We start from the raw sequence: 461,373 nt of genomic DNA, 5'->3' as shown, positions 1-461,373 counted from the left end.
ATGTCGCGACATCCGCTACGCGGGAGATTGTTTCGGTGCGGAAGCAGTGCCTTCCGGCAAATACGAATGCTCCCGGGTGTCGGTCACCCGGGAGCATTCGGTGGGATGGGAACGGCGCTACGACGCGGCGGGCGCCTTGGGGGCCGCGTAGACGGGCTTGCCCAGACCCAGGATGTACTGGGCGATCATGTTGCGGAACACCTCCAAGGTGCCGCCGTAGATCCCGGTCAGCGGCGCCCAGCGGTACACGTACTCGGCGCGACTCAGGTCCGCTCCCGGCTCGTCGATGGGCAGCACCGAGGTGGGGCCGACGATGTCCATCAGCACCGGCGACACCTCGCGCATCGCCTGTGCGAGCGCGACGCGGCCGAACATGTGCGGCGAGACGAGCGCGGCCTCGATCTTGGCCAGCGACTGCCCCAGACGCACCGACACCAGCGGGTCGTCGATACGGCGATTACCGTCCGAATCTTCCTTGGCGGTCTCGGCGACGACGGCGTCGGCGGCGTTGGCGATGTACATGCCCTGATGCTGCAGAATCGACACGTCGTCGAGCCCGTCGATCACGGCGTCGACCACGCCGTGCTCCTTGTTGAGCGGCTCGCGGACCACGGTCCAGCCCTCGTTGACCTCACCGAGCCGGTACTTGTCGGAGATCCGGACGTCGCTATAGTAGACGATGTTGGTGCGGTCGCCGTCGACCGTCCACAGTGGCTGGATCTCGACGCCCGGAGTGTCGAGCGGCACCAGGAACATGGTGAGGCTCTTGTGCTTACGGGCTTCCGGATCGGTGTTGGTGATCAGGAAGCAGTACTGACTGTTGTGCGCACCGGTGGTGAACATCTTGGAGCCGTTGATGACCCAGTCGTCGCCGTCGCGCACCGCACGGGTCTTGCAGGTGGCCACGTCCGAGCCGCCTTCGGGTTCGGTATAGCCCAGGCACATCCGGACGTCGCCGTCGTAGACACCCTGCAGAACCTCATCGCGCAGTTCGGGTTTGGCGAACATCGCCACCGAGTGCGCGATCAGGACGGTGGTGCCCCAGGTGACCCAGGGGAATTCGGCCTTGCGCCGCTCCAGGTGCCAGATGCGCGATTCGACGCGGGTGAAGCCACCCTCCCAGCCCTCGGCGCCCTTGATCTCCTTTTCCAGCCAGCCCTTGTCGGCCAGTGCCCGGTGCACACCGATGTCGAAGTTGTCGCCGGTATCGCGGTCGTGCTTGCGAACCTCGTCGGTGACATAGGTGTCGAGGAACTCGCGCACCTCCGCCTGGAAGGCCTTTTCGTCGTCGGTGAGTTCTACTTTCGAGAAATCCATTGTCCTACAGTCCCCTTCTTACAGGTCCGGCGCTCAGGCGGAAGCTTGCGCGGTTTCGCGGGCGGCGGCAAGCTCGGCGACGCGCACGGCGGCACGGGCCGGGTCACCGCCGGCCAGCGGCCAGCCACGGGCGCGAGTCAGGTAGGCCGTCGACGCGGCTTCGGTGGACACCCCGAGACCACCCTGGACGTGCACCGCGAACGTCGCCGACTTGGACGCCTCTTCGGTCATGTAGACGTATGCGGCACTGGCGAGTTCGGGGCGAACGTCGGGTTCGTTGTCGAGGAACCAGGCGGCCTTGCGACCCAGGTTGCGACCACTCTCGACGGTGATGGCGATATTGGCGAGCGGATGCGAGATGCCCTGCAGCGAGGCGATCGGCACGCCGAGGGTGTACCGGCTGACGGCGAATTCTGCGGCGATACGCATGGTCGCCTCCAGCAGGCCGACCAGCGCCGACGCGGTCAGCAGCCGCCACTCGTCGACGGCCAGCTCGAAGGCCTTGACCGCCTCCGGTCCGCCGGCGACCGGGGTGCGCGTGTCCGCGGCGCCCGGATCGACCCACGCCATCGGCAGCTTGGCCAGGTTGTCCACGCGGGCGGGCTTGTCCGAGAAAGACACCCGCACGATGTCGTCACCCTCGCGGACGATGATCTCGTCGGCGATCGCCCCCTGCGCCACCAGGCGCTTTCCGCTCGTACCCGTACCGGCGGCGTCGAGCGCCAGGATCCGGGTACCGGAGATGATCGCCTCGTCACCGGCGAGCGCACCGAGCCTGGCGAGCAGCCGCGCCGACACCACGTGATCGATCCACGGCACGGGGGCGAGCGCACGTCCGACCTCCTCGGCGATGAGGGTGAGGTCGACCAGGGTCGCACCGTCACCGCCCTCGGCCTCACTGATCGCCATCGACGTGGCGCCGGTGGCGATCAGTTGCTTCCACAGCCCTTCATCGAAACCGGTGGCCTCGGCCGCCCGCACCTCGTCGATGCCGCAGTGCGATTGGAAGAGCTTGGCGAACGCGGCCTGCAGGTCGGTGTGGTCGGTGGTGAGGCTGTAGTCTTCGCGACGGAGTTCGTAGCGATCCATCACTGCTCCTGTTCGTGTGTGGTGGCGGCGAAGAAGAACTCTTGCGCGTTGTTGTACAGATAGTTGTCGAGAACGTCGTCGGGGAGGCCGAGTGCCTCGGCCTCGGGGATCAGCCGCCGCTGCGAGAGCACCGGCCAGTCCGATCCGAAGATGATTTTGTTCGGCCCGCGGGTGCGCATGTAGTGCAGCAGGCTCTCGGGCAGACGTTTGGGCGACCACGCCGAGGTCATCAGCCGCAGATTCGGGTACTTGATCAGCATCCGGATCGCCACGTCCCACCAGGGGTCGGCGCCGTGGATCATGCACAGTTTGAGCTCGGGGAAGCGCACACACACCCGGTCCAGGTGAATCGGATTCTGCACCTCGCCGGGGATCGGCGGGCCAGGGATGCCGGTGTTGATGCACAACGGCAGTTCAAGCTCGGCGCACTTGGCGTACAGCGGGTAGTAGACGGCGTCGCTCGGTGGGTACTGCCCGTCGCCCCAGAAGCTCGGGCCCACGGTGGCGTAGCTGACCGGCAGGTCGGCGGTCATCGCGGTGAGCTCGCGCAGGTGGGCGACCGGACGCAGCAGATCGAAGCCGCCGATCGACATCGAGAACCTGTCCGGATGCGCCTCGACGAACTTGCTGACCGTGTTGGACGGCTTGGAGAGCGAGTTCATCAGAATCGCCTTCCGCACCCCCTGCTCGTCCATCTCGTCGAGCAGCGTGCCCATGTCGACGGGCTCGTACATCGACTTGGCGCCCTTGAAGTAGTTGTCGCGCACGGCGAGCATCCAGGCCGGCTGCTGTACGGTCTCGCCGAAGTGGACGTTGACGAGACAGTCGATGACTTTGCGGGGCACCGCATCTCCCATTCTGTTCACGGGGTCTGTTCACGGAGGGTGGCAGTCACGGCACGTGGCACACGACTACCTCGGACCACCTGCGATCCCCTATACTGTATACCTATCGGTAGTGCCTTCCGCAAGGCTGGGGATCCTGTCGGCCCACCCGTGGACGCGCACGTCCGGCATAGTCCGAGCAGCCCGTTCCTGGCCTTTCCGTAAGGCTTACAGTTATGGTGACAGCATGACGTGCGCGGTCGGCCCGCACGGGCGCATCGCGCGCCCGAATACCGTGCATCCGAACGACCGCACAGAACGACCGCCGCACCGAACGACCGCACAGAACGTCAAGGAGCCGTCTTGAGCGAAGCCACCGCCCCCGAATTCACCGCCCCCGAATTCACCTTCCCCGAGATCCTCGACGCCGTCGCCGCCGAGATCCCCGACCGCGAGCTGGTGGTCTTCGGTGAACGCCGGTACACCCAGGCACAGATCGCCGACCGCTCCCGGCGGCTGGCCACCTACTTCCGCAGCCGTGGTCTCGGCGTGCACACCGACCGCGCCCAACTCACCGGCGACGAGGTGGGCCAGGATCTCGTGGGCTTCTACGCCTACAACGGCAACGAGTACGTCGAGTCGATGCATGCGGCGTTCCGGGCACGGGTGGCACCGTTCAACGTCAACTACCGCTACGTCAAGAGCGAACTCGAGTACCTGCTCAACGACGCCGGACCCACCGCGCTGGTCTACCACGCCGCGTTCGCCCCGACCCTGGCCGAGGTGCTGCCCCGGGTGCCGAGCCTGAAGGTGCTGATCCAGATCGCCGACGACTCGGGCAACGCGCTGCTCGACGGCGCCGTCGACTACGAGCAGGTGATCGCCGAGACCGAACCCGACCTCGCCGACGTGACACCCTCCCCCGACGACCTGTACATCGTCTACACCGGCGGCACCACCGGCATGCCCAAGGGCGTCCTGTGGCGGCAGAACGACATCTTCATGGGTGCCTGCGGTGGCCGCAACGTGTACACCGGCGATGCCGTGTCGTCGATCCAGGAGGTCACCGACCGTCTCGCAGCAGGTGGCGAGATGAAGCTGATGGTGGTGCCGCCGCTGATCCACGCCGCCGCGCAGTGGGCGGCGCTGACCGCGAGCACCTCCGGCCAGACGCTGGTCTTCTCCGACGTTCCCGACCGGCTCGACCCGGCCGCCGTGGCCGCGACCGTCGAACACGAGAAGCCCACCGTGCTGATGGTGGTCGGCGATGCGATCGCCCGGCCGCTGCTGGCCGAGTTCGAGAAGGGCGACCGCGACGTCTCCTCGATCAAGATCTTCGCCAACGGCGGCGCGGTCCTGTCCCCGGCCATCAAGGAGCGCGCGCTGGAGGTACTCGACGGCGCGATCGTCATGGACGGCACCGGCTCGTCGGAGACCGGCGCGCAGATGACCCACGTCTCCACGGCGGGTGCCGTGTCGACCGGCACCTTCAACGCCGGCAGCAACACCACCGTGGTCACCGAGGACCTGACCGGCGAGACCACCGCGGGCGACGGCCACATCGGCTGGCTCGCCCAGCGCGGTCACGTCCCGCTCGGCTACAAGGGCGACGCGGCCAAGACCGCGAAGACCTTCCCGGTGGTCGGGGGCACCCGCTACGCACTGCCCGGCGACCGGGCCGAACGCCTGGCCGACAATACGATCCGTCTACTCGGCCGCGACTCGCAGACCATCAACTCCGGTGGCGAGAAGATCTTCGCCGAGGAGGTCGAGCTGGCCATCGCCTCGCATCCGGCCGTCGCCGACGTCCTGGTCACCGCCCGTCCGAGTGAGCGCTGGGGCAACGAGGTGGTCGCGATCGTCGAAATCCTCGACGGTGCCGAGGTTTCCGAGGACCAGATCGTTGAGCACGCGGCCGGGTCCATCGCCCGCTACAAGCTGCCCAAGGCCGTCCTGTTCCGCGCCCGGATCCAGCGCAGTCCCGTCGGCAAGGCCGACTACCGTTGGGCCCGTGAGCAAGCCGCCCTGTCCGCCGAATAACACCCGGCGCCGAATGACATCCGGCGCCGAATGATTCGCAGCGCCGATCGACCCAGAGGACCGCACATGACACGCATGATCTCCCCCGACATCTCCACCTGGCCCGACGCCGAAGTCGCCCTCGTGGGCGGTGTCTGTAACGATACGGACTGCGGCGCAGCCGTTTTCCCGATCCAGGAGCTGTGCCCGCGGTGCAGCAAGGACACCGTGGAGAAGACCACCTTCCCGCGCACCGGAACGCTGATCGCCTGGACCACCCAGGGATTCCTGCCCGGCGCACCGTATCTGGGCGACGAGACCCGGGAGACGTTCACCCCGTTCGGTGTCGGGCTGGTACAGCTCGGCGATGTGATCCGCATCGAGGGCCGGCTCACCGAGAACGACCCGCAGAAGCTGGAATTCGGGGCGACGGTCGAGGTCACCACGGTGCCGCTCGGCCACGACGCCGACGGCGAAGAAGTCGTCACGTTCGCCTTTCAACCCGTAGGAGCCTGACCCATGACCAACGACGTCGCCATCATCGGAGTCGGACTGCACCCGTTCGGCCGTTTCGAGGGCAAGACCGCGATGCAGATGGGTGTCGACGCGATTCGCGCCGCCCTCGCCGACGCCGGACTGGAGTGGAAGGACATCCAATTCGCCGCGGGCGGCAGCTGGGAGATCGCCAACCCCGACGCCATCGTCGGCCAGATGGGCCTGACCGGTATCCCGTTCACCAACGTCTTCAACGCCTGCGCCACCGCGGCATCGGCCACCGAGGCCGTCGCCGACGCGATCGCACTGGGCAAGTACGACATCGGCATCGCCATCGGGCTGGACAAGCACCCCCGCGGCGCGTTCACCGTCGATCCGACACTCGTCGGCATGCCGAAGTGGTACGGCGAGAACGGCCAGTACCTGACCACCCAGTTCTTCGGGATGAAGGCCAACCGGTACCTCCACGACCACGGCATCTCGCATCAGACCCTGGCCAAGGTGGCGGCGAAGAACTACCGCAACGGTGTGCTGAATCCGAATGCCTTCCGCCGCAAGCCGGTCGACGAGCAGACGATCCTCGAGTCGCCGATGCTCAACTATCCGCTGACGCACATGATGTTCTGCGCACCCGACGAGGGCGCGGCGGCGGTTATCATGTGCCGGGCTGATCTTGCGCACAAATTCACGGCCAAACCGGTGTTCGTCAAGGCCGTCGAGGTGCGCACCCGCGCCTACGGCGCCTACGAGGTCAACACCGCCTACGCGCCGGTCGCCGAGGATGTCGCACCGTCGGTGTACGCCGCACGCGCCGCCTTCGAGAAGGCCGGTATCGGTCCGGAGGACGTGGGCATCCTCCAGTTGCAGGACACCGACGCCGGCGCCGAGGTGATCCACATGGCCGAAGCCGGTTTCTGCGCGGACGGCGACCAGGAGAAGCTGATCGCCGACGGCGCCACCGAGATCGGCGGGTCGATGCCGATCAACACCGACGGCGGCCTGATCGCCAACGGTGAACCGATCGGCGCGTCCGGCCTGCGACAGTTGCACGAGCTGGTCCACCAGCTGCGCGGCACCGCGGGTGAACGCCAGGTTCCCGGCAATCCCAAGGCCGGGTTCGCACTGCTGTACGGCGCCCCCGGCACCGCCGGCGCCACCGTCGTCAGCCTGTAGCCGCACCACCCGTTTTCCCCGAATGCACCCCGGAGACTCCGGGGTGCATTCGCATATCGGAGTGGCTGTCGTGTGATTGTCGGCCGCACCTGCTATCCATGACCAATGACCAAGTGGTGGAGCGAGGCCGGGCCTCGATCGAAGGCGGCAGCCGGGATCGCGGGCGTGCTCGCGTTGATCGGCGTCTACCTGTGTGTGCTGGCGGTGGGCCCCGGATTACGGCCCGGCGGATGGGCCGGCTGGTTCGGTGAGCCCGGTTCGTGGCCGACCGCGCTGATCGTGGTGGTCCTCGCCGGCGGCGCGGTGTGGCTGCGTTGGTCCGAGCACCGCGGGTGGCCTGCGGGGTCGGCGATCACACTGGCCGCCACCACCGGCGCGAGCACCCTCGTTCTGGGTCTGGCGAGCTTCTGGCGTTGCCCCGCGGATCAGGTACCGGGTGTGGGCTCGCTGGCCTCCACTCTGGCTCTGTTCGTGGCGGGCGGGCACTCCCCGGCCGACGGTTCGCCGGCCTGCGCACAGGCCCCGGTCGCCTACGATCTGGCCCGCGCCGGTGGGGTCGCCGTCGTACTCACCCTGCTGTCCGGTGTGCTGTATTCGGTGTTCCGGCCGCAGTTGGACCGGGTGGCGATCCGGTTCGCCGGATCCGTCACCGTGATCGACGGCATCGACGATCTCGGCGCGTTGCCCGGCATCACCGCGGCGATCCGGGAGTCGGGATCGATGCCGGTGGTCGTCGACCACGGCGCGCACCCCGATGCGGTCCGGGTGGCCCGCGCGGCCGGTGCCCGCATCACCGGGCCCGCCGGCACCACGATCGGCGAGGACAAGCTGGCCGGGCTGTATCTGCTCAGCGCCGACACCCCCACCAATCTGAGCAGGCTCGCCGGCCATGACGCGGCGTTCGGTCATCCGCACCGGCCGGTTCCCGTGTCGATCCGCATCGACGATCCGTGGCAGGCCGAGATGTGGCGGCGCAGCCAGCCGGTGTTCGACCCGGTACGGTGGCGACCGGCGGTGGTCAGTCGCTATGAGGCGACCGCCGACCGCATCACCGCCGATCTGGCGGCGAAGGCACCGAGCACCGTATATGTCTGCGGCACATCACAGTTGACGCTTGCGATCTGCATGTCGGCGGGGCAGACACCGGCGGCCCAGGGGCACCGGGCGCCACGACTGTGCGTGGTCTCCCCCGACGGCACCGGTTTCGCCGCCGACATCGCGGCGTTCACCGGCCCACGCGGCAAGGGTGCGGCGACCGTCAGTTCCATCGATGACCACCCGTCGATCGACAAGCTCACCGGCCTGATCACCGCCCGCGGCGGTGACTGCGCGATCGTGCTGGCCGAGGACTCCGACGCCACCGACAGCATCCGGCTGGCCATCCGGTTCCCCGAGGTCCCGATCTACCGCGTCACCCCGGCGCGCAGCGCCTCGGCCCCGCGGACACCGGCCGACGTCGCCCCGCACACCGCCGGGCTGATCACGGTGCCGCTCGCTCTCCCCTGACCACTGCTGCGGTTGATCGTTGTCCGCGTAGATCGTCACTGGTCGAGGTTCGCGGACGACGGACCCCGAATCGACCGACGGATCCCGGAAATGAGATCGCCTCCCGCGACCGATGTCAGATCGAGGTCGCGGGAGGCGTGTCTGTTGTTCGCCGCCGATCAGGGCAGCACGCGCACCGGCACGTTGTTCCAGCCGGCCACGTTCTGCATGGTCACGCGTCGGCAGTTGGCGTGGTCGACCTCGAATCTCGGCATGAAGTCGAGCAGCATATCGAGTGCGATGGAGCTTTCGAGGCGGGCCAGCGCCGCCCCGAGGCAGCTGTGCAGACCGTAGCCGAAGGCCAGGTTGGGAGCTTCGCGACCGTTGCGGTTGATGTCGAACCTCTCCGGATCGGTCCACACCTCGGGGTCGAGGTTGGCCGACCCGATGAGCAGGAAGATCGGTTTGCCGGCGGGGATGGTGACCCCGTGCAGCTCGATCTCCTTGGTCAGGTACCGCACGTTGTACTGGTTGGGTGAGGAGATCCGCAGCAGTTCCTCGACGGCGTCGCCGATCTTGCCGCGGTCGTTGTACAGCTGCTGCCACTGATCCTGGTGGTCACTGAAGATGACTCCGGCACCGCCGATCAGCTTGGCGACGGTCTCGGCACCGGCTCCGCCGAGCAGCGAACCGAACATGGCGATCTCGATATTCGACAGCTCCGACGGCTGGTCGTCGCTGCGTTCGACGCGTGCGTCGATGAGCTTGGAGATCATGTCGTCCTGCGGCTCGGCGCGGCGCTTCTTGGTCAGCTGGTAGTAGTACTTGGTGATGGCGACGACGGCGTTGATGCCGCGTTCGTCGAGTTCCACCTGACCGACATCGCGGTAGAGCAGTTCGTCGGTCCACAACCGGATCTGGGTGCGTTCCTCCTCGGGCACGCCGAGCATACGCGAGACGATGTCGATCGGGAACAGCACCGAGAAGTCCTGGATGAGGTCGAACTCGGCCTTGCCCTTGTTCTGGTTCAGGTAGAAACCGATGCGGTCGGTGACCATCTCCCGCAGGGCCGCGATGGCGCGTGGGGTGAACACCTTGCTGACGAGGCTGCGCATGTAGCGGTGTTCGGGTGGGTCGAGGGTGATGATCGACTTGAAGCCCGCGTCCTCACCGGTCCGCACGGCGGCGAGGTCGACACCCTTGGCCGAGGAGAAGGTCTCGTAGTCCCGGTAGGCGGGTGCGACGTCCGCGTGCCTGCTCAGCGCGTAGAAATCGTACTGGGGGTTGTAGTAGACGGGCGCTTCCTCGCGCAGTCGCGCGTAGATGTCCTGAGCGCCGTTGTAGAACTCCATCGAGAACGGGTCGAACTCGACCGCTGTTGCCGCCTGGGTCACTGTTTCCTCCTGCCATCCGCGCATCCCGGCTGTTGTCCGCGCTTGGATCGCTCATTCATCGGGCCTACCCCAAATAGTACCGTAAGCCTTACGATAAATATAACAGGTCGGAGGTCCCACGTCTGCGCAACCGTACTTCCACACGGCTGCGCAGACGCCGGCGAGCCGATCAGCGATAGGTGAAACGCTGGGCGCCGTCGATCCGGATGACCTCGCCGTTGAGGTAGGTGTTCTCCAGTAGATGCTGGGCGAGAGCGGCGAATTCGTCGGGCTCACCGAGGCGCTTGGGGAACGGGATATTGGCCGAGAACCTGGCCAGCATCTCCTCGCCCACGCCCTTCATGATCGGCGTCGCCATGGTGCCGGGAGCGATCGAGTTGAGCCGGATGCCCACCGAGCTCAGGTCGCGGGCACCGGAGATCGTCAGACCGATGACACCGGCCTTGGCGGCGCCGTAGGCGGCCTGACCCATCTGGCCCTCGAAGCCCGCGATGGAACTGGTCATCACAATCGCCCCGCGCTCCCCGTTCTCCTTCGGATCGAGCTTGGCGATCTCGGCCGAGGCCAGTCGCAGCACGTTGAAGGTGCCGATCAGATACAGGTCGATGGTCTTGGCGAACCCGGCCCGATCATGCGGGCTGCCGTCGCGGTTGACCACCTTCTGCCGCACGCCGAAACCACCGTGGGTGATCACCGCGTACCGTAGTACGCCCAGTTCGGCAGCCTTGTCGAGAGCCGACTGAACCGAGTCATCATCGAGGACATCGGTTTTCACATAGGCAACACGATCGCCGAGCTCTGCGGCCAGCGCGGTGGCGGCCTCGTCGTTGAGATCGGCGATCACCACCGACGCCCCATTGGCGTGCAACCGGCGCACGGTGGCCGCTCCCAGCCCACCCGAACCACCGGTGACGACGGCGACTTCACCTTCGAAAGACATGCATGCTCCTTTGTATTCACGTACCCGTGCCGGATACATGGGGATATGGATCGGAGATCGGCCGGGTGCCCTCCGCTGGTCGAGGTGTGAGGCGCATTGGCGACGAGCCTCGAAACCTGGTGAGAGAACATTGTCGTCTCACCAGGTTTCGAGGCTCGCAAGCTCGCACCTCAACCAGCGGGGGCACCCGGCCGATCTCCGAACGATGTGGCGGCACTGGTCCGGCTTAGCAGCCGCACACGCCGGGTCGTAGGCTCGTTCTCACTCACCGGTCCAGTTGGGCTTGCGCTTCTCCGCGAAGGCGGCCGCACCCTCGGCGGCGTCCTTGGACGCGAAGACCGGGGCGATCGATTCCATCTGCTTCTGGAATCGTTCCGACGACGGCCAGTCCGGGGCGTTGACGATGATCTCCTTGGTCTTGGCCACGGCCAGCGGCCCGCCCTCGGTAATCTTGTCCGCCAGGGCGATCGCGGCGTCGAGCGCCCCGCCTTCCTCGGTCAGGATGTTGATCAGGCCGTACCGTTCGGCCTCCTCCGCCGTGAACAGGTCACCGGTGAGGGTCCATTCGAGAGCCTTCTGCAGCGGCACCCGGCCGGGCAGCCGGATGAGACCGCCGGCACCGGCGACCAGACCGCGTTTGACCTCGGGCAACCCGAAGCGGGCGTTCTTGGCGGCCACGATCAGGTCGCACGCCAGGGCCAGTTCGGTACCGCCGGCCAGGGCATTGCCCTCGATGGCGGCGATGATCGGCTTGACCGGCGGCTTCTCGGTGAAGCCCATACCGCGGCCAGGGACGTACGGGAACTCGCCCTTGGCGAAGGCCTTGAGATCCATTCCGGCGCTGAAGTTTCCACCGGCGCCGGTGATCACTGCCACCGACAGTTCCGGGCTGTTGTCCAGTTCGTCGACGGCGTCGGCGACGCCCTGCGCGACGGCGAGGTTCATCGCATTGCGGGCCTCAGGGCGGTTGATGGTGATGATGAGCGCGCGACCGCGACGCTCGACGAGTACTGCGTCAGACATTCTTACCGCTTTCTCTGCCAGGCTGAAAAAGGTTGGTTCGGTCGGCCCGTCCCGGTCTGGACGACCGAGCGAGTGGGGAGCTTGCGACTCATTCCCCGTCGCTGCGCTCGCCCCTCCCGAGCGAGAGAGTAAGGCCGGGACTTGGGGCCGACCGGGACCCGACCATCACATTCAGACCTCGATGACCACGGCGCCGCCCTGGCCGCCGCCCGCGCACATGGCCGACACTCCGATGCCGCCGCCACGTCGCTTGAGATCGTTGATGAGGGTGGTGACCTGGCGGGCGCCCGATGCCGAGATCGGGTGGCCCAGGCTGCATCCGCTACCGGAGATGTTCACCAGTTCTTCGTCGATGCCGTATTCGCGGACTGCGGCGATCGGGACCGAGGCGAAGGCCTCGTTGATCTCCCACAGCGCCACGTCCGACGCCTTCAGGCCCGCGCGGTCGAGGATCTTGCCAATCACGGCGACCGCACCGAAGCCGGTGTCGCGCGGTGCGACCGCCGAGGTGCCCCACGCCTTGACGGTCGCCAGGCTGGTCAGTCCCTCGGCCGCGGCGAGGTCGTCGCCGACGATCGCGACCGCGGCGGCCGCGTCGTTGATGCCGGAGCTGTTGCCCGCGGTGATGGAGAATCCCTCAATCTCCGGATGCAGCACCTTGAGTCCGGCCAGCGCCTCGACGGTGGTACCGCGGCGGGGGAACTCGTCGACGGCGAACTCGATGACCGAGCCGTCGGCCAGCTCGACCTTGATCGGCAGGATCTCCTCGACGAAGCGTCCCTCGTCGATGGCGGCGATGGCGCGCTCATGCGAGCGGACGGCCCAGGCGTCCATCTCCGCGCGGGTGATGCCTGCCCTCTGCGCGGTGTTCCAGCCGACGGTGATGGCCATGTCGATCGCGGGTGCGTCGGGGGTCTCGGGGTGGCTCGGCGGCATCCACGGTTCGATGAACTCGAACTCGCCGGCCTTGGGCACCCGCCACTTCATCAGCGGCGCGGTGGACAGCGACTGCACACCACCGGCGACGATAGCCTTCTCCATGCCGGAGACGATCTGTGCGGAGGCGTTGCCGATGGCGGTGAGGCTGCCGGCGCAGTGCCGGTTGACGGCCTGTCCGGGCAGGTGCTCGTAGCCGGCGGCGACGGCCGCGTGCCGGGCGAGGTCACCGCCGCCGTAGTTGAGTTCGGCGAAGATGACGTCGTCGAACTTCTCCGGCGCGAGGCCGGAGCGCTGCACGGCGGCTTCGAGGATCCAGGTGGCGAGCTTTTCGCTGGGGGTGTTGACGAGCGAACCCTTGAACGAACGCCCGATGGCGGTGCGCACGGCACTGACGATGACTGGTGTCGGCATATGTTGCTTCCTCAATATGATGTGCGAGTGGCATCTACTGTAATTGCAACAGTAGGTTACTCGGCGTAGTTAGACCAGACCGCTGTCCAGCCGGGGCGATGTGGCGGTCAGCGCCATTCGGGCTCGTCGACGTGGAAATGCTCGTCACGCAGCCGGAACGCCTCCTTGGTGCCGTGTTGGGCACGGGTCTTGACGAAGTTGAACTCCCCGGGCGAGAACTGCAAGTTGGTGGCGTAGGCATGGAACATGTAGCTGGCCACCTCCTCGCCCTGGTAGGCCTGATTCTGCTCGACCATGCGGAATGCCTCTTTGGCGATGGTGACACCGTCGGCGGGCATCCGGCCCACCTTCTCGGCCCAGTAGCGGGCGCGGGCGGTGACCACGCCGGAGTCACAGGTCTCGGTGAAGATGCCGAGATGCTCCAGCGTGGAGGCCTCCACGATGTCACCGGTCAGCAGCAGCTTGCGGGCCTGCACCGGACCGAGCCGGTGGAAGAACATGTGCAGGCTGCCCAGGGCGGGGCCGAGGAACCGGGTGGCGGGCATACCGAGCTTGGTGTCGCGGGCGATCACCGAGATGTCGCACATCAGCGCCATCTCAAAGCCGCCGCCGAGCGCAAAGCCGTTGATCTCACCGACCGTGACCTTCGGGAAGCCCATGAAGTTGTGGTAGAACTCGAACGTCTTGCGGTCGACGATCAGCCGCCGCCGCTGGCTCGGCCGGGCCTTGCGGTCAACCGTGGTGGCCGCGGCCTCGCCATCCTTCTTGTCCCCGTACCAACCGTAGGCGTTGTTCATGTTGGCGCCGGTGGAGAACACCCCGCCCTCGCCGCGCAGCAGCACCACGGTGACGTCGTCGTCGTCGACCACGTCGTCGAGGAAGCGGGCAAGATCGTCACGCATCGGTTTGTCGTAGGAGTTGCGCTGGGCAGGGTTGTTGAGCGTGATGGTCGCGACACGGGTGTCGCGGTCCACGTCGAACAGCACCCGGCCGTCACTACTTCCGGTTTCAGTCATCAGTGTTCCTCCATAGCAAGAGATGTGGAAAGTCGTCAGTTCGCCGGGGCCGGCGCGAAGCCCAGTTCGGCGAGAATGCGGTCGTTGTCGGCGCCGAGTGCCGGGATCGGCCCGAGCGCGATGTCCCACGCCGAACTCACCCCCGGCGGCAGCAGCGTGGGCATCTCACCGACCGGCGAATCGACACTCTGCCAACGCTTCCGCGCGGCCAGTTGCCGGTGCTCGACCAGGTCGGCGGCGGAATTGATCTTGGCCCAGCCGATTCCGGCCTCATCGAGCAGTGCCGTCGCGCCCGCGAAGTCGAGCGTCGCGAACCGCTGCACGATCAGCGCGTCGACCTCGGGCCGGTTGGCCACCCGTGACTCGTTCTTGGCGTACCGCTCGTCGCCTGCCAGCTCCTTGTCACCGAGCACGACGGTGGCCAGGCGCACCCACTCGCGGTCGTTCTGCACGCTCAGCGCGAGCTTGGAACCGTCACCGAGCGGGTAGGCGTCGTACGGCGCGATCGCCGGATGACTCATCCCGACGACCATGTTGGGGGTGTGCCCGTGCCGGGCGACGGTCACCGCATAGCCCATCCACTCGGCGACGGCGTCGAGCATGCTCACCTCGATGACGCAGCCGTGCCCGGTCCTGGCCCGCGCCAGCAACGCGTTGAGCACCGAGGTGTACGCATACACACCGGCGGCGATGTCAGCCACCGCGATTCCCGGTTTGATGGGCTCGTCGACGGTGCCGGTGACCGAGACGACGGCCGCCTCCGACTGGATCAGCAGATCGTAGGCCCGGCGGCTGTCGTCGGGGCCGCCGTTGCCGTATCCGGAGATCTCGCAGACGATCAGCCGCGGGTACTTCTCGGCGAGGGTGGCCCCGTCGAGACCCAGGGCTGCGGGGGCGCCGGGGGCCAGGTTGTGCAAAAACACGTCGGCCCCGGCCAGCAGCGCGGCCAGCACGTCCCGGCCGTGTTCGGTCTTGACGTCCAGGGCGAGTGATTCCTTGGACCGGTTGAGCCAGGCGAAGTGGGCGCCGATACCGCTTGCGAGGGTGTCGAATCCGCGGGCGAAGTCACCGCCGTCGACACGCTCGATCTTGATGACCCGTGCGCCCTGGTCGGCCAGGTGCCGGGTGGCGAACGGGCCGGCGACGGCCTGTTCCATCGCAACCACGGTGACGCCCTCCAGCGGCCGCACGCCCCCGCTCATCGGGCCGCCGCCACACCCGTGCCGACCCCACCGTGAGCTGCCGGGGCGGGGCGGCGGCGTCCGTAGGTGCGGGTGATGAGACTATCCGGGTTCATCGCCACCGCATCCATCTCGGCGATCACCAACACCTCACCGTCCTGGAGCAGGCGTCCGGTGGACAGCAGCCCGCGCTCGTGTTCGGTGCGGACGATGTCGAAGTCGAGTTCCCGCAGCAACGGCGTGGGCCTGCGGTAGCGGACGTTCAGCGACCGGGTCTTGCCGGCCAGCCCCTCCCGGCAGTTGTGCTGCTGCATGACGGCGTCGAAGAAGACACCGAGAAAGCCGCCGTGCACCAGTCCGGGCGGGCCCTCGAAGTTCAGCGGGAAGGTCACCGTGCCCGTCGCCCGGTCCGGCCGCGAACCGGTGAACGCGAACTCGGGGAAGGCCGGGTTGTAAGCGCCGATGTCGGTGGAATGGTCGAGGTAGACACGCCGGTCGGCCGATTGCTCGTCCCCGATCCGCGGACGGGGGTCGGCGGGCAGCGCGGCCGTGAGCCGATCGCTGACCGCCTCCATCTGCTCGATGAGGCCGTCGACGGCGGGGTCTGCCTGTTCGAGCGCGAGCAGGATACCGGTGAGTCTGCGGATCGCCGCGGCCGCGGCCACGGTCTGCGGCAGCGGCGTCTCGCCGAAGGCCATTCCCGGGCCGGACGTGGCAGGCCCGATGTGTTCACCGGCCGCGGCCACGCCGGCCTGCCGCTCAGCTGTCGGCGAGTCCATGTGTGACCTCCCGTGCGCGTGCCATGTGTTCTCGTTTCCGCCGGTCTGTTCCCACCGGCCACGATTAGTTGCAAACTTGGACAAGTCTTAACAGTAGTGCCTACCGTAGCGCTAACAGTATCGTCTGCGCCATTGTTTGATCCACGACGTCGCCGGTTCTCGAGTGACCCGGCAGAAGGGCAGGAGTTTCCGGGTGTCCGAGGAGCCAGCCACCAGTGATGCCGCGACAGCCCGCGGCGACATCGAGATATCCCGCGAGGGTGCGATCCTGCGTATCGAATTCAACCGGCCCAAAGCCCGCAACTCGCTCAACCACGACATGGTGTCGGCGGTCGTCGAGGCGCTGACGGCAGCGGCCTCCGACGACGGGCTGCGTGCGGTGCACATCACCGGTGCGGGCGGCCACTTCTGCGCCGGCGCCGATCTGGTGTCGGGTAACGCCGCGAGCGGGGAGCGGCCGCGCACCGGCAAACAGATACGCCGGGTACCGCACGCCCAGCATCGCATCATCGAGCTCGTCACCACGATCCAGTTGCCGGTGGTGGCCACCGTCCGCGGCTGGGCTGCGGGCCTGGGCTGCAACCTGGCACTGGCGGCCGATTTCACCGTCGCCGCCGACGACGCCATGTTCTGGGAACCGTTCATGAGCCGCGGCTTCACCCCCGACACCGGCTCCACCTGGCTGCTGCCACGCCTGGTCGGACTGACCCGGGCCAAGCAGATGCTGCTGCTCGGCGACAAGGTCAGCGGCACCCAGGCCGCCGACTGGGGCCTCATCCACGCGGCGGCGACCGAGTCGGAGCTGGACGCGGTGAGCGACAGGCTCCTCGAGCGCGTCGCCGCCGGACCCACCGTGGCCTTCGGGCTGGCCAAGTACTCGTTGCACGAGAATCTGCACCAGAATCTGCCCACCGCCATGAACAACGAGCTGTACGCACTCGAACTATCCACCCGTACAACAGACTTCAAAGAAGGCCTGGCCGCGTTCCGGGAACGCCGCGATCCGGACTTCACCGGCAGATAACAGCCCCGACCTCTCGTACCTCGTCCCCCATCTCACCGAAAGAGCCCAGATGTCCACAGATTTGACATTCGACACCATCGTCTACGAGGTCGAAGGCCACACCGCGATCATCACACTGAACCGCCCCGAAGCACTGAACGCGTTGAGCCCATTCATGATCACCGAGTTGCGCCGCGCCTACGACGCCGCCGAGAACGACGATGCGGTGTGGACGATCATCGTCACCGCCAATGGCCGTGCCTTCTGTACCGGCGCCGATGTCAAAGAGATCCCCGGCGACGGCAAGGTCGTCAACGAACGCCCCTACCTGTCGACGTACGAACAGTGGGAGGCCCCGCAGGAGGGCACGCCGCCGTTCCGGACCATGGCCAAGCCGATCATCGCCGCCATCAACGGAATCTGCTGCGGTGCCGGTCTGGACTGGATCACCACCGGCGACATCGTCATCTGCTCGGACAAGGCCACGTTCTTCGACCCGCACGTGAGCATCGGCCTGGTCGCCGGGCGTGAGGTGGTGCGGCTGGCCAAGGTGCTGCCGCGATCGGTGGCGCTGCGGATGGCGATCATGGGCAAACATGAGCGGATGGGTGCCGCGCGCGCCTACGAGCTGGGTCTGGTCACCGAGGTGGTGCCGCACGACGATCTGCTCACCCGCGCCAAGGAGATCGCCGACATCGTCAACTCCAATGCACCGCTTGCCGTCCGAGGTACCCGGCTGGCCATTCACAAGACGCTCGGGCTGCCGATGCACGAGGCCGAGTTGCTGGCCGAGTCCTTCCGCGAGCGCGTCACCCGCACCGAGGACGCCCTCGAAGGCCCACGCGCCTTCGTGGAGAAGCGCACACCGACATGGCAGGCACGATGACGACGGCCGGCGCGACCGGGTCGTTCGAGACGATCCTCTACGAGGTCGACGTCGAGGCGCACGTGGCCACCATCACCCTCAACCGGCCCGACGCGCTCAACACCTTCAACCGGTTGATGTGCCACGAGATGCGCGATGCGTGGGCGCTGATCAAGGAGGACGACCGGGTGCACGCGGTGGTGCTGCGCGCCGCCGGTGACCGCGCCTTCTCCGCCGGACTCGATGTCCGGTCGTCGTACGGGCAGCCCGAGATCGTCTGGAACCACGAGGATCCGGGTGAGTTGCTCAGCCCCAAATGGCAAAAGATGTGGAAGCCGGTCGTGGTCGCGGTACAGGGCATGTGCACCGCCGGCGCGCTGTACTTCATCAACGAGGCCGACGTGGTGATCTGCTCACAGGAAGCCACCTTCTTCGACTCGCACGTGACCGCCGGATTGGTGTGCGCCCTCGAACCGGTGGGCCTGATGCGCAAGGTGGGCCTGGCCGAGAGCCTACGGATCGCGTTGCTGGGCAACGACGAACGGGTCAGTGCCGAGACCGCGCTGCGGATCAGCCTGGTCACTGAGGTCACCACCCGCGAGGACCTGTGGTCACGTGCCCACGAGATCGCCGCGACCATCGCGAACAAGCCTCCCACCGCCACCCAGGGCACCGTGAAGGCAATCTGGGAGTCGCTGGACAAGCCGTACCGGGCGGCGATGGATCAGGGGCTGATCTACACCCGTCTGGGCAATCCGATTGCGAAGCAAGAGCTCGCGAACCAGCAGGAGCTGGGCTCGCAGGCCAAAACCCCACCGAGGATCCGCTGATGAACCCCCACGTCCCCCGTCGCTCCGCTCGCCCAGACCACATCCCCCCTCGCTCCGCTCGCCCGGGCCACCCGCTCTCCGCCCACATCGCGTCGGTCCTGGCGATCGACCCCGACGCCGGTGCCATCGACTTCGGCGGATCCTGGACCAGCTGGGGTCAGCTCGGCACCCTGGCGCGATCAGTCGCCGACCTGGTCGGCCGACTCAACCCCGAGCCCACCCCGCGTGCCGGAATCCTGTTGCGCAACACCCCCGAACATGTGGCCGCTTTCCTCGGCGTGCTGCTGGCCGGTGGCACCGTGGTGGTGATCAATCCGTCCCGCGGCGACGAACGGACCCGCGACGACATCGCCGCACTGGCGCTTCCGGTGGTCATCGGCACCGGGCCGGATCTGAACAAGCTGGTCGCCGGGTCGGCGTCGACGTCGGTGGTGCGGCTCGACGCCATCCCGGCCGAGCCGGAGGTGATCGCCGAGGCGACCGAGAAGCCCTCGGCAAAGCCGACTTCCGAGGACGCGCCGTCGCCGGTGGCGGTACACATGCTGACCAGCGGTACCACCGGCCCCCCCAAGCGGGTCGAACTCGGCTACGACATGCTGGCGCACAGCGTGCTGGGTGAGCCCGGCAAGCGGATCGACACACCCACCAAGCTCAGCAGCGGCGCGGCGATCGTCAACGCACCGCTGGTGCACATCGGCGGCATCTACCGCATCCTGCAGTGCATCGTGGCGGCCCGACCGTTCGCCCTGCTCGGCCGGTTCGACCTCGACGAGTGGGCGCGCGCGGTGCGCACCCACCGGCCGAAGGCCGTGTCGCTGGTGCCGACGGCGGTGCGGATGGTGCTGCATTCCGATCTCACCCGCGACGATCTGGCGAGCGTCAAGGTGGTGACCAGCGGAACCGCCCCCCTGTCGGTGGAGGATTCGGAGGCGTTCACCGACAAGTTCGGCATTCCCGTGCTCACCTCCTATGCCGCAACCGAATTCGGTGGCGGTGTGGCGGGTTGGTCGTTGGCCGACCACAAGAGGTACTGGGCCGACAAGCGCGGCAGCGTCGGCCGGGCCTCCGGGGGTGCGCAGTTGCGGGTGGTCGACGAGAACGGCACTGTCCTGAGACCCGGCGAATCGGGCCTGCTGGAGGTCAAACCGGGCCAGCTCGGCCCGGACGTGGACTGGATTCGCACCACCGACCTCGGAAAGCTCGACGCCGACGGCTTTCTATGGATTCTGGGACGCGCCGATCAGGCCATCATCCGCGGCGGCTTCAAGGTGATCCCCGACGTCGTGCGCGACGCCATCGAATCGCATCCGGCCGTCGCCGGCGCTTCGGTGGTGGGGCGCCCTGACGAACGACTGGGTGAAACGCCGGCCGCCGTCGTCGAACTGCGGCCCGGCGCCACCGCCACCAGCGAGGAGATCCTCGCCCATCTCGGTGGCAGACTGGCCCGGTACGAGGTGCCCACCGAACTGGTCATCGTCGACACCATCCCGCGTACCCCCTCCGGAAAGGCCGATCTACGGGCGGTCCGCGATCAACTCGCAGGAGCGGCGCGATGAATGCCCCGACAGCGCCTCGTGCATCGACCGCACCGCGAGCAGTGAGGAGAACCGCGCGAAAGCTGACCGTCGACGCGCTGATCCGTGATGCGGCCAAACAGTTTTCGGGCAAGGAGGCCGTCATCGATCCGGGTGAGCGGCTCACCTACCGCAGGCTCGACACCAGCACACTCGAGTTGGCCGCGGTACTGGTGGACGCGGGAATCGGGATCGGTACCCGGGTCTCTCTCCTGATGCCCAATTCGGCTCGCTGGGTGCAGCTCTCGCTGGCACTGACCCGGATCGGCGCGGTGCTGGTACCGCTGAGCACCCTGCTCAAGGCACGTGAGTTACACGCCCAGCTGGCCACCGCCCGCGTAGAGGTGCTGATCACGGTCGAGGAGTTCCGCGGTCACCGGTACCTCGACGCGCTGGCCGAATGGCTGGACCGGGAATCGCTTCCGACGGGCGGCGAGCGGCTTCTGGAACCCGAGCTGCCGGCACTGCGCTCGGCGTGGACCCCCGACGAACTGTTCGCCGCGGCGCATCCCGTGGCCACCGAGGCCGGGGAATCCCCCGCCACTCGGCTCGCCCCGGTCGTCGATGCACTGGGTGCGGCGGTGACCCCCGCCGACCACCTGGTCACCATCTTCACCTCCGGCAGCAGCGGCACCCCCAAGGGCGTCAACCACTCCCACGAGAGCGCCCTGTTCGCGGTGCAGTCCGGCCAGGAGGCGCGCCGGGTGGGCCCGGACAGCCGACTGTATCTGCCGATGCCGTTCTTCTGGGTCGGCGGATTCGGCGCCGGTATACTGTCGGCACTGTCGGCCGGGGCCACGCTGGTCACCGAGGAGATGCCGACCGCCGAGTCGACACTGAACCTGATTGTCTCCGAACGGATTACATTGTTCCGCGGGTGGCCCGACCAGGCGGTGTCGGTGGCCGCGCTCGCCGCCGAAACGGGGGCGGACCTGTCGTCGATCGCCGATGGCAGCCTGCCCGCGCTGTTGCCGCCGGAACTGCGTCCGGCCCCGGGCACCCGCGCCAATATCTTCGGTATGACCGAGTCCTTCGGCCCGTACTGCGGCTATCGCGCCGATCTCAACATGCCCGAGTCGGCGCGGGGCAGCTGCGGAAAACCGTTCCCCGGGATCGAGGTGCGGATCGCCGACAAGGTCACCGGGACGCCACTCGGACCGGGCGAGCCGGGTGAGATCCAGTTGCGCGGCAGGCGCATCCTGCAAGGGATCTGTGGCCGCACCCGTGAGGACGTGTTCACCGCCGACGGCTTCTATCCCACTGGCGACCTCGGCCAGTTCGACGACGACGGTTTCCTGTTCTACCTGGGCCGTTCCGACGACATGTTCAAGGTCAGCGGCGCCACCGTATACCCCAGCGAGGTGCAGGCCGCGCTGCGCGCCATCGACGGTGTCGACGCCGCCTTCGTGACCAGCGTGCCCGGCCCCAACGGCCCCCGCGTCGGTGCCGCCGTGGTATCGACGAGCGGCGTCACCCCCGAGTCACTGCGGTCGAGCGCCAAGAACCTGCTCAGTTCCTTCAAGGTCCCGTCGGTGTGGCTGGTCGTGTCCTCCGCCGACGAGATCCCCCGCGGCGGCACCGGCAAGGTGCTCGCCAACGACCTCCGCGACCTCCTCATCGCCGCCGAGTAGGAGTATCACCGGCCCGCCGAAAAGGTCTGAGTTTGCTGGTAGTCCCGGAATCCGGGACTACCAGCAAACTCAGATCAGACAGCTGTCGTTTCCGAGTTCACTCGAAACCACCACCGAACTCCTTGACCACGGTCACTACTATGTCGACGACGTCGCGAAGGAAACGATTCTGATCAGGCGAAACACTGACCGACGGGATCGGTGCGCCCCGGTCAAAGACGTCACGCTCAATAATCCTGGCCCGTGCGAATGTCGATCCAGAACCGCTCTGCAAATATGCCTGCTGCCATCCGGCTCGTACCTCATCACGCAGGCGCCGCTGCGTCAGTTCAACGAGGTGAATGGTTACCGCACTGGACAGAATTTCCAGCGTGACTTGCTTCTCTTCCTCTTCAGGTTCGCCGTTTGACCAGCGTTTAGGCCGCTGCAGCAGTAGGTAGATCTGCGCCTCGAGTTGATATCTCAGTTCCGCGACGGGTTTGAGATTGTCGTACTCATCGTCCCATCCTTCAGCCAGTCGCCGACTCAGCGCTTTCACACGGGTCCAGTGCTCCTTCGGAGCCTCGGAATTGTACTCGAGACCCAGAAGGCCACGCCATCGGCTGTGGAAACTCCGCGCTGCGGCTGTGACGGCGAGCGGAAGATCAGCCGACTCGAACACCGGGCGGCTCGGTCCACTTTCTGTTGAACCTGCCGGACGTTCCAGCACCTTGAGCAGTTCATTTATCTGCTCAATAGATCGTCGGCTGGCCTTCTTTCCTACACGGAGCTGCTCGTGTATCCCTCCGACAAAGTATCGGGCCTCGTTGAGTCTCCGGCGAAGAATACGTTCGGCAGGTGGACCTAACTCGTCGCCAATAGAACTCAACACATTCTCGACCGAGGCCATCACATGTTGCTCACGCTCGCTGAACGTCGGTAGGTTGTCACCCTTGACCTGATCGAAGTGGGTGAATATCGTGTGCAGTTTGCTGGCATTCCCCGAAACCGCGATACCTTTCAAGGCCGCGACAGAAGCGGCCTGCATCGGTTGCGCGGCATTGTCAACGAGTAGTACCGCGTCAACCGCCTGCAACTGGGTTGCCACGTGTGTAGAAAGGGTTGCAACCGACTTCGGGGTGTGACCCAAACCTTCGCCATCGACGAGGACTAGCCTTACCGGGTCCGATGACCAGCTCGGCCGGAATGGCCCTTCCACTCGAATCCCGTTCACGAGTGGAGTCAGCAGTCGCCCAAACAGGGGCGCATAGTTACTGGAGAACCTCGTTACCGCCTTGATGAACGAACCACGATCGGTGGACTCCCACGACCACGTTGACGGCCACCCCTGACGGCTTCGCTGCAAGTTGCCGACGTCCAATGCGGCGAATCGCTTCTCAATCTCATCGACGAGCAAGTCAACGATTGTGTGAAACTCATCGGACTGACGCAACTCTCTATCCAACTCCTCCTCAATGAGCTCTGCCGCCACTCGTTCATCGTCCTGACTTTCCTCTTCAACGGAATCCGCCAGAACCTGCAGACCACCTGAGACATCGAGCAGCTTCTCAGCCTCACCTACGTACCGTGCAACAACAGCCTTGACGGCCGCTACAGCTTCCGCCACGACATCGTTTGTGACCGCCAGATCCACGGCGCCGTACTCAGCCGGGTTGATGTCATCGATGTCATCGTCATCGTCATCGTCATCAACATCAGCTAGGTCGAGATCCTCGACTGGCGAAGCACCGCGCCCCAGTACATAGCTGAACCGATACCGCTGATTGACATGGTCCAGCAGATACCGCCGGATCTTTTCATCAGGTTCTCCGCGATACGCGGCGCGAGCGGCGGCGGACACGTTCTCGACGAGATAATCGACCACCTCGTCTCGCGGCACAAAGGTGACCACCGCCCGATACTCCTCAGCGTCGGTCGTAATCAGTTCCGTATCGGCAACCGTCGTCTTCGCCGTCGACGTCGACGGGAAGCGCTCGGCGTCCGGGTCCGTGCCCAGAATCTGACGCACCACCGTTGTCTTACCTGCGCCGGTCGTGCCCAGGAGCAGAACCGTGCGGTAGCCATCCGATTCACCCGGCAATGGAAGCACCTGATCCCGGAGCTTCGCGAAGTCGACCTCAGTCGACTCAAGACCGTCATAGAAGATTTCGACCACTCGCTCGTCAAACCGCCCGAGCGCGGTGGTTCGGGCAGTGGCCTCCCACAATTCGGGCGTACTCAGGATTTGGTTCAGCTGATCCACCATCCGGTCTGCATCGACGTCGTTGCTCGTTCCAAGCCCACGGCGGACACGTCGCCCGGCCTTCCCTGTACTCACGTCAATTCGGGCCGGGTGACGGAAGATCACCGACCACGACCCCCGACCCTGGCTGCGACTCTTGCTTGACTTGTAGAATTTCATGGGGCCTCCTGGTTGTTCCAGCGTTGTACCCAGCCAATAGTGCACGCTCGCCGACGGAACGTCAAGCACTCTGGTACAACAGAGGAACAACCGACGAGGTGGGCTATCCTCCGCTTCCGCTAGGTCATCGCTGCCACTGCCGCAGAGCGGGGACCAACAGCTCGAGCCCGATGACCGTGCAACCGCTCATCGGGTACGTGTCGTCGCCGGGATAGACGACATAACGTTCATCAATCGCGAGGTCATCTGCCGCACGGTGGAACCCCGCCGAAACATGGGGCGCTGTGGAGCGTTTCACCTCGACAGCGATCTGCGGGCGCCCGCCGCGAACCAGGACCAGATCGAGTTCGTCACCGCGCGCGGTCCGGTAGTGATAGGGCTGCCATCGATCGCCGACAGCGTCGATGATGCACTCGACCGCGAAGCTCTCGTAGCTCGCTCCGGCTGCCGGATGCCCGAGAAGCGTATTGAGGGAGTCGATGTCGAGGAGCGCATGGAGCAAACCGGAGTCACGTACATGAACCTTCGGCGCCTTGGTGACGCGTTTTCCGACGTTCGCATGCCAGGCACGGAGTGATCGCACGAGCGCGAGGTCGACGAGCAGATCTATGTACCGGGTGACGGTCGGACCGGTCACGCCCAACCCCGCCGCCAGTTTCGACGCATTCAACTGGCCACCGGAGGAATGGGCGAGCATAGTCCACAGCCGACGCAGCGTCTCCGCAGGGATACGCGGAGCGAACATCGGGATATCACGTTCCAGATACGACCGGATCAGGTCCTGTCGCCAGCGCAAGGAGTCCTCGTCCGACGCCAGGAGAGCGTCCGGGAAACCTCCTCGCACCCAGCGATCATCGCCGTCGATGCCCGCAGATATGGCCTCGTCGATGTTGACACCGGACAGCTCCAGAAACGAGATTCGGCCGGCCAGGCTCTCCGAGGACAGTTTCATCAGATCCAAGGACGCCGAACCCAGCAAGAGGAACTGGCCGTTACGAAAGCCTGCTCGCCTGTTGTCGTCGATGACTCCGCGAAGAGTTTCCGTAATCGCGGGGAGCCGCTGCACCTCATCGAGCACTACCAGCCGCGGGGACTGGCCGCGCAGGTAGGCATCGGCATCCGAGAGTCGACGCACATCTGCCGGTCGCTCAAGATCGAGGTAGGTTGCGCCGGACGGCCAGCCCTCAGCCAGACCCCGGGCCAGCGTCGTCTTACCGATCTGCCGTGGTCCGAGCAGCACCACAGCGGACGTTGCAGACAGACGTCGTTGCAGCTCCGCAGCAACCACGCGAGCGATCATGCGTGCAAATCTAACATGAGTTTTTAGATTTGCACGCCTGGTCTTGACCGGCCGCCCGTGACGAGATGCCGACAGGCAACGACGGTGGCAGCGGGATACCCAGGCCGACAACGGCAGTAACAGCCCCCGCTCTATTGACAGTCGTCAGTGACATCTGTCAGTATCTCGGCAGTAGTGATGCCGGTTACATTGCGAGGGACACAAGATGAGCACAACCAAGGGCGCGCCCACCGGGCGTGAGGCACAGCGCCTCGAAACACGCCAGCGGCTGCTCGACGCCGCGACCGCGGAGTACGGGCGCAAGGGCATCGCCGGCGCCGACCTCAACGCCATCGTCGGCGAGGTGGGCGTCGCCCGGGGCACCTTCTACTTCCACTTCCCCACCAAGGAACACGCCCTGGTGGACATCGAGGCGCGGCAGGAAGACCTCATCGCCGCCGAGCTCGGCGACTACCTCGCCACCGGCCCCGGGCTGGCCGAGGCACTGGCCAAGACCATCGAACTCATCGCCGACATCGAGATCCGCCTGGGCAAGCACCTGTTCAAAGACCTGGTGGCGCTGCGCTTCTCACCCAACCGTCCGGTGAGTGAGCAGTGGCGCGAGCACAAGGTGATCACGCTGGTCGTGGAACTCATCGAGTCCGCGCAACGCCGGGGCGAGGCCGAGATCGTCGTCGATCCCTATCACAGCGCGGTGTTCTTCCTGCTCGGCGTGTACGGACTGCTCGCGGTCACCATCGACGCCGATCAGCTGCGCACCGAATCCGCCGACAGCTACCTGACGTACACGCTGCGCAGCCTGCAGGCCCGCTAGCCCCGGATCCCGGCAGCTCGCCCGGGATCCCGACAGCTCGACCAAGTCAGTTCCGAAACCGATACGGAGACAATCTATGTGGCAAGAAATCGTTCGACTCGGCTTCGCCTGGGGCGTGATGGGCCTGGTGATCTGGTTCTGGTACTGGATCATGAAGAACATCGGAACGTTCTGACGCGATGAGTGCCCCGACACTGACCGAGACGGACACCGGATCACCCCCCGACACCGAGACCACCATGACGGACGCCCCCGAGCCGGCAGCACTGAGCTCCGACGCGATGACCATCGAACGTAGCTGTTCGGTCACCGCGGTGGCGTTCTCCGCCCAGGTGATCGACGGCGTCCGGCTGATGACGGGACCGCGTCGCACGTTCGGGCTCAACGCCTCGCACACCGTCGTCAACGTGCCCTACCCGGCGCTCGCCGAGAGCTGGACCCGCACCACCCTCACCTGCGGGGTGGCGTTGCAGTGCTCGCCGTCGAAAAACCGGATCGCCTACTTCCGGCTGTACGAACTCACCCCGCGCCAGCTCGCCGCACTCGCGGTGGTGGAGGGCGGGGTGGCCGCCGGGTGGGTGGCCCGCGAGTTTCCCGGACTGACCACCGAACTCAACCGCCTGGCACCGGGAATCGAGTACCTCGACCCCGACATGGACGGCGAGGCGATCGTCGATCGCGCGCTCGAACTGGCCCGGGGCAAGGAGCCGCTGGAGACACCGGAAATCCTGGGCCGGATCACCGTCCGGCCGCCCGAGAACGATTCGCTGGCAGCGAAGTTCAAGCGCGGGTACGGGCGGATGCCGTGGACGTCGGCGCGCACCGACGCAAAGCGGCTCATGTCGATTCCCGTCGGCGGCGACGGCGGCGTGCGCAATTCCAATCTCCCGCCGCCGTCGAAACCCGAGAACGACGAGGTGGAGATCAACCCGGATCAGCGCGTCGGGGTGCCCTACCCCGAATGGAACATGTGGAACCAGGCGTTCCTGCCCAACCATGTCGCGGTGCTCGAACGTAAGCACCAGACCCGCAACTCTCCGGTGGCGTCGGTGTCGCCCGACATCCGCAAATGGTTCGCCGAACACACCCACCGGGCCATCCGCAACGGCCTCGACGACGGATCCGATGTCGACGTCGACCGATACGTCTCGCACTACATCGACACCATCACGGGCGAGGCCGGCGAGCCGAAGATCTTCCGGGAACTGATGCCCAGTTCACGCGACGTCAGCACCGCGCTGCTGCTCGACGGCTCCTCGTCGCTGAGCTCCAACGGCGGCAAGGCCTTCCACATCGAGTTGTCCTGTGCCGACGCCCTGTCCCGGGCGATGACGCTGTCCAAGGAGCGACACGGTATCTTCGTGTTCTCCGGCAACACCCGGCACCGGGTGGAGGTCAACTGCCTCAAGGACTTCGACGACCGGAATTTCGTCGATCCGAGTGCCCAGGGGCTGCGGGCCGGCGGCTACACCCGCCTCGGCGCACCGATCCGGCACCTCACCAAACGACTGCTCGACCAGCCGTCGGAACGCCGTCTGCTGATCATCATCGGCGACGGACTCATCTCCGATGAGGGCTACGAGGGTCGTTACGCCTGGGCCGACGTCGCGCACGCACTGGAGGAGGCCGAGGAGGCCGCCATCTCCGTCTTCTACATCGGCGTCGGCCCCGTCCGAGTAGATCCCCTGCCGGAAGTATTCGGCGACAAGAAATCCCGACGAATCGGCCACGTCGACGACTTACCCGAGATCTTGGCTCATATCCACCGAGAGTTGGTTTCCGAATGACAAGCAACGACCTGTACTTTTCCAACGGCGCCGAGGTGCAGCTGTTCGAATGGGCCTACGCCCAGCACATGCCGGTGATGCTCACCGGCCCCACCGGTTGCGGCAAGACCCGATTCGTCGAGCACATGGGGCATCTGCTGGGCCGTGAGGTGATCACCATCAGCTGCCACGACGACCTCACCAGTGCCGACCTCGTCGGCCGGTTCATGGTGACCGGCGGCGACGTGGTGTGGGTGGACGGCCCGCTCACCACAGCCGTCAAGACCGGCGCCATCTGCTACCTCGACGAGGTGGTGGAGGCCCGGCACGATTCGCTGGCGATCCTGCATTCGCTGACCGACCATCGCCGCACGCTGTACCTGGACCGGGCAAACGAAACCCTGCACGCTCCTGAAGGATTCATGCTCGTCTCATCCTACAACCCCGCCTACCGGAGCTCCCTGAAGGACCTCAAACCGTCGTTCCGGCAACGCTTCGTCACCGTCCCGATGACCTACCTTCCCCCCGACCGCGAGGTGGAGGTGGTGGTGGCCGAATCCGGCGTCCGAACCGACGTGGCACAACGACTGGTGAACTGCGCGCTGAGTATTCGCCAGGCAGATGACGCCTTCCACTTCGAGCCGCCCTCAACGCGCACCCTGGTGGCCGCGGCCCGGTTCGTCGCCGCCGGAGCCGACGAGATGACCGCCGCCCAGGCCTGCATTCTCGCCCCGCTCAGCAGCGACGGCGCCATCCACGAGGGCCTGTACGAGATCGCCACCGCGCACCTGTCGGGAACCCCCGCATGATCACCTCAACCGGCGAGGAAGCCGGCCGGGCAGAGGGGCGGTCAGTGACATGAGTTTTCAGATCTCCCGCAAGAAGGACGAGAAGCCTGCCGCGTCCTCGGTGATGAAAAACCCGCGCAAAACGGGACTCACCTACGACGAGCACGAAGAGGAAAGCCGTAAGGCGCAACGTAAGTCCGACCTCTGGATGATCGCGGGCACCGCGTTCATGGGCACCTACCTCCTGGGCCTGATCGGGCTGCCACTGTTCCTCTACGGGATGTACCTGTCCCGCAAGGCGCAGCAGGAAGGACTCACTGTCCGACCGTTGCTGGTGACCCTCATCGGATATCTGGTGATCCTCGACGGCTTCCTCAACACCGTCGGCTGGGCGCTCGACTTCCTCGGCAACCACTCGCTGCTCAACCGGGTGTTCTTCACCGCCTGGGGTAACTACGCCGACAACGGCGCCTACTTCTGGCAGTACAACGAGCTGTACATCGGCGGCGCATCGGCACCGGGTGAGAAGGGCTGGGAGGCGGTCGGCATCTTCGTGGTGTTCCCGATGCGAGTGGCCGCCGCTATCGCCTTCCTGCAGATGAAACGCTGGGGACACATGTGGCTCACCGTCACCTGCTGGTTCGGTGTGGTGCTGTGGGTCGGCTACATCGCCAACATGACGATGTACGCGGACCTGCGCTTCGAGGGCACTATCTTTCCGGTGATCGGTTGGTGGGCCTACGACATCATGTTCATCACCCCATTCCTGGCGCTGCCGTTCTTACACACGGTCAATCGCGAGATATTCTCCGATTGACCTGTCCCACCCTCCTTCTCATTCCTTTAGGAGTTCTCCCGTGAACGCACCACTGAACAAACAAGATCGTGACCGTCGCCGGGCACTGATCGTCTTCCAGATCACTATCTACGGCTTCCTGCTGTCGATGTTCATCCTGCAATTGGTCTGGTCATTCCAGCGCGGCTGGTGGAACTGACGCCATGTCCTTCACACGTAGCGGAGGCGATGCCGGCCGTATCGGCATGACGAGCCCCACCTCGGGTGGACTGTCCTACGATCAGCACGAAGAGGACAGCAAGATCGCCCAGCGGCAGGCCGACAAGTGGCTGATCACCGGCACGGGTTTCATGGGCACTCTCGTGTTCGGTTTCATCGGCCTGCCGATCTTCCTTCGCGGCCTGTACCTGCAGCGCAAGGCCATGCGGGACGGCCTGTCAGTACGCCCGATGATGGTCACCCTCATCGGCTATCTTGTCATCCTCGACGCATTCATCAACAGCCTCGGCTGGGTACTCGACGTACTGGCGAACCATTCCATTCTCAATCGGGTATTCTTCACCGCCTGGGGAAACTTCGCCGACAACGGATACTTCTGGGAATACAATTCTCTGTTCATCGGCGGCTCCTCGGCACCCGGCGAAAAGGGCTGGGAGATCGCCTGCATATTTGTGGTATTCCCCATGCGGATCGCCGCCGCCATCGCCTTCCTGCAGATGAAGCGCTGGGGCCATCAATGGCTGATCGTCACCTGCTGGATGGGTGTGGTCATCTGGGTCGGATATATCGTCAACATGACCATGTACGCCGACATCCGCTTCGAAGGCACCATCCTGCCGGTCGTCGGCTGGTGGGCGTTCGACATCTTCTACATAACGCCGTTCCTGGCAATTCCGTACCTCCATACGGTCAACCGCGAAATATTCGCCGACTGATATCCCCGCCCACGCGAGAAGAATCCTGCAAGGAACCATCATGAGCAAGAACACCCCCACGGCCGATGCAGAGGCCGACAAAGAACTCCCCCAGGGGACCACACCCGCATTCGCCCGGATGCACAAGTGGCTCAAGCGCTTCATCATCATCTGTCTATTCGGTCTGGTGATCGAGGGCGCGTTCACCGTTCCCGTGCTCGCCGTCTGGTACGGCGCACCGACGTTATCGCTCACCGAGATCTGCGACGAGTTCATGAAGGTGCGCTGGAGCGACGAGACCGCCGAATGTGAGTACCCGCACCCGATCGGCGGCCCGCCGTTCGGCGGCCCGGGTGAGGGCACCGGACGCGACACCGCCAAGACCGAATGGGGTGTGCAGCCCAAGTCCAACCTCGACCGCATCGGCTTCCGGGAACTGGTGCGCAACAAGGAGGAACGCGAGGCCCGCGAGAAATCTCAGGCGCAGGCCAAGAAGCAGGCCGACGCCTCACCCGACGGCACCGAACCGGAGGCGGCGAACACGCCCGGCACCGGGAACGAGCCCGAGGCACAGCCGACGACTCCGGCCCCGCAGCCGACCACTCCGCAGCCGACCACTCCGCAGCCGGCTACTCCGTAGCCGACCCGCGGCCGTACGTAGCGCATACAGCTGAGTGACTATCCCCGGCCTGCACTGCCCACCCGGCAGTGCAGGCCGGATCATGGAACAGGAGAACACCGTGGCAGTACCGCCGTTTCTGGTGACCGCACAGAGCATCGGTCTCGTCGCCGGCGAGGCCTTCCGCGCCGCCGCGGACCGGGCGATACCGTTCGGCACCGAGGTTCCGCTTCACGAGGACCAGGTCACGGCCGCATGGCTCGCCGATGAGCTCGACCTTCCCCGCTCGGCCATCAGCTCGGTGTCCGTCGCCGACGCCCACTCCGGCACCGCGAACCGTGCCCGGATATCGGTGACATCCGACGGCCGACTGCCTGATTCACTGTTCGTGAAGTTCCCGCCCCGCAACTATCTCCAACACGTGCTGATGCATGTTTTCCGGCTCGGGACCAAGGAGGTCCTCGCCTACCGGGCGTTCGGCGACCAGCCGCCGGTACGCACCCCCCGCTGCTACCTGGCCCGCGAGGACCGACTGCGCCGGCGCAGCATTCTCATTCTCGAAGATCTCTCCGACACAGCGGAATTCCGCACCGTTGTCGATTCGGTCACGAGCACGGAGGCCGACGCCGTCGTCGACGCGCTGGCCGGACTGCACGCCCGCTTCTGGAACTCCAACAGATTCGACGGCGACCTGCGCGATCTGGCCCGTCGCTCGCCTGCCGAGATCCGCCTCGGTGACATGATCCGCCGCCGATTCATCGGCAGCATCACCGGGCACACCGCCGACCTCATTCCCGACGACCAAAAGCGCGCCTGCCACATCTTCTTCGAGCGCAGCGCAGACATCGATGCGTTCTGGGAGTCGCAGCCGCGCACCCTGATCCACGGTGACACCCACCTGGGCAACCTGTTCTTCGAGGACGGCCGTCCCGGCTTCCTGGACTGGCAGGTCGCAATGGGTGGCCCCGGAATCCGCGACATCGCCTACTTCGTCACCGCCTCCGTCGCGCCCGAGGAGGCGCGCGGTATCGAACGGGACCTGGTGCGGCGCTACGTGGCCGGATTGGCCGAACACGGCGTGGGCGCCGACGACGAGCACATGTGGACCCTGTATCGGGCCGCGTGCACCGAACCGTGGCTGGCTGCCGTGTGCACCGCCGAGGCCGGTGATCGTATGCAGTCGTTCGAGATCTCCCGGGTCGGCGTGGAACGCAGTGTCGCCGCCGTCGCCGCCCACGACAGTTTCACCGTCCTGCGATCGCTCATCTCCGGTTGAGGACGCACCCTTTCGTCGGTTGAGGTGTGAGGAGCGCAGGTGATGAGCCTCGAAACCCGGTGAGATGACATTGCCGTCTCACCGGGTTTCGAGACTCATCGGCTGGCGGCTCTTCGCACCTGAACCAGCGGAAAATGGTTCTACAGCTGGTATTCCGAGAGCAGTCTCTTCGAGATGATCTGCTTCTGGATCTCGCTGGTGCCCTCACCGATCAGCAGGAACGGAGCATCACGCATGAGGCGTTCGATCTCGTATTCCTTGGAGTAACCGTAGCCACCGTGGATGCGGAAGCTCTGCTGGGTGACCTCGGCGCACAATTCGCTGGCCAGGTACTTGGCCATTCCGGCGGCCACATCATTGCGTTCGCCGGAGTCCTTGAGCCGAGCGGCGTTCACCATCATCAGGTGCGCCGCTTCGACTTTCGTGGCCATCTCGGCGAGCTGGAAGGCGATCGCCTGATGCTCGGCGATCGGCTTACCGAAGGTGCTGCGCTGCTGTGCGTACCGGATCGCGAGCTCGAAGGCCCGCTGACCCACACCGCAAGCGCGGGCGGACACATTGACCCGGCCCACCTCCACACCGTCCATCATGTGGAAGAAGCCCTTGCCGGGTTCGCCGCCGAGGATGGTGTCGGTGGGTGTGGTGAAACCGTCGAACACCAGCTCGGTGGTATCGATGCCCTTGTACCCCAGCTTGTCGATCTTGCCGGGAATGGTGAGTCCCGGCGCGACCTCGCCGAATCCGGGCGTCTTCTCGATCAGGAAGGTGGTCAGGCCGCGGTGTTTCTTCTCTGCGGTGTCGTCGGTGCGGACCAGTACCGCCACCAACGACGAACTTCCGCCGTTGGTCAGCCACATCTTCTGACCATCGATACGGTAGTCGCCGTCGTCACCGAGCCGGGCCCTGGTGCGGATCGCCGCGACGTCGGAGCCCAGTTCGGGCTCGGACATGGAGAAAGCGCCGCGCAGCTCGCCGGTCGCCATCCGCGGCAGGTAGTTCCGCTTCTGCTCGTCCGTACCGTGCTGACGGATCATGTAGGCGACGATGAAGTGGGTGTTGATCACACCGGAAACGCTCATCCAGCCGCGCGCCAGTTCCTCCACGCACAGCGCGTAGGTGAGCAGCGACTCACCGATGCCGCCGTACTCCTCGGGGATCATCAGACCGAACAGACCCATCTCGGCCATCGCGTCGACGATCTCGGTGGGATAGCTGTCGGTCTTCTCCAGTTGCGAGGCAACGGGGATGACCTCTTTGTCGACGAATCGCCGGACGTTGCTGACGATCTCCTGCTGAACGTCGGTCAGCCCGAGTGTCTGTGCGAGCGTTGTCATGTCAGTCTCCCACTCGTTCGAAGATCGCGGCCAGGCCCTGCCCGCCGCCGATGCACATGGTTTCCAGTCCGTAGCGGGCGCCACGGCGATGCATCTGCCGGGCCAGGGTGGCCAGCATCCGGCCGCCGGTCGCGCCCACCGGATGCCCGAGTGAGATGCCGGAGCCGAATACATTCGTGCGGTCGAGGTCCTTCTCGCCGAACTTCCATTCCCGCATGCACGCGATGGCCTGTGCGGCAAAGGCCTCGTTCAATTCGATCAGGTCGATGTCGGACAATTCCAAGCCGGCCCGGCCGAGCGCGGCGGCCGTCGCGGGCACTGGACCGATCCCCATCACCTTGGGCTCCACACCGGCCACGCCCCACGACTTGAGCGTGATCAACGGCCGCAGACCGAGTTCGGCCGCCTTCTCCGGGGTGGTGACGATGCACATCGACGCGGCATCGTTCTGGCCGCTGGCGTTGCCCGCGGTCACGGTGGCGTCGGGGTCTTGCCTGCCGAGGATCGGACGCAGCTGCGCCAGCGATTCGACGGTCGTATCTGCACGCGGATGTTCGTCCACCGAAATCTGCTGCGAACCCTTGCGCCCGGTGACGGTCACGGGGATGATCTCGTCGACCAGGAGGCCGTCGGCCTGCGCCCCGGCGGCGCGCTGATGCGACAGCACGGCCAGCTCGTCCTGCTCCTGCCGGGAGATCCCGTACTCGCGGCGCAGATTCTCGGCCGTCTCGATCATGCCGCCGGGCACCGGATAGTTCTTGCCACCCGCGGTGACCCGTCCGCGTGCCAGGCCGTCGTGTACCTGTACTCCGGAACGGGCTCCTCCCCAGCGCATGTCGCTGGAGATGAACACAACATTGCTCATCGATTCGGCGCCGCCGGCGATCACCAGATCATTCTGGCCGGTTGCCACCTGCATCGACGCCTGGATGACGGCCTGCAAACCGGATCCGCAACGCCGGTCTATTTGCATGCCCGGTACCGTGATCGGTAGCCCCGCGTCGAGCGCGACGACGCGGCCGATGGCCGGCGCCTCACTGCTGGGATAACAGTGTCCGAGAATCACGTCCTCGATGGCGTCGGGCGCGATGCCGGTGCGCGCGATCAGTCCCTGCAGGACCGTCACGCCGAGCTCGACGGCGGTGAGAGACTTGAACATTCCCCCGTAGCGCCCGATCGGACTGCGTACCGGCTCGCAGATGACGGCGGTACGAAGACCGTCACATGAACCGGCCACCGGTCACCTCCAACACCGTGCCGGTCATGTACGAGGAATCCGGACCTGCCAGGAACAGCGCGACACTCGCGATCTCCCTCGGCTCACCGACCCGGCCGAGCGGGATCTGCGAGACCTTCTCGTTCCAGATGCGTTCGGGCAGAGCCTCGGTCATCGCCGAGCGGATCAGGCCGGGCTGAATGGCATTGACGCGCACCCCGTGGTGGGCCATCTCCTTGGCCGAGGCCTTGGTCATTCCGACGATGCCGGCCTTGGCGGCGGAGTAGTTGGTCTGACCGACCATGCCCACCTTGCCGGAGATCGACGAGATGTTGACGATCGCGCCGCTCTTCTGTTCGCGCATGATGGCCGAGGCCTTGCGCAGGCCCTGCCAGGTGCCTTTGAGGTGTACCGAGATCACCTGGTCGAACTGTTCCTCGGTCATCGTGCGCATGGTGGCGTCGCGGGTGATGCCGGCGTTGTTGATCATGATGTCGAGGCCGCCGAAAGTGTTCTGCGCGGTCGCGAGCAACGCATCCACATCGTCTCCACTGACCACGTCACATTTCACCGCGGCGGCGACATCGGCGCCGCCGAGCTTCTCGACGGCCTCCTTCGTGGCGTCGAGGTTCAGATCCCCGAGCACCACCCGGGCTCCTTCGGCGACGAAGCGTTCGGCGATGGCGAAACCGAGTCCCTGTGCGCCACCGGTGATCACGGCGGTCTTACCCGCCAGCACATTTCCTGACATTTTTAGCCCTTCTGCTTCCGACGTTCTGCCTTGACAAGTCCCGAACCGAGAATGACGCGCTGGATCTCGCTGGTGCCCTCGTACAGGCGCAGCAGGCGGACATCCCGGTAGATCCGTTCCACGGGCACGCCGCGCATGTAGCCGGTGCCGCCGTGGATCTGCACGGCCAGGTCGGCCACCTTGCCGACCATCTCGGTGCAGTACAGCTTGGCCGCCGACGGTGCGAGGCGACGATCCTCCTCGGTGACCCATTTGCGGGCGCAGTCACGCACCAGCGCGCGACCGGCGAGGACACCGGTCTGCTGGTCGGCGAGCATCGCCTGCACGAGTTGGAAGTCGCCGATCGGGGTGCCGCCCTGGGTGGCGGTGGCGGCGTAGGCCACCGACTCGTCGAGGGCGCGCTGGGCGGTGCCCACGGCGAGCGCGGCGATATGGACGCGGCCCCTGGCGAGCGAGATCATCGCCGCACGGTAGCCCACGTCCTCGGCGCCGCCGACCAGTGCCGATGCCGGGACGCGCACGTCGGTGAAGCTGACGCCGGCGGTCCAGGCGCCCTCCTGACCCATCTTGGCGTCCTTCGGGCCGACCTCGACACCGGGGGTGTCGGCGGGCACGAGGAACACCGCGATCCCGGGGCCGTCGGCGTCGGCGGGACGGGTGCGGGCGAACGTCACGAACAGGTCCGCGCTCGGCGCGTTGGTGATGAAGCACTTCTCACCGTTGATGACCCAGTCCGCACCGTCCCCCGTCGCTGCGCCCGCCCCGTCGCGGACGGCCTTGGTGCGCAGTCCCGACGGGTTGGAACCGGCGCCCGGTTCGGTCAATGCGAACGAGGCGACCACCTCGCCGGAGGCGATGGGTTCGAGCCAGCGCTTCTTCTGCTCGTCGGTGCCGAAGTTGACCAGCACCTGCCCGGCGATGCCGTTGTTGGTGCCGAACATCGACCGCAATGACAGCGTCGTGTAGCCCATCTCCATGGCCAGTTCGACGTCCTGGGCCAGATCCAGACCGATGCCGCCCCATTCCTCGGGGATCGCGTATCCGAACAGGCCCATCTCCTTGGCCTGCTCACGAATCTCGTCGGGGATGCGGTCGGTGGCCAGGATCTCGTCCTCGCGCGGTATCACCACTGAGCGGACAAACTGTTTGACCTGGGCGAGGATCTCGGCAAAATCGTCGGCGTCGACGGCCACAGCGGGCTCCTTTCTGGCGTCGGCACGACATGCACCGACGGGACCAACGCAGCTCACGGTACCTACGCCCCCCGGGGGACCGTGGGAACACCTTTCCCGCCGGTTCGGTAGCCGATATGGTACGTATTACAGTTAGACTTACTACAGTGGTCGGCGGCACCGAGTCAACCCGGCCTGAACAGGAGTGACAACGTGACCGATCGATTGAGCGGCAAAGTAGCGTTCATCACCGGCATCGCCCGGGGCCAGGGCCGCGCCGAAGCCGTCCGACTCGCCTCGGAGGGCGCCGACATCATCGGCATCGACATCGCCGGACCGCTCCCGGACTTCATCCCCTACGACTCGGCCACCCCCGAGGATCTTGCCGAGACCGTGTCCCTCGTGGAGGCCACCGGCCGCACGATCATCGCCTCGGCCGTCGACATCCGCGACTTCGACGGCGTCCGCAAGGCGGTCGACGACGGTGTCGCGGCGCTGGGCCGTCTCGACATCGTGGTGGCCAACGCCGGCATTTGCGCCCCCGAAACGTGGGACGAGGTGACCCCCGAGTCGTTCCGCACCATCCTCGATGTGAACGTGACCGGCACCTGGAACACCGTCACCGCCGCCGCACCGGCCATCATCGCCGGCAACAACGGCGGTTCGATCATCCTGATCAGCTCGGCCGCCGGCCTCAAGTTCCAGCCGTTCATGGTGCACTACACGGCCAGCAAGCACGCCGTTGTCGGCCTGGCGCGCGGTTTCGCCGCCGAACTCGGCAAGCACTCCATCCGGGTCAACACCGTCCACCCCGGTGCGGTCATCACCCCGATGGGCACCGGCGACATGGTGGTCCGCGTCGGCCAGACGCTCGAATCCAATCCTGCTCTGCAGCAGACTATGGCCGCGTTCCTGCCCGACATGGTCACCACCCCCGAGGATGTCGCCGCCACCGTCGCCTGGCTCGCCAGCGACGACGCCCGGCACGTCACCGCGGCCGCCATCGCCGTCGACCTGGGCACCACCCAGTACTGATCACATGAGCCCACTGAAGTTCACCCTGGAGTATCCGAGCGAACTCCCCTCTGCCCCGGACGATTTCCTGCTACCAGACGTCGTCCGGTCGGTGGTGACGACGGCCGAGACCGCGGGGTTCTCGGCCGTCGCCCTCAGCGAACACCCGGCGCCATCGGCCAAGTGGCGGGGCAACGGCGGCCACAACACCCTCGATCCCATCGCCGCCCTCGGATTCATGGCGGCGGCCACCACCAGCATCAAGTTGCTCACCAATCTGATCGTGCTGCCGTTCCACAATCCGTATCAGGCGGCCAAATCGCTGGCGAGCCTGGACATCCTGTCCGGCGGACGACTCATCGCCGGCGTAGGTGCCGGATACCTGCGGTCGGAGTTCTCCGCCGTCGGCGTCGAGTTCGAGGACCGGGCAAGGCTTTTCGACGAGGCACTGGACGCGGTCACCTCGATCTGGACCGACCCCGCCACCCCGGTCGCCGGTGACGGCTGGGCCGCCACCGGCGAGCTGTGGCTACAACGACCGGTGCAGCGCCCGCATCCGCCGATCTGGATCGGCGGCAACAGCAAGGCGGCACTGCGCCGCGTCGTCGAGCACGGCTCGGGCTGGATGCCGCTGATCACCCCGAAGTCCTTCGCGTCGGCAATCCGCACCCGCGCCATCGAGGACGGCGACCAGCTCAGCGACATCCTCACCGACCTGCGCGCGCGGCTCACCGCCGCCGGACGCGACCCCGACGAGCTCGACGTTCAGGTCGTGTTGCCGCACACCGATCTCGACGACGCCGATTCGGTACGCCGCGCACAGGAGTTCCTCGCCGGCATGCAGCGCCGCGGCGCCACGTGGGCCGTCGTCCACGTCGACGGTTCCAGCCCCGAAGCGGCCGTCGACTACATCACCCGCGTCTCCGACCGCCTCTTCGACTGACAACCCCGTTTGCCGGTTGAGGTGCGAGGAGTGCAAGCGACGAGCCTCGAAACCCGGTGAGAACACATCGTTCTCACCGGCTTTCGAGGCTCGGGCCACCGAACGGCCTCACCCCTCGACCGACATCGGCGGGGGAGGCCACGATCGACGTCAGCGCTTGCGGATGGTCATCCGCTTGACGCCGTGCACGAAGTCGCTGTAGGTGTATTCGACCTCACCGACGAGTTCGACGTCGGGGATACGGGTTGCCAACTGGGTGAAGAGGTGCTTGAGCTCGAGGACCGCGAGCTGCTTGCCGAGGCAGTGGTGGGGGCCGCCGCCGCCGAATCCGACGTGCTGGTTGGGGAACCTGTCGAGGTCGAAGGCCCCGGGATTCTCGAAGGTCTCGGTGTCGAAGTTGCCCGAGCAGTAGAAGATGGCGACCTTGTCGCCTTCGCTGATCGGGGTGCCGGCCAGTTCGGTGTCGCGGGTGGCGGTGCGGGTGAACTGCATGACCGGGGTGGCCCAGCGGACGAATTCGTCGACGGCGCCGCCGATCCGGCCGTCCACGTCCGCACGCAGCCAGGCCAGCTGGTCGGGATGATCGAGCAGCGCCTTGAAGGCGTGGGCGGTGGTCTGTTTGGTGGTGTCGTTGCCGGCCGAGGCCAGCAGCACCGTGAACGCACCCACCTCCTCGTCGGTGAGGCTGTGCCCGTCGACCTCGGCCTGCACGATGTTGGTCATCAGGTCGTCCTGCGGGTTGATCCGCCGGTCCTTGGCCAACTCGACACCGGCCGTGGTGAGCACGCCGAGTTGCATCATGAGGAAGACCGCCTTCTCCTCAAGATTGCCACCCACCTCGTCGTCGCTCGTGCCGAACACGGCTTCGGCTGCGGCGGCGACGGTTTCGTGCTGGTCCTTCGGAAGTCCGATCATCTCCGAGACCGTCTGCATCGGCAGCTTCTTGGCGACGACATCCATGAAGTCGATCGGTTCGCCGCCGTCGAGGGCGGCGATGAGATCGTCGACGATTCGAATGGCGTTGGCTTTGATCTGCTCATCGATCTTGCGGACCTGCTTGGGTGTGAACGCCATCGAGATCAGCCGGCGGTACCGGGTGTGTTCGGGCGCATCCATGGTGAGGAAGAAGGTGGTGGCCTTCTGGATCTCGACGGGCATGGCATCGAGGGTCACTCCACGGCCGGAGCAGAACTCGTCGGCATGCGCACTGACATAACGGATGTCGGCGTTGCGGGTGACCGCCCAGAATCCGGTCTCCTCGTGCGGGAAGAGCGCCTCGGTGGGCTCGTGCCAGGTCAGGCCGTCCGCCGCACGCAGCTTGGCGAACGTCTCCTCGCGGTCGGCGAAACTCTTCTCCCAGAACGAGTGGCTGGAAATATCGAACGTGGAGTACGGGCGTGCGGGCGCTTCGGCGTTGGTCATGGGCTCTCCGAAATTGTTGGGCTGCGGTATCGGTGGACGAGGGTGTCGGCCGGACGAGGGTGTCGGCCGAAAGGGCCTCGATCGGACGGGTGTGGATCGGGCGGGGGTTCTCAGATCGGGTACGGTCCGGCACCCATGCCGGCGATCACACCCGCATCGACCTGGATGTCCTGTCCGTTGATCCAGCGGGCCTCGTCGGATGCGAGGAAGGTGATCACCGGGGCGATGTCGTCGACACCGCCGTGCCGGCCGGCGGCCGAGCGCACGAACTCGATGGTGTCGTCGCCCATGGACTTCTTGAAGTCGCCGAGGATCGGGGTGTCGGTGGGGCCGGGGCTGACGGTGTTGACCCGGATGCCGTACTTCTGCCATGCGGGGCCGGAGATCTTCTTGGAGAACAGGATCGACGCCTCCTTGGAGGTGCTGTATACCGCGTAGGCGGGATCCTGCTGTGCCTGCCAGGCGTCGATCTCCTCGCCGGTGGACGCGTCGAGGAGGCCGGCGAGCGCGTCGGCGCGCCCCTGCCAGGCCAGGCCGGCCACGGAGGCGACGGTGATGATCGACCCGCCGGTGCGCAGCACCGGCAGCAGTCCGAGCGCCAGGGTGCGCATGCCCAGGAAGTTCACCCGCAGCACGTCACCGGGCTCGAAGGTTCCGGGGATTCCGGCGACGTAGGCGAGCACGTCCCAGCCCTGTCCATCCGATTCGAGCCGCTTGATCAGGTCACCTATCCCGTCGGGGTCACGAAGGTCGAGAACGGCCTGTTCCCAGGCCGTGTCCCCCGTGAACCGCACATCGACGCCGAGGACGCGGTCCCCCTGGTCATGGAATCGGGCCGCAGTGGCCGCCCCGATTCCCGATCCGGCCCCGACGACCACCACACCACGCTGAGTCGCACTCATGTGTGTCCCCAATCTTCCCCACGTCCGACGACAGAGATGTACCTACTTGAACCGGCTCCGAAGGTACGCGTCCCGGCGGACTTCCAGCAGTCCCGCTTCCGGCGACAACGACCATACCGTTGCCCTTTCCGTAAGACGGACTATAACCTAGAACACACTTCCCGACAACCGGCTCCGAGGCCGCCCCATCACACCCCGGGGACGCCACAACATACCCCTCCACCTGGGCGAATTGCCGAACCGGGCATCAGCTCACCCACCCAAGTTACCGCCCGGTATCGTCATGTGGACACGATGCCCTCGCGATGCGTACCACATCGCCCTCACCATGCTGCGGAGACCGATACCGTAATATATTCAGTATGTGCTAGTGTGCCTCACAACATACAGCGACAGCCCATCGCGGTCCGATCATGACGGCGGCGCGAGATTTAGCGCCGGACCACCACGACGCCCGGAGAGCCCCGCATCAGAGATCCCGGCGTCAGGCACCAGGGCATCAGGCCATCGCAGGGGAGGTGAATGGTGACCACACAGGCACCGGATGTCGCAGCAGCCGGCGACATCGCCGCCGCGGCCAAGGAGCGTACCCGCGCCGCGCGGACCGGACGAAGTCCCGGACGGATCGGCGCCTCGATCGACACCTTCGGCCGCACCACCCGGCTGGGCGCATCGGCCCTACGCTACGCGGTCACCGACATCGCGCGACTGCGGTTCCCGCTGCGCGAGATGCTCGGGCAGGCCTGGTTCATCATCACCGTCACCGCCATCCCCGGAATCCTCATGGCGATCCCGTTCGGCGTCATCGTCTCCACCCAGGTCGGCAACCTCGTGCACCAGCTCGGCGCCAGCTCGATGATCGGCGCGGCCGGCGGCATGGGTGTGATCAAGCAGGGCGCCCCGGTGGCCACCGGACTGCTTCTCGGCGGTGCCGGGGCTGCCGCGATCGCCGCCGACCTCGGCGCCCGCACCACCCGCGAGGAGATCGACGCCATGCGGGTGATGGGCGTCGACCCGGTGCAGCGGCTCGTCGCACCGCGCGTCATCGCCATGCTGGTGGTGGCGCCGCTGATCAACATCCTGATCATCGCGGTGGGCATCGTCGCCGGATATCTGGTGGCGGTCTCCTCGCTCGATGTGACGCCGGGAAGCTACTGGATGTCGTTCGGCGCGTTCGCCACCGGCATCGACGTGTGGGTGTCGCTGATCAAATCGATGATCTTCGGCCTGCTCGTGGTGGTCGTCGGCTGCCAGCGCGGCCTCGAGGCCAAAGGCGGACCGCGCGGCGTCGCCGACGGCGTGAACGCGGCGGTGGTGCTGTCGGTGGTGGCGATCATGGTGGTGAACACCGGGATCACCCAGGTCGTCAACATGTTCTATCCGATGAGGATGGGATGAGAACCACGATGACACACGAGCAACAAGCGGCCCCCGCGTCGTACACCCCGGTCGTCCTGCGGCCGCTGCGCGCCGTCGGCAAGTGGTTCACCATCGGATCGTTCCTCGAATCGATCGGCTTCGCCCTCGCCTTCTGCTGGAACGTATTCGCCGCGATCCCGGTGACGCTCAAGCACTATCGCCGGCAGACCATGTCGACCATCACCGACATGACATGGGGCCGAGGCTCACTTATCGTCGGCGGCGGTACCGCCCCGGTCATGCTCATCATGGGTGCGGCGATCGGCGCCTCCATCGGAATCGAGGCGTACACGGCGCTCGAACTGGTCTCCCTCGGCCCGGTGTCGGGCGTGATCTCCGCGTTCGCCAACACCCGCGAACTCGCACCCATCGCCGCCGGGGTGGCCTTCGCCGCACAGGCCGGCTGCCGGATGACCGCCGAGATCGGCTCGATGCGCATCTCCGAGGAGATCGACGCCATCGAGGCCCTCGGCGTGCGGGCGGTCGGTTTCGTGGTCACCACCCGCGTCATCGCCGGTGTGGTGTCGATGATCCCGACGTACGTCATCGCGCTGGTCGTCGGCTATCTGTCCACGCGGATGGTGGTCACCACCGTCCACGGCGAACCGGCCGGCGTGTACGACCACTACTTCACCCAGTTCGTGCTCGGCTGGGACATCGTCGCCTCGATCATCAAGATCCTGGTGTTCACCATCGCGATCATCCTCATCCACTGCTACCAGGGCTTCTTCGCCTCGGGCGGACCCGAGGGCGTGGGCATCGCGTCGGGTCGCGCCATCAGGGCCAGCCTGGTCGGCATCATCGCCCTCGACATGGTGATGACGCTGGTGTTGTGGGGTCTGCAGTCGCCGATCAGGTTCTCGGGGTAGGCAATGGCCAGACACGCACTCGCGGGGATCACCACCCACACGCACACCGCGCGCATCGTCGGCATAGCGGCGATCCTCGTGGCCGCCCTCGCCGTCATCGCGTGGCGGGTCGTCCCGACCGGCGGCCTGGACGACGATCAGATCGCCGTCACCCTGCTCACCGAGCACGTCGGCGACGGCATCACCGTGGGCACCGAGGTACGGCGCGGCGGTGTGGTGGTGGGCCAGGTCGACTCGGTGACCCGCACCGACGCCGGTCAGGCGATCAAGGTCCGTCTCGACGACCCGTCACTGACCGGGCTCACCGACGCGCTCGCCATCGACTACTCCCCCGCGAACCTGTTCGGCATCACCCAGATCAGTCTCCTGGCCCGGCAGGGCGGTTCGCCGCTGCGCTCGGGCACCACCGTCGACCTGACCGGCGGGCACGTCGATCGCGTCCACGACGCCACCGTCTCCACCATGCTGCTCTCGCTCGGCAAACTCAGCGGCGACGTGCTGACCCCCGAACTGGCCGATCTCGTCAAACGGGTGTCACAAGACGCCAAGGCGTTCTCACCGCTGATGAAGGCGCTGATCACCACCGTCGAAACGGTCGCCGACACCCAGAAGATGCCGTACTCGCCGATCCTGCGTGATCTCGGGTCGGCGCTGTCGGGCTTCCCGTCCACCCTCGACGGCGGCCTGATCCTGCTGCGCATGGTGCACGACCACCCGTATCTGAAGATCCCCGAGAAGCAGGCCCGCTTCGATGCGACGGTGGCGGTGCTGGCCAAGGACGTCATCCCGGGCCTGGCCAACCTGCTGCGGACGCTGCAACCGGACTATGCCGGTCTGGCCGCGCTGCCCGTCCCCCTGCTCAACGCGGTCGCCGCCGCCGTGCCCTCACCGCAGACAACGCAGGCGCAGCTGAAGAAGCTGCTGACCCGCACGTCCAAGGCATTCGCCGGATCCCCGGCCGAGCCGGTGCTGCGGCTCGCGCTGACCCTCAATCCGACCGCCTCGACATCGAACAGCACCGGAACACACACGACAGGTAGCGGGGGCGGCCGATGAGGAGCATCCGATCGCTGGTGATCAAGATCGGGATCTTCGCCGCGGTCATGGCCCTGATTCTCGTCGGCGTGCTGCGCACGATCGAGAAACCGGTCCGCGGCGACGTGACCGGGTACACCGCGCTGTTCACCGACGCCAACGGGCTGCGCGTGGGCAACGACGTCCGCGAGTTCGGGGTCGGTGTCGGCAAGGTCACCGGAATCTCACTCAGGGGCACCGACGCCGAGGTCACCTTCGACCTGGTGAAGACACACCGGGTCGCCAAGGACGCCACGTTCGCGATCCGCTACCAGAACCTCACCGGCCAGCGTTACATCGACATCCAGCAGTCGACACTGACCGACACCCAGAAAGCTGATCTGCGCACCCCCGGATCGACCATCGATACCGGCCGCACCGTGCCCTCGTTCGACGTGACCACCCTGTTCAACGGCCTCGAACCGGTGCTGCGGCAGTTGTCCCCGCAGGAGCTCAACAAGTTCACCGGCAGTCTGTACGCGGTCATCGAGGGCGACGGCAACGGCATCGGACCGGCGCTGGCGGCCGTCGAACAGCTCAGCAACTACGCGGTCGACCGGCAGCAGGTCATCTCGGTGCTGATCCGCAACCTGTCCCGAGTGTCCGACCAGATCGGCGGCGGCGCCGCCGACGCGATGGCGCTCATCAAACAGCTCACCACGCTGTTCCTGCAGCTCAAGGAAAAGGTGCCGCTGCTGGCGCAGTTCGCCGACGAGATCCCACCGATCCTGTTCCCGCTGGAGCACATGCTCAAGGTGCTCGGACTCGACGGCGACCCCAACCCCGACATCGACCGCCTCTTGTCGCAGGCCTTCCCCAGCCCGGAGGACACCATCGCATCGCTGAACCGGCTGCCCGGGTTTCTGCAGTTCCTGGCCGCGGTCACCCCGGAGGCAGGCAGGTTCACCTGTTCCAAGGGCACCGCCACCCCACCGGCCGCGCTGACCGTGCTGCTGGGCAACCAGAGGATCACGCTGTGTCGGGCCTGAGCGGGAAGAACAGGGGAAACGGTCCGCGGTTCTCCGACCGGCAGTGGGGATTGATCGGTTTCGCCGTGGTCGCGATCATCCTGGGGATCATCGCGGCCATCTCGGTGGTCGACCTCGACTCCACCGAGTACCGGGCCGACGTGTCCGACGCGGGCGCCATCAAGAAGGGCGCCGACGTGCGCCTGGCCGGCATCACCGTGGGCGAGGTCACCGACGTGTCTCTGCACTCCGACCACGCGAGCATCACATTCACCGTCGAGGACGACGTCTTCGTCGGTTCGCAGACATCGCTGTCGGTGCGGATGCTGACCGTGGTCGGCGGCCACTACATCGCCCTGCAGCCCGCCGGCAGCACCCCGCTGGGAACGGCGACGATCCCGGCCGATCGGGTGATCCTGCCCTACAGCCTGCCCGAGATCTTCCAGGACGCCATCGAACCGGTCAGCGGCATCGAGGGAGACACCCTGCGCAAGACGATGAAGACCCTCGGCCGGGCCACCGCCGACAATCCGCAATCGCTCAAACGCGCCGTCGCCGCGGTCGACTCGATCGTGGAGATTCTCGACAAACAGAACGCCGACGTGTCGCGCACCCTCGCGATGGCCGACGAGTACGTGGGCGCGATCGAAGACACCAAGTCCTCGTTCAAGCAGATCATCGACTCCTGGGTGTTCCTGGAGGATCTGGCGGAGGAGAAGATGGTCATCACCGGCAAGGCCCTCACCTCGGTGGCCACCATCCTGGAATCGCTGTCACCGCTGGGCAAACACTACAACTCGACGCTGCGGCCGATGGCGATCGAACTGGCCAAGGCGCAGAAACCGCTCGGCGAGTTGATCAACAAGTGGAGCGACCTGGTGGGTTCGATCACACAGATCGGCGACAAGCTGCGCACCGCGGCCGGCGAGGAACGCACACCGATCACGATCTGCGTGCCGACGCCCGAGAAGGGGTGCTGACGATGACGATTCCGTCGCTCCCCCGGGGTCGCCGGGCGGTCGTGGCACTGGTGATCGTCGCCGTCGTCGCCGCCCTGGCCTACCGGTCGTGCGGCCCGGACTCCGACACCCGCTCGTACTGCGCGCTCATGCCCGACTCGATCGGCCTGTTCCGCGACAGCGCGGTCACCTCGTTCGGTGTCCCGATCGGCAAGGTCACCGCGATCAGCACCGAGGGGACCCGGGCCAAGGTGACGTTCGAGATCCGCAAGGATCGCCGGCTGCCCGCCGACGTGGGGGCGACCACCCTCTCGCACACGCTGATCGCCGACCGCAGGCTCGCACTCATCGGGGCCGAACCGACAACGTCGGAACCGTCGTGGGATCCGGACACGTGCATCACCAAGACGCTCACCCCGCAGTCGATCACCCAGACCTTCGCGGCGCTGTCGACACTCGCCGACGAGATGAACGGAACGCTGTCGCCGGCCGAGGCCAAGGATATCTCGCGCGGCCTCAAGGGCCTGTCCACCGCGCTCGACGGCACCGGCGCGGACATCAACGCGGTCATCACCCAGCTCGGTTCGGCCCTGAAATCCCCCGATGCCGCGATCGCGCGCCTCGGTGAGATCATCACCGACCTGACCGGCATCACCGAGCCGACCGCCGACCACTGGGCCCAGATCACGTCGTTCCTCACGCGTCTGGAACCGACGATCGATTCGGTCAACGAGAACATGACCGTCCCGGCCGCCGAGATCCTGCAACGGCTGCGGTACGTGGTTCCCCAGCTCAATGACATCGCGATGCTGTACGGCGCCGACTTCATCGACAACGTGCAGAACATGGACAATCTCCCGGCCCAGATCTCGGCGGGCGTGACCGGGCTGACCGAGATGATCGACCGGCTGCCGGTGATCGCCGACGCCTTCAGCAATTCCATCGACCCGGCCACCAAACGGATCACGCTGGGCTACGCCGCCACACCTGCCGCGCTGCCCAAGGCCGCCGGCAAGGAGTTGTGCGCGGTGCTGGGCCGGCGGGGCACCTCGTGCACCGAAGCCGGACCGCTCGCGGGCCTGTTGCCCGGACTGCTCACGGGAGGTGTGCGATGAGAACACCATCGACGATCCGATTCACCGGGCGCGCCGGACTGCGCCGCGCCGCCGCGGCCATGGGCATGGCCGCGGTCGTGTCGCTGGGCGCCACCGGCTGCGACTTCGACGCCTCCAGCCTCCCCGCCCCCGGGGGCGGCACCGGCGGCGACACCTACAACGTGCACATCCAGTTCGCCAACGTGCTCAACCTGCCCGACGGCGCGCAGGTCGTCGCCGACGGCGTACCCGTGGGCAGGCTCGCGGGACTGACCACCTCCGACAAGGGGTTCGTGGTCGCCGATGTGAGCATCGACTCCGACGTCACCCTGCCCACCACGACCACCGCGATGCTGCGCCAGTCCGCCCCGCTGTCGGATGTGCACATCGCACTCACCACCACCGGGACCGGTGCGTCATCGTCGGGGGCCGCGCTGCGCGGCGGGTCGACGATTCCGCTGAAGCAGACCTCGCAGGCACCGCAGATCGAGGACACGCTCTCGCAGCTGGCCACCGCCACCGGCAATGGCACGTTCACCAACCTCATCTCCACCGTGCGCACGGTCAACAAGGCCTTCCCCGACGATGTGAACCGCACGGCCAAGGTCTTCGACGTCGTCGGCAAGGACCTGCGGGATCTCGCCGACAATCAGGGCTCGCTCGATTCGCTGCTCAACGGCCTCGGCGACACCACGCAGGCCGTCATCGATCAACGCGACCGGCTCGCGCCGCTGCTCACCCGGGCCGGAGTGGACCGCACCACGTCCTCGATGACCTCGATCCTGAACATGGTCTACATCCTGACCGACCTCGGCAAGGTCGCCCCACCGGGAAAGTGGCTGGCTCCGGCGATCGGCGCGGCGGACGGCGCCATCTCGGCCGTGGTTCCGGTGCTGTTCGGCGCCCGGCCGCTCGACACCACCGCCCCGCACAACATGAGCCGGTTGATCGACCTGATCAACAAGGATCTGATTCCGTGGTCGACGACCGGGGCGAAGGTGGACGTGACCAAGGTCGGCGTGAACGGGCAGTCGTTGTCCGGTGACGCCCAGGCGCAACAGATCGTCGTGCTGATGCGGATGATCGGGCTGGTGCGGTGATGGCCCGGCGCCGCAAGATCCCGTCGTCGGTCCTGTCACTGGGCGCGATCGTCGTGGTGCTGCTGGTCGGTGTCGTGTACATCCTGGTGTCGGTGCTGCGGGTGGAACCGTTCAAGGACTACCGCACCATCACCATCGCGATGTCCGGGTCGGGCGGTATCGAGATCAACTCACCGGTGCTGGTGGTGGGCAACGAGGTCGGCAAGGTGACCGATCTGCGGATCGGCCACGACGGCGGCGTCGAGGCGGTCATCCGGGTCGATGACGACACACCGATCCCCGCCGACAGCACGATGAGCGTGGAGAACCTGTCGGCGCTGAGCGAGCCGTACATGATCTTCCGCCCCAACTCGGCAGACGGTCCGGAACTGCGCGACGGGCAGCGGGTGGACACGCACGAAAGCTTCACCCCGGTCACGATCTCGGACACCGCGGGCAAGGCGGTGACGCTGCTCGAGCAGTTCGACCCCGACGCCATATCAAGCCTGGTCGCCACGCTGCGCGAAGGTCTGGACGGCACCGAGACGGTCATGCCCGCGCTGCAGCGTTCGGCACGGCTGCTGGCGCAGACGCTGATCGCGAAGAACCCCGACCTCACGACGTTGCTGACAAGCGTCCAGCGGGTGGGCGGCGACCTGTCGTGGCTCGGGCCCGCGTTGCGTGAGGGCGGGCCCTCGTGGGAGTCGCTCGGCACCGGCATCATCTCCCAGATGTCCGCCGAGCTGGCGACGCTGGCCGAGCAGCGCGACCCGGCCGAGTACACCAACCCGACGGGCATGATCCCATTCCTGACCGCGATGAACGAGGTCCTGGTGGAGATCGGGCCCAGTCTGAAGCCGCTGGGGCCGGCCTTGCAGCCGGTGGTCGACCAGTCCGCGACGGCGTTGGCGCGCCTGGACATCGGCGAACTGCTCACGCAGGCCCTGGGTACCGTCGGCTCCGACGGCGTCGTACGTCTGCAACTCGACGTCTCACCCAGATAAGGTGCCACCCGGAAAGTGAGGGTCAGCACGTGACCACCCCAACGGAAGAAGGCGCAGAAGTGACCGACGACGCCGACACGAACGACCAGACCCCGGCCGCGAAGGCGGAGTCGGAGGCTGTCGAGGCCGGGACGCCGACAGCCGCGGAATCGGCGGCCGAACCCGCCACCGCCGAAAAACCCGAGACCGGGGACGCGGAGAAGAAGCCCGAACCGGCTTCGGGAACAGCCGCCTCCTCGGGCCCGGCACAGTCCGATCGCCGGGTCTCGATCTCGGTGCGGTCGCTGGTGGTCGGGGCCGCCCTGCTCGTGCTGGCCGCCACGACCATCACCTTCGCCCTGCTGTGGGCGGGTGCGCGCTCGGACATCTCCGAACGCGACGATCGCGCGGCAGACAACCGGCGCGCCGAGCAGATCGCGCTCGATTACGCGGTGGGTGCGGCGACCACCGACTACCAGAAGCTCGACGACTGGTTCGCCCGCCTCAAGAAGGGCACCACCCCCGAGCTCGCGGCCAAGTTCGACGCGACGGCGCCCTCGCTCAAGCAGATCCTGGCCCCGCTGGGCTGGAAGTCGACGGCCCAACCGATCACCTCGGTGACCAAGTCCTCCGACGGCGGCATCTTCAAGGTCGATGCCTTCGTCAATGTGAGTTCGACGAGCTCACAGGCACCTAACGGGGCGACCACAACCGTCACCTACAGCATCACCATCGACAGCAACAAGGACTGGCAGATCACCGACGTCGGCGGCCTGCAGGGCATCGTGCCGCAATAGGAAGGTGCCCGGCGGGGCCCGCGCGGTGTGTGCCCCGTCACGGCCGAGGTGTTTCAATCGATAGCAGAGCACGCATACCGAGTGTGTGGCCCGACCCGACCTGACAACAACAACAACAACAACAACAACAACAAGGAGGCGACCATGGCCCGCAGACTGACATGCCCGTGCGGCGAGGGGTTCCGCGAGGAAACCGACGACGAGCTGGTGACGAAGGTGCAGGAACATCTGGCCAAGGAACATCCCGACCACCAGTACTCGCGCGACGAGATCCTTTTTCTCGCTTACTGATCGGCGGTGTGCCCGGGTTGTCCCGGAGCAGGCGAAGGCAGGTGCCCCGACGGGGCGCCTGCCTTCGTGCCTTTCTGGCATACACGACGGGAACAGTCGGTTGACTGCCGCCACGGGAGGGATTACCGTTGCGCTTACAGTAAGTAAGCTCAACCCGCCCGAGGGGGCCTGAATGCGCATCATCGTCGACCGTGACCGCTGTGTCGGCCACGGCATCTGCGAATCCATCGTCCCCGAGGTCTTCGAGGTCCTCGACGAGGGCTACGTCCACATCCACGAAGACGCGATCGGCGATGCCGACGAGGCCGCCCTCAAGGACGCGGTGAACGGCTGCCCGTCGGCGGCACTGTCCATCGAAACCTGATCGAAGTCGCCCGATCGGCAGGACATCGGCGGACATCCGCACACCACTGTCCGTCGAACCGACCCACCCGCATGACGAATACCACTACTGTTGACATTGCGGTTGGTCCCACCGAACGGCACAATCGACAAATCGCCTGGTTGTCATTCCGGATGAGACATAGGCACCAACTACATAGGCGCGGTTCCCCGAACCGAGCACGCCACCACGAATACCGACCAACAACCACAGGAGGTGGCCCGACCATGGCAGGTCAGGAGTCCGCGCCCAAGCGCAAGCGCCGCGAGCGCGGGTCGATCGACCCCGAGGAAATCATCAACGGCGCGTTCGAACTCGCCGAAGAGGTCTCGATCGACAACCTGAGCATGCCGATGCTCGGCAAACACCTCGGTGTCGGGGTCACCAGTATCTACTGGTACTTCCGTAAGAAGGACGACCTCCTCAACGCGATGACCGACCGGGCCATCACCCGTTACCGGCTGCCCGCGGCGATGAAGGCCAGCGGCGACGACTGGCGCAGCCAGTTGCACCATCACGCGCATTCGATGCGGCAGGCGTTCCTGGCAAACCCGATTCTGTGCGACCTGCTGCTCATCCGCTCCACCATGAGCACCAAGGCCGGCGCGATGGGCGCCAAGGAGATCGAACGCATCGTCGCGCTACTGATGGAGGCCGGGTTGTCGCTGGAGGACGCTTACGACAGCTACTCGGCCGTGCAACTGCATATCCGCGGGTCCATCGTGCTCGAACGGCTCTACCAGCGCAGCAAGGCCGAGGACTCGGGAACCGTCGCCTACTACGAGAATCTGGTCATCACCGCCGAGGACACCCCGCGACTGGCCGAGGCCGAGGCGCACGGCTGGGTTGCCGGCGCACCGAACGACCACAACTTCGAGTACGTGCTCAACTGCATTCTCGACAACACCGCACGGCTCATCGCGGAGAAGTCGGCCGTCGGAGCGCGGACGGCGTAGATCTGCGCAAGAGTCCGAATACTCTCAACGGTAAGTCTTACTGTTAGGGCCTCGACAGGGGTTGTAGACTGAGGACAGCCAGTGTGAAGTCGCACTGAACCCAGCCCCGGAAGAGGAATGGACCATGAAGACCAAAGGCGCGCTCATCAGGCAGGTCGGCTCCCCGTGGTCGGTCGAGGAGATCGAGATCGGCGAACCCCGTCGCGGCGAGGTGAAGGTGGCCATGGAGTGCAGCGCACTCTGCGAGTCCGACCACAACCTCGCCAACGGCACCATCCCGATGGGCACCCCTCCGGTGCTCGGCGGCCATGAGGGTGCCGGCGTGGTGGTCGCCGTCGGCGAGGACGTGACCGGGCTGGTCGTCGGCGATCATGTCGTCGCCTCCTTCCTGCCGTCCTGCGGTGAATGCGATTCCTGCCGGGCCGGTCTGCCCAATCAGTGCGACAGCGGTGCCCGGCGGAACCCGGGCGGACTGCTCGGCGGAGCGTCGATCTCCGACGGCAGTCACCGCATCACCGCCGCGGACGGCGAGACCGTCACCCCGATGTCGCTCGTCGGCACCTTCGCGCCGTACGTCGTGGCGCACGAGAATTCGCTGATCAAGATCGACCCGTCCATCCCGTTCGAGGTGGCCTGCCTCGCCGGGTGCATGATCACCACCGGCTACGGCGCCGCCGTTCACGGTGACGGCGTCTCCCCCGGTGACGACGTAGCCGTCATCGGTGTCGGATTGGTGGGCGCCGCGGCGATCTCGGGAGCCGTCGTCGCGGGTGCCGCACGCATCTTCGCCGTCGACTCTGCCGCGGATCGGCGCGAACTCGCACTCAAACTCGGTGCGACACACGCCTACGCCTCAGTCGACGAGGCACGCGCCGACATCGCCGGTGTCACCTCCGGTCAGTTCTGCTCACACGTCATCGCCACCGGCGATCTCACCGAGGCCCAGCAGTGGATGCGACTGACCGCCAAGGGCGGTACCTGCGTGTTCACCGGCATGGGCGACCTGTCCGATCACGGCGCCGAACTGCGCGTCCCGGTGGCAGAGCTCCTCCAGAAGAACCTGCGCAGCAGCATCTTCGGCGGCGGCAACCCGCGGCACGACATCGCCGAACTGCTCACTTTGTACAAGCTCGGCGACTTTCCGCTGGGTGATGTCGAAACGGTCGAGTACCGGCTCGACGACATCAACGACGGATTCACCACGCTGCGGCGCGACAACACGCGGCGCGCCTACCTTCGATTCACCGATGCCGACCGCTGACACAGAACGGACCACCACCGTGACCGCCGATGAACTTCGCGTCGCTCCGCTCGAATCCATCTACGACCTTTTCGAGCTCCTCGGATACCGGGAGTGGACGGACGAGAACGGTTCGGTCGTCGTGGAATTGCCCGTGGCATCGCACATCATCAACCACGCCGGTGCCATTCAGGGCGGGTTCATCGCCACCCTCGTCGACACCGTGGCGGGCCGTGCGGTCATCAACAGCCTCACCGAACGCAAGCTGGTGGTCACCTCCGACATGAACATCCGCTACATTCGCGGTGTCCGTGAGGGTTTCGCGCGCGGGACGGCCCGCGTGGTTCACCTCGGCCGGCGCTCGGCCGTCATCGACATCACGATCACCGAAGAGCCGTCGGGCAAGGTCGCCGCAGTGGCCTCGGCCAACTTCGCCATCATGGAGCCGCCGGCCGGTGTGACCAAGGCCGACCTCAACGCCGTATAGCCGCCCGGCCCCACACCGACGCGCCCCACACCCGGATTCTCAGCCGGTGGGTGTGGACGGTGCGGTGGTGGTCCGGGACGGTGAGGTCGGTGCGGCGGAGGCCGCGGGGATCGCCTTGCTGATGCTGTCGTCTGAGATCAGTGACAGCGTCGACACCTTCCAGCCCCCACCGTGTTTGACCACGTCCATCTCCAGGCGGCTCGGCACCACCGAGGTGGTGTCGGCGTCCTTGCGGGACACGGTCTGATCCATGAACAGCAGCACTGTTGCCGAATCCTTGTGTGCCTCGACGATTCCGGCGTCGGCGATGGACAACGTCGATGTCACGTTGTTCTTGTCGACGACGAACACGAACTGATTGTCGCTCAGCACTGTCTCGAATTGCTGTGCCGCATCACCGGTCAGCATCGGCTGGACCTTGTCGACGTTCGCGCGCACCGTCTCCGGCGAGTAGGTGAACATCAGCCCGGCCACCTCCCGGGCCTTGGCCATCGCATCCCGCCGGACGTCCTCGAGTGAATCGTCGTCCCCGCGCCCCACCGCGACGGCGATCACCGCGGCCGTGAGCGCCACGATCAGTACCGCCGCACCGGCGGCCGCGATGTGCCGCGCGGCGATCGCCGGGCGGGGTCGGCTGCGCCGCACCACCGGGCCCGTGGTGGCCGCCGGAGTGCCGGGATCCGGAGCGGTGCCGGGATCGGGAGTGTCGGGCAGGGAGTCGCCGGACCGGGGGGTTTCCGTCATCACACCACCCATTCGATCTTGCCGAGGGACATCTTTCCGGCGTGCTTGTCAACCCGGACCCGCCAGCGGAAGGTCTTGACCTGCGGCTCCTGGCCGGGGCTCTCCATCCGCCAGCCGGACACCAGCAGGATCGTCGCCGACGAATCACTGATCTGCGAGACGGCCGTCCTGACCACCTTGCCGGTGGTAGTGACATTCTGCGCCTTGACCAGCTCGACGATCGACTCGAGCGAGGAGTCGTCGGCGCCCAGCGCCTCACCGGCCCCGGCCTGCTTCATCTGCGCGGTCACGCGGTCGACGTTGTCGCGGTTGAGGGTGGTCAGCTCGGTGACCATCGTGCTCGCGTACTGCGTGAAGCGCACGCGTGCGGTGTCGTCGGGTTCGGACGAGTCACCGGTGGACAGCAGGACCAGCAGCGTGGTGGCCAGCGCGAGGATGACCGCCACGGCGAACCCCCAGGCCACGATGGCGACCGAGCGGCGCGGCGCGGCGCGGCTCGTGACCCGGACACCGCGGTTCGTCGGGGCACCGCTCACGTCGGTCCGGCCTTCACTGCAGGGTTGTGGTGATCAGCTGCTCCCACTGTGTGGCGACCTCCCCGGTACTGCTCGCTGCGTCGACCCGGTAGACCTTACCGTCCGGCCCGGTGTACTCGCCGCTGCGCGGGTCGTAGTTGGTGGCGAACACCGACGGGGTGGAGTCGACCGAGGTCGGCGCCGCGGGCACCAGCTTGCCCTGCGTCCCCGACGTCGATGCCGGTGTGGGGACCAGCCCCGGTACACCGTTCGGCAACGGCAGGCTCTTCTGATCGGACGGGGTGTACCCCGTACGGCATTCGGCCGGTGTGGACGCCCGCCGACCCGGGTACTCGACGCACGGGTAGTTGCGGGAGCCGCGCACGGCCAGCGGGCTGTCGTGGGCCACCCTGCACAGCATCCCGGACGGATAGTCCTTGACCGTCTGGTCGGCCGGGCTGCGCCGCTTCTCCAGCGGATAGAAGCCGACGGTACACGGCGGCGGGTCCTGGAAGGACGCCACGAAGTCGACGTTGGCGCCCTTGGTCGAATCCTCCGAGTTCATCGCCGTGACCAGACCGGCGATCAGCCGGGGGTAGATCACGACAATCTGATTGAGGTTGGCGTGGTACACGGCAAGCGTTTTCGCGGTCACCGACAGATTGTCGATGAGCAGCGGCAGCGTCGGCTTGAGCGATTCGAACAGTTGCCGGCCCTTGTCGGTGGTCACGGGCGCCTTGTCCAGGATGCCGACCAGTTCCGGCTTGTTCGCCCGCAACCGGTCGGTGACCGCTGTGAGGTCACGTGTCCACGAGGCGATCTCGCCGCGGGTGTTGTCCTGTGAGGCGAGAACCGGCCGGGCCGAGTCGATCAGTGTCACGATCGCGTCGCTGTTCTTGTTCGCCTCACCGAGGAAGAGCGTCAGCGAGTCGATGAACCGTTGCAGATCATCGGTCCGGCCGTCGAAAGCGGCGAATGCCTCGGTGACGACGGTGCGCAGATTGCCGTCCTCGATCTGTGCGAGCATCGAGTCGGCGCGGTCGATCACACCGCTGATCGGGACGGTGATCTCGCCGGTGATCACCGATCCGTCGCGGAGCGTCTCCGCCGAGGTCAGCACCGACTCGGTCCCACCGCCGGTGTCGGTGTCCCCTTCCGGCACACCGAAATCGACGTACTGTTCGCCGATGGCCGACGCACTGCGCACGGTGGCCGTCAGATTCTTGGGGATGCGCGCCGAATCGTCGATGACCAGCGATGCGGTGACGCCGTCCGGGGTGAGCCGCACCGACTCGACGCGGCCCACCGTCACGCCGCGGTAGGTGACATTCGAATTCTGGTAGAGCCCTCCGCTCGCGGCCAGGTTCAGGGTCACCGTGTACTTTCCGATGCCCAGCATCCCGGGCACCGCCAGGTAGCTGATGGCCACGATGAGCAGCGCCACCGTCCCGACGACCGCGAACGCCAGTAGTTGCAGCTTGACCTTGCGGGTGATGTTCATCGTTGCCCCTCGGTCGGTGTCGCCGAACCGGTCACCGGCTTGGTCGTCGGCGCGGTCGTCGTCCGGGAGGTGCTCGCCGTGCCCGACGGCTTCTGGCTCGTCTTCTGTGTTGTGGTCTTCTGTGTTGTGGTCTTCTGTGTTGTGGTCTTCTGTGTTGTGGTCTTCTGTGTTGTGGTCTTCTGGCCCGTCGTCTTCTGGCCCGGCCCGCGTCGACTGCCGGCCGACTGATTCGGGTCGTTCTGGTTGCGCAACGGCCCGGAGAACGGGTCACCATCGACCCTCGCCCGACCCGCCTGCTTACCGGCCACGTTCTCCGGGTTGGTCATCGTCTTGGCGAAGTTCCTCGACAGCCGGTTGAACGTGAGGTCCAGATAGATGGCGCCGTTGAGGTAGTCGCCGCGGACGAACTGCGGCACCTGGGCCGCGGGGAACGGGAACGTCGTCAGATAGCTGAACGAGTTGACGAAGTTGGGCCCGCTGAGCACCAGTTGCTCGATGAACTTCTCCAGTTCGGTGAGCGTGGTGGAGATGTCGTCCGAACTCGCCTTCAGCACACTGTTCGTCGTCCTGCTCAGCTTGTCGACCGCGGCCAGCGCGTCCACCAGCTCGGGACGCTCGTCGTTGAGCATGCGCAATATCTTCGGACCGTCGGTCAATGCCTGCTCGATGGTCGGCTGCTGCGCGTTGAAGGTTCCGGTGAGCCGGTTGATGCCGTCGAGGGCGGTGACGATGTCGGCCCGCTGATCGTCGAGCACCGCCATCATCGACGCGGCCCGCGGCAGCAGTTCGGACAGCAGACCGGTGCGCCCGGCGAAGACCTTGTTCAGTTCGTCGACGATGGTGCCGACCTGCGACAGGCCACCACCGTTGAGCACCACCGACAGTGAACTGAGGACCTGCTCGGTGCTGGGCACGGTGCACTTTCTCACCTGCTGCGCCACCGTCACATTCGGCTCCCCGCCGGATGTCGGCGGGGTCATCCGGCGCTGGTCGGGGCAGTCCTGCGCCGACAGCCGGTCGCCGGCGCGCAGGAAGCCTCCACGTTCGTGTTCGGGCGGCACGATCGCCACGTGCATCGACCCGAGCACGCTGGTGTAGCCCACGCGGGCATACGATCCGGCGGGCACCTTCACCCCCTTGTTTGAGGCGCAGCGTCACCTCCGCCTGCCAGCTCTCGCGGCCCGCGGTATCGGAGGGAACGGTGGTCACGCGCAGCTTGCCGACCGACCCGACCGTCGCGTCGTTCATCATCACCGGGGCGTTGACGGTGATGTTGCCCGCGGTCGGCAACGTGGCGGTCAGGGTGTACGCGCCGCTCTGGGTACCTGCCACGCCCGGTACCGACATGTTCTGCACGCCGTCGAAGGAGCATCCCGCCGACACCAGCAGGGTCACGGCCACCGCGACCGCCACCGCCGTCCGCGAGGACACCGCTTCCCGGACGCGCCTCATCCCCATGGTTCCCGGTGCCCGGCTCACTTCCGGCCCGCTCATCGGTGCGCCCCTCATCCGCCGACCCCGAACGGCACGAGAAGCGAGGACAGCGAATCGGTGTTCTTGCCCGGGTTCTCCGTGCGATTGCCCGCGTCGATGTCGTCCTGGCGGGCCTGTGCACGCCGCTTGACATCCGCGTTCTGGTAGATCAGCTGATCCTGGGTGGCCGACATCCCGGTCATCGGACTGAACAGGAACGGTGGATAGTTCACCGCGATGGACGCCAGCATCGGGCCCAGCACCTCGACGCATTCGGCCGCGTCGGCTTCGGCGGCGGTGCCCGGGGCATCGGACCCCTCGATGGCCTGGCACAGGAAGTTGATCAGGCTGCCGCCGTTGCCGAGCGCGAACGCCCCGGTGAGCGAACCGGTGAGCGGGTTGTAGATGTTGTAGAAGTTCACCAGCTGATGCGGACCGGAGTGCAGCAGGCCGCGGAACTCTTCGTCCTTCGCCGCTACCATCGTGGTGACGTCGGACAACCGCTTCACCGACGTGCTCAGGGCGTCGGTGTTGTTGTCCAGGAATGAACTCACCTCGCCGAGAACCGAATCGAGTTCGGTCAGTGCGCCGTCGATCTTGCCCGTGTTGCGGGCGAGCAGTTCGGAGACCGAGGCGATGCGCCCGTTGAACTCCATCATCTGCCCGTCCACCGAGGACAGGGCCGTGGTCAGCGTCTGCAGGTTGCGTACCGTCGCAAACAGATCACCCCGGTTGTCCGAGAATGTGGTTGCCACCGTGGATAGTTCCTTGATAGCACGGTTCAGCTCGGCGCCCGTGCCGTCGAGATTGCGGCCCAGGGTGTCGACGGTACGGGCGAGCGACCCCTTGTCGTCGTCGACGGTGGGGCCGAAATTGTTGGCTAACTTGTCGAGTTCGGTTTTCACCTGATCCCATTCCACCGGAATCGCGGTGCGTTCCATGGGGATCTGACCGCCGTCGCCGAGCTTGTCGCCACCGTGATAGACCGGGGTGACCTGGATGAACCGGCCGCCGACGAGACTGTCGGCCACGATGTAGGCGCTCGCGTTCTTGGGCAGTGTGCGCGAACTGTCGACCGTGAAGCGCACCCGCACGTCCCCCGTGCGGGGCGTGATCGAGCTGACCTTGCCCACCTCGACGCCGATGATCTTCACCGGGTCGCCGACGAACATCCCCGAGGTGGCCTTGAAGTAGGCCGTGTAGGTGTTGTAGCGCAGGTTGTTCACGACCTTGCCGCCGATGATCAGCGCGGCGATGATCGCGACCACCGCCGCCATCGAGATCCAGACCTTGCCGGGCACCGATCGCACACCGGCGGCGATACCGCTCGATCCGCTCATGATGTCGGTCCTTCCGGCTGGTCGGGTGCTGGTGATGTGTCGTGGGCGCGGAATATGAAAGCTGATGGCCGCATATCAGGGCGGTCCCGGCGTGAACGAGGTGGGCGGCAGGAAGGTGGCCGTCGGCGCGTTCCGCGGATCGTCGGCGATGTTGTACTTGGGTGCGAACTGGAAGTTCTTCGGATTGATCGGGTTGTACCGCAGCATCGCCTGCCACGCCTGCGGATACTTCTGCTTGAACAGTTTGATGAAGATGTTGGTGATGTCGCCGGACGACGGGAACTGGGCGAGCGCCTGGAAATACGGTGCGCTGGCCACCGCCTCGCCGAGCGAGTTGGCGTAGGGCCCGAGCCGGTCGATGCCTTCGGCCAGCTCGGACTTGTTGTCCTGCATCACCTTGACGACATCGTCGAGTCTGCGCAATGCGGGGGCGAGCTTGGTGCCGTTCTCGTCGATGAACGCCCGCAGCTGCACCGACACGTCCTTGATACCCGTCAGCAGGGTCTCGATGGCCTGGTTGCGCCGTTGCAGCTCACCGAACAGCGCGTTGGCCTGGGCCAGCAGTGTGGTGATGTCGCCGCTGCGATCGGCCACGACCTCCGACACGTCGTCGGCCCGGCCGAGCAACTGGCCGAGCTGGTCGTCGCGGGAGGCGATGGTGCGCGAGAGCCGGGTGATGCCGTCGACCGCATCGCGCAGATCGTCGGGCGTGTTCCTGAACGCCTCGGACATCGAGTCGAGGGCCTCGTCGACCCGGGAGAGTTTGGTGTCGCCGATGGTGGCGGCGGTGTCCTGGAGCGCCTCGGTGAGGGTGTATCCGGGCGTGGTTTGTTCGACGGGCAGATCACCACCGGGCCGCAGGCGTGTGCCACCGGCCGGGGTGATGGTGAGGTTCCTTCTGCCGAGGATGGTCTCGGCCTGTACCGACGCCTTCGACGATGTACCGACCACCATGTCGTCGGCCATGTCGAAGGTGACCTCGGCGGTGGTCAGGGGTCCGCCGTCGGCGTCGGTGGAATCACGCAGGGCGATCGAGCGGACCTTGCCCACCTCGACGCCGGCGACCACCACCGAGTCACCGGACCGCAGACCGCTGGCGTCGGCGAGCTGCGCGGTGTACACCGCGCCGTTGCTCAGGAACGGCAGCTTGTCCATCTGCAACGCGGACAGCACCACCATCGAGGTGACGAGCACACCGATCACACCCATCCGGATGCGCCGGGCGGCGATCACGGCGGCGTCGTTGGACGAATGCTTGTGCGTCGCCTCGTGCCGCGGTTGCTCCCCGAGCGATTTGGACTCGGGAGACAGGGAGGGTTCGGTCATCGCTTCTGGCACCTCCCCCCGGGGTTCTGATTCTTGTTGGTCGTCGAATCCAGCGCCGTCCAGTACACAGTCTGGTTGTTGGGTCCGGTGAACAGGATCTTGACCTGGCACAGCCAGATCTGCAGCCATGATCCGTAACTGCCGAGGTTGCTCAGCCGGTGGAACGCGTCCGGAAGCAACTTGAACGTGGCGTCCAGTCGCCCCTCCGAGCGCAACAGGTTGTCCGAGAGCTGATGCACCTCGGGCACCAGGTCACGCAGCGCGGGCCGGTTGGTCTCCAACACATCGCTGAGTCTGGTGGTGACCTGCGACGTGCTCTGCAACGCCGATCCGAGGGTGCCGCGCTGGCGGGCCAGTCCGTCGACCAGCTCGCGCATCTGCACCAGCGAGGTGTCCAGGCCCTCGCTGTTGTCGGCGAACGTACCAAGCGAGGTGTTGAGATTGTCGATGACCTCGCCGATCAGGGTGTCCTTGTCGGCCAGCGCCGAGGTGAACGAGGCGGTGTCGCCGAGCAGCGACTCCATGGTCGTTCCCTGCCCCTGGAACACCTTGATCAGGCTGTCGGCGAGTGAATTCACATCATCGGGTTCGAGGGTCTCGAACAGTGGTTTGAACCCGCCGAGCAGAACGTCCAGGTTCAGGGCGGGCTCGGTGTTCTGCACCGGGATCGTCGCGTGGCGCTTGAGGGTCTGCCGGTTGTCGCCTGTACCCTGTTCAAGTTCGAGATACCGGTCACCGGTGAGGTTCTCGTACCTGATCAGCGCACGCACGTCGGCGGGCAGCTCGTAGGCGTCGTCGACGGAGAAGCCGATCTTGGCTCGGTGATCGCGTGTCACCTCGATACTCTGTACCCGCCCGACCTCCACCCCGGCGATCCGCACCTTCGAGCCGGAGGTCAGCCGTGAGGCGCTGGTGAAGATCGCCGAATAGTCGCCCGACGATCCACTGCGGAACTGCCCGAACACGATGACCAGCCCGGCGAACACCAGCACCATGATGGTGCCGAACACTCCCAGTTTGACGGCGGTGGACCGAAACTCGCGGTCTCTTGCGGTAGCCATCAGTTCGGCCCCGGACCGGGGTACTCGCCGAACATCAGCTGGAACAGCCGGGCGGGATTGACCTGCGGTGAGGTTCGCGGTTGATACGGGCGGTTCGCGTTGTCGGACACATAGAACGGCGCGTGCTCGCGCAGGTTCACATCACGCATGTTGGGCAAACAGACGGTCGGCCCCTTCACCCCCACCTTGGGCAGGTCGTCGGGATAGCGATAGGAGTCCTTGTTGGGCCGCAGCGTCGCGTTGAACTTGAAGAATCCGGTGTCGGTGCCGAACACCCCGCCCGGCTCCATCGCGGTGCCGAGCGCCACCCTGGCGATCGGTTCGAAGAAGCACTGCACCCCGGGCGCGAGACCGCCGAACAGCGTGGCGGTGGGGGTCAGATCCGACAGTGTGGTGATGAGCGTGTCCTTCTTCGGAGCGAGGGTGTCGTTGCCGATGTTCGACATCCCGGTGAGATTGACCAGCAATGAATCCAGATCGGACTGCTTGTCGCGCAGCGTGTTTCCCAGAACGGTGAGGTTGTCGACGGTACGCACCAACTCGGGTGCGGCGTCGGCGTAGGTGTCGACGACACGGCCGGCGGAGCTGATGTCCTCACGCAGCGTCGCCGTTCGCCGGGCGGTGGTCATCCGGCCCAGCAACTGCGACATGCCGGCCAGCCCCTCGCCGAGCTTGTTGCCATTGCCCTCGAGCGCCTGCGACAGGCTGCCGAGCACCACGTTGAGTTTCACCGGTTCGACGTCGGCCAGCACGCCGACGAGCCGCTGGTAGAGGGTGTTGAGTTCCACGGCCACCCGATCACCGGTGATCACCGCGCCCGAGGAGATCTGACGCGCCGACGGATTGTCCGGTGCCTGCAATTCCACCGACTTGGCACCGAACACGGTGTTGGAGCGGATCATCGCGGTGACGTTGGCGGGGATGTATTTCACCTGATCGCGTTCGATGTCGAGGATCAGGGTGACCTTGCCTCGGTTCGGGTCCTCGGCGATCGAGGCCACCCGGCCCACCCGGACCCCGCGCAGTTGCACCTTGGCCTCGGGGTTCATCACCAGACCGGCCCGATCGGCCACCACCGTCACCGCGATGGTGCGGGTGAACGCCGCCTGGAATTGCAGGATCGCCAGCACCACGACCGCCACCAGGAAGAACACCAGTGCCGCCGCGGCGGCTTTCTTGGTTCTCCCGGAGAATTCACTTCCGAAATGCATTGGCCTATGATCCCCTAGCCCGAAAGGTTGAACTTGCCGTCGATGCCATAGATGGCGAGCGACATCAGCAGAGTGATCAGGACGACCGCCACCAGCGACGCACGCACCGCGTTGCCCACGGCCACACCGACTCCCACCGGCCCCCCGGCCGCGTTGTAGCCGTGGTAGGTGTGGATCAGCATGACCGCCACGGCCATCGCGATGGCCTGCACGAACGACCATAGTAGGTCACTCGGCGCCAGAAAGGTGGTGAAGTAGTGATCGTACACGCCGGAGGACTGACCGTAGATGTAGACGGTGGCGAATCTGCTGGAGAAGAACGCCGCCACCGTCGCGAGCGCGTAGAGCGGGATGATCGCCGTCAGACCGGCCAGGATGCGGGTACCCACCAGATACGGGATCGCCGGGATGGCCATGGTCTCCAGGGCGTCGATCTCCTCGGACACCCGCATAGCGCCGAGCTGGGCGGTCGTGCCCGCTCCGACCGTGGCGGCGAGCGCGATCCCGGAGATCACCGGAATGGCGATACGCACGTTGATGTAGGCGGAGAAGAAGCCGGTCAGCGCCTCCACACCGATATTGGCCAGCGAACTGTAGCCCTGCACCGCGATGGTGCCACCGGTGAACAGGGTCAGAAATCCGACGACCACCACCGTACCGCCGATCACGGCCAACGCGCCTGTACCCATGGTGATCTCGGCGATCACCCGAAGCACTTCGCGCCGGTAGTCCTTGACGGCCTTGGGGATACTGGCGATGGAGACGAAGTAGTACAGCGCCTGTTCGCCGAGTTTCTCCCAGCTCGCACCTGCCTGCCCGAGCCTGCGGCGCAGGCGCGGCAGCCGCGTGGTGCCGGGCAGGACGGGGCGAGCGGTCATCGTTGGGGGGTCCTATCAGGGCATGATCGCGGTGCGCTGCACCGGTTCGGGCGTGGCCTGACGAGAGTACAGGCCGCGCCGCAGCGCGAACAACAGTTGGTTGCGCGTTTCGCGCGGATCGATCAGTTCATCGAATCCCATCATCTCCGCGGAGTAGTATGACGCGGCGAGTTCCATGTCGCGCAACTGCTTTGCCATATCGGCATCGGCGCCGGAGGCCGAACTCAACGCCCCCGCCCCCATTGCGCCCATTGTCGCCCCAGGATAGGCGAAGGCGGCCACCTGGTTGTCGAATCCGAGCAAGGACATGACCATCGACCCGAACCCGTATGCCTTTCGGAGGGTGAGGTGCAGTTTCAGGGTGGTGGCGGTGGTCTGCGCGGCGAACATCTTGCCGCCCGCCAGCAACACGCCCTCGCGCTCGGACTTGCTGCCGGGCAGCATGCCGGGGTTGTCGGCGAGGAAGATCAGCGGCAGATGGAACGAGTCGGCCACCTGGATGAAGTGCGCGGCCTTGTTCGCGGCGGCGGCGTCGATGGATCCGGCCAGCACCTGGGGCTGATTGGCCACCACGGCCACCGGATGCCCGCCGAGATGGCCCATGGCACAGATCACGGCCTGCCCGAACGTGGGCTGGATCTCCATCCAGTCGTCGGTGTCGAGAACGATGTCGAGGACGTCGTGCATGTCGTAGACGCGGCGGTTGTCGCGCGAGACCACCTCGAGCAGTTCCGACGAGTCGCGCGGTCCGGTCACCTCCGGGTCATCGGGGTCGTCGGGCCGCGGCATCGGGTACGACCAGGCGCTCGGCGGGAAGTACGACAGGTAGCGGCGCACCTCACTCAGGCATGTCAGGTCGTCGGCGTAGTGGTTATGGATCACGCCGCTGGGGATGGCCACGGTCGGTCCGCCGAGGTCTTCCTTGGCGATGTCCTCACCCGTGGACGCGCGCACCACGGGCGGTCCGGCGGTGAAGATCGATCCCTGCTCGCTCATCACACGGAAGTCGGAGACGGGGGCGACGAGCGCGCCGTGCCCGGCCGACGGCCCGAGTACCGCGGTCACGATCGGCACCTTGCCCGAGCACTGGGCCTGCATCAACAGGTCGGTGGGGGTGCGGCCGTAGTGATCGCCGGTGGGCCGGAAGCCCGCGCCTTCGAGCAGCATCACCATGGGGATGCGGTTGCGCAGCGCGAGCTCGGCCACGCGGTAGCGTTTGGCGTTGCTGCCCGGGGCGATGGTGCCGGCGAAAGTGGTGAAGTCCTCGGCCCCGACCACCACCGGCGTGCCGTTGATCTCGCCGGTGCCGGTGACGATCGCGTCGGCCGCGATCTCACCGCCCACGAGGGTGCCGAATTCCTGAAAGCTGCCGGGATCGAGCAGCGCGCGAATGCGCGCCCGCGCGTCGAGCTTGCCCTTGGCGCGGTGCTTGGCCACCCGTTCGGCGCCGCCCATCGCATAGGAGCGTTTGCGGCGCGTGTCCAGATCGTCCAGGGTTTCGTCCCAGGCTCCTGCCTGCGTCGAGGTCATCGGGCCTCCGTGTATGTAGCTGTTGATGCCGGATTCGGCCTTTACTGCGATAAATCAGACATTTAGAGTTCCGGCATCAGCGCCGGGAACATTGTCCTTCAGTCATCCGCTGTCAGGGGCGGAAATTGCGGATTCCGCTTCTCGAAGAAGCTGGTGATGCCTTCGATGACATCCGGTTGCTTGATCGAAAGATTCATCAGTTCCACTGATTTCGCCGTCGTGGCGGCGACGTTGGCGCGATCGGACTCATCGTAGAGCTGACCTTTGATCTGCGCCAGCGCCCACGGTGAGCACCGGGTCGCCAGTTCGTCGGCGTAGTCGATGGCCCGGGCCAGCAGGTCCTCGTCGTCGACGACCTCTTTGACCAGACCCAGTCGCGAAGCCTCGGCGGCATCGAACTTGCGGCCGCTGAGCAGCAGGTCGGCGGCGGGCGCGGCGCCCACCACCCGGGGCAGGATCCACGAGATTCCCTGCTCGGCGACCAGACCCAGCCGGACGAAGGTGGCGCCGAACTTCGCGCCCGCACCGGCGAACCGGACGTCGCACATCAGCGCGAGGGTGAAACCGAATCCGATGCACGCACCGTTGATGGCGGCGATGACCGGTTTGCGCAACGCGGTCAGTGTGTAGGGCTGACGCTCCCCGAGAATCGCACCCAGTGCGTTCTCATCGGTATTGCCCAGATCGTCACCGAGCGATTCGGTGCTGGTGGCGCCGCCGCCGGACAGGTCGGCACCGGCGCAGAAGCCGCGGCCGGCGCCGGTCACCACGATCACGCGCACCGCCTCGTCGGCGTCGGCGCGATCGATCAGTTCGTAGAACGGGACGGCGATGTCCATACCCCACGCGTTGAGCCGTTCCGGCCTGTTGAGGGTGAGCACCGCGACGCCGTTGTCGCGGAGTTCGTATCCGACGGCAGGTTCGCCATGCGCGGGTACGGTCATCGCAGCGAGTACCGGATCGGGAGGTGCTTGAGACCGCCGACGAAGGTGGTGGCCGTCAACTGCGGCTCCCCGGCCAGCTCGATGTGGTCCAGGCGCGAGAGTAGTTCCTTGAAGAACGCGCCGATCTCCATCCGGGCCAGTGGAGCACCGAGGCAGAAGTGCAGCCCGTGGCCGAACGCCAGATGCTTGTTGGGTTCGCGCTCGATGTCGAAGGCGAACGGGTCGTCGAAGGCATCCTCGTCGCGGTTGGCCGAGGCGTACGACAGCAGCACCGCGTCACCGGCCTTGATCTGCTTGCCGCACAGTTCGGTGTCCTCGGCGGCCGTGCGCATGAACTCCTTGACCGGGGTGACCCAGCGGATCATCTCCTCCACCGCGGTCGGCATGAGATCCGGGTTGTCGCGCAACGTGGCCAACTGGTCGGGATGCTCGATCAGCGCCTGCAGACCACCGGTGATGGAGCTGCTGGTGGTGTCGTGGCCGGCGGTCGCGACGATCGCGTAGTACGAGACCGTCTGGATGTCGTCGAGCGGCGCGCCGTCGACGGTGGCGTTGGCGATGGCCGAGGCGAGGTCGTCGGTGGGGTTGGCGCGGCGGTCCTCGGTGAGCTTCTGGAAGTAGGCGAACATCTCCAGCATCGCCATCATGTTCTCTTCGTCGGTGGTGCCGCGCTGCAGTTCCGGGTCGTCGTTGCCGACGAGCTCCTGCGTCAGCTTGAGCATGAACGCGAAGTCGTCTTCGGGGATGCCGAGCAGCGACATGATCACGTACAGCGGGTAGTCGACGCCGACCGTCTGCACGAAGTCGCATTCACCACCGGCCGCGGCCAGCTTGTCCACGAACCGCTTGGCGAGGGTATCGACACGGGTCTGCAGGGCGGCCAGGGCGCTCGGCTTGAACCAGTTGACACCGATCGCCCGGTACTGCCGGTGCTTGGCACCGTCCATGTGGATGAGCGTGTCGATGCCGACCTGCTGCTGCAGCTTGTCCTGCTCGGTGGTCATCAGCACCGGCCGCGGCGAGTTGGTGAACGTCTTGGCCGCGCGTTCGACCTTGATGATGTCCGCGTACTTGGTGACCGCCCAGAACGGGGTGTAACCCTCCACATCGACGTACGAGACCGGGTCGTCCCGGCGGGCGGCGGCCAGTGCCGCATGCAGGGCCTCGGGGTCTTTGTATGCTGCCGGAATTGCCAGTACCCCTGCGGGTACCGCCTCTGCTGTGGTCATCAAGCTGCCTTTCGCCAGGTGCCGCGCACCGTCGTCGGACATGGGGGCTGTCGGGGCTGAACCGTCGCGTGCAATCTACGCTCACCGATGAACTTACCGCAAGGCTTACGGGAATGGTTACATTCCTTGGACCCCACTCTCGGCGCAGGCTCGGGGGGTCGACGATCCCGCGCACCGGACCGATCCCGGGGAGACACCGACGTTCGAGCGGAGCTTTCCACGGATGGTGCGGCTGATCCACGAAGGGGGTCCGGGCAGAGGCCGCCGGCGACCGACGGGCCGCTGCTACCGTGGTATTTACAGTAAGCTCCTTGACAGGGGTTGCCGGGCCGCTAGTATGACTGGCATCACAGCGATGGCCGGCCCGTCGTCGCGCCACCTCCCGGAGCGTGCACCACATGGAATGGACCGTAGGTACCGTCATCGATGCCATCGCCGACGCCGTCCCCGACCGGTTGATGACCATCTGCGGTGAGCGGCGCAGTACCTATCGTGAGGCCGCCGAACGCACCACCGCACTCGCGAAGTTCCTGGCCGGCAAGGGTTTCGGCACCCACACCGAACGCCCGGAACTGCGGCCGTGGGAATGCGGGCAGGACCGGGTCGCACTCATCATGCACAACGACCTGTACCCCGACGCCTTCATCGCGTGTTCCAAGGCGCGGGTGATACCGGTCAACGTCAACTATCACTACACGCCCGCCGAGATCCGTGAACTCCTCGACTATGTCGGGCCGCGCGGTGTGATCGGCCATCGATCACTGCTGGCCACATTCGCCGACGCACTGCCCGAGTGCGTCGAACTGATCGTCTCGGTGCCCGACGGCATCGATGACGCCACCCCGGTAGAAGGTGCGATCGACCTCGATGACGCGCTGGCACAGGGCAGATCGTGGGCCGGCGAATTGCCTCGGTCCACCCCCGACGATGTGGTGATGATGTGTACCGGCGGCACCACCGGCCGGCCCAAGGGCGTGCTGTGGCGCCAGGGCGACCAGTATGTGGTGTCGATGAACGGCGGCGTGCACGAGCACGTCGACGAGATCCACCACAAGGTCCAGTACTCGGGCGCACCCTGGTTCGCGGTGTCCCCGCTCATGCACGCGGCGGGTCTGCTCACCGCATTCGCCGGCATCCTCAACGGCCAGACCGCCGTTCTGTACGACCGCACCAAGTTTGATCCGCACCGGGTGCTCGCCACCATCGAGCGCGAGAAGGTCGGCCTGATGACGATGGTCGGCGACGCCTACGCGGTGGGCCTCATCGACGGCATCCGCAGCGGCCGATACGACGTCTCCACACTCTTCTCGGTCGCCAGCGGCGGTGCCCCGCTCAACGTCGAACACCAGAAGACCCTGCGCGAGTTGCTGCCCGGGGTGATCCTGGTGAACGGCTACGGCTCCACCGAAACCGGCAACGTCGCATTCGGCGCGAGCGAGGACGACGCCACCGACACCATCGTGGGCTTCACCCCGCACGCCGATACCCGCATCGCATCGGAGAACCTCGACGGCTTCCTCGAAGCGGGCGCCGACGAGGACGGCTGGGTGGTCCGTCAGGGCCGGATGCCGTTGGGCTACTTCAAGGACCCCGAGGCCACCGAACGCACCTTCCTCACCGTCGACGGGGTGCGCGTCGTACAGTCCGGCGATCGCGGCCGGATCTCCGCCGACGGAAAGCTGCTGCTGCGCGGACGCGATTCGCTGGTCATCAACACCGGCGGCGAGAAGGTCTTCGCCGAGGAGGTCGAGGAGGTGCTGCGCACCTTCCCGCACATCACCGACGTGCTGGTCGTCGGCCGCCCCAGCGAACGTTGGGGTTCGGAGGTGGTGGCGGTGGCCGCCGGCGACGACGACCTGGTCGCGGCCGTCGAATCGGGCGAGTTGCAGCGGCACTGCCGCCAGAAACTGGCCGGGTACAAGATTCCGAAAGCGGTGATCGTCGTCGACGAGGTCCGCCGTCTGGGCAACGGCAAGGGCGACTATCGCTGGGCCAGGGCCGCCGCCGGTTCTTCCGGTGTCCCCAGTTCTTCCGGTGTCCCCGGGTCTTCCGGTGTCCCCGAGTCTTCCGGGATCCCGGAACCGTCCGGGGCACCGGTGGCGTGATGTCCGGACGTATCACCGAATACCGTAACGGCGACTACGTTTTCGACGTCATCGACGCCGGGCCGATCGACGGTCCCCCGATCGTGCTGCTGCACGGCTTTCCGCAGCGCGCGAGCGGCTGGGATCTGGTGACACCACGGTTGCACGAGCAGGGTTACCGCACGCTCGCACCGGATCTGCGCGGCTACTCACCGCGCGCCCGGCCCGCCCGGCGCCGCGACTACGCGCTCGGTCTGCTCATCGGTGACGTACTCGCCCTGTTCGACGCCCTCGGCAATGGTCCCGTCCACCTCGTCGGGCACGACTGGGGCTCGATGCTGGCCTGGGGTGTGGCCGCCAGGCATCCCGAACGGATCAGCACGCTGACCACGCTGTCGGTACCGCATCCGGCGGCCTACCGCGCGGCCATGCCACGCGGCCAGTTGCTGCGCAGCTGGTACATGGCGGTGTTCCAGTTGCCCAAGGTTCCCGAGCTGCTTCTCGGCAAGGTCTTCCGGTCCCCGAAGGCCCGGGCGCGGGTCGGCCTGCCACCGGAGTACGCCGACCGACTCTACGACGACATCATCGCCTCCGGCGCGATCACCGGTGCGCTCAACTGGTACCGGGGCCTGCCGTTCTGGTCCCGCTCCGACAGGACGCCGGGCATGATCACCGTGCCCACCACCCACGTGTGGAGCGACGGCGATTTCGCCCTCAGCCGTTTCGGTGCACAACGCACCGGTCGCAGCGTGCAGGCCCCCTACGAGTTCCGCATCATCACCGGCGCCAACCATTGGCTCCCCGAGTCCCGGCCCGACGAGGTCGCCGACGCCGTTCTGGACCGGGTGCGCGGCTGACATTTCAGGGCGGCCACCGCATGTGCCACATGGTCACCGGACCATCTCCCCGGCGATCACCGCGTGTGTGAGGCCCGACGAATCCCGGATGACGAGGTCGGCCGGAGCGCCTCGGACGAGGCGGGCCGGTGATCCGCGTGCCGGGGTCCGGAGCCGACCGGCCGCATCCGCCGCGGTCACCCGCTCCGACGGACCGGCGATCCGGCCGCCGGGAACCCGGCGGGTCACCGCGGCGTCGATGATCTCGGCCGGGTCGAGCGGGCCGTACGGGGCGTCGCTCGACAGGGCCACCGGTACCCCGGCGTCGATGAGGCTGGCACAGCGGTAGAGGTTGTCATGGTCGGCCGGGTCGACCTCGCGCAGGTAGTCGTGGCCACGGTCGGCGAGGAACCCGGGCTGCGTCACCACCGTGACGCGGAGTCTGACCAGCTCGTCGATCAGGTCCGGGGGGACGATCGCGGCGTGCTCGATGCGGTCGTGTCCGGTGGGTCCGGCGTCGGCGAGGGCCACGAGGGTGAGAATCAGGGCTTCACGGGTGACGCAGTGTACGGCGACGGACCGGCCCACATCGTGTGCGGCGCGGATGCGTGCGGTCAGGTCGTCGAGATCGGGCAGGCCCGAGTCGGCGACGACGATCTTGTACGGTCCCGTCGAGATCCGCGGTTCGGTGACGTCGTGGCCCAGCCGAACCCCGAGCAGCTGAACGCGTTGCGCGAGCGCACCGCAGGCCACCGACGACCGGAGGTGAGCGAGAGCGGCGGCGTCGAGATCGGGGGTGGCGTCGGTGACCGAGGTGATGCCGAGTGAGAGCAACTCGGCTCCCACCGCGGCGAGGTCGGGGAAGCGGTTGGTCGGAAGCCGTTCCCGCAGCCAGTCATCGGCGCGGAAGATGCGGCCGGTGGCGGTGCCGTCGGGCCCGCGTTCGATGCCCGGGTGATCTGCGGTGTCCAGGCCGAGCAGCCGGGCACCGATTCCGTTGACCATCCACATCGCGCCGCTGCGATGACAGATGCGTATCGGACGGTCCGCGCACATCAGGTCCAGCGCATCCGAATCCAGATCACCGGCAACGGTTTCGGCGTATCCGACACCCCGGACCCAGCCATTGTCGTCGGCGGCCGCGGTGGCCAGCGCGGTCGCGAGCGCACCGCCGTCGACGATCTGTGGTGGTCCGCACCTCACCGAGCGCCGCACCGCCGCGAGGGCGTGCAGATGAAGGTGATGATCGGTGTAGCCGGGTTCGGCGGTACCGCCGGCGCAGTCGACGACCCGCTCCCCCGCCCTGCGTTCGAGATCCGGGCCTGTTCCATCGATAATGCTTCCCGCCAGACGGATACGGGTCGGCGCACCATCGACCACCACATTCGTCAGCAGCATCACAGCTCCCCGAACACCACGTCGGTATCGGCACCGGATGCCGGCGCGACCGCCCGGACCGCACGGGCGGTCGGCGCGGCCACATGGTGACCGGCGGGTGTGGCCCATCGGTCGCCGGATCGCCCGCAGGCCGCCGACGGCTCGCCGGTCAGGGTCGATGCCACCACCTGTGCCATCGAAACATCATGCACCACACCGGGTTCACCGAGGGCCAGCACGGCGGCGGTGAGACCGGTGAGCGGATCGGCGATCGCATCGCCGCAGAATACGGGGTCACCGGCGCCGTCGAGGGCCACCAGGCCCGCCGCCGCCGCGACGTCGTCGCCGAAACCGATCCGGATGCTGTCGCGGCCGAATGCGGTGATCGACACCCACGAGGCCCCCGCCGCGGCAATCTCGTGGGCGTCGATCCCGAAGCCGCGCAACGCCCTCGGCCGCGATGCCTCGATTACGATGTCGGCCGAGGCCACCAGCTCACCGAGCCGACGCCGGTCGGCCGGGTCGAAGGTCACGCTGCGATGGCCGCCATGGAGCAGATGGTAGAAGTCCTGGTTGCCGCGCCGCGCACCGTCGGGCCGGGTGGTGGTCTCCACCTTGATGATCTCGGCGCCCCCGAGTCCCAGCAGGTGCGCGCACAGCGGTCCCGCCCACAGCGCGCTGAAATCCACCACCCGCAGGCCGCGCGGCGATCTCGTCGCCCGGGATATCCCGGCGTGAAACGGCCCTGTCGCGTCATCGGGTTTCGAGACTCCCCCGGGTACCCCGGCCGGCGAGCGGGCGGACCGTGGCGGTGGCGTCACCGAATGTGCGGCGAGGCCGAGAAGTTCGGCGCGCTCGTCGAGTTCGGCTCCGGTGCGGGTGGCCAGCCAGCGTTCGAGTTGTGGCCATGGATCATCGATGGTCATGTCGTCGGAGATCAGGGCGCCGTACAGGACCGGATCGTCGGGGCGCGAACACGACAGAACCGCCCAGCCGTCGGATGTCGGCAGCAACCGGGTATGCCCGCCGGGCGCCGTGCGGCCCGACCGCCGCATTCCGGTGAATGCCGCCCGTTCACCCAACAGCGCCGCACCGTCGACGTCTATCGCCCCTCCGGACGCCCGCCGCAGGGCATCGGCGCACTCCCGCGCCCACGAGGCTCCCCGTCCGGGTGGAACCATCGGCGCGGCCGCATGCCCGGTCAGCGCGGTGACCCCGCTGCGTGCCCAGTCCCGTTGCCGGGCGCTGTCGGCGCTCTCACCCATCACAGCCCCTTCACCTCGACGCCTGCCACCCGACGACGTCTGCCACCCGATCCATGCTCTCAGGCAGTCGTCCGGCCGGCCAGAACGCCTCCCCTACTCGCCGATCACGGCCGCCGGGTCGGTACCGATCCGGTCGCGGAGTCGGCGTTTGGCGATCTTGCCGGTGGCGGTGCGGGGGACGTCGTCGGCGAGGACGAGGAGTTCGGGGAGTTTGAAGTAGGCGAGCCGGCCGGCCGCGAAGTCGCGCAGGTCCGTCAGGGTCGGTTCGTGGCCGGGCTCGGGGATGACGACGGCGCACACCTTCTCGCCGAGCGACTCGTCGGGCACCGCCACCACGGCCACGTCGACCACGGCGGGATGCTCGACCAGTACCGACTCGATCTCGACGCAGTACACGTTCTCGCCGCCGCGGATGATCACGTCCTTGATGCGGTCGACGACGTAGATGAAGCCGTCGTCGTCGATGTAGCCGACGTCACCGGTGCGCCACCAGCCGTCGACGAACGATTCGGCGGTGGCCCCGGGGTTGTTCCAGTAGCCGCGGGCTGTCTGCGGGGACCGGAACCACAGCTCGCCCAGTTGGCCGGTACCCAGGTTGCGGCCGTCGGTGACGATGCGCAGATCCGCTGTGGGGTTGAGCTTTCCGACGCTGGAGGGATGCGCGGCGTATTCGTCGCCCACATTGGTGGCCATCGCCGAGGTGGTCTCGGTGGCCCCGTAGCCGTTGACGATGAGCAGGTTGTCCCCGAGCACCTCGCGGGCACGGATCGGGATGTCGGGCGGTACGCTCGCCGCGCCCATCTGGAAGCTCAGTACCTGGCCCGCGAAATCTCCGATGTCGGGGTGCGCGAGCATCTTCCGGACCATCGTCGGCACGCCGCCCAGGCCGGTGACCTGTTCTTCCCTGCCCAGCCGCAGCACGTCGTCGACGTCCCACCGGTGCAGCATCACGATCTTGGCGCCGGTCAGCGCGGAGTTGACGATCGCCGCGATACCGCCGATATGGAACAGGTGGGTACCGAGCAGTCCCGCGCTCTGCCGCTGCTGCACCGCGGGCGGGGTCGATGCGATCACCATGCCACGACGCATCATCAGCGCCATGTTCATCACGTTGTGGGTGATGCCGCGGTGGGTGATGACCACGCCCTTCGGGCGGCCGGTGGTGCCCGAGGTGTACAGGATCGCGACCGGATCGTCGGGCTGGCGGACCGCCAGGTCGCCGGCCGAGGTGTGCGCGCCGAATGCGCAGTCATCGTAGCGGACCGCGCCATCGGGGGTACCGACACCGATGAGAGTCACCGCACAGCCGGATTGCCGCAGCCGGTCGGCGCGTTCGGCGTCGGCGACGATCACCTTCGGTTGCGACTCGTCGACGGCCGCGGCCAGTTCCGGCCCCTGCCACCAGGCGTTGACCGGTACGGCAATCGCCCCGCAGGCCACCGACGCCCAGAACGCGACGGCGAACTGGGGCAGGTTTCGCATCGCGATCATCACCCGATCGCCCGGCGCCACACCGAAATCGGACCGGAAGGAGTGCGCCAGGGACAGCGCCTGCGCCCGGATGTCGGCGAAGGTGAGCCGCTGCTCGCGATACACCATCGACACCAGGTCGCCGTGACCGGCGGACTGGGCGAAGATGTCGGCGAGCGTGCGGGGGCCGTGGAGGTACGTGCGCACCGGATGGCCGTCGACGAGCGTTTCGCCGGTCTCGAAGGGCCCACCCTCGGCGAACAGTTCCGCCAGTCGCGGGTCGTCGGCGAAACCGCCGGTGAAGATCGTCATGGCATCAGCACCCCATAGCTACCGTTGGTCCTACGGTAGCACTCTCGATGGGGCTACACCGCTGCGCTCCGGGACTCCGCGGTCTGTTTGGCCCAGCGGTAGTCGGCCTTGCCCGCGGGGGTGCGGCGGACCTCGTCGACAAACACGATGGTCCGCGGCACCTTGTAGCCGGCCAGCGAGGCCCGCACGTGCTCCTGCAGTTCTTCCTCGGTGGGTACGGCGAAGCCTTCCGCGATCTCGGCGACGGCGGCGACCCCCTGACCGTACTTGGCGTCGGGGACCGGGACCACGAGGGCATCGGCGATCGCCGGATGGGCGTGCAGCACGGCCTCCACCTCCTCGGCGAACACCTTCTCGCCGCCGGTGTTGATGCACTGCGAGCCGCGACCCAGGAACACGATGGTGCCGTCGGCCTCGATGGTGGCCATGTCGCCGAGGATCGACACGCGACGGCCGTCCGGCAGCGTCGGGAACGTCTTGGCGGACTTCTCCGGGTCCTTGTAGTAGCCGAGCGGAACGTTTCCGATCCGCGCGATGTAACCCAGTTCCCCCGAGCCCGGCTCGATCGGATTCAGGTGTTCGTCGACCACCATCATCCGGTCGGTCGGCGGCACCTTCAGGTTGCCCTCGTCGTCCATCGTGATCTCGCCGTCGTTGCCGGATTCGGAGGCACCGAAATTATCCCGGAGCAGCAGATCGGGTTTGACCGCGAGCATCCGGTTGCGCACATGCTGCGACCAGATCGCACCGCCGGAGGTGATGGAGAACAGCGACGACAGATCCACCTCGCCCTTGCGGCGTTCGAGCTCTTCCACCAGCGGCATACCCATGGCGTCGCCGACGATCAGTACCAGTTGCACCTGCTCGTCCGCGATGCAGGTGACCATCTTCGCCGGATCGAAGTCGCGCATGATGACCAGCCGGCCGCCGAGGGTGAAGAAGGTGAACAGCGAATACGAGGCCGCGCCGTGCATCAACGGTGCCGCGAGCATGAACGCCATCGACGGGAAATCCTTGACCGCTGCCGCGATCTCGTCGAGATCCTGACGGTCCTCGCCGTACGGATTGCCGCCGGAGAGCGGTTTGCGAAAGAAGTCGTCGTGCCGCCACATGACGCCCTTGGGGTATCCGGTGGTGCCGCCGGTGTACAGCAGATACAGCTCGTCGCCGGTTCGTGGCTCGAAATCCCTTGCCGTCGGCAGTGCTTGTGCGGCCGCGAACGTGGCGATCGCCACCTGCCGGCCGTCCGGGAGCGCCGCCACGGCCGCCCGCAGTTCGTCGGTCACCTCGCCGATCACGAACACCGCCCGCACCTGCGGCAGCGTCGGCAGCAGGTCGGCGACGCTGCGCTGATGTTCGGGAAGTTCGACGGCGATGCCCACCGAGTCGGAGTTGTCGAAGATGTAGTGCAGCTCGGCGTTCGTGTACCGGTAGTTGATGTTCACCGGCACGGCGCGGATCTTGATCAGACCCAGCAGACCGGTGACGTGTTCGACACTGTTCTTGAGAAACAGTGCGACCTTGTCGCCCGCACCGATCCCGTTGGCCGCCAGCAGGTGTGCCACCTGATTGGCCTCGCTGTCGAGTTCGGCGTAACTCACCTGCCGGCCCTCGTAGCTGAGCGCGATGCGCTCGGGCACGGCGTCGGCGACGGTCTCGAATACGTCGGCAAGATTGAACTGCATTGCTATCTCCTCATGCTCGGAAAACTACCAACACCTCACCCGGTGAGGACAAGCCCGCTGGTGGGGACTCCGGTTCCGGCGGTGACTACGACCTTGGACGCCTCGGGCACCTGATTGACCGAGGTGCCGCGGATCTGGCGGACCGCCTCGGCGATGCCGTTCATACCGTGGATGTAGGCCTCGCCGAGTTGCCCGCCGTGCGTGTTCAGCGGCAGCGTCCCGCCCACCTCCAGCGCACCGGGTTGTCGCACGAAATCCTTTGCCTCACCGCGCCCGCAGAACCCGAGTTCCTCGAGCTGCAGCAGGGTGTACGGGGTGAAGTGGTCGTACAGGATCGCCGCATCCATGTCGGACGGGCCAAGCCCGGACTGCCGCCACAGTTGATCGCCCACGAGCCCCATCTCCGGCAGGGCGGCGAGCTGTTCGCGGTAGTAGCTGGTCATGATGAACTGGTTGTCGGCGCTGCCTGAGGCGGCGGCGGCGATCGTGACCGGCTTGTGCGGCAGGTCCTTGGCGCGTTCGGCGGATACGACGACGATCGCCACACCGCCGTCCGATTCCTGGCAGCAGTCCAGCAGGTGCAGCGGCTCGGCGATGTACCGGGAGGACTGGTGGTCGTCGAGGGTGATCGGCTTGCCGTAGAAGAAGGCATTCGGATTGTTGGCCGCGTGTGTGCGCGCGGTGACCGCTATCCGTCCGAAATCGGCACTCACGGCGCCGTATTCGTGCATATACCGCTGTGCGATCATCGCGACGAAGGCCGCCGGCGTGGACAGTCCGTGTGGATAGGAGAAGGCGTTGTCGGTACCCGAGGAGTTCTCCTGGTTGGCCACGGAACTGTCGACCTGCCCGAACCTACGGCCCGAACGTTCGTTGAACGCCCGGTAGGCGACGACGACATCGGCGACTCCCGTGGCCACCGCCATCGCCGCCTGCTGCACGGTCGAACAGGCCGCGCCGCCACCGTAGTGGATACGGGAGAAGTAGGTCAGGTCTCCGATACCGGCGGCACGGGCCACCGCGATCTCGGCGTTGGTGTCCATGGTGAAGCTGACCAGGCCGTCCACGTCGGCCGGGGTGAGTCCGGCGTCGGCGACGGCGGCGGTAACCGCTTCGGCGGCCAGGCGCAGTTCGCTGCGGCCGGAGTCCTTGGAGAATTCGGTGGCGCCGATGCCCGCGATCGCCGCGGCACCGGACAGTGTTCCCGTCATGCCGACTCCCCCGGTGTATCTCCGGCGGGCGCAGCGGCCGGGAATGTGACGGTGACGGTGGAGATCACGTGCTTGCCCAGCTTGTTGGCACCCACCACCGAGACGGTGACCGTGCCGTCGCCGGCCACCTCGGTGACCTCACCGGTGAACGTCACCGCATCGTAGGCGTACCACGGCACGCCGAGCTTGAGCCTGATGGAGGTGATACGCGCCGACGGTCCGGCCCAGTCGGTGACAAACCGTTCGACCAGTCCGGTGTCGGTCAGGATGTTGACGAAGATGTCCTCAGAGCCCTTGCGCTGCGCCAGATCCCGATCGTGGTGTACGTCCTGGAAGTCGCGGGTGGCCAGGGCGGAGGCCACGACGAAGGTGGGTGTTGCCTCGATGATCAACGGCGGCAACACCGTTCCCGCCTCGATGGTTGCCGATGTCACCGCGGTCATCGGTTCGCGTCCTCTCCCGAAGTTTCGCCCGCTCCTGAAGCGGTCGAGGGGCGCCATGCGTACAGCGTCCACGCCGGCTTGTCGCCGGCCGCGGCGAAGTCGAGGAACATCACCTCGACCGGCATACCGATGCGCACCGCGGCGGGGTCGGCCCCTCTCAGCTCGCCGAGCATCCGCACACCTTCGTCGAGTTCGACGAGCGCCACCACGAACGGCAGTGAGCGGCCGGGCACCTTGGGTGCGTGATGTACCACGTAGCTGTACACGGTTCCGGTACCCGCCGCCACCACGTAGTCGGTCTCGGGCACGGTGCCGTCGTCGGCACGCGCCTTCCAGATCGCGGGCACCGGCGGATGGCGCAGCGTGCCGTCCTCAATCTGCTGGATGCGGAGCTCATGCGCGGCCACCCCGTCCCAAAAGAACTTGGTGTCGCGAGACGCGTTGGGGCGCAGTAGTTTTTCCGGATCAAGATCTTCCGGGACCTCCGCGACGCCCCCTACCGGACCGGAGACACCGGTCGGTTCCTGGACGTCGGCGCGCGGCCGGAACTTGAGGATCCGGAAGTCCATCTCGGCGACGATCTCCTCACCCACCCGCCAGGTGTTGCGGGTGGTGAAGAACCAGCCCTCTCCCAGACCCGTGTTCTTGGGCCCGACGACGTCGGTGAGTTCGCTGCTGAGCGTGACCTGTTCACCCACCCGTGTGTACCGGTGGTAGACGGTGTCGCAGTTGGTGGCCACCACCGAGGTGTAGCCGGCGGCGTCGAACAGCTCGGTGGCCAGCCGGAACGGGTCCTCGGGGGCACGCTCACCGTGCAGGCCGCGCATCGTCCACACCTGCGACATCGCCGGTGGGGCGACGATTCCCGGATGCCCGGCCGCCCGGGCCGCCTCCTCGTCGACGTAGATGGGGTTGGTCTGGCCCATCACCTCGACCCAGTTATTGATCATCGGGGTGTTGATCGGGTCGCGGCCCGGGGTAGGCGTACTCGGTCCGGCGGCCTTGATAGCGGCTGCCGCGCGCAGGATGTCCTCGCTCGTATGGGTGCTCATCGTTTGGCTCGCGGCAGTCCGAGTCCGGCGGTGGCGATCATGTCCCGCATCACTTCGTTGACCCCACCGCCGAAGGTGATGACGGCATTGCGCTTCTGCTGGGCGTCGAGCCAGTTCACCAGGTCGGCGGTCGCCTCGTCGGCGAGATCACCGAAGCGCCCGACGATCTCGTCGATCATCCGGCCGACCAGTTGCAGCCGTTCGGTGGAGAACACCTTGGTGGCCGCGGCGTCGGCCATCGAGATCGCCTCGCCCGTTGCGGCGACCTGCCAGTTGAGCAGTTCGTTGATGCGCACATAGGCGTCGATCTGGGCGAGTGTTCGTCGTACATCGGTATGTTCACCGATCACCGATCCGTCGGGACCGGTGCCACGGGCCCAATCGCGGACGTGTTCGGCCAGACCGTCGAGTTTGCCCGCCGGGCCGAGCATCACGCGTTCGTGGTTGAGCTGGGTGGTGATCAGGCGCCAGCCACCGCCCTCGTCGCCCACGCGCATCGACACCGGAACCCGGACGTCGTTGTAGTAGGTGGCGTTGACGTGGTGCGCGCCGTCGGCGGTGATGATCGGGGTCCAGCTGAAACCCGGATCCTTGGTGTCGACGATCAGAATGGTGATGCCCTTGTGCTTGGGCACATCGCGCTTGACTCCGTCCTGGCCGACTCCATTCGGGTCCGTGCGGCAGGCCAGCCAGATGTAGTCGGCGTCGTGGCCTCCGGTGGTGAAGATCTTCTGCCCGTTGACGATGTAGTGATCGCCATCGCGCACCGCGGTGGTGACCAGCGAAGCCAGATCGGTGCCCGCACCGGGTTCGGTGTAGCCGATCGCGAAATGCACCTCACCGGCCAGGATCGCGGGCAGGAACCGCTTCTTCTGCTCCTCCGTACCCAGCGCCTGCAAAGTCGGACCGACGGTCTGCAGTGTCACCGACGGCAGCGGAACATCGGCACGCACAGCTTCATTGGTGAAGATCTGCTGCTCGATCTCACCGAACCCCTTGCCGCCATACTCTTTCGGCCATCCCACACCGAGCCGTCCGTCGTCGCCCATCCGCTTGATGACCTTGCGGTAGGCCGCGCCATGCCGGTCCACCAGCATCTCGCGAGCATCCTCGGATGATACGAGTCCGGTGAAGTACGAACGCATTTCGTCGCGCAGTGCGTACTGTTCGGCGGTGAGGTCCACGAACATCGTCGTGTCCTCGGGGGCGGTGACATTGTCGGCATGGACATTGTCGGCGTGCGAGGTTTCGAGGCTCGTACCCCGCACCTCAACCGACGTAGCCGCTACCTCGCCGGTGGAGGTGTGCGGAGCGCGAGCGATGAGCCTCGAAACCTCGTGAGAGGTCGACGCCAACTCGTCCAACCGCGCGTACGCCCCACCGACGAGTCGCGCGAGATCCTTGGCGACGGAGAAGTAGCGGTGCAGCGGATAGGTGATATCGACACCGATACCCCCGTGCAGGTGCGTCATGGTGCGCATGGTGGCCGGAATCTCGGCGGCGAGCCAATACAGGGCGATCGTCAGATCGCGATCGGCCTCCAGCCCCTGGGACAGTCGCCATCCGGCGGCGGTGGTGGCCAGTCGCATCCCCCGGCCGATGACGTAGATGTCGGCCAGCTGCTGGGAAACGGCCTGGAACAATGCGATCGGTTTGCCGAACTGTTCACGCGTGGATACATGGTCGGCGGTCAGCCGGGTGGCGCCGTCGATGAGTCCGTCGGCGTAGCGGGCCAGGGCCAGCCGGTAGTGATCGCGCAGCACCGCCGAGTCGACGCCGAGGACGTCGCCGCCCGCAACCGCGACATCGGTGAAGGTGACCGTGTATTCGCCCGCACCGCTGGACGACGGGGTGCGCCGCACGTCGACACCGGTCGCGTCGCGGGGCACAACGACCACGCCGTCTGCGGTGGTGACGAAGAAGGCGTGAGCGCCGTCGGCATGCAGTACACCGGTTTTCGTGCCGGTGAGTGTGCCGTCGACGACCCTTGTGGCGGGCCGCGCGGTGAGTGCGTCACCCGGCTCGGAGGCGGCCACCGAGTACCAGGCACCGCGTGTGAGTGGTGCGGCGAGGCGTTCGCGGGTGGCCGCGTCGGCCGAACGCAGGGTGAGTGCCGCCGCAACCGCGCCGACGGCCGGGGTCACCGCGGCGGCGGCACCGAGTCCGGACAGCAGCGGCGCCACGCCGAGTACGCCGAGATCGTCACCGCCGACCGATTCCGGGAGCGTGAGCGCGAGCAGTCCGGCGTCGACCAGTGCCTGCCACAGCTTGGCGTCGTGATCGTCGGCCGGGTGCGTGGTGCCGTGTTCACCGAAGGCCGGTTTGCCGAATGTGGCCGACCACTCGGCCTCGTGCCGTGACAGCACATCGGCCGCCACATCGCGCACCGCACATGCGGTGGAATCGAGCGCGAAGTCCACGAACCCTCCTCATCACAATTAGAACTTGTTCTAGTTGTATCAGAACCCCTGCGCGCAGGGTAGCGCAAGGCCGGTCACCTGGGAGTTCATCTCCGGCACCGGCACCCGCTCCGATGCGAAAGTGAAATGTGTTCACCGCGTCCCTCGGCGGCCGCACCACGCGCGGGCGCGGGCCGTCGCACTGTTGTCGCAACCGTCCGGCAGGATTGACCCATGCTCACCGGCGACAGCTCGACCCTGCGCAAGGCACGCGGCGCGTTCTTCACACCCGCGCCCGTGGCCCGCTTCCTGGTCGACTGGGCGGTCCGGAAGCACTCGGACGCGGTCCTGGAGCCCTCCTGCGGCGAGGCCGTGTTCCTGCACGAGGCAGCCGGCAAGATCGGCGACGCGGGCCGGCTGGTGGGTGTGGAGTTGCACCGGGCGTCGGCGCGGCAGGCTGCGCGCACCCTGGCCGAGAAGGGCATCGCCGCCCGCATCCATACCGGGGACTTCTTCATCCACAACGAGTTCGGATGCTACGACGCCGTCGTCGGCAATCCGCCGTACGTCCGCTATCAGGACTTCTCCGGAACCGACCGGGCCCATGCGCACCGGGCCGCGCTGCGCGGCGGGGTGCGCCTGACCAACCTCGCATCGTCGTGGGCCGCGTTCACCGTGCACGCCGCACTGCACCTGCGGACCGGTGGACGGCTCGCACTGGTGCTCCCGGCCGAACTGCTGACGGTCAACTACGCGGGCGCGGTGCGGCAATTCCTCATGGACCGGTTCACACACGTCGAGCTGGTGCTGTTCACCGAACGGGTGATCCCCGAGGTACAGGAGGAGGTGATCCTGCTCCTGGCCGACGGGTACACACCCGATGCCGGCCCGACCGGGGTGGGCGGCACCGAGCATATGGTCGTCCGCTCATTGCACAACGCCGACGATCTGGGCGCGCTCGCCGCGACCGGCCCCAGCCGGCGCTGGATGCCGGAGGACAAGTCCGCCAAATGGTCGGCGGGACTGCTGTCACCGGACGGCCTCGACGCCTACACCCACGCGCTCGGCGACACCGGCTTCGCCGGACTGCAGACCTGGGGTGAGACGACGCTGGGCATGGTGACCGGCAACAATCGGTTCTTCACCCTGTCCCCGGCCAAGGCCGAACAGCTGGGCCTGGCCCCCACCGACACCATCGCGCTGTCGCCGCCGGGCTCGCGGCACCTGCGGGCCATGACGCTGACCGCCGCACAGCTGGCGGCACTCGGTGCGGACGGCTCGGCCACCCTCCTGTTCCGGCCCGCGGACGCCCCGTCGCGGGCGGCCGAACACTACATCCGCTCCGGCGAGGACCTGGACGTCCATGAGGCCTACAAGTGCCGCGTGCGCACCCCGTGGTGGCGGGTGCCGTACCTGAAACCGGCCGATCTGCTGCTGACCTACATGAATGCCGACACCCCACGGCTGGCGGCCAATCAGGCTCGAACACACCACCTCAACTCGGTGCACGGGGTGTACCTGCGCACCGACCTGCGCGCCGACGGCATGAGCCTGCTGCCGCCGGCCTCGCTCAACTCGCTCACTCTGCTCGGTGCCGAGTTGGTCGGCAGACCGTACGGCGGCGGGATGCTGAAGATCGAGCCGCGCGAGGCCGATCAGCTGCCGGTTCCCGCTCCGTCGCTGGTGCGCGCGCACGCCGCCGAACTGCGCGCGGCCCGGACGTCGGTGCGGCGGCGGCTGCGCGAGGGCGATCTGCTCGGCGCGGTCGAGATCGTCGACCGTATCCTGCTGACCGGCGGCATGGGGCTGTCCGGCCGCCGGCTCGGCGCGCTGCGCGAGGATCACGCGCGGCTGTCGGCACGGCGCCGGGCACGGGGGCGCTCGAGCACCGGGAGGAGCGGCGCCGGTGTCCGCTGAGCCCAGCGGCAAGAGCCGGGCGTGGCCGATGTTCGACGCGATCGTCGCCGCCGGAGCCGGGCGCCACACCAACCCGTGGGCCCTCGACGAGACGGGCGAACCGCGGTTCCACCCCGACTACGGCACGTTGGAAAAGCTGCTGGCGGTGCCGCTGCAGCTGGCCGCGACCTCGCAGTCCGGGGTACCCGCACTGGCCATCGACGTGTGGGTGGCCTACGAGCTGCGCCGGGCGGCCCTCGACCCCGACGCGGTCTGGCCGCGCGAACAGGCACCCCGCGTCGTCGACCGCGACGTGCTGCGCTTCATCGAGTCGCTGCCCAAACAGCACCGCGCCGAGCTGATCGCCCGACTCGAACGCGGTTCGGGTTCGGTGGCGTCGGCCTCGGCCAACATCCTGGGCAAGAACTACCTCAAACAGGTCGACGTGCTGATGACCTCGTGGCAGACCGGCCCCGAACTGCTGATCTCCACCAAGCGGATGGACTCGTCGTTCGGCAAGAACGCCGCCAACCGGGTCGAGGAATCCTACGGCGACGCCAAGAACCTCGCCCTGCGACACCCGTTGGCCGCGCTGGGATTTGTGTACAGCCTGCGGTCGACCGCCTACACGCAGGAGCGGTACCACTTCGACTGGCTGGTCGACCTGCTCACCAAACTGGGCCGCGAGGACGACGCCTACGACGCGTGCGCGCTGATCGTGCCCGAATGGGAAGGGGTCGAGGTACCCGACGAGCCGGACACCGTCCCCGAGCCCGAGGTGCCCGAGTTGTTTCCGGAACTGTTCGCCGGCCCGGAGCCCGAACCCGACGAGCCGGGCCTGTTCGAGCTGCACCTGCCCACTCCCGCCGCCGAGACGTCGGCGCCGGCCGGAACCGCCGCGATCGACCGACTGCCCACGGTGCGGCTGCGGCACGACCTGGTGCCCGACGAGCTCAGCCCGGCCCGGTTCTTCACCGAGATGCTGACGATTGTGCTGTACAACAGCACCGTCGCCCAACATCGTCAAGCCCGGGCACTACGCGAGAGCGCCCGGACGACCTGAACCCACCCCCGGCCTGAAAACCTTCAGTCCGAAACCCCTCAGTCCGAAACCCTTCAGTCCGAAACCCTTCGGCCCGAAAACCGTCAGCCCGGAAAACCCTCTGCGGGGTGGACTTCGAAGGCGAACCGCCCGGAGACGACCGCCGGATCCGCGGCGAGGATCGTGGCGGCGGCCTGCGCGTCGACCGGCACCACCGCGATACCGCTGATCAGCGGATTGTCATCGACCTCCATCAGCGCGGGCAGACGGCCCGCGGGGGCGGCGAAGTTGTTCAGCCACTGGACCAGAAGCTCGGAGTCGGCCACGTCGGAATCGTGCTCCGGACCGGGCGTCAGGATGACAACGCTGTACGGCGACGTGGACACGGACACTGCTTGCTCGCTCACTGTAGGACTCCTTTACGGCTGACGTCGTTGTCAGCACCCGGGCAACTGCCGGCACACCGGCTTATCCGACTGTAACCCGTGCCACGTCCGGTAACGCATACGGTTGCCCGGTCAGGCCGCCGGAGAACTGCCGCACGGGTCAGTCGAACGAGTACCGGACGCCGGTGAGCTCCTCAGCGACATCCCAGAGTCTTTGCGCCACAGCCGAATCCACCGCACGATCGGCGGGACTGACCAGCACCGGCGAGCCCGTGGCCTCCAGCCGCCCGGACGGACCGTAGAACTGTCCGCCGAATGCCGCGGGATCGGTCGCCGCACGCAGGGCCGGCAGGGCGCCCCGATCGGGTTCCTGAACGAACAGATTGAGCAGCCAGCGCATCCTGGGACTGGTGAACGCCCAGTTCAGGATCTTGCTCTGGTCGCGCATGACACCGCTGTAGCTCGCTCCCGGATGCGCGGCCAGCGACGCACCGGGCATACCCGCCGCGGCAAGCCGACGCTGCAACTCGATAGCGAACATCAGTTCGGCCAGCTTCGAGCGCGCGTAGGCTGCGGGCACCGAGTAGTTGTGGTCCATCGGCAGGTCGTCGAAATCGATCGAGCCCTTGCGGTGCGCGGCGCTGGTCACGGTGACCACCCGCCCGCCACATCTCCCGTCGCTTCGCTCGCCCCTGCTGAAGTTGATCCGATCGAGGAGCAGGCCGGTGAGGGCGTAGTGCCCGAGAAAATTGGTTCCGAAATCGAGTTCGAACCCGTCCGCGGTGAAGCTGCGGGCCTTGCTCATGACACCGGCGTTGTTGACGAGGATGTCGACCTGCCGGTGGTCGGCACGGATCGTGTCGGCCGCCTCGCGGACCGCCGCGAGGTCACTCAGGTCCAGGCGGACGATGGCGAGGTCGGCGTCGTGGTCGGTGGCGGTGATGTCCTCGGCCGCGATCGTCGCGGCGTCGAGGTTGCGGCAGGCCAGGACGACGGTAGCGCCCAGCCGGGCCAGCGCGCGTGCGGTTTCGAGGCCGAGGCCGCTGTTGGCTCCGGTCACGACGGCCGTCCTGCCGTCGAGTCGGGGTGCGTCTGCCGACGTCCATCCGGCGCCGGATCTGGGCACGGCATCTCCTTGTCTGGCGGTGAGCCCGTCCGGCTCGCTCTCAGACAGCGTGCCACATCGGCTTCACCCCGCCCGCCGCGAACACCGGCCCGGGCAGCACGCGCGGGCGACGCGGGCAAGGGTAACGATCACCACGACATAGACCGGCCCCGTCGCCGCCCGCCGGGTCTAGGCTCGGCCGATGCGGCCGTGCAGGCCACACCGACAGCACCGTGCGGGCCACATCGGGACACCGACAGCCCGGGACACCGACACCCGAGGGGGCCAGAGATGCGGACGACTGCCGATCGGCCGACGCCGGCCGGATTGGTGCTGCGCGCGCTGTCTACACTGGGACCCGCACCGCGCTCGGTGATCGCCACACACGCGCGCCTGTCACCGGCGACCGTCACCTCGGCGACCCGGTACCTACTCGAAGCCGGGCTGATCGTCGAAACCGGCGCCGGACCGGATACGCCCCGGGTCGGCCGTCCACACACACCACTGACACTCAATACGGAAACGACGGTCGCCGCAATCCATTTCGCCGCGGCCCGCACGCGGGTCGCCGTCGTCGACATCTCCGGAGAGGTACTGTCGTCGGAGATCATCCCCCACCGCAGCACAGACGGCGCCGAACTCGTCGCCCACGCCACCGACGCGCTCGCCCGGGTCATCGACTCGCTGCCGGCCGAGGTGGCACCGCGAGCCCTGGGCGCGGCGACCGGGGGCTGGGTCGATTCGGCGGCCGGTATCGTGCACTCGCACCCGTTCCTGAACTGGGAGGGTGTGCGGGTATCGGACCAAGCGCGCGGCATCGTGCACTCCGAGCAGTTGTTCGGCGCGTTGCCCGCCGAATCGTCGGCACTGGTGCTGTTCGTCGGCAACGTGATCGACGCGGCGTTCGCCGTCGACGGGCGGGTGCGCTACGGCCCGGGGGCGTCGGCGGGCTCACTGGAGGCACTGGTGGGCTCGGCACTGCCCGGCGGCATCGGCTCGATGCGCTCACTGACACATCATTCACTGTGCGAGGAACTCTCGCAGCAGGGCCTGTTGCCGCGGCCGGTGCCGTCGTTCGTGGACGTGGTGGCCGCCGCCCGCCTCGACGCCCGGGTGCGGGCCCGCCTGGTGGAGCGGGCCGGGGTCCTGGCACGAGTGGTCGCGGTGCTCGTCGACATCCTGAACCCCGACACGGTGATCATCCCCGATTCGTCGTTCACCCTCATCGACGAGGTCCGCACCGCCTATCTCACCGGAATAGCCGAACACTCCACCACCATCCTGGATGCGCAATCTTTGGTCACCGGTACGTCGTTTCCCGGCCGGATACTGGAACAGTCCGCCGCGGCGGCGGTTCTGCGCGCACTCTACGACGATCCCCTGCAATTCATCGCACATACGGGAAGCACCTTGCAACCGGACTTATTTTAACTGGACTGAATATTGAGACGGCCGGGTTTCTTCGCCACGATCGGGATATGTCCAGAGCCAAGCGCTTCAGATCTCACAGATATTCTCGTCCGATCACCCGCATACTGATCGGCTGCGTTGCCACCGCACTCACCCTCACTTCGTGTGCCGACAACAGTGAGCAACTCGACGAAGGCAAGGAACTGCCCACCACCGTCGCCGACGGCGTCGAATTATCGCTTGCCACAGCAAGAACCAAGGTTGCCCTGACCGCCAACGGCGATATCGACAAACTCCCGTTCACGGTGACGAATTGGGCCGCTATCAGCGGTGGTCCCGATGTCATCCAGGCATTCAAAGGCGGCTCGGTGGACCTGGCCACCAATGCCGGAGTTCCGCCGATTCAGGCCCATGCGCAGGGTCTCGACGCCAAGATCGTCGGCGTGAGCGTACGAACCTGGCCGATCTACAAACTCGCCACCGCACCGGGAACCCACATTTCCAGCGTCCAGGACCTGCGCGGCAAGAAGATCGCATTCTCGCCCGGACAGGCACAGGGCGTTGTCGTCCTGCGCACCCTGAAGGCCGCCGGAATCGATATCGATGAGGTGAAGCTGGTCGAACTCAACGGCCCCCAGTTCCTGACCGCACTGCAGGGCAAACAGGTCGATGTCGCGCCGCTGAGCGAGCCGTCACTGACCAAGTACCTCGACCAGTACGCCGCCGACGGCGCGCGCGGGGTGCACACCGACGCCGTCGACGCGCTGAGCATTCTGTGGGCCCCGTCCACGGTCCTGGCCGACGACAAGAAGCTCTCGGCCATCACCGAATTCGTCAAGTACTGGGCCAAGGGCGAGGTGTGGCAGTGGGAGAACCAGGCGAAGTGGATCGACACCTACTACGTCAAGGACCAGGGCGTCACCCCCGAGGACGGCCGGCGCATCATCGCGACCCTGGGTCAGCCCTACTTCCCCACCGACTGGACCGACGCGATCACGTGGGAGCAGGAGACCATCGACCTGGTCACCGACGCAGGACAACTCGGCGGCACCTCGTTCGACGCCAACACCCTCTTCGACCGGCGCTTCGAGAAGGTCGTCGCCGACGCCGTCCCCGAGAAGTACCGGTCCGAGCCGGTGGCGAGCTGACATGACCACGCTTCTTCCCCGCTCCCGGGTACGCGCCCCGGCGCCGAAGCACTCCGGCACCGACGATCAGAGACAGGGGTTCGTCGCCCGGCCTGCGCGCAAACAACTGGGCCGGCGGCGCGAGGTGCCGTTCGGCAGACTTCTCGGTGTCGCACTGCTACTGGCCTTCTGGTCGATCGGGGCACACCTGGGCTGGTTCGATCCGCGAAAGCTGTCGGCGCCGTGGACGATCGTGTCGACGGGCTGGGATCTGCTGGTCAACGGCGCGCTGTTCGACAACACCGTCGTCTCGCTGCGGCGGGCGGGCATCGGTATCGCGGCAGGCGTGTTCCTCGGCACCGTACTGGCGGTCCTGGCGGGTCTGTCACGGCTGGGTGAGGCCACCGTCGACGGCCTGGTCCAGCTCAAGCGCTCTATTCCGACACTCGGGTTGATTCCGCTGCTGATCCTGTGGCTGGGTATCGGCGAGGGTTTCAAGGTCATCATCATCACCCTCGGGGTACTGGTGTCGATCTATGTTCCCACCCATGCCGCACTCATCGGGATCGACCGAAGACTGGTGGAACTGTCCGAAATACAGGATGTTTCGCGGGTCAGCTTCATCCGCAACGTGGTGCTGCCGGGATCGTTGCCCGGCTGGTTCCTCGGTCTGCGACTGGCGGTCACCGGCGCCTGGCTGTCGCTGATCGTCGTCGAATCCGTCAACGCCACCGACGGTCTGGGCAAGATGATGCAGAACGCCCAGTACTACGGCCAATCCGACGTCATCATGGTCGGTCTGCTGGTGTATGCCGTCTTCGGCCTGACCGCCGACTCCCTCATCAGAATCGCCGAACGAAAGGTGCTGTCGTGGCGTCAATCCTTGGTCGACTGACCTCGCGTTTCGCAGCCGAACCCGATGGCCGAGACCGTCGGGTCTCGGTCGGCCCGCAAGCCGCCGAATCCGACGGGTCGATAGAGCTGCGGGGGCTGACCAGGAACTTCGGTGATGACGACATCCTCAAAGGCATCGACCTGACCATTCCCGACGGTCAGTTCGTGGCCCTCCTCGGCCGCAGCGGTTCGGGCAAATCGACGTTGCTGCGGGCAATCGCCGGGCTCGACCACAATGTTCCCGGTTCCGGGCTGTTGCGGGTGCCCGAACGCACCTCGATGGTCTTTCAGGACTCCCGGCTGCTGCCGTGGCAGCGGGTGCTGCCCAATGTGCTCTACGGCCAGCCGCGTTCACGCAGGCGGCACGGCATCGACCTGCTGGCGGAGGTAGGTCTGGCCGGGCGTGAGAAGTCCTGGCCCAAAGGACTTTCCGGTGGCGAGCAACAGCGGGTGGCACTCGCACGGGCACTGGCCGGTGAACCGCAGTTGTTGCTGGCCGACGAGCCGTTCGGCGCACTCGACGCGCTCACCCGCATCAAGATGCACGCACTGCTGCGCACGCTGGTGCAGGCCCATCGGCCGACGGTGCTGCTGGTGACCCACGACGTCGACGAGGCGATCAGCCTGGCCCAGCGGGTACTGGTGTTGCAGTCGGGGCGGATAGGCCGCGACCTCATCATCGACCTGCCCGAGGACCGGAATCCGGCACAGCCGGCGTTCCAGCGGACCAGGCACGATCTGCTCGCCGCATTGGGTGTGGACGCCGCTGCTCCTCAACCAGTCCCGTGAGATCAGGTGGTCGCCGGCCACCACCCACCCAGTCACCGCACGACGAATCACCGCCCGACGAATCACCAACCGAAAGGTTCACGATGTCCCGAAAGCTGCACCTGAACGCGTTTCTGATGTCGACCGGACACCACGAGGCATCGTGGCGCCTGCCCGAGTCGGACCCGCTCGCCCATCTGAGCGTCGACCACTACGTCCACCTGGCCCGGACCGCCGAACGCGGCCATTTCGACTCCATCTTCTTCGCCGATTCCCCGGTGCTGCAGGGCGAGCCGGGACGGCGTCCGGCGGGCAAGCTCGAACCCACCATCCTGTTGACGGCCATCGCGGCGCGCACCTCGAAGATCGGGCTGATCGCGACGGCCTCGACCAGCTACAACGATCCGTACAACCTGGCGCGCCGGTTCGCCTCGGTCGACTGGGTGTCCGGTGGCCGGGTGGGCTGGAACATCGTCACCACCGCGGGCGCCGACGCCGCTCGCAACTTCGGGCTCGATGACACCCCCGACCACGCCGAACGGTATGAGAAGGCCGCCGAATTCGTCGATGTGGCAACAAAACTGTGGGACAGTTGGGATGATGATGCCTTCATCGGCGACAAGCGGCTCGGCATCCACTCCGATCCCGACAAGGTCCACCCCACCGATCACGTCGGCCGGTTCTTCCGGATCGCCGGACCGCTCAACGTCCCCCGCTCACCGCAGGCATATCCGGTGCTGGTGCAGGCCGGTTCGTCGGAGGACGGCAAGAATTTCGCCGCCCGCTACGCCGAGGCGGTGTTCACCGCCCAGCAGACACTCGATGACGGCACCGCCTTCTACTCCGACTTGAAGGACCGCACCCGCCGACTCGGCCGCGATCCGGAGAACATCAAGATCCTGCCGGGAATCGTGCCGGTCATCGGTGACACCGAGGCGCACGCCCGCGAACTCGACGAGGAACTGACCCGGCTGATCCTGCCCGAGTTCCAGCGCCGCAACCTCGCCGAACGATTCAACCTGCCGGCCGAGGAACTCGATCTGGACAGCCCGCTGCCCGCCGACCTGCCCACCGAGGACGAGATCCAGGGCGCCAAGAGCCGATTCACCCTGATCGTGAATCTTGCCCGGCGCGAACAACTCACGGTGCGCCAGCTCATCGCGCGCCTGGGCGGCGGCCGCGGGCACCGGACGTTCGCCGGCACCGCCGAACAGGTCGCCGACACCATCGAGGAGTGGTTCAACGCCGGTGCCGCCGACGGGTTCAACGTGATGCCCGCGGTGCTGCCCTCCGGGCTGGAGCGGTTCGTCGACGAGGTCGTGCCGATCCTGACACAGCGCGGCCTGTTCCGCGGCGAGTACGAGACCTCCACGCTGCGTGAGCATTACGGCCTGCCCCGGCCCGGCAGCCGATACTCCGCCGACGCGGCCGCCACGATCGCGCTGTAAGGCATACTCATCGGCAGGCACTCGACCCGGCCCGGCGCACGCCCGGGCCGGGTCGGGTGCGTTCAGGTCAGAATCGTCCACAGCGCCCGCGGCCCGGCGAATACGAGCTCCCGGACACGGTTACGGATCTGTCCGGTGACCGGGCACCGGCATTGTGCCCGCACCCCGCGCGCCTGGACCCCCGCGTCCCGGCACAGCGCGATCGCCCTGCGCAGATGAAAGTCCTGGGTCACCACCACCAGCGCCGTCACGCCGAACACCGCACGTGCCCGCCGGCAGCTCGCCGCGGTGTCCGTGCCCAGCGCGTCGGCGGTGATCACCTCGGCGGGTACGCCGTGCTCCCGCAGGTAGGCCCCCATCACCGCCGGCTCGTCACCCGCACCCGCCGAACCGTTCCCCGAGTTGATGATGCGCACCACTGCGCCCGACCGGTACAACTCGACGGCCGTGTCGAGTCGACCCCGCACGTAGACGCCCGGTTCGCCGTCGGACACGAGCGAGCCCAGGACCAGCAGCGTCGACCCCGACGGCACACCCGACGGCTCAAGCACACGACCGGAGGAGGCCACATGAATCCACGTCAGCGATACCGTGATGATCAGCTCGACGACGATGGCTACGGCACATGCGGACTTGGCGATCGGTCCCATCGGCCGGTTCACCCGTTCACCGTATCCCCCGGCGGGACCGATGCCACCCCGGCGGCATCCGCGATAGTGCGGCGCGGATAAAGTAGCGCACATCACGGCACGGCTCGACCGCATCGACAGACCACACGATCCGTCCGACACTTGAATCCTGCCTCCACACCCAGGGGGCCAGATGCCGGGGAGGCCGCGGCGATGCAGTACATGCCCATCACCGAGTCGATGTTCCTGATCGCCGAGACCCGCGAACAGCCGATGCACGTCGGCGGCCTGCAACTGTTCGAACCCCGCGAAGGACAGTCCTCCTCGGACCTGGCCGAAGAAGTCTTCGACGCCTTCCACAACGGCACCGAGGTCAGCGAACTGTTCCGCAAGCGGCCCGCCTCCCCCGCGCCGATCCTGGGCAACCTGTTCTGGACCCACGACGAGGAGATCGACTTCGACTATCACGTGCGACGCGTGGTACTGCCCCGGCCCGGCCGCGTGCGTGAGCTGCTGCGCTATGTCTCGCTCAACCACGGCGCGCTCCTCGACCGCAACCGGCCGATGTGGGAGGTGCACATCATCGAAGGCCTCAACGACGGCCGACTCGCCCTCTACACCAAGGTGCATCATTCACTCGTCGACGGCGTGACCGCTCTGCGGATTCTCGGGCGCACGCTGTCGACCGATCCGGAGGATCGTTCGGGGCGCACCCCGTGGTCGCTACAAACCCGACCGCGACCGGCCAGGCAAAAAGCGTCCGCGAACGAGGAGACGGGAGCAATCCCGCTCATCTCGGGAGTGCTCGGAGCCGCGGGAGCGGCCGCGGGTGTCGCCGGTCAGATGGCGGGTCTGGCACCTGCGGCGGCAAGAATCGCCTGGTCGGCGGTCCGTGAGGACGACTACGCCGCTCCGCTGACCAGCGCCCCGCGCACCCTTCTCGACGTACCCATCGGCAGTGCGCGGCGTTTCGCGGGCGAGAAGTGGGAGCTGTCGCGGCTCAAGGCCGTCGCCAAGGCGCTGGAGGTCACCCTCAACGACGTGGTGCTCGCGATGTGCTCGGGTGCGTTGCGGTCCTACCTGATCGATCAGGACGCGCTGCCCGATTCGTCGATGGTGGCGGCACTGCCGGTGTCCCTGCACACCGACGAGGACAAGGATGGCAACGCGATCACCGCGATCATGTGCAAGCTCGGCACCGAGCAGCCCGATCCGGGGCAGCGCGTCCGCACGATCGTCGCCTCCACAGGCGAAGCCAAGAAAGTGGTGCGCGGTCTCGCCCCACTGCAGCAGCTGGCTCTCGGGGCCGCCAACATCGCCCCGCTCGCCCTGGCGACCGTGCCGGGCTTCGTGCGGTACGTCCCCCCACAGTTCAACCTGATGATCAGCAACGTGCCCGGCCCCGGCAAGGAGCTGTACTGGAACGGCGCCCGGCTCACCGACATGTACCCGGTGTCGGTGGTGATGGAAGGCCTGGCGCTCAACATCACCGTCACCACCACCGCCAACCACATGAACTTCGGCCTGATCGGCGCACGCAAGGAATTGCCGAGTCTGCAACGGCTGCTCACCCACCTCGGCACCGCCCTGGAGGAGCTGGAGAAGCTGGCCGACACGGTGGCCCGCGACTGACCACATCGCTCCGCCGACCGGACCGCGACCGCGGTTCGCATCACCAGACCCAGCGGCTCGTTGTATGTGGTGATGAACACATCGACACCGGGCCCGGCCAGAGCCGACGGCGCGCCCGCACGTCGTCGGGCCCGCCACATCATGACCGCGAACAGGACCGATTCATCGAGACTATATGTTTCCGCGAGAACGCGCGGAATTGCGATCCATGCCGCATTCCACGGAATTGTCTCGATCCAGCGTGGCGAAATATATACGATCCCAAATGAAACGCCAAAATAGCCGGGAATCGCACGATACACAGCCGAACAGATCCCACGGACCCCTCCCCCGAGGTGATCGGGAAAACGGACCGGCTAACTGCTTTCGTTGCAGTTCAGCACCAGTAGCGAGGTGATCGCGGTGTCGCGCGACGCGAGCACCGCCGCCCCGCGGCCCTCCGCACCGGATGCCGTTCGGCATGAAATAGCACCGTCATGAATCACCGCGGATTGTGCACGGCGGAAATATCCACACCGGCCGATCGGGTGAATCGCGGCCCGCTTGTCAATCAATTTCCACACCCGCACCGCTCGGCACACCGAACCGTGATTCACCTCACATTAAGCCGATTGACACCAATCTGACTCGACAGTAAGTTACTGGTGGGTATCCTGAGCGGCGGCGCTCGCGCCCACGCAAAGGTTAGTTAGGCCATCCTTGGCAGCACTTCGCTTGCGTGAGGTTTTACCGTTACTTGTAGTAGACGACGGTTCTGCGCACTCAGCCCTGGACGCAGAACGCTGTGATCGACCAAGAGGAAGGCCGGTACGCGCCCGTGACTCCCATGACCGCAACGCTGGGCACAATCGGTGTGCTGATCAGCCTCGGGTGCTGGTTCGCGTTCGTTCGCGGCGCCTTCGGCATCGTGCGCACCATCCTGCTCGGCCAGAGCGTGCCCAGCTCACGATTCTTCCCGATCCTGCCCCGGCTGTGGACGATGATCAAGGAGTTCATCGCCCACACCCGCATGATCAAGTTCCGCACCGTCGGCATCGCGCACTGGATGGTGATGATCGGCTTCCTCGGCGGCATGCTGCTGTTCTTCGAGGCGTACGGGCAGGCCATCAACCCCGAGTTCCACTGGCCGATCATCGGCGCCACCTTCGGCTGGCACCTGTGGGACGAGATCCTGGGCATCGCCACCGTCATCGGCATCGTGACCCTCATCGTCATCCGCCAGCTCAACCACCCGCGGATCCCCGAGCGCATCTCCCGTTTCTCCGGCTCGCGGTTCCTGCCCGCCTACACGATCGAGGCGATCGTGCTGGTCGAGGGCCTGGGCATGATCTTCGTCAAGGCCGGCAAGATCTCCACCTACCACCACAGCAACGCCTACTCGGACTTCTTCACCATGCAGGTGGCCAAGCTGCTGCCCGCCAGCCCCAACATGGTCGGCCTGTTCGCACTGATCAAGCTGCTCTCGGGCAGCCTGTTCCTGCTGCTGGTGGGCACCCACCTCAACTGGGGTGTGGCCTGGCACCGGTTCTCGGCGTTCTTCAACATCTACTTCAAGCGCGAGCAGGACGGCGGCGTCGCGCTCGGTGCGGCCAAGCCGATGATGAGCAACGGCAAGGTCCTGGAGATGGAGACCGCCGATCCCGATGTCGACGCGTTCGGCGCCGGCAAGATCGAGGATTTCAGCTGGAAGGCCTGGCTCGACTTCACCACCTGTACCGAATGCGGCCGCTGTCAGTCGCAGTGCCCGGCCTGGAACACCGGCAAGCCGCTCTCCCCCAAGCTGCTCATCATGTCGCTGCGCGAACACGGTCTGGCCAAGGCGCCGTACCTGCTGGCCGGCGGCAGCACCGACATGGGCGGCGAGGAGGTGGGACTGCTCGACGCCGACGGCAAACCCGACGAGGACAGGCTGGGCGCGATCCCGGTGGCGGCGCGGGCCGAGGCGGCCCGCAAGCTGGTCGGCGACTCCAAGGGCGCCACCGGCGGCGGTGAACCCGTCATCGCCGAGGACGGCACCTTCGATCCGGAGGCGCTCGGCGCGGTCATCGACACCGAAACCCTGTGGAGCTGCACCACCTGCGGCGCGTGCGTGGAGCAGTGCCCCGTCGACATCGAGCACGTCGACCACATCCTCGATATGCGCCGCTACCAGGTGCTCATCGAATCGGACTTCCCCACCGAGCTCGCGGGCATGTTCAAGAAGCTCGAGACCAAGGGCAACCCGTGGGGCCAGAACGCCAACCAGCGCACCGCGTGGATCGATGAGATCGACATCGACATCCCTGTCTTCGGGCAGGACGTCGAGTCCTTCGAGGGCTTCGAGTACCTGTTCTGGGTCGGTTGCGCCGGCGCCTACGAGGACCGGGCGAAGAAGACCACCAAGGCCGTCGCCGAACTCCTCGACATGGCCGCCGTCAACTTCCTGGTCCTCGGTCAGGGCGAGACCTGCACCGGCGACTCGGCACGGCGTGCGGGCAACGAGTTCCTGTTCCAGATGCTGGCGCAGCAGAACATCGAAATGATGAACCAGGTCTTCGACACCGCGCCGCACCAGCGTAAGAAGATCGTCGTCACCTGCGCCCACTGCTTCAACGCGCTCGGTAACGAGTATCCCCAGGTCGGCGGCACCTACGAGGTTGTCCACCACACCCAGCTGCTCAACCGCCTCGTGCGGGAGAAGCGACTCGTCCCGGTCGCGCCGATCGGCGAGGGCGTCACCTACCACGACCCGTGCTACCTGGGCCGTCACAACAAGGTCTACGACGCGCCGCGCGAGCTGATGGCCGCGTCGGGCTCCACCCTCACCGAGATGCCGCGCCACGGCGAACGGTCGATGTGCTGCGGCGCCGGCGGTGCCCGCATGTGGATGGAGGAGCAGATCGGCAAGCGCATCAACGTCGACCGCGTCGACGAGGCGCTCGGCGTCCTGGAGACCGCCCCGCAGGAGGTCAAGAAGGTCGCCACCGGCTGCCCGTTCTGCCGCGTCATGCTCACCGACGGCGTTACCGCCCGCACCGCGGGCACCGAACTCGAGGACAAGATCGAGGTCGTCGACGTCGCGCAGATGCTGCTCGAATCGGTCAAGCGCGGCGAACCCACCGAGATCACGCGCGGCGGCAAGTTCCTGTTCCCGTCGGCTCCGGCACCCGAACCCGAGCCGGAACCCGAACCCGAGCCGGTGAAGGTCGTCGACAAGGCACCTGCCGCCTCCGGCGGCGCGGCCAAGCCCAAGGTCGGCCTGGGTATGAAGGGCGGCATGAAGAAGCCGGGCGGTGCCACGAAGGCCGCCGCCCCGGCCGAGGCCGCACCCGCCGAGGATAGGAAGCCCGCTGCGAAGGGCTTCGGCATGAAGGGCGGCATGAAGAAGCCCGGCACCAAGCCGGCCGCCGCTGCCGCCGAGTCCGCACCCGCGGCCACCACCGAGGATAAGAAGCCCGCCGCGAAGGGCTTCGGCATGAAGGGCGGCATGAAGAAGCCCGGCACCAAGCCGGCCGCCGCTGCCGCCGAGTCCGCACCCGCGGCCACCACCACGGAGAAGAAGCCCGCCGCGAAGGGCTTCGGCATGAAGAGTGGCATGAAGAAGCCCGGCGCCGCCAAGAGCACCGCCCCCGCCGCCGCAGCACCCGCCACCGAGACACCCACCACCGAGGCACCGGCCGTCGCGGCCACCACCGAGGCGGCACCGGCCAAGGCCAAGGGCTTCGGCATGGCCGCCGGCAAGAAGCGGCCGGGCGCCAAGCCCGCCGCGAAGCCGGCAGCCGCACCGGCCGCGGAGGAGACTCCCGCAGCGGTCGTCGCCGCAGTCGAGGCGGACGAAACTCCTGCCGCCGCGTTGACCGAGGCCACGGAGGCCAAGGCCAAGGGCTTCGGGATGGCCGCGGGCAAGAAGCGGCCAGGTGCCAAGCCCTCGCCCAAGCCCGCCGCGGCTGCGGCGCCGCAGGCGGACGAACCGGTGGTCGCCGAGGTCGAGGTCGCCGAAGTCGTGGCCGAGGTCGAGGTCGCCGAGGCCGTGCAGGCTCCGGTCACCGAGGCGACCGAGGCCAAGGCGAAGGGCTTCGGCATGTCTGCGGGCAAGAAGCGTCCGGGTGCGGCCAAGGTCGGTTCCGTCGCCAAGGCCGCTCCGGCCCCGGCGCCCGAACCCGAGCCCGAGCCCGAGCCCGACAGTGATGTGCCCGAAGCGGCCGAGCCCGAGAAGGTTGAACCCGAAACCGTGGTTTCCGACGCCACGCCGTCGCTGAACGGCGCCGACCGCACCATCACCGAGACCGGTGCGACCAAGGCCAAGGGCTTCGGCATCGCCTCGGGAAAGAAGCGACCCGGACACCGCTGACCCCTCGGCCGGTTGAGGTACGAAGACCAGCTGGGTGATGAGCCTCGGAACCCGGTGAGATGACATTGTCGTCTCACCGGGTTCCGAGGCTCATCGCGTGCGCTCCTCGTACCTCAACCGGCCGGCGGGCGGTCTTCCGGATCTACGATTGCGTTCGGCACAACTCAAGACGCGGGGACGTGAAACGGGCTTGCCTTGAGCTGTCACAATTGAACTCGTGAGTAGACCGCATGTATCGCACCTCAATCAGAATCTGAAGCCGCTGGAGCAGTCGCAGAAGCTGCAGAACGTGTGCTACGAGATCAGGGGCCCGGTACACGCGCACGCGGCGCGGCTGGAGGCCGAGGGTCATCGCATTCTCAAACTGAACATCGGCAATCCGGCGCTGTTCGGTTTCGAGGCCCCCGATGTGATCATGCGCGACATGATCCACGCCCTGCCCTATTCGCAGGGCTACTCCGAATCATCGGGTGTGCTGTCGGCCCGGCGCGCGGTGGTGACCCGGTACGAACTCATCCCGGACTTCCCGTACTTCGACGTCGATGACGTCATTCTGGGCAACGGGGTGTCCGAGCTGATCACGATGACGATGCAGGCATTGCTCAACGACGGCGACGAGGTGCTGATCCCGGCCCCCGACTATCCGCTGTGGACGGCGATGACGTCGCTGGCCGGCGGTAGCCCGGTGCACTACAAGTGCGACGAGGCCAACAATTGGAACCCCGACATCGCCGATATCGCGGCCAAGATCACCGACCGCACCAAGGCGATCGTGGTGATCAACCCCAACAACCCGACGGGTGCGGTGTACTCGCGGGAGGTGCTGCAACAGCTTGTCGATCTGGCGCGGGAGCACTCGCTGTTGATCCTGGCCGACGAGATCTACGACAAGATCCTCTACGACGACGCCCAGCACATCAACATCGCCTCGCTGGCCCCGGACCTGCTGTGCTTGACGTTCAACGGGCTTTCGAAGGCGTACCGGGTGTGCGGCTACCGCGCCGGCTGGCTCGTCCTGACCGGCCCGAAGGAGCACGCGGCCGGGTTCATCGAGGGCCTGGGCATTCTCGCCTCGACGCGGCTGTGCGCGAATGTTCCCGGGCAGCACGCCATCCAGGTGGCGCTCGGCGGCTATCAGAGCATCGAGGCGCTGATCCAGCCCGGAGGCCGCCTGTACGAACAGCGCAATGTCACCTGGGACAAGCTGAACGAGATTCCCGGTGTGAGCTGTGTGAAGCCGATGGGTGCGCTCTACGCCTTCCCGTCCCTGGACCCGAATGTGCACGAGATCCACAACGACGAGCTGTTCGTACAGGATCTGCTGCTGCAGGAAAAGATCCTGGTGGTGCAGGGTACCGGCTTCAACATGACCGATCACAACCATTTCCGGATCGTCACGCTGCCGTGGGCACGGGACCTGACCGAGGCGATCGAACGGATCGGTAACTTCCTGTCGTCGTACCGCCAGTAGGCCGGTACACCACCTGCCGACGGCAGACCTTTCGACTTACCTGTAACCGGTGGTAACGTCCAACTCCGGGTTGTCTGTGAGGAATACCACTCATAGACCGGAGTCAGGAGAGCCGCATGGTGCAATGGCGCAGGGTGGACGATGTCCACAACGGTGCTGTCCGACTGGCCGTCTTCGAGCCACAACCGGCCGGGACGACGGGCGCCGAAGCGGACGCACCGGCAGCCGATGCCGCACGCCCGACGGTCGTGCTGGTGCACGGCTGGCCCGACACCCATCACCTGTGGACCCGGGTTGCGACGGCGCTCGCCGACGACTTCCGCGTCGTCGCGTACGACTGCCGCGGTTTCGGTGACAGTGACCGACCCGACGGTGACGCGCCGTACCGACTCGGCGAGATGGCCGACGATCTGCTGGCGGTGATCGACGCCGTCAGTCCCGACCGGGGTGCGCACGTCCTCGCCCACGACTGGGGTTCGGTCATGACGTGGGAGGCCGTCACGCGGCCGGGCACCGAGCAGCGCATCGCCTCGTTCGTCTCGGTGTCCGGTCCCAGCCTCGACCAGCTCGGTTCCTGGGCACGGGCACGGCTGCGGCGGCCCACGCCACGAAATCTGGCCCGTGCCATGGCGCAGACCGGCTCGTCGGCGTACACGGTGTTCTTCCAGATTCCGGTCGCGCCCCGGTTGTTCTTCACAGCCACCGGCTCGCAGACGGTCTGGCGCGAGTTCCTGCACCGTGTGGAGGGCACCCCGCGTGCGAACGCCGTATTCGGCCCGACGCTGCGTGAGGACATGATCTCGGGTCTGCGGCTGTACCGCGCCAACATCCGGCCCAAGCTGGCCCACCCTGATCCACAGCCGACCAAAGTGCCAGTGCTGGAGGTTGTCAACGAACGCGACATCGCCTTGCGCCCCGCCATTTTCGACGACACCCACAGGTTCGCCGAACGGCTCTGGCGGCGCAACAGCCCGACCGGACACTGGTTGCCGCTGACCCACCCCGACTACCTGGCCGATATCGCGCGCGAATTCTTCCGGGACCGAGCGGGAATCAGTGGCCCGACGAGCGAATCACTCGATCGGCTCCGGGTTCTCGGACCCCCCGGGCGACTGTCGGGAAAGCTGGCGGTGATCACCGGTGCGGGTAGCGGAATCGGCCGGGAGACCGCCTACGCACTGGCAGAGCAGGGCTGCGAATTGGTGCTGGCCGACCTCGACCTCGACTCCGCCGAGGAGACCGTCCGCGAGAGTAAACGCTTCGGCGTACAGGCGAGCGCCTACCGGCTCGACGTCGCCGATACGGCCGCCTTCGCGGAGTTCGCCGGACAGGTGCGCGAGCGCCACGGCGTGGCCGACATCGTCGTCAACAACGCCGGGATCGCCCTGGCGGGTTCGGCTCTGGCCGCCACCGACGAACAGATCGACAAACTCCTGGCCATCGATCTGCGTGGGGTGATCACCGGCAGCCGCGAGTTCGGCAGGCAGATGGTCGAGCGCGGGGTCGGCGGACAGATCGTCAACATCGCGTCGGCGGCTGCCTTCACCCCGTCCCGCGACCTCGGCGTCTACTCGGCCGCCAAGGCGGGCGTGCTGATGTTCTCCGAATCGCTGCGCGGCGAACTCGCCGAACACCGTATCGGCGTGAGCGCCATCTGCCCCGGCATCGTCGACACCAACATCGTGCGATCCACGGCGATCGCCGGTGTCGACGCGGAAACCGAAGCAGCCCAGCGTGACCGACTCGACCGCTTCTATCAGAAGCGCGGTTTCACCCCCGACCGGGTGGCCGCCGACATCGTCAAGGCCATCGTCGCCGACAAGGCCGTCGCACCGGTCACCGCCGAGGCCAAGATCGGTTACCGCGTCTATCGTTTCGCACCCTGGATGTCACGTCTGGGTGCCCGCCAAAAAGTTGCTCGCTGAGAGGGACACATGTCGATTCGATCCACCACCAGGGTGCCCCGGATCCGTCAGATGGCGACCGTGCGCGGACATCGTGCGGGGCTCCCGGCCACGCGGGCCCGGCACACCGATCGGCCCGGACACGACGCGACGGGCGGCGACACCGTCCCCGGCGCCGTCGAACTGCACGCCCGCAACGTCTCGTTCGACTGGGCCGACACACCGTTGCACTGGATTCCCGGCCATCCGGTGTGCGCCAACTACATCAGCGTCCTGAACATGCTGCTCCCCGAAGGCGAGCGATGGTTCGTACGGACCTTCAACGAAGCGCTTCCTCTGGTCAAGGATGCCGAACTCGCCTCGGCCATGCGCGGTTTCATCGGACAGGAGGCGATGCACGCCGAGACCCACGACAAGGCGTTGTGGGAGGTGCTCGAACGACACGGGATCGACCCCCGGCCCTACCAGCTACAGATGGAATGGGTGTTCCGCAAGATCCTCGCGCCGACCGACAGCAGCGATCCTCGGGCTCAGCAGAAGCACCTCGTCGAACGGCTGTGGCTGATCGCCGCCATCGAGCACTTCACCGCCATTCTCGGCGATTTCGCGCTCAACAACCGGTGGACCGACGTGGGCGCCGACCCCAACATGGTGGACATGTTCACCTGGCACGGCGCCGAGGAGGTGGAACATCGTTGTGTGGCACACGATGTCGCCACCTACTTCGCCGACGGATACTTCCGGCGGGCCAGGGCGATGCTCGTCGTCACACCACTGCTCCTGCTGCTCATCCGGCGCGGCTTCGTGTTCATCATGGCCCAGGACCAAACGTTGTCACTGAACAGATTCCAGCGTTCCCTGGCGATCTGGCGGGGCGTGCGGGCCACGGTGATGCCCAACATGTTCGCGACCGCGTATCAGTCGTTCAGCTACTTCCGTCCCGGCTTCTACCCCGACGAGATCGGCAGCACCGCACAGGCTGTCGCCTATCTGGCATCGTCGCCGGCCGCGCGGCGGGCACCCTGATGGCCACCGGCGCCGGGCTGCACAACCGCGACCTCACCGCACCGCCGCCCGACCTGTACGGCAAGTACCGGCACGACCCGCTGATGGCGGCGGGCGCGTGGCTGGGCAAGCGGTGGTGGCCGTTCTGGGGCCGGCTGTCCTCGCTGCACACCACACCGATCGATGACGGTGTCACCACCGTGCGGATCATCGACCGCGCGGTGGTCGCCAAGGACGAGAACGTCGTCGCGTTGACGTTCGCCGCACCGGACGGCGGGCCGCTGCCGCGCTGGTATGTCGGGGCCCACCTCGACCTGCTGTTGCCGTCGGGACGGATGCGCGAGTACTCGCTGTGCGGCGACCCCGCCGACCGCAGCACCTACCGGATCGCCGTTCGGCGCATCCCCGGCGGCGGTGGCGGCTCCATCGAGGTCCACGACGACCTGCGGGTGGGCGACGAGCTGCGGATCAAGGGTCCCCGCAATGCCTTCCCACTGTCGATGCCGGGGTACGGGTCGTCGGCGCGTTCGGTGCGGTTCATCGCCGCGGGGATCGGGATCACCCCGATCCTGCCGATGCTCGCCGCCGCCGAGCGGCACGGTCTGGACTGGTCGATGATCTATACCGGCCGCACCCTCGACTCGATCCCCTTCGTCGAGGAGGTGTCCCGTCACGGCGACCGGGTCACCATTCGCGCCGACGACGAGCACGGCCTGCCGACGATGGCCGAGCTCACCGGGATCGACCCGGCCACCGGCCGAACCCCGGCAGGGCTCGCCGTGTACGCCTGCGGTCCGGTACCGATGTTGGCGGGTCTGCGCCGTCACCTCGCCGATCGGGGCGATGTGGAGCTGCACTACGAACGGTTCAGCCCGCCGCCCGTCGTCGACGGCGCACCGTTCACCATCACCCTGGCCTCGACCGGCCGGCGGGTGGCGGTGGCCGCCGACGAGACGGCACTGGCCGCACTCCGCACAGTCGCGCCGTCGGTGCCGTATTCGTGCCGGCAGGGGTTCTGCGGGACGTGCAGGCTCCGTGTGCTCGACGGCGAGCCCGACCACCGGGACACCCTGCTCACCGCGCCGGAGCGGGCCGACGGCCAGTTCTTGACCTGCGTATCGCGTTGCACCGAAGGAAATCTCACCGTCGACCTGTGATCGCGGGGGCAGTCTCCAGCGACCCCCGACCCCACCGACTCACCCTGATTCGGGAGCCACGACCGGGTTCGGCCGGCTACGAGAAGTTCAGGTAGGCCTTCGACGGTGTCGGCCCCCGCTGGCCCTGATACTTCGAGCCGACCGCGGCGCTGCCGTACGGGTTCTGCGCGGGGCTGGTCAGCCGCAACAGGCACAGCTGGCCGATCTTCATCCCCGGCCACAGGGTGATCGGGAGGTTGGCCACGTTGGACAGTTCCAGGGTGATGTGGCCCGAGAATCCGGGGTCGATGAATCCCGCCGTCGAGTGGGTGAGCAGACCGAGCCTGCCCAGCGACGACTTGCCTTCCAGCCGGCCCGCGAGATAGTCGGGCAGCGTGCACACCTCCAGTGTCGAGCCGAGCACGAACTCGCCCGGGTGCAGCACGAACGGCTCCCCGTCACCCGGTTCGACGAGACTGGTCAGCTCGTCCTGACGTTGCGCCGGGTCGATATGGGTGTAGCGGGTGTTGTTGAACACCCGGAACAGGCTGTCGAGCCGCACATCGATACTCGAGGGCTGTACCAGCTGCTCGTCGAACGGTTCGACCGCCAGGCGGCCCTCGGCGAGTTCGGCTCGGATGTCGCGGTCGGAAAGCAGCACGTTAGTGAGGTTATCGGACCATCGTCCAGAACGGCGGCACTGCCCGGTCGTAGGGTGGCCGTATGAACGCTCTCCGGTCGCTGACGATGTGCGCCGTGCTCGGTATGTCCGCGATGATGGTCACCGCCTGCGGTTCCTCCGACGACGCCGTCGATCTCGAACGATCCTCGACGCTGATCGCCTACACGCACGAGGACGGTTCGACGCCACCGGCTTCGCACAAGGAGTATCAGATCGTCGTCGCCGACGGCGTCGCCACGCTCACCCTCGGTGGCTACGGATCGTTGTCGGGGCAGGCCACCCCGGAGGTCACCGACACCACACCCGTCGACGACGAGGTGTGGCAGAAGCTGGTCGACGGCGTCGGTTCACTTCCCGATGCCTCACCGCAGACCACACCGTGTGCGGGTGCCGGCACGACGAGTGTCAAGATCACCGCCGACGGCGACGTCGTCAAGGATCTGACCGTTACCGGCTGTGGCGCAGGGGACACCGCGGACAGGCTCGCGGAGTTCATCGCCCCCGTCGAGTCGCTCTTCGACATGAAGTCCTACCTGGGCCGGTAGGACTCGGGTCAGCGGGTACCGGGCGACTGTCGGTCGGGCCCCTGCCCTCAATCCCAGTAGGCGAGCAGCGGCCAGGCGACCAGGAACACCGTCACCAGGCAGATCAGGGTGATCGGGATACCGAAACGCACGAAGGTCCCGGTGGTGTACTTGCCCGGTTCCATCACCATCAGGTTGGACTGGTGGCTGTACGGGTTGATGAACGTGAACGAGATGCAGGTACCGATCAGCGTCAGCAGCAGCACCGGGCTCAGGTCGGCCGCCGCCGCGATCGTGAGCGCCACCGGGGTGAGGATACTGGCCGCGGCGGCGTTGGTGACGGCGTTGGTGAGCACGGTGGTCCCGATGGCCAGGACTGCGACTATCAGCGCCACGTTGCCCGAGCCCAGTGACAGGATCGCGTCGGATATGTGTTCGGCGAGGCCGCTTTCCACCACGATCACACCGAGACCGATGGAGCCGGCGATGATCGCCAGAATGTTCCAGTCCAGGGCCCGGACCGCCGAACGGGGGGTGAGCACGCCACCGAGCACCATCAGCGTCGCGCCGCAGCCCGCGGCCAGCGAGACGTCGACGAGACTGAAGCTGGCGGCGACGATGACGCCGACGAGGATGCTCATCGCCACCCAGGTCTTGCCCGGTTGCGGCGCCTTGCCGGCGACGTTCTGCCACAGGCTCACGAACTCGTGTTTCTCCAGCACCTCGCTGGAGGCGACGGACACGTAACACACGGTGCCCGGCCGGGCGGGCGTGTCGCGGAAGCGTCGGTGGGTTTCGGCGGCCACCACCAGCAGATCCTCGTCGTCCTGCAGGTCGCGGACGGTGCCCGGGTTCTCGGTGCCGATGGTGACGGCGAACAGGCGCAGCGGTGCCAGCCCGAAGCGCGGCGAACCCCACAACATCCGGACACCGAGTTCGGTGGCCCGGTACACCAGCAGGTCGCCGCCCTCGATGGGGCTGTCGACGTCCACCGGCTGGCCCCAGCGCCGAATCTCGATCAGTTCGAACTCGGCGGTCTTGTGCATGCCGATCTGCATGGCCGAACGGCCGATACCGACCGCGTTCCCGGAGACGGGGATCTCCGCACGCCAGGCCAGCTCACGTTCTTTGTTCCGGGGGCGGCCCGTCAGCAGCCGGCGGGACAGCAGGATCACCGCCAGCCAGCCGACGAGTGCGACGGGCAGCGCGATCGGCACGAACGAGAACATGTTGAGGTGCACCCCGGCCGACGCCGCGAATCCGGCGATGATCAGGTTGGAACTGGTTCCGATCAGCGTCGTCGACCCCGCCAGGGTCGTCGCATGTGCCACCGGGAGCAGCACGCTGCGGGCAGGGATGCCCGCGCGCTGTTGTACTTCCTTGGTCGCCGGGATCAGCATCGCGACGATCGGTGTGGTGTTGATCAGCGAGGAGATCACCCCGACGGGCGGAATGAGCCGCACCAGCATCCGGGTGGGGCTCGACACCTCCGACAGGAGCCTGAACGTCACCCGCGATACCACGCCCGTCGATAACACGCCCTTCGCGATAACCAGCATCGCCGCGATGGTGACGACACCGCTGTTGCTCAGACCGCCCAGCAACTGGGCCGGTGTCGCGATCCCGATGACACCGGCCAGCATCAACGCCACGATCAGCGCCAACACGGCCGGAACCCGGCCGCTGGTCATCACCACCAGGGTCGCAATCAGGAGTACCGCCGCCACTATCGCCATAAGCGACCATTGTGCGGCATGCGGCGAGATTGTGAACGCCCGGCGAACGACAAGGTACGGACGTCCCACCCAGGGGTACCCCCTGCTCGCGCCGCCCGTGGGCTTGCTACTCTGTGTCTTGCGTCTCGCGGCGCACGCCGATGTAGTTCAATGGCAGAACATCAGCTTCCCAAGCTGAATACGCGGGTTCGATTCCCGTCATCGGCTCCGACAACTCTCCTGGTCAGGAGGCAATCGACCAGGAGAGTTCGTGCTTCTGGGCTCGCCGGACCCAACGTCAGCCGGGTGCGCCGAGAATCGTGACGTGGTTGGCGACTGCGAGGCCACCCATGTTGTGGATCAGGCCGAGTCGGGCGTCGGGCAGTTGCATGTCGTCTGCGCGACCGGACACGTTGACCGGTAGAGGCTACCCAGGCCACACTATGGATGTCTCACTGCGGCACACTGCCCCAGCGTGACACGACCCCGATCAGCCGGCGATCCCGTACGTGCGGAGTTTGCGGTACAGGCTCGATCGCGCCATACCGAGCTGTTCCGCTGCGGCGGAACGATTTCCGTCGTTGGCCCGCAGCGCCGAGACGATCAGGTCGCGTTCGGCCGATTCCACCGGGGTCAGGGTCCGCTGCGCGAAGCTCTGGCAGTAGCCGGGCAGATCACTCGCCTGGATCTCGCCGACCGGGCGTCGGCGGAGCGCGTGAACGAGGGCTTCGTGCAACTGGGACACGTTGCGCGGCCACGAATACCGGTTGATGACCCGACGCGCCTCCGGGCTGATCCGCACCTTGCGCTCGGGGGCGAGTAATCGCAGCAGCGACGCCGTCACCTGATCGATGTCGTCGGTGCGAAAGCGCAGCGGCGGGATGTTGACCGAGGCACCGAAGTGTCCGAGCATCTGCCGGAAGGGCAGGTCGGAGTCGAGGGCCGAGTCCGAGAGCGTCGCGATGTACCAGACCGGCCCGTCGACGCCGTCGAGCGTGGTGAGAAACCGCTCGGCCTGCTCGGCGGCATCGGTGGTGCATTGGTCGATGTTGCGCAGGATGTAGAGCGTCGGCGCCGAACCCGGATTGATGAGCTTCTCCACTTCCGCCGAATCATAGTGCGCGGCAAATTCTTCGGCGTCGACACTGATGCTGCGGGCGTCGTCGAACAGCGCGTGGAACAGCTCGGTGACCAGGGTGAACTTTCCGGCGCCGGTCTCGCCGACGACGATCGTGGGAGTGTGCTCGGCCAGTGCGGTACGCAATTCCCGGCACGCGCTCAGCCAGGCGGGGGAACGTCCGGAGACGATGGTCTCGCGCGGGCGCGACAGGTCGTCGATGATCGACGACGTCGCCTGTGTGGTCACGCCGATCTCGGGCAGGTGGTGATCGGCGAAGTCCACCGACATTCCGGCCCTGCGTCCGGCGACGATCTCGGCGATCACCACCATCCCGGCCACGTCGGCGCCGGTCATGATGCGGGTTCCGGTGATGTGCACGTGCCTGCCGTCGCCCAGCGGGACGGTGTCGCTGATCCGGTCCTTGCGGGTCATCAGGAACGCGGCGTGTTCACGCAGCACCTTCTGCTGGGCCGTGTCGAACCATGCCTGCGCGATGTCATTGGCCATGAATACCGACCCGCCGAACGCGAAGACGGCGTTCTTGGTGGTGCGCACGGATTCCCGCAGGTAGGTCGCGAAGATCGCCTGCTGCGCCTGGCTGCGATCGAGCAGCAGGTTCTGCGCGATGTCCTTGGCCGCACTCTTGACCAGCGCGTGCATGATCGGGCTCCACGTGTGGCTGAGCGTCGAGATGTCCAGTACACCTTCGATGCGCCGGGTCATCGGGTCGATGATCGGCGCACCGGTACAGGCGAACTGCTGCAGATGCTCGGTGAAATGTTCGGGCCCCACCACACTCACCGGCTGCCCGGCCTCGAACACGGTACCCACCCCGTTGGTGCCCATCGTCGATTCGGCGTAGGTGAATCCGGGCGCGAAGTCGACGCGTTCGAGCAGGCGCCCGACCGCCACCGAGGCGTCGACGCGCTGAACCACCCGGGCGTGGCTGTCGGTCAGCGCGATCACCAGTGGCATGTCCACGGTGTCGCTGGTGAGTTGTTCCAGTACCGGGCGGGCACATCTGACCAGCAACGACCCGGTGTCGATCCCGTCGGTGAAGGTGCTGTGCGCGGCGGCGACATCGACCCCGGCGGCATGACTGCGCTCCCACGACGCGACAACGATATCGCCCACGCCGGCCGCCCCCTGCGAGCCTGATTCCAGGAAATCGGCTCGTGCGGCGGCCACGCGCAGCAGTCGATTGTCGGTATTGGGCATGTTTGTCTTCCGCCTCTCGCCGTTCATTCGTCGACCTCGGCACAGACACGGGCGCGACGTGTACTCACACATAGTGAACGAGACATGGGTCACAATCCAAGGCCCTCGGTGTCTCATCGTGGGACACCTCGACGCCCCGGGACGGGAGTCAGTCTTATGAGGCGAATGTGGCGCAGGCCACTTGCGAACGCCCCGAAAGTCTCACGAATGGACCGGCATGGAAACCCTCATCAACATCGACAACGGTGGCACGCTCACCGATATCTGCGTGTGGGATGGCACCGAGCTCAGCTTCACCAAGACTCTGACCACCCCGCATGACCTGTCCGAATGCCTGTTCGCCGGCATCGAGAAGGCCTCGGCGAAGCTCTACGGCGACGCCGACCTGACCCGCCTGCTGCATCAGGCCCAGCACATCCGCTACTCCACGACCCAGGGCACCAACGCCCTGGTGGAGCGCAAGGGACCGATGATCGGTGTGGTCACCACCATCGCCGACCTCGCCGATCGGATGGTGACCACACCCGCCGCGGAGAAGCTGCGCAACGGTGTCATCGGTGACCGCTTCCTGGTCGTCGACCCCAACTCCGCCGACCTGGAATTCGACGCGGTACAGCTGGTCAACCGGCTCACCACGCTCGGCGCCGCTCGTGTGGTCATCGTCGGGTCCGACCCCGACCAGGAGCACACCCTGCGTCACATCCTGCTGCGCAAATTTCCGCGCCACCTGCTCGGTTCGGTCCCGCTCATCTACAGCTGGGAACTCGCCGGCGATCGCGACGCCGCCCGCCGCACCTGGTCGTGCGTGATCAACGCCTTCCTGCACCCCACGATGGAACGCTTCCTCTACGGCGCCGAGCGGCGTCTCAAGGAGTACAAGGTCGCCAACCCGCTGCTGGTCTACCGCAACGACGGCGCGTCCTCGCGCGTGGCCAAGTCGATCGCGCTCAAGACCTACTCCTCGGGCCCGCGCGGCGGACTGGAGGGCACCGCAGCCCTGGCCAAGGTGTACGGCCTGCGCCACGCGCTCATGATGGACATCGGCGGCACCACCACCGATGTCGGCGTCGTCGGCGACAACCAGGTCCTGGTCCGTGAGCGCGGCGCCATCGAAGGCGTCGACATCTCCTACGCCATGAGCGATGTCGGGTCGACCGGTGTCGGCGGCTCGTCGGTGATCGAGGTCGTCGACGGCCGGATCACCGTCGGTCCCCAATCCGTCGGCGCCGCACCCGGGCCCGCCTGCTTCGGGTTCGGCGGCAAGCAGGCCACCATCACCGACGTCAACCTGCTGCTCGGCGTGCTCGACCCCGACACCTACCTCGACGGCACCTTCACCCTCGACCCCGAGCGCTCTCGTGCCGTCATCACCGAGACCGTCGCCCGACCGCTCGGCGTCAGCCTCGAAGAGGCTCTCGTGCGGATGGAGAACGCGTACTTCACCGCGCTGGCCGGCGCCTTCGAACGCTGGGTCGAACCCGACACCACGCTGCTCGCCTTCGGCGGCGCCGGACCCATGAGCGCGGCGGGCGCGGCCCGGCTCGCCGGAGTCCGGCGCGTCCTGATCCCCCGCACCGCGGCGGTGTTCTCCGCCTTCGGTATCGCGTTCTCCGACATCGGCAAAACCTACGAGGTCATCCTCAACGAGGCGACCCCGGCGGCCGCGACGCAGGCGTACGCCGGCCTCGCCGCCCGCGCCGAACGCGACATGTTCCAGGAGGGATACGCGCTCACCGACTGCGACACCGACTGGCAGCTCGTCCTGGAGAACCTCGACGACGGATCAGCAAGCCGGATCCCCTACACCGACGGCGACGAGGTCGAGTACCCCGGACACGCGCTGTCGCTGGAACTGACTGTCACCGCCCGTCTGCCGCACCCCGAGCTCGACGCCGACCGTGCGGTCACCGTGGCCGCGGCCCCGTCGTCGGGCACCCGCGCGGTGCGTTCGTCGGCCGAGCGGGTCGACGAGGTCGCCGTCCACGTCCTCGACGACCTGAGCCCCGGCCACGTCGGTGAGGGCCCGGCGATCATCGAGGGCCCGTTCTTCACCGCGCGCGTGCTGCCCGGCTGGTACTTCCAGGTCACCGCCGCCGGCGACCTGCTCCTGTCCGACCACCACTGACGCGGCCCACCCACCCATCCGAAAGGAGGGCTCTCATGCGAGTGCCCATGACCGAATACCTGTCGATCGACCTCGAGACCGAACGCTGGCTGTGCCGCGTGTGCACCCACGACATGGGCTCGGCGCACGGCAACTACAAGCCCGGAACCCTCGCCTACGACCGTGATCCGCGCGAGATCCACCAGCCGATCATCGATCCCGAACGGTACGAGTACACCTTCAGTCCCGACCCGGGATACTGCCGCATCGTCGAGTACTACTGCCCCGGCTGCGCGACGCAGATCGAGGTCGAATACCTGCCGCCGGGCCACCCGCCGGCCATCGACATGATCATCGACATCCCCGCGCTGCGCGCGCAGTGGGAAGAGCGTGGCGTCGACGCCGAGGAGGTCCACAACTACGGGCCCGGCGAGGACGCGCAGAAGTACACCGCAGAACTCAAAGCCGCAGGCCACATTCGATGATCCGGTCCGCCGCGACCGCATTCCCCCAGGAGCCAATTCATGAAACGCATCTCCGTTGACATCGGTGGTACCTTCACCGACTGCTTTTTCGTCTGGGACGACATCTACGTCGACGCCAAGGCGCTGACCACCCACCACAATCTCGCGCTCGGATTCAACGAGGCACTCGATCTCGCCTGCAAGCGGGCCGGACTCGACCGCTCGACCGTCCTCTCCGAGGTCGACTCGGTCCGCTATGCCACCACCCTGGGCACCAACGCGCTCATCGAGCGCAACGGCCCCAAGGTGGCGGCCATCGTGACGCACGGCTTCGAGGACACCATCCCGCTCTCGCGTGGCCGCGGCTACGGCGAGGGCCTGGACTACTCGATGCAGCAGAACCTGCCGGCCGCCGAACGTCCCGAGCCGCTGGTCGCACGCTCGCTCATCCGATCGGTCAAGGAACGCATCAACTCGGCCGGAAAGATCGTCGCCCGAATCGATCCCGACGATGTCCGCAAGGTCGTGCGCGAACTGGTCGACGCCGGCGCCGAGGCCATCGTGGTGTCGTTGACCAACGCGACCGAGAACCCCGAACACGAGCTGGCGATCCAGGAGATCATCCTCGACGAGTTCCCGCCGCACGAGCTCGGCGCCATCCCGGTCCTGCTGGGACACCAGGTCTCCGGCCGCAAGGGCGAGTATGTGCGAGCCACCTCCACCATCGTCGACGGATATCTGCACTCGATCATGTTCCACGCGCTGTCGCAGCTGTCGAACAACCTGCGCGACTTCGGCTATGACCGACCGATGCTGGTGATCCACAACTCCGGCGGCATGGCGCAGATGAACTCGACGGACGCGCTGCAAACCATCCACTCCGGACCCATTGCCGGTGTCGGTGCCGCCGAACACCTTTCGAACGAGACCGGGGTCGGCAACCTGATCTCCACCGACATGGGCGGCACGTCCTTCGACATCGGCCTGGTGCCCGAGGGCGGTGTGAAACACTATGACTTCCTGCCCACCATCGATCGCTGGCTGGTGTCGGTGCCGATGGTTCACCTCGACACCCTCGGAGCCGGTGGCGGTTCGATCGCCGGCTACGATCGCATCCACAACTCGGTGAAGATCGGTCCGCAGTCGGCGGGCTCCAATCCGGGTCCGGCCTGCTACGACCGGGGTGGTCTCAAGCCCACGGTCACCGACGCCGACCTGGTACTCGGATACTTCGATCCCGACAACTACGCCAACGGGTACATCAAGCTCAACCCGAAGCGCGCCAGGTTCGCCATCGAGGAAAACCTGTGCGATCACCTCGACATGGACGTCATCGAGGTCGCCCGGGTCATCAAGGACGGCGTCGACGAGCAGATGGCGATCGGCATCGGCAAGGAACTGCGCGTGCGCGGCTACCTGCCCGAGGACTTCACCATGCTCGCCTACGGCGGCAACGGCCCGCTGCACGCCTGCGGCATCGCCCGCCACGCCGGAATCAAACGCGTTCTGGCACCGCCATTCTCATCGGTGTTCTCGGCCTGCGGCGCGGGCAACATGCGGCAGTTGCATTTCCACGAGCGCGGCGTACACGTCACCCTGTACAACGCCACCACCCGCGCCCTGTACGACGACTACGCGGAGATCAACGCGGTGATCGAGGACCTGGAGGCCAAGGGGCGCGAGGACCTGGTCCGGCAGGGGTTCGCCGGCGACGACGTCAAGTTCCGGCTGGAACTCGACATGCGTTACGGCAACCAGCTTCTCACCCAGGCCGTCGCGCTCGAGGACCTGACCCGGGTGTCGGGCGTCGGCGACGTACTGGACATCATCAAGACCTTCGGCGACGTGTACAGTCACCGATTCGGCGCCGCGTCGGCCGCGCCGGAGGCCGGGATCCGTTGCAACACCGTGCGCGTGGCCGCCTTCGTCGACGGCGACGTGGTCAACTTCGACGCGCTGGAAAGCGGCGGGGAACGTACCGTGCCGGATCCGGTGGGCCATCGCAAGGCGTACTTCATCGGCCACGACAAGGCCATCGACACCCCCGTCTACAACGACGCGGCCCTCACCGCCGATCGGGTCATTCCCGGCCCGGCCATCGTGACCACCGAGACCACCACATTCCTCGTCGAGCCCACGTGGCGTCTGGAACCGACCAAGCAGGGCGCGGTCTGGTTCCTCCAGGACTGACCCGCCCACCAACGAAGGACACACAATGACCGCAATCAACGAACGTCCCGTCACTCCCCTCACTCCCGAAGAGCAGGAGTGGGTGGACAAGTTCATGGACGAGACCACCCTGTTCCTGGGGCCCGACCCCGACATCATGCGCGATCACAGCATCTCCGCGCGCACCGACCACGAAGAGATCGCCATCGCCGCGGGCATCGACCGGCTCGAGGTCGAGCGCATCCGCAAGCGCATCGCCGGCGCACTCGACGAGGGCTACGAGATGTGCGAGGCGCAGGGCGCGGCACCCGGCGCCAAGTGGGGCGACCTCACGACCGCCATCTACACCGCCGCCGGTGACGTCTCCTACCTGTCCTGCCACGGCGTCATCGCCTTCAGCGCGATCCTGCACCACCCGATCCGCTACATCATGAAGTACTGGAAGGACGAGCCGACCGTCGGCGTACACCCCGGTGACGGCTTCATCCACAACGATGCCCGATACGGCAACGTGCACAACACCGATCAGTCGATGATCATGCCGATCATCCGTGACGACCAGATCATCGCCTGGGTGGCCGCGACCATCCACGAGGGCGAGAACGGCGCCTGTGAGCCGGGCGGCATGCCGTCGGGCTCGGAGACCCCGTTCGATGACGGCCTGCGGATGAGCCCGTTCAAGATCGTCGAACGCGGCCACCTGCGCCGGGATCTGCTGACCTTCCTTCAGCATTCGGTGCGCGATCCCAAACTGCAGCTCGCCGACCTCAAGGTGAAGATCACCGCTGTCCGCAAGATCATGGAGCGCGTCGACAAGGTGATCGACGAGGTGGGGGTGGACACGTTCGTGGCCGCGCTGCGCACCACGGTGGAGGACGTCGACGCCGAGGTGCGCCGGCGGATCGCCGAACTGCCCGACGGCACCTACCGTTTCGATCAGTTCATGGACAGCACGCTCAAGGAGAACATCCTCATCAAGATCGCGTGCGAGGTCACCATCAAGGGTGATCACATGACCGTGGATCTTCGTGGCACCGGACCCGAGATCCGCAACCGCGCGATCAACTCACCCTTGTGTTCGGTGAAATCGATGATGATGCAGGCGATCCTGGCATTCTGGTGGCCGGATCTGCCGCGGTGCACGGCCGCGATGAGCTGCATCGAGATCATCTCCGACGAGGGCACCTGGGCCGACGCCTCCTACGACGCCCCGATGGGACAGTCGCTGCAGGCCTCTTTCCGCGGGTTCTCGATGATGCAGGCGCTCTACAGCCGCATCTCGTTCTCGACGCCGAACAAGTACAGCAATGTCGTCGCCAACTGGTTCAACCAGATCAACACGTTCCTGTGGGGCGGCATCACCCAGCACGGCGACATGGTGGGCAACCTCTGCGCCGACCTCAACGGGATGCCCGGTGGCGCAAAGCCGTTCCGCGACGGCGAGGACGCCGTGTCCCCGCTGTTCTGCGCGATGGCCGACACCGCCGAGCAGGAGGTGATGGAGGAAGAGGTCCCGTTCATGCAGCTGGTGGCCAAGCGACTGGTCCGTGACAACATGGGCTTCGGAAAGTTCAACGGCGGCATGGGCTACGAGATGATCGTCGCGGCCGAGGGCACCCCGGAGTGGGGATTCATGACGGTCACCTCGGGCGCCAAGTTCTCCTCCATCTACGGGATGTACGGCGGCTACGGCTGCGGCACCTACCCACTGGCGATGGTCAAGGGCACCAACGTCTACGAGCACTTCCGCCGCGACAACAAGACGTTCGACCTGTCGATCGAGAAGATCATGAACGAGCAGCCCTTCGCCGACGGTCAGTACTCGACCTATCACATGGGACTGCAGTTCGACCGGGCCAAGGACGGCGAGCTGTACATGATCAGCCAGGGCGCCGGCGGCGGCTATGGTGATCCGCTGGAGCGAGCACCCGAGTCGGTTGTCGCCGACGCCGAACTCGGCCGCATCAGCCGCAAGGTCGCCGAGGACATCTTCGCGGTGCACTACGACCCGGCGACCTTCCGCCTCGACATCGCGGCGACCGACAAGGCCCGCGCCGCCGCACGCAAGGCGCGCCTCAAGCGCGGCAAGCCCTTCGCCGAGTTCTGCGCCGGGTTCGTCACGCCCGAACCCCCGAAGGACCTTCTCTACTACGGCTCCTGGGGATCGGACACCGACGAACTGACCGCGACGGTGTTCGGGATCGACGGACCGGAGCGGGTGACCGCGCCGCTGGCCGAACTGCCGATCATCAACATCCCCGACCGTCGTGAGGTCAAGATCTCGAAACTCGAGAAGCGCATCGCCGAGCTTGAAGCCAAGCACGGCGAGAAGGTCAGCAGACTCCGCTGACTCAGCGTGTACCCGGGGATGCCACCGCGTCCCCGGGTACACGTCCACCCGAATTCCCGCCGGCACCCGATTTCTCCGGCCCCCGATTTCGCCAGCCAAGGACACCCCCATGAGCCTCATCTCGCTCGCCGCCGCACCCCCGAGCGGACGCAGCCGCCCCCTCATCATCGACGACACCGATTACGCGACCACGGTGATCGGCCAGGGATCCTCGCCGCCGTGGACCGACATCGCGTCCCTGGCAGGATATTTCGGCCAGGTTCAGGCGCTGCTCAACGCCGACGCCACGTGGGTCGACGTCCAGCGCTGGCAACGCGCCCAACTGGATTCGCGACCGGACATCGTCACCGACATGGGTGCCCGAAGCCGCGCGGGCTACGCGCTGCGCACCCTGCTCGGCGACCCGGAACTGGTGCAACAGTTGGTCAAGGCCGTCGCCACGGTCGCCGACACGACCCGCCGGCGCCTGATCCTGCGGGTGCCCTCACCGGGAACCTGGCTGGCCTGGGCACACGAGGTCGCGGGTACGCCGATCGAGGAGATCGACGCCGACAACGCGGACGGGGCCTCGATGTATGTCGCCGAATGGCTCGGCCAGCTCGGGACGCTGCCGGTGGCCGCGGTCGTCCTGGACGCCGTAGAGACACCGGACGGCCTGACCGAGGCGCTCGCCGAATACACCTCGATCACCAACGTGGCCCAACACTTCGGCTGGTCGGTCGTGATGCGCTACACCGACCGGGTCGACACCGGCACCGACACCACCATCGGCATTCTGCCGGCCGAATTCTGGTCCGGCGGTTCGGCGGTCCCCGAAACCGACATCGTGCTGACCAGAATTCCCGCGCAGGCGAACCCCGAGGTCGTGCTCGACAAGCTCAAGCATCTGGCGTGAAGGAAGAACATATGGACAAGGAAGTATCGAGCGCCGCCGCCGCAGTGCGGGTGGTCGAGGATTCGATGACCATCGCGACCGGCGGTTTCGGCGTGTGCGGCATCCCGACCGTGCTGCTGGCGGCCCTGGCCGGCCGGGGAAGCGGCGACCTCACGGTCATCTCCAACAACTGCGGCATCGCCGGGGTGGGCAACTCGCTGCTGCTGGAGAACCGGCAGATCCGCAAGCTCATCGCCTCATATGTCGGCGAGAACAAGGAACTCGAACGGCAGTACCTGGCCGGGGAGATCGAGATCGAACTGAACCCGCAGGGAACCCTCGCCGAGCGGCTGCGCGCCGGGGGCGCCGGGATAGCGGCGTTCTTCACCCAGAGCGGCGTCGGTACCGTCGTCGCCGAGGGCGGGCTGCCGATCAGGTACGCCGCCGACGGTTCAGTGGCCGTGGCCTCGGCGCCCAAACGCGTGGAGCGCTTCGACTGGCGCGGTACCGAACGGGACTTCGTCCTTGAGCACGCACTCTACCCGGACGTCGCACTCATCCGGGCCTGGAAGGGAGACCGGCACGGAAACCTGCTGTTCCGCAAGGCGGCCCGCAACTTCAACCCGATGTGCGCGATGGCGGCGAAGGTGACCATCGCCGAGGTCGAGGACGTGGTGGAGCCGGGTGTGCTCGACCCCGACGACATCCACCTTCCCGGCGTGTACGTCAATCAGATCCTGCCCTTGTCGGTCCACGACGTGGCGGGCAAGGGCATCGAACGCCGGACGGTGCGGACGCACGACGACTCGGCGATACGGGAAGGTGCCGCGTGATGGCCTGGACACGAGACGAGATGGCCGCGAGGGCTGCGGCCGAACTGCACGACGGCGACTACGTGAACCTCGGGATCGGTTTGCCCACAATGGTTCCCGGATTCGTCCCTGCGGATCTGCACATCGTCCTGCAGTCCGAGAACGGCATCCTGGGCCTCGGCCCGTATCCGTTTGACGGCGAAGAGGATCCGGATCTCATCAACGCCGGCAAAGAGACGGTGACGGTACTCGACGGCGCCAGCTTCTTCGACTCCGCGGCCAGCTTCGCGATGATCCGGTCCGGCCGCATCGACATCGCGATCCTCGGCGGCATGCAGGTCAGCGAACGGGGCGATCTCAGCAACTGGGTGGTGCCCGGCAAGCTCGTCAAGGGAATGGGCGGCGCGATGGACCTGGTCCACGGCGCGCGGAAGGTCATCGTCGTGATGGAGCACGTGGCCCGCGACGGGTCACCGAAACTGCTGCGGGAGAACACCTTGCCACTCACCGGCCGCAGGGTCGTGGACCGGATCATCACCGACCTCGGGGTACTCGATGTGACCGGGGACGGCTTGTCCCTGGTGGAACTGGCTCCCGGGGTGCAGCCCGCGGAAGTCCTCGAAAAGTCCGGCGCATCAGTGTCGGTGAACCTCACAACGAAGGGAAGACAATGAAGGCAATTAGGTGCTGGTGACGGGCGCCGACGGCTGATCGGCCTGTTGACGCACCCGCCGAAGACAGGTAAGGAGGTTAACGGGACCACAACATCGGGCACCGAGGGCATGTGGCATCCGGTTCGGGGCGTGTACCCGGCCGGGCGCCGATCCCCAAGACACCGAGGACTTTCAATGCCACGAGGACTTTCAATGCCACGAGGACTTTCGACGCCGCAAGATCTTTCAAAGCCGCGAGATCTTTCGATATCGCGGGTATGTACCGCCGTGGCAACGTTCCTCACCGCCGGAGCGGTGGCTGCCGTCCCGTCCGTCGCGGCGGCAGCACCGGCGGCCACCGTATCGAGCGGGCTGAGTTTCCATCTCCCGGCCACCGGCGGCCTGGAGATTCCGCCGGCCGATGTCCCGGGCGGGTCGTTCCGGCAGATCACCGTCACGGCCTCGCAGAGTCCCCGCACCCTGCAGTTCCCGCCGCCCCCGGCGGCGGTCACCTTCACCGTCCGCAACGTCGCACCGCATTACCCGCTGTACGAATACCGCTATCTGCGGGTCGGCTGGCGCAACCTCGCCTCCGGGAAGACCGGAACCGTCGACCTGCGGCATTGGCGCACACGTCCGAGCAGTACCGGCTATCCGGCATCGTTGCAGACCGAGGCGAGCGTGACCACCGGCGGCGGGCCGGTCGTGGCGACGATCTCGGTGCTGCGGGAGCAGTACCAGAGCCCGCCGACGGTCATCAGTGTCATCCCCGGAGTCATCGCCCTCGACGTGGCGAGGTGAGCGGGTGGGCCCGCGCCGCGTTCGCCACTGCCGCGTCTGATCCTCTATTCGACAATCGGCCGACGAACGTCGGCATCTGCGTTACGTTTCGCTGATGAGCATGCTCGCCGTCGCCGCGGACGCGCCGACACAGATCAGTGCGCCGACACAGATCAGTTCCGCGGGAAACACCCAGCTGATTCTCGCGGCACTCGCCGGCATCGCGGCCGTCGTCGTGTTGATCACGGTCATCAGGCTCCATCCGTTCCTGTCGCTGCTCATCGCCTCGGGCACGGTCGCGCTGGTCGCCTGGATCCCCGGTGCCACCGCCGTGAAGAGTTTCACCACCGGCGCGATCTCCCCCAACGGCGGATTCTCCGGGACCGCCGGGTCGGTGGCGTTACTGGTCGCCCTGGGCGCGATGCTGGGGCAGATCCTGATCGAGTCCGGCGGCGCCCAACGGGTCGTCGACACCATCAGCAACAGACTGTCCGATGCCGCACTGCCCTGGGGGATGACGCTGATGGCGGCACTGATCGGTCTGCCGATGTTCTTCGAGATCGGCGTCGTGATCCTGGTGCCGATCGTGGTGATGGTGGCCCGCCGCTCCGGGCACCGGCTGATGCTCGTCGGGATCCCCGCCCTCGCCGGCCTGTCCGTGCTGCACGGTCTGGTGCCCCCGCACCCCGGCCCGGAGACGGCGATCGCGAGCCTGAGCGCCGACCACGGACGCACCCTGCTGTTCGGCATCATCGTGGCGATTCCCACCCTGATCATCTGCGGGCCGATCCTGGGCCGGTACCTCGACCGGCTCGTGCCGCTCAACGCGAACGCGACGGTCGGTGCCGTCGGGGAGGCCACCTCGCAGGAGGTGACCGGAGCGACAAGGCAACCCAGGTTTTCCCGCGCGGTGGCGATGCTGCTGCTGCCGGTCGCGCTGATGCTGCCCGACGCGATCATCAAACTGGTCATCACCGACGAGGACAACACGGCGCGCAAGATCTTCGACGTCATCGGCACGCCGTCGGTGGCGCTGCTGATCACGGTGTCGGTGGCCTACTTCGTGCTGGGACTCGGCAGCGGCATGAACCGTTCCCAGGCCAGCGATTCGCTCGGCCGGGGCCTGCCCGGCGTCGCCGGGATCATGTTGATCGTGTGTGCGGGCGGCGGTTTCAAACAGGTCCTGGTGGACGCGGGCGTCGGGAACGTCATCGCGGACTGGGCCGACGGGAAGAACATCTCGGTGTTGCTGCTCGGCTGGCTTGTCGCCGTCGGTATCCGGCTGGCCACCGGGTCGGCGACCGTCGCCACCGTCACCGCCGCGGGTATCGTCGCCGGGCTGGCCGCCGACCTGTCGGCCAATCACCTTGCGCTGCTGGTACTCGCGATAGGCTGCGGGTCGCTGTTCTTCTCGCACGTGAACGACGCGGGCTTCTGGCTGGTCAAGGAATACTTCGGGATGACGGTCGGCCAGACCATCAAAACCTGGTCGCTGATGGAGACGGCCATCTCGGTGGTCGGATTCATCTTCGTCTGGCTGCTGAGCCTGATCACCTGACAAAGACGTAGCCGGCCTGACAACAAAGACTTTCGAGGACAGAGAATCGTGAGCAAGGGAATCCCGCTCGACGAAGCCGAGCCGCCACTCGTTCTGGGCCTGGATGTGGGGTCGACGGCATGTCGCGGCGCGCTGTACGACGCCCACGGCCGGCCCATCGGCAAGCGAGTCAAGATTCCGCACAGCTTCACCGCCGTCGCCGACGGCACCTCGACCATCGACCCCGACCAGGTGGTCGACGAACTCTCCCAGATCCTCGACGTACTGGCTGACCGGGTGCGGCCCGGCCTCGTCGAAGCGGTGGCCTTCGACTCCTTCGCCTCGTCGTTGGTCGCCGTCGACCGTGACGGCACCGCGCTGACCCCGTGTTTCACCTACGCCGACGGACGGTGCGCCGCCCAGGTGGAGCAATTGCGGGCCGAGGCCGACGAACACGCCGTGCAGCAGCTCACCGGCACCCGCATCCACTCCAGCTACTGGCCCGCCCGACTGCGATGGCTGTCCGCGACCCGGCCCGATCTGACCCCCGCGCGCTATCTGTCGCTGGGCGACTACGTCTACCGCCGGTTGATCGGGGTACACGGCACCGGTACCGCCTGCGCCTCCTGGACCGGCCTGGTGGACCGCAGAGCCTGCGACTGGTCGGCGGATGTCATTGACCTGGCCGGTATTTCACCAGATCAGCTGCCACCGATCCACCATCTCGACGACCCGTTCACACCCATCGGCCGGGCGGCCGACGAATCGGCCCGGCGCTGGCCGGCGATCGCCGGTGCCCGCTGGTTCGCTCCGGTCTCCGACGGCCTCTCGGCCAATGTCGGACTCGGTGCCGCCGACTCGACCACGATCGGCGCGACCGGCGCCACCAGCGGCGCGCTGCGGGTGATTGTCGACACGTTGCCCGCGAAGCTGCCGCCCGGGCTGTGGTGCTACGCGGTGTCGGCGCAGAAGTGGATCGTCGGCGGCGCGCTGAACGACGTGGGCCGGGCCACCGACTGGCTCGCGGGGAACCTCGCCGCCGACCAACTCACCGACGATGCGATCCGCACGGCGCTGCTCGCCGAACCTTCGGAAACGACGCCGCTGGTACTGCCGTTCTTCACCGGTGAACGATCGACCGGCTGGGCCGCCGACGCCCGCGCGATCATGACCGGGGTGAGTGCCGCGAGCAGCGCCACCGACATCTATCGCGGCGTCGTGGAAGGTATCGCCCTGAGCTACGCGCGCATCGCCCGCCAATTGCGTCCCGTCGCACCCGGCGCGGTCAAGATCGCCGCGGGCGGGCGTGCCGCGACCGCCCGCCCGGAACTGTTCCAGGCCGTGAGCGACGTCCTCGGCCTGCCCATCGAGATCGTCGATGCCAAACGCACCACCCTGTTGGGCACCGCCCGCCTCGCACTGGACATCGTGGCCCCATCGGCTGGGCCGGCACCATCGATCGAGCGATGGCGGCCGGAGCCCGGCCAGGTGTGCGAACCGCATCCCGGCCGGGCGCCCTACTACGCGGACCGGGCCGAGCGGTTCGAGGCCGTCTATGAGGCGCTCATCACCTCCCGGGGCTGACCGGCGACGCATCCCCGATATCAGCGCCACCCCCGGTCGCGGCGACGGCCCAGCGGTCTCGGGTCCACGTACGATCGCACGGAACCCCGCGCACGGCCACCATCGGTCCCGGCGAGCTACGCAGCATCGGAGGACTCATCATGCGTCACGCACGGCAGCTGGTGGCGGCGCTCGCCATCGCCGTCATCCCGGCCACCGTCGGCGTGGCCGCCTCGACCGCCTCGGCCGCCCCGACGGGCGCGATCGGTATAGAGGACGGGGTGGTCCCGGCCGGTGTGAGCGTCTTCGACAACAGCTATCCGGCGGTCAGCAGGCTCGACGGCACCCTCCTGGTGGCGTTGCGGTCGGCGGCCGGTGTCGCCCGCACCGGCGGCGTGACGTTCGTGGTGAACAGCGGCTGGCGCTCACGCGCCTACCAGCAGTACCTGCTCGACCAGGCCGTCACCACCTACGGTTCGCTATCGGAGGCCCGCCGCTGGGTGGCCACCCCGGCCACCTCCCCGCACGTATCCGGTAAGGCCGTCGACATCGGCGGCACCGGCGCCGCCGACTGGCTCGGCAGATTCGGCGCCACCTACGGCCTGTGCCGTATCTACCAGAACGAGCCGTGGCACTTCGAGTTCCGCGCCCGAGCCACCACCCGGGGCTGCCCGCCCGGCTACACGGACCCGACCCACGACCCCCGGATGCGCTGAGAACACCGATTCGGCGGGCACCGGCACACCGGCCCCGTCACGGGGTCGGCCGGTCCGAGGACCACCCCGGGCGCCCGGCGGTCCGCCCGCTCCCATCGACCGTGAGTGAGGCCGCCGCGATAGCGGCTTCGACGACGCCGATCACCGTCTCGACCACCGGATTGTCGTCGTCGAGGCGGCGCGCCAGGGCGAGGTCGACGGTGCCGCCGTCGGCGAGATCCCGGATGACCATGCCCTGCAAGGGCAGCGCGCGCACCGACGACGGCACCACCGCGACCCCGAGCCCGGCCGTGACCAGGGCGAGCAGCACCGCCGTCCCCGGGGCCTCGTGTTCGCGGCGCGGCATGAACCCCGCCGCCCGGCAGCTGCGCAGCACTGCGTCGTTGACCGCCGAATCCCGGCTGCCGTACATGACGAAGGGTTCGGGCCGCAGATCGGTCATCGAGACCACGGGTTCGACGGCCAGCCGGTGATCGGCCGACACCACCAGTGCCAGCGGCTCGTGGTCGATCATGCGGACGTCGATCCCACCACCGACGGCGGGCGGGCGCAGCAGACCGAGGTCGATGGTGCCCGCGCGCAGGCCGTCGCACTGCGCGGGGGTGAGCATGTCGGCGACGATCTGCAGGGCGACGTCGGGCAGTTCCCGCTGCACGGCCCGGGCCATCAGCGGCAGATGCGAGAACGAAGCGGTTCCGGTCAGACCCACCCGCACCAGACCGCTGCGCCCGGCGGCGATGCGCCGCACACCGTCGGTGGCGTGATCGACCGCGTCAAGTATCCGGCGTGTCTCCCCCTGCAGGTATTCGCCGGCCGCCGTCAGGGACACGCGGCGGGTTGTGCGTTCGAACAGTGCCACGTCGAGTTCGGTCTCGAGTTGGCGGATCGCATGCGACAGCGCCGGCTGGGCCACGTGGAGTTGCCCCGCGGCCTGCCCGAAATGGCAGGTCTCGGCAACCGCGGCGAAGTAGCGCAGGTGGCGAAGCTCCACGTCGACCCCTCTCCCGGTGTGGTCGCACGCCCGGCGACAACCCCACAAATATATCGACTGTGCACTGCACTGCCTGATCAACGCCTGCGCACACCGCGGCGCCATGATCTGCCGCCGCAAGACCGACAATCGGACCACGCTCACCTGCCCGTTCCACGGCTGGACGTTCCGCAACGACGGCACCCTGCTCAAGGTGAAGGACCCCGACGGCGCCGGCTACCCCGATACCTTCGACGTCGCCGGTTCGCACAACCTGACCAAGGTGGCGCGATTCGGCAACTACCGCGGCTTCCTGTTCGGCAGCCTCAATCCCGATGTCGTCGACCTCACCGAACATCTCGGTGACACCACCAAGATCATCGACATGCTGGTCGATCAGTCCCCCGACGGGCTCGAAGTGCTGCGCGGCTCGTCGACCTACACCTACGACGGCAACTGGAAAGTGCAGGCGGAGAACGGCGCCGACGGTTACCACGTCACCGCCACCCACTGGAACTACGCCGCCACCACATCCCGCCGCACCACCGGCGAGTCCACGAACGGCACGAAGGCACTCGACGCGGGCGGCTGGGGCAAATCGGGCGGCGGCTACTGGTCGTACCCGAACGGCCATCTGTGCCTGTGGACCTGGGCCGCCAACCCGCAGGACCGTCCGCTCTGGGACAAGCTGGACCGGCTCACCGAGCAGTTCGGCGAGGCCAAGGGCGAGAGCGATGCGGCCCGGGCCCACCGAATCCGCCAGTACGAGGACTTCTTCAACGCCTCCGGCATGGCCACCCCGGACGATCTGGAGGAGTTCCGGTCGTGCCAGCTCACCTACCGCGCCACCGCGGCCCCCTGGAACGACATGAGCCGGGGTGCCGAACACTGGCTCACCGGCCCCGACGAGGTGGCCAGGTCCCTCGACATGCCCGGGGTGATCTCGGCCGGCGTCACGAACGAGGACGAGGGCCTGTACCCCGTGCAGCACGGCTACTGGCTCCGGACGATGCGCCGCGCACTCGAATCCGAAGAATCGGCAACCGCATCGCCTCGACCGGAAGTCTGAAGAAATGACCACCACACAGCCCGCGCCGACCGGAACAGCCACCGGCGGCACACTCATCACCCAGAACGCGATCGAGCAGTTCCTGTACCGGGAGGCACGCCATCTCGATGATCGCGAGTTCGAGAAGTGGCTCGACTGCTATGCCGACGACGTCGTCTACTGGATGCCGTCGTAGGGCGATGACGACCGTCTCACCGAGGATCCGCAACGCGACATCTCGTTGATCTACTACCCCAACAAGGGCGGCCTGGAGGATCGCGTCTTCCGGATCCGCACCGAGCGTTCGTCGGCCACCTCGATCCCGGAACCGCGTACCAGCCACAACATCGGCAATGTGGAGGTGATCGAGCGGCACCTCACCCGGATCTACGCGAAGCTCGGTCTGCGCTCGCGCTCGGAGCTCGTTGCGAGCAGGGCCTGAGCCACCTCCGCGACCCGGACAAATACCTGGCCTGCCCTAGTACCATATTGATTGATCTGATCGATTAATAGCCAAATATAAAGTCCTTGTTTCGTATGTATTTACGCCATACTGTTGTTCCTAGAAGTGGTGCCGATCACAACATCACCCACCTATTCGGAGTAACACATGAAGATCACCGCGATCGAGGCGATTCCCTTCGCCATTCCCTATCGCAAACCGTTACGGTTCGCGTCGGGCGAGGTGCACGTCGCCGAGCACGTGCTCGTCCGGGTACACACCGACGACGGCGTCGTGGGTGTTGCCGAGGCACCGCCCCGCCCCTTCACCTACGGCGAGACCCAGGACGGCATCGTCGCCGTCATCAACACGATCTTCGCACCGGCCGTCGTCGGGCTGACCCTACTCGAACGCGAGGTCGTCGCCGCGCGGCTGCAGCGCACCATCGGCAACCCCACCGCCAAATCCGCACTCGACATGGCCCTCTGGGATGCCCTCGGCCGCACACTCGAACTGCGCGTCGTGGACATGCTCGGCGGCTACACCGATCACATGCGGGTCAGCCACATGCTCGGATTCGACGATCCGGCCGCGATGGTCACCGAGGCCGAGAAGATGGTCGACACCTACGGGATCACCACCTTCAAGGTAAAGGTCGGGAGGCGGCCGGTGCACCTGGACACCGCGGTCGTACGCGCCCTGCGCGACCGGTTCGGCGACCGGATCGACCTCTATGTCGACGGCAACCGTGGATGGACCGCATCGGAATCGGCACGCGCGATGAAGGACATGAGCGACCTCGGACTGCTGTTCGCCGAGGAACTGTGCCCCGCCGACGACGTGTTGGGCCGGCGCTGGCTCGTCGAGCAGATCGACGTGCCGTTCATCGCCGACGAGTCGGTGCCCACCCCGGCCGATGTGACCCGCGAAAGCCTTTCCGGCGCACTGACGGCCGTCAGCATCAAGACCGCGCGGACCGGTTTCACCACGTCTCGCCGAGTCCACCATCTGGCCGAGGGCCTCGGCCTCGAAGTCGTCATGGGCAACCAGATCGACGGCCAGGTGGGCACCGCCTGCTCGCTGGCCTTCGGCGCCGCGTTCGCCGCCACCTCGCACCACGCCGGTGAGCTGTCCAACTTCCTGGATATGACCGACGACCTGCTCGCCGAGCCACTGCAAATCCGGGACGGCCGGCTGCACACCTCACCGCTGCCGGGAACGGGCGTCGTGATCGACCCCGACAAGCTCGCGCACTACCGCACCGATCGGAGCTGACATGCTGTTCCACGTTCGTATGGACGTCGACATCCCCCGCGACCTCGACCCGGAGGTGCGCGCCGACACCGTCGCCCGCGAGAAGGCGTACTCGCAGGACCTGCAGCGCGCGGGCACCTGGCCGCACATTTGGCGCATCGTCGGCGAGTACTCCAACTATTCGATCTTCGACGTCACCGACAACGACGAACTGCACGCGCTCCTGTCCGGACTGCCGCTCTTCCCTTACATGACCATCACGGTGACCCCACTGGCCACCCATCCCTCGGATATCGCTGCGGGCTGACCGGCTCTCATCCCCAGCGCTTCAGCCCACAGGCCACACAACCAAGGAGTTCCCATGACCGACACAGCTTTTGACACCAGTTTCGATGCGGAAGTCACCGCCAAGGCCGCTGAATCCGGCGCCAACGCATCGGCCCGATTCCGCGAGCGGATGACCGGGGCCGGTGGCCGTTCGGCAATGGTCGACACCGCACGCGTCAACTACCTGGCCTCGAAGGTCATCAAGGGCATCAACGACATCGTCCTGGAGGACAAGGTCAGCTACGCCGAGTACAACGCGCTCAAAGCATGGCTGATCAAGGTCGGCGAGGACGGCGAATGGCCGCTGTTCCTCGATGTCTGGATCGAGCATTCGGTCGAGGAGGTCGCCAGCGAACACCGCGAGGGCAGCAAGGGCACCATCGAGGGACCGTACTACATCGAAGACTCACCCCAACTGGAGTGGAACGGCACCATCCCGATGCGCGACGACGAGCCCGGCAACCCGCTGGTGTTCGCCGGTCAGGTGCGCGCGGTCGACGGAACTCCTTTGCCGGGCGCGAAGGTCGAACTGTGGCACGCCGACGATCTCGGCTTCTACTCGCAGTTCGCGCCCGGTCTGCCGGAGTGGAACCTGCGCGGCACCTGGATCGCCGGCGACGAGGGTCGCTTCGAGATCCACACCCTGCGCCCGGCCCCGTACCAGATCCCGACCGACGGCGCGTGCGGCCAGCTGATCGCGGCCGCCGGCTGGCACGCGTGGCGGCCCGCCCACCTGCACTTCAAGATCAGCGCCCCCGGCTACGAGCTCATCACCACCCAGCTCTACTTCCCCGGCGACCCGCACAACGACGACGACATCGCCTCGGCGGTGAAGCCGGAGCTGATGCTCAATCCCATCGACAACCCGGACGGTGAGGGCTTCCACGTCGACTACGACTTCGTGCTCGACCCCGAGTCGTAATCGGCATCGCCGGGCGCAACACATCATGCGGGGCTGAGACTCAGGGGTGGTGATCGCGAGATCACCACCCCTGTAACGCCTTCTGCCACAGGATGCCGAAGGCCTCCGGCCGCCCTCCCCGTACCCCGACCGGCCCCGAGGACAAAGGAGTCCCCGTGCTCATCGCACCCACCGAGGTGGTGGCCGCAACCACCGCCGACGATCTGACGGCCGCCCGCGATCAGGCACGATCCTGGCGATCACCCGAGATCACCGTCCCGGACCGGGATCTCACCGATGCCGCCCTGGCCGACCTGGAGATCGTCGCCGCCGGCGCCGGCGAGGAATCGTTCGCCCGGGCCGCCGCCGCCATCCGGGCCGCCCGGTCGGGACGGTTCGCCCGCATCCCGCACATCGACGCGGCAGTGGAGATAATGCGGACCTTCTTGCGGGAGAACATGATCGATGGCTGGCTGTACGTACGCGAGACCGACGGATACCTGCACCCGTATCTGGTCATGGACATCACGATGGAACACGCCGACCGGACGCACGGGCCGCGGGTGAAGTTCACGATGGAGGCCGACAACGCCACCGTGAAACGCCCCTCGCGCAAACCTCGCATCCTCACCCTCGACGAGACGGAGATCGTCGGCAAGACACCGGCCGACGTGCTGGTCGCCGGCGGCGCCTACAAGGAAACCCCCGCGCTCAAGGCCGACTACCTGCGGCGGCGCGAACGGTACCAGCGGCTCATCGACCACGGATTCGGCAAACAGTTCCTCTTCTCCGGCCGGGTGATCCGCGCCGACGACCACCGGTCTCCCAACAAGCGGCAGTACCGCAAGGTCGTGCACGACGTCGCACCGGCGGAGATCGCCTCACTGCGACAGGTGGCACCATCGATCCTGCACCGCGGCAAGAACTTCGGCGACGACGACTACGGTCCCGTGCCGGTGATCACCGCCGTGCGGGTGTTTGATCTGGGCACGCAGGACTTCCTCGACGTGAACACCGGCGACCTCACCGACTACCGGTACGACGCCCACCTCCGCGACAAGCTGGTCCTGCCCGACGAACAACGAGAACTCCTCGACATCCTCACCACCGACATCTCCGTATTCACCGGGGACATCATCGACGGCAAGTCGGCGGGCAACGTCATCCTGGCCAAAGGCCGCCCCGGAGTGGGCAAGACACTGACCGCCGAGGTGTACGCCGAAACCACCCACAGACCGCTCTACTCGATTCATTCCGGATCGCTCGGCATTACCGCCGAACTGGTCCGCAAGAACCTCGAGGTCATCTTCGACCGCGCCAAACGCTGGGATGCGGTGCTGCTGCTCGACGAGGCCGACGTTTTTGTGATGGAACGCGGACTGGATCTGTCGCAGAACGCGATCGTCGCCGAATTCCTGCGCACCCTGGAGTATTTCGACGGCCTGCTGTTCCTGACCACCAACCGCCTCGACGGCGTCGACGCGGCGATCCTCGCGCGCTGCGCGGCTGTGATCGAGTACCAGCCGCCCGGGCCGGACGATGCCCGCCGGATCTGGCGGATTCTCGCCGAGGGCAACGGCGTCACCCTCGGTGATGATCTGCTCGACGACCTGGTGGGCGGCTTCCCGGACATCACCGCCCGCGACATCAAAATGCTGCTGCGGATGGCACTTCGGATGGCCCGCCACCGCGGTACCGACGCCGACGCCGAGGTGTTCGCGCACAGCGCCGTGTTCCGTGGACTGCACTATGTGCCACCGGCCGACCGTGGCTCCCGAACGCATTAGCCACCCGGCCGGTTGAGGTGCGAGCCCGCGAGCCTCGAAACCCGGTGAGACGACAATGTTCTCTCACGGGGTTTCGAGGCTCGTCGCTCGCGCTCCTCACGCCTCAACCGGCTCAGCTGGGCGGCGGGAAACGCTGACGCCTCAACCGGCTCAGTTGGGCGGCGGGAAACGCTGACGCCTCAACCGGCGGGATGGGCGGTCTCCAGCGGTACGTCGAGCCTGTCCCGCAGTTCGTCCACACCGATCCCGAAGGTCTCGGTCACCCGTACCCCGTCACCGGTGATCTCGAAGATCGCCCGGTCGGTGTAGATGCGGCTCACGCAACCGACACCGGTCAGCGGATAGGTACACGCCGGCACCAGTTTCGGGCTGCCGTCCTTGGCGAACAGGGTCATCATCACGTATACGTCCTTGGCGCCGATCGCCAGATCCATCGCCCCGCCGACGGCCGGGATGGCACCGGGTTTCCCGGTGTGCCAGTTGGCCAGATCGCCCGACTCCGACACCTGGAAGGCACCCAGCACACACACATCGAGATGTCCGCCGCGCATCATCGCGAACGAGTCCGCGTGATGGAAGTAGGAGGCACCCGGCGTCTCGGTCACCGGCACCTTGCCCGCGTTGGTGAGGTCGGGATCGATCTCCTCGCCCTTGGCCTCGCGGCCCATGCCGAGCATGCCGTTCTCGGTGTGCAACACGACACCGAGTTCGGGGGCCAGATGGTCGGCGATCCTCGTGGGCTGGCCGATACCGAGATTGACGAAGGCGCCGGCCGGAATGTCCTGCGCGATACGGGCGGCGAGCTGTTCCGGGGCCAACGCCGTTGCTGTCTGGATCATCATCGGGCTCCTTGTACGGTGTAGTGGCGGGCCTGCACGGCGACGACCCTGTCAACGTAGATCGACGGGGTGACCACCGCCTCGGGGTCGAGGTCACCGGTGGGCACGATCGAGGAGACCTGCGCGATGGTGGTCGTGGCCGCGGTGGCCATCACCGGGCCGAAATTGCGGGCGGTCTTGCGGTACACGAGGTTTCCCATCCGGTCGCCGATGTGGGCGCTGATCAGCGCGTAGTCGCCGCGGATGGGATATTCGAGCGCGTAGTCGCGGCCGTCGATCGAGCGGATCTCCTTGCCCTCGGTGAGCGAGGTGCCCACCCCGGTGGGACAGTAGAACGCCCCGATCCCGGCACCGGCGGCCCGCATCCGTTCGGCGAGATTGCCCTGCGGCACCACTTCCAGTTCGATCTTCCCGGCCAGGAAGAGCTCGTCGAAGACGTAGGAATCCACCTGTCGCGGAAAGGAACAGATGACCTTTCGCACGCGGCCCGCCGCGAGCAGCGCGGCCAGGCCGACGTCGCCGTTGCCCGCGTTGTTGGCGACGATCGTGAGATCGGCCGCCCCCTGCCGGATCAGGGCGTCGATCAGGTCGAACGGCATTCCTGCCAGACCGAATCCGCCGACCAGAACGGTCGATCCATCCTCGATGCCCGCCACCGCCTCATCGGGTGTGGGCATTATCGCTGTCCTAGCCATCCGAACCCTCCAGGTGGTCGATGATCGCGGGTGTGATGATCTGCGGCTGTTGCGCATTGGCGAGGTGGGCCGACTCGGGCACCACCAGCAGCCGCGCATCGGGGATCGCGGACACGATCTCCTCGAGTTTGGCGGGCGGAGTGGCCACATCGTCGGCTCCGGCGATCGACAGCGTGGGCGCGGTGATCGACGACAGCCCCTCGCGCAGGTCGAGATCGGCGATGGCCTCGCAACACGCGGCGTATCCCGCGCTGGGCGTGGCGGCCACCATCGCCTCGTAGAATCGGCGGCGATCGGGTTCGGATTCGAGGTAGGACGGTGTGAACCACCGTCCCACGACGCTCTCGGCCACCGCCGATGTGCCGTGCTCGCGCACGAGCGCGGCGCGCTCGATCCAGCCCGATCGCGGCGGCAGCTGAGCCCCCGTGCACAACAGGACCATCCGGTCGACCCGCGCGGGGACGCGCATCGCCACCCGCATCGCGGTCATGCCGCCGAGTGAGAGCCCGACGAGGTGGCACGAGGCGATATCGAGCCTGTCCAGCAGTGCGATCAGGTCGTCGGCCAGGTCGTCGATCGTGGCGGCCCCGTCGGGTACGGGCGAGCGTCCGTGGCCTCTGGTGTCGTACCGGACGACGCGGAAGTGTTTCTCCAGTTCGGGGAGCTGGGCGTCCCACATCCGCCGGTCCGAGCCGAGCGAGTTCGACAGCACCACGGTGGGCCCGTCGGGATGTCCGGTGACGACGGCATCGACCGTCACGGCGCTCATCGGATCGCCTCGAAGACCGCCGCGAGCCCTTGTCCGCCGCCGATGCACATCGTCTCCAGGACGTAGCGCGCGTCGCGGCGCCTCGCCTCGTGGGCCGCGGTGGCCAGGATACGGGCACCGGTGGCCCCGATCGGATGCCCGAGCGATATCCCGGACCCGTTCGGGTTGAGTCGTTCGTCCTCGGCGTCGACACCCCATTCGGCGAGCACGGCGAGCACCTGCACGGCGAATGCCTCGTTCAGTTCGATCACATCCATGTCGTCGAGTGTCAGCCGCGCCCGCGCAAGGGCTTTCGCCGTCGCGCCGACCGGGCCGATGCCCATCGTCTCGGGGGCGCAACCGGTCACGGCCCACGCGCGCAGCGCGAGTAGCGGAGTCAGTCCCCGGCGTTCGGCGACGTCGGCGGTGGTCACCACGCACAGCGCCGCACCGTCGTTCTGACCCGATGAGTTGCCGGCTGTCACAGTCGCTTCGGGGTCCGTTCGGCCACGGACCGCCCGCAGCGCGGCCAGCGAGGCGAGATCGATATCGGCGCGGGGATGTTCGTCGGTGTCGACGACGACGTCGGGATGCCCGCGCGTGCCGGGGATGGTCACCGCGACGAGCTCGTCGTCGAAACGTCCGTTCTTCTGGGCGTCGACGGCGCGTGCGTGCGAGCGGACCGCGAGCGCGTCCTGCGCCTCCCGGCTGATCCCGTACCGGGCCCGGAGATTCTCGGCGGTCTCGATCATGCCGCCGCCGATCGGGTGCGATCGGCCGCCGGCGGTGGCACGCGACCGGTCGAGGCGGTCCATCAGGTCGATCCCGCCCTGCCGCACACCGGTCCGCAGACCGAGCGCGTAGTGCTCGACGTTCGACATCGAATCGGCGCCGCCGGCGATGATGAGGTCACCACCGCCCGAGGCGATGGCCGAGGCCGCGGACAGGACCGCCTGCAGGCCCGACCCGCAGCGACGATCGAGCTGCATGCCGGGAACGGACTCGCCCAGACCGGCGTCGAGTGCCGCGATCCGCCCGATGGCCGGCGATTCACCGCTCGGGTAGCCCTGGCCGAGCACCACGTCATCGACGTCGTCGCCGGTCAGCCCGGTGCGTGCGACCAGTTCGCGGAGCAGACCCGTTGCCAGGTCGGCGGTGGGCACCGCGGCCAGCGCGCCACCCATGCGCCCCACGGGCGTACGAAGTGGCGAGCAGATGACGATGTCGGTAGGTGAGGACATAAACCCAGCGTAGGCAGTATATTCTTCATAGTGAAGTACCTATATCGGGATTATTGATACCTATAGAATATCACTGAGGCTATCGTCGCCCGTATGGAGTTGCGTCACCTCCGGTACTTCCGGGCCGTTGCCGAGGAACTGCATTTCGGCCGCGCCGCCGCGCGTCTGCACATCGCGCAACCACCGCTGTCCACTCAGATCCGGCACCTCGAGGAGGAACTGGGCGTCACCCTCCTCACCCGATCCACACGCCGGGTCGAACTGACACCCGCCGGCGTGGACTACCTCGCGCACACCATCGCCATCCTCGACGCCGTCGACGCCGCCGGACTCCACGCGCAACGGGTGGCCGACGGCAGCGTCGGCAGACTATCGATCGGCTGCGTCGGCTCGGCCACCTACTCCGTCCTGCCCACGTTCGTGCGCGCGCTCCGCGACCGGCTCCCCGACGTGGAGGTCAGCATCCGGGGAGAGATGCTCGCACCCGACCAGCTCACCGCGCTCCACAGCGGCGACATCGACCTCGCCCTGCTCCGGCTCACCGACGATCAACCCGGCCTGCGGGTGGAGAAACTGCGCACGGACCGGCTGATGATCGCGCTCCCCGACGGCCACCGGGCGACCCGGTTCGACGCCGTCGACGTGGCCGGGCTCCGTGGCGAGTACTTCGTCGCCCACGCCGGCGGCGGCCGGTCGGTGATGAACACGATCCTCACCACGGTCTGCGCCGCGGCGGGATTCACACCGCACATCCGCCACGAGGTCGCCGAGACCTCGACACTGGCCACCCTCGTCGCCGCCGGCCTCGGCGTCGCGCTCGTGCCCGAACCCACCTCGGCGATCGGCATCTCCGGCATCACCTACCGCCCCCTGACATCCGCGACCGCCGGCGTCGACCTCGTCGCTGCCCGCCGTCTCGACGACCCCGCCGACGCGGTCATCGACCGAGCCCACGAGGTACTCCGCGAGGTGACGAGCCCGCAGCGAACGCCCGGCCGGTAGTCACCGACGTGGACCCGGAACCGGCCGCCGAGGCAATCAGCTCCGGCAACTGGATGCGACCGACCGCCACGACGCCGCACTCTGACCACCGGCCGCGCCGGTGTCTTTCGTTCGATCGACAGCGCGCCGGTTCCCCGTGGTCAGCCACCCATGGGGACGCTATCCTCAGTCAACACACACACCGTTGCAGCCTGTTCCAGCCAGTCGTGAGGTCTCATGTCGATCAGAATCCCGTTCACCGGCAACTACAGTGACCTGTCCAACAACGAGGGCTACCAGTTCGAGTTCCGCTGCGAACGCTGCGGCAACGGCTTCCGGTCCGGCTTCCAGCGCGACATCGCCGCCACCGGACAGAAGTTCGTCCGCAGCCTCAGCCACCTCGTCGGCTACGGCAAGATGTACCGGGTCACCTCCGCCGCCGACCGGCTCCTCGACCGCAGCACCAATTCCGAGGCCAAGGACAAAGCCCTGACGAAGGCCGTCGAGGAGGTGTCGCCGCACTTCCACCAGTGCCGGGGCTGCGGCGACTGGGTGTGCGACGACGGATGCTGGAACGATCCCATCGGCCAGTGCGTGCGCTGCTCCCCCAACCAGGCGCACGAACTGGCACAACTGCAGGCGCAGGCCCGGCGCGATCAGATGCGTGAGGGCCTGCGCAATGTCAACCTCGTCGACGGTGTGGACCTCGGGCAACAGTCGTCCACCCGCTGCCCGTCGTGCGGCACCCACGCGGCCGGCGGCAGATTCTGCACCGCGTGCGGTTCGTCGCTCGCCCAGGAGGTGGCCTGCCGGGGGTGTTCACACGGCAACCCGATCGGCGCCATCTTCTGCCGGCAGTGCGGGCACTCGCTCACCTGAGCGCCGCGCCTGACGCACATTCCCCCGTCACTCCGCTCGCCCCGGCTACACCTTCTCGACGTCCTTCTCGTCGACGACGACGATGCCACCGGAGGTGAGCTGGACGCTCAGCAGACCGGACGGCAGGTATCCCAGCAACTGGCCGGTCTCGCCGGTGGTGAGCAAACGTAGTCTCTGACTCTGCTCGAACGCATGGAAGCTCATGCTCTCCGAGCATAGTGGGCACGCTCCGCCCGGCACCCGGATCAGGCGGCGAGCGCACACCGCTCACAGGTTTCTCCCAGCGTCCGTCCAGTCCCGTCGGAGGGACCGGACGCATTCTGGCTGTCAACCAGATACAGAGGAGATGCAGACATGACAGCAGTACTCGACCGGTCCGCACCGGAGGTGACGCCGACGCCACCGCCCGAGGCGACGAGGCGTCGGCGGCCGCTGTGGTGGAGCAAATGGGCGCTGAGCGGGCTGCTGGCGACCACCGCCGTGCTCTATCTGTGGAATCTGAGCGCCAGCGGCTTCGCGAACACCTTCTACGCGGCCGCGGCACAGGCGGGTTCGCAGAGCTGGCGGGCCTGGTTCTTCGGTTCCCTCGACGCCGCGAACTTCATCACCGTCGACAAACCGCCCGCCTCGCTGTGGGTGACGGGCCTGTCGATGCGGATCTTCGGCGTGAACAGCTGGGCCGCACTGGCGCCGCAGGCGCTGATGGGTGTGGCCGCCGTCGGTCTGCTGTACGCGACGATGCGCCGCACCTTCAGCGACCCGAAACAGGGCACCGCCGCCGGCCTCATCGCGGGCGCCGTGCTCGCCTTCACCCCGGCCGCCGCGCTGATGTTCCGGTTCAACAACCCGGATGCGCTGCTGGTGCTGCTGATGACCGCGGCGGGCTACTGCCTGGTCCGGGCGATCGCCACCAACTCCGGACGCTGGCTGGCGCTGGTGGGCGTGGCCCTCGGCTTCGCCTTCCTCACCAAGATGATGCAGGGCCTGCTGGTACTGCCCGCCTTCGGACTGGCATACCTGGTGTTCGCCGACAACGGCTGGGGCAAACGCATTCTGCACCTGGTGGGCGCGACCGTCGCACTGATCGTGAGTGCCGGCTGGTTCGTGGTGGTCACCATCGTCGTTCCCGAATCCTCTCGCCCCTACATCGGCGGGTCGAGTGACAACAGCTTCATGGACCTGGTGCTGGGCTACAACGGTCTCGGCCGTATCAGTGGCGACGCGGGCAACGGCCCCGGTGGCGGCGGATCTTTCGGCGGCTCGACCGGGCTGGACCGACTGTTCAGCTCCGAGATGGGTAACGAGATCTCCTGGTTGCTGCCGGCGGCACTGCTGGTGGTGGTCTTTGCCGCGTATGTCGGTGTGCGCAGCGTCAACCAGCTCGGTAACGTCACCGGACGCATGAACCGTGTCGAGGGTGGCGCCGTGTTCGCCTGGGGCGGTTGGCTTCTGGTGACCGCGCTGGTGTTCTCGTTCATGAGCGGCACAATCCACCCCTACTACACGGTGGCCCTGGCCCCGGCGGTCGGCGCTCTCGTGGGCATCGGGGCGGTGCTGGCCTGGCGTCGGCGCGATCACTGGGACGGCCGCCTGATGATGGCGGGCATGATCGGACTGGCCGCCTGGTGGTCGATCGTCCTGCTGAACCGCAACAGCTGGGGCCCCGAATGGTGCCGCTGGGCAATCGGAGTGGTGGCACTGGCCTCGGTCGCCGCCCTGCTGATCGGCAGCACCCTGGGTATGCGCAAGCTGGTGGCGGCTGCCCTCATCGCAGGCTCGCTCGCGGGCTTCGGCGGAACCGCGGCCTTCTCGATCGCCACCGCAGCCGAATCACACGGCGGCTCGAACCCGAACGCGGTCAGCACCTCGATCGGCGGCGGCATGGGCGGCGGCTTCGGCGGCCCCGGCGCCGGTGGTCCCGGCGGCGCCCCCGGCCAGGGCACGAACGGACAGGGCACGAACGGACAGGGCACGAACGGACAGGGCACGAACGGACAGGGCACCGACGGACGGGGCCAGGGCGGTCGCGGGGGGCCCGGCGAAGACATCTCGTCGAACGCCGAACTGGTGGCACTCCTGAAGTCGGCGGGCACCACCTGGTCGGCGGCCACCAACGGTTCACAGTCGGCGTCGGGCATCGAACTGGCCACCGGCACCTCGGTCATGGCGATCGGCGGCTGGAGCGGTGATCCCGCCCCGACCCTCGACGAGTTCAAGGCCTACGTGGCCGAGGGCAAGATCGGCTACTACCTCGGCGGTACCGGCGGTGGCCCCGGCGGCAACTCGGAGATCTCCGAATGGGTCGCGGAGAACTTCACCGCGACCACCGTCGGCGGAACCACGATCTACAAGCTCACCTGACACGCCCTGGTCAACCGACGATGACGGAGCCGACCGAGGATCACGGGGACAACCGAAGATGAGGACAGGGCGGGGATCGCGATGCGATCCCCGCCCTGATCGCTATATCGCGGCGATCTCGTCGATGCGGACCGGCCGCTTCTCATGCAGCGAGGTAGTCGCCGCATCCGCGATCAGTGCCACCTCATGCGCCTCCTCGACCGAGCACAACGGCGAGTGCGCGAACGGGGATTGCCAGGACGGGGGCTCCCCGCCGATCAGGGCACAGAACTCGCCCAGTTCGCGACGGCGGGCCCGCGCGAACCGGTCGAGGTCCGAGCCGTGTGGTGTTCCCGACGGAAATGCGCACCGCGGATCGAGGTTTCGCACCGGGGTTCGGTGATCCCAGCCCGCCACGACCGAATCGGTACTGCCGTGCACCTCCAGTCGGCAGTCGTGACCCCGGCCGTTGTACCGGCTCACCGACACGACCCCCATCGCGCCCGAGGCGAAGGTGAGTATCGCGGTGGCCGAGTCGACGTCGTCGTTGGCGGTGAACCCCGGGTCGCCCTGGTTGCCACCGGTCGCGTACACCTCGACCACGTCCCCACCGACCACCCAGCACAGGGTGTCGAAGTCGTGCACGGCGAAGTCACGGAAGATGCCGCCCGAGCCGGCGACGGACGACATCGGCGGGGGCGCCGGGTCCAGCGTCGTCGATCGGGCCGCGGTGACGAATCCGAGTTCTCCGACGGAGACGGCGGCGCGTGCGGCGCGGACCGCCGGATCGAACCGGCGATGACGGCCGACCACCACCGGTACCCCCGCCGCGGCACACCGGGCCCGCACGGCGGCCGACTCCGCCGACGACATCGCGATCGGCGGCTCGCAGAAGACCGGTACACCCGCCGCCACCGATCGCTCGATCGGCATGACGCGGCCCGCGGCGGGCGAGGCGATCACCAGCCCGTCGACGCCCGCGGCCAGCACCGCGTCCACGTCGGCGCATCCGGTCACCCCGGCATACCGGCCGGTGGCCGATCCGATCGCCTCCGGTACCACGTCGGTGACGAACACCTCCCCGACCGCCGAGGCGGCCAACAGCGTGTCGAGGTGAAAGGCACCGACCCGGCCGAGTCCGGCCACACCGATCTTCAGTCCCATGCGGCGCCTCCCGCGGCGATCCGGTCCGGCGCCGACGGTCGGCGCCGTTGGTCCAGACACTAGATGGTTGATTCCTTGGACGCGGTCAGTGGTCGTACGCGATCAGGGATCGTTTGGTGGTGATGCCGGTGGTCCAGTTGTGCCAGATGCCGGCGGACATCGCCAGGAGGCGTTGACTCACTCGGGCGAACACTCCGTGGGTGGTCCGGCCGCCGTGTTTCTCCAGGCCGAGCTGCCCTTTGAGGGTCTGGTTGACCGATTCGATCCACTGCCGCACCCCGCCGAGGTTGCCGTTGCGGTAGGTCTCGTCCTTGCGGTCCGGGCGCAGCAACCGCAGGCCCATCGCGGCGGTTGTGGCAGCGAACGTCTTTCCGGAGAAGCCCTTGTCGGCGAGCAGCACCTGCCCGGAGCGGATGAGGTGGTGATCGCGTTCGAGCAGCGCGGTCACCACCTCGCGTTCACCGATCTTCGGATGCGCCAGGCACCACATGATCGGCATCCCGTCGCCGGCGCACACCAGATACAACTTCAAGCCCCAGTAGAAACGCGAGTGCGACGCGCAGTAGCCGTATCCGGCGTGCCCGGCCAGGCCGGACCGCTTGACCGTTTCCCTTGACATGCCACACGGAACCGGGGTGGCGTCGGTGATCCACAGGTCGTCGAACCACGACGGTGAGAGCCGCGCCACCGCCTGAATTGTCTTGCACAGCAACCCTCGTGCTGCCCTGACACGCTTGTTGTAGTCGGACTGGCCCGGCAGATACGGGAACAGTGCGCGCAGTTGCTCGTTGCCGTGGACGTGCCGGATCCAACGCCGTTCACTGTCGAACCCGAGCAACACCTGCGCTACCGCGAGCGTGAGCAGTTCGGCATCGGAGAGCAGCGGGCGCCGGCCGCGTCCCGAGCGGGGTTCGACGACGTGGTCGTCGATGAGGACATAGAGTTCAGTCAGGAGGGTTTCGAGTTCTTTCGTCACACATTGATCTTGAAGCCCTCCGCCTACCTCGTTGCCGACGGCACCTTCAAGGAATCAACCATCTAGTGCGCTCCGTCGCGGATCCCGAGAAGCCCCGGGTTCGTTGTCATGCCCAGGCAGGGGTTCTGGTCAGCACGTCGGGGGGATGTGTCGGCGGCCCGCCGACCAGCACACTGGACGCACGCTCGCACCGCTGAACGACAATCTCGGTACCGCCATGGGGACTTTGTGCCCTGGCGTGGTCACACCACCACGACTGCGTGACGTCCGTCACACAAATGTCCCCGATGGTTGCGGTGCCGTTTCTCGGGGCGTATACCAAACTGGTAGTCAGTTCCACATTTTATTGACTGCCACATATTGCCAATCCAGTTCGAGGATGGAGACCATGGCGTCCTTACTCTTCCGGCTCGGCCGGTTCTCATTTCGACACAAGTGGTGGGTGATTGCCGCGTGGGTGGCGGCGATGGTCCTCGTCGTCAGCCTCGTCAGTGCCCTTCAGCCCAAGTTCTCCAAGGACTTCGAGCTGCCCGGCACCGACTCCGGCGACGCGATGACCACCATGCAGCAGTACTTCCCGGCGGCCAACGAGGAGCAGGAGCAGTCCTCCACCAGCATCCTGGTGCAGGCTCCCGACGGCCTCGCCGAACACACCGCCGAGATCGACAAACTCGTCACGAGCCTCAAGCAGTTGCCCGACCTCAGGGACGCGGCGAGCATCGTCAACCCCTTGTCCGTGCCGGGCGAAGCCTCCGCCCAGGTCCTCAGCGAGGACGGCAAGGTGGGCCTGATCCAGGTCAAACAGACCACCGAGGTCATGGACCTGGAGATCACCGACAAAGAGGCATTCGTCGACATCATCACCGAACACCGTGTCGGCGGCCTGAACGTGGAGGCCACCGGCTCGCTGATGTCGGTCGCCGAAGACGGCGGCACCGCCGAGATGCTCGGCTTCGGTGTCGCGTTCATCGTGATGATCGTGTTCTTCGGCGCCCTCGTCGCCGCGCTCATCCCGCTGATCACCGGCGTCTTCGCCGTCGTGATCACCATCATGTTGCTCACGCTGGGCACCGAGTTCCTGGATATCAACGAGTCGGCCACCGGCATCGTCACCATGCTCGGTATCGCCGTGTCCATCGACTACGCGCTCTTCATCGTGTCCCGATACCGAAGCGAGGTCGCGCGCGGTGGGTCCAGAGAGGATGCCGTGGGGCGTGCGGTGGGGACCGCCGGCTCCGCGGTCGTGTTCGCCGGACTCACCGTGATCATCGCCGTCGTCGCGCTGATGGTGATCGGGCTGCCGTTCGTCACCCAGATGGGCGCCGGTGCCGGTATCGCCGTCGGCCTCGCCGTCCTGGCCGCCATCACCTTCATCCCGGCACTGCTCGGCGCGTTCGGCCGCTTCGCGTTCACGCCGAAGATCCCGTGGATCAAGCACGCCGAGGATTCCGAGGACACCGACACCAACGGTGTGCGGTTCGGCCGGGCCATCGTGTCCAAGCCGATTCCGTTCATCATCGCCGGCCTGGCCTTGCTGATCGTCGCCGCCATCCCCATGTCCAAGATGGAACTGGGCATGTCGACGACCACTCAGGACGAGAACAAGGCGCTGGCCCTGCTCGCCGAAGGCTTCGGCAAGGGCATCAACGGCCCCCTGCTGGTGACCGTCCGCAACGCCGACGGTGACGTCTCCGCCGCCGCGGACAAGGCTGTCGCACACATCAAGACGCTCGACGACGTGGCCAACGCCAGAACCCTCAGCTGGGTGGGCAACGGCACCGATCCGAAGAACCCGAACGCGGGCGCCGACACCGCACTGATCTCGATCATCCCCAACAGCGGTCCGTCCGATCAGGAAACACACGAACTGATGGAACAGATCCGCGACTACAAGAACGAGGTCTCGGCGGCGGGCGGCACCATGCACGTCGGCGGTCTGACCGCGATCCTGTCGGACATGTCCGACAAGCTCGACAAGGCGCTGATCCCGTACCTGATCGTCGTGGTCGGCCTGGCCTTCCTGATCATGGTCGGCGTGTTCCGCTCGCTGTGGGTTCCGCTGATCGGCACCATCGGATTCATCTTCTCGGTGGTCGCCGCCTTCGGTGCGACCGTGGCGGTCTTCCAGGAGGGCTGGTTCGGCCTGATCGACGACACGATGCCGCTGTTGTCGTTCCTGCCGATCTTCCTCATCGGTGTGGTGTTCGGTCTGGCCATGGACTACCAGGTGTTCATGCTGACCAGGGTCCGTGAGGAATACATCCACGGTATGACCGCCAAGGAGGCGATCATCGCCGGCTACCGGCACGGTGCCCGCGTGGTGTCCTCGGCCGCGCTCATCATGATCAGCGTGTTCGCCGCGTTCATGCTGGCCCCCGACACCACCTCCAAGATGCTCGGCTTCGCGATGGCCATCGCGGTCTTCTTCGACGCCATCATCATCCGTATGATCGTGGTGCCCGCGGTGATCGCGCTGCTCGGAGACCGGGCGTGGGGCCTGCCCAAGTGGCTGGACAAGCTGGTCGTCGACTTCGACATCGAGGGCGGCGCGGTGCGCAACAACGGGCTGGAGAACCTCCCCGGTGACGAGACGTCGCCGGCGAAGGCCGGAGCTCCCGCATAGTCCGATGGCAGCGTCACCACGACGCGAATCCGAGGGTGGCCGTCGTGCCGACAACGACACGACGGCCACTCCGGTCCTCGCCGGCGAGGACCGGAGGACCGTCGGATTGCGCGAGAAGCACAAGATCCGCACCCGCAACGCGATCCGCGAAGCGGCGATGCGGTTGTTCCAGGAACAGGCCTATGTCCGCACCACGGTGGAGCAGATCGCCCGGGAGGCGGAGGTCTCACACACCACGTTCTTCCGCTACTTCGCCTCCAAGGAACAGGTGGTCCTCAACGACGACCTGCGCGATGCCAAGAACGATGTCATCGCGGCGATTCCCCCCGGACTCAGCCACTTCGACTTCGTCCGGGAACTCATCCGCAGCATCTACCTGCTGGCCAAGAACGATCCGTGGACGTCGAATCCGGAGCGCATGCGGCTGATCCAGACCGAGCCCACGCTCCGGGTATCCCAGCAGCTGGAGTCCGATCGTGCCATCTACGACACCATCGGCATGATGGCCGACTACCTGGGGGTCGATCCGGAGAACCCGCGCCTGCGGGTGTTCGCCGCGGCGGTGGGCGGGGTGATGTTCCACCTCGCCAACGAACGCGGCGACCACTGGGACGACAGTATACTCACCGCCCTGCTCGACGCGATCGACCTTCTCGAACAAGGTCTTCCACTGTGAGGGTGATCGACCGCACGAACTGAGCCGCCGGATCGACAGACCGCGGGCCGCGAACCTTCGCGGCCCGCGGTGTCGTTTTGGCAGCCGGACCGTCTCCCGGGCCTGACGTATGCCCCGGGCCTGACGTATGTCCCGGGCCGGTTGTGCTCGCCTGAGACTTGTCCGGGCCCGACCGCACCGGAGCGTTCACCCGCGTCACCGGCACCGCCGAGTTGTCCGCCGACGGGGCCTCGGTGGCGAAGAAGCGTTCCCCCTCCGCATCCCATCGCGTGAGATCGTCTGTCGTGTACCGCATTCCGGTCCGGCTGTACACCATCTGCCGGAGCAGCGCCAGCGGATGCCGGGCATCGTACACCCGGTAGCGGGTACTGCCGGCGACGCTGCGCAGCTCGGAGGGAGTGCCCAGCGCGTCGAGATCCCCGTATGTCTGTGCACCCCAACCGGTGTGAATGGTCAGAAAGCCGGCGCCATTGACCAGGATCGACTCCACCGGACGATCCGGCCGCCACTGGAAGTTCGATGCCGGATCGCCGACGATGATCGTCGAGGTGACGTCTGCGCCCGCACTTCGCCCAGGATCACGGGCCCCGTCCGGGGTGATGCCGAACGGCCTGAGTACGGCCGGAACGCCGGGAATCCCGTCCGCCGCGGCCTTGATCCCCCACGGGCTGCGGGTGTCGGCGACCAGGACGATCCGCGCGTCGCTCAGATCGACGCCTTGGGCAATCGCCTTCTCGGTGGCGTTGCCGAGGGCATCGGCACCCTGCGAGTAGCCGGTATAGATCACCGTGGTGTCCGTACCGGCAAGTCGTCGCATCACCGCGAGATTACGGTGAACGGCCACCGATCTGGACACGTCGTAGGTGGCGGCCAACGGCGGCACGGGTGAGGATTTGCCACCCACGAACGGCCACAACGACTCCGGGTAGGCCACGATCAGCGTCTTGCGCTGTCCCACGGTTCGCCTGATGCGTTCGTCGAGGGTTCCGTCGTCGGTTCCGGGCGTCACCACCATCACCGTCCCGTCGGCTCTCGGGCCCACCTGATTGGCCCGGTTCGTGCCGTCGGTGACGATACCCGACGCCAGCAGATCCGCGACCGCCCGCGGGCCACCACCCACCGCGATGGCCGGCGCATAGGACAGTGCCGCAATGACAGTCGTCGTCAGGGCGCAGGCCGCCGCCCGGCGAAGGGCGCGCCGACGGCAGGCCCCGCCGGACGGGGGGACCGGCACGGGCGGGCAATCATGGGTCGGCACGGTTCTCCTCGTCCACAGGTCGGTCGAGATACTCCGGCCAACCTTTCAGCGGACCGCACACCAACTGTAGTCAGCCGAATCCCGACCCGCGGGTACATGCGGTCATCCAATCGGCTGATTACCCGGCGGAAAGGTACGATGCGCCGGGCTCGTCGAGGTCGCGCCGAGCACATCTCGATATACCCGCGACCGGCGGCGCCGGTCCCGCACACCGCCGGGTTCACCGACAGCGCACACGCCGGACACGTCTGCCGGCAGCTGACCGGACTCGGCCCGGGCGACCTCGCAACTGTGATCCGGCACCGATTCCGGCAGTCGCCCGGCTCCCGGCGAGCAGGCGGGAACGAGGTGTGTTTTCGTTGTTCGATGAGCGTCACCTATCTCGGCCACATCGTCCATATCGCCGGTTCCCCCGATGTCACCGGCGCGCGTGAGGCACTGACAACGTTCCCCGACGGCGCGCTGGTCGTCGACGACACCGGTCTGATCACCTATTGCGGGTCGCGCCGGGATGCCCCCACCGATGACACCGGAACCGTGGTCGACCACCGCGGATCGTTCCTGCTGCCCGGCTTCGTCGACACCCACATCCACTTCCCGCAGACCTATTCGCTCGACGCCTACGGCGGTGGACAGCTGTTGGAGTGGCTCGACTCGTGCATCTTTCCCGCCGAGGCCCGGCTCGCCGACCCCGAGTTCGCCGCCCGCATCGCCCGCGACTTCGTGACCGCCCGCATCCGCTCGGGCACCACCGCCGCGATGGTGTTCGGATCGGCCTTTCCCGACGCCCAGGACGCCCTGTTCACCCAGACCCGGCGCGCCGGGCTGCGACTGGTGAGCGGGCGCGGCATTCAGACCGTGGGACCGCCCTCGGCCACGCCGCTGCTGACCTCGGAGCACAAGGCGATCGAGTTGTGCGCCGACGAGATCGACCGATGGCACGGCGACGACTCGTCGTTGCTGCAGGTGGCGATCGTGCCCCGGTTCACCCTGTCGGTGTCCACCGAGACACTTGCCGGCCTCGGAGAGCTGTACGACGATGTGCGCGCACGTGGGGTGTTCGTGCACTCGCATCTCAATGAGAACAACCGGCCCGGTACCGGCGAGATCGACGTGGTCAAGCGCCTGTTCTCCGTCGAGACCTACCTGGACACCTACGACGGCAGGTTCCTGCCCGGATCGCGGGTCGGCGGATCGAGTCTGCTGGGGCGGCGCACCATCATGGCGCATGCGGTGCACTGCACCGACGACGAACTGACCCGCATGGCCGAGACCGGCACGTCGATCGCGCATTGCCCTGTGTCACAGCAGTTCCTGGGTTCGGGAACGATGCCGTGGCGGCGTACCGTCGCAGCCGGCGTGACTGTCGCGGCGGGCACCGACGTGGGTGCCGGCGATGAATGGCTGATCCCGCAGGTGCTCGGCTGCGCGTTCAAGGTACACCTGTCCGAACCCGGTGACGACGCCGTCGCGCTACACCCGGCCGAACTCCTGTTCACCGGAACCCTATCCGGGGCAAGGGCTCTCGATGCCGAAGCACGTTTCGGCAACTTCGACACCGGCAAGGAGGCCGACTTCCTGGTGGTCGATCCCACCCGGTGGGAACCCCTGGAACGATTGCTGTCCAACGCTGTTCACGCAGACGATGATGAATCAGCCCGCGACCGGTTGCTGTTCGCCCTCCTGCTGGGCATGCGTGAACCCGCGATCACCGAGGTCTACGTCCGCGGCTCCCGCGTCGTCGAACCGGATCCCCTTCGCGCATAACGCGCCATGTCCTCTCGCCTCTGACCTCTGGTCTCTGGCCCCCACCGCTCGCCCCGGGCTCAACCGTCCGGTACACCGCAACGGCCCGGCAGGCGTCACAGCCTGCCGTTTCACGGTGGAAACCGCGCGAAACAATCCCGTTACCTCACTCGCTTACGTTGAGACCTGCCAGATGGTTCGCCGCGCAAAGTCAACGAAAGGTGGTGACAGGTGATGGGTACCGGATCACGGATCACGTTCACCGTCGCCGACTGCCTCCGCGCCTCCGTTCTCCGACGCCCGCGTCTGGCCATTCTCTCGGTCGAGATCAGTCGTTCCCGAACCCGGTAGCCACCGCCGCAGCGCTCCGTCACCGCACGCGCTCACGGACCGAACACCGCGCCACAGAGTGGAAGTCATAACCACGCGATCCATCCACTCATGCACGCCACCGGCATCGTTTCGGGTCCCGTGGTCGGCCCCGCCGCCGCACCACGACACGCCTCATCACGACGGCGTTTTCCACGACGACGATTTCCACGACGACGACCTCCACCGAGGAATGAACTCATGACAGCAATCCCCGTGATCGACCTCGCCCACGCCCGGGCGAGCGAATCGAACCGCAAATCCATCGCAGCGCAGATCGATCGGGCCAACCGCGAGGTCGGCTTCCTCACCGTGATCAACCACGGCATCGAAACGGACCTGCTCTCGGACGTCCTGTCCGTCACCCACGCGTTCTTCGACCTCCCCGAGCCGGCGAAGAACGCCTACATCGGTGACCCGGCGAGCAGCCGCGGCTACATCGCACCCAGGGCGCGGGCTTTGGCCGGCACCCGGGGCGTGATGACCCCCGGCGACCTCGTCGAACTGTTCGCCATGGGGATGCCACATGTTCCCGACGAACCATATTTCGATATATCCAATTCGGGCAACAACTTTCACCCGAACATCTGGCCGGCGGAGATTCCCGGGATGGAGCGGATCTGGACCGCGTACTATCAGCGGGTGGCCGCGCTGGCCCGCGAGATCATGTCCCTGTTCGCCGAGGCGCTCGATCTCGAGCCGGACTTCTTCGAGGACAAGATCGACAAACCGATCAGCAACCTCTTCGCGAACTGCTACCCACCGATCACCACCGAGCCGCTGCCCGGACAACTCCGGGTCGGCGAACACACCGACTACGGGACACTCACCCTATTGTACCAGCCCGACGAGGTCGGCGGACTCGAGGTTCAGGTGAACGGGTCCTGGTTCCCCGTCCCGGCCATCGCGGGTGCGTACGTGGTGAACATCGGAGATCTCATGGCGCGCTGGACGAATGATCGATGGATATCGACCCTGCACCGGGTTCAGAATCCACCCGAGGAGACCCGGCACCTGCGCAGACTGTCGCTGCCGTTCTTCTGCCAGCCCAACTACGACGCCGTCATCGAGACGTTGCCGTCGTGCGTCTCGGCCGGCAACCCCGCCCACTACCCGCCGATCACCTCCGGGGAGAACGTCCGGGGAAAGACCGATACCAGCTTCGCGGTCGCCGCGAGCACCTGACCGCCGCCGAAAGCCTACGTACAGACAAAGATTCACCGAACATCCGCTCTTGCAACTCCTCTCAAGGAAGTAGCCACCAACATGCTCACCAGACGCACCCTTGTCCGCCGCCTAGCGGCAGCCACCACACTGGCAACCGTCTCCGTGCTCGGCCTGACCGCCTGCGGTTCGGTCGACGAGTCCGGCAGCAACGAGAAGACCATCGCCATCTCCTTCCCCAATTTCTCCCGCACCCCCGCGTTGCAGGTGGAGATCAAGGCCGCCCAGGACGAGGCCGACAAGCAGGGTTACAAGCTGATCCTCGACGATCCCGGCAGCGACCTGGACAAGCAGGTCAGCACCATCCGCACCTGGATCCCCCAGAAGTACGGTGCGATCCTGGCCGTCGCCCTCGACGCGACGGTGCTCGAAGGTGTTGCCGGCGAGGTTGTCAAGAACGGAACCCAATGGATCACCTACGGTTCCACGCTCAAGACACAGACCGGTGAGATCGACATGCAGCAGCGCGCGGCGGGCGAACAACTCGCCCAGCTCGCCGGGGATTGGTTCAACCGGGAACTCGAAGGCAAGGGCGAGGTCGCCGTCCTCACGTACGAGGAAGCCGAATGGTCGCGCGAACGCCAGGCCGCACTCGAGGAGAAGCTGGCGCAGGTGGCACCGGGTGTGAAGGTGGTGGCACGCCAGGACGCCCTGTCCGAGACCGAGGGACTCAACGCCACCAAGAGCCTGCTGCAGGCAAATCCCGGGCTCAACGCCGTGTTGGCCGTATCCGAATCAGCCAGTGTCGGAGCGTATTCAGCACTGAGCGACAAGCGAAACCCGAACATGTTCATCGGCGGCATGGACGGTAACAAGGAAGCACTCGACGCCATCGGGTTCGGTGGCGCGTACCGCGGATCGGCGGCCCTGGACCTCAACGAGCTCGGACGCGGCATGATCACCACCGCGATCAACTCGATCACCGGCGACGGCGAGTCCGTCTACCGGGTCAGCTACGTGCCGGTGATCCCCGGCAGCCGCGAATTGTCCCAGATGCAGGCCCTGTGGAAATGACGGCGGTCGATGCCCCCACGGCACGGCCCACCGACGGGCTGACCGCATCCGCCATACACAAGTCCTACGGCGGCGTCCCCGTCCTGCGTGGGGTGGAGCTGTCAGTGCGGCCGGGTGAGATCCACGCCCTGCTCGGGGCGAACGGGGCGGGCAAGTCGACGGTCATCAAATGCCTGAGCGGCGCCGAACAACCCGACAGCGGCGAGATCTCCGTACTCGGTACGACCGTCACCGGGATGACGCCGCGCGGCGCCCGCGAGGCGGGAATCGAGGTCATCCACCAAACGCCCAGTCTCGCACTCACCCTGGATGTCGCCGACAACGTCTTCCTCGGCCGCGAACCGGCCCGGGGACCACTGCGTGACCGGCGTGCGGCACTGCGGCAGACCGCCGAACTGCTCAACCAGCTCGGCTCCGACATCGCCCCCGACGCCGACCTGCGCACACTGAGCAACGCCGACCTGACGGTCATCGAGATCACCAAGGCGCTCGCACAGAATCCCGCCGTCCTGATTCTCGACGAACCGACGTCATCGCTGACCGAACGTGAGGTCGAGCAACTGGCGATCAGGATGCGGCTGCTGCGCGACAAAGGTCTTCCGCTGCTGTTCGTCACACACCGGATGACCGAGGCACTCGAACTCGCCGACCGGGTCACCGTCCTGCGCGGCGGCCAGGTGGTTCTGTCGAAGCCCACCTCGGCCGTCACCGAGGCGGAGATGATCAGCGCGATCGTCGGGCCCCGACAGGCCGTCTCCGGTCCCGCCGACCGGCGTCCGGCGCCGACGACGGCCGGGCCCGCGGTACTCGAGGTCACCGACCTCGACGGGCCGGGCATCGGGCCGGTGGACCTGGTGGTGCGGCCCGGCGAGATCGTCGGGGTGTTCGGCCTGGTCGGCGCGGGCCGGACCGAACTGCTGGAGACGATCGCCGGCGCCCGCCGCGCGAGCAGGGGCCGCATACTCCTGGACGGCAACAGGGTCAGCCACCGCAGTCCGGCGCAGGCGGTGGCCGACGGCATCGCCCTGGTCCCTTCGGACCGCCTGCGCAAGAGCATCTTCGCGACGCTGCCCGCCGAGTCCAACGTCACGATGGGCCGACTGTCCGCCACCGCGCGGTGGGGTGTGTTCCGTTCGCGCAGAACCGAACAGGGCATGTTCGACACCGTTGTGTCGATCCTTCGGCTCTCCCCCGACCGGGGCGACCTCGAAGCGGGCCGGTACTCGGGCGGCAATCAGCAAAAACTGGTGATCGGCCGCTGGCTCAACAACGCCGCGTCCGTCCGGCTGCTCCTGCTGGACGAACCCACCGACGGCGTCGACGTCGGCGCCCGGGCCGACCTGTACACGGCGATGCGCACATTCGCCGCCGGCGGCGGCGCACTGCTGTTCGCTTCGTCGGAGGCCGACGAACTGATAGCCGTCGCCGATCGGGTGATCGTACTCGCCAGAGGCCGGATGACGGGCGAGATCACCGGCCCGGATCTGACCGAGTCGCGATTGCTGTCACTCGCCCACGCCGGCGAGGCAATGTCCCCGCCCGCCGTTCCCACCGGGCCAGACCCGGCACCCTCGTCCACCGCGGAGGCTTCCCATGCGCACGTACATTGACAGATTCCTCAGGCCACAATCGGTCTCCAACGCGGTCCTCGTGGTCGCGCTGCTCGCCCTCGCGCTCTATTTCGCTTCGCGCACATCACGATTCGCCACCTCGTCAAACTTCCTGACGCTCGTCGACAATGCCGCCGCCCTCGGCATCATCGTCGTCCCGTTCACTCTGCTGGTGATCGCCGGATACATCGACTTCTCCGTCGGCTCCGTCGCGGCGCTGTCGGCGACACTCACCGCGATCAGCGTCACCCAGTGGGGCTGGTCCGAGGCCGCGGGCCTGGCCCTGGGACTGTGCGTGGGAATCGCCGCCGGCGCCGTCAACGGATTCCTGTGCGTCATCCTGGGCTGGCACCCGATCATCGTGACCCTCGGAATGCTCGGCGCCATCCGCGGCGCAACCCTGATCGTGCAACAGGACCAGATCTTCGGCATCGGCCCCCTCGTCGAGTCCATCGGCACCGGCGATATCGCCGGTATCCCGATCACCACCGTGATCGCCCTGCTGTGTTTCGCCGCCGGCGGCGCATTCCTGACCCTAACCCCGTGGGGCAGACACATCTTCGCGCTCGGCGCCAACCCCCAGGCCGCGTTCCTGTCGGCGATCCGCGTCAAGGCGATCCCGTTCGTCCTGTACGTGGTCACCGGGGCCGGTGCCTCACTGGCCGGCATCGTGTACATGGCCAGGCTGAACGGTGTGGCACCGGCGACCACCGCCGAAAGCATGGAGTTCCAGGCCCTCACGATCGTCCTGCTCGGCGGGGTCGCGTTCGCCGGTGGCCGCGGCAGCCTGTTCGGCGTCTTCATCGCATGGCTCTTCCTGGCCACCCTCAACAACGGCCTGGTGCTGCTGCACGTCACCCCGTACGTACAGACCGTCGCCTCCGGACTGGCACTGGTCGCGGCGGCAGCACTGGACCGGGCCGGCAGCACCGTGATCCCGCGCCTGCACGCCTGGCGCGAGGCCCGCTCGCGTGTGACCGATGATCCGGGTACCACGACGGCCCCCCGGCCCGAACCGGCGAAACAGCTGTCCGGTGCGAGGCAATAGCGCACAAGCCCTTTCATCCGATCACTACCGATGGAGCCACACCGTGACAACGCTTGTCATCAATCCGAACCGCGTCACCGCCAACACCGAACTCGTCCAGCACTGGGTGAACAGATGGTTCGGTGACAACCAGGTACTCGTCGTCAACCCCGACTGGGGACCGGAGGAACTGGCCGGCGAATGGGAGACCCAGCTCAGCGCCACCGCCGTTCTCGACAAGGTGGCCACGCTCGACATCGACCAACTGGGCATCGACGGGATCGTGATGGCCGGATTCGCCGAGCCCGGCGTCGAAGCGCTGCGCGAAGTGGTGCCGGTTCCCGTCGTCGACATCACAGAGTCCGGTCCCATGGCGGCGATGCTGACCGGGCGGCGGTACGGCATCATCACCAGCAGCCACGCTGCCATCCCCATCGTCGACGACCGGTTGGTCGCCCTGGGTCTGCATCCGCGGTGCAACACCGTCGTCGCCGCAGGACTCGGGGTTCCCGAGATGATGGCCGACCGCCGCGCAACCGCCGAACGCGTGATCTCGGTCGGTCAGGAACTCCTGCACCGGCACCACTGCGCGTCGATCGTCCTGGGCTGCGGCGGCTTCACCGGATTGGCGGCCGAGATCTCCGGACAACTGGGCGTACCGGTGATCGAGCCGGTGCGGGCCGCCGTCGAACTGGTACGCGGCCTCACCGGCATCGGCGCCGCGGCACCGGCGACCACCCCCACCCCCCGGCACATCGAGAACTGGCCGCTGTCACACAAGCCCATTCCCGCGTAACAGTCACCTCGGCCGCTGAACGGATCCGTTCAGCGGCCGAGGCCGATCGCCACACGCCGGGGTCAGCCGTCGATGATGATCTCCTTGCCGTCCCATTCGTGGTCGTGCATGAACCCTTCGGCGAGACCGACCTTGTACTTGAGGCAGTGCCGCAGGATGTAGAGGTAGGCCAGCGGCAACATCAACGCCGGCCTGCGGTCATCCGAAGCCCAGACAACGTCGTGGGAATGCCGGAAATCGCGGACGAAGTCCCTGAACTTCCTTCCGTTCAACGACTTCCGCCTCCACCCGTACAACAGCATGCCCAGGCCGATCATCTTGTCGACATCGGGCCGCGGCGTGATCAGTTCGGTGGTCTCGCCGAAGAAGGCGCGGTCGATCCCGTCCTGCGCGGCGAACAGCATGATCCCGCTGGTGGCGCGCGGATTGCATTCGATGGTGAGCAGGCCGATGTCGGGATCGTCGTAGAAGTCGAATCCGATATTCCCGGTGAACCCGACATCTGCCACGAACTCGGTGACCCAGTTGAGGATTCCCGGATGGCCCACCGATTCGAAACGCAGACAGGAGTTTCCGTCGATGGCGTAACCCACCGGGTAGGCGGCGTGCGCGAGCACCTCCCCGTCGCGGCAGACCGAGTAGGTGCAGTACCTCGCACCCGACGCCCACTGCTGGGCCAGCCACGGGTTTCCGTCCTCGAACTCCAGCCAGGACAGGTCATCGCCGGGCGCGACCTTGTACACCTTCTGCGACCCACGCGAGTACACCCGTTTGAGCGCGAACGGAGTGGTGAAATCGAGCGCGGCCACATCTTCCGGCGAGGACAGCGTGGCGTACTTGAGCCCCGGCAACCCCTTCTCCTGCAGCAGTCGCGAGAACTCCGCCTTCTGATGCAACTGCTTCTCGGTGGCGAACGGCGACAGGAACAGCTCACAACCGGGCGGGAACAACCCCGCCATCATCGACAGGATATCCGTTTCCTCGTGAATCGGGATGATCATGTCGACCTTCTCGTCGACGGCGATCTGCACCAGCCTGCGGCAATAGGCCACCGGCTCGAACTTCGGCGACGGCACCCGGAAGAACGCCGACGTGGCATGCGAAAAACGCGTTATCCCAATCGGAAGACTATCCACTATCGTGACCCGGTGTCCGGCCGCCGACATCAGCCGGGCAAGGTTCAGGGTGAGAAACGATCGGCCGAAGGTGATCAGTACGTGCTTGCCACTCGACTCAGTCACGGCACCGAGTCTAAACCGAACACATACCCGACCCACCCGGCACGGGGAATAACCTGTCCGGTGAGGTCGGTTACACACTCTTGACGCGGAGCGGAGGTCCGAGATGTTCGTGATCGGCGTGATCGCGGCCTGCCTGGCCGCGGTCGCCTACGGCATGTCGACGGTACTGCGCGCACTCGGCGCCCGCCGCGTGGCGCAGGAAGCCCGCGAAGAGGGCAACGCAGCAGGTCAGACCACCGCATCGGGTGGACCGTCGCTGCAATCGACAATGTCGACGTTCATCGATCCCGCGTTCATCCTGGGCACGATGCTGGTGGTGATCGGCTTCGCCGGCGGCGCCGTCGCGGCCCGCTACCTGCCACTGTTCCTGTCCCAGACCATCGTGTCGGCCAACCTGGTGGTCACCGCGCTGCTCAGCACCATCATGCTCAACATCGCCCTGCACACCCGCGACTGGATCGCGATCTGGCTGGTGGTGATGTCACTGTGCATGCTCGGGTTCTCCTCGTCGCCGCACACACAGACCTCCGACAGCGACCGGTTCCACTGGGTGCTGTTCATCTCCACCGCCGTACTGTGCGTCATCGCGCTCGCCGGGGTATACAAGGTCCGCAGACACGCCGCGATCATCGGCGGGGCATGCGCTGGACTGCTGTTCGGCATGATCGCCATCGCCGTGCGGGTCCTGCACGGGGTCGACCCGTTCGACCCGGTCACACTCATCAAGGACCCCGCCGCCTGGACCATCGCCATCGCCGGGGCCACCGGCTTCTTCGTGCAGACCGTCGCCCTGCAACTGGGCGCCGTCAACGGGGTCACCGCGGTCCTCGTCGTCGGCGAGACCGCGGGCCCCAGCCTGGTGGGCGTGCTGTTCCTCGGCGACACCGCCAAAGCCAGCCTGGCCGGCGTGGCCATCGCCGGTTTCGTCGGCGCCGTCATCGGTGCGGTGCTGGTGGCCTGGTACGGCTCCGGCGACCCCGACCACTTCGGCGAGGCACCGCCGATGAAAGGCGGCTGGCGCCGTGGCCGGGAGGACCCGCCCGACACCGGTGAGTCCGCAAAGGTGGACACGCCCGCCGCCGACCGACCAGACTGACCCCATGAACTCCGCGCGCACCGCGTACGAAACACTCGAACCGTTCCACGTTCTCGCCTACTTCAATCCCGGGATGAAAGCCGCCCTCGACGAGACCGGGCTCTCCCCCATCGCGCTGTACGCGGGCGGCCGCGGCGCACCGCTGGGACCGTGCGCACCGTCGGTGGTGACGGCGACGTTCTACAACTTCAACCCCGGCCTCATCGAACCCGCCTGGCGCGACGCCGTCGCCGTCGGCCTCGACACAGTGTCCGACGCCCGCTACCGGATGCTCGATGAACAACTGCGCGCCATCATCGGCGACGGCGTCGACGAGCCGGTGATCGGCGAACTGGCCGACACCTTCGAGGCGGCCGTCACCCGTCTGCCACTCGGTGGACGTCCCCTCGCCGCCGCATGGGCCTCCGGCCCGGTACCCGAGGCACCGCACCTGCGGCTGTGGCGGCATGTGGCCGTCCTGCGAGAATGGCGCGGCGACAACCACATCGCCGCCCTGGTGACCCACGGCCTCGACGGCCTCGACGTGGTCACCTTCCACGAGGCCGACCTCCCCGACCCGACCGTCAAGCGCCGCATCATGGGCCGGGAGATGATCAAGTTCACCCGCGGCTGGTCCGACGACGACTGGGAACGTTCCGTCGACCGCCTGGTGGCCGCCGGCCTGGCCGAACGCACCGACACCCCCAACGCACTCGGCGTGGCACACCGGCTCACGGCCGACGGCGCCGCCACCTACGACGACATCGAAGCCGAAACCGATGCACTCGGCGAAACCATATGGTCGGCACCGGAATTGATTGACGCACTCGACCGGATACGGCCGTACGTCAAAGCGATTCTCGACGCCGGGGTGCTGCCGGGCACTCGCAAGAAGTAGCACCCCACCGCCGGTCGAGGTGCGGGCCTCCAAACCCCGACGACACTGCCACCTCACCAGGTTTCGAGGCTCATCGCCTAGCGGCTCTTCACACCTCAACCAACAACATGGTCGCCGGTTGAGGTGCGAGCTTGCGAGCCTCGAAACCCCCGGTGAGGCAAGGGCAGTCGAGTGGGGGATCAGGTGTCCCGGTTCGGGGAGGAGGCATTGGCCCAGAAGCGTTTCGGGATGCGGCCGGCGCGGTGCGCGTATCGGCCGGCGAGCACCGCGTGCCGCATCGCGGTCGCCATCGCGACCGGGTCGTCGGCACGGGTCACCGCCGAGGCTAGGAGCACCGCGTCGCAACCGAGTTCCATGGCCAGGGCGGCGTCGGAGGCGGTGCCGACTCCGGCGTCGAGGACCACCGGGACACCGGCCGCGGAAACGATCATCTCGATGTTGTGCGGGTTGATGATGCCCAGACCGGTGCCGATCGGCGAGCCGAGCGGCATCACCGCGGCCACCCCCGAATCCTCCAGCCTGCGCGCAAGAATCGGGTCGTCGTTGGTGTAGGCGAGGACCACGAATCCGTCGTTCACCAAAACCTGCGCGGCATCGAGCAATTCGACAGGATCGGGCAGCAATGTCCTGTCGTCGGCGATCACCTCGAGCTTGACCCATTCGGTGTCCAGGGCCTCGCGCGCCAACCGCGCGGTGAGCACCGCTTCGGCCCTGCTGTGGCAGCCGGCGGTGTTGGGCAGGATCGCGATGCCGAGCCGGTCGAGCAGATCCACCATCCCGGCACCCGATCCGGGGCTGACCCGGCGCAGTGCGACGGTGGTCAGCTCGGTCCCCGAGGCGAGCAGAGCCTCTTCGAGCACAGCATGATTGGCGGCGCCACCGGTGCCCATGACGAGCCGGGAACCGAACTCGCGGCCGGCGATCCGCAACACATCGGCACCGGTGTCGGTCTTCGTCGTCTCAGCCACCCTGCACCGCCGTCACGATCTCCACCTCGGCGCCGTCGGCGAGCGGACTGTTCCATTCGCGGCGGACCACCACCTCACCGTCCACCGCGACCGCGATACCGCGGTCGGGCAGGCCCAGCACGCCGAGCATCTCGGTGACGCAGGTGTTGTCGGGCAACACCGTCCTGTCGCCGTTCACCAGGATCATCATCAGTTCACTCCGGTTTCCATCAGTCCGCCCAGGATTCCCCGAGGATCTCGACAAAACGATGAGAGGTCCACGGCGCCAGCACAATACCGTTTCGTCCGTGACCGGTGGCCACAATCACCCGTTCGTCGACGGCACGCACCACCGGCAGTCCGTCGGCGGTGCACGGGCGCATGCCCACACTCACCTCGGCCAGGTCGTAGGTCCGCAGTCCCGGCATCACCTCCAGCGCGTCGGCCAGCAGATCGGCCACCCCGGAGACCCGGGGCGCCCTGTCCGCGGCGTCGATCGGCTCGTATTGCGTCGCACCGATCACGATGCCACCGCTTCGCGGCACCAGGTACACCATCCGGTCGCCGACCCGCGCTCGCACCACGTGGCGGGGCCCGGGTACCGACCAGGCGTTCGCCGTCAACCGCAGAATCTCCCCCTTTGCCGCGTAAAGGTCTACGCCGGAAACAAGTTTCGATGTCCCAAGACCGGCCGCGACAAGAATCCGGTCGCCGTCCAGTCCGGCCGGCGAGTCGACCCGCCGCGCACACACCACTCCGCCGCGCTCCACCAGCGCAGATTCCAGGGCCCGCAGAAGCATCCGGTTGTCGACGGCCCCCTCCCCCGAGGCGAGGAAGCCGCCGACCGGGCGCGGGCCGAGAGCCGGTTCCAGATCCCGGATCTCGCGACCGCCCACCTGCCGCAACACCGATCTCTCGACAGTCTCGGAGCCGACCGGCCCGGACCACACGAACCGGGCGAGCTGCGCCAGGACCGCCACATCCGCGGACGTCACCCCGACGAACAGCGAATCGGTGGCCACCACGATCGCCGGATCGGCCAGCCGGGCGAGCAGCGCCGGCCAGCGGCGCACCGAGTCAGCGGTGATCTCCAGCAGCACATCCTCACCGGGATGTCCCTCGCCGAGAGAGCCGAGCATCCCGCCGGCCACGTCGGCCGCGCGCGGTGCGTCCGGGTCGGTCAGTACCGTCACCCGCCACCCCGCGTCGGCGGCGGCCAGCGCGCAGCACAACCCGATCACGCCGCCGCCGACCACCGTCAGCGTGGCGCGATCGGACCGCGGGCGTGCCCCACCATCGTCGCCTGACACGATATTGTCTTCTGCCACAACAGTCCTTCCTGCGCCGGCATTACCCGGATCAGGTGTGACGGTCCGCGGGGGCGCCCCGCACTCTCAGCCCGACGATCCCGCGGGCTCCCGTGTCTTCCTCGATCCAGGGTAGAGGACGCGGTCATCGGATACCGAGGGAGTACCGTCGGGGCCATGCGCTACCAACCTCTCGGCACCAGCGGGCTCATCGTCTCCTCGGTCGGCGTGGGCTGCAACGCCTTCGGTAAACGCATCGACCAGAAGGCCACCGGCAAGGTCATCGACGCCGCCATCGACGCCGGGATCAACTTCTTCGACACCGCCGACAGTTACAGCTCCGGTGTGAGCGAGCAGATGCTCGGCAAGGCGCTCGGCGGGCGGCGCGACGAGGTCGTCATCGCCACCAAGTTCGGCATGGACACCGGCGGCCTGTACGGCGAGGACTTCGGCGTGCGCGGCAGCCGCGGCTACATCGCCCGGGCCGTCGAGGGCAGTCTGCGCAGACTCGGCACCGACTACATCGACCTCTACCAGTTGCACACCCCCGACCGGGTGACGCCGCTGGAGGAAACCCTCGACGCGCTCTCCGATCTGGTGACCGCGGGCAAGGTCCGCTACATCGGGTCGTCGAACATGACGGCCTGGGAGGTGGTGAACGCGGACTGGCTCGCCGAGTCGCTCGGCGCACCCCACTTCATCACCGCGCAGAACGAGTACTCGCTGTACAACCGGAGTGCCGAAGCGGAGTTGGTACCGGCTCTGGAGACCTTCGGCATCAGCCTGCTGCCGTACTTTCCGCTCGCCTACGGTCTGCTCACCGGCAAGTACAAGCGTGACCGGGCACCCGCCGAGGGCACGCGGCTGGCCACCGAGACGTTCCGGTACGACGGCGCCGACTTCGACATCGTCGAAGGACTGCAGAAGTTCGCCGATGACCGCGGTATCGGCCTGCTGGACGTGGCCATCGGCGGCCTGCTCGCCCAGCCGGCCGTCGGATCGGTGATCTCCGGCGCCACCCGTCCCGACCAGATCGACGCGAATATGCTGGCGGCACAATGGGATCCGAGTGCCGAGGACCTGGCCGAGCTCGACGACATCGTCACCCCCGGCTCGGGCCAGGGCTACACCACGTACGCCTCATGACGAGCCACATCCACGACCGACTCGCGGACGCTCGCCTGTACCTGTGCACCGATGCCCGCCGCGAACTCGGCGACCTCGACGAGTTCGTCGCCCGGGCGGTCGCCGGTGGTGTCGACATCGTGCAACTGCGCGACAAGGGATCGGCGGGCGAACGCGAATTCGGCGCCCTCGAAGCGGCCGAGGAACTCGCCGTCCTCGCCCGCCTGCGGGAGATCACACACGCGGCCGGGGCGCTGCTGTCGGTCAACGACCGCGCCGACCTCGCCCGGCTGTCCGGCGCCGACGTCCTGCACGTAGGACAGGGCGACCTGACCCCTGCGCAGGCACGCGAGATCGTCGGCGAGGACGTCGTCATCGGGCAGTCCACCCACGACGAGGTCCAGGCCGTCGCCGCGGCCGCCGACCGGGACGTCGACTACTTCTGCGTCGGACCGTGCTGGCCGACTCCCACCAAACCCGGCCGGACAGCACCCGGCCTCGACCTCGTGCGCCAGGTGGCCGCGGGCGACCCGGCAAAGCCGTGGTTCGCAATCGGCGGGATCGACGCGCGGCGGCTGCCCGAGGTCACCGATGCCGGGGCGAGCCGGATCGTCGTGGTGCGGGCCATCACCGCCGCCGACGACCCCGAGGCCGCCGCCCGCGCCCTGGTGGCGGGCATCCCCGCGGGCACCGGAACCCCCGGAGGCACCGGAATCCGAGCAGAAGGCATCACCGCAGGTCGCTGACGCGAGTGTGAAAACTTTCACACTCGACCATGGTGAGGGTGTACCCTCGACTCCGTGCTCAAGACACGTGCGCTTCTGGTAGCCCGCCGCAGCGGGGTCTGATCTCGACCGACCCCCCGCTGCGGGGTCGGTGCGCGCACCCGAGTCGGTCACCCGATTTCGACCGAAATGAGCACATTCGATGCATGCAGTTCACCCCACCCGGCCATGCTCGCCTCGTCCCACCGGACGGCACGCCATCAGCCCCCTGCCGCCCGGTATCCGAGAGGAGGCATCCACCATGACCTGGAAAGACTTCACCGACCACTACACCGGCGACGGCCACATCCGGCTCGACGCCTTCCACACCAGCCCCGCCCGCGGCGACATGATCGACTGCCGCGCCACCCTCGTCGTCGACGACGACCTGCTGTCATTGCACGCCACCGCGACCGGCCCCGTCGGTGCCATGACCTCGATCCTGCACGACATCGGCGCACCCGTGGCCATCGTCGAGCTTCGTCAGCGCCGCACCGACAACGCCTTCGCCACGTATCTGCTGTGCGAGCACAACGGCACCCGGCGCTGGGCCTACGGCACCGGCCGCACCGGCGACGACGCCAACGTCAACGCCCTGGTGAACGGAGCAAACCGCCTACATACCGCTGGTTGAGATGCGATGAGCCTCGAAACCGCGCACGACAGCATTGTCATCTCGCGGGGTTTCGAGGCTCGTCGCTTGCGCTCCTCGCACCTCAGCCTGCGGGGCGGGCGGCCTGGTCGGTGAGGTGGTCTTTGAGTCGGGGCCAGCTGGTTTCGAAGGCCGGGTGCAGGGGCATGTGCTCGACGTCGGCGATGCTGACCCAGCGCAATTCGGTGGACTCGCCGTTGGCGACCGTGCGCACCGGCTCGTCGACCTCGGCGATCACCGTGGTGTAGGTCCAGCCACTCGGGGCGCTGTGGGTGACGAACGCCGACAACACCCGCAGGTCGTTGCCACCGATACCGGCCTCCTCGTCGGCCTCGCGGATGGCGGTGTCAATGGCGCTCTCGTGCGAGTCCCGGGCTCCGCCCGGCAGCGCCCAGGTACCGCCCTGATGTGACCACACCGCACGATGCTGCAGCAGTACCCCGGTATTGCCGTCGGGCAGCGGCGCCAGCAGCAGCAGACCGGCGGCACCATGCACCCCCCAATACCGGGCACCGTCGGGATCGATCACCCAACCGTCACCGTCTCCGCGCACATCGTCTCCTTGCCCCGCCGAGAAATCGGCACCGTCGTACCGACCCGACCGCCGACAGCCGACGATCGGTCACTATTTCCACCGTATGTGACATACGTCCGGTGGGCCAGACTCCAAACCGGGTTGCGCACGACTAGGGTGGAGACCGCAGAGTTTCCCGCTCGGGTAGGAGGCCTAACGGTGACCGGCCACGCATCCCCCGTGCGCAGCGCCGTCACCCGCGCAGGTCGGGCCGGACGGTCCGGTAGCACGCTGCCGCCACTGCGCCAGGCTCTCGCCGAACGTCGCGAACTGTCCGAAACCCGCACCCAGCCACCGCTCGTCACGCTACGCCACTACGCGGGCACCTCCCCCGGCAAGCTGGTCGCGATCATGGTCCTGCTGTCGCTGACGCTGGTGATCACCGGCTGGTACGCCTCGAGTGTGCTCGACAGCCGCACCAGCACGTTGCGGCAGATGGTCGACCGCACCGAACCGCTCGCCGAATCCGCCCAGGTGCTCTACAGTTCGCTGTCGATCGCCGACGCCTCCGCGAACGGGGCGTTCCTATCGGGTGGCCTCGAATCCCCCGCGCTGCGTACCCGCTACGCCGACGCCATCGCGACCGCCGCGACATCCCTGATCACCGCATCGGGCAACCTGATGGAGAAGTCCAAGGCGACTTCGGCCGCCGAGTTCGCCGAAACCCGCCGTGATGTCGAGACCCTCGCCAAGAACATCCCCCTCTACACCGGCCTGGTGGAAACCGCGCGCACCAACAACCGGCTCGGCAATCCGGTCGGGTCGGCCTATCTGGGCGTCGCCTCGACACTGATGCAGAATCAGATCCTCCCGGCGGCGCAACGGCTGTACGACCGCAGATCCGCGGCCATCTCCGACCCGCAACAAACCCTGTCGACACCGCCATGGGCGGTGTATGCGGCGCTCGCGGTGATCATCGGCACGCTCCTGGCCACCGCCCGCTACCTGGCCCGGCGGACCCGGCGCAGATTCAACGTCGGCATCCTCGCGGCGCTCGCGGCGATCCTCATCGGATCGGTCTGGTTGCTCGCCTCCGGACTCACCTCGGTGGCCATCACCCACAGCGCCCGCGACAACGGCGCCAATCCGCTGCGGGATCTGACCTCTGCGCGCATCCTCACCCAGCAGGCGCGATCGGCCGAAACCCTGTCGTTCGTGCGGCGCGGCGACCAGGCCGGACTCGAACGCACCTTCACCCTGGCCACCTTGCAGATCTACCGCACCCTGAGCAAGGTGCAGACCAACCTCGACGACGACGCCGCCGTGACCTCCGATCAGCTCGACACCGCCAAAAACCTGCTGCACCAGTGGACCGCCGCCGACGACGACGCGCGCGCCGCCATCCAGAACGGCGACTTCTCCGACGCGCAGAAGATCATCGGCACCGGGGCGTCGGCGCAACGGTACGCCGCCCTCGACGCCGAACTCGTCACCGCGATCACCGCCACCCGCGAATCGTTCCGCACCGACATCAACACCGCACAGCGCGTCATCGGATACACCGGTACCGGCATCTTCGTCATCACCTGTTTCGCCGCGCTCGCCGTCATCGGCGGGCTGCTGCCCCGCATCAGGGAGTACCGATGACCTCCAGGATTGTCACCGCCATCGCCGTGATCGCCGCCGCGGCGATCACGGCAACCGCGTGCGCCGGATACCCGGCCCCGGAATCGCCGCCGCCGAGCGCGACCGCCGCGATACCCACCCCACCCGGGGCGACCTCGCAGACCGGGGTCGAACCCGCCCCCGACTCCGACGACTGTGACGCCCTGGTGAGCCTGCGGCCCGGCACGCTGCCCCCACCGCGGAAGATGCCCGCCCGTTCCACGATGGCCGACATCTTCGCGCGCGGACGGCTCATCGTCGGCCTCGACATCGGCAGCAATCTGTTCAGTTTCCGCGACACCATCACCGGCGACATCAAGGGCTTCGACGTCGAGTTGGCCCGCGCAATCGCCCGCGCGATCTTCAACGATCCCAACCAGATCGAGTTCCGGGTGCTCACCTCCGGCGAACGGATCGCCGCGCTGCAGGCCGGATACGTCGACGTCGTGGTCAAAACCATGTCCATCACCTGCGACCGCCGCCAGGACGTGGCCTTCTCCGCCCCGTACTACGTGGCCACGCAGCGCATTCTGGCCCAACGCAATGCGGGTATCGAGGACGCCGACGACCTGGCCGGCAAACGGGTGTGCGCCGCCCGCGGCGTCACCTCCATCGGCAGGCTCCAGTCGATCGTGCCGAGCGCCCGGATCACCACCACCAGCACCTGGGCCGACTGTCTGGTGATGTTGCAGCAGGGGCAGATCGACGCCGTCAGCACCGACGACGCGATCCTGGCCGGTCTGGCCGAACAGGACCCGTGGGTCGAGGTGGTCGGACCGAGCCTCGGTGAGGAAAACTATGCCGTGGGAATCGCGAAAGGACACAATGATCTGGTCCGGTTCGTCAACGGCGTCATCGAAGATCTGCGCACGTCGGGACAGTGGCAGCGGATGTACGACCGATGGCTGTCGATCCTCGGACCCGGCTATCCACCCGTCCCCCGATACCGGGACTGAACAGCGATCATGACCGGCTCACACATTCCAGCGCATCCCGGCCGGGGCCCGGCCGGGGACCCCGCCGCCGAATCCGACCACACCACCGAACCCGTACCCACAACCGCGGACACCGACTCGGTGGAGGACACCGACTCGGTGGAGACGGGCAGCATCCGGCGTGAGAACCAGAGCCCCGGCGAAAGCCGGAACCAGGACGACCACGAGGATGAGATGGACGGCACCCAGGCCGCCGTATTCGACCCCTTCGCCGACGACACAGGGGACGGGAACGAGGGGGACAGGAACGAGGGGGACGGCACCCAGGCCGCCGTCTACGATCCGTTCGCCGACGACACCGGCACCCAGGCGACGGCGTTCGACCCCTTCGGCGACGATACCGACAAGGTTCCCCGACGCCCCCCGCCGACCACGGCGGCCACCGGCTACTCCACCGGCAGCACCGGTCCGGTGTCGATGGACGGCTCCACCACCGGGTCGACGTTGCGCCTGATCCCGACGAACCATCTCGGTGTACACGACCGGCGGCTGGGCAGTGGACTGGTCGACCTGCCCAAGATCCACGACATCGACCCCGCCGACGCCGTCCTCACCGACGCCGTCATCCCCGAGGGCAAACGCCGCTGCTGGCGCTGCGGCCGGCCCGTCGGACGCAGCGACGGCGACCATGGCGGACCGCTGACCGGCGACTGCCCGAAATGCGGGGCGCACTACTCGTTCGTCCCCGGCCTGGATCCGGGCACGCTGGTGGCCGACCAGTACGAAATCGCCGGTGCCATCGCCCACGGCGGAATGGGATGGCTGTACCTGGCCACCGACCGCAACGTGTCCGACCGGCCCGTCGTCCTCAAAGGCCTGCTCAATTCATCGGACTCCGAAGCCCAACAGGTGGCGCTGGCCGAACGGCAGTTCCTGGCGTCGGTGAATCATCCCGGCATCGTCAAGATCTACAACTTCGTCGAACACCCCGACCAATTCGGTCAACACATCGGCTACATCGTGATGGAGTACATCGGCGGCCAGACACTGAAACAGCTGATGTCGGCGGACAGGTCGGCGCCCGACGACGACAAACAACTGCTCGGTATCGAACAGGCGATGGCGTACATGCTGGAAGTCCTCCCCGCCGTGGGCTATCTGCATTCGGTGGGCCTGGTGTACAACGACGTCAAACCCGAGAACATCATGGTCGCCAGCAACGATGTGAAACTGATCGACCTCGGTGCGGTGTCGGCGATCAACGGATACGGGCACCTGTACGGCACCCCCGGATTCCAGGCGCCCGAGATCGTCCGGACCGGACCGCAGGTGGCCACCGACATCTACAGCATCGGCCGGACCCTGGCAGTGCTCACCCTGCCGATGCCCCGCAAGAACGGCCGCTACCTCGACGGCCTGCCCGACCCCGCCGATGCCCCGGTGCTCGCCGACAATCCGTCGTATCATCTTCTGCTTCAACGGGCCACCGCACCCGATCCGGCCGACCGGTTTGTCTCGGCCGAAGAGATGACCACCCAGCTGCTCAACGTGCTGCGCGAGGTGGTCGCCGTACACACCGGAGTGCCGCGGCCGTCGTTGTCGACCGTGTTCAGTCCGCCCCGCACCACCTTCGGCACCGAACTGCTCCTCGGACCGGTCGACGGATTCTTCGATCCCGACAAGGCCGCCTTCTACGACCCGCTCGACATCGCGCACGCCCTGCCGGTACCCCTGGTCAACCCGGCCGACCCCGCGGCGGGAATGCTCACCTCCGCAGCTCTCTCGTCGCCCCGGCAAACCCTCGATTCAATCAAAGTGGCCCGATCCGAAGGATTCTCGGCCATCCTGGGCAGCCCCACCGACGATTCGCATCCATCGCTGGAAATCGACCTGGTGGAAGCACGCGCACATCTGGAGCTCGACAATGTGGACGTCGCGCTGGAGTTGCTGCGCAAGATCACCCTCCACCACGGCGACTCGTGGCGGGTGCGCTGGTACATGGGCGTGTGCGCCCTGCGCAACGGCGAACCGGAGATCGCCTACGAACGATTCGATGATGTGCTGCAGGCGATGCCCGGCGAGATAGCCCCGAAGATGGCCGTGGCCGGCACCGCCGAACTGATCGGCCGATGGCTGGCCGACGAACGGCTGGCCAGCCCGCGCCGCATCACCGAATGGACCACGATCGCCGCCCACCACTACCACGACCTGTGGTGGACCAACCACACAATCATCACCGCCGCATTCGGGCTGGCCCGGCTGCACACCACCGCCGGACGTATCTCCGAAGCCCTCGAACCGCTCGACGAAGTCCCCTCGACCAGCAGGCATTACAACACCGCCCGGGCAACCGCGGTGCTGATCCTGGTACACGGCCGCAAACCCGACGACATCACCCGCGAGGAGATCACCGAGGCAGCCGCGCGCCTGGAACAGATCCCCGACACCGAACCGCGCAAGACCCGACTGACGCTCATCGTCCTGGGCACCGCGCTGGGCTGGATCGCGGCGCAGGACAACCCACCCAGGGATTCGAAGGTGAAGATCCTCGGCTATCCGTTCACCGAACTCGGTCTGCGCCGGGGCACCGAACGCTCCCTGCGCCTGCTGGCACGGCAGACCCGCTCCAACCGTGACCACCGGTTCATGCTCGTCGACCTCGCCAACTACGTCCGCCCCGAAACCCTCTTCTGATATCTCGGCCGTACCGGGCCGCCGGCGAGGCGTGGGGTGATCGAATGAGCCTGGAACCTGGCGGGAAACAATGTCTTCTCACCAGGTTTCGAGGCTCGCAGGCTCGCACCTCAACCGGCGAATGGGTGTGCGGGTGAGGATGGCGAACCCGGCGAAGGGGGGTGGTCAGCTTTCGGCTACGACCTGGGCGGCCTGCCGGGCGATGGCGAGTTCTTCGTTGGTGGGGACCACCAGCACCTCCACGCGGCTACCGTCGGCGGAGATGCGTCGGACCTCTTTGGAGCGCATCGTGTTTCGCTCGGGATCGACGATGATCCCGAAGTTCTCCAGACCGGCCAGGGTGTCGGCGCGCAGGCCGGCGGCATTCTCCCCGACACCGGCGGTGAAACAGATGGCGTCGAGGCTGCCCAGTTCCAGCAGGTAAGCGCCGAGGTAGTGGCGCAGCCGGTGCACATAGACGTCGTAGGCCAGCTTGGCCGAGGCGTCGCCCTGCTCGATCAGCTCGGTGACCGAACGGAAGTCGCCCTCGCCGCACATGCCTTTGAGGCCGGACTGCTTGTTGAGCAGGGCGTCGATCTGGTCGGCGGACAGTTTGACCACCCGGTGCAGATGCATGACGACGCCCGGATCGATGTCGCCGCTGCGGGTTCCCATCACCAGACCCTGCAGCGGCGTCATCCCCATCGAGGTGTCGATCGGCACCCCGCCGCGGATCGCAGAGGCCGAGGCGCCGTTACCGAGGTGCAGCACGATCTGATTCACCTCACCGTAGGGCCTGCCGAGAAACTCCGCGGCCTTCGCCGACACGTACTCGTGGCTGGTGCCGTGAAAACCGTAGCGGCGGATCGCGTGCAGACTCGCCACACCACGGTCGATCGCGTAGGTGGCGGCGGCATCGGGCAGACCGTGAAAGAACGCGGTGTCGAACACGGCCACCGCGGACACGTCCGGAAGCAACTCCGCCGCCGCCCGGATTCCGACCAGGTTGGCCGGATTGTGCAGCGGCGCAAGGCTGGAGATGCGTTCGATCTCGCTCATCACGTGCTCGGTGATCAATGTCGGCAGAAAGAAGGTACGCCCGCCGTGCACCACGCGATGCCCGACGGCACGCAAACCCGCTGTCGCCAGGTCGATCCCGTCCTCGGCGAACAGCGCGGCGACCCGCTCGAAGGCCGCTCTGTGGTCGGGTAGCAAGATCCGCTCGGTGACCTCGACACCATTGAGCTCATGGGTGATCGACGAGCCGGTGTCACCGATCCGCTCACACAGCCCTTCGGCGGTCACCACCCCGGTATCGGGGTGCACCAGTTGGTACTTCAGCGACGACGAACCCGCGTTGAGAACCAGAACCGAACCGGGAACACTCATATGGCATCACCCTTCGCGGTGGACTGCACCTCAATCTTCTGGGCCTGAATCGCGGTGATCGCCACGGTGTTGACGATGTCGGACACCAATGCGCCGCGGGAAAGGTCGTTGATCGGCTTGTTGAGGCCCTGGAGCACCGGACCGATCGCCACCGCACCCGCGCTGCGCTGGACCGCCTTGTAGGTGTTGTTGCCGGTGTTCAGGTCCGGGAATATCAGCACCGTCGCCTTGCCCGCGACCGGGGAGTCAGGCATCTTGGTAGCGGCCACCGACGGTTCGACCGCCGCATCGTACTGAATCGGGCCCTCCACCAACAGATCCGGTCGGCGCTCACGCACCAGCCCGGTGGCCACCCGCACCTTGTCGACGTCCGCGCCCGACCCGGACCGGCCTGTCGAATACGACAGCATCGCCACCCGCGGATCGATACCGAACGCCGCCGCCGTCTCCGACGACGAGATCGCGATGTCGGCGAGTTGTTCGTCACTGGGATCGGGCACCACCGCGCAGTCACCGAACGCGAGCACCTGATCGGCCAGACACATGAAGAACACGCTCGACACCGTCGACACGCCCGGCTTGGTCTTGATGATCTCGAATGACGGACGGATGGTGTGCGCGGTGGTGTGCGCGGCCCCCGACACCATCCCGTCGGCCCTGCCCGTGTGCACCATCATCGTGCCGAAATACGAGACGTCGCGGACGATGTCGCGGGCCGCCTCCGCATCGATGCCCTTGTGCTTACGCAATTGGTGATAGAGGTCGGCGAATTCGTCGACAAGATCGGAATCGAGCGGGTTGATGATGTCGATGCCGTCGACATCGATGCCGAGTTCGGCGGCGCGCGCGGCAACCATCGCCGGATCACCGAGCACCGTCAGCCGGGCGACACCACGGCGCATCAGCAACCCGGCGGCACGCAAGATGCGGTCGTCGTTGCCCTCGGGCAGCACGATGTGCCGCTGATCGGCACGGGCGCGGGCGATCAGCTTGTACTCGAACATCTGCGGGGTGACCACCTCGGCGAGCGGTACGTCGAGCGGCTTCATCAGCTCGGCCGCGTCGATGTGCCGTTCGAGCAAGGTGATCGCGGCCTCGATCTTGCGGGCCGACAGTCGACTCACCCGCCCCCGGGTGTGCGCGGCCGTGCGGGCCGTCTCGTAGGTGCCCTGCTCGCACGCGATGATCGGGAGCGTGGAGCGCAGACCCTTGACGAGGCTGTCGATCATCGGATGCGGCCGCAGGCCGCCGTTGAGAATTATGCCGGTAAGCCTCGGAAATCCATGTGCGACATTGGCATTGACGAGAGACAACAGGACGTCGGAGCGGTCGGCCGGAGTGATCACCACCGTGGAATCGGTGATGCGTTCCAGGATGTGCTCGACGGTCATGCCGCCGACCATCACCCGCAGCGCCTCACGGTCGAGAAGTTCGGGATCACCGCTGTACAGGTCGGCGCCGAGAGACTCCTGCAACTCACCCATGGTGGGCGCCACCAGAATCGGGTCCTCGGGCAACGCCCACGACGGGACCCCCGTCGTCGACAGTTCGGCTGCATAGTGTTTGAGCTGCGCCGGATCGCACCGGTTGGCGATGAGCACGGCGGTGCTGGCATGCGCGGCGGCGATCTCGCCGATCAGCAGTTCGGCATGGGCACGCAGGCTCGCGGGGGTCTGATCGACGGCCCTCAACGCCAGTACCACCGGCGCCGACAGGTTGGCAGCGACACGAGCGTTGAACGACAGTTCCGACGGATTACCGATGTCGGTGTAGTCCGAGCCGAGAATCAGCACCGCGTCGCACTGCGCCTCGACGGCATGGAAGCGGGCGACGATCTCGGCGACCGCGGCATCCGGGTCCGCGTGCACCTCGTCGTAGGTGACACCGAGGCATTCCTCGTAGGCGAGGTCGGCCGAGGAGTACTCCATCAGCAGTTCGAGGATCCGGTCGCGTTCACCGTCGGCGGCGGCCGCCGAAATAGGCCGGAACACCCCGACCCGGCCGCTCGTGGCGGTCAGGAGCGCGAGGAGCCCGAGGGCGATCGCCGACTTCCCGGTGTCCCCCTCGGCCGAAGCCACGTAGATACTCTTGCAGGAAGACTCTGAATCAGGCGTCGGCGACTGTCCCATGCGCTAAACCCTAACCTCCCCGGTCGGCCGGTGCGATACGACTCCCTGGGCGGCCGACGACCGGCCGAGGTGAGCCGGGCCGCCCGGCGAGCAACCCGGCCCCGGCTGGATGACGAGGTCATCGTGCGGGGTTTCGAGGCTCGGTCGCCGGGCGACCTCGCACCTCAACCGGCGGGAGATTCGGTCGCCGGGCGACCTCGCACCTCAACCGGCGGAGAAGGGAGGTTCTAGACGGCCAGCGTACGCAGGCGTGGTTCGAGATCACGGGCGAAGTTGTCGAGGAAACGCCGCTGGTCGTGGCCGGGCGCGTGGAACACCAGGTGGTTGAGTCCGGCGTCGGTGTAGAACCTGACCTTCTCGACCGCCTCGTCGGGGTCGGAGGCGACGATCCAGCGCTTGGCGACCTGCTCGATGGGCAGCTCGTCCGCGAGGCGTTCCATCTCGGTGGAGCTGTTGACGCTGTGCTTCTGTTCCGGGGTCAGCGACAGCGGTGCCCAGAATCGGGTGTTTTCCAGCGCCAGTTCGGGATCGGGGTCGTAGGAGATCTTGATCTCGATCATCCGGTCGATGTCGTCGGCGTTGCGGCCGACCTTCTCCGCGCCCTCCTTGACGGCCGGGATGAGCTTGTCCGTGTACAACTCGGCGCCCTTGCCGGAGGTGCAGATGAAGCCGTCCCCGGCGCGGCCCGCGTAACGGGCGACCACCGGACCACCCGCCGCCACGTACACGGGGACGGGCTTCTCGGGGATGTCGTACATGTAGGCGCCCTGCGTCGTGTAGTACTCGCCGTCGAAGTTGACCTCCTCGCCGGTCCACAGCTCACGCATCAGCGCGATCGACTCGCGCAGCCGGGCGAAGCGTTCCTTGAACTCGGGCCACTCGCCCTGAAAGCCGGTGGCGTACTCGTTGAGCGCCTCACCGGTGCCGACACCGAGCATGATGCGCCCGGGATACAGGCAGGCCATGGTGGCGAAGGCCTGGGCGATGACGGCCGGGTTATAGCGGAAGGTGGGAGTCATCACCGAGGTGCCGATCTGCACGCGCTCGGTGCGCTCACCGACCGCGGCCATCCAGGCCAGTGAGAACGGTGCGTGACCGCCGTTGTGCCGCCACGGCTGGAAGTGATCGCTCACCGCGACCGAATCCATACCCGCCCGTTCGGCGGCGACCGCGATCTCCACCAACTCGCGCGGGTCGAACTGCTCGGCAGACGCCTTGAATCCGAGCTTGAGTTGTTGTGCCACTGCTTCTCCTTCACACCGGTCCCGACGCGGCAATGCTCTGCCACCTGCCGGCCCGCACCGGGCGGCCGGTTCCCGACCACGGCCCGAGCGAGCACTCGCTCACCAACGTACCCGGCGAGCGGCATCGGCTGTCATCAGGATCACACCGCACCGGGGACCACACCACACGACCCGTGGACACCACCGTTGCGCGGACTCGGCGCCACCCACTAGCGTCGAACAAGTATTCGACCGTTGCCGACACGAGGAGTTCTGCCGTGAATGCGTTGTCCCCCGCCGCCGACGGCGTGCCGCGCTGCTCGTGGGCCGCCCGCGAACCGGAAACCGGCTACCACGACACCGAGTGGGGTTTCCCCGTCGGCGATGACGTCCGGTTGTTCGAGAAGATCTGCCTCGAAGGTTTCCAGTCCGGCTTGTCCTGGCGCACCATCCTGCTCAAACGCGACAACTTCCGGGCCGCGTTCGCCGGATTCGACATACCCACCGTCGCCGGGTTCGGCGAGCACGAGGTGGAGCGGCTGCTCGGTGACGCGGGCATCATCCGGCACCGAGGCAAGATCAACGCCGCGATCAACAATGCCGCCCGTGCTCTCGAACTCATCGACGAGGCCGGATCGCTCGCCGCCTTCGTGTGGCGGTTCGAGCCCGAGGTCGCCGCGGATCCGACGGCCGAACCGGTGTCGATCACGCCCGAGTCGGTGGCGCTGTCCACGGCGCTGAAGAAGCGCGGCTGGAAGTTCGTCGGACCCACCACGATGTACGCGTTCATGCAGTCGATGGGCGTAGTCAACGACCACGCGCCCGGCTGCCTCACCTACGAGCCGGTCGCCCGCGCCCGCGAACAGTTCTCCCGCCCGAAACCGCCGGCCGGGGTACCGTTGAGCCCACCATGACCTCCCGATCAATCGAGTGGCTCACCGAATTCACCGCCGCGCAAGAGGATCCGGCCGAGATCGCCGCGTTCGTCCATCGCACCGCCGAAGTGATCGGCACCCGGACCGGGCGCCTGCCCGACGATGTGTGGGCCACGATCATCGAGGCGATCGAGGAGCATTGGCGGGCGTTCCTCGGCGAGGTGAGCACCAACGACCACGGCATCACCGAACTCGTACCCGCCGCACACCGGCTCGCGGTGCAGTTGGCCGGCCACCATCTCGATCTGCCGGTACTGTTGATGATCTATCAGGCCGCACAGACCGCGTCGTGGGATTTCGCGGTGGGCGTGGTGGCCGGCGCGCCCGGCGACCTGGACCACACCACCCTGCTGATCTGGTTCTGGACCAAGGCTTCTCGCTGGTTCACCGCATCGATCGAGTTGTCGGTGGCGGTGTATCAGGAGGAGTTCAACCGAATCCGCCGACGCGGCGACACCCGCCGACACGAGTTGGTCGCGGATGTGCTCTCCGGCAAGGAGATCGGTGCGGCGGAGCTGTCCGCCGAACTCGGCGGCCACCACCTCGCCGGGGTGTCGCACGTGGCGATCATCGCGCACGCCCTCACCACCGACGCGATCGAACGACTCGAGGCCGCCATCACCGCGGTGTCGGCGGCGGTGCACGGTGCGGCACCGACCCTCGTACGGCCGGGCGGCCGGGAACTGTGGGGCTGGATCCACACGCCGGACACAGCCGGCGCGCTGCTCGAGTCGCTCGACTCCGGCAGCCTCGGCATCGACGCCGCCACCGTCCGCCTGACCGTCGGCGGCCCCGCCTCCGGCATGGCTGGATTCATTGCGGCACACAAGGATGCGCGGGCAGCGCAGCGGGTGGCGCTATCGCCGTCGCGCACCACCGCGGTCACCGTGTATCGCCGGGTCGCGGCACTGACTCTGCTGGCCCTCGACCACGACGCCGCCACCCGGTTCGCCCTGAGCACCCTCGGCCCGCTCGCGGACCCCGACCATCGGCAACTGCGCGAGACGATGCGGGTCGTGCTCACCTCCACCGAATCCGCCGACGCCGTCGCGGCCCGGCTCGGGGTGCACAAGAACACCGTCCGGTACCGGGTCCAGCAGGCCGAGCGGATGCTCGATCACCCGCTCCGGTCCGGAGCGGGTGATCTGCTGCTGGCTATCGACTACCTGGACGCGTTTCCCGGCGACCCGACCCGCCCCCCGGGGGGAGAAGTCCGAACTGGGTTGAAATCCACCTTTTCGCGGACTCCGCAGTCCGGGCAGCACCAGTCGTCGGGGATCTCGGCCCAGGCGGTACCGGCGGCGAAGCCTTCGGCCTCGTCTCCGGAGGCCACCTCGTAGGTGTACCCGCAACCGGGGCAACGGGCGGCCATCACCTCGGTGGCGTACACCTGCCTGGTGACATCGTCCTTCTGCACGTCGATCGCCGCTCCCGGAGGCGGGAACGTGGCCATCAGCTTGTCGAGTGCGCCGGGCTGGACGTTGGCCAGGCGCACGTCCCCGTCGAAGTGGGCGACCACGCGCGGGTCCATCACCCTGCGCCAGATCGGCGGAATCAGCGCGAGCACGATCATCCCGGCGTAGCCGGTGGGCAGGGTCGGTGACTCCTGGTAGTCGCGCAGTGTCTGGTAGCGGCGGGTGGGGTTGGCGTGGTGGTCGCTGTGCCGCTGCAGGTGGTACAGCAGGATATTGGTGGCGATGTTGTTGGAGTTCCACGAGTGCGACGGAAGAACACGCTCGTAGCGACCGGTGCGCGTCTTCTGCCGCAGCATGCCGTAGTGCTCCATGTAGTTGACCACCTCGAGCAGCGAGAATCCGACGGCGGCCTGCAGGATCAGGTACGGGATCACCCCGACACCGGAGATCGCGATGACGGCCGCGAACAGCACCACGGTCATCGCCCAGGCGTTGAGAACGTCGTTGCCCCAGTGGAACGGATGGGTCTGTTTGCGTTCGAAACGCTTCTTCTCACTGTTCCACGCGCTGCGCAGCGAACCGGCGACGGTGCGCGGCCAGAACCGGTAGAAGCTTTCGCCGATTCGCGAGGACGCCGGATCCTCGGGAGTGGAGACCCGGGTGTGATGGCCACGGTTGTGTTCGATGAAGAAGTGGCCGTAGGCGGTCTGGGCGAGCGCGATCTTGCCGAGCCAGCGTTCTTCCTTCTCCCGTTTATGGCCGAGTTCGTGGGCGGTGTTGATGGCGATACCGCCGACCAGGCCGACGGAGACGGCCAGGCCGATCTTGTCGACGACGGGCCAGTCGGCGGTGCCGATCAGGTACATCGCGACGACGAAGCCGGCATACTGCAGCGGAAGGAAGGCGAAGGTGACGTACCGGTAGTATTTGTCGTTCTCCAGTTCCTCGATCATCTCGTCGGGCGGGTTGGACGAGTCGACACCGACGAGCAGATCGGTGAGCGGCACGATGACGAAGACGACGATCGGGCCCGTCCACAGGAACACCCCCAGGTCGGTGAGCGCGTACAGGCCCATCGCGAGGAACGCGAGCGACGGGACGACCAGCCCCATCAGCCAGAGATAGCGTTTGCGGTCCCGCCATTTCTCGGTGGTGCCGTCCGCGACGGCACCGCTGGCTTCCAGACTCATGATCGGCATCTCCCTCACAAACAATGACAACGTTCGATGTTGTCATCGTGGCAGGGATCTACGTCACAATCATCGGCCGATCCCCACAATATATCGGCCGGAGCTTGTGCTTTTTCACAATTACCGTGGTGGGTGCGCGGTCAGTCGTCGTCTTCGTCGTCATCGTCGCCGCGACCGGGGGGCGCTTTCCGGAGCGGCGGGGCGGGGGCGAGTCTACGTTTGCGGAACTGCAAGAACACCATCGCCAGGTTCACCAGGATCATCGCGATCCCCACCAGACCCCAGCCCCACCGGCCGTCGACGAACCAGCCGATCGACAGATAGCCCACGCAGCCGATCAGGATGATCGAGCCGACCACCGTCATCGCCATCGACACACCCGCAGCGGTGCGCTGCATCTCCGAATAGGTCACCGGAACGCATCCCATCCGGTCAACGCCTTGCCGATCATCAGCTGGTGCATTTCGCTGGTCCCCTCATAGGTGAGTACGGATTCGAGATTGTTGGCATGCCGGATCACCGGATACTCCAGGGTGATTCCGTTGGCACCCAAGATGGTTCGGCACTCTCGGGCAATCTCGATAGCCTCGCGGACGTTGTTGAGCTTGCCGAGGCTGACCTGCTCGGGAGCGATCTCGCCCGCATCCTTGCGGCGCCCCAGATGCATCGCGAGCAGGAAACCCTTACCCACCTCCAGGGCCATGTCGGCGATCTTGGCCTGGGTGAGCTGGTACCCGGCGAGCGGCTTGTCGAAGACCTCACGGGTGCCGGCGTACTCGATCGCGGTCTGCAGGCAGTCCCGGGCGGCGCCGATCGCGCCGAACACGATGCCGAACCGGGCCTCGTTCAGGCAGCTCAGCGGACCTCTCAACCCCTCCACCCCGGGCAGCATCGCCGACGCGGGCAGCCGCACGTCCTCCAACACGATCTCACCGGTGATCGACGCCCGCAGCGACATCTTGTGCTTGATCTCGGGCGCGCTGAAACCGGGGATGTCGGTGGGCACGACGAATCCGCGCACCCCGCGCGCACCCTCGGCCAGATCGGTCTTGGCCCACACCACCGCGACATCGGCGACAGGTGCGTTGGTGATCCACATCTTGGCACCGTTGAGAATCCAGTCGTCACCGTCACGTTTCGCCGCGGTGCGCATGCCCGCCGGATTGGAACCGAAATCCGGTTCGGTGAGGCCGAAACAACCGATCGCCCGGCCCGCGGCCATCCGCGGCAGCCACTCCTGCCGTTGTTCGTCGGAGCCGAACGCGTGAATCGCGAACATGGCGAGGGACCCCTGCACCGACACGAAACTGCGCAGACCGCTGTCGACGGCCTCCAACTCCAGACATGCCAGGCCGTAGCTGACGGCCGAGGTGCCGGCGCAGCCGTATCCCGTCAGGTGCATCCCGAACACGCCCAGCTCGCCCAGTTCCAGGGCCAGGTCGCGAGCGGGCAGGGTGCCGTCCTCGAACCACCCCGCCACATGCGGCCGCAGCCGTTTGGCGCCGAAGTCGGCGACGGTCGCGGCGATCGCGCGCTCCTCGTCGTCGGTCAGGGTGTCGAAGGCGAACAGGTCGGCGACACTGCGCGGGGCGGTGCTCATCGGTTCCTCCTGGATCGGGTTCATATCCGGGTCGCCAGAATGGCGGCGACGACAATGGACACCACCACTATCGCAGCGACCACCACCAGCACCGCCGACGGCCCCGGCATGTCACCGCCCTCACGCAACACCGTCATCGTGCGCCGCCACCGATAGCCACCGGTCACCGCGATGGTCGCGCCCACCACCACCATCAGGACACCGATCGCCGCGTCCAGCCACTCGGCATCACCGCTCGGTGCCACGTACACGATCGCCACGCCCGCGGCGATGAACCCGAGCGCGGTACGCACCCACGCCAGAACCGTGCGCTCAGCGGCGAGGGTGAACCGGGCGTCGACGCTGCCCGGCGGTGGTCCGGACCGGTCAGCCGGCCTGTTCATCCCGGCCATCGGCGACCTCAGCCGCCCGGACCGCCGCCGTCGCGAACTCGGCGGTCAGGCGTATCGCCTCCCGCGACTGCGGCTGGTCGAGCAGCATCGGGAAGGCGTGCACCTGCCAGGCATAACTGTGCAACTGCACCTCGACGTCCGCGGTCATCAGGCGTTCGGCGAGTGTGATCGCATCCGGTTCGAGCAGTTCGGCCTCGGCGGTGATCAGGATCGTCGGCGGGAAGACCAGCGGGTCGACGTCGACGATACTGCGGGCACCGGCCAGCGCCACCGGCCCCCGCTCCAGCAGCGGCACCAGCCTGCGCATCTTGCGGATCGGCAAGTACGAATCGGCGCGGCTCGACCGGTCGGGGTTGCTGCCGGCGTCCAGATCGAGCCACGGCGAATAGCCGATCCACGCGGTCGGCGACGGCAACCCGGCACCAGTGGCCAACTCGATCACCTTGCCGCACAGAAAACCGCCCGCGGAATCACCGGCGAGGACGATCCGCCGGAAACCGCGTTCGGTGAGCAACTCGCGGTAGGCGTCGAGGGCGTCGGCCACCGAGGTGCCCACCCCCACCCCGGGAAGCTGCCGGTATTCAAGAGCGAACACCGGCAGTCCGGTGCCGCGGGCCAGCTTCCCGGTGATAGCGCGATGGGTGCCGATCCCGGCGACGATGAACGCACCGCCGTGCAGGTACAGGATCGCGGTGTCGGTGCCGCCGCGGCTCGGACCGGCGGGCATCGACAGTTCGGTGCGGCGCCCGCCCAGGGTCACCCACTCGTGCACCACCCCACGCGGCATCGGGGCCTTCTCGGTGATCTTCGCGTCGAGCCTGGGCAGGATCGACATCCCGGCGGCGGTCAGCGGCCACAACGCGAGCAGCGGCCGCAAGGTGAGGCGCAGGAAGACGAACATGACATAGGAGCGCAGGCTCGAATGCCGGTGACGGGTGATCGACATCATCGTCCTCTCGCCCGGCTGCGCGGGCCGTCTCGATCGTGCGGTGGACATGTCCCGCACACCCCCGACGCCGAACCTACACGCCGTGGCCGCCCGGATGTCGCGGCCCGCCGAGAAACCGGTGGGTGAACACTCGATGGCATGGTCCCCGCCGGGACCTGACGGGCGATATTCTCTCCTGGTGACGAACGGCGGCGATGCATGAACCATATTCCGGAGCACTATCTGCTGTCCGGACAGGCGAGCCCGCCACGCACGTTGTGCGACGTCCTGGACGCGACCGCCAAGAGCTTTCCCGACGCCCCTGCCATCGACGACGGCGACACCACACTGAGCTACCGCGAACTGCTGGCCATCGTACGCCGCACCGCATCCCGGCTGCGGGACGCGGGTGTGCCGCGCGGCGGCCGGGTCGGGATCCGGATGCCGTCGGGTTCGCGGGACCTGTACATCGCGATCCTGGGCACCATCTACGCCGGGGCCGCGTATGTACCGGTCGACGCGGACGACCCGGAGGAACGCGCGACCCTGGTCTTCGGTGAGGCCGGCGTCGACGCGATCATCACAGCGGACGGCATCGAGAACCTGCCCGGCGCGAACACCACCGGCGCCGCGAACACCGGCGACGGCCGCCCGGATATCACCGACGACGCGTGGATCATCTTCACCTCCGGCTCCACCGGCACCCCCAAGGGCGTGGCGGTCACCCACCGCAACGCGGCCGCGTTCGTCGACGCCGAGGCGCGACTGTTCCTGCGCGGCGATCCACTCGCACCCGGCGATCGGGTGCTGGCCGGGCTGTCGGTGGCGTTCGATGCCTCGTGCGAGGAGATGTGGCTGGCCTGGCGCAGCGGCGCGTGCCTGGTACCGGCGCCGCGAGCCCTGGTCCGCAGCGGCATGGACCTGGGCCCCTGGCTGGTGCAACGGCAGATCAACGTGGTCTCCACGGTTCCGACACTGGCCTCACTGTGGCCGCCGGAGGCACTCGAAGCGGTGCGGCTGTTGATCTTCGGCGGTGAGGCCTGCCCGCCCGAACTGGGTGAACGACTGGCCGTCGACGGCCGCGAGGTGTGGAACACCTACGGCCCCACCGAGGCGACCGTCGTCGCGTGCGGGGCCCTTCTCGACGGCACCGGCCCGGTGCGCATCGGCCTGCCGCTACAGGGCTGGGACCTGGCCGTCGTCGACGCCGACGGACAACCGGTGGCCGAGGGCGAGGTCGGCGAACTGGTGATCGGCGGCGTCGGCCTGGCCCGCTATCTGGATCCGGCCAAGGACGCCGAGAAGTACGCGCCGATGCCGACACTCGGCTGGGAACGGGCGTACCGGTCCGGTGACCTGGTGAGGCTCGAAGCCGACGGACTGCTGTTCCAGGGCCGCGCCGACGACCAGGTGAAGGTGGGCGGCCGCCGTATCGAGCTCGGCGAGATCGACAATGCGCTGCAGCAACTTCCCGGTGTCGGCGGCGGCGCGGTGGCGGTGCGCAAGTCGGCCACCGGAAACTCACTGCTCGTCGGCTACCTGGTGTCCACCGACCCGGACTTCGACGTGACACAGGCACACACACTCCTGGCCGAGCGGCTGCCGGCGCCGATGGTGCCGCGCCTGGCGCTCGTCGACGAACTGCCCACCCGCACCTCGGGCAAGGTCGACCGGGCCGCCCTGCCATGGCCGCTGCCCGGAGTCGCCGCCGACGCCGCCGACCTGAGCGAGACCGAACAGTGGCTGGCCGGGCTGTGGACCGATGTACTCGGTATGCCGGTGGGCGATGCGAACTCCGACTTCTTCACCGAGGGCGGTGGATCGTTGTCGGCGGCACAGCTGGTCACCGCGATCCGCGCCCGGCACCCCGAGGTGACCGTCGCCGACCTGTACGACCATCCACGGCTCGGCTCGCTGGCCCGGCATCTCGACGACAGGCACACACCGCAGGTCATCGAGGAACGGTATGTCCGCCCCACCCCGCGATCCACCGGTCTCGCCCAGCTGCTGCTGTCGGTGCCACTGACCACGCTGACCGGGTTGCAGTGGGCCACTTGGCTGGGGGTCATCAACAACGTGGCCGCCGCCGTGGTCGACGCCGCCGACCGCGACGTCGACTGGCTGGTCACCGCCGACTGGTGGGTCGTGATCGTCGCCTTCCTCGTGTTCATCACCCCGCCCGGCCGGATGGTTATCGCCGCGATCGGGGTCCGGGCACTGCTGCACGGTGTCGGCCCCGGCGCATACGCCCGTGGCGGCGGTGTGCACATCCGGCTGTGGGTGGCCGAACGGCTGCTGGAGGCCAGCGGTGCCGCCAACCTGTCGGGTGCACCGTGGATGATCCATCTGGCCCGGGCACTCGGCGCGTCCGTCGGCCACGGCGTCGACCTGCACACCATCCCGCCGGTCACCGGCCTGTTGACCGTCGGCGACGGCGCGTCCATCGAACCGGAGGTGGATCTGGCCGGCTGGTGGATCGACGGCGACGTGGTGCATATCGGTGAGATCGTGATCAAACCGGGCGCAACGATCGGCGCCCGCTCCACCCTCATGCCCGGTTCGGTGATCGGCCGCGACGCCGAGGTGGCGGCCGGATCCGCGGTGTTCGGCAAGGTCAAGGCCCGCCAGCACTGGGCCGGCTCCCCGGCCAAGAAGGAGGGCAAGGCCTCGCATCCGTGGCCCGACCGCCGCCCCGACCGGCGCAGCTGGTGGGTGCCGCTGTACATCCTGTCCTCGCTCTTCCTGGCCGCGGTACCGCTGATCTCCCTCGGCGCGGGTCTGGCGGTGATCGGCACGTGGGCGCTGTACGCCGACCGGTTGCGCGATGTGATGGTGCGCGCGCTGATCCTGCTGCCCGTCGCCGCGATCGTCTCGCTCGCGGTGTTCGCACTGATCACGCTGATATCGGTGCGGCTGCTCTCGCTCGGGATGACCAAGGGCTATCACCCGGTGCGCTCACGTGTCGGATGGCAGGTGTGGTTCACCGAACGCCTCCTCGACTCGGCCCGCACCTACCTGTTCCCGCTGTACGCGAGCCTGCTCACCCCGGTCTGGTTCCGGGCGCTCGGCGCGAAGGTGGGCAGAGGCACCGAGATCTCCACCGCGCTGGTGCTGCCCAAGTTCACCACCATCGACGACGGCGCCTTCCTCGCCGACGACACCATGGTCGCCTCCTACGAGCTCGGCGGCGGGTGGCTGCACATCGACGACGCCAAGGTGGGCAAACGCTCCTTCCTCGGCAACTCCGGTATCACCGGCCCCGGCCGTAAGGTGCCGAAGAACTCCCTGGTCGCGGTGCTGTCGGCGACCCCGGAGAAGGCCAAATCGGGGTCGAGCTGGCTGGGCAGCCCGCCCGTCCGGCTGCGGCGCACCTCCGCATCGGGCGACACCTCCCGCACCTTCGATCCGCCGACGAAACTCAAGGTGGCCCGCGCGATCATCGAGACGCTGCGCCTCATCCCGGTGATGGTGTCGTTCGGGCTCGGAATTTTCATGCTGCTGGGCCTGCAATACATCGCCTTCCACAGCACTATCGTCGTCGCGGGCGCGGTGTCCGGACTGCTGCTGTTGGTGGCCGGTGCCGCCGCCTGCTGCATCGCCGCGGCCGCGAAGTGGCTGGTCGTCGGTAAGATTCCGGTGTCCGAGCAGCCCCTGTGGAGTCCGTTCGTGTGGCGCAACGAACTGTCGGACGCGTTCGTCGAAACCGTCGCCGCACCCTGGTTCGCCAATGCCGCCACCGGCACCCCGATCTTGAATGTGTGGCTGCGGATGCTCGGGGCCAAGATCGGCCGCGGCGTGTGGTGCGAGACGTACTGGCTACCCGAAGCCGACCTGGTGACCCTCGGCGACGGCGCCACCGTGCAACGAGGCTGCGTCGTGCAGACGCACCTGTTCCACGACCGTGTCATGGCGATGGACCACGTGACGTTGGAAGCGGGCGCGACACTCGGTCCGCACTGTGTGGCCCTCCCCGCATCGGGCCTCGGCGAGTCCGCAACCGTCGGCCCGGCGTCGCTGGTGATGCGCGGCGACGTAGTCCCCGCCCACACCCGCTGGCAGGGCAATCCGATCGCCCCCTGGTCGGGTTAGCCGCTGCCGCGTCCTGTCAACGATTCGCGCGACAATGGCGTCGGCAAGTCTGATAGCAATGTCACTCCGCTGATACAGATTCTCGCCGACAATCGGGATGAATCCGTTCGCCGAGCGATCGCGCGCCGATGAAACGAACACGGAAGCCGAGGTAACCCGATGACGTTGTCTCCCAGCCGAAGAGACACCGGGCAGACGAACAGCACCTCGGATGACCGACTGCTCTGGCTGTTCGTCGCAGGGCTCGGGATCGGACTTGCAGTCGCAATCGCGGTCTACGCACCGGTCACGCTCCGTACCCAGGGCGCACTCGATATCGTGGGTCCAAGCCTGCGACCCGGCTCGCCTGGATATAACGCGGCCAATGCCTCATTGGGGTATTGGGCATCTTGGGCCGTCTCGATCGCCGCCGTGGCGGCACCCGGCCTGCTACTCCTGCTCAACAGGCGATACCGATCCCTCGGGCACGGGTACCTGTTCGCCGCAGTACCTGTGGGAATCGCGGTTGCCGCAATCGTCATCGGCTTCGAGATCAGCGGGTTCACCGCGTCGTGACTGCCCGCAAGCACCCGGTCAACACTGACGAGCCGCCGTCGCGCGCTGGCCATCCCCGTCGCAGCGATGCGCACAGACCCCTGACGTTCCCATGTCGCAGACCTGCGACGCGGGAGTCATTCGTACTGGTAGCGGGCCTTGAGGATGATCAGGTCGTCGCCGTCGACCTGGTAGACGAGACGATGCTCGTCGTCGATACGGCGTGACCACAGGCCGGTGAGCGCCTGACGCAGGGGTTCCGGTTTTCCGATACCGCCGGATGGTTCGCGCAGGGTCTCGGTGATCAGCCGATTGATCCGTGTGAGCTTCTGCCGATCGGCGGTCTGCCAGTGGGTGCAGTCCTCCCAGCCACGCGGCGTGAAGACCAGACGCATCAGTCGTCGGTATCCAGCTCATGCTCGACGAGTTGACCGGCTTCGGCCTGCACCATCGACTCCAGCAGACGCCGTGCGTTCGCGGGCGAACGCAACAGGTACGCCGTCTCCTGCAGCGCCTCGTACTGCGCGAGCGACATCAGCACCGCGTTGCCGCGCTTGGAGGTGATCTCTACATCGGCCGCGGGTTACAACCCCGCCCGAAACGACTCTGAGCGGCCACCTTCGCCATGCCATCAGGAAAGCGGGAAATCAGATACCTACTTCGTTCCGCCAGCGTGCCGACAGGCGGAATCGGAGGGGGCGGCGCGAGACAGTCTCGATGATGCCGTCGTCGATCGGGGCCTGGATTCGTTTGCGGATGAACTGTTTCGACTTCCCCGACGCGTTGGCGATCTCGTCCAACGTGATCGTGCCGCCCGGACCGAACAGGACACCCTGACCGACCATGTACACGATGTCCCTGGTGGGATCGTCGCCGGGTACCTGCTCGGCGATGACATCGGAAAGCATACGCAACCTGGTCAGTCGGTCGACGAGATCAGAGTCCAGGCGGCTCTGCGCCGACGCGATGATCTCCAACATCGTCACCACGAAGGGGGTGATGTCGCCACGGTTGAGAGGATTCTCGGCGTCGGCGAACGCGCGATAGTAGCGGTCCTTGTCATCGGCGATCGTCGCCGACAAAGACAGCCAGGCGATCGGCGTCAGCGACCGACTGAGTTCGACAGCCAGCAGGAAGCGGCCAGTCCTGCCGTTGCCGTCGTAGAACGGGTGGACATTTTCGAAGATGAAGTGGGCGACCACGGCACGGACGAGCTGCGGAATCTCGTCGTCACGAGACTGTTCGAGCATGGTTGTCAGACCTGCGTTGATCGCCGATTCGGGAACGACCCCCGAGTGCACGGCCTTCTGACCCGAGGTGACCGTGACCGGGCCTTTCCGGAATCGCTCGCCGTCGGGCGCGTCCTCCTCACGTACCTCACCGGCGGTCACCGAGTCGTACATCGACCGGAGGTCATCCAGGTCACTCGGACTGGTCACCGACTCGTCCCCGAGACTCAAGTAGAGGCGGGCCACCTCCTTGAACCTTCGAGTTCCGATTGTGTCGTCCTCCCTGAGTGCATCGAGTGCCTCAGTGATTTCCTGGCGCGACGAATGAACGGCCTCGATCTCGTTGGTGGCCTGGATCTCCTCGACGATCATCGAGTCGAGGTAGTGCGCGCGAGCCACACCCGGCAGCGCCGACCACCGACCGCGGATCGTCGACTCCAGAGACATGACACGCTCGATGAGCACCGCGATCTCCGGTGTCACGAGACAGAACATCGCGTGGTCGCCGATGGAGAAATCCCAGGTGATGGTGGCGGGCGAGCTCCGGCGTGCCGTCTCCTCGGCGTCGGCGGCAGCCCGATCCTTGATGTGAAAAACTGCCTTCAGTGTGCGATAGGCCACCTACCACCCTCCTCTATTTGATCCAGAAGTCAATCTAGATCAAATAGCTCCCCGAAGGGCGATCGTATTTCATCCAGACCAGCGTCAGGAGTACATGGAACCCGGCTGAGATGCTGCTTAACACGCGGCGTGTGGAGTTTCGTGTCCCGCACCAGTGGCCTACATTGACCACAGCTGCCACACGTTCAGGAAGGGGGCCGGTACGCACATGCGCGATCAGGGCCGGGCACGAACGGCATGGCTGGCCGGGGCGCAGGCGTACCGCTCGGGGCGCACCGCGTCGGCCACGATGCAATTCGAACACGCTGTCACCCTTGATGAGGGTATGGCCGACGGCTGGCTCGGCTTGCACGCGCTCTCGCATCGCTCCGACGAGGCACTCGAGCAGATGGCCCGGTACGAACACCGCTTCGGCGAGGAACGTCGGCGTACCCGGGTCAGCCTCGACTCCCGGTTCGTGATCGGCCCGTACGTCACCTACCGGCTGCGCAATCACACCGACCTGTGGTCGGCGATCGCCGCGTCGCACCTGAACAACAAGGAACACAACCTCGCGTACACCGCCATCGGCCGGATCGCCGCCGACACCGAGCAGGGTATCTACCTGCGCGGCTACCACGCCTACGTCACCGGCGACCGCGACAACGCCATCACCGCACTGCGCGGGGTGATGGGCCACGACAAGTACCTCGACGCGTCGGCGCGGCTGCTGAGCGCGATCCTGCTGGCCGAGGTCGGCGCGATGGCCCCGGCCAAAGGCTATCTGACCTCGCTGCTCGAGCAGGAGTTCCTGCCGCAGATCCACGCCGAGGCCCTGCTGGTGCGCGGCCTGATCGCCCGCGCCGAAGACACCGAGGACGCGGCGATGAACGACTTCCATCACGCGTTCGCGCTGCGGCCCGACCTGCCCGGCCTCAAGGAGGCGATGGCCGGGCGCGAGTCGGCACCCCGGATCACCGTCACCCGGGCCGCGGCGGCCGTCTCCGACGCACCCGGACCGCCCGCCCCCACCGACGAAAACACCGGACAACCCGACACCGAAGCCCGACAAACCGGCGCCGGCGACACACTCGAAGCAGTGCTCGCCGACCTCAACAGCCAGGTCGGGCAGCAGTCCATCAAACGCCAGGTCATGATCATCATGGCGCAGACCCGCGCCCAGATCGCCCGCCGCGACGCGGGCCTACCCCAACCCCGGATGACCGAACACTTCGTGTTCACCGGCCCACCCGGTACCGGCAAGACCACCATCGCCCGCATCATCGCCCGCCTCTACAAGGCACTCGGCATCCTCGACGGCGGGCACGTTGTCGAAGTGGACCGATCCGGCCTCATCGGGCAGTACCACGGGCACACCGTCGCCCGGACCAAAGCCAAACTCGACGAGGCGATGGGCGGGGTGCTGTTCATCGACGAGGCATACGCCCTGCACACCGAGGGCTTCACCGACGGTGACCCGTACGGCACCGAAGCCATCGACACCATCCTCAAACGGATGGAGGACGACCGCGACCGGTTCGTGGTGATCGCCGCCGGCTACCCCGAACCCATGCAGCGCTTCCTCGACTCCAACCCCGGACTGCGCTCACGCTTCACCACCACCATCGACTTCGCCTCGTACACGGCGACCGACCTGATCAAGATCGCCGACTCGATGGCCGCGTCGTCGGGCGACCGGCTCACCCGCAACGCCTACGGCGTCCTGGAGAACGTGCTCGCCGTACTCGACGCCCAGGGCCGCCTCAAAGACCCCTCGTTCGGCAACGCCCGCTTCGTGCGCAACCTCATCGAGAGCGCCTCCCGGCACCGCGACCTGCGCCTGTTCGCCGACATCGACGGTCAAGCACCCGACGCCGAGGAACTGACCACCATCACCTCCGACGACATCCGGGCCGCGGCGGGCGCGCTGCGCTGACCCGGATGTCCCCCGTCGCTCCGCTCACCCGGACACCCCCCGTCGCTCCGCTCACCCGGACACCCCCCGTCGCTCCGCTCACCCGGACACCCCCCGTCGCTCCGCTCACCCGGCGACGACCGACGACGGCACCGGTCAGCTCTTTACCTTCTTGTAGACGAAGTGGTCGACGGCCAGCGTGCCCGCCTGCGCGAAACCGACCGCGGCCAGACCCGCGATCAACGCCAGCGGAAGCTCATAGCCACCCTGCGAGGTCCAGAAACCGGCGTCGAGGTGAGCGAAGTAGATCGCACCCGCCATATCGACGATCAGCAGCACGCACGCGACCGGCAACAACAGCCCGAGCGCCACCGCCACACCGCCGAGCAACTCCACCCACGCCGCGTACTGCGCCGCGATCTCGGGCCACGGGACGCCCATCGCGTCGAAATCCTGTGCCACCCGGTCTGTTCCGGTCTCGAACACCTTCTGCCAGCCGTGCATCACAAAGATGAATCCCAGGATCAGGCGTGTGACCAGATGTGCGTATCCGTTGATCCCCTTGACCATGCGGCCCCTCCACTCGGCAACTACAGAGGTCGACGATCCGCCGACCCAGCCACACGCACCCGGATCACACGCATGTGACCCCTCCGGTGCTCGGGGACCAACTTATACGGCACAGCACCGCGCGTCAGCCCGCGCCCGAACATTCCCAGCGTCCCGCTCGTCCCGGTATCCCCCGTCGCTCCGCTCGCCCCGGCATCCCCCGTCGCTCCGCTCGCCCCGGCATCCCCCGTCGCTCCGCTCGCCCCGGCATCCCCATACCCAGTGCCGGAGCCGAGGTGCGGGTAACGTGGGTGACCGCACGGCCCGACGGCGGGTAAGTGCCTGAACCAGAACGAACAGCGAAGGAGCGTTGCGTGCCGGGTAAGTCGGGCCGACGAGCACCCCGCATGCCACTCCTGGGAGCACCGTCGGACGCAATCGACCCCTATCTGCCACGCAACGGGAATCTCGGGTTCCGGGTACTGCGCTACGACCTCGAACTCGAGTACAAGGTCACCAGCAACCGGCTCGACGCCACCGCCACGCTCACCGCGACATCGTTCCAGGATCTGCGCCGGTTCACCCTCGACCTGGCCGGCACCATGCGGGTGAGCCGGGTCGGCGTCAACGGCAAACGTACTCGCTACACCCACCGCAGTGGCAAACTCGCCATCACCCCCGCCGAGATGATCCCGCCCGGCGGCGCGATGACCGTCGCGGTGCGCTACACCGGATCGCCCAAGCCGATCAGCGGCGCCTGGGGCGAGGTCGGCTGGGAAGAGCTCACCGACGGTTCACTGTGCGCCAACCAGCCCAACGGCGCGGCGTCCTGGTTCCCGTGCGACGACCACCCCAGCTGCAAGGCGCCGTACCGGATCTCGGTCACCACCGACAGCCCGTACTACGCACTGGCCAACGGGACACTCGTAGACAAGCGGGTACACGGCTCGCGCACCACCTGGGTGTATCAGCAGGTCGAACCGATGTCGACCTACCTGGCATCGGTACAGATCGGGCATTACAAGCAGATCAGCCTGCGGCAGAAGCCTTTCCCGGTACGTGCGGTCCTCCCGCCGAGACTGAGCCGCAACTTCGAGGTCGACTTCGACCGCCAGCTCGACATGATCGACGCGTTCAGCGAGATGTTCGGACCGTACCCCTTTCCCGGGTACACCGTGCTCGTCACCGATGACGAGCTGGACATCCCCATTGAGGCACAGAGCTTTTCGACATTCGGAGCCAATCACTGCGACGGCAGCGGGGACGCCGAACGGCTCGTGGCGCACGAGTTGGCCCACCAGTGGTTCGGCAACTCGGTGACCCTGGAACGCTGGCGCGACATCTGGCTGCACGAAGGTTTCGCCTGCTACGCCGAATGGCTGTGGAGCCAGCGTTCGGGCGGCCCGTCCGCCGACGAATGCGCCCGCAGGTACTACCAGAAACTGCGCGCGACGCCGGTGCGCGTCCCGCTCGCCGACCCCACCCCGGCCAAGATGTTCGACGACTGGGTGTACAAGCGGGGTGCCATCACCCTGCACGCGCTGCGCCTGCGGATCGGCGACGGCAACTTCTTCGCCCTCATCCGGCGCTGGACCGAGAAGTACCGCTACGGCACCGCCACCACCGAGGACTTCATCTCGCTGGCCGCCAACTACACCACCGAGCCACTCGGCGAGCTCTGGCGGCAATGGCTGTTCACCCCCGCCGTTCCGCCGTACCCCGGTACCGGCACGTAAGACCCGGAGGGGTCGCGTTCGTCGCATGACCGCGATGGGGAAGACCGCGATGGGGAAGGTGACGGCCGCGACAGTCGTGGCCGCCGCGTCCGGCTACCTCGTTCTGCTGCTGGCCGCCCGCGATCTCGGGGCCACCGGGTACGGGACGTTCGCGGCGTTCTGGGCGGACGCCGCTGCTCGCCCTGCCCGACGGACATGTCACGCGGGTGACGCTGGCCCTGATCGTCGGCCCGCTCGGCGGGGTCGCGATACATCTGGCCCAGCTCAGCCGCGCCCGACGGCCCGCACCCGGGCCAGGCCATGATGCAGACGCGAGGTGAGATGCATCTTCGCCGCCCGCTCCGCCCGCGACCAGCCCAGACCCGCGCAACGCCGGGCGGCCGCCGCAAAGAACTCCGACTCCTCCGCGAACCGGCCGCCGTCGACGGCCGGCACCGAACCCACCGACGCCGCATGCCTCCGGTAGGAGAACACCACGCGCGGGTCGTACACCAGCGCCCCACCGTCGACCGTCAGGTCCAGCAGCAGGGCCAGATCGAGCACCACATCCAGACCCGGCCGGAACCCGGACTCGCCGACCGCCCGGACCGCCTCGGTGCGCCATAGCAACGACGGAAAGTACGTCCAGTTGCCGCGCAGCACGCTCACCGCCAGATCCTGCCCCGACAAGACCGTTTTCTCCTTGGGCGCCAGCAGGTGTTTGGCCCGGTCGACGAGCGGTCGCCGCACCAGTCCGGTGCCGTCGATGACCTGCACGCCCGGCGCTATCACCGCCGCCCGCGGATAGATCCCGGCCAACTCCACCACCCGGGACAGATAGCCCGGATACATCGCGTCGTCGCAGCCCATCACCACGAAATAGTCGGCGGTGACCAGGTCCACGCACCGCCGGACGTTGGCGTTGACCCCCAGATTGGTGTCGTTGCGCAGATATCTGACCCGATCATCGCCCAACGATTCGGCCCATCGCCACGGGGCGTCGTCGGGATAGCAGTCATCGACCACGGTCACGCGGAAATCGCGGTGCCGCTGATGCAGAACGCTGAGCAGAGCCTGCCGAAAGTGTGTGAAGTCGCCATAGAACGGCATCATGACGTCGACCAGCACCAGCCCAGCCTAGTGGCTCACCGAAATCGCCCGGTCTCCGGCACATGACAACAGGTACGGGCGTGGCGTCGACGACGGCACCGACGGAACGGCCGAACAGCTCCGCGCGGCCCGGCCGGCGGCGCCCGGCGTGCGGATCGTGCACCACCCGGTCAACCTCGGCCAGGGCGCCGCCATCCAGACCGGCGTCGAATACGCGCGGGCCATACCATGGGAACGGTACTTCGTGACCTTCGACGCCGACGGACAGCATCGGGTTGAGGACGTCGAGGCGATGGTCGGCCGGCGCCGCATCCTTGGTGTTGATCGCCGTGGTGCGGCGAGCGCGAGGGCTGCCTTGGGATGCCGATCGCGATGCCGCGGCGACGGGTCGTCCGATGGTCATCGGCGTGAATGACCGAATGCCCCGGCGGTCAGGACGGGGTAGGCGCCAGGGAGCGCAGATAATCCGCGACCTCGGCATACGAGGGAAGCAGACCCGAATCCGCCGCAGCGGCCAAAGACGGTGCCGCGATATCCTTTTCCGACAGCGAGTAGGTGAGCGGAGTGCCGTCGTGGGCGGTCGTGGGCCACTCGATGCCCAGCGCCGGATCGAGAGGATCGATGCCGTGCTCGCCCGTCGGGTTGTAGCCGGTCGAGCACAGGTAGGTGACCGTGGAACCATCTGCCAGCGAACAGAATCCGTGACCCAGACCCTCCGACAGGTACACCGCACGACGATCGGTGTCGTCGAGCAGCACCGTGTCGTGGACACCGAATGTCGGTGAGCCCACCCGGATGTCGACGATCACGTCGAGAACCGCACCTGACGGGCAGGTGACGTATTTGGCCTGCCCCGGCGGGACGTCGGCGAAGTGGATGCCGCGCAGCACACCCGCCGCCGACACCGACAGATTGACCTGGGCGAGGTCGAACCGATGCCCGATCACCTCCGCGAGTGTCTCCGCCTTGAACGCCTCGGTGAACAATCCCCGCGAATCACCATGCAGCACCGGGGTTATCTCCCACGCCCCGGCAATGGCCAACGGACGCACACGCATCAGAACCCCTTTCCGCGCCCGAGGAGCTCGAGCAGATAGTCGCCGTACCCCGATTTGCGCAACGGTTGCGCCAGTGCGCGCAGCTGGTCGTCGTCGATGAAGCCACTGCGCCAGGCGATCTCCTCGGGGACCGCGATCTTCAGACCCTGCCGCTGCTCCACCGTCCGCACGAAATTGCCGGCATCGAGCATCGAATCGAAGGTGCCGGTGTCGAGCCACGCGGTGCCGCGCGGCAGCACCTTGACCGCCAGCTTGCCCCGCTCCAGATAGTGCGAGTTGATGTCGGTGATCTCATATTCGCCACGCGGGCCGGGTGTGAGGCCGCGCGCGATCTCGACCACGTCGTTGTCGTAGAAGTAGAGTCCCGGCACCGCGTAGTTCGACCTCGGATTCCGCGGCTTCTCCTCCAGCGACCTGGCCACACCGTGTTCGTCGAAGTCGACCACCCCGTAGGCGCCCGGATCGGCCACCCAGTAGGCGAAGATCGCGCCGCCGTCGAGTCCGTCGAAACCCCGCAGTTGGCTGCCCAGGCCCGGGCCGTAGAAGATGTTGTCGCCGAGGATCAATGCCACCGACTCGTCACCGATGTGGTCGGCGCCCAGGACAAACGCCTGCGCCAGGCCGTCGGGGGACGGCTGTGTCACATACGAGAGGTTGATACCGAACCGGTCGCCGGTGCCCAGCAGATGCCGGAACGCGGCCGCGTCGTGCGGGGTGGTGATGATCAGGATGTCGCGGATCCCGGCCAGCATCAGCGTCGCGAGCGGGTAGTAGATCATCGGTTTGTCGTAGACGGGGATGAGCTGTTTGCTCACCCCCTGTGTGATCGGATGCAGCCTCGATCCGGTTCCGCCTGCCAGAATGATTCCGCGCACGAGGGCCAGCGTAGGGCATCGGCCGATCGGCCATCAGTACCCTGGGCGCGAGCACGGTACGGACGAGCGCGGCACGGGTGAGCGCGGCACGAAGGGTTGAGGATGCGGGTACTGGTCACAGGCGGGGCGGGTTTCATCGGTGGCAACTTCGTGTTGCGCTCCCTGACGACCCGGCCGGACGTCGAGATCACGGTGATCGACAAGTTCACCTACGCCGCCAACCCGGCCGGCCTCGACTCCGTGGGCGACCGGGTCGAGCTGGTCAAAGCCGATATCGCCGACGCGGATGTGGTGGACGAGCTGGTCGGCAAGACCGACCTGGTGGTGCACTTCGCCGCCGACACCCACAACGACAACTCCCTCATCGACCCGGCCCCGTTCGTGCACGCCAATCTGATCGGCACGTTCACGCTGCTCGAAGCGATACGCAGGCACGGTGTGCGCTTCCACCACATCTCCACCGACGAGGTGTACGGCGACCTCGAACTCGATGATCCGGCCCGGTTCACCGAGGCCACCCCCTACAACCCGTCGAGCCCGTACTCGGCGACCAAGGCGGGCAGCGACCTGCTGGTGCGGGCGTGGGTGCGATCGTTCGGGATAGCCGCCACCATCTCCAACTGCTCCAACAACTACGGCCCCTACCAGCATGTCGAGAAGTTCATCCCCCGGCAGATCACCAACGTGCTGACGGGTGTGCGGCCCAGGCTGTACGGCGACGGCCGCAATGTACGCGACTGGATTCACGTCGACGACCACAACGACGCGGTGTGGGCCATCATCGACCGGGGCGAGATCGGTGAGACATACCTGATCGGCGCCGACGGCGAGACCGACAACCGGACCGTCGTCGAAACCGTCCTGGAGCTGCTCGGGCAACCGGCCGACGCCTTCGATTTCGTCACCGACCGGCCCGGACACGACCGGCGGTACGCGATCGACCCGACCCGATTGCGCACCGAACTCGGCTGGACCCCGCGCTATGTGGACTTCCGTTCGGGGCTGGCGGCCACCATCGACTGGTACCGCGACAACCCGGGCTGGTGGGAAGGCACGAAGGCGGCCACCGAGGCCCGGTACGGCTCAACCGAGAAGATCCTGCCGACGTAGACCTGCCTGGTGCTTCCGTGGCCGGGACGCACGAGGTTGCGATGAATCAGGCCGGCGACCGGCATCGGATACCACGACGACGGTCACTCACATCACAGCAGACGTGCGGCTCGTCCTCAGCCACGAGCCCTAGTGTGGACGGCATGCGAGTACTTGTGAGCGGCGGCGCCGGCTACATCGGTTCCCACACAGTCGTCCAGCTGGTGGAGGCCGGCCACGACGTGGTGGTGGTGGACGACTTCAGCAACTCCAAGCCGACGGTCGTGGGCAGGCTCGACGCCCTCACCGGCACCTCGATTCCGGTGCACGGGTTCAACCTCACCGACGCGGACAAGACCGAACGATTCTTCGCCGCCGAACCCGTCGACGCGGTGATCCACTTCGCCGGTTTCAAGGCGGTGGGCGAGTCGGTGGCCAAACCACTGGACTACTACCAGAACAACCTCGACTCGACGTTCGCGCTGCTGCGGGCGATGGCCGCGCACGACGTGCGGCGGCTGGTGTTCTCGTCGTCGGCCACGGTGTACGGGGCCGATCCGGTGCTGCCGATGACCGAGCAACTGCCGACCTCGGCGACCAACCCCTACGGCTGGACCAAGGTGATGATCGAACAGGTGCTGCGTGATGTGGCCGCCTCCGACGACAGCTGGCGAATCGCGGCGCTGCGCTATTTCAATCCGGTCGGCGCGCATCCGAGCGGCACGATCGGGGAGGACCCCAGCGGCATCCCCAACAACCTGATGCCGTTCGTCGCGCAGGTGGCGGTAGGCCGCCGGGACAAGTTGTCGGTGTTCGGCGACGACTACGACACCCCCGACGGCACCGGGGTGCGCGACTACATCCACGTCGATGATCTCGCGGCGGGCCACATCGCCGCACTTGACCGGATCTCGGTCGGCCAGGACCCGTTCTCGGTATGGAATCTCGGTACTGGACAAGGTGTTTCGGTACTCGAAGTGATCTCCGCGTTCGAACGGGCCAGCGGCCGCGCGATCCCGTACGAGATCGCGCCGCGACGGGCCGGCGACATCGCCGCCTCCTACGCCGACCCGACCCGGGCCAACGACGAACTCGGGTGGGCGGCGACCAAGACCATCGACGACATGTGCGCCGACACCTGGCGCTGGCAGTCGGCCAACCCGAACGGCTACCCCGACGCCTGATCGCAGGTCTCGTCCCGCCGTGACCGTCCTCGGCCGCGGTATCCGCTGCCCGGATCACCGCGTCATCGCGACCGTCGCCGACGACACCTGTCGCCACCACGAACGTCACCGGTGGCCGGAGGCCTGCCGGCTACCGAAGGCTACTCCGCCGCAGGCGCGCGGTCGTCGGCCGAAACGCCCGCCGGGTTGAGCCGATGCGCGGTAACGATCACGATCAGGCAGGTCAGGGCCGCGACCAGCCCGACACCGAACATCATCGGATAGGTGACCGACGGCCACTTCTCGGAGATGAAGGCCAGGACCATCGGCATCGCGAAACCAAGGTAGGTGGCCGAGTAGAACACTGCGGTGAGTCCGGCCAGATTGTCCGAGGTGGCCAACCGTTGCACCTCCAGCAGTCCCGACAGGACCGCCATGCCGTACCCGCAACCCAGCACCGCCGCGGCGACCAGCGCGATCGGGATCGACAACGTGGAGGCGGTCAGCATCGCCAGGCCCATGCCCGCGGCCACCAGGATCAGTGCGATACCCGCGCCACGGACCGTGCCGGGCCGGTTGATGCGGCGCCCGACGAGCTGAATCCCGAAACCGGCGCTGAGCCCGAGCAGGCAGCATAGCCCGGCGAACGCGATGGGTGCACCCGAGACCTCATCACTCATGAGTGCCGGGATGATCGCGTACGCCGATGCGCAAGCACCGAACACCCACGGCGCGACCGGCAGCACGATGAACAGGAACCGGGGGTGGGTGAGTCCCGAGATCTTCAGGTCGTCGATCAGTCTGCCCGGCCGCGCGGCGCGTTCGCGGGTTTCGGGGGCGCGCGGCAACAGCGCCAGCGCCACCACGGCCAGCGCGATGTTGACCGCGTAGGAGAGCACGGTGGGCCATGGCGCCCACTGCGCGAGCACCGCGGCCAGCCCGGCGCCGATGCCGAAACCCGCGGTCAGGCTCATCGCGGCGCGGGCGGCGGCCCAGTTGGCGGAGCCCTCGCGGCGGGAGATCTCGGCGATCCAGCTGCCGCCGACGGCCATCGACAGACCCAGCGCGACACCGCTGAACACCCGGCCCAGCGACATCATGGTCATCGAGTCGGAGCCGAGTGCCAGCAGCAGCGAGCCGAGGGCGGCAAAGATCGGCGCCGGGAACATCAGCGGCCGCCGGCCCAGCCGATCCGAGAGCGGGCCGCCGATGAGCAGTGTGGGGACGATGCCGAGCACGTAGGTGAACAGCAGAGCATCGACGGCGACCTCGGACAGCGAACCGTCCTGGCGGTACATCACCAGCAGCGGGGTGAACTCGTTGCCGCCCCAGGCCGAGGCGAACACCGCCAGCGACACCGGGATCCAGCGGCCGGTGCCGGTCGTGGCGGGGGTCCGTATTTCGGTTGACGCGCTCACCGTGGTTCTCCTGATCGGGTACCGGTTCCTGTTGCGACGCCGTGGACGGCGAGCAGATGTCTGTCGAGTGCGGCGATGAAGTGTTCGGGCTCGGCCGCGGCGATCGCCTCGATCAGCTCATGGTGGTCGTCGAGGATGCGCTGCGATGTGCCCGTCCGGCGGTGCACGCTGGTAGTGGTCATCCGCCGGTGCCGCTCACCGAGACTGGTGTAGAAGCCGGTGAGGAGCCGGTTGCGGCCGGCCGCGGCGATCAGCTGATGGAACTGGGCGTCGACCTTGGCGAAGCCGGCGACGTCGGTGGGGTCGATACCGCGATGGTCGTCGAGGTTGCCGCGCAGCGCCGCCACGAGCGCCTCGATCGCCGCCGGATCGCCGGCGATGGCGCGTACGGCGTGGCCTTCGAGCAGGATGCGTGCCTCGATGACTTCGGCCACCTCGTCGTCGGCGATCGGCTGCACCAGCGCACCCCGTTTGGGATACAGCTTCATCCAGCCCTCCGACTCCAGCCGCAGGAATGCCTCGCGGACCGGGGTACGGCTCACGCTGTACCGCGTGGCGATCTCACCCTCGCTGAGCAGCTCACCGCCGGTGATCTCATTGAGCAGGATGGATTCTTTTACCTCGCGGTACACACGCTCGGCCGCGGACATCGACCCGTTTGCCTTAGACACAAGTTGTATCCTAGATGACCGGGGGGTGCGTGTGCCACCGCGAATGCCGGGACGCCTTCACACCGGAGCTGGTAGAAGTGCGATAATCACAGCCGCGGCGCGACACACATCACATGTGTGGACGCACACCATGCGAGCTCACGCACGCTCGAACGCACACGCGACCAGCGGCAATGCGAGAAGTCCGCAGCACAGCCGTCATCGCGCACTGACAGACTCGGCCCCGGGCCCAACCAGGGGCGAGAACAGTAGTCCGGTGCACACCGGACCTTGAGGGAGGACCACCGTGACCAGCACGGCCAGCAACAACTCTGCGCAAGAAGGCACAACCGGCAACCCTGGGCAGCCGACGATCGCCGAACTGCCCATCACCGACGACGAGATCTTCCTCGCGCATGTCGGCGGCAAACTGTCCGTCGAACTGCGGTCGCCGATCGACACCCAGCGTGACCTGTCGATCGCCTACACCCCCGGTGTCGCGCAGGTCTCGCGCGCCATCGCCGCCGAGACCGAACTCGTCAACAAGTACACCTGGACCGAGCGCCTGGTGGCCGTCGTCAGCGACGGTTCGGCGGTGCTCGGGCTCGGCGATATCGGTCCGCGCGCATCGCTGCCGGTGATGGAGGGCAAATCGGCGCTGTTCCGTTCGTTCGCCGGACTCAACTCCATCCCGATCGTGCTCGACACGAAGGATCCCGACGAGATCGTCGAAACCCTGATCCGGCTGCGCCCGAGCTTCGGCGCGGTCAACCTCGAAGACATCTCCGCACCGCGCTGCTTCGAGATCGAACGCCGCGTCGTCGAAGCGCTCGACTGCCCGGTCATGCACGACGACCAGCACGGCACCGCCATCGTGACCCTCGCCGCGCTGCGCGGGGCCACCAAGGTCCTCGGCCGCGACATCCGCGACCAGAAGGTCGTCATCTCCGGGGCCGGCGCGGCCGGTGTGGCATGCGCCAACATCCTGCTCGCCGCCGGGGTACTCGACATCGTCGTCCTCGACTCCAAGGGCATCGTCAGCCTGCACCGCAAGGACCTCAACGAGTTCAAGGAGGAGCTGGCCGAACGCACCAACCCGCGCGCCCTGCACGGCGGTGCGGCCGAAGCACTCGCGGGTGCCGACGTGTTCATCGGCGTGTCCGCCGGCACCGTCGCCGAAGAGCTCATCGCCACGATGGCGCCGGGCCCGATCATCTTCGCCATGTCCAACCCGGACCCGGAGATCCGTCCCGAGATCGCCGCGAAGTACGCCTCGATCGTCGCCACCGGCCGCAGCGACTTCCCCAACCAGATCAACAACGTGCTGGCCTTCCCCGGCGTGTTCGCCGGGGCACTCGACGCCGGCGCCAAGCGGATCACCGAGCGGATGAAGATCGCCGCCGCCGACGCGATCCTGTCGGTGGTCGCGGACGATCTGCGGCCCGATCAGATCGTGCCCAGCGCCCTTGATCGCCGGGTGGCCCCCGCGGTGGCCAAGGCCGTCGCCGCCGCCGCCCACGCCGAGGGGATCGTCTGAGCCCCACCCGACGAGAACCGCGACCGCCCCGCGGCCGGTCACCGATGCCCGTGCGCATCGGCGACCGGCCCGGGGCGGTTCGTGTTGCCGTGCTCAGCCGATACCGAGCTCCGCGGCTATCGCGCTGATGGACCGGGCCAGTTCGACGTCGAGTTCGGTGAGCGCCCCCACGCTGTGCGTGAGCAACCCCAGACGCACCGTCGCGTATCGGATGTCGATGTCGGGATGGTGGTTGAGCTCCTCGGCGGCCGCGATGATCCGCGCCACGAACTCCCCGCCCCGCGCCATGTCGGTTGTCGCGAATTCGGCGACCAGCGCCCCGTCGGACACCCGCCACGGCGCGGACACCGAGTGTGCTGCCTCATCTTCGGAAATCGGTAAATCGGACATGAACCGAGAGTGCCGCACAGTCGCGGACTCCGAAAGTCCACCACGCGGACGGTTCCTCCGATCGGACTAATGACCCCGTTTTTGTTCCGGCCGTGCCAGTCGCTACACTCGTACCCGCTGCCCAGCGCAGCACGCCGCCTTAGCTCAGTCGGTAGAGCGATTCACTCGTAATGAATAGGTCAGGGGTTCGATTCCCCTAGGCGGCTCAGAAAAGAGCAGGTCAGGGCCGGTTTCCCACACACGGGAGACCGGCCGTGACTCGTTGATCCGACACTTATCCGACACTTTGAAAACAGAACACACACCGTGTCACCGTGGTTGCCGAGCTCGGGAGGGTCCGCCCCGCGCGCGTAGGGCGAGCATGGTTCCCGGCTCCGGGAACCTTTCGGCGCCCGCCCCGCGACCCTTGCCCTACGTCGGACGTACCCCACCAGCAGACCGGCCGGGTTCTGGGTGCGTGGCGGTGAGGGCTACGCCGGCGTCCCAAGTGTCAAATTAGGCTCTGAAAGTTCAACTTGAAAGTGTCAAACAATGCGATTTGTGACCCTAGGTTGACGCGGTATGCGTGCGGTCCTGGTCACCGAGTTACACCACTCTATGGGGCACTACCTGCGCAGCCGGAAGCTCGACGTCGGGAACGCGTCGACCGGCGGACTAGGTAACGACTTCGCCATCCTTGGAATGACGTTCTGGCCGGACGTGAAGGCGATGTACCCATCCAAGGGACCTAAGTGGAATACGACAGTGGACAGTCTCAACGCCGTGCGCAACGCGGTTGCTCACAGCCAAGCCGACAAGCTTGCAGAAGTTCGCCGGGAACAACCACTGAATCTCGCGACGTTCAAAAGGTGGAGAAGTTCACTCAACGGCGCTGCATCTGGCTTCGATAGAGCAGTAGGTGCATACTTGCAGAATCTCACGGGCGCTGGTTGGGACTAGCAGGAGGTGGCAGACATGAGCAATCGCAACCCCACTATTAAGCCGGGCGATCACATCCGTGTGCACTTCGGTGGGCGGCTCGTCTACGGTGTCGTCACTAGCGTTCGCGGCGGACGGGTTCATGTCCAACTCGACGTCGAAGGCGCCGATGAGCCCGTTGCAGGTCTGTACGAAGAGAAGCAACTCACCTACGCTTGATTCCACTGCGCGGCAACGTAATTCGGTCACAAGGAGACCAACTCAGCCCACTAGGGCACCTCTTAGGGCCGCTCTGCCGGAATCCGCGGTGCGCACACCTCACGTAGCACGCCGAGAGCAGGATGCTCACCGGTCACCATCAGCACTCGAGCCGCCGATACCGGGCGCGGGCCCTCATCACGTGAACGATCTCAACCTCCCCGTCGTCCCAAAAAGCAGCCCGTCGCCCCAAAACAGCACGACGCCCCAAAACAGCACGACGCCCCACAGCAGCTCGACGGCTTACCCTGGCGGACGGTGGTAGGTAGAGCCCGACGACATCGACGATCTTGTCGATGAACTGCGGGTGTGTGGAGATCGTGAACCCTCGATCAGGTGGCGAGGCTCGAAGTAAGGGTGATCTAGCTCACACTATGTCACTCCGTCCAGCCTTACGGTGTCACAGGGGTATCCCACCAGAGATACCCAGGAGGTCACCATGGACATCACCGCACAGACCACACCGGTCGCCGTCACCAGGATCGTCGTCATCGGGGGTGGATACGCGGGCACGATGGCCGCCAACCGCCTCGCCGGCCAGGCGGGCACCGACGTCGTGCTGCTCAACGCGCGACCGCACTTCGTCGACCGCATCCGGCTGCACCAATGGGCCGCCGACACCGGCTCGGCCGGCCACGAGTACTCGACGCTGCTCGGCGACGGCGTGCGGTTGGTCGTGGGTACCGCCGAACGCATCGACACCGCACGCCGGCGCGTCGTGCTGGCCTCCGGCGACGAACTCCCCTACGACCGGCTCGTGTACGCCGTGGGCAGCACCGCACGCATCCCCACCGGCCTCGTCCGGCCCGATGCGGCCGGATCCGAACACGCCTTCACCGTCGGCGAATGGGAATCGGCGCAGCGGCTGCGTGAGCATCTCAAGACCGAACGCGGTGCGGTGACCGTCGTCGGCGGGGGGCTCACCGGCGCCGAGACCGCCGCCGAACTCGCCGAACGCGGACTGTCGGTGCGGCTGGTGTGCGACGGTCCGCTCGTCCCGGCGTTCGGCGACCGGGGACGACGGGCCACCGCCCGCGGGCTCGACCGGCTCGGGGTGCGGGTGTTCGAGAATCTGCGGGTCACCGCGATCGGACCGCGGTCGATCTCGGTCGCCGGGGCGAACGGGGACGAGGAATGGCCCAGTGCCACCACCATCGTGGCGGCGGGCTTCGCCGTCCCCCGGCTCGCCGCCGACAGCGGCCTCACCACCGACCCCGATGGGCGACTCGTCACCGACGAAACCCTCACCAGCGTCGACGATCCGCGCATCGTGGGGGCCGGCGATGCCGTGGCACCGTCGAACACACCGCTGCGGATGAGTTGCCAGGCGGCCAACCCGATGGGCCTGCACGCCGCCGACACGGTCATCGCCGCGATGAACAACCGTCCGGCACAACCGATCCGGATCGGATTCAGCGGGCAGAACCTGTCGCTGGGCCGGCGCGCCGCGGTGATCCAGTTGTCCCACACCGACGACACACCGCGATCACTGGTGCTGCGCGGAAGAATCGCCGGTGCGATCAAGGAACAGGTGTGCCGGTTCGTCATCCGCGGCATCGGCCTCGAGGCGCGCCGGCCGGGACTGATGCGCGGCGTGTCCCGCAAACCCCGCACCGCCGACGAGCTCGCGCAGACGGTGCTGCGATGAGCGAACCGCACACGCCCCCAGATCAGTTCACCGAGTTCCGGCCGCTGCTGTTCACCGTCGCCTACGAGATCCTCGGTTCGGCCACCGAAGCCGACGATGTGTTGCAGGAAAGCTATCTGCGGTGGGCGCAGGTCGATCCGGCGACGGTGCGCAACCCGCGCGCGTATCTGGCGTCGATCGTCACCCGGCAGTCCCTGAACGCCTTGCGCGCGATGAGTCGTCGCCGCGAGGACTATGTGGGGCCGTGGCTGCCGGAGCCCATCCTGATCGACGAGACGAGCCCGGCCGACGATGTGGTGCTGGCCGAATCGGTGTCCACCGCGATGCTGATCGTCCTGGAAAGCCTCACCCCGGACGAGCGGGCGGTGTTCGTGCTGCGGGAGGTGTTCGCCTTCGACCACGACGAGATCGCCGATATCGTCGGCAAATCCGTCGCGACGGTCCGGCAGATCGCACACCGCGCCCGGGCCCACGTGCATGCCCGGCGGCAGAGGTTCGCCCCCGTCGACACCGCGCGGGCGACCGAGGTGGTCAACACCTTCTTCGCCGCCGCCCTCTCCGGCGATGTAGAGCAGCTGATGGCGGTGCTCGCACCCGATGCCACCTACGTCGCCGACAGCGACGGCAAGATGACCGCCGCCCGCCGCCCGGTCCACGGCGCGAAGGCCGTCGCCAAACTCCTCCTCGGACTGTTGCGGATATCGGGCGAGGATCTGCGCCTGGACGTGGGCGTCTACAGCAGCATGCCGGGTTTCGCCGTCCACTTTGACGGCAGGTCACAGGGCATCTTCATCCTCGATGTCGTCGACGGACTGCTGCAGAACGTGTACGCCATCCGTAACCCGGATAAGTTCGCCGGCGCGCACACGCCCCGACCGATAGCCCGGTGAGATGATCGTGCGCCCGGGCCCTCGTTGACACGAACCACCGTAAGCACCGACGGGATCCACCCGGGATCTACGACGGCAGGATCAGGTACTGGCCCGATGTCAGGTGGTCGGGGTCGGCGATACGGTTGGCGGCGGCGACGATCGCGACCCAGGTGTCGACCATGCCGGTGCCGTAGTGCTCGGTGCAGATGGTGCGCAGCGTCTGTCCCCGCACACGATGGGTCTTGTTGAATCCCGGCCGGATCACGACATGCCCCGGCTCCACCGGATCGCCGTCGACGGGGTTGCCCGCGGCGGTGTTGGCCGATGTGATCATCGTCGTGAGATCGGCGTCGCCGTACCAGCGTTCGGCGAGCGCGGCGAGATACTCGGGGACGATCACCGGATAGTGTTCGGCCTCGTGGAGTTCGGGCAGCAGCAGCCAGGCGCCGGGTTCGATGGGCCGCTGGTCGACGCCGTTGACCGTCTCCCACAACAGTTGGGTGTGCATGTCGGTGGTGCCGTAATGGTTCTGGGTGATCTGTTTGCGGGCCACGTCCCCGTCGGGGACGGTCATCCGGTGCCGCCTCGTCACATACGGCACCAGCAGGTGCTGGCCGGGCTGCAGGAAGTCCGGGTGCGTCAGGTGGTTGGCGGCGGCCAGGACCGGACCGAGACTGCCGTCACCGTATTCGTCGCGGGCGATCGCGAACAGCGTGTCGCCCTGGTGCACTGTGTAGGTCTTCATGTCGCGTAAGTCTTCATCTCGCGGGACCTCTCGGGTTCGAGATTCTGGTCGTGTTCATCGGTTTCCGGTGATGCCACTGTGTCCGAACCCATTGTGTGCGAGCCGGTGGCCGCTGACACGCGTAGTGCACTACCTGTATCCGGCCCGGCAGGGCGGCGACGGCGAGTAGCCGGGCCGGGTGTCGCCGCGACGGCGACGTGGATCAAGATGGGAGACCAGGATGAGGTGACGTCTACGAAAGGGGTGCACATGGCATCGAGGATGAGCGGAATCGCGGCGGTGGCGGCCGCGCTGAGCATGGCGGTGGCCGCGGGACCCGCGGCGGCGGCGCCGTCGCCCGCGATCAGCGTCAGCGATCGCAGCGTGTACGTCGGGCAGGTCGTCGAGTTCTCCGCGTCCGGCCTGGATCCGGCGAGCGGCTACTACGTGATGCTATGCCAGAACCAGCCCTCGTTCTTCGCGATCTGCGCACGGCCCGGCGAGATCGCCGACAGCTTCGTGCACTTGAGCAACCGCGACACGCAGGCGCACAGGATCAGCAAGGCGGGCACGGCGTCGGGCAGGCTGCGGATCGCGCTGCACGACACCTCACTGTTCGGGCCCATCCCCAACGACACCCGGATCAACTGCGCACTCGGCGGCTGCTCGGTGGCGATCGTCGAGGACCACCAGCATTCGACGTCCCCCGGCGGGATGGTGCCGCGCCGGATCGCGGCCGTCGGGGTGTCGGTGCGCTGACCCGGCACACCCGAGACGGCACACACAAGGCGGCGGACCCGGTAGCGTGAGCGCGTGTCCAGCGCACTGGCCGTCGCCCTGACCGTCACCGCCCTGGTGGTCGCGGTCGCGGTGATCATGCTCATCCGCACCCGCCACCGGGTCACCACCCCGACCGAACGGGCCGTACATTCGACGCTGCACACGGCGTCGCTGGCGGCGATGTCGCTGCGCGGCGGGCTCACCGAGTCGTCGGCGCGGGACGCGCTCGGGCATCTGCGGGTGCTCACCGCCGCCGATGCCGCCGCGCTGTACGACGACAGCGGGCGGCGGCTCGCCCACGAACCGGCCGGCGATGAGATCTGGGACGACGACCTGCTCCGGCTCGCCGACGAGGCGGCCGGCGCCGCGCTCAGCGATCAGCGCCGCGTGCTCGAAGGCGATCCGTGCGGCATCGAGACACCGGTGCGGGCACTGGTGGCGCAGCCGCTGCTCATCGGCACCGACGACGAGGCCACCATCGGCGGGGTACTGATGGTGGCCGCCACCCGGCGCCCCGGCCCGGGCATGCTCGGCGCGATCGCCGAGGTGGCCCACTACGTGTCCAGCCAGCTCGAGCTGGCCGACCTCGACGCCTCCCGCGCCCGCCTCGACCGCGCCGAGGTGCTGGCGTTGCGGGCGCAGATCAGTCCGCACTTCATCTACAACGCGCTCAACACCATCGCCTCGTTCGTGCGCACCGACCCGGCGCGGGCGCGGGAGCTGATCCTCGACTTCGCGGACTTCACCCGCTACTCGTTCCGGGCGGCCGGCGAGTACACGGTGCTGTCCGACGAACTGCGCAACGTCGACCGCTACCTCACACTGGAGCGCGCCCGGTTCGGGCCGAAGCTGACCGTCCGGGTACAGGCCGCCCCCGAGGTGCTCAACGTGGTGCTGCCGTTCCTGGCGCTGCAACCGCTGGTGGAGAACGCGGTACGGCACGGGGTGGCCGCCAACGGCGGGGGCACCATCACCGTCATCGCCCGTGACGCGGGCACCGACTGTGTGATCACCGTCGAGGACGACGGGGTGGGGATGGATCCGGAACTGCTGCGCAGCGGTGACATCGACGCCCTCGGCGGGGGTGGGGCACGGCGGACGGACACCGGCGGCGCACCGGGCGCCGAGGCGCGCCGCGGGGCGGCTCCGCACACCTCGACCGGCCAAGGAGGTGCGAGCGGCGGTGATGGCAGGGAGTCGCAGGGCGCACATGTGGGGCTGACGAATGTGGACCATCGGCTGCGCGCCGCGTTCGGGAACGACTACGGTCTAGTGGTCGACACCGGCATCGGCGCGGGGACCAAAGTCGGGATGCGGGTACCCAAGTTCCGGGCGGGAATCCGTGCCTGAGCCGATGGCACGGGTGCTGATATCACGGGTGCTGATGTCACACGAGAGGAGGGAGACGGGGTGTCGCTGACGATTCTGGCGGTCGACGACGAACAACCGGCACTCGACGAACTCGAGTACCTCCTGTCGAACTCGCCCGCCGTCGACACGGTGATCACCGCCACCGACGCCACCACCGCCCTCCGCGAACTCGGCCGGCACGCCGTCGACGCGATCTTCCTCGATATCAACATGCCGGGGCTGTCCGGTCTTGAGTTGGCCGAGGTGCTGCGCAACTACACGGACCCGCCGCCGGTGGTGTTCGTGACCGCCCACGAGGACAGGGCCGTCGACGCGTTCGCGGTGGGTGCGCTGGACTATCTGCTCAAACCGATCCGGGACGCGCGCCTGGCCGAGGCCATCGACCGGGTCGCCGCCGCGGCGCGGACCAAACGCGACCGGGCCGGGTCGGGCCCGGCCGCACCCGTGGCGGCCGGGCCCGACCCGGACGAGGTGATCCCGGTCGAGTTGGGCGGTGTCACCTCGCTGGTACGCAGGGATTCCATCGGCTGGGTGGAGGCGGTGGGCGACTACGCCCGGCTGCACTCCTCATCGGGCGACCATCTGGTGCGCATTCCGCTGTCCACCCTGGAATCACGCTGGTCCGAGGCCGGTTTCATGCGGGTGCACCGGTCCTATCTGGTGTCGCTGCCGATGGTCACCGGGCTGCGTTCGCGCGGGACGTCGACGGTGGTGTGCGTCCGGGCCAACGGCCGGTCCCCCGCCACCGACCTGCCGGTCAGCCGACGTCAGCTACGTGACCTCAAGGACCGGCTGATCCGCGATCCGATGCGCAATTACCGAGCGCAACAAAACAGTTCGGGCGACGGCAGGTGACCACCGACGGGCAACGGCCGCGGCGGGAGCGGGTGGTGCTCGCACAACGTCGCGGTGCCCGGATGGTGCGCACGCGCGTGGAGGTACAGGAACAGACGGAGGTGGGCGACACCCTGGTCCGGGGGCTGATGCGCGCCCAGCTGGGCCTGGCGTTGCGGCTCGGGGTCACCCTGGCAGCACTGATCGTGGCTATCCCGCTGCTGGGCAGCCTGTTTCCGTCGATCGCCGAGGCCACGGTGTGGGGTGTCCGGCTCAACTGGATCGTGCTGGGGGTGTCGCTGTATCCGATCCTCTATCTGACCGGCGCAACCTTCGTACGGCTGGCCGAACAATCCGAACGCGAGTTCATGAACGTCGTCGACGACGATACGACCACGCCCGATACGACCACGCCCGCCGCGATCGAGGACGCCGGGGCGCGCGCCGGGGACAGCACCGGAGCCTGAGGCGGATCGGCTTCGTGAACGGCTCGGGCTCAAGCATTCTCACCACCGCCGCGGTACTGCTCGCGGCGGTGGTCACGATCGCCCTCGGCATCTACGGCGGCCGGCGATCACGCACCACCTCCGACTTCCTGGTGGCCTCCCGATCCGTCGGCTCTCGCGCCAACGCCACTGCCATCACCGGCGAATACCTCTCGGCGGCATCATTTCTCGGTGTTGCCGGCTATGTGGCCAAGTACGGCGCCGACGCACTGTGGTATCCGGTCGGCTTCACCGCCGGCTACCTGGGGTTGCTGATGTTCGTGGCCGCACCACTGCGCCGGTCCGGGGCCTACACCGTGCCCGACTTCGCCGAGTTCCGGCTCTCGTCCCCCCGTGCACGCACCATCGCGATGCTCGTGGTGGTCGGTATCTGCGTGCTGTACCTGATCCCGCAGTTCCAGGGAGCCGGGCAGGCGCTGCACATCCTGCTCGACATCCCCGCCTGGGTGGGCGCGGTCGGCGTCGGATTGATCGTGATCATGAACGTGGTCAGCGGTGGAATGCGGTCGATCACGTTCGTGCAGGCCGTCCAGTACTGGCTCAAACTCACCGCGATCGCCATCCCCACACTGGTGCTGCTGGCGGTGTTCGCCGGGGACCGCTCCGAACTCGGCGCCTCGGCACCGCCCCGCGTGCAGACGGCCACCACCGTCGACATCACCGTCGACGTCGAGGTCAATGTCGCCGACGCGACCGGCGTCATCGTCGACGGCCACGTCGACGGCACCGAGATCCGTGGACAGCAGTTGCCGCCGGGACCGCACACGCTGGGCGCGGGCACCACCCTGACCCTCGCCGCCGGCGCCGCCACCCCCGTGGTCACCGGGGCGCCCGTCACCGGCGCCGACTGGCTCTCCTCCGGTCACGGCCTGGGCGGCGGACACCCGCTGTATCAGGTGCTGTCGCTGATCATCGCTACCTTCCTCGGCACGATGGGCCTCCCGCATGTGCTGGTGCGCTTCTACACCAACCCCGATGGACGTTCGGCCCAGCGCACCGCACTCGCCGTCATCGCCCTGCTGTCGCTGTTCTATCTGTTTCCGCTGCTGCTGGGGATATTCGCGCGGTTGTACGTGCCCGAGCTGCTTATCACCGGCAACGCGGACGCCGCGGTCCTGCTGCTGCCGACCGCCGCCGTCGGCGGGATCGGTGGCCAACTACTGGCGGCGCTGGTGGCCGCCGGGGCGATCGCCGCGTTCCTGGCCACCTCGTCGGGGCTGCTGGTGAGCGTGGCCGGCGCGCTGTCGACGGATGTACTGCGCGGGCGGGTCCGCGACTTCCGGCTGGCCGCGATCATCGGCGGGCTGGTCCCCATCGGTCTGGCGCTGGCGGCGGCATCGCTGGAACTGTCCCGCACCGTCGGACTGGTATTCGCGGTGTCGGCCTCGACGCTGTGCCCCCTGCTGGTGCTGGGCATCTGGTGGCGCCGGCTGACCGCACCCGGCGCCATCACCGGACTGCTGGTGGGCGGACTGTCCTCGGGGGCGGCGACGAGTCTGGCGATCGCCGGCGTCGTGCCCGACGACGCGCTCGGCGGCTGGCCGGCGATCATCGTCGGCTATCCGGCCGCCGTCACGGTCCCGCTGGGTTTCGCCACGATGATCGCGGTCAGCCTGGCCACCCAGGCGACGCTGCCGCCCGGACTCTCGCGCACCTTCGCGCGGATGCATGTGCCCGAACGCCTCGGCATGGGCATCGAGCGTCTTCCGGAGGGCTGAGTCCGGTTCCCCGAGATGCCTTCCCGGGGATCGAGGCCGCCCGTATCGGGGAAATCACTGCCGCTCGTCGTCGGTGATTGACCGTCCGGCGCAGAGGCGACGACTCTCGGCGTGTGATCTGCACCACCGCAGATTATGTGACCAGCGCCGCAATATTCTCCTTCTGTGACGACCGCCGGATAGCAGGGCCTCGCGATATCGATCCCCCGGTCACCCACGCCCGATCACCACAACCAGTCACCACCACAACAAGGAGGTACGACGTTGTCCACCGCCCACGCGCCGGCCCACCCGCCAACTCCCACCGGCGACCAGTTCATCGACATGCAGCAAAGCCCGCAATTTCAGGAACTGCGTTCGCGACTGCTCCGCTTCGTTCTGCCGATCAGCGCGTTCTTCCTGATCTGGTACGCCGTCTACGTGCTCCTCGGGGCATTCGCGCATGACTTCATGGCCACCAAGGTGCTCGGCGAGATCAACCTCGGCATCATCCTGGGCCTGCTCCAGTTCGTCACCACCTTCGTGATCACCGGGTGGTACGTGAGGTTCGCCAACCGTGAACTCGACCCGCGCGCCGAGGCCATCCGCATCAAGATGGAGGCCGAGGCACCCCAGGCAGGAATGACGCAGCCATGACCACCGTGAACCCGAACACCCTGTACCTCGCCGAGGCTGTCGGCGAGCCCGCGGTCAACATCGCGATCTTCGTCGCCTTCGTCGCCGTCACCATGTTCGTGGTGATCCGGGCGTCGAAGAACAACTCGTCGGCGGCCGACTTCTTCACCGGCGGCCGCGGCTTCTCCGGCCCGCAGAACGGAATCGCCATCGCCGGCGACTACCTGTCGGCGGCCAGCTTCCTCGGTATCGCCGGCGCCATCGCCGTGTACGGCTACGACGGCTTCCTCTATTCGATCGGCTTCCTCGTCGCCTGGCTGGTGGCCCTGTTGCTGGTCGCCGAATTGCTACGCAACACAGGCAAATTCACCATGGCCGACGTGCTGAGCTTCCGGCTCAAGCAGCGCCCGGTGCGCCTGGCCGCAGCCATCTCCACCCTCACGGTCACCCTGTTCTACATGCTGGCCCAGATGGCGGGCGCCGGTGGTCTGGTCGCGCTGCTGCTCGACATCGAATCCGATGCCGGCCAGGCCCTGGTGATCGCGGTGGTCGGTGCACTGATGATCGTGTACGTGCTCATCGGCGGCATGAAGGGCACCACCTGGGTGCAGATCATCAAGGCGGTGCTGCTGATCGCGGGCGCCGGCCTGATGACGATCATGGTGCTGTGGAAGTTCGGCGCGAACTTCTCCGAGATCCTCACCGACGCCCAGGCCGCGATCTCGGGCAACGAAGCGACCGAGAGCCGCGATGTGCTCGCCCCCGGCGCCAAGTACGGCGGCTCGATGACATCGCAGATCAACTTCCTGTCGCTGGCGATCGCGCTGGTGCTGGGCACCGCGGGCCTCCCCCACGTGCTCATGCGCTTCTACACCGTCCCCACCGCCAAGGAAGCCCGCAAGTCGGTGGTCTGGGCCATCGCCCTGATCGGTGCCTTCTACCTGTTCACCCTGGTGCTGGGGTACGGCGCCGCAGCCCTGGTGGGACCGGAGAAGATCCTGTCCTCGGCAGGCAAGGAGAACTCGGCGGCTCCGCTGCTGGCGTTCGAACTGGGCGGTGTGGTGCTCCTCGGCATCATCTCGGCGGTCGCGTTCGCCACCATCCTGGCCGTCGTGGCAGGTCTGGCGATCACCGCCTCGGCCTCGTTCGCCCACGACATCTACGCCAACGTGATCAAGCGCAACAAGGTCAGCGAGGACGACCAGGTGCGCGTGTCCCGGTACACCGTCGTCGTGCTCGGCATCCTGGGCATCGTGCTCGGCATCCTGGCCAACGGCCAGAACATCGCCTTCCTCGTCGCCCTGGCGTTCGCGGTCGCCGCGTCGGCGAACCTGCCGACCATCGTGTACTCGCTGTACTGGAAGCGCTTCAATACCCGCGGCGCCCTGTGGTCGATCTACGGCGGACTGGGTTCGTGCATCTTCCTGATCATCTTCTCCCCGGCGGTTTCCGGTAAGTCGACGTCGATGATCACCGGCACCGACTTCCACTGGTTCCCGCTGGAGAACCCGGGTATCGTGTCGATCCCGCTCGCCTTCATCCTCGGTATCGTCGGCACCCTGACGACCCCGCAGGACAAGGGCAACCCGGCCCGCAACGCCGAGATGGAGGTCCGCTCCCTCACCGGTGTCGGCGCCGAACAGGCAGTGCAGCACTAGATTCTCGCCGCACATCGCCAGAGTGGAATGCACCCCGGCCCACCGGCCGGGGTGCATTCCTGTCCGTTGGGCGCGGCTCAGGCGTTGATGCGGGCGAACGGCAGGGCCGCCTCGAGTTCGAAGGCGAGCTCGAGGAGGGTGCGTTCGTTGCCCCTGTCGGCCATGAAGTGGATGCCGATCGGCAGTCCGGCCGAATCCGTGGCCAGCGGCAGACTGATGGCCGGGGTACCGGTGGTGTTGTTGACCGGGGTGAACGCCACGTACTGCATCAAACGATCGAAGACCTCGTCGAAATCGCCCGCCGGGTCCAGGTATCCGATCTTCGGGACAGTGTGCGCCAGGGTCGGCGACAGCACCACGTCGAATCGGTCGTAGGTGGAGGCAAGCACGGCGTCGGCCTTGCGCAGGCCACGGATCGCCGCCGGGGTGCGCCAGATGTGCCTGACGAACATCCGCGCCAGGCCGTGGGTGAACGGATCGATCTTCTTGCGGTCAAAGCCCTTTCCGATGATCCGCCCGCCGAAGCGTTCGAGCGAGAACGCCATCAGGCCCCAGTACTGGATGAAGTCGTCGGCGTAGGACCGGTCCAGCGGCATCGGGATCAGTTCGGTGCGATGCCCGAGGTCACCGAGTTTCTCGCCCACCGTGGTCAGCGCGGTCCGCGTGTCGGCGTCGAGTAGTTGTCCGGTCAGCGGTTCGACGAGCACCGCCACCCGCAGCCGCCGGTCCGACGGCCCCTCGACCAGGCCGATCGGCTCCATCCCCGCCGCGGGCGATCGGCGTTCGATGTCGGCGTAGAAGTGCGCACTGTCCCGGACTGTTCGGGTGACCACCCCGTTGGAGACGAGATCGACAGGGGCCGAACGTGATTCCAGGGCGGCGGCGACCCGGCCACGGGTCGGTTTGAGCCCCACCAGGCCGCACGCCGCGGCCGGGATGCGGATCGAGCCGCCGCCGTCGTTGGCGTGTGCGATCGGCAGTGCCCCCGCCGCGACCAGCGCCGCCGAGCCGCCCGAGGAGGCACCGCACGAATAGTCGGTGTCCCACGGATTGAGCGTGGGCGGCCGATCGCTGAATTCGGTTGTCGCCGTAAGCCCGAAGGCAGGCAGTGTCGACGCGCCGAGCACGTTGAGACCGGTACCGACGAACTGGTCGGTGAACGGCTCGTTCGCGGCGGCGGGCCGATCGGCCACCGCGGCCGAACCGTGCAGCGTGGCGATGCCCGCGAAATCGGTGTTGTTCTTGATGATCGAGGGAACACCGCGCAGCGCCCCCGGGGCCAGCCCGTCGTCGGCGGCGCGTGTGCGGGCCCGTTCCCGGTCGTCGAAGGCGACGGCGTTCAGGTGCGGATTGACGACGTCGATACGGGCGAGAGCGGCCTCCGCCGCCTCCGTGGCGGAGAACGTACCTGCCTTGATCTCGGCGGCGATCGCCACCGCGTCGAGCTCGCCCAGACAGTCATCGCCGAATGCGTGCACCTTCTTCATATGTGCAGAGTAGTGAACCGCCGCGCGCGACGGCCGCGGGCCCTGCCCCGGTCCACCGGCAACACCCGGCCGACCGCCACCGGTGACCGACCACCCGGCGCATCGTGGCAACCGCCCGGCGGGCAGGGACGAAAGTACCCGTCCGCGCCCGGGCGGGGTGGACGGCGCCCAGCCGGGATCGGTGCGGCGGGCAAGTGCGGCGGTCGTGGCCCGCACCTGACCCGTCGGTGGTATGAAGGCAGACATGCAACTCGAGTTCAGCCCGGAAGAACAGGCGTTTCGCGCAGAGATCCAAACCCTCCTCGCCAAGGTTCCCCAAGAGCTCCGCGACCGCAACGCCGCGGGCAAGATGAATTACCCCGACGACATGATCGCGTCGTGCCGCATCCTCAACGAGAACGGCCTGGCGACCGCCCACTGGCCCGTCGAGTGGGGCGGCAAGGACTGGAGCCCCATCCAGCACCACATCCTCAAGGAGGAAATGGCTCTGGCGCACGTCCCCGAGTTGCTCGCCTTCAACCACTCGATGATCGGCCCGGTCATCGCGCAGTTCGGCTCGCAGGAACTCAAGGAACGTTTCCTCGCCAAGACCGCCAACGTCGACATCTGGTGGTGCCAGGGCTTCTCCGAGCCCGAAGCCGGTTCGGACCTGGCCTCGCTCAAGACCAAGGCGGTGCGCGACGGCGACCATTACGTGATCAACGGCCAGAAGACGTGGACCACGCTCGGCCAGTACGCCGACTGGATCTTCGTGCTCGCCCGCACCAACCCGGACGTGAAGAAGCAGGCCGGCATCAGCATGTTCCTGGTGGAGCTGTCCACCCCCGGCATCGAGATGCGTCCCATCCAGCTGATCGACGGCGGTGTCGAGGTCAACGAGGTGTTCTTCGAGGACGTCCGGGTGCCCGCCGAACAGATGGTCGGTGAGGAGAACTCGGGCTGGACGCAGGCCAAGTTCCTGCTCGGCAACGAACGCGTCGGCATCGCCCGCGTGGGCGAGACCAAGGTCAAGCTGGCCCGGGCCAAGAAGCTCGCCGGTGAGACCAGGACCGCCACCGGCACCCTGCTCGAGGACCCGCAGTTCGCCGCCCGGATCGCCTCGCTGGAGAACGACCTGCTCGCCCTGGAGGTGACGCAGCTGCGCGTGGTCGCCTCGTCCGCCGACGGCAAACCCAATCCGGCGTCCTCGCTGCTCAAACTGCGCGGCTCACAGTTGCAGCAGGAGACCACCGAACTGCTCGCCGACATCGCCGGCCCCGACTCACTGCCGTCGTCCGCGATCGACGCCACCGGGCCCGCCGACATCGACGTCGCCGAATGGGCCCAGCGCAGCGTTCCGCAGTACCTCAACTTCCGCAAGGTGAGCATCTACGGCGGCTCCAACGAGGTGCAGCGACAGATCATCGACAAGGCCGTGCTCGGCCTGTAGAGCACCGCACACCACTTACTCCAGACTTTCGAAAACTTAGGTGAATCATGGATTTTGAGCTTTCCGAAGAACAGGTGATGTTGCGCGACACCGTGCGCGACGTGCTCACCAAGACCTACGACGTCGAGACGGTACGCACGGTGACCGACAGCGAACTCGGCTGGAAGCGCGATGTATGGAACTCGCTCGCCGAGATCGGCATCCTGGGACTGTCGTTCTCCGAGGAGGACGGCGGTGCCGGAGCCGGCCCCATCGAGGTCGCGACCGTGCTGACCGAACTCGGCCGGGCACTGGCCCCCGAGCCGTACCTCGATTCGGTGGTGGTTCCGGGCGCGTTGATCTCCGCGGCCGCCCCCGGCCACGAACTGCTGGCCGCACTCGCCTCGGGTGAGACCCTCGGGGCGTTCGCGCACCACGAGAAGGGCGATCGCTGGCCGGTGTCGGCGGTGGCCACCAGCTTTGCCGAGGGCACTATCAGTGGTACCAAAACTCTTGTACCGCATGGTGATTGCGCAGACCATCTGGTTGTCTCGGCACGTGCCGGCGACGAGGTCGGGCTGTACCTGGTGGACGCCACCGCGGCCGGGGTGAGCCGGACACCCTACCGCACCCACGACCGTCGGCGCGGCGCCCAGATCACCTTCGACGGCGCGGCGGCCGTGCGGCTCGGCTCGGGCGAGGCATCCCCGATCATCTCCGATGTCGAGATCATCACCCAGATCTCGCAGTGCGCCGAGGCCATCGGTGCGCTCGAACGGTGCCTGGAGCTGACCACCGAATACCTCAAGACGCGCAAGCAGTTCGGTGTCACGCTGTCGACGTTCCAGACACTCACCCAGCGTGCGGCCGACCTGTACATGTGGCTGGAACTGGCCCGCAGCATGAGCCAGTACGCGGTCACCGCGCTCGCCGAGGGCAGCGCCGACGCCACCATCGCCTCGCGGGTCAAGCTGCAGGTGGGCAGGTCAGCCCGGATCATCGGCCAGGAGTCGATCCAGATGCACGGCGGTATCGGCATGACCGCCGAGTACCCTGTCGGCCACTACGTCAGCCGGCTCACCGCCATCGGGCACACCCTCGGCCATCCCGACGACCATCTGGCCGCACTGGCCCGCAAGGTGGGCGACTGGGAGATGGTCACGATCGCCTGATGCCCGCGGCGCCGGCGGCGCGACCACCCCGGACCCTTATTGACGCACCGACAATAAGGGCTCTACAGTGAGCTACCACACGCCGCCGGCACCCGTGCGCGCACAACCGAAGGGACCCTCATGGCCACTCCGCTGCTCGAAGAGAGCATCGACATCAACGCATCCGCCGACAAGGTGTGGGGCGTGATCTCCGATCTCAAACGCATGGGCGAGTGGAGCCCCCAGTGCAAGAAGATGATCGTGCGGGGCGAGCCGGTCGGTGTCGGCACCCGCACCATCAACGTCAACCGGCGGGGCCCGCTGGTGTGGCCCACCACCTCCAAGATCGTCCGGTACGTCCCGAACAAGGAACTGGCGTTCCGCATCGCCGAGAACCGCACCGTGTGGTCGTACACCATCGAGGAGTCGGCGGACGGGGTGACGGTCACCGAACGCCGCGACGCCGCGAACGGCACCAGCAAGGTCAGCGCCTTCCTCGTCGACAAGGTCTTCGGCGGCAACGACAGCTTCGAGATCGAACTCAAGCAGGGCATGGCCGCCACCCTCGCCAAGATCAAGCGGGCGGCCGAAGCCGCCTGAATCAGCGGTAGAGCCTGGTGAGCAGATCGGGAAGGTCGGCGAGCGAGTCGATGATGTGGTCGGGCACCGGCCCGAACTCGTCGCGCTGCAATTGCCGCAACGCATCCTCGCGGAACTTCCCGGTCCGCACCAGCACCCCCACCAGGGCGGCGGCCTGCGCGCCGAGGATGTCGTTGTGCATGTCGTCGCCCACCATCACCACCTGCGCCGGGTCCAGGTCCATCAGCTCCGATGCGGTACGGAAACCCACCGGCGACGGCTTGCCGATGGCCTTGATCCTGCGCCCGGATGCCTTCTCCAGCCCCTCCAGGTACACCCCGGTGTCGATGGCCAGGCCCCTGGCCGTCGACCAGGTCATCGACCGGTGCATCGCCACCACCGGTATCCCCGAGACCATCCGCTCGAACACCGTCGACAGCGCCTCGTGGGTGAACACCGCCCCCGCGCCGCCGAGCACGATCACCTCGGCCCGCGCCGGATCGTCGACAAGATTCACCTGCGTCATGTCCTCGGCGATCGGCCCCTGATTGAGCACCCACACCGTCTTTCCCGGATAGTGCGCACCCAGATATTCGGCCGTCAGTTTGGCCGCGGTGAGGATCTCCCGCGGGGCGACATCGAAACCACAGTCGGCCAGCGCCTCGGCGATCTCGGCGCGCGAGCGTGATGTGGTGTTGGTCAGAAACATCCGTGGGATCGCCCGGCGGGCGAGTTCTGCGACGGCGTCGGCGGCACCGGGCAGCGCCTGCCACGAGGTGACCATCACCCCGTCGATATCGAGCAGCAGCCCATAACTCATAGTGAGACGGTAATGCCGCCACCGGCGGCCCGCACGCCGGACATACACCCCACCGACAGGCGGTCAGCGGGGTTCACGACGCCAGTACCGAGGAGGGCCGATGCCCGCACTGCGATCCGTCCGGGACCACCAGGAGGCCATCCACGGGCTGTTCGGCCCACCCGAGGCCGTCGAGGTGGCGGTGACCGACGCATTGGGCCTGGTCACCGCCGTCGACGTCGTGACCGGCGTGTCGTTGCCCGGGTTCGACAACTCGGCGATGGACGGCTACGCGGTACTGGGCGCAGACCTCGCCGAGGCCAGTACCGAGCATCCCGTCACGCTGCCGATGGCCGCCGACATCCCCGCCGGCCGCACCGACCGGCTCACCCTGACGCCGGGCACCGTCGCCCGCATCATGACCGGCGCCCCGCTTCCCGGCGGCGCCGACGCGGTGGTGCCGGTGGAACAGACCGCCAGCGGGCCGGTCCGGGGACGTTTCGCCCCGGTGGACCAGGGCCCGCAGCAGATCCGTTTCACCGCCCCGATACCCGTCGGCAAGAACATCCGCGTGGCCGGCTCGGACATCGTGGCCGGTGAGGTCGCGATCCGCGCCGGCACCGAGCTGCACGCGCCGCAGCTCGGGCTGCTCGCGGCGATCGGGGCCGGAACGGTCCGGGTGTGGCGCCGGCCGCGGGTGGTGGTGCTCTCCACCGGCTCGGAACTGGTCGCCCCCGGCCACCGACTGCGGCACGGACAGATCTACGAATCCAACTCCCCGATGCTCGCCGCCGCCGCGACCGAGGCCGGGGCGCTCGCCCGGACCGTGCACTTCGTTCCCGACGATGTCGACGGATTCCTGACCCGGATCGCCGAGATCGCGGGCGAGGCCGACCTCATCGTCACCTCCGGCGGGGTCAGCGCCGGGGCGTTCGAGGTGGTCAAGGACGCGCTCATCGCCACGGGCGGGGTGGAATTCGCCAAGGTGGCGATGCAGCCCGGCATGCCGCAAGGCTGCGGACACGTCACCGATCCGTCCGGGCAGGCGGTACCGATCATCACCCTGCCCGGCAATCCGGTCAGTTCGCTGGTCAGTTTCGAGGTGTTCATCCGGCCACCGCTGCGCACCAAGATGGGTCTGCCGCCGCACCGCGCAAGGGTCACCGCCCGGCTGCGCGGGTCGGTCGGCTCCCCGGCGGGCAAACGGCAGTTCCTGCGGGGCGTACTCGAACGCGACGGCGACGGCTGGGTGGTCGACCCGATCGGCCCGCCGTCGAGCCACCATCTGCGCTACCTCGCCGGGGCCAACGCGCTGATCGACGTGGCCACCGACATCACCGCCCTGGCCGACGGCGTCGACGTCGAGGTACTGGTGCTGGACTGACGTCCACCCGATCGACCGACGGTGACCGGGCCGGGACGAGCGACCACTAAGCTGTTGACGAATCGCTCGACACCGACGACGGATGCACCGACGAACCGTGCATCGGCGACACCCAGATCAGCGACACCCCGATCGACAACACCCCGATCGACAACACCCAGGAGGTGGATGTGGCCAGGCGACCACGCCCCGACGGCACGTCCCCCACAGGTGCCGAGCACCTGATGCAGTTGGTCCGCGAAACCATCCCACCGATCCACCCGAAGGGCGTGCCGTTCGTGGCGGCGCCCGCGGCGATCGCGCTGCTCGGCCGGAAACACCCGTGGGTGGCGCGGCCCGCGGCGCTCGCGGCCGGTGCGTGCGCCGCGTTCTTCCGGCACCCCACCCGGGTTCCGCCCGTCGACCCGTCGATCGTGGTGGCACCCGCCGACGGCACCGTCGCCCTCGTCGACGAGGCGGTGCCACCTATCGAGGCGGGTCTCGGCGACCGGCCGCTGCCGCGCGTGTCGACGTTCCTGTCGGTATTCGACGTGCACGTCCAGCGGGTACCGGTGTCGGCGACGGTCACCTCGGTGACGCACACCCCCGGGAAGTTCCTCTCGGCCGATCTGCCGGAGGCCAGCTCCGACAACGAGCGCACCGTCCTCGGGTTGCGGACCGCCGCGGGCGCCGAGCTCGCCGTCGTCCAGATCGCCGGTCTCATCGCACGGCGCATCGTGTGCGATCCGAAACCCGGCGACACGCTGCGGGTCGGCGACACCTACGGCCTGATCCGGTTCGGTTCGCGTGTGGACGTCTACTTCCCCGCCGGAGCCGTGCCCGCGGTCCGCGTCGGTCAGCGCACGGTGGGCGCCGAGACCGTGCTGGCGACCCTGGCGTGATGGCGACCGCGGCATGAGCGACACCCCGCGCCGGTCCGGTCCGACCCGGCGCTCGGCGTCGGCGGATGCGACCACGCGCGGCTCACGCGGCCGGTTGCGGCGGGCGCGGAACAAGCCCGTGACCCACAAGCCGGCGACCCCGGCGGCCGAATCCGGTCACCCCCGCGACCCCGAACAGGACCTGGACACCCCGGATCTGGATGCGCAGCGACTCGACAGCTACTCGCGCCACCCCGAACCCGAGACGAGTAGGTTGCGCAGGCAGGCCGCGGCCGGCCGGATCTTCGTGCCGTCGGCGGTGACGGTCCTGGCGATCTGCGCAGGGCTGACCGCGCTGCGCTCCACCCTGCACGGCCACATCGATATGGCGCTGGCGCTGGTGGTGGTGGCGGCGATCCTCGACGCGGTCGACGGCCGGGTGGCCAGGATGATGAACGCCACCACCCGGATGGGTGCCGAGATCGATTCGCTGGCCGATGTCATCAACTTCGGTGTGGTACCCGGCGGCATCGTCTATCTGGCGCTGCTGGGTGACGTCGGCAATCCGAACCTCACCTGGATTTTCGTACTCATCTACGTGTGCGCGATCGTGCTGCGGCTGGCCCGGTTCAACACACTGCTCGACGACGACGACGCGCCCGCCTACACCAAGGAGTTCTTCGTCGGGGTGCCCGCGCCGGCCGCGGCCATCCTGGTGCTGCTGCCGGTCGGACTGCACGAACAGTTCGGCACCGGCTGGTGGACGTCGGACGCCGCCGTCGGCGGCTGGATGGTGGTGGTCGCGGCGCTGGCCGTCAGCCGTATCCCGACCGCATCGACGAAGGCCACCAAGGTGCAGCCGAGTTCGCTGGCGATCCTGCTGATCGGGGTGGCGGTGACCGGCGCGCTGCTGCTCACCTACCCGTACGTGCTGATGGTGGTCCTGATCGCCGCGTATCTGGCGCACATCCCGTTCGCCTGGCGCAATCAGCGCTGGGTGGCCGCCCGGCCCGAACAATGGGACGCCCGACCGGCCGATCGTCGTGCCGAACGCCGCGCCGACCGCATCGAGGGCGGTGGCCGCCGCCGAATGCGGCCGTCGATCTCCCGCTCCCACGCCCGGCTCGGTCTGCGCCGGCCCGGGGACACCACCCCGCACGACCCGACCGACCCGTAGCGACGATCCCGGAACAGCAGCCACCGCAGAGCAGACGAAAGGCCCGCACCGTCGATGACCGCCCCCCAACTGACCCTCACCGCGCGGGTCAATCCGTCGGCCGCCGACGCCCGCCGCGGCATCATCCGGGTACATCCCGAGGTGCTGGCCGCGCTGTCGCTCCGCGAATGGGACGCCGTCTCGATCGTCGGGGCCCGGCGCACGGCCGCGGTCGTCGCGCAGGCACCCGACATCGCGACCGGCACCGTGCTGCTCGACGACATCACCTTCTCCAACGCCGGGGTCCGCGAGGACGCGGGCGTGGTGCTGGCGCCGGTCAGCGTGCACGGCGGCAACCGTGTCGTCGTATCCGGATCCGCGCTGGCCAGCCGGTCCGTCGATCAGACCACCTTGCGCCGGGCCCTGCTGGGCAAGGTCCTGTCGGTGGGCGATGCGGTCTCGCTGTTGCCTCGCGATCTCGGTCCGGAGCTGACGGCGAGCACCGCGGTGCGGGCGCTGGCCCGTTCCGTGGGCATCACCTGGACCAACGAACTGGTGACGGTGAGCGCCGTCGACCCGTCGGGTCCGGTGAGCGTGCAGACCAACACCGCGGTGCTGTGGGACGGGGACGGCGTGGCCGCCGACACCGCGACAGGATCGGGCGTGACGACCGGTCCGCTGCGCGCGGCGAGTTCGGCGGAGGCGGCCGCCGGTGCGGGAAATCCGTCACCGACGGCGACCGGTGGCCTCACCCGGGGCTGGCAGCTCGTCGAACCACGCACCGGGGTGTCCACCGACACCGACACCGAAGCCGAAGCCGAAGCCGAAGCCGAAGCCGACACATCGGGCCACGAGGGCGCCGGTCAGGGCGGGCAGGTGCGTCCGGTGTCGGAGTTGGTCGGGGTCGACACCCAGGTCGCGCGGCTCACCGAATGGGTCGCCATCACCCTCGACGAACCGCAGGTGCTGCGCGCGCTCGGCGCCGCGCCCAGGCTCGGGGTGATCGTGTCCGGACCGCCCGGGGTCGGCAAGGCCACCATGGTGCGTTCGGTGTGTGCGGGCCGCCCGCTCGCCGTCGTCGACGGCCCGTCGGTGGGTGCGCTGGAGGCCTCGTCGCGGCTGTCGGCGGTGGCATCGGCGATCGCCGCCCTGCGCGGACGGCACGGGTCGGGCGTGCTGCTCATCGCCGATGTGGATGCCTTGCTGCCCGCCGCCGCCGAACCGGTGTCGACGCTGATCCTCGATGAACTGCGCACCGCGATCGGGGACGGTTCGGTGGTGCTGGTGTGCACCACCGCCGAACCGGCCGGCGCCGACAGCCGGCTGCGCGACCCCGAGTTGTGCGACCGCGAGCTGGTCATCGGCCTGCCCGACGCCGCCCTGCGGGCCCGGCTGCTGTCGGCGATCCTGTCGGGGGTGCCCACCGAACCCGGTCTGGATCTGACCCCGATCGCGGCCCGCACCCCCGGTTTCGTGGCCGCCGACCTGGCCGCGCTCGCCCGCGAGGCCGCGATCCGGGCCGCGGGCCGGGTCACCGCCTCACGACGGGATCCCGCCGGTACTGATGAGGTGACCGGGGACGAGCCCGGGTCACCGGGTTCCGGGGCTCGCAAACTCGCAGCTCAACCGGCTGTGGCCGCGCAACCCGTGGCGGCCGGGACTGACGACGGCGAGCGGCCGGTGCTGCGGCTCGCGGATCTACAGGGCGCGCTGGAGGTGATCCGGCCGGTGTCGCGCGGCGACTCCCCCGACATCGCACTCGGCTCGATCACCCTCGACGACGTCGGCGACATGGTGGAGACCAAGCAGGCGCTGACCGAGACCGTGCTGTGGCCGCTGCAGCATCCGGACACCTTTACCCGGCTCGGCGTCGAACCACCGCGCGGGGTGCTGCTGTTCGGCCCGCCCGGATGCGGCAAGACATTCGTGGTGCGCGCGCTCGCCGCATCGGGCCGGTTGTCGGTGCACACCGTCAAGGGCGCCGAACTGATGGACAAATGGGTGGGCGCCTCGGAGAAGGCGGTGCGGGACCTGTTCGCCCGCGCCCGCGAGTCGGCGCCCTCGCTGATCTTCCTCGACGAGGTCGACGCCCTCGCGCCGCGTCGCGGGCAGACCACCGATTCGGGGGTCACCGATCGGGTGGTGGCCTCGCTGCTCACAGAACTCGACGGCGTCGAACCGCTCAGCGACGTGGTCGTCCTCGGCGCCACCAACCGGCCCGATCTCATCGACCCGGCGCTGCTGCGGCCGGGGCGGCTCGAACGGCTCGTGTTCGTGCCACCGCCCGACGCCGACGCCCGCGGCGACATCCTGCGCGCCTCCGGCAGGAACGTCCCGCTCGCCGACGACATCGTCATCGACGAACTGGCCGCCGACCTCGACGGTTACTCGGCCGCGGACTGTTCGGCACTGCTGCGCGAGGCCGCGCTGTCAGCGATGCGCCGCGATATCGACGCCGCGACAGTGACCGCCGACGACATCGCGGTCGCCCGGGAACGCGTGCGGCCCTCACTCGACGCGGCGCAGGTGGAGAACCTGCGTGCGTACGCCGAACGTCGGGTGCAGTAGCCGGATCTCGGCACACCCGGACTATGCCTGCGAGCCGGTCGTCTCCTGGCCGGTCGCCTCCTGACCCGTCTGGTCCGGGCTCGTCTGGTCCGGGCCGTTCGTGCCGCCCGGCATACCGCCGGGACCGCCGCCCATGCCGTTCCGGCCGGGCATTCCGTTCATGCCACCCTGCATCCCGTTCTGGCCCTGCATCCCGTTCCGGCCGTCCTGCATGCCCCCGCCCGGCCCGCCGTTGCGGGACATGCTCGGACGACCGTCCGACGATCCGCCGTCACCGGCGACATACCCGGCGCCGAAGCCGAGGAGCGCGAATGCCGCGGCCACCCCGATACCGCCCGCGATCAGTGTGTTGCGGGTGGTGAGCACCTTGCCGTCGGCATCGCCCGGTACCGGCGTGCCGGAGCCGCCCGGCAGGGGCGCGTCGGTGGGCTGGACCTGTTGCTGCGGCCCGACCGAGTACGGCTGTGTGTGCGGCACCTGCTGCTCGTCGCCGACCACCGGCAGCTCGTCGGTGTGAGCCGCCTGCTGGGGTTGAGTGGCCGGGTCGTGGGTAGACGACATCGATTTCCCTTTCGCTCACGCGGGCGCTCGCCCGCAGCGTGAGCACCACACTTCCGGCGCTACCTGCCGCGAACCTGTCCGGAAGGTGCGAATCGGCTGTGTGTGTGCGATCACATCCGCCCGGGCGGACCGGTCAGCGCCGACGATTCAGGGTTCGACCTTCGTGACCTGGTAGAATAGCGCGTTCGGGCCTCCCGCCGCCCCGGCGATGGTGCCCACCTGCACCCAGAATGAGTCGCTCCCGGACGTCTTCGACAGCAACACCACCCGACGGCCGGCGTCGGTGGTGCGTTGCGACTCGGTGAATCCGGCGTCGGTCAGCTTCGTCACCGCGGCGTCGAGCGCATTGCCCTCGGCCCCCGGACCCTGCAGGGTGATGCTCCAGCCGTCGTTCTCGTCGCCGGAGACGGTCAGCACCGTACCGTCCGTCAGCAGCGGAACCTGCGATCGCGGGAAGTCCTGCGGCAGCGACATGCCGCCCGGACCGTCCTCGCCGTCCGACGAACAACCCGCCATCGATCCGCCGACGATCAGGAACGACACGATGAGCACGAGCAGCCTGCCACAGCGGTTCATGGATGCAACGGTAAGATACACATAACGGGCCCACAACGACGGCCGTCCCGGCGCGTCCGGTTCCCGGCTCCGTTTACCGGCTCGACTCGCGATGGTCGGCTCGTCCGCAGACGTTCGATAACATCCGACGACCGATGACAACAGACGTTCGATGACAACAGACGGGGTGCCCATGTGATTGCTGTGTTGGTCGCGCTCGGCCTGTGCGCCCTGTTCGCGCCCCCGGTGATCCATTGGGTGGGCACTCGCGGTTTCTACCTGCTCGCACTCGCCCCCGCCGGAGGCCTGTACTGGGTGATCGTCAACTGGCCCGGGGCCCACGACCCGCCCACGGTGCAGACGATCACCTGGGTCGAGACCCTCGACATGAACATCGTGCTGCGGTTCGACACCCTCGCGGCCGTGATGTCGGTGCTCATCCTCGGCGTCGGGGCACTCGTGCTCTGCTACTGCGCGCACTACTTCGATGAGGCCCGTCCCCGGGTGGCGATCTTCGGCGGCGAGATGGTGGCCTTCGCCGCGGCCATGTTCGGACTGGTCGTCAGCGACAACATGCTGGTCCTGTACGTGTTCTGGGAACTGACCACCATCCTGTCGTTCATGCTGGTCGGCTTCTACGCCGTGCGCGCCACCTCCCGGCGAGCCGCCACGCAGGCGCTGCTGGTGACCACCGCGGGTGGTCTGGCGATGCTCGTCGGCATCATCATGCTGGGCGAGCGCACCGGCAGCTACCTGCTCTCCGATCTGCTCGCCGACCCACCCGGCTCCGGCATCTACGTCCAGGTCGCGGTGATCCTGGTACTGGTGGGCGCGCTGAGCAAGTCGGCGATCGTGCCGTTCCACTTCTGGTTGCCCGGCGCGATGGCCGCCCCCACCCCGGTCAGCGCGTACCTGCACGCGGCGGCGATGGTGAAGGCCGGCGTCTATCTGGTGGCCCGCCTGTCGCCCGCCTTCGGCGCGCTGATCGGCTGGCAGGTCGCGGTGCTCACCCTCGGCCTGATCACAATGATCCTCGGCGGCTGGCGGTCGCTGCGCGAACTCGACCTCAAACTGATCCTGGCCTTCGGCACGGTCAGCCAGCTCGGCTTCCTGATGGTGCTGGTCGGTTTCGGCGATGCCAACGTGATGATGGCGGGCCTGGCGATGATCATCGCCCACGCCATGTTCAAGGCGGCGCTGTTCATGGTCGTCGGCATCATCGACCACTCCACCGGCACCCGCGACGTGCGCAAACTGGCCCGGCTCGGGCAGCGACTCCCGGTTCTCATGGGTATCGCGGGCGTGGCCGGGGCGAGCATGGCCGGCCTGCCGTTCACCATGGGGTTCGTCGGCAAGGAGACGGCCTTCGGGTCGGTGTGGGTCTCCGGCGCGCTCGACGACTGGCAACGGCACACCGTCGACATCGTGATGCTGGTGGGCTCGGTGATCACCTTCGCGTACACCACGCGCTTCATGTGGGGCGCGTTCGGCCGCAAGCTGCGCACGGAGCCGAGCGCCGCGGTGCTCAAGATGCATCTGCCGGGCGTCCTGTTCTATCTGGCACCGGCCATCCTCGCAGTGGGCGGTGTCGTCGCCGGGTTCGCCTCCGGCCCGATCGGTTCGCTGCTCGAACCACACGCGCGGACGCTGCCCGACTACGGCCACCACCTCGAGCACCTGGCGATGTGGCACGGATTCGGGTTGCCGGTGGTGTTCTCGATCATCGTCGTCGCCGGTGGCGCCGCGCTGTTCCTGATGGTCCGCAAGCTGCGCGACCGGTTGTTCGGGTTCCGGCCGCTGCTGAACGCCGACCGCATGTACGACGCGACGCTGCGCGGCGCCGACACCCTGTCGCTGCTGCTGACCCGCAACACCCAACGCGGATCGCTGCCCATCACGCAGGCGGTGATCCTGTCGACGGTGATAATCCTGCCGCTGGCCGTGCTGTTCACCGGTGCCCGCACCACGCTCGAACTGAACGGTTTCGACACCGCGCCGCAACTGGTCGTCGGCGGGGTCATGGTGGCGGCCGCGATCGCGGCCACCGTGATGCGCAACCGGCTGGCGGCCACGCTGACCGTCGGCGTCACCGGCTACGGCTGCGGGACGCTGTTCGCCCTGTACGGCGCCCCGGACCTGGCGCTCACCCAGTTCCTCGTGGAGACGCTCACCCTGGTGATCTTCGTGCTGGTGCTGCGCAAGCTGCCCGCCGAACCCGAACCCCGGCACGCGACCGGTTTCAAACCGGTCCGGGCCGCCATCGGCGTGGCGTTCGGGCTGAGCCTGGTGGTGATCGGCCTGTTCGCGGCCGCCGCCCGCTCCGAACAGCCGCTGCACATCGATATCCCCGAGGCCGCCTACACGTTCGGGCACGGCGCGAACGCGGTCAACGTGCTACTGGTGGACATCCGCGCCTGGGACACCCTCGGCGAGATCTCGGTACTGATCGTGGCCGCGACGGGTGTGGCCTCGCTGGTGTTCCGCAATCGCCGGTTCGGTGCCGCGCCACGGGTCGCCGACGCCGCCCGTGACGGTCACGGCCGCAGCGGTCCGGTCGGAATCGCCGACGACGACGTCCCGTCCGACCGCACGACCTGGCTGCTGGGCAGCGATCTGCGCGATCCGCGGCACCGCTCGATGGTGCTGGAGGCGACGACACGACTGATTTTCCCGACGATCGTGGTGCTGTCGATCTACTTCTTCTGGGCCGGGCACAACTCACCGGGCGGCGGTTTCGCCGGCGGTCTGACGATGGGTCTGGGGCTGGTGCTGCGGTATCTCGCCGGCGGACGATATGAACTGGGCGAGGCACTGCCGCTGGAGCCCGGCCGGATCCTGGGCGCCGGCCTGGCGATCTCCGCGACCACCGCGACGGTGTCATTGCTGCTGGGCGCACCGGCTCTGTCGTCGGCGGTCTTCGAGGTGACACTTCCGCTGCTGGGCGACGTCAAGCTGGTCACGGCACTGTTCTTCGACCTCGGTATCTATCTGATCGTGGTGGGGCTGGTCCTCGACGTGCTACGCAGTCTGGGCGCGCGGCTGGACGTGGAGAACGAGGCCCAGCCGGGCAGTCCCGCCCCGCTGCGGCCGGACTCCGGCACCGACGCCGAGGCGTCCGGTGACAGCGGCCCGCGCCGGTCCGACGCCCTGGCGGCCGGTGAGGTGCCCCGATGAGCATCAATCTCGGACTTCTCATCGTCGTCGGTGTGCTGGCCTCGTGCGGTGCGTATCTGCTGACCGAACGCAGCCTGGTGCGGATGCTGCTGGGTCTGCTGCTATGCGGAAACGCGATCAACCTGCTGATAGTGGTGGTCTCCGGGAATCCGGGCGATCCGCCGATCAAGGGCCGCTCGGCGAACGGTCCGGCCGGTGACACCGACCCGCTCGCGCAGGCGATGGTGCTGACCTCGATCGTCATCACGATGGGCGTGGCCGCGTTCATACTCGCGATGGTCTACCGGCTGTTCGTGCTCAACCGCGACGACGACGACGTGTCCGACGACACCGAGGACGTCAAGATCGTGAAGGGTTCGCTCTCCGACGCCCCGGACCGCGACCGCACCGACGACCCGGTGACCCTTGCCGACACCGCGGCCGGCGATCTGTACGACGACGAAGGCAACCCGCTGACCCCCGAGGAGTTCGAGGCCCTGCACCAGGATCAGATAGAGACCGACCTGATGCCGACCGGTTCCGAGGACGTTCTCGACGAGATGTCTCTCGTGGAAGCTCCCCTCGGAAACCCCCCCGACCGGGATCCCCGCAATGACGAGCGTCCCGCCGGCGACGGCCGTGATGATCCCACCCCGGCAGGGGGTGCCTCGTGACCCCGCAGAGCTCCTGGATCCCGGTGCTGGTCTCCCTGCCCGCACTGGTTCCGCTGATCGCCGCCGCACTCACCCTGCTGCGCGGCCGCAGTCCCCGATTCCAGCGGGCCGTCACTGTCATCGCCTTGGCCACGGTGTTCGTCGCATCGTGCCTGATGCTGTACCTGACCACCGAACACGGCACGTTCGCGGTGATGATCGGCGGCTGGGGCGACAAAGGCTATCCGAACGGCCCGCTCGGCATCACGCTCGTCGTCGACGAACTGTCGGCGCTGATGCTGGTGGTATCGACGATCGTGCTGCTGTGCGTGGTGCTGTACGCGGTCGGTCAGGGTATCCGCGACGGCGCCAGCACCCGGCAGCCGGTATCGATCTTCCTGCCGTCCTATCTGATCCTCACCGCCGGTGTGTGCAACTCCTTCCTCGCCGGTGACCTGTTCAACCTGTTCGTTTCGTTCGAGGTACTGCTGGCGGCGAGTTTCGTGCTGCTCACCCTGGGGGCCAGCGCCGAACGGGTGCGCGCCGGCGCGTCGTACGTGATGGTGTCGATGGTCTCGTCGCTGATCTTCCTGGCGGGAATCGCGTTCGCCTACGCCACCACCGGCACCCTCAATCTCGCCGAGATGGCGGTGCGCCTGGACGACGTGCCCGACGGCACCCGCAACGCCCTGTACGCGGTGCTGCTGGTCGCCTTCGGCATCAAGGCCGCGGTGTTCCCGCTGTCGGCGTGGCTGCCCGACTCCTACCCGACGGCCCCGGCTCCGGTCACCGCGGTGTTCGCGGGGCTGCTCACCAAGGTCGGCGTATACGCGATCATGCGTACTCACACGCTGCTGTTCCCGGGCGGTTCGATGGACAACGTGCTGCTGGTCGCGGCACTGGCGACGATGCTGATCGGCATCATGGGCGCCATCGCGCAGGCCGATATCAAACGTCTGCTGTCGTTCACGCTGGTCAGCCATATCGGCTACATGATCTTCGGCATCGCGTTGTCGTCGAAGATCGGCATGTCGGCGGCCATCTACTACGTGGCCCATCACATCCTGGTGCAGACGACGCTGTTCCTGGTTGTCGGGCTGATCGAACGGCAGGCCGGATCGGCCTCGTTGCGCCGGCTCGGCGGGCTGATCGCGAGCCCGGTGCTGGCGGTGCTGTTCCTGATCCCGGCCCTCAACCTGGGCGGTATCCCGCCGTTCTCCGGTTTCATCGGCAAGGTGGCATTGCTGGAGGCCGGTGGCCAGGACGGTTCGGTGCTGGCGTGGGTCCTCATCGGCGGCGGTGTGGTGACCAGCCTGCTGACCCTCTACGTGATGGCCCGCATCTGGACAAAGGGTTTCTGGCGGCCCCGGGCCGACGCACCGGAGGGTGCTCTCGCCGACGTCACACCGTCGGCCCTGATCGACGAGAGTGCCGACGACATCGCCTTCGACGAACGTGAGGACGTGGGCCGGATGCCGCTGGGCATGGTGCTGCCGACGGTGGCGATGGTGGCCGCCGGTCTGGTACTGACGATCTGGGCCGGTCCGATCTTCGACTTCACCGACCGCGCCGCCGACGAGGTGGTCAACCGGGATGTCTACGTCGAGGCCGTGCTCGGGGATCACGAAGGTGGTAGCCGATGACCGAACGAACGCCCCCGGATGCCGGACGCACATCGAAACGCGACGAACTGCGCACCGTACTTGCCGAACGCTATCCGGTGGCCAAGAAGGGCCCGATCCGTTCGGCCCTGATCAACGTGTGGCGCCTGTCGTTCCTGATGGTCGTGTGGGCCGTCGTCGGGGTCTGGGTATGGCTGCACGGCACGCTGCGTCTGCCCAGGTGGCTCGGCGGCGACGCCCGCGAGGTGGCCGTCCGGTTGTGGACCATCACGTGGCTGACGTCGGTGTGGGTGCTGTTGTGGGGCACCGTCTCGTGGGCGAACGTACTCGGCGGGATCGGGGTGGCGCTGGCGATCATGATCCTGCTGCCGCTGCCGCGGGTACCCGTCGAAGGCCGGCTGCACCCGCTCGCGGTGCTGCTGATCGTCGCCCGCCTGGTTGTCGATTTCTGTGTGTCGAGCGCCCAGGTGGGCTGGGCGGCGATCCGGCCCGGCAAACCGCCGCTCGGCGCGGTGGTACGGGTGCGCGTAGCCATCAAGTCCGACATGGTGCTCACCCTGGCCGTCGACTACCTCAACCTGGTGCCCGGCACGATGGTGCTGGAGATCGATCACCGCAGGCGCATGCTGTACGTGCACATCTTCGACGTCCGCAGCGAGGCCCGCGTCAAGGCGTTCTACAAGCAGGTGGAGTGGGTGGAACGATCGTTCATCCGGGCATTCGAACGTGACAGTGAATGGCATCCGAGCCCGTACCACGGCATCGACGACGAATTCCATCATGTCTCGCATCAGGCTCGGCAACGGCTGGAGACCCAGGGCCTGCTCGGCAGGATCGACACCCCACCGGAGGATCGGTCATGACGATCGTGTGGACGGTCGTGACCGTTCTGCTGCTCATCTCCGCGGTGCTCACCACCGCCCGCATCCTGATGGGCCCGTCATCACTGGACCGGGTCGTCGCCCTCGACGTCCTGGTGGCGCTGTGCATGTGCGGGCTGGCCGCGTGGGCCGCCTACAGCGGTGACTCGACGGTGATCCCGGCGATCGTGGCGTTGAGTCTGCTCAGTTTCATCGGGTCGATCTCCATCGCCCGGTTCCGGGTACGGGACGACCGATCATGAGCCGGGGACCGAAATGATCAGAGACATCATCTCGTCGACGCTGCTGGTGATCGGGGCCGTGATGGCGCTGACCACGGCTATCGGCCTGATCCGTTTCCCGGACACGCTCTCCCGGATGCACGCGGCCACCAAACCGCAGACGTTCGGTCTGCTGCTCATTCTCGCCGGCGCGATGATCCGCCTCGGCAGCAACCACATCGACGTCGGGATGCTGATCCTCGCCGCGATCTTCGCGCTGATCACCGCCCCGGTGGTCGCCCACCGCATCGGGCGGCTGGTCTACCAGGAACAACGCGCCCGCGACGGCCTGATGAACCCCGACGACATGGAGTCGGGCAACCGCGACTGACGCGCGCCGGCCGTCTTCAGTTGCCGGCGGCGTCCGGTGTCAGCGGTGTTCGCCGTCAGCGCTGTTCGGCGATGACCGCGAGGACCGCCTCCCCGTACGTCTCCCGCTTCTTCTCGCCGATACCGCTGATCTCGCCGAGCTGATCCAGGTCGGCGGGACGGTGGGCGGCCAGCGCCTGCAGGGTGGCGTTGCTGAACACCACGTACGCGGGCACGTCCTGCTCCTTGGCGGTGGCGGTGCGCCAGGTGCGCAGCGCCTCGAACAGGTCCCGGTCGGCGGGGTCGAGGTCGGCGGCCGCGCCGGTCTTGCGCGCCTTGGGACCCGACCCGGAACCCGTCACCCGGCCGATGATGTCGCGGCGCAACGGAACCGGTGTCTCGCCGCGCAGCACTCCGTCGGCGTCGACACCGAGGGCGAGGGTGCCGTATTCGCCTTGCGCGGTGATGATTCCGCGGGCGAGCAACTGCCGGACGACGCTGCGCCAGTCCTGATCGGACAGGTCGGCGCCGATGCCGTAGGTGCTCAGTTCGCCGTGCCGCTGGGCGCGGATGCGCTCGGTCTCCTTGCCGCGCAGGATGTCGATGAGGTGACCGGCGCCGAACGACTGGCCGCGTTCTCGGTTCAATCGCCAGATCGTCGACAACAGTTTCTGCGCCGGGATGAGGCCGTCGAAGGTTTCGGGCGGTTGCAGGCAGGTGTCGCAGTTGCCGCACGGCGCCGACTCCTGGCCGAAATAGCCCAGCAGGTTCTGCCTGCGGCACGACACCGTCTCACACAGGGCGAGCATCGCGTCGAGGTGCTGTCCGAGCCGCATCTTGAACGCGCGATCGCCGGTGCCGGAGTCGATGAGTCGGCGTTGCTGCACCACGTCGGCCAGGCCGTACGCCATCCAGGCCACCGACGGCTGTCCGTCACGGCCGGCACGACCGGTCTCCTGGTAGTAGCCCTCGACCGACTTCGGCAGGTCGATATGGGCAACGAAACGCACGTCGGGTTTGTCGATGCCCATCCCGAACGCGATGGTCGCCACCACGATCACCCCGTCCTCACGCAGGAACCGCGCCTGGTTATGCGCACGGATCGGGGCGTCGAGACCGGCGTGGTACGGCAGTGCGTCGAACCCCTGTCCGGTCAGGAATTCGGCTGTGGCCTCGACACTTTTGCGGCTGAGCGCGTACACGATTCCGGCGACCGGTCCGTCCGCTCCGACGAGTTCGGGCACCGAACGGATGAACGAGACCAGTTGCTTTCGCGGCTCCGCCTTGGCGTCGACGCGGTACTGGATGTTGGGCCGGTCGAAGCTGGCGACGAAATGCCTGGCCTCGACCAGCCGTAGCCGTTCGGTGATCTCGCCGTGCGTTTCGCGGGTGGCGGTGGCGGTCAACGCCATTCGGGGAACGCCGGGGAATCGCTCGCCGAGATCGCCGAGTGCGAGATAGTCGGGCCGGAAGTCGTGGCCCCACTGCGAAACACAGTGCGCCTCGTCGATGGCGATGACGCTGAGCGTTCCGCTGTGCAGCAGTTCCGTGGTCCGTGCGCCCGACAATCGTTCGGGAGCAACATAAAGCAGGTCGAGTTGTCCTGTCCGATAGGCATTCTCAACCTCACTCCGCTCCCGCGCCGACTGGGTGGAGTTGAGGTAGGCGGCGCGCACACCGGCCGCGCGCAGCGCGTCGACCTGGTCATGCATGAGCGCGATGAGCGGGCTGATCACCAGTCCGGTGCCCTCACGGACGAGCGCCGGAATCTGATAGGTGATGGATTTGCCACCGCCGGTGGGCATCAGCACGATGGCATCGCCGCCACCGATGACCTGCTCGACGATCGCGGCCTGATCGCCGCGGAACGCGTCGTATCCGAAGACGGCGCGCAACGCCTCGATCGCCGAGGAGAACCGGGCCGGTGCCGGCCCCTGCGGCACGTCCCGAGGTTCTCCCCCGCCGTCGTCGGGTGGTGGCGCGTCGTAGTCGTCATCCGGTGGCGGCTCGTCAAAAAACGGCACGTCCGCATAAGGATCGGAAGGCATCCTCCCACCCTATCGGCCACCACGACACATCCGGCCGTCACGGCGACGCTATCCCCCGGACTGCGGCCCACCTCGCCGGTTGAGGTGCGGGTCAGTTCGGCGGGGCCAGGACGTCGATGACCGACACCAAAGCTTCGCGTGCCGCGACCAGCGGCACCGCGGGTTGTTGACCCAACGCACCCATGACGGCTCCGTCTTCGACGGCGATGAGGCAACGAACGTGGACGGGGTCGGCGTGCCGGCCGGACTTCTCCAGGACGTCGGTGTGGATACCGGCCAGCAGTGCGTGGTGGTCGGCGATGACCGCGTTGAGCAGTTCGTAGCGGGGCGCGAGGGCGAACATCTCGTACCGGGCGGCGAGATCGTGCACGGTGGTGTCGGCTCCGACGAAGACGTCGACGAGGGCGTCGGCCATGGCACGGGCACCCCGGCGACGTCGGCGCAGCGCCGCACCACGGGCCGCGATGGCGGCTTCGTCGCCGCGGCACACGTAGTCGGCGGCCTGCGCCATGAGGTCTTCGAGGGAGCCGAAGTAGTACGTGGTGGAGGCGAGCGGGAGTTCGGCCCGGTCGGCGACGGCGCGGTGGCGGACAGCGTCGAACCCGCCTTCGAGTAGGAGCGCTCCGGCGGCTTCGATCAGCCTGGAACGCCTGCGCACTCCCTTGGGGGTTGCCGCTGACGTCATGGATGTCATGGTCGCAAACCGGCGTACACGCTGACCGGGTTTCGACGAAAGCGGTGTGGGTTCACCGGGTTTTCGTCGGCCCGACGGCCGGCGGGCGGTGGGCGGTCACACGGAGATGCGTCCTTCGAGGGCGGCTTTCCCGATGTCGGTGCGGTGGTGGCTGCCGGCGAGTTTGATGGCCGCGATGCGCTCGTACGCCTGGGCCCGGGCCTGTTCGAGGTCGGCGCCGGTGCCGACGACGGCGAGCACGCGGCCACCGGCCGACACGATGTCGCCGTCATCGTTGCGTTTGGTTCCGGCGTGCAGCACCCCGTCGGCCTCGGCGCCGGTGATGACGTCTCCGGTACGTGGTGTGCCGGGGTAGTTCTCGGCGGCCACGACGACGGTGACCGCCGCACCATCGCTCCATCGCAGCGGCGGCAGTTGGTCGAGGGTTCCGGTGGCGACCGCGTTGAGCGCCTCACCGAGCGGCGACTGCAGCAGGGCGAGTACCGCCTGGGTTTCGGGATCGCCGAAGCGACAATTGAATTCGACGACGGCGGGTCCGTCCGCGCCGATCGCCAGGCCCGCGTACAGCAGTCCCGAGAAACCCGATCCGCGGCGCACCAGTTCGGCTGCGACGGGCGTGACCACGTCGTCGACGATCTGTGTGACCGTCTCCGCGGGCAGCCAGGGCAGCGGGGTGTAGGCGCCCATGCCGCCGGTGTTGGGTCCGGTGTCGTTGTCGCCGACACGTTTGTGGTCCTGGGCGGGCAGCAGCGGCACCACGTTCTCGCCGTCGACGAGGCAGAACAACGACACCTCGGGTCCGTCGAGGAAGCTTTCCAGAAGTACGGGGTGGCCGGATTCGAGGCAGTCCGCGGCGTGGGCGCGGGCCGCGGCCCGGTCGGGGGTGACCACGACGCCCTTGCCCGCGGCGAGGCCGTCGTCCTTGACCACCCAGGTGGGGCCGAATCGGTCGAGCGCGGCGTCGAGTTTGGCGGGGTTGTCAACGACCTCGGCGTGTGCGGTGCGCACTCCGGCCGCGGCCATGACGTCCTTGGCGAACGCCTTGGACCCTTCGATGCGGGCGGCGTCGGCGCTGGGGCCGAAGGTGGCGAATCCCACCGCGCGCAAGGCGTCGGCGACACCGAGGACCAGCGGAACCTCGGGGCCGATCACGACGAGGTCGGCGGCCACCTCCCGGGCCAGGGCGACGACGGCCTCGGCGGAGGTGACGTCGACGGCGTGGTTGGTCGCGACGGCCGCGGTACCCGCGTTGCCGGGGGCGACGTGCAGGTCGGTCACCGACGGGTCGCGGGTGAGTCCGAGGAGCAGGGCATGTTCGCGGCCGCCCGAGCCGATCACGAGTACGCGCACGGGGACGACTCTACAGTCCCGACCGGCTATGGATCGCTCCGCGCACCGGGGGTCGGCGGCGTCGGGGCGGCGGCATTCGCGATGGGCGCGCGTACGTCACCGCGAACCTGGCGCATGGGGACGATCACATGGCCGACCTGGACGACCTCGACGCACGCCTGACCACGGTCGAGAACACGCCCGATGACCTCGCCGGGCAGTCTCGTCCCGGTGTGGGCACGCCTACTGCGACCTGCTACGACGCCCCGGCCGGTGCGGTCAGGTCGTAGACGGTGACGCCGTCAACGGTCCGCGCGGTGAAATTCTCGGTGACCCAGGTGCTGATCTGCTCGCTCGTCCGGTTGTCCTGTCCCCCGCCGGGGCCACCACCGAAGCGGCCGCCGGCGATGAAGTAGTGGATCTCGCGGTCGGCGACGAGCTGCTGGAATCGCTCCAGCGTCGGTGACGGGTCGGTGCCGTTGAAGCCACCGATCGGCATCACCGAGTACCCCGATTCGAGCTGGTAGCCCGACGCCGAGTTGGAGCCGATCGCGGCGGCGACCCAGGTGTACCGGTCGGCGTCCGCACGCAGGAGGGCGAGGATCTGTGGTCCCGGCTGTGAGCCGTTGAGCAGTGCGCCGGGCCCGTTGTTCCCCGGACCGGCCCGGAACGTCGGCCCCGATCCCATACCGCCGGCCGGACCCGCGTTGCCGCCGCCCGATCGCATTTCTCCCGGGCCCGGCCCGGTTCCGTTTCGGCCTGTTCCGTCGCGGCCGATCCGGTTCTGGGGGCCGCCCACCCAGGGTGTGGGGGATCCGGGTACCGAACCCGGCCCCGGCATCGGACCCCAGCCGGCTGCCGGACCCTGACCGGGCCGGTTGCCGCGGCGGCCGCCCGGGCCCCCACCCGGCCCGAACCCGTCGTCGACACGCGGGCCCGCCGACGGCAGCCCCCCGGAGATGGGCGAGTTGATGGTGTCGATCGTGTAAGCGACAGGCCCGGCCACTCCCACGACCACCGCAGCCAGCCCCGCACCGACGGACAGCCGACGCCCCCACGGCGCCGACTCGGGCACCAGCAGGATCAGCGCGGCGGCGACGCCGCCGATCAGCACCAGCCACCGCAGCCAGCCCACAAAGTCCGGCGACCGGCCCAGCAGCACGAATCCCCAGATCGCGGCAGTACCCACCGCGACCGCGAGGACGACCCGCACCCACGGCTGTTCGCGCGCACGCAGGCACACCGCGGCCCCGCCGGCGACGAGTGCGGCGATCGCCGGGGCGAGCGCGGCCGTGTAGTAGCTGTGGAAGATTCCGGCCATGTAGCTGAACACGACCATCGTGACGATCAGCCACAGGCCCCACACCGTCAGGAAGGCGAGCACCCGACGCCGGTGGTCTCGGCCCGCCCGGTCATTGCCCGCCGGGTCCCCGACTTCCGGATCCCCGACTTCCGGATCCCCGACTGTCGACACGCCGACCGTCGTGTCCCCGGTTGCCCGGGCCGCCCGCGCCACGATCACCAGCGCGGCCACACCCAGGATGAGCGCGGTGGGGATCAGCCAGGCGATCTGGCCGCCCTGCGCGGCGGTGAACATCCGGTTCCAGCCGGTATCACCCCACATACCACCGCCGCGGCCGCCGGGTCCTCCCGGTCCGCCGTAGCCGCCCGTCCATCCGTAACCACCAGGCCATCCGTAACCACCAGGCCACCCGTAACCACCATCGGCCCCGCCGGGACGCACGCTGCCGCGTTCATTTCCGTTCAGCCGTCCGAACCCGTTGTAGCCCAGCGTCAGTTCGAGGATCGAGTTGTTCTGCGAACCACCGATATACGGCCGCGACGAGGCGGGCCACAGTTCGACGGTGAGAATCCACCAGCCGGCACTCACGATCATCGCGCCCAGCGCGGCGAACAACTGTCCGAGCCTGCGAACAACGGTGCCGGGCCCGAATGCCAGGTAGGTGAGGGCCAGTGGCGGAACCACCAGCATCACCTGTAATTGCTTTGTCAGGAAACCGAACCCGACGAACACACCGGTGAGGATCAGCCAGCGCCATCGGCCGTCCTCGACGCCGCGCAGCAGCGCCCACACCGAGGCGATCATCAGCAGGATCAGCAACGCCTCGGGATTGTTGAACCGGAACATCATCGCCGCCACCGGTGTCGATGCCAGCACGAGACCGGCGAGAATGCCCGCCCAGTGCCCGAAGTGGCGTCGGGTGATGGCGTACAGCAGCGCCACCGAAGCCACACCCATGAGTGCCTCGGGCACCAGAATCGACCACGGATTCAACCCGAAGATCCGCACCGAGAGCGACGGAATCCATAGCGAGGCAGGCGGTTTGTCGACGGTGATCGAGTTTGCCATATCCGATGAGCCGAAGAACCATGCCTTCCACGACTCCGATCCGGCCTGAATCGCCGCCGAGTAGAACGAATTGGCCCACCCGTTGATCGACAGATTCCACAGATACGCCACCGCGGTTCCTACCAGCAGCACACACAACGACAACCGCTCCCGTGTCACGGGAGCGGTTATAGCACGGCGCACAGGCGAGCGAGTTTCCTCGCCCGCCTGTGCGGTGTCGACCTTTGTCGATGTGTCGCCGGTCTTTTCCGCTGTCACCGGCCGGATACTACCGGTGCGGACCGAACGTGCGCGATCATGCGGCCTTCGCCGCCTCGGCGGCCGCGACGGCCGTGTGCGACCGGAACACCCACCGCAGTCCGACGAAGCGGATCGCCGTCGCCACCAGGTTGGCCACCAGCAGGATCAGCAGTTCCAGATGCTTCGACGCGTCGGGAGCCCAGGCGTGCAGCAGGAACAGCGAGCCCGCGGTCACCACCCAGCCGAACATGAAGATGCCCAGTCCGAATGCCTGGTGTTTCACCACATTCTCGGAACCACGTACCCCGAAACTGAACCCGCGATTGGCCGCCGTATTGAATATCGCCGAAATGCCCAGGGCGACAAAGTTGGATACCTGCGCACCGAATACCGAATGCAACATCAGGTACAGCACGGCGTACACCACGGTCGAGGCCACACCGACCACGCAGAACCGGGCGAGCTGCCCGGACAGCCCGAACGGAACACCCTCCACCCGCGGTCCGGGGTGCCGGGAGCGTCCCATGCTGGCCCGCAGATCGGCGACCGGCAGCGAGCCGTCGACGAGTGCCCGCCCGACGCGGGCGCAGCCCTTGAGGTCGGCCATCGCGGTGGCGACGATGTCGACACTGCTGTCGGGGTCGTCGATCCAGTCGACCGGGACCTCGGCGATCCGCAGCCCGATCCGCTCGGCCACCACCAGCAGTTCGGTGTCGAAGAACCAGCCGGTGTCCTCCACGTACGGAAGGAGTTCGCGGGCGATGTCGGTGCGCATCGCCTTGAACCCGCACTGAGCGTCGGAGAACTTGGCCCGCATCGCGGTACGCAGAATGAGATTGTATGAGCGCGAGATGAATTCGCGCTTGAGGCCGCGTTCGACCCGCGACCCGTTGGACAGCCGGGTCCCGATCGCGATGTCGGAGTGCCCGGAGATCAGCGGCGCGATCAGCGGCATCAGCGCGTTCAGGTCGGTCGACAGGTCCACGTCGCAGTAGGCCACGATGTCGGCGTCGCTGGCCCGCCACACCGCGTTCAGCGCCCGGCCCCGGCCCTTCTCGTCCAGATGCACCACGCGGAGCCCGTCGATGCTCTCGGTCAGCGCCACCGCCCGCCGCACCGTGTCGTCGGTACTCGCGTTGTCGGCAACGGTGATCCGGGCCGGGTAGGGCACATCGGCGCGCAGGTGGGCGTCGAGCCGGCGCACCGCGTCGACGATGTCATCCTGCTCGTTGTACACCGGGATCACGATGTCGAGGGTCGGATGTGCTTGCGAGGAATCGGCCAGAGTGTGCACCGTCGAGGCGGGGCGACCGAGGGTGTCTGTCGTCATGTCATAAAGATTGCAGCACGAAACTGGGACCCATCCGGATTCTGCCTGTCAGGTTCCTGTCAACGATTCCGCGCTGTTTTCCCAGGTCAGATCGGCGACCGGGGGATCCTCCGGCACTCCGGGCCGCCCGATGTGGCCGTAATCGGTGGACAACCGATTAGTTATCCACAGATCGGTGCCGCAGCGCTGTCCCGCCCGGCCCGGCCCACCCGCGACCGATAGCGTGGACATATGCCTCCCACGACCGACGACGCACCGACCGACCGCACCGGCCCCGACCTGTCCGGCGACCAGCTGATCATCGCCGATCGGGTCATCGGTGCGCTGGCCGGAGCCGGGGCCCGTCTGCGACCCGACCAGCTGCGGGCGGTGGCCGCGCTGACCCGGCCCGGCGCGCGGGTGCTCGTGGTGCAGGCCACCGGCTGGGGCAAATCGGCGGTGTACTGGACGGCGACGGCGATCGGCCGGGCCGCCGGCCGCGGTCCGACACTGATCGTGTCGCCGCTGCTGTCGTTGATGCGGGATCAGGTGGCGGCGGCCGAACGGGCCGGGCTGCGTGCGGCGACACTCAACTCGTCGAATTTCGGTGACTGGGAGGCCGTCGAGAACGACTTGCGCGCAGGTGATCTCGATGTCCTGCTGGTCTCCCCCGAACGCCTGGCCAATCCCGGTTTCGGCAGGCGGGTACTGGACGGCCTGGCCGGCGCGCTCGGCCTGCTGGTGATCGATGAGGCGCACGCGATCTCCGACTGGGGTCACGACTTCCGGCCCGACTACCGGCGCGTTGCCGATGTGTTGCGTACCGCCGACGACGCGACGCCGGTGCTGGCGACCACCGCCACCGCCAACGCCCGCGTCACCGCCGACGTGGCCGGGCAACTGGGCACCGACACTCTGGTGCTGCGCGGTCCGCTGGCGCGGAAATCGTTACACCTGAACGTTATCGACGAACTCTCCCCGATGCAGCGGTACGCCTGGACGGCCCGCAATCTGCCCGCACTGCCCGGTTCGGGAATCGTGTACGTGCTCACCGTCGCCGACGCCGACCGGCTCGTCCAGGCCATCCGCGCCGTCCAGGGCCCCGACTATCCGGTCGCCGCCTACACCGGGCAGCTCGACGCCGACCGCCGGCACGCGCTCGAGGACGCGCTGCTGCGCAACGAGGTGAAAGCGCTGGTGGCCACCTCGGCACTCGGAATGGGTTATGACAAACCCGATCTCGGGTTCGTGGTACATGTGGGCGCCCCCGCCTCCCCGGTGTCGTACTACCAGCAGGTGGGCCGCGCCGGCCGTGCCCTCGACGACGCCGTGGTGGTGCTGCTGTCCTCGTCGGCCGACGACCGGATCTGGGAGTACTTCGCCACCGCCACCATCCCTGACCCTGTCACGATGACCGAACTCCTCGCCGCGCTGGGAGATACGGGCACACCGCAGTCGGTGCCCGCCCTCGAATCGTCGACGGGACTGCGCCGCACCAAGATCGACCTGATGCTCAAACAGCTCGCCGTCGACGGTGCCACCGAACGCACCCCCGACGGCTGGGTGGCGACGGGACGGCCGTGGACGTACGACGCCGCCCACTACGACGGGGTGGTGGCGGTGCGTAGACGTGAGGCCGACATCATGCGCTCGTACGTCCACGGCCGGTCCTGCCTGATGACGCTGCTCACCGCGTCGCTCGACGACCCGCAGACGGTGGCGTGCGGACGATGTTCAGTGTGTCTGGGCGGCCTCACCGACGACCTGCCCGGCGGCGCCGACGACGAGGACGTACGCGCCATCACCGCCACCCTGCGCCGGGCCGCACTGCTGCTGGAGCCACGAAAGATGTGGCCGGGCGGGGTGTTCGGCGCACGTGGGCGAATCCCGGCGCACCTGATGGCCGAACCGGGCCGGACCCTGGCCCACGCCGACGCGCCCGAATGGGCCGGGGTCCTCGCCGGAGCCCGCGACGGTGACGACGGCGCCGTGACCGAACTCGCGGACGCGGCGGTCGCCACCCTCGCCGCGTGGGGCCGCGAGTCGGGGATCCGGCCCGAGGTGATCGTCTCGCTACGGCTGACCGGCACCGCGCTGGCCGAAACCTTGGCCGAGCGGCTGCGCGCGGTCGGCCGGCGCGGCGGTGCCGGGTATCCGGTGGGGCCCGGCGAACCACCGGCCGAGGCCACCGGCGCCGTCGAGGCCGCGCACTGGCGTGGCCGGCTGGAGAATCCGCCCGCCGCCGACGGCCGGACCGTGCTGCTCGTCGTCGACGCCACCACGTCGGGCTGGCCGATCACCATCGCCGCCGCGGCTCTGCGCGAGGCGGGCGCCACCGCGGTGCTGCCGCTGCTCATCCACAGGACCGTCGGCTGACGCGCGGCGTCCGGGATCAGCTCAGTCCGGGACGTTCTCCCGGTAGCCGAGGTCGACCAGACTCCGCCGGATCTTCGCGGCGTGCTCGTCGAGGGTTTCGGGTGCGACGTCCTTGGCGGCGTTGGACAGGTCGAAGGTCTCCATCGCCAGCGCCGGGAACACGTGCAGGTGCACGTGCGGCACCTCCAGCCCGGCGATCAGCAACCCCATCCGGGGCGCGTCGAAGGCTTCCTTGACCGCACGGCCGACCTTCTGCGCGACATCGGACAGGTGGGTGAAGGTCGCGGTGTCGATCTGCTCCCAATGGTCGATCTCTTTGCGCGGAACCACCAGCAGGTGTCCGGGTGTCACGGGTTCGATCGTCAGGAACGCGACGGCCTGGCCGTCCTTCCACACGAACCTGCCGGGGATGTCGCCGTTGATGATGTGCGTGAATACCGATGCCATGCCGGCAAGTCTATTGGTCCGCGGGCGGTGCACCCGGCGTTGGCGGACGAAGGGGACCAACGTCCATCATCGCGCCGCCCGCGGTTCACCCGGCGCGGCCGCTCAGACCGCCTCCCGGGGCAGCAGCACCCAGAACCGCGCGCCCTTCCCGGGGACCGAATCCACCCCGACGGTGCCACCGTGCGCGGCGACGAGCGCGGCCACGATCGACAGTCCGAGCCCGCTGCCACCGCCCTCACCGCGGTACCGCGACGAGTCACCGCGGTAGAACCGTTCGAAGACGCGCCTGGCCTCCTCCTCGGTGAGTCCGTTGCCGGTGTCGGCCACCGACAGCACCAGATGGTCACAACCATCGGGTTCGATGCCGATGGTGATGGTCGCGTCGGCGGGGGTGTGCGCGATCGCGTTGTTGATCAGATTGCGCAACACCTGCATCAGCCGATTGACGTCGCCGGAGACCACCGGTGGCTCGTCCATCGGTTCGATGCGCACCCCGATGTCGCGTTGCGGGGCCGCCGCGCGGGCCGAGTGCACGGCGTCGGACACCAGCGACAGCAGGTCCACCGGACCCGCCTGCAGCGGACGGTGCGCGTCGAGCCGGGCCAGCATCAGCAGGTCCTCGACCAGCAACTTCATCCGCTCGGCCTCGGTGTCGATGCGGCTCATCGCATCGCCGGAGGGCACCGCGCCCTGCTTGTACAGTTCGCCGAAGCCCTTGATGGAGGTAAGCGGGGTACGCAGTTCGTGGCTGGCGTCGGCGATGAACCGGCGCATCGTCTCCTCCGATTCGCGGGCCTGCCGTTCGGATTCCTCGGTGGCCGCGAATGCGCGCCCGATGTGCCCGAGCATCGTGTTCAGCGACGCCGACAGACTGCCCACCTCGGTGTTGGTCGGTGCCGGGGGCACCCGCATGGTGAGGTTTCCGTCGGCTATCGCGTGGGCGGTCTCCTCCACCCGGCGCAGCGGCCGCAGGCTGGTGCGCACCAGCAGGTAGCTCAGGACACCGATGACCACCACCACACCTCCGCCGATGCCGACCTGCAACCAGATCAGCCGCGACAGCGTCGACTCGACATCGCTGAGCGGTGTGGCGACCACCGATTCGATGTTTCCGCTGACCCGTTGGACGACGCGCCAGCGCGGGCCCTTTCCACCCTCGGAGGACACGGTGATCGGCCCGATATCGGTGTCGCCGAGCCCGGACAGGTCCGGGCTGCTCGAGAAGCCGGCGCCGTCGCCGAAGACGAGACCTTCCTGGGTGACGAACCGTGAGTAGTAGCGCGACGGCGGCCGGCGCGGGCCGGACGGTCCTCCGAAGCCGTCGTCACGGATGGGCCGCGCCCAGGTCTCGATCGCGCTGCGCAGTCCACTGTCGGTGCGTGCGATCAGGTCCGAGCGCATGGCCCCGGTGACCGAGAACCCCGACACCACCAGCCCGGCGACCACCAGCACCAAGGTCAGCGCGACGAGCGAGACGCGCAGCGGCACATGATTGATGGGCTTGACGCGGGTGATCTCGGCGCCGTCGGTCACCGAATCGGTCATCAGTCTCTCGGCTCCCGCATCACATAGCCGACCCCGCGCAGCGTGTGGATGAGGCGCTTGTCGCCGTTGTCGAGTTTGCGCCGCAGGTACGACACGTACGACTCGACGACGTTGACCTCACCGCCGAAGTCGTAGTTCCACACGTGGTCGAGGATGCGCGGCTTGGACAGCACCGTCCCGGCGTTCACCATGAAGTACCGCAGCAACGTGAACTCGGTCGGCGAGAGCGACACCAGTTCGCCGGCCTTCCACACCTCGTGCGTCTCGTCGTCGAGCACGATATCGGAGAAGGTGATCCGCGAGGATTTCTTGCTCTGCTCGGTCACCCCGGAGCGCCGCAGCAGCACCTGCAGTCGTGCCACCACCTCTTCGAGGCTGAACGGTTTGGTCACGTAGTCATCGCCGCCGATGGTCAGGCCGTTGATCTTGTCCTCGACGGTGTCGCGGGCCGACAGGAACAGCGCGGGCGCCTCCACCCCGTCGGCGCGCAACCGGCGCAACAACCCGAAGCCGTCCATCCCGGGCATCATCACGTCCAGGATGAGCACGTCCGGGGCGAAGGTGCGACAGGCGTCGATCGCCGCGGGGCCGTTGGCCGCGGTCACCACGTCGTATCCCTGGAATTTCAGCGATACCTGCAGCAATTCGCGGATGTTGTCCTCGTCGTCGACGACCAGCACCCGCGCCTTGTCCGCCCCGGCCACACCACTGTTATCCGCCATATCGGCCCCACCGCCCTGCCTTGCCACTTCTTGGTTTGCCCCCGCTTGGTTTGCCCCTGCGATCACCGCGCCCAGCTTTGTCATACCCACGAGAATCCCCGGTGTTCCCCCGGCTTCGCTGGGCTCTTCCTGTCAGCTCCCTGTGAACTTGGGGTGCGCTGTGAACTTGGGGTGCGCTGTGAACTCGGGGTGCGCTGTGAACTTCAGGTGACGAGCGATCCGAACGGGCCACGGGGAGCTACCCGGGCGGGGCGGCGACGGCTTCGACCTCCACGAGCTGATCGTCGTAGGGCAGCACGGTGACACCGACGACGATGGCCGGCGGTGCACCGTCGGTGAACGATTCGAGCACCGCATCCCACGACACGTACAGGTCGGCCTGCAGATGTTCGGCGACGTACACGGTCAGTTTGGCCACGTCGGCGAAGCCGGCCCCGTGACCGGCCAGTACCGCGCGCAGATTGGCCAGGCACTGCCGGGTCTGGCCGACGACGTCGCCGGGTGCGACCACCTCCCCGGCCTGCCCGAGCGGTGCGATGCCCGCGGTGAAGATGAGCGGCCCCGCCGAAACGCTCGCGCTGTAGGGAAATCCGCCGTCGAACAGTCCTTCGGTTCTGCCGTGCTGCACTCGTGACATGAGCGTCATCCTAAACTGGGGGACGCGGCGAATCGGGGCGCACGCCCGCCCCGACGCCGCGCTGTACGGCGGGACCCGGATACGACAGGAGGCCCGGCGCCGCGCGCCGGGCCTCCTGTAGGCAGGTGTTACACGTGCACCTGGTTGGCTGTTACACGCGCACCTGGTTGGCGACCGTGCGGAGCTTGTGCCGGGCCAGTGCCAGATTCGCGGTGGCGCGGTTGAGCACGAAGTAGATGAACAGTCCGGCGGTGCCGCCGTCACGCAGCACGTTGACCAGGTGGTACTGCTTGTCGAGCGTGATCAGCATGTCCTCGAGGCCACCGCTGATGCCCAGGTCGTTCATGGTGCGCAGCTTTGCCCGGACGACGTTGGAGTTGCCGGCGGCGGCGATCTCCAGGTCGAAGCCGGGGTTGCCGCCGGCCGCCAGCACCATACCGCTGTCGAGGTCGACCACGGCCGCCCCCAGTGCGCCGTCGACCGAGAGAAGGTCGGCTACCGAATCGTCGAGTCTTGCCATGTTGTTTACTCCTATCGCGGCAGTGTCTGCCGGTGAGTCACCGCGCGACGATGGCGCCGGGGGCGATGATGGTTTCTGCTCGTGCGCGCCGACCGCCGCCTGCCTCGGCAGGTTGATCGGCAACTCACGCATCGTGCTCTCGAAGATGTACGGTTCACCGCCGCCGGAATGCGCCCCGCCCCTGGTCAGGGCCCCACTTCCGACCGTCGCCCGTCCCGGTTCGTACCGGTACGGCGGCGGGTCCGTGAAACCCTGTAAGCGCTGCGGAGATGAATCCGGCCCAACCTGATCATCGACCACTGGTCACTTCCTCTGAACATTCATTGGGCCACATCGTGAGTACGGCGAACTATACCCAATTCACATTGGTATCAAAAGCGGAGTGAGGCCTCATTTGAAATTAAATAGAGCGCAGAACATTGCCTATTGCAAAAATGCGCATTGCGCCACCGATGACCTGCACCACACCATGGAAGAGTGCCGGAGGCGGATCATCGAGACCGTGGACCGTTCGAGACCGTGGACCGTGACCGGAGACACCGAAACCCCGTTCCCGCCGAGGCCGATAACACCGGCGGGAACGGGGCCGTACCGAGAGCCCCCTGTCGGGATTGAACCGACGACCGCTCGCTTACAAGGCGAGTGCTCTACCACTGAGCTAAGGAGGCATTCGTGCTGCCCGAGTATATCCAGCGTTCCCTGCGCCGGATCACCGGCACCCGTCAGGCAACGATCGACACCATCGAGCCCGGCGCGATCGCGGTCTCCCCCCGCCGGCCGATCGACAGATTCGATGTCGGCTCCATCACCGAGGTCCTCGATCTCGCGACCAAGATCGGCGCGGTGCTGCTCGACTCGGGTACCGCCGCCCGCGACACCCAGACCCAGGTGGAGTTCGTGGCGAGCGCGTACGGTCTCGACGACGTCGACGTGGACGTCACCTACAACAAGATCATGGCCAGCGCCCGCCGCGGTGCGACACTGCCACCGATCACCACCATGGAGCAGGTCAGCCACCGCTCCCTCGACTTCACCCGGCTCGCCGACGTCGACCGGTTGATCCGGCACATCCGCAACTCCGGAATCACCCCGGCCACCGCGCATCAGATGGTCGACAAGATCATCGCCGCGCCGCACCCGTATCCGCATTGGGTGGCGACCATCGCCTGGGGAGTCATGGCCTCGGGCGTGTCGCTGTTGCTCGGCGGCCGGCTGCTCGGCGCGGTGCTGGCCTTCCTGACCACCATCACCATCGTCAGCGTCAACCGGCGGGTCAACCGGCTCGGCGTGCCGGTCTTCTTCCAGCAGGTGATCGGTGGTTTCATCGCCGTGGTACCCGCCGCCGTGGTCTCGGAGCTGTCACAGACGCTGGACATCGAGCTCGTACCGTCCCGGGTGATCGCCGCCGGCATCGTGGTGTTGCTCTCCGGGTTGCCGCTGGTCGGATCGCTGCAGGACGCGATCACCGGCGCCCCGATCACCGGTGTGGCCCGGTTCTTCGAGCTGCTGCTGATGACCGCCGGCATCATCGCGGGGGTCGGCACCGCCATCCGTCTGCTGGAGGGGGCGGGCATCTATCTGCCCGCCCTCACCACGCTGACCCGGTTCGGTGCCGTCGACCTGCCCGTCCAGATCACCGGCGGCGCCATCGCCTCGGCCGCGTACGCGCTGGCCAGCTATGCCAAACGCCGGGCGATCCCGGTGGCCTTCCTCAGCGGTGCGATCGGCACGTCGATCGCCCTCGGTGTGCTGTTGCTGGCTCCGGTCGGTCCGGTCATCGCCAACGGTGCCGCCGCCGTCGTCGTCGGGTTGGTGGGCGGTCTGCTGGCCCGCCGGGCGCTGACCCCGCCGCAGGTGGTCGCGATCGCCGGCATCACCCCGCTGCTGCCCGGCCTGGCCGTCTACCGCGGTCTGTACGGTCTGCTCAGCGAGCAGACGCTCAGCGGTATCACGTGGATGGCGAGCGCCTTGGGTACCGGCTGCGCACTCGCGGCGGGGGTCACCCTCGGCGAGGTCGTCGCGCGGATGCTGCGGCGCCCGTCGTTTCTTCCGGAGGGACGCCCCTTCGCCAGGGGCGGTGGCGACAGAAGACGTGCGCCGGGGCGAGCGAAGCGACGGGGGATACCGCCGGGGCGAGCGAAGCGACGGGGGATACCGCCGGGCAGGTAGAATCGGGCCGATACCGACGGACCCATCACCGGTGTGGTCCGGTTGCGCCGCAATCCACGTCACGAGAAGGACATCATGCCTCCCAAGACCACCGCCGACCTCACCGATGAAGAGCTGGAGCCGGTAGCCGACGAGACCGCCAGTTCCGCACGCCGCGTCGTGGCCGCCTACGCCACCGACGCCGACGAATGCCGGATGCTGCTGTCGATGCTGGGCATTGCTCCGGGCGAAACCGCCTGACCGCGTGAGCGCCGACGGCGGGGTTGACGCGGGCGGCAGCCCGGCAGGTGCGGATTTCGTGGTGGTGGCCAACCGGCTGCCGGTCGACAAGGTGGTCGCCGACGACGGCACCGTGACCTGGCGTCGCAGTCCGGGCGGTCTGGTGACCGCACTCGAACCCATCCTGCGCCAGCGCACCGGCGCGTGGGTCGGCTGGTCGGGCATCGCCGACTCCGACGACAACCCCGACATCGAGGGCATCGACATCCACGCCGTGCCGCTGTCGTCGCAGGAGATCGCCGAGTACTACGAAGGGTTCTCCAACGCCACGCTGTGGCCGCTCTACCACGACGTCATCGTCAAACCCGAGTATCACCGTGAATGGTGGAACACCTACGTCGAGGTGAACCGGCGGTTCGCCGAGGCCACGTGCAAGGCCGCGGCCCACGGCGCGCTGGTGTGGGTGCAGGACTACCAGCTGCAGCTGGTGCCCAAGATGCTGCGGATGCTGCGGCCCGATCTGCGGATCGGCTTCTTCCTGCACATCCCGTTCCCCCCGATCGAGTTGTTCCTGCAGAACCCGTGGCGCACCGAGATCGTCGAAGGTCTGCTCGGCGCCGACCTGATCGGTTTCCATCTTCCCGGCGGCGCGCAGAACTTCCTGTATCTGGCGCGCCGGCTGGCCGGTCAGGCCACCAGCAAGGGCACCGTCGGGGTCCGGTCGCGGTTCGGCGTGGTGCAGGTCGGTTTCCGCACCGTGCGGGTCGGTGCGTTCCCCATCTCCATCGATTCCGGCGAACTCGACGCCAAGGCCCGCTCCAAGGCCGTCCGCGCCCGCGCCGCCGAGATCCGTAAGGAACTCGGAAACCCGAGGACCGTCATGCTCGGCGTCGATCGACTCGACTACACCAAGGGCATCGATGTGCGCCTCATAGCGCTGTCGGAGTTGTTTGCCGAGAAGCGTCTCGACCCGCATGAGACGGCGATGGTGCAGTTGGCCACCCCGAGCCGCGAACGCGTGGACAGCTACATCCAGATGCGGGCCGGGATCGAGCAGTTGGTCGGCAATATCAACGGCAATTTCGCCGAGGTCGGCCAACCCGTCGTGCAATACCTGCACCGGCCGGTCCCGCGAGACGAGCTGATCGCGTTCTTCGTCGCCGCCGACGTCATGCTGGTCACCCCGTTGCGCGATGGCATGAACCTGGTCGCCAAGGAGTACGTCGCCTGCCGCAATGATCTCGGCGGGGCGCTGGTGCTCAGCGAGTTCACCGGCGCGGCCGCCGAACTCAAGTCCGCCTACCAGGCAAACCCGTACGATCTCGACGGGGTGAAGGACGCCATCGAGGCCGCGGCCACCCAGACCGATCAGGAGGGCCGCCGCCGGATGCGCGCCCTGCGTCGACAGGTCCTGACCCACGACGTCGACAAGTGGGCCCGAAGTTTCCTGGGCACCCTCGCCGAGGATCCCAGTACCGCCCCGTCGGGCGGGCGCGGCGTCGAACTCGTTCCGCCGATCGAGGACAACAGGTCATGACCGGCATCGGCATCGACCGGTCGCTACGGTCGGCACTGGCCGCCGCGGCGGCCGCCCGGCACCTGCTGGTCGCCTCCGACTACGACGGCGTGCTCTCCCCCATCGTGTCCCAGCCCGAGGACGCGGTACCCGATCCGGCGTCGGTCGCCGCCATCGAGTCGGCCGCGGCGCTGCCGAATACGTCGGCCGCGGTGGTCTCCGGCCGGGCACTGGGCGATCTGTCGCTACGGTCGGGGTTGTCCGTCGACGGACCGGTCACCCTCATCGGCAGCCACGGCACCGAATCGAGCAGCGGTTTCATCACCGAGATCACCGATCGGCACCGCGCTCTCCTGGCCCGCATCGTCGCCGAATTCGACGCCATCGCAGCCGATTACCCGGGCGTTCGGGTGGAATCCAAACCCATCAGCGCCGCCCTGCACGTGCGCAACGCCGCCCCGGCCGACGCCGATTCCGCCCTGCTCCGCGCCCGCGAGGGCGCCGCCGGCTGGGAGGGCGTGGAAGCCACCGAGGGCAAGTCGGTCATCGAGCTCGCGGTCATCAAGACCTCCAAAGGTCATGCCCTGGACGCACTTCGGGCCCGTACCGGCGCCGACGCGGTGATCTACCTCGGGGACGACGTCACCGACGAGAAGGCCTTCGCCCACCTCGGTCCGGCGGATGTCTCCATCAAGGTGGGTGAGGGCCCCACCGTGGCCACCCACCGTATCCCCGATACCGACGCCGTCGCGACGGTCCTCGAGTTCACACTCATCCAGCGCCGAGACACGCTCCGTTAACACCGAACTCCCTTGGCGCACCATCTATTTTGGTTGAGCCTGTTGACGGTTGTCGGGTGACGTCACCGGACGCGAGGCGATCATCATCCGCGCCCGAGATGCCCGCGGATAAGCATCTCCGGACTCGCCACGTACGCGGAGTCGGTTGTTGCCGATGTCGGCGGACTCGAACTCGATTCCGGCGGACGGCCGGTACCCGTCAGGCGATAACCGCCCGCGACCACCCGTCGTCGACGGGCAGCGGGTCGGGCGAACTGGCGCTCACCCAATACGAATTGAGCGTGATCGAACCACCGTGATTCTCCAGGAAGGCGATGTCGGCGGCATCCCGGCCGGTGGCGATCCGCACGAAACCCGCGCGCGGTGCCAGCCCGGTGGCGTCGACCACCACCCAGTCGCCGTCGATGATGGCCTCGGTGACGGCATGAAAGTCCATCGGGGTGCAGCCGGGCGCGTATACCGCGACCGCGCGCGCGGGAATGTTGAGCGCACGCAGCAGGGCGACGGTCAGGTGCGCGTAGTCACGGCACACCCCGGCACCGGCCATCAGGGTGTCGGCGGCGCTGTCGATGGGGTCGCTGGTGCCGGGGATGTACCGTGTGTGCGACCGCACGAACTCCACCACCTGATCGAGCAGTTCGCGATGGGGCCGCTCGGCGTCGAATCGGCTGGACACGAACCCGAAAAAGGTATCGGATTCGGCATATCGACTGGGCCGCAAGTACATCGAGGAATCGAGCGCACTGGCCCGCACCGGCGGGGCGGACTGGGTGACCTGCGCCCGGTAGTCGATCGACACCACACCCTGCGCGGCCCGGAACCGGTGGATACGGGTGCCGGTGGCATCGATGATCTCCTCCGGTGTCACCGGCGCCCCGGCCACCACGACACCGAGCCGTTCCCGGTAGGCGATACCCGGTACCCGCGCGACGGCGATCCGCATCTCGATATCGCAGGGTTCGGCCACGAACACCTCAAGGGTGGCCGACACGTCACGCTGGGCGATCATGGCACAACGGTAGGTGATGACCGGTGTTCACGGGTGCCAGGGGACGATTCGGCCGCGGCGCGCCGTCCCGCCCGCCCGGCGTGCGACATCGGGCACCGGTCACACCACTGCGCCGACGGGATCGGCGTACAGCACGCTCAGCGCCACCACGACGGCAGCGCTTTCCTGCACCCGCACACCAAATCTCGGTGGTGCGATCTCCAGCGGCCAGCTGACCGTGGTCGCCGCGTTGAACGCCGCCTGCACCGGCGCCAGCCCGTCCGGGTGGGCGGAGAAGGCATCCCCGGCCACCACGATGGAATCGGGGTTGATCACATCGCGCAGCAGCGCGACCGATTCGCCGAGCACCCGTGCCCGCTCGTCGACGATCTGCGATGCCGTCACCGGGATGCCGCGCAGTTCCGATGCGGTGCGCGCCGCGTTCCGGCCGATCACCTGTTGCAGCCGCGCGTACCCACCGGCGATGACGGGTGCGTTGACCGGAAGGTGGGCGATCGTACCCGCGCCCCGCGCCGGAACGTGGACCCGGCCGTCGATGGTGAGGGCCGCGCCGGCGGTTTCGCGCGCGTAGATGAAAAGTCCCGAACCGCCGTCGACGCGGGGGTGGGTGAGCAGCAGTTCTGCCGCCGCCATCGCCTCGACATGTTCGCAGACCGACACCGGAACGTCGAGTATGCGGGCGAGAACGGGGCCGATCTCGGCGCCGCGCCAGCCGAGCACGGGGTGGTCGACGACGCCGGTGTCGACGTCGACGGCGCCACCGATCGCCGCCCCGCCCCACAGCAGACGCCGTCCGCTGAACCGGTCGGCGAGTTCTTTCAACTGGGCGCACAACGCCTCGACCGCGGCCCGCGTCGGACCGGCCGGGGTGGCGACGGCGTGGCTGTACAGGGTGCGTCCGCCCAGGTCGGCGATGGCCAGGACGCTGCGCCGCGCCCCGACGTGGATGCCCGCGACACACAATGAGTCCCGATCCAGCGTCAGCGGATTCTTGGGTCTGCCGATGGCGCCGGGATCGCACAGGTCCGGACGTTCGACGATCAACCCGGACGCCGCCAGGGCGTGCACCTGCCGGTTGACCGTCGCCGCCGACAGGCCGGTCGAGGCCACCAGCTGATCGCGGGTAACCGGCCCGGACACCCGGACACCTTGCAGCACGGCCGCCGCGGGGATGGTGGTCAACTGCAGCGTTGCAGGGATGACAGGTGGGGGCATGAGACGAATCTAGCAGCGGCGCAGTCTCTAAACTGGCATCCATGAGTGCGCAGTCAGGGTCAGAATCAGCGGGAATTGATGTCGCGGCCGACGGCCGGAAGGTCGCGGTGGTGACGGGGGCGAGTTCGGGGATCGGTGCGGCGACTGCCAGGCTGCTGGCCGCGCAGGGCTATCACGTGGTGGCCGGCGCCCGGCGCGTCGACCGGATCACCGCTCTGGCCGACGAGATCGGCGGTACCGGCAGGCAACTCGACGTCACCGACGAGGATTCGGTGGCCGCCTTCGTCGCCGGCCTCGACCGGGTAGACGTGCTGGTCAACAACGCCGGCGGCGCGAAGGGGCTCGCGTCGGTGGCCGAGGCCGACCTCGACGAGTGGCGCTGGATGTGGGAGACCAATGTGGTCGGCACGCTGCGCCTGACCCAGGCGCTGCTCCCGGCCCTGATCGCGTCCGGCGACGGCCTGATCGTCACGATCACCTCGATCGCCGCGCTCGAGGTCTACGACAACGGTGCCGGATACACCTCGGCCAAACACGCCCAGGGCGTGCTGCACCGCACCCTGCGCTATGAGCTGATCGGAAAACCGGTGCGGCTCACCGAGATCTGCCCGGGAATGGTGGAGACCGAGTTCTCGCTGGTGCGTTTCGACGGCGATCAGGAACGCGCCGACGCCACCTACGCGGGCCTGACCCCGCTCACCGCCGCCGACGTCGCCGAGGTGATCGGTTTCGCCGCGTCCCGCCCGCCGCACGTCAACCTCGATCAGATCACCCTCAAACCCCGTGATCAGGCGTCGGCGCGCCGCAACATCCGCACCGGGTAGGTCCGGCGGGCGCCGCGCTGCTCACCCGGACGCGGCGCTGCGGGGTGCTCCGCTGGGCGTGGCCGGGACGGTATTGTCCCGCGCCTGCCCGGTGATCGCCGACATGCCGGTCCACTGGTCCCAGTCGAAGATCCAGTCGAAGATGTCGCCGTCGGCCTCCGACAGGTTGATCCGGGTTCCGGTCACCTCGACGGGATCGCCGTACATGGCAGTCTCGAAATACTTTTGCGCGTTCTCCAGCGACAGGTTGATGCATCCATTGGTGACATTCGACGATCCTTGCACGCCAACGGTTTCCGGATTGGCATGAATGAATTCTCCATTGTTGGAAATCCGCACGGCCCACCGTTCGCGGATATTGAAATAACCGGCGGCCGGGTTGGTCATGTAGAAGTCCTCGTACTTCTCGGTGACCACATGGATGCCGCTGCGGGTGACGTTGCGGTCGAGGTCGCCTTCGCCGTAGCTGCACGGCAGGGTCATCAGGGTGGCGCCGTCGCGGATCACCACGATCTGGTGCGAGGAAGCCTCGGCCTTGACAACCTGCGCGCGGCCGATGGAGAAGTCGCTGGTCATGTCGGCCGCACCGTAGAGCCCATCACCCATCTGCACTCCGTACAGCTTGGCGTCGAGGTGGATCTTGGTGCCGGGTGCCCAGTACTCGCGGGGCCGCCAGTGCGCGCGGGACCCGTTGTCCTCGCCGAGCCAGGCCCAGCCACCCTCGGTCTCGGGTGTGGTGGTGACCTGGAGAACCTTCTCGACGGCCGCCTTGTCCTCGATGGTGCTGTCGAACTTGAGGATGAGTGAGGCGGCGATACCCACTTCCTGGCCGTCGGCGACGTTGATGACGACGTTGGCCTGCGCGTCGGGTGCGAGGGTGGTGAACGTGCCCTGGACCTGCGCCGCCACCTGGTCCGAGCCGACCGCGCTGCCCTGCCAGGTGTAGGTGGCGCCGTAGCCGAGCGGTTCGGTGATCGTGTACTTCGTACGGTCGTCGGACAGCTTTCCGGCAACGGCCTTGCCCTGCGGATTCAGCAGCTTCACATCGGGATTGAGGGTGCCTTTGTCGGCTTTGACCGAAAATTCGACAGTCGGGTTGGGTGCCGCGGGCGACGCGAGATCGGGGCTGTAGGTCAGCGACACCTTCGGCGTCCTGGGCCCCGAATCCGTCTTGTCGTCACCGGATCCCGATCCGCATGCCGCCGCGACCAGCCCGGCCGCACCGATTCCCGCCGCCACCAGCACCGTACGTCGGCTCAGGTGCGGTCGGTCCAGGTCACACTGCCTCTTCATCCCTCCAAATCTACCGGCGAACCATGCGTTGCACGCGATACGTGTCGGGGCCCTCATACCCGGGGTGGCCACCGCGTGCTTCCCGGGCCGGGCTCGCCGCGCGACCGGCACCCCGTTCCACGTAGTGGACTACTCGATCTCACCGGACGAACAGCACTTCGTTGACCAGGTCCACACACGAGACCCGGTAGCCCGCGTCGGCACCGTAGGCGCTGCAGTAGACGTCGTAATCGGCCAGATGCACCAGCCCGGTGTTGTCGCGGTACTGCCGTTCGAGAAGCGCTGTGAAGTACTGCCGGGTCATCGCCACGGCCTCGGCACAATCGAAGTCGTGACCGCGGTGGATTTCGACGCTGCCCGCTCCCCACGGCGAATCGAGGTCACCGCAGCCGGTGAACTGTTCGGACAACTCGGTGGTCATCCCGATGCCCGGCACCACGGTGGACCCCGGACCTCCACCGGGCGGACTGCCGCCGAGCGCCGAGCAGCCCACACACAGTCCTGCCGCCACGGCGCACGCGAACACGCGGCCGACGATCGGAGCGGACATGACAACCTCCTACGGTCGATGCGAACCCTCATGGTTCGACCGTAGGAACGTGCCGCTCCCAGGGCACGAGTAGTGCGCTACCCGATCCGGGTCCGCACAGTCGCGCGAACCGCTAGTCGGCGAAACCGTCGAGGACCGTACGGGAGGCCGAGAGCCCGAGCCGGGTGGCGCCGGCGTCGATGAGCGCGGCGGCGAACTCCGCGGTGCGGATACCCCCGGACGCCTTGATCTCGGCGTCCTCACCGACGGCCGCCCGCATCAGTTCGACGGCCGCGACACTCGCCCCGCCGAGCGGATGGAAGCCGGTCGAGGTCTTGACGTAGTTGGCGCCTGCGGTGACCGCGCGCCTGCACACCTCGGTGACGGCGTCGGGCCCGGACAGTTCCAGCAGCGCCGCCGACTCGATGATCACTTTGAGGATCTTCTCGCGGCCGATCGCCTCCCGCACCGTCAGGATATCGGCGAACACCTCGTCATAGCGGCCGTCGACGGCCGCGCCCACGTCGATCACCATGTCGATCTCGTCGGCACCGGTGTCCACCGCCAACCGCGCCTCGGCCGCCTTGACCAGCGAATGGTGCTTGCCCGACGGAAACCCGGCGACCGCGCAGGTGTTCACGATGCCGGTGTCGATCGGCAGCATCGACGGTGACAGGCACACCGCGTACACACCGAGATCGACGGCCTCGGCGATGGCTGCCGCGGCGTCGGCCGGGGTCGCCTCCGGCTTGAGCAGCGTGTGGTCGACGATGGCTGCCACATCGCGGCGCGGGTAGCGGGTGATGAGGCCGGTGTTCGTCACCCCGAGGTCGTTGTTGGTCACGCAGTCGAGCTTGGCACACTTGACGATGTGACTTCATCTTCCGGCGACGACCGCTATATCCTGACCCTCGGCTGCCCTGACACCACGGGCATCGTCGCCCGGATCTCGGGCTTCCTCACCGAGATCGGCGGGTGGATCACCGAGGCCGGCTACCACTCCGACCCCGATTCGGGCTGGTTCTTCACCCGGCAGGCCATCCGCGCCGACTCGGTGACCCTGACCCGCGACCAGATCGCCGCCCGGTTCAAGGCCGAGGTGGGTGATCCGCTCAACGCCGAATGGAGCCTCACCGACACCGCAGTGGGCAAGTCGGCCGTGCTGCTGGTGAGCAAAGAATCACACTGCCTGGTCGATCTGCTGGGCCGCGCCCACCGGGGTGAACTGCCCGCGACGATCAGTGCCGTCGTCGGCAATCATGCGGATCTGGCGGAGCTGACCGAACGTTTCGGGATCCCGTTCCATCACGTGCCGTTCTCCGCCGACCGTAAGGCCGAATCGTTCGCTCAGGTCGCCGATATCGTCGACGGATACAATCCCGACGCGGTGGTGCTGGCCCGCTTCATGCAGATTCTGCCGCCCACCCTGTGCGAGGCCTGGTCGGGCCGGGCCATCAACATCCACCACAGCTTCCTGCCGAGCTTCGTCGGTGCCCGCCCCTACCATCAGGCGTTCGCGCGCGGGGTCAAGCTGATCGGCGCCACCTGCCATTACGTGACCGCCGACCTCGACGCCGGACCGATCATCGAGCAGGACGTCATCCGCATCGACCACAGCGATTCGGTCGCCGACATGGTGCGTCAGGGACGCGACATCGAAACCCTCGTCCTCTCGCGCGGTCTGCGCTGGCATCTGGAGGACCGGGTCCTCGTCCACGGCCGCAAGACCGTCGTCTTCAGCTGAGACCGCATACGCTGAGACATCTCAAGCCGTCGTCGGGGTCTCGTTGAGACCTGTTGACGCGTGCGAAGTTCGGCGGCTGAGCACCGAGGACGTGCGTACACGCGCCGCTGGTGCGGTAACGTCGGGATGCCCCGCGAAGACCTCCCTGCAGCATGGCGCGCCGAATCGGTACGCCAGCACATTCTGTACGGCGAAGGTAGGGACCGACGCGACTTCAACCGGCTACCGGCGAATAAGCAGGCCAAGGCGCACAAGATGGGTGGGCATCTGTACGGCGTCGGGAACCCGGGCAAGACAGAGTTCCCGAAGGGCTGGACCCCGGCCAAAATCATGGACGCCGTGGCCGACACTCGTATGAAACCCATGTGGATACGCGAGCACGACACAACCATCGAGCACGTTCGAGAAATCGACGGCGTCATGGTCAGCGTTTTCTTCTACCACGGACCCAATGGCGAAGTCGCGCTACAGGCATACCCTCGTGGTGGTGTCGGAGTTCGCGCGCAACGCGAGGGACGGCTCATCGCCGGTAGAGGTTGGAGTCATCGCGCACCTGAGCACTACCAGCGTCTGTAGCCCAACTGGCCGAGGCACCGGATTTAAGTCCCGGCAAGTGTGGGTTTGACCCCTACCAGACGCACCAGCTGACTGCGGGCGAGGACCGATTCCTGCCGCTGATTCTCCGGAGCTCAGCCGCATGTCACGGTATTGCCCGCGACGGTGTTGTTGTCGGCGATCAGTGTCACGTCACTGCCCGAGACGGTGAAGTCGACACCGGTGTCGGTGACCTTGAGGTCGTCGATGCTCACCTCGTCGAAGAAGGTGCCGAACATCGTGGTGGTGACCTCGTCGACGATCTGCTGGGCGAAGTCCGCGGGCACGCCGAACACGAAAGCGCTGGCCTTCTGTACCTCGAAATGCGGTTTGCCGTTCTCGATGACCGGCTTGATCACCGTCGACACCGGAATCGACACGAACAGCGCTTTCACGCTGGCCTCGATGGACACCGTTCCGTCGGCGGCGTTGCCCGACACCTGCGTGATCTCTCCGGCGCTGATCAGTCCGGAACCACCGCCCGACTGATCCTGGTTCTGGGCCTGTTCGCCCAGCTCGGTCACCCGGTCGAAGGGGACCGATCCGGTGCCGTCGAGCGTGCGGATGGTGGTGTCGTCGCCGCTGCGGGAGATGCCCTCGGCACGCGCATGCAGTGTCATGCCGGTGCCGGATTCGTTCTTCGTGTCCACCTGCACGTACGGGAATTCATTGCTCAGTGCCTGCAGCAGCACCGGCTTCTTCGACAACGCGACGTTCGTCTGCGAACCGGTCAGATCGCCGAACGCCTTCTCCATGCAGTTCTGCACCCGGTTGCGGAAGAACAGTTCGCTACCGACGAGCCCGATCACCAGCACCAACGCCAGCGTCGCCGCCGTCCAGGCAAGAATCCTGCCGCGGTTGCGCCGCGACGGCGAGCTGGCGACGACCGGTCCCCGCCCGGCCGGCGGAACCTGACCCGCGGGCGGCAGGTGCGCGGTGTCCTCACCGTGGTCGAATTTGGCGGTCGGCACCCTGCCGCCGCCGTCCACCTGCGAGTAAGCCTGCGGCCCGGCGAAGGTGGGTACGGTTTCGATCTGGGTGGTGCCGGAGTCGTCACCGAATGGATGCCCGGACGTACCCGCGGTTCCCGGTGTCGTCACCTCACCGCGGGGCGGCCCGGTCACCGGGATCGTCGGACGCGAGGCGGTGCCCGCGAACCGGGGGTCGCCACTGCCGGTGGTTCGTCCGATGCCGGTCGGATCGGCACCGTACGACGTGTGATCGGGGTCGACGGGCGTGCTCTGCGAGGTGGCATCCGGATCCACCGGCGCAGTCCCGTACAGGGTGCTGTCCGGATCGATGGACGGGGTGCCGCGCACGGTCCGGTCGGGGTCGGCGGGCTGTGCCGGGGTGGCCCGTGTCACCGACGATGCCGCCCCGTCCTCGTTCGCCGCGCCCTCGACCGTCGCGTCACCCACCGGTGTCCACCGGTCAGGATCGCCGGTTGACTTCCCGTCGCTTCGCTCGCCGGTTGACTTCCCGTCGCTTCGCTCGCCGGTTGACTTCCCGTCGCTTCGCTCGCCGGTTGACTTCCCGTCGCTTCGCTCGCCGGTTGACTTCCCGTCGCTTCGCTCGCCCGAGCCTGCGTCGTTCCGGTGTTCATCACTCATTCGTCGGTCCCACATTCTCCGGTGGCGGATCGGTCATCGGCTCCTCGCCGACCACGGCCTCCGCGCAACTCTCCTCCGCGCACACGTCTCTGGTACGGGCCCGGCCGCGGCGCGTCTGCCTCACCTCCGGCCGAATACCTACCGCTAACGTCACAACATCAGTCGCGGTTCCGCGATGTCCCGTTCGTTCTCCAGGACGGCCAGCGCTGTTCGGGCCTTGCCGACAACCGTCGGATCGACGGTGTGGACCTCGATCCGGGGTTCGCTGTCATATGCGACGACCACGCTACCGAAGGGATCTGTGATCTGGCTGTGTCCGATTCCGGTGGGCGCTCCGGACTCCGCGACGGCCGGATCGGACGGTTCGGCCTGCCCGACGGCCGCGACGAACGCAGTGGCGTCGAGTGCCCGCGCGGTGGCCAGCGTCTGCCACTGGCGCAGCTTCCCCGGCCCGGCGCCCCACGACGTAGGCACGACGATCAGGTCGGCGCCGGCGCGGGCGAGGGCGGTGAACAGTCGCGGAAACCTGATGTCGTAGCAGGTGGCCAACCCCACGCGGCAATCGGCGACGGTGACGATCACCGGTTCGGAACCCGCCTCGACGGTCCGCGATTCGGCGAACCCGAAGGCGTCGTACAGATGGATCTTGTCGTACCCGGCCCGCCGCCCGTCCGGTGTCACCACCAGCAAGGTGTTGCGCACCCGTTCGCGGGGAGACAATTCCGGGGCGAGCGAAGCGACGGGAGATAGTGCCGGGGCGAGCGAAGCGACGGGAGATAGTGCCGGGGCGAGCGAAGCGACGGGAGATAGTGCCGGGGCGAGCGAAGCGACGGGAGATAGTGCCGGGGTGAACATCCCGGCCACCACACTCACCCCGCATTGTGCGGCGATCCCGGCCACGGCATCTGCCCACGGCCCGTCGAGCGGCTCGGCGATCGGTCCCAGCTTGACCCCGAACCGGCACATCGTGGCCTCCGGGAACACCACCAGATCGGCCCCGTCAGCGGCCGCCCGCTCGGTGGCAGACACCACCAGTTCCAGATTCTCCGCGGGATCGGTACCGGAGCTGATCTGCGCCATCGCAAGTCGCATGGACACAGGATAGGTCCACCTGCCACGGCCGCCCACCATGAGGTGGAGGAGGTCACCGAACCGGACGACCGGCGACCACATCCCACGGTACGGTGAGCAGATTGTCCCTCGTCGGCCGCCGCCCGATCTCCACCCGAACCCCCGACTCCCGCAGCAGTATCAGCGCCTGCCGCCACCTGATCCGCGGCCCGAACGGTGCGTGACCGGCCGCGATATCCCAGCACCGGTCGGCGGCGGCGAACAGTTCGTGGATCGGTTCGCCCGGCACATTGTGATGGATCAGCACCTTGGGCAGGCGTTCGGCCAACTCCGAGGGGTATCCGGTATGCGCGGGGGACCAGCTGAAGGTGAGCGAACGCGGCCCGCGCGCATCGAGCAACACCCAGGAGCAGCGGCGCCCGATCTCGTCGCAGGTGCCTTCGACGATCAGCCCACCCGGCGCGAGCGCGGACCGCATCTGCGCCCACGCCGCCCCGACCTCATCCTCGTCGTACTGCCGGAGCACGTTGAACGCCCGCACCAGGGTGGGCCGCAGCCCGGCCAGTTCGAAACCACCGAGCGCGAACCGCACCCCGTCGCGTGGTTCGACGATACGGGCGGGGTCGATCTCCAGTCCCACCATCTCCAGGTCGGGTGCCACTCCCCTTAACCGGCCGGCCATCTCGACCGCGGTGTCCGGCCGGGCACCGTAACCGAGGTCGACGACCAGCGGACGCGGCACCCGGGTCAGCGCGGTCGCGATCTCCGGGCGGTGCGCCATCCATCGATCGACACGGCGCAGCCGGTTGATGTTCGTGGTGCCCCGGGTGATCCGGCCCGACACACGCCGCCGGCCCGCTGTCATCTCCCCCGTCGCTCCGCTCGCGCCGATCTCCCCCGTCGCTCCGCTCGCGCCGATCTCCCCCGTCGCTCCGCTCGCGCCGATCTCCCCCGTCGCTCCGCTCGCCTGGTCACGCGTTCTTGGCGATCCAGTCCTTGGCGTAGGCGGCCTCCGCGCGGAACAGGTCGACAAGGTTGACCAGCATCAACTGTTCGAGCTTGCTCGCGATGAACGGCACAAAGACTTTGACCTCGGTGGTCTTGCGCAGGGTGCAGCCGGTATCGGTGGGGAACAACTCCTGCCAGCCCTTGAGACTGCCCGGCCCGGCCTGGATGGACGCGGTGTAGTCACCCTTGGTGATGCCCGCGTCGAAGATCCCGAGCGACTCCTCACGGGTGATGACCATGTCCTTCTTGAGCACGGTCTGCGCGATCGGCGGCAACTGGTCACGGCCGATGGTCTGCCGCAGGACAGCCTTGAGCCCCAAATCATCGCTGGTGAACTCGACGACCTCGCACTTGGGCGAGAACATCTCGAACCCCGCCATCATCTCGTCCCAGTACCGCGCCGTGCTCTGCGCCTGATAGACCTGTTCGGCCGGATACGGGAATCGCGCCGAGTAGCTGAGCCGTCTTGCCATGCGATTCAGGCTACCGGTGACGGCCCCCGTCGCTCCGCTCGCCCCGTATCACTTCCCGTCGCTTCGCTCGCCCCGTATCACTTCCCGTCGCTTCGCTCGCCCCGTATCACTTCCCGTCGCTTCGCTCGCCCCGTACCCGATCTACTGACCGTTCGCGCGTTCCCAGTCGACGGTCGTGTCCCGTTCGGCGTCGAACAGCGACACCAGCTCGCCCTGGAGGATCTTCTCGATCTTGCCGCCGACAAGCGGTACGCCGACCTTGATCTCGCCGCGGTACAGCGTCGAGGCCTGCTCCCCCGACGTGGTCTGGGTGGCGGTGATACTCGCGGACACCCCCGACACGCCGGCGGTGGCGTTTCCGATGATCGTGCCGCCGGCGTAGGTGAGGTCCAGACGTCGCGGGATCTTCAGGTCGCCCGGCCGGACCTTGGTCACGATCGAGGGCAACGCGGCCTCGGGGATGCACTGGGTCATCACTACGGTGACCGCATCACCGTCGCGGGCGAACTCGTCCAGGCTGCCGCGGTCTCCGTTGATCGCCCGGATCAGATCGGCCCAGTAGTTCTCGGCGGAGACGAGTTCCCACAGTCGACCGGTGGAGAAAGGGTATGCGACGGAATATTCGAACCTGCTGGCCATGGCCGCAACCGTACCGCCCGGCCACCGGTCACTACGCTGATATCTCGTGACCGATACCTCGCTGCTCCTGTCCGGGCTGACCACACTGCGTCTGGGTGGCCCGGCCCGGTCTGTGGTGCGCTGCGCCGACACCGACTCGCTCGTGGCCACGCTGGGTGCGCTCGACGGCGCGCACACCCCGATACTGATCGTCGGCGGCGGCTCCAACCTGGTGATCGGCGACGACGGTTTTGCCGGTACCGCGGTGGTCATCCAGAGTTCCGGATTCGAATTCGGGGAGGAGTCGGGCACCCCGTTCGTTGCCGCCGACGCGGGCCTGGAATGGGATGCGCTGGTCGCGGCGACCATCGAGAACGGATTCGGCGGGCTCGAATGCCTGTCCGGGATCCCCGGTTCCACCGGTGCGACCCCGGTGCAGAATGTCGGCGCCTACGGGGTGGAGGTGGCCGATGTCCTGCGCTCGGTCGACGTCTACGACCGCCGCACGCGTACCGTCCGCACCCTGCACCCCGCCGACCTCGAACTCGGTTACCGCAGCAGCATTCTCAAGTATCGTGACGACAAAGTGGTTATCTCGGTGTCATTCTGGCTGAGCCCCGACCGCACCAGCCGGCCGCTGCGCTACCGGGAGTTGTTCGCCGCGCTCGGCGTCGACGCCGGCGGGCACGCCGACGCGGCCGACGTCCGAACCACCGTGTTGTCGTTGCGCGCGGGCAAGGGCATGGTCCTCGATCCCGACGACCACGACACCTGGAGCGCCGGTTCCTTTTTCACCAACCCCATCATCGACACCGCGAAACTTCCGCAGATCCTGAACCGGATCGTCGCCCGGGTCGGCCAGGAGGTCACCATCCCGCAATACCCGGCACCCGACGGCACGGTGAAGCTGTCCGCGGGCTGGCTGATCGAACGCGCAGGTTTCGCCAAGGGCTACCCGGGCGACGACAGCGCCGCCCGGCTGTCGACGAAACACACTCTGGCGCTGACCAATCGCGGATCGGCCACTACGGAGGAACTCCTGGAGCTCGCCCGCGAGGTCCGGGCCGGCGTGTTCGATACCTTCGGCGTCGACCTGCACCCCGAGCCGGTCCTCGTGGGCTGCCGGCTCTGACATCGGCCCAGCGGTCACGACGGCAACCACGGCACGTCACGGAACATCGTGCCGACGAGCAGGCCGATGCCTGCCGTCACACCCACCGTCCCATCGCACCCGTGAGCGCGGTTGCTCCGCGCCGGCGGATCACTCGGTTCCCCATCATCTCCACATCATTGTCCTGGCATTGTGTGGACCTTGTCCCGGCGTTATGTTGACGCGGTGTCCGATTCGGCGGCCGTCCCGGTGTCCCCGACCGCCGCGTCCCCGCGTGCCCTCGCCTCCGCATCGATGTTCCCGGCGGATCGTTCGTCGGCGTCATCGACCTGCACCTGCGACACATCGAAGTAGGTCGATGCCTCGCCGATGGCCTTGGAGATCTGTTCGTCGAGAGCCTTGCGGAAGGTGGTCTCGACGATGTCGTGTGCCATCGGCCGGACGGTCTGAATCAGTTCCGCCATCTCGCTGACCGCCTTGTCGCCGAGATTGGGCAGGTTCTCGTTGACGTACTTGTCGGTGATGATGGAGACGAAGCTCTTGGCGACGTCGGCGAGATCGTCCTGCACGCGCACCCAGCGATCGAGCAGCACGTCGATCTCGATACCTCTCTTGACCAGCGCCTCGGCCCCTTCAAGCACCTCGGGGTTGCGGATGGCATAGTGCGCGCCGTCCTTGGTCAGCAGACCCAGCTTCTGGCTGAGCGCGATGGTCCGGTCGCTGGCGCCGAGGCTGTTGCGCAATTCGGTGATCGTGATGGTGGCGGCTCGTTTGAAGTTGCGAAAACGACCCGACTTGGGCGTGGCCCGCAAGACCTGTTCCACCCGCATCCCGTGGTGGGCGGCGTGCAGCAACTCGCTGATGGTAGCGAAGGTGTAGCCGCGTTCGAGCATCCGCGAGATCAGTTGCAGCCGGACGAGATGTTCGTCGGAGTACCAGCCGGTCCGGCCACGAATCGTCGGCGAGGGCAGCAGACCGCGATCCTGATAGACGCGAATGTTGCGGACGCTCACATCCGCTTTCTTCGCCAGATCGTTGATCCGATACTCGGGCACCGCGCGCACCTCGCCTTTCCGTCGACCACTCCGTATATCCCCCGACACCCGCGTTCGGGGGCGGATTACCGCTTGCTGAACCAGGACTTGCCCTGAATGGCATCGACCCGGGGCCGCACATCGACGAGATAGACGAGCATCGCCACGACCCCGATCAGTCCGAGCATCCCGATGGCACCGAACAACCAGATGAACAGGGTGGCCGCGGCCAGGATCGACACCCAGAACACCTTGCTCTGACGGTCGACGGCGGGGAACGCGTCGGGGCGCTGCAGCGCGGCGTGCACCAGCGCCAGAGCCGCGCCGAGCCCGGCGGCGACGGTGATCACCAGCAGAACGAGATTGCGGCCGTAGTCGAGGAACGATGCGATAGTCACGGTTCCACTCTAGGGTGTCCGGACGCGGACACCGCGCGAACGCTACTCCGCCGCCTTCTTGGCCTGCGTGGATCTACGTGCCGCGGCAGTGGCCTTGGTGGTGGCCGACGTGGAAGTGGCGGTTGTCTTCTTCACCGGCGTGGCCTTCTGGGCGCCGGCGGTCTTCTTCGCCGCAGCCGCCTTCTTGGCGCCTGCGGCCGTTGCGGCCGCAGTGCTGCTCGCAGGCGTCTTCTTGGCCGCAGTCCTCTTGACCGCTGTGTTCTTGACCGCCGCCTTCTTGACCGCCGCCTTCTTGACCGCCGCCTTCTTGACCACAGTCTTCTTGGCCGCAGTGGTCGTCGTCGCGGCCGTGGTGTTGCTTGGCACCGTCTTGCTGGGCACCGTCTTGCTGGGCGTCTTCTTGGCCACCGTCTTCTTGGCGGCCGCCGTCCTGGCCCCCTCTGTGGTCTTCTTCGCCGGTGCGGTCTTCTTCGCCGGTGCCGTCTTCGTCGCCGGTGCCGTCTTCTTCGCCGGTGTCGTCTTCGTCGCCGGTGCCGCCTTCTTCACGGCAGCGGCCTTGCGCGCCGGGGCCGATTTAACCGGGGCAGACTTCACCGGGGTCGCCTTCTTCGCGGCGGTGGACGTGACCGGAACCGATCCCTTCGCCGGGGCGGGCTCCTGCGCCGCCACCGGCTTCTTCACCGAACCCGGCTTCTTCACCGGTGCGGACCTGCGCACCTGCGGCTTGTCGGGGCCCGTCGCGGCGGCGGTCTCGTCGCCCGCCGGTACCGGTAGCCCCAGCGTCGCGGCACGTTCCTGCAGCGCCTTGAGGATGGCCGTGGCCACACCGAGATAGGCTTCGGCGACCTTGCGCAGTTCCTCGGGCGAGAACCTGGCGCGCAGGTCCTCCAACTCCTCGGGCAGTTCCACCGACAGTTTGTCCTTGGCCTTGTCGAAGCGGGCCAGCGCCTGGGACACCGCATCATCGAAGGCTGCCTGCGCCGCTTCGAGCCGGGTCTGTGCGTTTCCCTTCGCGTCCTCGACACCGGACGAGAGCCGGTCGGCGACCTGCTCGCCGACGGCCTCGCCTCTGTCGCGCAGTTGTTCAACGATGTCGGCCACCTGACCGAAGGCGGCGGTCAGTCGATTGTCGGTCATGGGGTGTCTCTTCCTCGTAGGTCGGGTTGTGTCTCCCGCGATGCGAGTTCGGTCTGCGCTGTTTCGGCGTTCTCCTTGCGGAATGATTCGTAGATCTCCAGCAGCATCTGCTTCTGCCGCTCGCTGATCGCGTCGTCGGCGATCAGTGCGTCGCGGACCGGACTGGCCGGGCGCTCCTCCAGGATTCCGGCACGGACGTAGAGCACCTCCGCGGACAACCTCAGCCCTTTGGCGATCTGCGCTAGTACGTCGGCCGACGGCTTGCGCAGGCCGCGTTCGATCTGGCTCAGGTACGGGTTGGACACCCCGGCGCGTTCGGCGAGCTGCCGCAGCGATACCTGGGCGGCGACCCGCTGGGAACGGATGAAGGTGCCGATGTCCTGGGCGGCGTGGCTGACGGCGTCCTGGGCGGCGTGCGCGACGGCATCGACCGGACCGGACGTACCGTCGGCGGGCGGCAGAACACATCCGTCGGCGGTGTCGCCGCTGTCGTCCGCCGAGATGGCCGGGTCGTCCGTTGCCACTGCCCTCACGCTCGCTTTCTCATCGCACGCTCCAGTATCCGCAGGAGTGCTAGCAAATGCAAGCAGCGGTGACGTGGCTCAACGACTCCGTCATCCCCCTACCCGATCACACTCGGCCGCACCTGTTCCCGGATCAGAAGATCAGCACCGACACCGTGTAGATCGCGAGCCCGGCCAGCGACCCGACCACGGTGCCGTTGATCCGGATGAACTGCAGGTCCCTGCCCACCTGGAGTTCGATCTTGCGACTGGTCTCCTCGGCGTCCCAGCCGCGAACGGTTTCGGTGATCACCGAGATGATCTCGCGCGAGTAGTTCTCGGCGACGTGTTTGGCCGAACGCGCCACCCAGCCGTTCATCTTTTCCTGCAGCGGCCGATCGTCGCGGACCCGCACACCCAGCTGGACGACGGCCTCGGCCAGCGAGTTCCGCAGGGTGCTGTTCGGATCGTCGAGCATCTGCTCGATGACCGCCTTGCCGGTCTTCCACGCCGTCGATGCCGCGTTGCCCACCTCGTCGCGGCCGAGCAGCTCGTTCTTGATGGTCTCGAACCGGGCGATCATCTCGGGATCGTGCTGGAGGTCGTCGGCGAATCCGCGGACGAAGGTGTGCATCGACCGCCGGACCTGATGCCCGGGATCGGCCCGCACCTTGTAGGTGAAGTCGACCAGTTCCCGGTAGATCCGGTCGCCCAGCAGGGTGTTGACGAACTTCGGCTTCCATGCCGGACCCACGTCCTCGTCGACGATCCGGTCGATCAGTCCCTGACTGCCCAGCGCCCAGTCGTGTGCCCTGTCGCAGGCCAACTGGAACACCGGCTCCAGCCGGTCCTCGGCGATCAGCTGTTCCAGCACGCGGCCCAGCGGCGCCGCCCACTGCGGTTCGCCGGCCCATCTGATGGCGTGGGTGATCAGCCGTTCCACGTCCTCGTCGCGCAACATCTCCGATGCCAGGGAGAACCCCCGGGCCACCTCGTCGGAGATCCGCTGGGAGTTGGCGGGGTCGGCCACCCAGGTCGACAGCCGCCGCGGCAGCTCCATCGTGTACGCCCGATCCTCGATCACCGCGGGTGTCATGAAGTTGTCCTCGATGAACCCGCCGAGTTGGTCCCCGATGTCGTCCTTCTTCTTGCGGATCAGCGCGGTGTGCGGGATCGGCAGGCCCAGCGGATGCCGGAACAGGGCGGTCACCGCGAACCAGTCGGCGAGCGCACCCACCATCCCGGCCTCCGACGCCGCGCGCACATAGCCCACCCAGGACGCGACGTCCTGGCCGTCGCGGTGTTCGAGGTACCGGGTGAACAGGTAGATGACGGCGGCGACGACCAGGCAGCTCGTCGCGATGATCTTCATCTTCGTCAGATCCCGCCGGCGCTGTTCGTCGGCAGTGCTGTCACCGAAGGAAAACGACGTCGACGGTGGCGCCGGGCGAACATCCTGTACAGGCCGCATTCGTCCAGTCTTACGCACGGGAGTCTAAGCTTGCCACGTGGCCACCCGTCCCAGTCCAGCAGCGGCGGCCCGCGCAGCAGTATCCGCGGCCGGGGCACTCACGCGGGGCATCGAGCAGGCGCTGGCGGCTACCATCGCCGACGGCCGGGGCGAACGGGGCGCCGATACCGACGGCCGCAAACTGCGCTGGGAGCAGCATCGGGTCGACCGGCGCACGGCACTGACCGACGGCGCGATCGACGCGATCCGCGAACTCGGCGCCGAGGTCGGCATGGATGACATCGCCGGTCATGTGGGTGTGTCCAAGACCGTGCTGTACCGATATTTCACCGACAAGAACGACCTTCGGCTGGCGATGGCCGCGCGGTTCTTCGAATCGATCATCCTGCCCAGGCTGGCCGCGGCGCTCGCCGGGGCGAGCGAAGCGACGGGGGATGTCACCGGGGCGAGCGAAGCGACGGGGGATGTCACCGGGGCGAGCGAAGCGACGGGAAATGCCACAGACCCCGAGAACTTTTCCGAACCCGACGAGTTCTCGCAGACCAGAGCGGTGATCGAGGTGTACGTCAGCGCGGTCGCCGACGAACCGAACCTATACCGGTTCACCCTCACCTCGCAGTCCGGCGACACGATGATCAGCGCCGACTCGGAGAAGCTGGTCACCGAACTGCTCACCGTCCTGATCACGGCGCGGCTGACCGAACGCGCCGCCGACACCTCCGGCGTCGGGGTGTGGGCGCACGCTCTGGTCGGGTCGGTCACCCGGTCGGTCGACTGGTGGATGACCGAGCGCACCGGAACCGCAGAGACCCGAACCACAGAGACCCGAACCACAGAGGAGATCGTCGACTACCTGACGATGTTCGTGTGGAGTTCGATCGTGGGGATCGTCGCCGTGGGTGGATCGCGTGCGAAGTTCCTGGCCGCCCCGCCGGGCCTGCCCGCCATTCCCACCGCCCCGTCCTCGTGAGCGGCTCCCGCCGAGGCGTCTCCGGCACGTCTGCGGGTAGAACCTGAGAGCAGAATCGATTCCGGTACATGAAGGGATGCACATGTCACGACACCGCAAGCCAGGATGGAACGAACCCGCAGTAGAGGCGCTTCGGGTCACCGCGACGGGACCGATCGCCGAGTTCGACGCGGAGTCGACTCCCGGTTTCGACGGCGACAAGGCGTTCGGCGAAACACTGCTCGCCGAACGCGGGGAGGTTCTGGCCGACCTGCAGGAACTGCTCTACGCGAACGGGCGGGCGGGCGACAACCGGTCGGTGCTGCTGGTGTTGCAGGGCATGGACACCGCGGGCAAGGGCGGCATCGTGCGACATGTGGGCGGCCTGCTCGACCCGCAGGGACTGGCGATCAAGGGGTTCGGTAAACCGACCGCCGAGGAACTCGAACACGACTTTCTGTGGCGCATTCACCGGGCGCTGCCCCCGGCCGGCCGCATCGGCATCTTCGACCGCTCGCACTACGAGGATGTGCTCCCGGTGCGCGTGCACAATCTGGTGCCCGAATCCGAATGGTCGGGTCGCTACGAGTTGATCAACCGGTTCGAGCGAGAGCTCATCGAATCGGGCACCACCATCATCAAGTGCGCCCTGGTGGTGTCCAAGGACGAGCAGAGGGTGCGGTTGACCGAGCGGCTCGACAGGCCCGACAAGTACTGGAAATACAATCCGGGCGACATCGACGAGCGCGGATTCTGGGACGACTACCTGCAGGCGTATCAGGCGATCTTCGACAAGACCGATCAGGACGCCGCGCCCTGGCATCTGATTCCAGCCAACAAGAAGTGGTTCGCCCGCCTGGCGGTCTGCGAACTGCTCATCGACGCCCTGGAGAAGCTTGAACTCGACTGGCCCGAGGCTGATTTCGATGTCGAGGCCGAACGCGCACGGGTGGCCGCCATGGACTGAGGTCCGGTCTTCGAAAAAGTGCGCACGACAACATGAAGCGCCCCTGTGGTCACGAGAACCACAGGGGCGCTTGAATGTTTGGCGGTCTTACTTGACGGCGGGGCCGGCCTTCTTGACCGGAGCCTTCTTGGCCGGAGCCTTCTTGGCGGGGGTCTTGGCGGCGGCGACCTCGTCGGCGACCTCGTCGGCGTCGGCCTTGACCTTGGCGCCGGCGTCCTCGATTGCCACAGCGGCCTCCTCCAGGCGCTCGGCGACATCCTCGGCGGCCTCTTCGACGGCCACGGCGGCGTCGACGGTCTTGCCACTCACGGTGCCGGCCAGCTTGGCGGCGCGCTCACCGACGGCGCGGGTCTGGGTGGAGACCACACCGAGGGCGTCCTCGGTCAGGTCGACGGCGTCGTTGTAGACCTTCTCGGCGCGCTCGATGTTCTCGGCGACCAGCGGCTGGGTACGCAGGCGATCGAGGGCCTCGACGCCACGCTCGGCCAGACCGTTGTACACCGAGGTGGCCAGCGCGACGTAGGCATCGACCTGCCCCTTGACCTCGTCCGCGGTGAACTTGCCCTTGAGCTCCTCGAGGCCCGCCGGAACCTCGTCGGGCAGCTCGGCGAAGCGGGTCTTGGCCTTCTCGAAGCGGGCCTGGGCGTCTTCGCCTGCGGCTTCGGTGCGCTCACGCAGCGACGCGACGACCTCGTTGAACTGGGCGAGAGCGAGGTCGCCCGCACCGACGACGGCGTAGAGGGGATTGGCGAGAGTGGTCATGTCGAACTCCTTTGATTCTCTACCCTATGCCCTTCAACTCACGGGTCAGATACTCGTGCGCTCTACCGAAGTGGCGGGATGGGCGGGTGGGTGCTTTTCCGACATCCCCAATGTATGCCCGCTTTGCTAGCAAATGCAAGCGCTCTGCTAGCAATGTGGCTGACTTCACCGTGCCGCACCGACGGGTCCCACGCCATAGCCATAGAACCCACGGCCGGACTTCTTGCCCAGATGGCCCGCGTCGACCATGCGCACCAGTAGCGGCGGCGGCGCGTACAGCGGCTCCCGAAACTCCTCGTACATCTTCTCGGCAATCGCCTTGACCGTGTCCAGGCCCACGAGATCGGCCAGTTTCAACGGCCCCAGCGGATGCGCACAACCGAGCGTCATACCTTTGTCGATGTCCTCGACGGAAGCAAATCCGCTCTCGGTCATACGAATTGCCGACAGCAAGTACGGCACGAGCAGTGCGTTGACGATGTATCCGGAGCGGTCGTCGGAATGCACCACCTGTTTGCCGAGCACGTCGTGGGCGAAACTCTCTGCGCGAGAGCGCGTTTGCACCGAGGTGCGCATCGTGCCCACCAATTCGACGAGCGGCAGCATCGGCACCGGGTGGAAGAAGTGCATGCCGATCACACGGCCCGGGGCGGCGGTGGCCATGCCCAGCTTGAGAATCGGGATGGACGACGAGCTCGAGGCGAGCACGGCCTCGGGATCGGCCACGGTGGCGTCGAGTTCGGCGAACAGGGCGGTCTTGACGCCCTCGTCCTCCACCACCGCCTCGATGACGAGTTGTCTGTCGGCGAAATCGCCCAGATCACAGCTGAACGTCAACCGGCATGAGGCCTGATCACGTTCGCGCTCGGTGAGTTTGCCGCTGGATACCCCCCGGCCCAGCGAATCGAGAATTCTCATCCGACCGGCGGCGGCGAGTTCGGGCGTCTTCTCGTATACCAGCACGTCGGTGCCCGCGCGCACGCAAACCTCGGCGATACCGGCACCCATCTGGCCGGCCCCGATCACGCCGACCCTGCTGATCGCCTGGGGTGTCACGGTGACTCCTCGCTACAAGACAATTCGGTGCCGGCGGACGAGACGGGAATGCCCGCACCGGCCGCCGGGACGGCGGCGGATATGACAGCGCCGGGGTGGGCGGGAAGCTCCCGCCCACCCCGGCGCTGTCGGCTGGGCGTCACGTCGCAATCGGTAGGCATTCGACCTCGACGCGACGTCGGCAGTTCTGGTCGCCGGTTCCTAGTGGAACTGGCCCTCTTCGGTCGAGCCCTTGAGCGCGGCGGTCGAGGTGTTGGGGTCCACGGTGGTGGCGATGCGGTCGAAGTAGCCTGCACCGACCTCACGCTGGTGCTTGGTGGCGGTGTACCCGCGCTCCTCGGCGGCGAACTCGCGCTCCTGCAGATCGACGTAGGCGCTCATCTGGTTGCGGGCGTAGCCGTAGGCCAGATCGAACATCGAGTAGTTGAGGGCGTGGAAGCCGGCCAGGGTGATGAACTGGAACTTGAAGCCCATCGCGCCGAGCTCGTTCTGGAACTTGGCGATGGTGTCGTCGTCCAGGTGCTGCTTCCAGTTGAAGGAAGGCGAGCAGTTGTAGGCCAGGAGCTGGTCGGGGAACTCCGACTTGACGGCCTCGGCGAACTTGCGGGCCAGCTCCAGGTCGGGCTTGCCGGTCTCCATCCAGATCAGGTCGGCGTAGGGAGCGTATGCCTTCGCACGGGCGATGCAGGGCTCGATGCCGTTCTTGATGCCGTAGAAGCCCTCGGAGGTGCGGGTGCCGTCGAGGAACGGACGGTCGCGCTCGTCCACATCGGAGGTCAGCAGGGTGGCGGCCTCCGCGTCGGTGCGGGCGACGACCACGGTGGGGGTGTTGGCGACATCGGCGGCCAGACGGGCCGAGGTCAGGGTGCGGATGTGCTGCTGGGTGGGGATGAGCACCTTGCCACCGAGATGGCCGCACTTCTTCTCCGAGGCGAGCTGATCTTCCCAGTGGGTACCGGCGGCGCCGGCCTTGATCATGGCCTTCTGCAGCTCGTAGACGTTGAGTGCGCCACCGAAGCCGGCTTCGCCGTCGGCCACGATCGGCACGACCCAGTTGTCGACCGAGGTGTCACCCTCGACGCGGGCGATCTCGTCGGCACGCAGGAGAGCGTTGTTGATGCGCTGGACGACGCTGGGGACCGAGTTGGCCGGGTACAGCGACTGGTCGGGGTAGGTGTGGCCCGAGAGGTTGGCGTCGCCGGCGACCTGCCAGCCGGAGAGGTAGATGGCCTTCAGGCCGGCGCGAACCTGCTGCACGGCCATGTTGCCGGTGAGGGCACCCAGAGCATTGATGTAGCTGTCGTCGCCCTTGGTGACACCCTCCCAGAGGATCTCGGCGCCGCGGCGAGCGAGGGTGTGCTCCTCGATGACGTTGCCCTGCAGTTCTGCGACCTGCTCGGCGGTGTAGTCACGGGTGATGCCCTTCCAGCGGGGGTTGGTGTCCCAATCCTGCTGGATTTCGGCGGCTGTGCGGGGCTTTCCGACGTTGCTCATTGCCTACTTCGCTTTCTCAATGTCCTGCGATCGGCTCTCGCGAGCCGCTTGCCTGAGGAGACGGTCGACGCCGCACTGTCCGTTCGATTTGCGAATCTTCGGTGAGGCGCCGGTGGTGTCTGAACCGAGGTTGCCATAACAAAAACCCGCAGGTCAAACCCCTAGAGGATGTGAATCCGAGCCACAATCATGCGGAATTTTGCAAAATTTGCGAAGCTTTAGATGTGAAACCGACGGCTGTGACAACAAAAAAGTACGCGCGTACTGGGATTTTGGTGACGTGCACTCCGGCACACTCCGGGCCCACTTCTTACCGGCGGGTAACCCCTATTCCGTGTGCCGCTCACCCATCGTGTGAGCAGAATCACGCTTGGGTATCCGGCGGTTCACCCGCCGACGGCCCGCGGCCGGATCCATCCGCACCGGGACGGGGCTGACGCGCGATGCCCCGGACACAGCCGTCCCGGACACACCGGGCACCCGCCGCGAGCGGGATCGGCCGGACCACGACACCCCGGCCGTTCGTGGGCGCACGCCTGCGGCGGCTCCGATCCGAACAGGGGCTCTCGCAGGTCGCGCTGGCCGCGGCGCTCGGCATCTCGCCGTCCTACCTCAACCAGATCGAGCACGACGCCCGGCCGATGACCGCCAAGGTGCTCGCCAAGATCACAGAACGATTCGGTATCGACGACGGCTTCTTCGACGCCCAGGACGACATGCGGTTGATCGCCGAACTGCGCGAGGCGCTCTTCGACGACGACGTCGACGCGCCCGCCGAGGCCACCGACGCCCAGGCCATCAGCGGCCTGGTCGCCTCACATCCGGCGATGGCCCAGGCGATGGTGAACCTGCACCGGCGCTACCGCATCGCCACCGACCAGCTCGCCGCCGCCACCGACGAACGCGGCGACCGCAGCATGCGCGGCTCCATCACCGCACCCCACGAGGAGGTGCGCGACTACTTCTATCAGCGCCGCAACTACATCCACGAGCTCGACATGGCCGCCGAGGAGATGACCACCCGGATGCGCATGCATTCGGCCGACATCCGCCGCGGGATCGCCCAGCGGCTGAGCGATGTGCACGGCGTCGCGATCGTCACCCGCGTCGACATGGGGGATCACGTACTGCACCACTTCGATCCCGAGACCCGCAGACTCGACATCTCCAACGCGCTGTCCGCGGGCCAGCGCACCTTCCGGCTCGCCGCCGAACTGGCCTACCTCGAGTTCGGCGATCTCCTGGGCGGCCTCGTCCGCGAAGGCACCTTCTCCGACAACACCTCTCGAGCGCTCGCACTGACCGGACTCGCCAGCTACTTCGCCGCCGCAGCAATTCTCCCCTACAGCCAATTTCACGGCGCAGCAGAGGATTTCCGCTACGACATCGAACGCCTGTCGTCGTTCTACGCGGTCTCGTTCGAGACGATCTGCCATCGGCTCTCCACCTTGCAGCGCCCAAATCTGCGCGGCATCCCGTTCTCGTTCGTCCGCGTCGACCGCGCGGGAAATATGTCCAAACGTCAGTCGGCCACCGGCTTTCACTTCTCGTCCAGCGGCGGTACCTGCCCGCTGTGGGCGGTGTACGAGACGTTCGCCTCCCCCGGCAAGATCCTCACCCAGATCGCCGAGATGCCCGACGGCCGTGACTACTTCTGGGTCTCGCGCACCGTGGAACGCCGCGCAACCCGCTACGGCCAGCCCGGCAAGACGTTCGCGATCGGACTGGGATGCGAACTGCGGCACGCCGGCCGTGTCATCTACTCCGACGGCCTGGAGATCGGTCCGCAGGCCAGCATCACCCCGATCGGGGCCGGCTGCCGCGTCTGCGAACGCGTCAACTGCACCCAGCGCGCGTTCCCGCCACTCGGCTCGACGCTGCGTGTGCACGAACACCGCAGCAGCGTCTCCCCGTACATGAGCTGAGTACACGGGCCGGCCTGACGCTCAGCGTCACAGCTTTGTAACCGATCGGGCGTTTCGGCCGCCTACCCCGATGCGAGCCAATAGCGTTCGACCTCACACCACTTCGCTCTCTCACGTGGCTCCACAGGGATAGGAGGCCGTATGCGCCGTAGCTCGGCACGGTTTCCACGATGTGGGTTCGTGCGGTCGGGGTTCGTGCGGTTGGGGTTCGTGCAGACTGCCGGAGTGATCCTGGCGGCGTCGGCGCTGTGGACATCGGCGGCCACCACCGTTTCCGCGGTTCCGCCCAACATGCGCCCGGTACCCGAGCAGGTCACCGAGACGATCGATTCGGTGATCCCGCCCGCACCCTACCCACGACTGACCACGATTCCCGACCGGGCGAAGGCACCCGGCTATCCGCACAGCGTGCTGGAACTGCGGGCGGCGATCCTGCCGTCACCGGTCGGTGACGCGTTCTTCGACGTGTGGCCGACGAATCTGAAGGGCAAGAAGCCGGGCACCGTTCTGCGGTCCCGTGATGTCACCGCGGTCGCGGCCCCGCTGGTGACGGTACCCATCCAGTCCGCGCGCCAGCTCAAGTTCGTGAGCACCGACGCCCTGGGCCAACCGTCCTTCGGCACCGCCACGGTCATCACACCCCGCACCCGCTGGACCGGCCGCGGTTCGCGCCCGATCCTGATCAACAATCTGCCGATCGATTCGATGGGCACCAAGTGCACCTCGGGTTACACCCTCGCCCATGGTTTCAGCGGTGACACCAACACCAGCGACTTCTTTCCGCCGACCACCCAGCTGGCCTTGCACCGCGGATATGCGGTGATCGTCCCTGATCATCAGGGACCGCGGATGGCCTACGCCGAACCCACCACCGCCGGACACATCGTCCTGGACTCCGTCAGAGCCGTATCTGACTACGACAGACAATCCTTCGGCGAATCAAAGGTGGCGATGACCGGCTATTCCGGCGGCGCGATCGCCACCAACGGGGCCACCCGGCTCGCCGGCGAGTACGCGCCCGACATCGCACCCCGCCTCGTGGGGGCCGCGATGGGCGGGGTACCCGCCGACTACCGGATCCTGACCGCCAGTATGAACGCCAACCTGGCGACCGGCCTGTTCCACGAGGCGATGTTCGGGCTGGCCCGCGAACGTCCTGAACTGCTCACTCTGGCCAACAACGCGGCGCAGTGGCTGGTCACCTCGCCACTCAAGGACGGCTGCGCGACCTGGGGCATTCTGGGCGGGCTCACCTTCCTGCCCGCGCAGCTGCTGTCCAACGACAACGACCCGTTCAATTCACCTGTCGCCGAGCACATCTACGCGATCACCAAGATGGCCGACAAGAAGTCGGTGGTACCGCTGTACGTCTACCAGGGCGCGCAGGAATTCTGGATCCCGCCCGCCGGCACCCGTGATCTGTTCGCCGAACAATGCCGGCTTGGCGCCGATGTCACCTACCGCGAGGTTCCGGGTGAGCACTTCCTGGCCACGGTGACCGGCTACCCCGACGCGATCACCTGGCTCGACGACCGCCTGCGCGGGAAACCGGCCCCGAACGACTGCCCCCGCCACACCGGTTGAGGCGCGTCAGTATCGTGGCCGCGTCGTACAGCCCCACACGATGGTGCGTCCGCCACCGACTTGCCTCGCATCAGATTCATGTCGTCCGCCTTCCCGCCGGGAGTGGGGCCCGTTGACCATACGCACAGGTCATCGCGCCGCTGAACGGCTCACCCGGCAATTTCCATCGGTTGGACGACACGCATTCACCGGACGGTGCCGACAGCTCGTCGTAAGCTCTGCCCGTATGGTGGTTCGCTTCGCAGTGGGAGGTCCGCCGGGCCGGCGGCATCGGCGATCGACCGGCGGTCCCGTCCGTCGGCGCCGCGCTGGATCAGCCGTTGTCGCAGCGCTTGTCGTGGGTGTGCTCGCGGGCACGGCCACCGGCCCTGCCACGGCCGAACCGTTCACCGTGATGGGGATACCGGAACAGATCCCGCGCGCGATCGACGGCACCATCCCCGCGCCCCCGTATCCGAGGCTGACAACCATTCCGCAGCGCGCCGTGGCACCGGGATTCGGCCACCGGGTGCAGGAGTTGCGCGAGGCCACCCTTCCGACCCCCACCGGCGACCCGTTCTTCGATCGCTGGTCACCGGCATTGGCCACGATGAAACCCGGCCGATTGATCGCCTCCCGCGACATCACCCGCACCGCGACGCAGGAGGCCATCATGCCGATCCGGTCGGCGCGGCAGGTCAAGTTCGCGACCAGGGACGCGACGGGCCGGCCGTCGTTCGGTACGGCGACGGTCCTGGTGCCGCGCAAGGCGTGGACGGGTCGTGGTCCGCGCCCGATCGTCGTCAACAACATTCCCATCGATGCCCTGGGTGCGGCGTGCACACCGGGCGTCACGTTGGCCGGCGGCATCAGCGCCGCCACCAATCCGACCGACTATGTTCCGCCCACAACACAACTCGCGCTCGACCGTGGGTACACGGTGCTGATCCCCGACCACCAGGGGCCACGGATGGCCTACGCCGAACCGACCGTGGCCGGGCACATCATCCTCGACTCGATCCGCGCCGTCTCCACGTATGACGCGGATGCGTTCGGCCACAGCCGAATCGGCATGTTCGGCTACTCCGGCGGCGCCATCGCCACCAAGGGCGCGGCGTTGTTGGCCAAAACCTACGCACCCGAACTCACCTCGCGGCTGGTGGGGGCGGCGCTCGGCGGGGTGCCCGCCGATTTCCAGATGCTGGCGGGCAGCATGAACGCCAATCTCGCCACCGGCCTGTTCCATGCCGCGCTGTTCGGGATCGCCCGTGAGCGCACCGAGTTGTTGCCCATGACCAACCATGTCGCGCAATGGTTGGCGACCTCACCACTCAAGAACGTGTGCTCGATCCCTGCGATGCTGGCCGGCGGCACCTTCTGGCCCGCACAGCTCATGACCAACGACCCCGATCCGTTCCACTCGGCCACTGCCCGGCACATCTACCGGGTGACCAAGATGCACGGAATGAGATCGGCCGTGCCGCTGTACATCTTCAACGGGGCCCAGGAGTTCTGGATCCCCGCCGCCGGCGCCCGCGATCTCTATCGCGATCAATGCCGGCTCGGCGCCGACGCCACCTACCGCGAGGTCTTCGGCGAACACGTCATCGCCGTGGCCACCGGCTACCCGGCGGCCATGACCTGGCTCGACGCCCGACTCAAAGGCAAACCCGCCCACAGCGGTTGCTGACCAACACACCCCCTCAGCCGGCTGAGGTACGAGGAGCCCGAGCGACAAACCCCGAACCACCCAACACACCCCTCAGCCGGTTGAGGTGCGAGGAGCGCAAGCGACGAGCCTCGAAACCCCGCAAGCCGACAACGTCGGCGCACCAAGCTCGGAGCCCCGCCACCAACCGACCTCGCACCCCGGCCGAGGAGCCGAGAACAGGTGGCTCAGTACACGAGCAGTCGGATGTTCTCCGAGACGAGCGCGGGCTTCTCCACACCCTCGATCTCGACGGTGTTGGTGACCACCACGTTCACCCCGGCCTTGGTCTCGTCCACCGAGGTGATGACGGCGTTGGCGCGGATGCGGGAGCCGACCGGAACCGGGTGCGGGAAACGCACCTTGTTGGCGCCGTAGTTGATGACCATCTTGGGGCCCTCGACCACAAAGATGCCGCCGGCGATCACCGGGAGCAGCGACAAGGTGAGGTATCCGTGGGCGATGGTCGCACCGAACGGTCCGTCCTTGGCGCGCTCGACATCGACGTGGATCCACTGATGGTCACCTGTGGCGTCGGCGAAGGCGTTGACCCGCTCCTGCGTGATCTCCAGCCAGTCACCCGACCCGAGGTCGGTCCCGATGGCGGCGCGCAGCTCATCGACGGAGGTGAAAACTCTCGGGGTGAAAACTCTCGGTTCGGAATCAGTCATGATCCAAGACTAGTGGCCCGTGTCACCCCCATCCGCGACGGGTGTGGTCAGCCATAGCCGGCTCAGAACGGGTCTTTGGATGTGGCGCAGCCGGAGGCGACGATCTGCCCGTTGGCGGTGCCTTCTCGCGCCGCACGCTGGGCGGCGAGGATATTGCCCGCGTTCGCCGAGGTCGTCACCCCGGAAAAGGGGTTGACGGCCACCGCGGCACAGTCGTCATTCATCCGGGCGATAACTTTGCAGTCGGTCGCGCCGAGGTTCGCACACTTGCTCTTGGCCGACTTCGACGCCTTCTTCGCCGTCGATTTTCCGGTGGCCACTCCGTACCGCTTGGTCTGTCCCGAATAGGCGATGGCCCCGTACGGACCGTTCGCGGCGTCCGCCTGGGCGGGAGCCCACAGCAGCCCGCCGGTCACCAGAGCCGCGGCGGCCAAGCCGGCCCCGAACCTGGCGGCACGTCCGTTTCGCACTGCGCTCATCTGTGATCCCTTCGGCCGACACATGACTTGTCCATCGTAGCTGCCGGCACCACGATTGCCCATCGGCGTCGGGCCGCTCCCGCATCCGACGTCGGGCTGTCACCCGGTCGTCGTCCGGGGCGCGAACGTCGGGGGTATGAGTCGCCCGGGGGCCGCGTCGGCGGCGGGTTCACATCACCACCGTCGGCTACGGTGACCCCCATGAGCACACCTCGCATCCCACCGGGCGGCTTCTGGCAACTCGGGCCGTTCAACTGGGCGTTCTCACAGGCGGCGGCCCGGGTCATCGGCGTCGACGACGCCAGGATCTTCTCGACGCTGGGCCGCTCCAAGGGCCTGTTCCGCGGATGGCTGTACTTCAGTTCACGGATGATGCCCTTCGGCAAGCTGTCCCGCAAGGACACCGAGATGATCATCATCCGCGTGGCCCATCTCCGCGGCTGCGACTACGAGCTCGACCACCACCGCCGGCTCGGCGCTCGGGCAGGCATCACCGAGGCCGAGTTCGCCGACATCCTCGAGGGCGCCGACGCCGGTTGGGGCGACCGCGAACGCTCGATGCTGCGGGCCGTCGATCAGTTGGTCGGCACCCATGACATCGATGACGCGGCCTGGTCGGCGCTGGTCCGGCACCTCGACGAGTCGCGGCTGATCGCGTTCACGCTCCTTGTGGGGCAATACGATTCCCTGGCCACCACCATCGGGACGCTGCGCATCCAGCGGGATACGCGTCGATGAGTCCGGCCGCGGACACCGCCTCCCCGCAGTGGATTCCGGTCGGCGATCACGCGATCGCCCTGGACGGTGACGGCCGGATCATGACCCGCGGCAAGGCGGGCAGGCCGCTACGCGCACACCGCTGTCCGCACCGCGCCGACGCGCCGGCCGGATTGGGTGCGGCGGCCCGGTCCGGCACAGATGTCACGGACCGGTGGCCGGCCGTCGCTGTGACCGGTCTGTCGAAATTCGGAGGATGACAACCCGCACTTAGATGATTTAGAGTAGTTTAAATCCTCTAAATATGGAGGCCCTTCCACCCCACACCAGGGAGCGCACCATGGGCGACACCCATACATCCGGCAGCAACACACCCGGCACCCACACAGCAACGGCGGACCTCCCGCTGGCGGGCCGCAAACCCGAGGACATGCCCGGCCACTGGCTGCTCGCCCGGCTCGGCAAGCGGGTCCTGCGCCCGGGCGGTCTGGCACTGACCGAACAGCTCCTCGACGACGCCCGTCTCGGCGGCGCCGAAGTGGTGGAACTGGCACCCGGTCTCGGCAAGACCGCGGTGTCGATCCTCGGACGCAACCCCGCCGGCTACATCGGCGTCGAAGCCGATCCGGCGGCGGTCGCCCTCACCTCACAGGCCGTCGGCGATCGTGGCCGTGTGGTCCAGGCCGACGCCGCCGCCACCGGCCTGGACGACTCCTCGGCCGACGCCGTCGTCGGCGAAGCCATGCTGACGATGCAGTCCGACCGCGCCAAGGCACAGATCGTCGCCGAGGCGCACCGGGTGCTGCGCCCGGGCGGGCGGTACGCGATCCACGAGCTCGCGCTCAACCCCGACACCCTGTCCGACGATCAGAAGACCGAGATCCGCAAGTCGCTGGCCCGCTCCATCAAGGTCAACGCCCGCCCGCTCACCGAGCAGGAGTGGCGAAAGCTGTTCACCGACAACGGATTCACCGTTGAGAAGGTGGCCTTCGCGCCGATGGCACTGCTCGAACCGCGTCGCGTCATCGCCGACGAGGGCGTGCTGCGCACCCTCCGCTTCGTCGGCAACGTGATTCGCAATCCCAAGGCCCGCAAGCGGATTCTCGGAATGCGCGCCACCTTCACCAAGTACCGCGACAATCTGGCCGCCATCGAGATCGTGGCAGCCAAGGACGGTGTGTGATGACCGAAACGGCACCGTTCACCGAGATCACCGGACTGAACGCGCTCGACGGGTCGTCCGTGGATTCGGCCCGGCCGGATATCTCGATGATGTGGCGCAACGAGGACGTCATCGTCATCCGGCTCGCCTTCCGTGCCGGCCAGACCATGCCCGATCATCGGGCCGGCAAACCGATCTTGGTGTTCGGACAGACCGGTCGCATCGACTTCACCATCGGGGACGCGAGCATCGTGCTCGAGCCCGGTTCCGCGGTGCACGTCGATGCCAAGGTAGTTCATTCGCTGCACGCCGACACCGACGCCGTCGCCACCCTGGTTGTGCTCGAATCAAGCGGATCGTAATGAGTCCCAGCATATCCGGTGATCCGCGGGCTACCGTTCTCGGGGTATTGCGGGTCGCCGACGGGCCGGTCACCGCCGCGCAGGTAGCACAGCAGGTCGGGGTGCACGTCACCACCGCCCGCTTCCACCTGCGCAACCTCGTCGACGACGGCAAGGCGACTGCGGTGCAGTTGCGCTCGGAGTCCGCGGGCCGGCCGCGCACCGGCTACGTCGCCGTCAACGAACTGGCCGTCGACGACCTGCTGAACATCCTGCTCGGCCATCTCGGTGGTTCGACCACCGAACGGGAGCAGACCGGCGCGCTGGCCGGACGGCAGTGGGCGGCGCGGGTCCTCGCCGGTGCCGCGCACACTCAGCCGGTGACCACCACCGATCCGGCCCTGGTTCCCGATCCCGCCACGGTCACCGCCGAAGCGCTGCGCATGCTGGGCTTCAAGGTGTCGAATATGATGAGCGCCTTCGGTACCCACGAGATCACCATGTGCTCGTGCCCGCTTCGGCAGATCGGGGCGACCCACCCGGAGATCGCCCGCGGCATCGCCCGCGGCGCCGTGGAATACGCGATCGAGGCGAGCTCACCGGTGTTGCCGGGCCAGTACGGGGTACACGTGGCCCCGGCACCCGAGGGCGACTGCGAGATCACCCTGCGCCTGTCCCGCGCCACCGCCCACCACTGACCTTTTCGGCACTGACCTTTTCGGCACTGACCTTCTCGGCATTGACCTTTCACTGATGGCTTTCACTGATGACCTTTCACCGACCCATCCACAATCAGATTCAAGGGGAGACACATGAATACCCACCCAGCGATTACCACATCGACTGCCGCGGTTGCCATTCTCACCGCCACCGCCGCGACCGCGCTGGTCGGCACGACCGGCGTGGCATCCGCGGCACCGACGGTGCGTACACCCTCCGGCACGCTGCCCGCCGACTACCGGGTGACCTCGGCCACGCCCTCGCTCACCGATCTCGGCAACATCGTCACGTTCCTGGTGGCCACCAACGCCTCCGATAAGGCCAAGGCGGCGAATGTCGAAGGCGGCATGAACGCGGTGGTGGTACCCAAGACGGTGTACCGGCTGGGCCTGTTCCGGCCGCCGCTGGGCTGGCACAACCTCACCGGACCGCTGCGCCAGCAGGGCAACAGCGCGACCGCCACCCTCAACAGCGGTTCGTCGGGCCGGCCGACGATCCGGATGACCATCGAATTCAAGAAGCTCGACGGCAACTGGAAGCTGTCGGCCACGTCGCTGTGCAGCGGCGTCAAGGCGGTGGGACTCAACATCTACTGCAATCGGTGACCGGCGCGCTCTCGCCGGGGATCGAGATCGATCGGGTCAGTATTCGGCTGGCGGGCCGTGAGATCGTGCGCGAGGCCAGCCTGAGGGTGGCGGGCGGCGAGGTCACCTACCTGCTGGGCCGCAACGGGGCCGGCAAGTCGACGCTGCTGCGCGCGATCGCCGGGATCGTGCCCGTGTCGGCGGGCACGATCTCGGTGAACGGCGCCGCGCTCGCCCGGGCCCCGCGCCCGCTCGCCCAGATCGGCACCCACCTGCACCCCGACGGTTTCCACTCCGGCCACACCGGCGTCCGTCATCTGCGCTGGCTGGCAACGGCTTCCGGAATCAACCCTGCCCGGGTCGGGGCCGTGCTGGAGGCGGTCGGGCTGACCTCGGCCGCCGACCGGCCGGTCACGGGATACTCGCTGGGGATGCGGCAGCGCCTCGGTATCGCCGGCGCGCTCCTCGGTGACGCACCGACCCTGATTCTCGATGAACCGCTGAACGGACTGGACATCATGGGTATTCGCTGGATGCGCGGGCTGCTCGCCGACCTCGCCGCCGACGGCCGATCCGTTCTGGTCGCCTCACACCTGTTCGACGAGGTACGGCGCAGCGGTCATCGGGTGGCCGTCGTCGACGGCGGCCGGATCGTCGCCGATGCGGGCGTGGACGAGTTCATCGACGGTCACGCCTCACTCGAGGACGCCTACCTGAGCACGATCGGGGAGATCCGGTGATGCCGGCCGCACTCGGTCAGCTGCGGCGCGCGGTGAACGCGGAGCGGGTGCGCACGGGCGGACGCCGCAGTGTCCTGCTCGGGGTGGTGCTGCCCGGCGCCGTCCTGCTGCCTCTGGTGGTCACCGTCGTCGTGGCCACCGTGTCCGAACACTTCTCGAAGGTCTCCGGCGATGTCGAGGTGGTGCCCGTGGGCACCACCAACTCGGTGTACTGGATTCTCACGTTCACGGTCACCGTGTGGTGCTGTGTGGCCGCATACACACAGGCCACCGCCGATCGCGGCGATCTCGGGGATCTCGGCCGCATCCTGTTTCCGCGGTCCTGGACGGGCGTGGCCGCCCGCTGGGTGTTCTATGGGGTGGGGGCGGCGGTGTGCACCGTCACACTGGCCGCGTTGACGATGATCGCACTGCCCACCTTCTATCCGACCGTGTACGGCGATGTCGATCTGCTGTCGGCGGACGGGCTGCGGTTCGTTCTCACGATCCCCGTGTACGCCGTCTCGGCCGTGGGAATTTCCCTCGGCGTGGCCGCGGTGGTGGGGAATCCGGCGGCGTCGGTGGCGATCCTGCTCGGCTGGGTGTACATCGTGGAGAACACGATCGCGCTGATTCCCAACGGGTACACAATTCAGGGATATATGCCGTTCCTCAACGGCGTCTACGGCACCGGTCAGGCGATCGTATTGATGCCGCCCTGGGGAATCAACGGCGCGATCGCCTACAGCGGCGGTGTCGCCGTGGCGATGTTCGCGATAGCCTGCGGCACAGCACGGCTGCGCCGCCGGTGACGGGCCGGACATCGCGGGCCCTCGCAGGTATGTCCGAGTTCGCATATATACGCGAGTTTCACTGTGGCCGAATACAATTACCTACCACGATGGCATATAGAGTCGAAAGTCCCGATCCCGGATACCCATACAGAATAGTATTCACTATTCTGTATTGCTGCGCATCGAGTAACGAACTTCGTCATTGCCAATTCTGTCCGTACCCGGAGGTCTGGACAGATGTCCACTGATAGTGTTTACTTACCACACGATCAGTTTTCACTCAGGTGATTTCAGATCGATGCAATCCGGGGAGACGGGTCGGGCAATGGCGCGTTATATTCCGGCAGACGGCAGACGCAGGGGGTATCGGCGGAATTTCCGCCGATGAATGCAGGGCCGCCACGTGCGGCGCCGCGCGCCGACCGCCGGGTGCCATTGCCCGGCCGATCCACCCTGCCCGGCCGATCCACCCTGCCCGGCCGATCCACCCTGCCCGGCCGATCCCCTGGGCATCAGGTACACGATCGGAGCGCCGGATCGGCACAGTCGGGACCACTCGGACACGCGGTCTCGGGCAGAAGCCTGCGGGCTCCCGGTCCCTCCCTGCCGAGCGCATCTCCGGGGTTGGTGTACGGACACGATGTGAGCGACAGACACCCGCACCCGATGCAGTCGGCCAGATTGTCACGTAACGCGATCAACCGCTCGATGCGCTGATCGAGGTCGGCCCGCCAATCCGCGGCCAGGTGAGCCCAGTCCCGTTTGGTGGGCGGCCGATCGTGCGGCAGATCGTCGAGCGCGGCCTTGATCCGTGCCAGCGGGATGCCCAGCGTCTGCGATGCCCGGATGAACGCGACCAGGCGCAGCGTGTCGCGGCGATACTCCCGGCGGTTTCCCGAAGTCCGCCGGCTGCTGATCAGCCCGAACTCCTCGTAGTAGTGCAACGTCGAGACCGCCACACCCGCGCGCCGGGCCACCTGACCCGGCTTCAGCCAGATTCCCTCCGCAGCGACCTCGCCCACCGCCATCACCTCTTGACGTCAAGTGCACTTGATGAAGTGAACTCTATGTCATGAACAGAAACGAGGTCAGCCGATGAGCATGGAATCCGTGGCGTGGGACGTCATGTACAAGGCCGCCCACGACCCCGCCCACGAAGCAGGAGGCGGCGGACGACGCGGCCGCCGAGCACGCCCGACCGACACGACGGACCGGCGGGTCACCATGCGTCGTATCGGCGGCTTCGCCCGCCCGCACCTGCGCCGGATCGTCGTGTTCCTGGCGCTGTCGGTGCTGCTCGCGGTCCTCACCGTGATCACCCCGCTTCTGGCGGGGCGGGTGGTCAACCTGATCACCGACGCCGACCCGGCGGCGGGTGGCACGATTATCGGCCTGTCGGTGCTGATCGCGCTGATCGCGGTCGCGGAGGCGGTCACCGGCATCGGCGCCCGCTGGCTGTCGGCCAACATCGGCGAAGGGTTGATCCTGGATCTGCGCCGCGCCGTCTTCGACCACGTGCAGCGCATGCCGGTCGCCTTCTTCACCCGCACCCGTACCGGCGCGCTGGTCAGCCGCCTCAACAACGACGTGATAGGCGCGCAACGCGCCTTCAGCGACACCCTGTCCGGGGTGGTGTCCAACGTCGTCACACTCGTCCTGACCTTGGCGGTGATGCTGGCGATCAGCTGGCAGATCACCCTGCTCACGCTCGTCCTGCTGCCGGTGTTCGTGCTGCCCGCGCGGCGGATGGGCCGGCGAATGGCGGGACTGGCCCGCGAAAGCGCCGAGTACAACGCCCGGATGTCCACGCAGATGACCGAGCGGTTCTCGGCACCCGGCGCCACCCTGGTGAAATTGTTCGGCCGTCCCGACCGCGAATCGGCCGAGTTCGCCAACCGGGCGGATGCGGTGCGCGACATCGGAGTTCGGCAGGCCATGCTGCAGAGCTACTTCTACAGCGCACTGATGCTGGTGTCCGCGCTCGCCTTGGCGCTGGTGTACGGACTCGGCGGATGGTTCGCCGTGCACCAGCATCTTTCGGCCGGTGCCGTGGTCTCACTGGCACTGCTGCTGACCCGGATGTACGCGCCGCTCACCGCGCTGGCCAACGCCCGCGTCGAGATCATGAGCGCACTGGTGAGTTTCGAGCGGGTCTTCGAGGTCCTCGACCTCGAACCGCTGATCCAGGACAAGCTCGGCGCGATCGACGTACCCGGTGTCGGGGACGGTGTCTCGGTGCGTTTCGCCGATGTGTCGTTCACCTACCCGGCGGCCGACAAGGTGTCGCTCGCCTCGCTGGAAGAGGTCGCGCAACTGGACAGCCGGGGCGGCACACAGATCCTGCACAACGTCGACCTGAGCGTTCCGGCCGGCACGATGGTCGCGCTCGTCGGCAGTTCGGGCGCCGGCAAGTCGACTATCGCGTCGCTGGCCACCCGGTTGTACGACGTCGATTCCGGATCGGTGACCCTCAACGGCGTCGACGTCCGCGAACTGACCGGCACCTCGGTGCATCGCACTGTCGGGATGGTGACCCAGGACGGACACCTGTTCCACGACACCGTCCGCGCGAACCTGACCTTGGCCAGGCCCGACATCACCGAGGACGAGTTGTGGACCGCACTCCGGCGGGCCCGGCTCGACGACCTGGTGCGGATGTTGCCGAACGGCCTGGAAACCGTTGTCGGAGAACGCGGATACCGACTATCGGGTGGCGAGCGACAGCGGCTGACGATCGCCCGGCTGCTGCTGGCGAAACCGGCCGTCGTGATCCTCGACGAGGCCACCGCGCACCTGGACTCGACGTCGGAGGCAGAGGTCGCCGACGCGCTCGCCGAAGCGCTGGCCGGGCGGACATCACTGGTGATCGCGCACCGGTTGTCCACGATCCGGGCCGCCGACGAGATCGTCGTCGTCGAGGACGGGCGCGTCGTCGAACGTGGCACCCACCCCGACCTGCTCGAACGTGACGGCCGCTACGCGCAGCTGTACCGGACCCAGTTCGCGCACGCGTGAGGTGACGCGCCTACAGCGACCGGTAGTCGCGCACCGACATGCGGGGGCCCTTGCGTTGCGGCCATGTACCGTACCGCACACACAGCCGCACGACCCGACCGCGTTGTCCGGCAAAGGGTTCGAGAAGTTCAAGCATCCCGGCGTCGTCGACGGGAGTGCCGGCAAGCGTCTGCCCCACCACCTTCGGGATGTGGAAGTCGCCCACCGGCACCGCGTCGGCGTCGCCGACGGCGCGCATCCGGGTTTCGGCCGCCGTCCACGGACCCACCCCGCGCAGCACCGTCAGCTTGTCGGGGTGGCGTTCGGCATCCATCGACGTCGCCCCGCGGATGGTGCGCATCCGAACCGGTTCGATGCCGCTGCGATGCCACTCCCACGTCGGGATCCGTGCCCACACCTGCGGCGGGGGCGGCACCCGCATCGACTCGGCGACCGGCCCGGGTGCGGGTTCGCCGAAGCGCCGCAACAAGTATCGCCACGCCCGCCACGCCTCGGTGCTCACCACCTTCTGTTCGAGGATGGCCGGCACCAGCGCCTCCCACACCCGGCCGGTGCGGCCGATCCGGTAGCCGCGTCCCCGCCGCACCAGCGCCGCAACCACCGGATCATCGGCGACAAGTTCCTCCGGATTATCCAGTGCACCAAGGACTTCGGGAAAACGCTCGACCAGCCACTCCCCACCCGGCCCCCAACCGGTGCCACGCACGCCGTCGGGACCGGACTGAAGTCGTAACGTCCCGGGGCCGTCAGGGGTATACGAGGCCCGCCAGATCGATCCGTCCGGCGCGTACCGCATCGAGGGGTCACCCGAGCCGCGGTGCAGACCGTCGACGGTGGCGCGCACATCCAGGGGCCAGGGCGGTACCCAGAGGCGGCTGGTCATGTCACAAACCCCACCGATATGCCCCGGGCATCGACAGTGCTGCGATGCCCCGGACCATCGGTGGGGTTCTTGTGCGGACCGGCAGGTCTCACAGGTTGATCATGTGTCCGATCGCGCCGTGGAAGGTTTCCTGCAACGCCTCCGACAGGGTCGGGTGCGTGTGCACATTGCGCGCCAGTTCCTTGGCGGTCAGATCCCATTTGTGGGCCAGGGTCAGCTCCGGCAGCATCTCGGAGACGTTGTCGCCCACCAGATGTCCACCGAGCAGCTCGTCGGTGTCGGCGTTGGTGATCAGCTTGACGAAGCCGGCCGTCGCGGCCAGGCCCTGCGCCTTGCCGTTGGCCGAGAACGGGAACTGGGTGGCCTTGACGCTGTAACCCTCGTCCTTGGCCTGCGCCTCGGTCAGGCCGAACGAGGCGACCTGCGGCTGACAGAACGTGGCGCGCGGCATGAACCGGTAGTCGCCCAGTGTCATCGTCTCGGCACCGGCCATCGTCTCGGCGGCCACCACACCTTGAGCCTCCGCGACATGGGCCAGCTGCAGCTTGGCGGTCACGTCACCGATCGCGTAGATACCGTCGACATTGGTGCGCATGTAGTCGTCGATCGCGATGGCTCCGCGGTCGGTGAGCGCCACCCCCGTCTTCTCCAGACCGAAGCCGTCGACGCGTGGGGCGAAACCGACCGACATGAGCACCTTGTCAACGGTGACCGAACCATCGGCGCCCTTGGCATCCTTATAGGTGACCACCACGTCGTCGCCGTTGTCGGTGACCGTCTGCACTCCGGTGGAGGTGAGGATCTTGACGCCGAGCTTCTTGTATTCCTTGGCGATGACCTTGGAGACGTCGGCGTCCTCGTTGGGCAACACCCGGTCCATGAACTCGATGATGGTGACGTCGACGCCGTAGTTGGCCAGAACGTAGCCGAACTCCATACCGATGGCGCCGGCTCCGACGATCACGATGGAACCGGGCAGCTCACGAGTGAGGATCTGGGTCTCGTAGGTGACCACGTTCTCGGACAGCTCGACACCCGGCAGCAGCCGCACGGTGGAACCGGTGTCGATGATGACGTTGTCGAACGTGATGACCCGGTCGCCGACGGTGATGGTCTTGGCGTCGGTGAACACCCCGTAGCCGTCGATCTCGGTGATCTTGTTCTTCTTCATCAAGAAGTGGACACCCTTGACGATGCCGTCGGACACCTTGCGGCTGCGATCGAAGGCGGCGCCGAAATCGAAGGTGGCGGTACCGGAGATACCGAACGTCTTGGCCTCGTGATTGAAGACATGTGCGAGTTCGGCGTTACGCAGCAACGCCTTGGAGGGGATACACCCGACGTTGAGGCACACACCTCCCCAGTACTTTTCTTCGATGACGGCAGTTTTCATGCCCAGCTGAGCAGACCGGATCGCGGCCACGTACCCACCTGGACCAGCACCCAGGACAACTGTTTGGAAGTGTTCAGACACGCCCCCTACCCTACGTCCGCCACCGATCGCCGCGCAGGGCTCCCGCGTACTCGGTAGTAGCCCTCGGTGACGGCCCTCGCCTCCGGGTCGGTCCCGACCGCCCGGACACAGGTCGGGATGAGCATCGACAAGCAGGTGAAGGTAGCGTGTTGGAGTGCCCCTGCACTCGGACGACCTCGACTGGATCCGCGGCTTCTGCCTGCGTTATCTCGCCGGCCACGGAACAGAGGCCGTCGTCGACGACGCCACCGATCTGCGCTGTGCAGACGGCACCGTGTACCGGTTCGAGGAGATCGTGCGACTGTGCGCGTCGACGACGCGCGGCAACTGGACCCAGGCGATCAGCGGCCACCTCGACGCGCTCATGGCGCTGCGATCGGACCTGCGCATCGACGACCTGACGTCGGCCGAACTCGACATGCAGGTCAGGGCCCGGGTACTGCCCACCGCGAGCATCGCGGTATCGGCGACCGACCTGTCGTACGCGCGGCCCGTCTCCGACGACCTGAGTGTCGTGCTGTGCGTCGAACGGCTTCGCCGCCCGAGCCCCGCACGGACCGCGCGCCCGGGATTCCGCCAGCCCGGGACAACTCCCGATGACGCACCCACCACCCGGTTCCCCCCTCTGCCCAGGCCCGGGTCGGCAGCCGAGATGGTGATGGTCGACGAACCGCGCACCGACCGGTTCCCGGCGGCACACACCGTCCCCACCAACCCGTTCCGGGTGATCTCGCCCGACATGACAGTCGACGACCACGACGACGTCATCTACCTCGACGCCGCCCAGGTCGACGCTCGCGGCCGCGACCGGCTGTTCACCATCGGTATCGGCAACGTCGAAGCCGAACCGCTCGACCGCGTCGCCACATCCACCAGCGGCTCGCTGGTCGCACTCGGCGGTGCGTCGGTGTTCGTGGCGTCGAAGGTCCTCACGATGCGATCGCTCGCCCACCACGTCTACCGGGGCGCCGCCGCCCCGCACGGGGTGGTGTTCGGCATACCCGACAGGCACCGCATCTTCGTACACCGTATCGTCGGCCCGTCCGCGATCGGCGCAATCAACGAACTCGCCTCGATCACCGCCCAGCACCACGAGAACACCGCCGACGGCGTGTCCGCGAACATCTACCACTGGCATCGTGGCCAGATCACCCGCATCTCCCGCGCCGAGTCGACCGAGCACAAGCTGTCGATCACCATCTCCCCGGGACCCGAACTCGAGGACATCCTCAACGCCCTGACGTAAGCGGCAACGCCGGGTGAGAACTCACGCTGCCCCCACGTCGGCCGAAGTGTAAGGGGCCGAGGTGTGCGGGGCCGAAGTGTGCGGGGCCGAAGTGTGCGGGGCCGAAGTGTGAAGAACCTTGGCGACGGGCCTCGAAACCTCCTGAGACGCCATGCCCGGATACGAATATCCCGCCGAAACCGGACAGCACCTGACCGCATTGTGCGCGACCATCGACTCATGGAGATACGACCGGCATCGAACTTCGACGACATGCGCACCCTGGTAGGACCCAGACGGCCCGATGCCAATGTCTGCTGGTGCCTGAGCTACCGGATTCCGTCGAAACAGAACCTCGCATTGCGCGGACCGGAACGCGGTGAGTTCGTGCGTGATCTGTGCGGCCGGAAGACGGCGCCCGGGGTCCTCGCCTACGACGGCGACGACGTCGTCGGATGGGCCGCCGTCGCACCGCGCACGGACACCACCTTCGCCCGCAACCGCAAGATCCCCCATCTCGACGACCAGCCGGTGTGGTCACTGTGGTGCGTACGGGTCCGGCCCGGTTTCCGTAAGCGCGGCGTGGTGGCGCCCCTGATCGCAGGGGCCGTCGACTTCGCCCGCGATCACGGTGCGCCGGCAATCGAGGCCTACCCCGTCGACAACGGCGACGAACGCGTCAACCTCACCATGGCCTACGTCGGAACCCGAAAGATGTTCGAGCAAGCCGGATTCGAGAAAGCCGGCGACACCACATCGGTGATCGACGGCTTCCCCAGAATCATCATGCGCCGGTCACTGTGACCCCGGCCGATCGGTCACGGCTTCACAGGCATCATCTCAACCATCGACAGACGGGTTTCCGCCCCCACCTCCATTGCCACCGCCCCCTCCGCTACGCGGCGGGTTGATCACGGACCGATCAAACTGATGAGTTGTCCTATACCGGAATCGATCTAAGCCATTGAAGTACCTTCCACCAGAAATTCACCAAGTTAAATTCGAGTGGAAACAGCATGGCTCGAGAGAAAAGGAGAGAGTGATCGCCCGGTGGGTCGAAAACTAGAGCACCATTCTTTGTGCTCGACAATCAACCACCAGTCGCTCACCCGACGTGTTGCTCGGTTGATCACAGTGGCACGGCGACTCCTCGTAACCGCGTACGGGCCCACTCCTCACCGAAGACGACCCCGGCAGGACCTCCCCACCCTGCCGGTTGAGGTGCGAGCTTGCGAGCCTCGAAACCTGGTGAGACGACATTGTCCGCTCGCCAGGTTTCGAGGCTCGTCGCTAACGCTCCTCGCACCTCAACCGGCGAGGGTGGCGGGTGACAGGGCTGTGGACAACGCATTCGACGTGATCGTGATCGCACGATGGAATGTCGTCATGGCGCACATGTACATTCTCGAATGCCGCGACGGAACGCCATACGTCGGCAGCACCCGGAACCTCGAACACCGCCTCCAACAGCACGCCGCCGGCAAAGGTGCCGAATACACCAGAAGGCGTCTGCCCGTCACTCTGCGCTGGGCAGCCGAAACCGATTCCGTGGCAGAGGTATACGCGTGGGAGAAGCGCGTCCAGGGTTGGTCGCGTAAGAAGCGGGAAGCGTTGATGCTCGGCGACTTCGAGCTCATCTCCGAATTGTCACGGCGCAGAACCGGCAAACCTCGGACCACCGACACTTAGGATCGACCGTCGGCGACATCACCATGTCAACGGGTTTCGAGATTTGCCGCCAACACTCCTCGCACCTCAACCATCCCTCCGGTTGAGGTGCGAGCCTGCGAGCCTCGAAACCTGGTGAGAAGACAATACCCACCCACGGGGACCGGCGGTGGTGCCACTCGAGACATGGCAACGTCGACGGCTACCCCGGAATCATAAGGTGGGCATTGATCCGCTTCCACCATCGTTACCGCCGCCACTTCGAGTCGGGTTGATCAGGTCTTCGACGAAGTTGATGAGTTGTCCGATACCGGAACCGATCTGGGCCACGGCAGGCCTTCCTGCCAAGAATTCACGAAGTGGAATCCGTGCAAGAGAGGCGTAATTCGAGCCAGATGGAGCGGGTAGTCTCGGTCTAAAACTCAATCGGTCCTTGTTTGCATTCGCTAACCATCCACCGGCCGTCTGCGCGCGGCATCATCGCGTCAACCTCCGGTACCCGAGACACCGACCACCTGGCCGGTGGAGGCAACATTGTCCGCTCACCAGATTTCGAGGCTCGTCGCTCACGCTCCTCACACCTCAATCAGCGGTAGTCGCCGGTTGAGGTGCGAGCCTCGTGAGCGGACAACATCGGGCGTGTCACCAGATTTCGAGGCTCGTCGCTTGCGCTCCTCGCACTCAATCGGCGGTGGTCGCCGGTGAGGGGGGAGGGACGCCGACGTTATTCGCCGAAGACTACGACCATGGCGGGGCGGACGGAACGGGGGCCGACGAGCAGGCCGGGCCGGATGGGGTCGGCGACGGTGCGGGGCTCGGTATCGCCCTCGACGGGGCGGACGTCGACGGCCTCCATCGTCGAAACCTCGAAGGGGTCGCCCACCGATGGCGTGATGACGGTGCCGCCGCGACCGGTGATAAGACGTTCGAGACTGCCAGAGATGGCGGCGAAGGCGGCGTCACCGGACCGGGCGCAGGAGTCGGCGTCGATGAAGATCGAGAACAACTCGACCAGGAGGGGCAGGTCGGGGCCCGAGGCGCGGGCGCGGTCGGCGTCGACCAGTTGGTCCAGGGTCTGCGCCTGACGAACCACCACCCGGGTCAGGTCCTCGACCCGCTCGGTCAGGTGCGCCAACTGATCGCCGGATGCCTGCACGCCCTCCGCCGCCGCGGACTGCGCTCCGTCCTCCGGTACTGCCGCACGTCCGTCGTCAACGTCTGTCATCTGCTCAGATTAGCGTGCGTGTTCGGGTCTGCACCCGAGCGATTTGCGCTGTTAGTCTGGCTGATCGTGGGCGTCTACGGAATCGACTTGGGCACGACCAACTCAGCCATCGCGACCGTGGACGCAGGCAGCAGGCCCCGAATAGTCCCCGGTCTCGACGGTTCGCAGACCACTCCGAGCGTGGTGTTGCTGGCCTCGGCGTACGACCATGTGGTGGGTGAGGGAGCCCGGCGGCAGGCCCGACTGGACCCCGACAATGTGTGTGCGCTGGTCAAACGACGCATGGGGGACGCCGACTGGCGGTTCGTGGCGCACGGACAGACATGGTCGGCGCCGGCGATCTCCGCGCTCATCCTCAAATCGCTGATCTCCGACGCCTCGTTCTCCGGCGAACAGGTACAACGGGCGGTCATCACGGTCCCCGCCTACTTCGGCGACGACGAACGCCGCGCCACCATCCAGGCCGGCACCTACGCCGGTATCGAGGTGGCCGGGGTGCTGTCCGAGCCGATCGCCGCCGCCCTCGCCTACGGGTTCAGTAAACTCACCGACGCCTTCGCTTCGTCGACACCCGACGAAACGGTGCTCGTCTACGACCTGGGCGGCGGAACCTTCGACGCCACCGTCATCGAACTGGCCGATCGGCGTATCTCCGTGCTGTCCGTGGACGGCGACCACCAGCTCGGCGGAGCCGACTGGGACGAGCGGATCGCGCTGCACCTGTCGGAGGCGTTCCGCGCCGAACATCCCGACGCCGAGGATCCGCTCGACGACTCGGCCGGCTCGCAGGCGCTGGTGCTGGCCGCCGAACGTGCCAAGCACGAGCTCTCCGACGCCGCGTCGACGTCGGTGATCGTCGCCCACGACGGCAGGCGGTCGGTGATCACGCTGACGCGCGCCCAGCTCGAAGACCTCACCGGTCCGCTGCTCAAGCGCACCATCGAACTGACCCGGTCGTGCCTGGCCGCGGCCCGCGATCGCGGGGCGTCGACCATCAATCGGGTGCTGCTGGTGGGCGGCTCGTCGCGGATGCCGATGGTCGCCGAGGCGATCCGTGGTGAACTCGGGCTCAACCCGCAACTGTCCGACCCGGATCTGGCAGTCGCGAAGGGCGCGGCGATCTACGGCGACAAACTGGAGATCGAGAGGCTGGTGACCGCCGATCTGCGCACCCGTGGCCGCCTCGCCGACGGTGCGCCGCCGCTGTCCGCCTCCTCCGCCGACCTCGACGAGTCGTGCGGCCGCGTCGCCGCCGCATTCGGCCTGCCGGTGAGCGGGGTGCGGCGGATGCTCGAGATCAGCGTCGACACCGTGGTGTCCCGAGGCTTCGGCATACTCGCCGTATCCAACGGCGACCTGCGCGCGACATGGCTGGTGCATCGCAACCAGACGCTGCCGATCCGGGTGCGCCGCTCGTTCGGCACGATGCGCGCCGATCAGGACATCATCGAACTGACCGTCCTCGAACAGGCCGGGCAGCAGGAATCGTCGCGGCCCGAGGATGCGAAGGTGCTGATCGAGGGCACCATCCGCGATATCCCCGGCGGCTACGAACAGGGCAGCGAGGTGCAGGTGACCTTCGAGATGGGATTCGACGGCGTGCTGCACGTGACCGCATTCCACGTCGAGGCCGGCATACCGTTGACAATGTCGGCGAAGACCGGTGCGACGCTGTCGCAGGCGGAGGTCAGCCGCGAACTCGAACAGGTCCACCGGACCCGCCGACGCGACGGGTGAACACCATGCGACCTTTCGACTCCAATGACTACCGCAAACGCGTCCTGGCCGCCGTCGACCGTCGTGGCGGGACATCGACCTCCGATTCTTTTGAACTGTACGATATTCCGCTGGAAGATGCCGAGCTGATCACCGACGATCAGGCAGTCGGCCGCATCGAGGCGGTGTGGGCGTTCTGGCAGAAGCAACGCGACCACCCCAAGTACCGCACCCTGGTGGCCGAGCTGGTGAAATCCCACGACACCCGATCGAAACCATTGCGGTACACCACCAGCCGAATTGCCGAGGCACGATCGGTTGCGGCACAACGTGGTCAGCGCGATGCCGGACGATATGAGTTGCTCGACAACGCGATCGAACGGCTCACCGAACGATACGGCGGGATCCCGCAGTCCAAACGGGCCGGACTGTTCGACATCGGCGCGATGGGCGGCCTGGCCCCCGACGAGATCGAGGCACGGTTGCGTCGGCACCGCACCGTCGACGACGAGACACCCGCCGCCCCGCGACCGGCCGCACCCGCCCCGATCAGCGAGCAGCGGCTGAACCAGATCGCCAGACTGCTCGGCGAATTCGACCAGATCCGGTCCGGCGGCGAACCCACCCCGACCCTGCTGGCGCTGCTGCGACTGACCCTCGACGACGCCACCGATGCCGACGAGATCGCCGAACGTGTGGGGATGGTGGCCGAACGGGCCCGGGAAATGCCTGCCGGCCCCCTGCGCGCCGTGCTCGACGAACTCGTCGTCCACTGCCGCGCGATCCTGCTCGGCGACATCACCAGGATCATCGGCTACTGCAAGGCGGTCAGCGAAACGGTGGCCGACTACCTGCGGCCCCGGGTGCGTGCGGCGGTGCTCGTGGAAGACGTTCTGCGGCACGGTGACTACGAGTTCCTGTTCGAGGAGGCCATCGACCGTGGACTGGGTCCGGCCGGCGCCCGGACCATGCTGCACAACCTGGCGGGAGAATTCGGTGCGGCGGTGGAGAGCGTGCCGGGCTCGATCACCCGGCCCGCGGCCGCCCCGGCACCGCGGCAGCAACCCGCCCCGGTACCCCGATCCACCCCGACCCCACAACCCGCACCGGTTTCCCAGGTGTCACCGGCACCACCGGTTTCCGGCCGCATCGACACCACCCGCCGATCTCCGAGAAGGCAACGCACCGCACATAGTCCGGTACCGGAAGCCGCACCTGTCGCGCCGATCCTCACCCGGAACACCGCACCGACGCCCGCACCGGCAGGCCCGCCCACCGCGGCGGGACTGCCCGCCGTGGCCGTGTTCGGCGCCGGTGGCGGAGTGCTGACCTTCGCCTGGCCGCCCGGTGTCACCGAGGCGATGGTGTACCTGCGACGCGACACCCCGCCGACCGCCCCCGGCGACCCGGCTGCGACGGCGCTGAAGATCACCAACTCCCGCTATCACATCGACGGCGGATTCGTGGTGCCCGACAACGCGCGGCCGTGCCATGCGGCGGTCGCGAGCTGCCGGCGCGCGGCGAACGGCACGCTGGAGGTGGCCGACGCGTTCGGCCGACGCGCCCGGATCGAGGTCCGCTGACGAACCGATCCGACACGACACCCGCAGCACCCGAAACGGGTTCACCGCGCCGAACCGACACAACAGATCTCACACCTACCGCACCGCGAGCAGAGCAAAGGACCGACTGACATGGGTATCGACTACAACAAACGCCCCTCCGCACCGCAGCAGCCGCCGACACCCCCGCAACCTCCGGCCCAGCCCTACCAGCAGCAGCCGCCCGCCTACCCGCCGCAGCAGCCGCCCGCGCAGCCGTACCAACAGCCCTACCCGCCGCAGCAGCCGCCCGCGCAGCCGTACCAACAGCAGCCCCCTGCCCAGCCGTACCAGCAGCAGCCGCCGGTCCAGCAGTACCAGCAGCCGCCCGCTCAGGCTCCCGTGTCGCTGCAGAAGGTGACGCTGACCAAGTCGGCGCCGAGCGTCTCGCTGACCAAACAGGGCTCCACGACCGGCCAGCTGCGGATCAACCTGAACTGGACCAGCGGCGCCAAGAAGGGCGGCTTCTTCAAGCGCGCCAGCGGCGTCGACCTCGACCTGGCCTGCCTGTGGGAGTTCACCGACGGCAGCAAGGGCATCGTGCAGGCCCTCGGCAACTCGTTCCAGGCACCGCGCCAGGGCCAGCCGATCATCTACCTCGACGGCGACGACCGCTCCGGCTCGGCCGTCGGCGGCGAGAACATGTACATCGACCTGGGCGCGACGCAGAACATCCGGCGCATCCTGATCTTCGCCTATATCTACGAGGGCGCCCCCAACTGGGCGGCGGCCAACGGCGTCGTCACCGTGTTCCCCACCAACGGGCCGCAGATCGAGGTGCACCTGGACGAGGCCGACCAGAGCGCCCTGTCGTGTGCGATCGCCCTGTTCGAGAACCGTGGCGGTGAGCTGGTCATCAACCGTGAGGTCCGCTACATCCGTGGCGCCCAGGACAAGGTCGACGAGGCCTACGGCTGGGGCCTGAACTGGAAGGCCGGCCGCAAGTAGTCCGCGGCAGCCGGCCATGCCGTCATCCGAGCCGTTGCCGTTCGACCCCATCGCCGAGGCCCACCGCAGGTGAGTACGCCAGGGCTGGGACGATGCGGCCGATGCGATGGCCGCGATCATGCGGGTCCGGCAGATCATGCTCGCGAAGGTCGAGTCCGTGCTCAAGGAGCACGGGCTGACCTTCGCCACCGCGCTGTGGTACAGGCACACTGGTGAGGTGACCGAAACCCCCGCAGCAGACGATCCGTACCTCTGGCTCGAAGAGGTGACCGGCGACGCGGCGCTCGACTGGGCCCGTACCCACAATGAGCCGACCGTCGCCGAACTCACCGATTCGGACCGGTTCCGTGACATGCGGGCCGCGACGCTGGAGGTCCTCGACACCGACGAACGGATCCCGTACGCACGGCGGCGCGGGGAGTTTCTGTACAACTTTTGGAAGGACGCGCAGAACCCGAAGGGGCTGTGGCGGCGGACCACCCTGGAGTCGTACTCGACGGAGTCGCCCGACTGGGATGTGCTGCTTGACGTCGACGCACTCGCCGACACCGAAGACGAGAACTGGGTGTGGTCGGGCGTGACGATGCTGCGACCGGACTACACCCGCGCACTGGTCTCGCTCTCGCGTGGCGGCGCCGACGCGGCGGTGGTCCGCGAGTTCGACGTCGCCGCCCGATCCTGGGTGACCGACGGGTTCACGCTGCCGGAGAACAAGTCCCGCATCGATTGGATCGATCACGACACCGTCTGGGTGGGCACCGACTTCGGGCAGCAGCCCGACGGCCACGGCGCACTCACGTCGTCGGGATATCCCCGGGTGGTCAAGCGATGGACCCGCGGAACCCCACTCGACGATGCTGTCACCGTGTTCACCGGCGAACCGGGTGATGTGTCGATCGCCGCATCGCACGACAGCACACCCGGCTTCGAACGCGATTTCGTCATGCGCAGCACCGACTTCTACAACACCGTCAGTTACGAACTGCGCCATGACGAATCCGGCGGCGATGAACTCGTCGAGATCGACGTGCCCACCGACTCGCGATTCGCAGTGTTCCGGCAGTGGCTGCTGGTGCTGCCCCGATCACCCTGGACCGTGTCCTCCCCGACGGCGGGCGAGGTGAGATATGCCGCCGACACCCTGCTGGTCTTCGACTACGCCGACTACCTGGCGGGCGGACGCGAGCACACCGTGCTGTTCACCCCCGACGCGCACACCACGCTCGACGACTACGTGTTCACCAGGTCTCACCTGATCCTGGTGAAACTGCGTGATGTGGCCACCGAGGTCGAGGTGATCACGCTCGGCGACTGGACGCCGGTGCCGCAACCCGGGCTGCCCGCGCTCGCCACCATCTCGGTACTCGACACCGATCCCGACAACAGCGACGAGGTGTTCTGGATGGCATCGTCGTTCACCACACCGCCGTCGTTGCTGCACGGGGACAGCGGCGCGCCGGCGCGCGTCATCAAATCCGCACCGGCACTGTACGACGCGTCGTCGGTGATCACCGAACAGCACTTCGCCGGATCCGACGACGGTACCGCGATCCCGTACTTCGTGATCCGGGACGAGAACGTGACCACCGGCCCCACCCTCCTGTACGGCTACGGCGGATTTCAGGTCTCACAGACACCCGCGTACACCGCGATCAGCGGCCGCAACTGGATCGCCCGGGGCGGCATCTACGTGATCGCCAATATCCGCGGCGGCGGCGAATACGGACCGGCGTGGCACACCCAGACCCAGAAAGCCAACCGGCACAAGGTCTATGAGGACTTCTCCGCGGTGGCGAAGGCGCTCGTCGTCGACGGGCTCACCACACCACGCCAACTCGCCGCACAAGGCGGTTCCAACGGCGGGCTGCTGATGGGGGTGATGCTGACCCGCTACCCGGAGTTGTTCGGCGCCATCGTGTGCCAGGTACCGCTGCTGGACATGCGCCGCTATCACCTGCTGCTCGCCGGGGCGTCGTGGATGGCCGAGTACGGCGACCCCGACAAGTCCGACGAGTGGGAGTTCATCGGCGCGTACTCGCCGTACCAGCATGTGCGGGCGGACACCGAGTATCCGCCGATTCTGGTGACCACCTCCACCCGCGACGACCGTGTCCACCCCGGACATGCCCGCAAGTTCGTCGCCCGGCTCGAAGAGACCGGTCACCGGGTGAGCTACTTCGAGAACATCGAGGGCGGTCACGGCGGCGCCGCCGACAACAAGCAGTCGGCCTTCAAATCGGCTCTGGCGTACGAATTCCTGTGGCGGACGATCGGCGGGGCGTAGGGCACCGCGGGCACCGCAGATAGGGACGCGTCCCGCTACCGGGCACCCCGGCGCGCGGCCACCGCGATGGCAAGGCCGAGCAGCAGCACACCGATACCCGCACCACCTACGATGTAGGAGGTCTCCCGCAGGTTGGCCAGCGCCGTGTCGACGATCACCTCGCTGACCTCACGGTCGGCTCCCGCACCGGCGGTCAGCTCGTCCTTGGCGCGGGAGGCGCCCACCACGGCCGTCGCATAGCCGGTGATCGCGGCGGCAACCGTCGCGACGCCGAGGGCGAACACGACGACCCCGCGTCGGCGCGCGAAGAGCAGTCCGCCCAGCGCACCGACGATCGCCGCCGCCACCGACACATATGCCAGGCGGGTGATGTCCCGGCCCGTCTGGTGGTAGCGGCCCGCCTCCAGGTCCGATCCGGTCAGCTGCACCAGCACCGGCTCGGTGGTCCCCACCCTGATACCGAGTTTGGCCAGAACCCGGTTCACCATCGGCGCGATGTCCAGTTCGATTCCCTGGTCGGGGCTGTCGGCGGTCGGTTCGTCGAACAGGTAGGCGTGCTGCGCCGAGGCCACCTCGACGAAATCGTCGACGAACTCGGGTGAGTCGGTGTAGGCCCGCGCCAGCGGCGTGACGAATGCGCTCGTCACGTCACCGGTGATGCTGCCCGAACCCCCGGCCCTGTCGATCACGCCGCGGGTGATCTCCTCGGTCATGTAGTCGCGGACCTTCTGCTCCTCGGCGACAGGGCGCATGGTGGTGGCAAATCCCTCGGCATCGACCAGGCGCTCCTTGACCCACAACGAGGGAACCGCGAGCACGATCGCCGCCATCGCGACGAACGTCAGAACAGCGCTGAGGAAAGTCCGCACGAGACCAAGGGTACCCAGCCGATCCGGCGGCTACTCGCCGATGGTGTCACGAGCGCGACTGACGATCAGCGGGTCGGGAACACCGACCAGTTCGGCGTCCTTGCCGGTGTAGTCGTAGGAGGCGAGAACGTGCCGCATCGCGTTCAATCGGGCCCGCTTCTTGTCGTTGCTCTTGACCACCGTCCACGGCGCGAAATCATTGTCGGTGGCGGCGAACATCGCCTCCTTGGCGGCGCCGTAGTCGTCCCACTTGTCCAGGGACGCCAGGTCCATCGGCGACAGCTTCCACTGCCGCACCGGATCGATCTGCCGGATCGCGAACCGGGTGCGCTGCTCCAGCGGCGACACCGAGAACCAGAACTTGACCAGATGGATTCCGTCGTCGACGAGCATCTTCTCGAACGCCGGCACCTGCTGGATGAACTGGGCGTACTGGTCGTCGGTACAAAAACCCATCACCCGCTCGACACCGGCACGGTTGTACCAGGACCGGTCGAAGAACACCATCTCGCCGGCGGCGGGCAGATGCTGCACGTACCGCTGGAAGTACCATTCGGTCGATTCGCGCTCGCTGGGCTTCTCCAGAGCGACGACGCGGGCACCGCGCGGATTGAGATGCTCGTTGAAGCGCTTGATCGTGCCTCCCTTACCGGCGGCGTCGCGGCCCTCGAACACCAGCAGAAACCGCTGCCCGGTCTGTTTGGTCCACTTCTGCAGCTTCAGCAGTTCGATCTGTAGCTTGCGCTTGCCGATCTCGTACTCGCGGCGACTCATCCGCTCCTCGTAGGGATAGTCCTCGCGCCACGTGTCGACCACATTGCGGCCGGGCAGCGTGAGCAGGACGGGATCGTCGTCATCGTCGTCGTTGACCGCGAACTGCGTCACATTGTGTAGGTCGACGAGCTGCTGCAACGCCTCACGGCCGTTGAGCTTGCTGAAGTCCGGTCCGAACTGGGCCTGGCCGTCCACGGCCGGTGTATAAACCTCGGTCACCCCGCCACAATATGCTCACCACCTGACCGGTAGGTGACACTGAGGTGAACCAGGGGCCGTAATCGGGCCGAAAGTCCCATTGCGGATGTGCCGGGCCGGGTCGTGTACCGGGCACGGATTCGCGACCCCGACCCACGTACCGGACCCGGCCGGATGGGCCGGGTCCGGGAAGTGAGTTACTGGACGAATTCCGCCGGGCCCAGTTTGACGCAGCCCTTGGCGAGATTCAGGTCGACGGCCACCGACAGCGCGCCGTAGCAGTCGGCGCCGGTCGGGCCGACCTTGGCCTGGCTGCCGGGCCCACCGACCGCGAGCGTGTTGCCACCCTTGGCGGCCTGGGCGACGGCCAGTGCGTTGGGTCCGACGGTCAACGAGCGCGCCACGCCACCGTCGAACGCACCCGCCAGCGCCACCGAGCCCGGCTGACGATTGTCCGCGGTCGCCCGGCCGCCGGTATCAGCCACGGCGACTGCCGTTCCGCGGCCGCCACTTTCGAGTGCCGTTGCCTGACTTCCCTTGCCCGCCTTGGCCCCACACCCCGAGTGCGCGACCACTTTCTGGATCTGCTGGCCGTCGACCGCGCGGCAGTTCACCGCCGACGCCGTGCCGGTCCCCCCGGCCGCCCCGAGGACGGCCAGTCCCGCACCAAGCCCTACTATCGCACCCACGATGCGAAAGCGAAACTTGTTGATAATCAATATCATCGGCCTCCTCAAAGAAACAACGGACGTCCACGGCGTCACGGTGCCTATACCGTAGACGACGTGGACGTCCGTCACGTGATAGACACCACGAAAAAACGTTCCGGACCCGGTGCGAGCCCCTCCGCACAGGCCGATCGACGAGGTTGAAGGCGGACAGCTGCGAAGAGGTCAGCTCGCCGAGCGGCGCCTGGCCTCGGCGATCAGCCCCTTCTTGGCGGTTTCGACGGCCGCTTTCTGGCCACGCTTGACGATCAGACCGGGCAGCTTGATCTTCAGGTCGACCTCCAGCTCGAACTCGACGCGGGTGCCTGAGTCGGTGGGCGTGAGCCGGTACGCGCCGTGCTGCAGGCTCAACTGCTTGCCCTCGATCAGATCCCAGGTACACGAGGTGTCGGTCCAGGTGTATGTCAGCGTCTGCTCATCGGAGATGCCCATCAGGCCCACGACGCAATGCACCCGATCTGGGGTGCCGTCCGGGTGCGAGGAAAGGACCTCGGCCGACTTGTGCGCCTCGGACCACTGCGGCAACGAGTCGATGTCGAGCAGGATTTCCATGATCAGCGACGGCGGGGCGTCGACGTCGAATTCTGTTCTTACGGAGACAGTCATACACCCGAACCTACCGTGCCGACCACCGATAACAGCCGAAAACACGACTTTGCCGCGGCGATTCTGGTCACGTGACCCAATCTTCCCCGTCAGAGGTCGGCGATAGCCTCAAGCGGCTTGGTCCGGGCGGCCCGTACCGCGGGCCACAGCGCCGCGAGAATACCGACGACGAACGCGGCCAGCACCGTGCCGCCGATCAGCGACCAGGGCATCACCGGGTCGCCCAGGCCCCACTTGGCCAGCGTCCTGGTCAATGCCCAACCGAGCACCGAACCGATGCACACACCGAGCACCGCACCGAAGACGGCGATCAGCACCGACTCCAGATAGATACTGCGGCGCACCTGGGCGCGCAGCATGCCGATCGCCCGCAACGTGCCGATCTCACGTTTACGCTCGACCACCGAGAGCGCGAGCGTATTGACAATGCCGAGGATCGCGATGGCCAGTGCCAGCCCGAGCATCGCGTACAACACGGCGAGCATCTGGTCGATCACGCCCGCGATGGTGCCCTTGAACTCCTCCGGGTCCTGGATCTGCACCGTCAGGAAGTCGGCGGTCGCCGTGTCCAGGCGTTCGCGCAACTCGTCGGATGTCACGCCGGGCGCCGGGCTGACCAGGACGAAGGTGGTCATCCGCAACGATCGCGGCACCAGATCGCGGTAGGCCTCGGCGCCCATGATCCACGGCTGGACGAGCGGGGTGTCCTTGAAGACGCCGGCAACGGTGACCTCGACGTCCTTGCCCCCGATCGTGGTGAAGGTGAGCTTGTCGCCGCGATGCCAGTTCTTCTTACTGGCGAAGGCCTCGGTCACCAGCAGTCCGTCGGCGGGCACCTCCGCCGAGGCGCCGTCGAGCATCTCCAGACGCAGCAGATCGCCCAGACCGTCGCCGACCGCGGCCTGCCCGGTCATGAACGAGCCGTCGTACCTGGCCTGCACCACCCCGAAGGCCACCATGCTGCCGACGCCGTCGGTGCCGGCGACCGCGTCGACGATGGAGGTGGGCAGCGCCTGCTGGTTGGTGTCGCTGATGATGAACTCCGCGCCGATCCCGGTGTCGACGGCCTCGTCCGCGGTGCCCTTGAAGGAGGCGCCCAGGATGCCGATGATCGATACCAGCAGCAGCCCCAGCGTCAGTGCGAACGCGGTGGCCGAGGTGCGCCGCGGGTTGCGCACCGCATTGGTCCGCGCGAGACTGCCGATCTTGCCGAACGGCGCCCCCAGGACACGGCCCAGGCCGCCGACGAACGGCTGCGCCAGGGCCGGACCGCCCAGGACCGCGGCGAGGATCGCGAATCCGGCACCGATGCCGACGGCCACCGCCGGGCCCACACCGACGTGGGTCGCGCCGCCGATGATGAGTCCGAGCGCGAGCACGCCGAACCCGGCGCCGACGAGCGTCCGGCGCCGCAGGTTCGAGCCGTCCTCGGCCGTACTCGCCCGCATCGCCTCGACCGGCGCCACCCGCGACGCGCGCGAGGCGGGCACCCAGGCACTGATCATCGTGACCACGATGCCGACGAACAACGCGGCCAGCACGGCCGCCGGGGTGACTGTCAGGGGCCCCTCGGGCAGACCGGTACCCGAGTTGGCCAGCATCTTGAGCAGCGCGGCCAGGCCGATACCGATCACCAGTCCGACCGCACCACCGACGACACCGACGATGAACGCCTCGAACAGCACCGACCGGGAGACCTGCTGCTTGCTCGCGCCCACGGCGCGCAGCAACGCCAGTTCTTTGTTGCGTTGCGCGACGATCATCGAGAAGGTGTTGTAGATGATGAAGGTGCCCACCACCAGACCGATGGCCGCGAACGCCAGCAGGACCGCCTGAAAGATGTTGAGGAAGTCGGTGAACGTGCTCTTGGCGTCGTCCCGGACCTGATCCCCGGTACGCACCTCGTACCGTTCGGGGTCCACGATCGCCGCCACCCGGTCACGCAACTGCTCGGGCGACACCCCGTCGACAGCACGCATGTCGATCAGCCCCACGGAGGCTCCGTCGGACATCAGCTGGCGGGCCACCGCGGCCTCGAACTGCACGTTCACAAAGCCGCTCGTCGCACCCGGCTGATCGAGCAGAGCCACCACGGTGACAGTCATCGGCTTGGAAGATCCTTGACCCACAATGACTTTGGTCTCGGATCCAACCTTGAGACCGTTCTTCTCAGCAGCCGAGGCGTTGATTGCGATCTCGCCCTTGCCCTTCGGCGCCCGGCCACCGGGCAGCACGGTGGTGGCATCGGGGGCGAGCGCCTCGTCGGCCGGGATGAACGCCGAACCGGTGCTCGGGGCACCGCCGGTGGAAATGGCCTTGCCATCGGCACCGGCGACGGTGACCATCGCGCTGTAGTCGGTGACCAGCCGATCTATGCCGAGCTCGCCCTTCCGGGAACGCAATTCGGCGACGACGCTGTCCTCGACGCCCTCTCCGGCGCTGTCGGCGGAAGGTGACACCTCCGCCGACACCCCCGGCGCGACATTGTCGAAAAGGCTGTTGAAGGCGTTGGAGATCGACGCCGTGAACACCATCGACCCGGCCACGAACGACGTGCCGAGCATGATCGAGAAGACCGTCAGCACCAGCCGCAGCTTGTGCGCGGCGAGATTGCGCAGCGACACCCGCCGCATCACCGAACGCGACATCTCAGACGACCACGGAAGGGTCTGTGCCACCGACTGTTCCAGGTCCGCCGACAACGGCGCCGTCCAGGTTCCGCATCACCTCGAACACATCGTCGGCCGACGGCCGGTGCAACTCGCGCACGATCTGTCCGTCGGCGAGGAACACCACCCGGTCGGCGTACGCCGCGGCCCGCGGATCGTGGGTGACGATGACCACCGTCTGCCCGAACTCGTCGGTGGCCGCCCGCAGAATGTCTAGCACCTCCCCCGACGAACGGGAGTCGAGATTGCCGGTCGGCTCATCGCCGAAGATGATGTCGGGGCGCCCCACCAGCGCCCGGGCACAGGCCACCCGCTGCTGCTGCCCGCCCGACAGTTCCGCGGGCCGATGCGAGAGCCGATCGGTCAGGCCGAGCCGGCCGACCACCGTGTCGAACCACGCCTGATCGACGTCGCGGCCGGCGATGTCGAGCGGCAACGTGATGTTCTCGGCCGCCGTCAGGGTCGGCACCAGGTTGAACGCCTGGAATACGAAACCGATCCGATCGCGGCGCAACGTGGTCATCGCCTTGTCCGACAACCCGGTCAGCTCCACCTCGCCGATGCGGACACTGCCCGAGGTCGCCACATCCAGCCCGGCGAGGCAATGCATGAGAGTCGATTTGCCCGAACCCGACGGCCCCATGATGGCCGTGAACTCCCCGGCACCGAAAGCCACCGACACCCCGCGCAACGCCGCCACCTCGGTGTCGCCGGAGCCATAGGTCTTGGTGAGATTGCCCGCGACCGCCGCCACCTGATGGTGCCCGGTTCCACCTCTACTGTGCGTCATGGGTACAGCCTTCCAAATTTGCGCGGCGGCGGCTATCCGGTCAGTCCCTGATATCGACCCTGAGGTGGCGCACGCCCGAGACCGATCGCCGAAAACCGGGAGAACCGACAACAGGGCCGCGACCGAAGTCACAGCCCTGTTGTGATGAGTGTGTGTCTAGGCGCCCAGTCGCTCACGCAGCGCGTCGAGCTCGTCACGCAACGACGACGGCAGTTTGTCACCGACGAAGTCGAACAGCTCGTCGATCAGCGGAAGCTCCTGCTGCCACTCCTCGGAGTTGACGGCCAGCGCCTCGGCCAGATCCCGCTCCTCGACGTCGAGACCGTCGAGGTTGAACTCCTCGGGCTTGGCGACGATGCCGATCGGCGTCTGCTCACCGGCGACCTCGCCCTCGATGCGGCCGATGATCCACTCCAGGACGCGGCTGTTCTCCCCGAAGCCGGGCCACAGGAAACGGCCGTCGTCACCGCGACGGAACCAGTTGACATAGAAGATCTTGGGCAGCTTGGCGGCATCGGCGTTCTTGCCGAGGTCGATCCAGTGCGACAGGTAGTCGCCGACGTGGTAGCCCATGAACGGCAGCATGGCCATCGGGTCGCGGCGGACGGTGCCCACATTGCCCTCGGCGGCGGCGGTCTGCTCGGAACCGACGGTCGCACCCATGAATACGCCGTGCTGCCAGTCGCGGGCCTCGGTGACCAGCGGAACCGTGGTCTTGCGACGGCCACCGAACAGGATCGCCGAAATCGGCACGCCCTGCGGATCGTCCCACTCCGCCGCCAGTGACGGGCACTGGGTCAGCGGTGTGCAGTACCGCGAGTTGGGGTGCGCGGCCGGCGAGTCGGACTCGGGCGTCCAGTCGTTGCCCTTCCAGTCGGTCAGATGGGCCGGCTTCTCGCCGCCGATGCCCTCCCACCACACGTCACCGTCGTCGGTCAGCGCGACATTGGTGTACAGGGTGTTGCCGTGATCGATGGTGTGCATCGCGTTCGGGTTGGAGTCGGCGCTGGTACCGGGAGCGACACCGAAGAAACCGAACTCGGGGTTGATCGCGTACAGGCGACCGTCCTCACCGAACCGCATCCAGGCGATATCGTCGCCGACCGTCTCCGCCTTCCAGCCGGGGATGGTGGGCTGGATCATCGCGAGGTTGGTCTTACCACAGGCGCTCGGGAAAGCCGCCGCCACGTAGTAGACCTTGTTCTGGGGGCTGGTGAGCTTGAGGATCAGCATGTGCTCGGCCAGCCAGCCCTCGTCGTGCGCGAGCACCGACGCGATGCGCAGCGCGTAGCACTTTTTGCCCAGCAGCGCATTGCCGCCGTAGCCCGAGCCGTACGACCAGATCTCACGGGACTCGGGGAACTGGGTGATGTACTTGTCAGGGTTGCACGGCCACGCCACATCGGCCTGCCCCGCTTCCAGCGGCGCACCCACCGAGTGCAGGCACTTGACGAAGAAGCCGTCCTCGCCGAGCAGCTCGAGAACCGGGGTGCCGACGCGGGTCATGATCCGCATCGACAGGACGACGTACTCCGAGTCGGTGATCTCAACACCGAGTTTGGGATCGTCGGAGCCGAGCGGGCCCATGCAGAACGGGATCACGAACATCGTGCGGCCGCGCATGCTGCCGCGGTAGAGGCCGGTCATGGTCTCGCGCATCTGGGCCGGATCGACCCAGTTGTTGGTGGGGCCGGCGTCCTCTTCCTTCTCGGAACAGATGTAGGTGCGCGATTCGACGCGGGCGACGTCGGCGGGATCGGAGTTGGCCAGGAACGAGTTGGGCTTGCGCTCCTCGTTCAACTTGGTCAGGGTGCCGGCCGCGACGAGTTGCCCGGTGAGCCGATTCCACTCGTCATCGCTGCCATCTGACCAGACGACGGCGTCGGGCTGGGTGAGTTCGGCGATCTCGGCTACCCACGCGAGGAGTGCGGCGTGCTTGGTGGGGGCGCTACTCGGATCCAGGCCAGGAATTGTGGCTGACGTCATGAGGTCTCCTCGTGAATGGTGCCGACCCTCGGTAAAGCCGTCACCTGCATTGCGGCGTTTGCCCAAGGGTACCGGCACCGAGCGCTCGTTAGGTAGCCGCCCCCGAGTGAGATTGTCCGCATTCGCGCCGGCGGTCGCCGCGACGTCAGGCCAGCCGTCCGGTGTCGGTGGACCGCCACGTACCGCTGCCGGTGTCCAGACGCTGCGTCGTGTAGCTGCCGTCGCGGCCGACCTCGGTGATCAGGTCCACCCGGCCGTCGGCATCGGAGTCGGTGTATACCGCCATCCCGTCCGGTCCCGGCCTGGTCAGCGAGTCGGCGATACCGTCGGCATCGGTGTCCAGGTCGGCCGGACCCAGATCCCACACGTCCGGGCCCTGCGACACCCACAGGTGACCGGCCGGGCCGGTACCGGAGGGATCCGCGAACGGACCGTCGGGGGTGGGTGAATGCCCGCCGACCGGTTGTCCGCCACCTGCCCCGTACTCGTCGGCGCCGCCGAACATGTCCTCGTCCACACCCATCACCTGCTTCCTTCCGCTTCGGTTCGCACTGACGTCCCGGGTTCCGGTGCGGGGTGCCCACCGCCCGGTTCCGGGTGATCGCGGCGCGGCGGGCCGCGATCGGGTGCCGGGGGATCCGGGTCGGTCAGCACCGCCAGCCGGTCACCGAGTTCGCGGGCGGCGGCGCGCACGGCCGCCCGCGGCCCGGAGACCCGGTCGCGGTGCCGGGCCAGATCCGCGTCGATGGCGGCCACCTGCCGGCCCGTGTCCCGGCCGAGCCGATCGTGGTACCGCCCGATCTGGCCGGTGACCTCGATCTCCGTCGATGACGACCGCGAGAGCACCAGCCGTTCGCCTGTGGTGCGCAGTTCGGCGATCGCGGCGGCGGTCGCCGCCCGCAGCCGGGCACGGGTCGCGGACGTGCGCCGCACACCGATCACCCACACCGCGATCGCGAGCCCGGTCAGCACCGTGACCGGGGTCAGCAGCCGGTCCGGTACGTGAGCGGCGTCCATCGACGACGCGGCCGCTCCGACCGCCCGGCCCACCCCGAACCCCGTCGACACCCCGAGCAGCGCGAACAGTGCGTCCTCGGCACCCCGGCGAGGACCGGCAGCCGCGGCCGGTGCGATCACGACCGGATGTGCCGCCGGTGCGGGCCCGGCACCGGCGAACCCGCCGATTCCGGCCAGACCGACCGCCGCGGCCTCGGCCAACCGGGACGCTGAGAGCTGGTCGAGGTGGCCGGCGGCCGAGGTGAGCAGGCCGTCGAACCACGTCCGGTACAGCGCCACCTCGTGTCGGCCGAGCCGGTCGCACCGGGCATCGGCCACGGCGGAGAGCGTGCGCACCACGGCATCGAGTTCGTCGACGATCTCGGCCCGTGCGGCCGCGAATTCGACGCGGACCGCGGCGTACCGTTCCGCGCGGCCACGATCGCGGCCGGCCAGGATCACCCGGCGCCGGTCGACCAGATCCCGGGACAGGCGTGCCGCGTCGTCGTCCAGCGGCACGGCACCCACCGCGTCGGCTTCGACGAGCCCGACGCCGGCCTGCCGCAGACCGTGCCGAACCTCGTCCGGAGCGGACACCACGCAGGTCAGCCAGTCGGTCAGCGCCGCGATCCCGGAGTCGCCCCGGCGCGCGGCGACCGCGAACAGCGGCAGTCGGCCCGCCGGGTCGAGTACCGCCCGGATGCGGCGCAACATGTCGGGCCACTCCCAGTAGGCGTCGATCTTGTTGCACACCAGCGCCACCACGCCTATCTCCTGGCGCAGCTCGGCCAGCAGTGCCGACTCCTCCTCGTCGACCGACGAGGACGGGTCCACCACCAGTACCGCCACCGCCGCCGCATCGGGTGCGCCGGGGTCGCGGTCCGCCCAGTCACCGACGACCAGGTCCGGGGCGACCCGGGCGCACGCACCGATGACGCTCGACACCCCGGTACCGCCGACACCGGCGAACACCACGGCCCGCCCGGGCACCGGCACCGTCGCCACATCGCGGCCGGTCACCGTCCTGATCTCACGGATCGTCGCCGTGTCGAGGACGGTGGTCACCGGCCCCGCCCAAGATCGGCGAGCAGTTGTTCGGCGGCGGCGCGTTCGGCCCCGGCCGCGGCGATGCGGTCCGCGGCCATACCGAGTTCGGCGGTGCGGGCATCGGCGACAGCCCCCGCGCACGCAGCGATGTGCGCCCGCAGGGCGCCGATCCCGCTCGCACCCCGCAGGAGTCGCGCGACCTGGGCGGCGTCGGGGCCGATCGCGCCCGCACGGAGTTCGCCCAGCACCAGCTCCACGCCCCCGCCACCCATGACGCGCAGCAGTTCCGCCCGCAACCGCCCCTCGTCGTCGCCGCCGACACCGGTGGGAGCGGCGAACCGGGCGTCGAGGTCGGGGACCGCCTCACCGGCCGCGGCGAGCGCGGCCAGCAACCCGGTCTGAGCCGATGTCGGGGCGGCCACCGCCCACAACCCCGAGACCGCGAGCACCGGGCGCCCCAGCGCGCGGGCGCACCTGGCCGCCGTCGATGCGGCCCCGGCGCCGAACGGCCAGGCCGCGTCGTCGGCACCGGCTTTGTGGGTGGCCGGGCCCGATCGGTACACGTCGGCCTTGGTCAGTACAACCACCGTGCGCTCGGCCGGCAGGTCGTCGATGATTCTCGTGTCGCCCGCGCGCGGCGGTCCCGACAGCGTATGACACCACAGGTCCGGCAGGGCGTCCGCGGGCCCGGGCGACACGCCCACCTCGATCGACAGGACCTGCCGCAGGGCGGACGCGAGCGTCGAACGCCCCGATCCGGGCCGTCCGGTCACCGCCGTCGACAGTGCCCGATGCCGGGCCCCGATCGCGTCGGCCAAGCAGGTAGGGACGGGCCGGGCGGACGCACGGGTGCGCGGCCGGCCGTCGCTGTCCGGTGCACTGGGCTCAAGCAACGAATCCCCCGATCGCCTCCCGGCGTGCCGCCCGCCACCGGATTCCGCCGCCCTGAACGTCGAATGTAACCCGCATCCGCCGACCTATGGCACCCCCTCGGGCGCATCTGTGGATAACTTGGCACGATAACCGGGTGAGCGAGCAGCACCCCGAGCAGACCGGGCAACAGCACCAGGACCCCGGCGCGGCCGGCACCGAGGCGACCGACCGGACCCCCGACGAGACGAGCACCGACGAGCCGGCCACCGACACGCCGACCACCGGCCGACCGGCGACCGACGCGGACACCGGACCGTCGGACGACACCGATCGGAGCCGGCTGTTCCCCCGGGTCACCAGCTTCCGGTTCCGGCGCGGCACCCTGACCTCCGGCCAGCAGCGCAACTGGGAAACGCTGTGGCCGAAGCTCGGCCAGGACCTGGAGATCGGACGTGACCGCATCCCGCAACCACGCCTGGATCTGCCCGCGCTGTTCGGCCGACAGGCCCCCACCGTGCTGGAGGTGGGCAGCGGCACCGGTGTCTCCACCGCCGCGATGGCCGCCGACGAACCCGACGTCAACGTGATCGCCGTCGAGGTCTACAAACCGGGGCTGGCCCAGCTGCTCGGGCTGATCGACCGGGGCGGGCTCACCAATGTGCGGCTGATCCGTGGCGACGCGATGGTGGTGCTCACCGAACTCGTCGGGCCCGGCACCCTGGACGGCGTGCGGGTGTTCTTCCCCGATCCGTGGCCGAAATCCCGGCATCACAAGCGCAGGTTCCTGCAATCGGGCACTATCGAGCTGATAGCCGATCGATTGCGGCCCGGTGGCGTCCTGCACATCGCGACCGACCACGCCGACTACGCGGTGTGGATCGCCGAGATTCTCGCCACGCAAGATCGTGACCGACCACATGTCATCCCGCTCACCACCGAGTCTCCCCTGCTCTTGACCCGGCCGACCACCAAGTTCGAGGGCCGTGCCGAACGTGAAGGGCGCAGAGTCACCGAGTTCGTCTACACCCGGCCGTCGCAGGACGGGTGAGACCGGAAGAATCAGGAACCCTCCCCCACATGGTTGATCGTGACACCCCCGCCCACGCGGAATCGGCACCCGAGGCGTCGGCATCCGCCGGTACCGCGGACGGGCCGCGACGTTTCGGTGAGACGATCTCCGGCCGACTCGCGGCGCCCCGCGTGCTGCTGGTGTGGGATGCGCCCAACATGGACATGGGGCTCGGCGCGATCATCGGCGGCCGGCCGACGGCCGCGTACCGGCCCCGGTTCGACGCCCTGGGCCGCTGGTTGCTGCGCCGCACCGACGCCCTCACCACTCCCGGAACGTCACCCGAACCCGAGGCCACGGTGTTCACCAACATCGCGCCCGGCAGCGCCGAGGTAGTCCGCCCGTGGGTCGACGCCCTGCGCAATGTGGGTTTCGCGGTCTTCGCCAAACCGAAGCTGACCGAGGACAGCGACGTCGACTCCGACATGCTCGCCCACATCGAGCTGCGGCGCGAGCACACCGGCCTGGCCGGTGTGGTCGTCGCCTCCGCCGACGGCCAGGCGTTCCGTGAGCCACTCCTGGCCCTGGCCGCCGAGGGGATCCCGGTCACCGTGATCGGATTCCGCGAACACGCGAGCTGGGCGCTGTCCTCGGACGGGCTGGAATTCACCGATCTGGAGGATATCGACGGTGTATTCAGGGAACCGTTGCCACGAATCGGCCTCGATTCACTGCCCGACGAGGGCGCCTGGCTCACCCCGTTCCGGCCGCTGCGCGCACTGTTGCGCTAGATTTCCGACCGCCACGACTCAGCGGTAACTCAGGCGGTGCTGAAACAATCGGGCCGATAGACGTACGCTCATTGTTTTCAAGGCACAATCGTCACGTGGAAGGAGCCGGCAGTGTTCGGAGCCATCGGCACCATGGTCTTCCGGCTGCGCTACGCGGTCATCGCGGTGCTCGTCCTGCTGATGAGCGGCCTGGGCCTGTTCGGTCTCGACCTGGGTAAACACCTCAGCCAAAGCGGCTGGTTCGACCCCACGTCCGAGTCGGTCAAAGGGTCCCAGATCGCCGACACCGCATTCGGCCGTGACCACAAATCCGACGTTATTCTCCTGATCACCCCACCCGAGGGCACCAAGGTCGATGACGAGGAATTCGGCCGGAAGGTCGAGAACTTCATCAACACCCTGGTCGACGAGAATCCCGATGTGGTCGGCCGCGAGGATCCGGGAATTTTCGACCCGTTCCAGCCCGCCGGCGACAATGCCGCCTCCCGGGCCGCGCTGGATATGAAACGGGAACAGTTGTTCTCCCCGGACAGGACGCAGGCGTTCGTCTCGATCGGCATCAGGGGTGACAACGACACAGTCATCCTGGAGAACTACAAGAAGATCGAGGACCAGTTCACCGGAATCGCCGAACGGTTCGATCTGCCGGGAACAACGTTCCAGACAGCCGGCCTGCAGCCCATCGCCGGCGCGATGGCCCGCGGCATGGACGAGGACATCCACCGCGCCGAGCTGATCGCGCTGCCGCTGGTCGCGCTCATGCTGTTCTTCGTGTTCGGCGGTGTGGTGGCGGCCGTGCTGCCGGTGTTCATCGGCGGCCTGACCATCGCCGGTTCACTCGGCATCATGAAGATCCTGGCGTTGACCACCGAACTGAACATCTTCGCCCAGTCGGTGGTCACCCTGATCGGTCTGGGCATCGCCATCGACTACGGCCTGTTCATAGTCAGCAGGTTCCGGGAAGAACTCGCCGAGGGCTATTCGACACAGGCGGCGGTCCGAAGAACCGTGATGACGGCGGGACAGACCGTGGTCTTCTCGGCGACGATCATCGTCGCCGCGCTGGCCTGTCTGCTGATCATGCCGCAGGGATTCCTCAAGTCGGTGGCCTACGGCGCCATCGCCTCGGTGGCCCTGGCCGCGATCCTGTCGATCACCGTGCTGCCGGCGACGCTGGCGATCCTGGGACCACGCGTCGACGCCCTCGGGCTGCCGTTCCTGCGCCGCACCAAGACCAAGGCCGAGATCGAGAACGGCTTCTGGGGGCAGCTGGCCGGCTGGGTGATGCGCCACCCCATCGCCACCGCCGTCCCGGTCATGCTCTTCCTGCTGGTGCTGATCGTGCCGTTCGCCGGCATCAAGTTCGGCGGCATCAGCGAGGCCTATCTGCCGCCGGGCAACGAGTCACGGCAGGCTCAGGAAGCCTTCGACGAGGCCTTCCCGTCGCAGCGGACCGAGGGCATCAAGCTGGTCATCGCCTACGACACCAACGACTCCGAGGTCACGGAGAAGCTGCAGTCGATCGCCGATCAGGCCAACGCGATCCCCGGATTCACCAAACAGTTCGACGCCGAGGGCGATCAGCAGGGTCAGTACGGCGAGAACGGTCCGGCGATCATCGAGATGTCGGCGGGGCTGGTGGACCGCAACACCGCCGCCGAGGCCATCAAGGATCTGCGCGCCATCGACACCAACGGCCTGCAGATGTGGGTGGCGGGCACCCCCGCGCTCACCCAGGACTCGATGGATGCGCTGATGAGCCGGCTGCCGCTGATGACGACGCTGCTGGTGCTGATCACCGGTCTGCTGATGTTCCTGGCGTTCGGGTCGCTGATCCTGCCCATCAAGGCCGCGCTGATGACGGCGCTGGGCCTGGGCGCCACACTCGGCATCCTCACCTGGATCTTCGTCGACGGTCACGGCGCGGGGATCGCCGACTTCACCCCCGGCCCGATGTTCGCGGCGGTGCTGGTGCTGATCATCGCGATCATCTTCGGCCTGTCCACGGACTACGAGATATTCCTGCTGTCCCGGATGGTCGAGGCCCGGCAGAAGGGTGCCAGCACCACCGAGGCGGTGCGGGTGGGCACCGCGCATACCGGCGGCATCATCACCGCGGCCGCCGCGATCCTGGTGGTCGTGACCGGCGCGTTCGGCCTGTCCGAGATCGTGATGATGAAGTACATCGCGTTCGGCATGATCGCCGCGCTCATCCTGGACGCGACCGTGATCCGCATGCTGCTGGTGCCCGCGACGATGAAGCTGCTCGGCGACGACTGCTGGTGGGCGCCCCGGTGGATGCAGACGATGCAGCGCAAGATCGGGCTGGGCGAGACGATCCTCGACGACGAACCCGATCAGTTGCGCGACGGCGATACCGGCGCCCGTGTGGCCCGCAGCGCGGGCAGTGTGGTGGCCGAGGCACCGACATCGGTGCTGCGGGCCGCCCGCGCCGCCGGTGTCGCGCGGCCGATGGCCTCACAGGTCCGTCGGTCCAACCATCCCCTCACCGGACCGCCGCCACCGCGCCCGGACTCCGCCGCGCCCAAACGGCCGCTGTGGGCTCCCGGCTCCCCCGCCCCGGAACCGGCGGTCGGCGGGGAAACCCCGGCGGTGACGTCGGTGCCCGACGACGCGGTTCGGCCACCGGTTCCCGCGGCCTCGAAGGCGACCGCATCCGGCGCGTCGTCGCGGTCCGCGGAGCCGGCGACGGAGTCCGCCGGACGCGACACGGCACTGCCCACGGTGCGATTCGCCCCAACCCCCCAGCCCATCGGCGGCGGCGGCTGGAAGACCTTCCGCACGCCGCGCCTGACGCGTTCGGGCCGTGACGCCCGGGCACACACCCTCGACACCGGCAGCTGGACACTCGGTTCGAGTGGTATCCGGTCGGGATCGTTCCCCGCGCAGCCGGCCACCGAAGCCGTCCGGGCGATCGGTGAACCGGCCCGGCCGAACTCGGACACCAGCCCGCCCGAGCCTCCGGGAGGTCCCGCGTCGGTTGATATTCCGCAGCGGATCACCGACACCCGGACCGCGCAACCCACCCCTGCGGAGCCCACTCCCGAGCAGTCGGGACCCGAACAATCCGGGTCCGATCGACCGTCCGGCGCACGCCGTCGCCACGACGGGCCCGACCAACGGCCTCCCGCCGCACGCCCGAACGGGCGACGTCCGTCCCGGCGACGCCCGTCCGGGCCACCGGCCGGGCCGGGCCCGATAGCGCAGGCCCCGGCACCGCTGCCCCCACGGCCCCGGCCGGTCCTCCTCCCACCCGCACACCGCCCACCACTCCTGCCCCGCCCCGGCGCGACCCGCAGGCCGATCCGTCGGTGCTGGCGCGGCGTCCCGACCTGGGTGGGCGGGGTACCGACGGACCACTGTCCGCGTCGTTGCAGCCCGAACGGGCCCGCAGGCCGCGGCTGTCCGCGTCGTCACGGCCCGACGGTGAGTCGCTGCTGGAGCGGGGTCTGTCGCCGGAGAATCGTGAGCACGACGCCTCCGATCAGCCGGCGGACAACCCTGTGGCCGGCAACCAGGAAACAGGCTCGCGCAGTGCCGACCGGCACGCCAACCGCGACGACGACAAGCAGATCCGTGTTCAGGACCTGTTGCGGCGCAGCCAGAGCGAGCAGTAGCACCGCGCCGGACGCGGTGTCTCAGTCGAGCCCGTTCTCGATCGCGTAGCGCGCCAGCTCCACCCGGTTGCCCAGTTGCAGCTTGCGCAGCGATGCCTGCACGTGGTTTTCCACCGTGCGGTGACTCACCCCGAGTCGGCCGGCGATCTGCTTGGCGCTCAGGCCTTTGGCCACATGCCGAAGCACCTCTGTCTCACGTTCGGTGAGTGTGGGTTTGGCCGGTGAGGCCGGTTCCCGCGACATCCGCCGGTACTCCCCCAGCACCAGTCCGGCCAGGCCGGGCGTGAACACCGCCTGTCCGGAGCCGGTGGCGCGCACCGCCTCCACCAGTTCGGATTTCGACGCCGACTTCACCAGATAGCCGCTGGCGCCCGCCTTCACCGCGTCGAGGACGTCGTCGCGTTCGTCGGAGGCCGACAACACCAACACCCGCGTGCCCGGCGAGGCGGCGAGGACGGCCGCCGTCGCCTGCACACCGCTGCCGTCGGGCAGCTGCATGTCCATGAGCACCACATCGGGCAGCACCGCCCTGGCCCGGCGGGCACTGCTGCCCACACCGTCGGCGGTGGCCACCACATCGAAGCCCTCGTCGGTGAGGTCCCGCGCGACACCGTCACGCCACATCGGATGGTCATCGACCACCATCACCCGCAGTCTCGGCTGTTCGTCGTTCATCGCATCCTCTCCCTGTTGCTCACGAACTCTGCTGTTGCTCACAAACTCTGCTGTTGCTCACGAACATGGCTGTTGCTCACGACATGCCACGGTCCATTCCCATTCTGTGCCCGCGCCGGGCGAGGAGACGAGCAGCACCCGTCCGCCGAGTGCTTCGATCCGGCCGACGATCGATTTGGACACCCCCATCCGGCCGTCTCGCCGAGCCTGCTCCAGGCGTCCGGGTTCGATACCCACACCGTCGTCGCGCACGCTGACCACTACCTCGTCGTCGAGGTCTTCGAGCAGCACATACGACCGGGCACCCGGTCCGGCGTGCGTCCTGGTGTTGGCGATCGCGTTCGTCAGTGCCGCCCGCAGTTCACCGGCCACCTCCCGACCCACGGGCACCGGGGTGCCCGGTGCGCTCACCGACACATCGTCGGCGGCCAGTCCGCGCAGCACGACGGTCAGATCGACGGTGTCGGTGTCTCCCGCCGCGTCGTCGGCGACAGCCACGATCTGGGTGTCGGCCTCGCCGATGTCGGCGATCATCATCCGCAGCGCCCGCTCCTGCTCACCGGCCAACTCGGCCAGCCGGGTGCTCGGACCGCCGATCTCGCGGCCGTGCTTGGCGATGTAGGCCAGCGTCTGCAACACCCCGTCGTGGACCTGGCGGGCCAGACGCTCACGTTCCTCGGCTGCCGCGGCCCGGCGTTCGGCCGCGCTGAGCGTCTCGTGCAGCCGGCGCGCGGTGGACCCGGCGATACCGACGGCCAGCCCGGCGGCGACGATGACGATGATCGTCGCGTTGCGGCCGAGGTTGGGGTCGAACGTGCCTTTCACGATGGTGCTCGACGCGCCGATCACCAGGCCGGTCTCGATTCCCGACCACGGCCCCCACAGCAGGGCGGCCGAGATCATCGCATTGGTGGCCCACAACGTGGTCGGCCATGTCTGGTTGCCCAGCGCCCAGTGGTCGTCGGCCACCAGCATCGTCGACAACATGAGGGCGACGACGACGGTGATCTCGCCGGCCACCCAGTACCTGGTGCGGGCGAAACCTCGGTAGTAGCCGACTCCGCACGCGGCGGTGACCACGGTGAGCACGCCGAACAGCGCCCAGGCGACACCCGAATGGGTCAGATCGTCGTTGACCGCGATGTGGAAGCCGAGCGCGTAGCAGTAGCTGACCGCCCGGAACAACTGCGCGCCACGCCAGAGCGGACCCACCGGATCCGCGTCGACGATCCCTGGGAAACCGGGCAGGACACGACCACCGTCGGCGCCGCCCGTCGGTCGTTCGGACGACGCTCTGAACCCCTCATTCACAATCGCATAGCAGGGGGGTCGCTAGGGTAGCCATCATGTGCTCGGACGGCGATACCCAATCCGGCCGGCCGGCGCGACAACGCTGGCGGTGGGTCAGATGGGTGCTGCTGGTACTCATCGCGGTGACTCTCATCGTCGAAGCGGTACTGATCTGGCCCAAACTCAAAGACGCGTGGGCGAGCATCGGAGAACTCAACTGGGCGTGGGTGCTCGCGTGCATCGTCGCGGCGATGCTGTCCATGGACAGTTTCGCACAGGTCCAGCGCACCCTGTTCCGGTCCGCGGGCGTACGGGTGTCGCAGTTCAAGTCGCTGTCGGTGGTGTTGGCGGCCAATTCCCTGAGCCAGACGATGCCGGGCGGGCAGGTCCTCGCGCCCGCGTTCACCTACCGGCAGACCCGCAAGTGGGGTGCCACGCCGGTGGTGGCGTCGTGGCAGGTGGTGATGTCCGGGCTGCTCGCCGGGGTGGGTCTGGCGGTGCTCGGCTTCGGTGGCGCGATGATCGCGGGCGCCAAGACCAGCCCGTTCTCGGTGATGTTCTCGGTGCTCGGCTTCATCGCAGTGGCCGCGTTGCTGCAGTATTTCTCCACGCACCCCGAGAGCCTGCAGTCCACCGGCGTCAAGATTCTGGAGTGGATCAACCAGTTCCGCAACAAGCCGCTCGATCACGGCGTCGCCAAGCTTTTCGAGACACTCGAGCAGTTGCGGGCCGTCCAGCTGAACAGACGCGACACGACGGTCGCGTTCGGGTGGAGCTTCTTCAACTGGGTCACCGACGTCGCCTGCCTGATGTTCGCCTGCTGGGCGGTCGACTCCTACCCGAGCTACTCCGGCCTGATGGTGGCGTACGCGGCGTCGAAGGCGGTCGGCACCGCGGTCCCGTTGTTGCCCGGTGGTATCGGCGTGGTGGACGCCATGCTGGTGCCGGCCCTGACCAGCGCCGGTATGCCGGTGGAGAAGGCGCTGACCGCGGTTCTGGTGTACCGGCTGATCAGCTACGTGTTGGTGGCCATCGTCGGCTGGGTGGTCATCTACTTCATGTTCCGCTCGGCGATCCGGCCCGACGGCGACATCGGCACCGAACTCGAGGCCGACGAAACGGCCGCCCGCGGTGAGGAGCCCGACGATCGCCATGCCCGCGGTTCGCCCCCCGCCCCCCCTGGCCCGGACCCGGATCACGCTCGGACCACCGAGGACGACGACCGGCCCGAGAACAACAACCGGCCCTGAGAACAACCAGCCCGGGGAACAGCAGCTGGTACGCGGAACGACAATCGGTGGCGAGGGGCGCTACCGTACAGGTCATGAGCGCTGCATCTGGGCCCGGCACCTTCTCCGGGGCGGAGCCGGACCGGCATCCGCGCGAGGGGCGGCGGTACACGGTCCCGGTGTGGGCGACCGCCCTGCTCGATCTGGTCGCGGTCGTGGTCTTCGTGATCATCGGCCGCGCTGATCACGAGCACGGCCTGTCCCCGGCCGGGATTCTCGACACGTTGTGGCCGTTCGCGGTGGGCACCGCCGTCGGCTGGACCCTGGTCTACCTGTACACCAGCGTCGAGTCGGCCGGCTCCGACGAACGCCTGTTCCACCCGGAACGACTGCCGCAGGCGATCACCATCTGGGTGTGCACCGTCGCGATCGGGATGCTGCTGCGCTGGCTGTTCCATCAGGGTGTCGCGGTCAGCTTCGTGATCGTAGCGAGCATCGCACTGGGCCTGTTCCTGCTCGGCTGGCGTGCCGTCGCAGCGCTGATCGGCCGCCGAACCGCCTGAGCGACCGGCATCCCCCGCGCCGCGAATCCCCTACACGGGCAACCCCGTGAACCTGGTCCGCCCGCCAACCGGGGCGACTATTTGATCCGGAAGTATTTCTGGGCCACCTGCAGGGCCGCCGTGCCGGATTTCTCGCCCTCGGTGTAGATCACGACGACCTTGCCGTCCTGCAACCCGAGGAACCAGCCCGGCCCCTGCGGTCCGTTGGTTCCGACCAGCGCCTTGAGTCCCGGCGCGTTGGCCAGGTCGCTGGCGTCGCCGGTGGCAACCGTCTTCGCCATCGCCTCGAGCACGGGCTCGGTGATCGTCGAACCGATCTCGCCGAGTTCTCCGCCGGTCACCTTGGTGGGCACACCCTTGATCACGTACGGGGCGACGGGCGGTGCGTTCTGGCGGCTCCGGGCCAATGCGACACCGAAGGCACCCATATTCATCATCGAGACCGCGGTGGTGTCGGACTTGTAGTCGATGGCCGTCACCGTCGGCCCGACGCCGACGAGCGCGCTGGCGCCGGGCACGGTGAACCGCACCCCGAGACCGCTGCGGTCGAGGAGTCGTCCGCGTGACTGCCCGTCCGAACCGGACGCGGCGTCGATGGACTCCCATACCGGGTCGAGGGTGGCGCCGACCGGGTAGGTGCTGTCGACGTTGATGCCGCGTTCAGCGGCGTACGAGTTCTGCGCGAAGCCGAGGACTCCGCCGGTGCTCGCATCGAGGATGAGCATCGTGGCCGGTTGCCCCACCTCGACGACCGCGTCACCGAGGGACAACTGGACGTTCTCGTCGATGGTGGTGTTGACGTCCGGCCCGGCCGGGCCCTGCTCGCCGACGAGTTTGCGCGGACTGCTGCCCGGCGCGGTCATCTGCACCTGCCAGCCAGAGGTGGCGTCGCGGATGGCCTGCCAGTAGTTGGTGAGTCCCACCTCGAGCGGGGACGACAGGCGCCGGTCGGCCATGACGAGCTTGCCGTAGTTACGGGCCGACACCCCGGCGATCGTGTCGGGGGCACCGGCGAGCAGTCCCATGTCGGTGTCGCGCAGGGTCACCGCGACGATCGGCTTTCCGGGTGCGGCGGCGAGCTTTTCGGCGATCACATCGGCGGTGATGAGGGGTGCGATGGGCTCCAGCATCGTGGCGAGCGCGTTCGTCGATGACACGACGTTGCGGGTCTTGGCCGGGTCGAGGATGAGGTCGTTGACCTGCTGCTCGTATATGAAGGTCTTGCCGCTGCTGCTGCGCACCTTCGGTGAGGGTGTGGCGTCGGTACGGATCAGGCGCAGGGCGCCGCCGTTGGGCAGGCCCGAATAGATGAGGTCGGGGTCCCAGGTGACGCGCCAGCCGCTCGACAGGTGCCGCGCGTTTCCGGACGTCACCGAGGTGAAGGTGCGCTTGTTCTGCCACTTCCAGGTGGTTTTGAGGGAGAACGAGGCCGTGCCGTCGCTGAACTGGACGGGCTTGTCGACCTCGACGTCGATGTCGTCGGCCTTCATCGCCGCCAGCGTGGCCGCGAGCGACTCGCCGGCCTGCGCGGGTGCGGTGGTGTAGGTTGCCGCCTTGGCCGGATTCTGGCGTTCCAGGGCCGACGCGTAGAGCCCGGCGACGCCCGCCGCCGTCGTGTCGAGTTCGGGGCTCGAGCATGCGACGACACCCCCGAAGGCCATGGCGATAGCCGCCACAGCCGCCGGCACGCGTTTTGCCCAGATCCTCATAGTCACAATTTTCACTCTTGTAACAAGCATACCGCAGGTGTGCCAGCTACCATTCGGGGTTCAGAACCGTCACGATCGTATCTCAGGGCTATGACCCCACCAATCGGCGTTGACATGAAGCCGTTCACACCCCCTGCAGACGTAGCCCTTCACCATCACTTTCGGGGCATCTACCTGCCACGTTACATACTTGACTTCATGCCCACCCCGTCGCCACACCTCCCCCCGGAAAGATCCACCCCGGAAAGATCCACCAACGAAAGATCCACCAAGGAAGAATCGACCCCGGACGGATCCGTTCCCGAAGCACGTGCGGTGGGAGGACCGGCAGCCGGTGGATTGAGGATCATCCGGAACAACACCCGGGACACCACCACGACCGACTGGGCCACCTCCCGGCACAGCTTCTCGTTCGGTGACCATTATGACCCGGACAACACCCATTTCGGCACTCTCCTGGTGAACAACGAGGAATTCGTGTCGCCGGGCCGGGGGTTCGACACCCACCCGCACCGCGAAACCGAGATCATCACCTGGGTCACCGAGGGATCGCTCGTGCACCAGGATTCGGAAGGACACTCGGGCATCATCCACCCGGGTCTGGCCCAGCGGATGAGTGCGGGGACCGGGATTGCGCACTCCGAGCGGAACGACTCGACCGCCGGGCTGCGCGAACCCGTCCGGTTCACCGCGATGTGGATCGCTCCCGACGAATCCGGCGCGGCCCCCTCCTACGCCCAGCAGGACGTGAGCGGCGAACTCGCCCGCGGCGGCCTGGTCGCCGTCGCCTCCGGCGACCCGGCACACGATTCGGCCATCCGGATCGCCAACCGGTCGGCGACGTTGTTCGCCGCCCGGCTGCCCGCCGGCGTGTCGGCCACCCTGCCGGCCGCCCGCCTGACCCATCTGTTCCTCACCACCGGCAGTGTCCGGCGGGCCGGCGCGGTTCTGGGCGCCGGTGACGCGGTTCGCGCGGGCGATGTCGGCGGGGAGTCGATCACGGCGATCAGCGACGCGGAGGTGTTGGTGTGGGCGATGAACCGCCGACTCGGCGAATAGTCCACAACCATGGACAAGTGACAGCACGGGGTACCGATGACAGGATGGTTTGGTGACGACTTCGCAAACCGGCCCAGACCTGCACTCCGGACTCCCGTTGCCCTCCGGCCTCGATCTGTCCTGGGTCGACGATTCGGTGAAGGTGGGCGACGACCTGTTCACCCACGTCAACGGCAAGTGGCTCGACTCGCATGTCATCCCCGAGGACCGCTCGGTCGACGGCGCCTTCCACTATCTGCGCGATGTCGCCGAGGAGAACGTCCGCGACATCATCACCGACTGCGCCCGGTCCGACCCGCCCGGCGGCAGCGACGCACAGAAGATCGGCGACCTGTACGCCTCGTTCATGGACACCGACCACATCGACGCCCTGGGCCTGGGCCCCATCGCGGGTGAGCTCGCGGCGATCGCGGCGATCGAGACCACCGGTGAGCTGACCGCCCGTCTGGGCCGGCTGCAGCGACACGGTGTGGCCGGGCTGTTCGGTTTCTACGTCGACACCGATGCCAAACAGTCCGACCGCTATCTGGTGCACGTCACCCAGTCCGGTCTCGGGTTGCCCGACGAGTCGTACTATCGCGACGACAAGCACGCCGACACCCGCACCGCCTATGTCGCGCACGTCGAGCGGGTCCTCGATCTGGCCGGTATCGACGATGCCGCCGGCCGCGCCGCAGACGTCCTGGATCTGGAGACGGCGATCGCGGCCGCCCACTGGGATGTGGTGCGCCGCCGCGACGCCGATCTCACCTACAACCTGATGACGCTGGAGGAGTTCGCGGACGCCGCGACCGGCTACGATGTGCCGTCGTGGCTCGGCGGCCTGGGCACCAGCGGTGAGGCCACCTTCGCCGAGGTGGTCGTGGGTCAGCCGTCGTTCATCTCCGGTGCCGCCGGACTGCTGGCCGCACGCCCGCTCGAGCAGTGGCGGGCGTGGCTGTCCTGGCGACTGCTGCGCGCCACGTCGCGGTTCCTGTCGACGCCGTTCGTCGACGCCCACTTCGATTTCTACGGCCGCACCCTGACCGGTGCCGAGACGATCCGTGACCGCTGGAAGCGGGGCGTCGAGTTCGTCGAGGAGTCGATGGGGTTCGCCGTCGGCCGGTTGTACGTCGACAAGCACTTCGGTCCCGAGGCCAAGGCCCGGATGGATGAGCTGATCGCCAACCTGGTGGAGGCGTACCGGCGCAACATCTCCGACCTGGAGTGGATGACCCCGGACACCCGGGAGAAGGCACTCACCAAACTGGGCAAGTTCACTCCCAAGATCGGCTATCCGGCGCGCTGGCGCGACTATTCCGCGCTGGTGGTCGACCGTGGGGATCTGGTGGGCAACTACGCGCGGGCCATGTCGTTCGAGCAGGATCGGGAGTTCGCCAAGATCGGCGCGCCGGTCGACCATGACGAATGGTTCATGACGCCGCAGACGGTCAACGCCTACTACAACCCCGGCATGAACGAGATCGTCTTCCCCGCCGCGATCCTGCAGCCGCCGTTCTTCGATCCAGCCGCCGACGACGCCGTCAACTACGGCGGGATCGGGGCGGTCATCGGTCACGAGATCGGGCACGGTTTCGACGATCAGGGCGCCAAGTACGACGGTGACGGCAACCTGGTGGACTGGTGGAGCGACGCCGACCGCGCCGAGTTCGGCAAGCGCACAAAGAAGCTCATCGATCAGTACAGCGAGTTCACCCCCACTGGGCTCGATCCGCAGTACGCGGTCAACGGCGAGTTCACCATCGGTGAGAACATCGGCGATCTGGGCGGTCTGTCGATCGCGCTGGTGGCCTACGACCTCGCACTGGACGGCGCGAGTGCGCCGGTCATCGACGGGCTGACCGGCGTGCAGCGCGTGTTCTTCAGCTGGGCACAGATCTGGCGCACCAAAACCCGTGACGCCGAAGCGATCCGGCGACTGTCCATCGACCCGCATTCGCCGCCGGAGTTCCGCTGCAACGGCGTGGTGCGCAATGTCGACGCCTTCTACGACGCGTTCGGTGTCACCGAGGACCACGAGCTGTATCTGGCCGAGGCCGAACGCGTACGAATCTGGTGACGCCCGGCCGACGGCCGGAGCTCCCCGTGACGGAAGGTGAATCGTGAGTTCAGGCGCATCCGGGCCCGAATTGTCCGAACCGGGCCTGATGAGTCCCCAGCGACTGGCGTTCATGGCCCGCTTCCGGGCGGACATCACCCGGCTCCAGATGGAGCACCAGTTCGCGGTCGACGAGATGCTCACCAAGGTCACCATCTTGCGGCAGGAATTTCAGCACCTGCACCACTACAACCCGATCGAGCATGTCGTATCCCGGGTCAAGACACCGGAAAGTATGCTGCGCAAGGCCATCCGCAAGGGAATCGATCCCGACCTGTCGGTGATCCGCGAGCAACTCACCGACATCGCCGGCATCCGCATCACCTGCAGCTTCATCGCCGACACCTACCGGATCCTCAACACCCTGATCTCCCAGGACGACGTGCGGGTGCTGGAGATCAAGGACTACATCGCACACCCGAAGCCGAACGGCTACAAGAGCCTGCACGCCATCGTCTCGATCCCGATCTTCCTGTCGACCGGCCCGGTCGATGTGACCGTCGAACTGCAGATCCGTACCGTCGCCATGGATTTCTGGGCGACCCTCGAACACAAGATCTTCTACAAGTACGACGGTGAGGTGCCGCAGCCGCTCATCGACGAGCTCACCGACGCCGCCGCCATCGCCCAGGAGCTCGATGAGCGAATGGAACAGCTGCACAGCCAGATTCACGGAGCCAACGGTGTCATCGATACCAGCGGAACGCATCTCGACGAGGACCTGCTCCGCTACTTCTGGGAACACTCCGAGTAGTATTTGTGATCAGATCGGGCGGCCAAGATTGTGGATCGCGAGATATCGGCCGCTGAGAACACCACCACCTCGAGCGAACCACCACCCCTCAACAGGCCGATGCCGGGCGACCACATGTTTGGCCACCCAGGCTGGTTGGTTTTCTTGCCCCGCCCCCGTTCTGGACGACCGACTGAACCGGGCGAGGAACGAGCCCGCGCGAAGGAGGGAGGAAGAACGGGGAACAAGGGGCAAGAAAACCAGGCCCGTCGCAACTCTTACGAATATTCGATCATGCCGCGGATGTTCTTGCCGTTGAGCATGTCGTCGTAGGCCTCGTTGATCTGCTCCAGCTTGTAGCGGGTGGTGACCAGGTCGGCGAGATTGAGTTTGCCGGCCCGGTACTCGTTGAGCAGGTTGGGAATCTGGGTGCGCGGCCCCGCTCCGCCGAAGATCGCGCCCTGGACCCGCTTCTGCAACAGGGTCAGCTCGAACAGGCTCAGTTTGACGTCGATGTCGGAGGCCGGGCCCATACCGGTGACCACGACCTGCCCGCCCTTGGCGGTGAGAGCGAGCGCCGGGGCGATCATCGCACCTTCGATGACCCCGACGGTGATGATCGTGGTATTGGCCATCCGCCCCCAGGTGATGTCGCCGACCGCGGGCAGGGCCTCCTCCATCGACGCGAATGTATGTGTGGCGCCCATTCTCTCGGCCATCTCCCGCTTGAACGGGACGGGGTCGACGGCGATGACGAAGCGCGCGCCGGAGGCGACGGCACCCTGGACCGAGTTGATACCGACACCGCCGATACCCACCACGACGACGGTGTCTCCGGCCTTGGTGCCGCCGATCTCGGAGGCCGATCCCCAGCCGGTGGCGACGCCGCAACCCAACAGGGCGGCCTCTTTGAGCGGGATGTCGTCTTCGACCTTGACCAGTGATGCCTGGTTGACGGTGATGTGTTCGGCGAATGTTCCGAGCAGGCACATCTGGGTGAGCGGCCGACCGTCGGAGGTGGTGGCGCGGTGGGTGTTGTCGGCGATGGCCAGACCGGTCATCAGCCGGGCGCCCTCGTCGCAGATGTTCTGCAGTCCGCGCGAACACGGTTCGCACACACCGCAGGCCGGAATGAAGGCGGTAACCACGTGATCGCCCTCTTTGAGCCGGGTGACGCCCGGGCCCACCTTGGTGACCACGCCCGCACCTTCGTGTCCACCGATGACGGGCAGCGGGACCGGGCTGTCACCGGTGCGCAGATGATGATCGGAGTGACACAGCCCGGAACTGACCAACTGAACCTGAACCTCGTCCTCGACCGGGTCGCCGAGTTCGAATTCCTCTATCTGCCAGGGCTTGCCGACTTCTCGCAGGACCGCACCGGTGACCTTCATAGATTCTCCATCTCTCACTACATCAGCGGACGCTTATGCGTCGTGGGTCCCATCCTGCCCTGTAGCGCTGTCCGGGTCAGCCGATTCGGCGCGTCCGCCCCAGCGTGAGCGTGTGCGCGCAGCGGGCGCGGACGAGACCGAGGTTGTGGCTGACGAGCACGATGCCGACGCCGTCGGCGGCGAGTTCGGCGAGGATGGCGACCACACCGCGGGCGGCGACCGGGTCGAGCATGGCGGTGGGTTCGTCGCACAGCAGGTAGTCGGGTTGCTGGGCGAGGGCGCGGCCCAGGCAGGCCCGCTGCAACTGGCCGTCGCTGACCTGGCCGGGCTGCCGGTCGAGGAGGTCGGGTATGAGGCCGACCCGCTCCGCCAGCGCGACGGCGTCACTGTCGCGGCCCGCGATGGCCGCGGGCTCGGTGATGATCGTGCGCAGGGTCCAGCGCGGGTTGCACACCTGCCGGGGGTGTTGGGCGAGCATCGCCAGCGCTCCGGTGCGGGCCGTCGATGAGCCGTCGTAGGTGATGCGCCCACTGTGTGCGACGAGTCCGGCGAGGGCGCGCAGCAGGGTGGTCTTGCCGGTTCCGGACTCGCCGGTGATGCCGGTGAACTGTCCGGCGGGGATGTGCAGATCGAGGTCGTCGATGATGGTCCGGCCACCGAGCCGGACGCCGACACCGACGGCCCTGATCCCGTCGCGCAGCGCGAGTCGGTCGGTGGCCGCCGTGGTGGTGGTTGTCGTCATGTGCTCTCCTGCTTGCGGTGTCACCCGGTCTCCGATTTCCGCGATCAACTGACCGCGGCGAAGAACGAGCGCACATAAGGATCGTCGGTACGTTCGATGTCGGCGGTGGCACGCTGTTCGACGATGATGCCCGAACACATCACCGCCATCGACGAGGCGACCCCGCACCGGAGCAGCGATTCCATATCGTGGGTGATGACCAGGACTGCCGCACCGGCGGCGGCGAGCTCACCGAACAGTCGCCAGATCCCTTCGGCCAGTTCGGGGTCGAGCGCGGAGGTCGGCTCGTCGGCGACGATCACCGCGGGGTCCGAGACGATGGCGGCGGCGACGGCGGCCCGCTGGGCCATCCCGCCGGAGATCTCGTGCGGGTATTTGCCCAGCGCGTCGACCGGAAGCCGGACCCTGTCACACAGTTCGCGTGCGGTGTACGCCGAGCCGAGTACGCCGATCACCTCGTCGAGTTGGTCACCGATGGTTCTGACCGGTGTGAACGAGGTTGCCGCCGACTGCGGTACGGAGCCGACGACGGAGCCTCGCAGGTCTCGCCACGCCTGCTGATCCCCGGCGTCCAGGTCGCGGCCATCGATGCCGATCCGGCCGTCGGCCCGCGCCCCGGGCGGCAGCAGCCCGCTGAGCGCACCGGCAACCATGGATTTCCCGCAGCCGGATTCACCGATGAGCGCGGTCACCGCACACGGGGCGACGGTGAGGGTCACCGCGTCGAGCACCCGCACCCCGACGCGGTGGCCACGCCGCCGCGAGTAGATGTCCACGGTCAGCGAACGCACCGCGGCGCCGGCCCCGTCGGTCTGTTCGGTGGTCATCACCACACCTCCTCCGATTCGGGTGCCGAGCGTCGTTTCAGCGCGTATCCGGCCGCGGAGAAGGACAGCGCGGCGAGGATGAGCGCAACGCCGGGCACCGCCAGCGCCCACCAGGCACCGGTCAGGACGTCTCCGCGCGCCTGGCCGAGAAGCGTCCCGAGACTCGCCTCGTCGGGCGAGAGCCCGACACCCAGGAACGACAGGGTGGTTTCGTGCCAGACGGCGTGCGGCAGCAGCATCGTCATCGCGACAAGCGCCTGACCGATGACGGCGGGCAGCAGGTGCCGGGTGCCGATGAACCAGCGCGACGCCCCCGCCAGCCGGGCCGACTCGATCCAGCCCGCGTTCTGGTTGTCGAGGAGTTCGGCACGCACCACCCGGGCGACGGCCGGCCAGTGGGTCAGCGCGATGGAGGCGATGATGGCGACGGGTTCACCGCGCCACAGGGCCGCGATGACCACGCCGATCACCAGGTGCGGCATGGCGTTGATGCCGTCGACGACCCGCATGACCAAAGCGTCGAACCAGCCGCCGACCGACACCGAGACGATGCCGACGGTCAGGCCGATGACGGTGGAGATGACGGCGCAGGCCAACGCGATGACCAGGGAGATCCGCAGGCCTTCGGCCGTCCTCACCCCGATGTCGTAACCGGAGTGATCGGTGCCGAGCAGTGTGCCGTTACCCGGTGGCAGCAGCGCGCGAGCGAAGTCGGCCGATTGCTCACCGGCGGCGATCGGCCAGATGACGGCGACGAGCGCGATGCTCGCGAGCAGGAGCCACGGCCAGTGTCCGGCGAGTTCGCGTACGCGGGACCGGTGTGCGGCGGTGGGCAGGGTGGCGGTCATGCGGTCAGTCCGATCCGGGGGTCGATCCACACCGCGGCCGCGTCCGAGAGCGCCGACCCGACCAGTACGAGCGCGGCGGATCCGACGGCGAGCGTGGCCATCAGCGGAAAGTCGAGCGCCACAGCCGAGTCGACGAGCGACTCGGCCAGTCCCGGCCAGCCGAACACGGTTTCGACGATGGCGGCACCGGCGATGAGTTCGGGGAGCCGGGTACCGAGCAGCGCCAGCGTCGGAAGTACCGAGACGGGGGCGACGTGCCCGCGCAGCAGTGCCGCGCCACCGAGTCCGCGCGAGCGTGCGGCGCGGACGGCGTCGGAGGTCACCGCCTCGACCACGGCGGCGCGCATCGACAACAGCAGCCACGGGACCATGGCCACCGTCAGGGCGATGTAGGGCAGCACCCCGTGGCTGATGATCCCGCCGAAGCTGTAGCCCTCCCCCGGGTAGCGCGCACCGGAGGTGGGGAACGCGCCCAGGCCTACCGCGAACACACTGACCAGTATCAGCGACACCACGAACGGCGGGGTCGCCGCCAGAATCGTTGCCAGGGCGGAGCATCCACGATCGAGCAGACCGCCGCGGCGCATCCCGATCACCGCGCCGAGACCGATCGCGATGACGGCGGCCGAGATCAGCGCCGACGCCGCCATGATGAGGGTGAACGGAAGCCTTTCGGCAACAACAGTTGTCACCTCCTGTGATCGTGTCGACGACCAGCCGAGATCACCGGTGAGGATGCCGCCCCACCAATGCCACCACGCGGAGAACCAGTTCTGGTCCAGTGCGTAGGCGGCGGTTACCGCATCCCGTTGGGCCTGCGTCGCGAACTCGGGACTGTTCAGGTAGGCGGCCGTGGGATCGAAGGGCGAGACGGCGGTGAGACCGAAGATCGCGAGCGAGATGAGCACCAGGCTCGGTATACCGATCAAGGTGCGGCGCAACAGCAATCGCCTCGCCGCGGCCCCGCGGCCACGGGTCTGCCGCGGCGACCGCCCCGCCTCGCCGACTGGCAGCACGTCGAGCTCACCGGCCTGTTCATCGTCAACCGATCGCGCGACCCGCTCGTTGATCGCCGTCATTCGCGCTCCCATTTCGTCAGATCCCACCACGGACCCCACGCCACACCGTGCGAATGCGGCTCCATGATCGGGCTCGCACCCTTCCATCCGGTGTCCCGGACGGCGTAGGTGTGGTGCAGGAAGGTGAGCAGCACCGCCAGTGGCTGCTGCTTGTACACGGTCTGGATCCGCTTGTAACGGGCGTCGTTCTCGGGTCCGGCCGCACTCGCCCGTGATTCGTCGAGCAGCCGGTCCAGGCCCGGGGCGGTGAAGTTCCCGGCGTTGGCGTACGGCGATGATTGCGCGGTGCGGGTGTGCAGGGTGTCGTACACCTGCGAGTCGATACTGTATGGGGTGTCACCGCCACCGAGCAGGATCGCGACGGTGTCGACCTTCGGATTGATCTCGTCCCAGGTCGCTCCGCGCGGCGTGATCGAGATTCCCAGTGGCTTCATCGCCGTCGCGAAAGCCACCGACAGGTCTCGTCGCACCGTGTCCTCGGCCTTGTACAGCAGCTCGAATGATGCCTTATTGCCGTCCTTTTCGCGCACTCCACCGGAACCGGGCCGCCACCCGGCTTCATCGAGGATGCGTTGGGCGGCGGCCATGTCGTAGGTGAACTGGGCGGCCGGATCGTAGACACCGGTGTACACCGAGGAGATCGGGTTGCTCGCCGGCGATCCCGCGCCGCCGAGGACGTCACGGATCAGTGCGTCCCGGTCGATGCCGATGTTCATCGCGAGCCGAGCCGCGGGGTCCGCGGTGAAGGCATTGCCCGCCGGCAGTGTCACGCCGCGCCAATCGGCGGATTTGGCGGTGACGACGGTGACGCCGTCGCGTTCACCGATGCTCGCGGCCAGCTTCGGCGGCAGGTTCGCACCGTCCACCTCGCCCGCCGCGACGCGTTGGGCGCGCGTGTTGTCGTCGGGCGTGTAGGTGTAGACGACCCTGGTCAGCTGAGGCTTCTCACCCCAATAGTCGTCGCGGGCCACCAGTACGGCCTGATCGGGTTCGAGCGAGTCCAACACGTACGGCCCGGTGCCGACGGGCTTGGTGTTGAGTGTCCAGTTGGCGACGGGGTCGGGTTGCACCTTCTCCGACGGCACGATGCCCAGCAACAGGTACGGCGACGGGTCGGCGTCGGTGGCCATGGTGACCTTCACCGCCGCCCCGTCGGCGGCGATCGCGACGATCGGCTCGAAGTCGGTGGCGATCTCGCTGGCCACCTTCGGGTCGCGCACGGCATCGTAGGTGGCCACGACGTCGGCGGCATCGAACGCGGTGCCGTCGGAGAAGGTCACCCCGGTGCGCAGCGGCACCCGCCAGATGCGGGGCGCCACCCGCTCGGGCGCCGAGGCGGCCAGCGCGGGCACCAGGTCGGGCACCCTGGAGTCGTCGTCGGCCGACGGCGCGAGCAGCCCCTGGTAGATGGGCGAGACGCCGAGGCTCCCATAGTAGGTCAGCGGGTTGAAGTCGCCGAGTTCCTGGCCGTCGGCCAGCACGATCTGGTTGTTCGCCCCGTCCGAACCCGACGATGAGCAGCCTGTGATCACCAGTGCCGTGGCCGCGGCCGCCACCACGCCGTGCACCAAGGTCGATGTCTTTCTCATCCAAACCCCTAAATATGTTGTTATGCACACATGTCCTGACAGACATGTATTTGCCGCCGCATAGGCCTTGCACGGGACACTATCGACCCGCGAGCACATCGGACACTGCCCAGGCGGACAGTATCGTCCTGATCGGCCGGTTGCGCCGGGCGAACACCGCGGCCCGGCCGCCACACTCCGGGCCGACAGGGCATAATGCGTACCCACAAGACCCCGGGAGAGACAGGAGCGTGATGTCCGAGAACCAGACGGCCCGCATACCCGACTCCGATATCACGCGGTGGTCGGCCAGGTTTTCCCTGCTCAGTGACACCACCCGGCTGCGCCTGCTCGTGGAGATGCACGCCGGTCCCGACCAGACCGTCACACAGCTGGCCGCGGCCGCGCAGATCACCGAGAACGCGGCGTCGCAGTCCCTGCGCGCCCTGCGCGACCAGGGCTGGGTGTGTGCCGACAAGGAGGGCCGCACCGTCCGCTACAGCGTCGTCCACGACGCGATCGTGCACCGCATCCTGCACGACATCCTCGGCGTCGAGCATCGGCACACGCACTCACAGTGACCGTCCGGAAGCCACCCCGATGACAATCGACTAGAACACGTTCTAGTGTGTTAGGCGTGGACGTGACATACGAGGGAACCAAACGCGAACTGACCACCGACAAAGGTGTGCTCCGCTATCACGAGGCCGGCGACCCCGATGCCCCGCCGCTGCTCCTGCTGCACGGTTCGGGCCCCGGCGTGACCGGCTGGCGCAACTATCGCGGTAACCTCGACTTCTTCGCGCAAACCCACCGCTGCTATATCCTGGAGTTTCCCGGATTCGGGGTCAGCGACTCCTGGGAGGGGATGCCGGTCCTCACCGCCGGCAGTTCGGTCACCCGCTTCATGGACGCCCTCGGTATCGAGTCGGCACCGATGATCGGCAACTCGATGGGCGGGGTCGTCGCCGTCAACCTGGCGATGAAGAAGCCCGAACGCGTCGCCAAGCTGGTGACGATCGGTGGCGTAGGACCTAATCTGTTCTCCCCCAGCCCCAGTGAGGGGCTGCGTCTGCTCCAGGAGTTCGCCGACGCCCCCGACCGCGACAAGCTGGTGCGTTGGCTCAATGCGATGGTCTACAACCGCGCCCTGGTCACCGACGAGTTGATCGAGGAACGCTGGGAGGTCGCGCAGAACCCCGACGCTCTCACAACAGCCCGTACGATGTATGGCTCGGCATCGTTCGAGATGCAGCAACAGTTCCTCGCCTCGTCCGAAATGCCGCCGTACTGGTCGATGATGCACAAGATCTCGTGCCCCACCCTGCTCACCTGGGGCCGCGACGACCGCGTCAGCCCCCCCGACATGGCCCTGGCCCCCCTGCGCCTGATCCCCGACGCCGAACTCCACATCTTCCCCCGCTGCGGCCACTGGGTAATGATCGAAGCCAAACAGGCCTTCGAGTCCACAGTCGCCGCCTTCCTCGCCCGCTGACCGTTCCCGCGTCGCAGGCCGCCTAACCTTTTCGGCTACGACGCAGCCGTCGTACGCGCCGAGCACCGGGTGCACTTCGATCAGGCCGAGGAATGGTCACGATCGGAACTCGGCCACCTCCCACTCCCAGCCGAAGCCGCTTCGGCGAGCATCTCTGAGCGCTTTCGATGAGCCTCATCACAACTCCACGAAGAACTGTCCATTCGTGGGGAAGTCATCGGGATCGGCCGGATCGGCGAGTGTTGCCATCGGGGTCTCACTTCACTGAGAGGTGCCGTAGCTGAATGGTTGTGGTCCTGACCTGATACGACGGAATTGGTTCGCGGGGACACTCACGTCGTCGCGGTGTCGGCGCGCCTGATCACGACGAGCCACGTGTGACTTCCGCTCGACACCGAAGAGAACACCGACCCGTCGGGGGCGAACTGGAGGCTGCCGGTCGGCTGGCCGGTGAGTGTGGTGGTGGTTCCGGTGGGGCTGATGGCGGTGACGTGGAAAGTGTAGCCGGTGGTCGAATCGTAGGTGTAGGTGGTTTGGTAGGCGGTGCCGTCGGGGGCGAACTGGAGGCTGCCGGTCGGCTCGCCGGTGAGTGTGGTGGTGGTTCCGGTGGAGCTGATGGCGGTGACGTGGAAGGTGTAGCCGGTGGTCGAATCGTAGGTGTAGGTGGTTTGGTAGGCGGTGCCGTCGGGGGCGATGTGGGGGCTGTCGTAAGGTGCGCCGGTGAGTGTGGTGGTGGTTTCGGTGGGACTGATGGCGGTGACGTAGGTGGTGTAGCCGATGGTCGAGTTGCCGGTGTAGGTGGTTTGGTAGGCGGTGCCGTCGGGGGCGATGTGGAGGCTGCCGTGAGGCCGGCCGGTGAGTGTGGTGGTGGTGGTTCCGGTGGGGCTGATGGCGGTGACGTAGGTGTAATCGGTGGTCGAATCGTAGGCGGTTTGGTAGGCCGTGCTGTCGGGGGCGATGTGGATGCTTCCGGACGGCTGGCCGGTGAGTGGGGTGGTAGTGGTTCCGGTGGGGCTGATCGTGGTGACGTAGGTGGTGTAGCCGGTGGCCGAATCGTAGGTGTAGGTGCTTTGGTAGGCGGTGCCGTCGGGGGCGACCTGGAGGCTGCCGTTCGGTGTGCCGGTGAGTGTGGTGGTGGTGGTTCCGGTGGGGCTGATGGTGATGACGTAGTAGATGTCTCCGGTGGTCGAATCGTAGGTGTAGGTGGTTTGGTAGGCGGTGCCGTCGGGGGCGATGTGGGGGCTGTCGTTCGGTGTGCCGGTGAGTGTGGTGGTGGTGGTTCCGGTGGGGGCGATGGTGATGACGCGGTAGGTGTATCCGGTGGTCGAGGTGCCGGTGTAGGTGGTTTGGTAGGCGGTGCCGTCGGGGGCGAATTGGAGGTTGCCGTACGGTGTGCCGGTGAGTGTGGTGGTGGTGGTTCCGGTGGGGGTGATGGCGGTGACGTAGGTGGTGTGGCCGGTGGTCGAATCACCGGTGTAGGTGGTTTGGTAGGCGGTGCCGTCGGGGGCGATGCGGAGGCTGCCGTAACGCGTGCCGGTGAGTGTGGTGGTGGTGGTTCCGGTGGGGGTGATGGTGGTGACGTAGGTGGTGTGGCCGGTGGTCGAATCACCGGTGTAGGTGGTTTGGTAGGCGGTGCCGTCGGGGGCGAACTGGAGGCTGCCGTTCGGTGTGCCGGTGAGTGTGGTGGTGGTGGTTCCGGTGGGGGTGATGGTGGTGACGTAGGTGGTGTAGCCGGTGGCCGAGGTGTCGGAGTAGGTGGTTTGGTAGGCGGTGCCGTCGGGGGCGAATTGGAGGTTGCCGTACGGTGTGCCGGTGAGTGTGGTGGTGGTGGTTCCGGTGGGGGTGATGGTGGTGACGTAGGTGGTGTGGCCGGTGGTCGAATCACCGGTGTAGGTGGTTTGGTAGGCGGTGCCGTCGGGGGCGACCTGGATGCCGCCGTACGGCTGGCCGGTGAATGTGATTCCGGAGACCGGGGCAATGATCGTCTGGCTGATGGTTCCGCCGTGTCCGTCGTCGACGGTGATGACGATGGTTTCCGAGGTGTCGTCGGTGGTGGCGTTGATGTAGGAGGCGGCGAGTTGTTGGGCGCCTGAGGGGGTGTAGGTGTAGGTGCCGGTGGTCGGGTCGATGATCAGGGTGGCCCCGCCGGCGGTGATGAAAGTATTTGTGTCAGTGGCTGTTGCGCCGTCCACGAAGAATGTCAGCTCGTCCGAGTCGCCGTCGGTGGCGGTGATGGAGCCGGTGACCGTTCCTGACCCCACCACCGGGGCTGACGGCGGCGAGACGATGACGGTGGGCTCGGCGTTCTGCGGGTCGATGGGGACGACGACGGTGATGTCGTAGGTGCCGCCGTTACCGTCATCGGCGGTGATGACGATGGTGTGGGTGTGCGGGGCACCCGGAACGGCGGCGCCGTGGCGAAGTTCGGTGGTTGGTGTCCACGTGAAGGTGCCGGGGTTCTGATCATCGAAGACGACGTCGGTGTCGGTGGTGTAGAAGATCAGTGGGTCGTTGTCGGGGTCGGTGACCATGCTCGCCAGGCCGGTGACCACCACCGAACCGGTGACGGCGTCGGGGGTGCCGACAGTGGGTTCCTGGTCGGGGTCGACCACCGGCGGCTGGTTGGCAGGTGGCGTGCTGGTTTCGGGGATGTGGATGGTGACGGTGCGGGTGTGTGGGTTCTGCCCGGTGAAGAGGGCGAGAATACTTGCCAGTCCGTGAATGTGGGGACCGGAGTCACTGATGGTGACGGTGAACTGATCGGCGGCGGTACTGCCGGCGTTGGGGGTGTAGGTGAAGGTGCCGTCGGCGTTGGGGGTGATGACACCGTTGGTGGGCTGTGTGGTGATGGTGGTGGTGAGTGGGTCGCCGTCGGGGTCGGTGGCGCCCAGGCTGATGGTGTACCCATCACCCGTTGGGGTCAGTGTGGGTGCGGCCGTGGGGCTTTGGTTGTTCAGCAGTGACCGGGCGCGTTGGGTCCACCACAGCAGGGTCCACGGTGCGGGGTTGGCCGCCGGTACGACCGGGCCACCGGCGGGCAGTAGTCCGAGGAATGCCAGAGCACCGACCAGGCCTTGGGAGGTGCTCGGAGCCGGAACCGGGGCTGTTGTGGTGGTCGTCGCCGCGGCCATGAAGGCCTGTGGCGCAGGCGATGCCGCCGACAAGCTGACGGTACCCGGTTCCAAGGCCTGTGGTTCATCGACCTCCGATTCAGGCACTGTTGACGCGGCCGGTCCGGTGGTGTCGGCGCCGGGTTCGATCGGAGTGCCCGGTGTGGGTTCGATGACCGAATCAGCACCATCGGAGTTTGTGTCGTCAGCATCGGTCGAGGATGGTGCCGAGTATTCAGTTGCCGATCCCGTGCCATCGGGTTCGGACCCGGTCCATGACGAGGTGGCCGGTGGTGCGGGTGTGGTGGCCGGTGGTGCGGGTGTGGTGGCCGGGGAGTAGTCGGTGAGGCCGGGGTCCGGTCCTGCCGGGGCGGGGCCGGTCTCCTGTGATGTGGTTGAGGGTTGTTCGGTACCGGTGCCCGGTGCCGACGACTGCTGCGTGTCAGTGGTGTCGGCCGGCGTGATGGTGCCGACCGAATCCGAAGCACCGGTACCGGTCGGGGTGGTGTCGGTGTCACCTGTGGAGGCATCCGAGCCGCCCGAGGAATCGGACGAGTCCGATGAGATACCCGACGAGGTGTCCGAGTCCGATGAAGTGTCCGAGTCCGATGAAGTGTCCGGGGAGTCGGCTGAGCTGCTCGTCGAGTCCGAGGAGGTGCTCGAACCTGATGAGTCCGAGGTGCCGGCACCGGCCGAAAAGTCACCACCCGAGGCGCCTTGGTTACCCGAGGAGCTTTCGGTGCCCGAGGACTGCGAGGAAGTGGAGTCTCCGGATGAGCCGGCCTCATCATCGGCGATGGCTTGTCCGGGGTTGACGAACAGTGCGACACCGGCGGCCGCGGCGATGATACGGGCACGGTTCTTGGTTGAGATGCGCATGACACTCCCTGCTCGGTTGTCCGATGTGGCAATGATAAACCGCCATGCACGATCGCGAAATCATCCTTCACTACCTGCTGTGGTCGCGGCCACCCCCCCCACCATGACGATGTCCAGCATCATCCCGATCGAGGACAATGACCGCATGGCCTCGGGACATCGCTACATCCACTACGCGGGACGGAGTTCGCGACGCGGGAGTGTCGGAGGGTGCCGCCGGGTTGCCGAACGCCACACGAGCTCGCCGGAGATCCAAGCACCCGGCCACCGAAGAGGGCGGCTCAGATGAAGCCGCGCATGCTCACCATGTAGACGGCTTCGGTTGTGGTGGCGGCGCCCAGCTTGCTGAGGATATTGGTGATGTGGAAGCCGACGGTTGATTCGGCGATACCGAGGGTGCGGCCGACTTCACGACGGGAGCAGCCTTCGGCGAGCAGAGCCAGGACCTGGGTCTCACGCCGGCTCGGTTCGGGCAGATGCGCCTCCCAGGCCGCTGCCGACCGGATGTCGGGGGCGGCGTCGAACACCAGCCCGCCGGCCGCGACGGCGATGATGACTCGCACCAGGGCATCGGTATTGATGTCTTTGAGGACAAATCCGCGGGCCCCGGCGCGAGCGGCGCGGGCGATCAGTGATTCGTCGTGAAATGACGTCAGCACAACCGATTTCACCGTAGGACTCCGGCTGGTGAGTCGGGCGATCAGGGCCAGGCCGTCATGGCAGGCACCCGAGGCGGGCTTGAGGTCGATGACGACGAGATCGGGCCGCACCCGCTCGATAACCGCCTCTGCGGCCTCGGCATCGGCGGCCTCACCGACCAGGTCGACCCGAGGTTCGTGGGCCAGCAATGATGCGATCCCCTGTCGCAGGAGTCGGTGCTGGTCGATGAGCACAATCCGCACCGGCGACGTGTCCGCGTCCTGGCTGCTCCCGAACCGAGGTGTCATGGTCGTCGTCATCAGCTCAGTGCGTTTCCGAGTTCGTCGCAGCGCCGCACCAGTTCGGCACCGTCGCGGGCGCTGACCACACCGGCGCAGTTCGGTGCGTACTCCTTCAGGCCACAGCCGGTCTGCGCCCAATAGCGAGCGGGTTCGGGCGTCACCCACGCGACGCGGTGTGCCCGCCTGGACAGTTCCGCGAACAGTTCGGCGCGCGGCGAGAATCCGTTGCTGCGGGCATCACCGACGACCAACACCGACGTGCGTTTGGTGACGAGATCACCGTAACTGTCGAGCAATTCCTCCCATACGGAACCGTAGTCACTGGTGGCGGCCAGATCCAGGCCGTCTGCGGCCAGCACCGCCGTCAGCGCCGAATCCGCGTTCGCGGCGCGTAGGGCATCCGTCACCAGCACCGGCCGGTCAACGAACGCGATCACCTCGCAGCGACCGCCCACCCGGTGCAAAGTCTGCGCCAGACGCAGGATGAAGCCGGTGACCGGCCGCACCGACAGCGACACGTCGGCCAGGAGGAGCAGCCGCACCGGTCCCTTCCGGTGGATGCGGCGCCACAGTTCCAACGGCACCCCATCGGTGGCGACGGAGGCACGCATCGTGCGACGCATGTCGAGTCCGCCGTGGTCGGCGCGGCGGGCGACCCGGCGCGGCGCACCGCGCATCCGCTGCACCAGCCGGTGACACGCGCGGTCTATGTCGGCCTGGTCGACCCGGACCGGATCGGGCCCGTCGTCGACGTGGGTCGTATCGCCCGGTTGCGCCGCGAGGCGCTGCCCGAGCGCTTCGATAAACGCGTTGAGAGCCTTGACCAGTTCTGCCCGATGCCGGTCGGATAATCCCTCGCCGTCGTCGGTCCCATATGCCCGACGGGCATCGTATGAGTCCAGTGCCCGCAGAATCGCTGCGGCATCACGCAATCCGATCGGCGTGCCGCGCACCCGGGTAGCCTCACCGGTCAGCTCCCCCACCGACGCGGAATCAGCTTCGGATACCTCGATCGTGTACGTGACGCCACCTGCGACGGATTCGGTGTCGGTATCGACGGCCAACTGCTCGGCACCCGCGGACACGCTGAAGTCGTTCTCCTCGCGGTGCGCGCTCTCCCCGTGCCGTTCACGCGCATCCGGGTCATCGGCCATCAGGTCGCCGACTTCGTCGGTATGTTCGTCGGCACCGATCATCCGTGCCGCGCCGGTGAAGTCATCGTCCCAGGCGACATCGTCGGGCAGGACATCGGCGGCCCCGCGTGGGCGCGGCTGCGCCAGATTGTCGACCCCGATATCGGAACCTCTGAAGAACATGTCGAAGGCCCGGCCGAATCCCGGCCGCTCGTACGCGTATTTGACGCAGACGCAGCACAATCCGGATCGCAGTCGATCGATGTCAGCGGCCCCGACGATGTCCATGACCCTCCTGATCTCAATCACCTCGGACGGAGATACCGACACCGCGTGGGCGCGCAGCACCCGTCCGAACGTCACCGACAGCACGTCCAGGACCCCGTCGCGGGGCCGTGCTGCGACGGTGATCATCTGCGTTGGGCCCGTTCGGCACTGCGCGCGCGGCCGAGCCCGAACGCCGATGAGGTACCCGATCCGGCAGGCTCTGAGCTCTGCACATTGCTCTGCACCGCGGCAGTTTCGATTGATCTACGGGCGATATCGAGATCACTGCCGAACTTCACCAACAATGACAACAACACCCGCCGGTGTGTCGCGTCCTGTCCACCGTCTCCGAGATGGGCCGCGGCACGTGCCGCGTCTATCACCTCCGCGATCGATGGGCTCTTGCGCAACGGCAACTCCCGCAGGTCCCGCGCGAGCCCGACAACCCGCTCGATGACGGATTTCTCGACGGCAGGCGCCCGCACCGCGACGATCCGGCATTCGCGTTCGGCGTCGGGATAGTCGACCTGAAAGTGCAGGCACCGGCGTTTCAGCGCGGGCGAGAGCTCGCGAGTATCGTTGGAGGTCAAGATAACCCACGGTACGGACCGGGCAACAAAGGTGCCCAGTTCGGGCACCGTCACCTGCCGTTCGGCGAGCACCTCGAGCATCACCGCCTCCATCGCCTCGTCGGTGCGGTCGATCTCATCGACGAGCAGCACGGTCGGCACGGTCGAGGTGATGGCCGCCAGCAGCGGCCGGGGCACCAGAAAGTCCTCGGTGTACACTCCGACATCAGTGCGGGCCAAAGCTTTCGATGCGCCGGCCAGACTGCTCTCAACGGCCAGTTCACCACTGATCCGATCGCGCAGCATCTGCACGTGCAGCAGTTGGCGGGCGTAGTCCCACTCGTACAGGGCCCGCGCCTCGTCCAGACCCTCGTAGCATTGCAGCCGGATCAGTTCCCGTCCGGCCGCGACAGCCAAGCTCTTCGCCAGTTCGGTCTTTCCGACACCGGCCGGACCTTCCAGCAGCAGTGGCCGATCCAGCAGGGTGGCCAGGTGCACGACGACAGCCAGCTCGTCGTCGATCAGATACCCCTGGTCGGCCAACCCAGCGGACAGTTCCTCCACGGTGTCGAAGGCTTTCGGTTCGGTGGCCGTTGTGGTGGATGTGATCATGGCTCCTCGTCGAGACTCCTGTGTCCGAAACCCGTCGGGCGAGGCGGTGATCCTCGCCCGACGCGATGACGCCGATCGGCGATCAGTAGTGCCCCATAGAGTGGTGTAACTCGGTGACCAGGACCGTGGCCGGCAGCGTGTAGCTGTCGGGCAGGGAAGCGGTCACCGTGTGATCCTTCGAGTCAACCTTCCACAGAATCCTCGAACGGAGTCATCACGATGACCGCACCCCACATTGTCGACCCTGCTGGCTTGCTTGGCCAAGCCCTGGCTGAGGCCTCGCCCGATCTGATGCGTGAGCTGCTGCAGACGATGATCAACGCACTGCTCTCCGCCGATGCCGACGCTGTGTGCGGCGCCGAGTGGGGCCGCCGGTCCGAAGACCGCATCAATCACCGGAACGGATACCGGCACCGGCCTCTCGATACCCGTGTGGGCACGATCGACGTCGCCGTGCCGAAGCTGCGCTCTGGCACCTATTTTCCCGAGTGGTTGCTCGAACGCCGCAAGCGCGCCGAGTCGGCGCTGATCACCGTCGTGGCCGACTGCTACCTGGCCGGGGTCTCGACCCGCCGGATGGACAAGCTGGTCAAGACTTTGGGCATCGATTCGTTGTCGAAGTCGCAGGTCTCGCGCATGGCCGAAGACCTCGACGAACAAGTCGCAGCGTTCCGTCATCGCCGACTGGACGAGGCCGGCCCGTTCACGTTCGTCACCGCGGATGCGCTGACGATCAAGGTCCGGGAGAACAAGCAGGTCGTCAAAGCCGTCGTTCTGCTGGCCACCGGAGTCAATGGTGACGGGCACCGTGAAGTGCTTGGCATGCAGGTCGCCACCAGCGAAACCACAGCCTCGTGGAACACCTTCTTCGCTGACCTGGTCGCCCGCGGCCTGGGCGGGGTCCGCCTGGTGACTTCTGATGCCCATGCCGGGTTGGTCGAGGCGATCGCGGCGAACCTGCCCGGAGCTGCCTGGCAACGCTGCCGCACCCATTACGCGGCGAATCTGATGGCGGTGTGTCCGAAGTCGATGTGGCCAGCGGTCAAGGCCATGCTGCACAGCGTCTATGACCAACCCACTGCTGGTGCGGTGAACGCCCAGTTCGACCGGCTGCTCGAATACACCGAAGACCGCCTACCCGAAGTGGCCGAACACCTCGGTGACGCCCGCGAAGACCTGCTGGCATTCGCCGCGTTTCCTGATGACGTGTGGCGCCAGATCTGGTCCAACAACCCCACAGAACGACTCAACCGCGAGATCCGGCGCCGCACCGACGTCGTAGGCATCTTCCCGAACCACGATGCCATCGTCCGTCTCATTGGCGCAGTGCTCGCCGAGCAGACCGACGAATGGGCCGAAGGCCGCCGCTACCTCGGCCTCGAAGTGCTCAGCCGCTGCCGGCTGACCGTCACCGACACCGACCACACGCCGGAGGTGAACACCGACCCGCTGATCCAACTACCTGTCTGACCACCTACGAAGGACCACAATCAGCTACACCACTACGCGGGACTTGACCCGGCGATCAGTAGCTTCCGGTCATGGCGTGGCCGACCATCGGGATCAGCGACGCCACAGTGCATTCGCGCGGATTGGCCGGAGTGCACCAGTCGTCCATCATGTGTTCGGCGATGGCCTGAATCTGCTTGTCGGAGGTGTCGATGGTTTCGCCGCGGCCCTCGTACTTTCCGGTATTCATCCGGTTCTTGGAGTAGCTGCCGACGGTGAGCTGACCGAAGTTGTCGGGAATTCCGAGATCCTTCGAAAGGCGGATGGCCTCTTCCACGGCCGCGTCGGCGGCCTGCACCGTGGTCATCCGGCTAGTGTCGACGCCCAGGAGCGCCGCGATCTCCGCGTACCGCTTGTACCGCGACGGCAGGTTGTACTCCCACACCCGAGGCAGTGCGATGGCGTTGTTGAGGCCGTGGTGCGTGTCGAAGAACGCGCTGACGGCGTGCGAGAGCGAATGGATGATGCCCAGACCGCCGGAGTTGAAGGCCTGTGCCGCGATGTATTGCGCATGCATCATACCGGTGCGGGCTTCGAGGTTGTTGGGCTCGTACACGGCGGTGCGCAGGTGGTCGCGGATCAGTTCGATGCTGTACTTGGCGTTACCGAGCGACGGCGCGAAATCCAGCCGGGACACGTACGGTTCACTGGCGTGCGCGAGCACGTCGAATCCGCAGTAGGCGGTGAAATGTTCGGGGCACGAATAGTACAACAGCGGGTCGTCCATGGCGAGGTCGACCAGGCAGCTGTCGTCGAAGGCCACCCACTTGTGCGGCTTGTTCATGTCCGAGGTGTCGGTGATGACGTAGGCCCACGAGGTTTCCGAGCCGGTGCCCGCAGTGGTGGACACCGCGATGTGCTTGGGGTTCTCCTTGTTCGTGGCCTTCGAAAAGCCTTCGAACTCATTGATGTTGCGGCCGTCGTGGGCGATGACCATGCGGGCGCCCTTGGCGGCGTCGTGGCTCGATCCACCGCCGACGGAGATGATGCCGTCGCACTTCTCGGACTGGTAGAGAGCGGCGGCGTCCATGCAGTTGTAGTCCTTGGGATTGGACTCCACCTTGTCGTACAGGACCACATCGACGCCCTGATATTCGATCTTGCCGGTCAGTTCCTCGATGATGCCCGACCCCCGCAGGCCGGTGGTCATCAGCAGAACTCGGGTCATGCCAAGCTCTTTGGCCTCGACACCGATCATGTCGTGGGCGCCGACGCCGATCTTGGCGTTGGGGAAGGGATGGAAGTCCTTGATCGGGAATTCCCAGATCTGGTTCAGTTCGATTGCCATGACTGGCAGGCTCCTCGTCGTAGTTCCGGCGTGACCCGCTCAGCATGTGTCCCCGATCACGTGTCCACAAGGACATCTGTGCGATGGGACATGTATTAGAACCGATGGGACCGGCCTCACCCTGACCATTCCACCAGGTTTCACGCCGGCAGGTTTCACGCCGACAGGTTTCACGCCGGCAGGTTTCATATGCCGGTGCGGCGACCGGAGCAGACCCGGACATCGAAGGAACACACGGGGCAGAATCGACGGAGCCCTGGCGCCGGCAGGCGGCACCAGGGCTCCGTCGTAACGTCAGATCAGCTCCGGATCAGTACTTCTCGCCGGCTCAGTATTTCTCGCCTCGGGCGGCCTTCTCGACGAGCGAGGCCGGCGGCTCGAAGTGCGAACCGTACTTGGACGCCAGGTCGCGGGCCCGGTCGACGAAGCCCTGCAGGCCGCCCTCGTAGCCGTTGATGTACTGGATCACGCCACCGGTCCAGGCCGGGAAGCCGATGCCGAAGATCGAGCCGATGTTGGCGTCGGCCACCGAGTTGAGCACGCCCTCATCGAAGCACTTGACGGTTTCGAGCGCCTCGGCAAAGAGCATGCGCTCCTTGAGATCTTCGAGTGGGATCTCGGTGCTGCCGGACTTGTAGTGATCCCGCACGCCCTGCCACAGCAGGCCGCGCTTGCCGTCGGTGTACTCGTAGAATCCGGCGCCGTCCTTGCGGGACGGGTGTCCGTTCTCGATCATCCAGTCGACGACGGCATCCGCACCGTGAGCGGGGATCGTCACGCCCTCGGCTTCGGCCGCGGCGACGGTCTCCTTGCGGATCTTCTGCATCAGGGTGAGGGTCAGCTCATCCGAGAGCTGCAGCGGCGGAGCGGGGTAGCCCGCCTGCGAACCTGCCTGCTCGATGAACGCCGGTTCGATGCCCTCACCGACGGCCGCCAGCGCCTCATTGATGAAGGTGCCGATGACACGGCTGGTGAAGAAGCCCCGGCTGTCGTTGACCACGATCGGAGTCTTGCGGATCTGCAGGGTGTAGTCGATAACCTTGGCCAGCACCGCGTCCGAGGTTTTCTCACCCTTGATGATCTCCACCAGCGGCATCTTGTCGACCGGCGAGAAGAAGTGGATACCGATGAAGTCTTCCTGGCGCTTGACCCCACCGGCGAGCAGCGTGATGGGCAGCGTGGAGGTGTTGGAGCCCAGGATGGCGTCGGGTTCGACGATGTCCTCGATCTCCTGGAACACCTTGTTCTTGACCTCGACCGACTCGAACGCCGCCTCGATCACCAGATCGACGCCCTTGAAGTCCTCGGCCTTCTCGGTCGGGGTGATCCGGGCGAGCAGTTCGTCGCCCTTCTCCTGGCTGAGCTTGCCCTTGGCGATGCTCTTCTCGACGAGCTTGACCGAGTAGCCCTTGCCGCGTTCGGCGTTCTCCAGGTTGGTGTCCTTGAGCACGACCTCGATACCGGCCTGAGCCGACACGTACGCGATGGCCGCACCCATCATGCCGGCGCCGATGACGCCGACCTTCTTGGCGGTGTACTTGTCGTACCCTTCCGGACGCGAACCACCGCCGTTGATGTGCTGCAGGTCGAAGAAGAAGGCCTTGATCATGTTCTGCGCGACCTGACCGGTCACCAGCGACACGAAGTAGCGGGTCTCGATCTCGTCGGCGGTGGCGACGTCGACGTACGCACCCTCGATGGCGGCGGCCATGATCGCGCGCGGTGCCGGCATGTTGGCGCCCTTGATCTGCTTGCGCAGCAGCGCCGGGATGGCAGGCAGGTTGGCCGCGAACTTCGGGTTGGTGGGGTCGCCGCCGGGGATCTTGTAACCCTTGACGTTCCACGGCTGCTCGGCCTCGGGGTTGGCCGCGATCCAGGCCTTGGCGGCCGGGATCAGTTCTTCGACGCTGCCGACGACCTCATCGATCAGCCCGGCCTCCTTGGCCTTGGCCGGCTTGAACCTGGTGCCCTGCAACAGAACACCCATGAGCGCGTTCTGGATGCCGAGCAGGCGGACGGTACGCACGACGCCACCGCCGCCAGGCAGCAGACCGAGGGTGACCTCGGGCAGGCCGATCTGGTTGCCGCGCACGTCGGCGGCGATGCGATGGTGGGTGTGCAGCGCGATCTCCAGGCCGCCACCGAGCGCCGCGCCGTTGATCGCGGCGACGACGGGCTTGCCGAGCGACTCCAGACGGCGCAGCACCGCCTTCATCTCATTGGTGCCCTTGGTGATCCGGGTGGCGATCTCCTGCTTGGACTCGGTCTGCTCGGCAGTCATGTCCTTGAGGTCGCCGCCGGCGAAAAAGGTCTTCTTGGCCGAGGTCAGCACCACGCCGGTGATGTCGTCCTTCTCGGCCTCGAGCCGGTCGACGGTGGCCGCCATCGACGTGGCGTACAGCGCGTTCATGGTGTTGGCGCCCTGGTTGGGGTCGTCCATGGTGAGCACGACGATGCCGTCGTCACCCTTTTCCCACCGAATCATATTGTCACTCATTGTCTTTCAAGATTCCTTTACAAACCGCGGGTCAGAGACGCTCGATGATGGTGGCAACGCCCATACCGCCGCCGATACACAGGGTGACCAGGCCGTAGCGACCGCCGATACGCTCGAGCTCATCGAGGCAGGTACCGAGAATCATCGCGCCGGTCGCGCCGAGCGGGTGGCCCATCGCGATGGCGCCGCCGTTCACGTTGACCTTCTCGTGCGGGACCTTCAGGTCCTTCATCCACTTCATGACGACCGACGCGAACGCCTCGTTCAGCTCGAACACGTCGATGTCGTCGACGGTCAGGCCCGCCTTCTTCAGCGCCAGCTCGGTGGACGGGGTGGGGCCGGTGAGCATGATCGTGGGCTCGGAGCCGACCTCGGCGAACGACACGATCCGGCCACGCGGGGTGAGACCGTTGCGCTTGCCGGCCTCTTCGCTGCCGAGCAGCACCAGCGCGGCGCCGTCGACAATGCCGGAGCTGTTGCCGCCGGTGTGTACGTGGTTGATCTTCTCGACGCTGGGGTACTTCTGCAGGGCGACGTCGTCGAAGCCGGCCATCTCCGCCATCGCGGCGAACGCCGGGCGCAGCTTCCCGAGGCTCTCGACCGTGCTGCCGGGGCGGCGATGCTCGTCCTGGTCGAGCAGGATCACGCCGTTGATGTCGCGGACGGGAACCACAGACTTGGCGAAGTAGCCGCTGTTCCAAGCCTTTTCGGCCCGAGCCTGCGACTCGGCGGCATAGCCGTCGATGTCCTCGCGGGAGAAGCCCTCCATGGTGGCGATCAGGTCGGCGCCGATGCCCTGCGGCACGATGTAGTGGTCGTACACGGTGGTCGGGTCGGTGAACAGGGCCCCGCCGTCACTGCCCATCGGCACGCGCGACATCGACTCCACACCGCCGGCGAGGACCAGGTCGTCGAAGCCGGAGGCGACCTTGGCGGCGGCCAGGTTGGTGGCCTCCAGCCCCGAACCGCAGAAGCGGTTGATCTGGGTGCCGGGCACCGTCTCGGGCAGACCCGACAGGATCGCGGCGGTGCGCGCGATGACCGCACCCTGCTCGCCCACCGGCGAGACCACACCGAGCACGATGTCGTTGATGTCGGCCGGGTCCAGGCCGCCGTGGCGGGCCAGGACCTCGTTGATCAGGCCGGACGCGAGGTCGACCGACTTGACGCCGTGCAGCGACCCTCCGCGCTGTTTGCCACGGGGCGTACGGATCGCCTCGTAGATGAATGCTTGATCGGCCACGTTCTGGTTCCTTTCACACGAACAGTGGGTGATAACAGTCCCTAGACTAACGCCGAATAACTTATTTGGCTATACCCCATGGTCAACATCTTTTTAGTGCCATTGATCTGCGCTATGGTCGATTCACCATGACCGAGCAGACCTCGCCACGGCGCACCCGGCCCGCCGACCGCAAACGCCAACTCGCGGCGCTCGCGGGCACCCTGTTCGCCGCGCACGGATATGCCCAGGTGTCCGTCGCCGACATCGCCCGCGCCGCCGGGGTGACCGCGCCATCGGTGTACCGGCACTTCTCCGACAAACAGGCGCTACTGGTGGCCGCGGTACTCGCCGGCGGCGACAAACTGCAGGCCTGCACCGACCGACTGCTGGCCCGGCCCGACTGCTCGCTCGACGACCTGGCCCGCGAACTCGCCGATCTCGGTGTCAGCTACCCGCAGACGGTGTCGATGTGGCGGGCCAACAGCGCCTTCCTCACCGAGGAGCAGAACACCGAGATCCTGCTGCGCACCCGCGAGATCATCGAGCACTGGGGCGCGGTCATCGTCGCCAACCGGCCCGGACTCGGCGATCGGGCGGCCGTACGGCTGGGTTGGGCCGTGCTGAGCGTCGCCGGCAGCCTCACCGTGCACCACACCAAGATCAGCAATGTCCGCGCGAGATCCGCGCTACACGACTCGATCTCACGTGTGCTCGCCCTCGACACCGATACCGCCCCACCGTTCACCGCACCCGCCCTGCCGCCGTCGGGCCGACGCAGCCGGCGCGATGAGATCCTGGACGCGGCATCCGCGTTGTTCGCCGACCGCGGCTACACGGCCGTCGGCATCGACGACATCGGTGCGGCCGTCGGCATCTCCGGGCCGAGCGTCTATAACCACTTCCCCTCCAAGCTCTCGATCCTGGTGTCCATCGCCCGGCGCAGCGCCACCACCCTGGAGGCCGGCGTGATCGCCGCCTACGCCCGCACCGACGAGCCCGGACCATTACTGCGGCTGCTGGTGGATTCGTACGTCGCGGCCATCACCAGCGCACCCGACCTGGGCGTGGGCTTTCGCAGTGCGCGGGTCCTGGCCGCGCAGACCGACACAGCCGAGCACCTCGACACCCAGCGCCGATACGTGCGGCGCTGGATCGATCTGCTCCAGGAGGTGCGGCCCGAACTGCCTGCAGAGGAGGCCGCTGTGGCCGTACACTCGGCCCTGTCCATCGTGAACGACGCCGTTGGCATGCGCCGCGGAACCGGACGCGACGAGTTCACCGCCGAGATGGCGTATCTCATGAAGGGTGTGCTGGGTGTATGAGCAGGGGGTAGCGGGTGGCTGATCGCGCGCCGGACGACCGGCGCGCGGCGGATCGGCTCCGGCGCAAGGAGACCGAACCCATCGAGGACGCCGTCACCCGGCGCGACCTCGTCCCGCCGCCGCTGTACAACCCCGACCCCGACTACACCCGCGAGGAGTTGGTCGCCGCGCTGAAGGTGCTCCCGGAGCAGGCCGACCGGATCTGGAACGCCTTCGGGTTCGCCCAGTACGAGACCTCGGAGAAGATCTTCTCGCAGGCCGATCTGGACGCGTTCACACTGTTCATCGGCCCCGATTCCTGCCTGTCACCGCGGTCGCAGATCGCCGCCGCCAGGGCCATCGGCCAGATGACCACACGCCTGGCCGACTGGCAGGCCGAGCAGATCGCCGAACTGGCCGCCGATCCCCTGTTCACCGTGCCGCTCACGGACGCGATCGAGGCACTCTCACACCTGCAGACGCTCATCTGGCGTCGCCACCTGGACCTGAATCTGCGCCGAGACATCGAGCAGCCCAGCGACGAACAGGTCGATACCGTGGTCGGATTCGTCGACATCGTCGGATACACCAGCCTGTCGCGGCGGATCGCGCTGTACGAACTCGAAGAACTTCTGGAGAGTTTCGAGGAAAACGTGCACGAGGTGGTGGCAGCACACGGCGGCAAGGTCATCAAGACCCTCGGCGACGCGGTCATGTTCACCGTCCCGTCGCCGTCGGCGGCCGCCGTCATCGGTGTCACGCTGCAGGCGCTCGCCGACGACGACATCCTGCCCCAGATCCGCGTCGGACTGGCCCGCGGCCATGTCCTCAGTCGGCTCGGCGATGTATTCGGCGAGCCGGTCAACATCGCCGCCCGCCTCTGCGGATCGGCCTACCCCGGCACCGTTCTGGTCGACGAGATCCTCGTCGAGGATCTCACCCCGGAAGAGGCCGAGGCGTTCCGCATCCGCCCCATTTCGCCGCTGCGGGTTCGCGGCTACCGACGACTGAAGGCCTACAACGTCGAACCGGCCACTCCGCGGAAGAGCCGCAAGCACAGACGTTCCGGCGCGGATCACGACGAGTAGCGTTCGAAGCACGCGTTTCTCGAACGACGCGCCGGTCAGCGCGATGCGGTCGCGATCGCCTGCTCCACACCCGGCCGCATCCACAAGGTCCGGCTAGGCTCCGGCGGCGAGTCCGTATACCCGCACGTCGGCTGCCTTGACCACCAGTTCCACTGCCAGACCCGCGGTCAGCGCCAGATCGGCGACCGCCGCCCAGGTGACCTCGGCGGCCACCGACTGCCCACCCACATCGCAGCGCACCAGCGCGTGCTCACCGCGCGGTGCGACATCGACGACGGTGCCCGGCAACATCGTTCGCGGTGACCCCGCCGCCGCGTGTAGATAGATCGCGACCGCGCGCGGAGAGAACGCGGCGGCGGCCCGCTCCCCCGGCGTCACCGCACCGCCGGCCGTTCCGCCGACCCGGTGACCGGCGTCGTCGCACACCCCGGCCGTCTCGTCGGCGGTGCCGACGAACAGGTTCAGCCCCGACAGGGTGGCGGTGAATCGGCTTGCCGGACTGGTCAGCACATCGGTGGTGGGCCCGGACTCGGCGACCCGCCCGGATTCGATCACCAGGATCTCGTCGGCGAGTGTCACCGCGTCGACGAGGTCGTGGGTGACCATGACCGTGATGCGCGACCGGTCCGCCAGAATCGTCCGCAGCAGTGCCCGCAGCCTACCGGCAACGTCAACATCGAGTGCGCGGAACGGTTCGTCCAACAACAGGATTCGAGGCTGCGCGGCCAGCGCCCGGGCGATCGCCACCCGCTGCGCCTGCCCGCCGGACAATTGCCCCGGTTTGCGGTCGGCCAGTTCGGCGATTCCGGTGGCGGCCATCCACCGGTCCACCCGGCTCGTGACCTCTGCCCGCGAAAGATGCTGCGCCGACGGCGCGAACGCCACATTGGACCGCACACTCAGGTGCGGGAACAGCCCGGCGTCCTGTGACAGCATCGCCACCCCGCGGCGATACGCCGGAACCACCGTCGTGCGGTCCCGGAACACTTGATCGCCCAGTGCGATCCGGGAATCGTCGTCGCCCGGGACCAGCCCGGCGAGCACGCGCAGCAGCGTCGTCTTTCCCGACCCGTTGGGCCCGACCACCGCCGTCGTCGATCCCGCTGCGAACCGATTCTCGATCCGCAACGGCGGCACCGTGTTCTGGATGTCGACCACAAGATCAGCCACGCGAAACACCCCTCCGACGGCGGCTGTGCACCCCGACCACCACGATCAACGAGATCAGCACCAGCAGAAGCGACATGGGGATGGCCTGTTGCGGATCGTCGATGGCCGCGACGTAGATGGCCAGGGGCGCGGTCTGGGTGACACCGGGCGCGTTGCCGGCGAAGGTGATGGTGGCGCCGAATTCGCCGAGCGCCCGCGCGAAGGACAGCACCAGACCCGCGAGCACCGACGGCGCGACCAACGGGACCGTCACCTTCCACAGCACCCGTGTCGGTGAGGCCCCGAGCGTCGCGGCCACGTCCTCGTACCGGGTACCGGCGGTGCGCAGCGCCCCCTCGACACTGATCACCATAAAGGGCAGTGCCACAAAGGTTTGTGCCAGGATCACAGCGGTGGTGGTGAACGCGATGTCGATGCCGGCCTCCCGCATCGGCCCGCCGAGAATCCCGAGCCGCCCGAACGTGTACAGCAACGCCAGACCACCAACGACCGGGGGCAGCACCAGCGGAAGCAACACCAACGAGCGGATGACCCGCACCAGCAGTCCGTCATGGCGGGAGAACACCACCGCCATCGGCACACCCAGCAGTACACACAACACGGTGGTGGCGGCCGCCGTCTGCAACGACAACCGCAGCGCGTCCCGCGACGACTGGGAGGTCACCTGCTCGATGAAGGTGTCCCACGGGGTCTTGAGCACCAACGCGAGCGGCGGGAGCACGATCACCGTGACCCCGACCGCCGCAATCAGATACACCCACCAGGGGGCGGGCAGACCCGAGATCCGGTTCCGGAAAGTAACATTCCCCGTCGCTCTGCTCGCCCCGGTAACATTCCCCGTCGCTCCGCTCGCCCCGGTAACATTCCCCGTCGCTCCGCTCGCCCGGCGCGGTCCGCCCACGGTCACCGTGGGGCTCGTCTCATGGTTTCCCGAATCCCGCGTCTCCCAGGATCTTCTGCCCTTCGGCACCGGTGACGAGCTCGATGAACTCCTTGCCGAGCGCATCGTTGGCGGCGCCCGACACGGTGGCGATCGGGTACTTGTTGACGACGTCGGCGAACGCCGGGTCGTCCACGGTGGCCACCTTGTCACCGGCGGCCTTGGCGTCGGTGACGTACACGAGCCCGGCGTCGGCCTGCCCGGTGGTGACCTTGGTGAGAACTGCGGTCACGGACTGCTCTTCGGACGCGGCCTTGATCGTGACGCCGGTGTTGGCCTCGACGGTGCCGGTGGCGTTACCGCATGGCTGTGCCGACTGGCAGACCACCGTTGTCACCCCCTCCTTGTTCAGGTCGGCGAAGGATGCGATGCCCTTCGGATTTCCCGGAGCGGTGACGATGACGAGGGTGTTGGTGGCGAAAATCTTCGGGTCGGTGGCCTGATCACCGAGCTTGTTCATGTTCTTCTCGTCGGCGGAGGCGAATACGTCGGCGGGCGCGCCCTGCTTGATCTGGTTGACCAGCGTCGACGATCCGTCGAACGACAGTGCCACGCTCACGCCGTCGTGCTGCTTCTCGAACTCGCCGGCGATCGCGGTGAAGGTGTTCTTCAACGAGGCCGCGGCGGACACGTTCAGCGTCACCGGCCCGGGCTGCGTGGTGCCGGGCGATGCGTCATCGCCGTCGTCCGACGAACATCCCGCCACCGTGAGGAGTGCCGTCGCGGCCAGCACGGCCCCGAGCTTCTTCATCGTTGTTCCTTACCTTTCTAGATGGGGTGACCGGAGACCTGTGGTTTCGTAGGCTGTGAGTTGCCCTGGGGCTCCGGGTATGGCTGTCATCGTGTTGCTGGTGGGTACAGCTGAAGGAGAATGGCCGCCCGGTGTCCTGCGACGACTCGACCGCTGATTGAGAGACGCGATGCGATCGCTGTGTAAGGACACGCCGGGGATGTCGTCTGCAGGGATTCCTACTGTTCACCAACGACTCCGGAGGTAGGCACGAATGGCGAGACAAGTATGGGCCGGTGTCGACGCCGGTAAGACCGCGCATCACTGCGTTGTAATCGATACCGATGGGGAGCAACTTTTGTCGCGGCGGATCGACAACGACGAACCCGCCTTGACTGACCTGATCGCCACGGTCGGCGACATTGCCGCCGGTGGCGAGGTCACCTGGGCGATGGACCTCAACGCCGGCGGCGGGGCACTGCTGATCGCTTTGCTGATCGACGCGCAACAGAGGCTGCTTTATCTGCCCGGCAGGACCGTGCACCACGCATCGAAGGGCTACCGAGGTGACGGTAAGTCCGACGCTAAGGATGCGGCAGTCATCGCCGATCAGGCGCGGATGCGCCGCGACCTGCAACCCCTGCGCCCGGGTGACGACATCGCGGTCGACCTCAGGATCCTGACCGCCCGCCGGGCAGACCTGGTCGCCGACCGCACCCGTGCAATCAACCGGATGCGCGCCACCTTGCTGGAGTTCTTCCCTGCGCTCGAGCGAGCCATCGACTACAGCAGTTCCAAGGCCGGGTTGACCTTGTTGACCGGCTACCAGACCCCCGATTCGATTCGCCGTATGGGCCACGCACGACTGGAGGCCTGGTTGCGTAACCGCAAGGTGCGCAATGCAGCCGCGGTCGCGCAGACCGCCATGGACGCGGCGCATCAGCAGCACGTCACGGTCCGCGGTCAGCAGGTCGCCGCGCAGATCGTGGCTCGGTTGGCCAAGGAGGTGATGACCCTCAACAGCGAAATCAGCGACACCGAAGCGCTGATCGAGGACCGATTTCGCCGCCACCCGCACGCCGAAATCCTGACCAGCATGCCCGGCTTCGGGACCATCCTGGCCGCAGAGTTCCTCGCCGCCACCGGCGGCGACATGACCGTCTTCGGCACCGTCGACCGCCTCGCTGGCGTCGCGGGCCTGGCACCAGTTCCCCGCGACTCCGGCCGGATCAGCGGCAACCTGCACCGGCCGCGGCACTACAGCCGCCGACTGCTGCGTTCCTGTTATCTCTCCGCGCAGGTTGCAGTACACCGCGATCCCGTCTCGCAGGTCTACTACCAACGCAAACGCCGCGAGGGCAAGACACACGTGCAAGCAGTCATCGCGCTCGCACGCCGTCGTCTCAACGTTCAATGGGCCATGCTCCGCGACCAGAAGCCCTACACCACAACCGATTCCGCAACCCACGTCCACGGCGCGGCCGCCTGACAACACCCTCCGATTCTCACCCCCTCTGGGGCTTGACAACTTCATTGAGATTCTCCTTTTACTTCGACGATCACTGTCGTCGCCTTGACCACTGCCGTGGCGACGCTGCCCGGCTCCAACGCCAGTTCCCGGACCGCGTCCGTACTCATCAGTGAGGTCACCTCGTATGGGCCGCACTGCATGGTGACCTGGGCCATCACGGCGTCGGTCCGTACATCGGTGACCAGGCCGGTGAACCGGTTGCGGGCCGACCGCAGCACCCCGCTGCCGTCGTCGGCCGGTTCTTGTGCCCTGCGGCGGGCGAGGTCGGCGAGCGCCGCGCCGTCGACCGTGGTGACGCCGGAACCGGTGGTCGCCGGCAGCTCACCGGCCGCGATCCAGCGCCGTACGGTGTCGTCACTGACGCCGAGCAGCGACGCCGCCTCACTGATCTTTACCGCAGACATGCCGACAACCATATCCGTATAATCGGATTTTCTCGCACCTAAAGCACGCTGTAGCGGAACGCACAGACTCGATAGCGCCGGAGCACGCAGAAGTGACAACCACCGACAACGGACTTTGGGCCTAAAATAGGTCGCCACCTGTCCGCATTGCGAACTAGCCTCGGTTTCCATGACCACCCACCCCCGACCGACCTTCGCCATCGAAGCGGACAGCCTGGTGAAACGCTTCGGCGACGTCACCGCAGTGAACGGAGTGAGCTTCTCGGTGCCCGAGGGTTCGGTCCTCGGACTACTCGGACCGAACGGCGCGGGCAAGACCACCACGGTGCGCATGCTGGCCACCCTGTCCCCACCCACCGGCGGCAGCGCCCGCATCGTCGGCCACGACGTCGTGACAGAGCCCGACATGGTTCGCCGCAACATGGGATTGACGGGCCAGGCCGCGACCGTCGACGAGTACCTGACCGGCCGCGAGAACATCCGCCTCATCGGCGGTCTGTACGGCATCGGCCGTCGCGAACTGACCCGGCGCGGCGACGAACTGCTCGAACAGTTCTCCCTCACCGAGGCCGGCGACGAACAGGTCCGTTCCTATTCCGGCGGGATGCGCCGCCGACTCGATCTCGTGGTCAGCCTCATCGCCGCCCCGCCGGTCCTATTTCTCGACGAACCCACGACCGGGCTCGACCCGCGCAGCCGAAACGAACTGTGGGATGTGTTGCGCGCATTGGTAAATGACGGAACCACCCTGTTGCTCACCACCCAGTACCTGGAGGAGGCCGACCAACTCGCCGACGACATCGTCGTCATCGACAGGGGCGAGGTGATCGCGCACGGCACGCCACTGCAGCTCAAGGACCAGGCCGGGGCCGCCAGCCTCGAACTCACCGTGTCCGATGCCGACGACATCGACGCCGCCGCCGCGCTGCTGCGCACATGCGCCAGGACGGGCTCCACCGCGGAGGTGTTCATCGACCGCAACGCCCGCCGGATCACCGCCCCGGCCAACGGGCTCGCCGACCTGACGCGGGTGGCGGGCCGGCTCGACGACAGCAACATCGCCGTCGACGACCTCGGACTGGCCCGGCCGAGCCTGGACGACGTGTTCCTGGCGCTCACCGGACACCGCGCCGCCGACGACGAGAACCCCGACGACGACAACAAGGACACAACCGAATCGGAGCTCGCCACCAGTGCGGCCGGTTCTGAGGAGAAGTCACGATGACCGGTGAATCCATCACCTCGACACGACCGCCGACCCCGGCCCAACCGACCTCACTATGGCAACAATCACGACTTATGGTGTGGCGCAATCTGATCTACACCAAACGCATGCCCGAGATGCTGTCGGACGTGACCATCCAGCCGATCATGTTCGTGCTGCTGTTCGCGTTCGTGTTCGGCGCCGCGATCGACGTGCCCGGCGCCTCGTACAAGGAGTTCCTGCTGCCCGGCATCATGGGCCAGACCATGATGTTCACCGCGTTCATCGTGGCCTCGGGCCTGACCGGCGACCTGGAGAAGGGCATCATCGACCGCTTCCGGTCACTGCCCATCCGGCGGTCGTCGGTGCTGGTCGGTCGCGCGCTGGCGAGCCTGCTGCATTCGTCGATCGGCATCGTGGTGATGGCACTGACCGGCCTGCTCATCGGATGGCGGATCCGCACGAGCCTGCTCGACGGTGTCATCGGTTTCGCGCTGGTGCTGCTGTTCGGTTGCGGGATGATCTGGTTCGGCATCCTCGTCGGATCGTGGCTGCGCAGCGTCGAAGCGGTCAACGGGTTCCTGTTCTCCACGCTGTTCCCGCTGAGCTTCCTGTCCAACGCCTTCGTGCCCACCGAACCGATGCCCGACGTGCTGGAGGTGATCGCCGAATGGAACCCGATGTCGGCGCTCGTCCAGGCGTTGCGTATCTCGTGGGGCAATGGTCCGGAGATGCCCGATGCCGCACTGCCGCTACAGTATCCGGTACTGGCCACGATCATCTGGTCGGTGGCGCTGACGGCGACCTTCGCCCCGTTCGCGCTGCGTGCCTACAACCGCCGCACCGCCGACTGAGCCGGCGCGGTGATCAGCTGGCGGTGATCAGCTGGCGGTGATCATGATGTAGTAATTGAAGCCGTGCCCACCCGGTCCGGTGCAGTAGAAGGCACCGTGAAAGCCGGTGTAACAGCTCGATCCGCCGCGCGACACCTTGTATCCGGCGGTGGCCCCCGATCCGGTGGGTACGCCCACCGTCTCGATCGGCGGGTTGCCGCCGGACCGGGTGAACGGAGTCCCTATCCCCAGTCCCGGACGCGCGGGCGTCCACGGGTTATCGATCACCATCTGCCGCACGCCCCGGGGAATGTAGATGCTCGCATTGCCGATGCCGAGGTATTGCTGTAACGGCACCGAGCGGCCGAGGTCGCAGCCCACATTTCCGTTTTCCGCGATGGCACAGTTGAATCCGGCCGCCGAGAAATAGGACGGTCCACCCGGTGCGGCGTCGGCCGCACCCGCCGCCGCGACGGTGACCCCTCCTGCCAGTGCCAGCGCCCCCAGACAGGCCGCGAGGCTTCCGGCCGATGACCGCCGGCGCATCGATCTCCACATGACGTCTCCCATCTCCGAGCCGCACGGAGTTCGCCGGTCGAGGGAGGTCGGCACGAAGTCGACAATCAGAGGCGACGAGCCCCGAAACCCGGCGAGATCGATGTCTGCTCACCGGGTTCCGGCGCTCACGGGCGCCTGCCTCGTCCAGCCGCGGTCGCGTGACCGCCGTGGACTCTGTCGGGTATGTCGAAACCACCGGCACCCGTGTTACACGTGTCACATGTCAGGCGGTGAGGGCGACCGCCTCAAGGGGGTCGGTGTAGATCGCGTCGAGCGAGACCGCACCGGCGGCCTGCTGCTGAACCGTTGTGCCCGACCGGGATACCCGCACGTCACGGCGTTCGGCGACGGATGTCTCGCGGACCGCCTTGGCCAGGGTCGGCAACGTCGCCGGATAGTCGGTGAACGCCTGCCCACCGAGAATGATGTGGTCGGGGTTGAAGATGTCGGCGATCAGCGCGACGGTCCGGCCCAGCACCTCGGCGCGTTCTTCGAGCAGCGCGCGGGCGGTGGCGTCACCGCCACGGGCCAACTCGTGCACCTGGTCGACGTCCTGCACATTCAGCCCGTTCGCGACGGCGGCATCGACGATTCCGGTGTCGCTGGCGGTGTCTTCGAGGCGCCCGGTGCGCTGCGGATCGAGCAGTCGGGTGCCGCCGACCGGGAAATGCCCGATCACCGGCGGGCCGGCGGCCGGGGTGTGCACGGTGCCGTCGACGCTGAACGCGATACCCACCATTTCGCGGGCATAGAAGTACAGGAAGCTGGACCGCTTGTCGTCGGGGTTGACCACGAGTTCGGCCGCGGCCATCGCCTCCACATGTGAGGCCACCGAGACCGGCAGCCCGAGCGATTCGGCGATCACCCGGCCGACGGGTGCGGCTTCCCACCCCAGACGCGGGTGATCGACGACGCCGCCGGCACCGACCCGACCACCCATCGCGACACCGGCCCACAACACGCGGCGCCCGGCCCAGCGGCCGACGAAACGCCTGGCGCTGGCACCGATGGCCTGCAGGGTCTGCTCGGGGTTCTCGGCGATCGGAGTGGCGATCTGAATGGCGCCGACGACCCGGTGCAGCAGATCGTAGGTGGTGATCGCGGTGACCTTGTAGCCGATGTGGATACCGACGGTCAGGAAGTCGGTGACGTTCAGTTCGAACGGCAGTCGGGGACGCCCGATGGCTCCGGCGGGCGCGAGGTCGGCGCGCTCACGGATCAGACCGGTCTTGAGCAGGGCACCGACCTGCCGGTTGACCGTGGAGATCGACAGCCCGGTCTGCGCGGCGGCGTCGTCACGGAACACCGGACCCGACAGGCGCGCCGCACGCAGCACGAGCGCGGCCGGTTTGCTGGGGAGCTGCAACTGCGGCGTGGCGATGTGAATCTGGCCTGCCCCCTTCCCGGAACCGCCGCGTCGGCGAGTGCGCGCCGCACGGGTGAGCTCGATTGTCCCGCATTGCGGGGCGCGGCGGAACGCGGACGCGCCGGACTCGATCCGTAGGCGAGGGGCCGGGTCCGCTGCGGCGTGCGGGGCAGCGGAGTGAAGGGTGATGTCAGGGTGTCGGTGGTGGACGGAACAAGAGCGGAACGATCAAGGGTTGCGGTCATGGCTGTGGTGTCCTTGCTGAAGGCGCCACCCGGCACGGTCAACGACGATGTTCACCCGAGGGGGTGCGCACGGTTGAGCGGGTGCCGTAGGTGACGGATGTACTGACGGGCTGGGCGTGGGAGTCACGCGCCCGGACGAGACGATCAGTGCATTCGACAACAACACAGCGGACGAACCAGCGGCAGCCGACAGCCCGGGGCGACGGTCACTGCGGTGACATCGCGGGTGGGGTGGCTACGGCTCGTCATGGACAGAAAGCTAGCACGCGGTGACCGCGATGTATCCCCCGATCTCGGTGCGGACACGGCGCGGGATTCGGCGCAGGCTGCGTGGAAATAGGCCTTCACCGGCCCATTTACCCGTGCCGACCGGGCCTGTCCCCCTTTGCGGTCAGGCTGAACTTAACTGGCCGTTCCGGCCCCGGGGTGCCGCATACCTGTGCTTTCCAGGAGGCCGTCGATGTCGGGCCGGGTGACGGTGAGCAATGCGATCACGATGCCGATCACCACCCCGACCAGGGTGTCGAGGACCCGGTCGATCGCGATGGACGGGTGCAGTCCCACGCTCAGCGCCGTCATCAGCAACGCCATCGGCGTCACGACGGCCGACGTGATGGCGTAGTTCCAGGGTGCGCAGATCTCGGCGACGATCTGCAGCACGACGATCGCGGCGATCGCGCCCCAATGTCCGAGCGGCAACGCCAGCAGCGCCGCGGCGATCAGGCCGCCCACCACGTTGCCCACCAATCGGGCGATCCCCCGCTGCACCGTCCGGTGGTAGCGAATGCCCTGCATCGCGGCCACCGCACCCATCGACGCCCACAGCGGATGCGACAACCCGAAGGCCACCGCGACAACGCCGCTGATCGCCGATGCGACAACGATCCGGGCGGCGGTATGCAGGTGGTCGGTGTGCGGTCGGCTCGTCAGGCATGTCCGGACCGATTCGTAGCCGGGACCGTTACCCGCCGAACCGGTCGCCGTGACCGTCGCGGCGCGGGATCGGGCCTCGCGCGGGGTCCGGTGCCCCGACACGCGTGACCGGGCCGAGGCGAACCACCGGCGGACCACCGCCAGGATCCACGGCGCCAGTGAGGCAACTATCCCGCACACCGCCCCGGCGGCGGTGGCGACGGCCACCCGCCCCACGTCACCGAACGATTGCGCGTATCCGGCCGCGCCGGTGGCCCCGAACACGAACACGACAGCGCCGGGACCGGAGATGTGCAGCGCGCCGACGAGCAGCGCCGCCGCGCCGCCGAGTATCGACAGCACCGCGATCTCGGTCCACATGTTCGCCGACATCGCGCCGAGCACGCTGCCGGTCACCAGCGAAACGGTGAGCGCGACCCCCAGCACCAGGAGCCGCCCCGCCCGTACCCGGTACGGATCGGTCCGGCAAAACGCGGAAACCAGCGACCCCAGCGCCGCGAACCCGGCGAGCGCGAACTGACCGAGCAGGCCGCCCACCACCAGAACCACGCCGACGGCCGCGCCGACCCGCAGCGGAACACCGAGTGATGCGTTGGCGAAGTCGATGCGAAGGGTGTCGGCCAGCGCGGACCGGTGCCCGAACACACGGGCCGCGTCTCTCCTGGACTGTGGGCTGGTGATCTCCATGGAGAGATACTTTATCACTATTTCACCAATAAACTAGTTTGAGCTAGACTGGCCCCGTGAGCACAACATCAGGGGATATGGTCGATCAGATCCAGGCGGAGTGGGCAAGCACCTATCCCGAGCTCGACTCCGTACCCGTCGGCGTGTTCGGCCGCATCACCCACATCGCCACACTCATCGGCCACCGGATCGACCGCATGCTCGACGCCCACGACATCAGCCGCTCCGAACTCGACGTCCTCGGCGCCCTCGCGCGCGCCGGCCGTCCCCTGCGCGCCTCGGAGGTCGTCTCGACGACGGCGCTCAGCGGCGCGTCGATCACCAAACTCAGCGACGCCCTCGTCCGCCGCGGACTCCTGCGGCGCGACCGATCCTCCCGCGACGGCCGCGTCGTCCTGCTCACCCCGACCGACAAGGGCCGGGCGCTCGTCGACGAGGTGATGCCCCTGCGGATCGCCGAGGAGGGGCGTTTGCTCGCCGAACTCTCCGACGTCGACCAGGCCACGCTCGTCGGCCTGCTGCGCAGGGTGGCCGTCCTGCTCGACGACTGATCCGGCCGCCGCAAACATCCGGTCCGGAGAATCCGAAAACCCCGTGACCAGCACAGTCCCGGACCCCACCCGAAATTTGCTTGGTCAAATATCGAGTTCGTTGTGCAATAGTGTCGTCCACAACGCGAGGGGTCAGACCATGACACAGCAGGCCATGACACAACAGGCCATGACACAACAGGCCATGACACAACAGTCCATGACACAACAGGCCATGACACAGCAGGCCACACCACAACGCCGATCCACATCCGACACGTCGACGCTCATCGGCGACGTCATCGTCTTCGGCATGGTGCTCGCGCTCATCGCCATCACCCTCGTCTTCGTCATCGCGATCGGCGGCGTCCCGGCGTAGCGGACGTCAGAACATCCATCCGGAATCCAGGTGCCGCATCCGGGCACCTGGATTCCGTTTTGTTCGGATCCCCTCAGCCGGGGTCGTACACCGACAAGGCCAGCTGCTCGGCGACACGCCGAACATTGCTGTCGTGGCTGACCACCACAAGACCGTCCACACCCGACCGGACCGCCGACGCGAGATGTATGGCGTCGAGGGTCTTGATGTGCGGACCGATGGCTTCGGCGCCGATCAAGACCGCATGATCGAGCCGCATGATGCCGACGTAGTCCAGGACGAGGTCGCGCTCATTCACATCACGGCCCTCTCTGCGCAACACCCTGGTCAGCTCGGTCCGGAGAAGCCGTGACGAGATGATGCTGTCGGACGCGTTCGCCACGGCGTCATCGAACCACCCCTGCGCCGATGCGGAGTCGCCGAAGAGAATCTTCACAGCCACCGAGGTGTCGAGGTAGAACGTCGTCACCAGTGACCCTTCATCTCATCGATGAGCTGGTCGACGGTCTCGGCCGTCTTGAGGGGACGACGAGGGATGTCGCGGGTACGTGCACCCGCAGTCTTCTTCGGTGGCGCGATCATCGGTGCGGCGCTCGGCACGATCACACCGATCTCCTCGCCCCGCTCGGTCAACGCGTACGGCTCACCGTCCTTCACGTCCTGGATCATCTGCGACGGATTCTGGCGAAGCTGCCGTACCCCGATGGTCTTCATCCACCCAGGCTACGCCGATGATCTACACAGATCTACATCACCGGAAGCCGTGGGGTCGTGATGAGACTCGCCAGGCTGATGACCGGGGACTGGCCGGACGCCGCGCACACGTAGGTGATCTGAGCGCTTCCGTCAAGGACTGATGCGGCGAAGTAGGCGGTGTCCTCGATCCGGCGCACGTCACCGACTACACGCTGTCGCGTGCGGTGAGGTCGATCGGCATGACGAGGGTGATCAGGTCACCGTCGCCGGCAGAGCGGACCGTGACCGGCTGATCGGGAGCACGCAGGTCGAGCAGGAGGTCGTCGCCGATGGTGGCACTCACGGCGGGATACAGGGTGGTGAGGGCGAAACCCACCGTCATCGGCGGGCCATGCACGGTCGCGGGGAGGACCGTCCTGGGCGCGTAACCGTCGAGCACGGGGGCCACCGACAGGGTCGAGTCTCGGACGATCACCGTGACGTGTGCGGCATCGAGGGTTTCCAGGGTTCGGCGGAAGGCCATTCCCGACACGATCGCCGAGGTTACCGGATTCTGCAGTCCGGACAGCATCAGCCGGTAGTCGGGGTACGGATCTGTTGACGTCCGGCAATGCACGTGGCTGTCGCCGCAGGTGAAGATCACGCGGGATGCCGATTGCTCGATCGTGAGAGCCGGATCGTCGCGAGTTGCGCTTGCAGGTCGTCGACCAACAGCGTCGCGGCCCAATCGGTGTCCCCGGCCGCCGAAGCCGCCAGCGTACGGATCGCCATTCGGACACGATCGGTGGCGACGAGCGTCAAGGTTCCGGTCGTGCAGTCCGACTCGATCCGAACGGTGTTGAGTATCGAGTGGTCCCGGTCATCGACGGTCGCCGTCAGAACCTGATCGACGGCCGCGGCCAGCACCGGCCCACACACCGAGACCGGAGTTCCGCGACGAACCCCGACAAGGTCTGCGACGATGCCGGCGCCACGGGCGCGGGCCAGAGCGGTATCGTCGGAAAGCTGCCTGAGGTGATCGTCGACCAGTTGCGCGGCCTCGACCGGACCGGCATCGAGGATCTGGGCGGCGGCGCTGAGCGGAGTGCCGATCTCGCGGAGCCGGCGCAGCAGCCGTGCCCGCCCTACCTGTGCGGGCGCGTACCGCCGATACCCCGACGTTCCGTCGATATCGGCAGGAGGCAGCAGTCCGGAGTCCGCATAGAAGCGCAGGGCACTCGCCGTCAATCCGGTCAGACCGGCGAACTCACCGATACTCATGAACCGCGGGTCAGATGTCGTCATGGGCATATCGTTCGTCATGGGCATATCGTCCGGTCTCAACCAACGAGAAGGTCAAGCCGACCGGCACGGAACCCCATCCATCCGGAACCGGGGTGTCGACATCCGGCAGCCGGGTTCCGAACCGATGGCGTCGGTCGGCGGGTGACACGGGCCGCAGCGGCAGGCAATAGGGTGGCGGGTATGGGTGTTATCTATCTCGTCCGACACGGCCAGGCCGATCCGAGTGCGTATGGCCTGGGTGCCGAACCCGAGGGCGGGGCGCCGGTCGGGAGCCTCACCGACACCGGGGTGATGCAGGCAAAGCTGTCCGGGGCGTTGCTGTCGTCGCTGGTGTCGAAGGTCGATGCCGCGTTCACCGGGACATTGCCACGTCAGCGGCAGACGCTGGCCGCCGTGCTCGAGCAGTTTCCCGGCGCACCGGCCGCGGTGGTGGAGTCAGGCTGGGACGAGTACGAGATCCCTGATCTGACGGGCGAGGCGACGATGGACGACTTCCGGGACGGCGCCGCCTACCAGAAGATCATCGACGCGCGACTCGGTGACTGGATAGCGGGCACCCTGGCGTTGCCCGAGGGCAGCACCCATGAGTCGTACGCGGCGTACCGGGAACGGATCCGTGGCGCAGCACGCACCGCGGCCGCCGAGGCCGGGTCGGGGAAGACCGTGCTGGTCGCGTCGTCGGCCGGCACCATCACGGCGCTGATCGCCGAGCTGTGGCAGGTGCCCGACGCCCGCTGGCCGGTGCTGGCGCGGACGATGGTGAACGCGTCGGTGACCAAGCTGATCTCGGGCCGCAGCGGCCTGTCGGTGGTGTCGTTCAACGAACACGCCCACCTCGCCGACCTCGACGGTGGCGTCACCACCTTCCGGTAGTGAGACCAGCCAGATCCCCTGGATTACTCTCATTGGTGAGACTATCATCGATGAGAGTATCACGGAGGTGAGATGTGTTCGTCGGTCGGCAAACACAGTTGGCGCGGCTGAACACGCTGCTGCGGCACGTACGGGAGGACGAAGACGCCAAACCAGGCAAGGCGCTGCTCATCCGAGGTCGACGCCGCGTCGGAAAATCCCGGCTTGTCGAAGAGTTCGTCGACCGCATCGACGTACCTCACTTGTTCTTCGCAGCAACGGGACGGCCGGTCCGGGACGAGTTGCGACTGTTCGCCGAAGAAGTCGCGGCGTCGAACCTGCCCGGTGCCGCGGTCTTCAACGGTGTCCACATCTCGAACTGGGATGCCGCGCTCCGACTCCTCGCCACGACCCTCCCCGACGACGGCAGCGTCGTCGTCCTCGATGAACTCCCCTACCTGGTCGCCGCCGACAACGGGTTCGAAGGAACCCTCCAACGGGCGTTCGACCGCGAATTGGCCCGCAAACACGTTCTGCTGATCGGCATCGGCTCCGACCTGGCGATGATGGAAGCACTCAACGAGTACGGTCGGCCCTTCCACCAGCGGGCGACCGAGATGGTTGTCCCACCGCTGACTCCCGCCGAAGTGGCGGGGCTCCTCGACCTGCCGGCCGCAGACGCCTTCGACGCGCAGCTGATCACAGGAGGGCTCCCCCTGATCTGCAACGAATGGCCCGTCGGCATGCCGTTGATGGACTACCTCCAACAGGCCGTGGGTGATCCGACTTCCGCGCTGCTCGTCTCCGGCGAACGATCACTCGCAGCCGAGTTCCCGTCCGATGTGCAGGCACGCACCGTCCTGCAGGCGATCGGTAGCGGTGAACGCACTTTCGCCAACATCGGTCGTGCCGCCGGCGACATCCCGCAAGGATCACTCAACCGGTCGCTCACCGCGTTGATGGCCAAAAGGATTGTCGCGGCAGACAAACCGCTGTCGACAAAACCAGCGTCGAAGGACAAGCGATACCGTATCGCCGATCCCTATCTCCGCTTCTGGCTTTCCTTCCTCGGCCCCCACCTCGACGAGATCGAGCGCGGCCGGGGCGACCGGGTCCACTCACGCATCCGCGCGTCCTGGACGTCGTGGCGTGGACGTGCGATCGAACCCATCATCCGCGAGGCGGTGGAGCGGCTGGCGCCACCGGTCATTCTCGATGAGCACAAGGTGCCCGGCGTGGTGGGCGGCTACTGGACACGCACCAACAACCCGGAGATCGACATCGTGGTCGGCGACCGAGCCCCGAACACCAAGCACGTCATCGCTCTCGGCTCCATCAAATGGCTGGAGAACGCCCCCTTCGACCACCACGACCTCGGCACCCTACAGGCCCACCGCACCCAGATTCCCGGCGCTGCCGTCGACACCCCGCTCATCGCGGTCGCACGGTCCGGCACCGCCGTCGACGGGGTCGTCCATCTCACGCCGGAAAACCTGATCACCGCCTACGAGCCATAGCCCCTTAGGGAATGTCCCCGTAGCTACCCGAGCTGCCGCAGCCCCGCAGCGATGAATTCGCCGGTGACCTCGGCGGCGCGTTCTGCGCCGTCACCCGACGACGCCCCGGCCAGTGCTCGGTGGGTGATGCCCTCGGCGATCACACCGAGCTTCAGGTTGGCCAGGGCCAGGTAGAAGTCCCAGTCTCCCAGGTCGATTCCGGCGAGTTCGGCGTAGCGCGAGGCGATGGCGTCGGCCGACGGGTAGCGCTCGCTCGTCCAGGCCGCGGCGAATCCGAGGACACTGTCGAAGACGGGTGTGCGGTAGACGCACATCAGTGCGATGTCGGTGATCGGGTCGCCGAGTGTGGACATCTCCCAATCCACCACAGCTCGAACGACTCCTGGGTCACCCTTGGCCAGGATGGTGTTGTCGACGCGGAAGTCGCCGTGCACGATGGCGTGTCGCGACTGCGCGGGCACCCGCTCGGACAGCGCCGCCACCAGCCTGTCGACGTCGGCGAGTTCACGGGTCTTCACATGCCCCCACTGCCGCGCCCACAACTTCACCTGACGGCCCGCGAAACCTTCCGGCCTACCGAAGGATTCGAGACCGACGGAGGCGTAGTCGACGGCGTGCAACGAGATCAGCGTCGAGATCAGCGCGTCGCAGTTACGGGTGACATCCTCGTCGGAGAGCGCGTCGAGATCCTCGCCCGAACGCACCACCAGACCGTCGACGTATTCGACGACGGTGAACGGCGCCCCGAGCACCTCGCCGTCGGTGTCGACGGCGACGGTCGCGGCCACCGGCACATCGGTGCCCTGCAGCGCGTGGGTGACCGCCCACTCACGGTTCATATCGTGCGCCGACGGGGTGAGACCGCCGGTCGGCGGACGGCGTACAACCCAGTGCGATCGTCCGTCGGACACACCGAAGGTCAGATTCGACTTGCCACCGCTGATCAGGTCGACGGTCAGCTCACCGGCGACCTCGACACCCTGGTCGAGGAGGAACGCACGCAGTTTGTCCGCGTCGAGTGCCGGATGACTCATGCCCCGGCCCCCTTCGCCTGCTGCGCCTTGCGCCAGCGTCCGACGGCGCGCCGGGCGATGGCCCAGCGATGCACCTCGGACGGGCCGTCGTAGATGCGGAACGGCCGCAGTTCGGCCTGCAGCCGGGCCAGCGGCAGTTCCTCGGACACCCCGAGCCCGCCACACATCTGGATGCTGCGGTCGACGATGCGCAGGTATGCCTCGGCGGCAAAGGTTTTGGCGATCGAGGTCTCGTCGGAGGCGTGTCCGCCCGCGTCGAGCTCGTGGCAGGCCCTGATCAGCAGTGCCCGCGCGGCGGCCAAGTCGATCTCGTTGTCGGCGATCATCTGCTGGATCATGCCGAGGTCGGCGAGTTTGCCGCCGAAACCCTCGCGCTGCGCCACGTAGTCGACGGCCACGTCCTGGCAGCGCACCGCCGAACCCATCCAGCGCATCACGTGCGTCATGCGAGCGGGTCCGAGCCGCACCTGCGCGTATCGGTAGCCCTCGTCGACCTCACCGAGGATGTCCTCGTCGGGCACGAACACGTCGCGGAAGCTGACCTCGCAGTGGCCGCCGATCATCGCCTTGTCGGTGGTGTGAATGTGGCGTTCCACAGTGATTCCGGGGGTGTCGCCGGGCGCGAGGAACATGGTGGCGCCGCCACGGTCGCCGGGCGATCCGGCGGTACGGGCCATGATGATGAAGAATCCGGCGCCGTCGGCTCCGGTGATGAATCGTTTGTCGCCGTTGATCTTCCAGCCGCCATCGACCTTGACCGCCTGGGTACGCAGGGCGTTGGGATCGGATCCGGCCCCCGGCGAGGGTTCGGTCATCGCGAATGCCGACCGCACGATGCCACGCGCGAGCGGTTCCAGGTAGGCGGTGCGCTGGCGGTCGTCGGCGACGTGGGCGAGCATGTGCACGTTACCCTCGTCGGGTGCGCCGATGTGCAGGGCCACCGGCCCGAATGTCGAGTATCCGGCGGCCTCGAAGACCGGCGCCCGGTCGGACATGTTCAGTCCGAGTCCACCGAATTCGATAGGGGCGTGGGGGGCGAATACCCCCGCTTCGCGAGCGGCGTCACCCAGCCGTCGGCGCAGGTCGTCGCCGCCGGCCGCGGTGATGTCACCGTGAAACTCGTTCTCGATTGGCAAAACATGTTCGCGCACAAAGGTTGTCGTCTTATCGACGAGCTCGGTGACGGACGTGTCGTAAGTCAGGTCTACAGGCAACGGACTTCTCCTGGTACGGCATCCTACCGAGCGATCGCTCGGTAACGGTTACACCATGCCAGCCCGGTGCGGTCGCCGTCAACGAGTCGGGTGATCTCCTGTGTACTCCACCAGGCAGCGCGCCATGTGCAGATTGCGCCGGATCAACTCGTCCGCATCCACCTCGCCGTCGACGTTGAACCAGGTGGACACCCCCACGCACATGGTCGCCACGGCACGCGCGGCGTCCTTGGGGAATGCCGTGGCAAAGTCACCGGACTCGACACCGGCGAACACGATCTGATCGACCATCCGCTGCTGGCGGTCCCGATGCGCCACGTACGTCGGCTTGTAGTCGGCGTCGAGGCTGCGGATCTCGGTGGACCCGACGAACGCCTGCGCCTGCCGGTACATGTGGAATCGCAGCAATGATTCGACGACGGCGTCGAATCGGTCGACGGGCCGCTTCCCCGCCTCTGCGATGGCCTGCTCCGAACGCGTGAGCAGGTCGCTCATCGTTCGCTCGAGGAGCCCCTGCAGCAGCGACTGCTTGGACGGATAGTGGTGATACAGCCCGGGCACCGACAGGTTGGCGCGCGCGGCGATCTCCCGCACCGACGTACCGTGGTAGCCGTGCTCGGCGAAGGTGTCGAGCGCGGCCGCCAACGGCACAGGAAGCTCGGCCGTGCCGTAGTCGCGCCAACCCCCGGGTACGGGCGTCACGGCGTCGTGGTCGTCGGTGTTCGGCTCACCAACCGCGCTGCTCATGGGTACCAACATAGCCGCAGGCGCTCCCCGACCGAACACTAGCTCCGTGAGCGCAGCCACACCCCTATAGCTATTGATAGTCATTATCATTTACTCTGGACCGTATGAAGGTACGCAACTCGATCCGCTCCATGAAGAACAAGCCGGGCGCACAGGTCGTCCGCCGGCGTGGCCGGCTGTACGTGATCAACAAGAAGGAGCCCCGGTTCAAAACCCGCCAAGGGTAGTGGGCGCATCGGCGTCGAGGTCCGTAACGCGGGTGTGGCCGGACAGCCCCAGCGTCAGATCGAGTTCGGCAATGATGTTGGCCATATCGGCCAAATCCGGGCCGGGTTCCCGTGACGGGGATCTACTCGTAACACCCCTGCTTCTCGAATACCTGAATAAATGCCTGGCGTTGACGTCCATCCGGGGCTTTGAACGACTCGTCCTGCCAGTAGAGGGTAAGACATCCGCCGGCCGCGATCCGTTCGGCCCCCATCGGCAACACATATCGGGCCATACCGGCCAGCTCACTGTACGGTTTGGGCGCGATCTGCTGTGCGACCGGCAGCAACCCCGAATCGCGGACCAGCACTGTCTGCGAGTAGGTCAGCACCGTGACGTGGTCCCATTTGATGTAACTCCACTCGGTCAGCCGGCCCGAGGAATCATAGCTGGGCAACATGTACCTGTCGGAGAGAATCGTCGGGAACGGGTCGGCTTTGGTCGGCTTCGGGGTTGTGCTCTCCTTGTCATAATTCGACACGGCCACGTGGAACGGAACTCCCGATCCGGATGGCTCGGTCGGTTCGGCCGAAGCCGGCACCCCTGAAGAGGCAAACACACCTGCCACAAATACCGTTGCTACGCCGACGATTCCCCATCGACGCAATCTTGCGATGCTCACCACGCACGTCCTCTCGTCCGCGGCCGGATACGACGGGTACGCACCTCATTCCCGCGATCAACAAACTGCATCTCCGGCATCATTCAACATTCCATAGTTCCAGTAAACTACGTGGAATATTTACCCCTTGGGGCGACGATAGTTGCGTAACCATACAAACGTGGATTCGCCGAGACCCCTATTTCACACCGCCGGTCAGGACAGTCCTGCTGTCATCGGCAGAGCTCGTGGCTGCCGCGCGAGGCGGATTCTCCGGCACCGGTGACCACCAGGCCGGGTTCATCGCGCAGCGGGTGTTCGATCTCGTCACGCCACAGCCGGGCCGCCACGTAGAACACCACGACGCACGGCACCGGCAGCAGACCGGCCAGTATGAATGTCGCCGTGTATCCGATCGCGTGGCTGACCGGGGCCACAACGGCCATCGACACCGGCATCAGCGCGATCGACACGAAGAAGTCCAGGCTCGCCACCCGGCCCAGCAAATGCGGCGGCACCCGGCGCTGCAGCAGCGTCCCCCAGATCACCATCGGGCCGTCGAACAGCACGCCGAGGACGAACGCCGTGACGACGAACATCCAGGTACGGTCGGCGAAGGCCATGGCGACCAACGGCACACTCGAGATTCCCCAGATACCGAGCATCAGCGTCAGGTATCGGCGCGGCATCGGGATCGACGCGAAGGTCAGCGACGCCACCGCGGCGCCGGCCCCGAATCCCATCAGCACCAGCGAATGATCACCGGCGTCGCCGCCCGCGCGGTCCCGTAATGCGAACGGCACCAGCACCTCAATCGGACCCATCGTCGCCAGCACCAGGATGGTGGCGAAGAACAGCGTCGCCCACAGCCACGGGGTGCGCCACATGTACGCGACACCTTCGGCGATGTCGGCGACCACGCCCCTCACCCCTGACCGGCCGGTGCTCTCCGCCGGTTCATGCCGCCGGGCCACCGGCCCCATCGCCATGTAACACCACCCCGACAGCGCCGACGCGACACCGGCGAGGACGATCGCCTGCCCCGGTGCGGCCAGACCGATGACCAGGCCGGCGATCATCGGGCCCGCCGCCTGATTGAACACCGGCCGCATAAACCCTTCCACACCGTTCGCGGCCTGCAGGTGGGCGGCCTCGACGACATTCGGCAGCATCGCCGAGTACGCCGGGTAGTACATGCCGGTGGTGATGCCGCAGAGCAGCGCCACGACCAGCAGATGCCAGTACGTGAGTACCCCGGCCATCGACGCCACCCCGATCGAGGCGAACGCGACGAGTTTGACGAGCTCCAGAGCAATCGTGATGAACCGCTGCGACACCCTGTCGGCGAGCACCCCACCCGCCAGGCTCGACACCAGCATGCCGACGGCGGTGGTCCCCGATACCAGCGACACCTCACCGGGACCACCCCCGAGGTCGATGACCTGCCAGACCGCGGCGATCAGCCAGATACCGTCGCCGAACAGTGCGAGCATCAGACCCGCGGCCAGCCACCGGTATTGCCGCATCCCGAACGGGCGCAGCATCCTGGGCAGTTCGGCCTGCGATGTCATCCGTCGAGGATGCGCGCTCCCCGCCCATCGGCGCCAATGATTTTTCGGCCTGCTTAGCTACCCCGCCAACGGACAATCTCGGCTCACGGGGTTTCGAGGCTCGTCGCTAACGCTCCTCACACCTCAACCGGCAGTGAGGCGGCCACGTCGCCGGTCGATGCGCGAGCTTACGGCCCGAAACCCTTTCCCCACCTGTCGAGATGCGAGCTCGCGAGCCTCGAAACCTGGTGAGCCGACACTGTCAGCTCGCCTGGCGCCCCGTCTTCGGCTCCTGCCCCGAGGCCCGGTTCTTCACCGAGGCACGCAGCGCGGCAAGCAGATCGGCGACCTCCGAATCATCGTCGGACCCCGGCTCTTCGGTCTCCGGGAACGCCTCGCCACCTTCGGATCTCGCCTCGATGAGTTTGCTCAGTTCGATCTGGTACTTGTCCTCGAACCGGCTCGGGTCGAAGTCGGTGGCCATCGACTCGATGAGAGAGGCCGCCATCTCCAATTCCTGCGGCCGCAATTCCACCTCGGTGTCGAGAAACGTGAATTCGGGTGGACGCACCTCGTCGGGCCAGAGCAGGGTCTGTAGCGTCATCACGCCGTCGATGATCCGCACCACCGCCAGCCGGGTGCGATTGCGCAGGGTGAACTCGGCGACGGCCAGGCGGTCGGTCTGTTCGAGCGCCCGTGCCAGCAGCGTGTACGCCTTCGGCGATTTCGACGCCGGTTCGAGGTAGTACGGTTTGTCGAAGTAGATGGGGTCGACCTGTTCGCGCGGGACGAACTCCAGGATGGATATCTCCGGTGAACGATTCACCGGCAGCGTCGCCAGATCATCCTTGGTGACGATCACCGTCTCGCCGGAGTCGGCCTCGTAGGCGTTGGCGATTTTCGCGTAGTCGACCTCGGTGTCGGTGCCCTCGCGGACGCGGCGGTACCGGATGCGTGTGCCGTCGGCGGAGTCGACCTGATGCGATGTGCGATCGTGGCTTTCCGTGGCCGAGTACACCTTGACCGGAACATTCACCAGGCCAAAGCTGAGATCGCCCTTCCAGATCGAGCGCATGTGGGCCATTGTGCCACCGAAGTCAAGAGGCCGCGGTCCTATACGGTCGACCGGGAAAGCGCACAATGGACACATGGCGGGCGACACCCTCGACATCGACGGCCGCACGATCGCTGTCACCAACCTGTCCAAAGTTCTGTATCCGCCGGTCGGCGCCGACACCGCCGGTACCCGCAAATTCGAGGTCATCGACTACTACAACCGCATCGCCGATGTCATGCTGCCGCATATCCGGGGCCGCATCATCACCCGCAAACGCCGGCCCGGCGGTGTCGGGGCGAGCGGAGCGACGGGAAATGCCGGGGCGAGCGGAGCGACGGGAAATGCCGGGGCGAGCGGAGCGACGGGGAATACCCGTTCGGCCGCGTTCTTCGAAAAGCATCTCCCCGAGAGTGCCCCCGCGTGGCTGCCGCGGTACACCGTCGAACACAGCGGCCGCCACATCACCTACCCGCTGGCGGACGACCGCGCCGCGCTGGTGTGGCTGGCGCAGATGGCGGCGCTCGAACTGCACGTTCCGCAGTGGCGCGTGCCGGTGGACGGCGGGCCGGTCACCGCATCGCGGCTCGTGCTCGACCTCGATCCCGGACCGGGGGTGCCGCTGCACGAATGCGCGCAGGTCGCGCTGCAGATCCGGCAGATGCTCGACGCCGCGGGACTGCGTTCGTTTCCGGTGACCAGCGGCGGCAAAGGAATCCACGTGTACGCCCGGTTCGACCGCCCGGTGTCGCCCGACTCGGCGCGCAAGGTGGCCAAACAGATCGCGACAGCTCTGGCGTCGGCGTACCCCGAGACAATCACCGCGTCGATGGCCAAGTCCGTGCGCGAACGTCGGGTATTCATCGACTGGAGCCAGAACAGTGCCGCCAAGACGACGCTCGCCCCGTATTCGCTGCGGGGCCGGGAGCGGCCGTGGGCGGCGGCGCCGCGCACCTGGGACGAACTCGCCGAACCCGACCTGCGGCAGTTGCTGTACACGGAGATCCTGGAGCGGGTCGCCGCGTCGGGGGATCTGTTGTCGGGGCTCGATGACCCGTCGCCGCCGGCATCGTCGTCGTACCAGGAGCCGGGCCTCGTCGCCGACCTGTCGGAGTACCGGAGCAAACGCGACGAGGCCAGGACACCCGAACCGTTCGGTGACGACGAGCACCGCCGATCCACGCGAGCCGGGCCGGTCTTCGTCATCCAGGAGCATCACGCGCGCCGCCCGCACTACGACTTCCGCCTCGAACACGACGGGGTACTGGTGTCGTGGGCGATACCGAAGAATCTGCCGACCGATCACGATCAGAACCGGCTGGCGGTGCGAACCGAGGACCATCCGCTCGACTACGCCGACTTCGCCGGCGACATTCCGGCCGGGGAGTACGGCGGCGGACACGTGGAGATCTGGGACACCGGAACCTACGAGCTGGAGAAGTGGCGGGACGAGGAGATCATCGTCCGGTTGCGGGGACGCCGGACCCAGGGCCGATATGTGCTGATCAAGACCGGCGAACGCAACTGGCTGGCACATCTGATGCACGACGAACCGCGCCCCCTCACCGCCGACCTGCGGCATCCCCGGCCGATGCTGGCCGTCGACGAACCGATCGACGGCCTCGACGCACGGGACTGGGCGTTCGAGGGCAAATGGGACGGCTACCGCGTGCTGGTGCGTTCGGGGGGCGGCGAGTACCGGTTGTCGTCGCGGTCGGGACTGGACCTGACCGCCGATTTTCCGGAGTTGCGCGGCATCGTCGACGAACTCGGCCTGCTTGACGTGATACTCGACGGCGAGGTGGTGGCGATCGACTCGTCGGGCCGCACCGATTTCACCATCCTGGCATCCCGCGGCACCACCGCCGAACCGTACCGGCTGCGGCTGCTGCTGTTCGACATCCTGTACTTGAACGGCACGTCACTGCTGGAAGTGCCCTGGTCACAGCGCCGTGCCCTGCTCGACGAACTCACCCCGCTGTTCCGGTCGTCACCGTACACCGAGGTGCCCGCGCTGCTGGAGGGGTCCGGGGCAGACGCCATCGCGCACAGCCGCGAGCACAACTACGAAGGTGTCGTGGCCAAGCTGCGCAGTTCGGTCTACCAGCAGGGACGCCGCTCCACCCAGTGGCGCAAGCACAAGAACTGGAACGACATCGAGGTGGTGATCGGCGGATGGCGGCCCGGCCGCGGCAACCGTTCGGGCACCCTCGGCTCGCTGCTGCTGGGTCTGCCGGAGGAGACCGGCCTACGGTACGTCGGCAGGGTGGGGACAGGTTTCACCGACGCCCAGCTGCGGGCACTCGCCGAGGAACTGCAACCGCTGCGGATCCGGATGTGCCCGTTCATCGACAACATCGACCGGCCGGTCGCGTCGACGGCCACGTGGGTGCTGCCCACACTGGTCGGCGAGGTGCGGTTCATGGACTGGACCTCGACCGGGCATCTGCGGCACCCGAGCTGGCGGGGAATCCGGCGCGACAAGCTGCCCGGCGACCTGTAGCGGACGGCGGCGGCCGTATCGACGATGCGGTCGTCGCACTTGTCGATGTGCTTTCACGTAGTGCGAGGACTAGGGTGTCTGAGGTGCCCCGGGTGTTCGTTGTCGCCCACATCAGCGACCTGCATTTCAACGGCTCGGAACACCACCGCAGCCGCGTCGAATCCGTCCTGCGATATATCAACTCACGCGCCGCCGGTATCGATGCGCTGATCGTCACCGGCGATCTGGTGGACCGGGGAACGGCAGCCGAGTACGACGAGGCGCGCGACACACTGCACAGCACACTGCCGACGCTCATCACCATCGGCAACCACGATGACCGGGAACACTACAACGCTAGTTTCCGGCGTGAACCCGGTCAGGCACACGCCAATTCGGCCCTCACTCTCGATGGACTGCAACTACTGCTCGTCGACTCCTCGATTCCCGGCCGGCCCGGCGGCTACATCGACGACGACGACATCGACTGGCTCGAGGATCAGCTGCGCACCGCCGAACCCGGCACCCCCACGCTGATCGCATTCCACCACCCACCTGTTCCGGTGCACATGTCGTACATGGACACCATCAAGCAGACCGGTGAGGAGCGACTGGCCCGGCTCGTCGACCGGCACCCGAATATCGTGGCGTTCCTGTGCGGTCACATCCACTCGGCCGCCGTCACCACCTTCGCCGGCCGCCCATTGTGTGTGGCCCCCGGCGTCTCATCCACCCTCAACCTGCCGTTCGAGGGTCCCGAGGTCCTCAACGAGGGCCAGCCACCCGGTGTCGCATTCCACCTGATCGGCGACGACAACCGCATCGTCACCCACTTCCGCGCCGTGATGGGCTGAGTAACCTTCGGTTCTCAGGTGAGGGACGCCATCGCCCGGTCGGCGGTGCCGCGCGAGAAATAGTCGATCACCGGGAGCACCGTCGCCAGCGGAGCGGGGGCCACCGCATCGGGCCGGTGGGTGACCGCCCGGACGATCCAGCGCCCGGCCTCCTCGACGTCCAGCGCCGGAACATCATCGTATTCCTCTGTGGGGGAGATCATTTCCGTCCGAACCAGCGGGAAGTAGACGTTGGTGACCCGTACCCCCGGATGCGGCCTCTCCGCGTTCAGACTGCGGCCGAAGATCGCGAGGGCGTTCTTGGACGCCGCGTACGCCGAGAACCTCGGGAAGGTGCCCGCCAGCAGACCCCACGTGCACACGTTCACGAACTGGCCCCGGCCGCGGGCCACCATCCCCGGTAGAAGACCCAGCGTCAACTGCACCGGTGCGTGGTAGTTGAGCTCCATGGTGCGCCGGAAGTCGTGCTGCCTCTCGGTCGAATCGATGATCCTGCGACGGATGGACCGGCCGGCGTTGTTCACCAGCACATCCACCTCGACGCCGTTCAGCTCGTCGACCAGACCGGCGATCGACGTCTCGTCCGAGAGATCACACACCCTGTAGTCGGCGCCGATCTGCCCGGCCAGCGCCGACAGTTCGTCCTCGCGCCGGGCCACCAGAATCACCTCGGCGCCACGGCCGGCCAGTTCGATGGCGGCCGCGCGGCCGATCCCAGCCGACGCACCGGTCACCACCACGCGCAGCCCGGCCACATCACGGCCCGGACCGTCGAGCACATGTTCCACCGGGCCGGGCAGCCAGGTCCGGCGCTGCATGGCCGCGGCGAGCGGTCGCCCCACCACCCGATCGAACACCTTCGGCACAGCCATGGCACGTCCCTTCCGGCTCATCGACGTCCCGTCCGGCTCGTCGACGTCCCGTCCAGGCTACGGCGCGCGACACCGGTGACCGGTCGCCGGGACGGTCAGCCGAGGCCGTTGAGCTTGTCCACCTCGGTGAACAGGTCGCCGATCGCATAGTTGTTGACCGCCACGAAGTTGGGCATCTGCCCGCGTTCGGTGCGGCACGCCGCCAGCCGCGTACCCAGCACGGCCGACGAATTGACGGTGCGGGCGTCGCGGATGCGAGTGGCGAAATTGCTCAGCCAATGGTTGATCAACAACAGCGGAGCGTCGACGGCACCGCGGTTGGGGCGGCAGGTGAAGTCGGCGATCTTCGTGAACTCGTACGGCGTCTCCTGCACCCAGGTGTCCGACGGCAGCACCCACGGTCGCGCGGTGCCGCCGCCGGTGTTCTCGTGAATCCACACCAGCCGCCGGCCCGAATCGATCATCTCCCCGAGCGTGGGCCACGGCCCGCCCGGCGTCGGGGTATACAGCATGTCGTACATGCCGGCCGATGTCAGCAGGGACTCCACATCCTCGGGGGTCACCTGGTCCTGCACCATGAACGTGACCACCTCGCGCGGATGATCGCGCATCCATTCCTTGACTCGCACCATCAGCGGCAGCCACTCGGTGGAGCCGAGTTCGCAGAGTTCGTGGCACAGATACGGTTTCACCGCACCCACCGGTTCCAGGTCCAACGAGTCGCGCACCCGCAGTGCGCTGCGCACCACATCGGCACCGTAGGTTTTCTCCGCCGCGGCCAGCGCCTCCGCCCGACTCGACTCCGTATTGGCCACCGTCGGTGGACGACTCGACATCTGCCCGTACCAGCTATCGATGAGGAATACCCGCACACCGTCGCGCAACTGACCCATCACGCCGGTGGGTTGCTCACCGATGAACCAGCCGTCACCGTCGGAGGCCGACATCGAGTTGTGCGTCGCCGGATAAGCAACATCGTTGTAGCGGCGGTCGCACAGTTCGCGATACCCGTTGCAGGCCTTCGGATCACTTCCATTCTGCGCCACCGTGGCCATGTCCCTGGCCTTGGGCCAAGCCAGGTACGCCACCGACGAGATCACCAGTGCCACCACCACCAGCGCGGCCAGCGGAGCGGTCACCTTCTCCAGATGCAGCTTCTTCTCCGCCGAACGCAGCCAACTGATCGCCGCGGCGATCAGATCGCGTCCGCCCCAACCGACCAGCGCCAGCCCCGCCGCACTGCCGAGCACCGCCAGCACCGCCAGTGGACGCAGCACCGTGAGAATGCCGACGACGACGATCAGCGCACCACGGGCCGCCAGCGCCGTGCGGGTGGCCCGGCGCGGACGGACCAGCCAGTGCCACAGGTCGAGCCATTGGTCCCTGGTGGTGGGAACCGACCGGATGCCGCCCATCGCATGCCCGAGCAACCCCACGACCAGCGCCAGCGCCGCGACGATCCACAACCTGCCGTCGATCTCGTGCCAGGCCGCCACCGTGAGCGCGCCCTTGATGTCGTCGGTCGGGATGAGCACGGAGGCGAGCGTCGCCCCCAGGATCACCCCGACGACGATCCCGCCCAGCCACAGAAACGAACGCCCGAACGTGCGCGACACCTGCGCCCAGGTACGTTCGCGCAACAGCGCCGCCCCGGCCAGCAGCAGCACGGCCAGTATCGGCAGCGCCCAGGCCGCTATCCGCACCCAGTGCACCACCGACACGATCTTGGTGTCGAAGTCCGAGGCCCCGATCTGCGACAGCGTGACATCCATGTCGTCGGGCAGTTTGGCGGCGGCATCGGGGGCGACGGTCTTGAGCGCGGCGATGGCGACAGCGCCGATGTCGGCGATCCGCAGGATGGGCAACGCCGTGTCGCCGGTGGTGATCGCCCGGTGCAACGGCACCGCCGCCGAACGCACCACCGCACCGGCGGCGGGCGAGGAGATGACCGTCGACGACACCGACTCCACCAGCGGCCGCAGCGCCACCAGGTCGGGTGCCGCATCCAGCAACCTGTTGGACACCTCCAGCCCCAGGACCCGCGCGACGTCGGGATCCTGCCGCACCGAATCGACGTGCCCGGCAAACCGCTCGGAGTCGATCACCTCCCGGTTCAGCAGCCCCGCGAACAGGCCCAGCACCAGGCACGCGGTGCCGAGAACGAACAGTATCCCGGACCCGACCTCGCGCATGCTGCCCATTCAATCACCTACACGCACAAACCCCACCGGTCCTCGCGGTCTCGCGACGGTTGTCGCGCCGAGGGGATCGGTGGGGTTTCGTGGCGAACGGCTTACAGCGCCTTGAGTTCCTCGATGACGCTGTCGACGGACTTCTTGGCGTCACCGAACAGCATCGAAGTGCGCTCGCCGAAGAACAGCGGGTTCTCGATACCGGCGTAACCCGAGCTCATACCGCGCTTGAGCACGATCACCGAGCGGGCCTCGTCGACATTGAGGATCGGCATGCCGTGGATCGGCGAACTCGGATCGTTGCGCGCCGCCGGGTTGGTGACGTCGTTCGCGCCGATCACGATGGCCACATCGGTACGGCTGAACTCGCCGTTGATGTCGTCCATCTCCTTCATCGCGTCGTAGGCGACATCGGCCTCGGCCAACAGCACGTTCATATGCCCGGGCATACGACCGGCGACCGGGTGAATGGCGTACTTGACCTCGACACCCTTGGCCTCGAGCAGCGCGGCCATCTCCTTGACGGCGTGCTGCGCCTGGGCGACGGCCAGACCGTAGCCGGGCACCACGATCACCTGATTGGCGTACGCCATCTGGATCGCGGCATCGGCGGCGGAGGTCGCCTTGACCGGGCCGCCGGCAGCACCGGCGGGTCCGCCGGCGGCACCGTCGGGACCGGCACCGAACGAGCCGAACACGATGGCCGGGATCGACCGGTTCATCGCCTTGGCCATCAGGTTGGTCAGGATCGAACCGGACGCGCCGACGATCATGCCGGCCACGATGAGCGCGGTGTTGTCGAGGGCGATACCGGCGGCCGCGGCGGACAGACCGGTCATGGCGTTGAGCAGCGAGATGACGACGGGCATGTCGGCGCCGCCGATCGGCAGCACCACGAACAGACCCATCACACCGGCGGCGATCAGCAGGCCGACCATCCACCAGACGGCCGAACCGTCACCGGAGGCGGCCTTGACGCCCATGAACACGGCGAGGCCGAGCGAGACGATCAGCAGGATGATGTTGGCCAGCTGGAACAGCTTGGCGTTGCCGACGGAGAACTTCTCCAGTCCCTTCGGCATGATCTCCTGGAGCTTGGTGAATGCCACCAGAGAACCCCAGAACGAGATCGAACCGATGACCGCGGCGATCAGCGAACCGACCACCATCGGCGAGGCGGGCTCCACACCGTGGAACTCCTTGAAGCCGTCGGTCTCGATGAACTCGGCCCATGCGATGAGCGCGACGGTACCGCCACCCACGCCGTTGAACAGCGCGACCAGCTGCGGCATCGCCGTCATCTTGGTCTTGAGGGCGGGCGGGATGCCCAGCGCGACGCCGACGATCAGGCCGATGGCGATGAGGATCCAGTTGATCGCGGGAACGTCGTCACGACCGTGGCCGCCGGCTTCGGCGACCGCGCCCTGATTCCAGACGAACAGCAGGGTCGCGGCAACGGCCAGACCCATACCGACTGCCGCGATCCAGTTGCCGCGGACGGCGGTCTTGGGGCCGGTCAGCCCCATCAGACCGTAGATGAACAAGGAGAAGGCGGCGATGTACAGCGCCATCACCAGATAGGTGACACCCTCGTTGGGTTCGTGCGTGCCGAAGCCGGCACCCAGCTCCGAGCCCTGCGCCAGGAGTACGTCGATCACTTGGCGGCCTCCTTCTTACCCTTGAACATGCCGAGCATGCGGTCGGTGACGGCGAAGCCGCCGATCACGTTGAGCGTGCCGAACACCAGCGCGACGAACGCGATGATGCGCACACCCCAGCCGGCGTCGGCCGGGAGCTGGCCGAGCACCACGAGAGCGCCGAGCACGACGATGCCGTGGATGGCGTTGGTGCCCGACATCAGCGGGGTGTGCAGGGTGTTGGGAACCTTGGAGATGACGGCGAACCCGACGAACCCGGCCAGGACCAGGATCGCGAGATTCGCCAGAAGCCCGGTGTACATCAGGCGGAGGCCTCCTCACGGGTGACACACGCCGCGGCGAGCACCTCGTCGTCGAAATCGGGGGTGATGACGCCGTCCTCGCCGAGCATCAGCTCGATCAGTGCCAGCAGGTTCTTCGAGTACAGCTCGCTCGAATGCTCGGGCATCGTGGCCGGCAGGTTGAGCGGCGAGGCGATGGTGACATCGTGCTTGACGACGGTCTGCCCGGGCTCGGTCAGTTCGCAGTTGCCACCGGTCTCGCCGGCGAGGTCGATGACGACACTGCCGGCCTTCATTCCCTCGACGGCGGCGGCGGTCACCAGGCGCGGTGCGGGACGGCCCGGCACGAGCGCGGTGGTGATGACGACGTCGAAGCCCTTGATGGCGTCTTCGAGCGCCTGCTGCTGCTGAGCGCGTTCGGAGTCGGTGAGTTCGCGGGCGTAGCCGCCCTCACCGGCGGCCTCGATACCGAGGTCGAGCCACTGCGCACCCACCGAACGGACCTGCTCGGCCACCTCGGGGCGCACGTCGTAGCCGGTGGTGCGGGCACCGAGGCGCTTGGCGGTGGCCAGGGCCTGCAGTCCGGCCACACCCACACCGAGGACCAGCACGGTGGCCGGCTTGACGGTGCCCGCGGCCGTGGTGAGCATCGGGAAGAACCGGGTGGATTCCTCGGCCGCCAGGATGACGGACTTGTAGCCCGAGACGTTGCCCTGGGAGCTGAGCGCGTCCATCACCTGCGCGCGGGAGATACGCGGGATGGCCTCGACCGCATATGCTTCGACACCGGCCGCCTTGAGCGCACCGATCTTGTTGTCCGTGTTGCGCGGTGCCAGGAAGCCGATCAGCTTCTGTCCGCTGCGCAGCTTCGCGATCTCGTCGTCGGCCGGCGGGGCGACCCGCAGCACGACATCGGCCGAATACGGGTCACCGATGGTGGCCCCCGCCTCGACATACTGACTGTCCGGGATCAACGCATCGATCCCGGCTCCGGACTCGACGATGACGTCGACGCCCTTGCCTACGAGCGAAGCGACCACCTTGGGGACCAGCGCCACGCGGCGCTCCCCGTCGGCCGTTTCGCGCACGACACCCACGCTCATGTTTCTTTCACCTTGTCTGGATTCACATTCGTCGCCTGATTCACCATCGCCGCTGGTTCACATCCCGGCGATCGCATCGACAACCGATGCGCGGGACAACGAAAAAGGGTGGTGTCGTCCCGGTCACAAAACTAGCCAAGAACATAGCATGGCCTAAGTGCCGCAAGACAAAGTGGTAAGGTTGCTCACTTTTCCTTGACTCGGGGCGATAAGCACCCTTCGCCCGACTTCCGCGCCCGCCGATCGTGTGGGCCGGACAGCTGTCCAGAATTAGTTCTAGAACATGTTCTAGTTTCACGTTACGCTCTACGGCATGGCAGGCAGTACAGAGATTCCCCGGACCGTCGCCCTCGCCGACGTCCCACAGTTCACCGACGAGGTCGACGTGCTGGTCGTCGGGCTAGGCATGGCCGGCGGGTGCGCCGCCGTCGAAGCGGCGAGCCACGGCGCCCGCGTCCTCGTCCTCGAACGCGCGGCCGTCGCCGGTGGCACCACCTCACTCGCCGGCGGACACTTCTACCTCGGCGGCGGCACCGCCGTCCAGGCGGCGACCGGGCACGCGGACTCCGCGGAAGAGATGGAGAAGTACCTCAACGCCGTGTCGGCCGACCCCGACCCGGAGAAGATCCACTTGTACTGCCGCGACAGCGTCGATCACTTCAACTGGCTCGAAGCTCTGGGGTTCAGCTTCGAACGCAGCTACTTCCCCGACAAGGCCATCATCCAGCCCCAGACCCAGGGCCTGATGTACACGGGCAACGAAAAGGTGTGGCCGTTCCGCGACATCGCCGCCCCCGCACCCCGAGGACACAAGGTCCCGGTACCCGGCGATACCGGAGGCGCGTCACTGGTGATCGGACTGCTGGTCAAGAGACTGGCCGAACTCAGCGTCGAGGTTCGCTACGAGACCGGCGCCCGGCAACTGGTGGTGGACCCCGACGGCCGGGTCGCCGGGGTGGCGTGGAAGTCCCCGGACGGCTCCGGTTTCATCCGCGCCGGATCGGTGATCATCACCGCCGGCGGATTCGTCTCCAACTCGGCGATGATCGCCGAGAACGTTCCTCAGATGGCCGAGAAGCCCTACCCCTTGGGCACCACCTACGACGACGGCCTCGGCCTGCGCATGGGGGTCTCGGTGGGTGCGCAACTGCGCGGCATGGACCAGGCGTTCGTCACCGCACCCATCTATCCGCCCGCCAGCATGGTCATGGGTGTGCTCGTGAACAAGAACGGTGACCGGTTCGTCGCCGAGGATTCCTATCATTCGCGGACATCGGCCTTCGTTCTGGAACAACCGGAGTCCGTCGGATATCTCGTCATCGACGAAACCCACATGAATCCGGAGAAGAACTACCTGGTGCCGCTGATCGACGGTTGGGAAACCATCGAGGAAATGGAGGCCGGACTCGGCATTCCCGAGGGCAGGCTCCGCGACACCATCGAGCGATACAACGAGCACGCCGCGAACGGGGAGGACCCCGACTTCCACAAGGCGCCGGAGTATCTCGCACCGCTCACCCAAGGACCTTGGGCCGCATACAATCTGAGCCTCGGAAAGGCGATGTACGCCGGCTTTACGATGGGCGGCATGGCCACCACCGTCGACGGTCGGGTGCGGCGCGCCGACGGCTCGGTGATCGAGGGACTGTACGCCGCCGGGGCCTGCGCCTCGAACATCGCCGAGAACGGCAAGAACTACGCCAGCGGAACGCAACTCGGCGAGGGATCGTACTTCGGCCGCCGCGCGGGACGGCACGCCGCCGCGGCCGCCACCGACTGACAGCACGACACACCGACACACCACCGCCCGGTCCCGTCAGGGAGCCGGGCGGTGGTGTGTCCGAGTACCGCCGACCGGGCCGGACGACCCTGCGGGTGCTACCGCTGACCCCGCATGGCCGCGGCCAGTTTGGACAGCGCGGCGGCGACCTCGTCGAGGGCGTCGCTGACGGCCTCGACATTCGATATCTGGTCGGACCGCACCACCGTCTGCGCGTCGGAGACCACGCGTGCCAGCGCCGTCACCGCCACCTCGGGCGGGGCCGGCGCAGCGGACATGACCGGGACCTGCGGCTGGGCGGACACGGGCGGCTGGGCGGACACGGGCGGCTGGGTGGGTACCGCAGCCTGGGCGGGCGCCGACGATTGGGCGGGCGCCGACGTTTGGGCCGGGGTCACGGTGCGGGGCGCCCGGTCCTCGGTCTCCGGAGCACGCCGCCGACCGCCTCGACGACTGATTCCGCCACTGAACTGCGCATCGGATTCCGGGAAGCCGAACCCGTCGGAGGTGTCCGCGGACCGGCGTGCGTGCTGCCCCGTCGCCGTCGACTGGGCCCCCGTGCTGTTCTGGGCCCCCGTGCTGTTCTGGGCAGTGGTCGGCGGACCGGACTGTGGACGCGGCACCTGCGGCGCGACGGGATGCGCACCGGTCTGATATGCGTTCTGCTGATGCGCATGTGTCTGGTGACCGGTGATGTGCGGCGGCACCGGACGCGCACCCGACGGCTGCGATCCGGTTTGCTGTGGACCGATCCGGTGCGGCCCCGTCTGCTGAGGGGCTGCCTGCCGCGAGCCGGTCTGATGCCCTGCTTGCTCCTGGTGGGGTGCGGCCTGTTGGGGGCGGCGATCCATCGCACCCGACGGTGGCCCGGACACGGTGCGACCCGGCTGCGGCGGCACCTGACGCGGTCCCGGTCCGATCCCCTGCGGGGGCGTTCCACCGGTCCTTGGCATCCCACCGGTCTGCGGCGGGCGCGGCGGACGGCCCTGCTGTCCCGGGGGTTGGGGCCCCTGGGACCGGTGGCCCTGAGGTTGTGGAGCGGGCGGCTGGGGCTGCGAAGGCCTGCGGTCCATCCGGCCCTCCGACAGCTGGTGACGCCTGCGGTCAAGTCCGTCCATCGAGGCTCCTTCGACGGTGGGCGGCTCCTTGTTGGTGGAGCGTCGGCCGCCACGGTAACCCTCGATCGGATGCGACTCGGCGGGATGCGACCCGGTGGACCGTGCCTCGGGGGACCGTGCTTCGGGGGGCCGCAGCGCGGCGCCCGGCGCAGACCCGCTGCCGAGCGGGCCGCCGGTGGTCGGCCCCGCGCCCACCTGTCCGCCGCCCGACGCGGCAGCGATCGCCGTCGGCGCGTGCCCGTTGCCGGTGGCATAGAAGTGCGGACCGCCATGGGCCTCGAAGAACAGGCACTGGGCCCCCGATGGGGATTGCACACTGCACGGATTGCGCTCGATCAACGATTGCGCCTGCGTGTCGAAATCGTTCCACTCCAGCCACAGTCTGCGGTCCGCGCGCGGATGATCGCTCGCGTCGGTGGCGTGGTTGCCCGAATGCCCGACGGCCAGGCGGCAATGCACCAGCCACTGCAGGTCATTGGTCAGGCCGAGCCGGGCTCGCTCTTCGGGGGTGCACACGACCGTCGACCAGCAACCGGCACCGTTCATCAAGAGCTCCCATCACCACACTGACCCCAACACCGATCCTCGGGTCTCCCCCGCCCACCGGCGACCCGATCACATGGATCACGGGTCAGTCTATGGACACCGTGGTGTAGTCGCCACCACTCGGCCTCGGCAAGTCGTGGCGGGCACCGACCCTCCTAGCGATGCGCGACCAGCCCGGCGACCGCTCCCGGCACGAGGTCCGCGGGCACCAGCTCGTCGCCGTCGAGCCGGAAGGCGTGCGACACCGCGTCGGGTGCGGTTCCGGGGTGGTCCAGACGCACGTGCGACCCCCGGGTCTCGGTGCGCGCGGCCGCCGCGGCGATCACCGCGCGGGCGGTCAGCGTCAGCGCCGCGTCCTCCACGTGGCGGATGCCGAGCGGCCCGGCCGAGCGGGGCGCGCCGTCGAGGATGCCGGCGGCGGCCCCGAGCCCCGCGGCGTCCCGGCCGAGCGCGACATGGGTGGTCATCGTGTCCTGCAGAACGGTGCGATCGAGGACCCGCGGCACCGACCCGTCGGACACCGCTCCGGCATACCCGTCGGATATCGGCAGGTCCCGGCGCGAGACCGCCAGGGCCGCCGCCCGCCGACCCACCACGAGCCCTTCGAGCAGGCTGTTGGATGCCAGCCGGTTGCCGCCGTGCAGACCGGTGCGGGCGACCTCGCCGGCCGCGAGCAGTCCCGGCACACCGGTGGCGCCGGACGCGTCGGTGACCACACCGCCACACAGATAGTGGGCGCCGGGCACCACGGGAATCCGGCCCGATGACGGGTCGACACCGGAGGCCACCAGGCCCGCCGTGACGGTCGGGAACCGGGACTCGAAACCACCCGTCGCACCGCGCACCGCGGTGACGTCGAGATAGACGCACGGATGTCCGGTCCGCACGATCGCGGCCCGGACCGCGTTGGCGACCACGTCCCGCGGTGCCAGATCCCCGAGCGGGTGCACCCCGTCGGTGACCGACCGGCCGTCGACGTCGACGAGCCTGCCGCCCTCACCGCGCACGGCCTCACTGATCAGGGTGCGCCGTCCCCGGGCGGCACCGCCCGGACCGAGATAGAGCATCGTCGGATGGAACTGGATGAATTCGAGGTCGGCGACGTGGGCGCCGGCGCGCAGGGCCAGCGCGATGCCATCGGCGGTGGCCCCGGCCGGGTTGGTCGTGGCCGCGTAGAGATGTCCGGCGCCGCCGGTGGCGAGCAGGATCGTCGGCGCGTACACGGCGTGCTCGACGCCGCCGCGTAGGTAGCGCACACCCACCGCACGTCCGTCCGCGACGACCACCCCGGTGGCGATCGCCTCGTCGCGCACATCGATCTGCGAGCCGTCGGCCGGGCGGGTCACCCGCGCCCCGAGCGCCCGCTGGATGGCGGCGCCGGTGGCATCCCCGCCGGCATGGATGATGCGGCGCACCGAATGACCGCCTTCACGGGTGCGGGAGAGCAGCCCGTCGGCGGTGCGATCGAATTCCGCCCCCCAGGCCATCAACCCCCACACCGCGTCGTACCCGTCGGCCAGGATCGGCCGCGCCGATGCCGCGTCGGCCAGACCGGCGCCCGCGGCCAGTGTGTCGGACAGGTGCAGGTCGACCGAGTCCGCGGGGTCACCGGGATCGGCCGGGTCGCCGCCGGTGACGACGGCGACGCCGCCCTGCGCGTAGAACGTGGACGTCGACTGCTCGGCGCGATCTGCGCACCAGCTCGGCCCCTTGTTGAGGACGACGACACGGCATCCGGCCTCGGCCGCCCGGATCGCGGCGGTCAGCCCCGCGATCCCGGCCCCGACGACGACGAAGTCGGCGCGATCGGCACTGTCCGTCATCGGACCTCCTCAGGTTTTCGACTTACAGTCGAAAACCTTACTCCGCGTGCCCACGGTCCGACAGTGCCCGATCCGATCCGATCCGATCCGGTCAGGTCAGGCGAGGAAGCGGCGCACCAGATCGGGCCAGCCGGCCAGTTCCCGCGGCGTCCCGGCCACATACAGCACCGCATCGGGCAGGCACCGGACGAGCGCCTCGCCGCTGCCCACCGGATGTCCCGGGTCGCCGGTCCAGCTCAGCACCAGCGTCGGCACCCCGATGCGGGCCAGGTCCGTGGCGGCCGGCGCATCCGAGTGCGCGGCGCCGCGCAGCACCGACGGCAACAGCGCATCGGACACCTCGATGGGCGGCGCGGCCCCGGCCACCCCCGCAAGCGCGGACGAGGGCATACCACCGGCGATGGCCTCCAGCGCCGCCCGGCCCGACCGCTCGGCGAAGTCGGCGGCGGCCAGACGTCCGGCCGACTGCTCCGCGCGCGTGGCCCACATCGTCGGCGGCGTCACCAACACCAGCCTGCCGAACCGGTCCGGGTCCGCCAGCGCGGCATACAGCAGCGTCGCCGCCCCCATCGACGCGCCGACCCCGGCCACCGGCTCACCGGGTACGACCGCATCGAGCAGGCCGAGCAGGTCCTCGGCGAGCTGTGGCCAGGTGTACTCGGCCGGGTCGGCCCCGCCCGACGACAGGCCGTGCCCGCGGGCGTCGTACCGGATCAACCGGTGACCGGACTCGAGTGGAGTCCAGTCGAACAATCCGGCCTCCTCCTGCGCGTACGCCCGCGAGGTCAGACCGTGCGCCCAGATCACCGGCGGCCCGCAGCCGGCCTCCGTCCATGCCAGTCGCGCACCCCTGACCGGTGTGTGGACGAACCCCGCACCGGATGCGGCCGGGCGGCTCGGTGTACCTCGTTGATCCATAGGGACGCAATATCTCACAAGATCAGGCAGGATCTGCGGCCGCCCGAATGCTGCTCACCCGTCGGATGCGGAATCGTGTCATACATCATAGGTGCGCAGATGCGCACATAAGGCATACTTTCGGCCATGGTGTTCCTGCCGAACAATCCGGTCTTCCGGCGCCTCTACGCCGCACAGGTGTCGTCCCTACTCGGCTCCGGACTGCTCACGGTGGCACTCGCACTACTCGCCGCCCGACTCGCCGACGACAACGCGGGCGCGGTTCTCGGCACCGCGCTCACCATCAAGATGGTCGCCTACGTCGCGATGGCACCGGTGATGCGCGCCGCCTGCGAACGCCTGCCGCGCACCACGGTCCTCGTCGGCGCCGATATCGTCCGGCTGCTGATGGTCGCGCTGCTGCCGCTGGTGACCGACGTCTGGCAGATCTATGTCCTCGTCTTCGCCCTGCAGACCGCCTCGGCCACCTTCACCCCTGTCTTCACCGCGACGATCCCCGCCGTCCTCGACGACCGCGACGACTACACCGGGGCGGTCGCGGCCTCCCGCATCGCCTACGATCTCGAGGCGCTCGCCTCCCCGGCACTGGCGGCCGCACTGTTGTTCGTGGTCGCGCCGCCGGGCCTGTTCCTCATCGCCGCAACAGGATTCGCCGCCTCGGCACTGCTCGTCGGCTCGGTTCGCGGCCCATTGCGCGGCACCGCGCCACCGGCTGCCCCCGACACCCCCGCGCCGTTCCACCGACGGGCAACCTCCGGACTGCGGATCATGCTGTCACAGAGCACTTTCCGTGGCCTGATCGCGATCAATCTGTGTTGCGCCGCCGCCACCGCACCGGTGATGGTGTACTCGGTGGTCTACGTCCACACCGAACTCGGCATGGGCGCCACCGCCCTCGCCGCCCTGCTCGCCGCCTGCGGTATCGGGTCGCTGTGCACCGCGCTGGCGCTGCCGATCGTCAGCCGTCGCCTGTCACCGCGCGCGACGGCACTGGCCGGCGCACTCGCGGCGTGCGGATCGCTCGTTCTCACCACCGTCACGCACCTCACCGGCCTCGGCTACCCGGGTCTGTCGGTCGCCTGGTTCGTCGCCGGCGTCGGCACGTCGCTGATGAATACGTCCGCGCCGCGCCTGATCGCCGACCACACCGATACCCGCACCGCCGACGACGTGTTCACCGCCCAATTCTCCGCGTCGCACGCCGCTTTCCTGCTCACCTATCCGATCGCCGGTGCGACCGCCACCCTCGGCGCGGGCGGCCCCGCGGTCCTGTTCGCCGTCGCCGTGGTCGGCCTGACCGCGGCGGCGCTCACATGGCACGCTCCCGCCGGCCGCGCCCCTGCCCCATCCGCCCACCGCCGCGCGCCCGCACCCGCTAGGGTGAACACACCGATCTGACCAACCGACGACAGGGGCGGCACGTGAGCGGCCCGGGCACCGCCGACCACACACCCGACGCCAGCCTGCACCATCGCGTCGAACCCGACACCGAACACCTGCAGGCGGCCACCGAGGTGTTCGCGATGCTCGCCGATCCCACCCGGCTCGGACTGCTCTGGCACCTCACCGACGGCGAATCCGATGTCTCCGCGCTCACCGAAGCAGTCGGCGCATCACGTACCGCGGTCAGTCAGCACCTGGCCAAGCTCCGCTTCACCGGGCTCGTCGACACCCGCCGGGAGGGACGCCGGGTGGTGTACCGCATCCGCGACGGCCACATCGCACGACTGGTCCGCGAAGGCCTCAACCACGCCGACCATCGGATCACCGGAGAACCCGGACACGACTGAAAAACGCCGACGACACGCCGCCGGACGGGTCCCGGACACAAATCCCGCGAGAAAAACCGCCGAACCCGGCACCGTACGTGCAATCCGGACAGCGGGGCGGGTTAGGGTATCACCGAAATGTGCAACCACAGGAGTCACGAATGAGACGTATCTGGCCGGCGCTGCTGGCTCTGTTCGGCTTCGCCTTCATCACCGCGGCGATCCTCATCCCAACCGTCCTGGTGTCGCAGCTCCGCGTGGTGCCACTGGACCTGGACATCACCTCCGACGCCACGACGGTATCCGCGGACGGCGGAACCGGCGACCGCTTCCCCGCAGTCGTCCTCGACCGCTGCTCGCTGAGCGAGCAGCGGGCGCGTCAGCTCGACGCCCATCTGACGCAGCAGCGGCGATCGGTGATCATCGACCCGTCCAGCAAGACGCGCGCCACCGTGCAGTCCGCACAGACGGTTCGGATCGACCGGGTCCGCGATGCCGACGGCAACGAGACCGATCTGTCGTTCGCGGCGATCGGTGAGCAGCGGACCTGCAACGACGGTCTGCTCAGCGCCACCATCGACCGCGTCTCCGTCAACCGCAAGACCTCCGTCCCCGACGGCAAGGTCCACTCCATCCAGTTCGACGCGCTGCCCGAGGGCGGCAACCTCGAGGATGTGTCGGTCGACGTGCCCCGTCAGGGCTTCCAGTACAAGTTCGGATTCAACGTTCAGAAGCGTCCCTACCTGTACTTCGACAGCAACACCCGCACCGACAACCCCGCCGAGTTCGTCGGCGAGACCACCATCAAGGGTCTGAAGGTGTACGAATTCGTCAGCGAGGTTCCCGAGACCGACCTGTCCGAACTGCCCAACCCGCAGGGTGAGGCCGCACTCGGCACCATGCTGAGCCAGCCGGCCAGCTGGTGGGGCATCACCGGCACCGGCATCAGGCCGACCGACTCGGTGACCATGCACCGCTATGCCAAGGCCACCCGGCACGTATTCGTCGAACCCACCACCGGCACCATCGTCGACGGCAAGGAAGATCAGGAGCAGTACTACCGCTCCCCCGATCAGAGCGAATCGATGCCGGCCGCGATCCGCGATTACAAGCTGCACGCGCTCAAGGGCACCTTCAAGTGGGCGGACAGCACCGTCGCCCGGCAGGTCGACAAGGCCGACCACTACAAGGGTCTGCTCACCCTGGCCAAGGTCTGGTTGCCGCTGATCCTCGGCATCATCGGTGCGCTGCTGATCCTGGCCTGGCTGTGGCTGTTCCTGCGTAGCCGCCGCGCCGAGGCCGACGGACCGTCCGACGACGGCAGCGCCTACGACTACGAGGCCCCGGCCGCCGCCGGCTCGTGGTCGGCACCCGCGCAGTCCTCGCCCGACAGCTCCACGACGGTCCTGCCCCGCGACGACGCACCCACGGCCGGGGTCGGCCCGTGGGACCGTCCGACAGAGCAGATCCCCCACCTCGACGAAGGTGACGGACCTGACGATCCCCTCCGCAAGCGGTAGCCGGGTTCTTCGAACAAGCACTGTGCCCCCACGGCGAACCGTGGGGGCACAGTGCTGTCCGCGCCCGCCGCCCGGACCGCTCGATCGTGCGCGCGGCTGCTGTGAGTCCCGACGGTACGGACACCACCGCGGCGAGGTGGGCGCCCATCCCCGACGACGGCCCGGCCGGTGGGGTCCGGCGAGCGGTGAGTCGTGTCCTTCTCATCGTTTGCACCCGGCCCGGGGCACCCCGGGCAGCGGCGCACCCCGGGCGGGTCATTCTCCCCCGAATACACAGGAGCCGGTGACCATGAGGTCACCGGCTCCTGTGGTTACCGTTGTTTCAGCTCAGAACAGCGCGGGCTTGAAGGTGGTGTACCAGGACTCCTTGAACCGGTCCTGCCAGTAGTCCCACCAGTGTCCGCCGTCGGGCGAGATGTGGGTCTTGAGCTTGACGCCGGGCACCGCGGCCAGGCGGGCGATGTAGAGGCGGCTGCTGGTGGAGGCGGCGACCTCCAGCGGAACCATCTGCGCGAACTTGACGGCGTCGAAATTGGCGCTGCCGGGCACGAGGGCCGCGTTCCGGTTGCCGACACCGCTGCCCGAGGAGACGTACACGTACTTGCCGGCGAGGTTGTTGGCGGTCAGGAACGGGTCATTGGCGGTCCAGGCGCCGAACGGCGCGGTACCCCACATGTTGCTGGGATCGCCGCCCATCTCCATCACCGACACCTGGATGCCCTGGTTGAACCCGGGCATGGTGACTGTCGGGTAACCACTGTAGGACGCGACGGCCTTGTAGAAGCGGGGGTGGCGCGAGGCGAGATTGAGCGCGGCGGTACCGGACATCGAGAGACCGGCGACGGCGTTGCGCCGGTTGTCACTGTTGTACTTGCGCTTCATGTAGCCGGGCAGCTCGCGGGTGAGGAAGGTCTCCCACTTGTTCTTGCCGAGCTTGGGGTCGGTCTTCTGCCAGTCGGTGTAGAACGAGCCACCGCCGCCGAACGGGATGGCGACGTTGACGCCCTTGCCGACCATGAAGCTGTCGACGTTGGTGTTGATCAGCCAGCCGCTGTTGTTGGCGGGGGCGCGCAGTCCGTCGAGCAGGTACAGCGTGGGCTTGGCCGCCCCGCCTCCGCCGCTGATGATGCGGACGGGCACGTTGCGTCCCATCGAGGCCGAATAGACGTACTCGGTGGTACCGGCGGCGGTGGCTTCGGGCGCGGTGGCCACCACCGCACCGCTGGTGAGTGCGACCGCGGCGACAACACCGGCCACAAGGCGTTTGCGAACGCGCTTGAACATGTACAGGTTCCTAACGATTGTGGCCTCGCGGGCCTCGCTCGACGACGGTGTATTTCGACCGGCCGACCTCGTCGATGAGGTCGCCCAGTCCATCGCATGACACTGTAACGGGTCAATAACAGCTCAGCAAAGGGATCGAGCCTGGAAATGTCACAGTTCTCATCGGTGAATTCGGCGATTCTCCGTGTGTGCCGGGTTTCACCGTCTACGGCGTCAGCTGTGTCGGACACCACAACCGACGGGTAATGTCTGTCGTGAATCTCGCCGGATGCCCGGAGAACGGATGCCCGGAGAACGAAAGCACACGCACGCGTGGAAGAGGAGTGTCCTTGACGCAGCAGCACGCCGACGCCGTGGTCGTCGGATCCGGCCTGGCCGGTCTGGTCGCCACGTACGAGCTGACCAGGGCCGGCCGCAGGGTGATCGTCGTCGACCAGGAGAACCGCAACAATCTCGGCGGTCAGGCATTCTGGTCGCTCGGCGGGCTGTTCCTGGTGGACAGTCCTGAGCAGCGCCGTCTGGGGATCAGCGACTCGGCCGAGCTGGCGCTGCAGGACTGGATGGGTTCGGCCGGGTTCGACCGCGAGGACGAGGACTACTGGCCGCGGCAGTGGGCCCGTGCGTACGTGGAGTTCGCCGCCGGCGACAAGCGGCAGTATCTGCACGATCTGGGCCTGCGGTTCGTCCCGGTGGTGGGCTGGGCCGAACGCGGGGGCGGTTTCGCCGACGGCCACGGCAACTCCGTGCCCCGCTTCCACCTCACCTGGGGTACCGGACCCGAGGTGGTGCGGATCTTCGCCGAGCCGGTGCTCGAGGCGGAGAAGCGCGGTCTGGTGCAGTTCCGGTTCCGGCACCGGGTCGACGAGCTGATCGTCGAGGACGGTGTCGCGGTCGGCGTCCGGGGCGCCGCCCTGTCCGCGTGTGACGATCTCGAACGTGGCAAGGCCTCCGACCGTGAGGTCACCGGCGACTTCGAGGTGCGCGCCGGCGCCGTGATCGTCACGACCGGCGGCATCGGCCACAACCACGACCTGATCCGCAAGAACTGGCCCACCGAACGTCTCGGCAAGGCGCCCGAGCACATGATCTCGGGTGTGCCCGCCTACGTCGACGGACGGATGCTCGGAATCGCCGAGGCGGCCGGCGCGGGCCTGGTGAATCGTGACCGCATGTGGCACTACACCGAAGGCATCCACAATTGGGATCCGATCTGGCCCGATCACGCGATCCGGATCATCCCCGGTCCGTCCTCGTTGTGGCTCGACGCGAACGGCAATCGGCTCGCGGCCCCCAATTTTCCCGGTTTCGATACCAATTCGACGATGCGCGAAATCCTGAAAACCGGCTACGACTATTCCTGGTTCGTCCTCACCCAGAGCATTGTGGAAAAAGAGTTCATGCTTTCGGGATCCGAACAGAATCCCGATTTCACCAGTAAGAATCTGAAGATCGCGGCGCGCAGCCGCCTGTCCAAGGGCGCACCGGGGCCGGTCGACGCCTTCACCAGGCACGGCGACGATTTCGTGGTCGCCGACGACCTGCCGACGCTGGTGGCCGGGATGAACAGGATCGCCCGCGGTCCGGCGCTCGATCTGGCGCACATCGAACGGGTCATCTCCGCGCGTGATGCGCAGATCGACAACAAGTTCACCAAGGACGCGCAGATCATGGCGATAACCAACGCGCGCCAGTACGTCGGTGACCGGGTGGTGCGGGTGGCCAAGCCGCACAAGCTGCTCGATCCGGCGCACGGCCCGCTGATCGCGGTGCGGCTGAACATCCTGACCCGCAAGACGCTGGGCGGCTTGGAAACAAACCTCGACTCGGCCGTGATGCGCCCGGACGGAACGCCGTTCGACGGGCTGTACGCGGCCGGCGAGGTCGCCGGTTTCGGCGGCGGCGGCGTGCACGGCTACAACGCGCTGGAGGGAACGTTCCTGGGCGGCTGCATCTTCTCGGGCCGGGCCGCGGGACGGGCCGCCGCCCGGGGCTGAACCTGCCGCATCCACCGGCTGTCACAGTCACCGGGCTGTCACGACGTTCACCGGGGAAGGGCAGGCGTGCCTTCATGGCAACACCCGACGCGACGCACTAACGTTAATGCCCGTGGCCACACCGCAGACAATCCTGACTCGAAAGACCAAGGCTGCTATCTTCCTGGTCGCCACCATCACCGACGGAGCCGAGCAGACCGTCCATGACTTTCTGCCCGAGGTGTCGGGTCTGACCAGTGCGGTGTCCTCGCGCGCGCCCGAGGCGGCACTGGCCGCGATCGTCGGGATCGGTTCGGACGCCTGGGACCGGTTGTTCGACGGGCCGCGCCCGGCCTCGCTGCACCCGTTCGTACCGCTCGCCGGACCGGTGCACGCCGCGCCGTCCACACCGGGTGATCTGCTGTTCCATATCAAGGCCGACCAGATGGACCAGTGCTACGAGGTGGGCAGGCTGATCACCGGTGCGCTCGGTGATGCGATCACCGTCCTCGACGAGGTGCACGGCTTCCGCTATTTCGATCTGCGCGATCTCATCGGCTTCGTCGACGGCACCGAGAATCCCACCGGCCAGGACGCCGTCGACACCATCACCGCCGATGACGACGATGGCTGCGCGGGCGGCAGTTACGTGGCGATTCAGCGATATGTGCACGATCTCAAGGCCTGGCGGGCGTTGAGTACCTCCGCGCAGGAGGCGGCGATCGGGCGCACCAAGTCCGACAACGTCGAGATGTCCGACGAGGTGAAACCGACCAACTCGCATATCGCACTGAATGTGGTCACCGACGAGAACGGCACCGAACTCGACATCGTTCGCGACAACATGCCGTACGGCAATGTTTCGGGCACCGGCGAGTCGGGCACATTCTTCATCGCCTACTCGTCGACGCCCGACATCACCGAACGCATGCTGCGCAACATGTTCTTGGGCGACCCCCCCGGAAACCACGACAGACTGCTGGATTTCACCACCGCGGTGACGGGTACGCAGTTCTACGCCCCGACCGTCGAGTTTCTCGGCGACCCGCCCCCGCTGCCCGGGACCGACGCCGACCCGCAGCCGCCGGTGTCCGAACCCGCGAACGGTTCGCTGGGTATCGGTTCCCTGCGTTGACAGCACCCGGGGCCCGACCCCACCCGACCGGAGCACGCCAGAGAAGGAGAAGCACATGAACAACCTGCATCGCGAACTCGCCCCCATTTCCGAAAGCGCGTGGAAGGAAATCGAGGACGAGGCCACCCGGTCGTTCAAACGCAACAGCGCGGGACGGCGTCTGGTCGATGTGAACGGTCCCCTCGGCCTGGACACCGCGTCGGTGACCCTGGGCAGTCGCGCCAAGATCGACTCCCCCGCCGACGGCATCTCCGCGTTCCTGCGGCAGACGCAGCCACTCGTCGAACTCAAGGTGCCGTTCGCGGTGACCCGTGAGGCCATCGACAATGTCGATCGCGGCGCCAAGGATTCGGATTGGGATCCGGTGCGCGACGCGGCGGCACAGCTCGCGCTCGCCGAGGACCGGGCGATCTTCGAGGGCTACGCCGCGGCCGGGATCACCGGTATCCGCTCGCAGGCGGCCTCGCACGCCACGGCGCTGCCCGCCGATGTGCGTGACTATCCGGAGGCGGTCAGCCAGGCGCTGAACCAGCTTCGGCTCGAATCCGTCGACGGCCCGTATTCACTGGCCCTGTCGGCGGACCTGTACTCACAGGTCGCCGAGACCTCCAACCACGGCTACCCGATCCGCCAGCACATCGCCCGTATCCTCGACGGCGAGATCGTGTGGGCGCCCGCCATCACCGGCGCTTTCCTCATCAGCACCCGGGGCGGCGATTTCGAGCTGACCATCGGTCAGGACGTGTCGATCGGCTACGACTCCCACGACGGTGATTCGGTGAACCTGTACTTCCAGGAGTCGTTCACCTTCCTCACCTACACTCCGGAGGCCGTCATCCCACTCACCATCGCGTAGCGGTCGGAGACTTCGACGCCCGGCATTTCCGGCGCGAAATCCGTTCGCGCCCTATTTTCCTCGCCGAACGTCCGAGCCGGTTGCTAGCGTTGTCTGGTGACCCAGGCCTGCCGCCCATGTTGATCCGACTCGTCCGCACGTATCTGCCGCCCTACCGGCGTCATCTCGTCGCCGTCGTGCTGCTCCAGTTCGTCGCGACGGGCGCGATGCTGTACTTGCCCACGCTCAACGCCGACATCATCGACGACGGGGTGGCCGCCGGCGACACCGGCTACATCCTGCGGGTCGGCGTCATCATGCTCGGCGTCACGGTGTTGCAGGTGGTCACCACGATCGCCGCGCAGTTCTTCGGCGCACGTGGTTCCCTCGGGATCGGCCGCAACATCCGGCACGATCTGTTGCATACCGTCGACGGCTTCTCGGCACGTGAGGTGGGCCGGTTCGGGGCCCCGTCGCTGATCACCCGCACCACCAACGATGTCCAGCAGGTGCAGATGCTGATGGTGATGGCGACGGCGATCCTGGTGTCGGCGCCCATCATGTGTGTGGGCGGCATCGTGATGGGTGTGCACGTGGCCTCGGGTCTGGCCTGGGTGCTGGTGGTGGCGGTACCCATCCTGGGCGGGGCGATGGCGGTGCTGATCAGCAAGATGGTGCCGGGTTTCCGGGCCATGCAGGAACGGCTCGACTCCATCAATCAGGTGTTGCGTGAGCAGATCACCGGCATCCGGGTGGTGCGCGCCTTCGTCCGCGAAACCTACGAGACCGACCGGTTCGGCGTCGCCAACGACGAGCTGTCGGCGGCCACCCTGCGCGTGGGCAAAATGATGGCGTTGATGTTCCCGGTGATCCTGCTGATCTCCAACACCACCATCGTCGCGATCATCTGGATCGGCGGGCACCGCATCGATGACGGCGCCCTGGAGATCGGGTCGCTGACCGCGATGATCTCGTACGTCATGCAGATCATGATGTCGGTGATGATGGCCTCGTTCCTGGCGATGATGGCCCCGCGCGCGTCGGTGTGCGCCGAACGCATCCTGGAGGTTCTCGACACCGAGTCATCGGTGCACGCCCCCGACGAACCCGTCGGCTTCACCGCCGACCCGGCGAACGTGGAGTTCTCCGGCGCCGAGTTCCGCTACCCGGGCGCCGACTCACCGGTGCTCAGCGGTATCTCCTTCCGCATCACGCCCGGCACCATCACCGCGATCGTCGGATCCACAGGCTCCGGCAAGACCACTCTGCTCAGCCTTATCCCGAGGCTCATCGACGTCACCGACGGCTCGGTGTCCGTCGGCGACACGGATGTGCGCCTGCTCGACCCCGACAGGTTGCGGGAGGTGATCGGGCTGGTGCCGCAGCGGCCGTACCTGTTCTCCGGAACGGTCGCGAGCAACCTGCGCTACGGCAAGGCCGACGCCACCGACGAGGAGATCTGGGAGGCGCTGCGGATCGCGCAGGCCGCCGATTTCGTGGCGGCGATGCCGCAGGGTATCGACACCCCGGTCGCGCAGGGCGGCACCACCGTCTCGGGCGGTCAGCGCCAGCGTCTGGCGATCGCCCGCGCACTGATCCGCCGGCCGTCGATCTACCTGTTCGACGACTCTTTCTCGGCACTCGACCTGACCACCGACGCCAAACTGCGTGCGGCGCTGGCACCGGTCACCCGCGATGCAGCGGTTATCGTGGTGGCACAGCGTATTTCGACAATCACCTCAGCCGATCAGATCGTCGTGCTGGAGCACGGCCGGATCACCGGCATCGGGACGCACGACCAGCTGATCGCCGGCTGTCCCACCTACGCCGAGATCGCCGAATCGCAACGCGCCGTGGAGGATGTGTCATGACCGGACCCCAGCGATCTGAACCGATGCGCAGACCCGGGATGATGCCGATGGGCGCGCCGGGCGACAAGGCACGGTCGTTCGGCCCGTCGATCAAGCGGATCGTACGGTTGCTGTCGGGCTATCGGGTGCTGATGCCCACCATCCTGCTGTCGCTGACGGCGTCGGTGATCGTGCTGGCGATCGCACCGCGGGTGCTCGGCCACGCCACCGACCTGGTATTCAACGGGGTCATCGGCAAGTTACTGCCGGTCGGCCGAAGCAAGGCCGAGGCGGTGGCCGAACTGCGCGAGAAGGGACAGGACACGTTCGCCGACATGGTGTCGTCGATGGATGTGACCCCGGGTGTCGGAATCGATTTCGGTGACGTGGGCCGTGTTCTGCTGGTCGTGCTGGCCCTGTACGTCGTGTCGATGACGCTGGCCTGGCTGGCGTCCTATCTACTCAATATCGTCGTGGTGGCCACGATCCGACGGCTGCGAGCCGACGTCGAGGCCAAGATTCATCGACTCCCGTTGCGCTATTACGATTCCCAGCCACGCGGAGATCTGCTCAGCCGCGTCACCAACGATCTGGACAACTTGTCGCAGAGCATGCAGCAGACCATCTCGCAGTTGCTCAACTCGGTGTTGACCGTCATCGCGCTGCTGGTCATGATGCTGACCATCTCGCCGCTGCTTGCGCTCATCGCGATCGTCACGGTACCGCTGGCGATCGGTGCGACGGCGATCATCGCCAAGAACTCCAAACCGCATTTCATCGCGCAGTGGGGTTCGACGGGCAAACTGAACGCACAGGTGGAGGAAGCGTTCACCGGCCACGAACTGGTGAAGGCGTTCGGCCGCCAACGCGAGGTGGAGCAGGTTTTCGGCGAACGCAACCAGAAGCTGTACGAGTCGAGCTGGCGCGCCCAGTTCATCTCGGGCATCACGATGCCGGTGATTATGTTCCTGGGCAATCTCAACTATGTGGCCGTGGCCGTCGTCGGCGGTCTGCGGGTGGCGTCGGGGTCGCTGAGTCTTGGTGAGGTGCAGGCGTTCATCCAGTATTCGCGTCAGTTCTCCCAGCCACTCACCCAGATCGGGTCGATGGTCAATCTACTGCAGAGCGGGGTGGCCTCGGCCGAGCGCATCTTCGATATTCTCGACGCCACCGAGGAAACCGCCGACCCGGTCGAGCCGCGGTCCCCGCTCGATGATCACGGACTGATCGAATTCGATGACGTCTCGTTCCGATATGTGGAGAGCAAGCCGTTGATCGAGAACCTGTCGCTGGTGGCACGGCCCGGACAGATGGTGGCGATCGTCGGCCCCACCGGCGCCGGAAAGACCACCCTGGTCAACCTGATCATGCGCTTCTATGACGTCGACAGCGGCACGATCAGTGTCGACGGCGTCGACTCGCGCTTGATGACCCGCGCCGATCTGCGCGAACGCACCGGCATGGTGTTGCAGGATTCGTGGCTGTTCGGCGGCACCATCTACGACAACATCGCCTACGGCGACCCCACCGCGTCCCGCGCAGAGGTCATCGAGGCCGCCGTCGAAAGTCACGTCGACGCGTTCGTGCGTCATCTGCCCGACGGCTACGACACCGTCCTGGACGACGAGGGCGGCGGCGTGAGTGCCGGTGAGCGCCAGCTCATCACGATTGCCCGTGCCTTCCTGGCCAAGCCAACCGTCCTGATTCTCGATGAGGCCACCAGTTCAGTCGACACCCGCACCGAACTGCTCATTCAGAAGGCGATGGCCCGGTTGCGCGCCGACCGCACCAGTTTCGTGATCGCCCACCGTCTGTCGACCATCCGCGATGCCGACATCATCGTGGTGATGGAGGACGGCCATATCGTCGAACAGGGGTCACACCGGCAGCTGCTGGACTCCCATGGTGCCTACTACCGCCTCTACAACAGTCAGTTCGCCGGCGCCATCGAGGCCGAATAGTTGTCGTCCACAGACTCGGCGGATGGTTCCGGGGTTCTCGGACCGCATTGTCGGGTCAGATGGTCCACCTGCCGATAGATGAAGTACAGCGTCGGAATCGGATCTCCGAACCACGCAGCGGCGGGTTCGCGGCTCAGTCCCGACCGCGTTCGAGTGCCCGCGCGATAGACCGTTCGATATGTTCGGCCGCGGCGGTCGGGACGTCGATGATGCCGCGCAGTTCTTCGCGGAGCTTCTTGTACGCGGTCTGCCGTTCGGCCGGGGTGGCGCCGTCGTCGTCGGCGGTCGCCACCAGCTTGCGCGCCCGGTTCAGTGAGCCCTGTTCGGCCTCGGTGAACCCGCTGTCCCGGCGCCGACGCGCCTCACGTTCGGCCGTGTCGAAGGAGACCACGTACTCGTCGACGGCGTTGCGGTAGCGTTCGGCGTCCGCCGGGTCGTCGACGTCGGCGGCGTCGGCGGGCCGCAGGGTGCCGGCGCGGACCCGGGCGCGGTGGAATGCCTCGGTGAGCGGTTCGCGCAGGTCGATGAGCATCGGGTAGTCGATCAGCGTCGCCAGGTCCATCTCGTAGGCGAACCAGCGCTCGTCCACCTTGTCGTGCATGGCCATGATCTTGGCCACCTGCCGCGCGGCCGGCGGACCGGAGGACAGCACGGCCCGTTGCGCCGCCGCGGCCTCGATCCGGGCCAGTTCGATCTTGTCCCGGCGGCGCCGTTCATCGTATGCCGCGACAGCCTTGGCCCACCCGCCGACGATCCCGGCGAGCGGAAACACCAACCACCAGTAGCCGGAGAGGAAGCTGAACAACGGACCCACCATTCGACCATAACGCGGGCCCGACACGTGGTGGTGGCGCCCGTCAATAGTTGCGGTCGGGCGTCACCGGTGCGATCAACTCACCACCGGCGGCAAAGCGCCGCACGTTCTCGGCCAGGAACGGCGCCATCTCCCGGGTCAGCCCCGACGCCGGGTTGGCGATGTGCGGGGTGATGATGACATTCGGCAGCGACCACAGCGGGTCGTCGGGCAAGGGTGGTTCGGGGTCTGTCACATCCAGCGCCGCGCCGGCGATGACCCCGTCCCGCAACGCCCTGTACAGCGCCTTCTGGTCGACGAGCGGTCCGCGGGCCACGTTCACGATCCACGCGTGCCCGGGCAGCGCGGCCAGGGACCGTTCGTTGATCAGGTGCCGGGTCTCCGGCGTGGAGGGTGCGGCGAGCACCACGTGATCGGTCTGCCCCCACACCTCGTCGAGCCGATCGGTGGGCAGGGTGAGCGCGGCCCCGTCGACGGGTCGCCCGGAACGGTTGACGGCGATCGTCGAGGCCCCGCCGGCGGTCAGCCGCGGGATCAGCGATGCGCCGATCCCGCCTGCGCCGACGATGGCGACCGTCGCGCCGCGCAGCGTCCGCACCCCGGTGTCGATGGCGTCCTTGTCCCAGTGCCGCAGCACGGAGGTGTTGATCTGCCGCAGCCCGGCCAGCAACAACGCCAGCGCGTGTTCGGCCACTCCTTCGGCGTAGAACCCGGACGCGTTGGTCCACCGGCGCTTGTCGTCGATCACCCCGGCGGCGAGGAACGCCTCGATGCCGGCGGTCTTGAGCGCGACCCATTCGATGCTGTCGGGCAGTTCCGGGAACCCGGCCGGGCCCACCCCGATCCACACCAGCACCCGCGCCCGGTCGAGGGGCACGACCCGTCCGCCCGCCCCTTCGACGGCCGCCACCAGGTGCGGGTCGTGTTCGGGTTCGATCGCCACCGTCACATCACTCACCGCAGTCACCTTTCGTCCACCACACGCCCGACCCCCTAGCTGGTTGAGGTGCGAAGAGCCGCTGGGCGATGAGCCTCGAAACCCCGTGACCCAACCCCGAAACCCGTGCCCCACCCCACCGGCAACACGAGCTCACCGCCCCGCGATCTCCCGCGCGGCCCCGGTCGCCAGGTCGTCGGCGATCTCGTTGTAGTGATCGCCGTTGTGTCCCTTCACCCATTTCCACGTCACATCGTGACGCTTTTCCTCCTCGACCAGCTTGCGCCACAGGTCCGCGTTCTTCACCGGCTTGCGGTCCTTGGTCTGCCAGCCGTTGGCCTGCCAGCCTTTCACCCACTGCATGATGCCGTTACGGACATAGCTGGAGTCGGTGTAGAGGACAACGCTAGACGGTCTCGTCAGCGCCGCAAGACCTTCGATCGCCGCGGTTAATTCCATCTTGTTGTTGGTGGTGTGTTCCTCGGCCCCCGACAGCCGCTTCTCCTGCCCGCGCCAGCGCATGATCACACCCCATCCACCCGGCCCCGGATTACCGAGACACGCACCATCGGTAGAGATTTCGACAACACCCGACGCCGCGTCGGCCGACGTCGCCGACGGCTCCACTGGACCCTGTTCATTCGCCACGACTGGAAGGTTACCCAACCTTTGGCACTGCGATCGCGCCCCGGAACCACCTACCCTGGGTTCATGCCGACCTGGGATCCCGCACGATACCTGCAGTTCGCCGACGATCGCGCGCGGCCATACCTCGACCTGATCGGCCAGGTCCGCACCACCGCCACCACCATCGTCGACCTGGGTTGCGGCACGGGCAGCGTCACGCGGCACCTACGCACGTTCTGGCCCGACGCCGACATTCTCGGTATCGATTCGTCGCCGGAGATGGTCGACGTCGCGCTCCGTGAGAACTGCGACGCGCACCTGAATTACGACATCGCCGACGTGACGACGTGGGAGCCGTTCGCCCCGGTCGATCTGATCGTGTCCAACGCGATGTTCCAATGGGTGCCCGATCAATTCGCGGTCATCGACAGGCTGCTCGGGTTCCTCGTCGACGGGGGAAGTTTCGCCGTGCAGGTCCCCAACAATGTCGACTCGCCCACCCATTCGTCGGTCCGTGAGCTGGCCGAGTCCGAACCTTTCCGCGCGCGGCTGGCCGATGTCCGCGCGCTGCCCCGCATCGAACCAGAGGACTATCTGGAGTTCTTCGCCGAACGCGGTTTCGCCGTCAACGCCTGGTCCACCACCTACCGCCACATTCTGCGCGGCGACAACCCGGTGTTCGACTGGATCTCCGCCACCGGCGCCCGCCCCTACCTCGAGGCCCTCGACGGTGACCTGCGCGAGCAGTTCACCGCCGACCTCAAGAGCCGGCTGCGCCAGGCCTACCCCGCCCGGCGCTGGGGCACCGTCATGCCGTTTCGCCGCACCTTCGCCGTGGCCTCCCCGCAACCCTGATCAGGTCCGGGTGCCTACCACCTCGGTCACCCACCTGACGGCCGAACGTCGGACATGGGTCTCATTATGCTGTGGGATACTCGGGGGATGGCCCGCCGCGTTGTCCTCATCAGGGCGATCAACGTGGGTGGCACCGCGAAGCTGCCGATGGCCGATCTGCGGGAGATCGCCGCCTCGCTCGGCGCCTCGGATGTGTCCACCTACATCGCCTCCGGAAATCTGCTCTGCGTGCCGCCCGGTGACCCCGCCCGGTTCGATCGTGCGCTCGAGTCGGCGATCGAGGCCCGGTTCGGGTTCTTCCGTGAGGTCATCAGCCGTTCGGTGTCCGAACTGGAGACCGCGGTGGCGGCGCATCCGTTCGAGGTGATCGACGAGAAGTTCAGTTATCTGTATCCGCTCACCGCGATTCCCGGACCGGAGCGGGTCCGGGACTTCGCGGCGAGATCCTTCGGCGACGACAGGTTCGCGGTGATCGGCGACAATCTGCATATCCGCTATGCCGGCGGTGCCGGTACCTCGACGTTGACGCCGCCGGCGATCGCCAGGGCGCTCGGCGTCACCGGCACCGGCCGCAACCTGCGCACGGTCGCCAAGCTCATCGCCCTGGCCGGGTAGCTCACAGTCCGGCCGGTTCACGGCCCGGCGGGCGGGGACTGCCGAGCGGTCGCCGTACGAGCACGGACGGCTCGGCATCGATCACTCGGTACCGGCGCGGACGGCGTCGGTGGCCTTGGCCAGATCTTCGAGTTGCTCGTCGGTGGGGGCTTCCCAGAGTTTCTTGGGCAGCTTCTCCAGTGCCTTGATGGCCCGCTCCGCACGGTCGAGGGCGTCATCGTGCGCGTCACCGGGTTCGTCCCCGGCGATCTCGATCAGCCGGTCGTCGAGTTCAAAAGCGGCGTCATCGAGCCGGTCACGTGCGGCGACCAGCGAATCATCGTGCGGCAGTGCCGGATTCTGGTGAACGTCGAGCATCGCGTAGCGGATCCGCTGATGCAGCAGCGCTTCCCTCGAGGTGTCGGTGGTCCACGATTCGGGTGCGCGACCGGCTTTTCCGGGAATCAGGTCGGTGGAGCGGGCGAAGTCGCGGACCCGCTTGTTGGAGTCGAACGCGAACCACACCACCCCGACGAGCAGGAAGATCGCCGCAACCGCGACGACGACGATGACCACTATCGCTACTGTCGACATCGGTATGCCTCTCTGTCGGGTCCCCTCCGACCCTAGCCGGTCCGGGCACCCGCCCAAAAATGCGCATAAGTACGTTCGGCGACCGGTACCGCTGGACCTACTCGGCCTGTTCGGCCCGCAACGCCGCCGCGTTCACCTTGGTGAGCACACTGTGCAATTCGGTGAGTACCTCGCGGTCCACGCCGAGTGCCCCGACGACGGCGGGCGGTATTGCCAGCGCCTGTTCGCGCAGGTCGCGACCGGCGCCGGTGAGGACGATGTCGACATTGCGTTCGTCGTCGCCGCGTCGCCGACGCTCGATGAGCCCGTTGGCCTCCAGCCGTTTGAGCAGCGGCGACAGTGTTGCGGAGTCGAGTTGCAGCACGTGCCCGATCTCCTTGACGGCCATCGGTTCGGATTCCCACAGCGCCAGCATCACCAGGTATTGCGGATGGGTGAGGCCGAGCGGGTCGAGTAGCCGGCGGTAGATGCGCAGCACCGACCGGTTGGCGACGGCGAGCGCGAAGCACACCTGCCGTTCGAGCAGGAGGGGGTTGTCATCCACAGTGATCGTGACGGCCATGCATCCCATTCTAGGTGATTTCGGTCGCGCACGATTGAATCGCCTCGACAGTTGTGCGATATTTGATAGTGCACGATCAATTAACCCGCGATCACAGCGAGGACCCTGATGAGCAGCCCTGAACTGAGCACCACCGGCGCAACGGAACCTATCGCCGACGGCCGCCACGACCCGATCCACCGCCCCAACCCGCTGCGGTGGATCAGCTACGCCTACGGTGCGGCACTCCCGGCGAAGAACCGTTCATGGGTGTACAACGACCTCACCGGCGCCTTCGCCGTTCCCCGCCATCTGCTGCGCAGCCAGTTCAGCTTCCTGCCGATCTACCTGGCGTTCTACTTCGGCTTTCCCGGGCAGGTGGGTATCCGTCTGGCGATGGTCGCGCTGGCGGCGTCGCTGGCGTTCATCTTCTCCCTCTCCTACATGGCCCAGAACCGGGCCCGCCGATTGCAGAAGAACGGCCTGGACGGCACCACGCTCACGCAACGGCGCCAGCGCGAGGCCGAGGCCGAACGCGCGGCCTACGAGGCCATTCACGGCGACCGGGGCGCGACCACAAGCTGACCCCGGTACGCGCGGTGGACGGTGCCGTGCCACCGTGTAGGGCATGACCATCACCGAAATCCTCGCCATTTTCGCCGCGGGCCTGGGTGCGGGTGCCATCAACACCCTGGTCGGCAGCGGCACCCTGATCACGTTCCCGACGCTGGTCGCGTTCGGCTACGCACCGGTCACCGCCACCATCTCCAACGCGATCGGCCTGGTGGCGGGCGGAGTGTCGGGGACGTGGGGCTACCGGCGCGAGCTGTCGGGCCAGTGGCGGCAGCTCAAGTGGCAGATGCCGGCCTCGTTCCTCGGTGCGCTGGTGGGCTGCTATCTGCTCCTGCACCTGCCCGAATCGGTGTTCGAGGCGGTCGTCCCGATCCTGATGGTCGCGGCACTCGTCCTGGTGGTGGCCCAGCCCCGCATCCAGCGCTGGGTTGCCAGGCGAACCGGTTTCGACGTGCGGGCCGTCGCCGACGAACGCACCGACCATCATCGGCTGCCGATGACGCCGGTGCGGGTCGCCGCGATGATCACTGCGACATTCCTCATCGGCATCTACGGCGGCTACTTCACCGCCGCCCAGGGCATCATGCTGATCGCGGCGCTGGGCATCATCGTGCCCGACGACATGCAGCGCATGAACGCCGTCAAGAATCTGCTGTCACTGATCGTCAACATCGTCGCCGCGGTCACCTACACCATCACCGCGTTCGACCGGATCAGTTGGGCCGCGGCCGGACTCATCGCGGCCGGCTCGCTGATCGGCGGGGTACTGGGCGCCCGCTACGGTCGGCGGCTGTCCCCCACAGCACTACGCGCGACGATCGTCGTCGTCGGAATCATCGGCCTGGTCCGGTTGGTGTTCGCCTGACCACCCGGCCGGTCCGCATCCGCGCCCGTATCTCCTCGCCTCTATCTTTGTCACCTATATCTCTATCGGGGGGTAGAGCCGGTCCATCGTGTACACCCGGTTGCGCCGCGCCGCCCACGCACTGACCGCGAGCGCCGCGACCAGCAGCCCGAGCAGCACCGCCACCGATGTCCACAGCCGTTCGTCGACGCCGCCGTTGATGAGCTGGCGCATTCCGTTGACGGCGTAGGTCATCGGGTCGAAGGGGTGCAATATCTGGAACGGTGTGGCGGTGGTCTCCACGGGATAGATACCTCCCGACGACACCATCTGCAGCATCAGGAAGGCCAGTGTCACCACACGTCCGACGGGTATCCCGAATATCGCGTTGAACATCTGGATGATCGCCAGGTAGGTGGCGCTGACAAGTATCACGAACGCGATCGCCCCGGCCACATGGACGGCGTCGAGTCCGAGTCCGAAGTGCACCACCAGGTACAGGACGATGCCCTGTCCGAGGGCGATGAGCAGTGCCGGCCAGTACGAGCTGAGCACCGTCCGGATGGCGCCGACCCCGTTGACGATGGGCCGCGACTGCAGCGGTTTGAGGATCATCCAGATGAGCATCGCGCCGATGAACAACGCCAGTGTCATGAAGAACGGCGCGAAACCGGAACCGAAGTTGGGCGCCTCGTTGTCGTGGATCATGTCCAGTGCCACCGGCGATGTGAGCGTCGCCGCCGTCCCGAGCCGCTGCTGTTCGGTCCACGTGGGTATCTGCTTCGCCCCGTCTTCGAGCCCGGTCGCCAGTTCCTCGGCGCCCGCCTTGAGTTGTGGTGTGCCGGCGGCGAGCTGACCGGCTCCGTCCGCGAGTTGTTGTCCGCCTGCCGCGAGTTGGGTGAGTCCACCGGCGAGGGTGTCGACGCCGGCCTTCAGCTGCGCCGAACCGTCCCGCAGCCGGGTGACCTGGGTGCCGAGTTCGCCGTTCTCCAGCATTGTCAGCATCGCCCGCAGACCGGGATCGGACAGTTGCTCCGACAGTGTGGCGCTGGTCTGTTTCAGCTCGTTGACGCGGGCGGTGGTCTGCGGGTTCAATCCCTGTGTGGACAGGAATTCCGCCGCCGGCGCAAGTAGTGTGGCCGCCTCACGCACGGCCGGGTTGGGGTCGAGTTTGAGGAAGGTGATGATCTGCTGCACCGACCGGTAGGCCTCGGACTGGGCCGACCCGGCGAACGAGAGTCCCTCGAGGATCGGCGACAGTTCGGTGCTCAGTTCTCGTGCCTGGGTCAGATACGTCGACGGCGCGATCCCCGAACTCTGAATCCGGTTGATCACGCCCAACAGTGGCCCGGTGGCCGACTGCACCCCGGCGGCGAGTTCGGCCGCTCCGGCCTGCAGTTGGGCGCCGCCGTCGCGGGCGGTGTTCAGATTCTCCGACAGCAGTGTGGCGCCCGACGAGAGTTGCTGCGCAGCCGAATCCGCGGTCCCCAGCCCGGTGGCGAGCTTCTTGGACCCGGCCGCCGCCTTGTCGAGGCCGGTGCCCGCGGTGGTCAGACCGACGAGCACCTGATCGACGGACTGCTGCCCGATGGTGTCACCGACCTTGGCCAGCACCTCCCGTGCCGCGTTCTGTCCGATGACGCTCGCCAGATAACTGTTGGCGTCGTTGAAGGTGAACTGCAGCAGCGCCTTGTGCGGGTTGTCAGTGTTCGGTGAGACGACAGCCGCCGAGAAGTCCTCGGGCAGGGTGATGGAGAAGTAGTAGTCGCCGTCCGCCACCCCGCGGCGGGCGTCGTCGGCCGACATCTCGGTGAGATTCAGCTCCCCCGACTTCTTCAGCGCGGCGGCCACCTGGTCGCCGGCGTTGATCTTCTTCCCGTCGTTGTCGGCGCCCTTGTCGAGGTTGACCAGTGCGGCGGGCATCTTGTTGACCTCGCCGAACGGGTTCCAGAACGCCCACAGATAGAGTGCGCCGTACAGCAGCGGCAGCAGCACCATCGCGACGACGGCGATGCGCGGCAGGGTGCCCCGCGAATATCGCCGGATCTCGGTGCCCAGTGACATTCCGGCCAGCATCAGCGACCACCTTCCCCACGTGCGTCCAGTTGGTCGATCAGCAGGTGATGCTGCAGCAGGTTGGGCACCGCGGTCTGGGTGCGCCAGCCCACGTCGGGCGGCAGCGGGTTGGCCGAGGCGGTGACGACGGTCTGCCGGGCGCCGAGCGCGACAAGCCGGTCGACCAGCAGCCGCTGGTCGCGGTCATTGGCCACCTGATCGATCGCGCCCACCACCAGCAGCGGCGGCGTCCTGGTGTTGCCGAGGGCGATCCGCAGCAGCAGCCCGTCGAGTTCGGGCAGTTCCTCGACATACTCGTCGAGGCCGGGCAGCGGGAGGTCGCCGAACACCTGCCCGCACACCCGCTGCAGGTCCTCGGGACGCGCCCGGGGTACCAGCGTGTACCAGGGCGCGTCCCAGCGCAGTTGTTCGGTCACCAGGTCGACGACGCGCACCGACTCGTAGATGGCGTCGAGCCCTTCGATACCTACCATCCCGGCCCGGCGGAAGATGTCGCGCGACGCGGTATCGCCGAATACGTCGAGATCACCGCTCTTGGCCTTCATCCGCCCGGCCAGAGTCATCAGCAGGGCGGTGCGGCCGCCGCTCGCGGGACCGACGAGTACGTTCAGCCCGCCCTCGGGTATGTCGAGGTCGATGGGTCCGTAGACAGGCCCCCACGGCCCCGACTGGGCGATTGCGCGTGCGGTGATCGCCGACCGGACCATCAGCACCTCCCGTTGTCTGATCGCAACTGACGATATGCACTATCGCTCATCCATGCTCAGTACGGTGCATTCCCCCGCCGATGGACGTGCCTGCGGTGCCGGGTCAGGCGACTTCTTTGTCGCCGTCCGATCGCTGCTCCAGCTTCTCGATCGCGTGGCGCCCGAACACCTGCTGTTCGGTGACCGCGAGCTGGCTGCGGGAACGGGTGGTGAAGGCAAGGGTCCAGTCGATGAACGTGGTGAACCGGCTGCGATGGCCCACCAGATACATCAGGTGCAGGAACAGCCAGCCGAGCCAGGCGAAGAAGCCCGCCGTCTCGATCGTTTTCTTGGTGCCCGGGATCGGGATCTGCGCGACGGCGCTGAACCGCGCGATGGTGGCCATCGAACCCTTGTCCCAGTAGCTGAACGGCTTGCGGGATTCGACTGTGGCACCGGACAGTCCGGCCTTGATGGCATCGGTGGCGTAGCGGGCGCCCTGGATCGCGCCCTGCGCCATACCGGGCACGCCTTCGACAAAGGCCATGTCGCCCACCACGAATACTTCAGGGTGCCCCGGAATGGTCAGGTCGGGAAGGACTTTCACCCGTCCGGCCCGATCCAGCTCCACCTCGCTCTGCGCGGCGAGCTGCTTGCCCAGCGGGCTGGCCGCGACACCGGCCGACCACACCTTGCACTGGCTCTCGATGCGGCGGGTGGTGCCGTCCGAGTCCTTGACGACGAGGCCGTCGTAGTCCATGTCGACGACCATCGCCCCGAGCTGCACCTCGACACCGAGTGTGGCCAGCTTCTCCGCGGCCTTCCGGCTGAGTTTGCCGCCGTACGGCGGCAGCACGACGGGTGCGGCGTCGAGCAGGATCACCCGTGCGGTGGTCGAGTCGATGCGCCGGAAGGTGCCCTTGAGCGTCTTGTTCGCCATCTCGGCGATCTGGCCGGCCATCTCGACGCCGGTGGCGCCCGCACCGACCACGACGAAGGTCAGCAGCCGGTCACGTTCGGCCGGATCGTCGGACAGTTCGGCCTGCTCGAATGCGCCGAGGATGCGTCCGCGCAGTTCGAGGGCGTCGTCGATGGTCTTGAGACCGGGCGCGAACTCCGCGAAACGGTCGTTGCCGAAGTACGACTGACCCGCGCCGGCGGCGATGATGATGCTGTCGTAGGAGGTGGTGGTGACCCGTTCGAGGAGCCTGGAGGTGACCTTCTTGCCGACGATATCGATGTCCTCGACCTCGCCGAGCACCACCGTGAGGTTCTTCTGTTTACGTCGAACCACCCGGAACGGCGGTGCGATCTGCCCTTCGGAGATGATGCCGGTGGCCACTTGGTAGAGCAGTGGCTGGAACAGGTGGTGGGTGGTCTTGGCGATCACCGTCACGTCGACGTCGGCCTTGGCCAGTTCACGGGCGGCGGTCAATCCGCCGAATCCGGATCCGATGACGACGATGTGGTGGCGCGCTGGAGTAGTTGCCGGCGCTGCGGACATGGCGCATCCTTTCGGTTCATCGTCGGCACCCAGGCGGTCGATGCCGTCGTCGAAACGCTCCATGCCGGTACTCCGGCTACGCCAGTCGCACTCCCGATGCTAATACACACGCAATCGTGCGCGCACCCCGTTTGCACCATCCGGGGTGCGCGGTGACCGGGCGGGAGAACCGTCAGCGGACGACCGACACCACCGGTGCGACGACGCCGTCATCGTCCTCGTCGTGTGCGCCGAAATCGAGCTTGCAGGCGATGTCGTCGAGGGTGCAGTAACCGTCCTCGACCGCGCGGATCAGCAGCGCGATCTTGGTGCCGGCCGGGCGACCCACGTCGCGGTACTTGGAGCGGATGCGGGCCAGATGCGTACGGACCGTGGCGGCGGTGACGAACAGCTTGTCGGCGACCTCCACCTTCGTGTCGCAGACCAGCCACGTCGAGAGGATTTCGACCTCCCGCGCGCTCAGTCGCGGGGAGACGACGCCGCTGTCGCCCACGGCGCTGACACCGACACGCAGGGACGGGTCGGCTATGAGTCCACGGGACACGAGCGAAGCTGTCATCAGATTCTCCTACATCCAGGATCGACACCCACGACATCTGATTCGCATCAGCAATCCGTGGATGTTCGAACGCAAAGTTTCCCGCCGCGAACCTGAATATATGCCAAAAGCCGCACCCTCGCATAGACGAATAATCGTGCGACACCAGGACTAGGGGCAACGTTGCCTAACCTAAGTGGAAAAGTGCTCAAAAACTGGGCCTTTCGGCACTTTTCACGACCTCAAGCCACCCGCTCACTGCCACCCAAAGGGTCCCCGGAGGGGCTTGTAACGCTTGTTCGTCCCTTGACGATAAACCTGACTGCGGCATCCGTCGATACACTCAGCGGACGACAGTCCGACTACTTCATAGTTGACAGTTCACGCGCCGCACAGCCGCGGCCGCCCGTCGCGTCCGCTACCGCGGCCTAATTGCACACGCGCGCAGCGTTGTCAGACCGCAGAGTCGGGGAAGGCGATCACCGACAGGAACCGCACGGGCAGCTCGATGAGGTCGACCGGGCCGTGCACCCCTTCCCCGTCGAGTTGCATCGAGTCCCCCGGCGCGAGCCGGTACACCGAGCGACTGTGTGCGTAGTCCATGACACCTTCGAGCATGTAGAGGAACTCGGTGCCCGGATGCTGGAACAGCGGCTGGGTGACCGACTTCTCGGTCAGCGTCACCAGCAGGCACTCCAGCCGCTTGTGTTCACCGCGCAGCGAGCCCAGGAGCTCGTACTCATGACCTTCGCGAGATCCCTCGCGGACAATCGCCGAGCCCTCGCCGGCTTTCACGAACACCGCCGACCGTTCGACGTCGGCACCACCGAACAGCGAGGTCACCGCAACATCGAAGGCGGTGGACAGTCTGGCCAGGGTGCTCAGGCTGCACGAAGTCTGCGCGTTCTCGATCTTGGACAGCATCGCCTTGGAGATGCCGGCCCTGGCAGCCATGTCGCCGACCGACAGCCCGGCCTGCAGTCGCAGCCGGCGCACGTTGCGGGCGATCGCGGTTTCGAGTTCGAGTTCCTCGACGGGCCGGTCGACGGTGCGTTCGCGCGCGGTGCCCGACTGGTTGCGGATCAGCTCCGCCGCCGTCTCCGGATCGATCTGCCCAACAGCACTGTGGTCAGCAGCACTGTCGTCAGCAGCACTGTGGTCGGCAGCACTGTGGTCGGCGGCGCTGTGCTCGGCGGTCATCGGGCCAGAATAGCGACAAGGAACCACCAGAGGGGACATTGTTCACTGTGAGTGTCCCCTCAGGTGGAACCTGTCACCTCATCTCCCCCGCCCCCACGTACGGGAAGCGGGTGGTGAGCAGGTCACCCTGCGCGAAGCGGGAGAACCTGAAGTCGGTTTCCGGGATGCGTGGGTCACTGCTGCGACCGTCGACGACGATGTCCGCGACCAGCCGCCCGACGGCCGGTGCGATCTTGAAGCCGTGACCGCTGAACCCCGCCGCGATCACCAGCCCGTCCAGCGGCCCCGCGGAGATGATCGGGTTCCAGTCGGGGGTGACGTCGTAGCATCCGGCGTAGCTGCTGCTGATGGCCGCCTCGGTCCAGTCCGGGAAACGGGTGCCCACCTTGTCGACGGTCAGGTCGATGAACTCCTCGGTCGCCCGGTTCAGGTACGAATCGGGGTCGGCGATCTCCAGCTCGGCCAGATCACTGTTGCCGAAAAGGATCTCGCCGCGCACGTCCGGCCGCACGTACTGTAGTGACACCAGATCCGAGAACACCGGCACCGCACCGAGCTCCACGCCGGGGTCGATCATCACGATCTGTTCGCGGTGCACCTTGATGGGTACGTCGATGCCGTACCGCGCCAGGAACGGGGCGGTCCACGCGCCGGTGGCCACGACCACGGTGTCCGCACCGATCGACGTCCCATCGGCCAGCCGCACGCCGGTCACCTTCTCGCCGTTGGTGATCAGTTCGGTGACGGCCGCACCCTGCCGGACGCGCACCCCGGCCGCACGCGCCGACGCCGCGAACGCCTGCGCGGTCTGATAGGCGTCGCCGTATCCGCCGCGCTCCTCCCAGCCGAACGCGGCGAACGGCTCGAGGTCGGCGGTGGGCCACATCGCGGCCACGTCCGACTTGTCGATCTCCTCGGTCTGTACGCCGACCTCGCGTTGCGCGGCAAGACTTTTGCGCATCGCATCGACATTGGCCTCACCCACCCCCACGACGTAACCGGTCTGCCGGAAGCCGATGTCGGTACCGAAGATCTCCTCGGCCTTCTCGAACACCTCCAGCCCATAGGCGGCCATCGCGGCCAGCGAACCGACCCCGTAGTGGCAGCGGACGATACCGGACGACTTGCCGGTCATCCCCGATGCGACGGTGCCGCGCTCGCACACGACGACATCGGTGACGCCCCGGTCGGCCAGCGCCCACGCGGTGGCGGCCCCTTCCAGACCGCCACCGACGATCACCGCCGCCGCGGTTTCTGTCACAGCCGTTTCTGTCACAGCCCCGCCCCCGGAATCCAGGAGGTACCGGCCAGCGGTACCCGCGCCATCGCCGCGGCCTCGATCGAGATCGCCACCAGGTCTTCCGGTTCCAGGTGCTGCAGGTGCGCCTTCCCACAGGCGCGGGCGATGGTCTGCGCCTCCATGGTCAGCACGCGCAGGAAGTTGGCCAGCCGGCGCCCGCCCTCGATCGGATCGAACCGCGCCGCCAGCTCCGGGTCCTGGGTGGTGATACCGGCCGGATCCCTGCCGTCCTGGAAGTCGTCGTAGAATCCGGCGGCCGAGCCGATCGCCTCGTACTCCTTCTCGTACCGGGGATCGTTGTCCCCCAGGGCGATCAGTGCGGCGGTACCAATGGCCACGGCGTCGGCACCCAGCGCCATCGCCTTCGCCACGTCGGCGCCGTTACGGATTCCGCCCGAGACAATGAGCTGCACCTGCCGGTGCACACCGAGTTCCTGCAGCGCCTGCACCGCCTGCGGGATCGCGGCCAGCGTGGGGATACCGACATGTTCGATGAACACATCCTGGGTGGCCGCGGTACCGCCTTGCATACCGTCCACCACAACCACATCGGCGCCCGAATGCACGGCGAGCTTGACATCGAAGTAGGTCCGGGTGGCGCCGACCTTCACATAGATCGGCTTCTCCCAGTCGGTGATCTCCCGCAGCTCGTTGATCTTGATCGCCAGATCGTCCGGACCGGTCCAGTCCGGATGCCGGCACGCGCTGCGCTGATCGATCCCCTCGGGCAGCGTCCGCATCCCGGCGACACGCTCGGAGATCTTCTGCCCCAGCAACATTCCACCGCCACCGGGCTTGGCCCCCTGGCCGAGCACCACCTCGATGGCATCGGCCTTGCGCAGATCGTCGGGATTCATCCCGTAGCGCGACGGAAGATACTGGTAGACCAGATGTTTGGACTGTCCGCGCTCCTCCGGCGTCATGCCGCCGTCACCGGTGGTCGTGGAGGTGCCGACTTCCGACGCACCGCGCCCGAGGGCCTCCTTCGCGCCGGCCGACAACGCACCGAAACTCATTCCGGCGATGGTGACCGGGGTGTCGAGATGCAAGGGGTACTTGGCATTGCGGGCACCTAGCACCACATCGGTGCCGCACTTCTCCCGGTACCCCTCCAGCGGGTACCGCGACATCGACGCACCCAGGAACAACAGGTCGTCGAAATGCGGTAGCTTGCGCTTGGCGCCCCACCCGCGAATGTCGTAGATACCCGTCTGCGCCGATCGTTGGATCGCGGCGATCGTCGCCCGGTCGAAGGTGGCGGATTCCCGCAGCCCCCGCTGTTCCACACTGAGGTTGTCTGTCATTGTCCTGAATCCTTATCGTGTCGTCGATGGGCCGGGTGTCAGTACGCCGAGGCGTTGTCCACCGCGAAGTGGTACAGCGTCCGCGCCGACCCGTACCGGGTGTATTCGCCCGGATCGTCGTCGCCGAACCCGGCGGCGGCCAGTAGCGCGGTCAGCTCCGCGATATGTTCGGGGCGCATCGGCTTGGCCACGCAGTCCGCTCCCAGCGATGCGACCGAACCCCGCACGTACAGGCGGGTTTCATAGATCGAATCGCCCAGTCCGTCACCGGCATCGCCGCGTACCACCATGCGCCCGGCCTGTGCCATGAACGCGCTGTTGTGGCCCACATCGCCCCCGACGACGATATCGACGCCCTTCATCGAGATCCCACAGCGGGCGGCCGCATCGCCCTTCACCACGAGCAGGCCGCCGTGCGCGGTCGCACCGGCCGACTGCGAGGCGTTGCCCTCCACGATCACGGTGCCGCTCATCATGTTCTCGGCGACACCGGTGCCGGCGTTACCGTTGATGAGCACGGTGGCCTGCTGGTTCATTCCGGCCGCGTAGTAACCGACGTGCCCGTCGATCGTGATGACCAGCGGCGCGTCCACCCCCGCGGCGACACTGTGCGCGCCTGCCGGATTGGTGATCAGCACCTCGCCGGTGATCGGTCCGTGCAAGGTGGCGTTCACCTCACGTAGCGGCGTGGCCGACAGGTCGAAGCTGTGCAGATTGGTCTCGGCTGCGACCTCGGGCGCAGCGATGGTGTCGGTCATGAGTTGACTCCGATCATGGAAAGTATCAGTGTTATTCGGCTGAGGAAATCGCCGGCAGGATCAACGGCCGCCGGCGCGGGCTACAATCACAGGCCGCTACCGCGTCCAGGCGTACACAACTTCGGGCTCGGGCTCCCAGATGTTGGCGTTATCCACACCCGGAAGGTGCGCGAGCGCGCGGAACTCGCTGGCCATGGCCACCCAGTCGTCGGTTTCGGCGATCACCGCCGGTTTGCACGCGATGGCGTCGCGCACCACGGCGAACGAATCGTGGTTGGACACCAGCAGCGTGTAGAAGCCGTCGAAGGTGGCACACACCTCCTTGAGCGCGGTTTCCACGTCCTTGCCCTGCGCGAGCTGGTCGGCGACAAACCTGGCGCCCACCTCGGTATCGTTCTCGCTGTCGAATTCGATTCCGGCGGAGCGTAGTTCGCGCCGTATGGTGGCGTGGTTGGCGAACGATCCGTTGTGCACCAGGCATTGCTGCGGTCCCACCGCGTACGGGTGGGCACCCGACGGGGTGACCGCCGACTCGGTCGCCATCCGGGTGTGTCCCACTCCCTGCCACCCCGACGCTCCGGCCAATCCCCAGCGCGCCGCCAGATCGCGCGGCGTGCCGACGCCCTTGAGAACCGTCAGATCAGTGCCGAAACCGGCGATCAGCGCGTTCGGATAGGTGGCCTTGACCACGGCGAGCAGTTCCTCGGAGGCCACCGGCGCCGAGATCACCAGCGTCTCGTCGACGAGCTTGGCCTCAATAGTCTGCCCGACGGCGCCGGTGAGTGCCGCCACGGCCTCGGCGGGGGTGGCCTCGACGTCGAGCACGCTGACGCAGCCGTGTCCGGCGGGCGACCAGGCATCGTTGCCGTAGACGGCGATTCCGGCCGAATCGGCTCCGCGGTCCTGCATCTCGCCGAGCATCCGGGCGAGCAGTTCGCCGAGCCGGGGCTGGAGTTCAGGGGTGCGCAGGTGTAGTCCGACAATTCCACACATGTCTATGTTTCCTTCGAATTCAACTGGTTGAGGTGCGAGGAGCGTCGGCGACGGGCCTCGGAACCTGGTGGGATGGGGGCGTCCGGAACCTCAGAACGCCGTGAGGTACTTCTCGACTTCCCACGGCGACACCGCCGAGTGCCAGGAGAAGAACTCTTCCCGCTTGAGATGGGAGAAGTATTCGGAAACCCGTTGCTGCCCCTCGGGCCATTCGTCCGGAATCGCGGCGTCGAGCACACCGCTGACGACGGAGTCCGCGTCGAGCGCTTCGATGGCGTGCAGCAACGTGAGCGGCAGCTCGCTGATGTGCGCGGGACAGGTGCCGAGCGCGCCGGGATCGAGGCTGCGCTTGATGCCGTCCAGGCCCGCGCCGAGCGCGGCCGCGATGGCCAGGTACGGGTTGGCCGCGCCGTCACCACCGCGCAGTTCGAGACGCTGTTCGTCGGGGACCCGCACGTAGTGGGTGCGATCGTTGCCGCCGTAGGTGGCCCGGCGCGGCGCCCACGAGGCACCCGAGCGGGTGGCAGTGGCACCGGTTCGCTTGTAGGAGTTGACCGTCGGCGCGATGAGCGCCTGCAGAGCGGGCGCGTGCTCGAGCACTCCGCCGAGGAATCCGTAGGCGGTCGGTGACAGGCCCAGGCCGCGGCTGTCCTCGCCCTCGGACCCGGGGAACACGGGGTTGCCGGCGGAGGTGAGCGACAGATGCAGGTGCAGACCGGTTCCGGTGCGTTCGGCGAACGGCTTGGGCATGAACGTGGCCACCATGCCGCGCTCGGCGGCGAGGGTGCTCAGGATGTAGCGCAGGGTGATCACCCGGTCGGCGGTGGTGAGCGCCTCCGCGTACTGGAAGTTCTGTTCGAACTGGCCGTTGCCGTCCTCGTGATCGTTGGCGTAGTTGCTCCAGCCGAGCTGGTTCATCGCGTCGGACACGCTGGTCAGGTGGTCGTACATGCGGGTGAGGCCGCGCACGTCGTAGCAGGGCTGATCGGCGTCGTCGGCGTCGTCGGCGGTCACCAGACGTCCGTCGGCGGCCTTCTTGAGCAGAAAGTATTCGACCTCGGCACCCACCCACGGTTCGAAGCCGGCGTCGGCGGCGCGTTCGATGAGGGATTTGAGGATGACGCGCGGGGCGAACGGCCACGGCTTGCCTTCGACGTGCGGATCGCAGTGCACGATCGCCAGGCCGTCCTTGATGAACGGCACCGACAGGAACGATGCCGGGTCGGGTACGGCCATCAGGTCGGGATCTTTGGGTTCCTGTCCGATGGCGCCGACGGCGTAGCCGGCGAATCCGACGCCCTTGGTGGCGAGTTCGTCGACGGCGGAAACCGGTACGAGCTTGGCACAGGGTTTGCCGCGCAGGTCGACGAACATGGCGAGGATGAACTTGGTGCCGTGCTTCGCACAGAGGTCGGCAAGCTCGGTGGTATCAGCTGTCATGGTGGTCTCCGGGGGAAAGTCCGGGCGGTTGTCCACTCGGATGAATCATTGTCTACACATAGTAGACACCCGGTTTATTGCGCCACTGTTACAGATCGGTGAGGTGCTCGTGTCGGAGCCCCTTCGCCGATTGAGTCATCAGGACCCATATGAGCCGGTTGAGGTGTACCGAGCGCAAGCAACGAGCCTCGAAGCCCGGTGAGAGAACAATGTCCGTCTCACCGGGTTTCGAGGCTCGCAGGCTCACACCTCAACCGGCGAATGGCAGCCGGCGGAATGACTACGTCGTGGCCGCCTTCTCCGGCTCGGCACCCATCGTTGCCAGCTTGTTCGCCGAGGCCGACGTCAGTCCGCCGTGCCCGACACCGGCGGCAGGGATCTCGTAGGCCGACTCCGCGTGGATGACGGGGTCCAGGCCCCCCATCTCGGTGTCGTCGTCCACCCGCAGACCCATCGTCTTGTCGATGGCCTTGGCGATCAGGTAGGTCATCACGAACGAGAACGTGCAGGTGATGAGGATGCCCGCGAGTTCGCGCCACAGGATCTCCCAGTCACCGCCGAGCAGCACGCCGCGCACACCCGCCGGGGCCGACTCGGAGGCGAACAGCACGATGCAGAAGGTGCCGACGATGCCGCCGACGCCGTGCACCGCGAACGCGTCGAGCGCGTCGTCGACCTTCACCTTGCCCTTGAGGCTGAGCAGGAACGCGACAGCCGCCCCGGCGAGGACTCCGACGCCGAGCGCGCCGAGCGGGCTCATCGCGTTCGCCGACGGGGTGATACCGACCAGACCCGCGATGGCACCGGTCATCAGGCCCAGCGAGGTGACGTGACCTTCCCGGAACCGTTCGATGATACAGAACCCGATCATGCCTGCGCTGCCGGCGAGCAGCGTATTGAGAATCACGAACTGCGCCAGAAAGTTCGCGCCCAGCGCACAGCTGCCGTTGAAGCCGAACCAGCCGAACCACAGGATGCCGCCGCCGAGCAACGCCATCGGCACATTGTGCGGACGCTCCACCCTGCGCTTGCGCGCACCGATCGCCACCGCCAGCGCCAGCGCCGCGACACCGGAGTTCATGTGCACCGCGGTGCCGCCGGCGTAGTCGTGAATCTTGATGTCGTTCAACAGGAAGCCACCCTGGAAGCCGTCCTCGCCGTCGGCGGAGAACACCCAGTGCGCCAGCGGGAAGTACACGAGCGTCAACCAGATGGGTGCAAACACCAGCCAGGCGGTGAACTTCATCCGTCCGGCCGCGCCGGAGGCGACGATGGCGATGGTGATGGCGGCGAACAGGATGAACCAGGCCGCGAAATACACGCCCTGGGTGGTGCCGCTGCCGTCGTCGGCCTGGAAGCCCTGCAGGCCGAGATAATCCACCGGGTTGCCGATGAATCCGCCGCCGATCGAATCGCCGGAAACCAGGCCGTAGCCATACAACACGTACAGCACACTGGTGATGCCGAGTGTCGACAGGACCATCGTCATCACGTTGAGAACGTTTCGGGCACCGACCATTCCGCCGTAGTAGAAGGCCAGGCCGGGGAACATGAGCAGAACGAGCGCGAATGCGGCGAGCATCCACGCGAGGTCGCCGTTGGCGGCGATGACCGGATCCATAGGTGCTACCTCACGGGGTATCGATGTTGTCGGGATCTGATGAGCACGTGCTCAGCGAGCACGCAGGAATGCGACAACGTCGTCGCGGTAGTGCAAAAAGCCCTTGTAGGCGGCAATGTCCTCATCGAGGTTCTCGATGACGTCGGCAAGCTGGTCGGCCCACTCGGGGATCCGCTTGACCTCGTCGAGCGAGGCCATGAAGGTGCGGATATTGAAGGTTACCGCACCCGACATCGGCAGGCGGATGAAGTGTTCCAACTCGATACGCAATCGTGCCCGGCCGAAATCGCGGTCACCGAGCATGGTGTCGATGTCCGAGGACCACTGAGGCAGTTCCTCCAGACTCACATCGAGTTTGTGCGAGTCCGACGCCGACAGCGTCCAATTGACCCGGCGGTACACCTGATCGGCGGGCAGCCTACGCAGGAACTGCTCGGCCCGGTCGACCACGCCGTCGCGGATGAGTCCCGGTACGGGAGCATGGATCTGGTACATGTCCATACCCACGTCGAAGGACACCGACCAGGCGGCCGCGAAGGTGACGATACCGGCGTCGAAGTACAGCCGGCCGTCACGTTCGACGACGAGCAGTAGGTCGTCGGGTACCTCGCGGGCGAGGAAATCGAGCGGGCCGCCGGGTATCGACGATCCGTCGCCGAGGACGAAGTGCTGGTCGGTTCCGAGAAGGTCGTTGCGCCAGTGGAATCGGGCCTCTCCCAGATCGTCCAGATGCATCAGCTCGGGATAGGACATCGCCAGATCACGCAGGTAGTACAGCAGCAGATCCCAGCACGCGGGTTCCATTCCGGGCCGCACCCGCGTGCGTGACGGGTCCGCGTCGAGGATGCGTCTGCGCTCGGCCATGTGGCTCAGGTACTCCGCACCACCGAGATCCACCAGATGCCTGCCCCATTCGCCGCCGCGGGTGGGTCGCGGGATGCGGGCCGGTTCGACGTTGACGCTGTAGGAGAAGCGCTCGAGCTCATCGGGGAACGGCCACGGGATATTGGCCAGATGGTCGACGGGACTTCTCAGGTACTCGCGTGCCGCATAAGTTAATTCGGTCGGCTCGGTCGTTGTCACAGGTCCACCTCGATATCGGTTCCGCGCGAGACGCAGCACAGCATGGTGTTGCCCGCGGCACGTTCATCCTCACTCAGCACCAGGTCGCGATGGGTGATGTCACCCGAGCTGACCGGGATACGGCATTCACCGCACACTCCCTGCCGGCACATATTGGATACCGGCACACCATTTTCGAGAAGGCGCTGGAGCAGCGACACACCGGGGGGCACGTCGATCTCTGCTCCGGTGGAGGCCACGCGCACGGTGAACGGCTCACCGGCATCCTGCTCGGGTGCGGCGAAACGCTCCAGGTGCACCCGCGCCGACGGCCACCCGGCCTCGGCGGCGAGGTCGGTATAGGTCTCCAGCAGCGGTCCGGGCCCACAGGCGTAGGCGTGGGTACCGAATCGCTGCTGCGAGAGACGTTCCCGTAGCACCGCGACCGTGTCGTCAACGGTATGTGCCTCGAACAGCGCGATGCCCGGCCTGTCGGCGATCGCCCGCAGGTCCTCGAGATGAGCCGCGTGCCCGGGGCGGTAGGAGTACACGATCTCGGCGGTGTTGCCGTCGCGGAGCAATGCGCGTGCATGCGAGAGAACCGGGGTCACGCCGACGCCTCCGGCCACCAGCAGCGCATGCCGCTGATCGCCGACAGGGGCGAACATCGAACGTGGGCCCTCGATCTCGACGGCCATCCCGGGCACCAGGTGCTCGTGCAACCAATCCGAGCCGCCGCCCTCACCTCGGCGCAGCACCGAGATGGCGTACGTGGTGGGGTACATGCCGTCGTCGACGAGCGAGTAGGCGTTGCGGCGGTCCCCGCCGTCTCCGATGGTGATGATGATGTGGCTGCCCGGCGCGTACGGGGTGAGCATCGACCCGTCCGGCGCCGCGAACCGGAAATGCTTTATGCCCGCGGTCAGCTCGGTGATCTCGACGACCCGCATCTCACGTCGTCCGGTCGCATAACCCGGATGCTGGTGCGCACCGCCGATCACCGGTGCCGCCGCATGCCCGGGCACCCGCACCGCCGCCGTCATGACGGCTCCTCGGCGGCGGCCGAGGCCAGGAAGCCACCGAGCCGTGGCGCGTGATGGCCGTGGATCTGCACCCGTCGCGAACACCCTGGACATGTCACGACACCGCCGGGTGCACCGACGACGCGGTGGATGTCCCGGCAGTGCGCGCAATACATCGGCAGGTCGCCCAGGTCGGTGACGAACGCCGTCAGTTCGGCTGAAATCGCCCCGGCGTCGTACGCCCAGGCCAACGCCATCATCACCGCGTACTGCGAACCGGTGACCAGAATCCTGCTCCCGGTGCGTAGTTCGCCGTATGCCTGACGCAGTGCCGTCGCATCGGCGTCGGCGGCCAGCGAGTCCAGAACGAGCATCCGCGTGGGTCCGGCGCTTTCGGCGGCCCGCACCCAACCGCGGGCGGCGTGCGAGGTCTGCGGGTCCTGGCCGATCGACACGATCAGGAACGAGGCACCGGTCACGTCCACCGCCGGCGGTACCGTCGGCCATTCCGGCAGCCCCGGAACCGGTTCGCGCGGGGAGTGCCCGCCGGTGGCGGCGGGTGCCGCCTCCGTGAGCCATCGCGCGGCCCGGTCCCGGTATTTGATGATCCCCTTGTATTCGGCCATGTCGTCGGGCAGCGCGGCCAGCACCTGCGCCGTGCGCACCCGCCAGTCCTCCACTGTCGCAAGCTCTTCCAACGAAAGCATGTAGGTGCGGATGAGAAACATGAGTGCACCGGAGTCCGGCAGCCGGATCAGGTGCTGTACCTCCACCCGCAGATTCACCAGCCGGCCGAACTCGTCGTCGGCGACGGACTGGATCATCTCCCGATCCGGGCCCCAGTCGGGGTAGCGTTCGGTGGACACGTCGAGGCGATGCCCGATGGTCAGGGTCCAGTTGGTGCGCCGGTACGGCTGGTGCGGCTGAAGCCGTTTGAGAAAGTCGTGCGCGCGGGTGATCACGCCGTCGCGGCGGACCCGGGGGACGGGTCCGTGGATCTCCAGGAAGCTCATGCCGACGTCGAAGCCGAAACTCCAGTCCGCGGCGAAGGTCACCACTCCGGCGTCGACGTACAGCTGCTCGTTCCGCTGGTCGAGCAGCGCGATATCTTCCTGCACCTGGGTGGTGATGTACGCCAACGGCTCCTGACCGAGTGAGGCCTCGTCGCCGTAGCGGAACTCGCGGGTGTCATCGAGTATCGCGTTGTGCCAACGCCATACGTCGCCGCCGAGATTCCGTAGCGACATCCGGTCCGGATAGGCGCCGGCGAGTTCACCCATCACCGTCAGCATCGCGTCCCACGCGGCGGGGCGCATGTGCGGCAGAACCGCGTGGCGGGTGGGGTCGGCGGCGAGAACGGTCGCGCGTTCGGCGAGTTCGGCGTGATAGTCCTCGTCGATGTCGATGATCGTGGCGCCCCATCCACCGGCGGCAGTGGTATTCGGGGTGTTCGCGGGTTCGACATTGGTGGAGTACCGGTACGTGTCCTCCGGGAAGGGATAGGGAAAGGCCGCGATCCGCCCTTTCAGGGCATGGATCGGGGGAACGGATAGCGCAGTGGTCACAGCGGAACCTCCAGGATCGCGCCGGCGTCGGCTCGGGACACGCACGGCATGATGACTGTGCCCGCGTGCTTTTCCTCGTCACTGAGGTAGTGGTCACGGTGCAGCGGCGTGCCGCCCGTGACCGGGATACGGCATTCGCCGCATACCCCTTGGCGGCACAGGTTGCGAACCTCTATGCCACCGTCTTCCAGCGCCTCCAGCATGCTGACACCCGATGGGACACTGAGAGTACGTCCATCCGAGCCCAGCCGCACCCGGAACGGATCGCCGGCGTCGAGCGCATCGGTGCCGAAACGCTCGAAGTGGATCCGCGAGCGCGGCCAGCCCGCCGCCTCCGCCGCGCCGACGACGTCGTCGATCATCGGCGAGGGCCCACACACGTAGAGATGGGTGCCGACGGGCTGACCACGCAGCCCGAGCGCCAGGCGTGCCGTGAACTCATCTCGGCCGGTGAAGGTTTCGATGGTGCATGGAGCGCCTTCGGCAAGCTGCGCGAGCTCGTCGAGATGCGCCGCGTTCGCCTCCCTGTGCACATAGAGCACCTCGGTGAGGCGGCCCCAGCGGCGCGCGGCACGCAGGTGCGAGATCATCGGTGTGATCCCGATCCCACCCGCGACGAGCAGGTGTTTACGCGCGGTGGCGACCGGCGCGAACGCCGACCGGGGCAGCATCACCTCCACGGTGCCGCCGACCGTCAATGTGTCGTGCAGCCAGCGGGAACCGCCATTGCCGTCGGCCACCCGGAGTACCGAGATGCTGTACTCGCTGGGTGCGGTGCCATCGGAGACAAGACTGTAGGCGTTGGTTCGTTCGCCGGTCCGCACCACCAGATGGCTGCCCGCCACAAATGCCGGCAGGGGTGATCCGTCCGGGGCGGCGAAGGTGAAGGTACGGATGCCGACCGACTGGTCGACGATCTTCCGCAGGACCAGCGTCGCGGTTCCGCCGGCCCAGTACGGTCCGGGCCGAGGCGTCGCGATCACCCCCACGGAGTCGGCCATGAGCGTCATGTGGTCACCTCCGTCGCACTCGTCGCCGTCTCGGCGTCGGCCATGAATCCCAGATAGGCGCCCTTCCTCCGGGATACGTGGTAGTAGATGAGCAGGTCGCGGCCACAGCCCGCACAGGGCACCAGATCGTCGATTCCGGCGTCGGTATCGGTGGTGGCGCGACAGTGCGCGCAGAACACCCTGATCAGCCCCTGCCGGGTTGCCACGACGTGGATCTCGTCGTCTTCGAGCCCCGAGTTCAGGGCGCGGGCGCGCACTGTCAGGCAGTCCCCCACCGGTCCGGCGACCAACAGTCGGACCCCGACCGTTGCCGCCCCGATCGCCGACTCGATCATCGCGACCACACTGTCGGCGTCGTCCCCGGTGATGGCCGTGACCGGAACCGACCCACCGATGGCTTCGCGCCATCGGCCGGTCAGCTCCGTGCCTCGCTCACCGATTCCGGCGACGATGTAGGCGGCGGCACCGTCGTCCGGAAGCACGGAATCGGAATCATCACGTGCACGAGCCCACGCCGGGACACTGGTGTACTCGAGCTGGGTCGTCATGGCTCAGAGCAGGGTGGCGTCGCGGTGGCCACAGTAGTAGGCCAGGGCCCGGTCGGGGGTACTGAAGTAGATCTTGGAACCCTTGGGGAAGAAGATCGCATCCGTGGCCTTGGCCACGAGCTTCTGACCGGTCTCCTTGTTCTCAAGCAGGAACTCACCCTCGAGGACGACCTTCATCTCGTCGTATTCGTACTCGTAGTACAGCGGGGCGTCGGTGTGGTTGAGCACGAAGTAGCCACTGCACATCTCGCTGCCGTCGGGATTCTCGTACACGTCACCGATGTAGCCGTCGGTGCCCGGGAACTCGGCATCGGGCATCTTGGGCAGAGCGGTGAACGCGCCGCTGGTGACCCGGAACGGGAGAGCGGTGGCTTCGGCGGACTCCGCGGCGGTCGATTCGGTGGCTTCGATGGTCATGACGATCTCCTTGGGTGTTTCGCTTGACGAGGGACTGAGTAACGAGAGGAAACTCTGTCACCCACTATGAAACAGACGGAGTATTTCCGGCATGTGACGCCAGTGTTGACAGTTACCGCACGCGCGACCCGGGCCTCCCGTCCGGGGCTGACGCCACGATTGGCAAATACCTGACAGTCCGTCACACTTCCACGCACCCGAATAGTGCATGATTTCACAAAATGGTATTCACTTTCGTGCACACTCTCACGCCAGACTGCCGTGGTCATTTATTGTGCTGAATATCGGATGGAATATCCGATCGCGCAATGAATAAATACAGTCCGGACCGCATCGAATTGCACAACCCGAAGGCATTCTTACCGTAACGTAAGTTATGCGACACTCCGAAACATCCACGCCACAACTCAACCCAGGCACCCTGAATAACCAGGTCATAGTGACTTTTCGGCACCGTCGCATCCACGGCCGCCACGCCAGGAGTCACCCGACAGCCGACATCTCACCCGGTTTCACAATAATCCCCGGCGAAGACATTTCTCCGATTCACCCCGAACTAAACGAATCGGTGGTTAGTCTGTAAAAATCGAGTCATCGGGGAGCCTCGTCGCACCGGCTCTACCGCAGAAGGTTGACCTTCGAAAGGAGTCGCATGTCCGCACAGAACAGCACTACCGGCCACCAGGCGCCGTCGACACTATCGCACCCATCGGTCTGCTATCTCGGTGATCCCGCGCTGGGCAGCACCATCCAGGCCGACGGTGCCACCACCGACACCCCATTCACCCGCGCTGACACGACCACCGCCGCACCGACCACTGCCGACCCGACCGCCGCACGATTCCTCCGGCTGATCACCCTGGTCCAGGACGGTGATGCCACAACACCCCGGGACGAGACCAAGGCCGAGGTGCTCGATGAACTCGAGGCGATCATCGAGGTGCAGCAGGAGACCCTGGCCCGGCTGGAATGCCTGTACGAGACGCTTCGCGCCCTGTGAGACACTGAGTTGCAGTCGAACATTTGTTCTATAGTAATCCTTTGTCAAAGATTTGTCAGACCGCTAGTATGTTCGCATGGTCGCCGCCACCGAAACCTTCACCGAACTCCTTCGCCGCCCCCGCGACGTCGTCGCCCTCACCGACGACGGACCGGTACACGTCACCCGTCGTGACGCCGACGACCTCATCCTCATGCGCGCCGACGACCTCTACCAGCAGGAGAAGGGCATAGCGCTGGCATCGGCGCTGCTGCGCGCCACCCTCGGCGCCGACGGCGATCTGACGGCGGCCGTCAACACGCTCTACCCGTGGTTCGCGCTGCTGTCGAAGGCCGAGCAGAAGGAGTGTGTGGGTGATGTGTCCAAGCATCTGTGGAGCGCCACCGAGCTGGGCGTGTACGGGGCACTGCTCAACTACGTGAGCGGATGGCGCGACACCGCCGAGGGCTACGCCGGCAGCAAAACCGCCCCCGCCGACATCTCGTGGAACCACACCACCGTCGCCGAGGCAGCACCCAAGGGGGCCCGGCGCACGCGCAAGGAGCCTCGCCCCGCCCCCTAGAGTCCAAGCCGTTTCGCGACGTAGGGCCCACCGACGTCGCGGACGAACTCGGGATCGCCGCACACCACAAGCTGGTCACGCGCCCGTGAAAGACCAACGTACAGTCGCTCTTTGGATCGCTCCCGAGGTCTGGACTCATTGAGGGCAAGTACCACCGCCCGCCGTTCAAGTCCTTTGAAGCCGAGGACGTGGCCGTAGTACCAGTCGACGCCGTCGTGCCACACCTCCCCGCCCTTGATCTCGATGCACACGATGCCAGCACCTGCGCAAAGGCAGCGGCGCAAACCTGTCCACAGGTGATGAACCTCGGATGTTCTGCGGTGGATTTTCCCGTGCTATTCGTTGTGGGTCAGACCGCAGGGGGGTTTGGTTGTATTCCGGGAACGAGCACAGCGGACGTGTATCCGCCGCTGTGAGTGGACATTACAGGGGGGTTCTGGTGACGCGTGTTGATCCGGATTCGTTACGTGCTGCCGCCAGGGTGATCGGCGCTTCGCCGACGACGGGATCGGTCCCTACTATGGGCGCACCCGGATCTGATCCGAACCATGGTGGTGCGGCTACGATCCGGAACGGCGCCTCGGGCGTGACCGGACTATCCACCGCAGTGGCAATGAATACGGCCGCCGACTCATGCGAGCAGGCCCACAACGTGGTGGGCGGACGCTTGAGTGCGTGGGTCTCCATACTGACCACGGCAGCGGACACGTTCTCCGGTACCGATGAGCAGGCCTCGAAACGAGTTGCCGCACTGGGCGATTTCAACGGGTCATCGGATGTTTCGACGGGACATCGCTGATGGCTGTTCCAACACGCACCCAGGTGAATGCGTTCCGGTTCGAGCTCCTGGCGACGGCCGCGCAGCGGATCTTCGATCTCGGTGCTCAGATCAAATCTGACGGCGAACGAATCCAGACCACGATCGCAGGGCTCGACTGGGATGGCCAGGGGGCCAACGCCGCCGAACTCCGGGCCGAAGACGAGTACTACGAGTTTCGGCGGGCGGCCATCGAACTGGAAGATCTCTCGGAAGCCGTCTCGTCGGGAATGATCTGCATGTCGGGGACCGCCAACTCGTTGATATTGCGGGCGCTCTGCTGTGAACAGCAGAAGTTTGTCGTCAGCGATCACTGGCAGGTCACCGATGGTGAGGACTACTCCCAAGCCGAAGGTGAGGGCTCCGGGGACGCGGAGGAGTCCACGAGTGTCACCGCGACGATGAAGCGACGCGCCCAGATCGCCGAGACCGAGACGGCTCAGCTCCGAGCGCTGGCCCAAACACTCGCCGATCAGGACACCACGTGCGCGGATGCGATCACCACCCACAGCGCGGCCCTGGAAAGATTGACTCCCGTGTCATCGGCGATCGGCGGCGGCATCGGAGACCGAATCGGCGACAAGCTCGTCAAGGGTGAACCGCTGACCGATTTCGAGCGGCGCGTGCTCGCCGCCGCCACCACCGACCTCGACCCCCGGACGACAGCCGGGCTGAATGTCGGCCGACCGACCGCCATCTCGCAGGCCGAATTCGACTTCCTCCGGGAGATCAACCGTGACATGGACGGCCTGACGATGAAGGAGATCCTCGCGCTCAGCGACGGTCAAGGCCCGGCGACCCGGACCAACCTGGCCACCGCCGTCGAGTTGATGGGATGTCCGGGTCTGCGCACCGCATCGGGCGATCACGGCGGTATGGCACAAGTGCCGACGGAAATCCGAAGTCTGCTGACGTCGAATCTGACAACCAAGACGAGCGGTACATATCACGACGAGAACGGGACCCATCACCGCGTCACCGTGATCGACAGGCTGGATGGGTTCCGGAATCTGTCCACCTTCATCGGCGCGGGCGACAAGAACATACAGGGTTCGGACATCAACCGAGGCCTGGCCAAGCAGGTCTCCGAGATCAGTCGGGCCACCAAGACGACCGGCCACGCGATGGGCAACGGTCTGCAGATGGCGCCCGACGAGCTCAACGAGTTCATGTCCGACACGCTGACGATCGCCGGCGAGGACAAGATCGCCGCACGTGACTTCATCACCGGCAAGAACATGGACGTCACCTGTGACAACGGCGGACGCTACAACGCGAACGACCATCTGGCGGGACTGAGCGAGCATCGCTGGGGCGATCATCTCGGCGGCCTGAACCAGATGTTCAGCTGGATAGGCGATGACGCCGGCACCACAAATCCCTTCACCAAAACCCTGACCCGCGACGCGGCCACCTCGCTGGGAAGCTACCTCGGTTCGGAGGAGTACCTCGACACCAACAAGAAGCTCGGGATCAACACCCCTGGGCTGGCCCGGATCTTCGCGAACGCGGTTCACCCGTACCTGGGCAGTTACGTGGGCGCAGAGGGCTTGGCCGGCATTCCGGATCACGGTGTGCAGTACCTGAACTCCGACGAACTCAAACGAGTGTTCCAGTCACTGAATACCGATCCGGAAGCCGCCAAAATCATGAACGTCGAGGCCGCCAAGTGGCAGAACCTGATGGCATATCAGTACGGGATCAACCCGGATGCCCCGTTGGCAGAGCGGGCGGGAATGCTGAACCAGGCGATGACCGACGGCAGCGCGAGAGCAATAGCAACGATGTATGACGAACAAAAGGAGGAGTACAACCAGCAGAAGCTCATCTACTCCGTGGTCAAGGATGCGGGCTGGCTGTTCCCGGCGACGGCCGTGCTCGAGCCGCTGCTACAGCAACCGGTCACCGATTGGGTACTCGGGCACGAACCCACCCAAGACGACGCCACCGGTGAGTCCACCGATCCCAAGAAGTTGGCCTCCCTCTCCGATCCGTATGCGTTCAAATTCGCTATCCTCAAAGGATACTCAGAACAAGCCGGGACAGAATGGCTCAGAACGACGTTTCCCTCGATCTTTGATGGCAACGAGTTGAGTTGGGACAAGGCACTGAAGGACCATGAATCCAGGAACATGCTGATACGCGCGGTCAGCAAAGTCACAGACAACGGTGTTCCCTATGCAACCCAATGGAATACGTTCTACACGGACGGCCAGAAAGCCACATCTGAAAATGGAGAGGAGATGGTCGAGGCGGACTGCCGAGGGGGTGACGAGGAGTCCGGTGAACAGACCTGCGAAAAGTGACGGAATGCACTGTCCGCCGGTTCGGTTTCCAGTGACCGCTTGAGCGTGGTGTTCCAGAACTCGCGGACCGCGTCCAGATCGGAACTCCGGAAGAACTCGAACGCCCGCCGCGACTCCTCCCCGTACTCGGCGATCACCGCCGGATCGTTGACCAGCCCGATCCCACTGTGATGGCCACCCCGATCAGCTCGATCCCCCGAGCCGCCGCAGCCTCCGCCGCCCACGGTGCGATCGCCGACCCGGCCACCAACCCGTGATGCACCAGCACAGGAATCCCGCCCGGGGTGCCCACCCGCTGATACTCCTGGCCGGCGAGGACCTGCGAATTGTCGCTGTCAGTGGCCATGGGACCCTCCGATCGGAGCAGCTGGTCAGCCCACCCTAACCCGCTGAGGAGTCGGAGTCGCCAGTCCCGGCGCTACCTCCCTGGCCATGCGATCAGCACGCGGGTTCAGCCCGGCTCATTCTGCCACCATTGCCCCTGTACCCAGCCTGAGGCCGCCGCACGGGTGTTGGGATTTGTCTTGATGTGTGCACGCATCCATTCGGGATTAACGGTCATCATCTGCGAAACCGCTTGGAAACCCATGTCGTCGCACTGCTTTCGCGTCACAGCGTTACCGGCCGCGACACACGTGTCGATGGCAACTTTCTTGGTGGATCCCAGGCGCCACTTGTCGACGCCCGCAAGCACGGCCTTGAGCGTCGGACCGGTAACTACCCACCCACCTTCGGCGCATACCCGACTCGGGCAATCGCTCGGACGATCCGGCCACAGCACCACACGAGCACCAGGCGAAGCCTCAGCTTCCACAGTGATCACCATCGTCGGCGTCGCTACCGCTGCGGCAGCGACAGCGACTGCCACAAATCCCTTGAGGGCCATGCACTCTCCGTACGCTTGTACGCCGTTCTCGGCGTTTGTGCGGAGTGTAACGGCTGACTACGACAAAGCCACTCAGCGGCCCATATCGCCGAACAGCGTCATGTAGTAATAGCCGTCGCGTCCCTGGCTGCAGCTGACCATCCGTGCACGCTTATCACGAATCTGCTGGCGGACCTTGTCATCCTCACAGCGATCCTTCGTGGCGTACGGGCCGATGTGCTTGTAGGCACGCAACGGAGCACAGTCAGGACCGCCGAGCTCTGAGGACCCGAAGTTCTGCGCGAACACACAGGCGGGCGTCAGCGGGCTGGCATCTGCGGGCGCCGTCGCGGTGGAACTGACAGCCATCAGGACAGCGGCGCCGGCGATCGCAGCGGCCACAATCTTCTTGATCTCAAACACTCAAGAACCGTACGTCGACATCCGGTACCTGACCAGTAGTCGGACGGTCGACACAGCGTCACTCCTGGTGTTTTCCGGGAGGCCACTCCGCTGAGTTCCGCTCAAGGCCCCGTGCCGGTAGAGTCGTCGCACATGCGTTCCACTCCGGACGTCCGGGCCGTCGGACCTGACCCTGCGTATCAAATGGTCGATCTTTTCGCAGGTCCCGGCGGGCTCGACGTTGCTGCGCACTGGCTGGGGATCTCGGCGATCGGCGTCGAGTGGGACAGGGGCGCCCTCGCGACTCGTAAAGCCGCCCGCATCGCGACGGAGCCCGGCGATGTTCGCGAGCTCGGGCCCTCACGATTCGAGGGTGCGTCGATCCTCGCCGGAGGACCCCCATGCCAGACCTATACGGTCGCAGGCACCGGATCAGGCCGCGAGGCACTTGCCGAGGTCCTGACCTTCGTCAAACGACTGGGTGCCCGTGAGGACATATCTGACGACCTGAACACCCTGACCGATGAACGCACCGGGCTGGTCCTCGAGCCACTGCGCTGGGCAATTGAGGCACAGGAAGCGGAGAAGGCGTACGACGTTGTCGTCCTAGAACAGGTGCCGGCCGTCCTTCCCGTCTGGGAAGCGATGGAGCAGGTGCTTCAGGATATGGAATACAAAACCATATCCGGCGTTCTCGCCACCGAGCAGTACGGCGTGCCGCAATCTCGACGACGGGCAATCCTACTTGCCAACAAGGAGATTCAGCCCGAGCTTCCTGGCACAACTCATGCCCGACACTACCGAGGCCAGCATTCCAAGGACACCCTCGACCAGCAGCGCTGGGTGAGCATGGGCCAAGCACTTGCTGCGATGCCCGGGACACAACGTCCAAAGACATTCAGAGTGGTCTCGAACTATGGTTCTGGCGGCAACCCGAAGCGACGCGGCGAGCGGGCTTCATGCCAGCCCTCCGCGACGATCACGGGAAAGGTGCGCCGCAACCGCATCCTCGATGCCGATGGGAACCATCTCCCCCGTTTCAGTAATCAGGAAGCCGGGGTTCTCCAGACCTTTCCCCACGATTTCCCCTGGTCAGGCGTCGATATCGGGCAGCAGATCGGCAATGCCATACCCCCCAGGCTGGGCGTGTACGTGCTGTCGGCCGCGCTGGGAATACCCGTCGACGCGGCCCGGCTCGATGCCGTCGTCAAGCTTCCCTGGACCGAGTCCCACGGTCGTCTGATGTAGCCGCTGGGCACCGTGTCACACCCACATGAGATTGTGATCAGGTAACCACGACTGTGCAGGCCTTGCGGTACGTAACGCACGGCCGGGAGCCCTATGGAGGGTATGCGGATGAGCAAGCAGACCGTCAATGCGATTGTTGCCGACCTGACCGAACTCGCCCTGAAGACATACGCCCTCAACCCGGCCCGCGTCGAGGAGGACGCAAACAGTGAGATACGTATCCACCAGGGCGGATACGGTGACCGCCAACTGTTCGAATTGGTCCAGAACGCAGCCGACGAGTTGCGCGATGAACCCTACCGTGGTGGACGTATCGAAGTCATTCTGACCGACACTCACCTGTATTGCGCCAACGAGGGCAATCCGATCGCCCCAGAGGGTGCGGACACCATCCTGAGAATGGGGGTGTCTCGCAAGCGTGGTGGACAGATCGGGCGGTTCGGTGTCGGCGTGAAGTCGGTACTTTCCGTGTGCCATACCCCCCAGTTCTTCAGTACGTCCGGCTCCTTCGGATTCGACGCCGACTGGTCGGCAGACCTGATCCGCAAAGCAGTCGCCGGTGGTACGGGAAGCCGAGGCCGCTCGCCGATTGATGTAACCGATACACCGGTGCTTCGACTGGCACGTGAGCTCGACATGGTCGCGGAACGACGACAGGACCAGATACTGGACTCACTGTTGAACTGGGCGTCGACGGTGGTTCGTCTCCCGCTCATCCCAGGAGCAGCCAAAAACCTCGCGGGAAACATCAACCGTAAAGCTGTCCGTAACACAGCACACGTTGATGAGTTCCCTTCACTGTTCCAACTGTTCTCGCCTCACGTAGGCACAATCGTACTGGAGGACCAGCGCAGCCTCCCGGCGTTTCGTCGTACCATGCGGGTCAGCGAAATGTCGCCACTGACAATTGTCCATACTTCAACCAGTGGCAGCAAGGACGCCTTCGACCGTTACCGGGTTTTCAGTGTCGAGCACACCGTTCCCGATGAGGTTCGGGCTCATGCCGGCGAACTCCACGACCGCGCTATACTTGAGGTTTCCTGGGCAGTTCCCGATTATCGGGTTGATCCCACCGGAGATAAGCAAATCCGACAGGTATCAACCGAGCGGGGAGAGTTCTGGGCGTACTTCCCCACAAAGTACGCCACCACACTGAGCGGTGTCGTGAACGCTGCGTGGAAGACAAACGAAGACCGGCAGAACCTGCTCGAAGGCGCCGCTCTCAACGATGAACTGTTGGACGTCACTTCCCAGTTGGTTATTGATTCCCTTCCTGAATTGGTTGTCGCCGAGGATCCTGCCGCATACCTCACACTCTTACCTGGACGACCGCGTGAATCAGAATCCCCGAACTGGGCGTGTCTGTACCTGACACGAAACATCTGGCGTCTGGCGGCCGTCAGTCCTTCGATTCCCAATCAGGACGGAAATCTGCAGCGCCCGGCCGATCTAAAAATTCCACCTGTCGAAGTCAGTTTCGCGACACTCAAACTCTGGGCCGAGTACACTGATAGACCAAAGGATTGGGTTCACCACTCGGTCAGCTCTGACCGTAATCGGCGAGGAAAACTGAACCACATCCTGGAGCAGGTCCCCGGTCGGGGTCCGGAATCAGTGGTTGCCTGGCTCGAAGCACTGGCAGCCGACGGTACGCCCGAGGCCTCCAAGGCTGCACTCGGTGTCCTTCAACAGCTGATCGAGCACGACCTGGCAGGCAATCCCAAGGCGATCGACGAGGCCAAGTCGGCCCGTATCGCACTGACCGATAAGGGCCGGATGGTCGCCCCGGCCCCCGGTAATATTTTCCGGCGGACCACCGACGACGAGCTACGTGATGACCTTGTGTACCTGGACGACGCGATCACCGATGACGCCGCAATGGCTCACACGCTCGATTCATTAGGAATCCGTGAGGCCGACGCCGACGGAAGATTCCGTAGCGTCCTCGATCAGGGTTTCCGCAACTACACCGGCAACCATTGGCGTCGATTCTGGGATCTGCTCCGAGAGTCGGGCGGGGCGAGTCAGTACCGCGCTATCACCGATCGGGTTGCCAACCCGGCAAGCGACATCAAAGTGAGAACTGTTGCAGGTGAATATTTACCCATCTCATCGTGCATGTTTCCCGGCCCGGTTGTACCTGGCGATGGCTCCCGAGATGCCAACATTGCCGTCGACATGAAATTCCACGCCGACGACAAGTCGATTCTGCGTAGCCTCGGATTGAAAGACCGGCCGGAGTCTGGTTACCTGCCCGTCGATGGTCAAACGTGGTTTGAAGAGTACCGAGACGCGATGTATAAGCAGTATTGTGATTCACTATCCGGCACCAGCCGTCGGGTCCAGAAGGGGACGTTAGAGCTCCAAGGTGGCGCGATAGCCGGCCCGCTCCACAGGTTCAAATCCTTGTCCAAGGAAGGTCGAGCTGCCTTTATCTCCGCCACCCCGGTTGAGGGATTGGTTGTGAATTGGACTCGCCAAGTCGGCAAACAAGCCAATACGCGCTCACAGATCGTGTCTCCCATTCGGTGGCTGTACCAGCAGCACGGCTACGTCGACACCAGCCTCGGCCTGATGAGGGTTCTAGACACAGTCAGTCCGGAACTGGCAAAGTACTCAGATTTCCTCCCCGTCGCGAAGGTATCCACGGAGATTTCCCAGCGGCTGAAATTGCGCTCCACTGTCGAAGACATTCATTCTACAGAGTGGTCGAGACTGCTGGACCGGGTCCGTAAGAGTGAAGATGATGATTTCATAGGGCCGTCGTACGCGTTATTGATCCGTGTTGCAGCCGATCTCATCAACCAAGAAACGGAGGTTCGCTGCCGGGTCGGGTCGAAGTGGGCGATGCGACCCGACCGCGATATCGCTGTCGCCATTACTCAGGCGGAATTCAACGAGCTCGTGGCACAACAACAGCCGGCAATTCTGGTCGCCGACGAGATCGATGCACCACAGGCCAAGGTGATGGTCGAGGAGTGGGGCATGCTCCGTTACGGCGATGTGATAGAAAAGGAGGTACGAGCGGTCCCCGCAGGCGACCCGCTCCCTCTGGCCGACAAACTTCCCGCGTTCAACAAAAGACCAGGGGTACAGGCAATCCGCATCTACTCTGTTCAGGAATGTTCAGAACTCGATGAGGTCACCCGAACACCTTCTGGCACAACACTCAAGCCATTGAGCGGAGCTGTCGACGGTGACACCGTGCTGATACCGGCGGGACTGTCGACACTCGATCAGATGGCGACCGTCGATAGGCAGCTGGACTTCGAGCTGGGGCGCGGCAAGTGTGAACAACTCCTCAGATTCCACGAACAGCTCCTTGCCGATGTGAAACGACGTGACAAGATCGACAAGATCGCCGCCGAGCAATCGCCTCCCATTAAGCTGGGTATGATGCTCGACGCCGACCAGCTTCGTGCCGGCTTGCCCGAAGGACTCATCGATTCAGAGACCCACGAGTCCGGGATGGAGCCTGATGCTCAGCGCATCGCCGAACTCGCCTACAACGCCTACGACGACGCCGTACTTCGCAAGTACACAAACGAGATCCGGGCGGTATTCCCGTCTTCTGCGCCCACCAAGTTTGACGGCACCTCGAAAGCACTCCGATTCGTGGCCGACCTCAAATTCCCCGAGTCTTTCGCGGGCGCCCGCACAACCGCACCACCGCAACGCGAAGAGGCCCGTGGCCCGGTTGATTTCCCTGCCCTCCACCCATATCAGGACGAAGTGGCGCGAAGGTTCGTCGACTTCCTATCTGAGCCGCTGCCGTCGAGGGCAATGCTCAGCCTGCCGACGGGCGCAGGAAAAACCCGAGTCGCAGCAGAAGCCGTGATCCGGTGGATTCGTGAGAACGGCGTCCCGGACGGCCCGATCCTATGGATTGCCCAGACCACGGAGTTGTGTGAACAGGCCGTCCAATCGTGGAGGTTCGTCTGGGAGCATGTCGGACCCGTGGAGGATCTGGTCGTCGACAGGTTGTGGTCCAACAACTCCTCAACCCCGGTGACGGGGCGCCCACATCTCGTCGTGGCCACCGACGCCAAACTGACGGTCTGCCTCCACACCGATGAGTACGAGTGGTTACGCAATGCCTCACTCGTGATCGTGGACGAAGCTCACGTTGCGGTTGCGCCCGAGTACACGAAGCTCCTTGAGCATCTCGGCCTCAGCATCACCCGCCGACAGACGCGCCGGAACTTGGTCGGGCTCACAGCAACACCATTCAGGAACGACGAGAACAAGACGGAACTTCTGGCCAAACGGTTCGGGAACCGGAGGCTGGATGAGGGCGTGCTCGGTGACAATCCGATCGGCCGTCTCCAAGAGCTGGGAATCCTCTCCCACGTGGAGCATCTCGAGCTGGGTGGTGCCAACCTTGAACTCACCAAAGACGAACTCGCAGAACTCGACAAGATGGGTGTCACAGGCGTCCTACCGAAGAGTGCTGAGCGTCGCCTCGCGGCCGACGACTCGCGTAATCAAATGCTGATCGACCACATCAGTGGGATGCCCAGGGATTGGCCGGTGCTGGTCTTTGCCACCTCAGTCGATCACGCCAAGGTCCTGGCCGCCAAGCTCAGCGACAAGAAGATCCGGTCGGTGGCGATCGACGCGGGGACCCCGGCGGCAGACCGCAGGCGCTTCATCGAGGAGTTCCGCAACAAGAAGATCCGAGTGATCACCAACTACGGCGTCCTGTCGCAAGGCTTCGACGCCCCTGCTACGCGGGCGGTTGTGATCGCCCGTCCGGTCTACAGCGCCAACATCTACCAACAGATGATCGGGCGTGGTCTACGCGGGGTCAAGAACGGCGGTAAGGCCGAGTGCCAGATCCTCGACGTCAAGGACAACATCGTCAACTTCCGCCGCAAGCTCGCGTTCGGGGACTTCGAATACCTATGGAAGCGTCGCTGACTATGGTTGGTCAGGTAGGGCCGACTGTGGCCGGCCTCACCATCCTCTATGGAAAGGCTGACTATGACCAAGCTGTCCACGCTGCTCGACGAGGTAGACGCAGGGACCGTCCTGCTGCCCGAGTTCCAGCGTGGGTACGTGTGGAACCGAGACCAGGTGCGCGGCCTGCTTCGATCCCTGTATCGGGGATATCCTGTCGGCAGTCTGCTGATGTGGGAGACGGCGGCGGATAGGGTGTCTGTACGCGGCGGTGTCGCCGGCGGCGGTATCCGTAACCTGCTCCTCGACGGCCAACAACGCATCACCTCACTGTACGGCGTGCTACGCGGTACTCAGCCGCCGTTCTTCGAGGGCAACGCTGAGGCCTTTCTCGGTCTCCACTTCAACGTCGACTCCGAGGAGTTTGCCTTCTATCAGCCATCTCGGATGAAGGGGGACCGGACCTGGGTCGATGTCAGCGCACTTTTCAACTCCGGTCTAGGACCGTTCTTCGCGAAGTTCCAGGACCAACCCGAGAAGGCATCCATGTACCTTGAACGCCTGAATGCGCTCACGCAGATCCGCGACAAAGATTTCAACATCGAGAAGGTCGCCCGCCCAAGCATCAGCGTCGACGAGGTCGTCGACATCTTCAACAAGGTGAACTCGGGCGGAACAAAGCTGTCGCGTGGCGACCTCGCGTTGGCCAGGATCTGTGCGGAGTGGCCGGAGGCCCGGCAGACCATGCGGAACCACCTGAATCTCTGGTCGAAGGAAGGGTATAACTTCACCCTCGACTGGCTACTGCGGAACATCACCGGGCTCGCAGTCCAGAAGTCCGAGTTCTCCTACCTGGAAGGGGTGAAGGCCCCGGAATTCCGGGCCAGCCTCAAAGGGTCCGTTGACAACATCAATCTCTTCCTCGACACCGCGGCCGCGCGGCTGGGCCTGGACCACGACAAGGTCCTCATGGGCCGGTATGCCGTACCCGTGATCAACCTGCTGCTGTCGAAGAACGGCGGGACGTTCGCCGACAAGGCCCAACAGGACAAGGTTCTGTACTGGTACATCAACGCCGCACTCTGGGGTCGGTTCGGTGGTTCTGTCGAGTCGATGGTCGCCAAGGACTATGAGAACGTCAGGCAGGGCGGCATTGACAACCTCATCAAGAAGCTCCGTCTCTGGCGCGGTGGATCGCTGACCATCAAGGCCGAGGATTTCACCGGGTCGACACAGGGTTCCCGCTTCTACCCGATGCTGTACCTGCTGACCCGGACCGCGGAAACCCGCGACCTGCGAAGCGGCGCGACTCTCCGAGACTCCACCAGCAACAGTGAAACCCACCTCGAACTGCACCACATCTTTCCGAAGGCGCTTCTCCGGGGAAAGTTCGATCGGTCTGAGGTGAACGCGATCGCGAACTTCTGCTTCGTTGCCCCCGACACCACAGCCGCCTACAGCAAGCGGGCACCTGCCGACTACCTGCAGGAGATCGCCGATGATCATCCCGGAGTCCTCGAATCCCAGTGGATTCCGACGGACCCGACACTGTGGTCGGTTGATCGTTACCCTGAATTCCTGAAAGCGCGCCGCCGGTTGTTGGCCACCGCGGCTCAGGAGTTCATGAAGGAGTTGCTCAACGGCACCCTGCCCGATACCGGTCCGATCGCCCGACGTGACCAGCCCGCCAAGATCTCCGACACCGAGGATCTCGATGATCCCCGCACCGGTCAGATCCGCGCGCTCATTGCCGAACTCACCGACCTCGGCGCCTCGAAGCCTCTCACCGACACGGAGATCAACGACCCCGACACCGGCGTCCCGCTGGCGGTTGCCGAGGCGTACTGGCCCGATGGACTGCAGCCCGGTATCGGTGAACCACTGGTGCTCGAACTCGATCCAGAGGATGCCGATCTGCCTCGTCTCGCGGCGCTCGGGTACAAGGTCTTCACCTCCATCGACTCTCTCCGCGATTTCGGGCAGAAGGATCTCAACCGGGGACAAGACGAACACACTGTTGAGCTGTACGTCGAGCGGGATGGACGACACCGCGCTCCCGATCCCGATCCTGACGGTGAGCCTGGCGATGTCGCGGCGGTCGACCGGGCCTCCGGTCAGGGCGATCCTCTTGAGTTTGAGTTCACCGAGGCGATGATCGGCATCTGTGAACGCAGCCGTAAAGAAGTCCGCTACAACCCCACCCAGCTCCGTGCGATGATAGCGGAATTGGGTGGGGTTGCCGCGGCGCATCAGATCCTGCAGAAACCGACGGTCACCGACGGCTTCTCGGTGCTATGGGAGAAGGGCCGCCTCGACCTCACCGTCGAGTCTCTGGTGGTCAGCCCGCGCTTCTCCGAGCTACTCCCCGAGGACGACATCCAGAGGGCACGTGATCGCCTGTCTCAGTTCGATGCACCAAAGATCTGAGATCGAGGCGCGCCTGAACCCGCAAGTCGGTTGTCTAAACCGACGAGTTCACAAAACCCCTTGAAATCGTTGTAGACGCCGTTCTTCAGGCTCTGCGCACGCAATGCGAAAGCCAACCCCTTTCCATGCATCTTCTCAATCTGCACCGATTTTACTCGCTCGATGTAGCCCGAATGGCGTGTCCCCCTTGAGCCGGTCCGGGTTGTTTTAGAGTCCTGATTGCCCCGATGAGGGCAGAGAAGGGACGATGAGGCACATGGCAGGACGGAAGCGTCACTCGGCGGAGGACATTGTGCGCAAGCTGCGCCGGGCCGATGAGTTGGCGGCGGAGGGTAAGACCGGTGAGGAGATCGCGGCCGATCTTGAGGTGTCGGCGGCCACCTAGTACAACTGGCGCCGCCAGTCCGGCGGTACGGACAGTGATGCCGCGAAGGAACTTAAAGAACTTCGCGAGCAGAACAGCCGACTCAAGCGGTTGCTTGCCGACGCCGAACTCGAGAAGGACGCACTCCGGGAGATCGCCAAGGGAAAATGGTGAGAGTAGTGCCCCATAGAGTGGTGTAACTCGGTGACCAGGACCGTGGCCGGCAGCGTGTAGCTGTCGGGCAGGGAAGCGGTCACCGTGTGATCCTTCGAGTCAACCTTCCACAGAATCCTCGAACGGAGTCATCACGATGACCGCACCCCACATTGTCGACCCTGCTGGCTTGCTTGGCCAAGCCCTGGCTGAGGCCTCGCCCGATCTGATGCGTGAGCTGCTGCAGACGATGATCAACGCACTGCTCTCCGCCGATGCCGACGCTGTGTGCGGCGCCGAGTGGGGCCGCCGGTCCGAAGACCGCATCAATCACCGGAACGGATACCGGCACCGGCCTCTCGATACCCGTGTGGGCACGATCGACGTCGCCGTGCCGAAGCTGCGCTCTGGCACCTATTTTCCCGAGTGGTTGCTCGAACGCCGCAAGCGCGCCGAGTCGGCGCTGATCACCGTCGTGGCCGACTGCTACCTGGCCGGGGTCTCGACCCGCCGGATGGACAAGCTGGTCAAGACTTTGGGCATCGATTCGTTGTCGAAGTCGCAGGTCTCGCGCATGGCCGAAGACCTCGACGAACAGGTTGCAGCGTTCCGTCATCGCCGACTGGACGAGGCGGGACCGTTCACGTTCGTCACCGCGGATGCGTTGACGATCAAGGTCCGCGAGAACAAGCAGGTCGTCAAAGCCGTCGTGCTGCTGGCTACCGGAGTCAATGGTGACGGTCATCGTGAGGTGCTTGGCATGCAGGTCGCCACCAGTGAGACCACAGCCTCGTGGAACACCTTCTTCGCTGACCTGGTCGCCCGCGGCCTGGGCGGAGTTCGCCTGGTGACTTCTGATGCCCATGCCGGGTTGGTCGAGGCGATCGCGGCGAACCTGCCCGGAGCTGCCTGGCAACGCTGCCGCACCCATTACGCGGCGAATCTGATGGCGGTGTGTCCGAAGTCGATGTGGCCAGCGGTCAAGGCCATGCTGCACAGCGTCTATGACCAACCCACTGCTGGTGCGGTCAATGCCCAGTTCGACCGGCTGCTCGAATACACCGAAGACCGCCTACCCGAAGTGGCCGAACACCTCGGTGACGCCCGTGAAGACCTGCTGGCATTCGCCGCGTTTCCTGATGACGTGTGGCGCCAGATCTGGTCCAACAACCCCACAGAACGACTCAACCGCGAGATCCGGCGCCGCACCGACGTCGTAGGCATCTTCCCGAACCGCGATGCCATCGTCCGTCTCATTGGCGCAGTGCTCGCCGAGCAGACCGACGAATGGGCCGAAGGCCGCCGCTACCTCGGCCTCGAAGTGCTCAGCCGCTGCCGGCTGACCGTCACCGACACCGACCACACGCCGGAGGTGAACACCGACCCGCTGATCCAACTACCTGTCTGACCACCTACGAAGGACCACAATCAGCTACACCACTACGCGGGACTTGACCAATGGTGAGCCCGACTGCCAAACGTGCCGCCATCGACATGCTCAAAGAGGTCAAGAGCGTTTCAGAACGCATGGCGTGCAGGGTAGTTGGGCTGTCCCGATCCGTCTATCGTCGGCTGCCGCAAGCACATACGCCGGCCGATCCCGACGCCGCACTGCGCGAGCAGTTGCGCACCTATGCCCGCAAAAACCCGCGGCACGGGTTCCGGCGGGCGTGGGCACACCTGCGGTTCGACGACGGCATCGAGATCAACAAGAAGAAGGTGCACCGCCTGTGGAAGGAGGAAGGACTGCAAGTCCGCCGCGCGCCGCGCCGCAAATGTGCCGGCCAGTCATCGGTCCCGATCATCACTGCGGACGCACCTAAGGTGGTGTGGGCGTAGGACTTTCAGTTCGATTCCACCGTCGATGGGAAGAAGGTGAAGATCGCGTCCATGGTTGACGAACATACCCGGGTGTCGTTGCTGTGACGGCGCTCATCGAAATTCCCCAGTGATGCTCATCTAGATTCCCCACCCGTGTGGCTCCGCCAGAGTAGGCGGGCCTCCCGTGATGCTGATGGTCTCTGACCACTCACCAGCTACCTCGGGAGGCCCGCTTTCATGTTGACATGGGAGAACGATGTGGAAGTACATGTACTGCACAAACGGGGGTGGACGATCTCGGCGATCGCCCGTCACACCGGCCACGACCGCAAGACGATCCGGGCCTATCTCAACGGTGAGCGCACCCCGGGCGAACGAAAGAAGCCGGAGACCGAGCCGTTCGTGGCCTATGCGACGGCCAGGCTTGGCGAGGATCCGCATCTGTGGTCGCGCACGCTGTGCGACGAACTCGAGAATCTCGGCTACACCCAGTCCTACCAGACGCTGACCCGCCAGATCCGTCAGCGCGGTCTGCGCCCGAGGTGTGCCGACTGTGCCCAGGTCACCGAACGGGCAAACGCGATCATCGAGCACCAGCCAGGTGAAGAGACGCAATGGGATTGGGTTGAGCTGCCGAACCCGCCAGCCGAATGGGGTTGGGGTTCAACAGCATATCTACTCGTCGGGTCGTTGGCGCATTCCGGCAAATGGCGAGGCTATCTGGCCCCGGATATGACCCGACCACAGGTGATCGCCGGTATCGACCGCATCACCCGCCGACTCGGTGGGGTCACCAAGTCGTGGCGCTTTGACCGGATGGCCACGGTGTGCCACCCCTCGACCGGTGCGTTGACCGCCGAGTTCGCCGGCGTCGCCAAACACTACGGGGTATCAGTGCAGGTGTGCCCGCCGCGTCGCGGTAACCGCAAGGGAGTGGTGGAGAAGTCCAATCACACTGCCGCGCAACGGTGGTGGCGAACCCTGCCCGATGAGGTCACTGCCGAGCAAGCGCAAACCAGCTGCGATACGTTCTGCCGCACCCGCTCGGATGTGCGGATGCGCCCCACCTCTGACGGTCGGGTGAGTGTGATCACCGTGGCCAAACGCGAACCGCCGAGCGCCCCGCCAGCTGCGCCGTATCCGGCTACGGTCACCGAAGTGCGCACGGTGTCTGGTCAGGCGCTGGTGGCGTGGCGAGGCAACCAGTACTCGGTGCCGCCGGAGGTGGCGATGAGTGAGGTCAGTGTGAGTGAGCGCCTCGGCGACGGGCACATCGATATCGCCACCGTTTCGGGCATCGTGATCGCCCGTCACCGACTGGCTGCTGCGGGGTCGGGAGCACAGGTGCGTGATCACGGGCACCTCGTCGCACTCGACACCCTGGCCAAGGCCGGCGCCTCCAGCAGCCGGCGGCCACATCGCCGCAAAGAACGCATCCCACCCGGTCAGGCCGCCCGTGACGCAGCAGACGCGCTGCGCCGCAACACATCCACCACCAACGTTGATGTTGCCACGCAGGCGTCGGTGATCGACATGAGCGTCTACGAACGCGCCGCACAGAACAGGACCCACCTCCCATGACCACCCACACCAACAAGACCGGACCGGACTCTTCGAATAGTGTTCAGCCACAGTCACAATCAGCGATCTCGGTCTATCAGCAACTACGCGGACATCTCGCCGTCCTCAAACTCGACGCCGCGGCCGAAGCCCTGCCGCAGGTCTTGGCAACCGCCGGCGAACAGGAGTGGTCGATGGCCCACACACTCGAACATCTCCTCTCGATCGAGGTCGACGCTACAGAAGCCCGCCGACTGGCCGGGCGGCTGCGATTTGCCTGCCTACCCACCCCGGCCACCCTGGACGGCTTCGACTACGACGCCGCACCCGGAGTCGATCGGGCACTGATCCGGGAACTCGGGACCTGCGCCTACCTCGAGTCGGCCACGAATGTGCTGCTCATCGGCCCGCCCGGCACTGGCAAGACCCACCTCGCGGTCGGGCTCGCGCATGCCGCGGTACACGCCGGGTATCGCACCTACGTCACCACCGCGGCCGATCTGGCCGCACGGTGTCACAAAGCGGCCATCGAGGGCCGCTGGTCCACCTGCATGCGATTCTTCGCTGGACCCACTCTTCTGGTGATTGACGAGCTCGGCTACCTGCCGCTGCCGGCCGAAGCCGCATCAGCACCGTTTCAGGTTGTGGCACAACGCTATCTGAAAACATCGGTCGTGATCACCACCAACCGGTCCGTCGCCGAATGGGGCGAGGTACTCGGCGACACCACCGTCGCCGCAGCCATGCTCGACCGCCTGCTGCACCGCTCAGTCGTGCTCAAACTCGACGGCGACTCCTACCGGCTACGCGACCACCACGCCCGCACCCAAAACCAGCGCACCGCCACCGCCTGATCCGTCCCGGGATTTCCGGAGGGTTCGTCTCAAGGGAAGATGGATCTCATGGCAGCAGGTACGAAGCATTACTCGGCGGAGTTGAAGCGCGACGCGGTGTCGATGGTGGCGGAGTTGGTGGGTCAGGGTTCGACGGAGTGGGCGGCGATGAAGAAGACCGCGGACCTGCTTGGTGTGGGCGCGGCCGAAACGGTGCGTCAGTGGGTGCGTAAGGCCCCCGGCGCCGCCTCGGCGTCCTCGGGCGACGCCTCAGTCGAAACGGCGGAGGAGGTTCGTCGGCTCCGGAAGGAGGTCGCCGAACTCAAGCGAGCCAACGGCATTTTGAAGGCGGCATCGGCTTTCTTCGCGGCCGAGATCGACCGGGCACATCGCTGATTGTGGAGTTCATCGGCGCTCATCAGGGAAACCGGGTGGGCGCCGATGGTCTTATCTGGGGAGTCGATTCGATGTGTCGGGTGCTCACCGAGCACGGTATGGCCATCGCCCCATCCACCTACTACGAACATCGGGGCCGCGTCGCATCGGCGCGCATGCGTGCTGATGCCCGCGTCATTGACGCGATCTACACCATGCGCCAGCAGCACCCGTTGACGAGCGTCCTGGGATCGCGGAAGACACGGATTATGTTGCGAAGCAACGGAATTGATGTGGCGCGCTGCACCGTCGAGCGTGTCATGGGTGAGATGGGGTGGCGGGGGGCGTCGAAGAAGAAGTCTCCGCGCACCACGGTCTCCAACCCCGACCATCACCGGCCGGCCGACCTGGTCGACCGCCACTTCTACGCGGCCGCGCCCAACCGGCTGTGGGTAGCCGACTTCACCTACTGCCGCACCGTCGGCGGCTGGGCGTACACCGCGTTCGTCACCGACGTATTCGCCCGCAAGATCGTCGGCTGGAAAGTTGCCTCGGAGATGACTTCCGAGTTGGTCACTACCGCTATTAACAACGCGATCGACAATTGATGGCGTTGTGGAACAACGATATTCGATAATTTGATCCATCACAGCGATGCGGGGTCGCAGTACACCGCTCTGGCATTCGGGCAGAGGCTGGCTGCAGCGGGGATCGCCGCATCGATCGGCAGCATCGGGGACAGCTACGACAACGCGTTGGCCGAATCGGTCAACGCCGACTACAAGAACGAACTCGTCGACAACCAGCCCCGCTTCCACGGCGTCGCCGAACTATCGTTGGCCACCGCCGAATGGGTTGCGTTCTACAACCGGCAACGGCCGCACAGCTACTGCCACGACCTCACCCCCGACCACGCCGAGCGACTCCACTACGATCGGATCGCCACCCTCAATCCGGAGGAGGCACTCACGATCTGAGCTCTCCAGAAACACCGGGATGGATCATCCCCCACCCGAAGGTCGCTACAGTAGGAGCCGCCCACAAGGTGGGGAATTTCAGTGAGCACACCTGGGGAACTTTCTTGAGCCTCGTCACTCGAGCAGTGTGGGCCAGCAGTTGCGGTTCAAACACTCATCACGAAGCGGTTGTTGAACGACTCGATGAACCCGTTGTTCCACGGTGTGCCGGGCGGTTCCACGGTGTGCCGGGCGGGATGTAGGAGATCCCCACCGCCCCTGCGCAGAACGCTTGTAGGGCTTCTGAGATGAATTCAGGGCCGTTATCCATACGCAGCACCATCGGTGGCCACCCCAGATCGCGAATGTTTTCTCCAACTCCTCGATCAGGCACTCGGAGGTGATCGAGCGGTCCACGATGTTCAGCAATCACGAGGCCCGTGTAGTCATCGAAGACTTCAAAGACGACCACAACCACCGCCATCGCCACTCAGCGCTGGGCTACCAGACCCCGGCCGAGTACGCTGCCGGATGCGCCCACCGGCATCACCCCGTGGGCTGCGAGATCGACTGACGATCACAACAAGGAACTGGCTCTAGGACTGCCTGGACCGGCTATCGGGGACCCGCCACGCCGAACCGACTCCAACCAGAGCCTGTCGAGGCATCGGCGACGAGCCGCTCGTCCCGCGAGTCGAGGCGTTCGATGGTGTCGAGTTCGGGATGATCGAAGAACGCCGAGTCCTGGTCACGCACCAGTTCGCTGACCCTGGCCACCTCCACCCGCGTACCGTCGAACCCCGCCGACCTCACCAAACGAACGATCCACTCCTCGTCACGGACGATGACCCGCACACTCTCCTCATCGGCCGCCCGCCCGGAGCCCCCGGTCAGTCCAGGTCTTGTACAAATGTACTGAAGATGCCGGCGTCCTCCTCATCCGGATCGTGGGTTCCAAACAGCAACGCACGGTCCAGCAGCGTGTTGTTCAGTTCGCACGAGGTCTCCGGAGCCAGCACGCACGCGTGGCAGGCGGCCAGATTCATGGCGTCGGTGCCGGATGCCTCGGTCTCGATGCACACCGGATCCGACGAACACCACGAGAGTCGCTTGAGCCCCTCCCGGACAGCGGCGGCAAAGCGATCCGGGTCGGCCTGCGATGCGACACCGCCGAGGCTGCCCGCTGAATCACTGCTCGCGGTATAGATCAGGATCCCGGCCATTTCCGGGTCCACATACAGCCGTTCCCGCAGCGACGACGCCGGGTAGCCGGCGTCCAGCGACAGCTGGTCGATGAGGACGTGGGCGAAGGTATGCAAAGCCACCTTCACGATGTCGACCGGTTTGGCCGGTCTGCCGAATTCGGCGGCCTGATAGTCAGCCGACGCCTGGAGCATCGCCAAGCGCTTCTGGGCAAACGGCTCTGCAGCCCAATCATCGAGTGCTCCCCGATCCATGCCCAGGAAGATGCCCTCGCCGATGACCTCAATCGCAGGCAACCAATCGGTCACACACATCGACAGCTGGCACAGCTCATCCGCACCCTCGTCACCCTTCAGCCGCGTGAAGCCACGGAGTGCCCGAACCTCACGAAGTCGTGTCACTTTGCGCAAGTCAGTGAAGATTTCAGGTACGTCGACGTCGAAGTCACTCCCGCTCACCGTTACTTCGCACACGAAGTCCCCGTCGCCCAGCGATGGGTCGCGACCCTCCATGAGCGCCCGGAACTCCTGACGCCGCAACTCCTCTTCGTTGACCGATTCGCCGCTCTCTTCGTCGTGGCGACGTGTTACCTCGGACAATATGTCGTCGGTCGTGACTTTCGACGCTGCTTTGGCAATTCTCTCTGCCGCCCCACGCAACGCGTCACTGGGAAGACTCGACAGAATCACCCAATGCTTGTCGACCAATTTGGCGATCTTCTCCGAGTAAGGGGGAATTGAGATCGTCGACCGCACTGACGGGAACCAGACGTTCGAGGCACCTCGCTGGACCACGCTGAGTACCTCACGGCACTCCTCTGGCTCGGCATCCCGCAACCAGGGCCGCCGACCCGAACACGACTTGATGTTCTTCAGCGACGCCGCATCTGTCGCCTTATCAAGGGTCCTGGACCGCACTCCGCACGAACAGTTCAGCTCCAGGTCATCGAGTGAGGAGGTGCGTCCCAACGCCTTCATCGTCATGCGGTGTTCGCTGTCGCGGGCGTATTCCTGGCCCGCGTGAAGCCATCCGAAGACCGGAAAGTCATCAATATGTCCCCGAGGACAGACCGCGACCAGACGGAACGGTGACAGCGATGCGCCGTCCTTCTTCTGCTGGCATTTACACTGCGCCGCATTCCAATCAAGTCCCAGATCTCTGTGGGTGCCGATGCGACGGCAGACCGGACAAACCTGTTGACGCGGGAACCGGATCACCGGAACATCTTTGGACTTCTTGCTCCGAACGAACGAGCCCTCACTCGCCGGCGGCGATTTCAGCACGAGCACCCCGAGCGACCTGGCCAGGCGAGGTTCACTGACCACCGGCGCGCGATCCTTGTTCCAGTCATCCAGCCCGACGATCATGAAGCTCGATGAATCGGACGGGAAAAGTCCTCCTACACCGTATGTCGACACCAATTGGCTGCGACGTGCCGTTGCCTCGACCGCGCTCACTTCTTCCCTCCAGCCGGGACTTGGTACAGATTGCTTTCCGCGTCAACATCTCTCATGCTCTGCAACGTCGGCCAAGGAACATCATCCTGGGAGTAGGCGATATCGTCGTTGACCAGCGCGACCGCGGGACGCACCATCAGGGATGAGTCCATGTTCGTGTTGCTGTACTTCATGTTCGGACGTTGATCGCCTGCTGTTGACCAGACGTCGAGAAGTTTGCCGAGTTCCATTGCGGTCGCGTCCATCTCATCGTCTCCCACTGCGGCGACACGCTGTTCGATGAGCCTCCCGATCTTCGTCAGGTCGTCGCAGTACTCGCCGGCAAGATGGGCAGACGAGTTGTCCATCATCCCTGGAACGAGCATCCTGACCATCGAAATCAACACACCATGCAGTGCCCGGTCACGCGCTCGCGCGGCGAAGGGCGTTGCACTGGTGGCCTCAACGGCCCGGTACATTGCCTGATGGAACGGTAGGAAGCTCTCGTAGTGCGACCTGTCCCGAGAACGTGCGGAGTTGAAGATGGTGACCACAAGCCCGGGGTGTTTACGCCCCACGCGGCTGGTGGCCTGGATGTACTCCGCACTTGCCTGCGGCTGGCCCATCACGGCCATCAATCCCAGACGGTCGATGTCGACACCCACCGAGATCATGTTAGTGGCCAGCACCACGTCGATGGGGCTCTCCGACCCGCCGAGTTGGTTCTCAAGCTGCTTGAGGTTGCCCGGGATCTCCGACGAAGGCACCCGGCTCGTCAGCTCACTGATCCGCTCCACCGGTCGTGTGGTCGTCTTGGACCGGCCCGCAACAACTCCAAGTTGCTCACGCACGTCACCTTCGACCTGTAGGTTTGCGCTGCCCAGCACCCGCAGGCTGTTGAAGTATCCCAAGAGCGTCCAGTACGGATCGCGCGTCACATCATCGCCGTCGATGTCTGCGGCGGCCTGCAACAACGCGCTGTAGACCCTGATAAGCAGCGTCGCATGGGACGTGCCGGACGCCATTACCCCGACATACCGCCTGGTACCGAACTCCTCCCTCGTAGAAGGCTCCGCGAAAAACGAGGTGTCCGGATCGATTCCAGGGGGCGGGAACAGTGCAGCGCCTCGCGCGAATACCGCCGAGATCTGTTCCGAAGCACGACGAATGGTAGCGGTGGACGCGATGACCTTGGGGCGTGAACGACCGGACTCATCGCCGAGGTCTCTCACCGTGCAGGCCGCGTCGACAGCGGTCTCGTAAAGGCCGACGATCGAACCCAAGGGTCCTGAGATAAGGTGGAGCTCGTCCTGGATGATCAGTTCCGGCGGCAGCCCTTCGTCGCGTGCGAATAGACTGCCCACGTTCTCGTTCCACGCCATCATGGCGAACTTGTCGACCGTTCCCAGTAACAGTTCCGGCCGTGCCGCATAGACATCATCGTCGACGACGTGCACCGGCAGTCGGTCACCGAAGTCGCAACCATCAGTTCCACAGGCGATTTTGAGACCAGGCTTGGGACGTTGCACAACCTGATAGTTTTCGTGATCCATCGGGGCACCGCACCACGGACACTGCTTTAGCTGCACCGGATTGTTCTGTTCCAGTATCTCCCCGTTCCCGAGCTTGCGGAGTGCGGTCTTGGCATCCTTGAGACTGTTCGGAGTAGCGCCCGAACCGACCCACAGCCCGATCGAGAACTTCCGCTCCCCCAGGTCACGGTTCTCTTTTCGGATGGTCTCCAGCGCGCACATCAACATCGATGCGCGCTCGAACTGTTGAATTGTCAGCAGCCGCAATGTGTACCGCATCAGCACGGCCACTCCGAACGCACCGCGGTCACGAACCCGACGCAGTAGGATTACGTAGGCGACCAGACCGAGGTATGCCTCGGTCTTGCCACCACCGGTGGGGAACCAGAGCAGATCCGCGACATCGCGGTCCTCATGCTCCGGATCGGTGATGCCGGGGAGGTTCAACAGTAAATAGGCGATTTGGAAAGGGCGCCACTTTGATTCCGAACCATCGGACAGTTCTCCCGGCTTGTGGCCGGCTCGGATCCAATCCTGCCTCGAACGCTGCATTTGCATGGCCCGGTTCGCGAGCTGGAATGCCCGGAACGCATCGTCATCGTTCTCCAGCAGCTGGATTCCCGCATCGATCCGGTTGGCTGCCTGCTCCATTTCCTCGATATGGTGTCGCGCAACGGCCCGCAGCTCGGTGACTACGTCCGCTGTCCCAGATTCGATGTCACCTTCGACCTTCTGGATCCACGCGTGGTAACCGTAGGTGAGGTCTCGCAGGTTGGCCACAACCGTCGCTTTGTCGGCTTCAGCTAGTGTGACCATGCGAAGGTCGACATCATCGAGCTCTCCTGGCTTGGCACGGTGCACCTCATGCGAAGGAATGAACGTGGTCTCCACACGGTCGATGGCTCGATGTTGAGCCGCGCTCAGGTCCCACTGCACAGCGCACCCATGGCCGATGGCAAAGGTGTGTGCATTCCGATACATCAGCGCCGCGCTCGCCAGGTCGGGATCATAGAGGGCCCGTCGAGGTGCCGTACGGTCCGCGATGCACGGACCGTCGGTTGTGACCGCGAGTCCAGCCTGAAACCAGGCCTTTGAATCCCTGAGCTCCCCTTTCACAGCGATCGCCCTGTTCTTGAGAGCAACCGTCACGGCAACAGCGCCCTCGCGCTTACGTCGAACAAGGCAGTAGACTTCCAGTTCGTTGCCGAGCTGGTGTTCGAACTTTCCCGGGGTCTCGATGTTCTGGTGAATCGGATCTGCTTCGAGCGGGATCCTCTTCCACTCATCGGCCGGCTTGTCGCCGTTCATTTGCTGCTCATAGCGGCCGGCGGTTGGGGTTATGACGATCTCGCTCACCGAGCCACGGACCGAGAATGTCATACCCATCGATGACGGGAACCGCATCCGCGCCTGGGCCACCGGACTGCCCTCGTCGGATTCAGTGTCGGACTCAGCCCCTTCCGGTTCCGACGCCCTTTGCTGTGCAGTCGATATCGCCATGTTCACGTCCGCCGGCCTAGGCCACAGTGCACCGACAATGTAGCGGTTGAGCGGCGGTTCTGAGATGACCTCGTCCACACCGCCTCCCGGACCGACGAGGTCGGCGGCCAACGCATCGACCAGTTGCTCCCGAAACCGGTACTTCTCCTCCAGGGCCGCTTTGCTCATATCACTTCTCCATCACATCCCACGACGGTTTGGCCAGGCCGGCCACACGTGGCACCAGCCAGAACCCCCCTACGCCGATTCCTTCCTGCTCTGTGAACGCCGGATCGCCCGCGGTCGTCTCAACAGACACCAGCAGTACACCACCAAGCTCCACAGGCCACTTGCCGTCCCTCAGGTTGAAGGTCTTCGCGAAGTCCCTGCCGAATTCCTCTGTCGTGCGGCCGATCGGCTTGTCGTCACACGTCAAGGTGTAGATCGGAGACTCGAATTCTGCTCGCTTTCGGTCGAGTTCGGCTTCGACGGGAGTCCCCAATGAAGCTCGCCGGAGCGCATCTTGTATCGCAGTAGCATCGGACCCCCCTGCGGATGTGGGCCGCGACGTGTATACGTCGTCGCCGTCGATCTCCAGAGCAACGGCGCGGGACCTACCCGCACGTCCGCAACGTTCCTGCAACCGCCCCGGCATCCACCGGTAGTCGACAATGGTCGTCCCACCCCACTTTGGTTTCACAATCGCAATGTTGTCGCGTGCGCGACTGAGCGCCACATACTTTCGCCGAAGCTTTGCCAAACTATCCTCATGCGCAGGCGTATAACCGCCGTCGACTATAAACACGTTGTCAAACTCGAGCCCCTTGGCTCGATGTACCGTAGACACGATCAGATCGGCGCCGTCGACCTGGGTCAACTGTAAGGGAACCGCAGTCGATCGGACCCTCTTGCGGATCCGATCCAGATTGATCTGACCGGAATTTCGCGACGGTCCCTCGGCGACTTTGAGCTGATTCCACGCATCTACCGCGTCGATGTCGCCGGCCATCGACGCGACTGCTGCTTCAATATAGGTCTGCGGAACAATGGGGCCCCGAGTATCGGACAGCGCAGACGCGATCCACCTCGCGGCTCCAAATGATTGGGCCTGGCACCGAACCGAATGCACGATTCCCTGTTCCATCAGTGCCCGCGAGACCCGTAAGACTTCGGCGTTGCTTCTGCACAGGATAGCCGACCGCCCCGAATACAGCTCGACGAAATCCCATTCCTGGATGTTGTCCAGGTGCTCCAACGAGTTTTCGAACTCGGTGAGCTTCGCCAGCGCGCTCTCGGCATCGAGAGCGCGCAGATCGTCGGCAAGCGCGACAATCCGTCTGCAGTCGTACCCCTGCGCACGGTAATTCGTGTCGAGAGAGACACGCTCGGTGCCATATTTGGTACTCAGCTGTGAGTAGAAATCGTCGAACGCCAGCTTGCTCGTCGACTCCTTGAGAACGAAGTCGTACACACCTTGCAGTGGATCCCCCAACACCGTCAGTCCGGCCTCATCATCGAGACGATCCAGAATCGCGAGGACAAATTCTGCGCGATCGCCTACCAGATCCTGAACCTCGTCGATGATCACGTGTTCAAGATCAACGATCCCGTCCGGGGTCTCTTTGGCCTCGTGAATGAGGCGAGTGGCCTCCCTGATTCGTTCGGTGAACGACCCGGAGGGCTCGTTGTCCGAGAGTTCGAGCAGGATCTCCGCGGCAAAGGAGTCGAACGTCCGCACGTTGACCTCGGCCAGATCCCGATCGAGCATCCGTGTCCGTATCGCATGTACAGCAGCCCGCGAAAAGCTGAGCACCAGAATTGCGGTCGACCCAGACAGGCCTTCCTCCGACATAAGGTGCTGCAATCTCGCCGCGACCACTTCGGTCTTGCCCTGGCCGGCACCCGCTATCACCACAAGGCGGGCCTCCGCGTCCGCCTCGGCCACTCGTCTCTGCGAATCATCGAGATCCGGCGTCGATCCGTCGTTCAGCGCCCGCACCGAACCTTCCCATCCACGTTCCGCCAACCATGTTCGAGTACTCACGCGGTAGCTACCACGAGTGCGCCCGCCGCGTCAGTTACGTCTCACTAGTCGTACCGCATAGGTATGACATGCACCAGATGTTCGAGCGTGTCGGTAGGGACTGTCCGGACAACGGTCTAACTGGCTCGGCACGGCGGTGAGGCTGGCGGGGAAGGTCATGATGATGACGGGTCATCAGGGCGGTGGCCTGCGACCACGCTGACCGAACTCTTCAACCAACAAGTCGAATACCTCGGTGACCGACTTGACCTGCGCACGCAGCAGCCGCAGACGCAAGATCGCCCTGGTGGGCACCAGTGCAGGTCCGTCCGGGTCGTACACAACATCACAACCGCCCTTGTCGTTGCTCAGCACCCGTCCGGCAATCCGGTCACCGTCAAACAGGTGGGCCTGGCGTGTCAGGCCCTGCAGGGGAGACTCAGGGAACGAGTCGAGGAAGTATGCCGCATCTAACTGACTGTCGACCGCGTCGTCGTAGAACCACCGCGAGCCCTTCGGCATGGTCGCTTCGCAACTCAAGGGGAGTGTCCTCTCTGTGCGGCGGGCTACTCGGCCCGAACGAGTTCCGCCACAACATCCCAGGTAGCGCTCAAAGAACGGGACTGAACAACCTTGCGTCTGCTAAACGAATACGTGCCATCAAACTCTCACCTTGGATGCAGCACTCCCGAACCACTGCGCGCGCAGGCCACGACCCGACTGATCTCAGCCGCGATCTCTGTCGCGTCTTGATGCTCCCAGAAGCGCAGAACTGTCCATCCTCGCCGCTCCAGAGAGGTTGTCGTCGCGCGGTCACGTTCGATGTTCTTGTCCAGCTTTGCTGCCCACCACTTGGCATTCGCGACAGGCCGCGTCGCGTGGTCGGGGCAGCCGTGCCAGAAGCAGCCGTCGACGAAGACCGCCACATGTAAGCCTCGCCACGCGATATCGGCCCGGGTCCGCAGATCGTCTTCAAGTTTGACGTCCGTCCTGAACCGGAGGCCTCTGGAGTGAAGCTCCCTGCGAACCGCCGTTTCGGGACCGGTGTCCTTGTTTCGTTGGCGGCTCATCTGCCTGCGAACACGTTCTGACGACGCCACCGGCTTAGCCATTCCGTCGGCGCTGCGTGAACGTGCTGTGTCAGCCACAGGTCTGAGAATACCGGCCGACAACTGACAACCTGGACCGCGTCATCGTCCGATCGCATTCGCCTTGACGTCTCACGTGCAGCGCCGCCTTCTGCAGCCGACCGTCCTGCGCGCTTTGCTCAGGCCCACGTCCCCGACGTCGATAACGCTACCGCTCGCGTCTCGCACATTTCGCGCAGCAGCAGTTTCCCGGTCACCGATCGCGACGACCGCATCGCCAACATTGGGACAGCGTCCTCCATCCGCTCCGAGATCTGAATGCCGAGCGCTTGCGCACGGGCTTCGAGATCGGCATTCAGCAGCGCCGCATCGGATGTCAGCTACTCGCCCGAACTGAATCTGGCGATCTTACAGTGAGCGAATCAGCAGAAGCCGTAGGGTATCCCCGCCCCGCCCCACGACTTCCCGCAGCGGAGTTGCACGATCCTGAGCGGGAAACAACATCAAGACCGTCAGTCGGCGCCCATCCCTACTAGTCTAGAACGGAGGTGGGTTAGCTTCGTCCCATCGCCGCTGGTCATCGGCTTGTTTGGCGATCCGTTTGCGGCGGGCGGCATCGAGGGTGGCGCGGCCAGGATGTTCGGGGTCTCGGTGCGGGATGAGGCCTGGGAACAGAGTTCGGCCAGTGAAGAAGGCGCCGTAGAACATGTGGCCTGTGGGTGATTGGAACCAGCCGCGGCCGAGGTCGTCCTGGTAGTCCTGCCAGGAGGTGAAGGTCTTTGCGCGGTGGTGAAAGCGGCATAGCGGTTTGAGGTTGCCGAGGACGGTTTGTCCTCCGCAGGTGGGATTGCGGTGGTCGAACGGGACGGTGTGGTCTATGTCGGCGGTCCAGACGTGGGCGTTGCAGCCGGGGAATGTGCAGCACAGCTCACCCGCTTTGACGAGGTTGATCAGCTTTCGGCTCGGGGTGTACTTGGTTGGCTGAGTGTCTGGCTGCGCAGCGTGGCGGTTGATGTAGCTGCGGTCTGCCTCAGCCAGCAGGGAGCGCAACGTGGTGGCGTCGACGATGCCGTGCCCGTCGAGGAAACCGGGGTCGTTGTCCAGGCCGAGGAGAGTCGACAGGTTCACCACAATGTGGAACACCGGACGGGCACCCATACGGGCGTCGGCAGCGCTCGTCTGCGATGCCTCGTCGCGATCGGCGGGCTCTGGCACCTCGTCGATGTCGGCGAAGGCGGTGCAGGCTGGGCACAGGCACGGCAGATCAGTGCGGCCTTTGGCGAGCGCGACCAGGGCGTCGGCGCGGCGTTGTTGCTTGTTGCGTGGGTCGGCTGAGTGGACCGAACCCGCCATCGCGTTCAGGGTGGCGTCAACCGTTGCGCCGTCCGTTGCCGGTAGCGACGCTCCAAGACGCGAGTTGCCGCGGGCGAAACGGTCGGGGGTGATGGTGACCTTGCGGTCGGATTTGTTGCGTTCGGTCTGCCGACGCACAGACTCGGGATCCCAGCGGGCAATCAACGCGTCGACAAGGGTGGTGAAGCGGATCGTGGACATCGGCGGGTTGTCCAGGATCGCCCCGGCCAGGTGAGCGTCGATATCGGCGATCGCCTCCGGGGAGCACAGGTCGGTGCGTGTGACAGCGCGCAGGAATCGGTCAAGATCGATACGTCCCTCGGCCAGCGTGTGCGAGGTGAACACCAGACGGTAGCGGGCTGCGTCGCCCGCGATGATCAACGCCTTGGCGCGGGCCGGAGTGACCGTCAACACCGCACCCACCTCCGCGATTGCGCGTTCGAGACCGTCCGGGCCGAAATCTCTATGCGGATCTTTACCTGCGGCAACCGAATCCATCAACTCGGCCGGAGTACGTTCACCCGAGTCGACCAGACTGCACTCATAGGCGTGTTCTTCGGCGCGCTCGTCGTGAATCAGGCTGGCCGTCCTGATCATTCGGTACTGGGCGGCGGCCACCGTCGACGCGCAATGGGCGAGCACCTCCACCAGCTCAGGTGCCGACAGGTCGTTGTCGGATGCGGTCTCGCGCACCATCCGTAAGGGTGAGCGGCGGTCCGATATCGTCGCCACCGGCGAATCGGTCGAACACGATTCGCCGTCGTGGTGTGCTTCTCCCCAAGCCATATACCGATCATACGTTCGAACCGTGGATTTTGATCTGACATTGCGCACGGTGGTTGAGATTCATCTGATCGAACGAATGCACGTGGCTTCGGAATGCCGGCTGGCCAGCAGATATCGTACCTCACAGACATGCTTACGTCATGAAGAAGATCCTGTATGTCGACCTCGACAACACCATCGTCGACGTCCAGTCCGGCATCGACAGACTCTCCGCCGCCAACCTCACCCGCTACGACGGTCACTACGACGATGCCCCCGGCATCTTCGCGCTCATGGACCCGCTCCCCGGCGCGATCGACGCCGACTCCGAACTCAGCGGCTTGTTCGATACCTATATTCCTATCCACACCCCGCATCCACTCTGGACAAGAGTGCCGCCACCGTGTTTACTGTCCAATCACACAGATTGGCTAGTTCTTTCAGCAGTACGCCTTTGATGTATCCGGGGAGGTGGAGTCCGATCCGGCATGGTGGAACGCGCGGGGGAAGGCTGCCGAGCAGGCAGCCGAAAAACTACTGAAACTGGCGTTCGACGTCGAGCCTCTACACTCCAAGAATCACCATGGTGACTGCATCGAAGGCCGTTCAATACACGGGTTACACCACAGCTAAGACGACCAGTGATACTGATTCATCGATAGGGATGACAGCCTGTACTGCCCACGGCGATGCCCTGCCAACCGTACCTGCAAACCCGGCGGATTCGTCGAAGCACTCGAAACCGATCCGACAAACTGACGCGTTCGGCAATATCCTACCCTTCGTCACAGGATTCCCAATGTACGCCTCATACAGGTCGCTGTTGTCGACACGGAGTTGCTCGACGATGCCACGTTGCTCGGTTGACTGATCGCCGTGACTCTTGCGGACCGCCGACATAGCACCCGTGCCGCCACCGTGGGTGGCCACCGGCCCTGTTGTTGACCGATTCATCCACAGCTCCTACCTCGACCCTGGACAATCGCGCCGTCGCCGTGTTGACTGTCCGATCAGACAGACCAGCAATCACTTTCGTAGCGTGAAGAATGTTCGTGATCCAGGGGGTAGGGACTGCCCCCACTTCGGTTGACTCGTGGGGTTGAGCGGTTCAGGCCGTCTATGCGGCATTGTTAATGGTCTCAAACTCGACCGGGGTGAGCCGGCCCAGGCGGCGCTGCCGGCGCTTGCGGTGATAGGTCCGCTCAATCCAGACCACGATCGCCAGCCGTAGTTCCTCGCGGGTCGACCACCGCTGACGGTCGAGCACATTCTTCTGCAACAACGCGAAGAACGACTCCATTGCTGCGTTGTCGCCGGCCGCCCCGACCCGCCCCATCGATCCCCGTAACCCATTGTGGGACAACGCGTGAACGAATTTCCGGGACCTGAATTGGCTCCCGCGGTCGCTGTGGACGATGGTGCCGGCCGGCGAGCGCTGGCCGATCGCGTGCGTCAACGCTGTCACCGCCAGCGAGGCCTTCATGCGGGAGTCGATGGAGTAGCCGACGATCTTGTTCGAATACAGGTCTTTGATCGCGCAGAGGTAGATTTTGCCTTCGTCGGTGCGGTGCTCGGTGATGTCGGTCAGCCACACCTGGTTCGGCTTCTGGGCAGTAAACCGGCGCTCTACGAGGTCGTCGTGGACCGGCGGGCCGGACTTGGTGGTCAGGCCCTTCTTCTTCGCGAACACCGACCGGATGCGCTCTTGCGAGCAGAGTCGTGCGACGCGGTTCTCGCCCGCGCTGATGCCGCGGTCGGAGAGTTCGTCGGCGATGAATCGGTAGCCGAACGCAGGATCGTCGGCGTGGATGGCGCGGGCGGCGTCGATCAGGTGGGCGTCCTCCCAATCACGTTGCGTGACAGGGTTTTTCTTCCATTTATAGAAGCCCTGGGTGGAGAATCCGAGCACCCGGCAGGTCACTGTGACGGGGACGCCGTCAGCAGCAAGGTCGAGGACCAGCGGGTACATCATTTTGGGTTGACATCCCGGGACAGATAGGCGACGGCCCGGCGCATGACCTCGGCCTCTTGCTCGAGGAGCTTGATCCGCTTGCGGGCCTCCTTCAGCTCCACAGACGCATCAGGGCCGACTGCGGTGCCGCTGGCTGTGCCGTCTTGTTGGTCGGCGAGCTTGAGCCAGCGGTGCAGACAGCCCTCGGAGATTCCGAAGTCTTTCGCGATCTGGCGCAGCGGGGCCTCGCGCTTGCGGGCGACGGCGACGACGTCGCGGCGGAACTCTTCGGGGAACGCTTTCGGCATGGTGAGCATCCTTCCATCGTGAGGGGAATCCTCACAGATCAGATGTCAACTAAACCGGGGCCAGTCCCGTACGATGGCGGGCGACGACGAACAGCCGTTGGACATGCGGTACGCATTCGATGTGTCCGGGGAGGTCGAATCTGATCCGGCGTGGTGGAAAGCGCGAGCGAAGGCGGCCGCGGATGCCGCGATAGACATCAATAAGATCGCCGACACCACCGACACCCTGTTTGTCAGGAATTACTATGGAGAATGTGTCGAAGGTCGGACGATCCATAAACTGTTCCGAGGAATTGTTGAGGATTGGGTAGCAGATCTCCGAGAGCAAGCTACGTCGGCGGAGAACCTCGCGGATGCCTGCCTCGTTGCCGCGCGGACTCTCACCGAGGCCGATAATGAAGCGGCACAGAACATTGCTCCTCGGTGAGTTGCCAATCCGACCGCACAGCCGCAGGACGAGAGCAGTCCGCCAACTGTTGGCGTTCACCAGCATCGCCTCGCTCGGCGCTGCCGCCACCGCATGTTCGGTTACCGGCGAGGCCAACCCTGCGCCCGCTGGACCAACCACCACCGCATCGATCCGGCAGATCGACGATTCCGGGAAACGACTCCCCTTCGATAATCGATTTCCGGACAGATGGTCGACAAACAACAACGGAACCACATACGAACCCTGCACCGCACTGACCGACGACGAACTCGCCGCAGTGGGTATCGATCCCGGCAGTGTGATAGACGTCGCCATGGCAAACGGCCAAACGGCACGAGGGTGCAGGTGGGAATATCGTGACGTCAAGCTGTCAGGGGTCACTCAGGCAACAGGAAACAAGCCGACTTTCGAACAACAGATGCAGGACCGGGAGTGGTACGCGACATCGTATGACATCGTCATCGACGGACGGCCGGTAATGGTCGACGCGCGTGCACGCTACACCTGTATGACCACCGTGAAATCGGGACGCGCACCCGTGTCCACTCTCGTGTCACGCATCTCGGACACCCCACCCTCCGAACTCTGTGCCCAAGCAATCGAATTCACCACACTCACGATCCCCAAGATGGAACCACCCGCTCCTGAATAGTGGGCAAGGTGGAGCACTGTGGGGCAGCACGATCTCACCCGGCTTCGGGACTCGCCGCCGGTCCTCCTCGCACCTCAACCGGCGGCGGGAAGCCATCACTCCTGGCCCGATAGCGCGGGTGTGCGCAACCTGCCCGGGTCACAACCCGGGCCGGGATGTCGTTGGGGTGCGGCATGATGGGCGCCATGACGTTCGACGGACTGGTGGCTGCGGTGGCCGACGCCAAGGGTGGGAACCCGTTGGCCCCGGTGCTGGTCGTGGTACCCAATCATGCGGCGGGTCGGGATGTGTTGCATGCGTTGGCGCGTGCGGGGGCGGTCGCCAATACGAGCATCGTCACGCCCGGGCAGATGGTGGACGGGCTGGCGGCACCGGTGCTGAAGCCACGGCAGCCGTTGCCGTATCCGTTGTTGGCGGCGGCGGTCGCTCGGGTGCTCGATGAGCGGCCGGGTGCGTTCAGGGAGGTCGCGACGGCCGCGGTGACAGCGGAGGCGTTGTCGCAGGCGGCGTGGCAGCTCACCGAGCTGGCGGAGCCACACATCGACGAACCGACACCGCTGGTGGCCGACATGTTGCGGGTGTACGGGGAGGCTGTCGGCGACGATCTCGTGCGGCGGTACTACCTGAGACATGAGGCGTTGACGGCGGCACGCACGATGGCCGCGACCCTGACGAATGTGGTGGTGTTCGCGCCAACGCGCAGCACACCTGCCATCAATGGGTTGCTCGAGGTGCTCGGCGAACGCTATACCGTCATCGAACCGGACGGGGAGAACCAGCCGACGCAGGTGATTCACACCTCCGACGCCGACGACGAGGTGCGGGCGGTGGTGCGGCTGGTCCGCAAACATCTGGCCGCGGGTGTCCCCGGCCATCGGATAGGCATCTACTACCCCACTCCGGATCCGTATCTGACGTTGCTGCACGAACATCTGACGGCCGGCCGGATCACGTTCACCGCGCCCCTGTGCCACACGCTCGCCGACCGGCCCACCGCTCGCGCCCTGCTCGGTCTGCTCAGCATCGACCCGGCGGTGATGCCGCGCCGCGAGCTTCTCGACTTCTTCGCCGAAGGAGCCCTGCGCCGCCCGACGGTCCCGGGCGCCGACAAGCCGTTCAGTCAGCGACGCACCGAACTGATCACCCGTGACATCCGCAAGATCGTCGGCTTCCCCGACTGGGACCGCCTCGCCGAGCCGCTGCCGGACGGTGCGCGTACCGGAAACACCTACCCCGAAGAGACGGCCGCCCTGCACGCCTACGTCACCGCACTGCGCGCCGATCTCGTCCGGCTGCACCAGGCCCAGACGTGGGCCGAGGTGTCCGAACAGCTCGGCGAGCTGCTCACCGGCAGGTTCCAGGGTCGGTCGGAGCGGGCCGCGGCCGACCTGCTGACGCTGACACAGGACTGCGCGGCCCTGGCCATGATGGACGAGTTCGCCCCGGCCCCCGGCATCGACCGGATCCGTGACGCGGTGAACGTGCGGATCGCATCGCACGGCGGTGTCCACGGCACATCCGGGGTCGGGGTCACCGTCGGCAAGCTCGCCGACGCCGCAGGCCGCGACCTCGATGTCGTCATCGTGCTCGGTGCTGCGGAAGGACTCCTGCCGGTACCTCGGCGCGAAGATCCGCTGCTGCCGACCGAACTCACCGGGCGCTCACCCGCCGACAGCACGGACGCGCAGCACCGGGTCTACCGGGCCGCGCTCGCGACCAGCGCCGGCGAGCGGATTGTCACGTTCCCTCGCGGCAGTCTGCGCGGCGGCGCCGAACGGGTACCGAGCCGCTGGCTGCTGCCCGCACTCGGCGCGCTGGCCGGTGCGCCCGTCGACGTCGTCGGCTGGCAGACACAGACCGCCGACGCCCAACGGATTGTCGTTGTCGAATCCTTCGACGTGGCAGCACAGAACGCGAACGAACGGATCGGGGCGTCGGCGGCGTCGGAAACCGAATGGCGGCTACGGGCGTTGGCGTCGGTACCCGCGGAGCAGCGTCAGGCCACCCTGACCGATCCGATCGTCGGGCTCGGGATGCGGATGCGCAGCGACCGGCTGCACGGCCGGTTCACCCGATTCAACGGCAACGTGCACGAAGTCCGCGACCTGATCACGGTGTTCGACAATCCGGTCTCGCCCACCAAGCTTGAGGAGTGGGTGAAAAGCCCGTACCTGTTCTTCCTCACCGTGGTACTGGGCGTGAAAGTGCTCGCGGACCCCGACGAGGCCACCCAGATCGATGCGCTCACCCGGGGCAGCATCATCCACAAAATCCTCGAACTGTATGTTCGCGACTCCATAGAAGGCGCAGCGCCGCACGATGTTTCCCTTCTCATAGCCATCGCCGACGAGGTGCTCGATCATGCCGACCGGGAGAATCCGGGTTGGCTCGACCACCTGTGGGATCGGGATCGTGGCACCA

396 protein-coding genes, 4 tRNA genes, 13 pseudogenes and 2 riboswitches (1 of these 415 only partly in view) are annotated in these 461,373 nt (G+C 66.8%); of the genes and pseudogenes, 207 read left to right on the top strand and 206 right to left on the bottom strand.

What is annotated here, in order from left to right; all coding sequences use genetic code 11:
• Positions 1–117: 117 nt before the first annotated feature.
• From GII31_RS02970 to GII31_RS02960, 3 genes are read right to left on the bottom strand one after another with little or no spacing between them, the layout of a single operon-like run.
• The gene (locus GII31_RS02970) at positions 118–1,317 is read right to left on the bottom strand and encodes an acyl-CoA dehydrogenase family protein (protein ID WP_213246661.1); all 1,200 of its coding nucleotides are present in this window, start codon (positions 1,315–1,317) and stop codon (positions 118–120) included.
• Positions 1,318–1,350: 33 nt separating this feature from the next.
• Positions 1,351–2,406 (bottom strand): acyl-CoA dehydrogenase family protein, encoded by a 1,056-nt coding sequence (locus GII31_RS02965; protein WP_213246659.1) that lies wholly within the window; start codon positions 2,404–2,406, stop codon positions 1,351–1,353.
• A complete protein-coding gene (locus tag GII31_RS02960; RefSeq protein ID WP_213246657.1) occupies positions 2,406–3,263 on the bottom strand; it encodes an amidohydrolase family protein in 858 nt (285 codons plus the stop codon). Before GII31_RS02960 ends, GII31_RS02965 begins: the two co-directional genes overlap by 1 nt.
• 330 nt (positions 3,264–3,593) lie before the next feature.
• On the opposite strand from GII31_RS02960, the gene GII31_RS02955 reads away from it, so the two are divergent.
• The 4 genes from GII31_RS02955 (at position 3,594) to GII31_RS02940 (ending at position 8,423) form a co-directional block, all read left to right on the top strand.
• Entirely contained in the window at positions 3,594–5,270 is a 1,677-nt protein-coding gene (locus GII31_RS02955) for an acyl-CoA synthetase (protein ID WP_260840276.1), read from the top strand.
• Between the two features lie 66 nt (positions 5,271–5,336).
• Positions 5,337–5,765, top strand: coding sequence for a Zn-ribbon domain-containing OB-fold protein (locus GII31_RS02950; protein WP_213246652.1), 429 nt, complete (start codon positions 5,337–5,339; stop codon positions 5,763–5,765).
• 3 nt (positions 5,766–5,768) lie between these two features.
• The gene (locus tag GII31_RS02945) at positions 5,769–6,917 is read left to right on the top strand and encodes a thiolase family protein (RefSeq protein ID WP_213246650.1); all 1,149 of its coding nucleotides are present in this window, start codon (positions 5,769–5,771) and stop codon (positions 6,915–6,917) included.
• A gap of 105 nt (positions 6,918–7,022) precedes the next feature.
• Entirely contained in the window at positions 7,023–8,423 is a 1,401-nt protein-coding gene (locus GII31_RS02940) for a hypothetical protein (RefSeq protein ID WP_213246648.1), read from the top strand.
• 158 nt (positions 8,424–8,581) lie between these two features.
• Here GII31_RS02940 and GII31_RS02935 read toward each other — a convergent pair whose 3' ends face one another.
• From GII31_RS02935 to GII31_RS02905, 7 genes are all read right to left on the bottom strand, one after another.
• The gene (locus tag GII31_RS02935) at positions 8,582–9,820 is read right to left on the bottom strand and encodes a cytochrome P450 (protein ID WP_213246646.1); all 1,239 of its coding nucleotides are present in this window, start codon (positions 9,818–9,820) and stop codon (positions 8,582–8,584) included.
• 145 nt (positions 9,821–9,965) lie between these two features.
• Entirely contained in the window at positions 9,966–10,736 is a 771-nt protein-coding gene (locus GII31_RS02930; protein ID WP_213246644.1) for an SDR family oxidoreductase, read from the bottom strand.
• Positions 10,737–10,997: 261 nt separating this feature from the next.
• Positions 10,998–11,759: a crotonase/enoyl-CoA hydratase family protein gene (locus tag GII31_RS02925; protein WP_213246642.1), complete on the bottom strand. Its 762-nt coding sequence runs from the start codon at positions 11,757–11,759 to the stop codon at positions 10,998–11,000.
• 171 nt (positions 11,760–11,930) lie between these two features.
• Positions 11,931–13,109: a thiolase family protein gene (locus GII31_RS02920; protein ID WP_213246640.1), complete on the bottom strand. Its 1,179-nt coding sequence runs from the start codon at positions 13,107–13,109 to the stop codon at positions 11,931–11,933.
• Positions 13,110–13,216: 107 nt separating this feature from the next.
• Entirely contained in the window at positions 13,217–14,125 is a 909-nt protein-coding gene (locus GII31_RS02915) for an enoyl-CoA hydratase/isomerase family protein (RefSeq protein WP_213246638.1), read from the bottom strand.
• A gap of 35 nt (positions 14,126–14,160) precedes the next feature.
• On the bottom strand, positions 14,161–15,327 hold the full coding sequence (locus GII31_RS02910) for a CaiB/BaiF CoA transferase family protein (protein ID WP_213246636.1): 1,167 nt from the start codon (positions 15,325–15,327) through the stop codon (positions 14,161–14,163).
• Positions 15,324–16,085, bottom strand: coding sequence for a hotdog family protein (locus GII31_RS02905; RefSeq protein ID WP_246222078.1), 762 nt, complete (start codon positions 16,083–16,085; stop codon positions 15,324–15,326). The genes GII31_RS02910 and GII31_RS02905 overlap by 4 nt, the downstream gene beginning before the upstream one ends.
• Positions 16,086–16,278: 193 nt before the next feature.
• Between GII31_RS02905 and GII31_RS02900 the strand changes: the two genes are divergently transcribed.
• Genes GII31_RS02900 through GII31_RS02880 form a run of 5 tightly spaced genes read left to right on the top strand, consistent with a single transcriptional unit; the run spans position 16,279 to position 21,988 of the window.
• Positions 16,279–17,109, top strand: a complete 831-nt coding sequence (locus GII31_RS02900; protein WP_213246634.1) for an enoyl-CoA hydratase/isomerase family protein — start codon at positions 16,279–16,281, stop codon at positions 17,107–17,109.
• Positions 17,110–17,158: 49 nt separating this feature from the next.
• Positions 17,159–17,974 carry an enoyl-CoA hydratase/isomerase family protein gene (locus GII31_RS02895; protein ID WP_213246632.1) on the top strand — a complete coding sequence of 272 codons (816 nt, stop codon included), beginning with the start codon at positions 17,159–17,161 and terminating at the stop codon, positions 17,972–17,974.
• A complete protein-coding gene (locus GII31_RS02890) occupies positions 17,959–18,783 on the top strand; it encodes an enoyl-CoA hydratase/isomerase family protein (protein WP_246222077.1) in 825 nt (274 codons plus the stop codon). Before GII31_RS02895 ends, GII31_RS02890 begins: the two co-directional genes overlap by 16 nt.
• The gene (locus GII31_RS02885; RefSeq protein ID WP_246222076.1) at positions 18,783–20,339 is read left to right on the top strand and encodes a class I adenylate-forming enzyme family protein; all 1,557 of its coding nucleotides are present in this window, start codon (positions 18,783–18,785) and stop codon (positions 20,337–20,339) included. Before GII31_RS02890 ends, GII31_RS02885 begins: the two co-directional genes overlap by 1 nt.
• 41 nt (positions 20,340–20,380) lie before the next feature.
• Positions 20,381–21,988, top strand: coding sequence for a class I adenylate-forming enzyme family protein (locus tag GII31_RS02880; RefSeq protein WP_260840275.1), 1,608 nt, complete (start codon positions 20,381–20,383; stop codon positions 21,986–21,988).
• 97 nt (positions 21,989–22,085) lie between these two features.
• Here the strand turns inward: GII31_RS02880 and GII31_RS02875 are convergent, their stop codons facing one another.
• On the bottom strand, positions 22,086–24,389 hold the full coding sequence (locus tag GII31_RS02875; RefSeq protein ID WP_260840274.1) for a hypothetical protein: 2,304 nt from the start codon (positions 24,387–24,389) through the stop codon (positions 22,086–22,088).
• 124 nt (positions 24,390–24,513) lie between these two features.
• Entirely contained in the window at positions 24,514–25,689 is a 1,176-nt protein-coding gene (locus tag GII31_RS02870; protein WP_213246626.1) for an ATP-binding protein, read from the bottom strand.
• A gap of 205 nt (positions 25,690–25,894) precedes the next feature.
• On the opposite strand from GII31_RS02870, the gene GII31_RS02865 reads away from it, so the two are divergent.
• The 8 genes and pseudogenes from GII31_RS02865 (at position 25,895) to GII31_RS02830 (ending at position 32,662) form a co-directional block, all read left to right on the top strand.
• Positions 25,895–26,503, top strand: coding sequence for a TetR/AcrR family transcriptional regulator (locus GII31_RS02865; RefSeq protein WP_213246624.1), 609 nt, complete (start codon positions 25,895–25,897; stop codon positions 26,501–26,503).
• Positions 26,504–26,742: 239 nt separating this feature from the next.
• Positions 26,743–28,290: a nitric oxide reductase activation protein NorD gene (locus tag GII31_RS02860; protein WP_246222242.1), complete on the top strand. Its 1,548-nt coding sequence runs from the start codon at positions 26,743–26,745 to the stop codon at positions 28,288–28,290.
• Positions 28,287–29,078, top strand: a complete 792-nt coding sequence (locus GII31_RS02855; protein ID WP_213246620.1) for a CbbQ/NirQ/NorQ/GpvN family protein — start codon at positions 28,287–28,289, stop codon at positions 29,076–29,078. The genes GII31_RS02860 and GII31_RS02855 overlap by 4 nt, the downstream gene beginning before the upstream one ends.
• A 103-nt stretch (positions 29,079–29,181) precedes the next feature.
• On the top strand, positions 29,182–29,874 hold the full coding sequence (locus GII31_RS02850; RefSeq protein ID WP_213249753.1) for a hypothetical protein: 693 nt from the start codon (positions 29,182–29,184) through the stop codon (positions 29,872–29,874).
• 40 nt (positions 29,875–29,914) lie between these two features.
• On the top strand, positions 29,915–30,052 hold the full coding sequence (locus GII31_RS02845) for a hypothetical protein (RefSeq protein WP_213250926.1): 138 nt from the start codon (positions 29,915–29,917) through the stop codon (positions 30,050–30,052).
• 46 nt (positions 30,053–30,098) lie between these two features.
• Positions 30,099–30,788, top strand: a complete 690-nt coding sequence (locus GII31_RS02840; protein WP_213249751.1) for a hypothetical protein — start codon at positions 30,099–30,101, stop codon at positions 30,786–30,788.
• A gap of 40 nt (positions 30,789–30,828) precedes the next feature.
• Positions 30,829–31,248, top strand: a pseudogene (locus GII31_RS02835) (hypothetical protein); the annotation flags it as partial.
• Between the two features lie 259 nt (positions 31,249–31,507).
• Complete coding sequence (locus tag GII31_RS02830) at positions 31,508–32,662, top strand: ecdysteroid 22-kinase family protein (RefSeq protein WP_246222075.1); 1,155 nt, start codon at positions 31,508–31,510, stop codon at positions 32,660–32,662.
• Between the two features lie 140 nt (positions 32,663–32,802).
• Here the strand turns inward: GII31_RS02830 and GII31_RS02825 are convergent, their stop codons facing one another.
• From GII31_RS02825 to GII31_RS02810, 4 genes are read right to left on the bottom strand one after another with little or no spacing between them, the layout of a single operon-like run.
• The gene (locus GII31_RS02825; protein WP_213246616.1) at positions 32,803–33,996 is read right to left on the bottom strand and encodes an acyl-CoA dehydrogenase family protein; all 1,194 of its coding nucleotides are present in this window, start codon (positions 33,994–33,996) and stop codon (positions 32,803–32,805) included.
• 1 nt (position 33,997) lies between these two features.
• A complete protein-coding gene (locus GII31_RS02820; RefSeq protein WP_213246614.1) occupies positions 33,998–35,233 on the bottom strand; it encodes an acetyl-CoA C-acetyltransferase in 1,236 nt (411 codons plus the stop codon).
• Positions 35,217–35,963: a 3-oxoacyl-ACP reductase FabG gene (gene fabG / locus GII31_RS02815; RefSeq protein ID WP_213246612.1), complete on the bottom strand. Its 747-nt coding sequence runs from the start codon at positions 35,961–35,963 to the stop codon at positions 35,217–35,219. The genes GII31_RS02820 and fabG overlap by 17 nt, the downstream gene beginning before the upstream one ends.
• A 2-nt stretch (positions 35,964–35,965) precedes the next feature.
• Positions 35,966–37,156, bottom strand: a complete 1,191-nt coding sequence (locus GII31_RS02810) for an acyl-CoA dehydrogenase family protein (RefSeq protein WP_213246610.1) — start codon at positions 37,154–37,156, stop codon at positions 35,966–35,968.
• Between the two features lie 192 nt (positions 37,157–37,348).
• Between GII31_RS02810 and GII31_RS02805 the strand changes: the two genes are divergently transcribed.
• Together GII31_RS02805 and GII31_RS02800 are read left to right on the top strand one after the other, a co-directional pair.
• Positions 37,349–38,170, top strand: a complete 822-nt coding sequence (locus GII31_RS02805; RefSeq protein WP_213246608.1) for a mycofactocin-coupled SDR family oxidoreductase — start codon at positions 37,349–37,351, stop codon at positions 38,168–38,170.
• Positions 38,171–38,183: 13 nt separating this feature from the next.
• Positions 38,184–39,092 carry an LLM class F420-dependent oxidoreductase gene (locus GII31_RS02800; RefSeq protein WP_213249749.1) on the top strand — a complete coding sequence of 303 codons (909 nt, stop codon included), beginning with the start codon at positions 38,184–38,186 and terminating at the stop codon, positions 39,090–39,092.
• Between the two features lie 150 nt (positions 39,093–39,242).
• On the opposite strand, the gene GII31_RS02795 is transcribed toward GII31_RS02800, so the two are convergent.
• Entirely contained in the window at positions 39,243–40,514 is a 1,272-nt protein-coding gene (locus tag GII31_RS02795; protein WP_213246606.1) for a cytochrome P450, read from the bottom strand.
• Between the two features lie 110 nt (positions 40,515–40,624).
• The gene (locus tag GII31_RS02790; RefSeq protein ID WP_213246605.1) at positions 40,625–41,416 is read right to left on the bottom strand and encodes an SDR family oxidoreductase; all 792 of its coding nucleotides are present in this window, start codon (positions 41,414–41,416) and stop codon (positions 40,625–40,627) included.
• Positions 41,417–41,938: 522 nt separating this feature from the next.
• Here GII31_RS02790 and GII31_RS02785 point away from each other — a divergent pair.
• From GII31_RS02785 to GII31_RS02720, 14 genes are all read left to right on the top strand, one after another.
• Entirely contained in the window at positions 41,939–42,814 is an 876-nt protein-coding gene (locus tag GII31_RS02785; RefSeq protein WP_213246604.1) for an MlaE family ABC transporter permease, read from the top strand.
• Between the two features lie 8 nt (positions 42,815–42,822).
• Positions 42,823–43,704 carry an ABC transporter permease gene (locus GII31_RS02780; protein ID WP_213246603.1) on the top strand — a complete coding sequence of 294 codons (882 nt, stop codon included), beginning with the start codon at positions 42,823–42,825 and terminating at the stop codon, positions 43,702–43,704.
• Between the two features lie 3 nt (positions 43,705–43,707).
• Positions 43,708–44,760, top strand: coding sequence for an MlaD family protein (locus GII31_RS02775; RefSeq protein ID WP_213246602.1), 1,053 nt, complete (start codon positions 43,708–43,710; stop codon positions 44,758–44,760).
• Complete coding sequence (locus tag GII31_RS02770; protein ID WP_213246601.1) at positions 44,757–45,767, top strand: MlaD family protein; 1,011 nt, start codon at positions 44,757–44,759, stop codon at positions 45,765–45,767. The genes GII31_RS02775 and GII31_RS02770 overlap by 4 nt, the downstream gene beginning before the upstream one ends.
• The gene (locus GII31_RS02765) at positions 45,755–46,726 is read left to right on the top strand and encodes an MlaD family protein (RefSeq protein WP_213246600.1); all 972 of its coding nucleotides are present in this window, start codon (positions 45,755–45,757) and stop codon (positions 46,724–46,726) included. The genes GII31_RS02770 and GII31_RS02765 overlap by 13 nt, the downstream gene beginning before the upstream one ends.
• Before the next feature lie 2 nt (positions 46,727–46,728).
• Complete coding sequence (locus GII31_RS02760; protein WP_213246595.1) at positions 46,729–47,820, top strand: MlaD family protein; 1,092 nt, start codon at positions 46,729–46,731, stop codon at positions 47,818–47,820.
• Positions 47,817–48,899, top strand: coding sequence for an MlaD family protein (locus tag GII31_RS02755; RefSeq protein ID WP_213246593.1), 1,083 nt, complete (start codon positions 47,817–47,819; stop codon positions 48,897–48,899). The genes GII31_RS02760 and GII31_RS02755 overlap by 4 nt, the downstream gene beginning before the upstream one ends.
• The gene (locus GII31_RS02750) at positions 48,899–49,882 is read left to right on the top strand and encodes an MlaD family protein (RefSeq protein ID WP_213246591.1); all 984 of its coding nucleotides are present in this window, start codon (positions 48,899–48,901) and stop codon (positions 49,880–49,882) included. The genes GII31_RS02755 and GII31_RS02750 overlap by 1 nt, the downstream gene beginning before the upstream one ends.
• 29 nt (positions 49,883–49,911) lie before the next feature.
• Complete coding sequence (locus GII31_RS02745) at positions 49,912–50,658, top strand: hypothetical protein (RefSeq protein WP_213246589.1); 747 nt, start codon at positions 49,912–49,914, stop codon at positions 50,656–50,658.
• 144 nt (positions 50,659–50,802) lie between these two features.
• Positions 50,803–50,949, top strand: a complete 147-nt coding sequence (locus GII31_RS02740; protein ID WP_213246586.1) for a DUF1059 domain-containing protein — start codon at positions 50,803–50,805, stop codon at positions 50,947–50,949.
• Between the two features lie 172 nt (positions 50,950–51,121).
• Entirely contained in the window at positions 51,122–51,313 is a 192-nt protein-coding gene (locus GII31_RS02735; RefSeq protein ID WP_213246584.1) for a ferredoxin, read from the top strand.
• Positions 51,314–51,558: 245 nt separating this feature from the next.
• Positions 51,559–52,287, top strand: coding sequence for a TetR family transcriptional regulator (locus GII31_RS02730; RefSeq protein WP_213246582.1), 729 nt, complete (start codon positions 51,559–51,561; stop codon positions 52,285–52,287).
• A 124-nt stretch (positions 52,288–52,411) separates the two neighbouring features.
• Positions 52,412–53,548: an alcohol dehydrogenase catalytic domain-containing protein gene (locus tag GII31_RS02725; RefSeq protein ID WP_213246580.1), complete on the top strand. Its 1,137-nt coding sequence runs from the start codon at positions 52,412–52,414 to the stop codon at positions 53,546–53,548.
• The gene (locus GII31_RS02720) at positions 53,535–54,014 is read left to right on the top strand and encodes a PaaI family thioesterase (protein ID WP_260840272.1); all 480 of its coding nucleotides are present in this window, start codon (positions 53,535–53,537) and stop codon (positions 54,012–54,014) included. The genes GII31_RS02725 and GII31_RS02720 overlap by 14 nt, the downstream gene beginning before the upstream one ends.
• 39 nt (positions 54,015–54,053) lie before the next feature.
• Here GII31_RS02720 and GII31_RS02715 read toward each other — a convergent pair whose 3' ends face one another.
• The 13 genes and pseudogenes from GII31_RS02715 to GII31_RS02660 all read right to left on the bottom strand — a co-directional run bounded on the left by GII31_RS02715 (position 54,054) and on the right by GII31_RS02660 (position 67,766).
• Positions 54,054–54,758: a hypothetical protein gene (locus tag GII31_RS02715; protein WP_213246575.1), complete on the bottom strand. Its 705-nt coding sequence runs from the start codon at positions 54,756–54,758 to the stop codon at positions 54,054–54,056.
• The gene (locus GII31_RS02710; RefSeq protein ID WP_260840271.1) at positions 54,758–55,294 is read right to left on the bottom strand and encodes a hypothetical protein; all 537 of its coding nucleotides are present in this window, start codon (positions 55,292–55,294) and stop codon (positions 54,758–54,760) included. The genes GII31_RS02715 and GII31_RS02710 overlap by 1 nt, the downstream gene beginning before the upstream one ends.
• A 13-nt stretch (positions 55,295–55,307) precedes the next feature.
• Positions 55,308–56,774, bottom strand: a complete 1,467-nt coding sequence (locus GII31_RS02705) for an MCE family protein (RefSeq protein ID WP_213246571.1) — start codon at positions 56,772–56,774, stop codon at positions 55,308–55,310.
• Positions 56,771–57,901 (bottom strand): MCE family protein, encoded by a 1,131-nt coding sequence (locus tag GII31_RS02700; RefSeq protein WP_260840270.1) that lies wholly within the window; start codon positions 57,899–57,901, stop codon positions 56,771–56,773. The genes GII31_RS02705 and GII31_RS02700 overlap by 4 nt, the downstream gene beginning before the upstream one ends.
• Positions 57,902–57,926: 25 nt before the next feature.
• Positions 57,927–58,121 (bottom strand): annotated as a pseudogene (locus tag GII31_RS22560) (MlaD family protein); the annotation flags it as partial.
• A 158-nt stretch (positions 58,122–58,279) separates the two neighbouring features.
• Positions 58,280–59,587, bottom strand: a complete 1,308-nt coding sequence (locus tag GII31_RS02695; protein ID WP_213246566.1) for an MCE family protein — start codon at positions 59,585–59,587, stop codon at positions 58,280–58,282.
• Between the two features lie 75 nt (positions 59,588–59,662).
• Positions 59,663–60,913, bottom strand: coding sequence for an MCE family protein (locus GII31_RS02690; RefSeq protein ID WP_213246564.1), 1,251 nt, complete (start codon positions 60,911–60,913; stop codon positions 59,663–59,665).
• Positions 60,910–61,974: an MCE family protein gene (locus GII31_RS02685; protein WP_213246562.1), complete on the bottom strand. Its 1,065-nt coding sequence runs from the start codon at positions 61,972–61,974 to the stop codon at positions 60,910–60,912. Before GII31_RS02685 ends, GII31_RS02690 begins: the two co-directional genes overlap by 4 nt.
• Positions 61,974–63,185, bottom strand: coding sequence for an MCE family protein (locus GII31_RS02680; RefSeq protein WP_213246560.1), 1,212 nt, complete (start codon positions 63,183–63,185; stop codon positions 61,974–61,976). Before GII31_RS02680 ends, GII31_RS02685 begins: the two co-directional genes overlap by 1 nt.
• A 14-nt stretch (positions 63,186–63,199) precedes the next feature.
• On the bottom strand, positions 63,200–64,063 hold the full coding sequence (locus GII31_RS02675) for an MlaE family ABC transporter permease (RefSeq protein WP_213246558.1): 864 nt from the start codon (positions 64,061–64,063) through the stop codon (positions 63,200–63,202).
• A gap of 15 nt (positions 64,064–64,078) precedes the next feature.
• Positions 64,079–65,593 carry an acyl-CoA carboxylase subunit beta gene (locus tag GII31_RS02670; RefSeq protein ID WP_260840269.1) on the bottom strand — a complete coding sequence of 505 codons (1,515 nt, stop codon included), beginning with the start codon at positions 65,591–65,593 and terminating at the stop codon, positions 64,079–64,081.
• A gap of 98 nt (positions 65,594–65,691) precedes the next feature.
• A complete protein-coding gene (locus GII31_RS02665; protein ID WP_213246554.1) occupies positions 65,692–66,537 on the bottom strand; it encodes an enoyl-CoA hydratase-related protein in 846 nt (281 codons plus the stop codon).
• Positions 66,534–67,766, bottom strand: a complete 1,233-nt coding sequence (locus tag GII31_RS02660; RefSeq protein WP_260840267.1) for a cytochrome P450 — start codon at positions 67,764–67,766, stop codon at positions 66,534–66,536. The genes GII31_RS02665 and GII31_RS02660 overlap by 4 nt, the downstream gene beginning before the upstream one ends.
• Positions 67,767–68,164: 398 nt before the next feature.
• Between GII31_RS02660 and GII31_RS02655 the strand changes: the two genes are divergently transcribed.
• Together GII31_RS02655 and GII31_RS02650 are read left to right on the top strand one after the other, a co-directional pair.
• Positions 68,165–69,871, top strand: a complete 1,707-nt coding sequence (locus tag GII31_RS02655; protein ID WP_213246550.1) for an AMP-binding protein — start codon at positions 68,165–68,167, stop codon at positions 69,869–69,871.
• Positions 69,871–70,707: an alpha/beta fold hydrolase gene (locus GII31_RS02650; RefSeq protein ID WP_260840266.1), complete on the top strand. Its 837-nt coding sequence runs from the start codon at positions 69,871–69,873 to the stop codon at positions 70,705–70,707. The genes GII31_RS02655 and GII31_RS02650 overlap by 1 nt, the downstream gene beginning before the upstream one ends.
• Positions 70,708–70,740: 33 nt before the next feature.
• On the opposite strand, the gene GII31_RS02645 is transcribed toward GII31_RS02650, so the two are convergent.
• The 9 genes and pseudogenes from GII31_RS02645 to GII31_RS02605 form a co-directional block, all read right to left on the bottom strand.
• Positions 70,741–72,084 (bottom strand): amidohydrolase family protein, encoded by a 1,344-nt coding sequence (locus GII31_RS02645; RefSeq protein WP_260840265.1) that lies wholly within the window; start codon positions 72,082–72,084, stop codon positions 70,741–70,743.
• Positions 72,084–73,328, bottom strand: a complete 1,245-nt coding sequence (locus GII31_RS02640; RefSeq protein ID WP_213246543.1) for a CoA transferase — start codon at positions 73,326–73,328, stop codon at positions 72,084–72,086. The genes GII31_RS02645 and GII31_RS02640 overlap by 1 nt, the downstream gene beginning before the upstream one ends.
• Before the next feature lie 93 nt (positions 73,329–73,421).
• Positions 73,422–75,110 carry a class I adenylate-forming enzyme family protein gene (locus GII31_RS02635; protein ID WP_213246541.1) on the bottom strand — a complete coding sequence of 563 codons (1,689 nt, stop codon included), beginning with the start codon at positions 75,108–75,110 and terminating at the stop codon, positions 73,422–73,424.
• A 53-nt stretch (positions 75,111–75,163) separates the two neighbouring features.
• The gene (locus tag GII31_RS02630) at positions 75,164–76,795 is read right to left on the bottom strand and encodes an acyl-CoA synthetase (protein ID WP_213246539.1); all 1,632 of its coding nucleotides are present in this window, start codon (positions 76,793–76,795) and stop codon (positions 75,164–75,166) included.
• 35 nt (positions 76,796–76,830) lie between these two features.
• Positions 76,831–78,006: a lipid-transfer protein gene (locus GII31_RS02625; RefSeq protein WP_213246537.1), complete on the bottom strand. Its 1,176-nt coding sequence runs from the start codon at positions 78,004–78,006 to the stop codon at positions 76,831–76,833.
• Positions 78,003–78,449, bottom strand: coding sequence for a MaoC family dehydratase (locus tag GII31_RS02620; protein ID WP_246222073.1), 447 nt, complete (start codon positions 78,447–78,449; stop codon positions 78,003–78,005). Before GII31_RS02620 ends, GII31_RS02625 begins: the two co-directional genes overlap by 4 nt.
• Positions 78,446–79,501 carry a bifunctional MaoC family dehydratase N-terminal/OB-fold nucleic acid binding domain-containing protein gene (locus GII31_RS02615; protein ID WP_213246535.1) on the bottom strand — a complete coding sequence of 352 codons (1,056 nt, stop codon included), beginning with the start codon at positions 79,499–79,501 and terminating at the stop codon, positions 78,446–78,448. Before GII31_RS02615 ends, GII31_RS02620 begins: the two co-directional genes overlap by 4 nt.
• Positions 79,498–80,691: an acyl-CoA dehydrogenase family protein gene (locus tag GII31_RS02610; protein ID WP_246222241.1), complete on the bottom strand. Its 1,194-nt coding sequence runs from the start codon at positions 80,689–80,691 to the stop codon at positions 79,498–79,500. Before GII31_RS02610 ends, GII31_RS02615 begins: the two co-directional genes overlap by 4 nt.
• Before the next feature lie 222 nt (positions 80,692–80,913).
• Positions 80,914–81,867: pseudogene (locus tag GII31_RS02605) on the bottom strand (acyl-CoA dehydrogenase family protein); the annotation flags it as partial.
• Between the two features lie 267 nt (positions 81,868–82,134).
• Here GII31_RS02605 and GII31_RS02600 point away from each other — a divergent pair.
• Positions 82,135–83,817 carry an HsdM family class I SAM-dependent methyltransferase gene (locus GII31_RS02600; RefSeq protein ID WP_213246530.1) on the top strand — a complete coding sequence of 561 codons (1,683 nt, stop codon included), beginning with the start codon at positions 82,135–82,137 and terminating at the stop codon, positions 83,815–83,817.
• Positions 83,807–84,859 carry a hypothetical protein gene (locus tag GII31_RS02595; protein WP_260840264.1) on the top strand — a complete coding sequence of 351 codons (1,053 nt, stop codon included), beginning with the start codon at positions 83,807–83,809 and terminating at the stop codon, positions 84,857–84,859. The genes GII31_RS02600 and GII31_RS02595 overlap by 11 nt, the downstream gene beginning before the upstream one ends.
• An 83-nt stretch (positions 84,860–84,942) precedes the next feature.
• Here the strand turns inward: GII31_RS02595 and GII31_RS02590 are convergent, their stop codons facing one another.
• A complete protein-coding gene (locus GII31_RS02590) occupies positions 84,943–85,245 on the bottom strand; it encodes a hypothetical protein (RefSeq protein WP_213246527.1) in 303 nt (100 codons plus the stop codon).
• A gap of 139 nt (positions 85,246–85,384) precedes the next feature.
• Positions 85,385–86,350 (bottom strand): oxidoreductase, encoded by a 966-nt coding sequence (locus tag GII31_RS02585; RefSeq protein WP_213246525.1) that lies wholly within the window; start codon positions 86,348–86,350, stop codon positions 85,385–85,387.
• Positions 86,351–86,620: 270 nt separating this feature from the next.
• Between GII31_RS02585 and GII31_RS02580 the strand changes: the two genes are divergently transcribed.
• The 5 genes from GII31_RS02580 to GII31_RS02560 all read left to right on the top strand — a co-directional run bounded on the left by GII31_RS02580 (position 86,621) and on the right by GII31_RS02560 (position 91,976).
• Positions 86,621–87,760 (top strand): hypothetical protein, encoded by a 1,140-nt coding sequence (locus GII31_RS02580; RefSeq protein ID WP_213246523.1) that lies wholly within the window; start codon positions 86,621–86,623, stop codon positions 87,758–87,760.
• Between the two features lie 47 nt (positions 87,761–87,807).
• Entirely contained in the window at positions 87,808–88,887 is a 1,080-nt protein-coding gene (locus GII31_RS02575; protein WP_213246521.1) for an ABC transporter substrate-binding protein, read from the top strand.
• 1 nt (position 88,888) lies between these two features.
• Positions 88,889–89,761 carry an ABC transporter permease gene (locus tag GII31_RS02570; protein ID WP_213246519.1) on the top strand — a complete coding sequence of 291 codons (873 nt, stop codon included), beginning with the start codon at positions 88,889–88,891 and terminating at the stop codon, positions 89,759–89,761.
• An 80-nt stretch (positions 89,762–89,841) separates the two neighbouring features.
• A complete protein-coding gene (locus GII31_RS02565) occupies positions 89,842–90,549 on the top strand; it encodes an ABC transporter ATP-binding protein (protein WP_213249745.1) in 708 nt (235 codons plus the stop codon).
• Positions 90,550–90,632: 83 nt separating this feature from the next.
• Positions 90,633–91,976 carry an LLM class flavin-dependent oxidoreductase gene (locus tag GII31_RS02560; RefSeq protein WP_213246517.1) on the top strand — a complete coding sequence of 448 codons (1,344 nt, stop codon included), beginning with the start codon at positions 90,633–90,635 and terminating at the stop codon, positions 91,974–91,976.
• A gap of 62 nt (positions 91,977–92,038) precedes the next feature.
• On the opposite strand, the gene GII31_RS02555 is transcribed toward GII31_RS02560, so the two are convergent.
• A complete protein-coding gene (locus GII31_RS02555) occupies positions 92,039–92,626 on the bottom strand; it encodes a SanA/YdcF family protein (RefSeq protein WP_213249743.1) in 588 nt (195 codons plus the stop codon).
• 192 nt (positions 92,627–92,818) lie between these two features.
• On the opposite strand from GII31_RS02555, the gene GII31_RS02550 reads away from it, so the two are divergent.
• The 6 genes from GII31_RS02550 (at position 92,819) to GII31_RS02525 (ending at position 104,104) form a co-directional block, all read left to right on the top strand.
• Positions 92,819–94,237, top strand: a complete 1,419-nt coding sequence (locus tag GII31_RS02550; RefSeq protein ID WP_260840262.1) for a WS/DGAT/MGAT family O-acyltransferase — start codon at positions 92,819–92,821, stop codon at positions 94,235–94,237.
• Between the two features lie 817 nt (positions 94,238–95,054).
• Complete coding sequence (locus tag GII31_RS02545) at positions 95,055–98,567, top strand: (Fe-S)-binding protein (RefSeq protein WP_407649874.1); 3,513 nt, start codon at positions 95,055–95,057, stop codon at positions 98,565–98,567.
• 217 nt (positions 98,568–98,784) lie between these two features.
• The gene (locus GII31_RS02540; RefSeq protein WP_213246511.1) at positions 98,785–100,038 is read left to right on the top strand and encodes a pyridoxal phosphate-dependent aminotransferase; all 1,254 of its coding nucleotides are present in this window, start codon (positions 98,785–98,787) and stop codon (positions 100,036–100,038) included.
• A gap of 116 nt (positions 100,039–100,154) precedes the next feature.
• Positions 100,155–101,963: an SDR family oxidoreductase gene (locus GII31_RS02535; RefSeq protein WP_213246509.1), complete on the top strand. Its 1,809-nt coding sequence runs from the start codon at positions 100,155–100,157 to the stop codon at positions 101,961–101,963.
• Positions 101,964–102,014: 51 nt separating this feature from the next.
• Positions 102,015–102,968, top strand: a complete 954-nt coding sequence (locus GII31_RS02530) for a metal-dependent hydrolase (protein WP_213249741.1) — start codon at positions 102,015–102,017, stop codon at positions 102,966–102,968.
• Entirely contained in the window at positions 102,968–104,104 is a 1,137-nt protein-coding gene (locus tag GII31_RS02525) for a PDR/VanB family oxidoreductase (protein ID WP_213246507.1), read from the top strand. Before GII31_RS02530 ends, GII31_RS02525 begins: the two co-directional genes overlap by 1 nt.
• Before the next feature lie 76 nt (positions 104,105–104,180).
• Here GII31_RS02525 and dcd read toward each other — a convergent pair whose 3' ends face one another.
• Positions 104,181–104,744: a dCTP deaminase gene (gene dcd / locus GII31_RS02520; RefSeq protein WP_213246505.1), complete on the bottom strand. Its 564-nt coding sequence runs from the start codon at positions 104,742–104,744 to the stop codon at positions 104,181–104,183.
• 62 nt (positions 104,745–104,806) lie between these two features.
• Between dcd and GII31_RS02515 the strand changes: the two genes are divergently transcribed.
• Positions 104,807–105,310 carry a hypothetical protein gene (locus tag GII31_RS02515; protein WP_213246503.1) on the top strand — a complete coding sequence of 168 codons (504 nt, stop codon included), beginning with the start codon at positions 104,807–104,809 and terminating at the stop codon, positions 105,308–105,310.
• A 47-nt stretch (positions 105,311–105,357) separates the two neighbouring features.
• Here the strand turns inward: GII31_RS02515 and GII31_RS02510 are convergent, their stop codons facing one another.
• Complete coding sequence (locus GII31_RS02510) at positions 105,358–107,025, bottom strand: SLC13 family permease (RefSeq protein WP_213246501.1); 1,668 nt, start codon at positions 107,023–107,025, stop codon at positions 105,358–105,360.
• Positions 107,026–107,161: 136 nt separating this feature from the next.
• Between GII31_RS02510 and GII31_RS02505 the strand changes: the two genes are divergently transcribed.
• Positions 107,162–107,232, top strand: a tRNA-Gly gene (locus tag GII31_RS02505).
• A gap of 262 nt (positions 107,233–107,494) precedes the next feature.
• Here the strand turns inward: GII31_RS02505 and GII31_RS02500 are convergent.
• On the bottom strand, positions 107,495–109,342 hold the full coding sequence (locus GII31_RS02500; RefSeq protein ID WP_213246499.1) for a sigma-54-dependent Fis family transcriptional regulator: 1,848 nt from the start codon (positions 109,340–109,342) through the stop codon (positions 107,495–107,497).
• A gap of 217 nt (positions 109,343–109,559) precedes the next feature.
• Here GII31_RS02500 and GII31_RS02495 point away from each other — a divergent pair, with 217 nt between their 5' ends.
• From GII31_RS02495 to GII31_RS02445, 11 genes are all read left to right on the top strand, one after another.
• Positions 109,560–111,467: a hydantoinase/oxoprolinase family protein gene (locus GII31_RS02495; protein ID WP_213246497.1), complete on the top strand. Its 1,908-nt coding sequence runs from the start codon at positions 109,560–109,562 to the stop codon at positions 111,465–111,467.
• A 35-nt stretch (positions 111,468–111,502) separates the two neighbouring features.
• The gene (locus GII31_RS02490; protein WP_213246495.1) at positions 111,503–111,931 is read left to right on the top strand and encodes an acetone carboxylase subunit gamma; all 429 of its coding nucleotides are present in this window, start codon (positions 111,503–111,505) and stop codon (positions 111,929–111,931) included.
• A gap of 39 nt (positions 111,932–111,970) precedes the next feature.
• The gene (locus tag GII31_RS02485; protein WP_260840260.1) at positions 111,971–114,100 is read left to right on the top strand and encodes a hydantoinase/oxoprolinase family protein; all 2,130 of its coding nucleotides are present in this window, start codon (positions 111,971–111,973) and stop codon (positions 114,098–114,100) included.
• A gap of 25 nt (positions 114,101–114,125) precedes the next feature.
• Complete coding sequence (locus tag GII31_RS02480) at positions 114,126–116,429, top strand: hydantoinase B/oxoprolinase family protein (protein ID WP_213246485.1); 2,304 nt, start codon at positions 114,126–114,128, stop codon at positions 116,427–116,429.
• A 109-nt stretch (positions 116,430–116,538) separates the two neighbouring features.
• Positions 116,539–117,324 (top strand): hypothetical protein, encoded by a 786-nt coding sequence (locus GII31_RS02475; protein WP_213246483.1) that lies wholly within the window; start codon positions 116,539–116,541, stop codon positions 117,322–117,324.
• Between the two features lie 11 nt (positions 117,325–117,335).
• On the top strand, positions 117,336–118,136 hold the full coding sequence (locus GII31_RS02470; RefSeq protein ID WP_213246481.1) for a CoA transferase subunit A: 801 nt from the start codon (positions 117,336–117,338) through the stop codon (positions 118,134–118,136).
• Entirely contained in the window at positions 118,136–118,789 is a 654-nt protein-coding gene (locus GII31_RS02465; protein WP_260840259.1) for a 3-oxoacid CoA-transferase subunit B, read from the top strand. Before GII31_RS02470 ends, GII31_RS02465 begins: the two co-directional genes overlap by 1 nt.
• 267 nt (positions 118,790–119,056) lie before the next feature.
• A complete protein-coding gene (locus GII31_RS02460; RefSeq protein WP_246222071.1) occupies positions 119,057–119,569 on the top strand; it encodes a hypothetical protein in 513 nt (170 codons plus the stop codon).
• Positions 119,570–119,663: 94 nt separating this feature from the next.
• Complete coding sequence (locus GII31_RS02455; RefSeq protein ID WP_213246477.1) at positions 119,664–121,106, top strand: GntT/GntP/DsdX family permease; 1,443 nt, start codon at positions 119,664–119,666, stop codon at positions 121,104–121,106.
• Positions 121,107–121,154: 48 nt separating this feature from the next.
• Positions 121,155–122,669: a gluconokinase gene (locus tag GII31_RS02450; protein ID WP_213246475.1), complete on the top strand. Its 1,515-nt coding sequence runs from the start codon at positions 121,155–121,157 to the stop codon at positions 122,667–122,669.
• A gap of 140 nt (positions 122,670–122,809) precedes the next feature.
• Positions 122,810–123,364: a M15 family metallopeptidase gene (locus GII31_RS02445; RefSeq protein WP_213246473.1), complete on the top strand. Its 555-nt coding sequence runs from the start codon at positions 122,810–122,812 to the stop codon at positions 123,362–123,364.
• A gap of 37 nt (positions 123,365–123,401) precedes the next feature.
• On the opposite strand, the gene GII31_RS02440 is transcribed toward GII31_RS02445, so the two are convergent.
• The gene (locus GII31_RS02440; RefSeq protein WP_260840258.1) at positions 123,402–124,355 is read right to left on the bottom strand and encodes a LysR substrate-binding domain-containing protein; all 954 of its coding nucleotides are present in this window, start codon (positions 124,353–124,355) and stop codon (positions 123,402–123,404) included.
• 55 nt (positions 124,356–124,410) lie between these two features.
• Here GII31_RS02440 and GII31_RS02435 point away from each other — a divergent pair.
• From GII31_RS02435 to GII31_RS02410, 6 genes and pseudogenes are all read left to right on the top strand, one after another.
• Positions 124,411–125,403, top strand: a pseudogene (locus GII31_RS02435) (Rieske 2Fe-2S domain-containing protein); the annotation flags it as partial.
• Between the two features lie 4 nt (positions 125,404–125,407).
• Positions 125,408–125,755, top strand: a pseudogene (locus GII31_RS02430) (aromatic-ring-hydroxylating dioxygenase subunit beta); the annotation flags it as partial.
• 237 nt (positions 125,756–125,992) lie between these two features.
• On the top strand, positions 125,993–127,099 hold the full coding sequence (locus GII31_RS02425; protein WP_213246470.1) for a mandelate racemase/muconate lactonizing enzyme family protein: 1,107 nt from the start codon (positions 125,993–125,995) through the stop codon (positions 127,097–127,099).
• 1 nt (position 127,100) lies between these two features.
• The gene (catC, locus tag GII31_RS02420; protein ID WP_213246468.1) at positions 127,101–127,385 is read left to right on the top strand and encodes a muconolactone Delta-isomerase; all 285 of its coding nucleotides are present in this window, start codon (positions 127,101–127,103) and stop codon (positions 127,383–127,385) included.
• A 54-nt stretch (positions 127,386–127,439) separates the two neighbouring features.
• On the top strand, positions 127,440–128,327 hold the full coding sequence (gene catA / locus GII31_RS02415) for a catechol 1,2-dioxygenase (RefSeq protein WP_213246466.1): 888 nt from the start codon (positions 127,440–127,442) through the stop codon (positions 128,325–128,327).
• 155 nt (positions 128,328–128,482) lie between these two features.
• Positions 128,483–130,093 (top strand): AAA family ATPase, encoded by a 1,611-nt coding sequence (locus GII31_RS02410; RefSeq protein WP_213246464.1) that lies wholly within the window; start codon positions 128,483–128,485, stop codon positions 130,091–130,093.
• Between the two features lie 179 nt (positions 130,094–130,272).
• Here GII31_RS02410 and GII31_RS02405 read toward each other — a convergent pair whose 3' ends face one another.
• From GII31_RS02405 to GII31_RS02390, 4 genes are read right to left on the bottom strand one after another with little or no spacing between them, the layout of a single operon-like run.
• Positions 130,273–130,935 carry a 3-oxoacid CoA-transferase subunit B gene (locus GII31_RS02405; protein ID WP_246222070.1) on the bottom strand — a complete coding sequence of 221 codons (663 nt, stop codon included), beginning with the start codon at positions 130,933–130,935 and terminating at the stop codon, positions 130,273–130,275.
• Positions 130,932–131,627 carry a 3-oxoacid CoA-transferase subunit A gene (locus tag GII31_RS02400; RefSeq protein ID WP_213246462.1) on the bottom strand — a complete coding sequence of 232 codons (696 nt, stop codon included), beginning with the start codon at positions 131,625–131,627 and terminating at the stop codon, positions 130,932–130,934. The genes GII31_RS02405 and GII31_RS02400 overlap by 4 nt, the downstream gene beginning before the upstream one ends.
• Complete coding sequence (gene pcaD / locus GII31_RS02395) at positions 131,620–132,396, bottom strand: 3-oxoadipate enol-lactonase (protein WP_213246460.1); 777 nt, start codon at positions 132,394–132,396, stop codon at positions 131,620–131,622. The genes GII31_RS02400 and pcaD overlap by 8 nt, the downstream gene beginning before the upstream one ends.
• Positions 132,393–133,616: an acetyl-CoA C-acetyltransferase gene (locus GII31_RS02390; protein ID WP_213246458.1), complete on the bottom strand. Its 1,224-nt coding sequence runs from the start codon at positions 133,614–133,616 to the stop codon at positions 132,393–132,395. Before GII31_RS02390 ends, pcaD begins: the two co-directional genes overlap by 4 nt.
• A gap of 93 nt (positions 133,617–133,709) precedes the next feature.
• Between GII31_RS02390 and GII31_RS02385 the strand changes: the two genes are divergently transcribed.
• Complete coding sequence (locus GII31_RS02385) at positions 133,710–134,618, top strand: LysR substrate-binding domain-containing protein (RefSeq protein WP_213246456.1); 909 nt, start codon at positions 133,710–133,712, stop codon at positions 134,616–134,618.
• Positions 134,619–134,834: 216 nt separating this feature from the next.
• The gene (locus GII31_RS02380) at positions 134,835–135,476 is read left to right on the top strand and encodes a zinc ribbon domain-containing protein (RefSeq protein ID WP_213246454.1); all 642 of its coding nucleotides are present in this window, start codon (positions 134,835–134,837) and stop codon (positions 135,474–135,476) included.
• Between the two features lie 45 nt (positions 135,477–135,521).
• On the opposite strand, the gene GII31_RS02375 is transcribed toward GII31_RS02380, so the two are convergent.
• Positions 135,522–135,680 (bottom strand): hypothetical protein, encoded by a 159-nt coding sequence (locus tag GII31_RS02375; RefSeq protein WP_213246452.1) that lies wholly within the window; start codon positions 135,678–135,680, stop codon positions 135,522–135,524.
• A 150-nt stretch (positions 135,681–135,830) separates the two neighbouring features.
• Here GII31_RS02375 and GII31_RS02370 point away from each other — a divergent pair, with 150 nt between their 5' ends.
• Positions 135,831–137,837, top strand: coding sequence for a glycosyltransferase family 39 protein (locus tag GII31_RS02370; protein ID WP_213246450.1), 2,007 nt, complete (start codon positions 135,831–135,833; stop codon positions 137,835–137,837).
• A gap of 102 nt (positions 137,838–137,939) precedes the next feature.
• Here GII31_RS02370 and GII31_RS02365 read toward each other — a convergent pair whose 3' ends face one another.
• Positions 137,940–138,980, bottom strand: coding sequence for a Gfo/Idh/MocA family protein (locus GII31_RS02365; RefSeq protein ID WP_213246448.1), 1,041 nt, complete (start codon positions 138,978–138,980; stop codon positions 137,940–137,942).
• 85 nt (positions 138,981–139,065) lie between these two features.
• Positions 139,066–139,956, bottom strand: a complete 891-nt coding sequence (locus GII31_RS02360; RefSeq protein ID WP_213244400.1) for an IS982 family transposase — start codon at positions 139,954–139,956, stop codon at positions 139,066–139,068.
• Between the two features lie 388 nt (positions 139,957–140,344).
• Here GII31_RS02360 and GII31_RS02355 point away from each other — a divergent pair, with 388 nt between their 5' ends.
• Both GII31_RS02355 and GII31_RS02350 read left to right on the top strand, forming a co-directional pair.
• On the top strand, positions 140,345–142,579 hold the full coding sequence (locus GII31_RS02355; protein ID WP_260840257.1) for an MMPL family transporter: 2,235 nt from the start codon (positions 140,345–140,347) through the stop codon (positions 142,577–142,579).
• A 4-nt stretch (positions 142,580–142,583) separates the two neighbouring features.
• Positions 142,584–143,255, top strand: a complete 672-nt coding sequence (locus GII31_RS02350; protein ID WP_260840256.1) for a TetR family transcriptional regulator — start codon at positions 142,584–142,586, stop codon at positions 143,253–143,255.
• On the opposite strand, the gene GII31_RS02345 is transcribed toward GII31_RS02350, so the two are convergent.
• Positions 143,203–144,513, bottom strand: a complete 1,311-nt coding sequence (locus GII31_RS02345; protein ID WP_213246444.1) for an alpha/beta hydrolase family protein — start codon at positions 144,511–144,513, stop codon at positions 143,203–143,205. The two genes, GII31_RS02350 and GII31_RS02345, sit on opposite strands and share 53 nt — an antisense overlap.
• A gap of 366 nt (positions 144,514–144,879) precedes the next feature.
• Between GII31_RS02345 and GII31_RS02340 the strand changes: the two genes are divergently transcribed.
• From GII31_RS02340 to GII31_RS02315, 6 genes are all read left to right on the top strand, one after another.
• On the top strand, positions 144,880–146,280 hold the full coding sequence (locus GII31_RS02340; RefSeq protein WP_213246442.1) for an amidohydrolase family protein: 1,401 nt from the start codon (positions 144,880–144,882) through the stop codon (positions 146,278–146,280).
• Between the two features lie 549 nt (positions 146,281–146,829).
• Complete coding sequence (locus GII31_RS02335; RefSeq protein WP_213246440.1) at positions 146,830–147,813, top strand: isopenicillin N synthase family dioxygenase; 984 nt, start codon at positions 146,830–146,832, stop codon at positions 147,811–147,813.
• Positions 147,814–147,894: 81 nt separating this feature from the next.
• Positions 147,895–148,866, top strand: a complete 972-nt coding sequence (locus GII31_RS02330; protein WP_213246438.1) for a sugar ABC transporter substrate-binding protein — start codon at positions 147,895–147,897, stop codon at positions 148,864–148,866.
• On the top strand, positions 148,863–150,476 hold the full coding sequence (locus tag GII31_RS02325; RefSeq protein WP_213246436.1) for a sugar ABC transporter ATP-binding protein: 1,614 nt from the start codon (positions 148,863–148,865) through the stop codon (positions 150,474–150,476). The genes GII31_RS02330 and GII31_RS02325 overlap by 4 nt, the downstream gene beginning before the upstream one ends.
• Positions 150,460–151,524: an ABC transporter permease gene (locus GII31_RS02320; protein WP_213246434.1), complete on the top strand. Its 1,065-nt coding sequence runs from the start codon at positions 150,460–150,462 to the stop codon at positions 151,522–151,524. Before GII31_RS02325 ends, GII31_RS02320 begins: the two co-directional genes overlap by 17 nt.
• 43 nt (positions 151,525–151,567) lie before the next feature.
• On the top strand, positions 151,568–152,299 hold the full coding sequence (locus tag GII31_RS02315) for an aspartate/glutamate racemase family protein (RefSeq protein WP_213246432.1): 732 nt from the start codon (positions 151,568–151,570) through the stop codon (positions 152,297–152,299).
• Positions 152,300–152,361: 62 nt separating this feature from the next.
• Here the strand turns inward: GII31_RS02315 and GII31_RS02310 are convergent, their stop codons facing one another.
• Complete coding sequence (locus GII31_RS02310; protein WP_213246430.1) at positions 152,362–153,540, bottom strand: ATP-grasp domain-containing protein; 1,179 nt, start codon at positions 153,538–153,540, stop codon at positions 152,362–152,364.
• A 103-nt stretch (positions 153,541–153,643) separates the two neighbouring features.
• On the opposite strand from GII31_RS02310, the gene GII31_RS02305 reads away from it, so the two are divergent.
• Together GII31_RS02305 and GII31_RS02300 are read left to right on the top strand one after the other, a co-directional pair.
• On the top strand, positions 153,644–154,636 hold the full coding sequence (locus GII31_RS02305) for an EamA/RhaT family transporter (protein WP_260840255.1): 993 nt from the start codon (positions 153,644–153,646) through the stop codon (positions 154,634–154,636).
• A 4-nt stretch (positions 154,637–154,640) separates the two neighbouring features.
• Entirely contained in the window at positions 154,641–155,513 is an 873-nt protein-coding gene (locus tag GII31_RS02300; protein ID WP_213246422.1) for an SCO6745 family protein, read from the top strand.
• A gap of 179 nt (positions 155,514–155,692) precedes the next feature.
• Here GII31_RS02300 and thiG read toward each other — a convergent pair whose 3' ends face one another.
• Genes thiG through GII31_RS02285 form a run of 3 tightly spaced genes read right to left on the bottom strand, consistent with a single transcriptional unit; the run spans position 155,693 to position 157,770 of the window.
• On the bottom strand, positions 155,693–156,481 hold the full coding sequence (thiG, locus tag GII31_RS02295; protein ID WP_287383616.1) for a thiazole synthase: 789 nt from the start codon (positions 156,479–156,481) through the stop codon (positions 155,693–155,695).
• Entirely contained in the window at positions 156,474–156,671 is a 198-nt protein-coding gene (thiS, locus tag GII31_RS02290) for a sulfur carrier protein ThiS (protein WP_213246420.1), read from the bottom strand. Before thiS ends, thiG begins: the two co-directional genes overlap by 8 nt.
• Before the next feature lie 19 nt (positions 156,672–156,690).
• The gene (locus GII31_RS02285) at positions 156,691–157,770 is read right to left on the bottom strand and encodes an FAD-dependent oxidoreductase (RefSeq protein WP_213249731.1); all 1,080 of its coding nucleotides are present in this window, start codon (positions 157,768–157,770) and stop codon (positions 156,691–156,693) included.
• A gap of 8 nt (positions 157,771–157,778) precedes the next feature.
• Positions 157,779–157,892, bottom strand: a riboswitch (TPP riboswitch).
• 52 nt (positions 157,893–157,944) lie between these two features.
• Between GII31_RS02285 and GII31_RS02280 the strand changes: the two genes are divergently transcribed.
• From GII31_RS02280 to GII31_RS02270, 3 genes are all read left to right on the top strand, one after another.
• Entirely contained in the window at positions 157,945–158,913 is a 969-nt protein-coding gene (locus GII31_RS02280; protein ID WP_260840254.1) for an aldo/keto reductase, read from the top strand.
• Positions 158,910–159,638, top strand: coding sequence for a thiamine phosphate synthase (gene thiE / locus GII31_RS02275; protein ID WP_213246416.1), 729 nt, complete (start codon positions 158,910–158,912; stop codon positions 159,636–159,638). The genes GII31_RS02280 and thiE overlap by 4 nt, the downstream gene beginning before the upstream one ends.
• A 280-nt stretch (positions 159,639–159,918) precedes the next feature.
• On the top strand, positions 159,919–160,290 hold the full coding sequence (locus tag GII31_RS02270) for a 2-isopropylmalate synthase (RefSeq protein WP_213246415.1): 372 nt from the start codon (positions 159,919–159,921) through the stop codon (positions 160,288–160,290).
• An 82-nt stretch (positions 160,291–160,372) separates the two neighbouring features.
• On the opposite strand, the gene GII31_RS02265 is transcribed toward GII31_RS02270, so the two are convergent.
• Positions 160,373–160,861, bottom strand: a complete 489-nt coding sequence (locus GII31_RS02265) for an NUDIX domain-containing protein (RefSeq protein ID WP_213246413.1) — start codon at positions 160,859–160,861, stop codon at positions 160,373–160,375.
• A 180-nt stretch (positions 160,862–161,041) separates the two neighbouring features.
• On the opposite strand from GII31_RS02265, the gene GII31_RS02260 reads away from it, so the two are divergent.
• The 3 genes from GII31_RS02260 to GII31_RS02250 are packed head-to-tail and all read left to right on the top strand — an operon-like array spanning position 161,042 to position 166,116.
• Positions 161,042–162,469 (top strand): hypothetical protein, encoded by a 1,428-nt coding sequence (locus GII31_RS02260; protein WP_213246411.1) that lies wholly within the window; start codon positions 161,042–161,044, stop codon positions 162,467–162,469.
• A complete protein-coding gene (locus GII31_RS02255; protein ID WP_213246409.1) occupies positions 162,466–163,443 on the top strand; it encodes a glutamate ABC transporter substrate-binding protein in 978 nt (325 codons plus the stop codon). The genes GII31_RS02260 and GII31_RS02255 overlap by 4 nt, the downstream gene beginning before the upstream one ends.
• A 9-nt stretch (positions 163,444–163,452) precedes the next feature.
• The gene (locus GII31_RS02250) at positions 163,453–166,116 is read left to right on the top strand and encodes a serine/threonine-protein kinase PknG (RefSeq protein ID WP_260840253.1); all 2,664 of its coding nucleotides are present in this window, start codon (positions 163,453–163,455) and stop codon (positions 166,114–166,116) included.
• A 165-nt stretch (positions 166,117–166,281) separates the two neighbouring features.
• Here GII31_RS02250 and GII31_RS02245 read toward each other — a convergent pair whose 3' ends face one another.
• The 3 genes from GII31_RS02245 to fgd form a co-directional block, all read right to left on the bottom strand.
• A complete protein-coding gene (locus GII31_RS02245; protein ID WP_213246407.1) occupies positions 166,282–167,484 on the bottom strand; it encodes an acetate kinase in 1,203 nt (400 codons plus the stop codon).
• The gene (gene pta, locus GII31_RS02240; protein ID WP_260840252.1) at positions 167,481–169,613 is read right to left on the bottom strand and encodes a phosphate acetyltransferase; all 2,133 of its coding nucleotides are present in this window, start codon (positions 169,611–169,613) and stop codon (positions 167,481–167,483) included. Before pta ends, GII31_RS02245 begins: the two co-directional genes overlap by 4 nt.
• Positions 169,614–169,840: 227 nt before the next feature.
• Positions 169,841–170,857: a glucose-6-phosphate dehydrogenase (coenzyme-F420) gene (gene fgd, locus GII31_RS02235; protein WP_213246403.1), complete on the bottom strand. Its 1,017-nt coding sequence runs from the start codon at positions 170,855–170,857 to the stop codon at positions 169,841–169,843.
• Between the two features lie 257 nt (positions 170,858–171,114).
• On the opposite strand from fgd, the gene GII31_RS02230 reads away from it, so the two are divergent.
• A complete protein-coding gene (locus tag GII31_RS02230) occupies positions 171,115–171,750 on the top strand; it encodes a DNA-3-methyladenine glycosylase I (RefSeq protein ID WP_407649873.1) in 636 nt (211 codons plus the stop codon).
• Positions 171,747–172,907 (top strand): annotated as a pseudogene (locus GII31_RS02225) (PucR family transcriptional regulator); the annotation flags it as partial. The gene GII31_RS02230 and the pseudogene GII31_RS02225, both read left to right, overlap by 4 nt.
• 26 nt (positions 172,908–172,933) lie before the next feature.
• On the opposite strand, the gene GII31_RS22490 reads toward GII31_RS02225, so the two are convergent.
• From GII31_RS22490 to GII31_RS02195, 5 genes are all read right to left on the bottom strand, one after another.
• The gene (locus GII31_RS22490; protein ID WP_213246401.1) at positions 172,934–174,376 is read right to left on the bottom strand and encodes a fatty acid desaturase; all 1,443 of its coding nucleotides are present in this window, start codon (positions 174,374–174,376) and stop codon (positions 172,934–172,936) included.
• 140 nt (positions 174,377–174,516) lie between these two features.
• Entirely contained in the window at positions 174,517–174,789 is a 273-nt protein-coding gene (locus GII31_RS02210; RefSeq protein ID WP_213246399.1) for a hypothetical protein, read from the bottom strand.
• Entirely contained in the window at positions 174,786–175,976 is a 1,191-nt protein-coding gene (locus GII31_RS02205) for an acyl-CoA dehydrogenase family protein (RefSeq protein ID WP_213246397.1), read from the bottom strand. The genes GII31_RS02210 and GII31_RS02205 overlap by 4 nt, the downstream gene beginning before the upstream one ends.
• A gap of 20 nt (positions 175,977–175,996) precedes the next feature.
• Positions 175,997–176,359 (bottom strand): YidH family protein, encoded by a 363-nt coding sequence (locus GII31_RS02200; protein ID WP_407649872.1) that lies wholly within the window; start codon positions 176,357–176,359, stop codon positions 175,997–175,999.
• A complete protein-coding gene (locus tag GII31_RS02195; RefSeq protein ID WP_213249725.1) occupies positions 176,343–177,314 on the bottom strand; it encodes an alpha/beta hydrolase in 972 nt (323 codons plus the stop codon). Before GII31_RS02195 ends, GII31_RS02200 begins: the two co-directional genes overlap by 17 nt.
• 201 nt (positions 177,315–177,515) lie before the next feature.
• Between GII31_RS02195 and GII31_RS02190 the strand changes: the two genes are divergently transcribed.
• Positions 177,516–181,385, top strand: a complete 3,870-nt coding sequence (locus GII31_RS02190; RefSeq protein ID WP_213246393.1) for a Pls/PosA family non-ribosomal peptide synthetase — start codon at positions 177,516–177,518, stop codon at positions 181,383–181,385.
• Positions 181,386–181,544: 159 nt separating this feature from the next.
• On the top strand, positions 181,545–181,940 hold the full coding sequence (locus tag GII31_RS02185; protein ID WP_260840251.1) for a hypothetical protein: 396 nt from the start codon (positions 181,545–181,547) through the stop codon (positions 181,938–181,940).
• Between the two features lie 116 nt (positions 181,941–182,056).
• Here GII31_RS02185 and GII31_RS02180 read toward each other — a convergent pair whose 3' ends face one another.
• The 3 genes and pseudogenes from GII31_RS02180 to GII31_RS02170 all read right to left on the bottom strand — a co-directional run bounded on the left by GII31_RS02180 (position 182,057) and on the right by GII31_RS02170 (position 183,769).
• On the bottom strand, positions 182,057–182,314 hold the full coding sequence (locus GII31_RS02180; protein ID WP_213246389.1) for a Txe/YoeB family addiction module toxin: 258 nt from the start codon (positions 182,312–182,314) through the stop codon (positions 182,057–182,059).
• A pseudogene (locus tag GII31_RS02175) lies at positions 182,314–182,490 on the bottom strand (type II toxin-antitoxin system Phd/YefM family antitoxin); the annotation flags it as partial. The pseudogene GII31_RS02175 and the gene GII31_RS02180, both read right to left, overlap by 1 nt.
• Before the next feature lie 76 nt (positions 182,491–182,566).
• The gene (locus GII31_RS02170; RefSeq protein ID WP_213246385.1) at positions 182,567–183,769 is read right to left on the bottom strand and encodes a Fic family protein; all 1,203 of its coding nucleotides are present in this window, start codon (positions 183,767–183,769) and stop codon (positions 182,567–182,569) included.
• Positions 183,770–183,977: 208 nt separating this feature from the next.
• Here GII31_RS02170 and GII31_RS02165 point away from each other — a divergent pair, with 208 nt between their 5' ends.
• Positions 183,978–185,684, top strand: a complete 1,707-nt coding sequence (locus GII31_RS02165; protein WP_260840250.1) for an AAA family ATPase — start codon at positions 183,978–183,980, stop codon at positions 185,682–185,684.
• A 135-nt stretch (positions 185,685–185,819) separates the two neighbouring features.
• Here GII31_RS02165 and GII31_RS02160 read toward each other — a convergent pair whose 3' ends face one another.
• The gene (locus tag GII31_RS02160) at positions 185,820–186,233 is read right to left on the bottom strand and encodes a DoxX family protein (protein ID WP_213246381.1); all 414 of its coding nucleotides are present in this window, start codon (positions 186,231–186,233) and stop codon (positions 185,820–185,822) included.
• A gap of 353 nt (positions 186,234–186,586) precedes the next feature.
• On the opposite strand from GII31_RS02160, the gene GII31_RS02155 reads away from it, so the two are divergent.
• Together GII31_RS02155 and GII31_RS22555 are read left to right on the top strand one after the other, a co-directional pair.
• Complete coding sequence (locus GII31_RS02155) at positions 186,587–187,948, top strand: M1 family metallopeptidase (protein WP_213246379.1); 1,362 nt, start codon at positions 186,587–186,589, stop codon at positions 187,946–187,948.
• 25 nt (positions 187,949–187,973) lie between these two features.
• A pseudogene (locus GII31_RS22555) lies at positions 187,974–188,114 on the top strand (polysaccharide biosynthesis protein); the annotation flags it as partial.
• Positions 188,115–188,212: 98 nt separating this feature from the next.
• Here the strand turns inward: GII31_RS22555 and GII31_RS02150 are convergent.
• Positions 188,213–189,055 carry a glycosyltransferase family 2 protein gene (locus GII31_RS02150; protein ID WP_213246377.1) on the bottom strand — a complete coding sequence of 281 codons (843 nt, stop codon included), beginning with the start codon at positions 189,053–189,055 and terminating at the stop codon, positions 188,213–188,215.
• Between the two features lie 67 nt (positions 189,056–189,122).
• Here GII31_RS02150 and GII31_RS02145 point away from each other — a divergent pair.
• Positions 189,123–189,362: pseudogene (locus GII31_RS02145) on the top strand (glycosyltransferase); the annotation flags it as partial.
• A gap of 106 nt (positions 189,363–189,468) precedes the next feature.
• Here GII31_RS02145 and GII31_RS02140 read toward each other — a convergent pair.
• Positions 189,469–190,095: a dTDP-4-dehydrorhamnose 3,5-epimerase family protein gene (locus GII31_RS02140; RefSeq protein WP_213246376.1), complete on the bottom strand. Its 627-nt coding sequence runs from the start codon at positions 190,093–190,095 to the stop codon at positions 189,469–189,471.
• Positions 190,095–190,970, bottom strand: coding sequence for a glucose-1-phosphate thymidylyltransferase RfbA (gene rfbA, locus GII31_RS02135; RefSeq protein ID WP_213246374.1), 876 nt, complete (start codon positions 190,968–190,970; stop codon positions 190,095–190,097). Before rfbA ends, GII31_RS02140 begins: the two co-directional genes overlap by 1 nt.
• Positions 190,971–191,072: 102 nt before the next feature.
• On the opposite strand from rfbA, the gene rfbB reads away from it, so the two are divergent.
• Together rfbB and galE are read left to right on the top strand one after the other, a co-directional pair.
• Positions 191,073–192,080 (top strand): dTDP-glucose 4,6-dehydratase, encoded by a 1,008-nt coding sequence (gene rfbB / locus GII31_RS02130; protein ID WP_213246372.1) that lies wholly within the window; start codon positions 191,073–191,075, stop codon positions 192,078–192,080.
• A 143-nt stretch (positions 192,081–192,223) separates the two neighbouring features.
• The gene (gene galE / locus GII31_RS02125; protein ID WP_213246370.1) at positions 192,224–193,243 is read left to right on the top strand and encodes a UDP-glucose 4-epimerase GalE; all 1,020 of its coding nucleotides are present in this window, start codon (positions 192,224–192,226) and stop codon (positions 193,241–193,243) included.
• A gap of 140 nt (positions 193,244–193,383) precedes the next feature.
• Here the strand turns inward: galE and GII31_RS02120 are convergent, their stop codons facing one another.
• Both GII31_RS02120 and GII31_RS02115 read right to left on the bottom strand, forming a co-directional pair.
• Positions 193,384–194,640 (bottom strand): MFS transporter, encoded by a 1,257-nt coding sequence (locus tag GII31_RS02120; RefSeq protein ID WP_213246369.1) that lies wholly within the window; start codon positions 194,638–194,640, stop codon positions 193,384–193,386.
• Positions 194,637–195,290 (bottom strand): GntR family transcriptional regulator, encoded by a 654-nt coding sequence (locus GII31_RS02115; RefSeq protein WP_213249721.1) that lies wholly within the window; start codon positions 195,288–195,290, stop codon positions 194,637–194,639. Before GII31_RS02115 ends, GII31_RS02120 begins: the two co-directional genes overlap by 4 nt.
• A gap of 307 nt (positions 195,291–195,597) precedes the next feature.
• Between GII31_RS02115 and GII31_RS02110 the strand changes: the two genes are divergently transcribed.
• The gene (locus GII31_RS02110) at positions 195,598–196,827 is read left to right on the top strand and encodes an NAD(P)-dependent malic enzyme (RefSeq protein ID WP_213246368.1); all 1,230 of its coding nucleotides are present in this window, start codon (positions 195,598–195,600) and stop codon (positions 196,825–196,827) included.
• Positions 196,828–196,920: 93 nt separating this feature from the next.
• On the opposite strand, the gene GII31_RS02105 is transcribed toward GII31_RS02110, so the two are convergent.
• Entirely contained in the window at positions 196,921–197,217 is a 297-nt protein-coding gene (locus GII31_RS02105; protein WP_213246367.1) for a 4a-hydroxytetrahydrobiopterin dehydratase, read from the bottom strand.
• Positions 197,218–197,350: 133 nt separating this feature from the next.
• Here GII31_RS02105 and GII31_RS02100 point away from each other — a divergent pair.
• The 4 genes from GII31_RS02100 (at position 197,351) to GII31_RS02085 (ending at position 200,931) form a co-directional block, all read left to right on the top strand.
• Positions 197,351–197,423: transfer RNA gene (locus GII31_RS02100), tRNA-Thr, on the top strand.
• A 748-nt stretch (positions 197,424–198,171) separates the two neighbouring features.
• A complete protein-coding gene (locus GII31_RS02095; protein ID WP_213246366.1) occupies positions 198,172–198,354 on the top strand; it encodes a hypothetical protein in 183 nt (60 codons plus the stop codon).
• A gap of 478 nt (positions 198,355–198,832) precedes the next feature.
• On the top strand, positions 198,833–200,041 hold the full coding sequence (locus GII31_RS02090) for an NAD(P)/FAD-dependent oxidoreductase (protein ID WP_213246365.1): 1,209 nt from the start codon (positions 198,833–198,835) through the stop codon (positions 200,039–200,041).
• The gene (locus GII31_RS02085) at positions 200,038–200,931 is read left to right on the top strand and encodes an RNA polymerase sigma-70 factor (protein ID WP_213246364.1); all 894 of its coding nucleotides are present in this window, start codon (positions 200,038–200,040) and stop codon (positions 200,929–200,931) included. Before GII31_RS02090 ends, GII31_RS02085 begins: the two co-directional genes overlap by 4 nt.
• A gap of 67 nt (positions 200,932–200,998) precedes the next feature.
• On the opposite strand, the gene GII31_RS02080 is transcribed toward GII31_RS02085, so the two are convergent.
• Positions 200,999–201,658: a LysM peptidoglycan-binding domain-containing protein gene (locus tag GII31_RS02080; protein ID WP_213246361.1), complete on the bottom strand. Its 660-nt coding sequence runs from the start codon at positions 201,656–201,658 to the stop codon at positions 200,999–201,001.
• A gap of 249 nt (positions 201,659–201,907) precedes the next feature.
• Between GII31_RS02080 and GII31_RS02075 the strand changes: the two genes are divergently transcribed.
• The 7 genes from GII31_RS02075 (at position 201,908) to GII31_RS02045 (ending at position 209,119) form a co-directional block, all read left to right on the top strand.
• Entirely contained in the window at positions 201,908–202,396 is a 489-nt protein-coding gene (locus GII31_RS02075; protein WP_213246359.1) for a hypothetical protein, read from the top strand.
• Positions 202,397–202,450: 54 nt separating this feature from the next.
• A complete protein-coding gene (locus tag GII31_RS02070) occupies positions 202,451–203,767 on the top strand; it encodes a sensor histidine kinase (protein WP_213246357.1) in 1,317 nt (438 codons plus the stop codon).
• Between the two features lie 60 nt (positions 203,768–203,827).
• Entirely contained in the window at positions 203,828–204,643 is an 816-nt protein-coding gene (locus GII31_RS02065; RefSeq protein WP_213246355.1) for a LytR/AlgR family response regulator transcription factor, read from the top strand.
• A complete protein-coding gene (locus tag GII31_RS02060; RefSeq protein WP_213246353.1) occupies positions 204,640–205,089 on the top strand; it encodes a hypothetical protein in 450 nt (149 codons plus the stop codon). The genes GII31_RS02065 and GII31_RS02060 overlap by 4 nt, the downstream gene beginning before the upstream one ends.
• A gap of 14 nt (positions 205,090–205,103) precedes the next feature.
• Positions 205,104–206,846, top strand: coding sequence for a sodium/solute symporter (locus tag GII31_RS02055; protein ID WP_213246351.1), 1,743 nt, complete (start codon positions 205,104–205,106; stop codon positions 206,844–206,846).
• Positions 206,847–207,170: 324 nt separating this feature from the next.
• Positions 207,171–207,482, top strand: a complete 312-nt coding sequence (locus GII31_RS02050; RefSeq protein WP_246222237.1) for a DUF485 domain-containing protein — start codon at positions 207,171–207,173, stop codon at positions 207,480–207,482.
• Positions 207,479–209,119, top strand: a complete 1,641-nt coding sequence (locus tag GII31_RS02045) for a solute symporter family protein (RefSeq protein WP_213246342.1) — start codon at positions 207,479–207,481, stop codon at positions 209,117–209,119. The genes GII31_RS02050 and GII31_RS02045 overlap by 4 nt, the downstream gene beginning before the upstream one ends.
• Before the next feature lie 77 nt (positions 209,120–209,196).
• Here GII31_RS02045 and GII31_RS02040 read toward each other — a convergent pair whose 3' ends face one another.
• Positions 209,197–210,606 carry an amidase gene (locus GII31_RS02040; RefSeq protein WP_213246340.1) on the bottom strand — a complete coding sequence of 470 codons (1,410 nt, stop codon included), beginning with the start codon at positions 210,604–210,606 and terminating at the stop codon, positions 209,197–209,199.
• 244 nt (positions 210,607–210,850) lie between these two features.
• Between GII31_RS02040 and GII31_RS02035 the strand changes: the two genes are divergently transcribed.
• The 3 genes from GII31_RS02035 (at position 210,851) to GII31_RS02025 (ending at position 213,765) form a co-directional block, all read left to right on the top strand.
• Complete coding sequence (locus tag GII31_RS02035) at positions 210,851–212,035, top strand: acyl-CoA dehydrogenase family protein (RefSeq protein ID WP_213246338.1); 1,185 nt, start codon at positions 210,851–210,853, stop codon at positions 212,033–212,035.
• A 47-nt stretch (positions 212,036–212,082) separates the two neighbouring features.
• Positions 212,083–213,186: an acyl-CoA dehydrogenase family protein gene (locus GII31_RS02030; RefSeq protein ID WP_213246336.1), complete on the top strand. Its 1,104-nt coding sequence runs from the start codon at positions 212,083–212,085 to the stop codon at positions 213,184–213,186.
• Between the two features lie 120 nt (positions 213,187–213,306).
• Positions 213,307–213,765, top strand: a complete 459-nt coding sequence (locus GII31_RS02025) for an SRPBCC family protein (protein WP_213246334.1) — start codon at positions 213,307–213,309, stop codon at positions 213,763–213,765.
• A gap of 1 nt (position 213,766) precedes the next feature.
• Here the strand turns inward: GII31_RS02025 and GII31_RS02020 are convergent, their stop codons facing one another.
• Positions 213,767–214,564: an HAD-IIA family hydrolase gene (locus GII31_RS02020; RefSeq protein WP_213246332.1), complete on the bottom strand. Its 798-nt coding sequence runs from the start codon at positions 214,562–214,564 to the stop codon at positions 213,767–213,769.
• Between the two features lie 109 nt (positions 214,565–214,673).
• On the opposite strand from GII31_RS02020, the gene moeA reads away from it, so the two are divergent.
• The 4 genes from moeA to GII31_RS02000 all read left to right on the top strand — a co-directional run bounded on the left by moeA (position 214,674) and on the right by GII31_RS02000 (position 220,511).
• Positions 214,674–215,927, top strand: coding sequence for a molybdopterin molybdotransferase MoeA (gene moeA / locus GII31_RS02015; protein ID WP_213249719.1), 1,254 nt, complete (start codon positions 214,674–214,676; stop codon positions 215,925–215,927).
• A gap of 170 nt (positions 215,928–216,097) precedes the next feature.
• A complete protein-coding gene (locus GII31_RS02010; protein WP_213246330.1) occupies positions 216,098–216,808 on the top strand; it encodes a phosphatidylserine decarboxylase in 711 nt (236 codons plus the stop codon).
• 13 nt (positions 216,809–216,821) lie between these two features.
• Complete coding sequence (locus tag GII31_RS02005) at positions 216,822–217,964, top strand: CDP-alcohol phosphatidyltransferase family protein (RefSeq protein WP_246222066.1); 1,143 nt, start codon at positions 216,822–216,824, stop codon at positions 217,962–217,964.
• Positions 217,965–218,018: 54 nt separating this feature from the next.
• A complete protein-coding gene (locus GII31_RS02000; RefSeq protein WP_213246328.1) occupies positions 218,019–220,511 on the top strand; it encodes an AAA family ATPase in 2,493 nt (830 codons plus the stop codon).
• Positions 220,512–220,532: 21 nt separating this feature from the next.
• Here GII31_RS02000 and GII31_RS01995 read toward each other — a convergent pair whose 3' ends face one another.
• Positions 220,533–221,072 carry a hypothetical protein gene (locus GII31_RS01995; RefSeq protein WP_213246326.1) on the bottom strand — a complete coding sequence of 180 codons (540 nt, stop codon included), beginning with the start codon at positions 221,070–221,072 and terminating at the stop codon, positions 220,533–220,535.
• A 147-nt stretch (positions 221,073–221,219) separates the two neighbouring features.
• On the bottom strand, positions 221,220–221,648 hold the full coding sequence (locus tag GII31_RS01990; RefSeq protein ID WP_246222065.1) for a hypothetical protein: 429 nt from the start codon (positions 221,646–221,648) through the stop codon (positions 221,220–221,222).
• Positions 221,649–221,822: 174 nt separating this feature from the next.
• On the opposite strand from GII31_RS01990, the gene GII31_RS01985 reads away from it, so the two are divergent.
• Genes GII31_RS01985 through mnhG form a run of 6 tightly spaced genes read left to right on the top strand, consistent with a single transcriptional unit; the run spans position 221,823 to position 228,527 of the window.
• Positions 221,823–224,801 (top strand): Na+/H+ antiporter subunit A, encoded by a 2,979-nt coding sequence (locus GII31_RS01985; protein WP_213246324.1) that lies wholly within the window; start codon positions 221,823–221,825, stop codon positions 224,799–224,801.
• Positions 224,798–225,454, top strand: a complete 657-nt coding sequence (locus tag GII31_RS01980; RefSeq protein WP_213246322.1) for a Na(+)/H(+) antiporter subunit C — start codon at positions 224,798–224,800, stop codon at positions 225,452–225,454. The genes GII31_RS01985 and GII31_RS01980 overlap by 4 nt, the downstream gene beginning before the upstream one ends.
• Positions 225,451–227,076 (top strand): Na+/H+ antiporter subunit D, encoded by a 1,626-nt coding sequence (locus GII31_RS01975; protein WP_213246320.1) that lies wholly within the window; start codon positions 225,451–225,453, stop codon positions 227,074–227,076. Before GII31_RS01980 ends, GII31_RS01975 begins: the two co-directional genes overlap by 4 nt.
• The gene (locus tag GII31_RS01970; protein ID WP_246222064.1) at positions 227,073–227,918 is read left to right on the top strand and encodes a Na+/H+ antiporter subunit E; all 846 of its coding nucleotides are present in this window, start codon (positions 227,073–227,075) and stop codon (positions 227,916–227,918) included. The genes GII31_RS01975 and GII31_RS01970 overlap by 4 nt, the downstream gene beginning before the upstream one ends.
• On the top strand, positions 227,915–228,178 hold the full coding sequence (locus GII31_RS01965; RefSeq protein ID WP_213246318.1) for a monovalent cation/H+ antiporter complex subunit F: 264 nt from the start codon (positions 227,915–227,917) through the stop codon (positions 228,176–228,178). Before GII31_RS01970 ends, GII31_RS01965 begins: the two co-directional genes overlap by 4 nt.
• A gap of 13 nt (positions 228,179–228,191) precedes the next feature.
• Positions 228,192–228,527, top strand: coding sequence for a monovalent cation/H(+) antiporter subunit G (gene mnhG / locus GII31_RS01960; protein WP_213246311.1), 336 nt, complete (start codon positions 228,192–228,194; stop codon positions 228,525–228,527).
• A gap of 55 nt (positions 228,528–228,582) precedes the next feature.
• Here the strand turns inward: mnhG and recQ are convergent, their stop codons facing one another.
• The 3 genes from recQ to purD all read right to left on the bottom strand — a co-directional run bounded on the left by recQ (position 228,583) and on the right by purD (position 232,597).
• Positions 228,583–230,553: a DNA helicase RecQ gene (gene recQ, locus GII31_RS01955; protein ID WP_246222063.1), complete on the bottom strand. Its 1,971-nt coding sequence runs from the start codon at positions 230,551–230,553 to the stop codon at positions 228,583–228,585.
• 91 nt (positions 230,554–230,644) lie between these two features.
• Positions 230,645–231,247, bottom strand: a complete 603-nt coding sequence (locus GII31_RS01950; RefSeq protein WP_213246309.1) for a TetR/AcrR family transcriptional regulator — start codon at positions 231,245–231,247, stop codon at positions 230,645–230,647.
• Positions 231,248–231,343: 96 nt separating this feature from the next.
• Entirely contained in the window at positions 231,344–232,597 is a 1,254-nt protein-coding gene (gene purD / locus GII31_RS01945) for a phosphoribosylamine--glycine ligase (protein ID WP_260840249.1), read from the bottom strand.
• Between the two features lie 128 nt (positions 232,598–232,725).
• On the opposite strand from purD, the gene GII31_RS01940 reads away from it, so the two are divergent.
• Positions 232,726–232,866 (top strand): hypothetical protein, encoded by a 141-nt coding sequence (locus tag GII31_RS01940; protein ID WP_213246305.1) that lies wholly within the window; start codon positions 232,726–232,728, stop codon positions 232,864–232,866.
• On the opposite strand, the gene GII31_RS01935 is transcribed toward GII31_RS01940, so the two are convergent.
• Both GII31_RS01935 and GII31_RS01930 read right to left on the bottom strand, forming a co-directional pair.
• Positions 232,833–235,106: an ArnT family glycosyltransferase gene (locus GII31_RS01935; protein WP_246222062.1), complete on the bottom strand. Its 2,274-nt coding sequence runs from the start codon at positions 235,104–235,106 to the stop codon at positions 232,833–232,835. The two genes, GII31_RS01940 and GII31_RS01935, sit on opposite strands and share 34 nt — an antisense overlap.
• Positions 235,107–235,242: 136 nt before the next feature.
• Complete coding sequence (locus tag GII31_RS01930) at positions 235,243–236,517, bottom strand: bifunctional glycosyltransferase family 2/GtrA family protein (protein ID WP_260840247.1); 1,275 nt, start codon at positions 236,515–236,517, stop codon at positions 235,243–235,245.
• Between the two features lie 231 nt (positions 236,518–236,748).
• On the opposite strand from GII31_RS01930, the gene GII31_RS01925 reads away from it, so the two are divergent.
• The gene (locus GII31_RS01925) at positions 236,749–238,872 is read left to right on the top strand and encodes a RecQ family ATP-dependent DNA helicase (RefSeq protein ID WP_260840246.1); all 2,124 of its coding nucleotides are present in this window, start codon (positions 236,749–236,751) and stop codon (positions 238,870–238,872) included.
• Between the two features lie 21 nt (positions 238,873–238,893).
• Here GII31_RS01925 and GII31_RS01920 read toward each other — a convergent pair whose 3' ends face one another.
• From GII31_RS01920 to GII31_RS01905, 4 genes are all read right to left on the bottom strand, one after another.
• A complete protein-coding gene (locus tag GII31_RS01920) occupies positions 238,894–239,319 on the bottom strand; it encodes an HIT family protein (RefSeq protein WP_213246297.1) in 426 nt (141 codons plus the stop codon).
• A gap of 102 nt (positions 239,320–239,421) precedes the next feature.
• Entirely contained in the window at positions 239,422–240,864 is a 1,443-nt protein-coding gene (locus GII31_RS01915; RefSeq protein ID WP_213246295.1) for a sensor histidine kinase, read from the bottom strand.
• Entirely contained in the window at positions 240,864–241,586 is a 723-nt protein-coding gene (locus GII31_RS01910; RefSeq protein WP_213246293.1) for a response regulator transcription factor, read from the bottom strand. Before GII31_RS01910 ends, GII31_RS01915 begins: the two co-directional genes overlap by 1 nt.
• Before the next feature lie 238 nt (positions 241,587–241,824).
• Entirely contained in the window at positions 241,825–242,223 is a 399-nt protein-coding gene (locus tag GII31_RS01905) for a RidA family protein (RefSeq protein WP_213246291.1), read from the bottom strand.
• Here GII31_RS01905 and GII31_RS01900 point away from each other — a divergent pair.
• On the top strand, positions 242,222–242,344 hold the full coding sequence (locus tag GII31_RS01900; RefSeq protein ID WP_260840245.1) for a hypothetical protein: 123 nt from the start codon (positions 242,222–242,224) through the stop codon (positions 242,342–242,344). The two genes, GII31_RS01905 and GII31_RS01900, sit on opposite strands and share 2 nt — an antisense overlap.
• Positions 242,345–242,374: 30 nt before the next feature.
• On the opposite strand, the gene GII31_RS01895 is transcribed toward GII31_RS01900, so the two are convergent.
• A complete protein-coding gene (locus GII31_RS01895) occupies positions 242,375–242,743 on the bottom strand; it encodes a roadblock/LC7 domain-containing protein (protein WP_213246289.1) in 369 nt (122 codons plus the stop codon).
• A gap of 596 nt (positions 242,744–243,339) precedes the next feature.
• A tRNA-Thr gene (locus tag GII31_RS01890) sits at positions 243,340–243,411 on the bottom strand.
• 7 nt (positions 243,412–243,418) lie between these two features.
• Between GII31_RS01890 and GII31_RS01885 the strand changes: the two genes are divergently transcribed.
• From GII31_RS01885 to otsB, 4 genes are all read left to right on the top strand, one after another.
• Positions 243,419–244,912, top strand: coding sequence for a threonine/serine exporter family protein (locus GII31_RS01885; RefSeq protein WP_213249709.1), 1,494 nt, complete (start codon positions 243,419–243,421; stop codon positions 244,910–244,912).
• Between the two features lie 75 nt (positions 244,913–244,987).
• Positions 244,988–245,152 carry a hypothetical protein gene (locus tag GII31_RS01880; RefSeq protein WP_213246287.1) on the top strand — a complete coding sequence of 55 codons (165 nt, stop codon included), beginning with the start codon at positions 244,988–244,990 and terminating at the stop codon, positions 245,150–245,152.
• Positions 245,153–245,156: 4 nt separating this feature from the next.
• Positions 245,157–246,668, top strand: coding sequence for an alpha,alpha-trehalose-phosphate synthase (UDP-forming) (locus tag GII31_RS01875; protein ID WP_213246285.1), 1,512 nt, complete (start codon positions 245,157–245,159; stop codon positions 246,666–246,668).
• On the top strand, positions 246,665–247,447 hold the full coding sequence (gene otsB, locus GII31_RS01870) for a trehalose-phosphatase (RefSeq protein WP_213246283.1): 783 nt from the start codon (positions 246,665–246,667) through the stop codon (positions 247,445–247,447). Before GII31_RS01875 ends, otsB begins: the two co-directional genes overlap by 4 nt.
• Before the next feature lie 199 nt (positions 247,448–247,646).
• On the opposite strand, the gene GII31_RS01865 is transcribed toward otsB, so the two are convergent.
• Together GII31_RS01865 and GII31_RS01860 are read right to left on the bottom strand one after the other, a co-directional pair.
• On the bottom strand, positions 247,647–248,456 hold the full coding sequence (locus tag GII31_RS01865) for a transglutaminase-like domain-containing protein (protein WP_213246281.1): 810 nt from the start codon (positions 248,454–248,456) through the stop codon (positions 247,647–247,649).
• Positions 248,457–248,555: 99 nt separating this feature from the next.
• Positions 248,556–249,671 (bottom strand): ROK family transcriptional regulator, encoded by a 1,116-nt coding sequence (locus GII31_RS01860; protein WP_213246279.1) that lies wholly within the window; start codon positions 249,669–249,671, stop codon positions 248,556–248,558.
• Positions 249,672–249,712: 41 nt separating this feature from the next.
• On the opposite strand from GII31_RS01860, the gene GII31_RS01855 reads away from it, so the two are divergent.
• Positions 249,713–250,495, top strand: a complete 783-nt coding sequence (locus GII31_RS01855; RefSeq protein WP_213246277.1) for an SDR family NAD(P)-dependent oxidoreductase — start codon at positions 249,713–249,715, stop codon at positions 250,493–250,495.
• 21 nt (positions 250,496–250,516) lie between these two features.
• Here the strand turns inward: GII31_RS01855 and GII31_RS01850 are convergent, their stop codons facing one another.
• The 3 genes from GII31_RS01850 to deoC all read right to left on the bottom strand — a co-directional run bounded on the left by GII31_RS01850 (position 250,517) and on the right by deoC (position 253,140).
• On the bottom strand, positions 250,517–251,788 hold the full coding sequence (locus GII31_RS01850) for a L,D-transpeptidase (RefSeq protein ID WP_260840244.1): 1,272 nt from the start codon (positions 251,786–251,788) through the stop codon (positions 250,517–250,519).
• 139 nt (positions 251,789–251,927) lie between these two features.
• Entirely contained in the window at positions 251,928–252,338 is a 411-nt protein-coding gene (locus GII31_RS01845; RefSeq protein WP_213246272.1) for a hypothetical protein, read from the bottom strand.
• 112 nt (positions 252,339–252,450) lie between these two features.
• Entirely contained in the window at positions 252,451–253,140 is a 690-nt protein-coding gene (deoC, locus tag GII31_RS01840; RefSeq protein WP_407649965.1) for a deoxyribose-phosphate aldolase, read from the bottom strand.
• Positions 253,141–253,188: 48 nt separating this feature from the next.
• On the opposite strand from deoC, the gene purU reads away from it, so the two are divergent.
• The 3 genes from purU (at position 253,189) to GII31_RS01825 (ending at position 254,704) form a co-directional block, all read left to right on the top strand.
• On the top strand, positions 253,189–254,061 hold the full coding sequence (gene purU, locus GII31_RS01835) for a formyltetrahydrofolate deformylase (RefSeq protein WP_213246268.1): 873 nt from the start codon (positions 253,189–253,191) through the stop codon (positions 254,059–254,061).
• A 126-nt stretch (positions 254,062–254,187) separates the two neighbouring features.
• On the top strand, positions 254,188–254,637 hold the full coding sequence (locus GII31_RS01830) for an EndoU domain-containing protein (RefSeq protein WP_213246266.1): 450 nt from the start codon (positions 254,188–254,190) through the stop codon (positions 254,635–254,637).
• Positions 254,628–254,704, top strand: a tRNA-Leu gene (locus GII31_RS01825). The genes GII31_RS01830 and GII31_RS01825 overlap by 10 nt, the downstream gene beginning before the upstream one ends.
• A 46-nt stretch (positions 254,705–254,750) precedes the next feature.
• On the opposite strand, the gene GII31_RS01820 is transcribed toward GII31_RS01825, so the two are convergent.
• From GII31_RS01820 to GII31_RS01800, 5 genes are all read right to left on the bottom strand, one after another.
• Positions 254,751–256,073 (bottom strand): hypothetical protein, encoded by a 1,323-nt coding sequence (locus GII31_RS01820; protein WP_213246264.1) that lies wholly within the window; start codon positions 256,071–256,073, stop codon positions 254,751–254,753.
• 342 nt (positions 256,074–256,415) lie between these two features.
• A complete protein-coding gene (locus GII31_RS01815; RefSeq protein ID WP_213246262.1) occupies positions 256,416–257,357 on the bottom strand; it encodes a carbon-nitrogen hydrolase family protein in 942 nt (313 codons plus the stop codon).
• 52 nt (positions 257,358–257,409) lie between these two features.
• Positions 257,410–258,201, bottom strand: coding sequence for a class I SAM-dependent methyltransferase (locus GII31_RS01810; RefSeq protein ID WP_213246260.1), 792 nt, complete (start codon positions 258,199–258,201; stop codon positions 257,410–257,412).
• A 106-nt stretch (positions 258,202–258,307) separates the two neighbouring features.
• Positions 258,308–258,817 (bottom strand): DUF2505 domain-containing protein, encoded by a 510-nt coding sequence (locus GII31_RS01805; protein ID WP_213246258.1) that lies wholly within the window; start codon positions 258,815–258,817, stop codon positions 258,308–258,310.
• A gap of 141 nt (positions 258,818–258,958) precedes the next feature.
• Positions 258,959–259,456 carry a DUF2505 domain-containing protein gene (locus GII31_RS01800; RefSeq protein WP_213246256.1) on the bottom strand — a complete coding sequence of 166 codons (498 nt, stop codon included), beginning with the start codon at positions 259,454–259,456 and terminating at the stop codon, positions 258,959–258,961.
• 46 nt (positions 259,457–259,502) lie between these two features.
• Here GII31_RS01800 and GII31_RS01795 point away from each other — a divergent pair, with 46 nt between their 5' ends.
• A complete protein-coding gene (locus GII31_RS01795; protein ID WP_213246254.1) occupies positions 259,503–260,567 on the top strand; it encodes a UDP-N-acetylmuramate dehydrogenase in 1,065 nt (354 codons plus the stop codon).
• 191 nt (positions 260,568–260,758) lie between these two features.
• Here GII31_RS01795 and GII31_RS01790 read toward each other — a convergent pair whose 3' ends face one another.
• From GII31_RS01790 to GII31_RS01770, 5 genes are all read right to left on the bottom strand, one after another.
• Entirely contained in the window at positions 260,759–261,601 is an 843-nt protein-coding gene (locus GII31_RS01790) for a MerR family transcriptional regulator (RefSeq protein WP_246222061.1), read from the bottom strand.
• 65 nt (positions 261,602–261,666) lie between these two features.
• Positions 261,667–261,978 (bottom strand): DUF2516 family protein, encoded by a 312-nt coding sequence (locus tag GII31_RS01785; RefSeq protein WP_213246252.1) that lies wholly within the window; start codon positions 261,976–261,978, stop codon positions 261,667–261,669.
• Positions 261,979–262,020: 42 nt separating this feature from the next.
• On the bottom strand, positions 262,021–263,115 hold the full coding sequence (locus GII31_RS01780; protein WP_260840243.1) for a heparin-binding hemagglutinin: 1,095 nt from the start codon (positions 263,113–263,115) through the stop codon (positions 262,021–262,023).
• Entirely contained in the window at positions 263,112–263,576 is a 465-nt protein-coding gene (locus tag GII31_RS01775) for a helix-turn-helix domain-containing protein (protein WP_213249707.1), read from the bottom strand. The genes GII31_RS01780 and GII31_RS01775 overlap by 4 nt, the downstream gene beginning before the upstream one ends.
• Positions 263,577–263,772: 196 nt before the next feature.
• Positions 263,773–265,089, bottom strand: coding sequence for a DUF445 domain-containing protein (locus GII31_RS01770; protein WP_213246248.1), 1,317 nt, complete (start codon positions 265,087–265,089; stop codon positions 263,773–263,775).
• Between the two features lie 37 nt (positions 265,090–265,126).
• Between GII31_RS01770 and GII31_RS01765 the strand changes: the two genes are divergently transcribed.
• Positions 265,127–266,059, top strand: coding sequence for a TetR/AcrR family transcriptional regulator (locus tag GII31_RS01765; RefSeq protein WP_213246246.1), 933 nt, complete (start codon positions 265,127–265,129; stop codon positions 266,057–266,059).
• Positions 266,060–266,141: 82 nt separating this feature from the next.
• A complete protein-coding gene (locus GII31_RS01760; RefSeq protein WP_213246244.1) occupies positions 266,142–267,005 on the top strand; it encodes a polyphosphate kinase 2 family protein in 864 nt (287 codons plus the stop codon).
• Between the two features lie 87 nt (positions 267,006–267,092).
• Here GII31_RS01760 and GII31_RS01755 read toward each other — a convergent pair whose 3' ends face one another.
• The 3 genes from GII31_RS01755 to aceA form a co-directional block, all read right to left on the bottom strand.
• Positions 267,093–267,767: a heparin-binding hemagglutinin gene (locus GII31_RS01755; protein WP_213246242.1), complete on the bottom strand. Its 675-nt coding sequence runs from the start codon at positions 267,765–267,767 to the stop codon at positions 267,093–267,095.
• A 165-nt stretch (positions 267,768–267,932) separates the two neighbouring features.
• The gene (locus tag GII31_RS01750) at positions 267,933–268,823 is read right to left on the bottom strand and encodes a 3-hydroxybutyryl-CoA dehydrogenase (protein ID WP_213246240.1); all 891 of its coding nucleotides are present in this window, start codon (positions 268,821–268,823) and stop codon (positions 267,933–267,935) included.
• A gap of 201 nt (positions 268,824–269,024) precedes the next feature.
• The gene (gene aceA / locus GII31_RS01745) at positions 269,025–270,317 is read right to left on the bottom strand and encodes an isocitrate lyase (protein ID WP_213246238.1); all 1,293 of its coding nucleotides are present in this window, start codon (positions 270,315–270,317) and stop codon (positions 269,025–269,027) included.
• A gap of 443 nt (positions 270,318–270,760) precedes the next feature.
• On the opposite strand from aceA, the gene ramB reads away from it, so the two are divergent.
• From ramB to GII31_RS01730, 3 genes are all read left to right on the top strand, one after another.
• Positions 270,761–272,242: an acetate metabolism transcriptional regulator RamB gene (gene ramB / locus GII31_RS01740; RefSeq protein WP_246222060.1), complete on the top strand. Its 1,482-nt coding sequence runs from the start codon at positions 270,761–270,763 to the stop codon at positions 272,240–272,242.
• 141 nt (positions 272,243–272,383) lie between these two features.
• Complete coding sequence (locus GII31_RS01735; protein WP_213246230.1) at positions 272,384–273,826, top strand: lipase family protein; 1,443 nt, start codon at positions 272,384–272,386, stop codon at positions 273,824–273,826.
• Between the two features lie 226 nt (positions 273,827–274,052).
• Positions 274,053–275,495, top strand: coding sequence for a lipase family protein (locus GII31_RS01730; protein ID WP_213246228.1), 1,443 nt, complete (start codon positions 274,053–274,055; stop codon positions 275,493–275,495).
• A 206-nt stretch (positions 275,496–275,701) separates the two neighbouring features.
• Here the strand turns inward: GII31_RS01730 and GII31_RS01725 are convergent, their stop codons facing one another.
• Together GII31_RS01725 and GII31_RS01720 are read right to left on the bottom strand one after the other, a co-directional pair.
• Positions 275,702–276,184, bottom strand: a complete 483-nt coding sequence (locus GII31_RS01725) for a MaoC family dehydratase (RefSeq protein WP_213246226.1) — start codon at positions 276,182–276,184, stop codon at positions 275,702–275,704.
• A 62-nt stretch (positions 276,185–276,246) separates the two neighbouring features.
• Positions 276,247–276,663 (bottom strand): DUF4189 domain-containing protein, encoded by a 417-nt coding sequence (locus GII31_RS01720; protein WP_213246224.1) that lies wholly within the window; start codon positions 276,661–276,663, stop codon positions 276,247–276,249.
• A gap of 201 nt (positions 276,664–276,864) precedes the next feature.
• Here GII31_RS01720 and GII31_RS01715 point away from each other — a divergent pair, with 201 nt between their 5' ends.
• The 8 genes from GII31_RS01715 to GII31_RS01680 all read left to right on the top strand — a co-directional run bounded on the left by GII31_RS01715 (position 276,865) and on the right by GII31_RS01680 (position 281,718).
• A complete protein-coding gene (locus tag GII31_RS01715; protein ID WP_213246222.1) occupies positions 276,865–277,401 on the top strand; it encodes a carboxymuconolactone decarboxylase family protein in 537 nt (178 codons plus the stop codon).
• Positions 277,398–277,640: a hypothetical protein gene (locus GII31_RS01710; RefSeq protein WP_213246220.1), complete on the top strand. Its 243-nt coding sequence runs from the start codon at positions 277,398–277,400 to the stop codon at positions 277,638–277,640. Before GII31_RS01715 ends, GII31_RS01710 begins: the two co-directional genes overlap by 4 nt.
• Positions 277,641–277,720: 80 nt before the next feature.
• Positions 277,721–278,563: a class I SAM-dependent methyltransferase gene (locus GII31_RS01705; protein ID WP_213246218.1), complete on the top strand. Its 843-nt coding sequence runs from the start codon at positions 277,721–277,723 to the stop codon at positions 278,561–278,563.
• Complete coding sequence (locus GII31_RS01700; RefSeq protein WP_213246216.1) at positions 278,563–278,904, top strand: cupin domain-containing protein; 342 nt, start codon at positions 278,563–278,565, stop codon at positions 278,902–278,904. Before GII31_RS01705 ends, GII31_RS01700 begins: the two co-directional genes overlap by 1 nt.
• Positions 278,904–279,581 (top strand): helix-turn-helix domain-containing protein, encoded by a 678-nt coding sequence (locus GII31_RS01695; protein ID WP_213246214.1) that lies wholly within the window; start codon positions 278,904–278,906, stop codon positions 279,579–279,581. Before GII31_RS01700 ends, GII31_RS01695 begins: the two co-directional genes overlap by 1 nt.
• Before the next feature lie 114 nt (positions 279,582–279,695).
• Positions 279,696–280,208 (top strand): hypothetical protein, encoded by a 513-nt coding sequence (locus tag GII31_RS01690; protein WP_213246212.1) that lies wholly within the window; start codon positions 279,696–279,698, stop codon positions 280,206–280,208.
• The gene (locus GII31_RS01685) at positions 280,205–280,927 is read left to right on the top strand and encodes an ABC transporter ATP-binding protein (RefSeq protein ID WP_213246210.1); all 723 of its coding nucleotides are present in this window, start codon (positions 280,205–280,207) and stop codon (positions 280,925–280,927) included. The genes GII31_RS01690 and GII31_RS01685 overlap by 4 nt, the downstream gene beginning before the upstream one ends.
• Positions 280,927–281,718: an ABC transporter permease gene (locus tag GII31_RS01680; RefSeq protein ID WP_260840242.1), complete on the top strand. Its 792-nt coding sequence runs from the start codon at positions 280,927–280,929 to the stop codon at positions 281,716–281,718. Before GII31_RS01685 ends, GII31_RS01680 begins: the two co-directional genes overlap by 1 nt.
• A gap of 494 nt (positions 281,719–282,212) precedes the next feature.
• Here GII31_RS01680 and soxR read toward each other — a convergent pair whose 3' ends face one another.
• A complete protein-coding gene (gene soxR, locus GII31_RS01675) occupies positions 282,213–282,722 on the bottom strand; it encodes a redox-sensitive transcriptional activator SoxR (RefSeq protein ID WP_246222057.1) in 510 nt (169 codons plus the stop codon).
• Positions 282,723–282,795: 73 nt separating this feature from the next.
• Here soxR and GII31_RS01670 point away from each other — a divergent pair, with 73 nt between their 5' ends.
• Positions 282,796–284,715, top strand: a complete 1,920-nt coding sequence (locus GII31_RS01670; RefSeq protein WP_213246206.1) for an ABC transporter ATP-binding protein — start codon at positions 282,796–282,798, stop codon at positions 284,713–284,715.
• A gap of 10 nt (positions 284,716–284,725) precedes the next feature.
• Here the strand turns inward: GII31_RS01670 and GII31_RS01665 are convergent, their stop codons facing one another.
• Positions 284,726–285,598, bottom strand: a complete 873-nt coding sequence (locus tag GII31_RS01665) for a DNA-3-methyladenine glycosylase family protein (protein WP_213246204.1) — start codon at positions 285,596–285,598, stop codon at positions 284,726–284,728.
• Between the two features lie 88 nt (positions 285,599–285,686).
• Positions 285,687–287,072, bottom strand: a complete 1,386-nt coding sequence (lpdA, locus tag GII31_RS01660) for a dihydrolipoyl dehydrogenase (protein ID WP_260840241.1) — start codon at positions 287,070–287,072, stop codon at positions 285,687–285,689.
• 154 nt (positions 287,073–287,226) lie between these two features.
• On the opposite strand from lpdA, the gene GII31_RS01655 reads away from it, so the two are divergent.
• From GII31_RS01655 to GII31_RS01645, 3 genes are all read left to right on the top strand, one after another.
• Positions 287,227–288,318 (top strand): hypothetical protein, encoded by a 1,092-nt coding sequence (locus GII31_RS01655; RefSeq protein ID WP_213246200.1) that lies wholly within the window; start codon positions 287,227–287,229, stop codon positions 288,316–288,318.
• 219 nt (positions 288,319–288,537) lie between these two features.
• On the top strand, positions 288,538–289,101 hold the full coding sequence (locus GII31_RS01650; RefSeq protein ID WP_213246198.1) for a GNAT family N-acetyltransferase: 564 nt from the start codon (positions 288,538–288,540) through the stop codon (positions 289,099–289,101).
• A gap of 534 nt (positions 289,102–289,635) precedes the next feature.
• Complete coding sequence (locus GII31_RS01645) at positions 289,636–289,986, top strand: GIY-YIG nuclease family protein (RefSeq protein ID WP_322974139.1); 351 nt, start codon at positions 289,636–289,638, stop codon at positions 289,984–289,986.
• A 703-nt stretch (positions 289,987–290,689) separates the two neighbouring features.
• Here the strand turns inward: GII31_RS01645 and grpE are convergent.
• On the bottom strand, positions 290,690–291,190 hold the full coding sequence (gene grpE, locus GII31_RS01640) for a nucleotide exchange factor GrpE (RefSeq protein ID WP_213246196.1): 501 nt from the start codon (positions 291,188–291,190) through the stop codon (positions 290,690–290,692).
• A gap of 66 nt (positions 291,191–291,256) precedes the next feature.
• On the opposite strand from grpE, the gene GII31_RS01635 reads away from it, so the two are divergent.
• The 4 genes from GII31_RS01635 (at position 291,257) to GII31_RS01620 (ending at position 297,739) form a co-directional block, all read left to right on the top strand.
• Positions 291,257–292,927 carry an Hsp70 family protein gene (locus GII31_RS01635; RefSeq protein WP_213246194.1) on the top strand — a complete coding sequence of 557 codons (1,671 nt, stop codon included), beginning with the start codon at positions 291,257–291,259 and terminating at the stop codon, positions 292,925–292,927.
• Positions 292,928–292,932: 5 nt separating this feature from the next.
• On the top strand, positions 292,933–294,489 hold the full coding sequence (locus tag GII31_RS01630) for a hypothetical protein (protein ID WP_213246192.1): 1,557 nt from the start codon (positions 292,933–292,935) through the stop codon (positions 294,487–294,489).
• Between the two features lie 111 nt (positions 294,490–294,600).
• Positions 294,601–295,455 carry a TerD family protein gene (locus GII31_RS01625; RefSeq protein ID WP_213246190.1) on the top strand — a complete coding sequence of 285 codons (855 nt, stop codon included), beginning with the start codon at positions 294,601–294,603 and terminating at the stop codon, positions 295,453–295,455.
• A gap of 106 nt (positions 295,456–295,561) precedes the next feature.
• Positions 295,562–297,739 carry a prolyl oligopeptidase family serine peptidase gene (locus GII31_RS01620; protein ID WP_246222056.1) on the top strand — a complete coding sequence of 726 codons (2,178 nt, stop codon included), beginning with the start codon at positions 295,562–295,564 and terminating at the stop codon, positions 297,737–297,739.
• Between the two features lie 35 nt (positions 297,740–297,774).
• On the opposite strand, the gene GII31_RS01615 is transcribed toward GII31_RS01620, so the two are convergent.
• The 10 genes from GII31_RS01615 to GII31_RS01570 form a co-directional block, all read right to left on the bottom strand.
• Positions 297,775–298,608 carry a hypothetical protein gene (locus GII31_RS01615; RefSeq protein ID WP_213246188.1) on the bottom strand — a complete coding sequence of 278 codons (834 nt, stop codon included), beginning with the start codon at positions 298,606–298,608 and terminating at the stop codon, positions 297,775–297,777.
• Between the two features lie 30 nt (positions 298,609–298,638).
• Complete coding sequence (gene ppk2, locus GII31_RS01610) at positions 298,639–299,601, bottom strand: polyphosphate kinase 2 (RefSeq protein WP_213246186.1); 963 nt, start codon at positions 299,599–299,601, stop codon at positions 298,639–298,641.
• Between the two features lie 176 nt (positions 299,602–299,777).
• Positions 299,778–300,305 (bottom strand): DUF6764 family protein, encoded by a 528-nt coding sequence (locus GII31_RS01605; RefSeq protein ID WP_246222055.1) that lies wholly within the window; start codon positions 300,303–300,305, stop codon positions 299,778–299,780.
• A gap of 168 nt (positions 300,306–300,473) precedes the next feature.
• The gene (locus tag GII31_RS01600; RefSeq protein ID WP_213246184.1) at positions 300,474–300,914 is read right to left on the bottom strand and encodes an SRPBCC family protein; all 441 of its coding nucleotides are present in this window, start codon (positions 300,912–300,914) and stop codon (positions 300,474–300,476) included.
• 89 nt (positions 300,915–301,003) lie between these two features.
• Positions 301,004–303,547 (bottom strand): ABC transporter permease, encoded by a 2,544-nt coding sequence (locus tag GII31_RS01595; RefSeq protein ID WP_213249691.1) that lies wholly within the window; start codon positions 303,545–303,547, stop codon positions 301,004–301,006.
• 16 nt (positions 303,548–303,563) lie between these two features.
• Entirely contained in the window at positions 303,564–304,373 is an 810-nt protein-coding gene (locus GII31_RS01590; RefSeq protein WP_213246182.1) for an ABC transporter ATP-binding protein, read from the bottom strand.
• Positions 304,374–304,529: 156 nt separating this feature from the next.
• Positions 304,530–306,359 carry a phosphoenolpyruvate carboxykinase (GTP) gene (locus tag GII31_RS01585; protein WP_213246180.1) on the bottom strand — a complete coding sequence of 610 codons (1,830 nt, stop codon included), beginning with the start codon at positions 306,357–306,359 and terminating at the stop codon, positions 304,530–304,532.
• A gap of 145 nt (positions 306,360–306,504) precedes the next feature.
• Positions 306,505–306,882 carry a DUF6802 family protein gene (locus GII31_RS01580; protein WP_246222054.1) on the bottom strand — a complete coding sequence of 126 codons (378 nt, stop codon included), beginning with the start codon at positions 306,880–306,882 and terminating at the stop codon, positions 306,505–306,507.
• Complete coding sequence (locus tag GII31_RS01575; RefSeq protein WP_213246178.1) at positions 306,882–308,420, bottom strand: hypothetical protein; 1,539 nt, start codon at positions 308,418–308,420, stop codon at positions 306,882–306,884. The genes GII31_RS01580 and GII31_RS01575 overlap by 1 nt, the downstream gene beginning before the upstream one ends.
• Entirely contained in the window at positions 308,417–309,220 is an 804-nt protein-coding gene (locus GII31_RS01570; RefSeq protein WP_213246176.1) for a hypothetical protein, read from the bottom strand. The genes GII31_RS01575 and GII31_RS01570 overlap by 4 nt, the downstream gene beginning before the upstream one ends.
• A gap of 395 nt (positions 309,221–309,615) precedes the next feature.
• Between GII31_RS01570 and trmB the strand changes: the two genes are divergently transcribed.
• The 3 genes from trmB (at position 309,616) to GII31_RS01555 (ending at position 314,762) form a co-directional block, all read left to right on the top strand.
• The gene (gene trmB, locus GII31_RS01565; protein ID WP_213249689.1) at positions 309,616–310,323 is read left to right on the top strand and encodes a tRNA (guanosine(46)-N7)-methyltransferase TrmB; all 708 of its coding nucleotides are present in this window, start codon (positions 309,616–309,618) and stop codon (positions 310,321–310,323) included.
• Positions 310,324–310,352: 29 nt separating this feature from the next.
• A complete protein-coding gene (locus GII31_RS01560) occupies positions 310,353–311,075 on the top strand; it encodes an NYN domain-containing protein (protein WP_246222053.1) in 723 nt (240 codons plus the stop codon).
• 111 nt (positions 311,076–311,186) lie between these two features.
• A complete protein-coding gene (locus GII31_RS01555; RefSeq protein WP_260840240.1) occupies positions 311,187–314,762 on the top strand; it encodes an MMPL family transporter in 3,576 nt (1,191 codons plus the stop codon).
• On the opposite strand, the gene GII31_RS01550 is transcribed toward GII31_RS01555, so the two are convergent.
• Together GII31_RS01550 and macS are read right to left on the bottom strand one after the other, a co-directional pair.
• A complete protein-coding gene (locus GII31_RS01550; protein ID WP_213246172.1) occupies positions 314,735–315,388 on the bottom strand; it encodes a response regulator in 654 nt (217 codons plus the stop codon). The two genes, GII31_RS01555 and GII31_RS01550, sit on opposite strands and share 28 nt — an antisense overlap.
• Positions 315,389–315,445: 57 nt before the next feature.
• Positions 315,446–316,636, bottom strand: coding sequence for a MacS family sensor histidine kinase (gene macS / locus GII31_RS01545; protein WP_260840474.1), 1,191 nt, complete (start codon positions 316,634–316,636; stop codon positions 315,446–315,448).
• A 98-nt stretch (positions 316,637–316,734) separates the two neighbouring features.
• On the opposite strand from macS, the gene GII31_RS01540 reads away from it, so the two are divergent.
• Positions 316,735–317,928: a lysylphosphatidylglycerol synthase transmembrane domain-containing protein gene (locus GII31_RS01540; protein ID WP_246222052.1), complete on the top strand. Its 1,194-nt coding sequence runs from the start codon at positions 316,735–316,737 to the stop codon at positions 317,926–317,928.
• Positions 317,929–318,002: 74 nt separating this feature from the next.
• Positions 318,003–318,470, top strand: coding sequence for a DUF3054 domain-containing protein (locus GII31_RS01535; RefSeq protein WP_213246170.1), 468 nt, complete (start codon positions 318,003–318,005; stop codon positions 318,468–318,470).
• Positions 318,471–318,547: 77 nt separating this feature from the next.
• Here the strand turns inward: GII31_RS01535 and GII31_RS01530 are convergent, their stop codons facing one another.
• Positions 318,548–320,179 (bottom strand): NTF2-like N-terminal transpeptidase domain-containing protein, encoded by a 1,632-nt coding sequence (locus GII31_RS01530; protein WP_260840239.1) that lies wholly within the window; start codon positions 320,177–320,179, stop codon positions 318,548–318,550.
• Positions 320,180–320,518: 339 nt separating this feature from the next.
• Between GII31_RS01530 and GII31_RS01525 the strand changes: the two genes are divergently transcribed.
• The 3 genes from GII31_RS01525 to GII31_RS01515 all read left to right on the top strand — a co-directional run bounded on the left by GII31_RS01525 (position 320,519) and on the right by GII31_RS01515 (position 324,090).
• Positions 320,519–321,238 carry a pirin family protein gene (locus tag GII31_RS01525; RefSeq protein WP_260840238.1) on the top strand — a complete coding sequence of 240 codons (720 nt, stop codon included), beginning with the start codon at positions 320,519–320,521 and terminating at the stop codon, positions 321,236–321,238.
• Positions 321,239–321,290: 52 nt separating this feature from the next.
• A complete protein-coding gene (locus GII31_RS01520; protein ID WP_287383610.1) occupies positions 321,291–323,297 on the top strand; it encodes a M13 family metallopeptidase in 2,007 nt (668 codons plus the stop codon).
• An 88-nt stretch (positions 323,298–323,385) separates the two neighbouring features.
• On the top strand, positions 323,386–324,090 hold the full coding sequence (locus GII31_RS01515; RefSeq protein WP_213249681.1) for a GTP pyrophosphokinase: 705 nt from the start codon (positions 323,386–323,388) through the stop codon (positions 324,088–324,090).
• 257 nt (positions 324,091–324,347) lie between these two features.
• On the opposite strand, the gene GII31_RS01510 is transcribed toward GII31_RS01515, so the two are convergent.
• From GII31_RS01510 to GII31_RS01485, 6 genes are all read right to left on the bottom strand, one after another.
• Positions 324,348–325,463 carry an NDMA-dependent alcohol dehydrogenase gene (locus GII31_RS01510; protein WP_213246163.1) on the bottom strand — a complete coding sequence of 372 codons (1,116 nt, stop codon included), beginning with the start codon at positions 325,461–325,463 and terminating at the stop codon, positions 324,348–324,350.
• A 76-nt stretch (positions 325,464–325,539) separates the two neighbouring features.
• A complete protein-coding gene (locus GII31_RS01505; protein ID WP_213246161.1) occupies positions 325,540–326,205 on the bottom strand; it encodes an ABC transporter ATP-binding protein in 666 nt (221 codons plus the stop codon).
• Between the two features lie 44 nt (positions 326,206–326,249).
• On the bottom strand, positions 326,250–327,032 hold the full coding sequence (locus GII31_RS01500; RefSeq protein WP_213246159.1) for an ATP-binding cassette domain-containing protein: 783 nt from the start codon (positions 327,030–327,032) through the stop codon (positions 326,250–326,252).
• Complete coding sequence (locus GII31_RS01495; protein WP_213246157.1) at positions 327,032–327,880, bottom strand: ABC transporter permease; 849 nt, start codon at positions 327,878–327,880, stop codon at positions 327,032–327,034. The genes GII31_RS01500 and GII31_RS01495 overlap by 1 nt, the downstream gene beginning before the upstream one ends.
• Complete coding sequence (locus tag GII31_RS01490) at positions 327,877–328,959, bottom strand: ABC transporter permease (RefSeq protein WP_213246155.1); 1,083 nt, start codon at positions 328,957–328,959, stop codon at positions 327,877–327,879. Before GII31_RS01490 ends, GII31_RS01495 begins: the two co-directional genes overlap by 4 nt.
• Positions 328,956–330,548: an ABC transporter substrate-binding protein gene (locus tag GII31_RS01485; RefSeq protein WP_213246146.1), complete on the bottom strand. Its 1,593-nt coding sequence runs from the start codon at positions 330,546–330,548 to the stop codon at positions 328,956–328,958. The genes GII31_RS01490 and GII31_RS01485 overlap by 4 nt, the downstream gene beginning before the upstream one ends.
• 233 nt (positions 330,549–330,781) lie before the next feature.
• On the opposite strand from GII31_RS01485, the gene GII31_RS01480 reads away from it, so the two are divergent.
• Positions 330,782–331,108: an ArsR/SmtB family transcription factor gene (locus GII31_RS01480; protein ID WP_213246144.1), complete on the top strand. Its 327-nt coding sequence runs from the start codon at positions 330,782–330,784 to the stop codon at positions 331,106–331,108.
• A 56-nt stretch (positions 331,109–331,164) separates the two neighbouring features.
• A complete protein-coding gene (locus tag GII31_RS01475; RefSeq protein ID WP_213246137.1) occupies positions 331,165–332,022 on the top strand; it encodes an alpha/beta fold hydrolase in 858 nt (285 codons plus the stop codon).
• Between the two features lie 332 nt (positions 332,023–332,354).
• On the opposite strand, the gene GII31_RS22460 is transcribed toward GII31_RS01475, so the two are convergent.
• The 4 genes from GII31_RS22460 to GII31_RS01455 all read right to left on the bottom strand — a co-directional run bounded on the left by GII31_RS22460 (position 332,355) and on the right by GII31_RS01455 (position 339,533).
• The gene (locus GII31_RS22460; protein WP_265795771.1) at positions 332,355–336,011 is read right to left on the bottom strand and encodes an Ig-like domain-containing protein; all 3,657 of its coding nucleotides are present in this window, start codon (positions 336,009–336,011) and stop codon (positions 332,355–332,357) included.
• Positions 336,012–336,292: 281 nt separating this feature from the next.
• Positions 336,293–336,958, bottom strand: coding sequence for a response regulator (locus tag GII31_RS01465; RefSeq protein ID WP_213246128.1), 666 nt, complete (start codon positions 336,956–336,958; stop codon positions 336,293–336,295).
• Between the two features lie 11 nt (positions 336,959–336,969).
• Positions 336,970–338,499: a MadC family VWA domain-containing protein gene (gene madC / locus GII31_RS01460; RefSeq protein WP_213246126.1), complete on the bottom strand. Its 1,530-nt coding sequence runs from the start codon at positions 338,497–338,499 to the stop codon at positions 336,970–336,972.
• Entirely contained in the window at positions 338,496–339,533 is a 1,038-nt protein-coding gene (locus GII31_RS01455; protein ID WP_213246124.1) for a MadB family AAA-type ATPase, read from the bottom strand. Before GII31_RS01455 ends, madC begins: the two co-directional genes overlap by 4 nt.
• A gap of 219 nt (positions 339,534–339,752) precedes the next feature.
• On the opposite strand from GII31_RS01455, the gene GII31_RS01450 reads away from it, so the two are divergent.
• Positions 339,753–341,003, top strand: a complete 1,251-nt coding sequence (locus tag GII31_RS01450; RefSeq protein ID WP_260840237.1) for an IS256 family transposase — start codon at positions 339,753–339,755, stop codon at positions 341,001–341,003.
• A gap of 55 nt (positions 341,004–341,058) precedes the next feature.
• On the opposite strand, the gene mdo is transcribed toward GII31_RS01450, so the two are convergent.
• The 3 genes from mdo to GII31_RS01435 form a co-directional block, all read right to left on the bottom strand.
• Positions 341,059–342,330, bottom strand: coding sequence for an NDMA-dependent methanol dehydrogenase (gene mdo / locus GII31_RS01445; RefSeq protein WP_213246122.1), 1,272 nt, complete (start codon positions 342,328–342,330; stop codon positions 341,059–341,061).
• 328 nt (positions 342,331–342,658) lie between these two features.
• Positions 342,659–344,827, bottom strand: coding sequence for a 3-hydroxyacyl-CoA dehydrogenase NAD-binding domain-containing protein (locus GII31_RS01440; protein WP_213246120.1), 2,169 nt, complete (start codon positions 344,825–344,827; stop codon positions 342,659–342,661).
• A gap of 31 nt (positions 344,828–344,858) precedes the next feature.
• Positions 344,859–346,070, bottom strand: a complete 1,212-nt coding sequence (locus tag GII31_RS01435) for an acetyl-CoA C-acetyltransferase (RefSeq protein ID WP_213246118.1) — start codon at positions 346,068–346,070, stop codon at positions 344,859–344,861.
• A 128-nt stretch (positions 346,071–346,198) separates the two neighbouring features.
• Here GII31_RS01435 and GII31_RS01430 point away from each other — a divergent pair, with 128 nt between their 5' ends.
• Positions 346,199–347,374 carry a TetR/AcrR family transcriptional regulator gene (locus GII31_RS01430; RefSeq protein WP_213246116.1) on the top strand — a complete coding sequence of 392 codons (1,176 nt, stop codon included), beginning with the start codon at positions 346,199–346,201 and terminating at the stop codon, positions 347,372–347,374.
• Positions 347,375–347,388: 14 nt separating this feature from the next.
• Positions 347,389–348,441 carry an adenylate/guanylate cyclase domain-containing protein gene (locus GII31_RS01425; protein ID WP_246222050.1) on the top strand — a complete coding sequence of 351 codons (1,053 nt, stop codon included), beginning with the start codon at positions 347,389–347,391 and terminating at the stop codon, positions 348,439–348,441.
• 93 nt (positions 348,442–348,534) lie between these two features.
• On the opposite strand, the gene GII31_RS01420 is transcribed toward GII31_RS01425, so the two are convergent.
• The 3 genes from GII31_RS01420 to modA form a co-directional block, all read right to left on the bottom strand.
• Positions 348,535–349,611, bottom strand: a complete 1,077-nt coding sequence (locus tag GII31_RS01420; RefSeq protein ID WP_213246114.1) for an ABC transporter ATP-binding protein — start codon at positions 349,609–349,611, stop codon at positions 348,535–348,537.
• A complete protein-coding gene (locus tag GII31_RS01415; RefSeq protein WP_407649964.1) occupies positions 349,604–350,335 on the bottom strand; it encodes an ABC transporter permease in 732 nt (243 codons plus the stop codon). The genes GII31_RS01420 and GII31_RS01415 overlap by 8 nt, the downstream gene beginning before the upstream one ends.
• A gap of 196 nt (positions 350,336–350,531) precedes the next feature.
• The gene (gene modA / locus GII31_RS01410; protein WP_213246112.1) at positions 350,532–351,302 is read right to left on the bottom strand and encodes a molybdate ABC transporter substrate-binding protein; all 771 of its coding nucleotides are present in this window, start codon (positions 351,300–351,302) and stop codon (positions 350,532–350,534) included.
• Between the two features lie 253 nt (positions 351,303–351,555).
• Here modA and GII31_RS01405 point away from each other — a divergent pair, with 253 nt between their 5' ends.
• Positions 351,556–352,770, top strand: coding sequence for an IS110 family RNA-guided transposase (locus tag GII31_RS01405; protein WP_213243249.1), 1,215 nt, complete (start codon positions 351,556–351,558; stop codon positions 352,768–352,770).
• A 41-nt stretch (positions 352,771–352,811) separates the two neighbouring features.
• Here the strand turns inward: GII31_RS01405 and GII31_RS01400 are convergent, their stop codons facing one another.
• The gene (locus GII31_RS01400) at positions 352,812–353,216 is read right to left on the bottom strand and encodes a TOBE domain-containing protein (RefSeq protein ID WP_213246110.1); all 405 of its coding nucleotides are present in this window, start codon (positions 353,214–353,216) and stop codon (positions 352,812–352,814) included.
• A 169-nt stretch (positions 353,217–353,385) separates the two neighbouring features.
• Here GII31_RS01400 and GII31_RS01395 point away from each other — a divergent pair, with 169 nt between their 5' ends.
• Complete coding sequence (locus GII31_RS01395) at positions 353,386–354,441, top strand: ATP-binding cassette domain-containing protein (RefSeq protein WP_213246108.1); 1,056 nt, start codon at positions 353,386–353,388, stop codon at positions 354,439–354,441.
• Positions 354,438–355,274, top strand: a complete 837-nt coding sequence (locus GII31_RS01390) for an ABC transporter permease (protein ID WP_213246106.1) — start codon at positions 354,438–354,440, stop codon at positions 355,272–355,274. Before GII31_RS01395 ends, GII31_RS01390 begins: the two co-directional genes overlap by 4 nt.
• A gap of 27 nt (positions 355,275–355,301) precedes the next feature.
• Here GII31_RS01390 and GII31_RS01385 read toward each other — a convergent pair whose 3' ends face one another.
• From GII31_RS01385 to GII31_RS01375, 3 genes are all read right to left on the bottom strand, one after another.
• Positions 355,302–355,799 carry a hypothetical protein gene (locus GII31_RS01385; RefSeq protein WP_260840236.1) on the bottom strand — a complete coding sequence of 166 codons (498 nt, stop codon included), beginning with the start codon at positions 355,797–355,799 and terminating at the stop codon, positions 355,302–355,304.
• Between the two features lie 235 nt (positions 355,800–356,034).
• Positions 356,035–357,177 (bottom strand): ROK family protein, encoded by a 1,143-nt coding sequence (locus GII31_RS01380; RefSeq protein ID WP_260840235.1) that lies wholly within the window; start codon positions 357,175–357,177, stop codon positions 356,035–356,037.
• Between the two features lie 647 nt (positions 357,178–357,824).
• Entirely contained in the window at positions 357,825–359,042 is a 1,218-nt protein-coding gene (locus GII31_RS01375; RefSeq protein WP_213246100.1) for an FUSC family protein, read from the bottom strand.
• Positions 359,043–359,119: 77 nt separating this feature from the next.
• Here GII31_RS01375 and GII31_RS01370 point away from each other — a divergent pair, with 77 nt between their 5' ends.
• Both GII31_RS01370 and GII31_RS01365 read left to right on the top strand, forming a co-directional pair.
• Positions 359,120–359,593 carry a MarR family winged helix-turn-helix transcriptional regulator gene (locus tag GII31_RS01370; protein ID WP_213249657.1) on the top strand — a complete coding sequence of 158 codons (474 nt, stop codon included), beginning with the start codon at positions 359,120–359,122 and terminating at the stop codon, positions 359,591–359,593.
• Between the two features lie 184 nt (positions 359,594–359,777).
• Positions 359,778–359,951, top strand: coding sequence for a hypothetical protein (locus GII31_RS01365; RefSeq protein WP_213246098.1), 174 nt, complete (start codon positions 359,778–359,780; stop codon positions 359,949–359,951).
• A 73-nt stretch (positions 359,952–360,024) separates the two neighbouring features.
• Here GII31_RS01365 and GII31_RS01360 read toward each other — a convergent pair whose 3' ends face one another.
• The 4 genes from GII31_RS01360 to GII31_RS01345 form a co-directional block, all read right to left on the bottom strand.
• A complete protein-coding gene (locus GII31_RS01360; protein WP_246222048.1) occupies positions 360,025–360,420 on the bottom strand; it encodes a type II toxin-antitoxin system VapC family toxin in 396 nt (131 codons plus the stop codon).
• Positions 360,417–360,665 carry a type II toxin-antitoxin system Phd/YefM family antitoxin gene (locus tag GII31_RS01355; protein WP_213246096.1) on the bottom strand — a complete coding sequence of 83 codons (249 nt, stop codon included), beginning with the start codon at positions 360,663–360,665 and terminating at the stop codon, positions 360,417–360,419. Before GII31_RS01355 ends, GII31_RS01360 begins: the two co-directional genes overlap by 4 nt.
• Positions 360,666–360,852: 187 nt before the next feature.
• Entirely contained in the window at positions 360,853–361,290 is a 438-nt protein-coding gene (locus GII31_RS01350) for a hypothetical protein (RefSeq protein ID WP_213246094.1), read from the bottom strand.
• Entirely contained in the window at positions 361,287–361,931 is a 645-nt protein-coding gene (locus tag GII31_RS01345) for a MerR family transcriptional regulator (RefSeq protein WP_213246092.1), read from the bottom strand. Before GII31_RS01345 ends, GII31_RS01350 begins: the two co-directional genes overlap by 4 nt.
• Before the next feature lie 180 nt (positions 361,932–362,111).
• Between GII31_RS01345 and GII31_RS01340 the strand changes: the two genes are divergently transcribed.
• Both GII31_RS01340 and GII31_RS01335 read left to right on the top strand, forming a co-directional pair.
• On the top strand, positions 362,112–362,804 hold the full coding sequence (locus GII31_RS01340) for a histidine phosphatase family protein (protein WP_213246090.1): 693 nt from the start codon (positions 362,112–362,114) through the stop codon (positions 362,802–362,804).
• A gap of 74 nt (positions 362,805–362,878) precedes the next feature.
• The gene (locus GII31_RS01335; protein ID WP_213246087.1) at positions 362,879–364,300 is read left to right on the top strand and encodes an ATP-binding protein; all 1,422 of its coding nucleotides are present in this window, start codon (positions 362,879–362,881) and stop codon (positions 364,298–364,300) included.
• A gap of 23 nt (positions 364,301–364,323) precedes the next feature.
• On the opposite strand, the gene GII31_RS01330 is transcribed toward GII31_RS01335, so the two are convergent.
• From GII31_RS01330 to GII31_RS01320, 3 genes are all read right to left on the bottom strand, one after another.
• Complete coding sequence (locus GII31_RS01330; RefSeq protein WP_213246085.1) at positions 364,324–365,334, bottom strand: phosphotransferase family protein; 1,011 nt, start codon at positions 365,332–365,334, stop codon at positions 364,324–364,326.
• Complete coding sequence (locus tag GII31_RS01325) at positions 365,331–366,548, bottom strand: acyl-CoA dehydrogenase family protein (protein WP_213246083.1); 1,218 nt, start codon at positions 366,546–366,548, stop codon at positions 365,331–365,333. Before GII31_RS01325 ends, GII31_RS01330 begins: the two co-directional genes overlap by 4 nt.
• A gap of 78 nt (positions 366,549–366,626) precedes the next feature.
• Complete coding sequence (locus tag GII31_RS01320; protein ID WP_213246081.1) at positions 366,627–367,295, bottom strand: TetR/AcrR family transcriptional regulator; 669 nt, start codon at positions 367,293–367,295, stop codon at positions 366,627–366,629.
• Positions 367,296–367,399: 104 nt separating this feature from the next.
• On the opposite strand from GII31_RS01320, the gene ykgO reads away from it, so the two are divergent.
• Positions 367,400–367,522, top strand: coding sequence for a type B 50S ribosomal protein L36 (gene ykgO, locus GII31_RS01315; protein ID WP_213246079.1), 123 nt, complete (start codon positions 367,400–367,402; stop codon positions 367,520–367,522).
• Positions 367,523–367,644: 122 nt separating this feature from the next.
• Here ykgO and GII31_RS01310 read toward each other — a convergent pair whose 3' ends face one another.
• The 3 genes from GII31_RS01310 to ku form a co-directional block, all read right to left on the bottom strand.
• Positions 367,645–368,049, bottom strand: coding sequence for a hypothetical protein (locus tag GII31_RS01310; protein WP_213246077.1), 405 nt, complete (start codon positions 368,047–368,049; stop codon positions 367,645–367,647).
• 347 nt (positions 368,050–368,396) lie between these two features.
• Complete coding sequence (locus tag GII31_RS01305) at positions 368,397–369,734, bottom strand: MFS transporter (protein WP_213246075.1); 1,338 nt, start codon at positions 369,732–369,734, stop codon at positions 368,397–368,399.
• 241 nt (positions 369,735–369,975) lie between these two features.
• A complete protein-coding gene (gene ku, locus GII31_RS01300; RefSeq protein WP_213246072.1) occupies positions 369,976–370,788 on the bottom strand; it encodes a non-homologous end joining protein Ku in 813 nt (270 codons plus the stop codon).
• Between the two features lie 73 nt (positions 370,789–370,861).
• Here ku and GII31_RS01295 point away from each other — a divergent pair, with 73 nt between their 5' ends.
• Both GII31_RS01295 and GII31_RS01290 read left to right on the top strand, forming a co-directional pair.
• Positions 370,862–373,270 (top strand): ATP-dependent DNA ligase, encoded by a 2,409-nt coding sequence (locus tag GII31_RS01295; protein WP_213246070.1) that lies wholly within the window; start codon positions 370,862–370,864, stop codon positions 373,268–373,270.
• 92 nt (positions 373,271–373,362) lie between these two features.
• A complete protein-coding gene (locus tag GII31_RS01290) occupies positions 373,363–374,103 on the top strand; it encodes a metallophosphoesterase (protein ID WP_213249653.1) in 741 nt (246 codons plus the stop codon).
• A gap of 14 nt (positions 374,104–374,117) precedes the next feature.
• Here the strand turns inward: GII31_RS01290 and GII31_RS01285 are convergent, their stop codons facing one another.
• The 5 genes from GII31_RS01285 to GII31_RS01265 all read right to left on the bottom strand — a co-directional run bounded on the left by GII31_RS01285 (position 374,118) and on the right by GII31_RS01265 (position 380,209).
• The gene (locus tag GII31_RS01285; RefSeq protein WP_407649871.1) at positions 374,118–374,975 is read right to left on the bottom strand and encodes an SDR family NAD(P)-dependent oxidoreductase; all 858 of its coding nucleotides are present in this window, start codon (positions 374,973–374,975) and stop codon (positions 374,118–374,120) included.
• A 95-nt stretch (positions 374,976–375,070) separates the two neighbouring features.
• Entirely contained in the window at positions 375,071–377,176 is a 2,106-nt protein-coding gene (locus GII31_RS01280; RefSeq protein ID WP_260840234.1) for a PI-PLC domain-containing protein, read from the bottom strand.
• Between the two features lie 92 nt (positions 377,177–377,268).
• Positions 377,269–378,738: an NAD(P)(+) transhydrogenase (Re/Si-specific) subunit beta gene (locus tag GII31_RS01275; RefSeq protein WP_407649963.1), complete on the bottom strand. Its 1,470-nt coding sequence runs from the start codon at positions 378,736–378,738 to the stop codon at positions 377,269–377,271.
• Between the two features lie 83 nt (positions 378,739–378,821).
• Positions 378,822–379,127: an NAD(P) transhydrogenase subunit alpha gene (locus GII31_RS01270; RefSeq protein WP_005188973.1), complete on the bottom strand. Its 306-nt coding sequence runs from the start codon at positions 379,125–379,127 to the stop codon at positions 378,822–378,824.
• Positions 379,127–380,209, bottom strand: coding sequence for a Re/Si-specific NAD(P)(+) transhydrogenase subunit alpha (locus tag GII31_RS01265; protein WP_213246068.1), 1,083 nt, complete (start codon positions 380,207–380,209; stop codon positions 379,127–379,129). Before GII31_RS01265 ends, GII31_RS01270 begins: the two co-directional genes overlap by 1 nt.
• 313 nt (positions 380,210–380,522) lie before the next feature.
• Here GII31_RS01265 and GII31_RS01260 point away from each other — a divergent pair, with 313 nt between their 5' ends.
• Positions 380,523–381,989: an FAD-binding protein gene (locus GII31_RS01260; protein WP_213246066.1), complete on the top strand. Its 1,467-nt coding sequence runs from the start codon at positions 380,523–380,525 to the stop codon at positions 381,987–381,989.
• 98 nt (positions 381,990–382,087) lie between these two features.
• On the opposite strand, the gene GII31_RS22485 is transcribed toward GII31_RS01260, so the two are convergent.
• The 3 genes from GII31_RS22485 to GII31_RS01245 all read right to left on the bottom strand — a co-directional run bounded on the left by GII31_RS22485 (position 382,088) and on the right by GII31_RS01245 (position 386,394).
• Positions 382,088–383,653 (bottom strand): hypothetical protein, encoded by a 1,566-nt coding sequence (locus GII31_RS22485; protein ID WP_322973048.1) that lies wholly within the window; start codon positions 383,651–383,653, stop codon positions 382,088–382,090.
• Positions 383,654–383,808: 155 nt separating this feature from the next.
• Entirely contained in the window at positions 383,809–385,476 is a 1,668-nt protein-coding gene (nadB, locus tag GII31_RS01250) for an L-aspartate oxidase (protein WP_213246064.1), read from the bottom strand.
• A 96-nt stretch (positions 385,477–385,572) separates the two neighbouring features.
• The gene (locus GII31_RS01245; protein WP_213246062.1) at positions 385,573–386,394 is read right to left on the bottom strand and encodes an alpha/beta fold hydrolase; all 822 of its coding nucleotides are present in this window, start codon (positions 386,392–386,394) and stop codon (positions 385,573–385,575) included.
• A 126-nt stretch (positions 386,395–386,520) separates the two neighbouring features.
• Here GII31_RS01245 and GII31_RS01240 point away from each other — a divergent pair, with 126 nt between their 5' ends.
• From GII31_RS01240 to GII31_RS01230, 3 genes are all read left to right on the top strand, one after another.
• A complete protein-coding gene (locus GII31_RS01240) occupies positions 386,521–387,792 on the top strand; it encodes an MFS transporter (protein WP_213246060.1) in 1,272 nt (423 codons plus the stop codon).
• A gap of 23 nt (positions 387,793–387,815) precedes the next feature.
• Positions 387,816–388,184, top strand: coding sequence for an ArsR/SmtB family transcription factor (locus tag GII31_RS01235; protein WP_213246052.1), 369 nt, complete (start codon positions 387,816–387,818; stop codon positions 388,182–388,184).
• Positions 388,185–388,324: 140 nt separating this feature from the next.
• Positions 388,325–389,683, top strand: a complete 1,359-nt coding sequence (locus GII31_RS01230) for a DUF3068 domain-containing protein (protein WP_213246050.1) — start codon at positions 388,325–388,327, stop codon at positions 389,681–389,683.
• 327 nt (positions 389,684–390,010) lie between these two features.
• Here GII31_RS01230 and GII31_RS01225 read toward each other — a convergent pair whose 3' ends face one another.
• Positions 390,011–390,967, bottom strand: coding sequence for an alpha/beta hydrolase (locus GII31_RS01225; protein WP_213246048.1), 957 nt, complete (start codon positions 390,965–390,967; stop codon positions 390,011–390,013).
• 329 nt (positions 390,968–391,296) lie between these two features.
• Here GII31_RS01225 and GII31_RS01220 point away from each other — a divergent pair, with 329 nt between their 5' ends.
• From GII31_RS01220 to GII31_RS01200, 5 genes are all read left to right on the top strand, one after another.
• Positions 391,297–392,961, top strand: coding sequence for an FAD-binding dehydrogenase (locus GII31_RS01220; RefSeq protein ID WP_213246046.1), 1,665 nt, complete (start codon positions 391,297–391,299; stop codon positions 392,959–392,961).
• Between the two features lie 106 nt (positions 392,962–393,067).
• Positions 393,068–394,075, top strand: coding sequence for a Dyp-type peroxidase (locus GII31_RS01215; RefSeq protein WP_213246044.1), 1,008 nt, complete (start codon positions 393,068–393,070; stop codon positions 394,073–394,075).
• Positions 394,076–394,130: 55 nt separating this feature from the next.
• On the top strand, positions 394,131–394,931 hold the full coding sequence (locus GII31_RS01210; RefSeq protein ID WP_213246042.1) for a family 1 encapsulin nanocompartment shell protein: 801 nt from the start codon (positions 394,131–394,133) through the stop codon (positions 394,929–394,931).
• Positions 394,932–395,047: 116 nt separating this feature from the next.
• Positions 395,048–396,781 carry an ABC transporter ATP-binding protein gene (locus GII31_RS01205; protein ID WP_260840233.1) on the top strand — a complete coding sequence of 578 codons (1,734 nt, stop codon included), beginning with the start codon at positions 395,048–395,050 and terminating at the stop codon, positions 396,779–396,781.
• Between the two features lie 23 nt (positions 396,782–396,804).
• Entirely contained in the window at positions 396,805–398,721 is a 1,917-nt protein-coding gene (locus tag GII31_RS01200) for an ABC transporter ATP-binding protein (RefSeq protein ID WP_213249647.1), read from the top strand.
• Positions 398,722–398,854: 133 nt separating this feature from the next.
• Here GII31_RS01200 and GII31_RS01195 read toward each other — a convergent pair whose 3' ends face one another.
• The 3 genes from GII31_RS01195 to rnhA all read right to left on the bottom strand — a co-directional run bounded on the left by GII31_RS01195 (position 398,855) and on the right by rnhA (position 401,099).
• Positions 398,855–399,535, bottom strand: a complete 681-nt coding sequence (locus GII31_RS01195; RefSeq protein WP_407649961.1) for a hypothetical protein — start codon at positions 399,533–399,535, stop codon at positions 398,855–398,857.
• A 43-nt stretch (positions 399,536–399,578) separates the two neighbouring features.
• Entirely contained in the window at positions 399,579–400,493 is a 915-nt protein-coding gene (locus GII31_RS01190; protein WP_213246036.1) for a D-isomer specific 2-hydroxyacid dehydrogenase family protein, read from the bottom strand.
• A 132-nt stretch (positions 400,494–400,625) separates the two neighbouring features.
• On the bottom strand, positions 400,626–401,099 hold the full coding sequence (rnhA, locus tag GII31_RS01185) for a ribonuclease HI (RefSeq protein WP_213246034.1): 474 nt from the start codon (positions 401,097–401,099) through the stop codon (positions 400,626–400,628).
• Between the two features lie 84 nt (positions 401,100–401,183).
• Between rnhA and GII31_RS01180 the strand changes: the two genes are divergently transcribed.
• Both GII31_RS01180 and GII31_RS01175 read left to right on the top strand, forming a co-directional pair.
• Positions 401,184–401,954 (top strand): methyltransferase domain-containing protein, encoded by a 771-nt coding sequence (locus tag GII31_RS01180; protein ID WP_213246033.1) that lies wholly within the window; start codon positions 401,184–401,186, stop codon positions 401,952–401,954.
• An 87-nt stretch (positions 401,955–402,041) separates the two neighbouring features.
• Positions 402,042–402,569: a DUF1697 domain-containing protein gene (locus GII31_RS01175; protein ID WP_213246030.1), complete on the top strand. Its 528-nt coding sequence runs from the start codon at positions 402,042–402,044 to the stop codon at positions 402,567–402,569.
• A gap of 81 nt (positions 402,570–402,650) precedes the next feature.
• Here the strand turns inward: GII31_RS01175 and GII31_RS01170 are convergent, their stop codons facing one another.
• Both GII31_RS01170 and GII31_RS01165 read right to left on the bottom strand, forming a co-directional pair.
• The gene (locus tag GII31_RS01170) at positions 402,651–403,142 is read right to left on the bottom strand and encodes a hypothetical protein (RefSeq protein ID WP_213246028.1); all 492 of its coding nucleotides are present in this window, start codon (positions 403,140–403,142) and stop codon (positions 402,651–402,653) included.
• Between the two features lie 97 nt (positions 403,143–403,239).
• Positions 403,240–403,704, bottom strand: coding sequence for a MarR family winged helix-turn-helix transcriptional regulator (locus GII31_RS01165; protein ID WP_213246026.1), 465 nt, complete (start codon positions 403,702–403,704; stop codon positions 403,240–403,242).
• Positions 403,705–403,812: 108 nt separating this feature from the next.
• Here GII31_RS01165 and GII31_RS01160 point away from each other — a divergent pair, with 108 nt between their 5' ends.
• The gene (locus GII31_RS01160; protein WP_260840231.1) at positions 403,813–404,268 is read left to right on the top strand and encodes a DUF5313 domain-containing protein; all 456 of its coding nucleotides are present in this window, start codon (positions 403,813–403,815) and stop codon (positions 404,266–404,268) included.
• A gap of 43 nt (positions 404,269–404,311) precedes the next feature.
• Complete coding sequence (locus GII31_RS01155; protein ID WP_213246017.1) at positions 404,312–405,121, top strand: sulfite exporter TauE/SafE family protein; 810 nt, start codon at positions 404,312–404,314, stop codon at positions 405,119–405,121.
• A gap of 54 nt (positions 405,122–405,175) precedes the next feature.
• Here GII31_RS01155 and GII31_RS01150 read toward each other — a convergent pair whose 3' ends face one another.
• From GII31_RS01150 to GII31_RS01070, 17 genes are all read right to left on the bottom strand, one after another.
• Positions 405,176–407,176 carry a YhgE/Pip domain-containing protein gene (locus GII31_RS01150; RefSeq protein WP_213246015.1) on the bottom strand — a complete coding sequence of 667 codons (2,001 nt, stop codon included), beginning with the start codon at positions 407,174–407,176 and terminating at the stop codon, positions 405,176–405,178.
• Positions 407,176–407,883 carry a P-loop NTPase family protein gene (locus GII31_RS01145; protein ID WP_213246013.1) on the bottom strand — a complete coding sequence of 236 codons (708 nt, stop codon included), beginning with the start codon at positions 407,881–407,883 and terminating at the stop codon, positions 407,176–407,178. Before GII31_RS01145 ends, GII31_RS01150 begins: the two co-directional genes overlap by 1 nt.
• A gap of 103 nt (positions 407,884–407,986) precedes the next feature.
• Complete coding sequence (locus tag GII31_RS01140; protein WP_213249645.1) at positions 407,987–409,366, bottom strand: NAD(P)/FAD-dependent oxidoreductase; 1,380 nt, start codon at positions 409,364–409,366, stop codon at positions 407,987–407,989.
• Between the two features lie 20 nt (positions 409,367–409,386).
• Positions 409,387–409,465: riboswitch (ZMP/ZTP riboswitch) on the bottom strand.
• Positions 409,466–409,538: 73 nt separating this feature from the next.
• Positions 409,539–409,925, bottom strand: a complete 387-nt coding sequence (locus tag GII31_RS01135) for a LuxR C-terminal-related transcriptional regulator (RefSeq protein ID WP_213246012.1) — start codon at positions 409,923–409,925, stop codon at positions 409,539–409,541.
• 432 nt (positions 409,926–410,357) lie between these two features.
• On the bottom strand, positions 410,358–411,104 hold the full coding sequence (locus tag GII31_RS01130) for a helix-turn-helix domain-containing protein (RefSeq protein ID WP_246222046.1): 747 nt from the start codon (positions 411,102–411,104) through the stop codon (positions 410,358–410,360).
• Positions 411,105–411,177: 73 nt separating this feature from the next.
• The gene (locus GII31_RS01125; RefSeq protein ID WP_213246010.1) at positions 411,178–412,365 is read right to left on the bottom strand and encodes an NAD(P)/FAD-dependent oxidoreductase; all 1,188 of its coding nucleotides are present in this window, start codon (positions 412,363–412,365) and stop codon (positions 411,178–411,180) included.
• Between the two features lie 11 nt (positions 412,366–412,376).
• Positions 412,377–413,708, bottom strand: coding sequence for an FMN-binding glutamate synthase family protein (locus GII31_RS01120; RefSeq protein WP_213246008.1), 1,332 nt, complete (start codon positions 413,706–413,708; stop codon positions 412,377–412,379).
• 38 nt (positions 413,709–413,746) lie between these two features.
• Complete coding sequence (locus GII31_RS01115; RefSeq protein ID WP_213246006.1) at positions 413,747–414,466, bottom strand: protein glxC; 720 nt, start codon at positions 414,464–414,466, stop codon at positions 413,747–413,749.
• Between the two features lie 96 nt (positions 414,467–414,562).
• Positions 414,563–415,459, bottom strand: coding sequence for a class II glutamine amidotransferase domain-containing protein (locus tag GII31_RS01110; protein WP_260840230.1), 897 nt, complete (start codon positions 415,457–415,459; stop codon positions 414,563–414,565).
• A gap of 90 nt (positions 415,460–415,549) precedes the next feature.
• The gene (gene glnT, locus GII31_RS01105; RefSeq protein ID WP_213246002.1) at positions 415,550–416,899 is read right to left on the bottom strand and encodes a type III glutamate--ammonia ligase; all 1,350 of its coding nucleotides are present in this window, start codon (positions 416,897–416,899) and stop codon (positions 415,550–415,552) included.
• A gap of 280 nt (positions 416,900–417,179) precedes the next feature.
• A complete protein-coding gene (locus GII31_RS01100) occupies positions 417,180–418,520 on the bottom strand; it encodes an ammonium transporter (RefSeq protein WP_213246000.1) in 1,341 nt (446 codons plus the stop codon).
• Between the two features lie 51 nt (positions 418,521–418,571).
• On the bottom strand, positions 418,572–419,603 hold the full coding sequence (locus GII31_RS01095) for a heme-dependent oxidative N-demethylase family protein (RefSeq protein ID WP_213245999.1): 1,032 nt from the start codon (positions 419,601–419,603) through the stop codon (positions 418,572–418,574).
• Entirely contained in the window at positions 419,600–420,625 is a 1,026-nt protein-coding gene (locus tag GII31_RS01090; RefSeq protein ID WP_213245997.1) for a PDR/VanB family oxidoreductase, read from the bottom strand. The genes GII31_RS01095 and GII31_RS01090 overlap by 4 nt, the downstream gene beginning before the upstream one ends.
• Complete coding sequence (locus GII31_RS01085; protein ID WP_213245995.1) at positions 420,622–422,169, bottom strand: heme-dependent oxidative N-demethylase family protein; 1,548 nt, start codon at positions 422,167–422,169, stop codon at positions 420,622–420,624. Before GII31_RS01085 ends, GII31_RS01090 begins: the two co-directional genes overlap by 4 nt.
• Positions 422,166–423,170, bottom strand: a complete 1,005-nt coding sequence (locus tag GII31_RS01080) for a PDR/VanB family oxidoreductase (protein WP_407649960.1) — start codon at positions 423,168–423,170, stop codon at positions 422,166–422,168. The genes GII31_RS01085 and GII31_RS01080 overlap by 4 nt, the downstream gene beginning before the upstream one ends.
• Positions 423,171–423,175: 5 nt before the next feature.
• Complete coding sequence (locus GII31_RS01075) at positions 423,176–423,727, bottom strand: dimethylamine monooxygenase subunit DmmA family protein (protein WP_213245992.1); 552 nt, start codon at positions 423,725–423,727, stop codon at positions 423,176–423,178.
• Between the two features lie 3 nt (positions 423,728–423,730).
• Positions 423,731–424,144: a cupin domain-containing protein gene (locus GII31_RS01070; protein ID WP_213245990.1), complete on the bottom strand. Its 414-nt coding sequence runs from the start codon at positions 424,142–424,144 to the stop codon at positions 423,731–423,733.
• 652 nt (positions 424,145–424,796) lie between these two features.
• Here GII31_RS01070 and GII31_RS01065 point away from each other — a divergent pair.
• Complete coding sequence (locus tag GII31_RS01065) at positions 424,797–425,144, top strand: hypothetical protein (protein WP_213245988.1); 348 nt, start codon at positions 424,797–424,799, stop codon at positions 425,142–425,144.
• A gap of 76 nt (positions 425,145–425,220) precedes the next feature.
• Positions 425,221–425,706 carry a hypothetical protein gene (locus GII31_RS01060; protein WP_213245986.1) on the top strand — a complete coding sequence of 162 codons (486 nt, stop codon included), beginning with the start codon at positions 425,221–425,223 and terminating at the stop codon, positions 425,704–425,706.
• Here the strand turns inward: GII31_RS01060 and GII31_RS01055 are convergent.
• Positions 425,703–425,906 (bottom strand): annotated as a pseudogene (locus GII31_RS01055) (ATP-binding domain-containing protein); the annotation flags it as partial. The gene GII31_RS01060 and the pseudogene GII31_RS01055 overlap by 4 nt on opposite strands.
• A 598-nt stretch (positions 425,907–426,504) precedes the next feature.
• Between GII31_RS01055 and GII31_RS01050 the strand changes: the two are divergent.
• Complete coding sequence (locus GII31_RS01050) at positions 426,505–428,829, top strand: TPR repeat region-containing protein (RefSeq protein WP_213245984.1); 2,325 nt, start codon at positions 426,505–426,507, stop codon at positions 428,827–428,829.
• Between the two features lie 133 nt (positions 428,830–428,962).
• Here GII31_RS01050 and GII31_RS01045 read toward each other — a convergent pair whose 3' ends face one another.
• The 3 genes from GII31_RS01045 to GII31_RS01035 form a co-directional block, all read right to left on the bottom strand.
• Entirely contained in the window at positions 428,963–429,175 is a 213-nt protein-coding gene (locus GII31_RS01045; protein WP_213245982.1) for a hypothetical protein, read from the bottom strand.
• 105 nt (positions 429,176–429,280) lie between these two features.
• Positions 429,281–429,715, bottom strand: a complete 435-nt coding sequence (locus GII31_RS01040; protein ID WP_213245980.1) for a hypothetical protein — start codon at positions 429,713–429,715, stop codon at positions 429,281–429,283.
• Between the two features lie 72 nt (positions 429,716–429,787).
• Entirely contained in the window at positions 429,788–430,117 is a 330-nt protein-coding gene (locus GII31_RS01035) for a hypothetical protein (RefSeq protein WP_213245978.1), read from the bottom strand.
• Between the two features lie 132 nt (positions 430,118–430,249).
• Between GII31_RS01035 and GII31_RS01030 the strand changes: the two genes are divergently transcribed.
• The 9 genes and pseudogenes from GII31_RS01030 to GII31_RS00990 form a co-directional block, all read left to right on the top strand.
• On the top strand, positions 430,250–431,344 hold the full coding sequence (locus tag GII31_RS01030) for a DNA cytosine methyltransferase (RefSeq protein WP_213245976.1): 1,095 nt from the start codon (positions 430,250–430,252) through the stop codon (positions 431,342–431,344).
• A gap of 108 nt (positions 431,345–431,452) precedes the next feature.
• Positions 431,453–436,264, top strand: coding sequence for a DEAD/DEAH box helicase (locus GII31_RS01025; RefSeq protein ID WP_246222045.1), 4,812 nt, complete (start codon positions 431,453–431,455; stop codon positions 436,262–436,264).
• A 63-nt stretch (positions 436,265–436,327) separates the two neighbouring features.
• Positions 436,328–438,670, top strand: a complete 2,343-nt coding sequence (locus GII31_RS01020; RefSeq protein ID WP_213245972.1) for a GmrSD restriction endonuclease domain-containing protein — start codon at positions 436,328–436,330, stop codon at positions 438,668–438,670.
• A gap of 256 nt (positions 438,671–438,926) precedes the next feature.
• Positions 438,927–439,202, top strand: a pseudogene (locus GII31_RS01015) (transposase); the annotation flags it as partial.
• A 142-nt stretch (positions 439,203–439,344) separates the two neighbouring features.
• Positions 439,345–440,595, top strand: a complete 1,251-nt coding sequence (locus tag GII31_RS01010) for an IS256 family transposase (protein WP_213245285.1) — start codon at positions 439,345–439,347, stop codon at positions 440,593–440,595.
• 50 nt (positions 440,596–440,645) lie between these two features.
• Positions 440,646–441,026, top strand: a complete 381-nt coding sequence (locus tag GII31_RS01005; protein WP_213245968.1) for an IS3 family transposase — start codon at positions 440,646–440,648, stop codon at positions 441,024–441,026.
• A 219-nt stretch (positions 441,027–441,245) separates the two neighbouring features.
• Entirely contained in the window at positions 441,246–442,589 is a 1,344-nt protein-coding gene (locus GII31_RS01000) for a Mu transposase domain-containing protein (protein WP_260840229.1), read from the top strand.
• Positions 442,586–443,422, top strand: coding sequence for an IS21-like element helper ATPase IstB (istB, locus tag GII31_RS00995; RefSeq protein WP_213245964.1), 837 nt, complete (start codon positions 442,586–442,588; stop codon positions 443,420–443,422). Before GII31_RS01000 ends, istB begins: the two co-directional genes overlap by 4 nt.
• 147 nt (positions 443,423–443,569) lie before the next feature.
• Positions 443,570–444,669 (top strand): annotated as a pseudogene (locus tag GII31_RS00990) (IS3 family transposase); the annotation flags it as partial.
• A gap of 241 nt (positions 444,670–444,910) precedes the next feature.
• On the opposite strand, the gene GII31_RS00985 reads toward GII31_RS00990, so the two are convergent.
• On the bottom strand, positions 444,911–445,216 hold the full coding sequence (locus tag GII31_RS00985) for an integrase catalytic domain-containing protein (RefSeq protein ID WP_213250924.1): 306 nt from the start codon (positions 445,214–445,216) through the stop codon (positions 444,911–444,913).
• Between GII31_RS00985 and GII31_RS22550 the strand changes: the two genes are divergently transcribed.
• Positions 445,151–445,306, top strand: coding sequence for an integrase core domain-containing protein (locus GII31_RS22550; RefSeq protein ID WP_353735612.1), 156 nt, complete (start codon positions 445,151–445,153; stop codon positions 445,304–445,306). The genes GII31_RS00985 and GII31_RS22550 overlap by 66 nt on opposite strands.
• A 41-nt stretch (positions 445,307–445,347) precedes the next feature.
• Here the strand turns inward: GII31_RS22550 and GII31_RS00980 are convergent, their stop codons facing one another.
• The 7 genes from GII31_RS00980 to GII31_RS00950 all read right to left on the bottom strand — a co-directional run bounded on the left by GII31_RS00980 (position 445,348) and on the right by GII31_RS00950 (position 455,632).
• On the bottom strand, positions 445,348–445,587 hold the full coding sequence (locus GII31_RS00980) for a hypothetical protein (RefSeq protein ID WP_213245960.1): 240 nt from the start codon (positions 445,585–445,587) through the stop codon (positions 445,348–445,350).
• Positions 445,588–445,622: 35 nt separating this feature from the next.
• Positions 445,623–447,392, bottom strand: a complete 1,770-nt coding sequence (drmB, locus tag GII31_RS00975) for a DUF1998 domain-containing protein (protein WP_213245958.1) — start codon at positions 447,390–447,392, stop codon at positions 445,623–445,625.
• The gene (locus tag GII31_RS00970; protein ID WP_260840228.1) at positions 447,389–450,571 is read right to left on the bottom strand and encodes a helicase C-terminal domain-containing protein; all 3,183 of its coding nucleotides are present in this window, start codon (positions 450,569–450,571) and stop codon (positions 447,389–447,391) included. The genes drmB and GII31_RS00970 overlap by 4 nt, the downstream gene beginning before the upstream one ends.
• Position 450,572: 1 nt before the next feature.
• Positions 450,573–452,381: a UvrD-helicase domain-containing protein gene (locus GII31_RS00965; protein ID WP_260840227.1), complete on the bottom strand. Its 1,809-nt coding sequence runs from the start codon at positions 452,379–452,381 to the stop codon at positions 450,573–450,575.
• A gap of 219 nt (positions 452,382–452,600) precedes the next feature.
• A complete protein-coding gene (locus GII31_RS00960; RefSeq protein WP_213245954.1) occupies positions 452,601–452,927 on the bottom strand; it encodes a hypothetical protein in 327 nt (108 codons plus the stop codon).
• Between the two features lie 146 nt (positions 452,928–453,073).
• Positions 453,074–453,553, bottom strand: coding sequence for a very short patch repair endonuclease (locus GII31_RS00955; protein ID WP_322973047.1), 480 nt, complete (start codon positions 453,551–453,553; stop codon positions 453,074–453,076).
• Between the two features lie 477 nt (positions 453,554–454,030).
• The gene (locus tag GII31_RS00950) at positions 454,031–455,632 is read right to left on the bottom strand and encodes an HNH endonuclease signature motif containing protein (RefSeq protein ID WP_246222043.1); all 1,602 of its coding nucleotides are present in this window, start codon (positions 455,630–455,632) and stop codon (positions 454,031–454,033) included.
• A 140-nt stretch (positions 455,633–455,772) separates the two neighbouring features.
• Between GII31_RS00950 and GII31_RS00945 the strand changes: the two genes are divergently transcribed.
• Positions 455,773–456,069, top strand: coding sequence for a hypothetical protein (locus GII31_RS00945; RefSeq protein ID WP_407649868.1), 297 nt, complete (start codon positions 455,773–455,775; stop codon positions 456,067–456,069).
• 340 nt (positions 456,070–456,409) lie between these two features.
• On the opposite strand, the pseudogene GII31_RS22710 reads toward GII31_RS00945, so the two are convergent.
• Both GII31_RS22710 and GII31_RS00940 read right to left on the bottom strand, forming a co-directional pair.
• A pseudogene (locus GII31_RS22710) lies at positions 456,410–456,541 on the bottom strand (ISL3 family transposase); the annotation flags it as partial.
• 187 nt (positions 456,542–456,728) lie between these two features.
• Positions 456,729–457,870, bottom strand: a protein-coding gene (locus tag GII31_RS00940) for an IS3 family transposase (RefSeq protein WP_260840226.1) whose coding sequence is annotated in 2 segments (ribosomal slippage) — positions 456,729–457,585 and positions 457,585–457,870 — 1,143 coding nt in all. Because the reading frame shifts where the segments join, the coding sequence is not laid out codon by codon here.
• 73 nt (positions 457,871–457,943) lie between these two features.
• Between GII31_RS00940 and GII31_RS00935 the strand changes: the two genes are divergently transcribed.
• The 3 genes from GII31_RS00935 to GII31_RS00925 form a co-directional block, all read left to right on the top strand.
• Positions 457,944–458,297, top strand: a complete 354-nt coding sequence (locus GII31_RS00935) for a hypothetical protein (RefSeq protein ID WP_213245952.1) — start codon at positions 457,944–457,946, stop codon at positions 458,295–458,297.
• Positions 458,298–458,346: 49 nt separating this feature from the next.
• Positions 458,347–458,952 carry a DUF3558 domain-containing protein gene (locus GII31_RS00930; protein WP_260840225.1) on the top strand — a complete coding sequence of 202 codons (606 nt, stop codon included), beginning with the start codon at positions 458,347–458,349 and terminating at the stop codon, positions 458,950–458,952.
• 185 nt (positions 458,953–459,137) lie between these two features.
• On the top strand, positions 459,138–461,373 hold the 5' portion of the coding sequence (locus GII31_RS00925; RefSeq protein ID WP_213245950.1) for a PD-(D/E)XK nuclease family protein. The gene runs 626 nt beyond the window's last position; 2,236 of the gene's 2,862 nt are visible here — the first part of the coding sequence; its start codon is at positions 459,138–459,140; its stop codon lies off the right edge, out of view.

This window comes from Gordonia pseudamarae (assembly GCF_025273675.1).
Lineage (GTDB): Bacteria > Actinomycetota > Actinomycetes > Mycobacteriales > Mycobacteriaceae > Gordonia > Gordonia pseudamarae.
The sequence above is the reverse complement of the archived record's forward strand: the minus strand, read 5'-3'. Positions and strand labels throughout refer to the sequence as shown.

Coding starts and splice junctions, on each gene's coding strand:
- GII31_RS02425 (WP_213246470.1), top strand. CDS start 125,993: ATGAAGATCACCGCGATCGAGGCGATTCCCTTCGCCATTCCCTATCGC.
- GII31_RS01595 (WP_213249691.1), bottom strand. CDS start 303,547: ATGCGGCGGGTGTCGCTGCGCAATCTCGCCGCGCACAAGCTGCGGCTG.
- GII31_RS01490 (WP_213246155.1), bottom strand. CDS start 328,959: ATGACGGCGATCAACGAGCGGGTCGCGCGATCGGTTGACGATGAACAG.
- GII31_RS01000 (WP_260840229.1), top strand. CDS start 441,246: ATGTTGACATGGGAGAACGATGTGGAAGTACATGTACTGCACAAACGG.
- GII31_RS01205 (WP_260840233.1), top strand. CDS start 395,048: ATGTTGATCCGACTCGTCCGCACGTATCTGCCGCCCTACCGGCGTCAT.
- GII31_RS02615 (WP_213246535.1), bottom strand. CDS start 79,501: ATGAGCACCCATACGAGCGAGGACATCCTGCGCGCGGCAGCCGCTATC.
- ku (WP_213246072.1), bottom strand. CDS start 370,788: ATGCGCTCGATCTGGAAGGGCGATCTCAGCTTTGGCCTGGTGAATGTT.
- GII31_RS22485 (WP_322973048.1), bottom strand. CDS start 383,653: ATGAACGGTGCCGGTTGCTGGTCGACGGTCGTGTGCACCCCCGAAGAG.
- galE (WP_213246370.1), top strand. CDS start 192,224: ATGCGAGTACTTGTGAGCGGCGGCGCCGGCTACATCGGTTCCCACACA.
- GII31_RS01865 (WP_213246281.1), bottom strand. CDS start 248,456: ATGATCGCCCAGCGTGACGTGTCGGCCACCCTTGAGGTGTTCGTGGCC.
- GII31_RS02470 (WP_213246481.1), top strand. CDS start 117,336: ATGGACAAGGAAGTATCGAGCGCCGCCGCCGCAGTGCGGGTGGTCGAG.
- GII31_RS02780 (WP_213246603.1), top strand. CDS start 42,823: ATGACACACGAGCAACAAGCGGCCCCCGCGTCGTACACCCCGGTCGTC.
- GII31_RS02330 (WP_213246438.1), top strand. CDS start 147,895: ATGCTCACCAGACGCACCCTTGTCCGCCGCCTAGCGGCAGCCACCACA.
- GII31_RS01895 (WP_213246289.1), bottom strand. CDS start 242,743: ATGGCAAGACTCGACGATTCGGTAGCCGACCTTCTCTCGGTCGACGGC.
- GII31_RS00950 (WP_246222043.1), bottom strand. CDS start 455,632: ATGGCTTGGGGAGAAGCACACCACGACGGCGAATCGTGTTCGACCGAT.
- GII31_RS01560 (WP_246222053.1), top strand. CDS start 310,353: ATGGTTGATCGTGACACCCCCGCCCACGCGGAATCGGCACCCGAGGCG.
- GII31_RS02340 (WP_213246442.1), top strand. CDS start 144,880: ATGAGCGTCACCTATCTCGGCCACATCGTCCATATCGCCGGTTCCCCC.
- GII31_RS02305 (WP_260840255.1), top strand. CDS start 153,644: ATGTTCGTGATCGGCGTGATCGCGGCCTGCCTGGCCGCGGTCGCCTAC.
- GII31_RS02935 (WP_213246646.1), bottom strand. CDS start 9,820: ATGCGCGGATGGCAGGAGGAAACAGTGACCCAGGCGGCAACAGCGGTC.
- GII31_RS02080 (WP_213246361.1), bottom strand. CDS start 201,658: ATGAAGACCTACACAGTGCACCAGGGCGACACGCTGTTCGCGATCGCC.
- GII31_RS01065 (WP_213245988.1), top strand. CDS start 424,797: ATGTCCGCACAGAACAGCACTACCGGCCACCAGGCGCCGTCGACACTA.
- GII31_RS01385 (WP_260840236.1), bottom strand. CDS start 355,799: ATGCGCCGGCGGTCATCGGCCGGAAGCCTCGCGGCCTGTCTGGGGGCG.
- GII31_RS02050 (WP_246222237.1), top strand. CDS start 207,171: ATGCAGCAAAGCCCGCAATTTCAGGAACTGCGTTCGCGACTGCTCCGC.
- GII31_RS02875 (WP_260840274.1), bottom strand. CDS start 24,389: ATGAAATTCTACAAGTCAAGCAAGAGTCGCAGCCAGGGTCGGGGGTCG.
- ykgO (WP_213246079.1), top strand. CDS start 367,400: ATGAAGGTACGCAACTCGATCCGCTCCATGAAGAACAAGCCGGGCGCA.
- GII31_RS00960 (WP_213245954.1), bottom strand. CDS start 452,927: ATGCCGAAGGGCTCGCGGTGGTTCTACGACGACGCGGTCGACAGTCAG.
- GII31_RS02685 (WP_213246562.1), bottom strand. CDS start 61,974: ATGGCTACCGCAAGAGACCGCGAGTTTCGGTCCACCGCCGTCAAACTG.
- GII31_RS02600 (WP_213246530.1), top strand. CDS start 82,135: ATGCTCACCGGCGACAGCTCGACCCTGCGCAAGGCACGCGGCGCGTTC.
- GII31_RS01160 (WP_260840231.1), top strand. CDS start 403,813: ATGAGCAGCCCTGAACTGAGCACCACCGGCGCAACGGAACCTATCGCC.
- GII31_RS01440 (WP_213246120.1), bottom strand. CDS start 344,827: ATGAGTGACAATATGATTCGGTGGGAAAAGGGTGACGACGGCATCGTC.
- GII31_RS02195 (WP_213249725.1), bottom strand. CDS start 177,314: ATGTCGATCACCCGTCACCGGCATTCGAGCCTGCGCTCCTATGTCATG.
- GII31_RS02000 (WP_213246328.1), top strand. CDS start 218,019: ATGACCGCCCCCCAACTGACCCTCACCGCGCGGGTCAATCCGTCGGCC.
- aceA (WP_213246238.1), bottom strand. CDS start 270,317: ATGAGCAACGTCGGAAAGCCCCGCACAGCCGCCGAAATCCAGCAGGAT.
- catA (WP_213246466.1), top strand. CDS start 127,440: ATGACCGACACAGCTTTTGACACCAGTTTCGATGCGGAAGTCACCGCC.
- GII31_RS02405 (WP_246222070.1), bottom strand. CDS start 130,935: ATGATGATCCAGACAGCAACGGCGTTGGCCCCGGAACAGCTCGCCGCC.
- recQ (WP_246222063.1), bottom strand. CDS start 230,553: ATGCCTTCCGATCCTTATGCGGACGTGCCGTTTTTTGACGAGCCGCCA.
- thiS (WP_213246420.1), bottom strand. CDS start 156,671: ATGATGATCCTGGTGAACGGCGACAGGACGGTGTTGCCCGACAACACC.
- GII31_RS02625 (WP_213246537.1), bottom strand. CDS start 78,006: ATGACGGGAACACTGTCCGGTGCCGCGGCGATCGCGGGCATCGGCGCC.
- GII31_RS01450 (WP_260840237.1), top strand. CDS start 339,753: ATGACCGCACCCCACATTGTCGACCCTGCTGGCTTGCTTGGCCAAGCC.
- GII31_RS01940 (WP_213246305.1), top strand. CDS start 232,726: ATGGCCGACCTGGACGACCTCGACGCACGCCTGACCACGGTCGAGAAC.
- GII31_RS02495 (WP_213246497.1), top strand. CDS start 109,560: ATGGAAACCCTCATCAACATCGACAACGGTGGCACGCTCACCGATATC.
- GII31_RS02400 (WP_213246462.1), bottom strand. CDS start 131,627: ATGGCTAGGACAGCGATAATGCCCACACCCGATGAGGCGGTGGCGGGC.
- GII31_RS02200 (WP_407649872.1), bottom strand. CDS start 176,359: ATGAACAGGCCGGCTGACCGGTCCGGACCACCGCCGGGCAGCGTCGAC.
- GII31_RS01755 (WP_213246242.1), bottom strand. CDS start 267,767: ATGACCACTCTCGCCAATCCCCTCTACGCCGTCGTCGGTGCGGGCGAC.
- GII31_RS02510 (WP_213246501.1), bottom strand. CDS start 107,025: ATGGCGATAGTGGCGGCGGTACTCCTGATTGCGACCCTGGTGGTGATG.
- GII31_RS01135 (WP_213246012.1), bottom strand. CDS start 409,925: ATGACAGCTTCGCTCGTGTCCCGTGGACTCATAGCCGACCCGTCCCTG.
- GII31_RS01650 (WP_213246198.1), top strand. CDS start 288,538: ATGGAGATACGACCGGCATCGAACTTCGACGACATGCGCACCCTGGTA.
- GII31_RS01710 (WP_213246220.1), top strand. CDS start 277,398: ATGAGTCCGGCCGCGGACACCGCCTCCCCGCAGTGGATTCCGGTCGGC.
- GII31_RS02925 (WP_213246642.1), bottom strand. CDS start 11,759: ATGTCTGACGCAGTACTCGTCGAGCGTCGCGGTCGCGCGCTCATCATC.
- GII31_RS01735 (WP_213246230.1), top strand. CDS start 272,384: ATGCGCCGTAGCTCGGCACGGTTTCCACGATGTGGGTTCGTGCGGTCG.
- GII31_RS01230 (WP_213246050.1), top strand. CDS start 388,325: ATGAGACGTATCTGGCCGGCGCTGCTGGCTCTGTTCGGCTTCGCCTTC.
- glnT (WP_213246002.1), bottom strand. CDS start 416,899: ATGACAGCTGATACCACCGAGCTTGCCGACCTCTGTGCGAAGCACGGC.
- GII31_RS00945 (WP_407649868.1), top strand. CDS start 455,773: ATGAAGAAGATCCTGTATGTCGACCTCGACAACACCATCGTCGACGTC.
- GII31_RS02855 (WP_213246620.1), top strand. CDS start 28,287: ATGACAAGCAACGACCTGTACTTTTCCAACGGCGCCGAGGTGCAGCTG.
- GII31_RS02740 (WP_213246586.1), top strand. CDS start 50,803: ATGGCCCGCAGACTGACATGCCCGTGCGGCGAGGGGTTCCGCGAGGAA.
- GII31_RS02105 (WP_213246367.1), bottom strand. CDS start 197,217: ATGTCCGATTTACCGATTTCCGAAGATGAGGCAGCACACTCGGTGTCC.
- GII31_RS01180 (WP_213246033.1), top strand. CDS start 401,184: ATGCCGACCTGGGATCCCGCACGATACCTGCAGTTCGCCGACGATCGC.
- GII31_RS01700 (WP_213246216.1), top strand. CDS start 278,563: ATGACCGAAACGGCACCGTTCACCGAGATCACCGGACTGAACGCGCTC.
- GII31_RS22460 (WP_265795771.1), bottom strand. CDS start 336,011: ATGCGCATCTCAACCAAGAACCGTGCCCGTATCATCGCCGCGGCCGCC.
- GII31_RS02385 (WP_213246456.1), top strand. CDS start 133,710: ATGGAGTTGCGTCACCTCCGGTACTTCCGGGCCGTTGCCGAGGAACTG.
- GII31_RS02355 (WP_260840257.1), top strand. CDS start 140,345: ATGGCGTCCTTACTCTTCCGGCTCGGCCGGTTCTCATTTCGACACAAG.
- GII31_RS01915 (WP_213246295.1), bottom strand. CDS start 240,864: ATGACCGATTCGGTGACCGACGGCGCCGAGATCACCCGCGTCAAGCCC.
- GII31_RS01780 (WP_260840243.1), bottom strand. CDS start 263,115: ATGACCGACAATCGACTGACCGCCGCCTTCGGTCAGGTGGCCGACATC.
- GII31_RS02075 (WP_213246359.1), top strand. CDS start 201,908: ATGGCATCGAGGATGAGCGGAATCGCGGCGGTGGCGGCCGCGCTGAGC.
- GII31_RS01495 (WP_213246157.1), bottom strand. CDS start 327,880: ATGACCGCCACCCTGCCCACCGCCGCACACCGGTCCCGCGTACGCGAA.
- GII31_RS01760 (WP_213246244.1), top strand. CDS start 266,142: ATGTCACGACACCGCAAGCCAGGATGGAACGAACCCGCAGTAGAGGCG.
- GII31_RS01075 (WP_213245992.1), bottom strand. CDS start 423,727: ATGACGACCCAGCTCGAGTACACCAGTGTCCCGGCGTGGGCTCGTGCA.
- GII31_RS01665 (WP_213246204.1), bottom strand. CDS start 285,598: ATGACCAGCCGCCTCTGGGTACCGCCCTGGCCCCTGGATGTGCGCGCC.
- GII31_RS01810 (WP_213246260.1), bottom strand. CDS start 258,201: ATGACAGCGGGCCGGCGGCGTGTGTCGGGCCGGATCACCCGGGGCACC.
- GII31_RS02115 (WP_213249721.1), bottom strand. CDS start 195,290: ATGTCCGCGGCCGAGCGTGTGTACCGCGAGGTAAAAGAATCCATCCTG.
- GII31_RS02915 (WP_213246638.1), bottom strand. CDS start 14,125: ATGACTGAAACCGGAAGTAGTGACGGCCGGGTGCTGTTCGACGTGGAC.
- GII31_RS02030 (WP_213246336.1), top strand. CDS start 212,083: ATGGATTTTGAGCTTTCCGAAGAACAGGTGATGTTGCGCGACACCGTG.
- GII31_RS02530 (WP_213249741.1), top strand. CDS start 102,015: ATGGCGACCGTGCGCGGACATCGTGCGGGGCTCCCGGCCACGCGGGCC.
- GII31_RS01510 (WP_213246163.1), bottom strand. CDS start 325,463: ATGAAGGTCACCGGTGCGGTCCTGCGAGAAGTCGGCAAGCCCTGGCAG.
- rfbB (WP_213246372.1), top strand. CDS start 191,073: ATGCGGGTACTGGTCACAGGCGGGGCGGGTTTCATCGGTGGCAACTTC.
- GII31_RS02455 (WP_213246477.1), top strand. CDS start 119,664: ATGAGCATGCTCGCCGTCGCCGCGGACGCGCCGACACAGATCAGTGCG.
- GII31_RS01910 (WP_213246293.1), bottom strand. CDS start 241,586: ATGGCGGATAACAGTGGTGTGGCCGGGGCGGACAAGGCGCGGGTGCTG.
- GII31_RS02555 (WP_213249743.1), bottom strand. CDS start 92,626: ATGGGACCGATCGCCAAGTCCGCATGTGCCGTAGCCATCGTCGTCGAG.
- GII31_RS02695 (WP_213246566.1), bottom strand. CDS start 59,587: ATGAGCGGATCGAGCGGTATCGCCGCCGGTGTGCGATCGGTGCCCGGC.
- GII31_RS02635 (WP_213246541.1), bottom strand. CDS start 75,110: ATGACGATCTTCACCGGCGGTTTCGCCGACGACCCGCGACTGGCGGAA.
- GII31_RS01830 (WP_213246266.1), top strand. CDS start 254,188: ATGCCCCGCGAAGACCTCCCTGCAGCATGGCGCGCCGAATCGGTACGC.
- GII31_RS02525 (WP_213246507.1), top strand. CDS start 102,968: ATGGCCACCGGCGCCGGGCTGCACAACCGCGACCTCACCGCACCGCCG.
- GII31_RS01965 (WP_213246318.1), top strand. CDS start 227,915: ATGACGATCGTGTGGACGGTCGTGACCGTTCTGCTGCTCATCTCCGCG.
- GII31_RS02825 (WP_213246616.1), bottom strand. CDS start 33,996: ATGACAACGCTCGCACAGACACTCGGGCTGACCGACGTTCAGCAGGAG.
- GII31_RS01275 (WP_407649963.1), bottom strand. CDS start 378,738: ATGGCGCTGTACATCGCCGCCTTCTCCTTGTTCATCTACGGTCTGATG.
- GII31_RS01845 (WP_213246272.1), bottom strand. CDS start 252,338: ATGTCCGCTCCGATCGTCGGCCGCGTGTTCGCGTGCGCCGTGGCGGCA.
- GII31_RS02865 (WP_213246624.1), top strand. CDS start 25,895: ATGAGCACAACCAAGGGCGCGCCCACCGGGCGTGAGGCACAGCGCCTC.
- GII31_RS01005 (WP_213245968.1), top strand. CDS start 440,646: ATGGTGAGCCCGACTGCCAAACGTGCCGCCATCGACATGCTCAAAGAG.
- GII31_RS02760 (WP_213246595.1), top strand. CDS start 46,729: ATGACGATTCCGTCGCTCCCCCGGGGTCGCCGGGCGGTCGTGGCACTG.
- GII31_RS02025 (WP_213246334.1), top strand. CDS start 213,307: ATGGCCACTCCGCTGCTCGAAGAGAGCATCGACATCAACGCATCCGCC.
- GII31_RS02885 (WP_246222076.1), top strand. CDS start 18,783: ATGAACCCCCACGTCCCCCGTCGCTCCGCTCGCCCAGACCACATCCCC.
- GII31_RS01950 (WP_213246309.1), bottom strand. CDS start 231,247: ATGACATCCATGACGTCAGCGGCAACCCCCAAGGGAGTGCGCAGGCGT.
- GII31_RS01485 (WP_213246146.1), bottom strand. CDS start 330,548: ATGAGAAAGACATCGACCTTGGTGCACGGCGTGGTGGCGGCCGCGGCC.
- GII31_RS01330 (WP_213246085.1), bottom strand. CDS start 365,334: ATGAGTCATCCGGCACTCGACGCGGACAAACTGCGTGCGTTCCTCCTC.
- GII31_RS02255 (WP_213246409.1), top strand. CDS start 162,466: ATGACCTCCAGGATTGTCACCGCCATCGCCGTGATCGCCGCCGCGGCG.
- GII31_RS02725 (WP_213246580.1), top strand. CDS start 52,412: ATGAAGACCAAAGGCGCGCTCATCAGGCAGGTCGGCTCCCCGTGGTCG.
- GII31_RS01515 (WP_213249681.1), top strand. CDS start 323,386: ATGAGTCCCCAGCGACTGGCGTTCATGGCCCGCTTCCGGGCGGACATC.
- GII31_RS01530 (WP_260840239.1), bottom strand. CDS start 320,179: ATGAGGATCTGGGCAAAACGCGTGCCGGCGGCTGTGGCGGCTATCGCC.
- GII31_RS02770 (WP_213246601.1), top strand. CDS start 44,757: ATGAGGAGCATCCGATCGCTGGTGATCAAGATCGGGATCTTCGCCGCG.
- madC (WP_213246126.1), bottom strand. CDS start 338,499: ATGATCACCGTCGCAGCACGGCCCCGCGACGGGGTCCTGGACGTGCTG.
- GII31_RS02035 (WP_213246338.1), top strand. CDS start 210,851: ATGCAACTCGAGTTCAGCCCGGAAGAACAGGCGTTTCGCGCAGAGATC.
- GII31_RS02480 (WP_213246485.1), top strand. CDS start 114,126: ATGACCGCAATCAACGAACGTCCCGTCACTCCCCTCACTCCCGAAGAG.
- GII31_RS02705 (WP_213246571.1), bottom strand. CDS start 56,774: ATGAACATCACCCGCAAGGTCAAGCTGCAACTACTGGCGTTCGCGGTC.
- GII31_RS01170 (WP_213246028.1), bottom strand. CDS start 403,142: ATGTCGACAGTAGCGATAGTGGTCATCGTCGTCGTCGCGGTTGCGGCG.
- GII31_RS01770 (WP_213246248.1), bottom strand. CDS start 265,089: ATGCGGCCTGTACAGGATGTTCGCCCGGCGCCACCGTCGACGTCGTTT.
- GII31_RS02245 (WP_213246407.1), bottom strand. CDS start 167,484: ATGAGTGTTCCCGGTTCGGTTCTGGTTCTCAACGCGGGTTCGTCGTCG.
- GII31_RS01080 (WP_407649960.1), bottom strand. CDS start 423,170: ATGGCCGACTCCGTGGGGGTGATCGCGACGCCTCGGCCCGGACCGTAC.
- ramB (WP_246222060.1), top strand. CDS start 270,761: ATGCCCCGGACACAGCCGTCCCGGACACACCGGGCACCCGCCGCGAGC.
- GII31_RS01720 (WP_213246224.1), bottom strand. CDS start 276,663: ATGAGCGCAGTGCGAAACGGACGTGCCGCCAGGTTCGGGGCCGGCTTG.
- GII31_RS01355 (WP_213246096.1), bottom strand. CDS start 360,665: ATGAAGACCATCGGGGTACGGCAGCTTCGCCAGAATCCGTCGCAGATG.
- GII31_RS00970 (WP_260840228.1), bottom strand. CDS start 450,571: ATGAGCAAAGCGGCCCTGGAGGAGAAGTACCGGTTTCGGGAGCAACTG.
- GII31_RS02180 (WP_213246389.1), bottom strand. CDS start 182,314: ATGCGTCTGGTCTTCACGCCGCGTGGCTGGGAGGACTGCACCCACTGG.
- GII31_RS02020 (WP_213246332.1), bottom strand. CDS start 214,564: ATGAGTTATGGGCTGCTGCTCGATATCGACGGGGTGATGGTCACCTCG.
- GII31_RS01390 (WP_213246106.1), top strand. CDS start 354,438: ATGACCGGTGAATCCATCACCTCGACACGACCGCCGACCCCGGCCCAA.
- GII31_RS01070 (WP_213245990.1), bottom strand. CDS start 424,144: ATGACCATCGAAGCCACCGAATCGACCGCCGCGGAGTCCGCCGAAGCC.
- GII31_RS02730 (WP_213246582.1), top strand. CDS start 51,559: ATGGCAGGTCAGGAGTCCGCGCCCAAGCGCAAGCGCCGCGAGCGCGGG.
- GII31_RS01900 (WP_260840245.1), top strand. CDS start 242,222: ATGAGCGTCATCCTAAACTGGGGGACGCGGCGAATCGGGGCGCACGCC.
- grpE (WP_213246196.1), bottom strand. CDS start 291,190: ATGACAGACGTTGACGACGGACGTGCGGCAGTACCGGAGGACGGAGCG.
- GII31_RS02500 (WP_213246499.1), bottom strand. CDS start 109,342: ATGCCCAATACCGACAATCGACTGCTGCGCGTGGCCGCCGCACGAGCC.
- GII31_RS02165 (WP_260840250.1), top strand. CDS start 183,978: ATGCGCGATCAGGGCCGGGCACGAACGGCATGGCTGGCCGGGGCGCAG.
- GII31_RS02490 (WP_213246495.1), top strand. CDS start 111,503: ATGCGAGTGCCCATGACCGAATACCTGTCGATCGACCTCGAGACCGAA.
- GII31_RS02715 (WP_213246575.1), bottom strand. CDS start 54,758: ATGACGGAAACCCCCCGGTCCGGCGACTCCCTGCCCGACACTCCCGAT.
- GII31_RS01165 (WP_213246026.1), bottom strand. CDS start 403,704: ATGGCCGTCACGATCACTGTGGATGACAACCCCCTCCTGCTCGAACGG.
- GII31_RS01690 (WP_213246212.1), top strand. CDS start 279,696: ATGAATACCCACCCAGCGATTACCACATCGACTGCCGCGGTTGCCATT.
- GII31_RS02535 (WP_213246509.1), top strand. CDS start 100,155: ATGGTGCAATGGCGCAGGGTGGACGATGTCCACAACGGTGCTGTCCGA.
- GII31_RS01465 (WP_213246128.1), bottom strand. CDS start 336,958: ATGACACCTCGGTTCGGGAGCAGCCAGGACGCGGACACGTCGCCGGTG.
- GII31_RS01050 (WP_213245984.1), top strand. CDS start 426,505: ATGGCTGTTCCAACACGCACCCAGGTGAATGCGTTCCGGTTCGAGCTC.
- GII31_RS01140 (WP_213249645.1), bottom strand. CDS start 409,366: ATGTCCGCAGCGCCGGCAACTACTCCAGCGCGCCACCACATCGTCGTC.
- GII31_RS01210 (WP_213246042.1), top strand. CDS start 394,131: ATGAACAACCTGCATCGCGAACTCGCCCCCATTTCCGAAAGCGCGTGG.
- GII31_RS01200 (WP_213249647.1), top strand. CDS start 396,805: ATGCGCAGACCCGGGATGATGCCGATGGGCGCGCCGGGCGACAAGGCA.
- GII31_RS01730 (WP_213246228.1), top strand. CDS start 274,053: ATGGTGGTTCGCTTCGCAGTGGGAGGTCCGCCGGGCCGGCGGCATCGG.
- GII31_RS01295 (WP_213246070.1), top strand. CDS start 370,862: ATGGCGGGCGACACCCTCGACATCGACGGCCGCACGATCGCTGTCACC.
- GII31_RS01270 (WP_005188973.1), bottom strand. CDS start 379,127: ATGTACACCGGGCTTCTGGCGAATCTCGCGATCCTGGTCCTGGCCGGG.
- GII31_RS01245 (WP_213246062.1), bottom strand. CDS start 386,394: ATGGATCAACGAGGTACACCGAGCCGCCCGGCCGCATCCGGTGCGGGG.
- GII31_RS02325 (WP_213246436.1), top strand. CDS start 148,863: ATGACGGCGGTCGATGCCCCCACGGCACGGCCCACCGACGGGCTGACC.
- GII31_RS02475 (WP_213246483.1), top strand. CDS start 116,539: ATGAGCCTCATCTCGCTCGCCGCCGCACCCCCGAGCGGACGCAGCCGC.
- GII31_RS02860 (WP_246222242.1), top strand. CDS start 26,743: ATGACGGACGCCCCCGAGCCGGCAGCACTGAGCTCCGACGCGATGACC.
- GII31_RS02095 (WP_213246366.1), top strand. CDS start 198,172: ATGAGCAATCGCAACCCCACTATTAAGCCGGGCGATCACATCCGTGTG.
- GII31_RS02755 (WP_213246593.1), top strand. CDS start 47,817: ATGAGAACACCATCGACGATCCGATTCACCGGGCGCGCCGGACTGCGC.
- GII31_RS02910 (WP_213246636.1), bottom strand. CDS start 15,327: ATGAGCGGGGGCGTGCGGCCGCTGGAGGGCGTCACCGTGGTTGCGATG.
- GII31_RS01860 (WP_213246279.1), bottom strand. CDS start 249,671: ATGCCCCCACCTGTCATCCCTGCAACGCTGCAGTTGACCACCATCCCC.
- GII31_RS02945 (WP_213246650.1), top strand. CDS start 5,769: ATGACCAACGACGTCGCCATCATCGGAGTCGGACTGCACCCGTTCGGC.
- GII31_RS02485 (WP_260840260.1), top strand. CDS start 111,971: ATGAAACGCATCTCCGTTGACATCGGTGGTACCTTCACCGACTGCTTT.
- GII31_RS02970 (WP_213246661.1), bottom strand. CDS start 1,317: ATGGATTTCTCGAAAGTAGAACTCACCGACGACGAAAAGGCCTTCCAG.
- GII31_RS02160 (WP_213246381.1), bottom strand. CDS start 186,233: ATGGTCAAGGGGATCAACGGATACGCACATCTGGTCACACGCCTGATC.
- GII31_RS01695 (WP_213246214.1), top strand. CDS start 278,904: ATGAGTCCCAGCATATCCGGTGATCCGCGGGCTACCGTTCTCGGGGTA.
- GII31_RS01175 (WP_213246030.1), top strand. CDS start 402,042: ATGGCCCGCCGCGTTGTCCTCATCAGGGCGATCAACGTGGGTGGCACC.
- GII31_RS01370 (WP_213249657.1), top strand. CDS start 359,120: ATGGTCGATCAGATCCAGGCGGAGTGGGCAAGCACCTATCCCGAGCTC.
- GII31_RS01480 (WP_213246144.1), top strand. CDS start 330,782: ATGTCCGAGAACCAGACGGCCCGCATACCCGACTCCGATATCACGCGG.
- GII31_RS02335 (WP_213246440.1), top strand. CDS start 146,830: ATGACAGCAATCCCCGTGATCGACCTCGCCCACGCCCGGGCGAGCGAA.
- otsB (WP_213246283.1), top strand. CDS start 246,665: ATGACCGGCATCGGCATCGACCGGTCGCTACGGTCGGCACTGGCCGCC.
- GII31_RS01535 (WP_213246170.1), top strand. CDS start 318,003: ATGAGCGCTGCATCTGGGCCCGGCACCTTCTCCGGGGCGGAGCCGGAC.
- GII31_RS01590 (WP_213246182.1), bottom strand. CDS start 304,373: ATGACGCACAGTAGAGGTGGAACCGGGCACCATCAGGTGGCGGCGGTC.
- GII31_RS02895 (WP_213246632.1), top strand. CDS start 17,159: ATGTCCACAGATTTGACATTCGACACCATCGTCTACGAGGTCGAAGGC.
- GII31_RS01580 (WP_246222054.1), bottom strand. CDS start 306,882: ATGGGTGTGGACGAGGACATGTTCGGCGGCGCCGACGAGTACGGGGCA.
- GII31_RS01800 (WP_213246256.1), bottom strand. CDS start 259,456: ATGGCCAGCAGGTTCGAATATTCCGTCGCATACCCTTTCTCCACCGGT.
- GII31_RS01115 (WP_213246006.1), bottom strand. CDS start 414,466: ATGACCGACACCATCGCTGCGCCCGAGGTCGCAGCCGAGACCAATCTG.
- GII31_RS02390 (WP_213246458.1), bottom strand. CDS start 133,616: ATGTCCTCACCTACCGACATCGTCATCTGCTCGCCACTTCGTACGCCC.
- nadB (WP_213246064.1), bottom strand. CDS start 385,476: ATGACGGACAGTGCCGATCGCGCCGACTTCGTCGTCGTCGGGGCCGGG.
- GII31_RS02140 (WP_213246376.1), bottom strand. CDS start 190,095: ATGCGTGTGCGTCCGTTGGCCATTGCCGGGGCGTGGGAGATAACCCCG.
- GII31_RS02890 (WP_246222077.1), top strand. CDS start 17,959: ATGGCAGGCACGATGACGACGGCCGGCGCGACCGGGTCGTTCGAGACG.
- GII31_RS01320 (WP_213246081.1), bottom strand. CDS start 367,295: ATGAGCAGCGCGGTTGGTGAGCCGAACACCGACGACCACGACGCCGTG.
- GII31_RS02735 (WP_213246584.1), top strand. CDS start 51,122: ATGCGCATCATCGTCGACCGTGACCGCTGTGTCGGCCACGGCATCTGC.
- GII31_RS02650 (WP_260840266.1), top strand. CDS start 69,871: ATGTCCGGACGTATCACCGAATACCGTAACGGCGACTACGTTTTCGAC.
- GII31_RS02965 (WP_213246659.1), bottom strand. CDS start 2,406: ATGGATCGCTACGAACTCCGTCGCGAAGACTACAGCCTCACCACCGAC.
- GII31_RS02370 (WP_213246450.1), top strand. CDS start 135,831: ATGACAGCAGTACTCGACCGGTCCGCACCGGAGGTGACGCCGACGCCA.
- GII31_RS01130 (WP_246222046.1), bottom strand. CDS start 411,104: ATGACCGCCGAGCACAGCGCCGCCGACCACAGTGCTGCCGACCACAGT.
- GII31_RS01240 (WP_213246060.1), top strand. CDS start 386,521: ATGGTGTTCCTGCCGAACAATCCGGTCTTCCGGCGCCTCTACGCCGCA.
- GII31_RS02570 (WP_213246519.1), top strand. CDS start 88,889: ATGACCACGCTTCTTCCCCGCTCCCGGGTACGCGCCCCGGCGCCGAAG.
- GII31_RS01040 (WP_213245980.1), bottom strand. CDS start 429,715: ATGGCCCTCAAGGGATTTGTGGCAGTCGCTGTCGCTGCCGCAGCGGTA.
- GII31_RS01305 (WP_213246075.1), bottom strand. CDS start 369,734: ATGACATCGCAGGCCGAACTGCCCAGGATGCTGCGCCCGTTCGGGATG.
- GII31_RS02190 (WP_213246393.1), top strand. CDS start 177,516: ATGAACCATATTCCGGAGCACTATCTGCTGTCCGGACAGGCGAGCCCG.
- GII31_RS02750 (WP_213246591.1), top strand. CDS start 48,899: ATGGCCCGGCGCCGCAAGATCCCGTCGTCGGTCCTGTCACTGGGCGCG.
- GII31_RS02250 (WP_260840253.1), top strand. CDS start 163,453: ATGACCGGCTCACACATTCCAGCGCATCCCGGCCGGGGCCCGGCCGGG.
- GII31_RS01010 (WP_213245285.1), top strand. CDS start 439,345: ATGACCGCACCCCACATTGTCGACCCTGCTGGCTTGCTTGGCCAAGCC.
- GII31_RS02375 (WP_213246452.1), bottom strand. CDS start 135,680: ATGAGCTTCCATGCGTTCGAGCAGAGTCAGAGACTACGTTTGCTCACC.
- mnhG (WP_213246311.1), top strand. CDS start 228,192: ATGATCAGAGACATCATCTCGTCGACGCTGCTGGTGATCGGGGCCGTG.
- mdo (WP_213246122.1), bottom strand. CDS start 342,330: ATGGCAATCGAACTGAACCAGATCTGGGAATTCCCGATCAAGGACTTC.
- istB (WP_213245964.1), top strand. CDS start 442,586: ATGACCACCCACACCAACAAGACCGGACCGGACTCTTCGAATAGTGTT.
- GII31_RS01670 (WP_213246206.1), top strand. CDS start 282,796: ATGAGCATGGAATCCGTGGCGTGGGACGTCATGTACAAGGCCGCCCAC.
- GII31_RS02365 (WP_213246448.1), bottom strand. CDS start 138,980: ATGGGACTGAAGATCGGTGTGGCCGGACTCGGCCGGGTCGGTGCCTTT.
- GII31_RS02645 (WP_260840265.1), bottom strand. CDS start 72,084: ATGCTGCTGACGAATGTGGTGGTCGATGGTGCGCCGACCCGTATCCGT.
- GII31_RS01930 (WP_260840247.1), bottom strand. CDS start 236,517: ATGACGACAGACACCCTCGGTCGCCCCGCCTCGACGGTGCACACTCTG.
- GII31_RS01215 (WP_213246044.1), top strand. CDS start 393,068: ATGCCCGTGGCCACACCGCAGACAATCCTGACTCGAAAGACCAAGGCT.
- GII31_RS02090 (WP_213246365.1), top strand. CDS start 198,833: ATGGACATCACCGCACAGACCACACCGGTCGCCGTCACCAGGATCGTC.
- GII31_RS01850 (WP_260840244.1), bottom strand. CDS start 251,788: ATGAAGAGGCAGTGTGACCTGGACCGACCGCACCTGAGCCGACGTACG.
- GII31_RS00935 (WP_213245952.1), top strand. CDS start 457,944: ATGGCGGGCGACGACGAACAGCCGTTGGACATGCGGTACGCATTCGAT.
- GII31_RS01600 (WP_213246184.1), bottom strand. CDS start 300,914: ATGACTGTCTCCGTAAGAACAGAATTCGACGTCGACGCCCCGCCGTCG.
- GII31_RS01120 (WP_213246008.1), bottom strand. CDS start 413,708: ATGACAGACAACCTCAGTGTGGAACAGCGGGGGCTGCGGGAATCCGCC.
- pta (WP_260840252.1), bottom strand. CDS start 169,613: ATGGGACAGTCGCCGACGCCTGATTCAGAGTCTTCCTGCAAGAGTATC.
- fabG (WP_213246612.1), bottom strand. CDS start 35,963: ATGTCAGGAAATGTGCTGGCGGGTAAGACCGCCGTGATCACCGGTGGC.
- GII31_RS02690 (WP_213246564.1), bottom strand. CDS start 60,913: ATGACCGAACCCTCCCTGTCTCCCGAGTCCAAATCGCTCGGGGAGCAA.
- GII31_RS01620 (WP_246222056.1), top strand. CDS start 295,562: ATGGCCGCGATCATGCGGGTCCGGCAGATCATGCTCGCGAAGGTCGAG.
- GII31_RS02320 (WP_213246434.1), top strand. CDS start 150,460: ATGCGCACGTACATTGACAGATTCCTCAGGCCACAATCGGTCTCCAAC.
- GII31_RS01020 (WP_213245972.1), top strand. CDS start 436,328: ATGACCAAGCTGTCCACGCTGCTCGACGAGGTAGACGCAGGGACCGTC.
- GII31_RS01150 (WP_213246015.1), bottom strand. CDS start 407,176: ATGCTGGCCGGAATGTCACTGGGCACCGAGATCCGGCGATATTCGCGG.
- GII31_RS01280 (WP_260840234.1), bottom strand. CDS start 377,176: ATGGGCAGCATGCGCGAGGTCGGGTCCGGGATACTGTTCGTTCTCGGC.
- GII31_RS01225 (WP_213246048.1), bottom strand. CDS start 390,967: ATGTTCAAGCGCGTTCGCAAACGCCTTGTGGCCGGTGTTGTCGCCGCG.
- modA (WP_213246112.1), bottom strand. CDS start 351,302: ATGAAGAAGCTCGGGGCCGTGCTGGCCGCGACGGCACTCCTCACGGTG.
- GII31_RS02280 (WP_260840254.1), top strand. CDS start 157,945: ATGCGCTACCAACCTCTCGGCACCAGCGGGCTCATCGTCTCCTCGGTC.
- GII31_RS00985 (WP_213250924.1), bottom strand. CDS start 445,216: ATGGCGGTGGTTGTGGTCGTCTTTGAAGTCTTCGATGACTACACGGGC.
- GII31_RS02005 (WP_246222066.1), top strand. CDS start 216,822: ATGAGCGACACCCCGCGCCGGTCCGGTCCGACCCGGCGCTCGGCGTCG.
- GII31_RS01090 (WP_213245997.1), bottom strand. CDS start 420,625: ATGACGGCGGCGGTGCGGGTGCCCGGGCATGCGGCGGCACCGGTGATC.
- GII31_RS02930 (WP_213246644.1), bottom strand. CDS start 10,736: ATGTCTTTCGAAGGTGAAGTCGCCGTCGTCACCGGTGGTTCGGGTGGG.
- GII31_RS02840 (WP_213249751.1), top strand. CDS start 30,099: ATGACGAGCCCCACCTCGGGTGGACTGTCCTACGATCAGCACGAAGAG.
- GII31_RS02445 (WP_213246473.1), top strand. CDS start 122,810: ATGCGTCACGCACGGCAGCTGGTGGCGGCGCTCGCCATCGCCGTCATC.
- GII31_RS01110 (WP_260840230.1), bottom strand. CDS start 415,459: ATGTGTGGAATTGTCGGACTACACCTGCGCACCCCTGAACTCCAGCCC.
- GII31_RS02205 (WP_213246397.1), bottom strand. CDS start 175,976: ATGAGCACCGCCCCGCGCAGTGTCGCCGACCTGTTCGCCTTCGACACC.
- GII31_RS02575 (WP_213246521.1), top strand. CDS start 87,808: ATGTCCAGAGCCAAGCGCTTCAGATCTCACAGATATTCTCGTCCGATC.
- GII31_RS01265 (WP_213246068.1), bottom strand. CDS start 380,209: ATGAGCGTGGGTGTCGTGCGCGAAACGGCCGACGGGGAGCGCCGCGTG.
- GII31_RS01345 (WP_213246092.1), bottom strand. CDS start 361,931: ATGACGACATCTGACCCGCGGTTCATGAGTATCGGTGAGTTCGCCGGT.
- GII31_RS02515 (WP_213246503.1), top strand. CDS start 104,807: ATGAACGCTCTCCGGTCGCTGACGATGTGCGCCGTGCTCGGTATGTCC.
- GII31_RS02960 (WP_213246657.1), bottom strand. CDS start 3,263: ATGGGAGATGCGGTGCCCCGCAAAGTCATCGACTGTCTCGTCAACGTC.
- GII31_RS02795 (WP_213246606.1), bottom strand. CDS start 40,514: ATGACCAACGCCGAAGCGCCCGCACGCCCGTACTCCACGTTCGATATT.
- GII31_RS01680 (WP_260840242.1), top strand. CDS start 280,927: ATGCCGGCCGCACTCGGTCAGCTGCGGCGCGCGGTGAACGCGGAGCGG.
- GII31_RS01805 (WP_213246258.1), bottom strand. CDS start 258,817: ATGGCAAGACGGCTCAGCTACTCGGCGCGATTCCCGTATCCGGCCGAA.
- GII31_RS01430 (WP_213246116.1), top strand. CDS start 346,199: ATGACCGAGCAGACCTCGCCACGGCGCACCCGGCCCGCCGACCGCAAA.
- GII31_RS02560 (WP_213246517.1), top strand. CDS start 90,633: ATGTCCCGAAAGCTGCACCTGAACGCGTTTCTGATGTCGACCGGACAC.
- GII31_RS02785 (WP_213246604.1), top strand. CDS start 41,939: ATGGTGACCACACAGGCACCGGATGTCGCAGCAGCCGGCGACATCGCC.
- GII31_RS01285 (WP_407649871.1), bottom strand. CDS start 374,975: ATGGCTGTGCCGAAGGTGTTCGATCGGGTGGTGGGGCGACCGCTCGCC.
- GII31_RS02085 (WP_213246364.1), top strand. CDS start 200,038: ATGAGCGAACCGCACACGCCCCCAGATCAGTTCACCGAGTTCCGGCCG.
- GII31_RS02870 (WP_213246626.1), bottom strand. CDS start 25,689: ATGATCGCTCGCGTGGTTGCTGCGGAGCTGCAACGACGTCTGTCTGCA.
- GII31_RS01375 (WP_213246100.1), bottom strand. CDS start 359,042: ATGGAGATCACCAGCCCACAGTCCAGGAGAGACGCGGCCCGTGTGTTC.
- GII31_RS01925 (WP_260840246.1), top strand. CDS start 236,749: ATGCCTCCCACGACCGACGACGCACCGACCGACCGCACCGGCCCCGAC.
- GII31_RS02380 (WP_213246454.1), top strand. CDS start 134,835: ATGTCGATCAGAATCCCGTTCACCGGCAACTACAGTGACCTGTCCAAC.
- GII31_RS01540 (WP_246222052.1), top strand. CDS start 316,735: ATGTGCTCGGACGGCGATACCCAATCCGGCCGGCCGGCGCGACAACGC.
- GII31_RS02675 (WP_213246558.1), bottom strand. CDS start 64,063: ATGACCGCTCGCCCCGTCCTGCCCGGCACCACGCGGCTGCCGCGCCTG.
- GII31_RS02680 (WP_213246560.1), bottom strand. CDS start 63,185: ATGCATTTCGGAAGTGAATTCTCCGGGAGAACCAAGAAAGCCGCCGCG.
- GII31_RS01970 (WP_246222064.1), top strand. CDS start 227,073: ATGACCGAACGAACGCCCCCGGATGCCGGACGCACATCGAAACGCGAC.
- GII31_RS02270 (WP_213246415.1), top strand. CDS start 159,919: ATGACCTGGAAAGACTTCACCGACCACTACACCGGCGACGGCCACATC.
- GII31_RS01705 (WP_213246218.1), top strand. CDS start 277,721: ATGGGCGACACCCATACATCCGGCAGCAACACACCCGGCACCCACACA.
- GII31_RS02920 (WP_213246640.1), bottom strand. CDS start 13,109: ATGCCGACACCAGTCATCGTCAGTGCCGTGCGCACCGCCATCGGGCGT.
- GII31_RS01060 (WP_213245986.1), top strand. CDS start 425,221: ATGGTCGCCGCCACCGAAACCTTCACCGAACTCCTTCGCCGCCCCCGC.
- GII31_RS01855 (WP_213246277.1), top strand. CDS start 249,713: ATGAGTGCGCAGTCAGGGTCAGAATCAGCGGGAATTGATGTCGCGGCC.
- GII31_RS02630 (WP_213246539.1), bottom strand. CDS start 76,795: ATGCAGTTCAATCTTGCCGACGTATTCGAGACCGTCGCCGACGCCGTG.
- GII31_RS01725 (WP_213246226.1), bottom strand. CDS start 276,184: ATGACTGATTCCGAACCGAGAGTTTTCACCCCGAGAGTTTTCACCTCC.
- GII31_RS01260 (WP_213246066.1), top strand. CDS start 380,523: ATGGCAGGCAGTACAGAGATTCCCCGGACCGTCGCCCTCGCCGACGTC.
- GII31_RS01715 (WP_213246222.1), top strand. CDS start 276,865: ATGAGCACACCTCGCATCCCACCGGGCGGCTTCTGGCAACTCGGGCCG.
- GII31_RS01905 (WP_213246291.1), bottom strand. CDS start 242,223: ATGTCACGAGTGCAGCACGGCAGAACCGAAGGACTGTTCGACGGCGGA.
- GII31_RS01625 (WP_213246190.1), top strand. CDS start 294,601: ATGGGTATCGACTACAACAAACGCCCCTCCGCACCGCAGCAGCCGCCG.
- GII31_RS22550 (WP_353735612.1), top strand. CDS start 445,151: ATGTTCAGCAATCACGAGGCCCGTGTAGTCATCGAAGACTTCAAAGAC.
- pcaD (WP_213246460.1), bottom strand. CDS start 132,396: ATGAGCGCCGTGACGGTCGATGCCGTCGTCACCGGACATCCCGACGGG.
- GII31_RS01045 (WP_213245982.1), bottom strand. CDS start 429,175: ATGGCCACTGACAGCGACAATTCGCAGGTCCTCGCCGGCCAGGAGTAT.
- GII31_RS01995 (WP_213246326.1), bottom strand. CDS start 221,072: ATGTCGTCTACCCACGACCCGGCCACTCAACCCCAGCAGGCGGCTCAC.
- GII31_RS01605 (WP_246222055.1), bottom strand. CDS start 300,305: ATGATATTGATTATCAACAAGTTTCGCTTTCGCATCGTGGGTGCGATA.
- GII31_RS01400 (WP_213246110.1), bottom strand. CDS start 353,216: ATGTCTGCGGTAAAGATCAGTGAGGCGGCGTCGCTGCTCGGCGTCAGT.
- GII31_RS02850 (WP_213249753.1), top strand. CDS start 29,182: ATGAAAAACCCGCGCAAAACGGGACTCACCTACGACGAGCACGAAGAG.
- GII31_RS02040 (WP_213246340.1), bottom strand. CDS start 210,606: ATGAAGAAGGTGCACGCATTCGGCGATGACTGTCTGGGCGAGCTCGAC.
- GII31_RS01880 (WP_213246287.1), top strand. CDS start 244,988: ATGCCTCCCAAGACCACCGCCGACCTCACCGATGAAGAGCTGGAGCCG.
- GII31_RS02620 (WP_246222073.1), bottom strand. CDS start 78,449: ATGACCGCGGTGACATCGGCAACCATCGAGGCGGGAACGGTGTTGCCG.
- GII31_RS02660 (WP_260840267.1), bottom strand. CDS start 67,766: ATGACCACAGCAGAGGCGGTACCCGCAGGGGTACTGGCAATTCCGGCA.
- GII31_RS02905 (WP_246222078.1), bottom strand. CDS start 16,085: ATGGACTCGCCGACAGCTGAGCGGCAGGCCGGCGTGGCCGCGGCCGGT.
- GII31_RS01100 (WP_213246000.1), bottom strand. CDS start 418,520: ATGGATCCGGTCATCGCCGCCAACGGCGACCTCGCGTGGATGCTCGCC.
- GII31_RS01405 (WP_213243249.1), top strand. CDS start 351,556: ATGGCGAGACAAGTATGGGCCGGTGTCGACGCCGGTAAGACCGCGCAT.
- GII31_RS02640 (WP_213246543.1), bottom strand. CDS start 73,328: ATGGGTGAGAGCGCCGACAGCGCCCGGCAACGGGACTGGGCACGCAGC.
- GII31_RS02940 (WP_213246648.1), top strand. CDS start 7,023: ATGACCAAGTGGTGGAGCGAGGCCGGGCCTCGATCGAAGGCGGCAGCC.
- GII31_RS01980 (WP_213246322.1), top strand. CDS start 224,798: ATGAGCATCAATCTCGGACTTCTCATCGTCGTCGGTGTGCTGGCCTCG.
- GII31_RS01145 (WP_213246013.1), bottom strand. CDS start 407,883: ATGGTCCGGTCGGCGATCACCGCACGCGCAATCGCCCAGTCGGGGCCG.
- GII31_RS01585 (WP_213246180.1), bottom strand. CDS start 306,359: ATGACGTCAGCCACAATTCCTGGCCTGGATCCGAGTAGCGCCCCCACC.
- GII31_RS01365 (WP_213246098.1), top strand. CDS start 359,778: ATGACACAACAGTCCATGACACAACAGGCCATGACACAGCAGGCCACA.
- GII31_RS02655 (WP_213246550.1), top strand. CDS start 68,165: ATGGAATGGACCGTAGGTACCGTCATCGATGCCATCGCCGACGCCGTC.
- catC (WP_213246468.1), top strand. CDS start 127,101: ATGCTGTTCCACGTTCGTATGGACGTCGACATCCCCCGCGACCTCGAC.
- GII31_RS02610 (WP_246222241.1), bottom strand. CDS start 80,691: ATGTTCGTGGACCTCACCGCCGAACAGTACGCACTGCGCGACGAAATG.
- GII31_RS02350 (WP_260840256.1), top strand. CDS start 142,584: ATGGCAGCGTCACCACGACGCGAATCCGAGGGTGGCCGTCGTGCCGAC.
- GII31_RS02300 (WP_213246422.1), top strand. CDS start 154,641: ATGAACTCCGCGCGCACCGCGTACGAAACACTCGAACCGTTCCACGTT.
- GII31_RS02665 (WP_213246554.1), bottom strand. CDS start 66,537: ATGACCGTACCCGCGCATGGCGAACCTGCCGTCGGATACGAACTCCGC.
- GII31_RS01500 (WP_213246159.1), bottom strand. CDS start 327,032: ATGACCACCGAACAGACCGACGGGGCCGGCGCCGCGGTGCGTTCGCTG.
- GII31_RS02775 (WP_213246602.1), top strand. CDS start 43,708: ATGGCCAGACACGCACTCGCGGGGATCACCACCCACACGCACACCGCG.
- GII31_RS01630 (WP_213246192.1), top strand. CDS start 292,933: ATGCGACCTTTCGACTCCAATGACTACCGCAAACGCGTCCTGGCCGCC.
- GII31_RS02550 (WP_260840262.1), top strand. CDS start 92,819: ATGCAGTACATGCCCATCACCGAGTCGATGTTCCTGATCGCCGAGACC.
- GII31_RS01340 (WP_213246090.1), top strand. CDS start 362,112: ATGGGTGTTATCTATCTCGTCCGACACGGCCAGGCCGATCCGAGTGCG.
- GII31_RS01815 (WP_213246262.1), bottom strand. CDS start 257,357: ATGCGACTTGCGATGGCGCAGATCAGCTCCGGTACCGATCCCGCGGAG.
- thiE (WP_213246416.1), top strand. CDS start 158,910: ATGACGAGCCACATCCACGACCGACTCGCGGACGCTCGCCTGTACCTG.
- GII31_RS02720 (WP_260840272.1), top strand. CDS start 53,535: ATGCCGACCGCTGACACAGAACGGACCACCACCGTGACCGCCGATGAA.
- GII31_RS01395 (WP_213246108.1), top strand. CDS start 353,386: ATGACCACCCACCCCCGACCGACCTTCGCCATCGAAGCGGACAGCCTG.
- GII31_RS02465 (WP_260840259.1), top strand. CDS start 118,136: ATGGCCTGGACACGAGACGAGATGGCCGCGAGGGCTGCGGCCGAACTG.
- GII31_RS01920 (WP_213246297.1), bottom strand. CDS start 239,319: ATGGCATCGGTATTCACGCACATCATCAACGGCGACATCCCCGGCAGG.
- GII31_RS01155 (WP_213246017.1), top strand. CDS start 404,312: ATGACCATCACCGAAATCCTCGCCATTTTCGCCGCGGGCCTGGGTGCG.
- GII31_RS22490 (WP_213246401.1), bottom strand. CDS start 174,376: ATGAGTCTGGAAGCCAGCGGTGCCGTCGCGGACGGCACCACCGAGAAA.
- GII31_RS02185 (WP_260840251.1), top strand. CDS start 181,545: ATGACGTTGTCTCCCAGCCGAAGAGACACCGGGCAGACGAACAGCACC.
- GII31_RS01505 (WP_213246161.1), bottom strand. CDS start 326,205: ATGACGACAACCACCACCACGGCGGCCACCGACCGACTCGCGCTGCGC.
- GII31_RS02790 (WP_213246605.1), bottom strand. CDS start 41,416: ATGAGTGCGACTCAGCGTGGTGTGGTGGTCGTCGGGGCCGGATCGGGA.
- GII31_RS01030 (WP_213245976.1), top strand. CDS start 430,250: ATGCGTTCCACTCCGGACGTCCGGGCCGTCGGACCTGACCCTGCGTAT.
- GII31_RS01990 (WP_246222065.1), bottom strand. CDS start 221,648: ATGAACCGCTGTGGCAGGCTGCTCGTGCTCATCGTGTCGTTCCTGATC.
- GII31_RS01455 (WP_213246124.1), bottom strand. CDS start 339,533: ATGATCACATCCACCACAACGGCCACCGAACCGAAAGCCTTCGACACC.
- GII31_RS02950 (WP_213246652.1), top strand. CDS start 5,337: ATGACACGCATGATCTCCCCCGACATCTCCACCTGGCCCGACGCCGAA.
- GII31_RS02045 (WP_213246342.1), top strand. CDS start 207,479: ATGACCACCGTGAACCCGAACACCCTGTACCTCGCCGAGGCTGTCGGC.
- GII31_RS01025 (WP_246222045.1), top strand. CDS start 431,453: ATGAGCAAGCAGACCGTCAATGCGATTGTTGCCGACCTGACCGAACTC.
- GII31_RS02580 (WP_213246523.1), top strand. CDS start 86,621: ATGCGGACGACTGCCGATCGGCCGACGCCGGCCGGATTGGTGCTGCGC.
- GII31_RS01550 (WP_213246172.1), bottom strand. CDS start 315,388: ATGAACGACGAACAGCCGAGACTGCGGGTGATGGTGGTCGATGACCAT.
- GII31_RS02670 (WP_260840269.1), bottom strand. CDS start 65,593: ATGACCTCGACGCAGGCAGGAGCCTGGGACGAAACCCTGGACGATCTG.